Here is a 453,206-nt window from a genome sequence, read left to right on the forward strand (position 1 = left end):
GCAGGCACCTTTGGTGGCGCAATGAGCGTTGCAAACTTGGCGTCCGCGGCCGAATCCACCTACGAGCGGCGCTTCTCAAAAGAAGCACGTTTCACCCTGAAATTTGGTGCCGCTGGCTTCAATGCCCGCAACCTTCTTATCGAGCGCGCTGGTGCGCTTGAATTCGCCCGTGACCTCGAGGCACGGACTGATGGTGAGATTCGGGTTGAGTTCATCGGTGACAACCAAATCTGTGGCCAGGTGTCTTGTGTTGAGAAAACGCAACAGGGCATTGTCGACATTTACGCAGCATCTACACAGAACTCTGCAGGTGGTGCGCCCTACCTGAACGTTCTGGACTACGCGTATATGTTCCGGAACCGCGCAGACCAGTACCACTTCCTTTACTCTCCGAAGTCTATGGCTCTGCTGCGCGAACCGTATGAGCGCCGCCACGGCCTCAAGTTCCTATTCTCACACGCAGAACTTCGCGGCATCCAGTTGGGTCTGGCATGGGAAGACAAGGAAACGGTGACATCTGTTGAGCAGCTCTTCGGCACGAAGAACCGCGTAACAGGTACTCAGCTGGGTCGTATCGCGATGACAGCTTTGAACCTGAACCCAGTTCCAGTTGCATGGGAAGAAACGCTCGACGGTCTGAAGCAAGGTCTGATCGACGGCGCTGAAACGTGGGCATCTGCTGTGGCATACGCAAACATGTCTCCAGTCGTATCCCAGTCGGTTCACTTGAACTTCTTCTGCGGTACTGAGCACACGGCGATGTCTGCTTCAGTCTTCGATAGCCTTGGCGGCGATCTACAAGACGCGGTGATGGAATCATCTTACTGGGCACAAACTCACGTTCAGGCTGCAAACGAAGCAGCTCTTGTGAAAACAGTTGGTCAGTCTGATCCACAGCTTCCAGGTACAATCTTTGCTGAGAACAACGTGCGCAACGCATTCTTGTCCCCAGAAGAGATTCGTAAGGCTGAAGAAATGTGTTCACCAGAATTCCAGCCACAGCTCTGGGAAGAATGGCGTGAGCGCATCAACGGCTGGCAAGGTGGCGCTGACACCTACCAGGAAATCTACGACGAAGTTCGCACAATTGATGCGAATACTTTGCCAGAGAACGTTGAGCCACGTCGCTGGTGGAAAGGCTGATTTAGCCCTTTCCTAAAGTCTAAAAATGGGCCGATCCGAAAGAGGAGTTCGGGCCGGCCCTTTTCTAAAAAGCACTTCCACCGCATAGTGCTGGAATAAAAACAATACAGGGGGGAGCCAGATGTCTATCTGGTCGGATGCCGCGACCATCGTCAACGCGACGTTAAGCGGCGATATCAACTTCAAAGTTGTGCAAGCTTACCGCTCCAATGGGGCGTGGCTGGTATTTGCGCCGCTCACACTCATCGGCGCGGTCATCCTTTATTACCGCGAACGTCTTGCTGAAAGACTAGAAGAGCGGCGAGGCAAACCCACAACGAGTTTTACTCATCCGATCATTGCTCTCTTCCTAACAATTGCCCTTGTCGCCGCCTTCTGGGATCCCTTTGGCAGCTGGCTAGAGACGATCACCGGCGGCTATCAAAGGGTTATCCTAATCGGTGTCCCTGTCATCTTGGTCCTTTTTGAACGAACACCGGAACGGACCATCGTGGTTTATTCCTACATTGTGATGGCCGCGATTATTTTCATTGGCGTGATCCAGCGATTTGGCTTCAACGCACAGGTTCCTTGGTCAACAACCATACCACCCCTGCTCTTTATGATCATGGCGTGGTACGGAGCTGTCCTAAATGTTCGCCTCCGGACGCACCTCAGCTTTTCTGAATTCCGCACTAAGATGAAACCCAAAGGTCAGATGTTTTGGCTCACCTTTGACAACGTCCTATGGCTGATCTTCTGCATCATCGTCGTAACGACGACAGCCCGGGCGACAGTCAATACATACGACAATTTTGCCATCGTCCTTGGCACGGATGACATCATGCGCTGGTGGTTCATGTTCACGATGCCGTTGTGCTTCATCCTTTTGGCCACCCGCGCCATCGAAAACATGATCGAGGATCTCGGCAAATATCGCAGCGGCGCTCCAATGATTGAGCAAGCTGTCATCGGAGGGGACACGTAAGATGACCGATGCAACTTGGATTACGATTATCTCGCTTGGGGTGACCTTTCTATTCATGATGGGCACGCCTGTTCTTCTCATCATCTTTTACTGGGTCGTTGGGTGCAGCTTTGTGCTGGATTTGACGCTGGACAATACCGGCGCCGAGCTGCTGAACGTATTCAAAGACGGCTTCGCCTTGATGGCCATGCCTCTATTCATCTTGACAGGTGACTTGATCAACAAGTCAGGTATTGCAAAGCGATTGTCGGACTTTGCCTATGCCTGTCTCGGTTGGATCCGTGGCGGCTTAGCGATGGCGTCGCTCGGTGCCTGTGGTCTCTTCGCTGCGATCTCCGGATCAAACTCGGCAACGACTGCGACCATTGGTTCAATGTTGCACCCTGAGATGGTTAAAGGCGGCTATGATGAACGTTTCTCCGCTGCGACGGCCGCGGCGGGTGGTTGTGTCGGGATCATCATCCCGCCATCGATTATCTTTATCGTCTATGGCTTCCTGATGAACCTGCCGATTTCTGACCTGTTTATCGCGGGCATCATCCCGGGTACCTTGATGGTTCTGGCTATGATGGTCGCCTGTTTCATCGTTTGCTCCATTAACGGTTGGGGCTTCTTGATCAATCTGTCTATGAAGCGCGTGATCATGACCGGCATTGGTGCTTGGCTCGGTTTCTTCGCAATTGGTCTGGTGCTCTGGGGTATCTACACCGGCAAGTTCTCACCAACCGAGGCCGCTGGTGTGACCGTTGGTTTCTGTATCATCGTCGGCATGCTCAGTCATTTTGCCAGCCGCACCATGGGTGTGAAATCTGACGTTCCTGTGGATGAAAAGACATTTGCAGCCCAATTGGTCGTCGATGGTTTCACGCTTCGCGAGATACCGTCGATCGTTGTGCGGTCTGCGCAGATCACCGGTATATTGGCGCCGCTCATCGCCGTATCCGTTGTGATGCAGCAAATCCTGTCGCTGCTCGGCGCGCAAGAAACCATCGGGACCTTTGTGAATTCAATGGGTGGCTACTACCCAGTTCTGTTCACGGCAATGGCTATGGTTTTTGTGGCAGGCATGATCTTGGAATCTCTCCCAGTGACGATCATCCTTGCCCCGATCCTTGCACCCATTGCGGCGAACGTCGGCGTTGATCCTGTCCACTTCTCAGTGATCTTCCTCGTCGGTGCTTCCATCGGCTTTATCACGCCACCCTACGGGCTAAACCTATACGTGGCCTCAGGTGTGACGGGAGTGCCGTACTTTAGGTTGTTGCGCTATTCCTCAATCTATCTTGTGTCGCTTCTCGCGATATGGTTCCTAGTGGCGTTGGTGCCAGCAACGGCATTGGCTTTGCTACCTTGATATAGAAGTGAGTCATGGCGGACGATAGTTTTGAGAGCCCCGGACAAATCCCGACCAACCTCAGGCTACTTGTGCTGGTGGAAGAGGTCGCGAAGGCTGGGGCTCCCGTCACGCCAACCAAGGTAAATGAGGTCTTATGTCTTCCTAAACCGTCCCTTCACCGGCTCTTTGCCACCGCTGAAGCGGAAGGATTCTTGCAAAGAGATGTCGATGGTCGATCTTATAGCCCAGGGCCAAGGGCGCGGCGTCTCGCTATAGATACGATATCATCAGAGCGTATCCGCACTGTTAGGGTTGCAATTCTCAAAGCGCTCGCCGTTCAGGTCGAAGAAACCTGCAACCTCGCGATCCCTGAACGAGAAGGAATGTTCTATCTAGATCGGGTTGAGACACATTGGCCCCTTAGAATCCAACTCCCCATCGGGACAGAAGTGCCATTCCACTGCACTGCCAGCGGCAAAATGTATCTCTCGTCAATGAGGTCCGATTATCTCATGCGGTTTCTCAAGAACCACCGTATGGACAAATTAACGGACAAGACGATCACCAATCCTGATTTGCTTAAGCTTGAACTCGAAGGCATTCGAGCTCGAGGATACGCGACGGATGACGAAGAGTTCATGGAAGGTATGACAGCCCTTGCCGTCCCTGTTCTAGATAGCCGCGGGCGACTGCTTTCAACCCTTTCCATCCATGCACCGGAGCAACGCAAGACGATAAACGACCTAGTTATGGTCTTAGCACCCTTGCGTGAAGCAGCTGCCCAATTGGCAGAATTACTGGAACGCTGATCATCGACCTAGCGATAGTCGCACAAAGACTTTGATTTATGGTTTATGATCATTGTGGTGCGGGTGGAGGGACTTGAACCCCCACGCCTCGCGGCGCCAGAACCTAAATCTGGTGCGTCTACCAATTTCGCCACACCCGCAACCGTCAACCGAAGTTGATTCTGGCGGTATCTAACAAAGCCCGACAAGAGAAGCGAGCGCAAAATGCCATCGCGAAATAAGCAAACCTTCGGCACAATTTCGCCTCAATTAATCGTCAAAACAATCCAGTGCGTTGGGTCGACCCCACTATGAGGTGCAAGCCAAAACGCTGAAGAATTTGTAAACCGAAAATTGGAAGATTTTCGGAGGAGGCCTCAAAACTTCCGCCCTTCGAGAGAATGCCGCCCTAATGGGCGGCATTTTTCGTTTTGCTGATCTGACAAAGCGGCACGTCACAAAGAAAAGCACGACAAACTTAGTTATAGGAAGAGGCCCTATCACCAGAAACGCAGATGTTTTCACACTGACTACTTTTTGAGCAAATTGCTCAAACGGCAGTCATTAGGATACTCAAATCCACCTATGAGCCCGCGATTTGGAGGGCTGAATTGGCTCTTCCCGTCAAAGATGATCTGAGGAATCCAAACTGCAACATAGGAGTCGCGGGCGTGAAAAAGATCGAAGCGATTATTAAGCCCTTCAAATTGGATGAAGTAAAAGAAGCGCTGCAAGATGTCGGCGTCCAAGGTCTCAGCGTCGTTGAAGTTAAAGGTTTTGGACGGCAGAAAGGCCACACCGAACTTTATCGCGGCGCCGAATATGTCGTCGATTTTCTGCCTAAAGTCAAAATCGAAGTCGTTCTTGCCGACGACCAAGTCGATGCCGCGGTTCAGGCGATTATCGAATCTGCAAAAACCGACAAAATTGGTGACGGTAAGATCTTCGTCTCCCCCATCGAACAAGCCATTCGTATTCGTACCGGTGAATCCGGCGAAGACGCGCTTTAAATCCCTTACAATCTGCTAGAGGAAATCAAAGAATGGACAACAAAGCCCTTCTTAAACTTATAAAGGATGAAGACGTAGCCTACGTCGATATCCGCTTCACAGACCCGCGCGGCAAACTGCAGCACGTGACAGTTGTTGCCGACCTCGTCGACGAAGACTTCCTTGAAGAAGGCTTCATGTTTGATGGGTCTTCCATCGCTGGCTGGAAATCGATTGACCAGTCGGACATGAAGCTGATGCCAGACGCATCCACCGGTTATCTTGACCCTTTCTACGCCGAAAAAACTGTCTGCGTTCACTGCTCCGTCGTCGAACCTGACACAGGTGAAAGCTACGAGCGTTGCCCACGTTCCACTGCGCAGCGCGCTGAAGCTTATCTGAAGTCCTCCGGCATCGGTGACGCGGCATACTTCGGTCCAGAAGCTGAATTCTTCATTTTTGATGACGTTCGCTACTCTGTCGCGATGAACAAAGTGTCCTACCAAGTCGACGCGATCGACGGCGCTTGGAACACGGATACTGAATATGAAATGGGCAACATGGGCCACCGCCCTGGTGTCAAAGGCGGCTACTTCCCAGTGCCACCAACAGACGATGCACAAGACATGCGTGGCGAAATGCTTTCCACCATGAAGCGCATGGGCATGAAAGTTGACAAGCATCACCACGAAGTGGCGTCTTGCCAGCATGAGCTTGGCCTGATCTTCGGCACGCTGACACACCAGGCGGACGAACTGCAGAAATACAAGTACGTAATCCACAACACGGCTCAGGCTTACGGCAAATCCGCAACCTTCATGCCAAAGCCAATTGCTGGTGACAACGGCACAGGTATGCACGTGAACATGTCCATCTGGAAAGATGGTAAGCCATTGTTCGCAGGCGACAAATACGCTGACCTGTCACAAGAAGCTCTGTACTTCATCGGCGGTGTTTTGAAGCACGCGAAAGCACTGAACGCGATCACCAACCCGTCCACGAACTCTTACAAGCGCCTGATCCCAGGCTTTGAAGCCCCAGTTCTGCGTGCCTACTCCGCACGCAACCGTTCTGGCTGTGTTCGTATCCCTTGGGCTGAATCACCGAAGGCAAAGCGCGTTGAGGCACGTTTCCCAGATCCATCTGCGAACCCATACCTCTGCTTCTCCGCTCTGATGATGGCTGGCCTTGACGGCATCAAAAACAAGATCGACCCAGGTGCGTCTTCCGACAAAGACCTCTACGATCTGCCACCAGAAGAATTGGCTGAAATCCCAACTGTTTGTGGCTCCCTCCGCGAAGCCCTTGAGGCACTGGAAGCAGATCACGACTTCCTGCTCGAAGGTGGCGTGTTCACCAAAGATCAGTTGGAAGGCTACATGGAGCTTAAGTGGGAAGAAGTGTACGAATACGAGCACTGCCCGCACCCTGTGGAATACAAGCTCTACTACAGCTGCTAATTCACTTTGAAATCTTGCAAAGAGGCGTCAATTTGGGCGCCTCTTTCGCGTTTTGGCCGCAAATAGACATAGGATTCGTCGCAAATCCACCAGACCAAACAGGGTTCAGACCTCCAAGCTAATAGTGCTAGAGGGAGGCCAGCCTGATGAACCAGCACTACCGCGACACCCGTAAGATAGACCCATCACGTGGCGCAACACTTGCTGACGGTTCACCCAATGATCAGGACCGGATGGAAATCGGCCCAACCCAATTGGCGTTCAGCGAATGGGCTGCGGCAGGATTGGAGCTGCCTGACCTCCCCACGATGCGCGCTTTTCGCCATAAGAGATTGGTCGATCGGCTAAATGAACGCGACTATGGCGGCGTGCTTATGTTTGACCCGCTCAACATTCGCTACGCGACCGACAGCACGAATATGCAGCTTTGGAACACGCATAACCCCTTTCGGGCCTGTTTGGTTTGTGCTGATGGGCACATGGTTCTTTGGGACTATAAGAATGCGCCGTTCCTTTCAGAATTTAATAATCTGGTCAAAGAGCGCCTCTCCGGCGCGTCGATGTTCTATTTCAGCGTTGGTGACGGCATTGACGAAAACGCAGATGCATTCTCCGTTCAGGTAACCGAAATCATGCGGGCCCACGCTGGTGGCAATACGCGGCTTGCTGTTGATAAGATCATGCTTCGAGGGGCCAAGGCACTCGAAGCACGGGGCTTTGAACTCATGGATGGCGAAGAAGTCACCGAAAAGGCGCGTGCGATAAAGGGCCCTGATGAGATTAAAGCGATGAGGTGCGCGAGCTTGGCGTGCGAAGACGCTTGTTACGCAATGGAGGCCTTCGCCCGAGACAACATTCCGAATGGCAACGTAAGCGAGGACGATGTTTGGGCTGTCCTACATGCAGAGAATATCAAACGCGGCGGAGAATGGATCGAAACGCGGCTGCTGGCAACTGGCCCTCGCACCAACCCGTGGTTCCAAGAATGTGGGCCACGTATAATTCAAAACAACGAAATCGTTGCTTTTGACACTGATCTTGTAGGCGCTTACGGCATCTGTATCGACATCAGTCGGACATGGTGGATTGGCGACAAGAATCCGCGTCAGGACATGATCGATGCCATGAACCATGGGATCGAGCATATTCAGACAAATATGGAAATGTTAAAGCCGGGTGTGACAATCCCAGAGTTGGTGGCAAACGGCCACAAGCTGGACAGCCAATACCAAAAACAAAAGTATTCTTGCATGATGCACGGCGTTGGCCTGTGTGATGAATGGCCTCACGTGGGGTATCCAGACCACGATGATTCACATCGGTTCGACTACCCTCTCGAAGCGGGCATGACGCTTTGCGTCGAAGCACTTGTTAGTCCCGAAGGCGGCGATTTCTCAATCAAACTGGAAGATCAGGTTCTCATTACAGAAGACGGCTATGAAAACCTGACGAAGTATCCCTTCGATCCGGCCCTAACTGGAAACTAAATTCACTCTCACGTGACAGCCTGACACTTTCGTTGCATTGACGGTTCCCTGCCCTCACCTTGGGCGCAACAAAGGAGATCGTCATGCCTACAGAACGTTTCACATTCCCCGGACATGCTGGAGACATGCTCGCCGCCCGACTTGAAATGCCCGAAGGCCCCCATGTCGCAACGGCGATCTTTGCGCATTGCTTTACCTGCTCAAAAGACATCTCTGCCGCCCGTCGTATCGCCGCCCGCCTCGCCTCAATGGGATTTGCGGTGTTGCGTTTCGATTTCACAGGGATCGGTCAATCCGGTGGCGCGTTTGAGAACACAAGCTTTAGCTCCAACGTCCAGGACCTTCGTGCAGCCCATGATGCATTGGTAGAACGTGGGCTCCAGCCAAGCCTGCTTGTCGGTCACTCTCTCGGCGGAGCGGCGGTCTTAAAAGCTGCCTCACAGTTGGACACCATCAAAGGCGTTGTGACTATCGGTGCGCCCGCTGATCCGGGCCATGTCGCGCATAACTTCTCCGATGCGATCCCAAAGATTTTGGAAGATGGCTCCGCTGAAGTTACCTTGGGCGGTCGCCCACTGACTATCGGAAAGGACTTCGTCGAAGATGTCGCAGAGACTAGTATTGAGTCCTGTGTGGCAAACCTCAACGCAGCTCTGCTCGTCCTTCACGCGCCCCTAGACCAAACCGTAGGCATCGAAAACGCAAGCCAGATTTTCCTTTCCGCAAAACACCCGAAAAGCTTTGTGACCTTGGACAGCGCGGACCACCTCGTCTCGGATTCGAAGGATGCAGAATATGCTGCCGACACGATAGCGACCTGGGCAACACGCTACATTCCGATGGAAGAAATCCCTGCACAACCGGACGTCCCGGAAGGAATTCTCCGAGTGACAGAAGCGGATGCTGCTGGATTTCTTCAAGACGTACAATCCGGACCGCACCATCTAGTTGCCGATGAACCTGCCAGCGTGGGCGGAACGAACCGCGGGCTCACGCCTTATGGTTTCTTGTCCGGCGGATTGGGCGCCTGTACCTCGATGACGATCCGCATGTATGCCCGTCGCAAGCAATGGCCATTGGAAGGTGTTCACGTCGACATCAGCCACAACAAAAGCCACATCGACGGGGAGCGGATCGACGTCTTTAAGCGTGACATCACGCTAACCGGCCCACTTGATGACGAACAACGCCAGCGCCTGCTTGAGATTGCAGACAAATGTCCAGTTCACAAAACCTTAGAAGCCGGAGCGCATGTCGAAACGTCGCTGGCTTAGCGCGCGAAAAGAAACTTCGATCCAAACAACAAAAAAGGCGCGACCAACTGGTCGCGCCTTTCTTTAACCGTAAGGTATTCGCTTAGGCGCGTGCGTCGCCGATCAGCTTCCACAGACCAGGCACAACCAAAGCCGCAAGGACCAGCTTCAGCGCGTCACCAATCAGGAACGGTGTGATGCCCCACTGCAGCGTTTGCTCCCAACCGGATGCAAACTGATGCAGCCAAAGCAAACCTGGGATGTAGATCAGCGCGTTGCCGATGAACATAGCTACGGCCATCAACAGAATGTTGCGGTCCCAACCCAGACGTGCCGCATAGCCCAATGCTAGCGCGGCCAATGCGTAGCCAACCAAATAGCCGCCGGTGCCACCCATCATATAGGTCAGGCCAGCCTTTTCGCCTGCAAAAACGCTTGCGCCCATCGCACCGAGGACCAGATAGCCAACGATTGTCAGCAGACCCAAGCGAGGGCCATAAGCTGCGCCGATTGTCAAAACGGCGAATGTTTGCAATGTGATCGGCACAGGATTACCGGGCAGGAAGACCTGAACTTTAGCTGCAATCCAAATTGCCACGATCCCCAAAACGACCATGACAGCCTGTTTGATGCGCAAAGCTGTTCCTTCGTTTGCACCGAAGGCTTCAACCAGCACTTTATCATTCATAGCGAGGGCCATCCCACTCTCCTATCTCTTTGAATTTGACGCTTTCTGCACGAGCGAAAGGAAAGGTGCAAGACTGTTGGCGCAATCAGTCGCGCATGTATTTCGTTGTAGAGGTGTAGTCCTTCCTCGGTCCGCTCACTGTCCAAACCGCCGACCAGCCGGGCCAGTCCAGAAAATCATAGGCCACAGTATAGTAATCATCGCCACACGGATGATCGGTTCCAGCTGATTTTCCAACAGGCTCAAAAGAATGAAACGGCCGACCATCTTCAAAGAAGACGTTGACCTGACTATCAATGAATTGCCACTTATAAGACCGCGTTGCCGTCATTGACGGCCCCTGCCCCAATCGCATTTGCCCCGTTTCTAAATATGACAAGGTGCCGCTTGAATTTTGGGCGAACGTCGCTTCACCGTCGAAACGGCCAGTTTGGTTTGAATGGCGGTCTTCGATCGTCCGGGTGACGCCCCAGAGACCTAAGAAATCAGAAGGTTGCAGCATTATTCTTCGTAGGTTCCGACACTCACGCTGCGATCTGTGCCAATGAAGCGAACCGAGTTTCCGCTTACGGCGAAATCATAGCAGGTCCAAACGTCTGAAGGTGGCCAAACGCTACAATATTGTCCACCGCGTGCGGCCCAACGCCCTTCACTCGCACGTTCGGTGATATATTGCGTGTCTCCGGCCGCCCCGAAAATCTGAAATGTCAGCGCATCATACCGCACCGTTCGATCTGCCAGCGCCTCTTGAATGGCCGCATCCTCGAACAACGGCGTCCATTCTTCGGCTATTGCCAATGTCGGCACCAATCCTGCCGCGACAATCAAAGCTTTGAACATACGATCCTCCCTTGAGGCTTTCCTTCCCCCCCATTATGACGCGACACAACCTGCTGCCCAATCACAAAAAGGCTATCACACGATGATTCCTCGCTATTCCCGCCCAGAAATGACCGCCATTTGGGACCCTGCTACAAAGTTCCGCATCTGGTATGAGATTGAGGCGCACGCCTGCGATGCGATGGCCAAACTTGGAGTGATCCCACAGGAAAACGCGGACGCCGTGTGGAAAGCCAAAGATGTGGAATTTGACGTAGCCCGTATCGACGAAATCGAAGCGGTCACAAAACACGATGTCATCGCCTTCCTGACCCATCTGGCAGAGATCATCGGCAATGACGAAGCACGCTTTGTCCATCAGGGCATGACTTCCTCCGACGTTCTCGACACCACTTTGAACGTCCAACTCGTTCGTGCCGCTGATATCCTAATTGCAGACATGGATCGCGTTCTGGCCGCCTTGAAAGAGCGCGCACTGGAGCACAAAGACACAGTGCGCATCGGGCGCAGCCACGGCATTCATGCTGAACCAACAACGATGGGCCTTACCTTCTCGCGGTTCTACGCCGAGATGGATCGCGGGCGGACACGTCTTATCAACGCCCGCGAGGAAATCGCAACCGGTGCGATTTCAGGCGCAGTCGGCACATTTGCAAATATCGATCCGGCTGTCGAAGAGCATGTATGTAACGAGATGGGTCTGAAGCCCGAACCGATCAGCACACAGGTCATTCCTCGCGATCGTCACGCGATGTTCTTTGCGACCCTTGGTGTGATTGCGTCCTCGATGGAAAACATTGCAACCGAAATCCGCCACATGCAACGCACCGAAGTTTTGGAAGCGGAGGAGTTCTTCTCCAAAGGCCAAAAAGGCTCTTCGGCGATGCCGCATAAACGGAACCCTGTCCTAACAGAGAACCTTACCGGCCTCGCCCGCCTCGTGCGTATGTCCGTTGTTCCAGCTATGGAAAACGTAACGCTTTGGCACGAGCGCGACATCAGCCATTCGTCTGTTGAACGCGCGATTGGTCCTGATACAACCGTTACCTTGGACTTTGCTTTGAACCGACTTGCCGGTGTCATTGAAAAACTGGTGATTTATCCAGAGAACATGCTCGCCAATATGAATAAATTCCGCGGTCTGGTCATGTCGCAGCGCGTTTTGCTTGCGTTGACGCAAGCTGGTGTCAGTCGAGAAGACAGTTACAAGCTGGTCCAGCGCAATGCGATGAAGGTTTGGGAACAAGGTGCTGATTTCCAGACGGAACTTCTGGCGGACGATGATGTAAGAGCAGCGCTCTCCGAAGAGGAAATTCGCGAGAAATTCGACCTTGGATACCACACCAAGCATGTCGAAACGATTTTCGCGCGTGTGTTCGGTTAAATGTATCGGCAGGAGGACCAGCCTCCTGCCCACCCCACGTCGACGGGCCTAGCTAAGGGCCAACTGACGCTCCTCAGCAGGTTTAGGTGAAGCTGGAATGACAACGGCCTGAGATTTGCTGCTTGGCACAGCAGGCATGGTCAGAACCGCATAGCGACGCCCATCCCCTTCGTTCAGATAAGGTGCACCAATGCGCTTTGCACCAAAACCCAACTGACGCAGCGCTCTCGTAAGAGCCAAAGGCGAAAGCGATATCAGATGTTGCGCCTGTTGGGACGCCGCCATCTCAACAAGGCCACTGACAATTAGGTACAGGCACTGCGCGCGTTCAACCTGAGTGTCTAAGTCATCGGAAATCACCAGCCGCGTGCACTCCCAAATGCTGGGTTCCGACACCGCGTCGCTCAAAACCGTGTCCGGAATATCAACGAGTTTACCGTTGATCGCATCAGTCAACATGCAACCATGCGATCCCCACCGCGCATTTGTCGGCATGGTCCGGGCGCCGCCCACAATCTCACCGTTATATTCTACTAATGAATACCAAGCTGTTGGATTGTCGTATTGGTCCATTTCCATCGCATCGTCATGGGGAATATCCCATTCCAACTGATCCACAAAAAATCGCTTACGTAACTCCAAGAACCTAAAAAAAGCATCATCGTATTTGGCCAACTGGGTAAAATTAAACGCCATATTTTTCATTCTTTATCTCTCCTAGAATGTGAAATTCGAAACTAAAAACAAAAGCAATCATCACGAGAATCCTGTTGAGGAATTCCTGTTCAGTCGGAGAAAAATAAGTTAATTAGCCGTTAACGTCTTCAGACAATCCCGTGCTGCGCCGCAATGGTCGCAGCCTGAGAGCTGGTGTTGGCGTTCAATTTCGCCTTTGCGTTTTTGATACGCTGTTTGATCGCGCCTTCAGATACGCCAAGTTCGTGCGCAACTTCCTTTAAGCGAAGTCCCTCTTTTACAAGGCGCAACGCCTCTATTTCAGCTGATGTTAGATTGGTCGGCGGTGCCATTTCCAAGTGACGACGTGTGACATAAGCAAGAAGCGCTTCTTCTTCAGCTGCGGCAAATTCGCGATCAGAACGCGTAAAGTAACCAAAAGACCGATGTCCGGCCGTATTGTTATCGAAAACCGAAACAGCGACACCGTATCTCATCCCAAAAGTCTGAGCCTGACCAAGAATCCCCCTCGGGTCATCATCCGCTAAATCGGTCCACCTTTTGATACCGACGTTTGCATGAACCCAACGAACCACCGGATCAAACATCATAAAACACTGCCGCGTATAGTGCTGAACCCAATCGCTGCGGAGATAGTTAATTTCCTCCACCGGAGACGCAAATCCAACGCGCAAAGCAATATAATAGCCAGAAGGTGCAACTTCTGTCAGGTCATCATCACCCAAAGCTTTTATTTCGATAGCTGCCATTCGATTTAACTGAATTTTCTCTCCGCGTATATTTGGACTTGAGTATGCGATAGGATTGATCTCACACTAGCTATTTATTGGTATATGTACTTTGAGACAGTTTCTACTAAACAATCAACTGTAAGGTGAGTGATATCAACCATGTCAAAAGATGTGAAATTTTGTTCAGAACTTGAGGAATTAAGTGAAAAGGCCTCTAAAGGTTTCGCTCTTGCCTTTCAAATTCGACTGACAACACCCAGCTATTTATTCCAGTCTTATTCACAGGAATGGAACAAGCATTACTCTGAAAACGGGCTCTTGATGCAGGATCCGACAGTGATGTGGGGATTTGAAAACCAAGGAACAATTCGGTGGTCAGACCTCGTTCACCTAGATGAAAAAGGGGTAATAGCGTCCGCCGCCGATTTTGGCATGAAATTTGGAATGACCTGGGCAATTGCAAACGACGACTCCCGAAGTATTGGAAGTTTCGCACGCTCAGATCGAGAGTTCAGTGATGAGGAAATGTCTGAGCTCTTGGCGATTGTCCAAACCATTCATAATGCGACACTATCTCTCACCCCCCTGAGTACCAACGACTTACAGGCCCTTACAAGTAGGGGGTATCTGATTTCGCAAAACCTCAACTAAAACGCGAAAATTAAAGCAAAGTTTCGAATCACAGCAATGACCAATCTCAGATGGAAACAGGCAAAATGACAGCTTCTGGTCGCAGATGGCATGACATGGGCGGCGATGCATCCGACCCCGTTTTGCCAGACGAACACGATTTTGCGCTTTGGGAAAAACGCGTGGATGCCCTCTTGGTACTTTGCAATGTTAAGGGCCTCTTTACAGTCGACGGGCTTCGGCGCGTGTTGGAAGACATGGGGCCTGAAGCATTTGAAACAATGAGCTACTATGAGCGATGGATCACCTCTGTGAACCAGAACCTCATCGAAAACGGCGTCTACACGATTGAAGAACTTGGTCAGCGCATGGAAGAGGTCAAAATGCGCGGCAACACCTACGGGGACGCCGCAAATGGTTAGTGGCCAAAGCGTTCGTGTGAAATCCTACTCGCCTCCTGGTCATGTCCGGACGCCTTATTACCTACGCGGCAAAACGGGCATAGTAGAGCGCGTGCTTGGACCGTTTCCAAATCCCGAACAACTTGCCTATGGCCTCAAAGCAGAACCGCAGCCGCTATGCCGCGTGCGTTTCTCCATGGCTGAGGTATGGGGCAAAGCAACGGACAACCCCAGCGACACGATCGAAGCCGAAATCTATTCCCATTGGTTAGAGGAGCTCGACACCTGATGCCACATGACCATCACGACCACCTCTCACCATCAGGACACCCTTATCGCAAGGATGACGACGTTGAACTGACCTATTGGCAAACGATGGAGATCGCTGTTCGTGAACTGTTGATAGAGAAGGGTGAACTTACGGCCGCGCAAATCACAAGTCAGATCGACGCGATGGATGCACGCAGCCCCGCCAATGGAGCCCAAGTCGTGGCACGGTATTGGACAGACCCAGATTTTGCAGAAGCCCTTCTCGCCGATGGCTCACAAGCGACCCGAGACATGGGGTATGACATTGGACCTATGAAACTCATCGCGCTGCCAAACACGCCAACCCTACACAATGTTGTCGTTTGCACCCTGTGCTCTTGTTATCCACGCAACCTACTGGGCCTTCCGCCCGACTGGTATAAGTCACGCGCGTATCGGTCACGGACAGTGCGCGAGCCTCGAAGGGTGCTGAGCGAATTTGGTGTGGAACTCTCGCCGGATATCGAAGTGCGTGTGCACGACAGTACCGCAGACATGCGCTACATCGTAATTCCCAATCGCCCAGACGGCACCGAGGGTTGGATGCAGGACCAGTTGGCAGAGCTTGTTACGCGCGACAGTATGATCGGAACCGGCCTTCCTAAGCATTCATAATCAGCCTATTCTGGCTGAATGACTAAGACGCCACCCTTGCAAGGAACCAAAGCCGATTGGTTGGCCGATCGTGCATTGCGTGGGTTGATCGCGTCGGTCATGCAGCTCCCCTACCAAAGCCGCGTCCCGATGATGGGGAGCGCCTTAAGGCGCGCGATTGGTCCATTGGTTGGCTATCGAAAGCGGGCTGAGGAAAACCTAGCTTTCATCTATCCTGACATGTCACCGACACGGCGCCGCCAAATCGCTGAAGGGGTTTGCGATAACTTTGGCCGCACCCTCATTGAAAACTATTCCCATGAAGAGTTTGGCGATTGGATCAAAGACTGCGAAGCGACAGGTGCGGGTATTGCGGCACTGGAGTACGCGCGAGCTAAAAAGCAACCTGTGATCTTCGTAACGGGCCATTACGGAAACCATGAAGCACCCAGACAAGTCCTTACGCGCATGGGCTACGAAATCGGCGGGCTCTATCGCCCAATGGCGAACCCCTACTTCAACGAACATTACTCCAAAACCATGACGAGCTGGGGCGGACCTGTTTTTGAACAAGGCAAACGCGGCACGATGGGGTTTTCCAAACACCTCAAATCCGGTGGCATGGGAACACTCTTATTCGATGTGAACTACGACAGAGGCGAACTGCTCCCTTTCCTTGGGAAGCCTGCCCGCACCGCCTTCTCAGCCGCCGAAATTGCACTACGCTTCGATGCTTTGGTCATCCCGTATTTTGGGAAAAGACTGGATGACGGATTAAGTTTCTCGGTGGATCTCGATGCACCGATAAAGCACACCGATCCTGTTCAAATGATGACAGACATTTCCTCAAGCCTAGAGAAGCGGATCGAAGACGCGCCAGAGCAATGGTTCTGGATTCACCGCAGATGGAAGAACAAATCCGGCAAATCAGCGGAGCTGAGCGGCACCTAAAACCGGACCGTCGGTTCCGTCCTGAATGATCACCGCAACTGCATCCGACCCGCTCACCGTAGCTTCAATCGCCAAGGGCTCACCGGTGTCCCAAGTCATCGCATTCTGCCAGCTGCTGACGACGTTATGGTACGTCAATGACCGACCTGCGTTTTCGCCCCGGCGAATGTCGCGTGTAACGGCTGGCATAAACCGAACGATCTGCACCACGGCGTCCCCACTGAAAGTACCAACCTGGGTCGCGTCAATGCGAAGCGTATCGCCGTTCCGGTTGAGAGAGACTTCAACCGCATCTGCTTCAGCCCCATGTTTCTCAATTTGCTCCATCACCTCCATTGGCCGAGAACCAATTACATGATCAACACCACCAAAAACCATTTGCGGGGTATAGATCGTCCTGGCACCCTTGGCGCGGGCAAAGGCGCGCTGCCGTTCCGTATGGGCAGGGTTCGCCAGGTCATCAACCCAGCCGAGGTAATCCCAATAGTCCACGTGTAAGGCCAGAGCGATGACGTCATCACGATCGGATAATTCCGCAAGAATTTCATCAGCTGGCGGACAGCTCGAACACCCTTGTGACGTATAGAGCTCCACAACGGTTGCGTTTTCAGCAACAACAGCACTGCCAAAGACAGTTGAAGCAATCGTAAAGGCCGACAAAAGTGCGCGCATGGTCGAAAGTCCTCGTTTCCTTCAACCAGAATTAAGGAATGAGCATTGAAATGACCAATCAACGAATTGCGAGCCTTTCGTTATGGATGTTTCAATCCCCAACCCAAGGTTGCACAGCCAAAACCCGTTTGTGACTTGATTGGCCTATTTGCAAGTCCGATACTAGTGCGACTCTCGCTCGTTCCTAGAAAGGTACTGCCATGACCGTCACCGTCGGAAAAGACACCGCAAAAACGCGCAAATCCCTGAAGATTGGCGATAAAACAATTGCTTACTATTCCATCAAAGCCGCCGAAGAAGCCGGCCTAGGCGACTTCTCTAAGCTCCCCGCTGCGCTGAAAGTCGTTTTGGAAAACTTGCTGAGGTTTGAAGATGACGGATTCTCGGTCTCCACTGATGATATCAAGGCCTTTTCAGATTGGGCCAAGAACGGTGGCAAAAACCCTCGTGAAATCGCCTACCGCCCCGCCCGCGTTTTGATGCAAGATTTCACCGGCGTACCAGCAGTGGTTGACCTTGCAGCGATGCGGGACGGGATTGTGGCTTTGGGCGGCGATGCAGAACAAATCAACCCACTCAATCCTGTCGATCTGGTCATCGACCACTCGGTCATGATCGATGAATTCGGCAACCCTCGCGCGTTTCAAATGAACGTGGACCGCGAATATGAACGCAATATGGAACGCTACCAGTTCCTCAAATGGGGCCAAGGCGCGTTCAATAACTTCCGAGTGGTTCCTCCCGGAACCGGCATCTGCCACCAAGTGAACCTTGAGTACCTGGCGCAAACCGTATGGACCGACACCGATCAAAACGGCGAAGAAGTCGCCTACCCCGACACGCTTGTCGGTACAGATAGCCACACAACGATGGTCAACGGCCTCGCGGTACTGGGCTGGGGCGTTGGCGGGATTGAAGCCGAAGCCGCCATGTTGGGCCAGCCTGTCTCCATGCTGATCCCGGAGGTCGTCGGTTTTGAGCTAACCGGCGAAATGATGGAAGGCACGACCGGTACCGATCTGGTCCTGAAAGTCGTCGAAATGCTGCGGGAACTCGGTGTCGTCGGTAAATTCGTTGAGTTTTTCGGCGAAGGCCTGGATCGCCTCCCCCTCGCCGACCGCGCGACGATCGCGAACATGGCCCCCGAATACGGTGCGACTTGCGGGTTCTTCCCGATTGACGGCGAAACACTTCGCTACTTGCGCAACACCGGCCGCGACGAAGATCGCATAGCTCTGGTCGAAGCCTATGCCAAGGAAAACGGGTTTTGGCGGGATGAAAACTATGCACCGATCTACACGACCAAACTCCACCTAGACATGGGCACTATCGTCCCGGCGATTTCCGGCCCGAAACGGCCGCAAGATTATGTCGCGCTTACCGACGCCAAAGCGGCCTTCCGCAAAGAGATGGAAGACACTTTCAAACGCCTATTGGGCAAAGAAATCGACGTCGCAGGCGAAGACTACACAATGGAAAGCGGCAAGGTCGTCATCGCGTCAATTACGTCCTGCACCAATACCTCAAACCCTTATGTCATGATTGGCGCGGGCCTCGTGGCTCGAAAGGCTGCCGCCTTGGGCCTCGACCGCAAACCATGGGTCAAGACCTCCCTCGCCCCCGGATCGAAGGTCGTCTCCGAATACCTCGAAGCGGCGGGCCTGCAAGACGACCTCGACAAGATCGGTTTCAACCTCGTCGGTTACGGCTGCACCACCTGCATCGGCAACTCCGGTCCGATCCAAAAGGAATTGTCAGAGGCTATTGCGGAAGGTGATCTAGTCGCCACCTCCGTCCTCTCTGGTAACCGCAACTTCGAAGGCAGGATCAGCCCAGATGTTCGCGCAAATTACCTCGCCTCTCCTCCGCTTGTTGTCGCCTACGCGCTAGCAGGCACGATGGACATCGACCTCAATTCAGAGGCCATCGCGCAGGATCAAGACGGCAATGACGTGTTCCTAAAAGACATCTGGCCTACTTCTGATGAAATCAACGCCTTGGTCGAACAAACCGTCACCCGAGAGGGGTTCATCAGCAAATACGCCGACGTCTTCAAAGGTGATGAGAAATGGCAAGCGGTTGAGACCACCGACAGCTTGACCTACGACTGGCCCGCCGCCTCCACCTATGTGCAAAACCCACCATACTTCCAAGGTATGGGGGCGCAGGCTGGCAAAATCTCGGACGTGGTCAATGCAAAGGTGCTCGCCGTTCTTGGCGACATGATCACCACTGACCACATATCTCCCGCCGGATCGTTCAAAGATACAACACCAGCCGGACAATACCTCCTCGACCGTCAAGTACCTATGAGAGAGTTCAACTCCTATGGCTCCCGCCGCGGCAATCACGAAGTCATGATGAGGGGCACCTTCGCCAACATCCGCATCAAGAACGAAATGCTCGACGGTGTGGAAGGCGGCTACACCAAAGGGCCAGATGGAACACAAACGTCAATTTTTGACGCTTCAATGGCGCATCAGGCAGCCGGTACACCTTTGGTCATCTTCGGTGGCGTTCAATACGGGGCTGGCTCTTCCCGCGACTGGGCCGCAAAGGGCACCGCTTTGCTGGGCGTGAAGGCCGTGATTGCCGAAAGCTTTGAACGCATTCACCGCTCCAACCTCGTTGGAATGGGCGTGATCCCATTTGAGTTCACCGGTGGCGACACGCGCAAATCGCTCGGCCTGACGGGAGAAGAAACGGTCACGATCGAAGGCCTCGAAAGTGTCCAACCGCTGCAAGAGGTGCCCGCCAAAATTGAAATGGCGGATGGCAGCGTCAAAGAGATCACTTTGAAGTGTCGCATCGATACCGCGGTTGAAATCGACTATATCGAAAACGGCGGCGTTCTGCACTACGTGCTGCGCAACCTCGCCAAAGCCGCGTGAGTCTTGGCCGAGTCAAGACCGGCGCAGCCGCCTCAGCTTGCTGAGGTCGCCTTGACGCGGGCATGACTCACATCAAACTTGAAAGGGCGTCTTGAGGTGCAAAATGCCCCCTCAAGCGCTTCTCGGCAGGTATCAAAAACACTGCAACCATACCATCGTTAGGCCCAAGCGGCGCATCTCAATTGGCTGAATAGAAATGCGCGGTAGCGCACAGTTTAGCTGCCTTCTGCCGCCTCAAGCATCGGCAAGAACCGTTGATCGAAATCAGACCCCACGAGCGGCCCGATAAAACGGCTCAGCACCGTTCCATCTGGCCCAACGATGAAGGTCTCCGGCGGTGCCGTCACACCCCAGTCCAATGCAACCCGCCCACGAGGATCAAATCCGGTGGCAAAGAACGGGTTTCCGTCCTCAATCAGATAGTCCCGCGCCTGATCGCCCGTATCCCTGAAATTCATACCGGCGATCCTATACCCCTCTTGGCTCAACCGTAACAGCGTCGGATGTTCGGCGCGACACGGCGGACACCAACTGGCCCAGAAATTCACTATTGTGATCTCGCCGGAGGTGAAATCCTCCATCACTATCAGCTCAGTGCCCTCCACGGCTTCCGTCGGCACCGCAGGCACCGGCTGCCCGATCAGCGTAGAAGGTACCTCGCCAGCATTCTCTCGAAACATGCCGGCCAGAAACAGCCCTGCGAAGCCTGCAAAAATCAGAACCGGGATCAGCATAAGGGGAGAGATTTTACTCATCCTCCAAAGCCTCCAACCGACGCTTGGCGGCAACGGACTGGCGCCAGCTGACCCATACCAAACCAGCCACCAAAAGGATCGTCACACCGTAGGATAAAAGAACTTCGGTTGCGTATTTACCTAAATCCGGCATCAGTTCCTCGCCATCCGTCTTTCCAAAGCCTGCGCGCGGCGAAGCCTGATTTCCGTTCTGGTCCGCAGCAGCACAAGTGCAATGAACAACAACACAAAGCCCACGATACATAGAACTAGCGGGAACCAGAAAACATCCGCGACGTTCTCTTCCGCGTCCAAGCTCAGCGACGCCCCTTGGTGCAGGCCTTGGTTCCAGAACAGAACCGCATAGCGAGACAGTAGCGCAAAGACAGACCCAACAAGGCAGAGCCAAGACGTCAAATCAGCAGCTGTATCCCCGTCCTCGATCGCGGCCCAAAGTGAGATGTAGCCGATGTAGAAAAGAAACAGGATCAAGAACGATGTAAGCCGCGGATCCCATGCCCAATAAGTGCCCCACATCGGCTGGCCCCAGATTGCGCCCGTCGCCAGTCCAATCACCGTCATCACAAGGCCAATCGGCGCTGCTGCTTTTGCCGCCAAGGCCGAGACATGATGGCGTCGGACCAGCCAGATCAATGACGCAATCAACATCATGATCCACGCATTGATCGCGATGAACGCAGCGGGCACATGGATATAGATGATTTTCACCGTCGACCCAAAACGCGCCGCGTCGGGCGTAAAGAAGTATCCCCAGATCAGCCCTGTGACCAAGGCCACGCCAGCAAGGCCAAAAACCCACAGCAAGACAGGGGCGGTCCAGCCCATAAAACGTCTTGGATTTGCATATTCCCAAACTGACATGACCGGTCCCTAACGTGCTCTTACCATGGCCTCAATACCCACTTACCGCAGATTAACCCGCAACACTGCTGCAGACGCAAAAGGCAGCAGCGCGAAGGCTACTGCAGTGATCCCAGCCAGCAGCAACATCGGCGTTGTCGCATTCAAACCATCAGCGCCGCGTCGCACGACCTCAGCGCCAAAGATCAATGTAGGTACGTAAAGCGGCAAAACCAGCAGCGACAACAACAAACCACCGCGTTTCAACCCCACCGTCAAAGCCGCCCCGAACGTTCCAATAACCGAAAGCGCTGGCGTACCGATCAGTAGCGAAATCCAAAGAAAGCTGTAGGCTGTCGTTTCTAGATTCAGGAGAAAGCCCAAAAGCGGCGCCACAATCGTGAGCGGCAACCCTGTTGTGATCCAATGCGCGGCGGCCTTGATCAATGCCGCACCTTCCAAGGGCAGTGGCGACGTTGCTAAAAGCGCCAAGGCCCCATCCTCAAAATCGAGCGCGAATATTCTATCCAGCGACAACAGCGACGCCAGCAAGGCCGCGACCCACAAGACACCCGGCGCAATGGCGCTCAGAAGCTCCCGTTCCGGCCCCACACCAAAAGGCACCAAGACGATCACGATCAAGAAGAAGGCCAAGCCGAGGCCCAAGCCTCCACCTGCGCGGATCGCCAAACGCAAGTCACGCAGCAAAAGCGCCTTCACAGAAACGCCTCATCCTGATCGAGCGGTGTTGGTGCGGCGATGTTTTGCGACAAATCATAAGTTGGCGCATCCAGTCCAAGATCAATATGCGTGGCGATCAAAGCGCTTCCGCCCGCTGCCAGATGGGTAGTTTGCAAGAAACTGGCGAACCGTTTTACCGAAACTTGATCAAGCGACACCGTTGGTTCGTCCAGCAGCAAAACCTTTCGATTGATCACGCCCAACCGGGCCAAGCCAAGTCTGCGTTTTTGACCAGCCGAGAGCGTTCCAGCCAACCTCGATTTCAAGTCAGCCAATTCGAAATGTTCATATACCTCTTCAGGCACGGTTTGGCCGTAAACCTCTGCCCAAAAAGTTAGGTTCTCGACCACCGTCAATTGCGATTTCACCCCGTCTGCATGGCTGGCATACAGAAGCTCATCGGGATCAGCGTCTATTTCGCCAGCCTCCGCCTCTTGCAGCCCAGCGAGCGTGCGCAACAGTGACGTCTTGCCGACCCCGTTGGGGCCACGAAGGATAAGCGCTTCGCCCGCAGGAACATCAATACTGACGCATTCTAGCAAAGGCAAACCACCGCGGGAAATTGTGAGATTTCGAACCGATAGTGTCATGCGTTGGAACCTACCGCGCCGCGCCTAACCAATCAAACCGGCAAAAGCGCCAGCGCCACACGACGCCCTTCGCTCAGCAAGACGTTGTAGGTTCGACACGCGGCTGGTGATGGCATCGCCTCCACCCCTATGCCGGCGTCGTCAAAAACAGATCGGAAATCAGCAGGCATATGCGCAATCTCTTTGCCTGTCCCCACGAAGATCACATCAACGTCGGCCATCGCGTCCAAAAGCGTCTGAGTGTCTTCGTAGCCGCCCCACGAAGTCACGCCAGATGGCAACACAGCCGTTGCGCCTTCGAAGACCTTTCCGCCAATTCGAAAGAACCCCGGACCGTAGCCGTCAATCGGCTGACTGTCGTTATATTCGACCTCATTCAGGCGCATCAGGCGTCAATGTCTCCATAGCGCGTGCCAGCCGCAACGGCCTTCTTTGACCAATCGCGCTTAACGCCAAGGACCAAAAGAATCGCGGTTGCCACAAAGATCGACGAATAGGTCCCGATCAAAACGCCCCACATCATTGCAAAGACGAACCCGCGGATCACATCGCCGCCGAGGATAAAGAGCGACAGCAGCGCGAGCATCGTTGTCACAGATGTCATCAATGTCCGTGACAGTGTTTCGTTGATCGAGATGTTCAGAACGTCCTTGAGGTCTTTCTTTTTGTACTTCCTCAGGTTCTCGCGCACGCGGTCGTAAACAATCACCGTGTCGTTGATCGAATAGCCCACAATCGTCAGGATCGCCGCGATGATAGCCAGATCGAATTTGATTTGAAGCTCAGAGAAGACACCGACCGTCAATACAACGTCATGAACAAGTGCAAGAACCGCCCCGACAGCGAACTGCCATTCAAACCTTAGCCAGATGTAAAGAAGGATCGCCAAGACCGCCAAAGCAACCGCAATAAAGGCGGTTTGGATCAACTCTCCCGAGACCTTCGGGCCAACGGATTCAACAGCGGTGAACGTCAGTGTGGGGTCCATCGCCTGCAACGCCGTTTGAACCTGACCAATTGTTTCGTTGGTCACGCTTTCTTCGCCTTCTTGGGCTTGGATTCGGATCATTGCGACGTTTTGGTTTTCTTCGAAACTCGGATCGAAAACCTCGGTGATGGAGACATCCCCAAGTTCCAAGGGTTCAATCGCGTCTCGGTATTCCGACACAACGATTGGCGCTTCCGCTTGCGTACGGATGCTTGTGCCGCCTTGGAAGTCGATCCCGAAATTCAGCCCTTGCACCATGAAAGACACGACCGCCAGAACCATCATGAATCCGGAAATACCCAGCCACAATTTCGCGCGGCTGAAGAAATCGATGTTTGTACCCTGTTTGACCAGTCTTAGTCGCATATCAAACCTCGATCGTTTTCGGACGACGCCGCGCAAACCAAATGGCGATCAAGGCGCGGGTGACAAAGATTGCAGTAAAGAGCGACGTGATAATGCCCAATCCCAAGGTAATCGCGAATCCACGTACCGGCCCTGACCCCATAACGAAAAGGATCGTCGCGGTAATGAAGGTCGTTATGTTCGCATCCAAAATCGACGACAGCGCTTTCTCGTATCCGAGTTCAATGGCACGCGCGGGGCCCTTGGCGGTTCGCAATTCTTCTCGGATGCGCTCAAACACGATCACATTGGCGTCGACCGCCATACCAATCGTCAACACTATCCCCGCGATACCAGGCAGTGTGAGCGTTGCGCCAATCAACGAAAGTAGCCCGAAAATCAGAGCCACGTTGACGATCAAGGCCACGTTCGCGAACAGACCGAAAAGCCCGTAACTGAGGAACATAAAGATGAGCACCATGATCCCGGCGACGATACAGGCGATTTGCCCGGCGTCGATACTGTCTTGACCAAGCTCAGGACCAATTGTTCGCTCTTCAAGGAACTCCAATTCCGCAGGCAACGCCCCTGCCCGCAATAGGACCGCAAGATTGGTGCTTTCCTCGACCGAGAAGTTTCCGGTGATGATCCCCGATCCACCAGCAATATGGCTTTGAATGGTCGGAGCCGAAATCACTTCATCGTCGAGCACAATCGCAAAAGGCTGACCGATGTTTTCAAGCGTATAATCCCCGAATTTCCGAGCACCACTAACGTTGAACCTGAAGTTTACCGCAGGGCTACCATTCTGATCGAACGATGGCTGGGCATCGACAAGTTCTTCGCCCGAGACAACAGGCGTGCGTTCAAGAACGTAATAGACGCTGGGCTCAACACCATCTGGGGTCGCTTCTGGAAGGATTTCATTGCCCGGGCCAGCGATCCCATCCGGACTACTCGCAATGGACACAACCGGTTGGAAGTTCAACTGAGCCGTCGTGCCAATGATGTCTTTGACTTCCTGCGCAGAGCCAACCCCCGGGACCTGTACCAAAATCCGTTCGGCACCCTGACGCTGAATCGTGGGTTCACGTGTCCCAACCTCATCAATCCGGCGACGAATGATCTCCAACGATTGCTGCATGGTGCGTTCGTTAATGTTGGCCTTCTCAGCCTCAGAGAGCTCAACAGTGACAAAGTTACTGCCACGGGTCACCTCGATATCGCTGGCCCCTACGCCAGTCAGCGATTGCACCGGACGCGCCAATCCCCGAATGATCTCGACCGCACGATCGATACCATCCGTTTCTTGGAACTGAATGCGCAATGTCGCAGGCGGTGCATCGGCACTTTGACGGAAAGGACCAATAGTTGCGCGCTCGGCACCCAAAGCCTGACGAATTTCCGGCCAGAGCGACTCGATGAGCGTTTCATGCGCGTCTTCGACTTGCACTTCGGCCAACAAATGCGCGCCACCGCGCAAGTCTAGGCCAAGGTTCACCAAGCCTGATGGAAGGAACGACGGCCAACCCGTCGCCTCTTCGCCAGCTTCAACGGCATCGTTGTAGCTTTCAACTTGGCCATAAAACCCGTTGGGTAAAGCAAGCAAAAGGCCGACCACCACGGTCAGCCAAATCATCACTTGCTTGGTGGCAGAGATATGAAGCATCTAGTGCCCCTTAGATCAGAATTACTTTGCAGGCTCAGTCTTGTTTTCGACGTTCGCGATCGTGGATTGAACCACCTTGATGGTGACACCCTGAGCGATCTCAACTTCGATCTCGTTCTCGCCTTCTTTGACCTTGGTCACTTTGCCTTTGATGCCGCCTTGCGTCACAACCCGATCCCCGCGACGTAGGGCCGCAACCATGGCCTGATGCTCTTTCATCTTCTTCTGCTGTGGGCGGATCAGAAGGAAGTACATGATCCCGAAAATCAGAATAAGAGGAATGATTGATTGAATGCCTTCCATGGTGGGTCCTATCCTTGGTCTTAGTTCGGCGCAAAGGCCTTGAGTGGAGGTCGCGGCACACTATGAGCGCGGCCTCAAAATAGCAACGCTGCTCACTGGTTTTTTGCTTCCCACCGATGTGTTTAGGTGCATATGGTGCCTTATGATCAAACCGTCAATCTTGGCAATCGCGTTAATCTGCCTATTCGTAGGCCCATCTGTGGTTTCAGCTCAGCAAGTTACGCGGCTGACCCCTACTCAACAGGCGCCTTGGGCAGCCGTTGGTCAATTGGTGAAAGGCAGGATCGGCACACAAAGTGTATGCACGGCAACTCTGGTGGCACCTGACGTGATTTTGACGGCTGCGCACTGCGTAAATGGCGCAAAGAACGAAACACCGAGCGGCCTGCGCCAATACACGTTTGCTGCCGGATGGAACAAAGGTGAGGCATTTGCGACGCGTTCGATCTCTGAAATCATCGTTCCTCGCAGTTATGTCCCTGGGGGCGAAGATCGGCTTCGAAACCTAAACAGCGATTGGGCTCTTGTCCGCTTGAGCGACCCAATAACCAATATCGAACCAGTACCCATCGTGCCGCTACCCGGACCTTGGGAAACGGTCTATTTCCTAACCTACAGCAACGCCGAACCGGACACACCTTATCTTACCAGCGGTTGCGCGCATCGAACACTTGAAGAAGGCCCGCTTCAAATCGCATGCCCCGTTAGCAGTGGAAACTCCGGTGCCGCTGTGTTTGTTGGCCAGCCTGATAACCCGCAAATCGTAGCGGTTATTGCGGCCAAAGCGCAGAACAACGCATTCGCCGTCGTTCCCGGAGAAGAGTTACTTTCTCGGATCGAAAGTCTTCAGTAAGAAACAGCTTCATTTCACCGAAGCTTTTGGGCATATGACCCCCACATCGACAACCAAGGAGAAGACCGATGCACGATATTCGCGCGATCCGTGACAACCCCGCTGCTTTTGACGCAGCTTTGTCTCGTCGTGGAGTTGCAGCATCCTCCTCCGACATTCTTGCAATCGACGGCGAGCGCCGCGCCGCAATCCAAGCCGCTGAAGCCGCACAAGCTGAAGCCAACAAAGCCGCCAAAGAAGTTGGCGCGGCTAAAGGTCGAGGCGATGAAGCCGAATTCGAACGCCTCCGTGCTTTGGTCGGCGCCAAGAAATCCGAAATCGCAGAGCTCAACGACAAGGCCAAAGAGCTGGACGTTCAACTGAACGACCTGCTTATGGGTATTCCGAACCTGCCTTACGATGACGTGCCAAACGGTGAAGATGAAGACGACAACGTCGAAATCCGCCGTCATGGCAACCCGCGCAATTTCGATTTCGACCCCGTTGAACACTACGAAATTGCCGGCGTTCAAGACGGTATGGATTTCGAAACCGCCGCCAAACTCTCTGGCAGTCGTTTCGTATTGCTCTCTGGCGCGGTAGCCCGTCTTCACCGTGCACTGGCGCAGTTCATGCTCGACACTCACGTCGAAGAAAACGGGTTGTCCGAAACGATCACTCCCGTCCTCGTCCGAGAAGACATGATGTATGGTACAGGGCAACTGCCAAAGTTTGGCGAAGACAGTTACCAAACAACAAACGGCTGGTGGCTCATCCCGACTGCAGAAGTCACGCTGACAAACATCGTCAATGGCTCGACGGTGGAAGAGAGCTATCTGCCACGCCGATACGTCGCGCACACACAGTGTTTCCGGTCCGAGGCGGGATCAGCCGGGCGTGACACGTCAGGCATGCTGCGCCAGCACCAGTTTGAGAAAGTCGAGATGGTTACAGTCTGCCATCCGGAGCAATCGGAAGCAGAACACGAACGCATGACAAAATGCGCCGAAGGGATCTTGGAAAAGTTAGAGTTGCCCTATCGTACCGTCGTCCTTTGCACTGGCGACATGGGTGCCGGCGCGCGACGCACTCATGACATCGAAGTTTGGCTTCCCGGTCAGAATACCTACCGCGAAATCTCATCGGTTTCGACGTGTGGAGATTATCAGGCACGCCGGATGAACGCGCGTTTCAAACCATCCGAAGGCGGCAAGCCTGAATTTCTTCACACTCTAAACGGTTCAGGCCTTGCCGTTGGCCGCGCGCTTATTTCTGTTTTGGAGAATGGGCAGCAGGCGGATGGGTCCGTTGACCTGCCGAGTGCGCTGTACCCCTATTTGAGAGGCAAGACTCGGATCACGGCAGAGGGTGCGTTGGAATAAACACAAAGCCGAGGGTATCCTCGGCTTTCTTAGTCTCGCGGACGCAATCCGTCGTCTAAATCATGCGTTGGGCCGCCATCACGCGCGATCATCTGACCTCGTAAGTCGCCCCATTCCGCTTCGCTCAGGTCGTAAAGCTCGTGGTAAATTTGGTCCAACGACTTAGGTCGGTATTCATCATCCAATTGGAACCGATCCACAGCGGCAAGCGATAGGTTTTCAATATCGCTTGGCCCTTCTCGATCTTTCTTGGATTGCTGCAAGACCCAGTTCACTGCTCCTACTGGACCGAATTTATTGTCCAGTTTTTCCAGAACCGAAAAACGCCAAGCCTGCCTGTCGAAATCTTCCCAACTGATCGATAGACCCGCATCAACCGCCCCCTGTGCAATCCAATGCATCGTTATCGAAGACAGGCCAATCCGACGCCCCCCGCCCCCGACAGACCCATGATTTCCGGGAAACCATTGCTGAAGGAATGGCTTGCGCTGTTTCGGTCCTTTCGCGGAAAGGGTCGGTTCATTCAGCCGATCAAGATTGGACCACGGGTGGGCTGGAAACGACGACCGTCGCTCATCGAGAGAAATGGCGTGTCGAGCCGAAAGCACGGACGAAGACAATTCGGCGTCATGAAATTCATATTTTTGATTAAACGACTTCGCGAAAGGCGCCCACTTTGGCACGCCCAAGGCGCTTACCGTATCCCAGACACCCACGTAATCTACATATAAGCGGATCGCTTCGGTATTTCCCCGCTCGCGACGCCACTTGAACTCCTTGTCGCTCGTCGCCGTGTAGGGCGCAAAACTCTCACGAAATTCATAGCTGGAGGGGTCCTCGGGATGCGTGGCCCCGCTCCGATCCACATAACGCGCAACCGCTTCCGGTATGCGGTCCAAATGGCTACGAGGCGCGATACCGCAGCTTCGGATCAACCCAACCAAGGACCGCGCCGCGAATGCGCCGCGCGAAAACCCAAAAACATAAACCTCATCTCCCGGTTCATAGGCATAGACCAAGCGGCGATAGACGTTTTCCATCAAAGCAAGGCTGCCCCACCCGAATCCACCGCCAAACCAACGATCAAGCTTGCGTGCCAGCCAGGTACTTCCCTCACCCGACCCAACTCCGGCGGTGTAGATGACATACTGAGGAACGTTCGTTTTTCGGTCGTAATGATGCACGCAACGCGACAGTCTGAGCACGTTGGTCGGATGCTGCGCGTCGGGGCGATTCCATGTCCCATCAATGAAAATTGCTATTCGTTTCATAGATTCAGCCTGCAATCCCTGCCCGCATCAAACAAGTCGGGGTTTCCATGCCCTTGGGCATCGTATGAGGCACGATGTTGCACGTAAGCCTCAATCGTCACCCGAACCGTCAAACAAAGACACAATCTCACCACCTTCAAATGCTAGAAAGCCCGCAATAACGATCAAAAACAAAACGAGTAGTGCAATGAAAACCCTAGCGAAAGCGCTTTGCTTTACCGCTCTTGCGGCCTGTTCCACGTCATTTGAGACGGACTTCGCACAACCTTTGAGCCCCGATGTCACACGCGGTTGGAACGTTGTGGGCGTTTCTGTCAGCGTGCCAGATGAATTGACCGTCAGCGAAGAAAACTCATTCGTACCTGTCGCAGACATCGTGTGGCACGGCGATCCGCGTGGAGATCGGAAAGCCCAGGTCGCTGACATTGTAAGAGAAGGTGTCGCACGCGGTGCGAGCGAATTGAACGGACCACGCCCGGTGAACCTTAACGTGCAAGTCTCTGAATTTCATGGCGTAACTCCGATTGCCCGTGAGAAAGCACCCTCTGCTGTTCACAACATCACCTATTTCATCCAAGCAACAGACGCGCGCACGGGGGAAGTCATTTCTCCCCCTGAGCAGATCAAAGCTGATCTTGAAGCTTTAACGGGTTTCCAAGCCATTGAAGCAACGATTCAGGGCCGGACGCAGAAAGTCAGAGTGACCGAGCACATTGAAGCCGTTACCGAAGGCTGGCTCGGCATCGGACCGGACCCGCGCGGCACATTTGAAGGCCTAGGAAGATAGACAAATCAATGCACTAGGTCGCGCACTTAACATACGCGACTTAGTCTCCGCGGTTTGGCTTGAGGTGCTTAGACAATTTTGAAGGCTGTGATTTCTTGCGGCCTTTATAAGGGTTCTTGTCGCCCTGATCTCTTAGTGTCAGGCGAATTGGCGTCCCTGGCATATCAAAGTCTTCCCGTAACCCATTGACAAGATAACGAGAATAACTCGCCGGCACCTGATCAGGAAACGACGTCATCACCACAAACGCTGGCGGTCTTGTCTTCACCTGAGTCATATAGCGCATCTTGATCCGACGCCCGCCTGGCGCCGGTGGTGGGTGCTGCTCCAACATACCCGTCAGCCATCGGTTCAACTGCGCGGTCGTGACCCTGCGGTTCCACACTTCATGCGCGCGTATGATAGCTTGATGCAAACGCTCCAGACCCTTGCCAGTCTTCGCCGAAACCGTCACCAAAGGCGCGCCTCGCAGCTGCGGAAGCAGCCGTGCAAAATCTTCGCGCAGTTTCTTCAGTTTGATCTGCTTGTCGGTCTCGACGTCCCATTTGTTGACCGCCAAAACCACAGCCCGCCCCTCGCGCTCCGCCAAATCCGCGATGCGCAAGTCTTGCTGCTCAAATGGAATTTCCACGTCCAAGAGAACGACCACAACTTCAGCGAACTTGACCGCACGCAAACCGTCCGTCACCGAAAGTTTCTCAATCTTTTCCTGAACTTTCGCCTTCTTACGCATCCCAGCGGTATCAAAAATCCGCATCGGTACGCCGTTCCAGTCTTTCTGAACAGAAATCGCGTCCCGAGTGATCCCAGCCTCTGGCCCCGTCAGCAGTCGCTCCTCGCCAATGATCTGGTTGATCAAAGTCGACTTTCCGGCATTGGGCCGCCCCACCACCGCAATCTGCAGCGGTTTCGCATGTGTCGGTGTCCGGGGCGCATTAGGATCATCGTCGGACACATCGACATCAACCTCAGGTGCAGCCAATGCAGCTCGTTCTTCGTGGGCACCATGGATCGGACGCAGAGTGGCCAAAAGATCGCCCATGCCTTCGCCATGTTCCGCCGAGAGCCGTATCGGCTCACCAAGCCCGAGGGAATAGGCCTCTAGGATCGTAGCGTCCGCGGCGTGGCCCTCGCCCTTATTCGCCGCGAGGATCACATTCACATTCTTGCGCCGAAGGATGTCGGCAAAAACTTCATCAGCAGGCAAAACCCCTTGCCGCGCGTCGATCATGAAAAGGCAAACATCAGCCATCTCAACAGCGCGTTCGGTCAAACGCCGCATCCGGCCTTGCAAGCTGTCATCCGTCGCTTCTTCAAGGCCGGCACTGTCAATAACGGTGAACCGCAGATCGGCTAGACGTGCCTCGCCTTCCCGCAAGTCACGCGTGACCCCGGGTTGGTCATCAACCAAAGCCAATTTCTTGCCAACCAAGCGGTTGAACAGTGTGGACTTACCAACATTGGGACGGCCAACAATGGCCAGCGTAAAACTCATCGATCCGATCCTGAAACGTCAGATGCGCGCCGATACACTAAAGTTTCACTAACGAAAAGCCACCAATCGCCCTTCTTTTGAGACAACATACAATGTCTGCCCCGCTACGATTGGATTTGACGCAGCGCCACCTTCGATTGCGACGCTTCCAACAAGAGCGCCAGAGGTGGGATCAAACTGACGGATCACCCCATCAGAGGACGCAACAATCAGGCGACCACTGGCCAAGACAGGGCCATAATGTGCAAAGACCGTTCTCTGCTGACGGAACCGCGTTTCCGTAAACTTTGGCAAATCGACCTTCCAAATGACAGAGCCATCTCGGTCATCCAACCGGACCAGCTGAGAAATCTCATTGACCACAAAGACCGAACCACCTGCGGGCCAAACGGGGCTCACGGCTCCTTCAGTCGCCGTCCAAATTCGGTCGCCATTGGTTGTTTTCATCGCAACGAGACGGCCAGCGAAGTTTGCCGCATAAACGCGATCGCCAGAAATGACCGGATCACCTGCTATGTCGGAAATATCGGCAGCGGACTCTCCCAAACGCTGACCAGTCACAACACTCGACCATCTGCGCAGACCACCCTGAGGGAAGGCCCCTAAGACTTCGCCCGACGGCATCGGGAATACCGCGATTTCGCTTGTCACTGCTGGGCCAGCGCCACCAGAAAAGTTGCCAACCGACGGCGTGCCGTTGATCTGCCAGCGAATACGTCCGGTGTCTGTTTCTACTGCCCATGCGCGACTGTCGCGCGTGACGACATAAACCAGGTCACCACGGACTGTAGGAGGCGATCCGCCTGGTGCGTCCAGATCCTGCGTCCAAATCTCTCCACCCGTCGCAGCATTCAGAACGGTCAACTCACCGAAACCAGTTGCGACGTATAAACGGCCGTCATCAACCGCCAGCCCACCACCTGATGCATCGTTAGCGCCATCGCTGGACGGCGTGAGGTCGACGGACCAAAGCGGCGTGCCATTGATATTCGTCGCCGTCACCCTTGCTCGCGCATCCAAAGTGTACACGACGCCGTTCTCAACAACGGGATCCGCTGTAATTCTTGCGCGACGGCTGTCGCCCTCTCCGATGTCGACGGAGAATACCTGCGTCAGGTTCGCACCCAAAGCGGGATGACGAATGCTGTGGTCCGGTTCGCCGTTTCGGTGTGTCCAATTCGCGTTGGTAACGGGCGACGCAAAATTGATCGGACGTACTTCGTTTTCAATCGCTTGATCTGGGCGAAGGTCCAAACGTTCACCCGGCAAAATGACGTCTTGTTCGCCACAAGAGGCCAAGAAAGCCAATCCAGCGATTGCACCAACAAATGATCTTACCATCACGGGCTGCTCCCTAGCGAATTGCTCCGCTTTTACTTTTACTCCGTCGGCGAAGGCTCAAGCTCTTCGCCTAGTGCCACAATCATGGTTTGAGCGCGATCACGCAAGCCTCGTGTCACGCCTGCGTCTTCAATAATGGCACGCAAAGTCGTGACGGCCGCGTCTTGGTTGCCGGTTGAGAGGTCCATATAGGCCAACTGCTCTTGCGCCAGCAAATTGAACGGTTCGCCCGGCTGTGCCAGACCTTCGAGCAAAGCGCGACGCGCGGCATCATCGCCTGTGTCGATCAAAGCGAGCTTGAAGGCCGCGAGATCGGCATAGATGGGCGGAACATCCGTATTGATCGCCAGCTCATTTAATGTCGCTGCCGCTGCTTCTAGATTACCGGCTTCTTGCTGGGCCGCTGCGGTGGCGAGCGCGGTGACCGCAACCGCTGGCCCCTCACCTGTCACGTCAGCCAATGCAGCTGGTCGTGCAAATATATCGTTGAGCTCCAGCGCATCCATCAGCGCATCGCCGGTGTTCTCAGCCAAAGTCACGGCAGACGCCTTGTGATACTCGTTCCAAGCCGCACCACCAACCAAACCGATGATCAAAAGTGCTGCAATCCAACCGTACCGACGCACATAGCCATAGAGCTTGTCGCGCTGAACTTCTTCGGTCACTTCGTTGATAAAACTATCGGTGTCGCTCACACTGATCCCCTACCGGCGCATTCATTTAGCCATCCTCTTAGCTTGAAGCTTAACCAAATGCCAAGCCATTGTGCAGGACGGGCAAAAAACAGCTATGCGGCAGCGCAGAAATCAAAGCTTGAATGACCTTGGGGAAACACGTAAAATGAACTGATCGGTTTAGTTTGATTTTTTTTGAACCGAGATATTTTAATCGCCGTAACAAAACCATAAGTAACCGCAATACAACAAGCGGCTTAGTAAGGTGCAAAATGAAGATAGTCCCCGTCATCACTGCAGTGTTTGTTACGGCTGCCCTTTACCTTTTGATCTTCGAAAGAGATCGGCTTTTTGAATTTGCTCAGGAGTCAGCACCATCTGCGCAAGAGGCTACTGAAGCCGAGACCGCCGAGGTGGCGGATACAGACATGGATTCCGCCGAAGAAGAGGTTTCTCAGGTTGTACGGGTCGTCGCTTTGGCGTCAGAGGCTCAAACGATTGAAAACGCCGTCGTAGTCCGCGGGCGCACCGAAGCGGCGCGGCAAGTCATGGTGGCCGCCGAAACCGCTGGATTGGTCATTTCGGAACCACTGCGCAAAGGCGCTCAGATCACCGTCGGAGATACGATGTGCCAGCTTGACCCCGGTACCCGTCTTGTCTCTTTGGCCGAGGCAGAGGCGCGTTTGGTAGAAGCCCAAGGTCGCATTCCAGAAGCCGAGGCCGCTGTAGCAGAAGCCGACGCGCGTATCGCAGAAGCAGAGATCAACTTGAACGCGGCAGTGCGTTTGTCTGAGGACGGCTTTGCTTCAGAGACCCGCGTCATCAGCGCAGAAGCCGCCTTGGAAGCCGCGCAAGCTGGACGACAAAGGGCTGTTACGGGTTTGGCAAGCGCCGACGCTGGCATCCAAGCTGCCGAGGCCGGAGTGGCGGCAGCACAGCGTGAGATCGACCGCCTCGCTATCAAAGCACCCTTCTCTGGCCTTTTAGAAACTGACTCAGCAGAACTGGGATCCTTGATGCAGCCAGGTTCTCCTTGCGCAACGATCATCCAGCTTGATCCGATCAAGCTCGTCGGCTTTGTCCCAGAAGACAAAGTGACCCAAGTAGAGCTTGGCGCCTTGGCCGGTGCCCGTCTGACAGACGACTCGCAAGTCCGTGGCACCGTGACCTTCATCTCTCGGTCCGCAGACCCAGTGACTCGCACCTTCCGCGTAGAAGTCGAAGTACCAAACACCGACCTCGCGATCCGCGACGGCCAGACAGCCGACATTTTGATCGCATCCGCCGGTCGAACCGCTCACCTCGTCCCACAGTCCGCTCTGACATTGGATGACAACGGAGCGCTTGGTGTTCGGATCATCGACGATGAAAGTAAAGCGCAATTTATGGAAGTGACCGCCTTGCGCGACACAACCGAGGGCATTTGGCTTGGTGATTTGCCTGATAAGGTCAATATCATTACCGTTGGTCAGGAATACGTCGTGGACGGTGTCCTTGTCGAACCCACATTCAGCGAGGCTGAAGGATGACTGGAATAGTTGATTGGGCCGCGTCACGGGCGCGGATGGTTATAGCCTTTATCGTGCTGTCCCTTACGGCCGGCGCGATGGCTTATGTCGGCCTTCCAAAAGAAGGTGAACCCGATATTGAAATTCCTGCGATTTTCGTCTCCGTCCCGTTCCCCGGCATTTCGGCTGCAGACTCCGAGACGCTTCTCGTAAAACCGATGGAGACAGAGCTTGCTGATCTTGATGGTTTGAAAACCATGAGCAGTACGGCGGCTGAAGGTTATGCTGGCGTTGCATTGGAATTTGAGTTCGGGTGGAACAAAACGAAGGTTCTCGCGGATATTCGAGACGCCATGAACTCAGCCGAAGGGGCATTCCCACAAGGCGCTGAGAACTATTCCATCAACGAAATCAACTTCTCAGAGTTCCCGATCGTCATCGTAAACCTGACGGGTCAGGTGCCAGAGCGTACGCTTGTGCGAGTGGCCAAAGAGCTACAGGACCGCATTGAAAGCCTTGATGCGGTCCTTGAAGCGGGCCTCGCTGGCCAACGCGATGAGATGCTTGAGGTCACGATCGACCCGCTCAAACTGGAATCCTACAACGTGACTGCAGGCGAGTTGATCAATGTCGTCACGCAAAACAACTTGCTGATCGCAGCAGGCGAAGTGGAGACTGAGCAAGGAACCTTCGCGGTCAAAATCCCCTCCTCGTTCAGCGAGTCGCAAGACGTCTACAATCTGCCGGTGAAGCAAAACGGCGATAGCGTCGTCACTCTTGGCGATCTCGCGACCATCAAAATGACCTTCGAAGATCGAGAAGGCACTGCACGGTTTAACGGGACAAATACAGTCGCACTTCAGGTCGTGAAGCGCAAAGGCTTCAACCTGATCGACACTGCCGAATTGGTGAAGCAGACTGTCGAAGAAGAGCGCGCGACTTGGTCGCCTGAACTTCAAGCCGCGATCCAAGTGGGCACCTCTAACGACCAATCGCGCAACGTGGCGTCTATGGTTAGCCAGTTGGAAGGCTCAGTCTTGACCGCCATCGCGCTCGTGATGATCGTAGTGCTCGCAGCACTTGGCACCCGCCCCGCTCTCTTGGTTGGTTTTGCGATCCCAACGTCCTTCCTACTATGTTTCGCCCTCCTCGCGATTATGGAGATCACGATTTCCAACATCGTGATGTTCGGCCTGATCCTAGCGGTCGGGATGCTGGTAGATGGTGCGATCGTTGTGGTCGAATACGCCGACAAACGGATCAAAGATGGCTCTGGCCCAATGGCGGCCTATACAGAAGCTGCCAAGCGCATGTTCTGGCCGATCATTTCCTCCACAGCCACAACGCTGTGTGCGTTCTTGCCAATGCTCTTTTGGCCCGGAGTTCCAGGGCAATTCATGGGCATGTTGCCGGTCACCCTGATCTTCGTTCTGTCTGCATCGCTCGTCGTTGCACTGATTTACCTGCCTGTTATGGGCGGTGTCACCGGTCGCCTCAGCCGGATGTTTAGCGGAGCGTCAGATTGGCTTCGCGCGTCGTTCCCATGGGTCATCCGTGCAGCACTTGTTCCCGTCGCTTTGATGACAGTTTTCGCAGGTGCAATGCTGACGCTGAACCCAGGCTATTTCTCAGGTGAAGCCGTCCAGACAGACGGTTTGGTCGCGTCGCTACCAGGCATCGCCCTGTTCCTTACTGGCGCGGTCTTTGCATCCATCACAATGGGTGCAGCTGCAATCAGATGGGAACGTAAGAAGGTCGACGCAGGCTATCACCGGTCGCTCTTTGGCTACTTCATCGCGTTCATCACGAAGAACCCAATCATGCCCGTTGTGACCATCGGAGCCGTTGTAGCGTTTGTCATGTACACATTTACGACGTTTGGCGCGAACAACAATGGCGTTGAATTCTTCGTAGAAACTGAGCCAGAGCAGGCAATCGTTTACGTTCAAGCGCGCGGAAACCTGTCTGTCACCGAAAAAGACGATCTGGTGAAACAGGTTGAGGATGTTGTCATCGCGCATCCAGCCGTCCAAAGCGCCTTCTCTTTCGCGGGCCAAGGTGGGTTGGACAACAACACGGGTGGCGCACAGGGTCCTGCTGACGAAATCGGTCAGGTCCAACTCGAGATGGTACCATGGGACGAACGCCCTGTAGTTGAGCGTGAAACGACGCTGCTCGGCTTCATCCCTTGGACGACAACAGAGGTTGATCCAGCATTCGACGGAAACGCAGTTATTGCTGAGTTGGAAGAAGACCTAGCGCTGATCCCCGGTATCCGGTTCGAGGTATTGAACCTTGCTATGGGACCAGCCTCTGCAAAGCCTGTGCACCTGCGGATCAAAGGCAATGATTGGGAAGAACTATTGGCGGCGACCACCCTAGCCCGTGAACAGTTCGACAACCTTGATGGTCTGGCGCAGCAAGAAGACACGCTACCCCTGCCCGGTATTGATTGGCAGATCGACGTGGACGTTGAATCTGCGGGCCGCTATGGCGCAGATGTCGCCACAGTTGGCGGCATGGTACAGCTTGTGACACGCGGCATCTTGCTCGACACCTACACGCCCGCTGATGGCGACGAAGAGATTGAAATCCGTGTGCGCCTTCCTGAAGAAGATCGCGTGCTGTCTACGCTTGAAGATCTCAAGGTCCGCACACCCACCGGCCTTGTCCCATTGTCGAATTTCACGACAATCACACCGGTTGAGAAACTGGCTGAGATCAGCCGCGTCGACCAACAACGCTACTTCGATGTCAAAGCGGCCGTTGACTCCGGCTTGGTCAAATTAACCGACGGTACGGGCCAAACGACTGTCGTGACGGAAGAGGTCTACGACCAAAGCGATGACCTTCAGCGTCAAGTCAACTCCGGCGATCTGACCATGACCGTTGTGAGCCCGACTGAACGCATCGAAACACTGACCGAATGGCTAGAGACTGACCCCTTCCCTGCATCAATCTCTTGGGAATGGACCGGTGATCAGGAAGATCAAGCGGAGTCTGGCCAGTTCCTGATGGTCGCATTCTCTGGTGCTTTGGGTTTGATGTTCATCATCCTGCTGGCGCAATTCAACTCGATCTACAACTCCTTGCTGGTTCTGATGGCGGTTGTGATGTCGACCGCAGGCGTGCTCTGGGGCATGCTGATCATGGATCAGGCATTCTCCATCATTATGACCGGTACGGGTATTGTGGCGCTGGCTGGGATCGTTGTGAACAACAACATCATCCTGATCGACACCTATCAGGAATACAGCCGCTATATGCCGAAAGCTGAAGCGATCGTTCGGACGGCTGAGGCGCGTATTCGCCCCGTACTCTTGACGACAATCACGACTATGGCCGGACTTGCGCCAATGATGTTTGGCCTAAGCCTGGACTTCTTCGGTGGCGGCTACTCGGTCGACAGCCCAACAGCACTTTGGTGGAAGCAATTGGCGACAGCTGTGGTCTTCGGCCTTGGTACCGCGACGGTGCTGACCTTGGTCTTCACCCCATCCATGCTCGCCTTGCGTGTCTGGGCGTCGGCGGGTGCCTACGGCTTCATCAACACCTTGCAAGCTGGTTTCTTCGGTCGGGTTGGGCGCACACGCCGCAGCGACTTCCGCCTTAACCGTTCCGCACGCAAGCTGAAGTCACCTCAGATCATCTGGGAAGACGATGAGCCGGTGGAGGTGTCAGACACCGATGAGGACGATCCCGACATAACGTCGACAGTGACGCCACTACAAGCAGCAGAATAAAAAGAAATCCGGCAGAGGTTTTAGGCGTCTGCCGGATTTTCTAAGTGTTGCGACTGTAGCTCAATTCAGTCGCGATAAGTTAAGAAACCGCCCGCATAGATCAAGTCAGCATCGTTGCCATGAAACGCGCCGATCGCCTTGTCATCGCCGAGCACACCTCGCAGATCGCCAGATACCCCTCGATATTGGACACCACCTGTCAATTGACTGCCAAGGGCGCGGCCAGACACTGATAACTCCCCTGCCCGTCCCGTGAGCGTTCCAGTGCTGAAATCCGCATTGAGCACAATCGAACCAGACACCTGATCTTGTGAGCCGGAAATAAAGCCGCCTCTCAAGTCGATGTCATAGACCTCGATCAATTCATAGCGTCCAGTGTACCGACCGACAGAAGTGACCGGTCGAAGGCCTATGTCCGATGGATTGGTAAAGCCTGCTACAGCCCTAAGACCGCCACCTGATTCAGTCCCTGAGGAATAGGCGAACCCATCTCCATCTGCATCAATTACGGATGCAATACCTTGTTGACCCAACCTTTCCGTGACCGAACCAGTAGAGGTTACGTTGGTAAATCCTGAATCAGTATAAAGATCCTGCAAACACCCAGACAATGCCGTCGCCATCGCGAGAGCCGGTAAAAATGAAAGCCGCATGAATTCTTCAGTCCTATGTTTCACCTAAAAGTTGAAACATGACTGCCTTTCGCACGTGCCCTACCAAAGGCAGCTTCAAGGCAATATTCAGAAAGTTAAGCGATTTCTTCTTCGTCTAACTGACGGTTCCAAAGATGGGCATAGCGGCCGTCTAGGCTAAGCAATTCGTCATGTGTGCCTTGCTCGACAACATGACCGTCCTCTAACACCACGATCTTGTCGGCATTGGCAATCGTCGACAACCGGTGCGCGATGGTGATCACCGTACGGCCGTGGCCCATGTGCTCCAACTCGGCTTGGATTTCGAGTTCGGTTTCCGTGTCCAAAGCCGATGTCGCCTCATCCAGCAGAAGGATCGGCGGATCTTTGAGTAAGGTCCGGGCGATACCAACCCGCTGCTTCTCACCGCCTGACAGTTTCAAACCGCGTTCCCCAACGGTCGTCTCATACCCGTCCGGCAGACTTTCGATAAAGTCGTGTATTTTTGCAGCTTTAGCCGCAGCGATAACTTCATCCCGCGTCGCATCTGGCCGCCCGTAGGCGATGTTGTAATAGACCGTATCGTTAAACAGAACGGTATCCTGCGGCACCACTCCGATCTGCGCATGCAGGCTTTCTTGCGTCACATCCCTTACGTCTTGTCCATCAATCGCGAGTGCGCCGCCATTGACGTCGTAGAACCGAAACAACAAGCGTCCGATCGTTGATTTACCCGAACCGGACGATCCAACAATCGCAACCGTTTGCCCAGCGGGGACATCCAGATCGATGCCTTTCAGGATTGGACGCTCTTCGTCATAACCAAAGGCCACACCGCTCAGGGAGATAGCTCCACCTTTGATCTCCAAATCCTTTGCATCTGGCTTGTCCTGAACCTCTGCCGGCTGCTCTAATAGATCAAACATATCGCCCATATCGATGAGCGCCTGTCTGATTTCGCGATAAACCGTACCAAGGAAATTTAGCGGCATGGTGATCTGGATCATGTAAGCGTTGACCAAAACGAAATCGCCGACCGTGAGCGTTCCATCATTCACGCCCAGCGCAGCCATAACCATCACGGCGACCAAACCAGCGGTAATGATCAGCGATTGACCGAAATTCAAAAACGCGAGCGTGTAGTTCGTTTTGATCGCTGCTTGCGCGTATTTCTTCATCGCGCCGTCATAGCGTTCGGCTTCCCAACGTTCCGCACCGAAATACTTCACCGTTTCAAAGTTCAGCAGACTATCAATGGCCTTCTGGTTCGCATCCGTATCTTGATCATTCATGACCTTGCGGATTTTCACGCGCCATTCTGTGACAGCAAAAGTGAACCAGACATAAAGGACGATCGTCACGGCCACGACGACCAGATACCAAACATCAAAGGTGAAAAAGAGCACGCCTGCGATCATCAAAAGTTGCAGAACCAACGGCCCGACGGAGAACAACAAGAACCGCAAAAGGAATTCGACGCCTTTTACCCCACGCTCGATAATCCGGCTCAAACCACCTGTTTTACGCGTGATGTGATAGCGCATCGACAGGCGGTGAATATGGGTGAAGGTCTCCAGGGCGAGCTTTCGCAAGGCGCGCTGGCCCACAGGCGTGAAGATAACATCGCGCAGCTGTTGGAAACCAACTGTCATCAAGCGCGCGAACCCGTAGGCTACCGTTAATCCCACGGCGCCCAAGCCGAGGTAGGTACCAATATCAGCCGTCTCTGGCGTCATCACGTCAACCGCTTGCGCAAAAAACTGCGGCGTCAAAACAGCAATGACCTGAGACAGCAGTAGCGCCGCCATAGCAGCAACCACGCGGACTTTCACACCCGTCTCACCCTCTGGCCAAAGGTAGGGCACAACCCGCTTGATCACGTTCCAGCCTTGGATACGTTCGTTATTCAGGTTGGCGTCTGTCTTGGTCAATTTGCGCATAGAGGACTCCGCTCGGCCCCTCTACCTAGGGTGCGCAGAGACAAAGTGCCAGTGTTGTCGGAATTATTCTGACAATTCGGGTATTTTGAAAACCTGTCCGGGGTAAATTAGATCTGGATCCCTGATCTGATCCTTGTTCGCCTCATAGACAGCGACGTACAAGATCCCTTCGCCAAACTGTTCCCGCGCAATCGCCCAGAGCGTCGCACCTGGTTGAACGGTTCGAACTGCAACCTTGAAGTCATCCTCTGCGGTTTCTTCGGCCAGAACCGCGGCAACGGCTTCAGGTTCTTCACGTTTGAACGGTGTCTCAATTCGGCTGACGACTTCCCCTTCGGCGTCGACCTCATCGATCCGCAGCGTGTAAACGCCGGTATCAACCTCTGGCAGATCCGTGCGCCAGTCACCGCCTTCGGTGATCCGAGATGTGGTGACGGGTTGATTGTCGACGTAGACCTGAACAAAACCTTCGCCCGTGGCACGGCCGGTCAAGAGAACTGCGCCTGTTGGATCGTAACTGATCGAATCCAAAGCAACGTTGGACAGAACCTGAGGCCCGGTTGAGACGACCCGAACGCCGTCCTCGTCTGCCACCAATTGGGTTTCAGTCTGTTCGGCGGTCGAAGTGGCATCTGTGACTTCTACTTGAGTATCAGCTTCCGAGGCGGCTTCGCTGGCAGTCGCTTCCGCCTCCGCGACTACAGTTTCTGTTTCTTCAATCTCTGCCACGTTTTCTTCGATTGCTGGCGATTCAGAAGCATCCGCTAACGCCTCTTCTTCAGACACTAAATCCGTGTTTTCGACTACCTCTGCTGGCTCCTGCACTTCGGCAAGCTCCTCTACCGCATCGGGTGCGTCAGCCTCAGCGAGCTGCTCCAACTCAACTTCAGCATCTTCGCTCGCGACTTCGGTATTAGTCGTATCTTCCGCCTCGCTTTGATCAGTGGCTAGATCGACGACTTCGGTCGGCGTCTCTTCTGTAGCGTCCGCGGCCTCAGCTAGATCGCCTTCATCAACAGAGGTTACCGCCCCGGCGACAACCACCTCGTCTTCGATCAACGGCTCTTGTTCAACGCTTGGTAAGATCAACGGGTTTTCGACAGATGCGATCGCCTCGCCATCGGGATCGGCGATTACCGAAAGGATACGACCCTGTGATGACGGTGGAACGGATAAGACAGTCGCGAAATCACCGTTGGCCCCGACAAGAACACGTTCCAGCGCTTCACCATCAAGAAGAATATCCAAATCCGACGCACCAATGGCCCGACCGGTCACGACCATGATGCCGTCCCCTTCGACGCGCATTCCGACGGTCGGAACTTCCACACCCGCTACAACATCTTCCTCAGGGCTCGTTTCGACGGCTTCGGTCTGTGCTTCGGCAACCTCATCAGTCGTCGACACCGCAGCGCCTTCACCCGACGCAACAGCCCCCTCTTCAGCAGGTACGGCAACCGCTTCCTCTACTGGCGCAACAACAGCCGTTTCTGGCCGTGGAACCAACCAGACAACCCCTATGCCAACGACCGCCGCCGCGAGCGCACCCAGGGCCAACTGACCCGAATTTGAAGCCATCTTCCACCACCATTTATTCGTTGCGTCCCCACACCTTACAGAATTGGCAGCCCGTAAGGTTGTGGGACCATAGCAACAGCACTAAGTACCGTCAAAGACAAGCTATCGTGAGGATCAGTGATGAGCGCAATTCCTAAATCAGTGTGTGTTTATTGCGGCTCTCGCGACGGAAATAACCCCGCCTATGCCAAAGCTGCCGAGGATACCGGTGTTATGCTGGTCAAGAACGGTTGGCGCTTGGTCTATGGCGCGGGCGATGTCGGCCTTATGGGGCGTGTCGCGAATTCCGTTCAGAATGCAGGTGGCAAGACATTTGGCGTGATCCCGACCCATTTGATGGATTGGGAAGTCGGCAAGCAAGACCTCGATAGCTTTGTCATCACCGAAACAATGCACGAGCGCAAAAAGGTGATGATCATGAACGCAGATGCGGTTGTCATGATCCCAGGCGGCGCTGGGTCCCTTGATGAGTTTTTCGAGGCTTTGACTTGGCGGCAACTGGGCCTGCACAGCAAACCAATCTTCCTTGTAAACACAGAAGGCTATTGGGCGCCGCTCTTGAGCCTGATGAACCATGTGGTCAGCGAAGGTTTTGCGGGCGCGGACATCCTGTCTTACGTCACAGTTGTGCCGGATGTCCACGCGCTGGAGTCATCGTTGCAATTTGCTCTAAGAAACTAAGCTGTCAAATCGTTTAGACCCAATGTTCGACCCGCAAGCGATGATGCCAACGCGGTTGCCAGCCAACCGGTCTTTCAAAGGCCCGCAAATCGCGGCAAGGCTGGCTGCGCAGGCGGGCTCTGCCATGATCTTCAGAACGTCGAGATAAGCGCGCATTCCTTCGACCATCTGTGCGTCTGTGAGATGGACGATCTCGTCAACATTCTCATGTGCCACTCCAAACGTATAAGGCATCGCCAAGGGTGAGCCGAGGCTGTCAGCAATCGTATCAATCCGCTCCAATCGCACAGGCTCACCGGCTTCGAAACTCCGCTTCATGCTATCCGCGCCAACAGGTTCGACGCCAAACACCAAGGCGTCGGGCTTCAGTAGCTTAATCGCCCGCGACATGCCGCTGATCATCCCGCCCCCGCCGACCGGAATAACAAACACCTCCACCTCGGGGGCTTGCCTGAGATACTCTGCCCCAAGAACCGCCGAGCCAAGCGCCATATGCTCCGCCTCAAACGGGTGCATCAGAAAGCGGCCGCCAGCCGCCTCCCGCTCCATCACCTCAAACGCGGCTGGCATATCAGCGCATAACTCAACCCGCGCGCCAAGTGCTTCACAGCCCTCCACACGCGTCGGATCAGTCGCTTCAGGCATCGCGATCAACGCATCGACACCAGCGGCGTTCGCGGCCCAAGCCACCGCCATCGCGTGATTGCCACCGCTGGCCGCTACAACCCCGGCAGCCTTCGCTGCATCGTCCAACCCCGCGATCCCAAGATAAGCCCCACGCGCTTTAAAACTGCCAGTCTGCTGAAACAACTCCAGCTTCACTGTCACATCCGCCTCTACTGGCAAGCCCTGCCATTTCGCCTGCTGCAACTTCAGCACCGGTGTCTCAACCACCACACCGCACAATCGTTCGGCGGCGGTTTCGATCTGCTCTAACGTCGGTCCCATTTGGCAACTCCAAAAAACAAAAGGCCCGTGAGACGTCCCACGGGCCTTTCAGTAATTCAATCAGAAAATGGGATTACATGCGGGATGCAACGTTTTCCCAGTTCACCAGATTGTCGAGGAAGTTCGACAAATAGACTGGGCGCTTATTGCGGAAATCGATGTAGTAGCTGTGCTCCCAGACGTCGCAGCCGAGCAAAGCTGTCTGACCAAAGCAAAGCGGGTTCACACCGTTTTCGGTCTTGGTCACTGCCAAAGATCCATCGGCGTTTTTCACCAACCAGCACCAGCCAGAGCCGAATTGACCTGCGCCAGCGGCGGAGAATTGGGATTTAAACTCATCGACGGAACCGAAGTTTTCGACCAGCGCTGTTTCCAGCTCGCCCGGCATCGCGTTATCGCCAGGACCCATCATTTCCCAGAACTGGTTGTGGTTCCAAAGCTGAGAGATGTTATTGAAGATCCCGTTCTGCGCAACAGCAGACGCATCGTATGTGCCGACGATGATCTCTTCGAGGGATTTACCCTCCCACTCCGTCCCGGCAATCGCCGCATTGCCGTTCGTGACATAGGCGTTGTGGTGCAGATCGTGGTGGAATTCGAGTGTTTCAGCGGACATGCCTTTGGAAGCCAAAGCGTCATGTGCGTAGGGAAGATCAGGAAGGGAAAATGCCATCGGACCATCTTTCTGTTGGGTAATGTTCTATGGGGTTAAAAAGCGTGATTGGCCGTGGCGTCAAGTCGAAAGCATTTGGCGAGTGCTGTATTTCAGCTCGCGACAATGAAGTTCAGCGCGATTGAGCGTTGCAGTGAAGGTTGAAATCCTAAAGCCTGCGGACGCCCTGCCGGTCTAATTCCTTATGCACTGCATCCAGATCGACCATGTCCAATTCAGCATTTGATTTGACGGCTTGAGCCGCGGCAATCCCAGCGCCCTGTCCTGCAACAGCACAACATGCCATATTGCGTGTCGCAGCATGGGCAACACGGTCCCCGCCTGTTGCACGGCCTGCAACAAGCAAGCCTTTGACGCTCTTCGGCAGAAGGGACCGGTAGGGAATATGCATGTAGCGCCCTGTGGTCGGGAGGATCAAAATCCCGTAGCCATCGATAAACTCGGGATAGATACCAATGCTATCTTCAAAACGGGCCTCATGGCGCACATCGTTTTCGGTCATATTGTAAACAGCGTCGATCTTCCGAGTGTCCCTCACACCAAGGGTCATCCCAAAATTGCGTAGCCGTACCTCCTGACATCCCGGCGCAAAGCGCCGCAATGCTTCAATCGCCATCATCGCTTGCCGCCGCCCTTCGATCTCGAAATGGGTCAGGTCAGCAGGATCGGTACCATCACAATTGCCCAAATGAACGAGGTTCATATAGGTCATCTCGCCACTGTCATGCACAGCACCCCAAGTCCCTGCGATCGTCGTCAAATCAGATGGGATGACACCAGCGTCGCGCGCAACCTCGAAAGGCTTCTTGAGAAAGGGCGAGAACATCTCGTCTTCTTTCCCATCTGTCTCAACCGTCCATTCGCCTGTGGACCAATCGGCATAGGTCTGAGGATTTTCACGGACGTCATCCATAAAGCGCGCCTTATCCACGCCGGCGACATGGAACATAACGCTCGCCGCTTGTAGCTCTTCGCGTGGCGGATGCGTAACCGGCGCGCCTGCCCGATGCGCAATATCAGCATCGCCCGTGGCATCGATAACAACCTTGCACAAGATCGCTTCGCGCCCTGCTTTGGATTCAGTGATGATGCCGGTGATCCGGTCGCCTTCCATAATCGGCGCAACAAACATCCGGTGGAGCATCGGCGTGATACCAGCCTCTTCGACCAGCTGGTCCGCAACGACTTTAAAACCCTCGCTATCTAACTCGTAGCTCAACGATTGCGATTCCGGAACGGCTGCCCCCATCGCCTTGGCTCTGTCTTCGAATTCGCGTCCAATCCCATTGGCTTCGACCGTCTTTTCGTGGCGATACCACGCAAAGCCTTCGACGCCGACGGTGGTTATGTTTCCACCAAAGCAGCCGAACCGCTCAACCAAAGTGACTTGAACACCTGCCCGCGCAGCCGCCAAGGCCGCGGCCAATCCACCTGGACCTGCGCCAACAACCAAAACATCAGTTGTGTGAATAACATCAATCTGGCGTGCGGGTTCTGTGATATGCATGTCAGCTCTCGGCAACAGGGGGCTAGAACACCGATAGAGTGGTCCAGTCCCCATTTGTCAATGACGACCTACTGAAGCGACGACTGTTCAACAGCGAGTTCTGAACGCATATCCTCTATCGTGATCAAAATGATGGTCTCTGGCACCCGAATGATCCCTGAGGCTGGACGTTCAAAGTCAAATATCTGTACCAGCACTATGATGAGTAACCCGGAAAACGCCAAGACGCGCCATGTCAAAGGTTTGCCCCGGATCCCAGCATCATGACCGACCATGAAAACGGCAAACGCAGCGACCATTGTCAACAGGTATTTGAGCGCCTGCGGGATGCTATCTGCCTGCGCTTCGACCCGGATGGTATGTGCGTCCAGAATGTCCGTTAGGCTCCCCGTCATCGAATTCCGGATCGCGGCTTCGACATCGGATGCCAAGACGGTTTCAAGCGCGTCGATCAGAGCCGCTTGACGCTCAAGTGATACATTCAACAAGTCGCCCAAAGGCGTCCCGTCGCGGTTCATTGCCGTCCCAAAGCTGCGTGTTTCGGCGTAGGCCAGAATGGCTTCGCGGTAGTCGGTTTGCTTTGGCTCTTCCAACAACATCGCCTGCACAAAGGCCGTGCCGAGCGCGTTGGCTTCTAGCAAAAGCGCATCTTTGCGATCGTCGAACCGAGACAGGGCGAAGGAATAGGTAAAGGCCAAAAGCAAGCCCAACAAAGCGAGGAAAGCGCCAATCGAGGTATCGCTCGGTTGTGCTTTTTTGTCTGATGGTAGGTCCTGTTGAAGACCATATGTGTGACGCCCCGTGCGGTAGCCTAAGAGCGCCGCAGACGGGATGAGGATCAGAACAAGAAGGACCAAAAGCCAAAGGGGGAGCGCGAAAACATCTACGGCTGAAATAACGGAATTTCCGGACATAAGTGTCGTTCCAAAAAATACTAAATCACTTGAAGCTTAGTCTTCCGACGGACCACTCGTCTACAGGTAGAGTTCGAAACCCCTCAAAAATCAGACTTGGCAAATGGGTAGGAGACCTACCCTGTTTCTGGAATGTCTAAAAAGTAAGTATCCACACCATCCATCGGGACCTGAGCGTCGCAGGCGAAACCGGCTTTTTCAAGAACACGAGCAGACGCAGAGTTTCCGCGTTCCACACCACCCACCAATCTGACCGGCGCCAGAGGCGACAAAGCTTCCACCAACCCAACAATCAATTCGCTTGCTAAACCCTGACCCCACGTATCTTCTGCCAATAAGTAGCCGATATGGACGTTTGGCCGCCGCGATTTAGTCGTCTCGACAGCCAAGATCACCAACCCGACAAGGCGTTGTTCGAAGCTCACTTTCAATAGGTTGCTCTCATCCAACCGTTCACCAACCCAACCCTGAATCTCACTGTCGAAGTCCGTTAAGTGCATTGAAGGTGGCAGGTGGCGAAGGACCGCTGGCGTCAGTAGGCGCCTGAGTCCGGTCACTTCTATATCCGACCATGATGACCCGTCGGCACCGCTGTTCCAACTTTGAACACGGAGCCGAGCTGTAGTGAAGTCGACTTTGAACTTGTCAGTGCCGAACATTTCACACTCCTCTAAAGATAGTATGGCACGAAGTTGCAGCGTTAACTACAGCGTCCGGCTTCCCCCGCACCGGCAGTCGCCTTCGGCTTGATTTCGGTCCGACTCATACGCAGTGTTGTCGACATTTAGGATGGACCTAAGGAACATTTCAGAATGAAGTTGATATTAAATGTGTGGTATCTAGCCATTGCATTTTCTGCAAACGCCTGCTCCCCACTCGATACAAGCGAACCTGTTACAAATGTAGAAATGGCATCCGGCGCAGAGAGTCGAGCCATAGCCGACCTGCCCTTTCCAGCAAATCAGATTAAGGTTGGAATGTCACATTCTAATGTCCTGCAACTTCTCGAAGGCACATTCGAACGTTCCTTCAATCCTCGCATAATGGCGCTTGGGGCTTGGTGTGAAGGGTACACAATTGATCATCAGAGCTCACAAGAGTTTCTTCAGATCCATTTCACGGATGACAAAGTTACCCGCATAAATGTTGTGGCCTCAGATGTTTGCGTAATTTTCTAGGCTAGTCCGACACAAACGATCACAAGTACCCAACTTCCCCCGCGCCCGCAGACGCCTTCAACAAGCCAAACGTATACTCCGCGACCGACCGAAAACAGATCACACAGAAAGTCTCTTCATCGACCATCCAGAACGCAGCCGCTACCTGCCCCAAACGGGTCCGGCGCATCATACCCTCTTTGAACCGATCAGGATGCAAATCAGCTGGTGCCAACTTCGCGATTACTTCCCTTGAAAACGCACCCTGTACAGAGAAAACCGCGCGGGCGTCGGAGACGTTGACGGCCAAGAAATGCTCTCCCTTCAGCGCGGCCTCAATCGCGGCCACAGCCGGCGCAGCCTCCGCATGAGGCACCATCACCAAAACTTCGTCCGGTGACATCCATGCCAAGCCCTTGTCGCCCTCTGACGCCACGCCGCCTTGCTTTGGAAACGCAACGCCTGTCAGCTTTTTGCAGATGTTCTGCAGCTTGCGTGAGGACAAGTCACCGCGTAGCGTGATCATTCCGCGCAAGCCCAGCTCGCGCACGGTCACTTCACCCGGGGCTACCTGGCCGTCCAAGGCACTGACTACATTAGACATTTTGCTTCTCCCCGTCTTTGTCATAGACCACCGGATCGACGATCTTTGTTCGGATCGGTTCGCCGCCGATATTGGTGAAAGAGATCACCTCTCCCATCCGGTTTGGACCATTGTGCACAAGTCCCATGGCAATCCCTCGACCAAGGTTCGCTGAGTAATAGGTCGAGGTCACGCGACCTTGCGTATTCCGCTGCCCGTTCTCATTCGTGCCTTCGGCGATTGCATAGGCCCCATCCGGCAGCACAGAACCATCCAACGTCTCAAGCCCAACCAGCTTCCACCGGTTCGGGTCGGCCATATGGCTGCGTTCATGCGCGCGTTTGCCGAGATAATCGTCTTTCTTTTTCGACAATGCCCACTGAAGGTTAAGATCTTGCGGGATGACCGTACCATCGGTCTCATCCCCGATCATGATAAAGCCCTTCTCCGCCCTCAGGATGTGCAGGCATTCAGTGCCGTATGGCATCACACCGAACTCTTCACCCGCCTCAGTCAACGCATCCCAGAAGGCCCGGCCTTGGCTCGCAGGGACAGCAATTTCATAGCTAAGTTCGCCAGAGAAACTGATCCGGTAAGCTCGTGCATCAAACTCACCAATTTTGCCATCACGCCATTCCATGAACGGCAGCGCCTCTTTCGAGACATCCATACCGCCGAGTTTTTCCAGCACTTTGCGCGCATTCGGGCCAACCACAGCGATCTGCGCGAACTGTTCGGTGACATTGGCCACATAGACCTTCCAATCCCACCATTCGCATTGCAGCCAGTCTTCCATCCAGCCGTGGATACGCTCCGCCCCGCCGGTGGTCGTGTGACACAGCCACGTGTCCTCATCGATGCGCGCGACAACGCCGTCGTCCATCAGGAACCCATTCTCGGTACACATCAAGCCGTAACGGCATTTACCGACCTTCAGGTTTGACATCATGTTGGTGTACATCATGTCGAGGAATTTTCCCGCATCCGGCCCTTTTACAATCAGCTTACCGAGGGTCGAGGCGTCGAGCAGCCCAAGGTTTTCGCGGGTGTTCTTCACCTCACGGTTCACCGCGTCATGCACACTTTCGCCGGACCGCACATAGGCAAACGCACGACGCCACGCGCCAACCGGTTCATTGTCAGCACCGTTGTCATTCGACCAATCGGAGACCGGCGTCTTGCGGAGCGGTTGGAACAATTCATTCTGCGCCACACCGGCGATGGAAGACATCGAAATCGGTGTATACGGCGGACGGAAAGTCGTCGTGCCCACGTTCGGGATTTCAGAATCCAAGGATTTAGAAAGGATCGCGAGGCCATTGATATTGCTCAATTTACCTTGATCGGTTGCCATGCCCAGAGTGGTGTACCGTTTGGCATGTTCGACACTCTCGAAACCCTCTTGGGCGGCCAATTGCACGTCGCTGACCTTTACGTCGTTTTGGAAATCGAGCCATGCCTTTGAGCGCAACTTGTAGGACGCGCCTTGCGGCATCAGCCAAACCGGAGAGATCGGCTGTTCCGCCGCGTCGGCACCCATCGGAGCCTTGTCGGCTTTGCCTTTTGCGCCTGCCAGTTTGGCCGCGGTTTCACCTGCTGCAAAGGCGTCGGTCAAAGCGCCTTCGGTGCTGAGGAAGCCATTGGCAACCCCGGCCGTAGAAACAAAACCGATCCCGTTCTGGTTCATCGGTGGGCGTTTTGGATCGGGCCGGAACATCGCTTGCTCGTCATCCCATTTCAACTTACCGCCACAGTGGGACCACAGGTGCACGACAGGCGACCAACCGCCAGACATAGCGACGCAATCACATCCGATTTCTTCCAGGACGGAGCCTTCGCCCGCCTGCGCACAGATCGCCACTCCGGTGACGCGCTTGCCACCTTTGACCGTGGCAACGCCTTTGCCCGTCTCAACACGGATACCCAAAGCGCGTGCCGCTTCTGGCAGCTGGCCCGTGGCTTCGGTGCGGGCATCAATGATTGCTGGCACTTCGAGGCCTGCTTCTTTCAATGCAATTGCTGTCCGGTATGCATCGTCGTTGTTGGTGACCACAACGGTGCGATCCCCAACGGACACACCGTAGTTCAACGCGTAATCCCGCACAGCGGACGCTAGAAGAACACCCGGCAAGTCATTGGCTGCAAAAGACAAAGGACGCTCAATCGCCCCAGTTGCTGTCACAATCTGTTTGGCGCGAATTTTCCACAGGCGGTGACGCGGCCCGTCATGCGGACCATGATCTCCCAGCCGTTCATAGGCCATAGCAAACCCGTGGTCATATACGCCCGACCCCATCATGCGAGTGCGGGTCTGCACGTTTGCCATGCCGTTCAGCTCCGCCAATGTCTGAGCAACCCAAGCCTCTGCTGACATGCCGTCAATCTCTGGCTGATCCACCATCGCGCGACCGCCCCAATGGGCTGTCTGCTCGATCAAAAGCACCTGCGCGCCTGCACGGCCAGCAGCCAAAGCAGCCGTCAGACCTGCGATGCCACCACCTACGATCAGGACATCCACATAGGCGTGGAAGTGTTCGTAGGTATCTGCATCGCGATCCTTTGGCGCTTTGCCCAAACCTGCGGATTTGCGAATGAAGGGTTCATACACGTGCTTCCAGAACGGACGCGGGTAAATGAACATTTTGTAATAAAAACCGGCAGGTAGGAAACGGCTTAAATGTGTATTGATCGCGCCCACGTCGAATTCGAGCGTTGGGAAGTGGTTCTGCGATGTGGCTTCCAAACCGTCGAACAGCTCTTGCGTTGTCACGCGCTGGTTCGGCTCAAAATGCCCATCGCGCCCGAGGTTGACGAGGCCGTTTGGCTCCTCCGCACCAGAGGCAACAACGCCGCGTGGACGGTGGTATTTGAAGGAGCGCCCAACCAACAGCTGATCATTCGCCAAGAGCGCGGAAGCAAGCGTGTCGCCTTCGTATCCGCGTAACTTTTTTCCGTTAAAGGTGAAGGATACTGGGTTGTTTTTATTCAACAAACGACCGGAAGACTGCAAACGCGTGCTCATCACAAAACCTCCCAATTCGGACGTTTGGCTTTAATGGCTTCAACAACCTCCTTTGGTGGCTCGGTGGTTTGAGCCGGATAGGTTCCAAACACCTCCAACGTCGCCGTGCAGCGGGCGGCCAAAAACCACTTCCCGCAGCCATAGCTGTGCTGCCAACGTTCAAAATGCACGCCTTTCGGGTTTTCGCGCATGAACAAATAGTCGTGGAATTCATCATCCGTTGAACCAGGACCGAAGCGCTTCAAATGCGCTTCTCCACCGCCGTGAAGATCGGTTTCGTCGACGTCAACGCCGCAATATGGGCACCGCAGGATCAGCATGGGCAAGCCTCTGAAAAGTGGGTATGTTTTGCGTACACAGAGCGTACACAGCCTGTACACAGGGCGTTTGTGCGCGCCAAAAAGGCGGACACGCATGCGTATCCGCCGTAAGTTGGTCGTGATGTGGTGGGGTCGTTCTTAGTTGCCAGTTGTGGCTGTGGCCTCTGGCGTTGTGAGAAGGGCCGGATCGCTGACCGTCCCGCCGCCGCCTGCGAAAAGCATGAAGAGCAGGACTGCGACGACAAAAGCTGCGGCGATGTAAACGCCCGCGCTGCCGGACTTTTCAACTTCGTATTTGTCTGTGAAATCAACCATTGTGCGGTCTCCTTTGCTGACATCTGCATCAAAGCAGATCGAACAGCAGAGACCACATCGGCAAAAATCCCCGACGGATTTGGGCGTGGGTTGGCTGAAACGCTGATAAGCACTCGGCCAGATTGCGCTGAGGGAAGCGACCGAACCGAGGGGTGGTCGCGAAGCGCCCGCCCCGTGGGGGCGGTTCGGGCGCTACCCTGCGTTGCCGCCGTGCCTGTGGTTTTGATATCAGCAGTCATCGCACTTATATGCGTAGGATGGAAAGCCTTGGTTTTATCTTCATCCTCGCGATGGTCATTAACGCAGCTCTTTTGATAGGCATAATTTGGTGGGCAAGGCGGCAGCGCAGAAAACTGCTTAGTCAGACCTCGCACCGACCGCACGCTCCTGAGAGCGCCATCGACCGAAAGCAACGAGCTATCGGCACCAGCCATGGGTTGGGTAATTGGAGCGACGGCTCTTAACATCAGTGCGCCACCCCTGCGGCCACACTCTCATCGATGAACTTGCCCTCTTTGAAGCGGAACATGTTAAATTCTTCCGTTAGCGGTGAGTAGCCCTTGGCCATTAGCTCGGCCATCGCCCAGCCTGAGCCTGGGATTGCCTTGAACCCGCCGGTGCCCCAGCCGCAGTTCACAAAGATCCCGTCAACTGGCGTCTTGGATAGAATGGCAGAGCGGTCGCCCGTGACATCCACGATTCCACCCCACTGACGCAGCATCTTCAACCGCGCGATCATCGGGAAGGTTTCGACCAAGGCACGCACGGTTTCTTCGATATGGTGGAACGATCCGCGCTGGGTGTAATTGTTGTGCCCATCGGTACCGCCACCGATGACCATCTCGCCCTTGTCAGATTGGCTCATATAGCCATGAACGGTATTGGCCATGATCACCACGTCCATGCAAGGCTTGATCGGCTCTGACACAAGCGCTTGCAACGGCACAGATTCAATCGGCAGTTTAAAGCCCGCCATCCCCGCAAGAACGGAGGCATGGCCCGCAACAACCATTCCTAGCTTATCGCAAAGGATATCGCCTTTGGAGGTGTTCACGCCTTTGACCTTACCGCCTTCGGTCATCACGCCGGTGACTTCGCACTGTTGGATGATATCCATGCCCATGTCTGAACAGGCCCGCGCATAGCCCCACGCCACCGCGTCGTGACGGGCAGAGCCGCCGCGCGCTTGCCAGAGACCACCCAAAACCGGATAGCGTGGGCCGTCGAGGTTGATAATCGGGCACAGCTCTTTCACCCTCTCAGGACCGATCCACTCGGTTTGAACCCCTTGCAGAGAGTTCGCGTGCGCGGTGCGCTTATAGCCACGGATTTCATGCTGCGTCTGGGCCAACATGATTACGCCGCGCGGGCTGAACATAACGTTGTAGTTCAGATCCTGCGACATGGTTTCATAAAGACTGCGCGCCTTTTCATAAATCGCGGCAGAGGGGTCTTGCAGGTAATTCGACCGAATGATCGTGGTGTTCCGACCCGTATTGCCGCCACCAAGCCAGCCTTTGTCGATCACGGCGACATTGGTGATGCCGAAATTCTTGCCGAGGTAATACGCGGTCGCAAGACCATGACCACCCGCGCCCACGATGACCACATCGTATTTCTTCTTTGGCTCAGGCGACGCCCAAGCGCGTGTCCAACCTGTATGTTGGCGGATCGCTTCTTTGGCGATGGCAAAGGCGGAATAGCGCTTCATGTCGAATCCCCGGTCATGGCTTTGAAAACCTTAGCAAGTGTGTGCCCTTACTCCAAAGATCGAAGGATACTCGCAGCGGCACACTTGGGTAGTTTTGCGACAACAGATCGTGATCTGCTAGGTGCGTTTGGTCGCAGAGCCTTTTCCTTCTTGCTTAGCCCCACTACGTAGGGGGCGAACGAAGGGAGACTTGATGATTTTCTGGGTCACGGTTTTGTTGCTGACGCTGATTGTCGCGGTCTTTGTCGCGGCGCCGCTTTTGCGTGGGTCAGCAGAAGACACTTCCTCGCCCGACGTCGCTGTTTACAAGGCACAACTCAGAGAGATTGATCGCGACGTCGCGCGAGGCACGCTGGATGCCGACAGCGCTGAACGTACGCGTGTAGAGGTATCGCGTCGCCTCTTGGTTGCGGCGAAAGCTGAACAATCCGTTGCGACCGAAGGGCCGGGTCGCAGCTTGGCGATTGGTGCGGCGGTGCTTTTGGTCGCGGTATCGGTCGGCACGTATTGGATCGCGGGCGCACCGGGCGAAGCAGATCAACCGCTTGCTCAACGTTTGGCGCAGGCGGAGGAGTTACGAGAGAACCGACCGTCACAAGACGATATGGTCGCGGTTGCTCCGCCACCGCCGGAGGTCGATGCGCCGGAAGAGTATTTGGCGAGCGTCCAGCAACTGCGGGACATCATGCCAACGCGACCTGACGATTTGAAAGGTTGGGAACTTTTGGCGTTCCACGAGACTGAATTGCGGAACTATTCTGCCGCGGCGGAGGCACAGGCGCGTGTGATCGAACTAAGCGACGGAGGGTCCGAAGAAGAATTGGTGCGCTTGGCCGATCTATTGGTCGCGGCTGCCGATGGCTTTGTCTCGAAAGAGGCAGAAGAGGTAGCTCGCGAGTTGCTCAGCCGGGATGAAGAGAACGTTGCAGGTCGCTACTACATCGGCGCGATGCACAACCAAACCGGACGGCCTGATATTGCATTTCGACTTTGGCGGCCGTTGGTGGACGCAGGCACCGATACGTTCCATGTTGCTTTGGCCCGAAACTACATCGAAAACGCTGCCGCACGTGCGGGGATTGAATACAGCCTGCCAGAGTTCAGTGGGCCGGATTTGGCGACCATTCAAGCTGCCGAAAACCTCAGTGACGAGGATCGGGCGGCGATGATTGCCAATATGGTCAGTGGCCTTTCGGACCGACTTGCTACCGAAGGCGGGCCTGTCACGGATTGGGCGCGACTGGTGCGCGCATATGGTGTGCTTGGCGAAATTGAGACCGCACAGACGGTATTGCGCGAGGCGTTTGAAGTCTTCGGGAGCGACCCAAATGCCGTGGCCGTGCTGCGCGAGGCTGCTTCGGCCATCGGGGTTTCGAAATGACATTTGATGACGTCGAAGGGTTTCAAAGCACCCTGCCCGCATTTGGCCCCATCGCAGGGCTGGATTTAGGGACCGCGACGATTGGCGTGGCCGTGTCTGATGGTTCTCGCCAGATTGCGACGCCTGTGGAGACGATCAAACGTAAGAAGTTTGGCATCGATGCTGGGAAACTTTTGTCACTTCTCAAAGAACGTGGTGTGCATGGGATCGTTCTTGGCTTGCCAATGAATATGGATGGTTCCGAAGGACCGCGGTGTCAGGCAACACGGGCATTTGCACGAAATTTGGAGAAGTTGACCGACCTTCCTATCACGTTTTGGGACGAACGACTGTCCACGGTTGCAGCAGAACGCGCGCTATTGGAGGCGGATACGTCACGAAAACGTCGCGCAGAGGTCATTGATCACGTCGCGGCCAGCTATATTTTGCAAGGAGCGCTGGATCGCATGGCGCATTTGAAAGGCTGAGACGTGAAAGACAGTGACGCCATTTGGCAGCGGGATGAGATCGAAAGCCCTTGCGTGAAGATCTGTGTGATCCATCCGGAGGCGCGTCTGTGCACAGGGTGTTTGCGGTCAATTGAAGAAATCGGCGCTTGGTCTCGGATGAGCGGCGAAGAACGCAAAGCTGTGATGGACGACTTGCCTGCCCGCAAATCGAAGCTGGTCAAGCGTCGTGGTGGCCGCGCGGCGCGTCTAAATCGCTAACGCCATTTAATCGAGCAGCCCATGGACGGGGTCTGATCTCTTGGACCTTCGCCTGTTTCCGCCACCTGCCGCATCGCATTTAACAACTCCGGAACGCGATCCGTTGGGTCGCCCATTGCGGCACTGTCCAAGCGCCCACGATATTGCAGGCCACCGTCCTTGTTGAAGCCAAAGAAGTCAGGGGTGCAAACGGCACCATAGGCCTGGCCTACGAATTGGTCTTCATCGACGAGATAGGGGAAGGTGAAACCGTACTGTTCAGAGAATTTCTTCATCTTCTCAGGGCTGTCCGCCGTATAGCTCAGGTAATCGTTGGACATAACCGCCAGAACATTGACCCCTTCGGATTGAAGCGCTTTTGCATCCGCCGCCAGTCGATCCGCAATTGCTTTCACATAGGGGCAATGGTTGCAAATGAAGGCGATCAATAGGCCTTTGTCGCCCAAATGCTCTGACATGGTGAACGCCGTCCCATCGGGATCCTTCAGGGTAAACTCCGGCGCTTGCCAACCGAAATCGCAGATGGGCGTATCGAGTAGCATGATCTATCCTTTCTGCGCTGCGACGTGATCGGCAATCGCTTGTTTATATAGCGTTTGTATCCGCGCCATGACAGGACGATCCCCTGTCCCGATGGATTTGCCATCAATTTCTGCAACCGGTGTTTGAGCACCAAAGGTGCCGGTCAAAAATGCTTCATCGGCGCCGTAGGCTTCATAGAGGGAGTAATTCTTTTCGAAGACTGGAATGTCATTCGCGCGGCACAGGTCGATCACCTTTTGCCTTGTCACCCCGTTCATGCAGTAGTCGCCGTTTGAAGTCCAAACTTCGCCCCGCCGTACAATGAAGAAATTGCAGGCATTCGTCGTATTTACGAACCCATGTGGATCGAGCATCAATCCCTCGTCAGCGCCTGCCTGTTCCGCTTGCAAACAGGCAATCACACAGTTGAGCTTGGAATGACTGTTGTATTTCGCATCTTGCGCCATCGGCAGCCCACGTACCTGCGGGACAGTGGCGAGCCGGATGCCTTTCTTATGCAGGTTATCCGCTGGCTTCGAATGCTCCATGATGATTACTAGCGTCGGGCCGGATTGCGACAACGAGGGGTGCTGGAATGGCTTTACCTTTACTCCGCGTGTTAGCATTAAACGACAATGAACATCGTCGTGCATGTCGTTGGCTTGTCTCGTTTTTTCTAAGGCGGAGGCAATGCCCGCTTTGTCCGTGCCGACATCTAAAGACACGGCCTTACAGGAATTGAAGAAACGATCCATATGCTCATCGAAAAAGGCCCAAACGCCGTCGTAAAGGCGCATCCCTTCCCACATGCCATCCCCAAGCATGAAGCCAGAATCATAGACAGAGACTTTGGCCTCATCACGATGAACAACATCACCGTTCACATAGATCAAAATGTCCGCATTGCGCGGATCTTCGAGGGCGTCATGCGTGGTGGTCATGGTGTCTCCGTCAGTTACGCGGGAACACAAAACAACGATCTCGCCGGATCATCAACCACAAGGGCGTGTCAGGCTTAGGCAAAAACACAGACGGGATATGGGCGGTCAAGATCGACCCATCGGAATCCATCTTGAATTCCACAATACTTTGCGATCCGACATAGCGTGCGCGTTTGACAATGCCGCGCGCTGCTGTTCCATCAGATGGCGTGGGGTTCGGTCCACGACCATGCCGGTCAAAATCGATCTTCAAATGATGCGGCCGAATACAGATGTCGACGACTTGGCCGTTTTCGACCCCGGGTGCCAAAAACTCGCCAAAGGCTGTGCGGGTCAAAGCGCCCTGAACTTCGCCCGATATGATATTAATATCACTGAAAAATTTGGCCGCCTCTAAATCAATAGGTGAGTTGTAGATGTTATAAGGCGCACCCCGTTGCACAATCCGCCCTTTGCGCATCAATGCGATCTCATCCGCCATCCGCATGGCTTCCGTCGGCTCATGCGTGACCAGAAGAACGGCAGTCCCTTCGGCTTTGAGGACATCCAGTGTCTCATCCCGAATTTCGTCTCGCAAGCGATCATCGAGACCGGAGAACGGTTCATCCATCAACATAACGCGTGGACGTGGCGCAAGAGCGCGCGCGAGAGCTACGCGTTGCTGTTCTCCTCCCGAAAGTTCGTGAGGAAAGCGATCGATGTGGCGCTGCATCCCGACTTTTGCCAAAAGCTCTGGGACGCGCTTGTGTGCTTCTGATTTGGGAATACCAAAACCTACATTTGCTGCCACGCTGAGGTGCGGAAAGAGCGCAAAATCCTGAAACATCAAACCGATAGAGCGGTTTTCTGGCGGGACGTGGTGTTTGGTGTCACAGATCAAGTTGCCATCAAGATGGATCGAGCCGCTGTCCTGCATCTCAACACCAGCGGTAATCCGGAGCGTTGTGGACTTGCCGCATCCAGACGGCCCAAGTAGGCATGTGACCTGCCCCGGCATAATATCCAGACTCACATCATCGACGACTTTCTGACCGCCGAAGGACTTTGAGATATTGGTCAACGCAAGACGCGGCGTGTCAGTCAAAACAGATTTTCCGACTTATTCTGTAAGGTTCAAAATGCCCTAGCGCGTATCGATGTCTAGGACAAGACAAACTGGCTGGACGCGACGATCCGACCGTTGATCTGAAGACTGATGCGATGAACGCCCGGATAGAGGGTGAATGTCGTGGCACCTTTCTTGAAAAGATGAGCCTTCTTTAGAATGATTTCAACATCTGGTTTCGCCTGCAACACTTTCATTTTGAACACTTTTGGCGCGGATGAGCCGTTACTTTTGACAAAATCGATGACGTAGTCGGCGATGATCGGACCGCCCTTCGGCGCCGTAAAGCTTGCCGTGATTTCGGCCTTTTCACCTATTGCCAAGGTATCAGGCGTGATCGTCACCTCAGCTGCATCTATTGCGATCTTGGCGTCATGCCCCAAATGCGCCATCGCACCGGAATGACCCTCTTTGATCAAGCTGCGCAAAGCGTGGCGGCGCATCCAATCAAGTTCTTTTCGATCTTGTTGTCCTTTCGAGATCCAATTGTCGAGCAAATCGATCACGACATCAGGTTCTCTTTTTGCAATATCATTCAGATGGTTGGCGACCGATCTTGTGACAAACCGCGTACTGTCTACGTGAAGCGCATCGAGCACGGGCAAGCGATCCGAGGTCGTTTGCGGGATGCTCTTGCCCCAAGGGAGTTTTGGTCTGAGGCCTTCGCTGGCGAGCCGTCTGACATGGTAGTTTTCATGATGCGCCCAAGCGTTCATCCGCTTTACAGTCTCGTTCGGCCACCGGTTCAGAAAGGCACGGATGGAAAACTCCATCGAAAACCGCTGTGTCAGGTCTTCCAGCAGATCCAGGCTTAAATCAAGATGGTCCTCAATCCCCTGTTTCTCAACAACAACTCCGAGCGGCGCGTAGATGAAAGAGCCAAAGTCATCGTCCGTTCTGGTCGGATCAAGCGGTGGCGGAAGAGACGCTTTTATTGCCATGACTGTATCGGGAAAGTCGTTTGGTAGAACACCGATCAGTTCATCCGCAATCAGATTAATCCGTTCTTTCAGCTCCAAAGGCGGCATAGCGGCCACAACTCGGGCGACAAAACGATCCGCATCGAACACGCCTGCTGCGCCAAATGGCACCGCCAAGGTGCGTACGGTAACTTCGTTAAACAGCTGATCTTTCAGGCTAAAACCGGACATAATCAGAGCGTCGCGTTGTAAGCTCCGCCATCTAGCAAGATGTTCTGACCGATGATGAACCCTGCGTGTTGAGAACATAGGAAAGCGCAAGTCGCGCCAAATTCAGCAGCGGTGCCATACCGACGCACGGGGATCGTAGCATATCGGTTCTGGCGGGCCTGTTCGATATCGATGCCCTGCGCCTCTGCCACTCCGGTGTCCAGGCTGATTGCGCGATCCGTGGCGTGAATGCCTGGTAGCAGGTTGTTGATTGTTACACCGTTTGGCGCAACTTGGCGGGCGGTACCGGCTACATAACCTGTCAGACCAGCACGAGCAGAATTAGAGAGGCCCAGCTGCGGGATGGGCGATTTCACAGATACCGACGTAATGTTCACCACGCGGCCCCAACCTTGATCAATCATTCCGGGCAACAGCGTTTTCATGAGAGCGATAGGCGCCAACATATTAGCATCCAGCGCCGCGATGAAATCGTCGCGTGACCAATCTGTCCACATGCCCGGAGGTGGGCCACCGGCATTGTTGACTAAGATGTCGACAGAACCTGCGGCCTCAAGCAAAGCGGCTTGCCCCGCTTCGGTGCTAACGTCGGCCGCTACTTCAGTAACCTCAACCCCAAAGGCCGCGCGAATATCTTCCGCAACCGCGGCCAGACTGTCTGCAGACCGACCGTTCATCACCAGATCGACCCCCGCCTCTGCCAATGCCGCGGCACAGCCACGACCAAGGCCCTTTGAGGAGGCACATACCAATGCTTTCTTTCCGCGAATTCCGAGGTCCATACCGATGCTCCCATGTGTGGTAGTGTTTCAGCGATACCTAGCACTGGCATCGGTGAACGACCAGTCCATCCTACCCGTTGACGGGGCCAAATCGCCTTCATAGGGTCAAGGAACTTTCAGACCAACCCGAGGCTCCTTTGGCCACCAATTCATCGGTTCAGACTATTTCGGTTTATGTATCGGACGATTTTCCGGTCAGCGAAGGTGTCGCCCAAAGCGAAGGCATGTCATTTGCCGATGATCTTGTGTTGGATGATATTTACCGGCTGTGGAATCGGAGAGAGCGACGCGCGCTTTCGTTGTGGGTTGACGATACCGGCTCTTTTCGGGTCGCAGGTGACAGCCCGACGGGACGCGCAGGAAATCAGGTGGTTCTGGATAGCTGCGTGACCGTCATGGGCACCGACAGCAGTACCCAAGAAATTCTGTTGTTGGTAGAATTGGAGGATGGGTGCGTCGAGGAAGTGTATCTTCTGCCGCTTGCGCACCTAATCCCGCAAGCTGACTACCGGTTGGTACGTGTGGATCGCCATGCAGCCACACAGCGGTTTGCTGAAGTTGCCTGCGTGTCCTTTTCAAAAGGCACCCATATCACCATGGGCAATGGTGCTCAGGTCCCGATTGAAGACCTAAAGGTCGGCGACCGCGTGTTGACCCGTGACGAAGGCCCGCAACCCATTCGGTGGATTGGGCAAACAACGATCCGCGCGACCGGCGACTTTGCCCCGATCCTGATCACCAAGGGTGCCTTGCACAACGCCAATGATCTGCTGGTCAGTCCGGACCACCGGCTTTTTGTCTATCAACGGCAAGACAAGCTTGGCACGGGTCGCAGCGACGTTTTGGTCAAGGTCGGCAACTTGGTGGACGGGGAGAGGGTTATTCAGCAACCTGGCGGCTACGTGGATTACTTTCAGCTGCTGTTTGACAGCCACCAGATCATCTATGCCGAAGGGATCGCTGCAGAATCTTTGTTGATCGACGCCAGAAACCGTGCGGCGGTACCAGACAGTTTTTCAGGGAACGAGCCCCAACCGACGAAAGATCACCTGAGATATGAAGTAAGCGCTTCGCTCCTGCCATCGACCGATGCTGTTCGGCTGTTACGCAAAGCTGCATCCAGCTGACTACTGTTTGGCCACGGAAAAAGATCCGTCGAAAATATCGATCCCTTGAGTGGTTGTCACATCGCCAAACACAACACCACTCGCGGACGATAGGTCCGTTGTATCGAACTCCGCCACCATGTCGCCGGTGATCAGGCTATTGATCAACGACCCGCCCCGCAGCGCACCGCTGATCTCTGCCTCAAAACCAGGGGGAGTGTTGCCCTGCTCCGCCTCAAGATTGCCGGCTGTGACAAAGATGGTGCCCGTCAGGCTACCGCTGCTGGGGATAGAAAATCCCCGGGCCTGCCCTGTGACCTGATCGCTTGAGGCCGAGAAATCGACAGAGAGTGATAGATTACCGGTCGCCGTTTCGCGGATTGCGCCGTTTGGCAAATTCAGGTTCATGAACCCTGAGTACCGCGCAGTACCGGACTGCGGCACATCAAATCGGCCTGTGACCACTTCGGGGGGTTGCGCCTCAATCGGATCAACATCGCCAGAAGTCGAAGATCCGCCACAAGCGGACATGGAAACCACGGCAATGACAAGGGCAAGATCGGAGCGACCAAACATAGAGCCATCTTGGTTTTGCTTGGTTAATTCTTTCCTAACTTCACTTTGAAGCCGCAGCCCCAAACGCAGCGATTGCGATTGACCCGAAACCCGCCTAAACGAGCGCCATGACAAATCGACCTGACCTTCCAGCCGAAATCGCCCGCCGCCGGACCTTTGCGATCATTTCGCACCCAGATGCGGGCAAGACGACCTTGACGGAAAAGTTCCTCCTTTATGGTGGTGCAATCCAGATGGCGGGACAGGTGCGTGCGAAAGGCGAAGCGCGGCGGACGCGATCTGACTTTATGCAGATGGAAAAGGACAGGGGCATTTCGGTCAGCGCCTCTGCCATGTCGTTTGATTTTGAGAATTATCGCTTCAATCTGGTCGACACGCCCGGTCACTCTGACTTTTCCGAAGACACCTATCGGACGCTGACAGCGGTGGACGCGGCCGTGATGGTGATTGACGGCGCGAAAGGTGTCGAAAGCCAGACGCAGAAACTCTTTGAAGTCTGCCGCCTGCGCGACCTACCGATCCTGACCTTCTGTAACAAGATGGACCGCGAAAGCCGCGATACGTTTGAGATCATTGACGAAATTCAGGAAAACCTTGCGATTGACGTGACACCAGCCTCTTGGCCAATTGGTGTGGGGCGCGATTTCATCGGGACTTACGACATCCTTCGAGACCGCTTGGAGTTGATGGATCGCGCGGACCGTAACAAGGTGGCAGAAAGCGTTGAGATCAACGGGCTGGATGATCCCAAACTGGCGGAACATGTTCCGGCTGATTTGCTGGGCAAGTTCCTTGAAGAGATCGAGATGGCGAAAGAGCTTTTGCCGCCGCTCGATCCTGAGGCGTTATTGAATGGGTCGATGACGCCGATTTGGTTTGGGTCGGCAATCAACTCGTTCGGGGTGAAAGAACTGATGGACGGGATCGGCACCTATGGACCGGAACCGCAGATCCAATCGGCAGAACCGCGCAAGATCGCGCCGGAAGAGAAATCTGTGGCTGGGTTTGTGTTCAAAGTTCAGGCGAACATGGACCCGAAACACCGCGACCGCGTGGCGTTCCTGCGGTTGGCATCCGGCCATTTCAAACGTGGCATGAAGCTGACGCACGTTCGAACGAAGAAACCAATGGCGGTTTCTAACCCCGTGCTCTTCCTCGCCTCTGACCGAGAGTTGGCTGAGGAGGCTTGGGCTGGCGATATCATCGGTATTCCGAACCACGGTCAGCTGCGGATCGGAGATACGTTGACCGAGGGCGAAACGGTGCGTGTAACAGGCATCCCCTCGTTTGCCCCAGAACTTTTGCAGACCTGCCGTGCGGGTGATCCGTTGAAAGCGAAGCACCTTGAAAAAGCACTGATGCAGTTTGCCGAAGAAGGGGCTGCGAAAGTCTTCAAGCCAACTTTCGGGTCGGGTTTCATCGTTGGCGTTGTGGGCGCCTTGCAGTTCGAAGTCCTCGCCAGCCGAATTGAGATGGAATATGGCCTGCCCGTTCGGTTTGAAGCGTCGCAATTTACTTCTGCTCGTTGGGTTCATGGGGGCAAAGACGCCGTCGACAAATTCGCCGCCGCAAATAAACAGCATATCGCGGAGGATAACGACGGCGACGTTGTCTATCTGACGCGCTTGCAGTGGGATATTGATCGTGTGGAGCGGGATTATCCCGATGTCACGCTGTCCTCGACCAAGGAAATGATGGTCTGATCCGGCATTTGATGTAGCCTGATGCGGCAGAGAGGAGTTTCCCATGCCGCTTCAAAACCGCGCTTTACCAACCGGCGAAATCGTTGCAATCGATGCGCGCGGAACTTTGACCGGCAATCGTGGAATTATTCACGGTCCGGATAAGCAGCTCTCGACCAAACGCTGGAGCCATCACGCTTGGATTTGTTGTGTTTTGGACTGGCAAGGGCGCAAGCGCGACGTGATGTCGGGCCGAAAGTGGACGGAATTGTTCTTTTTAGATGAAGCCACGGCCCTTGCCGCAGGACACAGGCCCTGCGGGTATTGCAGGCGGGAGGCGTATCAGGCGTTCAAACAAGCTTGGCACGATGCCTTTGGGGGCGACGTGGGCGCAAAACAAATGGATCAGGTGCTCCACGCGGAACGGGTCGAACCCCGATCGCGGTCTCAGAAGACACATTTGGCGGAGGCGAAGGCTTTGCCGAGTGGCGCGATGTATCGGTATGGTGGGAAAATCTATTTGGTTGCAGACAGGCTGGTTCGACCTTTTTCTGTTAAAGGATACGGCCCGAGCGAAACAGTACCTGAAGGCAAGGTCGAGGTTCTGACTCCGCCTTCCTTGGTGAAGGTGTTGTCGGCAGGCTATAAGCCACTGCTACATGCAAGTCCGTTCAGCACGTAGGCATTGAGCGATCATAAAATCAGCAAAGCGTGACGGAAACCACACCTAAATCCCTGCGGAATAAGGGCATTCTTGACCCGAACTCGCGTTTCGTTTAGGCAACCGCCAGCGGTGGAATACGTCTATCGCCCGACGCAGGGACGCGTTGGTAGCTGCGTCCCAAAAACTACGGCAACCGTTCGCTGTAAGTATTTGGATAGTAATGATAAAATTCACGGATCTTCCGCTTCATACTAAAGTTCTAAAAGCCATTGAAGAGGCCGGTTATACCGAGCCGACGCCGATCCAAGCCGGGGCCATTCCGCCCGCTTGTGAGGGCAAAGACGTTCTGGGCATTGCGCAGACGGGGACAGGCAAGACAGCCAGTTTCACGCTGCCTATGATAACGCTCCTAAACCGTGGCCGCGCACGGGCGCGGATGCCGCGGTCTTTGGTGTTGGCTCCAACCCGAGAGCTGGCCGCGCAGGTGGCAGAAAACTTCGACACCTATGCGAAATACACCAAACTGACCAAAGCGCTTTTGATCGGTGGGGTCAGCTTCAAAGACCAAGATGCGCTCATCGACCGTGGCGTCGACGTTCTGATCGCGACGCCGGGCCGTCTTTTGGATCACTTTGAACGGGGCAAATTGATCTTATCTGACGTCAAAGTCATGGTTGTCGATGAAGCCGACCGCATGCTTGATATGGGGTTCATCCCTGACATCGAGGAAATCTTCAAAAAGACACCATTCACCCGCCAGACTCTGTTTTTTTCCGCCACTATGGCGCCAGAGATTGAGCGGATCACCAATACTTTCCTCTCTGCACCTGTGAAAGTCGAAGTTGCGCGCGCGGCCACGACCTCGGAAAACATCAAGCAGGGCGTGGTAATGTTCAAAGCCTCTCGCAAAGATCGCGAAGGCACGGAAAAGCGGAAATTACTTCGGGCGCTGATCGATGCCGAAGGGGACGACTGCACAAACGCGATCATCTTCTGCAATCGCAAGACGGACGTTGATATCTGCGCGAAATCCTTGAAAAAATACGGCTATAACGCCTCCCCCATCCATGGCGATCTCGATCAGACCCAACGGATGAAAACACTGGATGGGTTCCGCGATGGCTCCATTAGGTTCTTGGTCGCTTCAGATGTGGCCGCCCGTGGATTGGACATCCCAAACGTGAGCCACGTGTTCAACTTTGATGTGCCCAGCCACGCAGAAGACTATGTGCACCGCATTGGCCGCACGGGTCGCGCGGGGCGCAAGGGCACGGCAATGATGATTTGCGTGCCACGAGACGAAAAGAACTTTGCCGATGTTGAACGTCTGGTGAAGTTGGAAATCCCTCGCGTGGAAAGCCCAATGAAGCCGGAGCCTCCGAAAGAGAAGGCTCAGGACGACAAGCCAAAGCAGAGCAAGGGCCGCATTAGAAAGAAGGACGAAGCGCCAAAGGTTGAAGCCGCGCCTGAAAGTTCTGAGAAACCTGCTGAAAGGCCGAAGCGTGAGCGCGGGGGTCGCGGGCGTAGTCGGAATGAACCGGCCAATACCGTTGTGGGCGTAGGGGACGATGTGCCGGGATTCTTGGCGATGAGCTTTGCGGAGCGTGGAAAGGGTTAAGGCGTCAAAATGGCTTACGGGCATTTCGTCTGGACGGACCTTTCAACCTACGACATGGCGGCCGCAAGATCGGACTATTCGAAGATCTTCGGTTGGTCCTTTTCCGGCGACGCTGCTTATGACTTTGCTTTGGTCGGCGATGACACCGCAGCGGCTATTTTTCCGATGCCTGACTTCCTAGCCAAGATCGATATGCCATCCTTTTGGATGTCTTATGTCCATGTTGCGGACCTTGACGCTTCCGTAGAAAAAGCGCGCGGCCATTCAGACGTCATTATCGAAGTTGAACCGCAGTCATTCGGCGACGATGCTCGCGTCGCGCTAGTTCGTGATCCCTCCGGGGCCGGATTCACGCTTTATGAAGGTCCCGAGATCACTGCGGTTTCCGGAGCCGGTTCCGTTGTCGATCGCTATCACCATGTCTCTGACTTTAAGCTAGTTTCCGCGTTCTATGAAGACATGTTTGGTTGGACGACACTTGAGACAACAGGGTCAGATTGGCCCGTTTACGAACTTGTCCACCCAGACGGCAAAGTTATAGCGCACATAGAAGAAGTCCCTTCGAGCATACGCGGCAAATTTAGCTATTGGATGCCATGCTTTAGCGTTGCGTCCTCTGATCACTCTCTGGCGCAAATTACGTCAACCGAGGGAACCATCTTCTCCGCCATTGGCCAAGGCCGTGTGATGGTTGCCGACCAACAAGGGGCTCATTTTCTTATTCGGGAAGACGCTTCCGAGGACGAACAACCTCGCGTGTCGACTGGAACTACACCTTGGAAAGCCCTCTTTGGCGTCTTGTGCGTTTGGCTGGCTGTCGCATTCGAGTTTCAAGTCTTTGGGGCGTCCTTTTCTTAGTTTGGACGTGGCCAGCCCTAAAGTCCGGTCAGGTCGACTTCATTGAAACGGTCAGCAAGCGAACACATCCAAAACTCTACTGGGTCATAGTAGGCACTTGGATATTCCTAAGCTTTTGGGTTCTCTGGGAAGCAGTTGCAGCTTGGGTTTAGCCCAACCGACTGACAATCACTGCCACCTCAGGCTTCTTCCCAATCTCCGCTTGGGTCGTCCGCCGCGCTATCGAGCGAAGTTCTTTCTCCAATTTCACATCGTCCCGCAAAGTTTTACCCTCAGCGCGCATCAGGAACTGACCAAGGTCTTCTTCCAGAACTTCGACCAAAGCGGCGTTAGACGTGCCTGTCTCGGCCAGCCCTACAACCTCAACCCAAGGTTCGCCCAAAGGTTCGTCATTCTCATCCACGATCAATGTCACGATGACATGGCCATTGAGCGCCATTTTGATGCGCTCGCGGACAATGCCGTCAAGTGCTCCAATTTGAACCGTTCCGTCGAGGTATGTCCGCCCCGTTTCGATGTATTCGGCGACCGTCGGAGCGTTGCCAGACAGATCAATCATCATCCCATTCACAGCGACGATACCGGTCAACCCTTTGGAATTTCCAATCTTCACATGTTCCCGCAGATGGCGATGTTCACCATGCATCGGAACAAGGATTTGCGGCTGGATGATCTCGTGCATCCGCTCCAAATCAGGGCGATTGGCGTGGCCAGAGACGTGATAGCGGGTATCATCTTCGACCACATCCACGCCCATCTCTGAGAACTGGTTCATGATCCGGATCACGCCGCGTTCGTTGCCAGGGATGGTTTTGGAGGAGAAGAGGAACGTATCGCCTTCTTTCATCGTCAGTCCAAGATATTTGCCGTTGGCCAATTGGGCCGATGCCGCGCGACGTTCGCCTTGTGAACCTGTCACCAAGAGTAGCAGATGTTCGCGCGGGATGTTCTGGGCATCTTCGGGGGAGACCATAGACGGGAAATCTTTGAGCAGGCCCGTTTCCGTCGCCGCTTCCACCATCCTGCGCATCGCACGGCCAAGCAGGCACACTGACCGCCCCGCTTTGTCAGCCGCCACTGCGAGTGTCTTTAGGCGGGCGATGTTGGAGGCAAAGGTTGTCGCGACGACCATCCCCGGTGCATCGCGCATCAGCTCTTCAACCTCCCCCGCGATGGAGGCCTCTGACCTGCCTTCGGCTTTAAAGAAAATGTTGGTGCTGTCGCAGACCAGCGCTTTGACGCCATCCTTCGCGATTTCAGCCCAAAGGCTTTCGTCAAAGGCTTCACCGACCACGGGCGTTTTGTCGATCTTGAAATCACCAGAATGGATCACCCTGCCCTCTGGCGTATCGATGATCAGACCGGAACTTTCAGGGATCGAATGACTGATCGGGACAAAGGACACTTTGAAGGGGCCGACGTCTCGTGTTTCGGGATAAGGGCCCACCACGGTCAGAACGCCGTCAGGGTGGCCGTGTTCTTCCAACTTTCTCGCGGCGATGTTCGCGGTGAACTTACGCGCATAAACCGGCGCACCGAGACGTTCCCAATAGTGACCAACCGCGCCCACGTGATCTTCATGCGCGTGGGTTATGAAGATGCCATCGATCATCGCTTTGCGTTCTTCCAGCCATGAAATGTCCGGCAGGATCAGATCAACGCCTGGGGTGCCATCCATATCAGGAAAGGTCACACCCAGATCCACGACAATCAAACGCTCGGCGTCTTTCGGCCCGTAGCCGTAGACGTAAGCATTCATGCCAATTTCGCCAGCGCCGCCAAGCGGCAAGTAAATCAGGCGAGATGTCATGAAAGGTCCTTATTGAATTTATGGATCACGGTCAGGCCGTGGATCGTGAGGTCTTCGTCGAATGCGTCAAATAGCGTTGCGGACTGCTGAAACAAGGGGGCGAGGCCGCCGGTAGAGATGACTTTCATCGGAACGCCACGTTCGGCTTTGATCCGATCGCAAATCTCGCGGACAAGGCCGATATAGCCCCAGAAGACGCCGGATTGCATACATTCGACGGTGTTGGTTCCAACAACCTTTTGCGGTTTGCTTATGTCCACATGCGGAAGCGCGGCGGCGGCGGCATGGAGTGCCTCTAAGCTGAGATTGACACCCGGGGCGATGACACCTCCGACATAAGCACCATCGGATGCCACGACATCGAAGGTGGTGGCTGTACCAAAATCCACAACGATCAGATCACCGCCGTGACGATCAAAGGCACCGGCCGCGTTGACGAGCCTGTCTGGCCCGACTTGCGTGCCTTCATCGACGCGCGGCGGGGCTGGCAATGCGCATTCAGGCTTCCCGACGACAAGCGGACGGGTGTTGAAGTAACGGTCAGACAGAACCCGTAAATTGAACACAACGCGCGGCACGGTCGAACTGACGATCACTTCGTCGATCTCAACATCAATGTTCTGAATTTTCATCAGTGTGGAGAGCCAGACATAGTATTGATCCGCCGTGCGCTGCCACTCGGTCGCCGTGCGCCATTGCGCGATGAACTCTTCCCCATTCCAGATGGAGAACACGGTATTGGTGTTGCCGCAGTCGATTGCGAGGAGCATAGCGATCTCTCGAGTTTATTCAGGTGGCGAAGGGATAGCGGGTTTTGGCGAAAGCGCAAGTTTCGCTAGGCTAACCGAACGTCAGAAATACACATCCGCCGCTGGAATTGAGCGTGGCCCTTTGGCAGTGATCAAAACGAGGTTCCCATCCTTATCGATGGTATCGAACAACCCTTCGATTGTTTCAGTTGTGGTGCGCGCTGTGATCGTATCGCCGAGGCGTGCAGCATGTTTCAGCCAATCCTCGCGAATGCGCGTAAAGCCCATGGCGTCGAGCTTTTTCTCTTGCGTCGCAAAAGCATTCGCCAAAGTCACCAGAAACTCTCCAGGCGGCACGGGCTCTCCCCCTTCTCCGGCCACGCTGACAGGGGCAAATACAGCCTCCTCAACCACAGGTGCATAAGACAAGTTCACGCCAATCCCAACGGACAACCAATCGACAAATGGCCCGCGCCCGCTGCTTTCCAGCAATATACCAGCTGCCTTACCACCGTTGATCAACACGTCATTCGGCCATTTGAGAGAAATTCTCCGCCGGTCGATGTAGAGAGACAAAGCCTCCAGTAGCGCGTTCGCCGCCACGAAAGAGCGTTGCGCCGCTGCTTGAGCGGTACAGAGAGGCTTCATCAGCAAGGTCGCAGATAGATTGCCCTTTGGGTTTTCCCAAGGGCGCCCGCGTCTGCCCCGCGCGTCGGTCTGTTCGCGCGCCATGATCCATGTAGGGTAGTGCAAATCACTCGCACGCCGCGCCGCCTCTGCCATTGTGCTATCGACGGTATCTAGAACAATACAACGGTGGCCCTCAGGCCAGTTGGGGTGTTTGTCGGGGGTCAAAGCGTCGTCCCCCCTTCAATCACTTGACCAATGCAGCCGCTGCGGTCGCCGCAAAGGGATCAACACCAAAGAGGTTGATCCCCGGCACCCAAGCCACCGCGACGATGGCCCCACATGCAACCGCCGTCAGCCAAAGCACTGGTGCAGGGCTGCCATCCAGCGCTTCTGTATCCTCGCCAAAGTACATGAAGTACACAATGCGGATGTAGTAGAAGGCACCGATGACGGATGCGATCACACCTGCAACGGCCAGCCAACCAAGACCAGCGTCATAGGCGGCTTGCAACACGTAGAACTTACCGAAGAACCCCAAAAGCGGCGGGACACCTGCGAGGCTGAACATCAAGCACAGCATCACCAAGGCCATCAAAGGCTGCGTTTTGGAGTATTGCTTAAGGGCGTAGATATCTGTGACAGGCCGCCCATCTTTTTCCATCGTTAAGATCAAAGCGAAGGTGCCGACGTTCATCGTCACGTAGATCGCCATATAGACCAGCATCGCCTGTACGCCGAGCGCTGTGCCAGCCGCTAAGCCCATCAAGGCAAAGCCCATATGCGCGATAGAGGAATAGGCCATCAAGCGTTTGATGTCGCGCTGTCCAATCGCCGCGATCGCGCCAAGGAACATGGACACGACGGAGAGGAACGCAACGATCTGCTGCCAATCGCCAACAATCCCACCAAACGCGTCATGAACAACGCGCGCGAAGAGCGCCATCGCCGCCATTTTCGGCGCGGTAGCGAAGAAAGCTGTCACCGGAGTGGGCGAGCCTTCGTAAACATCGGGTGTCCACATGTGGAAGGGAGCGGCGGAGATTTTGAACGCGAAACCCGCCAGAAGGAACACGATGCCGAAGAGAAGGCCGAGCGAAACGCCCTGCTCTACCGTGGCGATGATGCCAGAGAAGAGCGTTGTACCGGTGTAGCCATAGACCAAAGACGCACCATAGAGCAGCAAACCGGACGATAGCGCGCCAAGGACGAAATACTTCAAACCGGCTTCGGTTGATTTCACGCTGTCACGACGCAGGGATGCGACGACGTAGAGCGACAAGGATTGCAGCTCGAGGCCCATATAGAGAACCATCAGATCGCCAGCAGAGACCATAACCATCATGCCAACTACCGCGAGTGCGACAAGAAGCGGGTATTCGAACTTCAACAGCCCGCGCTGCTGCATATAGCCTTCTGACATCAACAGAACGACGGCGGCGGACACGAGGATCACGATCTTTGCAAATCGGGCGAAGGCGTCATCGACAAACATACCACCAAAGGCTGTTGTCGACCCATCGCCGTTGATCCCGATCCAGACAGCGAGCAGTATGAAGACGCCCGCCGTGCCCCAAGTCAGCAGACCTGCGGCGCCGTCCTTGACGGTATAAACAGCGCCCATCAAACCGACTATCGCATAGATCGACAGAACCAGCTCTGGCATGATGGTTTGAATATCAGCGGATAGCATCAGGGCCGCTCCTTAATTCTGTGCGTACTGGTTGGCCGCGTCAAATGCCGCGGTTGCCGTGTCATATTGTCCAATTAAGGCCTCAACAGACGGGCCAATAATATCGGTCACGAGGCTTGGGTAAACGCCAAGCAAAAGGGTCATCGCCACAAGCGGCGTGAACAACCAGCGCTCGCGTGGTGTGATATCCTTGATCGTTTTGAGGCTTTCCTTGATCAGATCACCCATCACAACGCGACGGTAGAGCCAAAGCGCATAAGCCGCAGACAGGATCACACCCGTGGTCGCAACCATGGCCACCCAGGTATTGACCTGGAAGACACCCATCAAAGTCAGGAATTCACCGACAAAGCCGGATGTGCCCGGCAAGCCGACGTTGGCCATCGTGAAGAAACAGAAGATCAGCGCGTATGCTGGCATCCGGTTCACCAGACCGCCGTAGGCATCAATTTCTCGCGTGTGCATTCGGTCGTAGATCACACCAACGCAGAGGAAGAGCGCGCCGGAAATGAACCCGTGGCTCAGCATCTGGAAGATCGCGCCGTCGATACCTTGCTGGTTCACCGCAAAGATACCCATGGTGACGTATCCCATGTGGGCGACGGACGAATAGGCGATCAGCTTTTTCATGTCTTCCTGCACCAGCGCCACCAGCGAGGTGTAGACAATCGCAATCGCAGAGAGCCACAGGACAAGCGGCCCCATCACCTCTGACCCCACGGGGAACATCGGCAGCGAGAAGCGCAGGAAGCCATAGCCGCCCATTTTCAACAGGATTGCCGCCAGAACAACGGAACCCGCGGTCGGGGCCTGAACGTGCGCGTCTGGCAACCATGTGTGGACCGGCCACATGGGCATTTTCACCGCGAAGGACGCAAAGAACGCCAACCACATCAGTGTCTGTGCGCCGCCGATGATCTGAATACCCAAGAGGCTAAATGTCTCGGACCCGAAGCTGTGCGTCAGCAAGGTTTCGATATCTGTGGTACCGGCGTCCACATACATCGCGACCATAGCCACGAGCATCAAAACCGAACCGAGGAAGGTGTAGAGGAAGAATTTGAAAGACGCGTAAATCCGGTTCGCGCCACCCCAGATACCGATGATCAGGAACATCGGGATCAGGCCTGCTTCGAAAAAGAGGTAAAAGAGCACCAGATCAAGCGCCATGAAGACGCCTAGCATCAGTGTTTCAAGGAACAGGAAGGCGATCATGTATTCCTTAACCCGAACCTTTACGTCCCAACATGCGCCAATCACGATCGGCATCAAGAAGGTCGTCAGCATGACAAAGAGGATCGAAATCCCGTCCACACCCATTTTGTATTTCAGGCCAAGGAGCCACTCTCGCTCTTCCACCATCTGGAAGCCAGTGTCTTGCGGGTTGAACTCAAACAGAATGAAGAGCGAGACAACGAAAGTCGCGATGGTCGTCGCCAAAGCCACCCATTTCGCGTTGCGCTGTGCTGCCGCGTCGTCCCCACGGAGGAAGATCGCAAGGATCAATGCACCGAGCAGCGGAATAAAGGTGGTGAGAGAAAGAAGGTTGCCCATCAGTTGGCTCCTCCGCTCAGAGAGACCCATGTCAGGAGAACAGCAATGCCGATCACCATCGCGAAGGCGTAAGTAAAGATATAGCCGGACTGCATGCGGCCCAGAAGACGCGTGAAGAACGGAACAACGCCCATGGCCAAGCCATTGATGCCGCCGTCAATCACGCCCATATCGCCGCGTTTCCAGAGGAAGTTCCCGATAGCGATTGCAGGGCGCACAAAGACGAAATCATAAAGCTCGTCAAAGTACCATTTGTTGAGCAGGAAGTTGTAGAGCGGGCGCTGTTGTTCCGCGAGTTTCGCCGGAAGGTCTGGTCGGCGGATATACATCAGCCAAGCCAGCGCAAAGCCTGCGACCATGACGATGAAGGGGCTCAACTTCACCCAGTTTGGCACGTAATGCGCATCATGCAGAACGTGGTTGTCGGGGTTATGATAAATCGCGCCCTCGCCCGGCTGCTGGATTGGTGTTTCTTTGCCACCATCATCGGAGTGATCGTCTGTTTCCTCACCCGCGGCGTAAGCCGGTGCAATTAGGCTAAAGCCCATGGCTGTGTCTTCGGTTTTTTCGGTGGCTTCGATATAGCCAAAGAACTTGCCGACTTTCTCATCCGATCCGAAGAACGGACCATAGAAAACCATACCAGAGAAGATCGCACCGACGGAGAGCACCGCCAAAGGCGTTAGCATCGTACCGGGGCTTTCGTGGGCGTGTTCATGCGTGTGCTTGTCACCGCGCGGTTCGCCGTAGAATGTCAGGAACATCAGGCGCCAGCTGTAGAAGCTTGTCATGAAGGCCGCGACAACGAGCATCCAGAAGGCATATCCCGCATCCGCGGCAAAGGCGCTTTCGATGATTGCGTCTTTTGAAACGAAGCCCGCGAAGCCAATAGGGAAACCGATATATAGAAGCGGGATACCTACGCCGGTGATGGCAAGCGTGCCGATCATCATTGCCCAGAAGGTATAGGGCATCTTGTCTTTCAGACCGCCATAGTTCCGCATGTCTTGTTCATGGTGCATGCCGTGGATCACAGAGCCCGCGCCGAGGAACAACATCGCCTTGAAGAACGCGTGTGTCAGCAGGTGGAACATCGCGACCGAATAGACACCCACGCCAGCGGCCACGAACATGTAGCCAAGCTGTGAACAGGTTGAATAGGCGATGACGCGTTTGATGTCGTTTTGCACCAAGCCCACGGTGGCAGCGAAGAAGGCTGTTGTTGCCCCAAGGAAGACGATGAATTGCTGCGTCTCTGGCGCGTATTCATAAAGCGGCGACATACGGCAGACGAGGAACACGCCAGCCGTCACCATGGTTGCTGCGTGGATCAACGCGGACACAGGTGTTGGCCCTTCCATCGCGTCTGGTAGCCACGTGTGGAGCAGCAACTGCGCAGACTTACCCATCGCGCCAACAAACAGAAGGAATGCCAGCAAGTTGGCGACATTCCATTCCGCCCAGAGGAACGGCATCGTCATCTCTGCCAGTTGCGGCGTCATAGCGAAGATGTCTTCAAACTTCACGCTGTCGGTCACCCAGTAGATGCCAAAGATGCCAAGTGCGAAGCCAAAGTCGCCCACACGGTTGACGACAAATGCTTTGATCGCTGCCGCGTTGGCGGAGGGTTTCTTGTAGTAGAAGCCGATCAATAAGTAAGACGCGACGCCCACGCCTTCCCAACCAAAGAACATCTGGATCAAGTTGTCCGACGTCACCAGCATCAGCATCGCAAAGGTGAAGAACGACAGATAGGCAAAGAAGCGTGGCCGGTAGCTGACCCCTTTAGCGAAATGGTCGTCATGCGCCATATAGCCAAAGGAATAAAGGTGCACGAGGGCTGAGACAGTGGTGATCACGATCAACATGATCGCGGTCAATCGGTCCATCCGAATGGCCCAATCGGTGCTGAGTGTACCGGATTCAATCCATCGCAGGATCGTGATGCTTTCGGTGGTGCCGTCGAAGGTCAGGAACACGATCCAAGACAGGATCGCGGCGAGGAACAAAAGGCTCGTCGCCACCCACTGTGCCGTGGTTTCCCCGATGAACTTCCAGCCAAACCCGCAAAGCAGCGCGCCGACGAGTGGGGCGAAGAGGATGATGGTTTCCATAGTCTTAACCCTTCATCACGTTGACGTCTTCAACGTCGATGGTGCCGCGGTTGCGGAAGAAACAAACAAGAATGGCGAGGCCGATGGCGGCCTCCGCCGCGGCAACGGTTAGCACGAAGAGCGTGAAGACCTGCCCCACTAGATCGCCCAGATACGCGGAAAAGGCGACGAAGTTGATGTTCACCGCTAGCAGCATCAATTCGATGCTCATCAACAGGATGATGACGTTCTTCCGGTTCAGGAAAAGCCCAAAAATGCCGATGACAAAAAGCGCCGCAGCGACCGTCAGGTAATGTTCAAGTCCGATCATTCTTAAAGCCCCTGCCCCGGTTTCACATCCTTCAACTCCATCGCTTTCGCCGGATCACGGTGCATCTGGGCCACGATGTTCTGGCGCTTGATGTCCACACGGTGGCGCAGGGTCAGAACGATGGCGCCAATCATGGCGACCAGCAGGATCAGGCCTGCGAGTTGGAAGAGGATGATGTATTTGTCGTAGATCAGTAAGCCGAGCGCCGCTGTGTTTTGTTCGTCACCCACAGGCGCTGCGATATTCGTCTCCGCCGCGTCGGCAAAACCCCAGACGCCAAAGGCCAGCGCCAATTGCATCAGCACGACGACGCCGATCAGCAAACCCAAAGGCAGGTATTTCGTCATTTCTGCCTTGAGTTCCGCGAAATCCACATCGAGCATCATCACAACGAAGAGGAACAGCACCGCGACCGCGCCAACGTAGACGATGATCAAAAGCATCGCGACGAACTCCGCCCCCAGAGTCACAAAGAGCCCCGCAGACGATAGAAACGCGAGAATGAGCCAGAGGACCGAGTGCACCGGATTGCGGCTGATCACTGTCATCAACCCGCCCGCGACGGTCGCGATGGCAAAAAGGTAAAAGGTGAAGGCAAAGACTGTCATGTCGTTTTGTCCTTGTTCAGAACGTCATTGGCGATCTCCATCGCCTTTGTCATCGCGGGCACGCCGCCAAACATCGCAGCTAGACCGATGGTCTCTGCGATTTCTTGTTCGGTTGCTTCGGCTTCGATCAGGTGGCGCACGGTCAGACGGATTTGCGCCTCTGCCTGTGCGCCGTGGATCGTCAGGCCTTGCAGCGTCAAAAGCAGGCGTGTTTTGGCATCGAGGCCCTCTGGGCTGATCCCCTTCCCCATGAACTGTTCCATCATGTCTTTGGACATGGTTGGGAACATCTCTTCGAAACCCTTAGGGGTGAACGTCTCCATGGCAGGCGCCATTTGCTTGGCCCAGTCTTGGGAGAGTTTCATCATGGCTTCGAAAGGGTTATCGGTCATCGGTAAGGCGCATCCATTTCCAAGTTGCGCGCGATCTCCGCTTCCCAGCGGTCGCCGTTCGAAAGCAGTTTCTCCTTGTCGTAGAAAAGCTCTTCGCGGGTCTCGGTCGAGAACTCAAAGTTCGGCCCTTCGACAATCGCATCCACAGGGCAGGCTTCCTGACAGAAACCGCAATAGATGCATTTCGTCATGTCGATGTCATAGCGCGTGGTCCGTCGCGATCCATCATCGCGTGGTTCGGCATCAATGGTGATCGCCTGAGCAGGGCAAACGGCTTCACAAAGCTTACAGGCAATACAACGCTCTTCACCGTTGGGATAGCGGCGCAATGCGTGTTCGCCCCGGAAACGCGGGGACAGCGGCCCCTTTTCATGTGGGTAATTCACGGTCGCCTTTGGCTTGAAGAAATACTTCACCCCAAGGCCGAAACCTTTCCACACATCCGTCAGCAGGAAATATTTGGCAGCGCGGTTGTAGTCCATTACTGATCTCCGTCCGTCACTTTTCAGAAATGTGGCTATCTATTGATCGATTGAGTGAAACGACGATTTCACATGGATCGTTTATCCACCTAATCTGCGGATTCTCGGAAGAAGCGTCGTCAAAATTTTGGAAAGCCTCTTCCCTAACTTCACAGGCAACCACAGCTTGATCACGCGCAGCCTTCAAAGTGGTTATCCAAGTTTCGTCGTCTACATACGCCTCCCCCATATCAGCCTCCCAACGTCCAGCGGGCCCACATGGAACCGGCGACTTCGAATTTTGCAAGGAACGACACGAGCACGACCCATGCGAGCGACATTGGCAGGAACACCTTCCAACCGATGCGCATCAGTTGGTCGTAGCGGTAGCGCGGTGTGATTGCTTTCACCATCGAGAAGACGAAGAAACACGCCGCCATCTTGATCACCATCCAGAAGATGCCATCGGGTAAGAAGCCAACTGGGGATAGCCAGCCACCAAGGAACAAGAGCGAGACAAGCGCGCACATCAGTACCACGGCCATCAATTCCCCGATCATGAACAAGAGGAAGGGCGTGGAAGAATATTCAACCTGATAGCCCGCAACCAGTTCGGATTCAGCTTCTGGCAGGTCGAACGGCGGGCGGTTGGTTTCTGCTAAGGCGCTGATAAAGAAGAGGAACAACATCGGGAAGTGTGCGACCCAATACCAGCCAAAGATGCCCGCGCCTGTGTCCTGAGCAGCGACAATCGCGCCGAAGTTCATCGAACCGGTGGAGATGATCACACCGATGATGATCAGGCCCAAGGATACCTCGTAGGAAATCATCTGAGCGGCAGACCGCAGCGATCCAAGGAATGGGTATTTCGAGTTCGACGCCCACCCGCCCATGATCACACCGTAAACCTCCAAAGAGGAGACCGCGAAGACAAAGAGGATGGCGACATTGATGTCGGACAAGACCCAACCATCGTTGAATGGGATCACCGACCAGGCGACGACGGCCAGAACGAAGGAAATCATAGGGGCGAGAAAGAACACCGCCTTGTCGGCCCCCGCTGGGACAACGATTTCCTTGACAATGTACTTTAGGAAGTCAGCGAAGGATTGCAGCAAGCCAAATGGGCCAACGATGTTGGGCCCTTTGCGCATCTGCACCGCGGCCCAAATCTTCCGGTCCGCGTACATCAAGAACGCCAGAGAGATCAGCAACGGGATGAGGACCAACAAACACTGCCCGAGTGTCAGCAGGACGATCCCTGTGTTGGTCTGAGTGAAGAATTCAACCATATCAGTCCCCTACACCGTCGGTATTCCAGCATCGCGACATGCGGCCATGACCACTTCGGCGTCCATCTTGCGCACCCCAGCGGGCACGTCTTCGGAAATGGTGTAAGCAGAGTCAGCGACCAAAACGTCGCCTGTTGTCTCAACTGTCGTGCGCAGTTGCCGCGCAAAAGATGATCCATTGAACAACGCGAATTGTGCGACAGCGCATTCGGCGTATTGGATCGCGTCGTCGGCTGACGCATCCCCCGAAACCGTCGCGCGGATATTGATGATCGTGTCGTCCAAGGCCTGCGCCTCAATCCCATCATAAGACGGACCAAATGCGCGCGGCGCATCAGATGCGGTACAAGCTGCGGCGGCAAGTAACGGCAAGACCATCGCGCGCATCCCTACTCTGCTGCCATCGGCGCAGTGCTGCGCGCCTTCGCATTTGCCGCCAGTTCACCCATCAGTTGGGAGGCCCGCGCAATTGGATTGGTCAGATAGAATTCTTCCACAGCGTATTTGAACGCCGCTTTGTTCACCTTGCCTGCCTTGACAGAGGCCCACTCGTTTTCAGCAACCTCATCGATCGCTCCCAAATGTGGGTGCGCTTCAATAAGAGCGCTCCGAAGTTGGGCTAGACTATCGAACGGCAAGGTCGCGTCCAATTCAGCGGACAAAGCCCGCAGGATCGCCCAGTTTTCCTTGGCCTCACCAGGTGCGAAACCTGCGCGCATGGCAAGCTGCGGGCGGCCTTCCGTGTTCACGAACAAGCCGTTTTCTTCGGTGTAGGCGGCAGCGGGCAAGATGATATCCGCACCATGCGCACCGCGATCGCCGTGTGAGCCTTGGTAGATTTTGAACGCATCACCAGTGATATCGCCCTCATCCGCACCAAGGTTGTAGATCACCTCAGCCCCATCGAGCGCCTGCATCACACCGCCTTCGGTGACGGCGCCAACATCCATCGCACCAACGCGGCCAGCAGCAGTGTGAAGCACCATGAGTTTCGACCCGGTGCTTTCCGCAAGCTTGATCGCGATGCCAAGGATCGCTTCACCATCGGTGCGGCACAAAGCGCCCTGCCCGATGATGATGAGAGATGGCTTTTCAAGAACGGCCGAATGATCGCGACTTAATAGCTCCGTGATCACCTCTGGCTTATCGCCTAAATCGCTGTGATCATACGTCAGATCAACTTTAGGCCCGATGACACCGACATTGGCACCGCGCGTCCAAGCCTTGCGAATGCGTGCGTTCAAGACCGGAGCCTCAGTCCGAGGGTTACAGCCGATCAGCATGATCGCTTCGGCCTCGTCGATATCTTCGATGGCCGCGTTGCCGACATAGCCAAAGCGATTTCCCTCCGGCAGCTTTGCACCATCGGTACGGCATTCGACGTTGCCGCCCAGATCTTCGACCAGTTGCTTCAGAGCATATGCGCTTTCGACGGACGCCAGATCACCGACCAAACCAGCAACCTTTTTGCCTTTCATGGCAGCGGCTGCTGCTGACAACGCCTCTGGCCAGCTTGCTTTGCGCAGCTTACCGTTTTCGCGGATGTAAGGCGTGTCCAAACGTTGGCGGCGCAGGCCGTCCCAAACAAAGCGCGTCTTGTCGGAAATCCATTCCTCATTCACACCGTCGTGGTTGCGCGGCAGGAAGCGCATCACCTCGCGACCTTTTGTATCGATCCGAATGTTAGAGCCGAGCGCATCCATTACGTCGATGGATTCTGTTTTGCTCAACTCCCAAGGGCGTGCGGTGAAAGCATAAGGCTTCGAAACCAGCGCGCCAACAGGGCACAAATCGATGATGTTGCCCTGCAGATTGCTATCGAGCGTTTCGCCCAAATAACTGGTGATCTCAGCATCCTCGCCACGACCAGTTTGGCCCATCTGCGTGATGCCGGCCACCTCAGTCGTAAAGCGCACACAGCGCGTGCAAGAAATGCAGCGCGTCATATGGGTTTCAACCAATGGCCCAAGATCGAGGTCGTCAACGGCGCGCTTTGGTTCGCGGAACCGGCTGAAATCGACGCCGTAAGCCATGGCTTGGTCTTGCAGATCACACTCCCCACCTTGATCGCAAATCGGGCAGTCCAGCGGGTGATTGATCAGAAAAAACTCCATCACCCCTTCACGGGCCTTTTTGACCATCGGCGAATTGGTTTTCACAACTGGCGGCTGGCCTTCGGGACCGGGGCGCAAATCACGCACCTGCATCGCACAGGACGCAGCCGGTTTTGGCGGCCCGCCGACAACCTCGACCAGACACATGCGGCAGTTACCGGCGATCGAAAGACGTTCGTGATAACAGAACCTTGGGATCTCAATCCCCGCCTCTTCACAGGCTTGAATGAGCGTCATCGCCCCATCGACTTCAACTTCGTTTCCATCGATAACGACTTTACGTAGATCCGACATTGGCGTGCCTTTTGTTCCCTGGCGTGCCACGCCCAAATGGACGGGCGGCTGTGCTGCGGGGTTTCTAACGCAGCCAGCCTACCGATACCAGTCAGAACGACGATTTTTTGATCGAAAATCTAAGCCTAACGCAGAAGGCGTCCAATCCCGGAGCCGGCCTCAATCTCCGCGCGACCAACGGCGCAATAAGTGGCCTCTTCGCCCTCAACGATTCCCATGTCAGCCATCATCGACCGCCCCAAGGCCTCTAAGCGATTTTTTTCATTGGAATCATTGATGTAGTCGTCAATTTCGCGGTTCGTGTAGCCGAGATTTCGAGCGTGACCTTTGAGGCCCTCTAGAAAATTCAAACCCCGAATATACCGTGGGCTGATCGATCCGCATTTCTGGCTAATCTCATAAGCGATTCCTACGGTAATGATCCCGTTGCGGACATGCGCCACTTCGCGCAACTCAGGTTTCGCCTGAAGGCTTCCTGACAGCGCGACGAGACTGATCATGGAGACAATCGAAACAATAAATAAACGAGACATAGGGACCTCTTTCGGGGGAACTTATGCCAATAGATGTGTCCAAACTAACCGTATTATTCAATATCATTTGGTTTGGGTGCGCGCGAGACCGCCAATTGTGGGGTTCAACCCTTTTGAGAGCGCAACCAATCCCAGCCGAAGGCGACATCGCTGTCGCCATGTGTTTCTCGGTAGGCAAGCTTCTGTAAAGCTTCCTCCAAACTGGGACGATGCCCTTCTTCAACCCGCCACATGACGAAGTGTTGTTTACCCAAAACCTCAAACCATTCTGCTTTGCGGTCCATGAATTTTGAGTGGAGAGTGTTGTAGACGAATGTTTCAAGGCTTTCCAAATTCTTCCAAACCGTCAGGTTTGACACGAATTGCGGATCACCGTCGATTTTGACATCCGTGTTTCCAGTTCCTGGCTCACCCGACCCTTCCATCATCCAAACGAAACCGGGCATACGTTTACCCAGCCCATTCACGCGATCGAGGTTGTTCATAAACTCCGCAACGCGCGGATCGTCGGTCGGGGCAATTAAGCGGCCAATGTTGAGTTCAGCAAGATGCAATAGATGGCTCCCTAACTCACTCTGGCGCTCGAACCATTGATCAAAGTCGCAAGTTCAGCGGCACCGAAACCATGCTCGCCCGGCCCTTGTGATTGCAGGAGCGTCCATCGTTGAAGCGCATCTGCGACGGTCGGTTTATGGCCCTCTTCAATCCACCACATCACCAGATGCCCACGATCGTCTGGCACGAACCACTCATGAGCACGCCGCATAAATTGCGCATGAAGTGTTTTTTCGACAAAATGAAAAAGCGATTGCGCATCGGTCCAAACTGAGAGCGTCGACGCGGTGTTGGGTCGCAAAGCCAAAGGCCCTTCTTGATCCTCTTGAACGCTTTCCATGTCTTCGTCCGACAATCTCCAAACGAAGCCCAGGCTACGTTCGGCGACGGCGTTCACCCGATCAATGTTGTTCTGAAAGTCTGCAATCCGTGGATCATCAAATGGATGCTTTAGCGTCCCGAAGTTGAACTCCGCCAGATGCATCAACTCGCCTGAAGAAATGCGCTGATACCGGTTTGTTCTGCAACTTCCCGATCTCCTGCGGCACAGAGGTTATCGACGCCAACCACGACGCCATGTTTCGCTTGGAAAGACCTTGTTTCAACATCCTTTGCAAGTTCGACCCCGCGAACCTGACGGAATTCGATCAAACGACCATTGGCTGTGTCGGGGCGCGCGGCGCTCAGCGCGACCTGCATATCCATGTTGAAATCGTAACGATCACAGGACGCAGCGATTTGCTGTGCGATCCGCAACTTGGCAGCGTATTCTGGGAACGGCTGAGACAGGATATTTTGAACGGCAGGTGTGGAAAGGTCGATGGAGTTCTGAGAAGGCGAGCAGCCGACGGCGAGGGCTAGAATGAAACTCATCTTTAGAATTTTTGACATTCACGCATCTCCATTTGATTTTATTCTAGAGCAATTGGCACGGCTTCTCGGAACAAAAATGAACCAGCTCGAGTCTGCTGCGCAATCTCTCGCTCACCGTCTTCGCAGGTGTATTCGAGACCCGTGCGAAAAACTATTCCTATCGCGCGCGTTCCAACATCAGCAGTCAGCCCAGGATTAGTAATAAAGAAATCTCGATCAACTGAGAAGTTCTGTAGATCCTCAACATCCAAATCAGCCACATCCCGAGCTCGAATGGGGAACCCCAAACGTCCCATTATTTCGTCGAAAACACGAGGATCTTCGGCTGAAAGGCGTTCAAGTTCAGAATAGAAGAAACTTCGGTACTCATCGCGCAACCCAGTATCGAAAATCAACTCTCGGCAATTTTCCGAAACACTTTCCGCAATTATTTCTGCGATGGTAGTATCAATAAAGAACTGATAGCCCTCTTCACCAGTTTCTATTGAGCTTTGTTCAAGTAATACCGGTCAAGGGGCGACGTCACAGGCGCAAAGGCCAAAAATAAAGATTGATGTCAGAAAACCTGACCTCACTCCGCTGCCACCGCAACGCGCTTGTGCTTGATCCGATCTTCGATCTCATCACGGAAGTTTTTGATCAATCCTTGAATTGGCCACGCAGCCGCATCGCCCAAGGCGCAGATCGTGTGACCTTCGACCTGTTTGGTCACGTCAAACAGCATGTCGATTTCTTCGACCTCTGCCTCACCGCGCACCAAACGATCCATCACGCGCATCATCCAGCCTGTGCCTTCACGGCACGGCGTACACTGGCCGCAGCTTTCGTGCTTATAGAATTTCGACAGCCGCCAAATCGCTTTGATAATATCGACGCTTTCGTCCATCACGATCACCGCTGCCGTCCCGAGGCCGGAGCCGAGTTCGCCGCGAAGATAATCGAAATCCATGATCGCGTCTTTCATGTGTTCGCCGCGCACACACGGCACGGACGACCCACCGGGGATCACAGCTTTTAGATTGTCCCAGCCACCACGGATGCCGCCACAGTGCTTTTCGATCAGCTCTTCGAAAGAGATCGACATCTCTTCTTCAACCACACATGGGTTGTTCACGTGACCTGAGATCGCAAAGAGCTTGGTGCCCGCGTTGTTTTGCCGACCCATGCCTGCAAACCAGCTTGCACCACGACGCAGGATCGTAGGCACAACCGCAATAGATTCAACGTTGTTCACAGTCGTCGGACAGCCATAAAGGCCCGCCCCAGCCGGAAACGGCGGCTTCATCCGAGGCATACCTTTTTTGCCTTCAAGGCTTTCCAGCAGCGCTGTTTCCTCACCGCAGATATAGGCACCCGCCCCGTGGTGCAGGTAGATGTCAAAATCCCAACCGGATTTTGCGGCGTTCTTACCCACCAAACCCGCTTCATAAGCCTCGTCAATTGCTGCTTGCAGCGCTTCTTTTTCGCGGATGTATTCACCGCGAATGTAGATGTAGCAGGCATTCGCATTCATCGCGAAAGAGGCGATCAAGCAGCCTTCGATCAACGTGTGCGGATCGTGACGCATGATCTCACGGTCTTTACATGTGCCGGGTTCGGATTCGTCGGCGTTCACCACAAGGTAGGCTGGACGACCATCGCTTTCCTTCGGCATGAAGGACCACTTAAGCCCTGTCGGGAAGCCCGCCCCGCCGCGACCGCGCAGACCAGAGGCCTTCATCTCATCAATGATCCAATCGCGACCCTTTTTGATCAGCTTGTCAGTCCCGTCCCAATGACCGCGCTGTTGCGCACCTTTTAACGTGCGATCATGCATCCCATAGAGATTGGTGAAAATGCGATCCTGATCCTTAAGCATCGGTCAGCGGTCCCTTTTGGCTACGAGGGTCTTCATTTGCTTCGTGTCTTTTGCCACAGCTTCCACGTCACCACCAGTGCCCAAAAGAACGCAGCTAAAGAAAATAGATAGAGCAGAATTTCGTACCGTGGCTCCAGACCAAGTGTCTCAACGATGTTTGGCGCCAAAATGCTCAGAAGCCCTGCAATCGCTATGGTAATGGCGATTGTCCGACCTTCTTTTTGTGTTTCTGGCGTGTGGTTGTCGGTCATGGAACCCTCAAAAGAAAAGCCCTGCCCGCCGGTTGGCGAACAGGGCAATCTTTGCCTGAAAAGCTCGGCTTAGTAAACGTCGCCCTTCTTCACTTTCTTGGAAAATTCGGTGGTACCACCTTTTGCCAGAACCTTGGCCTGTTTGACCCACTCGTCGCGCGATACGCGGCCTTTGAAACCCTCAAGATTTTCATCAACCCACTTCACTTCTTTCGCGCGCCATCCGGCAACCTGATCAAAGTGATAGACGCCCATCGTGTTGAGCATTTTTTCGAGCTTTGGTCCAACACCTTTGATCTGCTTGAGATCGTCAGCGCCGCCAGCACGCGCTTTCTTCAACATTTCTGGCTTGCCGTCTGGGGCAACAGGTGGGCGCTTTGGCTTTGCGGCAGCTTTGGGTTTTGCAGCGGCCTTAGGCTTTTCCTCTGCTTTTGGTGCCGGCGCGGGTTCCGGCGCGGGGGCAGGTTCTGGCTCTGCAACAGGCGCAGTTGCTGTCGCAGCAGGTGCAGCCGCTGCTGGTTGTGGCGCGGGTGCATCTTCTGCCTTGGCAGGGCTTAGATCGCGCACACCTTGCGGGCCTTCTTGCGGTTCACGCCATCCCAATGACAGGACCAAAATGATAAGCAATGCGACGATGACACCGACAATGATCGCGCCCACAATCGAAAATCCGAGTGCGACCCACGAAATGCCAGCTGCAACGAGTCCAAACAACGTCGCAACTGCCGCGATACCAGAACTCTTAGGTGCTGTATCTTTCATATTCTTCAATCTCCCCTGGGTCGGCACCGCCGGAACCCATCAATTATTGCGTGGACTATTTGTGCCACTTGCGCGTGGTATTAGCGCAATTGTGAGGGAAATTATAAGTTTTTTGCCGCCAAACGCGAGAAAGGCCACAAACTGTGGCCTCTCTGTCTAATTATTTGGCAAGTTTCTTGGCCTGCGCGATCCATTTGTCACGAGTAATCCGGCCTTTGAATTTGAGCCGGTCATCGACCCATTCAATCTCTGCCTTGGTCCATTTGGCGATCTGATCAAAATGCCAAAAGCCCAATTCATTCAGCGTTTGCTCTAACTTTGGCCCTACACCAGAGATCAATTTGAGATCATCTGCGCCTGCTTTGCGTGGGGCTTTCATTGTCCGAGGTTTGGTTGGCCCTTTCGCCTTTGCGGCCAGTTTCTTTGCAGCTGGTTTAGGAGCAGCGGCCTTTACCGGTGCCTTCTTAGTTGCCGGTTTCTTAGCTGCGGGTTTCGATGCTTTGGCAATCCACGGCGTTAACAGCGGCACCTCTGTCCCATCAATCCGTTTGATCGTGTCGCCCAAGTCCGTCGCCAGTTGAACACTCGCGTTATATTGCGTTTTGCCGCTGTCATATTCCGTTAGCGATGTGAGGCCCTTCAAAGGCTCGGCAGCGTAGCGACCATTCTGAGGACCCGGTGTTGGCACCCGACCAGCCGCCATTTCATCAATGAGTTCACCCAACTTCGCGGTTGTCAAATCTTCATAATAATCCTTGCCGATCTGAGCCATTGGCGCATTTGCGCAGGATCCAAGGCATTCAACTTCTTCCCAGCTGAACTTCCCATCTTCGGATAGCGTATGTGGCTTCGCCGCGATCTTTTCTTTGCAGACAGCGACCAAGTCTTCCGCCCCACAAATCATGCAAGACAGTGTCCCGCAAATCTGGATATGCGCAACGGACCCAACCGGCTGCAGTTGGAACATGAAATAGAACGACGCCACCTCAAGCACGCGGATATAGGCCATGTCCAACATCTCTGCGACGTGTTCGATCGCGGGTCGCGTCAGCCAGCCTTCCTGCTCTTGCGCACGCCAGAGCAAAGGGATCACCGCGGAGGCTTGTCGGCCTTCTGGATATTTCGTGATCTGCCCTTCTGCCCAAGCTTTGTTGGCGGGTGTGAACGCGAAAACGTCAGGTTGGTCATGATACAAACGACGAAGCATTAGGCTGCAGACTTTCGATGTTGGAAGAAGAACAAACTGGCAGCGAGGCTTAGAACCCCGACGATGAGATGTGGCCAAGGATCAAAAGACGCATAAAGGATCGCGTCGAAGAATCCGAGCCCCGCAAACCCTGCCAAGAGATAGGCAGTGACAGTGGGATCTCCGTGATAGAGCGCACCGATCAGCATGGCGCCAAAAAACGCATAACGTCCGCCCATCACGTAAGGTAGCGTATCCAGGCGGTGCGACGTCTCTGCCAAAGCAGCTTCGGGCGCGATAAGAAACCACGCGCCAAAAGCCAGAAGACCAAAGCCGATGACATACCCTATGATCCGAACAATCTTCATCGTGTCGGAAAATTAGACCGCCGGACAGTTCGCTGAGACAATCCGAAGCGCGGTTTCGCCCGCGCCAACGATGCGACCTTCGGCTTCAAGCTCTGGGACAACTGTTTGCAAATCATCCGTGCTCAACTGCGCGCTGGCCAGAACAGCATTGATCGTCGTCGGATCAATGACACAGCCCTGAGCTTCAACGGCAGCAACCAAGCGCTCTTTCGCGGTCAAGGCTGGCGCTGCGTCTTCAACGGCCGCGTCGGAACCGCTGCCAAAGAGGCCTTCTCCAGCGCCTCTCAGGTCCGGGACTTCCAAGCCACCAGAACAGGCGGACAAAGCGGCAAAGCCGGATACCAAAGCAATCTGTTTCATCATCTGTCGATCTCCCCAAATACGACGTCCATTGTACCGATAATTGCGGCGACGTCGGCTAGTTGGTGGCCCGTGGCCACATGGTCCATGGCTTGCAAATGCAGATAGCCAGGTGCGCGCAGTTTCGCGCGATACGGTTTGTTTGTGCCATCCGCCACAAGGTAGACGCCGAATTCGCCCTTTGGCGCTTCGACGGCGGCGTAGACTTCTCCGGCAGGCACGTGGAACCCTTCGGTGTAAAGCTTGAAGTGATGGATCAGCGCCTCCATCGAGGTTTTCATGTCGCCACGTGTGGGTGGCGTCATCTTACCACGGGCCATCACATCCCCCTTTTCATGGCGCAGCTTTTCGCAGGCCTGACGGATGATGGAGGTCGATTGGCGCATCTCTTCCATGCGGCAAAGGTAGCGATCATAGCAATCGCCGTTCTTGCCAACAGGGATTTGGAAGTCAAATTCGTCGTAGCATTCATAAGTCTGCGCGCGGCGCAAATCCCATGCAAAGCCAGAGCCGCGCACCATCACGCCAGAGAAGCCCCAGTTTTGGATGTCTTCTTCGCTGATGATGCCAATGTCGGCATTGCGCTGCTTGAAAATTCGGTTTTCGGTCAGTAGCCCGTCTATGTCATCGAGGACCTTGGGGAATTCAATCGCCCATTGATCAATGTCTTCGACCAACTGATCGGGCAAATCCTGATGCACACCACCGGGGCGAAAATAGGCTGCGTGGAGACGTGCGCCGCAGGCACGTTCGTAGAACACCATCAGCTTTTCACGCTCTTCAAAGCCCCAAAGCGGCGGGGTTAGCGCGCCAACGTCGAGCGCCTGCGTGGTCACGTTCAAAAGGTGGTTCAACACGCGCCCAATTTCGCAATAGAGCACGCGGATCAGCGACGCGCGGCGCGGCACTTCAGTGCCTGTCAGCCGTTCGATGGCCAGACACCACGCATGCTCCTGATTCATCGGCGCCACATAGTCGAGGCGGTCGAAATACGGCAGGTTTTGCAGGTAGGTGCGGCTTTCCATCAGCTTTTCGGTGCCACGATGCAGCAGGCCAATATGCGGGTCACAGCGTTCGACAATCTCGCCATCGAGTTCGAGAACAAGGCGCAAAACCCCGTGCGCTGCAGGGTGTTGCGGGCCGAAGTTGATGTTGAAGTTGCGGATCTTCTGTTCGCCCGTCAGCGCGTCCGTGGAGCCGTCATCATAGGTGTTGGTGCGGATATCGCCGTCCATCATGAGGAAGCCTCCGAAGTCATCTTAGGTGTGCTCAATGCAAAGGCCCAAAGGAGCACGAGCGGAACAAGGACCGGCACAAACGCAAATGCAATCAATACAACGAATTGGGACGCGATTAGGAAAGCCAACGCTACCAAGACCCAAGCCAAAACCCAATTTGAGTAACCATGTCGTTTCTGAATTACTCGCGCAGGAAAAACGCATACGAGCAAGAAAATCAGGCCAGCGAGCGTCCAACTTGTCGCCGCATTGAAGACCTGTGTGAATGGTTGATCCATTACCCCGCCTTCTCCTCAGCCTTCTCATCGCCCGGCATGATGTACTCCGCCCCTTCCCAAGGGCTCATGAAATCAAACTGACGGTATTCTTGAACCAGCGACACCGGCTCATAAACCACCCGCTTTTGCACTTCATCATAGCGCACTTCGGTGTAGCCCGTTGTCGGGAAATCCTTGCGCAGCGGATATCCGCGGAAGCCGTAATCGGTCAGGATGCGGCGGAGATCTGGGTGTCCAGAAAAGAGGATGCCGAACATGTCGAAGACTTCGCGCTCAAACCAATTGGCGGACGGGTGCACGGAGATAATCGACGGCACCATATCCTCTTCCCGCACCTCAACGCGCAAGCGGATGCGCTGGTTCTGGTACATCGAAAGGAAATGATAGACGACGTCAAACCGCTTGGCGCGGCTTGGATAGTCAACGGCCGTGATGTCCACCAAACTCGAGAATTGGCAGTTGCCGTCTTTTTTGAGGAACTCAACAAAGCTGACAAGGTTGGCCAAGGCGACGGTGACGTTCAATTCACCAATCGCGACTTCCCAAGACACCACACAATCCGCGCGCTTCAGCTCAAGATACGCGCCAAGCTGTTCGAGGGCTTCACTCATCGTTGTGTCCTTTCAAGCGCGCGGTCATCGCACGATCGTCCCTGTCCGGCGGATTTTGCGCTGCAGCTGGAGGATGCCATACAGCAGCGCCTCTGCCGTTGGCGGGCAGCCGGGCACGTAGACGTCAACCGGCACAATGCGATCGCAGCCGCGTACAACGGAATAGCTGTAGTGGTAGTACCCACCGCCATTGGCGCAAGAGCCCATGGAGATCACGTACCGCGGTTCGGGCATCTGGTCGTAGACCTTCCGCAGCGCGGGCGCCATTTTGTTGGTCAGCGTTCCAGCCACGATCATCAGATCAGACTGGCGCGGGGACGCACGCGGAGCTGTGCCAAACCGTTCAAGATCGTAGCGCGGCATCGAGGTGTGGATCATCTCGACCGCGCAACAGGCCAGACCAAAGGTCATCCAATGCAGCGATCCGGTGCGCGCCCAGTTAATCATGTCAGCGGTTGAGGTCACAAGGAAACCCTTGTCCTGCAACTCCGCATTCAACGCGCTGGTGGCTGCTTCTTTATCAGCGCCGACCTGAGTTCCGGTCATCACTCCCATTCCAGCGCTCCCTTTTTCCATTCGTAGGCAAAGCCCACGGTCAAGACGCCCAAGAACACCATCATCGACCAGAACCCGACCATAGAAATGTCTTTGAAGGCCACGGCCCAAGGGAAGAGGAAGGCGACTTCAAGGTCGAAGATGATGAAGAGGATCGAGACGAGGTAGAACCGCACGTCGAACTTCATCCGCGCGTCGTCAAACGCGTTAAATCCGCATTCATAAGCAGACACTTTTTCCGGATCAGGGTTGCGCACGGCAACAATCGCAGCGGCAAGAATAAGGATCAGTCCGAGGGCGATGGCGAGCCCCAGAAAGATCATGATGGGGAGGTATTCGCTGAGCATCTCTTGCAAAGGATGGTCCTTTCCCTGGTGGCGCTGGCTGCGCCCTTTGGCTTGGCTACAGGCTATCTACCCGCGCCATTGCCAAGGGTCAACGGGACTTCGGCCAATCTGAGCGCATTTTGATGGGGCATTTTGACCCCAAAAATGGGCTGGTTCCGGTTCGGCGTTAACCACGAATCCCAAAATGCAATGACCTGCTTCGCGCCAGCTATTAGTTAACAAAGTGTTAACGATTAACTGGTTAACAGGAGGTAGGGATTGTGAGGGCAGGTCTTATCGCAAGTGTTTTGTTGGCATACAGTCTTCAAGCAGAGCCTCTGCTAGATCGTTTTGAGACGCTTGATCGCAATCTTTGGCATGTCGCTGAATATGATTTCATCCATCCGGCTTTCGATACAGATTGGCGCAGCTCTCAAGCCGTTGCCGACAATGGCCTGCGGTTAAAGCTATCGCCCCACGACGGTCTGAACAGGTTTGTTGGCGCATCGATCCGCAGCTTAGAAACGCATCACTATGGCATTTACAGATCCCGCTTTCGGGCCGGCAAGGGAGACGACGTTGTGACCGGCTTTTTCACTTATACGGGGCCGCACTACGGGACGCGCCACGACGAAATCGACATTGAGATACTCGGCAAAGACCCCACACGGCTGCATGTCGCTTGGTTTGTCGACGGGGAATTAACGAACCATTTCATACCCTTGGGCTTTGACGCTTCTGAAAGCGTGAACGATTTTGCTTTCGAGTGGCTCCCGGAAGGGATCAGATGGTACGTCAATGACGCGTTGGTTTTCGAAGCATCGGCAAACGATGGTCCACTCCCCTCGATCCCAAGTCATCTGTTCGCGAATATCTGGGCCGTCGATCCCTCAATCGCGGTTTGGCCTGGAGTTGTGGAGCCAGCTACAACAACAAGCGCCTATTTCGACTCTATCAGTTTCGAGCCAACTGCAACGGTTTCAACCTCCGACGCAAGTTCTTAACGCATGGACGCCCAAGGCGCTTTTTCTTTCGCAAAAAAGGCCTCGATTCCCTTCACCGCTTCGCCCGCTTCCCATTGATCCACCAAGGTCTGCGCGCTCATCTCAATCACGGCGTCGTCGATCACCGGTCCAAGCCGGCGGGCCAGCGCTTTGGCATTGGCCACCGCGCCGGGCGCGCATTCAAGATAAGGGGCGACCTCCGCCTCCACAGCCTCGTTAAGCTGCGCTTCTGACACAACCCGCGCTAGCAGGTTCAATTCCACGGCTTCTTCGGAACTGAAAATCCGCGATGACATAAACACACGCCGCGCTTTAGCCTCGCCCATCCGAGCAACCACATAGGGCCCAATCGTGGCCGGAACCAAACCAAGCCGCGTTTCGGTCAGACCCAATTTTTTGCCCCCCACCCCAATGGCGACGTCGCAGACCGACAATAGCCCAACACCGCCGCCGAAGGCATTGCCATGGCAACGCCCGATGACAGGCTTTGGCAAGGTGTTGAGGGTGTGGAGCATTTTGGCCAGAAAAATCGCGCCCTCCCGCCGCTTGGCAGGAGCCGCTTTCACCATGACCTCCATCCAGCGCAGATCGCCCCCCGCGCAGAACGTGGGCCCGTCACCAGCCAAAACGACAACACGCACATCGAGATCAGCGGCAAGAGACTCGGCAGCCCTTTGCAAATCTTCGATCATCTCCGCCGACATGGCGTTGTGCTTTTCTGACCGCGAGAGCGACAGCGTCGCGACACCTCGGCCATCCGTTTCAAGTCTGAGCGTTTTCACGGGCGTTCCTTTTTATGGTTTGAGCCAAGAGAGCAGCGTGGCGAAGCCGTTCAGGATCAACGCCAGTTTGATAGCCTTTGGCATGAAGATGCGCGACAACAGCCTCGGTGGCGACATTTCCGGGTGCGCCCGGTGCGTATGGGCAGCCCCCTAGCCCGCCGACCGCGCTGTCGAAATGCCTGAGGCCCAGCGCGAGTGAGACATCGATGTTTGCCAGTGCTTTGCCGCTGGTGTCATGGTAATGCCCAGCCAGATTGGTCGCAGGCACCGCTTGCAGCACTGCTTCCAGCATTGCGCCTATGCGGTCCGGTGTGCCTTTGCCAATCGTATCTCCAAGCGAGATTGGCATGTCATGCGAATCTCTCAGAACTCCCGCTGCGTCTGCCACGGCCTCCGGCGCGACCGGTCCGTCGAACGGACAATCCGTGACGCAGGAAACGTAACCTCTGACAGGTACGCCCGCACCCACAGCCACATCGACGACCGGGCGCAGCCGTTCGACACTTTCCGCGATGGAACAATTCAAATTGGCCTGCGAGAACCCTTCGGAAGCCGAAATGAAGACCGCGATGCCGTAGGTTCCCTGCCGTGAAGAACGGGAAAACCCTTCCCAACCTTTCATATTGGGGACTAGAACGTCGTATTGGCCGCCATCCAAAGCGGGCAAAGTCGCGGTCACTTTGTCTGTGTCGGCCATTTGCGGCACCCATTTCGGGCTTACGAAAGACCCGACTTCGATCTGCCGAAGCCCCGCGTCCGCTAGAGCGTTCACCAAGCCGACTTTGTCGTCGACCGAGATCGCGCCGGGTTCATTTTGCAACCCATCCCGCGGACCCATTTCGTGTATCGTCACAAACTCTGACATCATGCAGCCGTCCATGGCGGGTAGAAATCTTTGGCATAAAGCGGCGCGCCGTCCGTTAGGCTGCGCTGGAACGCAGGACGCGCGGTGACCCGATCAAACCAAACGGACAAGTTCGGAAAGTCAGCCAAAGCGACAAAATGCTGCCCCATATAAACCGCCTGCCCCACACCGATATCTGCAGCAGAAAACCCGTCTTTGAGAAGGTAATCCTGACCCTTAAGGGTTGCATCAACAGCGGCAAAGGTTTTGGCCAAACGCTTGGCTTCGATCTTCATAATCACGGGGCTGCGCATATGATCCTCAAACAGCATGATGTGCTGTTGCGTCAATGCGGCGGTGTGCTGGCTGATAGTTTCGGCGTAGTGCAGCCAATTAAGCCACTGCGCCCGTTCGGGGTTGCCCACAGACCTCCCCAATCCATCAGGTGAAAAGCGATCGCACAGTACTTCTGCAATGGCTCCGCTTTCGAACAGAACGTCACCGTCGATCTCTAGTGTGGGCACCCGCCCCGCTGGATTAAGCGTTAGATACTCAGGCGTCTTGATCGCGCCGTCGAAGCCATAGCAAATCAGGTCAAAACCGATGCCCAGTTCTTCGAGTAGCCAAAGCGACCGCATGGAGCGTGTTTGATGACAATGGTGCAGCCGGATCATTCCTGCGGCTCCAACGTGACCATCAAGAACCCAGCAACGACTTGATCACCTTCGCTAACGTTAACCGACTGTACGATCCCATCGCGAGGGGCTTTTAAAACATGCTCCATTTTCATCGCTTCGAGAACCAGAAGGCGGTCGCCTTCGGCTACCGTTTGACCCGCTTGAACCGCCACGGCCTGAATCAAACCGGGCATCGGGGCTTTGACGTCGTTTTCAGCAGCGCTTGTCGCGGTGCGTGCGAGCGGGTCTGGGATTTCGAAGGTGATCGGCTCTGCGCCGAATACAGTTACCATGGAGCTGTGCCGTAGCGCGCGTGGAAGCTTGTTCCCCGTGCACCAGAGAGAACCAGAAACGTCTGTAAGCTCTGCGTCGCCCAATGGCGTTTGAGCAAAGAACACGCCTGAGGAGCAGCGATATCGAACAGTGTAGCTATCTTCGCAATGCAAAAGGACCACTTCCTGTTCATAATCACCCCATAGCGAAAAACCGATCATAGAGGCCTCAAGATCAATTCCCGAAGCGGTGAGTGCCGCCAATGCCAAGGCTTCAGCGGTCGGAGTGACGCCAGCAACAAGTGCCTCACCCTTCCGCGCAATCAAGTCCGTATCGATCCGAGCGGCGGCAAAATCCGCATCTTTGGCGAGCCGTTGTAGGAACGCTACGTTCGTGACGGTCCCTGCGATCTCGATGCCTTCCAAGGCGCTGGACAGCCTTGCCAAAGCACTAGATCGGTCCGAGTCGTGAACCGTGATCTTAGCGATCATAGGGTCGTACCAAGGGGAAACCTCGCTGCCTGTTTCAACGCCGCTGTCAATCCGCGCGTCTGTTGGGAAGGCCAGATGATCAAGGTGACCGATTGCAGGAAGGAAACCCGCAGGAACGTCTTCTGCATAGAGCCGTGCTTCGAACGAATGACCATTCAGAGGAATATCCGCCTGTTCCATTGGCAAAGCCTCGCCCGAACAAACGCGCAATTGCCATTCGACCAGATCAACGCCTGTAATCGCCTCGGTCACAGGGTGTTCGACTTGCAGGCGGGTGTTCATCTCCATGAACCAGAACCCGTCTGGTTTCAGCCCGTCTGATCCATCAACGATGAATTCAACAGTGCCCGCACCTTTATATCCAATCGCCGTGGCCGCGCGCACCGCCGCATTGCCCATGGCGGCGCGAACCTCTTCGGTCATACCCGGAGCCGGAGCCTCTTCAATGACCTTTTGGTGCCGCCGTTGCAGCGAACAATCCCGTTCATAAAGATGCACGGCATCCGTGCCGTCGCCAAAGACCTGCACTTCGATATGACGCGGGGCGGTGATGTATTTCTCGATCAGAACATCGGCATTGCCAAAGGCCGTCTGCGCCTCTGACTGCGCACTTTGCAAGCTTTCTGCAAAATCGCCAGCCGCTTCGACCAACCGCATCCCCTTGCCGCCACCGCCAGCAACGGCTTTGATCAAGACCGGATAACCGATCAACTCCGCCTGCCGGGCCAAATGATCAGCGCCCTGCTCCGCCCCGTGATAACCCGGCACCACCGGAACGCCAGCTTTTTCCATCAAAGTCTTAGCCGCATCCTTCAATCCCATTGCGCGGATCGCCTCTGCCGAAGGCCCGATGAACGTCAGCCCAGCCGCTTCGACCATCTCCACGAAATCCGGGTTTTCTGACAGAAAGCCATAACCGGGGTGAATGGCCTCCGCCCCACGATCAAGTGCGGCCTGAACGATCAGATCACAGCGCAAGTAGCTTTCCGCCACAGGCGCAGGGCCGAGCCGCACCGCTTCATCCGCTTGGCGGACGTGCAAGGCATCCGCATCCACATCGGAATAGACCGCAACGGTCTTTACACCCATCTTCTTTGCGGTCTGGATGACACGACAGGCGATTTCACCCCTGTTGGCGATCAGGATTTTATTAAACATCATCACACACCGAGTCCTCCAATCCCATTTCATTCGCCCTTCGTATTTCTGCGAAGGCTTTTCCGAAACGATTGTTCGCTGATCCAAAGAGGTCGCCTCTTACTGATATGCTTGTTGTCCAGTTTTGCTTTGTGAATGAGCCAGCTAGCGCGGCCAGAGTACTCCAACTTTTTGATCGCCATCGTCGCTTCGACAATTGGCGCTACGATTGCCGCAATCATCGCTACAATTGAAACCCCGAGAAACATGGTCAACCAAAGCGGGGTCTCGTCAAAAGAGCCAACCAAGATCATGTAGATTAAGATGCAGTCAATCTGAAAAGTAATCGCCCAAAGAACAGCAATACCAAAAGGTGTGAAGGCAGAAGAGTAGAAACCTGGGAGGTGGGTCAACCTGTCACCAATCAGCTGCCAAACCTGCAATCTTTGTTCCAGAATTTGAGTCCGGTTCATCATAATGAAATTGTTATATTTTCGAGTGACCGCGCGAATTGCGTGGTGCGCAGCTTGGATACTGATTGCCCCAATCCTTGCTGACGCATAACCAAAAATAGCTAACGTCATGCGAACAATACACAGAGAAAGGGCAATGTATTCCGCGCCTTGAAGCGGCCCGTTTAACTTAACTTCGTCAGGCCAAGCGATCCAAGTCGCACCATATGCCGCAAACAGAAATCCTGTGATTGTGATCACCCACTTTAGTCGACGGTCGACCAAATCATCTTCATGGATGACGTAATCTCGCGCCTGTTGAAAAAGCGTATTCAAACGCTCCTCCAACTGATTTTCTTCACTCATAAAGTTACCTCCGTCACATCCGGAACACGCCGAACTGCGTGTCCTCTATTGGAGCGTTCAATGACGCGGATAATGACAAAGCCAACACCTCGCGGCTTTTACGTGGGTCGATGATGCCGTCGTCCCAAAGACGGGCAGAGGCATAGAGCGGATGCGACTGTTCCTCAAACATGTCGATAGTGGGTTGTTTGAAGGCTACTTCGTCCTCAGCACTCCAATCCCCGCCTTTACGCTCGATGGCGTCTCGGCGCACCGTCGCAAGCACGCCAGCCGCCTGTTCCCCGCCCATCACAGCCGTGCGCGATGTGGGCCATGACCACATGAAATTCGGAGAATAGGCGCGCCCGGCCATGCCGTAGTTGCCCGCCCCATAAGAACCTCCAACCACCATAGTGATCTTGGGCACTTTTGTCGTGGCGACAGCCGTAACCATCTTGGCTCCGTGCCGCGCGATACCTTCGTTTTCGTACTTCTGACCGACCATAAAGCCAGTGATATTCTGCAAGAAAATCAGAGGGATCTTGCGCTGACTGCACAGTTCCATAAAATGTGCGCCCTTTTGCGCGGCTTCTGAGAACAGCACGCCGTTGTTTGCAATTATCCCGCAAGGCCACCCTTCGATATGGGCGAACCCTGTCACAAGGGTTTCCCCAAAACGCGCCTTGAATTCATCAAACCGAGACCCATCGACGATCCGCTTGATGACTTCGCGAATGTCATAGGGCGTGCGGAGATCCGCTGGAACGACATCAATGAGTCCGTCAGGATCGAGTGCGGGCAGTTCCGGCGTTTCACGCTTTAGTGAGACCGCCTTATCCAACGCACAAGAGGCCACCGCCTGTCGCGCCAAGGCGAGCGCATGGGCGTCATCCTCTGCCAGATAATCCGCGACACCGGAAAGGCGCGTGTGCACGTCGCCGCCGCCAAGATCTTCGGCACTGACAACTTCACCCGTGGCGGCCTTGACCAACGGCGGACCGGCCAGGAAGATCGTCCCCTGCTCTTTCACGATGATGGAGACATCCGCCATTGCGGGCACATAGGCCCCGCCCGCCGTGCAAGAGCCCATTACGGTGGCAATCTGCGGGATGCCTTTGGCAGACATTTGCGCCTGATTGTAGAAGATGCGGCCGAAATGTTCGCGGTCCGGGAACACCTCATCCTGATTGGGCAGATTGGCGCCTCCGCTGTCGACCAAATAGACGCAAGGCAACCGGCACTGCTCTGCAATCTCTTGTGCGCGCAGGTGCTTTTTGACGGTCATCGGATAGTAGGTGCCGCCCTTCACTGTTGCATCGTTACAAACAACCATGACCTCTTGACCATGGACGCGCCCGACGCCCGCGACCACGCCAGCACAAGGAGCCGCGCCATCGTACATGCCATGTGCCGCCGTCGCACCAACTTCGAGGAACGGCGATCCCGCATCCAACAGGTTCGCCACACGATCACGGGGTAGCATCTTGCCACGGCTGAGATGGCGTTCCCGAGATTTCTCACCGCCACCGGCAGCAGCTGCATTGGCAGCGGATTGTACGAGCGATAAGGCTTCTAAATGCTGTTCGCGTGACATTAAGCCTCCGGTCCTGATTGCCCTGCGCCCGGCTGAACCAATTGGCCAGCGCGGTTGACTTGGTAACTTATCGATTGCTGTGGCGCGTCGGGGACGCAGGTTATGATCATCCAAACCTCGCCCCGACCAGGGGTCGCAGAACAATCGGTGGCTTTCGCATCACCGCCCGCCCAAGCGACATATTTCTCCGCCCAGCGCGCGATGACGTCGCCTTCGGAGGGAGGTGCAACCTTGCCCATCTGATAGCCGAGATAGCCCGACAGGACGACCAACGCGGCGAATGGGATGAACAGAACCCAGCTTCTCATTTCAAACCATCCGCATAGATGCGCAATTCGAATGTGCGTTCGGCGGTCATTCGTAGCAAACACTCGGCGCCCCAAATCACACGCATGGAACCGGAGCCCCAAAGGCCATAGTCCATTGCGCAATTTGCATCGCGGTACGTGATCCAAGCGCGCTGCGCATCGCGGACTTGCGTTTCGCGCACGGCATATTCAGGGAAGGTTTCCAAATCAGCAGCATCCAACGATTTTGCCGTCGCTCGCGCGTCTCCATAGGCCTCGTTCAACAATTCGTCCCAGATCTGCATTTCTTGGATCAGGCAATTTTGCATCCCGAATGTCGATTGGCCACCTTCGGTATTGTCCATGCAAAAACTCGCCGCCTCCCCAACGCAGTCTCGGCTTTCGCAAGACAAGATGCTTTGACGTAACTCGGCCAAATGTTGTTCTGCAACAACCGGTGACGCAAGCATCACGAGCGCGAGGGCAGACCACTTCATCTCATTGTCCCCATGAGTTCGCGCCCGACCAGCATACGGCGAATTTCGGAGGTGCCAGCCCCAATCTCCATCAGCTTGGCGTCGCGGAAAATTCTTGCAACCGGCGCGTCATTCAGGAACCCCGCACCGCCCATCGCTTGCACCGCTTGATGCGCCTGCTTCATCGCCTCTTCGGACGCATAAAGACAACACGCCGCCGCGTCTTGTCGCGTCACGGTCCCAGCATCACACGCACGCGCGACCTCATAAACATAAGCCCGCGCAGAATTCATCGCCGTGTACATATCCGCGATTTTACCCTGCATCAGTTGGAAATTCCCGATCGGCTCTCCAAACTGTTTTCGGGTGGAAATATAGGGCATGACCTCATCCAGACAGGCCGCCATTATGCCAAGGCCAATGCCAGCCAGAACAACACGTTCATAATCCAAGCCGGACATCAGTACTCGAACGCCTTTGCCTTCTTCGCCCAAGACGTTCTCAAACGGCACCTCGACATCTTCGAAAATCAACTCCGCTGTGTTCGATCCGCGCATCCCCAGCTTGTCAAAATGCACAGATGTCGAGAAACCCGTCATCTCTTTCTCGATCAAAAACGCCGTGATCCCTTTGGAGCCCGCATCGGGATCGGATTTCGCGTAAACGACCAATGTATCCGCGTCGGGCCCGTTGGTGATCCAGTACTTATTGCCGTTCAACCGGTAATGATCATTCCGCTTTTCCGCTCTGAGCGACATCGAAACCACGTCCGACCCTGCCCCGGCTTCTGACATAGCCAAAGCCCCGACATGCTCACCCGAAATCAGGCGCGGCAGATAATTCTGCTTTTGCTCTTCTGAGCCGTTCAGTTTGATCTGATTGACACAAAGGTTCGAATGCGCACCGTAGCTGAGGCTGACCGATGCACTGGCCCGTGCAATTTCCTCGATGGCGACGGTGTGAGCAAGATAGGACATTCCCGCCCCGCCGTAGTCTTCGCCAACAGTCACGCCAAGAAGACCAAGCTCCCCCATCTCTTTCCAAAGCTCAGAGGGAAATTCGTTGTCCTTATCGATCTGAGCAGCCAGTGGTTTCACCCGATCTTGCGCCCAAGCGTGGACCATATCCCGCAACGCATTGGTTTCTTCGCCAAGATCGAACGTCATGGAAGACAGGAACATTGGGTGAGTCTCTCAATTAATTGAACACTTGTTCATTTTAATCGGAAGGCGTCTAAGCTGTCCAGCATTTTGTCGTGATCATTCCTGCGCTCGAACAAGATCAAGGTCTTTCAAGTCAAATACATATGGCCCCGGCCGCTTCCGCCGCTCCGCCCAAAGCGCCCGCACCACTTCCTGCGTTCCATCCGCGACGGCCGCAAAATAGGCACGGGTGTAGGCGTTGTATTGATTGTGAGGTTGGTCCGGCTGCTTTACACCTTTCCGTTTGGCGTCTTTGATCCGCTTTGCCTCGACGACAGCGTCGGCAAGAGTCTTCCCCGCGTTTGCTTTCATCCAGTCCATCAAGGGTATCGAAAAAGCGAAACCATCGATGTGGCGTTTGAAATACCGCCGCACGTTCTGGGTGTTTTTGTAGCTGTCCGTAATGACAGTTGCGTCGCTCAAATCCCCAGAATGCCAGTCAAAAGTAGAAGTCGCTTTGCGCGCTTTTGGTGCTGGTGGCGGTGCTTCGCCATGATCTAAGTAGTACGCGATCCGGTCAGCAATCTCGAATTTGCCACCCGTGCTTTGAAACCCATGATCACGGGCGAAGGCGACAAGCTCTTCTTTCAGGTAATACCACTGGCGAAAGGTTGCTGCGTCAGCGCAGTCGGAGATATCTGGTCGATCTGTCATACCAAACAGATAGTGCGCGGAATTGCCTCGCCAACGCAGGTTAGGCGCTGGCTTGATAAACTGTTTCGACCTCCTGTCGAATGATCCGCGCAATGAGGGCGCAATCCTCCAAGCTGAAAGTAAGAGGCAAACGCATATCTACGATAGCAGATAAGATGCGATCCGTTTTTGGCATCCGATCAGCTTCAACATAGCGCCAACTGTCATAGCGAGAGGTAAATCCAGCAGGTTCTGCCCCGCCAAACCATTTCAGCTCGACGCCGCGTTTCGCGCAGCGTGTGATTACTTCGTTCACGGCCTCATCTGCCCAATCCAAAAGCAGAAACTGGAAAGATGAAGCAACGAAGTATTCTTTGTCCGGGCGTGTAGTCAGTGTGAGGCCAGACACTCCGGTCAGCCCTTCCTCCATCACGCGATAGCGTTCGTTCCAACGCGCCGCTTGGGCCGCCAGATCGCGCAACTGAGGGCGTAGGATTGCGGCACGCAGGTTATCCATCCGACCGGAGACATTCGGCGTTTCATACTTGATTTGCGCGAATGCTTCAGACGGCGGTGCGGCGCGGTGGCGTTCGAAAAGCATGTAGCTGCCGGACAGCATAATCGCACGGGCCATGACCTCGGCATCGTCAGTCACCAGAAACCCGCCCTCGCCTGAGTTCACGTGTTTATATGTTTGGGTCGAATAACACCCGATTTTACCGTAGCGGCCTGACGGAACGCCGTTCCACGCGGCCCCCATGGTATGCGCGCAATCCTCGATCACAGTAACCCCATTCGCATCACAGATCGCCATCAAAGCATCCATATCGGCAAGGTGCCCACGCATGTGGCTGAGCATTAGGATGTCGGCCTGATCCGCCTTAGCCGCCAAATCATCCAAATCGATGGTGAGGTTTTCCGTGACGCCCACAAAAACAGGGATCGCGCCGACGCTTGCTATTGCGCCCGGCACTGGCGCCAGCGTGAACGCATTAGTCAAAACCTTACCCCCCGGCCCAAGGCCCAGCGCACGTAAAGCGGCCCCCATCGCGTAGCCACCAGACGCGACGGCGAGGCAATACTTCGCCCCGACACTCGCAGCGAATTCTTCTTCCAGCAAAGCTGTTTGCGCAATTTCGCCATCGGCGACGTTATACCGGTGCAACCGGCCGCCGCGCATCACAGCGAGCGCCGCTTCGATCCCTTCCTCGGGGATCGGCTCTTGTTGCGTGAAACTGCCTGTAAAAACTTCCGTCATGGCCAAAGTCTTGGGGATTGGATTGGCTTTGGTCAATCCTTTGCTCGTTGACGTTTCCACCGCATTGGGTGGCCCAACACCTCTTTTCGGATGATCCGAATAGTGCTTAACCAATGAGGTCTTTCACAATCCGTGGCAAGTCGGCGTAGTCGTCCAATAACGCTTCTGGCTCCAGCGCCGCCATATCCTCACCGCTCGGTCCGAATGTGACCAAAATCGAAGGGACCCCTGCATTCGCAGAAGTATTGCGATCCGTGTCCGAGTCGCCGACGAGCAGCATGCGCTTCGGATCACCGCCTGCGCGTTTCGCGGTTTCGAACAGATGCGTGGGATCGGGTTTGCGAACTGGCAAGCTATCTGCCCCTAGGAGCGCATCAAACTCTTCTCGAACGCCTAGACGACGCATAAGTGCCTCGGCCAAGGCTTCGGGCTTATTCGTACAAATCGCGACGACATATCCGTCCGCTTTCAACTGCCGGACCGCTTCCATCGCGCCGGGATAGAGCACTGTATGCCGATCCAAATCGCGCGCGTATGCTTCAAGCAATATCGGATACTGGCGATCCACTTCATCTTCGCCGTGACTGCCCGTCTTCTCAAATCCTAATCGCAACATCGCACGCCCGCCACGCAGCGCGGTTCCCGCATCTTTCACAGGATCAAGGACATCGCCCAAACCAAGACCACGAAAACAAGAATTGGCGGCGGCAATCAAATCACCGCTGGTATCAGCCAAAGTGCCGTCCAAATCAAAGACCACTGTACGCATAAGTGTCGTTCTCCCTTATGCCCTTCTGTAACGATGCGTAATCGGAAGTGAAGCCCCAAAGGCTTGAGGTCAGTGCCCGTTCCGGTAAAACGCCAAGAAAAGAAAAAGGTTTAGAACTTTCATGGCGACAGCCCTTATTATTTTGGCAGCGGGCAAAGGCACCCGTATGAAATCGGATTTACCGAAAGTCTTGCACCCTATTGCTGGGGCGCCGTTGTTGGTTCACGCGATGAAATCAGCCGTCCCGCTTGATGCCGAGCGAACCATCGTGGTTGCTGGCCACGGGGCTGAGGCGGTTGAGAAAGCCGCACTGAATTGGAATCCAGAAGCGCAGGTTGTTGTTCAAGCTGAGCAATTGGGAACGGCCCACGCGGTGGCTCAAGCAAAAGAAGTGCTAGACGGTTTCGAGGGCACTGCTATCGTTCTCTATGGGGATACTCCGTTTATTTCGAGTGAGACCCTGGAAGCCTTGCAAGAGAAACAGGCGAGCACGGATGTAGTTGTTCTTGGCTTCGATGCCGCTGATCCGGCGCGATATGGCCGATTGGTGACGAACGGCGATACGCTTGAAAAGATTGTGGAATTCAAGGATGCATCGGAGGTAGAAAGGGCGATTACGTTATGCAACAGCGGCGTTGTTGCGGCGGATGCGCAGACTTTGTTTTTGCTTATTGAAGCGGTCGGAAACGACAATGCGGCGGGCGAATACTACCTCACCGACATCATTGGCATCGCCCGAGATCGCAGGCTTTCCACGGCGGTCGTGCGCTGTGACGAGGCGGAAACCTTGGGCATTAACAGCCGCGCTGAACTGGTGGCGGCGGAAGCAGCTTTTCAAACGCGTGCGCGACAAGCCGCGTTGGACGACGGCGTTGCCATGGCCGCGCCCGAGACCGTCTATTTTGCGCATGACACTGTCGTCGGGCGCGATGCAATCATCGAACCGAACGTGGTCTTCGCATCTGGAGTGACTGTCGAAAGCGGCGCAACGATCCGCGCGTTCTCACATCTAGAAGGCTGTCATGTGTCGCGCGATGCCGTGGTCGGGCCATATGCGCGCCTTCGGCCCGGGGCAGAACTTCAGGAAGCGGCGAAGGTCGGAAATTTCGTCGAAGTTAAGAATGCTGTTCTTGCTGAAGGCGCAAAGGTGAACCACCTATCCTACATCGGTGACGCTGAGATTGGCGCGCGGACGAATGTTGGTGCCGGCACGATCACCTGCAATTATGATGGCGTTTTCAAGCACAAAACAACCGTAGGCGAAGATGCCTTTATCGGCTCCAACACGATGCTCGTGGCCCCTGTCACAATTGGCCATGAAGCCATGACGGCGAGCGGTTCTGTGATCACCTCTGACGTGCCGGATGGCGACCTTGCGGTGGCGCGCGGACGACAGGACAACAAAAAGGGCCTCGCCCGTCGAATGTTCGAAAAGTTAAAGTCGAAGAAGGCAAAACAGGCGAAAGGAGCCTGACGATGTGCGGAATTGTAGGGGTCTTGAGCAACCACGAAGCCGCGCCGATCTTGGTCGATGCACTAAAGCGCTTGGAATATCGCGGCTACGACAGTGCGGGTATTGCGACAATCAATGACCTGAAACTGGATCGCCGTCGTGCCGTTGGGAAGTTGGTGAACTTGTCTGATTTGTTGGTGCACGAGCCTTTGGCTGGGAAGGCGGGCATTGGACATACGCGGTGGGCCACGCATGGCGCGCCTTCGGTGGACAATGCCCATCCGCATCGGGCTGGACGGGTTGCCGTGGTTCACAACGGGATTATTGAGAATTTCAAGGAATTGCGTGAATTTCTCGCTGAAAAAGACATCGGGTATTCGACCGACACCGATACCGAAACCATCGCCCTACTTGCGCAATACTATTTGGACGAAGGCCTCGCCCCTCGCGATGCAGCGGAGCAGACCATTGCACGGCTCGATGGGGCCTATGCTTTGTGTTTTCTGTTTGACGGCGAAGACAACCTATTAATTGCGGCCCGTAAGGGGTCGCCCTTGGCGATTGGCCACGGCGAAGGGGAGATGTTCGTCGGGTCCGACGCCATCGCCCTCGCCCCAATGACGGATCGGATCACCTATCTCGATGAGGGCGACTGGGCCGTGGTAACCCGCGACAGCGTCGAAATTCGCGATGCCAATGGGAACATCGCAAACCGCGATATGAAGGTCATTCAGATCGACACCGCTATGGTCGACAAGGGCGGCTACAAGCACTTCATGGCCAAGGAAATTGCAGAGCAACCCACTGTTTTGCAAGGCGCTTTGGCGCATTACATCGACACCGATACGATGCAGGTGCAACTTCCGGACCCAGGGCTGGATTTCGGCAAAGTAGAGCGTTTATCATTGGTCGCCTGCGGGACTGCCTATCTGGCCTGCATGGTCGCGAAATACTGGTTCGAACAGCACGCGCGGTTGCCAGTCGAAGTCGATGTGGCCTCTGAATTCCGCTATCGCGAGCCTCCTGTGCCGAAAGGCACGGTCGCTTTGTTTGTCAGCCAGTCTGGGGAAACTGCGGACACCTTGGCCGCGTTGAGATACATGGACGGGAGAGCGGACAGCATCCTTTCGGTCGTGAATGTCCCCGAAAGCTCCATCGCGCGGGAAAGCGATTTGCCACTACCAACATTGGCAGGCGCAGAGATCGGTGTGGCCTCGACGAAGGCGTTCACCTGTCAGCTGACAACCTTGGCGATGTTGGTTCTGAAGGCCGCACAGGATAGAGGGGAGATGTCGGCGGAGGATGTTGCTGAAAAGCTGAAATTGCTCCGCGCCCTCCCCGGGATGATCAACCAAGCTCTGAACATCGAAAGCCAGACGCAGGCCCTTGCGGGTGAGTTGGCGGAGGCGCGGGATATTCTGTTTTTGGGTCGCGGGCAGATGTATCCTTTGGCGCATGAGGGCGCGTTAAAGCTCAAAGAAATCAGCTATATACATGCGGAGGCCTATGCCTCCGGCGAGTTAAAGCACGGCCCAATTGCCTTGGTCGATCCGAATGTTCCGGTGATTGTCATGGCCCCACGCGACGCGTTGTTCGAGAAGACCGTTTCGAACATGCAAGAGGTCATGGCGCGTGGTGGAAAGGTGCTTTTGATAGCTGATGAAAAAGGGGCGCAGGAGGCTGGCGAAGGGACCTGGCGAACGTTAATCATGCCGGAAGTCGATGATTTTCTAGCCCCGATCTTGTATGCGATTCCAGCGCAACTTTTGGCGTATCATACGGCTGTTGCGAAGGGCACGGATGTTGATCAACCGCGCAATCTGGCCAAATCGGTTACGGTGGAATGACACCAGAAGAGGCGATAGCGGCACTGGGGTCAGATCCTCAGAAGGCTGCCGAAATGAGGGCCTATCACAAGCTGGATCGCCCCTATCTCGGTGTGGCTAACCCTGTGATCGATGCGCATGTGAAGGAGTGGCGGAAGGCACTGGACCTTGATGATCGCCTTGCGCTCGCATCTGGCCTTTGGGACACCAACATTCATGAAGCGCGTGTCGCTGCAGCAAAGTTGCTTACGCAGGCGCGGATTAGGCCCGATGACACAGGCGCGTGGGATTTGATCGCCTCTTGGGTGCCGTCATTTGATGCATGGGCCGTGGCGGATCACGCGTCGATGGCGGGTCAAAAGCGCTTGGTCTGGGAGCCGTCGCGGTTGGATCAGGTAGAGACTTGGACGAGGTCTGATCATATGTGGACACGGCGCGCGGCATTGGTGATGACGCTGCCTTGGACGAAGCAGAACCATCCGAAACCGGCAGAGTTAGAAGCGCGGGATCGGGTGTTGGGCTGGGCCGCGTCTTATGTGCCGGACCATGATTGGTTCATTCAAAAGGCCATCGCTTGGTGGCTGCGGGAGTTGTCAAAGCATGATGCGCCTAGAGTGGTGGCGTTTTTGGACAAACATGGAGCCGACATGAAACCATTTGCTCGGAAGGAAGCGGCCCGGAAGCTGCCAAGCTAGGGTCGTCTCCGCCCATAGGTTAACGGTTAAACTCTAGTTCGCGAAAACCTCGACATCAGCTAAGTCAGTCAATGGTATCTCCAACAACCGCATGGCTGCCAAACTCAACTGACTTGCTGAGCCTGCCTCTCCCCCTGAAGGGCGCAATTCAATATTAATCGACTTTCCCGTCACCAAATACACAGCACGACCCATTTGAAGCTCCGTCACCTGAGCAGTTTTAATCCAAATCCCCGGATCAGTGGCGGAGCCGAGCGAAACGTTTGTAACACCCAATGACCTCTCACCCGTTCTTTGAACCACTGTAATCGCTTCAATCCGATCTTCCTGCGAAGTTGTGTCGAATTGCTCAACCGTCCGCGCGGTGGGCGGTGGCGGCGGTGGTGGTGTTGGGTCTAGGGTCTCAGGTGGGGTGGTCACAGCAGGACCAGTCGGTGTCTGAAACAGCGGCTCCGCGCAAGCCGAGAGGAAAAGAAATGCGCCTAAAAGAAAATGTCTCATGATTGTGACTCTACGCGCGGAGAGAAACTGGAACAAGTGTATCGCCCTACCCTTGCGCACCCTATTGCCCAGCCCTAGGTTTGCCGTATGAGCGCGCCACTGATTGATCCCTTCGCACGAGCCATTGAGTACCTTCGGGTCTCCGTCACCGATCGGTGTGATTTCCGGTGTGTCTACTGCATGTCGGAGAACATGACCTTTCTGCCAAAGAAAGAATTGCTGACGTTGGAAGAGTTGGACCGTTTGTGTTCGGCATTCATCCGTTTGGGTGTGAAAAAGCTGCGGATCACTGGCGGTGAGCCTTTGGTGCGGCGTGAGATCATGACGTTTTTCAACAGCATGTCTCGGCATCTCGACAGCGGTGCGTTGGACGAATTGACGATCACCACCAATGGCAGCCAATTGGCGCGATTTGCCGATGATCTTTATGCGGCTGGTGTCCGACGGATCAACGTGTCGCTCGATACGCTGGACGAACAGAAATTCGCGGACGTGACCCGCTGGGGCCGGTTGCCGCAGGTGCTCAAAGGTATTGATGCGGCGCAGAAAGCGGGCCTGCGGGTGAAGATAAATACCGTTGCGTTGAAAGGGTTTAACGAGGATGAGCTCTTCACCCTGACCGATTGGTGTGCCGAGCGAGATATGGATTTGACCTTTATCGAGGTCATGCCAATGGGCGACATTGGGAACGAGGATAGGATCGGCCAATATTGGTCATTGAAAGACGTTCGGGCGCAGTTGGCGGAGCGGTCAGAACTGACTGATTTGGCTGAGCGCACGGGCGGCCCGGCTCGCTATATTCGGATGGAAGAGACCGGTCAAAAGATCGGGTTCATCACGCCTTTGAGCCATAACTTCTGCGAAAGCTGCAACCGTGTGCGCGTGACCTGCACGGGTGAGATTTACACTTGTTTGGGTCAGGAAGGGCATTCGGATTTGCGGGCTCCGTTGCGCAGTTCTGAAAGCGATATGGTGTTGGAAGATGCGATCCGCGCGGCGATTGCGTTGAAGCCTAAGGGGCACGATTTTGACTATTCACGGCAACGCGTGGATGGTCAGGTCTCCCGGCATATGAGCCATACGGGCGGGTAGCCCCGAAAGCCACAAAACCCTTAGTTTACGTGTACACCGTGCGCACACAGGGCGTACACACGCCGTACATACGCTGTGCACTAACTCGTGGTCCGTGGCGGACCCTATCACATAAGAAGTAAGGCCAGCCCCCGACCCTGGGTGGGGGTGAAGCCCCCTCCCGCGAGGAGGGGTGGAGATTGACCAGAAAACGTCCAGTGGACGTTTTCAAGTCGGAACGCGCCCAATAGGGCGCTGGACTGGGGCTGGCCGGCTTCGCCGTCTCAGAGCCTATTCAGAAAATCGAGAGCTGTGCTGTCTTCCACAGTGTCTGCTTCTATCGCATCGACGATCCGCATCACGCGTTTGATATGCCTTTGCGCCTCAACGGTTTTGTTGGAACCGCGGTTGATCTTGGCCTGAAGCTCGGCGTTGGACCTCGTGTAATAGTGGTTCAACTGGATCGCCTCGCGAGAGTAGAAACTTCGATCAGCGCGGCCTGTGTGCTTTGCCAGTTTGCCAACGTCATTGGTTCCTTCGGCCCGCCCGTCAATGTCGAACCCATGCACGCGGACGCCGGTGACATGGCAAGGATCGACGATGCATTTCCAGTTCAGTGCATGGCTGGAGGCCAAGGGATCGCGTGCGCGGTTGAGGTAATTTGTCAGAACCCCACCCTCGGGTGCTGTCTCATGGCCGTTTCGGCCAAACATATGCCATGGCAGAGAGATGTGTTTTGCGTTTTCGAGTGGGGCCAGTGCTTCACCCAAGGATGTGGCTTCGGTTGGGATCAAGAACTCATCGACATCGATAAACGCCATCCATCGAAAACGACCACCGAAGTTGCGCAGTGCGTGTGCGTAAGCCAGCACCTGATTATGGATTTCGGCACCGCTGCGCCCGTCACTCAGTCTTTGATCCCACGGCATGAGTGTCAGTTGGTCAGGCGCTAGGCGCTGTTTGAGCACATCAACCGTCCCATCGGTGCAGCCGTTGTCATAAACGACGAAATGCTCAACGCCTGCTTTGAGGTGGAAATCGGCCCATTCACCGATATGGCGTTCTTCGTTTCGCACAATTAGGCAGATCGCCATACCTGCCCGATCTGCTACCGGTGAGGGCGAAGTGATCGAAAGTTTACTGATCGTACGGGGACCGAACATTAGGCGCGCGCCTCTGCGACGCGGGCGCGGAGTTGGTCCATGTCATAGCCATTTTCGTCTTCTTTGACGTAATACTCCGTGGCGAGCCACGTTAGGAACCGCTGCCGGAAATCGGGATCAAAGGACAGCGCCTCGGCTTGTTCGAAAAGGTCGCTCAGCCGCTTGGCACTGCTCGCATGGGTCGTCAGCCCAGGGATGGCATAGAAGGCTCGGCCCGTTGTGACGACCGGCTTGTCAAAGAACATCGCTTGCAAGCCCATTGAAGAATTCACAGTGACAACGGCCTGAGACGCGCGGAGCTGTTCAAAGCTGTCCGTCTCATTGTCCAAGACCATGCGCGCCCCGCCATTGATGGCTTTTTCGATATAGCGGGTCAGGCGTATCTTTGACGATGGGTGTTCTTTGAGCCGCAAATGCCATCCGTCCGGCAAATGCGCAGAGGCTTTCGCGAGTTCTTCAACAAAGCCTTTGGCACTTTGCACCCAGTCGGCAAAAAGGATCATCTGGCTGTCGTCTGGCACTTGAAGCGGGACGAAAAGAAACGGCCCGGTGTCTTGGGGCAGAGCCCCCGCCTGTCCAACGTCTGACCTGCGCGATTGACGGGATTGGAATTGACCAGCGATCGCAGCGAGGACATCGGGCTGAGACACCACAGCGTCGTATTCAAACCGGTCCTGCGGAATGCTGCCTTCAGCGTTCACGCCAAGCGGATCGAGTGTTTTGTACCCCGGTAGAGGCGCGAGCTCGGCAAAAAGCGTATCCGCGCCGGCATCAATGGCCCCCAACATGAAGGCCCGCCGCGTACCGGTCAGACCCTGCCAACACACCGCAATCTGCTGTTGGTTTTTCTGAAAATAGCGGCGAGAGCGGTTGTAGCGCCCTTTAATGAAGGCCCGTTTAAGCCAGCGACTGCCAAACCACCCCGGCTGTTTCTTAGCACGTTTAAGGCACTCCTCCGCGCGGTCTTCTGTTTGAGAAAATCCTCGAAATGAGACGGTCCATGTGCGCATGGACCGCCCAGCACCTTCGGCGTCGGCAATGGCGTGAAAGAACCGCTCTTTATGATCGTGCGGTTCTTTCAGCCACCGAATGCCGTATGATGCCTGACCGCCCAACTAGCGATAGGGCCCCGTGAACATATCGAGGCGTACATTTGCGAGATCTTCGGCAGTCCCCTGAACACCCGTTCCACCGCAACCGGCCATCTGGCCATCAAGGCCATCATCGATGTGACGGCTGGAAATGTCGGTGAACTCGTTGAGGTTTCGCTTGATCAACGTGTTCCCCATGAACACGCGCGAACGGGCTTCCATCTGGCTGCCGAACCGCTTGATCCGAGCCGCGCCGCGGGTCGAAATCGCCCCACAGACATAGATTTCGCCATCCACGATTGTGGGGATCCAGCGGATGAGTGTGTAGGCAGCAGTATCCCACTGCATCCGCCCACCCAAGAAGTTATCCGCAATCTGCACTTGCTGCGCAGATGCAAGATTTGGACCCAGCCCAAGTACGAGACAGAGGACCTTTAACAGTTTGTTATTCATCGACTTTCCCTAATAGGTTGTAGTGTCGACCTGTTAACTTGCCGGCATCCGCTGTTCAACCACTTCTGCCCACCAACTGCAGCCAGCTGGGATCGCTTCATCGTTGAAATTGTATTCCGGATGGTGGACCGCCGCAGTATCGCCGTTGCCGACGAGAATATAGGCCCCAGGACGTTCTTCCAGCATGAAGGCAAAGTCTTCGCCGCCCATAACGAGTGGCGCATCTTCGCATTGACCTGACACAGCCCGTGCTGCTTCGGCGGCATATTCTGTGTGCTCGTCGTGGTTCACCATGCAGGGGTAGCCGCGGTGGTAGGTGATATCCGCTGTCGCTCCGAACGCGGTACAAACTCCGTCGCAGATTTCTTTGATGCGTTTCTCGGCCAAATCGCGCATCTCGGCGGACATCGTACGCACGGTACCCTTCATCTCGACCCGTTGGGCGATGACGTTGAAGGCCTTGGAGCTACTTTCGATCGAAGTCACAGACACAACAATCTGATCGACAGGGTCCGCGTTCCGGCTTGCGATTGATTGCAAAGCGGTGACGCAATGCGCCGCCACCAAGGTACTATCGACGGTTTCCTGAGGTTTTGCCGCGTGGCCGCCCTTCCCTTCGATGGTAATGTCGAATTGATCGGTCGCTGCGAAGAAGGACCCGGCACGGATGGCGAAGGTGCCGACCGGTTTGCCTGGCCAATTGTGCATGCCGTAGACCTCTTGAATGTTCCAACGGTCCATCATGCCGTCTTCGCACATCTCGCGACCGCCGCCGCCGCCTTCTTCGGCTGGCTGGAAGATCACAACAACGGTGCCGTCAAAGTTCCGCGTCTCAGACAGGTACTTTGCCGCACCGAGCAACATCGCCGTATGACCGTCGTGACCGCAGGCGTGCATGGCGCCGTCGGTTTTGGAGGCATACTCCAATCCGGTCTGTTCATGGATAGGAAGCGCGTCCATGTCGGCGCGCAAGCCAATCACTTTGCCTTTGGTGTCGGTCTTGCCTTTGATCACGCCGACGACGCCGGTTCGACCAATCCCGGTTGTGATTTCATCGACCCCAAACGCCTTAAGCTGATCCGCGACCACTTGCGAAGTCCGGTGGGTATCAAACAAAATCTCGGGATTTTCGTGCAGGTCACGGCGGATCGCAGTGATTTCGGGCAGCATTTCGGAAAAGCGGTTTTTGATCGGCATCGGAGGCTCCTTGTTTCGCGGTCATGTTAAGAAGATAGCGCGGAGGGACAAGCTGGAAATGCGCACAGATTGTGGCGAAAAATATGCAAATCAATCTACCTGTGGTTGTTTTCAGAGTGATGCTTAACCCATAAATTGCTAGGATCAGGCTGATTTGATCGAGTTATCCACATAGATCAAATTCGGCACAATAAATGCCCCCTGAGCGCCATCTTTCTACCGAAGTTTTTCGTTCCTTTAACGGTGTGGGATGAAAGGTAAATTTATGCTCGGCTTTGACACCAAACACATTTCTGCTTCGGACCAAGACGCAAGCCCTGCGCTGGCTCAGATGAAGGCAGCTGTCGAAAATGCGAAAGAAAACAACCCCTTCGTTGTTTATGAGGCGACAGGGCATGATCTTGTCTATGCGATTTTTGACATCGCCAAGAATGACGAAGGCGTCCATCTGGAAAAAGCTTTGGGAATCGTCGGTGCATTGGCTGGGTATTCGTGTGCCATGTCCGCAGGCCTGACAGCTGAACAGCAAGACGCACCCAAAGATCCCGCCGCCCATGCCAAGCGTATCGATCATTTGGTTTTTGGCAGTAATTCGTCGCTCTATCGCGTGTGGCAGAGCAAAGCGGTCTTTCTTGGAGAAACCAAAACGCTGGATTTTCAGGAATTGGTCTCTCGACATAATGCTCAGATTGGCACGCCTGAATTTGGAACCGCGAAGTTGCCTCAAGGGCGATTTGTGGAAGAAAAGCCGATCACTCTGTTGTTAGACCATTGGAAAGACATGATCGGCATTTTGAACCGTTATGATGAGCACTATGCTGGTTGGCCTATTTCATGGGCTGCAGCCGGTGCGCAGTTGATGGAGATGGGTCAATCTGCCATCCCAGCGGGTGAAGCACTGCAAATTCTGCTGGAGTACGCTGTTCCAATGTCGCGCGTTGGGGCGGCCGACACAAATTCGAAGCCGGAAGCGGCCTAAAGCGTCAGTTGGTGAACAACCTGCTTTAAGAAGGCCTCGCCCTTTTCGAACTGATCGACCGTTATGAACTCATTCGGCTGATGCGCTTGGGCGATGTCGCCCGGGCCGCAGACGACCGCAGAATAGCCACGCTCTTGGAACTGCCCCGCCTCGGTGCCGTAGCTGACGACGTGGCTGCCGTTGTCTCCGGTCAGTCGTCGCGCGAGTTCTTCGGCGCTGCCGTTTTCTTCGGGGGTGAGCGGCGTCAAGCTGAAGAATTCTTCCGTTGTGATGCCGGTTGAGGGAACGACCGCTTTCATCTCCGCGTCCAACTCTGCAATTTTGTCGAAGAACCGCTTCTTCCAGCCTTCAGGGCTATCGCCGGGTACAAAGCGGAAGTTCATTCCGAACTCACAGTCTTTCGCGGTGATGTTGTGCGCTGTGCCGCCTGAAATCATGCCGACATGGAGTGAGGTGTAAGGCGGGTCGAATTGCGCCGCCAAAGCCGATGGCGTTGCAGCGGCGTTGGCATCATTCATTTGGTTGCACCAATCGACCAGTTTCGCAGCCATCATAATCGCCGAAACGCCTTGGTAGGCGATTGAGGAATGCACCTCAAACCCATGAAAATGAACGTTATATCCCAAGCCACCCTTATGACCTGTGACAACCTGCATCATCGAAGGTTCACCGACAATGACCGAGGACGCCCGCGGCAGTCCGTGGCTGACCATATGATCAATCATCGGAGGTGCGCCGAGGCAGCCGACTTCTTCATCATAAGAAAGCGCGATTTGGAGGGGGCGTTTGAGGTCCGCTTTGACGGCATGAGGAACCATCGCAAGCGCCAGCGCATCAAAGCCTTTCATGTCACAGGTGCCACGTCCGAATAGTTTGCCGTCTTTTTCTACGACAGAAAACGGATCGGTGTCCCATGCCTGACCTTCCACCGGTACGACATCGGTATGGCCGGACAGAACGATCCCTCCTTCGACTTCTGGCCCGACGCTGGCGTAGATCGATGATTTCGTACCGTCCTCATTCGGGACACGGGTTGATTTTATGCCGAAGTCATCGAGGTATTGTTCAACAAAACCAATTAGGTCGAGGTTGCTGTTCGAGCTGACGGTTGGAAACCCAATCAGACGATCAAGAAGTTCACGCGCCGTCATGGCCGCCCCATTTATTTTGCAAGACATGATGCCCGGGCGCTACCTCGACATAACGGCTTACTTCAGCTTCGTGAGTCGTGTCGAAGATCGGCGATGGGATTGGTGTGAAGTCCAGATCACCCGTCAACATACGGTTCTTGGGGTCGGCCACTGGAACCGCTGACATCAGTTTTCGCGTATAGGGATGTTGCGGACTTTCAAAGACAGAGCGGCGTGGGCCGATCTCAACAATTCGGCCGAGGTACATCACGCCGACATGGTGACTGACACGTTCGACGACGGCCATATCGTGGCTGATAAAGAGGTAGGAAATCCCAAGTTCAGCCTGCAATTCCATCATCAAATTAAGCACTTGCGCTTGGACGCTTACGTCAAGCGCGCTGACCGCCTCGTCAGAGACGATGAGCTTTGGGTTCACCGCAAGCGCACGCGCGATGGCGATCCGTTGGCGCTGGCCGCCGGACAATTCGTGCGGGTAGCGTTCAAGGAAACTGCGGGGCAGCTCAACGCGGTCAAAAAGCTTGGCAACGCGTTCTTTGAGCTCTGCTCCTTTGGCGAGGTTGTAATTGATCAGCGGTTCAGCGACCTGATCGCCGAGCGTCATCTGTGGGTTCAAAGATGCAAACGGGTCTTGGAACACCATCTGCATATCGCGCCGCGCATCGCGTAGTGCGGAGTTGCTGAGCGACCGGATATCTTTGCCGTCGATGATGATCTGACCAGAGGTTGGCTCAACCAGCCGCAGAATAGATCGTCCGCATGACGACTTTCCGCAGCCCGATTCCCCAACTAAGGAAAGCGTCTGCCCTTTGTTCAGAGTAAAGGTCACATCCTCAACAGCATGAACATTGGCCACCGTGCGCCGAAACAGGCCGCCCTTGACGGGGAAGCGGGTGGTTAGGTTTTTGACTTCGAGGAGTGGCTCATTTGTGCCGGGGATTGGGTCCGTGGAGCCGCCATCTTTACCGAGTAGCTTCATCGGCTCTGGCAAATCCTTGCCGCTCATCTCGCCCAGCCGGGGAACAGCAGACAAAAGAGCTTGGGTATAGGAATGTTGAGGATTGGCAAATATCTCCTCAACCGGACCCTCTTCCACCTTTTCACCGCGATACATAACGACGACTCGGTCGGCGATTTGAGCAACGACCGCCATATCATGGGTGATGAACATCACAGCAGTCCCCGTCTCTTTCTTGAGACGGTTCATGAGAGCGAGGATTTCCGCTTGGATCGTCACGTCCAAAGCGGTTGTCGGTTCGTCGGCGATCAGGAGACGCGGTTCACAGGCGAGCGCCATAGCGATCACGACCCGTTGTCGCATCCCGCCGGAAAGTTCGTGTGGGTATTGCTCTAGCCGCCGCTCGGGCTCGGGGATTCGGACCTGCCGTAAGAGCTCAATCGCTCTCTCTTTTGCCTCATTTTTAGACATTCCCTTGTGACGGCGCAGCCCTTCGGTCAATTGCATTCCGACCGTGAAGACGGGATTCAGGGAGGTCATCGGCTCCTGAAAGATCATTCCGATCTCATTTCCGCGGACTTCTTGCATGTCTTCACTGGTGCGTTTGGCCAAATCCTCAGAGGTGCCATCGGCGTGTTCGAACGTCATGACACCATTGGTAATTTCGCCGCCGCCATAGCCGACAAGACGCATTAAAGACAGCGATGTCACGGACTTACCGGAGCCACTTTCGCCAACTATACATACGGTTTCGCCAGGTTTGACGTCGATTGAGACGTCTTGAACAGCGACAACCGTTCCGCCCTTCGTTTGGAACTCTACACGAAGGTTTTGGATGTCTGCAATTGGCTTTTCGTCGAGCATGTGCGTCCCCCTGATTAAGCCCTAGGCTTGCAGCCAAAGGGCCACGAGTCAAACCATCAATTGCGCAGGCTGCCCCAAGGTCAAGCCGAATTTTTAATCACCTAATCAAATGAAAGGGTTGCATTAATTCAGAATCGGGGGTGAACTGGCCCGCATGATGAAGGGGGGACAGCATGACATCATGTAAGCGAATGCCATGGCATACCTTACCCTTCTCGCTTGTAAGCCGCACGCACCAAGCCAGCGGCAACATCACAACAAGGAGACCATTATGAAGGTTAAAACAGCCCTATTGGGTGCAATTGCGTCAACAGCACTTGCCCCGATGGTTCTGGCCGACGCGCACGAAGGTGAGCGCGGACGGGACGGCGAAGTCAAAATCATTTATTGGCAGGCGCCATCGATCCTGAACCCATTTCTTTCCGGCGGTACAAAAGACGTTGAATCAGCTTCTATGATCATCGAGCCCTTGGCACGCTACAACAGCTCTGGTGAGCTGACACCTTGGCTGGTGGACGAAGTTCCAACGGTTGCGAACGGTGGCGTATCCGAAGATCTGATGTCGATCACATGGAAGATCACACCAGGTATCCTTTGGTCAGACGGTACACCTTTCACATCTGCGGATGTAAAGTTCACTGCAGATTACTGCATGAACCCAGACATGGGTTGTGCGCAGCTGACAAAGTTTGAAGGCGTATCCAGCGTGGAAGCTTTGGACGATCTGACTGTTAAGGTCACATTCGACAAGCCAACACCATTCCCATACGGCCCGTTCGTTGGTGGTGAAAGCCCGATCATCCAAGCGGCTCAATTCGCTGATTGTACAGGTGCAAAAGCGCCAGAATGTACTGACCAAAACTTCGGCCCAATTGGTACTGGCCCATTCGTTGTAACCGAATTCCGGACAAACGACGTGATTCAGATGGTTGCGAACGAAAACTATCGCGATCCGAATAAACCAGCCTTTGCGTCCGTTACCTTCAAAGGTGGTGGTGATGCGACAGCTGCGGGCCGTGCTGTTATGGAAACAGGCGAATTCGACTACGCTTGGAACCTTCAGCTCGCACCAGACGTGATTGCGCAGATGCAGGAAGGTGGCCTCGGCACACCAATCGCAGGCTTTGGTCCATTGGTTGAGCGTATCATGCTGAACCAGACAAACCCTGATCCGTCTTTGAGTGCTGATGATCGTTCTGTAGTTGGCCCGCACCCATTCTTGGGCGAGGAAGCAGTTTACAAAGCGATGTCCATGGCTATCGACCGTCCACTGCTGGTTGAAGTTGGCTACGGCCAAGCGGGTAAAGTGACCTGTAACTGGATCCCTGCTCCAGCGGCAGTGAACTCTGATACGTTCACTTGTGACGTTCAGGACATTGCTGGCGCGAACGCGATGTTGGATGCGGCTGGTTTCGTTGATACCAATGGTGACGGCGTGCGTGAAGCAAACGGCGTTGAAATGAAGATGCTCTACCAGACATCTACAAACGCTGTGCGTCAGGACTTCCAAGCTTTGATCAAACAGTGGATGTCTGAAATTGGTATCGAGGTTGAACTGCGCAACATTGACGCGTCTGTGTTCTTCGGTGGTGATCCAGGTTCGCCTGACACATTCCAGAAGTTCTACGCTGACATGGAAATGTATGCGAACACCTTCAACGGTACTGACCCGCAGGCCTATCTTGCCAACGGCCTGTGCGACAAGGCACCAAGCCCGGCAACACAGTGGCAGGGTGAGAACATCAGCCGCTTCTGTTCTGAAGAGTACGATGCCCTTCACGCACAGCTGACTGGGACTGCTAATGCAGATGAGCGCGCATCTCTTGCACGTCAGATGAACGACATCATGGTGTCCGAAGGTGGTATGATCCCACTGGTACACCGTGGCCGTCTGTCTGCCCATGCGAACAGCCTTGGTGGCATTGAGCTGAACGTTTGGGACAGTGAGCTATGGAATGTAGCTGACTGGTACCGGACTGGCGACAACCGCTAAGTGATCCAAAGGGTGGGGCTTTTTCGGCCCCACCCATTCCTTCCCTTCAAAGACATGACCTAAGGCGCCTTTATGCTGACATTCACGATCAGACGATTGCTGCTGTCGATCCCGACGCTTTTGTTCATCGCTTTGGTTATTTTCCTTTTGTTGGAACTCGCCCCCGGCGATCCGATGGGACAAATGCCGTTGACTATCCCGGACGAAGTCAAACAGAAGATGCGCGAAGCGCTCGGGCTGGGTGAACCTTGGTATACGCGCTTTAGCCTCTGGCTATATCAGTTCTTCATCGTAGAACCGCAGTATTGGATTGACGGTATCTTTGGCACGAACTTTGCCGACGGCGCGCAGCGGATCATCAGCTTCCAGTCGCGTAGCCCTGTGTTCGACACCATTGCAGAACGTATCCCACAAACGCTTTGGGTCGTTGGCATGTCATACATCGTGGGCGTTCTAATCGCGTTACCGATCGGGATTATTTCTGCCTATAAGCAATATTCTGTCTTTGATCAATGCGGGACGTTTGTGACGATGATCGGGTTTTCCATCCCGCCATTCTTCACCGGCCCTTTGCTAATCTTCATCTTCTCCGTACAGCTTGGTTGGTTGCCATCGATCTATGACACCACTTTGGTCGTGGATGACTGGGAGAGCTTTAAGCAGCAGTTCAAGCAGATGATCATGCCGGTGATGGTTTTAGCTTTGCAAACAACTGCGCAAATCGCCCGCTACATGCGCGCATCCATGCTCGATAACCTCGGGCAAGACTATGTGCGTACGGCCCGCGCGAAGGGCATGAAAGAGAGCGTCGTCGTGATGAAGCACGTGCTGCGCAACTCTATGATCCCTGTTGTGACCGTTATCGCGTTGGGTATCCCCGCGATCTTCGGCGGCGCGATCATTACTGAACAGGTGTTTAAGGTGAACGGTATTGGTCAGCTTTTGATCATCGCCATCCAGGGCAGCGACATCCCAATGGTGATGACAATCACGTTCCTATTCGCGGTATTGATCGTTCTGTTCAACTTGATTGCCGATGTGCTTTACGGCGTCCTAGACCCGAGGATCCGCTATGACTGATCAGGCCACAGTAGATCGTATCGAGAACAGCGTCTCCCGCAGCCAGTGGTGGGATGTCTGGGATCAATTCAAATCGCACAAAGGCGCGATGGCAGGGCTATTTTTTCTTGTCTCAATTACACTCTTTGTGGTGATCGGGCCTTGGCTGTGGCAGGTTGACCCGACAAAGCTGGACATTCGGAGCAAAGATATCCGTCCTATCTATACCGCGCTTTGGAATGGTGACGCAAAGGTGAGTTGGTCTCATCCGCTTGGGACTGACAACCTTGGCCGAGACATCATGGCAAACCTGATGCAGGGCGGACGGATCAGTTTGGCCGTGGGCTGGACAGCGATGATCCTTGCCGTGTTCTTAGGAACAACAGTCGGTGTTTTGGCGGGTTATTTCCGCCGGCTCGATGGCATCCTGATGCGATTCACCGATCTGATGCTGGCATTGCCTTTGCTGCCTCTACTGCTCGTGATGATGCTTCTTTTCCGCGACTCCTTGCGCGCTGCTCTTGGGCCAGAACAGGGTATATTCGTGCTTGTGGTTGTCGGGATCGGCATAACGAGTTGGATGCAAACCGCGCGGATCGTGCGTGGTGATATTCTGGCCATTAAAGAACGTGAATTTGTGCTCGCGGCACGGTCAATCGGGACACCGTCCGGCAAGATGATCACGCGCCACCTTTTGCCGAACGTTCTTTCCCCGATCATGGTGTCCGCGACACTTGGGTTGGCGACGGCGATTATCACAGAAAGTGCTTTGTCCTTCCTTGGATTGGGCTTCCCGCCCGACTTTGCGACGTGGGGCAAAATCCTGAATGATAGTGTTCCGCGCATGGTGAACTTCCCAGAGCGAGTGATCCTACCAGGGATGATGATCTCACTGACCGTTTTGAGCGTGAACTATATCGGTGACGGACTGCGCGACGCCTTAGATCCGAGGTTGCGCGGTCGTTAAGAAATCCGCTTGTGGATTTGCTTGATCAGCCACCAGACGATCAAAAGAACGATTGGCGTTGCTCCGGCAGCGAGCAAGGTTTTGCTCAAGCCAACGCTTTCTGCGGCTGGGCCAAAGGCATAGACGACCAAATTGACCGCGTAGTAGCTGATCGCGACGACCGAGAGCCCCTCGACCGTGCGTTGGAGCCGAAGCTGTTCGTCAGCACGTTTGTTCATGCTGCTTAACAGCTCTTGGTTTTGGGCGGAGCGATCCACATCGACCTTTGTTCGCAGCAAATCCCCTGCCCTCATTGCCCGATCTGAGAGAGCCTTGAGTCGTGCCTCGGTCGAGGCGACGGTGCGCATTGCAGGATCGAAACGGCGCATCATGAACTCGGCAAAGGTCTGTAGCCCATTGAAGCGTTCTTCGCGCAGTACCTCAATTCGCTGGTTCACGATCCGCGAATAGGCGGCGGTACCACTGAAGCGAAATGCGGATTGGGCGATCATGTTTTCCACGTCGGCGGAGACGGTCAGAAGCGATTGTAGAACCTCATCTGCAGGTCGATCACCCTGCCCCATGTCATGGAGCAATGTGCCCAGTTGTTGTTCCATCGCCCCCATTTTGGGCGACAATGCCCGCGCTCGGGTCAGGCCTAGCATCGACATGGCTTTGTAGGTTTCGATCTCGGTCAGCCGTTGGACAACGCGACCGATCCGACGTGGCCCAGCCCCTTTGCGGGCAAAGACACCGAACCGGATATGACCGCCTTCATCGATGCGGAAATCGCTAGAGACGATCAACTCGTCGTTGAGAACACGACTAATAGCGAGGCTCTCTGGAACAAACCATTCCTCCGTCTTTTGGATGACCGTTTGTTCGTCTTCCAATTCCTCAATTCGGATTAGGGCCGACGTCATTCGGGTGCCGGGCGCGTTGTCTAACCAATCTTCAGGAAACATTCCAAAGGTTTTGGCATCGAACGGCGTGTCTGAGACTCCTTCCCCAAGGATGGTATAGGTCACAAATTCGGTGTGACTTTCCCACTTTAGAAAGTGGCGTCCAATAGACCCCGAATAATGCGTAGCGTCGGGTTGCGGATGAGGTGCCCCGTATCGGTCAAGCAAAGCAAGGAGGTGCTCTCGATCCGTATTGCGATCACGTGCGACGGCGTTATCCGCCCTCTTGATAGCTAGGTAAGCCGCACGACCTGGCGCTTTTATGATCGGAAACGGACGGGCGTGGAGTTCATTCGCCAAAGCGTAGCGTTGGGGGTGATCTTCAATCGGCGGCATTGTGCATCGTCCTTTGGTCTTGACTCATCTACTGCAAAATAAAAAACATTTCAAGTTTTTTTCATTTAATTCCAATAAGTTAAAAGGATGCAATTGTATACCGAAAAAGAGCGGCTAAATACAGTTGCCCTTTTGCGCACTGCACCGTTAAGTCGTCACATGGCCAAACTAGTCCTGTTCAACAAACCATTTGATGTGCTGTCACAGTTTACCGACGCAAAAAGCCCTACTCCGCGGCGAACGTTGTCGGATTTCATCGATATCCCAAAGGTTTACCCAGCTGGTCGTTTGGATCGGGATAGCGAGGGATTGTTGCTGCTAACGGACGACGGGCGGCTACAGGCGAAGATCAGCAATCCGAAATCAAAGATGAACAAAACCTACCTTGTGCAGGTCGAGGGCGATCCTTCGAATAAGGATTTGCAGCCTTTGAGGGATGGTGTGTACCTCAAAGATGGCCCGACAAGCCCGGCAAAGGTCGAATTGATTGATCCCCCAGAGCTGTGGGACCGCGATCCTCCCGTCAGGTATCGCAAATCGATTCCCGATCGCTGGGTTTCAATAACAATTCATGAAGGCCGAAACCGACAAGTGCGGCGCATGACGGCGCATGTCGGTTTTCCAACGCTTCGGCTGGTCCGATGGCGGATCGGTGACTGGACCGTTGAGGGATTAGACCAAGGCGCTTGGCGCGAGGCCTAGCGCTACTCTGTCGGAAAGAAGCTTTCCCCAATCACATGGGCCGTCGCACCGTTTAGGCCAACGCCAGTTGTGATCGTCGGGTTTGTGTCGGTCGCATCGATCGCCTTGATCGGATTGCGATCGCCGGGATTAGCGCGGGTCCCACGGAATATCCCATCCATGGTCCCGCTCAGCTCGACATCGTTTGGACCGACGAGCAGATCAGCCTCATAGTCGAGCGAGAAATTATTCGGATTTGCGCCCCCCACAGAACCGCCCGTGAAGGTAAAGTCTCCCAAAACGCCGGTGACGTTATTGCTGGCGCCGGTAGCTATCATGTTCGTGATGGCGCCGCTGAATTGGTCGTTCTCAAAGTCGACCACAACGCGCGCGTCACCAAGAACCGACAGATCGGGAGAGGTCGAAGGAGCAAAATCTAAATCCACGCCGCCGTAGCCTTTAAACACCACCGTGCGGTCGTCTGGAATCGCTGTGAACCGCGACCCTGCGAAGCCTTGCACGCGTTCGCGCTGTTCCTCGGCTGAGTTGAGGACAGGTTGGAGGTCGGAGAAGTTGGGCGAGCTGTTCGCACTAAGAACACCGCCAAATGTCGGGGCGCCTGTGCTGATTGCACCACCGCCGCAAGCGGCCAGCGCGGCGAGTGATGTGGCCGCCAAAGCAGCGCGAACTGTTGATCTCACTTGGGTCATATCTGCTCGTTCCCCAATCATGGTTAACGGCTGTTTGACTGATGGGAGTGGCGTAAAGAAGATCAAATCGTGACCATTGATTGACCACGATTGCGAAACAGTGGCGGGATTAGCTCCGAAACTAGAAACAAAAAACGCCGCAGTTTTGGCTGCGGCGTTTTTGATTTCATTTGGCTTAGATCAGTCGATCTTGGGCAGCAAGCTGTCCAAGGACGCTTTCGCATCACCATAGAACATGCGCGTGTTCTCTTTGAAGAACAGCGGGTTTTCGATGCCGGAGTAGCCAGTGCCCTGGCCGCGCTTTGAGACGAAGACCTGCTTGGCTTTCCAGCATTCCAGAACCGGCATCCCTGCGATTGGGGAGTTCGGATCGTCTTGCGCCGCTGGATTTACGATGTCGTTGGAGCCGATCACGATGGCGACGTCCGTATCTGGGAAGTCGTCGTTGATCTCGTCCATTTCCATCACGATGTCATAAGGCACTTTGGCTTCCGCCAAGAGCACGTTCATGTGCCCCGGCAGACGCCCTGCCACAGGGTGGATCGCAAAGCGCACCTCTTTGCCCTTAGCGCGCAGCTTGCGGACCAGTTCGGCCACGGCTGTTTGCGCCTGAGCCACCGCCATGCCGTAGCCTGGGATGATGATAACGCTATCCGCTTCGTTCAGAGCGGTTGCAACACCGTCGGCGTCGATCGCAACCTGTTCACCTTCCACGGCCATCTGCTCACCCGTGGCGCCGCCGAAGCCGCCAAGGATGACAGAGACGAAGGAGCGGTTCATCGCTTTACACATGATGTAGGAAAGGATCGCACCGGAAGAGCCGACGAGGGCACCAACAACGATCAGAAGGTCGTTGCCGAGGCTGAAACCAATCGCCGCCGCCGCCCAGCCGGAGTAGCTGTTTAGCATAGAGACAACGACAGGCATATCCGCGCCGCCGATGCCCATGATCAGGTGGTAGCCGATGAAGAGCGCGAGAAGTGTCAGCAAGAACAACGCGCCAAAGCCACCGCCGTTGAAGTACCAAATCGCGAAGATGATGGACAGAGCTGCTGCGCCTGCGTTCAGCATGTGACCGCCTGGGAACTGCTTTGCTGCCGTATCGATCTTGAAAGGCAACAGCGATGAGTTGCCGGAGAGCTTGCCATAGGCGATGACGGAACCCGTGAAGGTGACGGCGCCGATCCAGACACCCAAGACCAATTCGATCTGGAGAATGGTGATCTCAATCGGCGTTTTCTTTGCGACAAGTTCCGCAAAAGAACCGGTCACGGTGTCACCCGCTGCTTTCAAATCCGCTACCTGAGTGATGGTGAAATCAGCGTTGAAGCCAACAAAAACCGCCGCCAAACCAACGAGCGAGTGCATGATCGCGACGAGTTCTGGCATCTGGGTCATTTGGACCTTGGTGGCAAGTTGATAGCCAACGACTGCGCCGCCCGCGATCAGGACGAGGGAGGCGAGCCAGAGGCCGGAGCCTGGGCCGAAGAGTGTGGCCAGCACAGCAATTGCCATACCGACGATGCCGTACCAAACGGCGCGTTTCGCGCTTTCCTGCCCTGACAAACCGCCAAGGGAAAGGATGAAGAGGATCGCCGCGACGACATAGGCCGCGATTGTAAATGCGTTTTCCATTGTCCTCTACTCCTTAAGACTTCTGGAACATGGCGAGCATGCGCCGTGTCACGAGGAACCCACCAAAGATGTTCACCGATGCCATAAAGACGCCGAGCCCCGCTAAGATGGTCACAAGTGCACTGGTCGATCCGATCTGGATCAGCGCGCCGAGGATGATGATTGATGAGATCGCGTTTGTGACCGCCATCAGTGGTGTGTGCAGCGAGTGCGCCACGTTCCAGATCACCTGGAATCCGATGAAGACAGACAGGACGAAGACGATAAAGTGCTGCATGAAGCTTGCAGGCATACCTGGGATCAGGCCGATCCCGAGGATCAATGCACCCATGCCACCCAAAAGCATAACCTGTTGTTTGGTTTGCTGTTTGAAGGCTTCTGCTTCTGCCGCGCGTTTTTCTTCTGGCGTCAGTTCCGGCGCCACCTCTTTCTTGGGTTGCGCTGCAATCGCAGCAACCTTTGGCGGTGGCGGTGGGAATGTAATCTCACCTTGGTGCGTTGCTGTCGCACCACGGATCACGTCATCTTCCATGTCGTGGTTAGGCGTGCCGTCTTTTTCCGGTGTCAGGTCAGACATCATGTGACGAATGTTCGTCGCATAAAGCGTCGAAGACTGCGCGGCCATCCGGCTTGGGAAATCCGTATAACCCACAATTGTCACGCCGTTGTCGGTGACGACCTTCTCATCCATCACGGTGCCGTCGGCGTTGCCACCGCGCTCAGCAGCCAAGTCAACGATGACAGACCCCGGTTTCATGCTGTCGATCATGTCTTGCAGCCAAAGCTTTGGCGCGTCACGGCCCGGGACCAGGGCTGTGGTGATGACGATGTCCATATCTGGCGCCAGTTCGCGGAACTTGGCAAGCTGAGCTTCGCGGAATTCTGGCGAAGAGACGGAGGCGTAGCCGCCTGTTGCGGCCCCATCTTGCTGTTCTTCTTCAAAGTCGAGGAAGACGAATTCAGCCCCCATGGATTCGACCTGCTCTGCCACTTCTGGGCGCACATCGAAAGCATAGGTAATTGCACCGAGAGATGTTGCGGTACCGATCGCCGCAAGCCCCGCCACACCAGCACCAACAACCAACACCTTCGCTGGTGGAACCTTACCAGCAGCCGTGACCTGACCTGTGAAGAACCGGCCGAAGTTGTTACCTGCTTCAATGACCGCGCGGTAACCTGCGATGTTCGCCATAGACGACAGCGCGTCCATTTTCTGCGCACGGCTGATACGTGGCACCATATCCATCGCAATGACGGTTGCGCCTTGCTTATTGGCCGCTTCCATCAGCTTTTCGTTCTGACCCGGATAGAAGAAAGAGATCAGAGTTTGACCTTCGCGCAGGCGCTTAATCTCTTTGTCTTCTGGCGGACGAACCTTTGCGACAATGTCGGCGGCTTTGAACAAAGCAGCGCCGGTTTTTACGACTTCGACACCCGCCTCTTTATAGGCAGCGTCGGAGAAACCAGCAGCAGCACCTGCGCCCGTCTCAATCACACAGTCATAACCAAGCTTTTGAAGGTCTTTTGCGGACGCAGGCGTCATTGCGACGCGATCTTCGCCCTCGAATATCTCTTTTGGTGAGCCGATTTTCACGGGTCATCCCCTTTTTCAATAGGAACTGGGTAGCGGTGGATTATAGCGCGCAATAATATTTCACAAGGGATCAGGCGCGGGAAATTATACCGATTGCGCTAACGATCAGAGCCAACGTCGCGTCTTTTCAGCGTATTGATCAAATTCTGCGCCAAAATGTTCTTTCATCCGCGCCTCTTCCGGAAGGATGAACCTGCGGAGGAGAATGAATTGGAACAAAAACACCAATGGAACAGCGAGTGGTGCGTTCCAGCGTAGGATCAGCCTGGAGAGAATAAATATGTCACCCAAGTAAATTGGATTTCGGGTCAGAGCGAAAACACCTTCCGTCACGAGGGCATTCGGCGACATATGGGGAATCGGTGTGGTTCGATGGGCTTGCATGCGCAGGACAGCCAAAACCATGAGGATCAGCCCAACTGCCACCATGGCAGCCCCGATCCATTGCGCTATGCCGTAGCCAAAACTCAAGGCGCCGAGTGGTCCTCGAGAGTGCCACGTCAAAAAAGCCATTCCGGCGAGCCAAACTGGAGGAATGTCGAGCCACTTCATATCAGTGAGTTTACCAAGTGATCACCGCTTGTCACGGCATTCCGAAGAGGCCACGATACAGGTATGCAGATTGAAAACACACACGCACTGATCACCGGCGGCGGCACGGGCATTGGGCTCGACATAGCGTTGGCTTTGGCGAAACAAGGCGCTCAGGTCACGATCACCGGCCGCCGAGCGGAGGTTTTGGAACAGGCCGCCGAGCAGTCGGAGAATCTCTTTCCATTGGTCATGGATGTGAGCGACGAAGGCTCGGTTCGTGAAGGGGTCGCAGAGGCTGCGGCGTTACGTGGGCCGGTCGAGATTTGTGTGGCCAATGCTGGGATCGCGGAGGGAAAACCCTTTGCCAAGGTCACGATGGACGATTGGCGTCGGATGATGGCGACCAATCTGGACGGGGTGTTTCTAACGCTTCAAGCGGCCCTTGCGACCATTCCGGAAGACCAACCGGGGCGGATGATTGTGATGAGCTCGATTGCAGGGGTGAAAGGTTTGAACCGCGCGGTGCCTTATACCGTGTCAAAGCACGGGATTGTCGGATTGATCCGTGGTTTGGCTTTGGAATACAAAACCCGCCCAGTGACGTTTAACGCGCTCTGCCCGGGTTACGTTGAGACGGACATCGTTCGCCAACAATTGCCGGGTCTGATAGATCGCTTGGGCTTGGACGAGGACGCCGCAAAGGCCGTGTTTGCCGCAGGGAATGAGCATGATCGCCTATTGCAGGTCGATGAAATCACTGGTGCCGCGTTGTGGTTATGCTCAGAGGGCGCCCGAAGCGTGAATGGCCAGACGATCGAAATCGCTGGCGGTCAGGTCTAAGTCTCTACTTGCACAATGCCTTCGGCGGTTGTGGTTTGGCCTGACGCGTCGGTTGTCATCGCTTTGACAGGAATTTCAATTGTTCCGGCCGGCACTTGAATATCTACAAAGGCTGCGGACCATTGACCATTCTCGTCAGACGGCACCGAGAGCGCCTGTCCTGCGATCGTTACCAAAACAGTTACGTTTGGTTCTGATAGTCCGTTGACCGTTATCCCATGCCCTCTGCTAGGTGTCGGTTGCGGTCGCTGTGTTCGGCGCGCGAAGTCAGAAACCCACCTTCGGCCACGTTCGCTTACATTTGATACAGGATTCGACCGCCCAGACCACGGGCGCGGATTCACGTCCACTGCCGTCATTCTTGTTGCTCCGCCTCAATGCGCGTCCCTTATTTTTTTGTGGGATCACGTCGTTTTGTTGAGGTGAGCTTAGCGCGGGCGATTCGCCAAATCTAGTTTTTTCTTTAAGCAGTTAGTCCACACTCCTACCCGTTAGGCCGCCATACACATGAACATTCAATGCGGCACCTAAGAGGATGAGGAACGACGCCATGTAGACCCAAAGCAGCAAGGCGATGACGGCTCCGATTGAACCATAGATTTCGTTATATCTGCCGAAATTCGCGAGGTAATAGGTTAGGCCTGACGACGCTGCGACGAACATCACAATCACAAAACCCGCACCGGCAGTGACCCACCTGATCCGAGCGTCCTTTTGATTTGGTCCGAAACGATAAAGCAGGCTCAGGGCGGCAAAAAGAACGCTCAGCCCAATGACCCAACGCATGATTTCTAAGCGTAGCGCGCCATCACCTGTCCATGGAAAGAAGGTCAAAATGATTGGCGCAAAGACGAAGAGCCCAATTGCCACGAGCGCCATCGCCATAAGAATGACTGTTAGCCCTAGCGCGAACACGGCCTGAAAGACACCATTCCTCGGCGGCTCATCGGCTATTGCGTTAAGACCACGCACCAACCCCGAAACCCCTGCCCGCGCTGACCAGATCGCAAGAGTCGTCGAAACAAACGTTGCCCAACCAAGAGTTTCACTGCTTGCGCCCAACAGTCGGGAGATTTGATCCCAAATCATGTTGTAGATCGGCTCCGGAATGAGTTCTTCGAAATACTGAAATTGGTCAGCAACAACGGTCGGATCTGCAACAAGCCCGAAAATTGCAATGACTGCTGCAATTCCGGGGAAAATTGAAAAAACTCCGAAAAAAGACACACCAGCGGCGATGAAGGCAAGCTGCCTGTCCCCCGCGGTCTGCAAGACAGCCCACGCAAGGTCGTAGCCTTTAACGAAGAAATTGCGCACTCAGCTGAAAATCCCTTGTTTTGATTAACCCTAAGGAACTCCAATGCTGTTTTCCAGCAAGCCTTTGCCCAGAAAGTGAGAATTTGAGCTTTTGTGGTCGCCCGACTCACTTCGGACCGCTAACGTGTGTCCAATAACAAAGCAGTGCAGGCAAAAGTCTCGTGAAAGACATAACCAATCACGTCAATTTATTGGCGGACCGTATCTATGCGCTTCGCCCAAACAATCCGCGGCTGCTTGTGGCTCTTTCCGGTGCGCCTGGCTCCGGGAAATCGACGCTGGCAAGTGAGTTGTCCCGCCGCTTGACGCTTCAGAAATGTGTGAATGTTGTGGTTCCGATGGACGGGTTTCATCTGGACAATTCGCTGCTTGAAGCCCACGGGCTGCTGGCACGCAAAGGCGCGCCAGAAACCTTTGATGTTGCTGGCTTTATTCGCATGATCAATGCGTTGCGACGCGGAGATAATGTCGTTGCGCCTACTTTTGACCGTGCCCGCGACATCGCTATCGCTGGCGCAATCCACGTCCCGCCGGAATGTCCTGTCGTAATCTTAGAAGGGAATTACCTTCTCTTCGACGAGGCCCCTTGGTCTGCCTTGCAGCAGGCTTGGGATATCTCAGCCTTCTTGGACGTTCCAATGCCAGAAATAAGAGCGCGGTTGATTCAGAGATGGTTGAGCCTGAATCTGAGCCGCGCAGCTGCAACGCGCCGCGCGGAAAGCAACGATATTCCTAACGCACAACGCGTGATTGGAGCCCCACTAACCGCCGATTTCACCTTGACCGGCCTTTAGCCCAGGGGCCATGTCTGCGGTAACTGTTTCGAAATGTTTTTGATTAAAATTCTATGACTATGATACCTACCTCACCCATCGTCGGGCAGAAACCAGGCACGTCTGGCCTGCGCAAGAAAACACGCGTGTTCATGGAAACGCCTTTTCTGCAGAACTACGTTCAATCCATCTTTAACGGCATTGGCGGCATCGAAGGAAAGACACTGGTTCTGGGCGGCGACGGCCGTTACTTCAACACAGAAGCCATTCAAATCATTATGAAAATGGCCGCCGCGAATGGTGCAAAGAAAGTCATCGTCGGTCAAAATGGGTTATTGTCGACACCTGCAGCCTCGCATCTTATTCGGATGCATAAATCTGATGGCGGATTGATCCTATCAGCGAGCCATAATCCTGGCGGCATCGATGCGGACTTTGGGCTCAAGTATAACATGCCGAATGGTGGGCCTGCCGTCGAAGCAGTCACCGCGAAGATCGTTCAAGCAACAGAAGCTATTGATTACTACAAAATAACAGACGCTTCTGACATCGACCTTGCTGAAATTAGGCAAACGACCCTTGGTGACATGAAGATTGACGTTGTTAGCCCGACTGATGACTACATTGAAATGATGGCGCAACTCTTTGATCTTGATGAGATTAAAAGGCTTCTGAAGTCAGACTTTCGAATGGTCTTTGACGCGATGCACGCCGTTACGGGGCCTTATGCAAAGGCGCTCTTAGAAGATCATCTAGGCGCGCCTGCGGGCACAGTGATCAATGCGACCCCAAGCCTAGATTTTAATAAAGGTCATCCTGATCCAAACCCCGTTTGGGCGACGGAGTTGATGGGACTAATGACGGGCGATACGCCTCCCGATTTTGGCGCTGCGAGCGATGGCGACGGGGATCGCAATATGATCGTTGGTACGAACATGTATATCAGCCCCTCTGACAGCCTCGCCGTTTTGGCAGCCCATGCCGAAGCCGCTCCGGCATTTCGTGATGGTTTGGTCGGCGTGGCGCGATCGATGCCCACTTCGAGCGCTGTCGATCGTGTTGCCGCCGCCAAGGGTTTGAAATGTTTCGAAACCCCAACAGGGTGGAAGTTCTTTGGTAACCTATTGGACGCAGGCGAAGTCCGTTTATGCGGAGAAGAAAGCGCAGGCACAGGCGGCGACCATGTCCGAGAGAAAGATGGACTATGGGCTGTTATGCTTTGGTTGAATATCCTCTCCAAAACAAAGAGTTCCGTGCCAGATCTTATGTCGAACCATTGGAAGACTTACGGGCGGAACTACTACTCCAGACACGATTATGAAGCGATCCCGACCGAGACCGCTGATGGGATTATGGGCGTGCTTCGCGGTAAGTTGGGTGTATTGCCGGGCCAGAGTTTTGGTGGGTTGCGCGTGATCTCGGCGGACGAATTTGCCTATGACGATCCGATTGACCACAGCCGCTCCACTGGTCAGGGGCTGCGTATTTCTCTCGAAGACGATGCTCGCATTGTTTTCCGCCTTTCCGGTACGGGTACCGAAGGTGCAACTATTCGGGTCTACCTAGAACGGCTGGAACTAGATCATGCCAAACTAAGCCTAGACCCTCAGATCGCGCTTTCAGCCGTGATCGAGGCAGCCGAAGACCTGTCTGGCATTAAATCGCGCACTGGCAGACAGGCGCCAAACGTGATTACCTGAACGTTCGGTTAAGCACCTTTGGCCATGGAACTTTGTGCTTGGAACGACTACTTTCAAAGTAGCTGTCGTTTGGATCAATTATGTCGCTTCCTCCGCTTGAAGATTTGGTTGCTTGCTCGCAGTGTGACACATTGCACAACGCAATGACGCTGTCTGAAGGCGAGACCGCGGCATGCCGCCAATGCGGTACGCCTTTGATGACATCGCGGTCCTCTGCCCTCGCGCGCGTTTTGAGTCTTGCGTTGACGTCGGTGGTTTTGATGATCGCCGCTATCAGCTTTCCGTTCCTCGACTTAGATGTTCAAGGGCGACAAAGCGGTACATCGGTCATTGGCGCGGTTCTAGCCTTCCAAAGCTCATGGGGATTTCCATTAGCAATCGCTGTTGCAGGATTCATCATCATCCTCCCACTGACCCGATTGATTGCACTGATCTACGCAATTGGCCCTTTGACACGCGGCGCGAAACCACGCCGCTATGCAAGGCAGGCCTTTGCGCTGGCTGAGCGTTTACGCCCGTGGTCGATGGTCGAAATTTTCATGGTGGGCGTGACAGTCGCTCTGATTAAAGTCGCCGGACTGGCCACTGTCACCATTGGCCCCGCGTTTTGGGCATTCGCAGCGCTCGTGGTCATCACGGTTCTCAAAGATCAATTGATTTGCAGGTATTCGATTTGGGAAGAACTGGACACAGCGCGGGCTTGACCACGGCGCGCGAGGCCGGCCTTGTCGCCTGTCGCCGGTGCGGGCAAGTGGAGGTGATCAGTGCGCCTCACTGCCAGCGCTGTGGCTCCGCCCTTCAAAGCCGTGACGAGCGCAGCTTACAGAAGGTTTGGGCTTGGCTGATCGCTGGGATGATCGTTTACATCCCTGCAAACCTTTATCCGATGCTTATAACCCGCTCGCTTGGTCACACCAGCGACAGCACCATCTTTGGTGGTGTGGTCGAATTGGTTGAGCTGGGTAGTTACGACATCGCCTTTGTCGTTTTCTTTGCCTCTGTGGTGATTCCAATCGGAAAATTCATCGCGATCATCTACCTCGCGATCAGCGTGCAGCGCCGGTCTATTTTGAACATGCATCAGCGCCACAAGCTCTATGAAGTCATCGAGTTTATAGGCCGATGGTCGATGATTGACGTCTTTGTGGTCGCCATTCTATCGGCTTTGGTTCAACTCGATTCAATCGCCACAATTAATCCGGGAATTGCCGCTGTAAGCTTTGCGCTGTCGGTGCTATTCACCATGTTAGCCGCGCAGAGTTTTGATCCGCGGCTGATTTGGGATGCGAGCAGGAATACAGAATGAGCGACCCACAAAGAGCTGCTGACATGGACGTGCGTAAGTCGCGCGGCGGTTTGTCGTGGGTCTGGATCGTGCCGGTGATCGCATTGATCGCCTCGCTCTCGGTCGCGTGGCAAAACTACAGCCAGCGCGGCACGTTGATTGACATTATCTTTCAAAGCGCCTCGGGCGTCCGAGCAGGTGAAACTGTGCTCCGCTTTCGCGATGTGGAAGTTGGAACGGTCGAGAAAGTCGCGTTTGACGAAGGTCTGACCGACGTCATCGTTTCGGTCCGCGTAGACAACGAAGTTGCGCCCTACCTCGATGATGATGCACAGTTTTGGGTGGTTCAGCCCGATGTGAGTCTTCGGGGCGTTACCGGACTTGAGACGGTTTTGTCTGGTGTCTTCATCGAAGGGACATGGGACGGCAGCACCGATGTCGCGCAAACTGAATTCTACGGCATGGATTCGGCGCCGCTGACCACCCTCGATCAGCTAGGCACCGCCATCACGCTGCGCACAAGAGATGGGAGCGCGCTTTCAAAGGGTGCGCCGATCCTGCACCGAGGGATACGCGTTGGAACGCTCGAAACCCCGCGCCTATCCGCCAATGGGGAAAATGTCATCGTGGATGGGTTTGTGGACTTCCCGTATGACCGCATCCTGACCACCGCGACCCGTTTTTGGGACACCAGCGGGTTTTCTTTGTCGCTCGGCGCAGGTGGCGTGGAACTTGACGTGAACTCGATTGCGTCTTTGATCGAAGGGGGCGTGGCGTTTGATACCGTGGTGTCTGGTGGGGAGCGGGTATCGCAAGGCTATGTCTTTGATATTTTTGAAGATGAAGAGATCGCGCGCAACAGCGTCTTTGTGAATCCAAACACACCGACAGTTGAGATTGCGGTTCTTTTCGATGACTCGGTCAGCGGGCTGACAAAAGGGTCTGAAGTGCGCTTCCAAGGTATTCGCATCGGCCAAGTCGCTGATTTGAGCGCGATCATTAATGAGATGGACGGCGAGGCCGACGTCCAGTTGCAGGCGATCTTGTCATTGGAAACAAACCGGATCGGCATGGATGCTGATACGACAGAGGAAGAAGCGCTTCAGTTCCTTGCCGACTATGTGGAAAACGGCCTTCGTGCACGTCTCAGTACGGCAAATATTTTGTCCGGCGCTTTGATTGTCGAACTGATCGAAGAGGAAAACGCCACGCCGGCCACTTTGGATATCGACTTGGAACCCTACCCGATCATTCCAACCGCCGACGCTGCAATCGCGGATGTTGCCGAGACGGCCGAAGAAGTTCTGGCTCGTATCGAGCGCTTGCCGATCGAAGAGTTGCTGCAAGGTGCCATCGACCTGATGGCGAGCATTGAGCGGTTGGCCAATGACGAGTCCGTGCGCGACGTCCCGGAAGAATTGGCGAGCTTGCTGAAAGAAACACGAGCGCTTGTAGCGTCAGAGGATGTTCAAGGCATTCCGCCCGACATTCGGGACGCCATCGGTGACTTTGACGGCCTTGTGCAGAGCTTTGTCGCGGCTGAACTAGCGACGCAGCTGACAGACGCTTTGACAGTGACCACTGAGGCTGCGTCCAACATTTCCGATGGTACAGAAAACTTATCGGAGATTTCTGTAGCGCTTGAAGACCTTCTAACGAAGGTAAACGCCCTTGAATTGGCAGCCCTCGTGACCGAGGCGACTTCAACGCTGGACTCCATCGATACGCTCATCGAGAGTGATGAAACACAGGCTCTACCCGCTTCGCTCAACGAAACTTTAGCGGATGCTCGCGCCGTCTTGGTTGAAGCGGAACGCTTCTTGGCGTCGGAAGATTTACAAGCCCTGCCGAGCGATTTGCGCACGACGGTGACGGATTTGAATGCAATTCTTGCTCAAATCCAAGCAGCAGAGTTGGTGTTGAAACTGGATGACGCCATCACGAGCGCCGCGGCGGCCGCTGACAGCATCGAAACCGCCAGCGCTGACTTGCCCGCCATTACGGCAGAACTGCAAAGTTTGGCAGAAAAGGCCAATGCACTGAAAGTTGAGGAGCTGATCGACGAGGCAACCCAGACGCTCGCATCCATTGACGCACTTTTGGGTGCAGACGGTGTCGATGAACTGCCCGAGAACCTCAATTTGTCGCTTGCCGAACTCAGAGGCATTCTGTCCGACCTCCGAACAGGCGGCGCGGTTGAAAATTTGAATTCCGCACTTTCTTCCGCAAGTGGTGCTGCCGAAGCGTTGGAGGATGCAACCGTCGACCTGCCTGATCTCATCGCTAGGGCCAACGCCTTGGTCAGAGAATCGCGAGAAGTTGTCGAGAGCTATAGCAGCCGGTCACGATTTGGCGCTGAGGCCTTGACGACCTTACAAGGAATCCAAGACGCTGCCGACGCAATTTCGGCGCTGGCACGCACGATTCAGCGCAACCCAAGCTCATTGATCCGAGGGCGATAAAGATGATGAAGTTCCTGTCCCCGCTATTTCTTGCGGCGCTCGTTGCCTGCACGTCCGCGCCGGCGAATAGATTGGAATTCAGTCCCGTGTCTTCAGAACTGCGGATCAGAGCGCTCGTCGGATCGGTCATGGTGCGCACCGTGTCGTTGCCGACTTATGCGGCATCCGAAGAGGTTGCCGTTGAGATCTCTCCAGGCGTCATTGGCACGAGTGCTGATATTTTATGGGCAGACGACCCAGAGCGTGCTGTCACGCTTTCCATGACCCAACAACTCGATGAGATTTTGAATGCAACAGTTGGACCGGAGCCTTGGCCTTTCGTCGGGTTGCCGGATGTTGCTGTGGACGTGCGGGTCACTCAGATGCTGGCGGGAACTGATGGCTCGTTCCGTTTGAGTGGCCAGTATTTCGTTGGTGGGGATGGCATCAGCTTCCGCAACTCCTCACACAGCTTTGATATTGTCGAACCGCTGAGCGGCGAAGGCTCGCAAGCCATTGCAAACGCTAAAGCGCGTGCAGTTTTACGGCTGTCGGAAGATATCGCGCGTCGTCTTGGACGATAGCTATTCGAACGCACCCGTCTGAGACCGGATCGCGAATTCGACTTGCGGTTTGTTAACTGGAACATTTTGATTTTGATTGGCGCGTTGCTGGTCATCAAGCAATAAGCGATAGGAATTCGGCCCGCCCGGCGGCACGCAAGCTGCATGAGGCAACATCGCTTCCAAAACTCTTTCGATGGGTGGGGTCGAAATTCTAGCTACCTGCACGACGGCGTCGCCAAGATCAGCCAGCAATACGAGCTTTCCTTCTGCTAGAAGCGTACTCACCTGAAAGCTGTCCAATGGTTCCGCCAGTGGTAAAGGTTGGGCACTGCGGTTGTACCAATGTTGAATTTCGACGCCTTCCTTCGCGGTCAAGAAAAGATCACCTCCAAAGCAGACCAACCATATGTGCCCTTCGGTCGCTGCGCAGGCTCCAAGCTCACAATAGACCCGCCATTCGATATCATAAAAGAACACCGAATTTTGACGCGCAGTCTCAGACTGCCCCACATTCCGTGCGGCATCAGCAAGGGTGCTCGTCCCGCTGGCAAGACAAGTGCACATGATGAGGCCGACCTGTCCAAGGTTCATTTTCGCTGCCACAGAAACATCGCTAAATTCTAACGCGGAGAGGTAAAGGCAATCACAAGAGTTGGTTAAACTTCTGTCACCAAGGTCTGAGATGCCACCCCCTTTTGACCAACATAGTTCGGCGTCAGTGAGAGCAGTTCCTGACTGTAATCGGCCTGCGGATCATTAAAGAACGCCTCTGACGGACCAGCCTCAACGACCTTGCCCGATTTGAGAACAGTGATGTCGTCGCTCATCTGTCGCACGACAGCGAGGTTGTGACTGATGAATAAGATCGTCAGGCTGAACCGCGCTTGTAAATCCTTCAAAAGGTTCAATACTTGGGCTTGGATCGACACATCAAGTGCGCTGGTCGGTTCGTCACAGATCAGAACCCTTGGCCGCGCCAACAAAGATCGCGCAACCGCAATACGCTGCCTTTGTCCGCCCGAGAATTGGTGTGGATAGCGATTGATGGCATCGGCAGACAGCCCGACTAGGTCCAGCATAGCGGCTGCCAAATCTCGGCGTTTCGCTCGGTCGTTTTCAAGGCCGTAGAGCCACAGAGGCTCGGCCAATATGTCGCCAATCCGGTGTCTTGAATTTAAGCTACTGTACGGATCTTGAAACACCATCTGGATGACGCGGCGGGAGGGGTCCTTGCGACCTCTTTGGCGTGCGAGCGGCAATGTGCTGTCGTTCAGTTTTAGCGTTCCTGCCGTTGGCTGAACCAATCCGGTCAAGACTTTCGCCATCGTCGATTTACCCGACCCGCTTTCCCCGACCAATCCCATCACGGTCCCGGGGCGGATGGTCATGGACACGTCATCAAGGGCCACAAACACTTCTGGTTTTCTAAAAAGACTGTCTCGTGCGCCTGTGAACTTCACAGTGACGCCTTCCATGCTGAGGCCCTGCCCCAACATTTCGTCGCCAGAACGTAGCCACCTTTCGGCATCTTCGGCACTTCGACCGATGGGCGCGGTCTCTACCCCCTCTTCCGTGTCCGGAACTAAGAACCGGTCGAGTTTTACATCCAAACGGGGGACTGCGGCCATGAGGCTTTGGGTATACGGATGCTCAGGCGCATTTAGGACTTGTTGCGTCGGGCCATGTTCCATCACTTGGCCGCCGCGAAGAACGGTGACGTTTTGGCAAGTTTGCGCAATGACGCCGATGTCGTGGGTAATGAGCAGAAATCCGATCCCACGCGTGTTCGCAAGCCCGCGGATCAGGTCGAGCACTTGGGACTGAACGGCAACATCTAGGGCCGTGGTCGGCTCATCCGCGATGATCAATTCTGGGTTGGTACAAAGCGCAAGTGCGATAACTACGCGTTGGCGCATCCCGCCGGAAAACTGGTGTGGATAGGCTTTGATCCGTTGGGAGGCATTCTCAATGCCCGTTTCCTCAAGCAAACTGATCGCGCGGGACCGTGCGTCTTCTGTGCTGATGTCCTCATGCGTTTGAATGGTTTCGATCAACTGATCTTCGATTGTCATGAGCGGATTGAGACTGGTTTGCGGATCTTGAAAGATCATCGAAATTCGCTTGCCGCGCGTTTGATGTGCTTCATCGTCACCGAGGATCAAAAGGTCCGTATCGCCCAAATGGATAGAACCGTTGGACACAAACCCCGGAGGTTGAAGTAGGCCGATAATTGCTGCTCCAATGGTCGACTTGCCGGCGCCACTTTCACCAACAAGGCCGTGGATTTCGCCGCGTTCGATGGTCAGAGACACATCCTCAATCGCAGTAAACGTGCCAAAACGACCGGGAAACTGAACTGTAAGATTCTCGACCGTCAGCATCAGCGGAGCCTCGGGTTGAAGATATCGCGCAAAAAGTCTCCAAGGATATTGATGGAAACGACTAAGGCCGCCAAAACGATGGTCGGAACCCATAAGATCCACCACTCGCCTGACAGTTGGAATTGCATGCCAATGCGGATCAACGTGCCGAGCGAGGGGCTGTCAGCGGGCAGGCCTATGCCAAGAAATGATAAGGTCGCTTCGAGCAGGATGGCCGACGCAAGATCGACCGTCATGATCACCAGAAGTGGGCCCATGATGTTTGGTAAGATGTGGCGCAGCATCACGCGCGAGGGGCGCTGCCCCATAATCATCGCCGCTTGCACATAGTCTTTGTTGCGCTCCACAAAAACGCTGGCGCGGGCGGTTCGTGCGAAATTCACCCACAGTGACAAGGCGATCGCAATGATAAGGACAACGACACGCAAATCCTGTTGTACCGATGGCGGCAACAAGCCGCGCGATATGCCGTCGATCAGCAGTGCAGTCAAAATCGCGGGCAGCGCCAATTGCACGTCAGCGATCCGCATAACAATCGCATCAAAGCGCCCGCCATAATAGCCAGCCGCCAAGCCCAGCCCAACGCCCAGAACCGTCGCAATCGCCATCGACATAAATCCGATGAACAGAGACAGGCGCGCACCATAAAGGATTGATGACACCATGTCTCGGCCCTGATTGTCCGTTCCTAGGAGAAAGCGCGGATCGCCGCCTTGCCAAACTGGCGGCAGCAACCCATCCATGAGTGAGAAACTCGCAAGATCGTAAGGGTTCGATTGCGCGATCCAAGGCGCAAAGATCGCGCCTCCCACGATGATAACCACGATGATGGCTGCGACAATCGCGGACGGTGTCCGCAAGAAGTAGTAAACACCATCAGACTGGAAGAAGCGGGACATCATGTCAGATCGCCTCTTTCACGCGCAAGCGGGGGTCGATCATCAGATAAAGGATGTCGACGACCAAATTCACCAGCACAAAGAAGAACGCGATCACGACGAGGTAGACGCCCATCACAGGGATATCGACGAAGCGAACGGATTCAAGAAACAGCAAACCCATCCCGGGCCATTGAAAGACACTTTCTGTCACGATGGAAAACGCAATCACCCCGCCAAATTGTAGGCCGATGATCGTGATGACAGGGATCATCGTATTTCCCAGCGCGTGCCTGTAGTGCAATTTGCGCTGCGGAATGCCGCGCGCCGTTGCGAAGCGGATGTAGTCCGAGCGCATAACTTCCATCATTTCGGCGCGGACCAATCGCATGGTCAGGGTTAGTTGATAAACACCCAGCGTAATTGCGGGCAAGATCAAGTAACTCCACCCTTCCAATGTCAGAAAACTGGTCGTCCATCCGCCAAGGTCAACGGTTCCGCCGCGCCCAAAGGTCGGCATCCACCCCAAGGTCACGCCGAACAAGAAGATCAGCACAATGCCGATCACAAAAGTTGGGATCGACACGCCTACAAGCGTTGTCAGCAGGATGGTTTGCGTCGCAAATCCTCTCGTTCGGAGCGCAGTGTAGACCCCGGCAGGAATGCCAACGATGAGCGAGATCATTAGCGCTGTAATCCCAAGCTCAATCGTCGCGGGAATGCGGCTTGCGATCATTTCATTTACAGGCTGACGCGTGCGATACGAATATCCGAAATCGCCCTTTAGAATGTCAGTGGTAAATCTGTAGAACTGCACCACGAAGGGGTCGTTCAATCCTAACTCCTCACGGAGCTGTTCTTGGTCTTGAACAGAGGTTTCTACCCCGGTCATTTGGCTAACAGGGTCGCCGACGAACCGGAAAAGAGAAAATGCAAGGAAGGCGACGGCGAGCATCACAAAGATCGACTGAAACAGCCGCTTTAAAATGAAATACGCCATCGCCTACCTTTGGTCTTTGCGCGTCTTTACTCGACGGTCACCCATCGCAATAGGAAGAAGTTGTCGGCGCGCTGCACCATGTCGACATTGTCCTTCGCAGCCCAGATCAGCGGCTGAGTGTAGAGTGGGATATAGGCCATCTCTTCTTGTGAAATGGCAACGACCTCATCAATCATGGCCTGACGGGCCTCAAGGTCCACTTCCTGTTGAATGAGCGGTAGAAGTTCATCAACACGCGCATTCGAGAAGTTACCGAAATTCCAAGACCCCAGACGCTTTTCATCGTCTTGGGTGTGTTTGAGGAAGCGAATGGGGTGCTCCATGTCGAACGTACCTGGGGACCATCCCAAGAGGTACATATCAAAGTCATCCTCGCGCAGCTGTGGCCAGTAATCGCGTACCGGTCCAGTGCTCAACTCAGCGTCCATCCCAACGGCTGCAAACATGGATGCCGCAGCCCGGCACAAAGCCTCATCATTGATGTAGCGGTCGTTCGGGCATTTCAGGCCAAATGAGAAACCATCGGGATAACCTGCCTCTGCCAGCAATTCTTTCGCACGGTCAGGATCATAGCCGAGGCGATCTGAATTTTCTTCCGAATAGCCAGAGATACCAGCAGGGACGAGCTGCGACGCTGGTTCAATCTTGCCACGGAACAACACGCGGTCGATGGCGTCGATATCAATCGCGTGGGCAGCAGCTTGACGTACGCGGACGTCTTGGAACGGATTGGCGTCCGTCACATCCGTGGAATAGAGCAACGTGTCGTGTTCATGTGGGAAGCCGAACATGATGACCCGTGTTTCTTCGCCTTCCAGAACACTATAGCCGTCGCGTTCTTCGACTTGCGCCGCATCTTGCAGTGGGATCGGCTGAATAAAGTCGATCTCGCCGGATAGCAGCGCCGCAAGGCCAGTCGCAGAGTTTCCGATTGGTGTGAAAATTCCTTCGGTAACGTTGTGTTCAACCTCACCCCACCAATTGGGGTTCGGGACCAATACGGTTTGAACGCCCGGATCGCGGCTCGACAACATGAACGGACCGGTGCCGTTGGCATTCATCGTGGCGAAGTTTTCAGCGTCCGTCGCTGGGAGGGCCGCGTCATTCGTTTCCGCCCAATCTTTATCCAAAATCATGAAGTTTGCGATGGAGTCCGGGAACAGCGGGTTTGGCGCGGAGGTGATGAAATCAACGGTGTAGTCATCCACCACGCGAACATCTGTCACAGGAGAGAACCAGGACCGTACGTCAGCCGCTTCATTCGATGCGCGCTGATAGGAAAATAGCACGTCTTCTGCAGTAAACGCAGCCCCATCGGCAAAGGTCACGCCTTCGCGGAGGTTGAACCGCCAACCATTCTCTCCCTCTAGTGGTTCCCAACTTTCAGCAAGCGATCCTTCGATCGACATTCCACGATCCCGACGGACGAGGCCTTCATAGACGTTGTTTAGGAACGACAGCACCGGCGCGGAGTTCACAGCATGCGGGTCCATCGTTTGCGGATCGGTCGTTGAGGCCCATCGAAATGTCTCTGCGTTTGCCGCCGAAGCTCCTACTAGGATGGTCCCAACAAGAAGCGTGGCCTTGGTAATGCGCGAGGTCTTCATGTCCGTCTCCCGTTATTCTTCTCATTGAAAATCATAGGGCCGATTAACGCCCCTACATTCAAGGTGTGTCAACCCGTCGCAGGTAAGGATTCTATGGCGCCACGTCCATAAGACTAGGTCGTAAGCAACATTAATCTTGGACAAGCCTAGAGTTGTCGGTGTCGATATCGAGAGAGGTGGCGGAAGCTCAGGGATTCGAACCCTGGGAGGACTTTCACCCTCGCCGGTTTTCAAGACCGGTGCATTCGACCACTCTGCCAAGCTTCCGCGTTCGCCCCGTTTAGCGACCTTCGTTTGATTCGAAAAGAGAGGTTTGGAGTTTGGGGAAAACCGCCGACAAAGTGGCCTCAACTCTTTCAAAATAGGGCTTGAAACGTTAGGCTAAAGAAAACGTGGGGTGTCGCAGAAGCAAAACGAACCAAACCATAAGGTTCGAGGCGAAATGCGGCCAAGAATACAAAGGGCGGACAATGTCGAGCAACGCTTTGAAATCGCATGCGAAAACGAAGGTACTTGCACTTAGTATCGGCGCATTGGTGCTGACTGGATGTGATGAGAATGGTGAGTTTCAGCTGCCCAGCTTTGGTGCGGAAAATTCCGCTGGCGCATCGACGTTCGCGGCGCCTTCGGTGTCCTTGGTTGAGCGTGACGTAGAGGCACCTGAGGTATTCTCGGTGGATGAAAACGGCCTTTGGGACGGGCGGCCGTCGCTCGGCGGTGTTTGGGTGGCTCACCCTGACGCGGTTGATCCGGAGCGCGTTATCATTCGCAACAACGCAAACGGGTCGTCAGTTATCGGTGCACTGTTCCGCCGAGAGCGTGAGAACGCGGGCCCAGCCTTGCAAGTGTCGTCTGACGCCGCTGAGGAATTGGGCGTGCTGGCAGGTGCGCCAACACAACTAAGCGTCATAGCCCTAAGGCGCGAAGAGGCACCGGTCGAAGAACTGCCGACATTGGAAACAGCCGCTTTGGATGCTCCCGTCGCGGTGACAGCGACGCCACTAGATGAACCCTCCGCCGAGGTGGCCGATGCGCCAGCGGCAAGTTCAGGTACAGCGGCATCGACGTTGAGCGACATTTTTGCAAGCGCGCCGGCGGCGGAGGCACCTAGCGACACAAGCACCGAAGGGTTGACGGGTGCGGCTGCTATCGCAATCGCAGCTGCAGAGGCTGCCGCTAGCGCGACGACTGCAACACCGCAACCAGCGTCTGCGCCCACTTCCAACTTGGACAAACCCTACATCCAGATCGGCATCTTCAGCGTAGAGGAGAATGCACAACGCACGAATGAGCTTTTGAGTTCTAACGGGTTGGTGGGAACGGTTCTCGCCCAATCGAGCAACGGGCGGCCTTTCTGGCGGGTCATTGTCGGCCCCTCTCCGACCTCCGCTGATCGTGCTGAAGTGCTGAACAAAGTGAAATCGCTCGGCTTTACCGACGCGTATTTCGTCACCAACTAAGCGAAAGGGCTTTCGATGCCGCGACTGACGCGTTTGGTCATTTCTTCTATTGCCATTGGCTTGCTTTGGGCTGTTTCGGCCGCCGCACAAGCCTTCGATACCAAGGCCACAGCTGCCTACGTGCTGGATCAAACGACTGGCACGGTATTGATGTCAAAAAATGCTGACGAGCCTTTGCCGCCAGCCTCCATGTCCAAGCTGATGACCATCTACATGGCGTTTGAAGCAGTAGCAGACGGTCGTTTGGGTATCACCGAGCGTTTACCGGTGTCGGAACATGCAGCGACCTATGGCGGCTCAACCATGTTTCTGGACACAACAGATCGCGTATCAGTTGAAGATCTTCTTCGTGGCGTGATCGTTCTGTCCGGCAACGACGCTAGCGCGGTTCTGGGGGAAGCCATTGGTGGAACGGAACCGGCCTTTGCACGGATGATGACAGAACGTGCCCAGCAGATGGGGCTGACCAATTCAACGTTCAAAAATTCGAATGGATGGCCCGCTGTCGGACACCGGATGTCGATGCGAGATCTGGGGGTATTAGCAGATCGCCTCATCACCGACTTCCCGACCTACTATCCCCTTTTCAATGAACAGACCTTTGCCTTTGACGGGCGTGCGCCAGCAAACAGCAATAACCGCAACCCATTGTTGGGCCTGGGTATTGGGGCAGACGGGTTGAAAACCGGTCATACGCAAGAGGCTGGGTACGGCCTTGTTGGGTCTGCCAAACAGGGCGACCGACGCGTGATCTTTGTACTCACCGGCCTCGATTCCGAAGCTGAGCGCGCCGAAGAGGCCGAAAAGATTGTGAACTGGGCCTTCCGCCAGTTTGCGCAGAAAGATGTCGTGCGCGCTGGTTCTCAGATTGCGCATGCCGATGTCTGGATGGGGGATGCACCGACCGTGGGATTGACCGTGGCGGAAGATCTCTCTTTGCTGCTCCCTGTGATCAATCAAGATGCTGTCGATGCACAGGTCGTTTATGATGGTCCATTGCAAGCCCCCATTTCGGCTGGCGAGAGGGTCGGCGACTTAATCATCAGTGTTGATGGGTTGCCGGATACAACAGTGCCATTGGTAGCGACGGATGATGTCGCTGAAGGTGGATTCGAAACGCGGTTACGTGTCGCTGCTCAGGTTCTGCTTGAAAAAATTGGTGCCTTGGGCGCAGAAGACAATCCAGCCTAAGGCGAGTAGTATTTCCAAATGTTTGTGACCTTTGAAGGTATTGATGGGTCGGGCAAATCGACCCAAGCGCGGCTTTTGGCGGAGCGTTTGGACGACGTTGTTCTGACACGCGAACCGGGTGGCAGCCCCGGCGCGGAAGAAATTCGTCAGTTGGTTTTGACAGGTGACCCGGATCGTTGGACGGCGGAGACGGAGATCTTACTTTTCACCGCAGCGCGCCGAGATCACTTAGAACGGACCATTTTACCGGCTCTCGAACAAGGTAAGACCGTGATTTCGGATCGGTTCGCGGATAGCACTCGTGTCTATCAGGGAGCCACACGAGGCGATCTTCGCAACACGGTTGATGAGTTGCACCGGCTTATGATCGGGCGCGAGCCTGATCTGACTTTTATTATCGATATGGACCCTGAAGAGGCTTTACGCCGCGGTCTTGCGCGAAAGTCCGGTGAAGATCGGTTTGAGGATTTCGGCCTTGGGTTTCAGGAAACCTTGCGACACGGGTTTTTGAACCTCGCTCAAACTGAGGACCGATGTGTATTGATCGATGGGAATCGCGCCATTGAAGAGGTTTCCGCTGACGTCGCAACCCAATTTGCGGCGCGCACATGAGTGACGACCTGCCGGAACCGGATCGTATTGAGGGCGCGCCACACCCGCGCGAGACGGAACGGCTTTTAGGTCAGGATGCAGCAGTTGCAGGTTTTTTGGACGCCTATAACTCAAAGCGCCTTCATTCAGGGTGGATGATCACTGGTCCGCGTGGCGTTGGAAAGGCCACTCTGGCGTGGAAAATTGCCACGTTTCTTTTGGCTGAAGCGCCTGATGATGGATTGTTTGGGGAGGCGGCACCAGCGACCGATTTGAGCGTGCCGCCAGATCATCCCGACGCGAAACTTGTTCAATCGGGGGCACACCCGCGCTTGTTTGTTGTGCGCCGCCCCGTGGACGAGAAGACAAGCAAATTGAAAGCGGACATAACCGTTGATGCCGTTCGGGGATTGAAGGGGTTTTTTCAACTGTCCGCGGCCGACGGCGGTCGACGCGTTGTAATTGTGGACGCAGCAGATGAGCTGAACCGCAACGCGGCGAATGCTATCCTCAAGGAACTTGAGGAACCCCCTGCCCGCACCACAATCTTGCTGATCGCACATCAACCTTCCCGCCTTTTGCCGACAATCCGATCGCGATGCAGGGAATTGCGTTGCGGACCGTTGGAGGCGCAGTCTCTCGCTGCGGCCTTGGAACAGGCAGGACAACATACGGATGCGCCGGATGCCTTGCTTTCGCTTTGCGGTGGATCGGCGGGCGATGCGATCCGATTGATGAACCACGATGGTTTGCAGCTTTATGCAGAGCTGATCCAGCTTTTTGACGGTTTGCCCCGCATCACCCGACCTGCAGCGCTGAAACTCGCGGAAAGCTGCGCGGGGCGTGGAGCCGAGGTGCGGTTCGCTATGACGCTCGACCTGATCGATCACTTCCTTGCCCGCGCCGCGCGCATTGGTTTGATGGGACAACCCGACAGCCAAGGCGCACCTGGCGAAGCGCGGCTTTTGGCGCGCTTGTCACCGCATGATCAGGCAGCGCGTGCTTGGGCGGATCTGCAGCAGTCTTTGGGTGCGCGGTCGCGTCACGGAAAAGCCGTCAACCTTGACCCCGCTGCCTTGATCCTCGATATGGTTTTCAAGATCGAAGAGACGGCGCTCTCCATCGCCGCAGAGTGAAAGCGGCATAATGAGCAACCCCGAAATCGTCGACAGCCATTGTCATCTGGATTTCCCCGATTTCGAAGGGGAGCGCGCGGACATTATCAAGCGCGCGGCAGAAGCTGGCGTGGCCCGAATGGTCACAATCTGCACGCGGTTGCGGTTGGAACCTGAGGTGCGGACCATCGCGGAAGAGTTCGATAACGTTTACTACGCCGCTGGCACCCACCCGATGAGCGCTGCTGATGAACCTTTGGCGACTGTGGATGAGTTGGTTGCCTTGGCCCAGCACCCAAAATTTGTGGGTATTGGCGAGACGGGGTTGGATTATCACTACACCGCTGAAAGCAAAGACATCCAACAGCAATCACTCCGCATTCACATTGATGCGGCTCGGGAAACCGGCCTTCCACTGATCATACATGCAAGAGCGGCAGATGACGACATGGCCCGGATCTTGCGCGAAAGCTACGACAACGGGGCCTATCGTTGTGTGATGCATTGTTTTTCCAGTTCCGCAGCACTTGCGAAATCGGCATTGGACATGGATTTCTACCTGTCGATGTCAGGGATCACCGCTTTTCCGAAAAGCCAAGAGTTGCGAGATATCTTCGCAACCGCTCCAATTGATCGGATCTTGGTTGAGACCGACAGCCCCTACCTTGCCCCGCCACCTTTCCGCGGCAAGCGCAACGAACCGGCCTATACGGCGCATACGGCAAAAGTCGGGGCAGACGTTTTTGGAGTGAGCTACGAACAGTTCGCGGCCCAAACCACAGCCAACTTTGACCGCTTGTTCTGGAAAGCCGCCGCATGAGCCTGTCGTTTCGCATATTGGGCTGCGGGTCGTCTGGTGGCGTGCCGCGCTTGGGCGGACAATGGGGGGAGTGTGATCCCACGAACCCAAAGAATGTTCGGAAACGCTGTTCACTTCTGATCACGCGCAGCGGGCCGGATGGAAACACGCGGGTTTTGATTGATACCTCGCCCGACATGCGTCAGCAGTTACTTGATGCAGAGGTCGGCCATCTCGACGCCGTCGTCTACACTCATTCTCATGCTGACCACGTGCATGGCATCGACGATCTGCGGATGATCGTGTTCAACACGCGGACCAAGCTGCAAGTCTGGGCTGACGGTCCGACGTCGAATGCTCTGTTGGATCGCTTTGGCTATGCCTTCGTGCAACCGAAAGGATCGCCCTACCCGCCGATCCTTGAGCTTAACACTATTGACGCTGACATCGTGATTGACGGTGCAGGCGGGCCGATCAACTTAACCCCTTTTGAGGTAGAGCACGGGACAATCGACGCCTTGGGCTTCCGTGTCGCTGGCGTCGCCTATCTTCCTGATGTGTCGGACATTCCCGAAAGCAGCTGGCCCGTCCTCGACGGATTAGACACCTGGATTGTTGATGCGCTCAGACGCACCCCGCATCCAAGCCATTCCCATCTTGCGAATACGTTGGAGTGGATTGAACAGGCAAAGCCAAAGTCGGCCGTCCTGACCAATCTACACAATGACTTGGATTATCAGACGCTTAATGACGAAACGCCCGATCATGTCCAACCGGCCTTCGATGGTCTGACCATCACGGTACCGGATTAACACATGGCGCAAGGACGACCCGAATGAATGCGCTGATCGAGGTCATCCTACCGGTCTTCCTAGTTATCGGCTTTGGGTTTTTCGCTGTCTGGCGTGGTTTTTTTTCGGAGACAGGCGTCGACGGCCTGATGGTGTTTACTCAGAAGTTCGCCATCCCTTGCCTGCTATTCCGAGCCATCTCGACCCTTGATCTGGAACAAAACTTCGATCTGGACTTAATGATCAGTTTCTATGTCGGAGCCCTTTGCGGGTTTTTGGCTTGTTTTCTTGGGGCCCGTTATTTCTTCAAACGAGACTGGGAAGACTGTGTGGCCATTGGGTTTTGCGGGTTGTTCTCGAATTCCCTCCTGCTCGGCTTGCCCATCACCGAGCGCGCTTACGGCGTAGATGCACTAACCGCGAACTACGCAATCATCGCGATCCATTCTCCGTTTTGCTACGGCATTGGGATTACCGCGATGGAGATTGTGCGCAATCGGGGATCGTCCTACGCGGCAATGCCACGAAAGGTTCTGACGGCGATGTTCTCCAATGCGCTGATCTTGGGGATCACGCTTGGGTTCATCGTTAATCTTTTCAGCGTGCCTGTGCCGACCGTCATGTGGGACGCCATTGACTTGATGGTCCGCGCGGCCCTCCCCGCCGCTCTTTTTGGTCTTGGTGGGGTTTTGTATCGCTACCGGCCTGAAGGCGACATGCGGACCATTCTTTATGTGGTTGCCGTTTCACTTGTCTTGCACCCTGCCATCGTCTGGGTACTGGGCAAATCCTATGGCCTGAGCGTCGAAGCGTTCCGTTCCGCAATCCTCACCGCGGCCATGGCCCCGGGGATCAACAGCTACGTTTTCGCAAATATGTATGGTCGGGCTAAGAGGGTCGCAGCCAGTAGCGTTTTGCTGGGAACAGCGATCTCAATCGTAACCGTTTGGGTATGGCTGACCATATTGCCCTAGCGGGCGTGGTAAAGCCTCCAATTTAATGAGAGGTGTGGTGCGATCGGAGGGACTCGAACCCTCACGAGTGTTACCTCACAGCGACCTCAACGCTGCGCGTCTACCAATTCCGCCACGATCGCAAATCCTAGCTTGGGCGCTTCTAGTGCAGGGAAATGACCTTGCCAAGGGCAAAGTGTCTTTCGGCACAGCCAAATTTTAGCCTTTAAACTTTGCGGGCTTCGCTCCATGTAGAACCCGACGGGCAATGAATGAGCGCCTTTAATGGTAGAGTGGAAAATTTCCGACGGGTTAACCGACTACAGCGAAGCCTTGGACGCAATGGAGACGCGTGCCAACGCATTAGTTGATGGCGAAGCAGACGAGTTGATTTGGCTTGTCGAACATCCGCCGCTCTACACTGCTGGGACGTCAGCCAAGATCGAAGACTTGGTTGATCCTGACCGCTTCCCTGTATTTGAGGCTAAGCGAGGCGGGCAATATACCTACCACGGGCCAGGACAACGCGTTGTTTATACGATGCTCGACGTCGGTAAGCGAGGACGCGATGTGCGCGCGTTTGTTTGCCAGTTGGAAGATTGGATTATCGAGACCCTCGATCAGTTCAACGTCAAGGGCGAACGGCGGGCCGGTCGCGTGGGGGTTTGGGTGCAGCGCCCAGAAAAACCCAAAGCGATTGATGGCTCTTTGGCAGAGGACAAAGTTGCCGCTTTGGGCATCCGCTTACGCAAATGGGTGTCCTTTCACGGGCTTTCCATAAATGTGGAACCAGACCTCAGCCATTTCGATGGAATCGTGCCCTGTGGCATTCATGAACACGGGGTCACTTCGCTAACGGATTTGGGTTTGCCTGTGACGATGAATGACGTTGATGTCGCCTTGCGAAAAACCTGCCCTTTCCTAGACGGATAATGCTTGGCCTGCGCCATTATTACCCACCCCTAAAACGCACTTCCATTATTGCCCCTCGCGGCGCACTCGACTAGAAGCGGTTCAAATCGCGGGGACGAGTGCGACTCGAACCCTGTACCAAGGTAGCCAACGCGAGGAGAGCCACATGGCAGACGCAGCCATCAACGGCCATGAGCACGAAGACAACCGCGGATTCTTTACCCGGTGGTTCATGTCTACAAACCACAAAGATATCGGTATCTTATACCTGTTTGTTGCCGGCATCGTCGGCTTCATTTCGGTGGCTTTCACCGTTTATATGCGCTTGGAGTTGATGAACCCAGGCGTACAGTACATGTGTCTCGAAGGCGCACGCTTTATCGCTGATGCTTCTGCCGAATGTACCCCGAACGGGCACCTTTGGAACGTGATGATCACCTATCACGGCGTCCTGATGATGTTCTTCGTGGTTATTCCGGCCCTTTTCGGCGGCTTTGGTAACTACTTTATGCCTCTGCAAATCGGTGCGCCGGATATGGCGTTCCCACGTATGAACAACCTCTCCTTCTGGATGTACGTTGCTGGTACGTCGCTTGGTGTTGCGTCAATGTTGGCTCCCGGCGGCAACGGTCAGCTAGGCTCTGGCGTCGGCTGGGTCCTTTACCCACCGCTTTCGACAACAGAATCCGGCATGTCGATGGACTTGGCGATCTTCGCGGTTCACGTCTCTGGTGCGTCTTCGATCCTTGGTGCGATCAACATGATCACAACCTTCCTGAACATGCGTGCGCCGGGCATGACCCTGCACAAAGTGCCGCTGTTCTCTTGGTCGATCTTCGTGACCGCATGGTTGATCCTTTTGGCGCTGCCTGTTTTGGCTGGTGCTATCACCATGTTGCTGACAGACCGGAACTTCGGAACAACCTTCTTTGATCCTGCTGGCGGTGGCGACCCGATCTTGTATCAGCACATTCTGTGGTTCTTCGGACACCCAGAAGTGTACATCATCATTGTTCCCGGCTTCGGCATCATTTCCCACGTGATCGCGACATTCTCGCGCAAGCCGATCTTTGGCTACCTGCCGATGGTTTATGCGATGGTTGCAATCGGTGTCTTGGGTTTCGTCGTTTGGGCGCACCACATGTATACCGTTGGTATGTCTCTGCGGCAGCAGTCCTACTTTATGCTCGCAACCATGGTCATTGCGGTGCCCACAGGTGTGAAGGTCTTTAGCTGGATCGCCACGATGTGGGGCGGCTCGGTTGAGTTCAAAACACCGATGCTCTGGGCCTTTGGCTTCCTGTTCCTCTTCACCGTCGGTGGTGTGACAGGTGTTGTCTTGTCTCAGGCTGGTGTCGACCGCGCGTACCACGACACATACTACGTAGTTGCACACTTCCACTACGTGATGAGCCTTGGTGCGGTCTTCTCGATCTTTGCGGGTATCTATTTCTACCTGCCAAAGATGTCCGGCCGCATGTACCCTGAATGGGCAGGTAAGCTGCACTTCTGGGCGATGTTCATCGGTGCAAACATCACCTTCTTCCCACAGCACTTCTTGGGTCGTCAGGGTATGCCACGTCGTTACATCGACTACCCAGAGGCATTCGCGTACTGGAACTACATCTCCTCCTGGGGTGCGTTCCTGTCCTTTGCGTCCTTCGTCTTCTTCATTGGCGTAATCTTCTACACTCTCCGCTGGGGTCAGCGCGTGACAGAGGCGAACCCATGGAACGAATATGCTGATACGCTGGAATGGACCTTGCCGTCCCCTCCACCAGAGCACACGTTCGAAATACTTCCAAAGCAGGAAGAATGGGACAAAGGCCACGCTCACTAAGCTGGTTTGAGAATTGAGAAAGCCCCGCCATTGAGCGGGGCTTTTTCTTTGGGGTGGCACGCCAGACGGCTTGCCAACGCGGATCGCCTCCGGCACCTTTCCGAAGAGTTGGAGAGCAAGATGAGTAAAGTACAGGCGCAATACGAAGTCTTCCCATACCCGGAGAGAAATCCCAAAGATGAAGCCAAACGACTCATCTCCGGTTCTCCTTCCATCCCGCAAGAGATGGACCATCACCTTTGGGGTGGACAAAGGGATTGGTCGCAGCCTTTGCGCGCTCTTTTTGCGGGTGGCGGGACGGGCGATGGATTGATCCAGTTGGCTCAGCGTCTGACCGATGCGGGAAAACCCTACGAGATCACCTATATCGACTTGTCCACCGCCTCGCGCCAGATCGCTGAAGCCCGCGCGAAGGAGCGTGGTCTGGGCGGGATTACCTTTGTCACAGGGTCACTACTCGATGCGCCGGAGTATGAACCATTCGACTACATCGACTGCTGCGGCGTGTTGCATCACCTGCCAGACCCTCTCGCTGGCCTAACGGCCTTGAAAGCAGCCATAGCACCGAATGGCGGCCTCGGTTTCATGGTCTATGCGCCCTACGGTCGTTCGGGCGTTTATCCGCTACAGGAAGCCTTCAACACGCTTTACGGTCATCTGCCTCCTAAAAGCCAAATCAAACACGCCAAGAAAGTCTTCGCGGCGATCCCAGACGGTCATCCCTTCAAGAGAAACCCAAACGTCGCCGACCACAAGCAAAGTGATGCAGGATTCTATGACCTGCTGCTGCACAGTCAGGATCGCGCCTATAGAGTCGGAGAGTGGATTGACGCTTTGGATCAGACCGGATGGTCGCTTGCTCAGTTCAGCCAACCCGGGCTGTATGATATTGAGACCCTAACCGACGCGCCGTCGGGCTTGTCGGCCATCGAAGCGATGGGTGTGGCTGAAGCGCTAAGAGGTACCATCAAGACACATGTAGGGTATGCGCGACGCGCCGAAGATAAAGCGCCTGAATTCTCGCCCCTCTCCGACCGCATTCCACATCTCAACAACATGGAGCCGAAACCGCTCGCAAGCGCAGTGGTAGCAAAAAAGCTTCCCGATTTGCGGGTCGGGAGTGAGCGTGTTCAGATCAGCCTAAAGCCAGATATCGCACCTTTGATCGCCGCGATTGATGGTCGGAGGTGCGTGAAAGAGATTTTTGAGATTTCTGGTCTATCGGACGATAAGGCCCAAAGGCATTGGGCATCACTCGAACGGGCATTTGAGCCCTGGGGATTGCTGCACTACAGCACAGTCCTTGCCCATTAATGTCTGCGCTAGCTTTTCCTCTCGCTGCATCAGATCAGTCGAGCAAAGGCAGTTATTGATTCACCTTTGCTACCGCTGTGATCGCAACCATCTCACAAATTCGCTCAGTCCTTTGGGGTGACGATCCGTTTGCGTCACGATGTAGTACCCAAGACCTTGTTGCTCCAATTCGCACAATTTGATCAGATCGCCCCGATCGACGTCACCTTCGACCAAAGACTTTGGCTGTGCAGTGATCCCAAGGCCTGCCTTTACGCCAGAAATAACAAGGCTATTAGTCGACATGGTTTTCAAATCGACGTCCAGAAGATTTAGTCCCTCTCGGGCGATGGCCTGCTGTAGCTCCATCATGTGATCCTCCATCAGCCATGGAAATTTGCTTAGGTCGGCGACACAGCCGAAGCGTTGATCACCGATCAACTTCTTGGCGGCGACCACCCAAAATTCAGACCCAACCAAAAGTTCCGACTGATAGCCTGGCCAGTTTCCTGCCCCATAACGTAGGGCAAGATCGAAACCATCTCGTCTTAGGTCTGTTATACCCAATGATGGGCTGAGATTGACCGAGACTTCGGGATACTTGGACCAGAAATCACCAATTCTTGGCATGAGCCAACTGGCAGCAAACGCGGGTGTGAGAGTGATATTCAAAGGCCTGCCATCGACCTGATGTCTTAAGTTATCTACTGCATCGGCAATCGTGGAAAAACCGTCATTGAGACCAGCAGCAAGTCTTTTTCCGTCCGCGGTGCCAACCACGCCTCGCCCAGATCGCACCATAAGCGAGGTCACGAACTCTACTTCCAAAGCGCGAACGTGCTGTGCAATCGCCGCATGGGTAACGTTGAGCTCCGCCGCCGCCTTTGACAGACTCTCATGCCGAATTGCAGCTTCAAGTGCACGCAAAGCTGGAAGGGACGGAATTCTAGACCATTCCATATGTAAGCTCAATTAACATTTTGAATTTCACATTGAGTCGCTAACTACCAAAAAATCATTTAAATTCTCCCCAAGAGATAAAAATAGAGAACATTATGTTAGACATACTATCACGAACATTGCGTACGGCTGCAAGAACCGATTTTCCTCACCCTCCGAGCGCAACGCACAGCGATTTAATACTCGAGCATGAAGTGCGTAAAGCAAATGAACTACGTCTGAGGAAAACTCACGAGCGCCGACTAGACGATCGGTGGTGAACAAAAAAAGGCCACGCAAAAAACCGTGGCCTTTTCTGCTATTTTGGGAACTACTTACCCCAACCGGCCCTTAACCAGCGGACCTACCTTCCCGAAATCCATTTGTCCGGTGTACTTGCCCTTTAGCTCACCCATGACCTTCCCCATGTCACGGATGCTTTCCGCCCCGACGGCGGAAATAGCGGCATCGACAGCGGCTTCGGTTTCGGCTTCGGATAGTTGTTTCGGCAAGAACTCTTCGATCACTTTGATCTCAGCGCGTTCCTTCTCAGCCAATTCCAGACGCCCACCTTCGTCATAAGCCCGCGCGCTTTCTTGGCGCTGTTTGACCATTCGGCCCATAATCGCAAGCACGTCGGCGTCAGTGACGGTCTTGTCGTCCCCCTCACCACGCAGAGCGATGTCTTTGTCTTTGATCGCCGCGTTGATCAGCCGGAGTGTTGACAGCCGATCCACCTCTTTCGATTTCATTGCATCTTTCAGAGCCGCAGTGACCCGTGTACGCATGTCCATAAAAGCGTTGTCCCATCTGCTTTGAACGAGCGGCCAACATAGACGCGGGTTTTTCATCTGACAAGCGGTCGCGACGTAAGGTCAATTTGCCCGTAAATCAGGCCCATTGACCTCTTGACCCTCTCCTAGAGCGCCCTTAGTACCAGCACAATTTGTGCATACGGGGGACACTGCCATGTCGGACAACGCCAACAGCAAACCCACGGCCTGCCTTGCGCTGGCGGATGGTACTGTTTTCTATGGATTTGGCTTCGGAGCCACCGGTGAAACAACCGCTGAGCTGTGCTTCAACACGGCGATGACCGGCTATCAGGAGATCATGACCGACCCCTCTTATGCCGGTCAGGTTGTGACCTTCACCTTCCCTCATATCGGCAATACGGGCGTAAATCCTGAAGATGACGAAACCGCCGATCCGGTTGCCGCCGGTATGGTCGTGAAATGGGACCCGACCGTTGCCTCCAACTGGCGTGCGACGGATGAGTTGAGAGACTGGCTCGCTAAACGCGGCCGTATCGGGATTGGAGGCGTCGATACGCGTCGTCTGACGCGGGCAATCCGGCAGCAAGGTGCACCGCACGTGGCCTTGGCACATGATCCTGACGGGAATTTCGACATTGATGCCTTGGTAAAGGCAGCGCGCGCATTTTCTGGCTTGGAAGGGTTGGACCTGGCAAAAGAAGTGACTTGCGCGCAGTCATACCATTGGAACGAAATGCGGTGGGCTTGGCCTGAGGGGTACAGCCCGCAACACCAGCCGAAGCACAAAGTTGTGGCAATCGACTATGGCGCAAAACGAAATATCCTGCGCTGCCTCGCCTCGGCCGGGTGTGACGTGACAGTCCTGCCCGCCACGGCAACAGCAGAAGATGTTTTGGCGTTGAGCCCTGATGGGGTTTTCCTCTCCAATGGGCCCGGTGATCCGGCCGCAACGGGCGAATATGCCGTTCCGATGATCCAAGGTGTGTTGGAACAATCTGATGTTCCTGTCTTTGGTATTTGTCTGGGGCACCAGATGCTCGCTTTGGCCCTCGGTGCGAAGACGATCAAGATGAACCACGGGCATCACGGCGCGAACCATCCGGTGAAAGATATCGAGACCGGCAAGGTTGAAATTACGTCGATGAACCATGGGTTCGCGGTGGACAGCCAAACACTTCCTCAAGGTGTTAAGGAAACACATACATCGCTCTTTGATGGGTCAAACTGCGGTATCCGCATGACGGACCGCCCTGTGTTTTCGGTGCAGTACCATCCCGAAGCCAGCCCCGGCCCTCAGGACAGCTACTACCTGTTTGAGCGGTTTGCGGAAGCGATGGCGGCTCGGGCCGCTTAACCGGTCGTTAACCAAGCGCAGGTACCTCCAACCCATGTTGTGAGGTCCTACGTGTTTGCAACCAGACGTATCAAATCTGATGTTCCGCCAAGTGCAGAAAGCGCTGCTTCGCAGGCCGCCGTCCGCTCGTCGCTGGTCGATCCAATTGCGGAGCCGCCGGATATGCGACTTCTTGCGCTGGCAGACCCGCAATTTTGCATCCGATATTCGTTGCTTCCATGGCGGGCCTTTGGCGACACGACCGTCCTTTTGGGCACAGATTTGACGCTCGCCCAGGAGCAGCCGGAAATGGTCGAGGCGCGTTTTGGCAGGTTCATCTTACTAAAAGCAGATGGCGAAAAACTTTGGACTTTTTTGCTCGAAACCTTCCGATCAAATTTGGCCTACGACGCCGAAACGACATTGGACGAAGCAGACAGTTGCCGGACATGGCGTTCAAAAAGGGCTGCAGTCTTCGCTCTTGTCGCTTGTTCGCTCGGCATTCTATGCGCCGTGTTCTTTCCCCTCCTGACATTTGGCATCGCATTTGGATGGGTCGTCTTGATCCTGCTTTTGGGGACAGCTTTGAAACCTTGTTCCCTCTGCCAGAAAGCCAACCCCCAAGAGAATTTGGGGCTGGCGCTACGAGACGATGAATTGCCAACCATATCGCTTTTGGTTCCTTTGTTTCGAGAAGCAGACATGACAGGGCCTTTGACGTCTCGCCTTACAAAACTGGACTATCCAAGGGGCAAACTCGACCTCTGTTTTGTTGTCGAAGACGATGATCTTGTGACGAAATCGTCCATTTCGAAGCAAAAGCTACCCGATTGGATGCGCGTCATCGAAGCCCCCAAAGGCAAGCTCCGAACGAAGCCACGTGCGCTGAACTATGCACTCAATTTTGTCAGCGGCTCGATTGTGGGGGTCTACGACGCAGAGGATGCACCGGAGAGCGATCAGCTTCGTCACGTCGCCGAAACATTCGCCCGCGCTGACCCCGATGTCGCCTGCGTGCAGGGACGTCTAGATTACTACAACGCGTCGGGAAACTGGTTATCTCGTTGCTTCACGTTAGAATACGCTAGCTGGTTCAGGGTCATCCTACCGGGCTACGCAAAAATGGGGCTACTTGTCCCGCTCGGTGGTACCACGCTTTTCTTTTGCCGGGACACTTTGAATGAACTTGGGAGTTGGGACGCGCATAACGTCACAGAAGATGCTGATCTCGGCGTGCGGTTAGCCAGACACGGATATCGAACGGTCTTTATGCCCTCCGTCACGAACGAGGAGGCAAACGCACGCGCTTGGCCGTGGATCAAGCAGCGTTCGCGCTGGTTAAAGGGTTACGCTGTCACCTATGCGGTGCATATGCGCAGGCCTCTCGAACTGTTCCGTCAGTTAGGGGCTTGGCGGTTCTTTGGCTTTCAGGTTCTGTTCTTGGGAACCCTGTCACAGTTTCTGCTCGCCCCGCTGCTTTGGACGGTCGTCGTTATCCCATTCGGGTTACCCCACCCACTCTTTTCGCTGCTAAGCGGGTCCCAGTTTGTCGCTTTGACAGCCATCTTTCTTCTTTCGACCTGCGTAAATTTGGCCGCGAACTGCATCGGGGCCCATCGCGCAGGAAAGTCCTGGCTGATGAAATGGGCACCTACGATGGTTTTCTACTTTCCCCTGGCCACGCTAGGGGCGCTCAAAGGCTTGTCAGAACTCTTTTGGCGGCCGTTTTTCTGGGACAAAACCGCTCATGGGATCGAATTGTCGCGCTAGCGGTCAGCTTCAACAGCTTCCGCATCCAGGCGTAACCTGATCTCATATGCAGCACTAATATGATCCCGTAGAGCTTGATAAGCGGCATCACCGTTGCCAGTTTCGATGGCCTGAACGATGGCTTCGTGTTCTTCCAGCGTATCAGCGCCGCGTCCTTCTGCCTTGATCGAGGTCGACGCCAAGAGCGCCATAGAGCGATGCACAAGATCGAGTTGTTGGACAAGAAACCGATTGTGTGACGCCAGGTGAATCTGCTTGTGGAAACGACGGTTTGCACGGCTGAGCCCTTCAGGATCATCGATGAGCTTTTTATCAGCCTCAAGCATATTACGCAGCACGCGTACCTCTTCTGGCGTTGCGTGACGCGACGCAAGGCGCGCGGCCAATCCCTCAAGCTCACCCCGAACCACATAGAGTTCGGAAAGTTGCGTGTGATCAAGCGAGGCTACGATCAAAGACCGGCCATCGCGCGTTAAAAGGGATTGAGTTTCTAAGCGCTGCAGCGCTTCTCGCACGGGGGTTCGGCTGACACCGAATTTTTCGGCCAAATCGCTCTCAACAAGTCGGTCACCCGGTTTATAAATATGGCTATCGATTGCTTCTAAGATCAGATCATAAGCATCTCTTTGCCCTAGTGTTCTATCCCGCATGTCTAACCCCTTCATTTCGTGCGTATCAATTCAGCACAGATATGACCAATAGTACAAGCGCTTGATGTCGCACCTGAAAGGTCACCTCTTTCCCACCCGATGTAGACAGCCTATGTCAGTGCTATGGTTGAGACGAATTGCGATATTCTAATTTGCGGGGGCGGCGGTGCCGGCCTAACAGCCGCAGCGGCTTTTGGTACTGCGGGTTTTAGCGTTGTCATCGTCGACCCTATGCCGCCAGTGACATCGATCAAAGACGCCGGTGCCGATCTGCGCACCACGGCTTTCTTACTACCAGCCAAAGAGTTTCTCGACAAAGCCGGTCTGTGGGTAAAACTTGAGCCGTTTTCGACGCCGCTCCAAACCATGGCCATCGTGGATGCCGCCAAAGAGCCGCCGGTTGAGCGGGCGTTTGAAGCGAAAGACATTTCCGACAATCCATTCGGGTGGAATTTGCCCAATTGGCTTTTGCGCAGAGAGATGGTTGCGCGCCTCGAAGACTTGGAGAATGTCGATTTTCGCACTGGCGTTGGCTTCAAATCGATGGTCAGCCGGACGTCGGCGGCATTGGTCAGGCTGACGGATGGTTCGAAAGTTACCGCTAAACTGGTTGTCGGTGCTGATGGTCGCGACTCTGCCGTTCGTAAAGCGGCAGGGATCGCTGTCAGCACTACGCGGTATGGCCAAACCGCGCTGACATTTGCCGTCAGTCACAAGGCGCCTCATGATAATATCTCGACCGAAGTGCACAAATCTGGCGGACCGTTTACTTTGGTCCCTCTACCGGATCACGAAGGCGGACCCTGTTCCGCCGTGGTTTGGATGACAAATGCAGCCGATGCGAAGCGCCTCCGCGATCTTAATGAAGATGCGTTCAATCAAGAGGCCACAGAGCGGAGCGCCGGTGTTTTGGGGCCACTCACCCTTGTCACCCGTCGCACGACATGGCCGATCATCAGTCAGTTGGCCTCCACCTTGATCGCACCCCGCACCGTCCTCGTCGCAGAAGCGGCGCACGTCATGCCGCCAATTGGTGCACAAGGGCTGAATATGTCCTTGAAAGATCTTAGCTTCCTTTTGGACCTATCACAGCAGCATCGGAATGCCCTTGGCGAGGCGCCTATGCTCGACGCGTACCAGCGGGCGAGACATACAGACATCAAGCTGCGGGTGAACGGGATCGATATGCTCAACCGCGCATCCATTGCTGGCAATCCGGTGTTACAGGATATGCGCCGATGGGGTGTCCAAGCCCTGCATGACATCAAGCCAATCCGAACCGGCCTGATGCGCATGGGGCTTGGTGCAAACGGCTAAAGAACTTTGTTCAAGACTGGCAGCAAGCGTCCAACCGTTGCATCCACGTCATAGAGCTTGTCCAAGCCGAAAAGCCCTAAACGGAAAGTGCGGAAATCGTCTGGTTCGTCACATTGCAACGGCACGCCAGCTGCGATCTGCATACCCTCAGCCGCAAACTTTGAGCCGTTTTGGATATCGGGATCATTGGTGTAGCTGACGACAACACCCGGCGCGCCAAATCCTTCGGCAGCAACAGACTTGATACCCTTCTCGGCCAATGCTGCCCGAACAGCATTGCCAAGCGCCCATTGCGCTTCTTTCAGTTTATCAAAGCCGAAGTCACGGGTTTCCAGCATGGTGTCGCGGAACGCGCGCAAACCATCTGTCGGCATCGTCGCGTGATAGGCATGCCCACCGTTTTCATAAGCGTCCATGATCTGTGTCCATTTTTTGAGATCGACGACAAAGCTATCGGACGTCGTATTCTCCATCCGTGCAACAGCACGATCAGACATCATCACCAGCCCAGCGCTCGGCGTCGACGACCACCCCTTTTGCGGGGCTGAGATCAACACATCAACGCCGGTTACTTTCATATCGACCCAGGCACAGCCGCTGGCGATACAATCAAGCACCATGATCGCACCAACTTCATGCGCGGCGTCGGCCAAAGCGGATATGTAGTCGTCTGGCAAAATGATCCCGGCAGAGGTTTCAACGTGGGGTGCGAAGACCACATCGGGCTTTGCCTTTTTGATCGCGGCGACCACATCCTCGATCGGTGCCGGAGCAAAAGGCGCGCGAGTATCATTCCCCGACTGACGCGCCTTCATCACCGTTGTTTTGGCGGCGAAATCGCCTGCCTCGAAAATCTGCGACCAGCGGTAGGAGAACCAGCCATTGCGCACGACGAAAGCGTGAGAGCCAGCACCGAATTGCCGAGCAACGGCTTCCATCCCATAAGTGCCACCGCCTGGGACCAAAGCGACCTTGTCGGCGTTGTAGACCTCTTTCAGCATGTCGCGAATATCGTTCATCACGCCTTGAAAGGCTTTGCTCATATGGTTGAGGCTGCGGTCGGTGAAGACCACTGAAAATTCCATCAAACCATCTGGGTCAACTGAATGTGGGGTTCCGTCCATGATCTTTCCTCCGTTTGGAAATCAGCTAAGCGTCAAAGGGCAGGAAAGCAAAGTCTATCTGGGTATACAAAGCCACCAAAGTACTCGAAAAGCGCCCGCCGTGTTTCCCATCGTATTCAAATGGGGCCGGATAAGCGCTCTTCGCTGAGCAGAACGTTGGCTTCCACATCGCCGACGCCGGGCAAGGTCATGATCCGGCGGCGCAGGACACGCTCAAAATCGGCAAGATCACGGGCGACTACGCGCAGGCGATAATCATAAAGGCCTAAAACATGCTCAACCGTTTGAATCTCAGGGATGGCAGAGACCGCGCGTTCGAAATCCTCTAGGCTGACCCTGCCCTTGGTTGCTAATTTCACACCGAGGAAGACCGTTACGCCAAAGCCGAGCTTTTCAGCATCAAGAACCAAACGCCGGCCGGTCAAAACCCCTGCATATTGGAGTCGTTTGATACGTCGCCACGTCGCCGGTTGAGACAGCCCAAGCAAACGCCCCAACGCGCTGGCGGTTTTGGTCGCGTCTTGGGTAAGGACACGTAGAATGGCGCGATCGAGGTTGTCCAACATCATATCGGCAGCACCTCTGCCCTTTTGACCTCGGACACGGTCATCAAGGCTTCGATGTCAGCGATATGGGGCAGCGTCAGGATCTGTTCGCGATAGACTTGTTGATAGTGATTGAGATCACGAGCGACGAGTGACAAGCGAACATCGACACGCCCAAGAAACGTCTGGATTTCCAAGACCTCTGCAATCTCACGCGCAGCGGCCTGAAATTCATCGAAAGCGCGGGTCGCTGTTTTGTCGAGCGTGATGCGCAAGGAAACCTGCACTGTGAAACCAAGTGCTTCCCAATTGATCTGCGCCTCTTGTCCTTTGATGATCCCCTCTTCCGTTAGCTTGTCCAACCGTCGGGTCGCCTGCGCCGCCGTCAAGTTCACCCGATCCGCCAGTTCCGGAATGGCAAGCGTTGGATCATTTTGAAGGTAGCGCAGAATAGAGCGGGAAATGTCATCAAGCATAGAAATTCTAATAATTCATAGTTTTGCGAATAACAAACTTGAATTTCCTCCCATTTATCAGAAATCTACCATCGAAATCACGCAAGAACTAAACCATAAGCACAGCCAGACACCAACTCTGGAGAATTACTATGCGCGTTTACTACGACCGCGATTGCGACGTGAACCTGATCAAGGACAAAAAAGTCGCCATCCTCGGCTACGGCTCCCAAGGCCACGCACACGCTTTGAACCTTCGCGACTCTGGCGCGAAGAACCTTGTCGTTGCATTGCGCGAAGGGTCCCCTTCTGCCGCGAAGGCCGAAGGCGAAGGTCTGACCGTCATGGGCATTTCCGAAGCAGCTGCATGGTGCGACCTCATCATGTTCACAATGCCCGACGAACTGCAGGCGGAAACATACAAGAAATACGTTCACGATCACCTCAAGCCCGGTTCCGCGATTGCATTCGCGCACGGTTTGAACGTTCACTTCGGCCTCATCGAGCCAAAGGAAGGCGTTGACGTCATCATGATGGCGCCAAAAGGTCCAGGCCACACCGTACGCGGCGAATACACCAAAGGCGGCGGCGTTCCTTGTCTTGTTGCCGTCGACACTGACGCATCAGGTAAAGCGCTGGAAATCGGCTTGTCCTACTGTTCCGCAATCGGCGGTGGCCGTTCTGGCATCATCGAAACCAACTTCCGTCAAGAATGTGAAACTGACCTCTTCGGCGAACAAGCCGTTCTCTGCGGTGGTATCGTAGAACTGATCCGTATGGGCTTCGAGACATTGGTCGAAGCTGGCTACGAGCCTGAAATGGCGTATTTCGAATGCTTGCACGAAACCAAGCTGATCGTGGACCTCATCTACGAAGGCGGTATTGCGAACATGAACTACTCCATCTCCAACACAGCTGAGTATGGCGAATACGTCTCTGGCCCACGCGTGCTTCCCTACGAAGCCACGAAGAAGGCGATGAAAGACGTTCTGACAGACATCCAAACAGGTAAATTCGTGCGTGACTTCATGCAAGAAAACGCTGTTGGTCAGCCATTCTTCAAAGCGACGCGCCGTATCAACGACGAACACCAGATCGAACAGGTCGGTGAAAAGCTGCGCGGCATGATGCCTTGGATTTCCGAAGGCAAAATGGTCGACAAATCCAAGAACTAAGGGCTCCTCCTATAGTCTTCAAAGGGGCGCCCCAGACGGCGCCCTTTTTTGTTGCGGTATCGTCTGGACAATCCCCACTGTCCATGATCGGAACGACGCATGACGACGCAACCCACCCTGTCAAATTGGCTCAGCATTCTTGCCCTTGGAGTGATCTGGGGTGGGACGTTTATGGTCGTGACCATTGCTCTGCGCGGATATGGACCGTTTACGGTGGCAGGTGCGCGTACAACGCTTGGTGCGGTTTCGCTGTTGATCCTCCTCAAGGCCACAGGGCATAAATTGCCGATGCTGCACGGGCGGGCATTAGGGCTTATGGTTGCCATTGGCATTCTGAATACCGCCTTGCCGTTTTCGCTGTTGAGTTGGGGGCAGCAATATGTACCATCAGCGTTCGCTGGTATCTCCATGGCCGCATTACCACTCTTTGTTTTGCCCTTGGCGCATGTGTTTTCCGACGAACCTTTGAGTTCACGAAAAGCGGTTGGTGTGTTGCTAGGCTTCGCTGGTGCGACGGTGTTGATTGGCCCCGGCGTCTTGCGCATCGGCTCAGGGCTGGAGCCATTAGGCCAAATTGCCTGCCTTCTGGCTGCCTTTTCCTATGCTGTCTCAAGCATCCTAACTCGGAACTTCCCGCCGATGGATCCGCTTGCTTTGGCCACATGGACGTTGATCATCGGCTCGATCTGCCTTGTGCCCATCACCCTCGCGACCGAGGGCATACCGACTTGGGCAGGCGCAGAAGCGGGCTTAGCCATTCTGTTTCTTGGCCTCTTCCCAACCGCTCTCGCAGCCCTGCTCCGCGTGATGGTCATTCGGTCTGCGGGGTCCGTCTTTATGACGCTCGTCAATTATCAGGTTCCGCTATGGTCGATGGTGTTTGGGGCCTTCGTGTTGGGTGAAATGCTCCCCCTTAGATTTTTCGCGGCCCTCACTTTGATCTTGCTGGGACTGGCTATCAGTCAATGGGCGAGCCTACAGAGACTGGCACGCGGGTAGACGTCGCAAAACCACACGGCTTAGGCCAAAGGTCAAAAGACAATAGTTATTTGTTGATTTTGCTGCGCAATTCGGCGTTTATTGCGTTCAGAATTTTGGATAGTTTTTGATGACGTACCGCACCCAGTTGTTTTTGACCTTTGCGCTTAGCCTTCTGGCCCTTGGTCTCTTATACGCCTGCCTTCCCCTTTTGCCCGACAGCCGCTCTGCTGATTTAACCACGTTGGATAATGTGTTGCTTGGGGTCGTTTATGTCAGCTTGCTCATCAGCTTCATTATGGCGCTGGCCTTTGGAGTGTCTTGGGTGATGTGGGTCTTGAGCAAAAACGAACCCGACACAACGGCCATGCCACTGACGTTCCGCCTGAAAGGGGCCGGAACGATCTTTGTTTTGGCGATGATTTCCTACAGCAGCTACTTTCTATTGAATTGAGCATGACATGATCAAAAAGACCCTTTTCGCCCTCGCACTTGTTGTCTCACCCCTCTCTGCACCAGCGCAAGAGAACGTGGCCCGCCTATCGGAGTTCCTCGAATACCTCGCTGGAACGGACTACTTTGTGCCAGAAGCCGCCGTGCAGTACGGCTTTCAAGGCAACAGCGCGGATGTCTATGCGGATCACCTGCGGAAAGTTTGGTCAGACCCTGACCTGAGAAATTACCTTGCCGCCAGCCTCGACCCCGTAGTGCGTTGGCAAGATGACGGCGGCGTTGAGTTTTCATCATTCGAAAAATTCATGGCCTATGCACCCTTTGTGCTGTCTGGACCAGCCGATCGTGGTGCCTTCAACCTTCCGGGGTCTATGCTTCAGGACTATGTGGCAGGTTACCATGCAGGATTTCTTGGCGAAGCGGAGAAGTCGCTCGGTGCATGCATCGAGGCCTACACGGTTGATTTTGGCGATACGCCAGAGCTGTTGATCAAATCAGCGCTGCTTAAAGTGGTTTTAATGCGCAATCTCGAAGCCAAGACGTTGCAAGCTTTTTTGCAAGCAAAACGCGAGGCCGCACGTGTCGGCCTCACGGATGGTTTTGAATACATCCCAATGACTGATGAAGAAACCGAATTCGCGCTCATCCCACTTTATCGCGAACTCGACGCAATGGCCGAAACGCATCCGAACAAAGCAGGGATAGAAGACTACTGGTACAATGACGGGAACGAGCCGCGCGATCTATGCGATGTCAGCGTTTTGGAGTGGTCCGTTCTGGATCGCTTGGAAGGTGAAGAACGGCAACTGGTCGCGCGGTACTTCCTAGAGGACTACACTGGCCAGCCCTAAGCGGCTGCTTCGACCTCTGCCACAATCCCGTCAACCACTTGCACCAGCAGGTCAGGGTCTTCGCATTCCGCCATAACGCGCACGAGTGGTTCTGTGCCGGATTTGCGGATCAACAGACGGCCCTTGCCCTGCAGTTTGGTCTCAGCATCCGCAATGGAAGTTTTGACCGTGTCCGCAGACAGTGGATCAGAACCAACAGCATAGCGCACGTTTTTGAGGAGTTGCGGAACCGTATCGAATTGCTGCGTCAACGCGCTCGCCTTGCGGCCCGTTTCGATCATGGCGCAGAGGAATTGAAGCCCAGCCAGCAAACCATCCCCTGTCGTCGCATAATCCGTCATAACGATATGGCCGGATTGCTCTCCGCCTAGGTTAAAGCCCCCCTGACGCATCGCTTCCACAACGTAACGGTCGCCAACGCCGGTCCGTTCGAGCCGAAGACCTTTGGCATCCATATGACGTTCCAGACCAAGGTTCGACATCACCGTCGCGACCAATGTGCCCCCTGTCAGGCGACCCGCATCGGCCCATTGGGTAGCCAAGAGCGCCATGATCTGATCACCATCTGCAACCGCACCGGTTTCGTCGATGATCATCACGCGATCTGCGTCACCATCGAGGCAGATGCCTACATCTGCACCATGCGCAACCACGGCCGCCGCAGCCGTGTCGGTGTAGGTCGATCCACAATTTTCGTTGATATTGAACCCGTTTGGATCTGTGCCAACAGTCACAACCGTCGCGCCCAGTTCCCACAGGATTTCTGGCGCGGCACGATAGGCGGCCCCATTCGCACAATCGATCACGACCTTCAGGCCGTCCAATCTCATCCCCGACGGAAGCGTGGATTTCACGCGCTCAGCGTAGCGGAACCGCCCGTCATCGATCCGCTTGGCACGCCCGATGTTTTCGGCCTTGGCAGGTTCAATGTCACTGGCGATGAGACGCTCGATTTCCATCTCGGCTTCGTCGCTTAGTTTGAACCCGTCTGGACCAAAGAACTTGATTCCGTTGTCATGATGCGGGTTGTGGCTGGCGGAAATCATGATCCCAACGTCAGCGCGCATGGATGTGGTCAGTAGGCCTACGGCAGGTGTCGGAACGGGACCAAGAAGCAGGACGTTCATGCCTGTGCTAGTTAGACCAGCCGTCAAAGCATTCTCGAACATGTAGCCAGACAGCCGCGTGTCCTTGCCAATGACCACACGATGCCCGTTTGACCCATCATTGCGGAAATATCGCCCGGCTGCGGCTCCGATTTTGAGCGCCATATCAGCCGTCATTGGATAGGTGTTTGCGGTGCCTCGCACACCGTCAGTGCCAAACAGTTTACGCGTCATTCCTTGATGCCCCGATCATTGCCATGTGCAGATCAATTGCCTGCTTGGTGGCGAATGTATCGTGGACGCGCAAGATTTGCACCCCTTGGTTGACGCCGAAAAGCGAAACAGCAACAGACCCGCCCAATCGGTCGGCGGCATCCGGCGCATTGCCCAGCGTACCGATGAACCGTTTTCGAGATGCGCCCAGCAGGATTGGGCATCCTAACCCGTGGAACAAGCTTATGCCTTCGAGGAGCTGTAGATTGTGAACGAGCGTTTTGCCAAAGCCGATACCGGGATCAACAATGATCTTTGTTCGACCTATCCCAGCCGCTACCGCGATCTCGATACGCTCTTCTAAGTAGTCATACACATCGAGCAGGACGTCATCATACTCTGGCTTGTCTTGCATCGTTTTCGGATCGCCCTGCGCATGCATGATGCAGACAGGCAAACCAGAGGCCGCTACTGTTTCTGCCATTCGATCATCAAACGAAAGGCCGGAGACATCGTTGATCATTGATGCGCCGGCCTTGACAGCCGCCTCAGCCACATCGGCCTTTCTTGTATCAATAGAAATTGCAACGTCATGCGCGGTCCGAACTTGCGCAATCGGTGGGAATGTCCGGTTGATTTCTTCAGAAGACGGCACGAAGTCGGCCCCGGGACGGGTGCTCTCTCCCCCCACGTCAACGATGCTAACCCCATCGGCGATCATCTCACCTGACCGCTCGACTGCCGCTGATGCCGATGCGTGTTCCCCACCGTCGGAGAAACTGTCAGGCGTCACGTTCAAAATGCCCATAAGATGTGGTCGATGAAAGCTAAGACCCGATAGGTCTGCACGCGAGGCCGTTAGTCGACCAAGGATTTCGGCAGAAACCTCAGACGCCGCAACAATCTCCGATGCGCCATTTCTGATCAGCACTACGACCTGATCGAACCAACACCATCCTCCCGCCAAGCGCTGCGCGCCTTTCGGACGCGCCGGCTCTGTTCGGACGATTGGTCGAAAATACGCTTTGCTCATAGCGTCGCTTGGTCTGAGGACACGGATCGCGCTGGCATGGAAACGTCAGGGGCATCCGCTCCGATGACCACAAGCTCCTTCGCAAGCATCTCCTCAGCGAACCAAGCCGCCAGCCCCACAGCGTCACGCGAAGAAGCTGATGGCCCTTCCACGGCATCAAGGACGATCTTAGACGGCGCCCAAACGCAGATTTGGCCATTCTTCATCGCCCAATCGAGTTCGGTCCGCGTTGCTACGACCTTGCACCGCAAATCGCGCGCGGCAAGCACCCATGCGTTCTGTTCGATCGCAAGCAAGTCGATCCGACGCTGAGTCATCGCATGGCCGGTGGACGGACATTGTAAATCCCCTGCCCCGACGCAAAGGATCAATGGCGCTTCGCGATCGTCCAGTTGATCGATCCAGCCCTTCAGATTTGGCGAAGCGATTGCCTCGTTCGACAGAAACAAGACACGAGGATGTGGAGCGTCAACGACATCCTGCCACGCGGGCTGAGCGCCATCACTCGAACGAACGATCTCAACACCCAATGCAAATGGCCCGCGATCAAGCTTCTCAATTCGAACGAAAACGCGTTCTGCCATTGGTTCAAGCAGAATGCGTTCCGCGACACGCGCGGCAAGCGTTTCAAGCAAGTTAATACGCTCAGCTTCTAACTCGACCTGAATGGCCTCGATCACCTTATCGTAAGACAAGATGCGATCTACATCATCATCGATTGGGCCTGTGTCGGGTAGCACCTCCACAACGACGTTGAATTTGACCCGCTGAAGTTTGCCACGCTCTGCTTGGAACGCCCCAATCTCCACCTCAACGGTATAGTCGCGCAAAGAAATCCGATCATAAGGCACATCTGTGCTGGCAGCCGCGCGCTCAGATGGATGCGCAAATGCAAGGCGAATATCGTCGTTCATGGGCAATCGTCCTGTGATACCAGAACTCGATACGCTAGCAGCGCCTCACCCACAAGAAGATGAGGCGGCAGCTTTATGCAGATTTACGACTTTAGTTTCGCGCCTGTTGGGTCGGTTGGCGGTAGAAGTAGTGGTAACCAATCGACGCTGTTCGAGGGAAGCGACGCGCCCAAGACGGGTTAACCGACTTTGTGTGATAGTGCGTTGCACCGTCGGTCAGCTCACGCGGCATTCCGTCAATTAGTAGCCGGGCTACTTTGCCGACCTTCTGGAATGCGCGTGGTTCATTGATGTTCTCGGCATAGCCATCGCAGGTATAGGTGAACTGGCACTGATACTTTCGACCGGTACCTTGGTTGATCACACCGCAAATGCTGTCGGGGTAAGACGCGCTATCAACACGATTGAGGATCACTTCGCCTACTGCAAAAATACCACGCGTACTTTCGCCGCGTGCTTCAAAGTAAAGAGCCTCCGCAAGGCACTGCCAATGAGAATCGCCAGAGGCGGCCGGCAGAGACGCCAAGAAGTCATTGGTGTAGTCGAATTCAGTCGGCGCTGACGCTGCTCGTTCAACTGGAATAGGAACAGATGTCAGCGCAGCCAGACGGCGGTCAGGGATAGCACTAAGCGCTTCGCTCTCTTGCCCAAGAAGGGCCGCAAGTCGACTTTCAAGAACTTCATTTGCAGAGAGAGTCGCAGGCGCAAAAGCCACAAAACTCGTCACCGCAGCGACCAAAAGGCCGCGGCCCCACTTCAACATTTGTCCCACCACAGGTGTCACACGGCCAGCTCCGTGCAAGCGCGGCGGTGATTAAGGCAAATTTAAGGCGACGTAAAGTGCGACGTTTTCACTGTTTCTTGAATGTAAACAGTGAAAGCATGCGAACCCGTATTGTTTCCGCAGCAAGCAACATAAAGCTTGGAATGTTACATAAGGCGTTCATTCAGGGCCAATTGCGCCGCCGACAGTCGTGCAAGCGGAACTCGGAATGGCGAACAAGACACATAGTCAAACCCTTCGGTGCGGCAGAAAGCGATCGCAGTTCGGCTACCGCCGTGTTCTCCGCAAATTGAGAGAACCACGTCTTTTCGGCCCTTTCGCCCGCGTTCCGCACCGATGGAAAGCAGTTCGCCCACACCTTCGATATCAAGCGTATGGAAAGGATCTTCTTCGTAGACGGCTTGCTGGACGTAGGTGGACATAAAGCGCCCTGCATCATCTCGAGACAAACCATATGTCATTTGGGTCAAGTCATTGGTTCCAAACGACAAAAACTCAGAATACTCCGCAATATCTTCGGCGCGCAAAGCTGCGCGCGGTGTTTCGACCATAACACCGAGTTTGAAATCAAACTCCGCTCTTTGTTCTGCCTGAACAGAAGCAGCGACGGCATCGATACGGGCTTTGATCAGCTCGACCTCTTTCATCGCGCTGATCAGTGGGATCATGATCTCAGGCACGATGTTGATACCATCTTTCGCGGCGTCCACCGTTGCTTCAAAAATAGCGCGCGCCTGCATTTCATATATCTCGGGCAAGGCGATCCCTTGCCGAATGCCTCGCATACCGAGCATCGGATTGTACTCACTTAACGCCTGAACACGCTCAACGATATCCGGCAAAGGCAGCGCGAGTGAGGCGGCAAGATCCCGCTGACCGGCTTTGTCAAAAGGAAGGAATTCATGCAGCGGCATGTCAAAGAGACGCATACAGACCGGTTTTCCCTGCATAATGGAGAACAATTCTTTCATGTCGGCGCGTTGCAGCGGAAGCAGACGTTCGAGAACGGCCCTGCGATCTTCCTCGGTTTCCGCAAAGATCATTTCGCGCATCATGCCTAGGCGGTCGCCTTCAAAGAACATATGTTCAGTTCGACACAGGCCGATCCCTTCCGCCGCGAAGTTCTTGGCAGTTTGCGCATCCGCTGGCGTATCGGCATTGGCCCGGACGCCAATGTCACGGAATTCGTCGGCCCAGCTCAGCAACGTCTGAAACGCGTCGTCCAAAGCGGCTTCGAGCATCTTTGGCGCACCGGCAAGCACTTGCCCTCTGGTTCCATCGACGGTGATCACATCGCCTTCGGATAGAATACGACCATCCGGCGTTTCGATCTCGCCGCGGCGGGTGTTGACCGAAAGATCGGAAGCCCCAACGACGCAAGGCAGACCAAGACCGCGCCCAATCACAGCCGCATGGCTCGTGACCCCACCCCGCACAGTCAAAACGGCATGTGCGGCGTTCATGCCGCGAATGTCCTCAGGAGTGGTTTCGCGGCGAACGAGGATACAAGGCTCACCGCGCGCAGCACTTGCCTGTGCTTCGTTCGCGGATAAAACGATCTGACCTGTGGCCGCACCAGGACTGGCGGCGATGCCTGTCACCAATACATCGCGCTTTGCATCGGGATCGACTTGGCGGTGCAGCATTTCGGACAAAGCTGCCGGTTTGACGCGCAAGACCGCCTCTTCCCGTGGGATCACGCCGTCTTCGGCAAGGGCGACAGCGATTTGAACTTCGGCGCGGCTGGATCGCTGCACTTTCACTGCGTCGAGGATGTTGAGCTTGCCGTTCTCAATCGTGAAAGACACTTCCATCTCTTCGCGCAAGCGCGACCGGCAAAGGTCGCGGTAGGCTAAAAGCTCTGCGAAGATCACAGGGCTGAGGTCTTCCAAGGATCGGCCGCGCGGATCCTTTGTCAGGTAAATCGCGCCCTCAACGTCTCCAAGTGCATCACGACCTTGGCTTTGGCCGAGATAGCGACCTGTGACTTGTGGCTTACCTGTCGTGCTATCGACATATTGAATAACACCAGAACCACATTCGCCGTCCCTCCCCACGCCTAGGGCCATTTCTTGAACGACGAGGCCCAGCCCCGCATCCGCAGGTGCACCTTTCGCTTCGCGGAGCAATCGTGCAGTGGTTCCGTCCCAAGCACGCGCCATGGAGCGTAGAACGGCCTCCAATTGCTCAGTCGGGTCTTGCGGGAAAGGTTCGTCGGCTTCGAATTCGTAGGTTTCCAAGGCCAATCTGAGGTCGTCAGCCGTTGGTTTTGCTGGCAATTCAAAGACTTCCGGATCAAGCCGTGCCACTTCGATGGCATAAGCGTGGATGAAACGCGCATAGAGGGCGGTGGCGGCGGCCTCACCTACGGTGTCCTTCATCGTATCAAGGCGCGCATCGTTCATGCCGATATTTAGAACTGCCGCTGGGCCACCCCAATCGGGGCTCAGGCTCGAGGGGCGGACAGACAGCAACGGTGTCTCACCAAAGGGTGCCATGACCTGAGCCATGTCCGGCAGATCACCTGCGGCAATTTTGCTAACCGCGTCAAACGACAGCGCCACAGTCGTTGGCACCGGCATCTCCAACCGGATCAATCGCTGCAAACACTTCGCACGATTGCCATGCACCGCCGGAGACATGGCGGCGGTTGGAGTGATCAGAGTCACCTCGACGAAGGTTGTGCGTTTCTGCACTGCGGCATTCCTTGTATTCAACCGCAGCATAGGAGCAGTTTGCGCCCAATGTAAGGAAAATGTGACGTGACTTGGTGTCAGCCTTCAATCTTGGTCAAATCCGCCACAGCGAGGCAGGTTGAGCGGATGCGAGACAACAAATTCAAACGGTTACGGCGCAGAACGTCGCTTTCCGCGTTGACCTGAACGTCTGTAAAGAAGGCATCAATCGGCACGCGCAGACCCGCCATGGCGGTCATCGCAGTGGTGAAATCCTCTGCTTCCATTGCTGGTTTGATCACAGCGTCAGCCTCATCCAGCGCTTTGAAAAGCGCCTTTTCGGCGTCATGTTCGGCGAATTTGATATCCGCACCGTAGGAATATTCCACGCCATCCTTCTCTTCCGCTTGGGTCAGAATGTTGTTGGCACGTTTGAAGCCTTGGATCAGGTTTTCACCGTCATCGGTGGAAAGGGTTTCGGACAGCGCCCTCGCCCGTTTGACCAAAAGTGTCAGATCATCATTCCCCGGCATCGCGATGCAGGCGTCGATGATGTCATGACGGATGCCTTGATCACGCAGGAAGACTTTGAGGCGGTCGTGGAAGAAGGTGAGGAGATTGGCTAAACGTTCGCGTGTTTCTACAAACTTATCGAAGTAGTAAACTCTCGCTTCTTCCGACAACTCGCCAATCTTATTTTTTGTGAACTCTTTGATTAAGTTCGCTCTGTCGAAATTAGAACCAAGATTATCAAGTAGAGCATCAAACTGCTTCAGTAAGTCGAGACCCGTTTGGGGCGGAACTTCTTGCTTGTCGAAATCAAAGGCCACAAAGACGTAGGCATAGTCTTCAATAAAGTCCGAAAAATTAAGCCGAACATTATTTGCCAAAATAAGGCGAATTACTCCCAAAGCCGCTCTTCTCAATGCAAACGGATCTTTCGAACCCGTCGGCCTTTCATCAATCGCCCAGAACCCCGTTAGTTTATCCAACTTCTCGGCCAATGACACAGCCACAGACACCGGTGCAGTCGGAACCTCATCCGATGGCCCCAAAGGCGCGTAGTGTTCCTCACAGGCGACAGCGACCTCAGCTGGCAAGCCCGCCGCTTCGCTGTAATACCGCCCCATAAGCCCTTGAAGGTCAGGGAATTCGTAAACCATCTCGGACGCCAAATCGGCCTTGGCCACCTGCGCCGCTTGTGCTGCCAACTCAGGATCGGCGCCCACCGCGGGTGCCAGCTCTTTCGCCAGCGCCGTCATCCGTTCAATCAGATCGCGTTGCGAACCGAGTTTGTTATGGAACGTCACATTGGCCTGCGCATCGAGCCATGGCTGCATCTTCTCGCCCTTGGCAACCCGCAGGTCGTTTTCCCAGAAGAACTTCGCATCCGCCAGACGCGCCGACAGAACCTTTTGGTTGCCCGCAAGGATCGTCGCGCCGTTGTCGGCAGTTTCCATGTTGGCCACGGTGATGAACTGCTCAATCCGGCCCGTCTTGGCATTGCGGACGGAGAAGAACTTTTGATGCTCTTTCATCGAGGTTTGCAGCACTTCAGGCGGCAGTTCCAAAAACACTTCATCAATCTTGCCCATCAGCACGACGGGCCATTCGACCAGCCCTGCGACCTCAGCCAGAAGGCCCTTGTCCTCAACAACCTCAAGCCCCTGCGCGAAGGCTTGATTGCTGGCGTCCTGCCAGATGGCTTCAGCCCGCTCATCGGCGCGCAGAACAACATTGGCGCGCTTTAGCTTCGCCTCATAATCATCGAAAGAGGTGACAGAAATCGCGCCTTTGGACATGAAGCGATGGCCATAGGTGAAATCGCCAGAAGTGATCCCGTCCACATCCACCGGCACCAACGTTGCGCCGCTTTCATCGGTCATTAGGCAGACAATCGAATGCAGCGGGCGCACCCATTTCAGCGTGCCAGAGCCCCAACGCATGGATTTCGGCCATGGGAAGTTGCGGATGGTCTTATCCAGAACCTCGGCAATCACGTCCGAAGCCAAACGCCCCGGCCTTTCAATCACCGCGAAGTAGACCTGACCCTTTTTGTCATCGCGCACCTCAAGATCGTCACGCGCCACGCCTGCACCGCGCAAGAACCCTTCAATCGCTTGATCTGGCGCACCAACTTTAGGGCCTTTGCGTTCTTCCCGCACAGGTTTGCTCTCTGCCAAAAGGTCTTCAACAGACAGCGTCAACCGCCGCGGTGTCGAAAAGGCAGCGGCCCCCGCATAGGTCAGACCCGCCTCGACCAAACCGTCGGTCACAAGTTTCTTCAAATCCTCCGCCGCGCGTTTTTGCATCCGTGCGGGGATTTCTTCGGAAAAGAGTTCGATCAGAAGATCAGGCATCAGTTTGCTCTTTCGGGTGGTGTTGGGCAGCCTTCGGGGACTGGGTCGCCGTCAAAAACGACCTCCCCACAGGCGTTGATTTCGTTCCAGGCATAGGCGCGGCCGTCGGGATAAACCGCGACGATACGGTCGATGCCGTATTGAATGTTCTCGGTGCCCATAAAAGCAATCGCGGTGCCATCTTCGAGATCAGCACCGATTTGTTCCGCGTCGAAACAGTCAAACCAACCAGGGGCAACAAGCGGTTCGGGCTCGTCAACAATGACATAGGTTTCGGTCAGCAGCGCGAGGCTTGTCGGTGTTTCGAAACAGGCGCGATAGCGGATCGGGCTACTGTCGCTGTCGATCCCCGCGAAGTTTTCAAAGAGGATCGGCTCCGGCTCGCCGCTAAAAAGAGACGTCAGCACGATGTCTTCCTCGCTGACTGCCACCTCCTCATAGAAGGCGTAGACCTGCAAATAATACATCGCGCCGCCTGCAATCAGTCCAGACAAAACCAACATGATGCCAAGTACCTTTCCCATTACGGATCAGCCCCAAAGGCCAGTTTGTTGCCGTCTGGGTCACGAACTTCGAACTCGCGCATGTCGTATTCGGTCACGTAAGGCTCTTTGAAGAACGGGATGTCTTTGGCCCTAAACTCAGCCACCAAGTCGTCAAAGCTCGTGACATGAAAGTAAGCGCGCCACCCGTCATGCTCCGGCTCCGCACCGCGCCAAGCTTCTATGAAAACGCGCACCTGATCGCGAATGAATATCCCAAAGCCCACGACAGGTTCCCCCGCTTCTTCCACGCACGCGAAACCAAGCTGCTCGGTGTAGAACTGCTTTGCTCGCTGATAATCATCAGTGCGTATGATCGGCGTCGCCGTTTGCATCATGCCGCGTGGCCGCCCGCCTCGGTCTGCACGAATGCATCTGCGCATTGTTTCGCCAGAGCCCGCACGCGGCCAATATAGGCTTGGCGTTCGGTGACCGAGATCACGCCGCGCGCATCTAGCAGGTTAAACACATGAGACGCCTTAATGCATTGGTCATAGGCCGGATGCGCCATGATGATGCGTTTACCAGTTTTTGGATCGTCATGCGGCTCCGCAAGAATGCGGGCGCATTCGGCTTCAGCATCCTTGAAGTGCTGGAGCAGCGTGTCCGTGTCCGCGACATCAAAGTTCCAACGCGCGTATTCTTCTTCGGTCTGCTTGAAAACATCGCCGTACATTAACGGGATTGGTGATTGCGGATCGTTGAATGGCATGTCCATCACGTGATCAACGCCCAGCACATACATTGCCAGCCGTTCGAGGCCGTAGGTCAGCTCGCCCGAGACAGGTTTACAATCATGCCCACCGACCTGTTGGAAATAGGTGAACTGGCTGACTTCCATGCCGTCACACCAGACTTCCCAGCCGAGCCCCCACGCGCCAAGCGTCGGGCTTTCCCAGTCATCTTCAACAAAGCGAATATCATGCATCTCGGCATCGATGCCGATGGCAGCTAGGGACCCAAGATAGAGGTCTTGCAGATCAGGTGGCGAAGGTTTGATCAACACCTGATACTGATAATAGTGCTGCAACCGGTTTGGGTTTTCACCATAGCGACCGTCCGTTGGGCGACGCGACGGCTGGACATAGGCCGCTGCCCAAGCGTTGGAGCCCAGCGCGCGCAACGTGGTTGCGGGGTGAAACGTACCGGCGCCGACTTCCATGTCATAAGGCTGCATGATCGCGCAGCCCTGACCGGCCCAATAACTTTGAAGCCTGAGGATAATCTCTTGAAAACTGCGTGGTTTGTCGGCCATGTCGCCCTCGTTTGCGTTTGCACGTTCAATAGGCCCGCTGGCCAACAGGGTCAATTGGGCCACGGATTCAATATTCTCAATCTTGTGAAGCGATTTCTGGTGCAGAAACCCTTGGGTCTGCTAATTTGATCGCTAACCGTTTGGGGACGGTGAAAAGATTCGATTATGGATTGAGTATGACACGCATTTTTGCTGCCTTTTTTGCCTACCTCGTTTTGGTGACCACGGCCTTCGCACAACAAAACGCATGGGTGCAGATCGAAGCCCGGCCAAGCGTCGCCGAAGCGCAATCGCGGGCGGAGGTTTACGAACGCCGGCTGGACGACGTTGCTGGCTATGATGTCGGACGCGGGTGGTATGCGATTGTGCTTGGGCCTTACGAGCGCAACGACGCTGAGATTGTGTTGCGGCAGCTGCGTCGAGAGGGGCAAATCCCTGGCGATAGCTTCATCGCGACTGGTCGCACTTTTCGAAACCAAATTTGGCCAATTGGCCGTGGCGTGCCGACAACCGTGCAATCTTTGACAGGCAATGCGGATGAGGACCAAGTCGAAGACGTCATTGCCGAGGTCGAACCTGTTCAAATTCCGGACGAAACGCTACGAGAAGCGCGCGATTCCGAAATACTTTTGGATCGGGAGCAGAAGAAAGACCTTCAGATCGCTTTACAATGGGCCGGTTTCTATTCGGGCACAATCGACGGTCTCTATGGGCGCGGGACTCGGAACTCCATGCGATCATGGCAGGAAGCGAACAATCACGAATCGACAGGTGTACTTACAACGCGCCAACGCGCCGAGCTGATTGCGGATTACAATTCGGTTCTTGAAGGTATGGACTTGCAGCTTGTCCGCGACGATGCGACCGGGATCCAGATGCAAATCCCCACGGGCGTTGTTGCGTTTGCTGAATATGAAGCCCCATTCGCGCGATTTGATGCGAAAGGCGACATTCCCGCTCAAGTGCTCTTGGTGTCTCAGGAAGGGGACCAAAATCGCCTGTTTGGTCTTTATGAAATTCTACAAACACTCGAGATCATGCCCCAAGACGGCCCAAGAGAGCGGCGCAACGCGTCATTTATTTTGGAAGGTATTGGCGACGGCAAACATTCTTACGCTTCGGTTCGGCTGACAGACGGAGAGATAAAGGGGTTCATCTTGGTTTGGCCAGAAAACGATGATGAACGGCGCCGGCGCGTTTTGGATCTGATGATCGAAAGCTACACCGCCGTCGATGGCACGCTCGACCCGGCCCTTTCCCGCCCTGGTGAAGATCAAAATATCGATCTGGTGTCCGGCCTCGCCATTCGCAAACCGGATTTCAGCCTTTCAGGATTTTATATCAATGACAAAGGCGCGGTTCTGACCTCGTCTGAATTTGCAGGTAGCTGCGACTATTTGACGGTGAACTCGGACATAGATGCAGCAGTGACCTTCATGGATGCCGATCTTGGCATTGCCATTGTCGAACCCACCAATGCTCTTGCCCCGCTGAGCGTTGCGGAGTTTCAAACATCCGTACCGCGTATCCAATCTGATATCGCGGTTGCTGGTTTCCCGTTTGGTGGTGTTTTGACGGCTCCATCTCTAACCTTTGGCAAACTGGCTGACATTCGTGGCCTTGGCGGTGAAGAGGAGCTCAAGCGCTTGTCCCTTATCGCCCAAGATGGAGACGCAGGCGGACCGGTTTACGACAATGGCGGTGCGGTTCTTGGCATGCTGCTACCAAAGGCGAATGCCAACGGTCAGGTCCTGCCAAACGATGTCAGCTTTTCGTTAGACGCAGACGCGATCATCGCAGCCCTCAGCAACGCTGGCGTCGAAGTTCAGACCACGGACAGCCTCGCCTTTATGGCCCCAGAGACGCTGACACGTCGTGCCGCGGACCAAACAGTGCTGGTGAGCTGCTGGTAAGCCTAGCCGACCGTTTCTGGTGTAACGTGGATCAAGGTTGGTCCTTGTGCAGAAAGTGCCTTTGCGAGTTCTGTTTGGAACTCCTCGAGTGATTTCGGCGCTGTAGACGCTGCACCATAGGCCTCTGCCAGTTTAACGAAGTCTGGGTTCTTCTGAATCACCGCGTTGGGGGCAATCTGGGCACGCACCATACTGTCTTCGATCTCGCCCAGCTTCCCATTGTCCCAAAGGATGATCGGCAACGACAGTTCAAGTTCGACCGCAACCATGAGTTCCTGATGTGTGTATTGGAATCCGTAGTCGCCCGCGATGGCCACAACCGGTTGATCACCGACACCGATCTTACCGCCGATCGCTGCGGGAAGCGCATAACCGAGCGTCCCGAATCCATAGGGGTGATGCCAATGGGCCGATCGATCCATCGGATAGATTTCCTTCGCACCATAGGCAAATTGCGTCATGTCGGAAAAGATCATCGTGTCTTCGGGCAAAACAGCACGCATTGCGTCTGCAAGTTCCGTGATCCCCGGACGTTCCACGGTGATTTCTCCGCGCCACTTGCGTTTCGCGGCCTGCACCTCGTCTTCGGTCCAATCCGTTGAAGTCAATTCAACACCGTCCTGCTCGAAACGCGCTAAGACGGCATCGAAGAAACATCCTGCGTCCGACAGAACCATCTTTTCAGTATTGCGTGCGGAGGTGAGACTTTCGGTGTCGATGTCCACACGGATGAGGCTTGCTTGATGCCCCAACTCGTCCCGCCAGAGATCGACCTCAGATAGCTCTGTCCCTACGGCCAATACCAAATCCGCCTTTGCGATTTCAACAACGCTGCTAGGCCGTGCCAAAAACGATCCATAGTGCAGCGGATTCTCCTCCGACACCACGCCGCGCCCCGCGTACGTGCAAAAGACTGCACAACCACATTTCTCGGCCAACTGGCGCGCTCCAAATTCCGCTTCAGTGCAGCCACCACCGACAATCAGCAAGGGCCGCTTAGCCTCCGCGAGCGCGTCTGCCACCATCGCAACATCATGTTCTGATGCCATCGGCAGATCAGCGATTTCGCCGATTGTCGGCGCCGACGGGGCATTGCCCTCTAAAAGAGGGATCGGAACAGTGATGTGTTTCGGTCTCGGCCTCTTGACCTCAAACTCCGTCAAGGCGCGATCAATAAGGTGATACGCTGCATCGGCCGTGCGAGCCGTAACAGACCAATCGCACACCGAGGCTCCTGCCGCTTCTTGATCGCGCATTTGATGCAATTGACCTTTGCGCGCTTCGGTTTCCGCAAGGCAACTGGAAAGAACCAACATAGGAACTGAGTCCGAATAAGCCTGCCCCATCGGCGTCATGATGTTGCATAGACCCGGCCCAGTGATCACATAGCAGAGCCCTGGCATCCCAGTCGCCCGTGCATACCCATCAGCCATGAAACCTGCGCCCTGCTCATGCCGCGCTAGAACGTGGGTTAGACCCGCCTCCTCTATCCCGCGATACATTTCTTGGTTGTGCACTCCGGGAATGCCAAAAATCACTTCGACCCCGCGATCTTTTAGCATGTGCGAAATCTGTGCACCAAGCGGCTTTGTGGACATTAAGCTCTCCAGAATTTGAGGGATAGGATGGTTAGGACAACCAAGATTTCTAGGCGACCGACGTACATTCCGATGGCCAGTATCCATTTTGCGGTATCATTGAGCCCCGCGTAATTCCCTGCTGGACCAATCTCTTGTCCCAGCCCTGGGCCAATATTTGCAAGCGCGGCGGAGGCACCCGAAACGGACGTCACAAAGTCCAGCCCCGTCATGCCTAAAGCGACAGAGAATATGCCTATAGACAAAATGAAGGCGATGAAAAATGCCATGACGGAGCTCAGAACATCTTCGCTCACTGCGCGCCCGTCATATTGGGGCTTAAAAATACCGCTGGGTGAGTGGATCTGACGGATTTGGCTTTTGATTGAAGCAAAAAGCAACTGATACCGGAAGACTTTGATCGAACACGAGGTCGATCCAGCACAACCGCCGATCAAACCGACAAAGAAGATGATCATTATTGGGAAGGTACCCCAAGTCATGTAGTCGGCGCTTGCATAGCCGGTGCCCGTGGTGATCGAGACGACGTTGAAAAGGCTGTGTCGGAAGGCTGTTTCGGTCAGTGATCCATCCTGCCCCCAAAGCCATGATGCGACAAGCAGTACGACGACGGTGACGGTCAATAGGAAGACACGGATCTGCGTATCCTGGAACAAGGGTTCAGCGGTGCCCGAAACCAATTGCACGAAGCGAACGAATGGAAGCGCTGCAAGGATCATAAAGAGGACAGCCACGTATTGAGTGCCGGGTCCGAACAACGCGAAAGAGGTATCGTAGTTGCCCATACCGCCGGTCGACACCGTTGTCATAGCGTGGACCGCAGCATCAAAAGGTGATAGGCCACTGATCGCATAGGCCAGCGCACAAGCGATGGTCAGACCGACATAGATGTAAGAAATGCTGGTCGCGATTTGACCGGCACGGGGTAGGATTTTCCCGCTTGTATCAAAGCCCTCGGATCGGAAGATTTGCATCCCCCCAACGCGAAGTTCTGGCAAAAAAACCATCGCCACAACGATGATCCCGACGCCGCCGAGCCACTGAAGCATCCCGCGCCAGAGCCGAAGTCCTTCTGGCAGTTCAGAAAGCCCAAAGAATGCCGTGGCTCCCGTCGTCGTTAGTCCGGACATGGCTTCGAAAAACGCATCTGTGGCAGAGGCATCGGTGATTCCAAAGACGAAGGGCAAAGCGCCAAAAACAGGCAGAGTCAGCCAAACCATAGCCGTCAACAAGAAGGTTTGCCGAAGGGACAACCCGCCGGTCACGCCATTGGAACAGGAAAGCGCAATCAATGACCCGCATAGGATTGTCACAACCGCAGACTGGAAAAACGCGATCCAATGCCCGTTGTCCGCAAATATGTCCGCCGCCATTGGCGCAAACATCGTCACGCCAAGCGCTGCCACCAAAAGGCCGACCACATATCCGACAGGGCGAAAATCAATCATGTGGTATGGGTGGCTTTGCCAGTTCAGACTGTCAAGCATATCAACGTCAAAGCGTTGTATATCAACGACGCTGAGTTAGCCTACGAGTTTGACTTAACCGACGTGGAAAAGTGACTGAAAGAGCCTCGGATCAAGGCTGACGGCTGCGAAGGTTTCCCCTTCTGTCAGAACAGACACGGCATCGTGCGAATGCAGGCTTTCCTGATGGCTCGCGATGACGCGGAAATCGGAAATACGTTGATCGAGCTTTAGCTGCTCCGTGAAAAGACGCGCGGCGTCTTCCACAAAGATAGGGTTGGCAGCGTTCAGTTCCGCAAACGCCTGCTCATCTTCGCGTTTCACCATCACTTGCGTCTCCGTCGGAACCGCAGAGCGTGCTTGATCAATCAAGTCTTCGAACCAAAGCACGTCGCCCTCATCTTCCACCAAAGCCGAAATCCGCGCGACGGAGCGTTGAGAATGTGGCGTCGCAAGTTGCCCCCGGTACTGACGCGCGTGCTCTGAAAGTTCGAGGGAGCAAGGGCAGGTCGATGAATAGACGTAGTCGAGGTGCATGATCTTTTTGCGGGCGCCGTCGGTCTCAACCAATTCGAGAGCGATGTCGTAGTATTGATAGCCAGACAGACCAGAACGGAGGCTTTCAACCTTCATTGGAAAGCTAAACCGCATTTGGATTCGCGCATCAAAGCTGTCCAAATCCGTCTTATAGGCATCCAACGCGCGTTCGATTACATCAAAGCTAAAGGTCTCTTCCGCGTGCTGATAGAACGTCCGCATGATGCGGGACATATTGATACCCTTTTTCTCCGCATCAAGGCTCACGGTGCCGGTAACTGAGGTCTCCAGCGTGATTTCCCCGCCGTCGCGCGTCCGGAAACGGATCGGCAACCGGAAGTTGGAGATACCAACGTGCTGGATTTGCTGTTTCGCACCACGGATCAAGCTGGACGGCCCGTTTTGCAAATCGGGCATCGACGCTTTGTAAGTCTCATCGACCTCAAAAGCGTCGGGGTATGCGCGCGCCAATGCTGGGTAATTCGACACTTCTTGCCCGGGAATGAGGCGAGACACGAGGGGATCGAGAGTCGCCACTTCTTCAGCGGAGACATCTGACGCCCAGCGGCGCAGCAGTGCCAAAGCGTCCTCAGCCTCTTCACGGCTGGGCAAACGATCAAGGTCACGGGAATGTAGGTTCATCTCAGCAGCCCCCTCTGGTCCGTCAGACCTATCGATATGGGGCTCTGTTGAAACTTTTCCAACATTTTCCCAATAGATACGTGACAATTCTGCTTTTAGGTCGATCACAGCGCAGTCCACCAGAAATTACGGCACAAGGCCTGATCCTTGCGAAGCTAACTTTGCATAATTGAGAGGCGTTTGACTAGGTTACACCCCAGATTGTCAGCTTTTTGCGACATTCAGCGCGTTTTGGATATCGGCAATCAAATCGTCCTCATCCTCCAACCCAACGCTAAATCGAACGAGTCCGGGCCCAATACCCAGCGCGCCTCTTTGATCCTCGCTCAAGCGCTGATGCGTTGTCGTCGCCGGATGCGTGGCGATAGATTTCGCGTCGCCCAGATTGTTGGAAATGACCGCGATCGACAAGGCATTCAGGAATTTGAACGCAGAGGTTTGGTCTCCAAGATCCAAGGCAAGAACCGTTCCACCATCTGGCATTAGCGCGTTCTGTGGATGGTCGGCCAAGCCCGGATAAGCAACAGAGGTCAGAGCATCATGCCCTTTCAGGGCCTCCGCAATAGCCAAGGCCGATTGCGCTTGGGCACGGACGCGAAGATCAATCGTCTCGAGCCCCTTTAGCATCATCCAAGCGTGGAACGGCGACATCGAGCCGCCTGTATGTTTCATATAGGGCTCAACGGTCCCGCGAATAAACTCGCGCGTGCCAATGATCACGCCGCCCAGCGCACGGCCTTGACCGTCGATGTGTTTTGTCGCGGAATAAACGACCACATCGGCTCCATCTTCGAATGCTGTGGTAAAGACAGGAGTCGCAAAAACGTTGTCCACAATCACAGTCGCTCCAACGGCATGCGCAAGCTCAGCAACGGACTTGGTATCAATGACCTCTAACGTAGGATTAGAAACCGTCTCGAAGAATACGGCTTTTGTCTCGCTTCGAATGGCGGCTGCCCATTCTTCTATGTTTGTTCCGTCCACAAATGTGACTTCGACGCCGTACCGCGTCAAAATCTCTTCCAGAATGTAAAGACACGACCCAAACAAAGCCCGAGAAGACACCACATGATCACCAGCTTTGAGCATGGATGTCAGAGCACCGTTGACCGCCGCCATCCCGCTGGCTGTCGCAAAGGCGTCCTCGCCCCCTTCCATTGTGGCAATGCGTTCTTCAAACATGGCCACGGTTGGGTTGCCGTAGCGGGCGTAAATGAATTCATCATCTCCGGCCTTCAAAAAGCGCGCCTCGGCATCTTCGGCTGTGTCATAGACAAAGCCCTGCGTCATAAAGATCGCTTCGGACACTTCATTGTATTGGCTACGGCGCGTCCCGCTGTGAACGGCTTTGGTGCGTTTGTTCCAGTTGCTCATCATCTTATCCTTGGCGATGTGCCATCAAAAAACCCCGACACCGGTTCAGGTATCGGGGCTACGCCCTTCGACCTTTTAGCGGAATATTTAACGTGGCCCGCAATCCGGTAACAAATCGCCACAGAAGTTGCATACGCCGCAGCGCAGCAGAGGTCAAGCGCGCTAGGCGTCGTCTTCCGGCTCGATCAAATATTGTTGAAGCGCCATGATCTGCCACATCAGGAAGGCAAACATCGCCGCGGGGAAGGCAAAGGTTTCCAATGTTACCCAAAGCTCGGTGCTTTGGGTTCGCCAGATGACCTCGTTTGCGACAGCCAAAAAAGCGAACATCGCGGTCACGCGTTTGGTCAGGATCATCCATCCCTCTTGCCGCATGGGCATCGCATCACCCATCACCCATTCAAGGAAACTTTGACCACGCCAAAGGCCAATACCCAAGATGGCGGCAAAGCTGCCGTAGACGATGCTGGTTTTCATTTTAAAGAACCGTTCGTCATTGAAATAGGCGGTCAGGCCACCAAAAAATACCACCATGAAGGCCGTGAAAATCTGCATCCGGCTGAGCTGTTTTGTCATCGCCCAAAGGATACCCATAGCCACCAGCAGGATCGGGACAAAAACCAAAGTCGCAATTATGAAACCGGAATATTCCGTTTCACCAATCGTATAGGTATCGTCCTTAATCCGCAGATAAAGAACGAAAAATGCAATGGTCGGACCAAGCTCGAGAAGCTGTTTGATCCAAGGATTGACAGGTTGTTCAGACATAAATCGCCTCCGTTACCCTCCCATTTCGACGATGACGGCCCCAAGTGCAACCAGCGCCATCAGGAAAATTCGCGTGATCCCCACTTTTTCACGCAAAACCAGCCAACCAATAAGCGCGGCAAAGACGGTTGACGTTTCTCTCAAGACGGCAGCTTCACCGACTTTATCGAGCCGTGTGGCCAGCATAACACCGCCAAAGCTGATCCACGCGATGACCGCTCCGGCAAAGCCTCGAAACAAGAGCGGGCCAAGATCAGGCGGCGCATCCATCCGACGATATCGCCACCATCCGATGATTGGGAAATCCAAAGCCGTGATGAAAAAGAACCAAGCCAGAAACGTAAACGGATCAGGGCTTTGCCGGATGCTGTAGGCATCAAAGATGGTGTAGATGGCGACCAAAACACCACCCAAAATCGCCCACATCAACCCAAGGCGTAGCGCCAAAGGATCAAGCGTTTCTTGCCGCAGGTTGAGCACCGCGATCATCAGGATACCGCCAGACAGGCACAAAACGCCCAGCCATTGCAGGCCGGTAAAACTCTCCTGAAAGATGAGGCTGGCAGCGATGACGGTGACGATTGGGCCGGTGCCTCTAACAACAGGATAAACGACCGTGTATGCCGCACGCTCATAGGCCAGAGCCATGGTGAGTTTGTAAAGAAAGTGGATCGCCAAAGCTCCAGCCAGCAGTACCGCAATCTCAGAACTCGGCCATGGAACGAGGAAAAGAGCGACTGGTGCGGAGATGACCACCAACCAGCCATCAATCGCCCCGCGTGTCAGCCAAGGATCATGTCGCCCTTTTTGAAGCGCGCCAAAGACGGCGTGGGCAAAGGCCGACATCAACGCGAGCCCCGCCGCCAAACGCGCGCCTTCCGCTGTGCCCGATAGGATGACGATCCATTCGCTTAGGGTCACGGTTTCGATAGGGAGGTCCAGTTGATCGCTATGTCCGAGTCCGACAGTGCGTTTATGGCGTCAGAAAACGTATCCAGCTTCCCCGTTAGAAAAGCTGGTCCCAGACTGCGGGCACCCAAACCATCTTCTGACCTTAGCGAAAGCTCAAAAATACCATTGGGGTTTGGCAGTTCTTCCACCAAGGCGACCAAAGCATCCTTGCTTTGTTCATTCAGACTGGGGCTATCCAACGCTCGAATGTCATCAATGACGTGAGATTTGATAATCGCGGTTGCTCGTGCAGGGTAAGCCTCTCCTCGCAAGACGAGTGTACCTAGCGGCAACAGCGCATAGTTCTCGAATAGGCCTGTTGATTGGACTTTAATGTCCAGCTCTGTGAGTTTCCCAGTCAATGCGCTCGCGCGAAGGGCGAAGCGGCTTCCTAAGTCGACGCCGGTGACTTTCGCCGATGCGTCAATATACCCTAAGGGCCCGAAATCAAGGAACACGGCCTCCACCAGCAAGTCATCTTCGTCTTCATCCCATTCGAGGACCAGTTCTACGGAAATTCCCGAACGCTTGTTCTGAACTCTGAGCAAATAGTCGAGAACGACATCACCAGTTTTGAACTCTGGCCAAATGCCTTCGGCAGAAATATCGATTCGTGTGGGGGGAAGACCATCTTCGATCCATCGATCCGCGCCCTCTAGTCGCCAATAGACCCGATCGGCGCGCAATGTTTGCCTGTCGTCTTGGTATATGACGACGTCAAGCGCGGTACATCGGCCGTCGGCAGCAACTGACGAAGTAACGCCCGGAAGGCCGGTAAGCGTCGTCAGAGGCACCACACTATCTGCGCAAATCGTCGGCGTCATGTCTTGCGCGTTGGCTGATCCAGCCAACATCAACAACGCCGCAATCAGCCGTTTCATTCCAAGCCAACCAGCGCTTTGGCGAAATCTTCGGGATCAAAGGGTGCAAGGTCGTCAATCTGTTCGCCAACGCCAATCGCATGGATCGGAAGGCCGAATTTGTCAGCCAGAGCGACTAAGACGCCCCCCTTGGCTGTGCCGTCAAGTTTCGTCATGACAAGGCCCGATACGTCCGCCAGTTCCTGAAAAACCTTAACTTGGCTCAACGCATTCTGGCCCGTGGTTGCATCAAGCACCAACAGTGTGTTGTGCGGCGCATCTGGGTCTTTCTTGCGGATCACGCGAACGATTTTGGACAGTTCTTCCATCAAATCCGCGCGGTTCTGAAGTCGACCAGCCGTGTCGATCATAAGTAGGTCGGCCCCGTCGCGTTGTGCCTGATCCATCGCGTCAAAGGCCAAACTCGCCGGATCGGTGCCTTCTGGCGCTGTCAGAACCGGCACCCCTGCCCGTTCGCCCCAGACCTGCAATTGTTCAACTGCTGCTGCGCGAAAGGTATCGCCAGCGGCAATCACTACCGACTTGCCAGCGGCCTTAAACTGGCTTGCGAGCTTACCAATCGTAGTCGTCTTGCCAGATCCGTTCACGCCAACGACCAAAACAACCTGCGGCTTATGGGAATAAAGTGGCATCGGTTTGGCCACACCATCCATGATCCGAGAGACTTCGTCGGACAGCAGCGTCTTGATCTCTTCGACCGAGAGTTTCTTTCCCATCCGGCCTTCGGCCATATTGGCCGTCACGCGCAGGGCCGTATCGACGCCCATATCTGCCGTGATCAGCAGTTCTTCCAACTGCTCCAACATATCATCATCGAGCGTTCGCCGAACGACAGTTTTCTTTTGCCCGCCAAAGAGCCGCCCCAGAAGCCCACGTTTTTCTTCGGGTTCTTCTTCGCCTTCAAAGTCATCAAGTGGCGAGGCCGTCAGCGTTGTCATCGGCTCCATCACCGCTTGAGGGGCTGGGCGCGCGGCCAGTTCGCCAAGCCGTTCTTCTTCCGCGATCCGCGCCTCTTCCGCAAGGCGTTCGGCTTCCGCTAAACGTTCAGCGGCTTCGGCTTCTTGCGCTTGTCGTTCGGCTTCTCGCGCTTTGGCCTCTTCTTCCTCGCGGCGGCGTTGGTCTTCGCGCTCTTGCGCTTCCGCTTCCTCGCGTTGACGCTCTTCCTCGCGGCGGCGCGCCTCTTCGGCTTCTTTTAGGCGCTGCTCTTCTTTCTCAGCCGCTTCAGCCTCCAGGCGCGAACGCTCAGCTTCGCGTTCGGCTGCTTCAGCTTCCAACCGCTTGCGCTCTTCCTCTTGCTGGCGCGCAATCTCTTCCAGTCGCGCTTTCTCAGCGGCATCAGCAGCGGCTTGAGCAGCTTCTTTCGCCGCTTTCTGCTCTGCTGCGATCCGCTGGCGCTCTTCTTCTTCAGCTTTCGCGCGGGCCGCTTCTAACTCAGACAATCGCTGCCGTTCGGCTTCTCGCTCGCGCTCCAACTCTGCCTGACGCTGTTGTTCGGCCAACCGTTCACGCTCAAGTTCTTCCTGACGCTGGCGCTCCGCTTCTCTCTCGCGCTCTAGCTCTTCTTGACGACGGCGTTCTTCCTCACGTTCACGTTCAAGCTCTGCCTGTCGCTCACGTTCGGCTTCCCGTTCAGCCTCAAGGGCCTCCTGACGCGCTTTCTCTTCAGCCTCTGCCTTCTCTTTCGCGATGCGCGCCTCTTCTTCAGCAGCCGCTATCTCTTCAGGTGTCGGGCCAGAGGGGGCTTCCGCAACTTCTACGGTTTCTTCTTCACCGCCGTCACTGACAATGGCATCCAAGCCCTCATCGATTTTCGATGAAGATTTAAAGAGCCGTTCTTTAAGCTTTTTGAAAAACGCCATGTGGTCGCGCCTGATCAGTTGTTTTCACAGACTTAATCTTCAACGCGACCGGATGGAAGGGTTTGAGCTGTTATCGCCTCAAATCTCGTCGGGGAAATACTTGATCGTGGACCTGATCGGGTTCGGCGCCGCCTGCCCCAAGCCGCAAATCGAGGCGTCCGCCATCGCAGTACATAATTCGCCCAACAACTCCTGATCCCAACGGTCTTTATCCATCAGCTTAACAGCCTTTTCGCAGCCCACTCGGCAAGGAGTACATTGGCCGCAGCTTTCGTCCTCAAAGAACCGCAACATGTTCAGAGCCGCAGCTTTTGCGCTGTCTTTGTCTGAGAGAACGACTACAGCGGCGGAACCGATGAACGTGCCTAGTGGCTGAAGCGTGTCGAAATCAAGCGGGACGTCATCTATTGAGGCTGGCAGCAGACCAGAGGACGGGCCGCCGGGCTGGTAGGCTTTGAAGGTGTGCACTTCAGCCATGCCGCCACAGGCCTCAATGATGTCAGTGATTGTGGATCCAGCAGGCAAGAGGTAAACGCCGGGGTTCTTCACCCGACCGCTGACAGAATAACTGCGCAGGCCTTTACGTTCATTCTTTTCGGTCGTGTTTAGGCATTCCGGCCCCTCGCGGCAGACTTTGGCGACCCAATAGAGCGTTTCCACATTGTGCACCAAGGTTGGGCGGTTGAAGATACCAACCTGCGCCACGAACGGCGGGCGGTGACGCGGGATACCGCGTTTGCCTTCGATGGATTCGATCATCGCGCTTTCTTCACCGCAAATGTAGGCTCCGGCACCGCGGCGCAGGTCGATGTATCCTTGCTCAACAATACCTGCCGCTTCGAGTGCTTTGATCTCTTCCGCCAAGATATGTAGCACAGCCGGATATTCGTCGCGCATGTAGATAAACGCTTTTTCCGCCTCGACCGCCCAAGCCGCGATCAACATGCCTTCTAAGAACAGATGCGGTGTGCGTTCGAGGTAATAACGATCCTTAAACGTGCCTGGCTCGCCCTCGTCGCCATTGACCGCAAGATAGCGTGGGCCTTCATTGGCGCGGACAAACCCCCATTTCGTGCCGGACGGGAACCCAGCCCCACCCAGACCGCGCAAGCCGCTTTCCTTGATCTTCGCTTGAACGTCTTCCCAGTTGCCAACAGCGCGCAGATCTTTCAGCGCGACGTAACCTCCATCCGCGACGTAAGCGTCAAGCGCCTGATAATCTGGGATATGCGCGTGGGTGTCATCCGCTGCAATCGCGGCCTTAACCTTCTCCGGCGTCGCAAAATCGATGTGATTATGACCAAGCTCCAAAGTTGGAGCGGTATCACAGCGCCCCATACATGGCGCGCGAACAACGCGCACTGCGTTCGCATCCAGCCCATCTTCCAAAGCCTTCTTCAGCTCTTGCGCGCCGGCGAGCTCACAAGACAGGGAATCGCAGACGCGAATGGTCAACGCAGGCGGTTTTGGCTCGCCCTCTTTCACGACATCGAAATGAGCATAGAAGGTTGCGACTTCATAGACCTCTGCCTGCGAAATCCGCATCTCTTCCGCCAAAGCCCGCATGTGAGCGGCGGACAGGCAGCCATATTCGTCTTGGATCAAATGTAGAAACTCGATCAGCAGATCGCGATCACGGGATCGACCGCGCAGCAACGCCCGCACCTCATCCCACGCTTGATCTTCAACCTGGCGGCCTTTCGGCTGATGCCGGCCTTTGCCTTTGCCAGATTTCCAAACGCCCTTACGCTCGTCGAGTGCCATGTCCTGCTCCTTGGTATTAGAGTGCATTTTTACACAGTGCAGTCGTTCGACACCAAGCAAATGCGACATCTACTGAACCAGTTGCGCGGCGAATGCGCACAGAGGGTCTTTTTCCATCTCTTATTGGAAACAAATGCCGTGATATAGAGACGACATGTTGCGTTTCTATCTGGCCACGACTCTCCCCGCTTTGCTGATTGCGATTGGCGCGGTTTTGGGTGGATGGTGGGTCGCCTTGGGCTTGATTTTCATGACGAGCCTGACGTTCGCTTTGGACAGTTTGGTCAACATTACACCGAACGAAAACGCAGAAACCGAATTCCCAGCTGGGGACGGGTTGTTGGTGCTTATCGGCACGCTTCACTTTGTGCTGATGCTTCTGGTTGTTTGGACTTTGGCGAACGGCTCGCACAGTCTAGCAGCGAATATCGCGCTGTTCATCTCTGCGGGTTTGTTCTTTGGTCAAGTCAGCAACTCAGCCGCCCACGAATTGATCCATAGATCACGACGCGACCTGCGCCAATTGGGCGTGTGGGTCTATATTTCGATCCTCGTTGGCCACCACACATCAGCTCATCTGCTGGTGCATCATCGCTTTGTCGCGACAAGTGATGATCCCAACTCCGCGCAGTTGGGCGAAAGCTACTATCGTTATGTGGCCCGCGCATGGGTTGGTTCATTCAGCAAAGGCTTTGCTGCAGAAACTCAGAGGCTGAAATCGATCAACCGTCCGAATTCACAAAACCCCTATTGGGTCTATCTTACTGGAGGTCTTGCGATGCTCGTTTTGGCTTTCTTGATCGGCGGAGTGGCGGGCTTGGTCGCCTATACGGGCCTCGCACTATACGCGACGGCGCAACTGCTGTTGTCAGACTACGTTCAACACTATGGTTTGAGCCGAACCATAGATGACAACAAGGCCGAACCCACCACTGCCTTTCACAGCTGGGATAGCCCGCACTGGTTCTCCTCTTCCATGATGCTCAATGCCCCCCGACATTCGCAACACCACACAAGACCGATGAAACCTTTCACTTCGCTAGAGCCGCACTCTGATGGCCCCATGCTGCCCCATTCCCTGCCTGCGATGGCGACCTTGGCACTTTTACCCTCGCGCTGGCGGAAGGTAATGGATCATCGCGCATTGAAATGGCAAAATTAACCATGCGGATACTCATCTCCCTCCTCCTCTTCGCCACTACTGCAGCGGCACAAAGCCCCATGACGGCAGAGGAATTCGATGCCTACGTCACCGGCAAAGTCCTGACCTTTGGTTCCCCCGGAAACCCAAACTACGGGGTCGAACACTACCTGCCTCAACGGCGTGTCTTGTGGTCAGCATTCAATGGCGAATGCATCGAAGGCCGCTGGTATGAAGCGGATCAGAACATCTGCTTTGCCTATGAAGGCACAGATGAACACCACTGCTGGACTGTGTTCAAAACACCGGATGGCATCCAAGCGACCAATGCTGATTCCGGCCAAATCATCTTTGAAGCCAACGAAGACCCAAGCGCATTGGTCTGCGGGAATTTCTTCAGTTAGCGGTTAGAAAAGGCTTCCTTGATCACCATCACCGGCTCTTTTCTTTGCCGGTAGCTTTGACCCACCAACGGTCAATCGACCATCCGCAAATTCGATTTCCAAGGATTTGGCGGATTTCGCCGCGGCCTGTGTCGTCACCAGATCACCATCACCCCGAACGACCGCATAACCACGCTTCAACGTCTCGCGATACCCCAGCGTTTCGCGCAAACGATCCAAAGCCTCCAAACGCTTCGCCCGTTCCGCCTGCTTCGATCGCGCGATCGACGACAACCTTTGCGACGCATGCTCCAAACGCGTTTTGGCCTGTGTCACATCCGGCGCCCGAACCTGTATGCGCTCCAAACGATCCCGAGCGCGCATCGCCTGACGTTCCAACGCCGGACCAGACCGTGCTGACAGTTCAACCACGCGCCGCCGCTCCTGCGCGACCACCCGCGTTAACATCGCAGGCCGCAAAGGCGCATCTGCCAGCTTCAACCGCTTCTGGGCCACAGCCCGCTGCAAGGCATGATCGAGCCGCCCGGATGCAAGATCAAACCGCTGTTGCGGAACAGACGTCAGCGCCTCCGGCTGCGGCAAGGCCCGCGCCACATCCGCCAATCGTTGACCGCGACGCTGCACCCCACTCGTCAAAGCATGGGTCAAACGCGCGCCCTGCTGATCGGCCCAAGCGAGCAATTCCATTCGAACCGGAACTGCAAGCTCCGCAGCCGCTGTTGGCGTCGGAGCACGTTGATCGGAAACAAAATCGATCAAAGTCGTATCCGTTTCGTGCCCTACAGCCGAAATCAGAGGAATGTCAGACGCAGCCGCCGCCCGTGCCACAACCTCTTCATTAAACCCCCACAGATCTTCGATCGACCCGCCGCCCCGCGCCACTATCAACAAATCAGGCCGCGGCAAAGCCCCGCCGGGTGTCAAGGCGTTGAACCCTTCAATGGCCCGCGCAACCTCTGGTGCGCAATTTGCGCCCTGCACGGCCACTGGCCACACCAGTACCTTACGCGGGAATCTGTCGCGCAACCGGTGCAAAATATCTCGGATCACCGCACCGGACGGAGACGTCACTACGCCGATAATCTCCGGCAGATACGGCAGCTCTTTTTTTCGCTCCGGCGCAAACAAGCCTTCCGCCGCAAGCGCCTTTTTGCGCTTCTCCAGCATCGCCATCAAAGCGCCCGCACCGGCGACCTCAATGCTATCTACATTGATGTTGTATTTCGACTGCGGCCCAAACGTGCTGAGCTTGCCGGTGACGATCACCTCAAGCCCCTCTTCCGGCAGTACCCCTAGCCCAGTCACCTGCCCCTTCCACGTATTGCAGGCGATAACGTTCCGCTCATCCTTGATGTCGTAGTAAAGGTGCCCCGACTTGGCCCGCACCACGCGGCCCACTTCTCCACGTACCCGCACGCGGCCAAACGCCCCTTCAAGCGCTTTCTTCACCGATCCGGTCAGCTCGGAAACAGTGAATTCCGGCGCGTTGCCCTTCGCAGGTTCTTCGTCAAAAAGGTCCATCAACTGCCCTTGTTCTTCATTGATGCCAACCTTAGAACGCCCCTCAACAAAGGCCAAGCGGGGGACAGGCATGAATATCCTGATTTTAGGCAGCGGCGGGCGCGAACATGCGCTGGCTTGGGCGGTCAAGCAGAACCCGAAATGTGACAAACTTATCGTTGCGCCTGGGAATGCGGGCATTGCCGCGCTTGCCGAATGTTCGAGCGTTGACATTTTGAACGGCGATGCAGTCGCCGAATTTGCCGCCGCCAATAGCATCGATTTTGTCATCGTCGGCCCCGAGGCCCCCCTCGCCGCCGGCGTAGCGGACCGTTTGCGAGACGCTGGCATCTCGGTCTTTGGCCCCTCAAAAGAGGCCGCTAAGCTGGAAGCCTCCAAAGCCTTCACCAAAGAGATTTGCGATGCAGCCAACGCCCCAACAGCCGCCTACGCCCGCTTCACTGACGCTGCTGCGGCGAAAGCCTACATCCAAGCCCAAGGCGCCCCGATCGTTGTAAAGGCGGATGGCCTCGCCGCGGGCAAAGGCGTGATCGTTGCAATGACTGACGAAGAAGCCCTCGCCGCCATTGATGATATGTTCGACGGAAACTTCGGTGAGGCTGGCGCAGAAGTTGTAATCGAAGAATTCATGGACGGCGAAGAAGCTTCCTTTTTCTGCCTCGTCGATGGCACCACAATCCTCCCCATCGGCACCGCGCAGGACCATAAGCGTGTGGGAGACGGCGATACAGGCCCCAACACTGGCGGGATGGGCGCTTACTCCCCCGCGCCAGTGATGACCGCTGACGTCACACAAAAGACCATCGATGAAATTGTCCGCCCCACCATGCAGGTGATGGCAGATCGCGTCACTCCATTCCAAGGCGTGCTCTTTGTCGGGCTGATGATCAAAGACGGCCAACCCCGCCTTGTGGAATATAACGTGCGGTTTGGCGATCCCGAATGCCAATGCCTGATGATGCGACTCGGCGCTCAAGTGCTCGATCTCATGCAAGCCTGCGCCGAAGGTCGGCTGGTCGACGTGAGTGCGAATTGGGCAGATGATCACGCGCTGACCGTGGTTCTCGCCGCAAACGGCTACCCCGGAGGTTATGAAAAAGGCAGCGTCATCAAAGGGCTAGAGACCTTGCCAGAAGACAGTCAAAACGCTGTATACCATGCCGGAACGACCAAATTAGACGGTCAGATCACCGCGACAGGTGGCCGCGTCCTCGCCGTAACTGCACGCGGTGCGACCCTCAAAGACGCCCACGCCCGCGCTTATGCTATGGTTGACGAAATCGACTGGCCCGAAGGCTTTTGCCGCCGCGACATCGGCTGGCGCGCCCTCTAATTCTTTTGAGCAAAAATACCTTCGCCGAAGGCACCGCTGACCCGAATGGGTCAGCCATAATGACGCAAAAGCCGCGCTCAAAGGGCGCGGCTTTTTCATTTCGACAAAGGAAGCTTAGGCAGCGCGACTGACCAACACGTCTGTGATCTCAGCTTGCGCCGCGCCTTCGTCATTACCGGCCACAGCCGCAATTTCACGCGTCAAACGCTCCAATGCCGCTTCATAAAGCTGACGCTCTGAATAAGACTGCTCGCGCTGGTCATCTTGACGGTGCAAATCACGCACAACTTCTGCGATCGCAATCAAATCACCGGAATTGATCTTCTGCTCATATTCCTGCGCCCGACGCGACCACATTGCTTTCTTAACCTTTGCCTTGCCGCGCAGCGTTTTCATCGCATTGCTGACGACATCCGGCGTCGCCAAGGCACGCATCCCAACATCAGACACCTTATTGGTCGGCACCCGCAGGGTCATTTTGTCCTTTTCAAAGGCAATCACGAACAGCTCAAGCGCAAAGCCCGCAACTTCTTCTTCCTCAATAGCCACAACTTTGCCAACGCCGTGGGCTGGGTAGACCACAAAATCGTTCGGCTTAAATTCGTGTTTCTTCTTAGCCATGTTATCCCTTCCATGGATTTAACTCACGCCACGCGACAAAAAAACCGGCGGTGACTCGCGTCTCCGTCAGTTTAGAGGTGTCTCGGCAATGGGTCAGAGTAGTGACGTCATTGATTAGGAGTATATCACAAAAAAGGGGCTACTAAAAGCGCGCCCCTCATTCTAAACTAAATATCTTGTTTTCATAGGCTTAGGCCGAGAGAGTCGCGAATCAGCCACCTTCGCCAGCCGCTTTGGAGAAGAGCTCCATCTTGCCCTCTTTGCCGTCCATCTCATCCGCATTCGGCATCGGATCTTTCTTCGTGATGATCACTGGCCAAAGCTCGGAATACTTGCGGTTAAACTCAACCCACTTCTCCATATCCGGCTCGGTATCCGGGCGGATCGCGTCCGCAGGGCATTCAGGCTCACACACGCCACAGTCGATACATTCGTCAGGATGGATCACCAACATATTCTCCCCCTCGTAGAAGCAATCCACGGGGCAGACTTCAACACAATCGGTGTATTTGCAGGCGATACAGTTGTCGTTGACGATGTAAGTCATAGCGGGTCTTTCGGTTTCAGTACTGGAGTGGGTTAGGACAAGTCTTTGTCACGTTCAAGCAAGAATGATCATGGATCACGGAACTGAGACGTCATGTCCCTCCGATCTTTCTTTGTTGGTCTGCCTTTCCCATCAAATCGCGGGTTTTTAGGACGGATCACCTTCTCTGGTGATATATCTTCATAAAGCGCCTGTGCCTCTGGCGCCGGTCCGCGCCTTTCGCCACAAGCAAGGATACGAACGATCCGCACATCTTGTTCTTTGGTAAAGGTCAAAACGTCATCTGGCCCCACGGACCTGCTGGGTTTGCTAACAGGCGTTCCGTTGACCCGCACCTTGCCGGACGAGACAGCACCAGCAGCAAGGCTGCGCGACTTGAAGAACCGCGCGTGCCACAGCCATTTATCTAACCGGATGGTGTCGCGAGGGTCGCTCAATCTGTTTTGAAGCCAGCCAAAGCGGCCGCAAACGGGTTGTCAGGATCAACCTTCTTTTCGCCTTTGGGTTTTGAAGAAAAGCTTTGCGGTTTGTTCGATTTCGGGCCTTTTCCCTTTGGCTTGCCTTTGCCGCGTGGGCGGTCATTCTGAGGACGTTGCTGGCGCTGCGCCCGTCCACCCCAAGTGAAGGTATAGAACACTTCTACTTCCGGCTCAGCAGGTTCAATGGATGCTTCGTCGGCTTTTGCTTCATCTCCGACTGGCGCCGTGTCCGCAGCGGGCGTTGGGGTCGTCTTCACTTTAGCGCGCTCGCCCTTCTCAGCCTTATAGCCAAGACCCTGCATCAGATCAGCGAATTGCTCTAGCGTCATCCCAGTGATCGAAAGCATATCCGCCGTCGCTTCAAATCCGCCGCGTGTATCCTGATCGCGCAGCATATCGGCCAAACGCTCCAACATATCAATACGGATGGCCCGTTCGCCTGCTGCACGATAGCCAGCCATTGCGTAGTATCCAGGTTGAGCGCCCTTTTCGGCCGGCACGGTTACAAGACCAGGGGGCGGGCTTTCTGGGAATTCCTGCAAGTTCTTTGCTAGCGACCACAGCACCAAACGCAAACGTGTCGGCGCTGGCTTCAGCAAAAGCGGCATAAAGATCGTAAATTGTCCAAAGCGAATCCCATGCTTGCGGAGTGTTCCGCGTGCATCTTGGTCCAAGGCTTTGACGTCGTCCGCGATCTCTCCGCGTGGGATGATGCCGAACCCTTCAACCATGCGGAATGCGAAGCCTTTGGCCAAACCTTCGAGCGTCTCGTCGTTTTTCAAACCCAGCAACGGCTCAAATCCAGCCGCAATCTTGCGATCGATGAAGTGCTGCAAACGGCGCTGAACCTTGGTGGCGACGTCATCGCCGGCTTCTTCATCTACGAAAACCTCGACGGAGGGCTTCAATGGCTCGGATCCTGACACCAGCTTTCCAACAGCATTCTCGCCCCACATCAGGCCACCCTGTTCGGTGAAGTCGATTTCCGTATCTGGAGCATTGTAAAATTTGTCGGCCATCAAATGCCAATGAGGCATCAACGCCTGAACCGAAGCCTGACGCAAAGTTTTTGCCTCATCCGGGCTGCCCGCTTTGTCCATACGGAACCGGAACCCATCGAGTTTACCCACGAATTCACCTTCTACGGTGACTTCACCATTTTCATTCACGTCAGCCAAAAGGCTCTCCTTCTGTTTGAGCCGCCGGAGCAAAACAGATGTCCGCCGGTCCACAAATCTTTGCGTCAATGCGCCATGCAACGCATCTGACAAACGATCTTCTACAGCGCGCGTTGCCTCCCGCCAATGGGAAACATCACGCAACCAGTCTTGGCGCTGCGCCACATACGTCCATGTGCGGATATACGCCAACCGCTTGGAAAGCGTATCAATATCGCCTTCGGTGCGGTCAATGCGTGCGACCTTTAGGGCAAACCAATTTGGGTCGATGTGACCATCTTGATGCAAATCAGTGAAGATTTTGCCCAAAAGCGTCGCATGTTCGACCGGACTAATCCCTCGGAAGTCCGGAATGCGGCAGACCTCCCAAAGTAATCTCACCGACGGGCCATCGCCTGCCCGTGCGACGATCAATTCATCCTGAGCTAAAGCCTTGAGAGCCGCCAGGTCATCGCTTTCACGAACGCGGGTCAGCCATTCATCTTGCGTATGCTGTTCTAGCGTTTGCACCAAGCGTTTGACCGATCCGAATTGAAGATCGCTGTTGCGCCATTGCAGTTTCTTCACGGGTCGGAAACGATGCTGAACAATGGCTTGTGCGACCTCGTCGTCCAAGGGCGGCGCTTCGCCTGTGACACCAAAGGTTCCGTTTTCTGTATGGCGCCCTGCTCGGCCTGCAATTTGGCCCAGTTCTTCGGGAAAGAGATGCCGCATCTTGCGCCCGTCGAATTTGGTGAGTCCTGAAAAGGCGACATGTTTGATGTCGAGGTTCAACCCCATCCCGATGGCGTCGGTCGCGACGAGGTAATCCACGTCGCCGTTCTGATACATCTCAACCTGAGCGTTGCGGGTCCGTGGACTAAGCGCCCCCATCACAACCGCTGCACCGCCCTTTTGACGACGCAGCAATTCCGCGATGGCATATACATTTTCAACCGAGAACCCGACAATTGCGCTTCTGGGCGGCATACGACTTATCTTTTTCGAACCTGAATAGGTCAGTTCCGAAAATCGTTCCTTCTTGATGAACTCCACATTGGGCACCATCGCAGCGATCGCTCCGCGCATGGTTTCAGCCCCCAGAAAGACGGTCTCTTTCACTCCTCGTGCATTCAACAGACGGTCGGTGAAGACATGGCCTCGCTCGGCATCTGAACAGAGCTGAATCTCATCGACGGCCAGAAAATCACATCCCATGCCCTCAGGCATCGCTTCTACGGTGCACACCCAATAGGCTGCGCGCGGTGGAACAATCCGCTCCTCCCCCGTGACCAAAGCAACGACGCTCGGCCCTCGTTTCGCGACAATCCGATCGTAGACCTCTCGCGCCAATAACCGCAAAGGCAAGCCGATCACACCGGTACGGTGGTTCAGCATCCGCTCGATTGCAAAATGCGTTTTGCCGGTGTTTGTCGGCCCCAAAACAGCCGTGACGCGGGTGGTGCTCATCTGTCAAACCCTGTCAAGGAGGCCCGTAGCTTAAAGCGACTGACCCCGAAGCTGTTCTTCAAGACGCGTTTTTGCGTCCAATGCCATCTGATTCAATGGATAGATTTCCAGAATCAACTCATGAACTTTTAGCGCATCCTCGGGGCGTTCCAACCCCTCCATGATGCTGGCCAGTCCAAACATGGCCTCATAGTGACGCGGCATCAGAACCAAAGTCTGGCGAAGGTCGTCAATCGCAGGCCCCATCAGTCCGTCTGCGAAATAGGCGGAGGCCCGACCGTGATACCCTTCCGCGAACTCCGGCGCATGATCGATCAAAGCGGAAAAATGTTCAGCCGCCTCAAGCGCATTACCCTCTTCCAAGGCCTCCGTGCCCCGTCGCAACAGTAAATCCATCGCGGCGGAGCCGGATTTTTGCCATTCCAGCCGAATCTCATTTGAGATCCGTTCGTGACTGGTTTCGTCCGCGTCCTTAAGTTCCAAGAACAACGCATCTAGATCAGCCGTTTGGGCAACGGCGGATGACGAAACGGCTTGCAAAATCACAAATGCCGCAACGGCACATTTGAAGGGTGGAATTCGAGTGGCCATAACGTGAATGTAGCGTTATTGGCGCAAGGTGCCAGAGCAAGACGCATCACAGAATGTAAAAAGGACACGAACTTATGAGCGACGTGATCACCGCGGCTGTAGAAGCCCTGAACGAAAAAATGGCCGGCGCAGGATTCGACGGCACTGCAAAGTTCGACATCGAAGGCGAAGGTAGCATCCTCATCGACGAAAATGGCGCGACTGCGTCTGACGCCGATGCAGACGTTACGTTGACCGCTTCAGCAGAAACATTCCAAGCGATTTTGGAAGGCGAACAGAACCCAACAGCCGCATTCATGACTGGTCAGCTAAAAGTTGACGGCGACATGGGCATGGCAATGAAACTGTCCGGCGTACTCGGCTAACCATGAACGCTGCACCGTATTTTGAGGATGTCGCAGACGGCCCAGAAGGCGGTGCGGCTTATTGGCTGACATGCGAAGACGGCGTGCGAATGCGCGTCGTTCACTGGCCCGCCAAGGATGCCAAAGGCACGATCCTTATGTTCTGTGGCCGCACCGAATATGCCGAGAAATACGGGCTTCCCGCGCGTGAGTATGTCAAAGCGGGTTATAATATGGTCACCGTTGATTGGCGCGGCCAGGGATTAGCGGATCGCCTAGCCGATGATCGCGGCCTAGGGCATGTGGGTAAATTCCAAGACTATCAGCTTGATGTCGATGCTGTCGTCGCATTCGTTCGCGCTGAGGGGCTAGCACAACCCCTCTTCTTGATCGGTCATTCTATGGGGGGCTGCATCGGCCTTCGCGCCCTTCACAACCATCTTCCGGTGAATGCCGCTGCATTCTCCGCACCGATGTGGGGCGTTGCCATTGCGCAGCCCTTGCGCGCTGGTGCTTGGGTGCTCGGAACGGTCGGTCCTTATATCGGCCTTGGCAAAATGGTCTCCCCCGGCCGAGATACGACCAACTATGTCGAGGTGCAGGAATTTGATGGCAACGAACTGACCTGCGACCCAGAAGTTTTCAAATACATGCGTGGCCAGCTCGCTGCTCATCCTGATCTTGGTTTGGGCGGACCATCGATAAACTGGATCGGCGAAGCGCTCTATGAAATGCGCGCCCTGCACAACATGCCGAGCCCGAACTGTCCCTGCTACACTGGACTAGGAACGGCTGAAACGATTGTCAGCCCAGAGCGTATCCACAGCCGCATGGAGCGCTGGAAGGGTGGAGAGTTGGATGAGTTTGACGGCGCTAAGCACGAGATCATGATCGAAGTCCCTTCGGTTCGGGATACGTTCTACGCCAAATCAATCGCCCTTTTCGACGCGAATATTTAAGCTGTAGTCTCCGCGTTCCAAAGCGCTACCATCAGGGCATGAGTGACGTCCTGACTTTCACCGATCGCGGCATCTATTGCGCGGCGGGCGATTTCTACATTGACCCGTGGAAGTCCGTTGATCGGGCACTCATCACCCATGGTCATGCCGACCACGCGCGTCCGGGGATGAAGGCCTATCTGGCGACGCCAACAGCGAAGCCCGTGATGCAATATCGGCTTGGATCTGACGCGAGGATCGAGACACAACTCTATGGCATAGAACAGAAAATTGGTAGCGCTTCCGTCTCGTTTCACCCCGCGGGACATGTGCCCGGATCGGCGCAGATCAAAGTTGTCGTGGACGGGGAAGCGTGGGTTGTCTCTGGCGACTACAAGACCGTCGATGACGGCCTCTCCGAACCGTTTGAGCCTGTCAAGTGCCATGCCTTCATCAGCGAATGCACCTTCGGGTTGCCTGTTTTCAATTGGACACCGCAAGACGTCCTTGCCGATCAGATCAACACATGGTGGCAAGCCAACCATTCCGAAGGGCGCTTTTCTCTGCTTGGCGCATACGCTCTTGGCAAAGCGCAACGCCTGCTCAGCACCGTTGATGCCAGTATTGGCCCGATCCTGACTCATGGCGCCATCGAGAACACAAATGAAGTGTTGCGCGCTCAAGGGATCGCATTGCCGGACACAATCCGCGTCACGCCAGAATTGAACATAAAGGACTATCCCAGAGCATTGGTCCTCGCCACGCCTGGCGCTTTGGCACAAAGCTGGGCACAGAAATTTAATCCATCCTCTTCAGCGTTTGCCTCGGGATGGATGGCATTGCGCGGAGTGCGACGCAGGCGGTCTGCCGATCAGGGTTTTATCGTCTCGGATCACGCAGACTGGCGTGGGTTGAACGAAGCGATTGCTGCAACCGAAGCTGAGAAAATCTTTGTAACGCACGGATATACCTCTCAATTTCGGCGCTGGTTAGAAGATCAAGGCTACGATGCGCATATCGTTGCGACAGACTATACTGGCGATGAGGACAGCGGCGAATGAAGGATTTTGCCGAGCTTTTCCGACACGTCGACCAAACGACAAAGACAAATGCAAAGGTCGCGGCGCTGGCGGAGTATTTCGCGACTGCGACCGAAGACGACAAACTCTGGACCATTGCTTTATTCACCGGCCGTCGTCCGAAGCGCACCGTGACCTCGTCAAAGCTTCGCGAATGGGCCGCAGACGCAGCAGGTATTCCGCTATGGTTGTTTGAAGATAGCTATTCCGTCGTGGGTGATCTGGCTGAGACGATTTCACTTGTCTTGCCCGAAGCGAAGGGAGTTGAAGATCACAGCCTTACCTATTGGATTTCTAGGACAAAATCTTTCCCAAAACTAGAAGAAGATGACAGAAAAACAGCCGTTCTTTCCGCTTGGACACAGCTTCCCAACTATCAGCGGTTCTTGTTCAACAAACTCCTCACCGGCGGGTTTCGTGTTGGTGTCAGCGCCAAACTCGTGACACGCGCTTTGTCGCAAACCACGGGCCAAGATGCCGCCGTCTTGACCCACAAGCTTATGGGGCAATGGACACCGGACACGACAACTTGGCAGGCGCTCATTGAAGACGATGACCCGCAATCGGATTTGTCAAAACCCTATCCGTTCTATCTTGCACATGCTTTGGATAACTTAGATCAACTCAGCGATCCAACTGGTTGGAATGCTGAAAGAAAATGGGATGGAATTCGCGGCCAATTGATTGTCCGACAAGGGGAACATTACATCTGGTCTCGTGGCGAAGACCTGATGACAGATCGGTTCCCTGAATTGGCGCAGCTCAAAGATTTTGTGCCCGATGGCACGGTGATCGACGGCGAAATCCTAGCTTTCCGCGATGGTGCACCGCTGAGCTTCAATGCGCTGCAAAAGCGCATTGGTCGTAAGACGGTCCCCAAAAAACTTCTGGCCGAGGCTCCAGTGGTTTTGATGGCTTATGACCTTCTTGAAGATCAGGGCCGAGACATTCGTGAAGTCACTTTTGCTGAGCGACGCAACCGACTGGAAAAAATAATTAAATCTGCGCCGGATCACTTGCCTCTCCACCTCTCGTCCTCGGTTCCATTCGACAGTTGGGACCATCTCGCCAAGGAACGAGATCGGTCGCGTGACCTGAACGCCGAAGGGTTGATGCTCAAACGCCTAGACAGCCCTTACCTCTCGGGCCGCAAACGCGGCGATTGGTGGAAGTGGAAGATCGATCCGCTGACAATTGACGCTGTGATGATCTACGCCCAGGCCGGCCATGGTCGCCGCGCGAACCTTTTTACCGACTACACGTTCGCTGTTTGGAACGGCAATGAATTGACCCCGTTCACCAAAGCCTACTCCGGCCTGACCGACGCCGAATTTCGGGAGATCACCAGTTGGGTGCGCAAAAACACATTGCAACGCTTTGGCCCTGTTCGTCAGGTTCCGCCGCACCACGTGTTTGAAATCGCGTTTGAAGGCATTCAAGCGTCACCACGGCATAAATCTGGGGTTGCGTTGCGCTTCCCCCGTATGCTCCGGTGGCGCAAAGACAAACCCGTGGCCGAGGCGAATACCTTAGCCGACTTGAAAGAGATGTTAGAGCCCTATGGCTAAACCCATCGCGCCCCTTCCGCCCGCCGCACAAGACGTGGCGACCAAAGCACCGCAAGACGCCTGCGACACGCATGTTCATCTTTTGGGCGCACCGAAAGAATTCCCACTGTTTGATGGTCGCACCGAAGATCCAGCGCAGAGCTTTGCCGCCTACCTCGCGGGCTACCGCGCCCACCTCGATGCCTTAGGGATCACAAGAGGCGTGGTCGTCCAATCCATCTTCTATGGCATAGACAACAGTGTAACCGTCGAAGCGGTCCGTCAGATGGGCGACGGGTTCAAAGGTATCGGTCTGCTGCCTGATGGCGCGCCCGAGGCCGCTTTTGACCAATTCGCGGATTGGAACCTCTCCGGCGTCCGCCTGAACTATGTCCATGGTGGCGTTTTGACCTGGGACGGCGCGAAAGCGATGGCGCCAATCCTTAACGACCGTGGCATGCACATCCAAATGTTGATGCATGCGGATCAGCACATGGAAGAGCTGGCCGAAGACGTTGCCGCCTGCCCTGTTCCGGTGGTTTTTGACCACATCGGCTGGCCGACGGACATCGCTGGCGGATCACAAACCGCCGGTTTCCAAAACCTCTGCCGCGTGCTGGCCGATGGCGACGCCTACATCAAGCTTTCGGGCCTCTACCGCCTGTCCAACGCGCCCTATGACGCAACAGACGCTTTCGTCGCCGCCTTGGTCGAAGCCAACCCCGAACGATGCCTATGGGGCTCAGATTGGCCGCATATCATGTTGAATGGCGCAGAGATGCCGAAAGGTTCAGACCTCTGGGACGCATTTCATCGCGCTGTCACCGATGAAGACACACGCCACCGCATCCTCGTCGATAACCCAGCTGCTCTCTACAAGTTTTGAACAGTTGGGTTTTACCCGGGCTGCCGCACCCCTATGTTGCACTCAAGAGATTTGAAAAGGATACCCCATGCGCTTCCCCTCCCCAGTATTCGACGCAAACGCCAACGGTGGCGGTGACTTCGGTGATTTGCCGGAATGGGATCTGACGGATCTGTATCCGGCTGAGGACAGCAAAGAGCTGACCAGCGATCTCGAATGGCTTGAAAAGGAATGCGCCAGCTTTGCCGCGGACTATGAAGGTAAGTTGGCGGGACTTGACGCTGCGGGCATGCTGAAAGCTGTGCAACGCAACGAAAAGATCAGCGAGATTGCCGGTCGTATTATGTCCTTTGCCGGACTTCGCTATTACCAGATCACGACCGATGCGGAACGTGCGCAGTTCATGGCGAATATGCAGGACAAGATCACGAATTTCACAACGCCGCTTGTGTTCTATTCGCTAGAATTCAACCGCCTCGATGATGACGCTTTGGCGGGAATGCTTGCAGAAAACGCTGATCTTGCTCGATACAAACCGGTTTTCGACCGGATGCGTGCGATGAAGCCATATCAGCTTTCCGATGAGCTAGAAAAATTCCTCCACGACCAATCCACCGTTGGGGCCGCTGCTTGGAACCGTTTGTTCGATGAAACAATGGCGGGCCTCGAGTTCACTGTTGATGGTGAAACACTCAACCTCGAAGCGACGTTGAACCTGCTGACTGAGAAAGACCGCAACAAGCGCGAAGCTGCGATCCACGCCCTCGCGGCAGTCTTTCAAGAAAACATCAAAATCTTCGCCCGCGTTCACAACACGCTCGCCAAAGAGAAGGAGATCGAGGACCGCTGGCGCAACCTCCCGACCCCGCAAACCGGTCGCCATCTGTCGAACCATGTGGAAGCGGAAGTTGTTGAGGCCCTTCGTAACTCCGTTGTCGCCGCCTACCCGCGTCTTAGCCATCGGTATTACAAGCTGAAAGCCAAATGGCTGGGATTGGATCGGATGCAAGTCTGGGACCGCAATGCGCCGCTGCCTTTGGAAGACGATAAGCTGGTCGATTGGGATGAAGCGACCAAAACCGTGCTCGACGCTTATGGTGACTTCGATCCGAAAATGGCCGACCTCGCGAAACCGTTCTTTACCGAAGGTTGGATCGACGCGCCTGTGAAACCGGGCAAAGCCCCCGGTGCCTTTGCGCACCCCACCGTAACAACGGTGCATCCCTATGTGATGTTGAACTACCTCGGAAAACCACGTGATGTCATGACCTTAGCACATGAACTTGGTCACGGCGTTCATCAGGTTCTTGCGGCTGAACAAGGCGAGTTTCTATCCTCAACGCCTTTGACTTTGGCCGAAACGGCCTCTGTATTTGGCGAAATGCTGACCTTCCGCAAAATGCTGGACGGGGCGAAAACCAAAGACGAACGCAAGGTGCTTTTGGCGAACAAAGTCGAGGATATGATCAACACGGTGATCCGCCAGATCGCGTTCTACGACTTTGAATGCAAACTTCACGCGGCTCGAGCCGAAGGAGAGCTGACACCAGACGACATTAACGCACTCTGGATGTCCGTTCAGGCCGAAAGCCTAGGAGAGATTTTCGATTTCGCAGACGGATACGAGACCTTCTGGGCCTATATCCCGCACTTCGTCCACTCGCCCTTCTACGTCTACGCTTATGCGTTTGGCGACGGCCTCGTGAACGCACTCTACGCGGTCTACGAGGAGGGCGATCCAGACTTCCACGAGAAATACTTTGATATGCTCAAAGCGGGCGGCTCCAAGCACCACAAGGAACTGCTTGCCCCCTTCGGCTTAGATGCCAGCGATCCTGCGTTCTGGGATAAGGGATTGAGCATGATCGAAGGGTTCATCGACGAACTTGAGGCGATGGAAGACTAAGCACAGCCTCTGTGCAAGAACAGTGCTAGCCGGACGCATCCGTCTCGGCTACCCTTGTCGCATCAGCCAATCCGATGGGAGGATCAGCCATGCGACGCAAGGAATATGTGGGCAAAGACATCACTGTGACATTCGATATGTCCAAATGCATCCATGCCCGAAATTGCTTTTTAAAACTTCCTGAAGCTTTTGATCCTGCCCAACGACCTTGGGTCCAGCCCGACAACGCCCCCGCGGAGGAGATCGCATCGATGATCCGTTCCTGCCCGTCAGGTGCCTTGGCCTTCCGATACAACACAGGCGCAGAAGAGGCCCCGCCGAAGATCAACCGTATCGCCGTACTGGAAAACGGCCCTCTGGCCGTTGCAGGTGACATGGACGTCGAGGGCGAAGACATGACCCGCGCTACCCTGTGCCGATGCGGGCTTTCCAAGAACAAACCTTTTTGCGACTACAGCCATATGGAGGCTGGATTCACCGCATCCGGCGAACCAGTCGCGAAAGTTCCAGAAAACATTGACGAGCAAGGCGGGCCAATCGCGGCCAGTCGCATTCCGGATGGTCCGCTGAAAGTTGCAGGGAACGTAGAGCTCACGACAGGAACCGGCCACAAAATCGTTAAGGGCAAAAACGTATTCCTTTGCCGGTGCGGCGCGTCCCAGAACAAACCCTTCTGCGACGGCAGCCACAAAGGCATCGCGTTCAAAGATCCCGTGGAGTAATCTGCCGCAACGTCATCCTTCGCAAGCCAAGCGCCTCCAACTAGCCTAACGGCGTGAGAGGGAGGAACTCATGCGAACATTCGGAAAATGGCTTGGCCGGTTCTTCTTGCTAATTGTCATTGCGGTTGGTGCGTTCTTAATCTTTGCACCGGGTTACGTTGAACGAGGACGGAACGCGGTGGCGGAACATGATCCTTATGTGATCTCCGATGCCGCTGAAACTTTGCACGCAGACCTCCTTATAGGCGACTGGCACGCCGACCCCACGCTTTGGAAGCGCGATCTATCGAAACGCGCCGATCGTGGGCACACGGACATCCCCCGCTTGATCGAAGGCAACGTGGCTGTACAGGTCTTCACGGCCGTCACAAAAAGCCCTGCAGGCCAAAACAATGAACAGAACTCAGCTGAGGCCTTCGACAACATCACGCCATTGGCGATTGGCCAGCTATGGCCGCCCCGAACATGGGGCAGCCTCGCAGAGCGAGCCTTATATCAAGGCGAGAAATTGGAAGAGCTTGTTGAAGATGCTGACGGTCGATTCAGGCTAATCCGAAATCGCGCGGATTTGGACCGCTTGCTTACAGATCGTGAAGCAGGATCAGAATTGGTTGGTGGCATCTTTGGGATTGAAGGCGGCCACGCACTTGAGGGCGATATGTCAAATTTGGACCGCCTCGAAGATCAAGGCTTGCGTCTAGTCGGCTTGCACCACTTCTTTGATAACGAATTGGGTGGGTCCCTTCACGGGATCAGCAACGCTGGCTTGACGGATTTTGGACGAGAGGTGGTGAACGAAGTAGTCGCAAGAGGGATGATTCTAGATGTCGCGCACTCAAGCCCTCAAGTCGTGAAAGAGGTCATCGAGATGACTGATATCCCTCTCGTACTCAGCCACGGCGGAATCTTTTCCCACTGTAGCACTGCGCGAAACTTGCCCGACGACCTGATGCAAGACCTGGCAGCCACTGGTGGTGTCATCGGAATCGGATTTTGGGATTCAGCGTCTTGCGCCATCTCACCGGATGGGGTCGCCGCGTCGATCAAAGCTGCGGTAGACCTGCTTGGCGAAGATCATGTCTCCTTGGGTTCAGATTTCGATGGGTCCGTTCAAACAGGCTTTGATGCCTCTAAACTCGCAGCCGTAACTGATGCCCTGCTCCGCGCCGGATTGACCGAAGCGCAAATCCGCAAAATCATGGGTGAGAATATGATCCGAGTGTTGCGTGCTCGCTTGGCGAATTAATCGAGCTGCGTGAACGGCCAAGGCTTCACTTCGCTGGCACCTGTCTGATACCGCGCGGCTTTCGCCATCCACATGCCCATGGTCGTACCAAACTCTGCTAATTGCTCATTCGGCTCCCGCTGGTTGACCAACATGATGACAAACTGAGCGACGGTGATCAGGCCAAGCAAGGTATGCGCCATGCTTAAAAGCACCGCGACAATGATCATCGTCACCAATCTGATGAACATATTGTCGTAGTCCGACTCCGGCGCATCGTTGGGTGTTTGATCGTCTTGCATTGCGTCCTCCGTCTAGCCTGCCGGGTGCGGCCCGTGAGCTTCAAAAATCATATCCAACATGTTTTGCGTTCCCCGACTAAATTCAAGGGGACAGGGGTATTCAGCGCCGGACTGTGCCGTCTTGGCAAAATTCTCAACCTGCAAGACGTATTGATTTACGCTTGGCCACCGCTCCTGAATGCGAGACCCGACTGCGGTTTCGAGGATCAGTTCTGAAACATCGTAGACATTGGCATTGAACGGACAGCTGAGCTTTAACCATCCCTGATCGCCGTGGAAGACAACCTCTTGCCTATTGTGCAGCCGCATCGAAACCATGCTCGACATACTGAAGCTTGGAAATTCAGCGGCAAATTGGGCATAGACATCAACGCTGTTCTCTTTCTCCATGCGAGACAATGTAATTTCATTCGGATCTTCACCACTAACAAGACGAGCCGCGGAACAGGTGTAGACGCCAATGTCGTACAGCCCACCACCGCCTTTTGCCGGATCATGGCGGATATTGGTCGTGTCACCTGCGTTGTTGTAGCTGAACACAGCGTCCACATGGCGCAGTTTCCCAATTGCGCCAGATTGAACCAGTTCTTGCGCACGTGTGAATTGCGGGTGATGCGCGATCATCAAAGCCTCTGCTGCGTGCTTTCCGGACCTGTCCCGTGCGTTAATCAACGCATCAAACTGGTCAGCTTGCAATGCAATTGGCTTTTCGCACAACACGTGCTTCCCTGCCTCTAGCGCCTTGATCGTCCAAGGCACATGCAAGTGGTTCGGGAGCGGTATGTAGACCGCATCAATATCGGGCGAGTCTAGGAGCGCGTCATAGTCGCTGAAAACCTCCAAACCCGTTGCAAAGGCTTCAAATGGCTCGGCCTTGCTCGCAGTCGAGGTTGCAAGCCCGACAAGACTGTTCCCATTCGCCGCATGGATTGCCGGCCCCATATGTTGCCGTGCAAATTTCCCCGCTCCAAGAATTCCCCAACGAAAGGCCATTCAAATCTCCCCCAACTGTTGGCGCTAACAGTAAAGCCTCACGTAGGACAGCGCAAAGAAAAACCCCAGTCAAAGGACCGGGGTTCTTAAACTCTTTTCGAAAACTTACGCTGTCGCCAACATGCCCTTTTCGCGCGCAAGTTCTTTCATCCGCTTTTGCAGCTTCTCAAAGGCCCGCACTTCGATCTGACGGATGCGCTCACGGCTCACGTCGTATTGAGAACTCAAGTCCTCCAAAGTGATCGTCTCTTCAGACAAACGGCGCTGCATCAAAATGTCTTTCTCGCGGTCATTCAAGGCATCCATAGCCTCTGCCAAAAGCTCGCGACGAGCTGTCAGCTCATCGTGCTCTTCATAAGCGGTCGCTTGGTCGGCATCTTCATCTTCCAACCAGTCTTGCCACTGTGTCGCACTGTCACCATCGGTCCCGACCATCGCGTTCAAAGACGCATCACCACCGGAGAGGCGACGGTTCATGCTGATCACTTCGTCCTCGGTCACGCCCAGATCGCTTGCGATCTTTTGAACGTTTTCAGGGCGCATGTCGCCTTCTTCTAAAGCGCCGATACGGCTCTTTGCTTTGCGCAGGTTAAAGAACAATTTCTTTTGTGCAGATGTCGTACCCATCTTCACCATGGACCACGACCGCAGCACGTATTCTTGAATGGACGCGCGGATCCACCACATCGCGTAGGTCGCAAGGCGGAAGCCCTTCTCAGGGTCAAATTTCTTAACCGCCTGCATCAGGCCGACATTTGCTTCAGAAATCACCTCAGCTTGCGGCAATCCATAGCCGCGATAACCCATAGCGATCTTGGCGGCGAGACGCAGGTGAGATGTGACAAGCTTGTGCGCAGACTCTGTGTCTTCGTCCTCAACCCAGCGTTTGGCCAGCATATATTCCTCTTCGGGTTCCAACATCGGGAACTTCCGAATTTCTTGCATATAGCGATTCAGACCCTGCTCGGGCGATGGGGCCGGAAGGTTTGTATATTTGCTCATACTGTCCCCCTATCAGTTATGTTTATCGTCTTAACATTCATATGGTAGCGCTCTCGGACCGTTTCAAGAGGCCCAAAAACGTTTTTTGTCTTCCCCTATATGAGTGAGAGGTTAACCAATTGTTAGGGTGATTTCAGTGCATTCACGCACATGGGATGGTTTGTTTCAGCCCTGCCCGCGCATTTTGGAGAGCAGTTCAACCATATCTTTCGGCAAATCCGCCTCAAATAAGAGATCCACGCCGGTGACTGGATGCACGAAACCTAATGTCGCCGCATGAAGTGCCTGACGCCCAAATTGAGAAGCAGCCTCCACGCCTGCCTGTCCAATCGCCTTAGCGGAAAGCTTGCGTTTGCCACCATAAACCGGATCGCCAATCAAAGAATGCCCACAATGGGCCAAATGCACCCTGATCTGATGGGTCCGGCCGGTTTCTAGCCAGCATTCGATCAAGGCAGCCGCGGGTGGCGTTCCCAAACTCTCCACGATCCGCGCTCTCGTGACGGCATGTCGCCCGCGATCAAAGAATACCGCTTGCCGCTGCCGATCCGTTTTGTGCCGATCCAAAAAGGTCTGAACCTTCAGGATATTGCCAGATTCAAAGTTCACACCCTTTACGCCTCGCAAACGTGGGTCATTGCTGTCGGGCGCCCCATAACAGATCGCAAGGTAGCGACGCTCAACACTATGCGCCGCAAACTGATCGGCAAGCCCATGATGCGCCGCATCAGATTTCGCCACCACCAGAAGGCCAGAGGTTTCTTTATCAATCCGGTGCACAATGCCCGGACGTTTCGACCCGCCGACCCCCGAAAGGCTATCGCCGCAATGATGGATCAACGCATTGACTAAAGTACCCGAAGGCGTGCCCGGCGCAGGATGGACGACCATACCAGCAGGTTTATTCACCACGATCAGATCATCATCTTCAAACACGATCTGAAGCGAGATGTCCTCTCCCTCGATATGGCTTTCCTCTGCCTCGCGCACGGTAATTTCAACGACAGCACCTTCCGGCACCTGAACCCTCGGCTGATCCAATACGGCCCCATCAACTGAGACCGCTCCGCTCTCCAACAACTTCACAAGCCGCGACCGACTGAACGACGCATCCGCCGGCACATCCCGCGCCAAAGCTTTGTCCAACCGTTTCGGTGGATTGGGTCCGATTTCAAAGGAAACGATACGCTCTATCATCTTGGCCAATATACTCCCGCCGGAGGCTGCAACCTCCGCCAACAGAGCTAACACATAAAAGAGGAGTGGTACCACCTCCTGGTCTCGAACCAGGGACCTCCTGATCCACAATCAGGCGCTCTAACCAACTGAGCTAAGGCGGCACGTGGGGCGATTTAACCCCCGCCATCCACGATGACAAGTCCTCAGTTCACATTCTGTGGCGAATTTCATCCCAAATCAAGCAGGACGCTCGCCTTGCCAAACCCTGCGGCCCTGCGCTAGGCAACCCAGAGATCAAGGAGAGCGGCCATGGGCATCAACGACGAAAAAGACATCGAAGCCAACATTCAGATCGGACCAACCGATCTAGGCATGGTGCGGATCTTTGTCGAAGGTGCCGGCATCGAAATCCCAATGGATTTTGATCCCTCTGAAGCAGACGAAATCGCGGAAGAGTTGAAAGCCGCCGCCTTGGCCGCCCGCGCAGTAAAGGGCCGCTAGATATGGCGACGGTTACGCTTGGCGATATCGATTTTGACAACCAGAAACCATTGGTTCTGATTGGCGGCATGAACGTGCTAGAAAGCCGTGATCTGGCACTGCAGGTCGCTGAAAGCTACGTTGAAGTGACTGAAAAGCTTGGCATTCCGTATGTATTCAAGGCGTCATTCGACAAAGCGAACCGTTCATCAATCAACTCCTACCGTGGCCCAGGCCTCGACGAAGGGATCAAAATCTTCCGCGACATCAAAGCTGCATTTGATGTGCCGATCCTGACCGATGTCCACGAAATCCATCAGGCGCAGCCCATTGCCGAGGTTTGCGACATTCTTCAAATCCCTGCATTCTTGGCCCGTCAAACCGATCTAGTGACAGCGATCGCTAAGACCGGAGCGGTTGTGAACGTCAAGAAACCGCAATTCATGAGCCCGCCTCAGATCGGCCATATCGTCGAAAAGATTAATGAGGCCGGTAACGATCAAATTCTGCTCTGCGAACGCGGGACGAACTTTGGCTATGACAATCTGGTCGTCGATATGCTTGGCTTTCGCACGATGAAATCTGTCAGTAACGATGCGCCGATCATTTTTGACGTCACCCATGCTTTACAGATGCGCGAAGTCGGTGCCGCCGCATCAGGCGGACGTCGCGAACAAGTGGCAGAGCTTGGGCGCGCTGGACTGGCGGTGGGTATCTCTGGTCTATTCCTTGAATCGCACCCAAACCCCGACGAAGCGCTCTGCGACGGGCCAAGCGCCCTGCCCTTGCATCAGTTGGAAGCTTTCCTGACGCAGATGAAAGCGGTCGACGATTTGGTGAAATCACTTCCGGGACGCGAGAACGGCTAGGTTAAGTCAGCTATATCGAACACCGGCCTCAAGTAGTTCAAAGCCCACGATCTCAAACTCATAAAGCTCACCGCTGGCTTTTTGGGCACGAGCGATGAGTTTGCCTGCATCGTCCCTGAACACCGCATGTGTTGTGTGCAGCGCGCGATAGCAGTGACTTCCATCAGGATAGAAATATTTGATCATGGCCTACCAATCATAAATTGCATTCGGATCACGCGCAGCTTGCGCTCGAATAGCGGCGTGGCGTGCGAATTTCTGGATCATTACCTTGCGCCGTGCAGCTGCGAGCTTCGTTTCTGGTCCCATACGCAAAATCTCTGCGTCGTACCCATCTGCAATGATCAAGCCCGTATCGTCGGGCAGCAATTCCGTTGGAAAATCCTGATCAACGGCCCAGAAAAATCGGTCACACCACTCTAGATAGCCCTGCCATTTATGATCAGATTGGAAATCTGCACGAGATGATTTGCATTCAATCACCCACACCTCGCCCTTTGGGCCAAGCGCCATGACGTCGACGCGGAGGCCTGAGGTCGGCGTCAGCTCCACAACGCTGACAAAATCGTGCTGCCTCAGGTGTCTGCACACCCCACGCGCCAAAAGTTGGCCGGGCATCAGTTGAGGTTGAGAGGTATCTTCAGGCATGGCTCAAACATGAACAAAACGTAAACATCCGTCAAGAAAAAGCCGATTTTGGCCAAAATGTGGCGGATTTCATGAGAGTTGACCGTCTTTTTTAACCTTCTGGTCATTATTTGAACATGTATCCCCGTCAAAACATTCCCAAGTAACGAGGGAGAAGAGAGATGAGTTTTCTAGCTGATATCACATTCATGGAAGTTGCTTTATCACTTGTCACTGTGGGCATTATCGAACGGCTCGCGGTTCAGTATCTGCCAGAAGATATGGTCGGCCCGAACGGTTGGCTGCTCACAACTTCCGAATAATTCCCGACTACCACTTGCCCTAACCGCCCCCCCACCTTACGTCGGGGTTTGGCGGTGTTCTGCTCTTCTCGTTTCCATGTGGGTTACATTCCAGTGGCCTTAAGCAAATCCGAGGGAGCTGGCTCTGTCTGAGCCCTGGTTCAGTTATCCGGCGCCCACCTGTATATACAGGTCCTCGGGAATAAACCCTCTACGGTCGCTGCGGTTCCCGCCACCACTTTCTCTAAAGCAAATCGATTAGCCTCTCTCCAACCGAGCGCAGCGCGACGGCCATTCAACAAATGCTTGACCTTGCGGCATCCAAAGGGTGAGCATGGCGTTAACTTTTTCAACCTGACCTTTCAGTTCTATGCGATTTGACGGGCCATTCCCTTGTAGGAATAAGTGGCAAAACAATTGAAACTACTGGGAATTCTCCTTCGTTCGCTCTGTGTGTTTATAGGGGTGTCATGCACCCCTCTCCTCGCCGTTGCAGACGACCAAAGGGTTTTAGTGTTGGACGAGGCACAAGCGCCCTTTAATCTTGCAGAATATTCATCTTATCTGATCGATCCGGTGGCGTTCGAGACGACGTGGCAGGACCGACTTCAACTAGAAGGTTTGATCGGTCTTCCAGCGACGTCATTTGCGCCTGTAACAACGCGGAAAATCGGGTTCGGGTGGTCGAACGCTGTTCACCACATCAAGACACCATTGGTGAACCCAACAGATCAAACCCAAGCTTGGGTGCTCGCATTCAATCAAATCGCTTGGGGACACAAGGTCGCCTATCTCGTGATTGAAGGGGAGCCGCTCCCGACAGAACCGCTTTTCATTTTTCCCGACGTTGAACCCTGGCAGGATCGAGACCGATTTCAACACATCGAATTTGAAATGCCCTCAAACGGTCGTGGCACGCTCTATGTCTCCTACGCCAACAATTCGTCCTATGCGCCATTATCAATCGAAAATGCTGGAACCTATGAAACGCGCCGTATGGTTTCGGAACTCAGGATCTATATCCTTCTTGGTTTGGTCTTAGGTGTCACTGTTCTGACGGTCAGTCTCCTCGGTGTGTTGTACCAAAGAGTTGCGGTTTTCTACGCACTGTACCTCACTTTTTCGACCTTCCACCTTTGCTATGTTCTCGGCCTATTTCCATTTATCCCGTTCTTGGCGGAGTACGTCTATCCGATCATGCGGTTTTGGTGGGCGGCATTCGCGCTCATGTCATATCTGCTGTTTCAAAGGTCTTTTTTCGCGACAGCTCCTCAAGTCCCCAAATGGGTTGGCCGTGTCCTCTTGGTCGCAGCGGGATTGGTCCTGGCAACCACATTTGCATTCGATTTCCTCGGAGCGCCTTTCGAGCCTGTGATTGTCTGGTCATCAGTTTGTATATGCCTCATCGCGGCAAACGGTATCGTTGCAATCATCAAACGGGTTTCCGGTCGGTGGTTCTTTGCTGCTGGTTGTTTGATGCTGGTAGTCATGCTCGTCCCCTTGAATTTAAGCGACTTTCTCACCGCGCATTATACCTACGAAGAAGCTGCGACCGTCTTTCTTTTCGGACTGGCTTTCGAAGCCATCGCTTTGTCATGCGCAATGTTTGCGCGGGTCCGCGAACTTCGTGCGGAGAAAGAAGAGGCTTTGGTTGCCGAACTCAAGGCGGCAGAGGAACGCCGTACGATGTCCGAGCGTTTAGCGACCGCCGCGCACGACATTCAACAACCTTTGACATCAATGAAACTCGCTGCACAAGACAACCAAAAACAGTTGGACGAATTGGGTGGCGCCATCGAATTTCTTGATGAAATCGTAAAGTCACAACTCACTGGCGACGGCATCGAACATAAACCTCCCTCAAGTGATGCGGGTGAAAGAGAAGAGATCGAACTCAACGTTATTCTAGATAATTTGAAAACCATGTTTACAGCCGAGGCGGACGATAAAGGGCTAACTTTTGAAACTGTTCCAACGTCGAAAATAGCTTTCGTAAACGCCTTTGCGCTGATGCGCGTTTTGTCCAATCTTGTTTCGAACGCCATTAAGAACACCGACACGGGCGGCGTGACTGTTCAGAGCATAGCGGACGAAGACCGAGTAGGCGTTGAGGTGCGTGATACAGGGCCAGGTCTCTCCCCGGAACAATTGTCAAAGCTCAAGACCCCCTACCATCGCGCGGGAGATTATGACGGCCACGGTTTGGGCCTCGCGATAGTTGAACAGCTATGCGCCGAAAACAGGTTCGAGATGCGTGTTGAACCTAACGAACCGCAGGGGACGAGTTTCCAAATTTGGCTCCCTGCCCCCGAAGATTAAAGGAGATTTGATTTGCCCAGACGTCCCCTTGCCCCTTGGCGTGATGTGATGCCCTCCCTCCAGACAGGAGATCTGATTTTCTTCCGCGGCCCCGGTTGGTTCACGCATGCCGTAGACCTCATCACAGGAGGGATTTGGTCACATGTTGCGATGGTGATTGAAGCGAAGGACATCTATCCAGAACTTCCGAAAGACCAACTTTTGCTCTGGGAATCCACGACCATCCCAGGCCAAGACGTTGACGCTGATCCGTCGCACATAAACCTGACAACAGGGCCTATGCTGGTCGATCTCGCCAGCCGGATGGAAAACTATGCTGAGCGTTGGGGCTACAAAATGATGTCTGCTCGATATCTGCATCTCGACCGGACCGAGGAGTTCCGCAGCAACCTCAGCGCATTTGTCCGTGATCCGGACGTTAGGAACGCCGGCTACCCATCAACGAGTGGGCTTTTGTGGCACTACCTACGCGAACGCTACACAGTCACCAGAGAAGAGCGGACTTATTTCTGTAGCGAACTTGTTGCCGCGACTTTTCAAGCGGCCGGGCTTCTCCCGCCTAACCCGACGCACACCAGCTATTGCCCCCGTGATTTTTCCGAACGGGGGTTTGTTCCACGATTGTTGCGGTCGGAATTTGGGCAGGAGATCTATTTTGGGAAAACAAGCTAGACTTGCCGTCCATTTGCCTATCCCAAAAGACCTGCCATTTTCTCGATCGCCTGCATCCATCCGCCTTCGCCTGGGCTGCCTGCTGGGACGCCTACATGGGTCAGAACCATCCGCGTGCGACCTCCTAAGTCTTCCAGTTGCACCACCACTTCAGTCGTATCCGGTGTCCCCTCAGGCATTCCCATACTGGCAGGCGACAGCATGTTCCCATCTGGATCGCACATGCTTTCGGAATATACCAACCGGGTTTTGGGGGAGATTTCCTTGTATTCGCCGATGAACCACATCTGCATGGTGCGTTCGGGCGTTTTCATCTCCATTGAAATCTTCCGCGTCCCGCCGACCGTTACGTCCATCTCTGCTACCGGAATAGTGAAACCGTTTGGACCGTACCAAGATTGAAACTTTTCGGCTTCGGTCCACATTGCCCAAACAGCATCAATAGACGCGTCAAATTCCCGTTCAATGCGGGCCCAGTTGTCACTCATTAGTCTCTTCCTTCAGTTGTTGAAGCACAGTATCCATCCGGTCGAACCTATCCTCCCAGATATGCCGATATTGCTCTGCCCAGTTCGAAACTTCACGCAAAGGTGCTGCGTTTAGGTTGCACGGGCGGAACTGCGCATCGCGCCCACGCTCAATGAGTCCGGCGTTTTCAAGGACCTTAATGTGCTTTGAGATTGCCGGAAGGCTCATATCGAAAGGCTCCGCCAGTTCATTCACGGACGCCTGTCCCTTTGCCAGACGCGCCAAAATCGCCCGTCGTGTGCCATTGGCAAGCGCGGCAAAGGTATCATCGAGTTGGGGGTCTTGAATCATAAAGCTACAATAAACTGGTTAGTTAATTAATCAAGTGGTTAAGTTAAAGAGTCATTTGCCAGCCGCCCACATCGACTTAGATACGGTGAAAAGGAGGCGCCCATGAAACACATCGCAATTGCCCTTGCGCTAACCCCCTCTCTTGTCTCAGCGGACATCAATCTGCGATTTCAAGAAGGTGCGCCAAAAGACAGGTTTGTGATTGAAAACAACTTGTGCAGCCTGTCGAACGTCACTCTAACCATCGATCTTACGACGGCTCCGGCGGGTCTGATTTTTGATGTCACCGAACAAGGTGCTGGCGTTGAGGTTTACCAACCCGTCGAACTTGAACAGGGCTTTGCTGTTTTGACCGAAGTGACTGATGGATCGCAGAAACTCCAGCTTTCGCTAGACGAATTCCGGTTCGGCGATGAACTTACAATCTCTGCTGACTTGGATGATACCCTCCCCAACAGCAGCCTTGGACAAATCCGCGTCGCAGATAGCGAAATCGCAGGTGTCACAGTTTCGATTGAAACGTCAGGTGGCATTGAGAGCGCTTTGATTGATGCGTCAAGCCAAGCCGCCCTTAGCGGCGCTGTCGGCTGTCCGCAGGCCTAGAACTTCTCCGGCATGACCTCATGCGCCATGTGGTCGAGAACCGCGTTAACAAAGCGCGGTTCTTTGTCGTCGGTGCAGAACGCACCTGCGATATCGACAAACTCGGTGATGATCACCTTTGGCGGCGTATCGCTTTCAAGCATTTCTGCACCCGCCGCGCGGAAGAGCGCGCGTAAGGTCGGATCAATACGACCCAATGGCCATTTCGCGACCAAGGCGCGGTCGGTCAATTGGTCGATTTTCGCTTGCTCATTGACGGCCCACTCCATCAAAGCGCGGAAGGTGTCCAAGTCGCCTTCCTGCATCTCGACGTCATCATAGACGGCGCCGAACCGATGATCCTCAAACTCACGAGCAACATCATCGACCGATTGGCCGGAGTGCTCCATCTGAAACAACGCTTGCGTCGCATAGAGGCGCGCAGCGGATTTCATTTTGCGTTTTTGATTGTTGGAAACGGTCATACGGTTTTTGTGTCGTCTTGCGCCAAGAGGATATCCGAAGTGAAGCCCACGCCCTTCTCCGGACGGCCCCACTTACGAGACAGCGCAACAAGGTGCAAGGCCGCCGCGGCCGCGCTACCGCCTTTGTTTTGATCAGCAGGATCAGCGCGCACTTCGGCTTGGGTTCGGTTTTCCACCGTTAGGATACCATTGCCGATGCAAAGCCCCTGCAAGCCAAGCAATTGGATCGCACGGCTGCTGTCATTGCAAACCGTATCGTAGTGCGTCGTCTCCCCGCGGATCACGCAGCCCAGCGCGACATAACCATCAAAGTTGGACATACGTTCAGCGATCCCAATCGCCGTGGGAATCTCCAGTGCACCCGGGACCTCAACAATCTCATGTGTCGCGCCGGAGGCTTCGATCTCTGCGATCGCACCTGCGACCATATTGTCCGCGATGTCTTTGTAGTAGGGCGAAACCACGATCAGGATTTTCGTGGGCTTATCCATCTCAGCGCGCGCCATGATGTAGTGCGACGGTCCAGCCATTATCCGATCTCCGAGACTTTACGTGTGCCGACAATTTCCAAACCGTAGGCGTCCAAACCAACTACTTTCGGCTGGGGTGAATTGGTCAGCAATGTGATGTCGCTCAACCCGAGGCCGCTCAAAATCTGAGCGCCTACACCATATTGGCGGAGCGTCTGAGGCGATACATCATCGACCGCGTCGATCTTCATGTGAACATCGCGCAGAAGCACAAGCACGCCGCGCCCCTCTTCCGCAATGAGGTTCATCGCATCGCCAAACTCATTCCGGCGGCCCTTTGGCCCGGTACCGACCACGTCTAACATCGGGTCCATCGCGTGCATCCGCACCAAAACAGGTTCATCGGTCGTTATGTCACCTTTGATGAGCGCAATGTGCTCCGCCCCTTGGGTTTCATCAGAGAAAACCCTTAGTTCCCATTCTCCGCCAAATTCCGAGGTGATCGTTTCACTTTTGTTGACTTTTACGAGGTTGTCGTGTCGACGGCGGTAGGCGATCAGATCGCTGATGGTCCCTACTTTCAGGCCATGGAGCTGTGCAAAAGCCACCAGCTCTGGTAAGCGCGCCATTTCGCCGTCTTCCTTCATGATCTCACAGATCACGCCAGACGGGTTCAGACCAGCCAAACGGCTGATATCAACCGCAGCCTCTGTATGACCTGCGCGAACAAGAACACCACCATCCCGCGCGCGCAACGGGAACACATGGCCAGGTGTCGCAATGTCCGCCGCGCCTTTCGACGCATCAATCGCGGTTGAAACGGTGCGAGCGCGATCCGCTGCAGAAATCCCTGTGGTCACACCTTCCCGCGCTTCGATGGAAATCGTAAAGGCGGTTTCGTGGCGTGATGAATTATGGCTCGCCATCAAGGGCAGACCAAGCTCGTCAATCCGGTCGCTGGTCAGCGTCAAACAGATCAAACCGCGCCCGTGTTTGGCCATAAAGTTGATCGCATCTGGCGTCGCCATCTGGGCTGGAATCACCAAATCGCCTTCGTTTTCACGATCTTCATGATCCACCAGAACGAACATCCGGCCGTTCCGCGCATCCTCAATGATCTCCTCAATCGGAGAAATCGCTTCCGACCAGTCTTTTTCGACCTGTCCCGGTGTTTCGTAAGCTGTGCTCATCGACGTCCCTCTACGGTGTGTGCGACGCGCATACCTGAGCAGATGCGCCAAGAAAAGAGGCGGAACGCCACGTTTGCGCTAAACGCGCGGGGAAAACACCGCGTCACCAATTAGAACACCGGCCATTTGTGCCGCTTCCGCCCATTCGCGTTCCAAACCCGTTTCTGCGACCAGCACAAAACGCCCCGCGGGCCCTCCGGCCTCGGTTAGGCCCGAACGAAGGATTTCTCCTGCTTCTGACCATGAATGAGCCAACACCGGCGCTGCAAAACCGCCGTCGATTGGCGAGGCAAAAGCGCTCGCCACGACGGGCTTATGCGCCAACGCAAGGCGAGAACACCTGACCAGTTTTTCCAGATGATCTTTCCGATCTTGCGGCATTTCGGCGCCGTCTCGAAACACGCGCAACGCATTCGTCGAAAATAGAAAGCCGATTAGATCGTGCCCATTGCTGGCCCGCAATCCGGCGTAGGTGCGATACGGCAACCCAAGTTCTTTTGCGCGTACAACCCGCCTGCGCACGACCTCAATCGGTAGTCGCGGTAGCAGCTCTTTGCGCGCTTGGGTCCAAACATGCTTGCGCCAACCGTAACCCGCCTCAATCACGCGGCCTGAGTTATGCCCGATCCCAGCCGTCATCCGTATTCGCGCAACCGCGCAACATAGCGAGCCATGGTATCGATTTCGAGGTTGATCCGATCCCCCTCAGCCACATCGCCCCAAGTGGTTTCGGCCTTTGTATGCGGTATGAAATTGATGCCGAAGTCAGCCCCATCTACTTCGTTTACAGTCAATGACGTGCCATTCAAAGCTACCGACCCTTTCGGTGCGATAAACTTAGCAAACCCATCAGGCGCGCGGAACGTCACCCGCGTGCTGTCACCTTCGTCACGAACGCCCACAATCTCAGCGACACCATCGACGTGACCCGACACAATATGCCCACCGAGTTCATCGCCAACCTTCAGTGCACGTTCAAGGTTCAGCAGGCTGCCCTGCTCCCACTCACCCACATTCGTCGCCCCAACAGTTTCGGCTGAGATCTCGACGTCAAACCAGTTTTGCGGCTCTCTCCCCAAAGCAATGACCGTCAGACAGACGCCGTCACACGCGATAGATGCCCCTAGATCGATCCCATCGACGTCATAGGCTGTCCCTATCCGCGCGCGAAGATCGCCGCGCTGCTCCAATTCCAAGACAGTCCCAATATCGGTGATGATCCCAGTAAACATTCTTCGCGTCTCCTTTGGTACTGACCTAGCCAGCTAGCAGCGCAGTGACAAGTTTCTAGCTCTGATTTTGCCCCAAACTCCGCCAAGGCGTTGACGATTGGTTAATGCAAGAGCATCAATCTGCCATTGTGACAGATCAAACCCTACGCCACTTTCTATTCCTGCAAGGACCGCACGGGCCCTTCTTTTCGCAACTTGCCAAAATGTTGCAACGAACAAGTGCCAAAACATCTCGGATCGGGTTCAACGCTGGCGATCGTGCGTTCTGGCGCGACAAGGGCAGCTTCACCGCTTTTCAAAACCCGCATGCGGATTGGCCTGCGTTCTTGGAAGACTACGTTGAAAGCGAAAAGGTCACTGACATTGTTTTATATGGAGATGTCAGACCGATACATGCCGAGGCGCTTGCTATGGCACGCACGAAAGGCATCCGAGCGCATACGTTCGAAGAAGGATATCTGCGCCCCTATTGGGTCACTTATGAACGCGGCGGGACAAACGGGCATTCTCGCCTGATGAGAATGAGCGTTGCTGAGATGTCGGCGAAGCTCGACCAATCCGACGCTGACACTGAAACGCCTCCGGCCCATTGGGGCGACATGCGCCAACACATCTTTTACAGCGCGATCTACCACTGGTTCCTATTGGCGTTCAGGGGTCGTTACGAAAACTACCAGGGGCATCGAAAACAGCCGCTGTCTGTAGAAACGCTTGCCTATACCAAACGGTTAGTTCTTATGCCGTTCTTCGCTGTCGATCGATGGCAAGCAACACAGCGCATTCGGATGGGCGGCTACCCCTATCATCTGGCACTTTTGCAATTGGAACACGACGCAAGCTTCCAAGCCCATTCAACGTTGAAGGATAATGAGGAATTTATAGACATCCTGATGCAAGGATTTGCTGAGGGCGCCCCAGCACATCATCACCTAGTTTTCAAAGCTCATCCACTGGAAGCAGAACGCGTGCCGCTCAAGCAAGTTATTCGTAATCTTTCGGCAAAACACAGCATCAAGGACCGCGTGCATTACGTCCGGGGCGGGAAGTTGGCGCAAATTCTGGATCATGCGAAATCCGCAGTGACAGTGAATTCCACATCTGCACAGCAGGCCCTATGGCGCGGAATGCCACTTAAGACCTTTGGGACTTCTGTTTACGCCAAACCGGAGTTTACCTCACAACAGCCGCTTGCGGAGTTTTTCAATCAGCCGAGTGCGCCCAACTTGGATGGGTACAAGGCCTATCGCAAATATCTTCTCAGCACCTGCCAAGTGCCCGGTGGCTACTACTCCAGAAAGGGCCGCCGCCAACTGCTTAGAGAAGTGGTTGATATGATGTTATCAGCCACCGACCCTTATGATGCGCTGCGTCAGAGCGACGATACCCCTCGCCATCCCTTGCGGGTGGCAAAATAGCAGCCACTAGGTTTAGTGGCACGGATCACCTGCGCGGCACAGCCGCAACACTTTTGCTCACCTGCCACTCATTCAATCCTGCCGTCCCTATGAAAACTGACAGGATTCCGGTAGCTTAAAAGAAAAAGTTGAGGCAGACCCAAAAAGGGTCGAGGAGACAGAGCAGTGATCACCCTTACCTTGCGCTTTGCAAAAGGCGCGGCTCTTATTGTGACTCTTGGTGCCGTTTCGGCCTGTGGGTTGCTCCCAAGATCAGGCCCGAACAAGTCGGAGATCTTCTCCGGCTCCGTCATGGAAGAAGGCAATGCGTTCGTCATGGTCGTGGATGATCGTATCAATGGCATTGCAGGCGTATCCCCGGCACTTGGGTTTTCAGAGGCCTTCAAGAATGCCGGTGTTGTGGGCTCAGATACGATCCGAGCGGGCGATGTGCTTGGCCTAACAATCTGGGAAAACGTTGAAGACGGGTTGCTCTCAGCGCCCGGTGCGAGCGCGACCCCGCTTGAAGAGGTTCAGGTCGACGGCTCCGGCTTTATCTTTGTCCCTTACGCGGGTCGGATCAAGGCAGCGGGTAATTCTCCTGAAGCCATCCGCCGTATCATCAGCGAAAAGCTTGCCGACCAAACACCTGATCCACAAGTGCAGGTCCGTCGTCTCGCCGGTGATGGAGCAACCGTTTCTATTGTTGGCGGCGTAAGCGGTCAGGGCATTTACCCAATTGAACGCCCAACTCGCACGCTTGCCACGATGCTGGCGCGCGCTGGCGGTGTGGCTTCTGAACCAGAGATTGCAAAGGTCACGGTCGTGCGCGGTAATCACTCCGGCTCGATCTGGTTTGAAGACCTCTACGCAAACCCCGGCAATGACATCGCACTACGCGGCGGAGACATTATCTTTGTCGAGGATTCCCAACGGTATTTCACCGCACTTGGCGCGACAGGATCGCAAAATCGCGTCCAATTCGCAGACCAAGCGATCTCCGCAATTGAAGCCATCGCTCAAGTCGGCGGTTTGTCCGCCAATGCCGCTGACCCGACCGGCGTATTCGTCCTACGAGAAGAGCCCGCCTCAGTCGCAAACCAGCTATTGAACCGCGACGACCTCGTAGGATCGCAACGCGTGGTCTACGTTCTCGATCTCACGCAACCCAATGGCCTGTTCATCGCACGAGACTTCATGATCCGCGATCAAGATACGGTCTATGTCACAGAAGCGCCGTTCGTACAGTTCAACAAAGGCGTATCGGCGTTGACCGGAACACTCGGTTCCGCAGCAGGCTTGACGGAAGCTGTCAACAACGCTGGCAACTGACCAAGAATGCACCAAGAAACAAACCCAAGGGCCGCGGTGAAAGAACCGCGGCCTCTTTATGTGTTTAACGGCGGATTTCTGACCCAAAACCGGATCAAACGCATCCTCAGCCTGTCTGGGTATTACGTCCGCATCGGGAAACCATCCAGCGACGATCTTGTCGGCGTTTGGGGGCACAGCCCAACAGCGCCGCGTGGAGTAAGAGTCTCTGCTGCGACAAACGCGGACCTGGTCCGCGTTGAAGATTCGTTTCTAAGGTCTGTCCGAACCGGCCGTGATGGGGAGGCCCCACTCGGCCTGAGCATCGATAAGAAGGGCGTCCATTTTGACCCCTCGACGGTTTCTGATTTGGAAGAACTGCTGCGCGACGATCCCCTCGACAACACGGCCCTCTTAAACCGTGCAAAGGGGGCCATGGCGCAACTTCGGCGGCTGCACCTGTCTAAGTACAACACCTTCGATCCAAATCTACTGGCCCCTACCCCCGGCTATGTCCTTGTCATCGATCAGACACGCGGAGACGCCAGCGTGAAAGCGAGCGGTTGCGATCTCAACAGCTTTCGCGAAATGCTCTATTACGCCCAAGAAGAACACCCTGGCACGCAGATCATCATCAAGTCACATCCCGAGACCAACGCGGGCCATCGGGGCGGGTATTTCGACGAAAACGACTGCAATGATCGCATTAGCATCTGCACAGACCCCATTTCGCCCTACACGCTGTTTGATGGTGCAATCGCGGTCTATACGGTCTCGTCCCAACTTGGGTTTGAGGCCGTTTTGACCGGGCACAAGCCAGTCGTTTTTGGCCAACCTTTCTACATGGGATGGGGGCTGACGGACGACCGCAAACCCCTCACGCGCAGACAACGCAAACTCACCCGCGCACAACTCTTTGCCGCAGCGATGATCCTCTATCCAAAGTGGTATGACCCCTACCGCGATAAACTCTGCGAATTGGAAGACGTGATCGCGACCCTAGACGCGCAGGCACGCGCATGGCGGGATGATCGCAAAGGCTGGGTCGCGCAAGACATTCGGCTTTGGAAGCGGACAACGTTTCAGAAGTTTTTTGGCGGTTCGCATAAGGTGCAGTTCAGAACCGGCGGTCGGGCAATGCCGCCAAAGGCGATGCGTGAAATGGTCTGGGCCAATTCAACTGACGATGCGCCGGAATTGGTGCGTGTTGAAGATGGATTTATCCGATCAAAAGGCCTCGGCGCTGAGCTGACTCCGCCGTTGTCGCTCGTTTTGGATGATCTTGGGATTTACTACGATCCGTCGAAGCCAAGCCGCCTCGAAACCCTTATCGAGCAAAGCCCGAAATTGCCGGAAACCGCACTGTTGCGAGCCGAAAAGCTGATCGAAAAACTCCAAGAGACCGGCCTATCAAAATACAACCTTCACCAAGAACCGATACCCGACCTTCCAAAAGGGCGTAAGATCCTCGTGCCAGGACAGGTCGAAGACGATGCCTCCATCAAACTCGGCACATCGGACGTCTCCACAAATCTCACCCTGCTCCAGGCTGTGCGAGAAGCGAACCCTGCAGCCATCATTGCCTATAAACCCCATCCTGATGTTGAAGCAGGGTTGCGAACAGGCGCCGTTCCTAACACAACGGACTACGCAGACGTCATTCTGGATCAATCAAACCCAATCGCCGCGATTGAAGCTGTCGATGAGGTTTGGACAATGACATCCCTGCTGGGCTTTGAAGCCTTGATCAGTGGCAAGCGCGTCACTTGCCTCGGCACTCCATTCTACGCAGGTTGGGGCTTAACCGATGATCGCGCCAAGCCAATTGCCCGCCGCACCGCCCTGCCCGATCTACGCACCTTAGTGCACGCCGTCCTGATCGATTACCCAAGGTATTATGACCCAATCACCAAAACGGCCTGTCCTGTGGAGGTCATTGTGGATCGGATTGCCAATGATGAGATTGCGAAACCAGGGGCCTTCAACAGGAGCCTGTCCAAGCTACAAGGGGTCTTCGCCAGCTATGCGCATGTTTGGCGCTAAGTCTTAGGTCGCCAAATCGAGAGGGTGTCGGGACCAACCGCGCGGAACTCTGCAAGATCAAAGCGTGTCGCGAGACTAAGATCGTCGATCCCCATCGCAGCCACCGCTGGTGTTCCATCGCCGCCGATTGTTAATCCCGCCGCAAAGACGACAAGTTCATCTACCAATCCAGCCTTGATAAGCGAGCCCGCGAGCGCTCCACCACCTTCGCAAAAGATGCTGGTGAGGCCCGCTTCGCCTAACGAATTCAAAGCCGCTTCTATATCGACGGCCCCATCGGAAACCGGAACCGCAATAGACCGCGCCCCTTTGGCGACCCAATCGTTCGGAACAGCTTGCTCCCCATGCACCAACCAAACAGGCTGCTCGCCAGCGGTCTGCGCAAGTTTACCGTCCATTAGAATGTTCAGATCGCTCGACACCACCACCCGCACCGGCTGTGGGACATCGCCCATATCCCGCACATTTAAGCTGGGATCATCGGCACGCGCTGTCCCTGCCCCGACCATCACCGCGTCATGGCGCGCGCGCATCGCATGCACCACCCGCCGCGCTTCCGGCCCCGTGATCCATTGGCTGTGCCCCGTCCGCGTCGCGATCCGACCGTCAACGGACGTCGCCAGTTTCAACGTCACAAAGGGACGCCCCTCACGCACACGCAAAAAGAAGCCCGCAAGGTCGCGATCTGCTTCCGCCTGACAGACTCCAAAATTCACCTCAACACCGCCAGCACGCAGAATATTCAAACCCTTGCCAGAGACCCGCGGATCGGGATCGCCCGTCGCAACAACCACCCGCGCCACACCAGAGGCAACCAACGCCTCCGCACAGGGGCCGGTCTGCCCATGATGCGCACAAGGCTCCAAGGTCACATAGGCCGTCGCCCCCCGTGCTGCGTCCCCAGCTTGCGTCAGCGCCTGAGTCTCAGCATGAGGCCGTCCACCATCGGCCGTCCGAGCGCGTCCGACAACGATACCGTCTTTCACAATAACACAGCCAACAGCAGGGTTCGGCCACACACGTCCCTGACCACGCCGCCCCAACGTGAGGGCGGCGGTCATGAACCGCCGGTCTTGGCTAGCGCTCACTTCTCTGGGGATGCGTCGGGCCGCAACTCACTGACAAATTTGTCAAAATCATCTGCCGCTTGGAAGTTCTTATACACGCTCGCAAAGCGCACATAACCAACCGTATCGATCCGGGCGAGGCTTTCCATCACGATCTCACCAATGGTGGTCGATGGGATATCCGTCTCGCCCATGCTTTCCAAACGCCGTACGATGCCCGAAATCATTTGATCAACACGATCTGGATCGATGGGGCGCTTCTGCAAGCTGATGCGAATGGAGCGTTCGAGCTTATCGCGGTCGAAATCCTCGCGCCGCCCGTTCGATTTGATCACCATCAAATCGCGCAATTGCACGCGTTCATAAGTGGTAAATCGTCCGCCACACGCCGGACAAAACCGCCGCCGCCGGATCGCCACATGATCCTCCGCCGGGCGAGAGTCTTTTACTTGAGTATCGACGTTTCCACAAAAGGGGCAACGCATAGTCCTGTCCTCATACTGTCCCGTCTTGGGGTTTGCCCCAAGTTATCCACAATTAGTATACGAACCTGTGCAGAGTTTGGGTAGTCCCCAATCGCTGCCACAAAATCCTGTGTCAGATCGGCATCGACGGAATATGCCAATCCCGCCCGCGCGGCGTTTCGACATACTCTGGCCAAGCAAAATTGATCGGTGGTTCATAGTCGCACAAAGGGGCCACCCATTTGGACCCACCAATGCCGCCGCCGGTCCGGTCCTTGAACTCAGTCATAGCCGCATCTCTAGCCACTTCATCCTCCAACAGACGCAAGGCAGAGGTCGCCAAAACCTTCGCGGCTACTTGCACCATTGGATCAATCGTCTGCGGAATGCCCCCCAAAGCGTTCATCGCCCATGGTGGGTACGGCCCTCCTTTTAATGCTGGCCGCGCGATATAAAAACGCGCAGTCGGTGCGTGCCACGTCATGTCGGTGTAGTCGTCCGACGTGGAATTGAGCTGGTTCGGCGGCAAGGATTGGCGCAACACCGCCTCGGCATCCTGCGGTGAAATTAGCGACGAGCATTCATCAATCAGTGGCGAATCCTGTCCCGACTGAACACATGCCCTTTGCACCTGACGCGCAATCGCCAAGGCTTCGTCATCCCAAACAGGCGCGCCAACGGCTTGAATATTGTCCCAAACCAGCGACGCCATCGCATGGTTGGCCAGCCCATGCCGTGACTTGCAAACCCAATGCCGCTCCACCGCACAACCCGTCATCTGCGCGACGACTTCTGCATTTCGATCCAATGCAGCGGTCACCTGCTCCGCCATCACAATCGTCGGCACCCGCATCATGTACTGAATATCAGCCATCTGCGCGGGTAAGTTATCTGCCGTCGCCTGTCCGGTGCTGAGGATCGCCTCTGAAATCGACCACCCACCAGAGTGCGGCAGCATGGTATCCCGCAGATACCGATTGGCCTGATACATCGCGACCATGGCATCATTCGCGCCCGGCGCCCGTACATCTGAATGGCTTTGCGGGATCGGTGCACTATCCGTCGCGCCCCAAATCTCAGGTTTTTCACAGCGGAAGCGATAGATCATCGAGTAGGCAGCGCCGCAATGCGTGTCCCAGCGAGCTGTATTGCACATCGGCAGCATATAGAACGGATGGAACGACAGCATCCCAGCGAGGCCATCATAATACCCCTTCGCAGCATGGATCGGCTTTGACCCTCGGACTTTTTCGGCAGGTTCCCCGGTAAACCTCAAACCGCCTTTAATACCATGCTGTTCCATCGCGGCCTTTGTCGCCAAAAGCCCGCCCAATCCTGAAATACCAAGCGCGGAATGAGGGTCAGTATGTCCACCAGCCGCGAAACCTAATCCCTCACGCGGTGCTTTCTCAGGCATGGCAGCCTGACAATTCGCTGGAACCGCGTCGTATTCGGCGTACATACCGACAACGGGCCCATCGCCATTGGACCACTCCGCACAGAACGCGGTCGGCATCCCGCCGGACCCTTCTTCAACGGTGAACCCTTCGGCACGTAACCGCTCCACATACCAAGCCGCAGACCGATATTCACGCCAAGCCGTTTCGCCGAAATCGAAGATTGTCGCGCAGTCGACGCTCAGTCGCTGCTTTTGCGCGTGAACGTAAGACACAGCACTCGATTGGGCATCGGAAAAAACCATCAGCGAACTCCTTTACATCAAAGGAGGCCGCGCAGAGTCTCACTTGTCAACTGCTCAAATGTACAACGACCGACCGACGGTGTGGCCGATCCCGATGTTCGAAAAGGTAAATTCCTTGCCAAGTCCCCAGGGTCAACGTCCCGTCAGTGACAGGAATAGACAAGCTTACCGGCATCATCGCCGCCTTGATATGCGCGGGCATATCATCTGGACCCTCATAGGTATGGGTCAAATATTTCATCGACGGGTCAGTCGTCGGCGGGACCAAACGCGCAAAGTAATTCCGCAGATCGGTCTTTACTTCGGGATCGGCGTTTTCCTGTATTAGAAGCGAACAGGACGTGTGCCGCACAAACAAAGTCAGAAGACCGGTGCCCTGTACGAAAGTACGGACATGCGGCGTAAATTCATACAACCCCTGCCCGTTTGTGGCGATCTCAAAAGTCGTCTGCATAGGCCAGTGTTGGCTAGGGGTCTGCGGGTCGCCATGATATCGCATCAGTTTCAGTCCAAAATTGCTCAGTTCTAGAAACTTTGCCGCTGACATAGTGATCTATGTCAAGGTGAAGTGACGACGAAATGGGCAATTTTGGCGAAACCCCAACGGGGCGCGGCCCATTTTGCCTCTGTCATCGCCGCTTTGCCCTTCCGATCACCCAGATCGCTACGGTCAAATCAGCTCGTCAGCGGCAAAATGGGTCTCGCGCTGATGCGATCTCATGGCGATCCGCAGACCCTTTATCACTCCGCGTTACAAGCGAGCGAGAGCGAAATCGCTGGGTTTGGTTCGCCGGCTTCGGATGTCAGGCCCAAAGCCAAGGCCAACTCAGGATCCAAACCAGGTGAGCAAGTACCGTTTGGCGCCGTATCGTGATCGGCAAACAGCACATTGAGAGTTTCACCCGCTTCAAGTGCGATCTGATCCAGATCGATCTCGGTCTGGTAAGCATGAGCAGCCGGCGCGAGGGAGAGAGTGAGGGAGGCCGCGGCGAATGTCATAGAAATGCGAGTCATTGGTTTCTTCCTTCTTATGAGGGTGAAATGTAGCTGAACGCGTCAGGTTTCAAGGGCTTGCAACGGTGGTTCACGCCTTTGGGAACGCATCTTTAGATTGCGAGAGGAACTGTAACAATTCGCAAAACCCGCAAATCGGCCAAAACCAGAGAAATCACGTCGATATTGTCTTTCGCGGGATGGTTGGGATGGGTTACTTTGCCGCAACGGAAAAGGAATGCCCGATGCTCGATAAACGAAATATGTCCTACAACGCTGTTCCGCTGCCTGACCACGTCAGCCTCTCAGACGAAGAGGCCATTGCGCGTGCCGCCGAGTACCGGACCCAATTGAGCAAGCGGCATACGGTGCGCGATTTCACCGACCGCCCTGTTCCGCGAAAGATTATCGAAGATTGCATCATGGCTGCCGGCAGCGCGCCTTCTGGTGCGAACCATCAGCCATGGTTCTTTGCAGCAATTTCCGACCAAGCCCTGAAACAAAGGGTGCGCGAAGAAGCTGAGATTGAAGAGCGCAAGTTTTATGCGCGCGGCACCGACGATGAATGGATTAAAGCTTTGGAACCGATCGGCACCAACGCTGAAAAACCGCATTTGACAACAGCGCCTTGGCTGATCGTGGTCTTCGCGCAAAAATGGGGCGAGTTCGAAGACGGCACGCGGTACAAGAACTACTATGTGCCCGAAAGCGTCGGCATCGCGACGGGGTTCTTGATTTCTGCGTTGCATGAGGCAGGGTTGTCGATGTTGACGCACACACCTAACCCAATGAAGTTCCTGAATGCAGCGCTCGATCGCCCCGCGTCTGAAAAGCCAATTATGATCTTAACGGTCGGTCATGCCGCCGAAGACGCGACTGTTCCAGAAGTCGCTAAATATAAGAAACCGCTTGATAAAATCGCTCGGTTCTATTGAGTGCAAGCCGACCAACCGTCGCTGACGTCGAAACAAAACCCAAGCGAGGTCTTTGCGTCGTAGATGCCGGAGCCCCACGGGAACTCTGCACTTCCCTCGTCGCACCTTAAGTTGGCGATTTCGGTTTCGCCATTCAACACCGTGATACCCCCTGTTGGGGTCACGGTTATGTCGTCGGTCTCGTTCTCAGGAAAACTGCGAACTAACGCCGCATAGACCACGTAGCGGTAGTCTTGACTTTCGAAAACGACCTCTTCCCAAATCGTCGTCCCAATGCCTGGCCAAGGGGTATAGTCCACGTCCTGAACGTTTTCCGATAGCATCAGTTCCGGCGCTTCGCCTGTCGGCCCAAACTGATACGTGACCGAGGCCGGATTTTCACAAACGTGAACCGCCTTAGCGCCTTCAGAGAAAGAGCACGAGAAATACAACTCTTGGTCAGCGTCACATTGGGCAACAGCAGCGGAGCCGAGACAGGTCAAAAAAACGGAAGCTGCAACACTTGTAAAACGGCCACGAAAGGCCGCCAATGCTGGCGCATCATCCAAAAAGACGTTCGCCCATTTGATCGATCAGTTGCTTACACTTCGCAACGGACCATTCGGTTGCTTCTTCCAAAGATCCGAACGTATCCGCCCGAATGACGTCATGGGTCTTCATCCCGCTTTCGGTATCCAATTCGATCCGTGCCGCCAAACGATAGGACGATCCCTCTTTCACTGGTTCAGCAAAAATCCGGTAGCCTTCGTAGACAACGGGTTCCGCGTCCTCTTTAGAACCGGACTTCCCACGAAAAAGCTTCGAAAACAGTGCCATTACTGATCCAAGAAGCTGCGCAGCTTACGGCTCCGGCTTGGGTGCTTGAGCTTGCGCAAGGCCTTCGCCTCGATCTGGCGAATACGTTCACGCGTCACGCTGAACTGCTGGCCCACTTCTTCAAGCGTATGGTCGGTGTTCATTCCGATACCAAAGCGCATCCGCAGAACGCGTTCCTCACGCGGGGTGAGCGATGACAACACGCGCGTTGTGGTTTCTTTCAGGTTTTCCTGAATAGCGCTGTCGAGCGGCAGGATCGCATTCTTGTCCTCGATGAAATCGCCAAGCTGCGAATCTTCCTCGTCGCCAATCGGTGTTTCCAAGGAAATCGGCTCTTTAGCGATCTTCATCACTTTGCGGACCTTTTCCAAAGGCATTTGCAGCTTCTCTGCCAATTCCTCTGGTGTCGGTTCGCGTCCAATCTCATGCAGCATCTGACGACCTGTCCGAACCAGCTTGTTGATCGTTTCGATCATGTGCACCGGAATACGGATTGTGCGCGCCTGATCGGCAATCGAACGCGTGATCGCCTGACGAATCCACCACGTCGCATAGGTGGAGAATTTATAGCCGCGGCGATACTCAAACTTATCAACCGCTTTCATAAGGCCAATGTTACCTTCCTGAATAAGATCAAGGAATTGCAACCCGCGGTTCGTGTATTTCTTCGCAATCGAAATCACCAAACGCAGGTTCGCTTCGACCATTTCTTTCTTGGCCTGACGGGCTTCTTTTTCGCCCTTCTGTACCTGCTGAACGATACGGCGGAATTCGGTGATGTCGACGCCGACATATTGGCCGACCTGAGCCATATCGCCACGCAATTCTTCGATCTTGTCGGTGGAACGTTCCATCAGCATCTGCCAACCACGACCGGTCTTTTCGCCCATATCGGCAAGCCAGTTTGGATCGAGCTCACGCCCACGATAGGCGTCGATGAACTCTCGACGGTTGATGCGAGCTTGGTCAGCCAGTTTCACCATTGCACTGTCAATGGACATGATCCGGCGATTAATACCGTAAAGCTGGTCGATTAGCGCCTCAATCCGGTTGTTATGCAGATGAAGCGAATTCACATAGTCCACAATCTCTTGGCGGAGCTTTTGGTACTTCTTCTCTTCTTTGTCGGAAAAGCTGCTGTCTTCGTTCAACGTCGCGGACATCCGCGCGTCTTGCATTTCGCTCAGTTGGGCAAAGTCGCGCGCGATATAATCGAGAGTTTCGAGGACGCGCGGCTTTAGCGATGCTTCCATCGCTGCCAATGACATGTTGGCCGCGTCATCATCATCGTCGTCATCATCATTCGCAATTGGATTGCCATCCGCATCCAATTCCTGCGCTTCTTCTTTCTTGGCAGCGGGGGCGGCAGCGGCGGTTGGAGAGGCGACAACCTCTTCCTCTTCACCGTCTTCGCCCATCTGGTTACCGAAGGTGGTTTCCAGATCAATAACGTCGCGCAACAGAATGTCTTCGTTGAGCAATTCGTCACGCCAGATGGTGATCGCTTGGAACGTCAGCGGGCTTTCGCAAAGCCCTAGGATCATCGTATTCCGGCCAGCTTCAATCCGCTTTGCAATCGCGATCTCACCTTCGCGGGAAAGCAGTTCGACCGATCCCATCTCGCGCAGGTACATGCGAACGGGGTCATCGGTGCGGTCGAGTTTTTCTGTTTCACCCGTCGCAATCGCAACTTCGCCGGGGCCTTTGACCGTCGCAACCTCGGTTGAGCCCTGCTCTTCTGTGGATTCTTCGGATTCTTCTTCCTCGGTCACCTGAATGCCCATTTCGGACAGCATCGACATCACGTCTTCGATCTGGTCGGAAGAAACCTGATCTGGCGGCAGTACCGCGTTCAACTGGTCATAAGTGATGTAGCCACGCTCGCGCGCGTCAGCGATCATCTTTTTGACAGCAGCTTGGCTCATGTCGAGCGATACATCTTCTTGATCTGGCTTGCGGTCGTCGGTGTCCTTAGCGGCCATGCACGGCTCCCTTAAAATACGTCGGCTCTGTACCCGGAGTGATTCGGGTGATTCGTATTGGCGCGAATCAATATGGCAATTCACTGATTCGCAAGCAGCATTCGCCTGATTTTTAGGCTCTGTTGCAGTCGTTCCCCTTAGCTAAATCAAGACTTAGTCCGTCTCGATCCTTTTGCAAAGTCGATTTGATTCAACAGATTATTAAGTGATCCACGTTCATCTTTGTTTAATTTTGCGCCATTTTCGGCTTCTTCGTATTCCGCGTCATCGCCGCCTGCGATTTTGCGACTGCGTTCCTCAGCCGCTGCCGCTTGTGCCAAGCGCCAAGTCAGCCCTTCGTCAGCGACGCCTGTGATCTCTTGTTCGGCGTCCGCAATTTCCATTGGACGGCCCCGGCTCGTGCGGATTTTGTCGAATTCACCGGCCAAACAAAGACGTGCGGTTTCAAGGTCGCCCGCCTTCAAGACCGACGGCGTTATCGCCACATGGCTCTGCCCAAACAGCTTTTCAAGAGGTGCCGGTCCCATTGATTGCAAAACCGCCTCTTTGAGATCCTCGTTCATACTGTAGCGAATGATCGCATCCCGCATCTGAGCGTGTTCCTGATCGCGGAACTCCAGCATCTCCAACTCACCATCGAACTCTGGCAAAACCGCCGGCGTCGCCAGAACGGTGGCAAGGATCACAGCCTCTCGCAACACATCCTCATGCGCAGCCCCCGCCCCCAAAGCGGAGGCTTTGTTGCTGGCGAGCGGTTTCACATCCCGCTGCCAAGCAGCTTGAGTGCGGTACCCATCCCGACGGGTTGGTGTTGACGAGCGTTGCCGCGGCTTGCGGGTCGAAAACAGCTCCCACTGCATGTCCTTGATGGCTCGACCGTAGTGGCTGCGGATCGAAAGGTCTGTGATCAAATTGATCTTGTCGAGCAGGGCTTTGTCCAAAGCAGCCTTCCGTTCGGGGCTGTCGAAGGTTTTGCCTTCGGTTTCGCGTTGCCAAAGCAATTTCACCATCGGGATCGCGTCATCGATCAATTTCTGCATCGCCCCCGCGCCCTGTTGTTTCAGCAGGTCATCTGGGTCCAACCCTTCGGGCATGATTGCGAACCGCAGCGATTGTCCTGCCTCCAACAAAGGCAAAGCAATATCAATCACACGCATCGCCGCGCGAAGACCAGCGGTGTCGCCATCAAGTGCAAGGATCGGCTCCGGCGCGATCCGCCAGAGCATCCGCAAATGATGTTCCGTAATTGCCGTGCCCAAAGCGGCCACAGTCGCCGGAAACCCCGCCTCCGACAGGGCGATGACGTCCATGTAGCCTTCCGCGACAATCAGAGGGTTCCCCTTGCCCGCCGCTTCCCGCGCAGGCCCATGATTGAATAGCGTGCGCGACTTATCAAATAGCGGCGTTTCTGGTGAATTCAGATACTTAGCGTTGTCATTTGGGTCCATGGCACGACCGCCAAAGGCAATGGCGCGCCCGCGCGCATCGCGGATCGGGAACATGATGCGGTTTCGAAAAGCATCGTAAGGCTCCCGCCCCCTATCAGACGATTTGACCAAGCCGACTTTCAAGAGTTCATCTGCCTTTGCACCTTTGCCAGTCAAAGCCGTTCGAAGGTTTTCCCAGCCTTCGGGAGCAAAGCCGATGTCCCAGCGAGCTTGAGCCGCTTCGTCTAGTCCTCGCCGAGCTAGGTAGTCGCGGGCCTCACCCGCTGCCGCTGTCTGCAAGTTCAAACGGAAATGCTGCACCGCTTGTTCCATGACACCAACTAGCACCGTGCGCTCATCCGCCTTCTGCTGCGCCATCGGATCGCGATCAGGCATCTGCATCCCAGCCTCATCGGCCAGAATTTTCACAGCCTCTATAAAGCCAACATTCTCTGTCTCTTGAACAAAACTGAAAATGTTTCCCTTCGCGTGACACCCAAAGCAGTAATAATACCCCTTCTTATCGTCGACATGGAAACTGGCCGTCTTTTCCTGATGGAACGGACAAGGGGCCCACAAATCTCCTTTTCCGGGGTTGGATTTGCGATTGTCCCACATGACTTTGCGTCCCGCGACCTGTCCCATCGACAGGCGGGTGCGCAATTCATCCAGAAAACCGGGCGGCAGACTCATTGGGCTACTATTCCAATTGGTGCGGAAGGAGTCGAGACGACGGGCAACAAAAAAAGGCGCGAGAATCTCTCCCGCGCCCACTTAAGGTAAAGCCGAATGCGTCGCCTACAAGCCCTTCGCCTTATAGCTATCAGCCACTTTCCCAATCGACACGAGATATGCCGCCGTTCGCAGGTCCGTCACATCATCTCGGCTGTGCCAGACCTTTCGCATATCTTGATAGGCCTTGCGCATCGTGTCATCGAGACCGGAGCGTACGAGTTCCAATTCACCCGCACCACGCAGATACTTTTCCTTAAAATCAGGGCTCAACTCCCAACCGATGCCTGTGTCAGAGGACAAACGTTCGAGTTCATCCACGACCAATTGGTGCCGGCTTTCTTCGGCCCGCCTCTGCATCCGGCCAAAGCGGATGTGGCTGAGATTCTTGACCCATTCAAAGTAAGACACGGTCACACCGCCTGCGTTGGCATACATGTCGGGGATGATGACACAGCCCTTGTCGCGCAAAATTTCGTCCGCCCCAGCGGTCACCGGCCCATTCGCAGCCTCAATGATCAACGGGGCTTTCACCCGATCCGCGTTTGACAGGTTGATCACACCTTCCAAAGCCGCCGGAATAAGGATGTCGCATTCTTCTTCCAGTAACGCGGACCCCTCTTCGAGGTAGAGTGCTTCATCATACCCCTTCACACCGCCATTTTCAGCGATCCAGGCGCGTACGGCCTCAACATCCAAACCTGTGTCATCACGCAATGCACCGTCTCGCTCGATGATCCCGGTGATCTTCGCCCCATCTTCCTCGGACAAGAATTTGGCCGCATGAAAACCAACGTTCCCCAGACCCTGAACGATGATGCGTTTGTCTTTAAGCGTGCCTTTCAAGCCCGCCGCTGCAATATCTTCTGGGTGACGGAAAAACTCTTGCAAGGCGTACTGAACACCGCGACCAGTTGCCTCAACACGTCCCGCAATACCACCAGCATTGGGTGGCTTACCTGTAACACAAGCGGCCGAGTTGATGTCCGTTGTATTCATCCGGCGATATTGATCCGCTATCCAAGCCATCTCACGCTCGCCTGTCCCCATATCTGGCGCAGGCACGTTCTGTGACGGATGGATCAAGTCTCTCTTGGCCAACTCATATGCAAAGCGCCGGGTGATCATCTCAAGCTCGTGCTCATCCCACTCACGCGGGTCAATGCAAAGTCCACCCTTTGATCCGCCGAAAGGTGCTTCCACCAAGGCACATTTGTAGGTCATCAAAGCGGCCAACGCTTCAACCTCGTCTTGGTCGACATTGCCAGCGTAACGAATGCCGCCCTTAACGGGCTCCATATGTTCAGAATGTACGGATCGATAACCGACAAACGTATGAATATCCCCGCGCAATCTAACACCGAACCGAACGGTATATGTTGCGTTACACACCCTAATCTTTTCTTCGAGGCCAGGCGGCAATCCCATCAACGCGACGGCGCGATTGAACATGATGTCGACGGATTCTCGAAAGCTAGGTTCTTTGGGAGAGGATGAAGAAGCCATTTTGGCATTCCTTTTTTAACTGTGTTGCTGCTGCAAATAGAGACTCAGAATTCGAGCCTATGTGAAATCATGTTAGACCAAGCAAAATTTCGATGCACAAAAATTATGCGAAATGAAAACTTTTGTTTTTGGTTAAGAGGGAACCACCAAACCTCCACCGGAAATGGATGATTGTTTCCAAACTTGTGAACAATGATACCGGTGGAAATCGACCGTTTCAAAATGGCGGATTAATACCGCTGATATTTCCACACTCCCGCCAAATTTCAGACACAGCCCAGTGGTCTAAAACCCACGGGGAAATGTGTTTGCGCGCCTGCGCTGTGAGATGAGTAAGGAACGGTATGATGAAAAAAATGGGTGAAGGGTCGATGAACGATCACATTCAAAAAGCTGCTAAATTCTGTCGACGCTTCCGTGAAGATGAATCAGGAAGCATGACATTCTTCATTATGTTCATCATTGTTTTGACGCTCATCGTTGCTGGGATGGCGGTCGACTTCATGAAGTTCGAATCCCGCCGCACAATTATGCAAGGTGCCGTGGATCGAGCAGTTCTTGCGGCCGCAGATCTCGATCAGGTCCGTGACCCGGCGGAAGTTGTGCGTGATTATGTTGCGAAGTCTCAAGGCGGGAATTGCCTATCGGCCGATCCTCAAATCATCCCTGGCGCTAACTTCCGAAGCGTCACTGCGAATTGCGAACTCACAATGGCCACCTATTTCCTCCGCATTCTCGGTATGGAAACACTGACGGCTGCAGCCTCTGCGACTGCTGTTGAAGGTGTCGGCAACGTCGAAGTTTCCCTCGTCTTGGATATTTCAGGCTCAATGAGCGAGAGTGTTCCTAGCCTCGGTATGTCAAAAATGGACGTTCTTCATGATGCAGGCACAGCGTTTGTTGATGCACTTCTTCAGGAAGAATATGAAGATAGAATCTCGGTTTCGCTCATTCCCTACACAGCGCACGTGAACGCAGGCGCGGAATTGTTCGATGCCTACGGCATTGACAGACGACACTATTTCTCAAACTGCGTCGTTGTTCCAACAGCGGATTTTGGTTCCACGTCGATGAACGTAGGCCCAAGCTATTCACAGGCGAAGCACTTTCAGCGATATACTGGGGCGTCCTATACATGCCCCGTGGAAGACTTCGAAGAGATCATCCCGATTTCACAGAATGCTGATGCCTTAAAGGCAGCCATCAACCAATTTGAGCCTAGGAGCACAACTTCAATCTTCTTGGGTTTGAAGTGGGGTGCTGCTTTGCTCGATCCATCTTTCCAATCGGTTTATTCTAATCTGCCATCAAGTATGCGGGACTCGGCCTTCAGCGGTCGTCCCGAAAATTTCGGAGACAACGACAACCCTAGCGATACCAAAAAATATATCGTTGTTATGACCGACGGGAAGAATGTTGGTACCCGCACTTTGTACGACAATTTCTACCAAACGCCCAGCATGGTCGCCCATTGGGGTGCGGGTAAGACGCCCTACGACATGTATGTCGAAGAGTTTAACGGCAGCGCAAATCGTTATTGGGATTACTATGGCCAGTACGAATATACGACCAATCAGGGCAACACCTTGATGGCCAATATTTGCGGCGCCGCAAAGGAAGCAGGTATCATCATTTTTGCTGTTGCTATGGGTGAAGGAAACGACATCGACAGCACCGCCATGTCAAACTGCGCATCTTCTCCGTCTGGTCACTACTTTGAAACCAGCGGTGACGAACTGGTTGCGATCTTCGAAGCCATCGCCGATCAGATCACTGACCTGAGGTTGACACTATGATCGGTCTCGTAAATTCCGTTCGGACCCGACTGAGTACCTTCTTCAAAGAAGAACGCGGAAGCGCGACACTCGATTTCGTCATCGCACTACCGATGGTCGCCTTCTATTTCGGCTCTGCATATGAAGGCGGTGTGCTATCGATGCGAAACGTCGTTCTCCAACACGCAGTGGACGCGACTGTGCGTCAAGTGCGGATCGGGCAAATCCCCTTTGCTACGCACGAAAACCTGACCGAAACGATCTGCGACTACGGCTCAATCATCCCTGATTGCGACCAAAATTTGCGACTGGAAATGGTCCGTATTGATCCACGCAATTGGATCGAGCCCTCAGATGAAGTCGCTTGCGTTGACCGCGAAGATCAGGGCAATCCAGTGATCAACTTCAACCCCGGTTTGAACAATGAACTCATGGTTCTTCGTGTTTGCGCCTTGTTTGATCCGATGATGCCAACCACCGGCCTAGGCAAAGAAATTCCAAAGAAAAGCGGTGGAGCCTACGCCCTCGTCGCGACCTCTTCCTATGTAATGGAACCTTTCCAATGATGATCAGTCAGTTTGTTAAAAAGTTATTCCAAGATTGGAAATCGGAAGAGGACGGCGCCGTTGCGGTTGAAACCATTCTTATGCTCCCGATCCTTGCTTGGACCTACTTTGCAATGATGCAGTTCTTTCACGCGTATCGTCATGAATCCATCAGCTTCAAAGCCAACATTACGATCGCCGATATGTTCAGTCGCGAGGCCGATTACATCTCACCTTCCTACATAGACGGCGCAAAAAGCCTATTGGATTTCCTGTCGCCCATCGATGACGATCCAGAATTGCGCGTCACCGCATTTCGTTGGAATGAAGATGACGACGAATACCAGGTTGCGTGGTCAAAGGAGCGCGGCTCACGCGGAGCTCTTACAACTGATGATCTCGCGGGTGAAACTGACCGAATTCCGATCATGTACGACGGCGAAATGGCCCTCCTTGTGGAGACGTGGATCGACTATGAACCGATCTTCAACATTGGTATGACCGGTCGCGAAATGAATGCATTCACAGTCATCAGTCCGCGTTTCACGACTCAAGTCTGCTATAATGTTGGGAATGACCCCTCCACTCAAGAGTGCTAATTCGGCTTCTGAGCGAGCCTGAAAGCAATCTGTTCAGCCATAAATTTTGAGGCTCCGGCGGCTGAAACGCCGCCGACACCGAACCGCTTTCCGACGCGCCACCAAAGGCCAGGGGCCCATTCTCGACTCATCGAAGCCCTTGTGTGGACAGTGAAGCCGTTGGATGGCTTCAAAGCAAAGGCACCACGTTCAACACCTTTGATGTTGTTCCACTCGACAAGGACGCGCCCATCCCCATCCTCGATACCCGCGTCTGTCAGCAGTAAACGACCCGCTGTCGCAGTCCTCAGTTTCTCTGCCCCATAAAGCGCCACCAAGCCGAAACCCAACAAAACAAGGCGGGAGCCAAAACCGCCGAGGCTGACGAAACTCAGATAGATCAACAAAGCCCCAAGCCCCAATAGCACAGCATAGGCGAACCCACGACGAGGAGGTGCAGCTTCAAGCTGCGCGTAGACGCCATCTGACAGTTGTGGGTGCATTATGTTCTCCACCGAGGTTTCGCCCGCATTACCGTGTTTCCAGCGCCCTGACCAGCCTTGGGCCGTCCACAGCGAACCAGCTCGTATGGATTTCCATACCTGGGCCCAGTTTTTGTTTACAGGACGGTTTTGAAGGGCCAGAGTTTTCGCATTTATTGATCTTCTTTTTCAAAGTCAGGACATTGCCATGCCCGCGAGCCAGCTCTCTATTGCGACCTTCAACCTCTTTAATCTTAACCTTCCGGGGCTGCGAATGTACCGCGACCCAGACGGTTGGACGCAAGATCAGTATGACAAGAAGATCGAATGGACAGCACGAATGCTCAAGCAAGGCGATGCCGACGTTTGGGGCTTTCAAGAACATTGGCACAATGACGCGCTGACTGAAGCCGTCGAGCAAGCTGGCCTAGACGGCACCCATACGCTCCTCATGCCAGACGGTCATGCGGGACAGAAAATCCAATGTGCCGCGCTGGTTCGCAACGAGATGCTTCAGGGCGACCCAGAGTGGATCACATCTTTCCCTGAAGGATGCTTCCTGAGATCGAGCGGCGAAGACGACCAAACCCCTTCTATTGAGTTAGAGGTCAATGCATTCTCAAGGCCAGTTCTGAATTTCATGATCAAGCCTGCACGCTCAAAGGACGCAATCCGGGTCTTTGTCTGCCACTTCAAATCCAAGGCGCCCACGCGGGTCTCGTCAGAGGATTGGTACAAGAGGGATCCCGACCTCTATCACGCCCATCAATCAACATTGGGCTCCGCCCTTTCCACGATCAGACGTACCGCGGAAGCTGCGGCCTTGCGTGTTATCCTCAATGATTACCTCAGAGGTGGCGGCCAACCTGCCATCGTCCTTGGGGATCTAAACGACGGCATCCAGTCGAACACACTCAATATTATGACAGCGCAACCCACTTTCCTTCTCGATGGGCGTCCAAGCGAGGGGTCTGACGTTGGCCTCTACAGCGTTTCTACGATGCTCCAACTGCGGAGCGAACGGGATGTCTACTATTCTCACATCTACAAAAACCGGATGGAAACCTTGGATCATATCCTCGTTTCAGAAGAGCTTTACGACTTGTCGCGCGACCGCGAATGGGGCTTTGCAGGGGCCGAGATCGTAAATGACCATCTCAATCGCGAAGACCATAAGGACACCGGAACCGGTGATCATGGGATTGTCCGCGCGCAGTTTACCGGCCGTAGCTCTCTGAGATAACCAACTCTGTGCGCCATCGCACAAATCAGACCATTGAAGCCTTCCCCCGTGCGCTCTAGCTAAGCCTCAAAGGAGAGCAATCATGTCTATCAGACCTGTCACTGAGACCCGCAAGGCTGTTCCAACGATGGAAGGTGCGGGCGTAAAACTTCATCGGGCTTTTGGCTTCCAAGACCCAACCGAATTGGACCCGTTCCTGTTGTTTGACGACTTCCGGAACGAGTATCCACAGGACTATCAGGCCGGATTCCCGTGGCATCCGCATCGCGGGATCGAGACGATCACCTATGTCCTCGACGGTTCTGTCAGCCACGCGGATAGCCTTGGGAATACTGGCGATCTGAATGCCGGCGACGTCCAATGGATGACAGCCGGATCAGGCATCCTGCACCAAGAAATGCCACACGGGAACTCAAAGGGGCAAATGCACGGTTTCCAACTTTGGGCGAACCTCCCTGCATCTTTGAAAATGACAGCTCCGCGGTATCAGGACGTTGAATCCAAGGATATCCCAACTGTTGTTGACGACGATGGCACCTCTGTGCGTGTGATCATTGGTGAATTCTGGGGAAAAACCGGTCCCGTCGACGGGATTGCGGCTGACCCTCAGTACCTCGATGTTTCGGTTCCCGCTGGTGTCAAAAAGACGTTCAATATCGACACCTATCGTCGCGCCTTCGCTTACGTTTTCGCGGGCAGCGGTTCATTTGTCGACGCGTCCAAGCCAACCGGCGTCTTGCTGGAAAAAGAGGTCATGGGCGAAGAAGTGAACATCCGCGATATGTCGGGCAACCGCACCTTGATCCGCTTTGGAACAGGCGACGAAATCACCGTTCAAGCGGGCGACGAAGGCATCCGTTTCTTGCTGATCTCAGGCGCGCCAATTGAAGAGCCTGTGGCGTGGCACGGCCCCATCGTGATGAACACACAAGACGAATTGCGTCAGGCGATCAGCGACCTCAACAACGGCACCTTTATCACGCCTGCGCACTAGCAACAGACCGCTGAATGAGGTCGCAATAGATCGTTGCGACCTCATCTATCGTCAGTCGACCGTCTTCTCGATACCAGTTTGTGATGCCCGTCAGTTGAGCAATGATAGACAGGGTCGTGATATGTCGATCCGTGAAAGTGAAATCATCAGAGGCCTCTCCGGCTTCTAGGATCGCCTCCAAAGCGCCTTCATACTGGGATCGAAGCGCTTGAATTCTCTCAAAATTCTCCGGCGATAGGTTCCGCAACTCCATATAGGACACAAACACCTCATCCCGCCTCGGCAGGTGGTAAGTGATGTGGAACCGGACGAATTGATCCAACTGCTCAATTGGCCCGTCCAAAGCGGGCAACTTCCCCAACTCAGCCAGCAGATCGACCATATGGGTTTCCATCAGATCAAACAGCAAGGATTGCTTGTCGGGCGTGTAATTGTACAGCGCACCCACCTGCAAACCAACGTCTTCAGCGATCTTGCGCATCGATACGGCCGCACACCCGTGTTGCGCGATCAAACGCAATGCGGCTTCCCGAATTTTCGGACCCGTGATGTCAGAATGAGAACCGCGCCGCCGTGCCATACCGCAAGCTAACTGAACAAGCGTTCATTTGCCAAGCAGCTTTCCTGTCCTTGTGGAGCATTCGCTTGCGCGCCTATAAGTCGAACCAGAAAGGACAGCCAACCCATGCGTATTCTCGAGACCTTTGCTTTGCTTGCTTGCGCCAGTTGCGCGCCCTTCCCTGAACTCGACGACACTGTAGATCAGGAAGCACGCGATGCGCCCTATCCGACATTGGTGAACATATCAGCGCTCAATGCGGCGATCGGCCCAGAGCCAACCCTCCCACTGGCAGAAATCGAAAGCCGCCTAAACGAACTGGATGCGTCGGCAGAAGCCCTTCGGGGGCCAGTGGTTGACGATGAAAGCCGTAGTCGAATGGAAGAAGGCGTCAGATGATCCGTTGCGGTACGCGCCGCGATTGGATAACACGCCGCCAGACGAATTCTTATCTATAGGACGACCCGATGACCGCACCACTACGCCTTGGAATTGCAGGCCTTGGGACAGTTGGCATCGGCCTTGTCAAAATAGTCCAGAACAACCCCGATTTGTTAGAAACGCGCTCCGGCCGCAAGATCACAATTTCCGCCGTCTCCGCGCGCAGCAAAGACAAGGATCGCGGCGCTGATCTGAGCGGATATGCGTGGGAAGACAACGCTGTCGACCTCGCCCAGCGCGACGACGTGGATGTCTATGTTGAACTGATGGGCGGCCATGAGGGACCAGCTAAAAACTCCATTGAGGCCGCTATCTCGGCGGGCAAGGATGTGGTCACAGCGAACAAAGCCTTGCTTGCTATCCATGGCCAAGCTTTGGCGGAAAGCGCCGAAGAGGCGGGCAAACTGATCCGGTTCGAAGCCGCAGTTGCGGGCGGTATTCCGGTTGTCAAAGCGCTCACCGAAGGTTTGTCCGGCAACGTGATCAACCGTGTCATGGGCGTGATGAACGGCAGCTGCAACTATATCCTAACGCGGATGCAGGATGCAGGTCTGACCTACCAAGAGGTATTCGACGAAGCGAATGCGCTGGGTTACCTCGAAGCTGATCCCCAGCTCGATGTCGGGGGGATCGATGCTGGGCATAAGCTCGCTCTCTTGGCTTCCATCGCTTACGGCACGCAGGTGGATTTCGATGCGGTGGAACTGGAAGGCATCGGCTCCGTCACTATCGAGGATATTAACCAAGCGGCTGATATGGGCTACCGCATTAAACTGCTTGGTGTCGCGCAGCTTACCGGACGTGGCCTTGAACAGCGCATGTCACCCTGCCTTGTCCCTGCCTCATCGCCCCTCGGCCAACTTCAAGGCGGCACAAACATGGTGGTTCTTGAGGGTGACGCAGTTGAACAGGTCGTTCTACGTGGCCCCGGCGCGGGCGAAGGCCCAACCGCCAGTGCGGTTATTGCTGACATCATGGACCTCGCGCGCGGCGTGCGTATTTCGACATTCGGCCAGCCGGCAAAGTATCTCGTCAAGGCGCGCGCCGCACGCGCCGCCGTTTCAGCACCATACTACCTGCGCATTCAGCTGGTCGACAAACCCGGTTCTTTGGCCAAGATCGCGGCCATCCTTGGCGACGCTGGTATCTCCATCGATCGGATGCGCCAGTACGGACATGATGATCACTCCGCACCGGTTTTGATTGTGACCCACAAAACCACACGCACCGCTGTGGACGAAGCAATTCAACAGTTTAGCACAACAGGTCTGATCGAGGGCGCCCCCGTAGCAATCCGGATCGAAACTGTCTGACCTCTGACACAGGTTGCGGCTTTCTTTACCAAACTTGGGCTATGTTAGCGCGCTCAGCCTTGCGGCGCTTGGATTGCCTCGCTAACCGCTAGGCGACGACTATTGAAGGATCCTCCCATGTCCCCAACTATCGATTTTAACGATCGCGCCCTATCTCTCGCCCTCGCCCGCGTGTCAGAAGCCGCCGCCATCGCTTGCGCCCCACTGATCGGGCGCGGTGACGAAAAGGCCGCTGACCAAGCAGCCGTTGACGCGATGAGAACGCAGCTCAACAGCTTGGATATTTCGGGTGTGGTTGTCATCGGCGAAGGCGAACGCGACGAAGCGCCGATGCTTTATATCGGGGAAGAAGTCGGAACAGGCACAGGCCCCGGCGTCGACATTGCACTCGACCCGCTCGAAGGCACGACATTGACGGCGAAAGACATGCCAAACGCTTTGGCTGTGATTGCCATGGGTCCGCGTGGCTCCATGCTTCATGCCCCAGACGTCTATATGGAAAAGCTCGCTGTCGGCCCCGGCTATCGTCCCGGCGTGGTCACTTTGGATATGAGCCCCGCCGAAAGAGTTTCGGCGTTAGCCTCCGCCAAAGGCTGTTCCACCAATGACATCACCGTCTGCGTGCTGGAGCGTCCTCGCCACGAAGATATGATCGAGGAAATCCGCTCCACCGGCGCTGCGATCCGGCTGATCACTGACGGCGACGTCGCTGGTGTGATGCACTGCGCCGAAGCCGCGACCACCGGCATTGATATGTACATGGGCCTCGGTGGCGCGCCAGAGGGCGTTTTGGCGGCCGCCGCGTTGAAATGCATGGGCGGACAAATCTTTGGCCGCCTCACGTTCCGCAACGACGATGAACGCGGTCGCGCCGAAAAAGCAGGGATCTCGAACTTTGATCGTGTCTATACTCGCGACGACATGGTCACAGGCGATGTCATCTTTGCCGCCACCGGCGTCACCGACGGATCGCTGCTGCCTGGCATCAAACGCGAGGTCGGCGCAGTCACCGCAGAGACTGTTTTGATGCGTTCCAAGACCGGTTCTGTCCGGCGCATGACCTACCGCAACCCAACGCGCTAAATTATCTTGTGGATAATCTTCTGAGAGCGTGGCCAAGGCTGCGCCCTCTCTATATTGTGGCATTCTATGAGCGACCCACAACATCCACCCGCATTTCTGAATGTCGACGCCTCCCTAACAGATCGTCGCTGGGTCGGCCCGACAGGCGCCGAAGACCGACTGTCCAATGCAATGGAACAGGCAACCGGCCTGCCCGCTCCGCTGTGCCGCACTTTGGTGCGCCGCGGTGTCGAGCCGCAAGAAGCCGAAGGATTTCTTGAACCGAAACTGCGCGAACTTCTCCCCGACCCACGATCGCTCAAAGACATGGAACGCGCTGCAAGCCGTTTCCTAACCGCTGTTCGCGAAAGGCAAAACATCGCGATTTTCGCTGACTACGACGTTGACGGCGGCTCCTCCGCCGCCCTTCTGATCGATTGGCTTCGGCAAATGGGCCGCCGCGCGACGCTTTATATCCCCGACCGGATCGACGAAGGATATGGCCCCAATGACGAGGCGATGTCTGCCCTCGCCCGTGACCACGACCTGATCGTCTGCGTGGATTGCGGCACGCTGTCCCACGGCCCCATTGACGCTGCCAAGGGCGCTGATGTCATTGTGCTCGATCACCACTTGGGCGGTGAAACCCTGCCCGATGCAAAGGCTATCGTGAATCCCAACCGGCAAGACGAAGACGGCGACCTCGCCCATCTGTGTGCGGCCGCCGTCACCTTCCTGATGCTGGTCGAAACCAACCGCCAACTGCGAGAAGCGGGCCACCAAGGCCCCGATCTCATAGCGATGCTCGATCTCGTGGCCCTTGCCACAGTGGCCGATGTCGCCCCTCTCATCGGCGTCAACCGTGCGCTTGTCCGCCAAGGTCTTAGCGTCATGGCCCGTCGCGAACGCATCGGCCTAACCGCCCTCGCAGATGAAGCAGGCATGGACTCCGCGCCAAATTCTTACCACCTCGGCTTCCTCCTCGGTCCGCGTGTCAACGCAGGCGGACGCATTGGGAAAGCAGACCTTGGCGCAAGACTGCTTTCAACCGAAAATGCGCAAGAAGCAAAAGACATCGCGGCCCGGCTTGATGAGCTGAACAAAGAACGGCGCGAGATCGAAAACCAAGTCCGCGACCTCGCTTTGGAACAAGCCACGGATCGCGGCCTCGATGCACCGCTCGTTTGGGCCGCAGGCGAAGGCTGGCATCCCGGCGTTGTGGGTATCGTCGCCTCGCGCTTGAAAGAGGCCACCAACCGCCCAGCAATCGTCATCGGTCTTGTTGGCGACGAAGGCAAGGGCTCCGGCCGTTCGGTCTCGGGCATCGACCTTGGAGCTTCCATCCAACGCCTTGCCGCAGAAGGGCTGCTGATCAAAGGCGGTGGGCACAAAATGGCCGCGGGTCTGACCGTCGAAAGAGGCAAATTGGACGCTGCAATGGACCGCCTTGCAGACCTGCTCGACAAACAAGGCGCAGGCCAACTTGGCCCTTCAGACCTCACCCTCAATGGCATCCTCATGCCCGGTGCCGTTACCGTCGATCTGATCGAACAACTCGAACAAGCAGGCCCTTTCGGCGCAGGAGCCCCCGCCCCACGATTCGCTTTCCCCGATTGCCAAATTCTCTTTGCTAAAGAGGTCGGCACCAACCACCTCAAAGTGGCATTTGGTGACGGCATGGGCGCGCGCCTCGACGCCATTGCCTTCAACACGGTGGACGGACCGATGGGTCAAGAACTGCTAAATCACGGCGGAGCGCGCTTCCATTTGGCCGGTCGTCTGGACGTCAACGTCTGGCAAGGCCGCAAGTCCCCACAACTGCGCCTCGAAGACGCAGCGCGCGCGCATTAAGCCGTCACTTTTTGCAAAAAACCCTCTTGCCCTTAACAGCGGCATTCCCTAAAAGCGCCTCACCAAGCGCGGTCCCTTCGTCTATCGGTTAGGACGCCAGGTTTTCAACCTGGAAAGAGGGGTTCGATTCCCCTAGGGACTGCCATTGGTTTTCGCCTAAGATTCAAAAGACGCCGGCACGAAAGCACATCGGCGTTCTTTTGATTACTAACCCCCCAATTGCGCTATTTTGGCGTTTAGAAATTCTTGTTCCGCAGCATTTTCAGAGAGATTGACTGCCTGCAGGTAGTTTTCCCGCGCTTGTGTAATTTGGCCTGCGCGTTCCTGCAGGTCACCAAGCGCGGCAAAGTACGGTTGATACTTTTGAATTTTTGCCACCTCGCTAACGTCTCTGAGCAGTTTCAAACCGTCCTCTGGAGAAGATGCATAAGATATAGCAACAGCTTGGTTTATTCGCACCACCGGCGATGGTTGAATGTCGAAGAGCAGATCATAGAGTGCGGCTATTTCTGACCAGTCGGTCTGCTCCCAAGTCTTACTCATTGCATGCACACCACTTATTGCCGCTTGTAACTGATAGGGCCCAATTCGTTTTAGCGGCAAAACTCTTTCCAGAATTTCAGTACCCTCGACGATCTTGCTTTGATTCCAACGCTTGCGATTTTGCTCCTTTAAGGGAACCAAGTTGCCATCATGATCGGTTCGCGCCACTCGGCGTGAATCATGCAACAACATAAGCGCTAGTAGTCCTGCCACCTCGGTGTCGTTTGGTAGCAAGCCCATCAAAATACGCGCCAACCGAATAGCCTCATCGGTCAAGTCTTTTCGATGCGCGCTGGCGCCTTGCGTCGCAGAGTATCCTTCGTTGAAAATGAGATAGATTACACTCAAAACTGTTTTGGTCCGTTCCGGAAGTTCAGACCGCTCTGGTACGACAAAGGGTATTTTCTCTTGCGCGATCTTTCGTTTCGCACGGGTAATCCTCTGTTGCATCGCCTGAGGCGTATCCAGAAAAGCACTCGCAATCTCCTCAGTTGACAGTCCTCCCAACGCGCGCAGGGTCAGCGCGACTTGGCTCTTTGTGTCCAGAGAAGGGTGGCAGCAAATAAAGATCAGCTCCAATCGACTGTCCGGAATGGCATCGAACATCACTTCATCCAAATTGCGAGACTCTAGCTCCAAGAGGAGCGCAATTTCAGCTTGTTTCTTTGAAAAAACCTGATCCCGTCGAAGCTTATCGAGTGCCTTTCGACGCGCGACCGTTATAAGCCATCCCGCCGGAGATCTTGGCAACCCGTTTCGTTGCCAGTGCGACATGGCGGACAGGACAGCATCCTGTAAGCAGTCTTCCGCTAAATGAAGATCGTTTAAACTCCCTACAAGTGACGCGAGGATCCGCCCCCGTTCTTCCCGAATGGTTCGTTCTATGATCCGTTCAGGGGAAAGCGAGGGCGACATCGTTCCTATTTCTTCAACTTTTGTTCAGTTGTCCCATACCACAATCGGCCGGACTTCAATGCGCCCATAATCCGCCGTTGGGATCATAGCGGCATATTCGATTGCTTCATCTAAGTCTTTGCAATCCAGTAGATAATACCCGCCAAGTTGTTCCTTGGTTTCTGCAAATGGGCCGTCGATTGTTTCGGTTTTGCCGTTGCGAACTGAAACTGTTGTGGCTGTTTCAACGCCTTGAAGCGCATCACCCGCAACAAGTTTGCCTTCGTCCCGCACCTTTTGGGTGAAGTCTCCGTAGGCCTTCATGAAACCTCCGAATTCAGGTGTTCCAGGCTGAGGTCCAGAGTTTGGGGCAGAATAGATAAGACAAATGAATTGCTTGGTTTTTCCTTTCTAAAACCAAGAGCACCACGCTCTTGTACCCATTAGACGAACAAAGAACGTCGAGACCGACAAACCAGCCTACAAAAAATTCGTTTTTTATCGCGGCGGCAGTCTCACCGCTCCATCCAATCGGATCGTTGTTCCGTTCAAGTAAGGGTTTTCGACGATCTGCGCGACCATTTGGCCAAATTCAGCAGGATCGCCCAAGCGATCAGGGAAAGGAATGTTCGCCGTGATTGCAGCGGTCGTTTCTTCCGGCAGCGCTTCCATCATCGGGGTGCGGAACAGGCCTGGTGCAATCGCCACACAGCGTATGCCTGTTTTCGCGAACTCTCGTGCCACCGGCAAACACATCGCCGCAACGCCCCCTTTTGAGGCTGCATAAGCCGCCTGCCCCAACTGACCGTCTTGGTACGCCGCGGACGCCGTATTGATCACGACACCGCGCTCGCCAGTGTCCTCGGGGTCAAGCATTTGCATATGTCGGGCGGTGTGGGACATCACGTTATAGGTTCCCATCAAGTTCACTCGTAAAGTTTGCTCAAAAATGTCGGTCGACATCTTCCCTTCGCGCCCAACGACGCGGGCCGCAGGTGCAATCCCTGCGCAATTTACAGCAATACGAGCAGCCGCTCCAAAATCAGACGAAACCTGATCTACTACGGCGCCAACAGCCTCCGCATTCGACACATCAACTTGATAAGACCGTCCACCAATTTCAGACGCAACAGCCGCTCCGCGCGTCTCATCATAGTCCAGAATTGCGATCTGTGCGCCCAGCCCGTTTAGATACCGCGCCGTCGCAGCGCCTAGTCCACTACCGCCACCGGTTACGATTGCAAGCTGTCCGTCAATTTTCATGCTGAACCCTCATCTATTCGGGCTAACTTTGGATGCGTATCTCCACAGGCTCAAGCCCCTCAATGCGACCAACCGCATGATCCCCTCGGAACAAAGGGCCGACACCAGCGGGCGTACCCGTCAAAATCACGTCGCCCGCCTGCAACTGATAGTATTGAGACAGATCAGATAGGATTGCCGGAACATCGTGGATCATCTCCGCCAACGACGCGTCTTGCCGGATCTCCCCATTCACATGGAGCTGGATCGACTGGGCTCCAATTGACCCTACGTCGCCTGCTTCTGTGATCGCTCCAAGAACAGCCGAATTCTCAAAATCTTTTGCGACGCTCCAAGGCTTCGCCTTTTCTTTGGCCTTGGCTTGCAAGTCCCGCCGCGTGAGGTCTAGTGAACAGCCGTAGCCGAAAATGCCATCTTCGCCATAGTAGACCGCCAACTCCATCTCATGATGCAAATCGCTCGTCATTGAGGGAAACGGAATTTCCAAGCCACTTAACACCACTGAGGCAGGCGATTTTGTGAAATAGAAAGGCGCTGAACGGTCAACAGTATTGCCCATTTCCGCGGCATGGGCCGCGTAGTTCCGACCTACACAAAAAATCCGGCCGACAGGGAACATTTCGGCCCTACTGACAACGGGCACCAAAGGTGTCGGCGTGGGCGGGAACACGGTAGGCGACACGACCTAAGCCTCTAACAAGGTAAGAGTGGCGATCTTTAGTGTCGCCAGTCGCTTCACCAATTGATCGCGCGATGTCGCGTTGTATTTCGCGGACACACCCGTCGCAAAGACAAAATCCGCTAAAGTGTCTGCGCTGGTCCCCTTCTCGCCCAACACGTCACCGTAAGGTACAAACAACTCAGTCAGCGTTTCCATCCAACCTTGGTTGGCTTCATCCATCAAATCGCTGGCATGGGTGTTCACGCCTTCGATCAAATCCGCTGAGTCGGGTGAGGCGATGATCGCATCGTACCAACTTAGCGGACCAATTTGGAAGAAGGCCTCCAACTTGTCCCCTACAGACTCCGCTTCCGACCACTGCCGTTTCATTTCAGCCAGCCCAGTTGCGTGGGCATGCCGAACCGCCGCGCGTAAAACCTCTTCTTTGTTAGGAAATTTATTGTAGAGCGTTTGCCGCGATACACCCGCAGCATCGGCCAAATCAGCCATTGTCGTTTTTTTGTACCCACCTTGCGAAATGATCGCGATGGCACATTCAACGATGATATCGTCACTCTTTCCCATACCCCCCTTTTTTACAACTTGCGTTGATTTGTCAAATTTGACATTATGACCGCAAATGTAAAATTGTCGCGCCACGCATAACGGGGAGGATCCCATGAAGCTGACTGTGAACGGAACCGAGCATGAGGTCGAAGTCGACCCGAATATGCCCCTGCTCTGGGTACTACGAGATGAAATCGGACTGACCGGCACCAAGTATGGCTGCGGTATCGCGCAGTGCGGTGCTTGCACCGTGCATGTTGACGGCCAAGCCGTCCGCTCCTGTCAGGTCGCCATTGGGGACTTGAATGGCGATGTCACCACAATTGAAGGCATTGGCAATCCAGAAACATTGCATGCAGTGCAAGAATCCTGGGTCGAACATCAGGTCGCCCAATGCGGCTACTGCCAATCCGGTCAGATCATGCAAGCGGCCTCTATGTTGGAATTCAACCCAGACCCAAGCGATGACGTCATCGACGCAGTCATGTCGGGAAACCTCTGCCGTTGCGGCACCTACCCACGCATCCGCGCCGCTGTGAAAACAGCCGCCGCTAAAATTCGGGAGGCATAAAGATGGGCATTGTATCAAGCATCACTCGCCGCACGTTCCTTATCGGGTCCAGCGCCATTGCTGGCGGTGTCGCCTTCGGCATTTTCGCAGCGCGTCAAGAACCTGAAAACCCACTCGTCGCCACGCTCGAAGAAGGCGAAGCAACATTCAACCCTTGGGTTTTGATCGATAGCGAAAAAGTCACGCTTATCGCTCCGCATGGCGACAAAGGCCAAGGGGTTCTGTCTACCCAAGCGGCGCTGATTGCCGAAGAGATGGACCTCGACTGGGGCGACTTCGATGTCAGCTTCGGCGAACCGTCAGGAGCCTATTGGAACCGTGGTTTCGCCGAAGAAGGTGTTCCGTTTATGTCGACAGACGACAGCCGCATGGCCGAAACCATGCGCGGTATTGTTGGGGGCATCACCAAACTTGCCCAGGTGCAAGGCACAGGTGGCTCGACCTCCATGCCCGACAGCTACGTGAAACTGCGTGAAGCGGGTGCAATGGCGCGTGAAACGCTTAAAGCAGCCGCCAGCGCAAAAACAGGTGTTCCGGTGTCCGATCTTAAAACTGAGATTGGCAAGGTGATTTTGCCGGACGGGTCTGAGCTCAAATATACAGACCTCGCCGCAGACGCTGCTGATATCACGCCGATCAAAGATACGCCGCTACGCGATCCAAGCGAATGGAAATATCTCGGCAAGCCGATGGAGCGGCTGGACATCGTCGCAAAATCTACTGGCACTATGATGTACGGTGCAGACCTGTCGGTCGACGGCATGAAATTCGCCACTGTTTGCGTGAACCCCCGCCAAGGCGGAGAGATGCTGGGCTTTGACGCGACTGCGGCCGAAGCCTTACCCGGCGTCGAAAAGGTTTTTCCAATCACAAACGGCGTCGCCGCCGTTGCATCGAACACTTGGTACGCAATCCAAGCCGTCCGAGCTGTTGAATTTGATTGGGGCCCAGCCCCCTACCCGGCAGAGCAAGACGCCCATTGGACGGCGCTGGAAAACTCATTCGGCGAGGAAAACCTCGACAGCGAATGGCGCAATGACGGCGACGTCACAACCGTTGAAGGTGAGAAGGTCGAGGCCGAGTATCGCTCTCCCTACGTGGCCCATGCGCCGCTCGAGCCTATGAATGCCATCGTCAAAGTCACCGATGACGGCGTTGAAATTTGGACCGGCCACCAGATGCCGATTTTCCTGACGCAACAAGTTGCGGCAGTCGCAGGTATTGAGCCGGAGCAAGTCACCTTTCACAACCAATTCATGGGGGGCAGCTTTGGCCACCGGCTTGAGTTTGAGCATATCAAGCAGGCCGTCGAAGTCGCGATGGAAATGAAAGGGACACCGGTCAAAATGACCTATTCCCGCGAAGAAGACTTCGCCCACGATTTCCCGCGCCATATCAGCATGGGTCGCTGCACCGGCGTTCACGCTGACGGAAAGGTAGTAGGTCTTGATGTGGCTGTTTCCTCTCCCTCAGTTCTTGCGTCACAAGGCGGTCGTCTTGGGCAGGGCTTGCCAGGGCCCGACAGCCAGATCGCAGCGGGTGCATGGAACAACCCTTACGGCTTCGACAACTACCGCATGCGGGCTTATCGCGCGCCAGAGTTGGCACCAGTCTCTTCATGGCGGGCTGTTGGCGCGAATGGCGCAGGTTTCATCTTTGACACGATCCTAGATGAGACCATCCACGCCGCAGGTGCTGACCCACTTGAAGAACGCATTCGTCTGATGGATCACGAACCGTCGCGGATCGCACTCGAAACGGTTGGAGAGATGTCGTCATGGGGCGGCGAACTCGCCCCGAACCAAGGTCGTGGCGTAGCCTATGTCGAAAGCTTCGGTGTTCCAACGGCGCAGGTCGTTCAGGTCACGAACGATGACGGCTTCATCAAGATCGATAAGGTCTGGATCGCGCTAGACGTCGGTCGCGTACTCGACCCTGTCAATTTCGAAAACCTCGTCCAAGGTGGCGTAGTCTTTGGTTTGGGACATGCGATGAATTCGGAAATCACTTACTCCGACGGCATGGCGCTGCAAACCAACTATCACGCGCATGAAGCGATGCGGCTTTATCAAACGCCTGAAATCTTTGTGCGCGGGTTGGAGAACCAGCCGAAAATGCGCGGCGTGGGAGAACCACCTGTCCCTGTCGCCGCCCCGTCGCTTGGCAACGCGATCTTTGCGGCCACCGGCCAGCGCATTCGTGAAATGCCCTTCAACAAATACGTCGACTTCGTGTGAGGCAGCAATGAAATACTTAATGATCCTCGCCGCCTCGCTGATCGGCACCCAAGCCTTTGCAGCAGGCGAAACGGTCGAAATCAATCCTCCTGCTGAAGGCAGTATTTCGACCGAAGACGCACTCGCTGCTTGGGACCGCATCTATGAGGTCGCGTCTCACCCACGGTGTTCAAACTGCCACGTTGGCCCGTCGAACTTGCCGATGTGGTCTGGCCCGAGCTACGGCAAAGCCCGCCCGCACGGCATGAACATCAACGCAGGTGAAAGCCGCGTTGGTGCTGAGTTCGTCCAGTGCAGCACCTGCCACGCTTATCGCGAAATCGCCACCGGCGACCGCTTAGAGCATAGCGCGCCACAGGTGGCAATGGATTGGCGACTGGCGCCTGTTGAGGCGGAATGGTTCGGCAAATCCTCTGTCGAGGTCTGCAACCAATTGCGCAATCCGGAGCTAAACGGTGATCGCGACTATTTGGCCATTGCGTCGCACCTTGACCACGACCTGATCCTGCATTGGGCATGGAATCCGGGCGCAGGCCGCGAGCCTGCACCTTACAGCTTGCAAGAACACGTCAACGACGTGCTCGCATGGGGCGTAGGCGGCATGCCTTGCGCGAACGACTAAAGGAGAGACGATATGGGATCTTTCGGAACACTGAAAATGGGCGGACAATTCGTGATCTTGTCAGGGATCATGCACTTTGTCGCCGCCATCTTTGGCGACACGTTGCTGATGGCGAGTATTGGCGTGCTTTATCTTTTGATGGGCATGGGGCTCACACGGGGAATGCGCTGGCTTGGCTACTTTGCCTTCCTATTCATGATTTTCGGCAGCATGCTGGCCTACGGATTTCTCTATGCGACCCCTGTGCCGCAATGGGCGACCATAACAATCATTGTGCTTGATCTTTTGGCTGCGCTGAACCTCTTCATCGCGATCTGGAAGGCGCCGGTTCCTAAGGCTCCAGCCGCCTAATACACAGCCAGCTGGCGGCGATCATCGCCGCCGCTGTCGCAAGGCAGAGCGCAAGACCGCCGATCTGGTAGCTCAGGCCAGACGCAACGGTCCCAACCAAGCGCCCTGCTGCATTGGCCATATAGTAAAATCCTACGTCCATCGTCACGCGCTCTTTGTCGGTAAAGGCGAGGATCAAATAGGAATGCAGGGCGGAGTTCACCGCAAAGATCGCACCAAAGACCAAAAGGCCAAAAACGATCAAAGTGGTCAGACCTGTTGACGGTCCATCTGTCAGCAGAACTGCGGCGGTCAAAACCAGCGGCGCAATGATCAAAATCCCCACCCAGAACGACGACGCGGATACTAAATCGCCTCTTGAGCGTTTATCGGCACGCAAAACCTTCGGTGCGCTCGCCTGCACAGCACCGTAAAGGATCACCCAAATCGCCATGAAGATCCCAATCATGAAGAATGCCGCGCGTTGCCCTTCTGGCGTGCCGTCAGACAGCACCGAGTAGAAATAGATCGGGATACCCACCACAAACCAAACGTCGCGCGCACCAAACAGAAACAGTCGGGCGGCACTCAGCCAGTTGATGTTGCGGTTCTTTGAAAACACCTCTTTGAATTTGGCGTCCTTGCGCCCTTGAGGCAGCCCTGCCGGCATCTTCCAGAGAATGGCAACCAAGATCACCGCCAGCATCGCCGCCATGCCCAGAACCGATGGCACAAACCCAAACAAAGCGAGCGATCCAGCGCCGACCAAGAACCCGAAACCTTTAACCGCGTTCTTCGACCCCGTCAGCACCGCAACCCAGCGAAAGAGGCTACCACCCTCTTCTGGTGCCAGCACTTTCACAGCGCTTTTCGAACTCATCTTGGCGAGGTCTTTGGCCACCCCAGACGCGCCCTGCACCGCCATCACGAAGACCACGGATGCGGTCACGGACCAACTCGGATCCAACTGTGCCAAAGCCACAAGTGCTGCGATCTGGATCGCCAAACCTGCGTAGAGCGTAGAGGTCAGCCCAAACCGCGCCGCGATCCATCCAGCGGACAAGTTCGTCACGACACCGGCGATTTCATACAGCACGAACAGATAGGCCAGTTGCACTGGCGAGAAGCCCAGTGTGTTGAAGTGCAACAGCACCAACATCCGTAAAGCCCCATCGGTGAGCATAAATGCCCAATAGGCCGCCGTGACAGCGACATAGGCCGCAAATCCGTCAGGTCTTTGGCTCACAGACCGTCGCCCACCATCCGCGCCACGTCGATCAAACGGTGCGCATAGCCCCATTCGTTGTCGTACCACGCATAGATTTTGACCTGCGTGCCATTCACCACCATCGTTGACGGTGCATCAACGATCGAAGAGCGCGGGTCGTTGGTATAATCGGTGCTCACCAAGGGCCGCGTTTCATAACCGAGGATATCTTTGAGTTCTCCATCAGCGGCAGCTTCAAACAAAGCGTTTACTTCTTCTACTGTGGTCTCGCGCTCCACTTCGAACACACAATCTGTCAAGGAGGCGTTCAACAATGGCACCCGCACCGCATGGCCGTTCAATTTGCCGGTCAGCTCTGGATAGATCAGCGTGATCGCTGTGGCCGACCCTGTTGTGGTCGGGATCAGAGAATTCAATGCAGAACGTGCACGGCGCAAATCCTTTGCCGGACGGTCCACGATGGTCTGCGTATTCGTCACATCATGGATCGTGGTGATCGACCCGTGTTTGATCCCAAGCCCTTCATGGATGACCTTTACAACCGGCGCCAAGCAATTCGTCGTGCAACTCGCAGCCGTCACGATTTGATGCACCGCCGGGTCATAAACGTCGTTGTTCACCCCATAGACGATATTCGCCGTTGGCCCATCTTTCACGGGCGCAGACACGACAACCTTTTTGACGCCTGCCGCGAAATAGGGCGCAACCTTCGCCTTTGTCTTGAACGCACCGGTGCAGTCGATCAAAATGTCGACTCCGTCCAATGGCAACTCTTCAATCTTCCGCGTCGACAGCGCCGGAATGGTCACGCCATCGATGGTTATGCTGTCCTCTGTTGCCGCAAAATCCGCGTCCCACCGCCCGTGTACCGTGTCGAATTCCAACAGATGCGCGTGCATCGCCGGATCACCCACCGCATCATTGACAAAGGCAATCTCGGCCCCGCTGTCCAACAGCGGTTTCAACGCGAGTTTTCCGATACGTCCTAGCCCGTTGAGCGCGTAAACAGTCATGTCAGGGGGTCCTTCAAAAGCAGCAATCTTCGTCTTGCGCGTAAGACGATTTTGTAACGGTTTTGCGACAGTGGCATGAGCTTAAGTGATATGAACACTCTTCGTCCAAAATCGCCACATCAACAGCACCGCCGCGACGGCCAATCCGACAACAAGACCGAGCCACAATCCCACCTCATCATACCCCGCCACAAAGGCCAGATAGTAACTGACCGGCACACCGATGACCCAATAGCTGACCACCGCCATGGCCATTGGCACGGTGGCATCCTGCACCCCACGCAAGAGGCCCAGCGCCATCACCTGAGCCGCATCAACAACCTGGAACAACGCCGCAAGTGCCAGCAGCACAACGCCTATCTGAATAAGCTCGTCCTTCAGCGGTTCATCAGGATCGATGAAGAAGGAAATGAGCGCCTCTGGGATCAGCAAAAAGAGCGCAACCGTGAACAAGGCGAACATGCCAGACAGAGCAATGATCGCGATACCACCGCGCCGCAGCTGTCCTTCATCATGGCGACCAACAGCACGTCCAGCCCGCACCGTCGCTGCTTGCGACAACCCGATATGAACCATGAACGTCAGACTTGCCAATTGGATGGCGATCCCATGCGCCGCCAATTCCAATTCGCCAATCCAGCCCATCAGGAACGCGCTGACCGAAAAGAGGCCTCCTTCCGCCAAGGATGTCAGGCCAATCGGCCAACCAAGACGGAACACTTTTCCGAAAATTTCCCAATCCGACTTCAATACATTCCGCGTCAACTGGTGCTGAGGCAGTTTTCGCAAGGCGTAGACCAGCAGGATCACCACCGTGACAACTTGCAATAAGACTGAGGCAATCGCCGCCCCCTGAATGCCCAGTTCCGGCGCACCCCAATTACCGAAGATCAGCGCATAATTCACAAATGCATTCAAAACGGCCGCAGCCACAGTCGCCCACAGAATGATGGCCGTGTGCTCCAGCGCGGCAAGGTAGGATTTCAACGTCATCACCAACAACGCAGGCACCATGCCCAGGCAGGCTATAACAAGATACTCATGGGCAAGAGAGGCGACCGCTTCAGTTTGACCCGCCGCCAAGAGGATCGGTTCGGCCCAGAAAAACGGGATGGTGAAGACCGCGCCATACATCACCGACAACCACAGCCCCATACGTGTGATCCGGCGCACTTGCGTGTCGTTGCCCTCTTCCTCCGCCGCTGCGACTAAGGGCGTCACAGCCATCGCAAAGCCGGCCCCAACGATGAAGGTGACAAAGAAAGCAGTCCCCGCGATCGTCACCGCCGCCAAAGCTGTCACATCATACCACCCGAGCATGATAGTATCAGTGATGTGGATCGCGAATTGGGCAAGGTTGCTCGCAATCAGTGGCAAGCCCAACTTTAACGCCGCCCGCCCGTGTTCTTGGTATGTCTGTGCGACTTGTTCCATGCACAATCGCTACGCCTGATCTGAAGCGGCGTAAACCCTCAACCTAGACACCCTGTCTGCCCAGTCTAAACTCTCTGACAAGGAGACCAACATGTCAGACATCATCAAAACCGCCCGTGCGTTTTATAGCGACCTTCATGCCAACAACAAAAAGGACTGGTGGGATGAAAACCGCGGGACCTATGACGACGTGCTCAAACCCTTCGCGCTCTCCTTCCTCGATCAGCTCGCCCCGCAACTGGCTGATCTCAGCGATACCACAGTCAAATCCAAACTCTTCCGGCCCCATCGCGATGTGCGCTTTTCAAAGGACAAAACCCCCTACAAGACCCACATGAATATGATGTGGCGGCTCGAAGCCGACGCGCCCCAATCGCCTGTGTTCTTCTTTGGGATAGGATTGGACTACGTCACCGCAGGGGCCGGTATGATGGGTTTTGAAAAGCCTGTCCTTGAAAACTGGCGCCAATTCGCTGATCTGGATCACAAACGCCTGCTTGGGATTTTCGATGATCTGAAAACCAAAGGATATGGCTTCCGAGAGCCCGCCTTAAAACGTGTTCCCAACGCTTACGACAAAGATCACCCCGCTGGTGAATTACTGCGGATGAAAGGCGTTGTTTGTTCAAAAGACATCGGTACGCCGGCGGATTTGGAAGGAACCGTGATGGCGGCATTTAAGGAGTTATGGCCACTGAATGCGCTGCTCATTCAAGTGGCGGAGGCATAGCAACGAGATGATTAGCCGACGAAAGATTTTCTAGCATGAACGGCGACCCACGGGCTGTCTGGCAACTCGTTGCCATCCTTGCAGTAACTCAACTCTCCATTTCGATCTTTGCGGCTTACTCCTCGTCACAAGAAATTTTGTCTGATGGCGCGTGTCTGGGTGGGATCTTTGGGTCACTCGCAAACATCGCCCTGTTAGCCATTTCAATACTGTTGGTTGTGGTTTTTGGCTTAAAGTCACTCATCCATAAATCGCAACACTGGGCCGTCGCACCTTTTCTCACCCTTGCCTTAACAAGCACCCTCGCGCTCGCTATTTCCAGCGGCGCAGCGCTGCGCTGCACTGTTTGAGCTGCCGTTTTCCTTCAGTTAGATCAAATATCTACAAACCGCCAAATTGCATCAACAAAAAACAACTTCCTGCCGTCTCCAATGAAATAATCCTTCCACCTCTCTCAAATTCGGCTAACTCTCCCTTATGAGACTCTCCGGCCCCTTCCTCTTTATCCTGGCGACCCTGCTGATCGACGCCATCGGTATCGGTATCGTTTTTCCCATCATGCCCGACCTGATGGACCGCGTTGGCGCGGGAAGCACTGCGCAGGGGGCGTTTTGGGGCGGGATCATGATGTCGGCCTATGCTGCGGCGATGTTCCTTTTTGGTCCAATCATCGGCAGTTTGTCAGACGCCTACGGTCGGAGGCCCGTCCTCATCGCGGCCCTCGTCACGCTGACGATCGACTATGTCATCATGGCGATGGCCGAGACCTATTGGGTTCTCCTAGTTGGCCGTATTGTTGCGGGCATGGCCGGCGCGACCTACATCACTGCCACAGCCTATATCGCCGACATAAGTAAACCCGAGGAACGCGGCGCAGCGTTCGGCATGATCGGTGCCGCCTTTGGGATCGGCTTTGTGCTTGGCCCCGCCTTGGGCGGCCTTGCATCGGGATGGCACATCACCGCACCATTCTGGATCGCCGCAGCACTCTCGGCACTCAATGTCTTGTTTGGCATCTACGTGCTGCCTGAATCCTTGAAGCCCGAAAAACGCCGCCCCTTCGGGAAACGCGACCTCAACCCTTTCGGTTCCATTGCACGCGCCTTCAAGATCGCAGGCCTCGCTATTCCCTTGATTTGCATCTTTATCTTTGAATTCGCCAATATGGTCTACGCCACCCTATGGTCGTTCTGGGGCCGCGAGGTGTTTGGCTGGGACGGCTTTACCATCGGAATAACCCTTTCCGCCTATGGCGTCTTAATCGCAGTGGTACAAGCAGGTGTCCTCCCTCAACTGACTAAGCGTCTCGGGGATTACAAAACCCTCAACATCGCGATCTTCGCGGCTATCATTGGCATGGTCGGGTTCGGATTCGCCAATACCGTCTGGGTCGTCGCCATCTTCCTACCCATTGCCGCGCTCTCTGACATGGCCCCACCGTTGCTCACGGCTTTCGCAGCCAATCGGGTCGGAGAAGACCTGCAAGGCCTCGTCCAAGGCGTCATTGCCTCCCTCTCCTCTGTAGCTGCCGTGCTGGGGCCGCTGGTTCTCACTATCGCCTTTGAACGCTCAGTCAACGCCGAAGGCTCATATTTCCCCGGCGCGGTCTTCCTTGTCGCAGCGATGCTGATCGCAGCGATTGTTCCACTGGTTTGGCGATTGCGGGCGGTAGAGCGAGAAGCCGAAGCTTAGCGAAGAAGCTGCCTTCTAGTTTAGCGACGTAAGCCAGCGGCCCACTACAGACATAACCTGCTCAAGCCCCCGAACTCTTAAACTTCCCCATCAGATACGGCCCCGACCGGACCGGTTCACAAGCCGCCGAACCATCCAACGGTACGATCTCTGCATCCCAGTTCGGCTGGTGGAAAAACGCCAGTGACTTACGCGCGGGTTGATGCGGGCGCACCGCCACGCGGTGTAATGTGCTGACCCACCGGTCGGCCGTCCATCGCGCCATCAGATCGCCGATGTTAATCACAAAAGCCCCTTCAGGTGCAGGTACATCCACCCATTCCCCTTGAGGCGACCGGACTTGAAGACCCTGAGATCCAGGTTGAGGAAGAAGGATTGTGAGCGACCCATAATCCGTATGCGCCCCCGCCCTCTGCTGGTTCTCCAAAGCCACCGCACCCGTTGCTGGATAGTTCAACGCGCGCAGGGCCGAGATCGGGTGATCAATGAAGCCAGCAAAGAAGTCTTCCGGCAGATTCAATGCAGCCGCAAAAGCCACCATCACCCGCGCCGCCAAATCTTCCATCGCGGCATAGTAAGCCGTCCACGCCACCTTGAACCCATCCACCTCAGGCCAAATCGTCGGGACATAGCAAAACGACAGCGCCTCTGGGTCCGTCACACCCTCTGGCACCGATTGCGGGCCGCCATTGAAGCTTTCCTTCAAATCAGGCGGCGTGTCTTCACCTTTGGATCGCGCCAAAGCCTCGGAATTTGGCCCTAGATAGCCATAAGGATACCCCGGCTCTGGCGCTTTCACCCGGGCCTTTGCGTCAAACGACTGGTCGAAAAACGCACCGGTCTTGGACCAAACACCTTCAATCACGTCCGTCGGCACACCATGCCCCGTCAGCACCAAAAACCCAATTTCCTGACACACCTGATCCAACCGAGCGGCCAAAGCCGCCCTCGCCTCACTGTCCGAGGCTTCGAATTCTGCAAGATTGAAGGTCGCAAAATCCATCTAGCCCCCCAACACATCCCGCCAGGAATGCTTGGGCGCGAAGCCGACCAACTCTTTGGCTTTCTTGATGCTATAGAACGTTTCATCCGGCCCCATCGGCACAGCCTCGCGGACGCCTTGATAGAACGCCGCTTTCACCTCATCCGACGAAATGCCAACAGACATATCTTCATTGGCCACGTTAAAAACCTGATAACCCAATCCATCCGTCTTGAGGCAGCAATCGACCATATGACCCAAATCGCGGGCGTCGATGTAGGCAAATATATTGCGCCGCCGCAGCGCCGCATCTTCCATAAACGGCGGGAACATTTCCGCATATTCATGCGGTTCAATCACGTTGTTGATCCGAAGGCCGTAAATATCCATCCCCGTGCGCGCTTGAAACGACTTCGCCGTCACCTCATTGCAGACCTTTGACATGGCGTAACTATCATGCGGCACCGTCGGGTGGTCCTCATCAATTGGCACATACTCCGGCTTCACTTCACCATCGGCAAAGCAAACACCGTATGTCGTCTCCGAACTGGCAAAAATGACCTTTGGAATCCCCAGCTTCACCGCCGCTTCGATCACATTGTAGGTGCTAAGCACATTCGCCTCAAAACAGGCTCCATCGGTGCCGATCATCACCCGCGGCACGGCGGCAAAATGCACGACTGCATCATAACGCGGTACCCCTGTGCCCTCATCCAACTCAGGAAAGTCGGTGAACTGCGACATCGCGCCGATCACCTGACCAGAATCGGTCAAATCAACCAGCAATTCGGTCACCTCGAGGCCCGACGGCACTTTGTCCAAGTTTAGGACACGATGACCCTGATTTTGCAAAACTGTTATCGCATGGCGACCAGCCTTACCGCTGCCACCTGTAAACACAACGCGAATATCTGCCTCCTTTTCTAAGATAATCGGTGATTTTGACAGATTGGAAACCCCTGGCCGCGGATTCTTCCAATTTCAGCCACATTCCATTGGTTTTCTCTTAACCATAACCAAGTCACCTGGGAGACACACATGACATTTGCCCGTACCCACTTCGAAGATCGTCGTTGGTTTTTCGGGCTGTTTCGTGCGCCGCGCCGGGGTTCATCAGGTAAGCCGTTAACTCGTTTTCCAGCAAAGACACATGAAGTAGCTTAACAAAATCGCCTTCCCCCTGCCGTTTGGCCCTGTCATACTGGGCCAAACAACAAAAAGAGCAGCGGTATGGCGGACGACCTATTCAACGGCGGTGGTAACGACGATTACAACGCCGACAGCATCGAAGTCCTTGAAGGACTGGAACCCGTTCGGAAACGCCCCGGTATGTATATCGGCGGCACCGATGAACGGGCATTGCACCATATGGTCGCCGAAGTTCTCGATAACTCAATGGACGAAGCCGTCGCCGGCTTCGCCAACCGGATCGAGGTCGAACTTCACGCCGATTACGCCATCACCATCCGCGACAACGGCCGCGGCATCCCCACCGACCCGCACCCGAAATTCCCCGACAAATCTGCGTTAGAGGTGATCCTCTGCACCCTCCACGCGGGTGGCAAATTCTCCGGCAAAGCTTACCAAACCTCCGGCGGTCTGCACGGCGTCGGCGCATCCGTGGTGAACGCGCTGTCGGATAGCATGGTCGTCCAAGTTGCCCGCAACAAGGAGCTGGTCGAACAACGCTTCTCTCGCGGTATCCCGCTTGGCCCTGTTGAGAAAATTGGCTCTGCCCCCAACCGCCGCGGCACGACTGTCACCTTCCACGCGGATGAGGAAATCTTCGGCCACCACCGTTTCAAACCCGCACGCCTCTTCAAATCCATCCGCTCCAAGGCCTACCTTTTCTCCGGCGTCGAAATTCGCTGGAAATCAGCCATCGACGACGGCGAAACCCCGACAGAAGCCACCTTCCACTTCCCCGGCGGCCTCTCGGATTACCTCAAGGAAACGCTAAACGGCGCGACCACCTACGCCGACAATGCCTTCTCCGGCACCGTGGATTTCCAAGAGAAGTTCGGCGAACCCGGCAAGGTCGAATGGGCGATCAACTGGACCCCCTCCCGCGACGGCTTCATCCAATCCTACTGTAACACCGTCCCCACGCCCGAAGGCGGCACCCATGTCACCGGTTTCTGGGCCGCGATCCTGAAAGGCATCAAGGCCTATGGCGAGCTGGTCAACAACAAGAAAGCCGGTTCCATCACGCGCGAAGACCTGATCTCCGGCGGCTGCGCCCTCGTCAGCTGCTTCATCCGCGAACCGGCCTTTGTCGGCCAAACCAAAGACCGCCTTTCCACCGAGGCCGCACAGAAAATGACCGAAGGTGCTGTGCGCGATCATTTCGACAACTGGCTCGCCGCCGACACGAAATCCGCAGGCGCGATCCTCGACTTCCTCGTGTTGAGGGCCGAAGAGCGCCTGCGCCGCAAGGCCGAGAAGGAAACACAACGCAAATCCGCCACTAAGAAACTACGTCTTCCCGGCAAACTGGTGGATTGCTCTTCTTCAACACGCGAGGGCACGGAATTATTCATCGTCGAGGGCGATTCAGCGGGCGGCTCCGCCAAAATGGCCCGCGACCGTAAAACCCAAGCCCTCCTGCCCCTGCGCGGCAAAATCCTGAACGTTCTCGGCGCGGCCTCCTCAAAACTCGGCTCCAACGCGGAAATCAACGACCTGACCCAAGCGCTCGGCGTCGGCCTTGGCACCCGCTTCAACGTCGACGATCTGCGCTATGACAAGATCATCATCATGACCGACGCGGATGTCGACGGCGCGCATATCGCCTCGCTCCTGATGACCTTCTTCTTCACCCAAATGCGCCCGATGATCGACGCAGGCCATCTGTATCTGGCCTGCCCGCCCCTCTACCGCCTGACCCAAGGCGCGAAACGGCTTTATGTGGCTGACGACGCGGAGAAAAACCTGATGATGGAGAAGGGTTTGGGCGGCAAAGGCAAAATCGACGTCCAGCGCTTCAAAGGCTTGGGAGAGATGGACGCCAAGGACCTCAAAGACACCACCATGGACCCCGCGACGCGGAAGTTGATTAGGGTGTCGATTGACGACGAGATGCCGGGGGAAACGGGGGATTTGGTTGAGCGGTTGATGGGTAAGAAGCCAGAGCTGCGGTTCCAGTATATTCAGGAGAACGCCCGGTTTGTTGAAGAGTTGGATGTTTGAGCGATGATCTGCGAAGCAGTATCGATCAACTTAACCCAGAGATAGTCTACAAAATAGGCCGGCTGCGCACATCACTTCGGCAGACGCTCGGTTACGCTGGTTACCTAGATGCATCCTTAACTATCCCTGTCAAAGATAAAATCGTAGACTCATTTGCTGGTCATTCTGTAGCTCTACAAACCAAAGGGATGGCCCATCTTTGTATATTGGGGATATGCCGAATTTGGGAGCGAAAGAATGAACCTCACAAATCTCTTCCAGAAGAAATTATGGCTACAATTTCACCTCACACAAGTGAAATTGAGCAACTTTGCAGGCAATACTATCCTGATTGGCCAGCGGAATATCTTCAGATAGGTTCGCTGGCTGCTGATGTGGAGACAAGTCGGATAACTGCCGAGAACATTCAGAACAGTCTTGAGTTTCGGCATATTAGAGCATTCAGGACTGAATTTTTTGGCCCACTCACTACCGGTATCACGAGATCGTCTAAAACTTTTGGGACCCGATACAGAACCAACTACAAACTTTAGCAACATACTTGGTGTTGTCAGGTCAACAGCAGATTTGTTTGACCGCATCGTCTCACATTGGGAATACCACATTGAGAACTCGCAGGATGTGCTCAGAATCCAAACCAACTATGCCAAGATGTATTTCGCTGCTTTGCCGGATTTTTCAAAAACTGAAGACCCTACCCTGATGGATTGAGACAAAAGGGCATCGCACGGACCTCAGGGGTGGGTGCTTTAGCGCCCTCCCCTCGGGGGGAGGTCCGGGCGCTGCCCGGCGATGCCGGGCGGGGCTTTTGTTCAGGGCAAGAGGCTAGATAGCGAACCGGCTGACCGAGCGCATCCCAATCCCTCGCCCTATCCGGTCTTACAAGGCGATGCGCAGGTTCAACTCGTTTTACCTTGAAAGATAAAGAACTTCGCGGACAAAGCCCCTAGGAACCCGGAGGCGCAGGTAGCAACGGTGGAGGGCCACTCCCCCCACCCGGTGATAAATCTGCATGCTCAAACGCATCCCCCGCCGCAAAGGCAGACACACCCAAATACCGTCGCTCTTCCCCATCCGCATCGACGGAGATGGTTACATCGAAATCGATATGCCCAGCCGCCTCTTCCGCAGCGGGGCCAAAGAAATTCCCGCTCAGCATGGAATTCGACGTGCAGGTAATGCCGCTCTCACACTCCGTCAAAAGAGCACCGGAATAGCCATTGCCATCAATCTCCATACTGGCCACGCTGCCCACAAAGTCGGTCGCGCCATCAAGCTCCCCCTCCAAATCGGCAGAGACCATTTGATCGGTGAAATTGATATCCAGCGTAATATTTCCTTGCGCCTCACGCCCGTCCCGCACGAAATCCCCACTTTCGTCAAATAGACCGCCGCCGCCGTTGAATTGGCCTGTATAGCTCGCCTTACCCGTCAACGTTCCCATCACAGACGGCCGCGTTTCCAAGCCGAGCAACAGCACCCCCTTCGCCGTTCAACTGGCCATTAACCGGCGTGAGCCGATCCGCCTCGGAATAGACACTGTAAATGCCAGTGTAGTCCCCTCTCAGAAATTCATAGAAATCATAAACCGTCCCATCGGCTCCGGTGAGGTCGTTTGCATTTCCAACGATCGGGATTTGAAAGGTGCCATCATCCAAGGTCACATTCAGCAGCCCATTTGACGACCCGCTGACAGGCTCAACAACCTCAATGCGGATCGGCGCATCCTCAACACGCGCAGTATCAGAGCCTTGAACATTCGCGAACCGGCGCATGCTCAGCGTCATGATCGTGCCAGCAGGCAGTGCCGACAATTCCTGAGCCGATGCAAAGGGCAGTCCATTAGACCCAATGTCGCCTTCCGGCGCAGGCGTCGGTTCTGTCGAGGGCGTGGGCTCCGTCGAAGGCATCGGATCTGGGTCATTTGTCGGTGCCGGATCATCCTCCGGAGGCGTGGATGTCATACAGCCCGCAAGCGCCGCGCAAGTTGCGACCATAGCTGTGGTTTTCAAAATCTTCAGAGTCCGGTGCCTCAATAATCTTGAGGACAGAGATAGGAACGAATTGAAGCTAAAGTGAGACAGATTAGCGGTCGTTATGCGGGTTACTGGCCGAGTAACCCAACGTTAATGTCTTTTACCGACCGTTGCGCGGAATGCCTTGATCGAAACTCTTTGCTGCCCTAGCGTCGCCTGCGGGGATGAGGACAAACACTTGAGCAAGAAAATCGACACGCGTGCCGTGGGCCTCGATATTGGTCTGGCGGCGATTAAGTTTCTGACGGGCAAGGAAAATCTGCATTACGGCATCTGGGACGGGCTCGACATCTGCGCCGCCCACGTTGGCCCTGCACAAGAGGCCTATACCGACAAGCTCTTTGAACTCCTGCCCAAAGGCCCGCTGCGCATCCTCGACATCGGCGGCGGCGCGGGGGAGACGGCCAAGAAACTTATCGCGCTTGGGCACCAAGTCGACATCGTCATCCCCTCCGCCTACCTCGCTGACCGGTGCCGCGCGAATGCGCTAGAGGCAACCGTCTACGAACTGAAATTCGAAGAGTTCGAGACGGACAAAACTTATGACCTCTGCCTCTTTTCCGAGAGTTTTCAGTACATTCCGATGGAGGTTTCCTTTCCAAAGGTCGCAACGCTCCTGAAACCCAATGGCCATCTGATCATCGCGGATTGCTTCCGGACAGAGGCTTACTACCAGCCGAACCGCACCAGCCGTGTGGGCGGGGGCCATGCGCTCACTGCCTACCGCGCGGCGCTCGAAACCTGCGCCTTCGACGTGCTTTCAGAAGAGGACATCACGACCTCCGTCGCGCCCTCTGTGCAGGTCGAACAAGACCTCTTTCATGTCATTGGCCTCGGGGTCGACCGGTTCGATGATGAGCTACAAAGCAAACGCCCGGTGGCGCGCAAAATGATCCATGGCGTGCTGGGAATGATCCTCTCCAAACGCAGGCGCGCCAAGCTATATGACCGCCTAACCGGCAACACCCGCACGGCGGAACAGTTTGAAAAATATAACATCTACTTGATGTCGGCCCTGCGGCTGAAGACCTGATTGCCCTCACCGCGCGATGCAGCCATGGTGCGTTAAGCGGAGGGGCTTATGACATATCACCACATCATCATGTTTTTCGCTGGCGTCGGAGTGCCAACGCTCGCCGCGATGAATGCGCAGTTAGGTCGCGAGATCGATTCCCCTGCTCTGGCGGCAACAGTGCTGTTCTCCATCGCCTGCCTCTGCGCGGCTGGTGTTGCATGGCTCACCGGTGCAAACGTCAGCAAACTGGCGCTGGCTCCAAAGCATCTGTTCTTCGCCGGTTGCCTGATTGCGTTTTATCTACTGTCGGTGACATGGATCGCGCCGATTATCGGCCTTGGCAACGCGATCTTTCTGGTCCTGATCGGTCAGCTCGTCGCTGCCGCTTTGATCGATCAATTCGGCCTCTTCGGAGCAACCCAAATCCAAATAAGTTGGACCCGCGCCGCGGGATTGGCCCTGATGGCATCGGGTATCTTATTGATCCAAAAGGCTTAAGCCGCCAATCCACTGACCAGATCCCAAAGCGCGTCCGGCACATCAACCTCATTCATCGCAACACGGTTCACCCCCGGGATACGCGCACCCTCTTGCGCGGCAACCGCCTCCGCTACCCGCGCAAAACGTTCGGCGAAATGATCGCCATGGGTCGCCGGATCAATCAGAATATAGAACTGCCCAAGCCCATGCGGTGGCCCGTCCGGCACCTTCAATCCAGAGACATCAAGCGAATTCACCGATCCCGTCATCCCTGCAGCAAGGATTTCGACCATCAAGCCAAAGCCCCAGCCTTTGTAACCGCCCGCGCTTACCAACGCGCCTCTCAACGCCGCCTCAGGATCGGTCGTTGGTTGCCCTTCGGCATCGACAGCCCAACCCAAGGGGATGCTTTCACCTGCAGCCTTTGCCATGGTGATCTTGCCCAGCGCGACCGCAGATGTCGAAAAATCAAAGTGCATCAGCAGCTTACCATCCCCCGGCACCGACATTGCAAAGGGGTTCGTGCCGATGACAGCCTTATTCCCACACGGAGGTGCGACAACGGGTGAGGCATTGGTGAACCCCATGCCGATCAGCCCGGCGGCCCCGATCTGTTCGGTGAAGTACCCCAACGAAGTACAAGTATGCGCATGGGCGACGGACAGTGTCGCGACACCGTTGGTGCGACAGGCTTCAATCGCAGCCTCCAGCCCCGCATCAAACGCAGGCTGCGCAAACCCGAACCGCGCATCCGCCATGATGGAGCCCGCGCGCGGCGTGCTCACCACCGGCTCGACCGTTCCATTCACGCGGCCGGAGGTTAGCTGCGTGCAATAGCTTTCGACATAATAAAGGCCACAAATGATATTGCCCAACGCTTCCGCTCGCGCGACCGCCTTAGCAACCGCGCGCGCCTGCGCCGGACCTGCCCCGTGCTTCAGCAGCGCAGCTTGCGAGGTTTCAAATATCTCATCGACAGAAACTTTCATCGCCGCACCTTAACCTTCCTCGACCAGCCGACCGTCTGTTAGCCGCACCATGCGACCCATCCGTGCTGCCAATTCCAAATTATGCGTCGCAATCAATGCGGACATGCCAGTACCCTTCACCAGCGACATCAGCGCCTCAAACACCCGATCAGAGGTGCCGGGATCAAGGTTGCCTGTTGGTTCATCCGCCAGCAATAGCGACGGTTCATTCGCCAATGCCCGGCAATACGCCACGCGCTGCTGTTCACCGCCAGACAGCGCCGCCGGTCGGTGGCCTGCGCGTTCCCCGACCCCAACGGTGTCCAACAGCGATCTTGCACGCGCTTCGGCGTCTCGCTCTGACACACCATTCGCAAGCTGCGGCAGCACAATGTTTTCCAACGCCGTAAACTCCGGCAAGAGATGGTGAAATTGGTATATGAATCCAACATCTTCGCGCCGCGTCGCCGTCCGTTTCCGATCGGATTTTAGTGTCATATCCTGACCTTTGATCTGCACCTTCCCGCTGTCCGCAACGTCCAAAAGTCCGGCGATATGCAACAACGTTGATTTACCTGCACCCGACGGCGCAACCAGAGCCACGACCTCCCCTTCCGCCACCGTCAGGTCCGCCCCTTGCAACACTTGAACCTCGTTAGGTTTGCCCGTGTTGTAAGACTTGGTGATCCCGGAGAGCTTCAGGACTTCACTCATAGCGCAACGCCTCCACCGGATTCATCCGTGCCGCACGGCGCGCGGGAAAGATCGTGACAATCCAAGATAAGCTCAGCGACAAAGCCACGGCCTTCAGCACGTCCGATAGATGCAATTCGGCAGGCAATGCGTAGATCCCACGGATCGAGGGATCCCAGACACCGCCACCGGACATGTAGTTGATAAAGCTGAAAATACTGTCGATGTAGATTGCAAAGAGGCAGCCGATAATGACACCAAGAATGGTGCCAAGCGTGCCAATCCCCGCCCCGCAGATAAAGAAAATCCGCAAGATTGATCCTTCTGACAGCCCCATCGTCCGCAGGATTCCAATGTCGCGTCCCTTGTTCTTAACCAGCATGATCAAGCCGGAAATGATGTTCATCGAGGCAATCAAAACGAGGATCGACAGGATCACAAACATCACGTTGTCTTCCACGGTCAGTGCGCGCAGGAATGCCCCCGCGCTGTCGCGCCATGTCCAGACCAAAGCACCGTCGCCGACAACGGCAATGATATCGGGCACTAGCTCATCAACCTTATCAGGCTCCTCAACCATGACTTCGATTTCATCGGCGACGCCATCTCTATTGAGAAACGATTGCGCCTCGGCAATCGGCAGATACGCGCGGGTTCGGTCAATGTCGAAGCGACCAGCGGTAAAGATGTAGACAACTTCATAGGCATTGGTGCGCGGGCTGGTTCCCATGGCTGTGCGTGTGCCATTCGGACTGATGACGCGAATGCGGTCCCCAATGGTGACGCCCAGTTCGCGCGCCACGCCAGAGCCGATGGCAATCCCTTCGTCAAATCGATCAATCTGACCCATACTTTCAGGCGGCGCTGCGATCCGAGGGATACCGAGCAGGTCCTCATAGCTGATGCCATAAAGATCAAGGCCAGTATTACGATTGCCTCGGTTCCCTAGAACCTGACCGCGCACCAAAGGAGCGGCGCGCGTGACACCCTCGACCTGCGCGATCTCAGCGGCGAGCTCTTCGTAGTCCCGAATGATCCGAGTATATTGATTGGTGCCCGGGATTTGGGTTTGTTTATAGACCGTTACATGGGCATTCGCCCCCAGGATCGTGTCCACAAACTCCGCCCTGAAGCCAGAGCGAACAGCCAGTGTAGCGATCAAAGCAAAGACGGCCAAAGTGACGCCGATCAAGCTGATCCACGTCATCACGTTCACACCACCTTCGGCACGTTTGGCGCGGATATAGCGCCATGCGATCATCCATTCGAATTTCGAAAACGGGGCTGTGCTTTGGGCCATGCCTGCCTGCTGTTTGGTTGCTCGCTCAGGGTTAAACCCTGCCAAGGCCCCAGACGCAAGCGCGCAGGCTTAGTAGTGGTTGCCTTCCGCCATCCAAGGGGTCAAATCCTGCCCCTCCGCCAAGGCTTTGCTCTGCGCCGACCAAACCAACCCGCGTCGCAGCATTTCGTAAGCGGGTCCGCTCTCCACAACATTCGCCTGATGCCCCAACGAATTATAGTAGACCCGCCCGAGGCCCCATTGCCGGGTCCAAGCGACCGGCATATCCACAGCGCCGTTTGGGCTGTGATACCACGTCACAGCATCTGTGCGCGTCGTGGCGAGCACAGTATTCGCTGGATCGACGTGCAAATAGTACTGCTCTGTCTCAACCTCGAAATCGTCGATGCCCGCCACAAGCGGATCATCAGAGATGATATTGACCTTATGTTTGACACCATCGCCGCCGGGGTGGGCCACCCAGTTTGCGCCAGTGATAAACTGCCACAATGGTGAATTACGGAACGCATCGCACATGCCCCCATGACACCCCGCCAGCCCCGTGCCACGCGCGATCACCTCACCAACTTTCGCCGTCGTCTCCCGGCTCAGATCGCTCATTGTCCAGATTGGTACGATCAGATCGTATCGGCCGAGATCAGGATCATCAAAACAGTCCAAATGGTCGACGACCTCGGTGTCGATCCCTTCGGCCTTGAGCATCTTATCAAAGATCGCCGCAACCTTGTCGGGCTGGTGCCCGTCCCAGCCGCCCCAAGTGATCAATGCTTTGGTCATCGCGTCTCTCCCATCAAACGTGGTCTTGCTGGTGGCGCAAACTCCGGTTCAGGCGGGCGCAATGCTGGTTGCGCGCGATGGGTTTGCGCTTGTTTAGGTTTGCGACGGTAGAGTGTTCGAAACGGCGTGAGAAGCACTAAAAGGGCGACATAGCCGACAAAGCCGCCAAACCCCGCTGCATAGGCCCCTGCACGGGTCACGGGCAGCGCGGGCGAAAAATCGCCCCACGTCGCGGCAAAGGTTTCTTCGTCAGCGATCCGATGCGGCATGACCAATCGTTCCAACGGTGTTGCAGCACGCAGCACGTTCAAATGCTCCTGCAACGCGATATGCCGCGCAAAGGTCGCACGCATATCCGTTTGTCGCGCCTGCAAGAACGGCGTGCCCGTCATCTGCTGCAACGCTTCTTCTCGGCCCAATCCAGCCTCAACCGCTGACCGGTCGAAGTCCAGCACAACTTGCGTCAGCGCATCCACCTGCCCGCCAAGACGTTGGATATATTGCTGCGTGAACGCCGGATACTGGCTCGCCACAACGGCGCCAGAGACCCCAGCGATGAGGCATAGTGTTTTTATCATTTGAAACCTGCTCAGGGTTCTTTGTTTTGCGGAACGTTAGCACGAAAGGAGATTCGGGCCAAATAGAGCGCTACAATAGGTTCGCACCCGACCCGAGGGCGGCGTCGCAAAGAAGAAAACCAGAGCGTCAACGCGCAACCTCACCAAGTTTGCAACGTCAATATTTCGCACCCGCCCTGGGGGCGGGTGCGAACCGGATCACGATGTGACCCGGCGCGTAATTGCCTAAGCAATCCCCTCATAAATCTTGGCAATCTTCGCAACCGCATCCGCTGGCGGCATCTCTTCGCTTTCACCGGTCCGGCGGCAGGTGACTTCGACCACACCGTTCTTCAACCCGCGTGGGCCAACGGTGATCCGCCACGGCAGACCTATCATATCCATCGTGCCGAACTTGGCCCCTGCCCGTTCATCACGGTCGTCATAGAGCGGCTCCAAGCCTAGTGCTGTGATCTGCTTGTATAGGTCCTCACAGGCTGCATCCGCTGCTTCATCGCCTGAGCGCATATTGAGAATTCCGACGTGGAACGGCGTCACACCTTCGGGCCAAATGATCCCGTTTTCGTCATGGCTCGCCTCGATGATGGCGCCCAACAAGCGGGACACACCGATGCCATGAGAACCCATGTGCACGTTGACCTTACTCCCCTGCCCATCATCGACGGCCGCATTCAAAGCATCGGAATATTTGGTCCCGAAATAGAAGATCTGACCAACCTCAATCCCGCGAGCCTTCATGCGACGTTCTTCTGGAATTTCGTTAAACAGCGCCTCATCATGGGTTTCGTCGGTGCGGGCGTATTTTGTCGTGAATTCTTCCATCACAGCAGCACAGGCCGCTTTATCATCGTAGTCAATCTCGCGATCGCCGAAGGTCAGATCGGTCACAGCACTGTCGTAGAACACCTCTGACTCGCCTGTCTCCGCCAGCACCAAGAATTCGTGTGTATCCTCTCCGCCAATTGGGCCAGAATCCGCACGCATCGGGATCGCTTTCAGCCCCATCCGCTCATAGGTCCGCAGATAACTGACCAAGTGGCGGTTATACGCATGAAGCGCGTCTTCTTTGGTCAGATCGAAGTTATAGCCGTCCTTCATATAGAACTCGCGGCCTCGCATAACGCCAAAACGCGGGCGCACTTCATCGCGGAACTTCCACTGGATCTGATACATCGTCAGCGGCAGGTCTTTGTAAGACGTCACATTGGCACGGAAGATATCGGTGATCAGTTCCTCTGCCGTCGGAGTGTAAAGCATATCGCGTTCATGACGATCCGTGATCCGCAGCATTTCAGCGCCATAGGCATCATACCTCCCACTTTCGCGCCATAGGTCTGCAGATTGGATCGTTGGCATCAACATTGGATGATGGCCCGCTTTGATCTGCTCCTCATGCACGATATCTTCGATCTTCTTGAGCACTTTGTACCCCAGCGGCAGCCACGAATAGATACCCGCGCTCGACTGTTTGATCATCCCCGCTTGTAACATAAACCGGTGGCTCACGATCTGTGCTTCGCGTGGTGTCTCTTTCAATACTGGCAAAAAGTAGCGGCTCATGCGCATGGGATCGGACCTTTGAATGTCTTTATTTCATTTGGGTTTAGGGCTGTGCTGCCCAAAGGACAATAGAGGCGACGTTTGAAAAGCGCGTTTGGATCAAAGATTTCGCACTCCTAACAAGAGCGTGAGGCATGTGACCCAATGCCGCGACCGCCCCGTAACTCTTCACATGCCGCCGACGAAGAGAGCGGTGTTACATCGAAAAGGGACGAACACATGTCATTTAAAACAATGATCGCGGCCGCTGCTACGGCTGTTACTTTTGCTGGCGCAGCAAATGCAGCCTCCATCGCTGAAATCGCATCTGGCGACGAGCGTTTCTCAACACTGGTTGCCGCTGTATCGGCTGCTGGCTTGGTGGAAACACTTGCGGGCCCAGGAAACTTCACAGTTTACGCGCCTGTAAACGAAGCTTTCGCAGCATTGCCAGAAGGCACAGTAGAAACACTGTTGCAGCCTGAAAACAAAGACCAACTGACCAACGTACTTCTGTACCACGTGGATGACCGCGTGTTGAAGTCCAACATGTTTGCAGCAGGTGCAAACTACTACAAGCCTATCCTCGAAAGTGAGCGACTGTGCATCAACGCCGGTAACGGTGTCACAATCGCTGACGGGACAGGTGAGGTTGCTAACGTGGTGATCGCAGACATCGTTGCAGATAACGGTGTGATCCACGTCATCGATAAAGTACTACTCCCAGGCACTCGCCCAGCTTGCCACTAAGGCACTTGGTGGCCCTGAACGTGTTTTGGGGCCATCACGCTCAACCAATTGCCGGTTGAGCTCTCATTCTCTCTTGCACCCGAGCGCCCAAACGCGCATCTAATCGGATAACAAGGGAACACGATGGACTTATCAGTCAGACAACAAGCTTTGTATTGGGGCATTGCTGCGGCAGTGTTCTTTTTTGTCTTGTGGGCTTTGGGTCATGTCCTCCTGCCCTTTGTAATCGGCGGCGCCTTGGCGTATTGCCTCGACCCGGTTGCTGACCGCCTCGAAAGGGTGGGATGCAGTAGATCAGTTTCTGTTCTGATCATTTCGTTGGCAGCGTTGCTGCTGTTCTTCATTTTGATCCTGCTCTTTATTCCAACGCTGATCCAGCAGGCCACTTCGCTTCTTGGCGCTATTCCAGAAGCATTTAGGAGCCTTCAAACTACGTTGAGCGATCGTTTTCCTCAAATGAGTGACGAAAACAGTATTGTGCGGCGTCAACTTGTTACGATTGGCGATCTGCTGCAGGCACGCGGTGGCGAGCTTCTAAATGGGATCGTGTCCTACGTTCTTAATTTCATCAACGTGTTGGTGCTTTTGGTCGTCGTTCCAGTTGTGACGGTCTATCTGCTTTTTGATTGGGATCGCATGATTGCAAAGATCGACGAGCTTTTGCCTCGCGATCACGCACCAACAATCCGCCGCCTAGCCTCTGAGATCGACGACACACTCGCCTCGTTTATCCGCGGCCAAGGTACGGTCTGTATTTTGCTCGGCCTGTATTACATCATCGCCCTCACAATCGTCGGCCTGAACTATGGTATCTTTGTTGGGTTTATCGCCGGTTTTCTGACCTTTATCCCATTTGTCGGCGCAGCCGTCGGTGGTATTTTGGCCATTGGTTTGGCCTTGTTCCAATTCTGGGGCTACACCGAAGTCGTCGATGGAGAGACCATCACCCATGGTACACAATGGATACGCATTGGTGTGGTGGTTGCGATCTATCTTCTCGGACAATTCGTTGAAGGTAACATCCTCACACCAAGGTTGGTCGGTGGGTCGATTGGCCTCCATCCTGTTTGGCTGTTGCTTGCTTTGTCCGTCTTCGGGTCACTTTTCGGCTTTGTTGGGATGCTGGTTGCCGTTCCAGTTGCTGCAATGCTTGGTGTTTTGGCCCGTTTTGCGATGGACCAATATCGCAAAAGCCGACTGTATCGCGGCACCTCGAAGTAAGTCATGTCAAATCAATTGGTATTCGATTGGCCTTTGACCGAAGGCCTGAAATCTCAGGATTTCTTTGTTGCTCCCCCAAATGAGCACGCGGTTGAGATGCTACGTGACCCGTCGGCTTGGCCTGAGTTAAAGTTGGTTTTGGTGGGGCCTAAGGCGAGTGGGAAGAGCCATCTGTCGCGCATCTTCGCGGAAGAGACTGGGGCCAAGATTCTTAGCTCTCAGGACCTACCGCAAAACTACATCGGTCCTTCGCCAGTGGTTGTAGAAGATGCAGATCGACTCCCCCCCGATCAACAGGAAGTTCTGTTCCACATGCACAACAATCTACGAGCTGCGCATGTACCATTGCTTTTGACAGCCAGCATGGCACCAAGCCGCTGGCCACTGACCCTTCCTGACCTGAAGAGCCGGATGGAAGCAGCAACTATCGTGCAGATCGATCAACCCGATGATACGCTCTTGCAAGTTCTCCTTACCAAGCTCTTCGCAGACCGACAGATCATGCCCAGTCCGGCAGTGATCAACTATATCGCTACTCGGATGGATCGCTCCTATGTCGCAGCAGGGCAGATCGTCGAGCAGCTGGATCGAGCCGCTATGGCAGAAAAGAAACCCGTCAGTATGAAGATGGCGGCCGCCTTGCTGGACAAATAACCCAGTTTCGAGCGATAATTGTCATGTAACTGCAATAGTTTGCAGCGCAGAAAGCCTTATGATGGAAGCTGATTTCTTAGAAGGGCCTTTCCCGGCCCCAATGACGTTGGACATGGACCTTACTGGTCCAAATCGGTTCGTAAACCGAGAACTCAGCTGGCTGGGTTTCAACTGGCGCGTTTTGGAAGAGGCCGAAAACCCTCGCGTACCATTGTTGGAACGTCTGCGCTTCCTATCGATTTCCGCGACCAACTTGGATGAATTCTTCACTGTCCGTGTGGCGGGTTTGAAAGAACTTGTTCACGAGGGGAATGCCAATCCCAGCATTGATGGTTTGACACCAGCGCAGCAGTTGGAACTGATCAACGCGGATGCTCGAAAGTTGATGGCGAGACAGCAAGAGGTCTTGAAAGCGCTTCGCGCAGAAATGGCAGAGGCCGGAATTAGCATTTTAGCTTCGGATGACTTGGGACAAGAAGACGTTGTTTTCCTTGAGAACGTATTTCTTGATCGCGTGTTTCCGGTTTTGTCGCCTTTGGCCATTGACCCTGCGCACCCGTTCCCTTTCCTCCCAAACGAAGGGTTTGCGTTGGCGTTGCAGCTTGAGCGGGTCAAAGACAAGAAGCCTCTCTTTGCGCTGCTACCCGTGCCAGCTCAGATCGACCGTTTTGTCAGACTGCCCGGAGAAGGCGAAATTCGCGTTCTGCCGTTGGAAGAGCTTTTGCTTCTTTATGTCAGTCGCCTCTATCCTGGCCACAAGATGAAGGGCAGCTGTGCATTCAAACTATTGCGCGACAGTGATTTGGAAGTTGAAGACGAAGCCGAAGACCTCGTGCGCGAATTTGAAACGGCGCTGAAACGGCGGCGCCGTGGTGAAGTGGTTCGGTTGAAGATGTCCGCGAATGCACCAAAAGCCCTGACCAAGCTGATCATGCAAGAATTGCGTGTAACAGGCGACGAAGTGGTCGAGGTCGAAGGGCTAATCGGAGTGGCTGATCTGAAAGAACTGGTACTGGATGAACGCCCAGACCTCCTTTGGCCATCGTTCTCGCCGCGCGTACCAGAGCGGGTGCAAGATTTCGAGGGCGACATGTTTGCGGCCATCCGCAACAAGGATTTGCTGCTGCATCACCCATATGAAACCTTCGACATGGTCGTGCGCTTCCTACGCCAAGCCGCGCGTGACCCTGATGTTGTTGCGATCAAACAGACGCTTTATCGAACATCAAACCGCTCCCCTATCGTCGAAGCGCTCTGCGAGGCCGCTGAAGACGGGAAATCAGTCACGGCACTGGTTGAGTTAAAAGCCCGCTTTGACGAGGCAGCCAACATTCGCCAATCGCGCCGTTTGGAACGGTCAGGCGCGCATGTGGTCTATGGTTTCATTAACTACAAGACCCACGCGAAGATCAGTACGGTGGTGCGTCGGGAGGGTGATAAGCTCGTCACTTACACGCACTTTGGCACGGGCAACTATCACCCGATTACTGCGAAGATTTACACGGACCTCAGTTTCTTTACTTGCGATGCTGATCTCGGCCGCGACGCAACAAAGGTGTTCAATTACCTCTCCGGCTACGCCCAGCCCGAAGGCCTTCAAAACCTCGCTATTGCGCCATCGATGATGAAAAAGAACCTCATCGAGATGATTGAACACGAGGCTGAGAACGCCCGCGCGGGTAAACCTGGCGCGATTTGGGCCAAGATGAACAGCCTGATCGAGAAGGACGTCATCGATGCGCTCTATAGCGCCAGCCAAGCGGGTGTGAAGATCAGTCTTGTGGTACGCGGAATATGCGGGCTTCGGCCCGGTGTGGTTGGGTTGTCAGAAAACATCCGCGTGAAGTCGGTTGTTGGACGTTTCTTGGAGCATTCGCGGATTGTGTGCTTTGCTAACGGAAAGAACCTTCCCTCCAAAAAGGCTCGCGTTTTTATCAGTTCTGCAGATTGGATGAGCCGGAATTTGAACCGGCGGGTTGAGACGTTGATTGAGATCAACAACGCCACTGTGAAGGCGCAAATCATCAGCCAAATCATGGCTGCGAACCTGCACGATGTGGCGCAAAGTTGGGTGATGATAGGCGACGGAAGTTTCAAACGCGCGGACGTCCCCGATGGCAGTTTCGCTTTCAATTGCCACCGCTTCTTTATGGAAAACCCGTCGCTATCGGGCCGTGGCTCTGCAGGGGCTGCAGATGTGCCGCGATTGACGCATACCGACGATTGACAGCAACGGGTCCGCCCGCTCAAACTGCGCGCAACGGACGGGGAATTTCATGGACGGACAAAGCGACGGCGATCATGTCGATTGGGGCCTGTTTGGAAAGCCCCTGTTCAGCAGCGATCTTGCAAAAGGCCTCAGCCGTGTTGGCGTGATCGACGTGGGGTCGAACTCCGTTCGAATGGTCGTATTTGACGGTGCCGCACGAAGTCCCGCATATTTCTACAACGAAAAGATCATGTGTGCCTTGGGCGCAGGCCTGTCTGAAACCGGCCGCCTCAATCCACAAGGTCGCGAACGGGCCTTGGCCGCAATCGCCCGCTTTGCCGCCCTTGGCGAAGGAATGGGCATTCTCCCTTTGGTTACGGTCGCGACCGCCGCAGTGAGAGAAGCGGAGGATGGGCCGGACTTCTGCGCAGAAGTTGAAGCAAAAACCGGCGTCAAAATCCAAATCATCGATGGCGAGGAAGAAGCGCGATTGTCGGCGCAAGGTGTGCTGTTGGGCTGGCCTGGTAGTTACGGCTTGGTTTGCGACATCGGCGGGTCGAGTATGGAGCTTGCTGATCTTGCAGAAGGTCGGGTTGGGCGGCGTGTGACCTCTCCCCTTGGTCCTTTGAAACTGCGCGAGATCAAAGGAAAGAAAAACCGCGCCTCTTTTGTAAAGTCCACCATGAAAGAGCTACATGAGCAGATGGATATGCCATCAGGTATGCGGTTGTTCCTTGTCGGTGGGTCTTGGCGCGCTATCGCACGGATCGACATGGAGCGCCGTGGCTATCCGCTGACTGTTCTGCATGAATATCGGATGACAGCGCGGCGCATCAGCCGGACGGCCAAGTACATTGCGCAGTCCGATTTGGAGGATCTACGTAAGCGGTGCGGAATTTCTGAGGCGCGCATGTCGCTGGTTCCGCAGGCCGTTATTGTCCTGAACGAGTTGATCCGACGATTCAAGCCGAAGGACGTCGCGGTGTCATCTTATGGCATTCGCGAGGGGATGCTCTATGAGCAGATGCCAGATGAATTGCGAGCATTGGACCCTTTGATCGAGGCTGCGCGATTTGCTGAATCAAAGGACGCGCGACTGCCCGGTTTTGGCCGCAAGCTATATGATTTTGTGATGCCACTTTTCCCGCGCGCCGGTTGGCAAAGACGGCGGATCATTCAAGCCGCGTGTCATTTGCATGATGTGAGTTGGCGTGCGCATCCCGATTACCGCGCCGAAGTGACGTTCGATAACGCGACCCGCGCCAACCTTGGTGGTTTGAAGCACAGCGAACGTGTCTTGCTCGGGCTGGCGCTTCTGACCCGTTATACGAATAAGACTGAGAATACGCCGTTTGAAAATCTGTTCACGCTCTTGTCGCCCGCTCAGCGACGCGAGGCTGTGATATTGGGAACGGCAATGAGATTTGGGGCGATGCTTTGGCTCACGGGCGACGAATTACCTGGCCGCCTAAAGTACAAATCCAAATCTAAACAACTGACCCTTCACCTGTCGAAGATCGCAAAACCGCTTTATGGCGAGGTCGCTCAGTCGCGCTTTCAAGCGTTGGGTGACGCGCTGGACTGCGAAACGCAAGTCAAATTCAGCAAACGCTAAAGCTCGATCTCTTTGTTTTCATCATCCGGTTCAAACGGCGGCGCATCTGGCTGTCGTCTGATGATGATATCGCCATTCGGTAAAAGCTCAGGCGACTCGTAGTGAGTCAAGCTGTCGGCTTTCTTAAGGAGTTCCGCTAACACAGGACCCAATTCGTCAGCGAATTCGTCCATCGCCGGGCCAAATTCCTTCATCATCGATTGGATGTCATCGATGGCGGGCTCCATCTCCTGCACCAATCCGCGCAGGATCATCTGCATCCCCTCTTCCATGAGGCTGGTTCCCTCATCTTCGGCGGAAACCGGGGCTGCAAGCGTAGCAATCAGACAGGCGAGAGCGATTTTTTTCATACGCAGGAAGGTATCATAAATCCAACCTGCGATCTAGAGAGCGATGTCCAGAACAACCGGAAAGTGATCTGAGGCATCGAGTAATGCGTCGCGTAAAGTCACATCTTCAAAGCACGCTGGATGGTCAAATGGATGCCAAATTTGCCAGTTTGGTTGATGGCTCATCAGGTCTTCGGACACCATGATGTAGTCGAGCAATGCCTGCAAAAAAGGGCCATCTTGCCGCCGAAACCGCGCGGTGGATGGCTTAGCACCAAATTTGCTGCCTAGAACCATACGGGCGTGCGGATCGAAAAGTTTATTTCGTGCTTCCTCGCCCAAAACAATCTCGACACCTGACCGTCCGAAGAGTTTTTCATATTCATCGAGGCCCGGTCCGTCATTAAAGTCACCAAGCACTATCAGAGGATTGCTCTTACTCAGGTGAGCCTGCACCCGTCGCCTAAGCCAAATACACTGCGCCAATTGCTTCCGTCGGTTCTCGATCGAAATGCGGATCGCCTCGGATTCCTCTGTCGCGCCGTGCGGCGCTTTCGACTTTGCGTGAACGCCAATCAGGTGGAGCAGCTTGTCGTTTGGCAGAGTAACTTCGATTTCTAAGGGAGGCTTTGACCAACGTATGGGATCAGGTTTGGCGTCGACGTCAACGTCAAGCAAGAAATCTTGGTCAAACCGTGGAGCTCGTTCGGGATCAGCAAGCGGCTTGTGCGTGACCTGCATAATCTGCGGATCGTAAAGCAATGCAATTTCTTGCTGCGTATCATTAGGGAAGCCGATCATTGCTTTGTTAGCGCGCAGCCCAAACGCCTTTGCAAAAGTCTCAAGAGCGACCACACCGTCGCGATGAGGGCTGCTGTCTGGTGCTTCGATGATCATGACGGCATCAGCATCCATCTTGGAAAACACCATCCCAAGCGCCTCTGTCTGGCGCGCCTTGGTTACGTTCCAACGACTAGACCAGCTACCATCGTTTATGAGGGTGCCATCATCTTTGAAGAGACGATTGAACCATTCGACGTTATAGGTTGCGATCCTCAAGCGTGCGCTTCCGAGATCTGTTCCCATGCTCGGTTGATTTGGATCATCCGTTTTTCAGCTATTTTCAACGCCTCTTCTGGGACGCCCCTAGCGATAAGCTGATCTGGATGCGTCTCAATCACGCGCTGACGCCATACCTTTTTGATGTCGGCAATCGGCATTTCGGGGGCAACGCCCAAGACGTCATAAGGATCACGTTCGGCATCAGGAACAAATTGCGCGCGGATGCGGACGAAACGGCGCTCATCAAACCCGAAAATATCGGAGACGTTATGAAGAAACGCATCCTCACCGGGGTGGTACTCTCCATCCGCCATCGCGATGTGGAAAAGGCCTTCCATAAGATCGCACAGGGCGGAGTCATCTTCGCCGTACATGGCTTTGATGCGGCGCGCATAAACATCGTAACCCGCTACATCCGTTCGGGCCATATTGAAGAGCCGTGCGGCATTGGCTTCTTCCGATTTGGGGATGTGAAAGATTTCACGGAACGCGGTGACTTCGTCCCGCGTCACATGACCGTCCGCCTTCGCCATTTTGGCGCCAAGCGCGATGACAGCAATCGTAAACGCAACGGTTTTTTCCGGCGATGTCCGAAGCTTATCAAAAACGGCAGACAGCCCTTCGCCTGCGGCGAGCGCGGAAAGAGCTTCGGATATGCGAGTCCAAATTGACATGGCGTGATCCTACCCGAACAGTTCTGGAAATGTCAGAGGCGTTTTTGCATTAGAACGAGATCAAGCCATTGATCAAACTTCCGCCCGACTTCGGGAAGAGTGGCGACTTGTTCATATCCGATTGCCTTGTGAAACTGGATTCCTTGCGAGTTCGCTGAGCTTATGCCTGCGATCATTTGGTGAATTTCGGCACGCTTTGCATGCCTTTCGAGCTCGTTCATTAGCGCTTTTCCGACACCCCGTCCACGAGCGGAAGGCGCAAGGATAACGCTATGTTCGGCAGTGTGTTTGTAGCCGGGGCCGCCTCGAAATGGGCCGTAGGTTGCGAAGCCGATTACCTTTCGAGCCTCCTCAAAGACCAGAAAGCTCTGACCCGAAGCGGATTTTTCGGCAATCAATGAGGCGAGATCCGCTTCCAACTTCTCTTCCGTCGTAAAGGTGACGAGCGTATTGCGAATGATCGGATTCCAAATCGCTGCGATCTCGGCGGCGTCTTCTGGCAGAGCCGCGCGGATCACGTGAGAACCTTCGTACCTGCCGGCGTATCAAACTCAGCGCGAAACCCCTGTGGACCATCGACCCAAACAACACGGTCATCAACCATCGTAACCTGTTTGGCAATGTCCGATGCCTTTGGATGATGGACTTCCCATTTTGTGAGGCGGACGCCTTGGTCAGGTAGCTTCGCGGGAGGGGGAACTACGCCCTCCCCCCATCTGATCAACGACGGAAATGCCCCGTCAAAGGGAAGGTTGCCATCGTCCGGCGCAGTCAGCTGCCAAGTGATATCATCGCGAGACAGCGACAGAGCTGGGCCCACGGTCTTCGGAGCACTATCGAGCGCTGCGTCATAGTCGTCGGCGCTGCAAATCCAGTTCCCCAAGCGAGGTGCCCCGCGGAAGTGATCCAATCCAAACCAAGTTGGTCGTCCAGTAGGTGCAGCGTTTGGATCTTTGGCGATGACTTCAAAGTACAAATCTGGCCCAAGACCCAAGAGATAGTTATGTGTACCGAAGCGGTCATGTTTACCGCCTTGTTGAAGTGGGACACCCAAAATTCCCTCGACCCATCGCCGCCCATCTTCCAGATTTTCCGCAACAACAGCTATGTGATCGAGATGTAGCATTCGGGGCCTCAGAATAACGCGTTTCAGCGCCACCAAACCGACCGATTTTGCTTGATGCAAGGGGTTTTCAAGCTATCTGACAAATAACGTCAACTTTAATTTAGGAACGATATGGCCCTCCCCGCTGTTTTCGAACGTATTTTCAAACATGAAGCATTTGGCGGCGTGCTTTTGATGGCGTGCGCCGTCGCCGCGATGATTGTCGCAAACTCGGCCCTCGCGCCGGTCTACAATGAAATCCTCGGCGGGTATCTCGCTGTTACTTACGACGGTCGCGGGTTAGAGAAACCGTTGATCCTTTGGATCAACGACGGGTTGATGGCGATCTTCTTTTTCCTGATTGGCTTGGAACTCAAAGCCGAATTGATGGAAGGTAAACTGAAGAACCCGCGCGATGTTGTTTTACCGGGCATGGCCGCCGTTGGTGGTATGGCCGTTCCTGCAATTGTCTTCATTTGGTTCAACTGGGGTCTACCCAGCTTGAGCGGCTGGGCTATTCCAGCAGCGACCGATATTGCTTTTGCTCTGGGACTGCTAGCGTTGGTGGGCAGCCGCGCGCCAACCTCACTTAAGGTCTTCCTTTTGACCCTCGCTATTTTGGATGACATGGGTGCGATTATCATCATCGCCCTTTTCTACACAGCAGAGCTGCAGGTTGAATATCTGATCTGGGCGCTCCTCCCATTGTCGCTGATGATCGCCCTCAACCTGCGCGGAAGCCATAGGCAAGGTGCTACACTGATGCTCGGTGTGGTCCTGTGGTTCCTCGTTCTTCGCTCTGGAGTGCACGCAACACTTGCAGGCGTTGTGACGGCGTTCTGTATCCCGCTCGTGGATCGGTGGGGCAAAAGCCCGCTGCACTCCTTGGAACATGCGGTCAGCCCATGGTCGACATACTTCATCGTGCCCGTCTTTGCCTTCGCCAACGCCGGAGTTGTTCTGACAGGTATGTCCTTCGCCGATCTGCTCGACCCGCTCCCATTGGGGATCGCGCTTGGTCTCTTGGTGGGTAAGCAAGTGGGTGTCTTCGGTATGACATTTGCCTTAGTGAAGCTCGGGGTTGCAAAGCTACCGCATGGTGCGAATTGGCTACATATTTACGGTATATCGTGCCTAGCCGGTGTCGGCTTCACCATGTCGCTCTTCATCGGCAGCTTGAGCTTTGAAGACGCGGCGATGATGAACCAAGTCCGCATGGGCGTTCTTACCGGTTCCATCATTTCCGGCATTTTGGGCTACGCGGCCTTGATGATGGCCAGTTCTCCGGCACAAAATGAAGAGCCGGTTGCTCAACCAGCAGAATAAGAAAAAGGGGCGCTCATGCGCCCCTTTTTGCCTCTGGCAGGAGTTTTCTTGCCGAGATGAAAGAGCTTTAGCTCCGTGCTTCTCTGATCAATTTTAAAATATCTTCAGCGGCGGCTGGGATGTTTGTTCCTGGGCCGAAGATCGCCTTTACGCCCGAGTCGTAGAGGAACTGGTAATCCTGCTGTGGGATGACGCCGCCGCAAATGACGAGGATGTCGCCAGCGCCTGCCGCTTCCAAAGCTTCGACAAGTTTGGGCGCGAGCGTTTTGTGACCTGCTGCCTGGGAACTGATGCCAATAACGTGGACATCGTTATCGACAGCATCTTGCGCGGCTTCTTCTGGGGTTTGGAAGAGTGGCCCGACATCGACGTCAAAACCGATGTCGGCAAAGGCGGTTGCGATCACTTTGGCACCGCGGTCATGGCCGTCTTGGCCCATCTTGACGACCAGCATCCGAGGGCGACGGCCCTCTTCCTCTGCGAAGTCTTCCACCGATTTCTGGATCGCTGCAAAACCTTCATCACCTTCGTAGGCCGCGCCATAGACTCCGGCGAGCGTTTTGACTTCCGCACGGTGGCGGCCAAATGCCTTTTCCATTGCCATACTGATTTCTCCCACTGTGGCGCGGGCGCGAGACGCCTCAACTGCCGCTTCGAGTAGATTGCCGCCTTCATTAGCGCGGCGAGTAATTTCGTCGAGGGCCGTATCGCATGCCGCCTGATCCCGCTCAGCACGGGTTTTTTCGATCCGCGCAACTTGCGCGTCGCGCACGGCGGCGTTGTCGATATCGAGGATGTCGATCGGCTCTTCCTCGGCCAGTCGGTATTTGTTGACGCCGACAATAACCTCTGTGCCGCGGTCGATATTGGCTTGGCGGGTCGCAGCGCTTTCTTCGATCCGCAATTTCGGCATGCCGGAGGCCACGGCTTTGGTCATACCGCCCATTTCTTCCACTTCTTCGATGAGCTTCCAGGCGGCTTCGGCCAGTTCATGGGTAAGGCTTTCGACGTAGTAGCTACCTGCGAGGGGATCGACGACGTTTGTAACGCCGGTCTCTTCCTGCAGGATCAATTGCGTGTTCCGAGCAATGCGCGCAGCGAATTCTGTGGGGAGCGCTATGGCTTCGTCCAAAGCGTTGGTGTGAAGCGATTGCGTGCCGCCCAAAGCCGCCGCCATCGCCTCATAGGCTGTGCGAACAACGTTGTTATACGGGTCTTGCTCTTGCAAGCTCACACCGGAAGTCTGGCAGTGGGTCCGCAGCATGGAGGATTTCGGGTTCTGCGGATTGAATTCCTCCATAACGCGGGACCACAGGAGGCGCGCGGCGCGGAGCTTGGCAGCTTCCATGAAAAAGTTCATGCCAATGGCAAAGAAGAACGACAGGCGTGGTGCGAATTTGTCGACATCCATACCTGCGTTGATGGCTGTGCGCACGTATTCGCGACCGTCGGCGATTGTGAAGGCAAGTTCTTGAACAAGGTTCGCGCCGGCCTCTTGCATGTGGTAACCGGAGATCGAAATCGAATTGAATTTCGGCATGTGATCAGCGGTGTAGCCGATGATATCCGCGATGATCCGCATCGACGGCTCCGGCGGGTAGACGTAGGTGTTGCGGACCATGAATTCTTTCAGAATGTCGTTCTGAATCGTGCCCGCGAGAACAGATTTGTCATGTCCCTGCTCCTCCCCCGCGACGATAAAGTTGGCAAGGATCGGGATCACCGCGCCATTCATCGTCATGGAAACAGACACCTTATCGAGCGGGATACCGTCAAAGAGGATTTTCATATCTTCGACGCTATCGATGGCAACGCCCGCTTTGCCCACATCGCCTACAACACGCGGGTGGTCGCTGTCGTAACCACGGTGTGTTGCAAGGTCGAAGGCGACGGAAACACCCTGCTGACCGGCAGCGAGCGCTTTGCGGTAGAAAGCGTTGGATTCTTCCGCCGTGGAAAACCCAGCGTATTGACGGATCGTCCAAGGGCGGCCTGCATACATCGTGGCCTTCACGCCGCGTGTGTAAGGCTCCTGCCCCGGAATCCCGCCCATATGCGGCAAGTCCGCCGTGTCTTCTGCCGTATAGAGCGGCTTAACTGGGATCCCTTCGAGCGTGTTCCACGTCAGATCGTCCAACGGACGCCCTCGCAGTTCCTTTTCGGCCAATTCTTCCCACTTGGTTTTGTCAGTCATATCAGGCTCCGCTTATGCCAAATGCGTGATTTGGCCGCTTTGAGTAAGATCGGGCTTAGCAAAGCCGGAAATCGATCCTATATCTTTGGTTATGAAAGTTTTATTCGCGATGATCGGTGCGGCACTGCTGGCGGGACCAGCGGCAGCACAAGAGAGTTTGGTAGACCGCTGGAACGAAGACCGTACACAGGTATTCGATGCATCGGAGGTCGACTTGGATGAGCTGCGTTGGATCGCACGGCCGATCATCGTGTTTGGTGAGTCCGAGTTTGAGCCACAGTTCAGGCGCCAGTTGGATTTGCTGATTTCTGAAGCTGACGAACTCGCGACCCGCGATGTCATTTTGATCACGGACACCGATCCTGATGTGCGCAGCGATCTGCGTACGCGGTTCCGGCCACGGGCGTTTATGCTCGCCATCGTTGGCAAGGACGGCCAGATCAAGCTGCGCAAACCCGCACCTTGGGATGTACGCGAGATTTCACGCTCCATCGACAAGATGCCGTTGCGCCAGCAGGAAATCCGCGACCGTAGGGGTGTTGTGACCCAATAGGTCATTCAAACTCCATGATCACATCGTCAACGGCGAGGCTGTCGCCTGCGCCAGCGTTGATCTTGGAGACGATACCTTTGCGTTCCGCGCGCAGGATGTTCTCCATCTTCATGGCTTCGACGGTGCAAAGCGCTTGGCCTTCCTGCACTTCGTCGCCGACTTCGACGTCCACTTTGACGATCAGGCCCGGCATTGGGCATAGCAGCATCTTGGATGTATCCGGCGGCAGTTTCTCTGGCATCAGCTTAGCCAATTCCGCCTGACGCGGACTCCGGACGTGGACCTTCAGGTCAGCGCCGCGATAACGCACATGGAAACCGCCAGGGATTTTGCCCACTTTGAGAACGAGTGGCGTGCCATCGACATCGAGGCGCGCAAGGGGCTGGCCCGGTGTCCAATCGCTTTCGACGCGGTAGGTGTCATCACCGATAGCAACCGTAGCGCCAGCCTTATCGGCCCCAATAGTCACGTCGTGAGATTGGCCTTGAAGGGTAACAACCCAATCCGCGCCGACATGGCGTTCATGGTTGTCCATCCGACCGGTGACGCGTGTGCGGCGGATTTCGGCGACGCGGTGCATTGCCGAGGTTGCGGCTGCGATGCGTTTGATGTCGTCGTCAGGCAATTCAACACCATCAAAGCCTTCCGGGTATTCTTCCTCGATAAAGGCGGTGGTCATATTGCCAGAGGTGAATTTCTCGTGGTCGTACACCGCCGCAAGGAACGGTAGGTTATGGCCAATTCCCTCGACCTCAAACCCATCAAGGGCGAGACGCATTTCTTCAATCGCTTCGGCACGATCCCTACCCCAAGTGCAGAGCTTGGCGATCATGGGGTCGTAAAACATGCTGATCTCACCACCTTCATAGACGCCCGTGTCGTTGCGCACGGCGTGGCGATCTGACGTTGCGCCGGCTTTGCCATCAGGCGTGTTCCATTTGCCGTTCTCGAGCATTGGGCCGCCCGCAACCTCTGCTGGCGGGCGATAGCGGGTCAGGCGACCGATAGAAGGTAGGAAATTGCGGTATGGGTCTTCGGCATAAAGACGGCTTTCCATTGCCCAACCGTTGATCGTTAGATCCGATTGCTGCATTGGCAGTTCTTCACCCGCAGCCACACGGATCATCTGTTCGACAAGGTCGACGCCTGTGATCAGCTCCGTCACAGGGTGTTCCACCTGCAAGCGTGTGTTCATCTCAAGGAAGTAGAAGTTTTTGTCGCCATCCACGATGAATTCCACTGTACCCGCGCTGGAATATCCCACGGCTTTGGCGAGAGCGACGGATTGGTCGCCCATCGCTTTACGGGTTGCTTCATCCAAGAACGGCGATGGCGCTTCTTCAATCACCTTCTGGTTCCGACGCTGGATCGAACATTCGCGTTCGTGCAGGAAGACACCGTTGCCGTGTTTGTCGCAGAGCACCTGTATCTCAATGTGGCGCGGTTGGGTTACGAATTTTTCGATGAAAATGCGGTCGTCGCCAAAGCTGTTAGCCGCTTCGTTCTTCGACGATTGGAACCCTTCGCGTGCTTCCTGATCATTCCACGCGATCCGCATCCCCTTGCCGCCGCCACCGGCGGAGGCCTTAATCATCACAGGATAGCCAATGTCATTGGAGATTTTGACCGCTTCGTCCGCGTCTTCGATCAAGCCCATATAGCCCGGAACGGTCGACACTTTCGCATCCTGAGCGATCTTCTTGGAGGTAATTTTGTCCCCCATGGCTTCGATTGCGCCCTTAGGAGGGCCAATGAACGCAACGCCTTCGGCCTCTAGGGCTTCGGCGAATTTCGCATTCTCGGAGAGAAAACCATAGCCCGGGTGAACCGCTTCGGCGCCCGTTTGGCGGATGGCGTCCATGACCTTGTCGATGACGATATAGGACTGGTTCGCAGGCGGTGGGCCGATATGCACCGCCTCATCCGCCATCTTCACATGCAATGCATTCCGGTCCGCGTCCGAATAAATGGCCACCGTCTGGATGCCCATTTTCTTGGCCGTCTTAATCACTCGGCAAGCAATCTCGCCACGGTTGGCGATGAGGATTTTCTTAAACATGCAAAGGGTCCTTTGAACGCAAAACCGCCGCGAGAGACTTGCTCCCACGGCGATTGATAGGTTTGTGTGCCCAGTTGGGCAGGAGTTTTTTGTTAGCTGCAGATACCTGCGTCGTCGCAGAAGACGCCGGCTGCGGCACCGACGATGGCTGTCCCAGCACGATCTGTGCCAAGGATATCCGCAGCGATTGTGCCTGCGCCCGCGCCGACAACAGCACGTTCTGCATCCGTGTTAAGGCAGCCAGCCAAACCGAAGGTTGCTGCGGCTGCGATGATCCATGTTTTTTTAAGCATTCTTGCCTGCTTTCTTTCGTTTCCTCGATGGTGCGAGAATTGTTTCGTTTTGAAAGAAAGGCAAGCGACTGAAGACTGAAAGAGCCACAATCCGCCGCAACCAAATTAGAGGGGGGTGTCGGCCTGTTTGAAAATAAAACAGGCCGACAAGGGGAAGGGTAACGGTGTTGACAATATGGGGATTCCGAGTTGCTGCTCTCTCTTCCCCATCCATTCAGATTGCCTGCCGGAACCATCGAAACAAAGAGGCGCAAAGGGGTTTGACCAAAATGAGCGGATTCCCGCTTAGATTGAAGATGACTTTGCGTCATTTTGCCGAATAGAGGCATCACTTTTCCCCCATGGCTTCAGGAAAGCTGACGCGTGCGAGGTCTTCATCAATTTGCAAAAGAGCATCGTAGGATTCTGGATCGAAAGGATCTTCCGCTGGAACGACCTCGCGACCAAAAAGCCACGACAAACGGCCGGCATCTAAGTTGCCCCTCATAAAGGGTTCGGCGCCGAAGTGATCCCATAAAGCTTTCATAAAGCCGGTGTCGGCACGCCTATCGGCGGGCTTTCTATCCGAAAACCGTTCTCGTGCGATGAGCTTTGTCGCGCCAGCTTTGTTCGCGCGTCGAATGACGAATTGAAAATCCGTACCCGGCAAACGCCCTGGGAAACCGCGGTGCTTTTCCATCAAAGCACCGCGACAAGATTAATGTGCCGAAGCCCCCTCGCCCTGCTCGGCTGTTGGGGTATTTCGTGCCTGACCCTGGCTTGCGCTAACCGCGACAAGCGCCATAAGAGCCGCGACCACGAAGGCCTTGGTTCCGGTTGCCATCTGTGTGACCTGCTTCTGTCTGCCTCAAGCCGCCGGCTTTTTGATCCGGTCAGCCCATTTGTTTTTGTTTGTATTGAGGGCAAAATAGCAGAAAACGCATTTGTTTCAGCACTATGGAAATCGGACACATTCGACTGTGACTCAACCGCACCAGTCTGTAGAATCGACACAAGAATTTGACGCAACATCAGAACGCCTCCCAGATGCAGGTGTTGTCGATGATTTGGAAGGACTGAAAGTACTGGGTCACATCCGCATCGATCTCTCCGAAGGCGATTTCTTGCTCAGACAAGGAGATGAGAACCAGGTCCGTCTTCTGTCCGTTTAAGTTTAGCGCGGGCAGCACGACCGCATCGCACAGGTAGTCAATGTCATCCATCACATCTTCGAATTGAAGCGCCAGCCCTTCTGGAGCGATTGCGGGCACAATAAATCTGAATCTACCGACAGACGGGTTTTCTTCGAATATTACGTCAAACAACTCCATCTCCGTGCCGGAGGGGACCGGTACGGATTGGGCCAATGCTGGCGTTGAAAAAGCGGCAAATGTCATCGCCGCAATGCTCAGTTTAGAGCGGGATGTTGTCATGCTTTTTCCAAGGGTTCTGGAGCGATTTGCCACGCAAAGATGCGAAAGCGCGGCACACACGGCGACGGGTTGAATGCGGCATGATCACTTCGTCAATGAAGCCCTTTTCGGCGGCCACAAACGGGTTTGCAAAGCGGTCTTCATAATCCTGCGTATGCTGTGCGATCTTTTCTTCGTCGCCAAGGTCAGCGCGATGGATGATCTCTGTCGCACCTTTCGCGCCCATCACGGCAATCTCGGCTGTGGGCCATGCGTAGTTGAAGTCACCACGCAGATGCTTTGACGCCATCACGTCATACGCGCCGCCGTAAGCTTTGCGGGTGATGACTGTGACCTTTGGCACGGTCGCTTCGCCATAGGCAAAGAGCAGTTTCGCGCCATGTTTGATGACGCCGCCGTATTCCTGTGATGTGCCTGGCAGGAAGCCAGGAACGTCCACAAGCGTCAGGATTGGGATTTCGAAGGCATCACAAAACCGCACAAAACGCGCTGCTTTGCGAGAGCTATCAATGTCGAGGCATCCTGCTAGCACCATCGGCTGGTTGGCCACGACGCCGACGGTTGATCCTTCAAGGCGCACAAATCCTGTGATGATGTTCTTGGCGAAATCCTCTTGGATTTCATAGAAATCGCCCTCGTCCCCAAGTTTCAGGATCAATTCCTTCATATCGTATGGGGTGTTCGGATTATCAGGGATCAGCGTATCAAGGCTGTCCTCAATCCGATTTACGTCATCAAAGAAAGGGCGCGTCGGCGGCTTAGCGCGGTTGTTGAGCGGTAGGAAATCCACCAGGCGGCGCACTTCGGCGAGGGCTTCGACGTCATTTTCAAACGCGCCGTCCGCGACGGAGGATTTTTTCGTGTGGGTCGATGCGCCGCCGAGCTCTTCAGCCGTAACCACCTCATTGGTCACGGTTTTCACCACGTCTGGGCCAGTGACGAACATGTACGAACTGTCTTTGACCATGAAGATAAAGTCGGTCATCGCTGGCGAGTAAACCGCCCCACCAGCACAAGGTCCCATGATCACAGAAATCTGAGGCACAACACCGGAGGCCATGATGTTGCGTTGGAACACTTCGGCATAGCCCGCCAACGAGGCGACGCCTTCTTGAATACGAGCACCGCCAGAGTCGTTGATGCCGATGACGGGCGCGCCGTTCTGCATCGCCATATCCATGATCTTGCAAATCTTCTGAGCGTGCGTCTCAGACAGAGACCCACCAAATACCGTAAAGTCCTGAGAGAACATATAGACCATACGTCCATTGATCGTGCCCCACCCTGTCACAACACCATCGCCGGGTGGGCGCTGCTGCTCCATCCCGAAATCGGTGCAACGGTGCGCGACGAACATGTCGAACTCTTCAAAACTGTCAGCATCGAGCAAAAGTTCGATGCGCTCACGAGCTGTTAGCTTGCCTTTGGCATGTTGAGACTCGATGCGTTTCGCACCTCCGCCCATGCGTGCAACCGCGCGGCGGTCTTCGAGTTCTTGCAAGATATCTTTCATGGAGGCCTCCCAGAGAATGAAAGGGAGATAGCAAAGCTCTCACATTGGGAGAAGGAAAAGTTTGCAAATATTGCCCTCATATAGATTGCATTTCTGCAAATCTGCTAATTCAAGAAGATACAACTGATGGTAGACATCGCTCACCAAAGGTCTAAGGTCTCGGGCATGAACACCCTAAATCCGGTCCGGTTTCTGGATCGAACGTCGCCCCCTCATATTCTAACGCTGACCCTCTTGGCTGGGATCTCGGCATTGAACATGTCGATTTTTCTGCCGTCACTCAGCGGGATGACAGAGTATTTCGGGACGTCTTATGCGACGATGCAACTGGCCGTCTCTGGCTACTTCCTTGCGACGGCTGTCATTCAGTTTGTCATCGGTCCAATCAGCGACAAGTTTGGCAGACGAACCGTGGTGCTTGTGTCCTTGAGCATTTTCATTCTGGCGACGATCGGGGCGATGCTGTCCACCACTGCCGAAATGTTCCTTTTCTTCCGGCTGCTGCAAGCAGCAGTGGCGACCTCCATTTCCCTCAGCCGCGCCATCGTACGCGATATGTTCGACACACGAAAAGCAGCATCGATGATCGGCTATGTGACGATGGGCATGGCTTTGGTGCCGATGGTGGGGCCCATGATTGGCGGAGCGATTGATGAAGCCTTTGGCTGGCAGGCCATTTTTACCTTCTTAACGTTCGCGGGCATTGCTGTTCTTTTGCTGTGCTATTTCGATCTTGGTGAAACAGTCCGTGGCGGCGGTATGGGTTTTGCCGATCAGCTTCGGACCTATCCAGAGCTTCTAAAATCACCCAGATTTTGGGGGTACACAGCGGCCGCCGCCTTCGGTTCCGGTGCCTTCTTCGCGCTTCTCGGAGGGGCGTCTTATGTCTCCGCAACCGTATTTGGATTAACACCGTTTTGGAGCGGAGTTGCTTTAGGTGCTCCCGCCATTGGGTATGCGGTTGGCAATGGTATCTCCGGCCGCTTTACAGAACGTTTTGGGATCAACGCTATGGCGCTGGCTGGTTCAATTATCACCGTTGTCGGCCTCGGTATCTCGCTCATTCTGACACTGTCCGGAATCACCAGCGCCTTTCTTTTCTTTAGCTTTGTGACCTTTCTAGGATTGGGCAACGGGCTGCTTATGCCAAACACATCCGTGGGTCTAATGTCGGTCCGACCACACCTAGCAGGGACAGCCAGCGGACTTGGTGCAGCAATTATGATCACGGGCGGCGCGGTCTTGTCTCAACTCGCAGGCACATTGCTGGATGGCGGGGACAGTGCCCTTCCCCTTCAATTGGTTATGGTCAGCACTTCGGCACTTGCTTGCATTTCGATGATATTCGTCATCGTTCGGGCACGTCAGGTCGAGGGTTGATTTGCTGGATTTGCAAAGGCAGTTTGCAAATTAGGCAAATTGCGAGGCTCCGATGGCGACCCCTAAACTCTACGCAGGTGCGAAGCTCCGCGAACTTCGCGGTCGTGTGGGTCTGACACAAAAGGATTTCGCAGCGAAATTGTCGGTGTCACTGCCCTACCTCAATCAGATGGAAAACAACAACAGGCCAATCAGCACGGCCGTGTTGCTAGGGCTGGCGCAAGAGTTTGGGTTTGACGTGACCGAGCTTCAAGCCGGAGATGAGGCGCGCTTAATTGGAGACATGAAAGAAGCGCTGGCCGACCCCGCATTTGCCGGGCCGACACCGGCCTTAGCCGATTTGCGCCTCGTGGCCTCGAACGCACCCGCGTTGGCGCGTGCTTTCTTGGATTTGCACACTGCCTATCGCCAAACCCATGAACGGCTCGCCTCATTGGATGAGGCTTTGGGGCGCGAGGATGCGCGACTAAAGCCGTCGCCGTGGGAAGAAGTTCGCGACTTTTTCCACTATTGCGACAACTATATCGACGCCGTTGATCGCGCAGCGGAACGATTTGCGACCTCTCTACCCGACGGCCAATCGCTAGAGGACGCGGCAACCGAGACGCTAGAAGCCAAGGGTATCGAGGTCGTCGATGCTGAAGACGACAAAATCCGCCATTACGATCCAGCTACTAAGACACTGTCGCTATCACGTTTTGCCGCGTCCGAAACACGCAGCTTTCAATTGTTGCTCCAAACAGCCCTCCTCACCCAAGATGCGCTTCTTGAAGCGACGCTCGATCTCGCGCGTTTCCAATCCGAAGAGTCGCGGGAGATCGCCAAAATTGGCTTGGCCAATTACTACGCAGGCGCCGCTTTGATGCCCTATGGTCGGTTCCTAGATGCCGCCACCAAGACGCGACACGATCTGGAGATACTATCGACCCAATTTGGCGCATCATTGGAGCAAGTGGCCCACCGCCTTTCAACAATGCAGCGCCCCGGCGCTAAGGGCATTCCGTTCTTCTTTGTGCGCGTCGATCAAGCAGGCACGATCACCAAGCGCCACTCCGCCACGACGTTGCAGTTTGCCCGTTTTGGCGGGGCCTGCCCGCTTTGGAACGTGCACCGTGCGTTTGAATTGCCCGGCCAGTTCTTGCGCCAGTTGGCGGAGACGCCGGATGGGGTGCGTTATTTCTGCCTTGCCCGAGATGTAAGCAAATCCGGTGGCGCTTGGGGGGCACCCATTCGTCGCTACGCCATCGGCCTAGGGTGCGAAGTTAAACACGCATCTGCTCTTGTCTACGCCGATCACATGCAGCTGAAGAATGCCGAAGCTTTTGAAGCCATTGGCATTTCTTGCCGCATATGTGAACGCAAGTCTTGTCACCAACGATCCGTTCCACCGCTGGAACGGCAGTTGAAGGTCGATCTGAACCTTCGTGACGTGCTGCCGTATCAGGTGGAATAGCGGGCTAGCGCTGCGCTGTTTGCCAATTCGGGTGCACCCAAGGCACGTCATTGGCCGGCGACAACGGTGCCTTTCCAAGAATATGATCAGCTGCCTTTTCCCCCGTCATGATCGACGGTGCGTTCAGATTACCGTTGGTGATCCGTGGGAAGACCGAACTGTCGGCAAGACGAAGCCCGTCAACTCCAATGACCCGCATCTCCTGATCGACAACCGCCATAGGGTCGTCTCTGCGGCCGATTTTGCAGGTGCCACAGGGGTGATAAGCGCTTTCGACATGTTCGCGGATAAAGTCGTTGAGTTCATCGTCCGTTTGCGCGTCATCACCGGGTTGAATTTCATGCCCCCGGTAGGGCTCAAACGCCTCTTGTGCAAAGATTTCGCGGGTTAGGCGAATACAGGTGCGGAAGTCCTCCCAATCGCTTTCTTCAGACATGTAGTTGAACAAGATTTTCGGATCATCTTTCGGATCAGCAGAGCGCAATGTAACGGACCCACGCGACTCTGACCGCATGGGTCCAACATGCGCCTGATATCCATGTCCTTCTGCAGCTACTTTGCCATCATACCTCACCGCCATTGGGAGAAAATGAAACTGGATGTCAGGGTATTCCACACCGGCCTTGGATCGAATGAAGCCCGCGCTTTCGAACTGGTTCGATGCACCGAGGCCGGCTTTAGTGAAAAGCCACTGCGCGCCGATCATAGCTTTGCTGAACAGGTTCCAATGTTTGGCGAGCGACACTGGCTGCGTTGCGGCCTGCTGGATGTAAAGTTCGAGGTGGTCTTGCAGGTTTTGCCCGACGCCAGGGCGATCCGCGCGGACCTCGATCCCATGCTCGGCAAGATGCGCCGCAGGCCCGATGCCGGACAGCATCAGGATTTTCGGCGAGTTCAGAGACGACGCAGAAAGGATAACCTCTTCACGTGCCGCGATGACCTCGATTTGGCCGCCCTTCTCAACTTCGACGCCACAGGCACGGCCGTCTTTGAACACGATCTTACGAGCCAAAGCGCGGACCAGCGTGCAGTTTTGACGCTTTAACGCTGGTTTCAAGTAAGCGTTTGCTGCTGACCAACGACGCCCTTTGTAGATGGTCGCATCGAACGGACCGAACCCTTCTTGTTGATGGCCGTTATAGTCGCCCGTGACATCATATCCCGCCTGTTTGCCCGCTTCGACGAATGCCTTTGTCAGAGGGTTGGTGCGAGGTCCGCGGGAGACGTGAAGCGGACCGTCGGTGCCGCGCCATGCAGGATCGCCGCCGTGGCCACCGCTGTCCCAGTTTTCCATGCGTTTGAAGTAGGGTAGCACATCGGCATAACCCCATCCATCCGCGCCACTTTCGGCCCAGTGATCGAAATCAAGCGCATGGCCACGGACATAGATCATACCATTGATAGAGCTTGATCCGCCGATCACCTTGCCGCGTGGAGTGACTAATCGGCGTCCTCCTAGATGCGGTTCGGGTTCAGTTTTGAGGCCCCAATCGTAATGCGACATATTCATTGGGTATGATAGAGCTGCTGGCATCTGAATAAACGGGCCCGCATCGGTCCCGCCATATTCGATGACAAGAACGTCTTTGCCCGCTTCGGCCAGACGATAGGCTATCGCGCAGCCTGCGCTGCCGGCCCCTACAACCACATAGTCAGCTTGCATTCAGATATCCGCCAACAAGAGAAATGAATGCGCCGACATGAACGACCATTATCGCCCTGTCCTTCCACATCACACCGACAGCAAACCAAAGGATGATCCCAATTACGAAGGCATAGATGTTCCAAGGCGTGTAGTTCAGACCGGTTAGACCGTAGCCAATGAGTTGGACCATAGTCGCAACCCATTTAACTGCATCTACACGATTTATTGCCTCCATCAGAACGGCGCCTCGACATCGTTCATCGACACATAAACCGTCTTCATTTCGGAGTAGTGGTTGATCGCCAGCTTCGAATTCTCGCGTCCGACGCCCGACATTTTGGAGCCACCAAATGGTGCTTCGACGGGAGCAAGGTTGTGTGTGTTGATGTAGCAGGTGCCTGCCTCAAACGCCGCTGAGACGCGGTGCGCGCGGGTGAGGTCATTTGTGAAGACAGAGGCCGCGAGACCAAACTCGGTGTCGTTCGCGCGGCGGATTGCTTCTTCTTCCGTATCGAAATCGAGGACAGAGAGGACGGGGCCAAAAATCTCTTCCCGCGCGATTGTCATATCGTCGGTGACGTCGGCAAAGACTGTTGGTTCGATGAAGAAACCCTCTTTCTCGGGCGTTCCGCCACCGTGCACAAGGCGTGCGCCTTCGGCTTTACCTTTTTCGATGTAACCCTGAACTATGCTGCGTTGATTTTCGCTGACCATCGGGCCGAAGTTGGTATCTGGGTCTTGCGGATCGCCCATGTTCACACCGGATGCTAGGCGTTCTGACATGCGATTGAGGAAAGCCTCTTTGATGCCTTTCTGAACGAAGACGCGGGTACCGTTAGAGCAGACCTGACCGGTGGAATAGAAATTGCCCAGTACGGCGCCAGAGACGGCATTTTCGAGATCAGCGTCATCGAAGATAATGATCGGGGATTTGCCACCAAGCTCCATCGTCACGTGTCGCAGGCCTTCTGCGGCTGACGCGTAAACCTTTTTACCTGTTGGAACGGAACCGGTCAGAGAGACCTTTGCCACACGTGGATCAGTGATCAACGATGCACCCACGTTCCCGAGCCCTTGCACCACGTTGTAGACGCCAGCCGGAGCGCCTGCTTCGTACAGAATTTCAGCCACTTTCAATGCGCAGAGCGGTGTTGTTTCGGACGGCTTAAAGATCATCGTATTGCCGCAGGCAAGCGCAGGTGCGCCTTTCCAGCTTGCTATCTGAGTGGGGTAGTTCCATGCGCCGATCCCAACGCAGAGGCCCAGCGCTTCGCGGCGGGTGTAGACAAAGTCACCGCCAGCCAGCGGAATATGTTCACCTGTCAGCGCGCCTGCCAGACCGCCGAAATATTCAAACGCATCCGCACCAGAGGTCGCATCCGCAACGCTGGTTTCCTGATAGGGTTTGCCAGTGTCATAGGTTTCCAACACCGACAGATCGTGGTTGCGGTCGCGCATGATATCCGCTGCACGGCGCAGGATTCGGCCGCGTTCAACACCGCTCCTTGCGGCCCAGTCGGCTTGCGCGGCTTTTGCGGCGGCAATGGCCTGTTCGATAATCGCCGGAGTGGCTGAGTGGACTTTGGCGACCACTTCACCTGTGTAAGGATAGACGACGTCAATGAAGTGGCCTGCAGTGTCCTCGACATATGCGCCGTTGATGAAATGGCTTGCGGTCGGTTGTATTTGCATTTTCTTGCCTCCAGCAGAGGTAGTTAGGCTCAAAAGACGATCACTCGCCTCTTGGGAACCGCTGGTTTTCTTCGAGGACGTTGAGGTCCATGTGATTGCGCATGTAGCGTTCGGATGCCTTTTGCAGCGGCTGGTAGTCCCATGGAAAATAGGAGCCATTGCGCAGCGCTTCGTAGACGACCCAGCGTCCGGCTTGGGAATGGCGGACAGCGGCATCGAATTGGTCGAGGTTCCAACGGGCTTCGGCTTTGGCCTTTAGGGTGTTACGGGTGCCTTGGTGTTCGGGCTCTTCGGCCAAGTTAGAAAGCTCGTTCGGGTCCGCTTCCATATCGTAGAGCTGATCTGGATCGAGCGCGCACATATTGAATTTCCACTTGCCATAGCGCAGCGAAACGAGCGGCGCGTAGGAGGCCTCAGCGGCGTATTCCATCGCAACGGGCGTGTCGCGTGATCCGCCTTGGCCGAGAGGTACGATACTTTCGCCATCGGTCCATGGCATGACTTCGGACATGTCGATACCGGCCAGATCACACAAGGTCGGGCAGACGTCGATATTGCTGACCGGTGTTTCGACGAGGCCCGGTTCCATATCCGGTGCACAGATCATCATCGGCACACGCGCCGAGCCTTCGTAGAAGGACATTTTGAACCAGAGGCCGCGATCGCCCAGCATATCGCCATGGTCTGAGACGAAGAGGATTGTGGCCTCTTGTCGTGTGGCCTTGAGGGTGTTGAGGAGTTCGCCGACCTTGTCGTCGAGATAGGTGATGTTGGCGAAATAGGCTTGGCGTGCACGGCGAATTTGTTCTTCACTGATCTCGAAATTCTCGTGGTCGTTGGCGTCCAAGATCCGTTTGGAATGTGCGTCCTGATCCTCATATGGGATCGGGCCGACGGCGGGCATCAGATGCTCGCAATCTTCATAGAGGTCCCAGTATTTCTTACGCGCCACGTAAGGGTCATGCGGGTGGGTGAAGCTGACGGTGAGGCACCATGGGCGCTCATCATGGCCGCGCGACAGGTCATAGAGTTTGCGAGTCGCGTGGTAGGCGACCTCATCGTCGTATTCCATTTGGTTGGTGATTTCCGCCACACCCGCGCCGGTGACGGAGCCCATGTTGTGATACCACCAATCAATGCGCTCGCCGGGTTTGCGGTAGTCCGGTGTCCAGCCGAAATCTGGGGGGTAGATGTCGGTTGTCAGGCGTTCTTCGTAGCCATGCAACTGGTCAGGACCGACGAAGTGCATCTTGCCGGAGAGGCAGGTTTGATAGCCTGCCCGGCGGAGGTGGTGGGCGTAGGTTGGAATCGAGGACGCGAATTCGGCGGCGTTGTCATAGACACCGGTGCGGCTTGGTAGTTGGCCGGACATAAAGGAAGCGCGGCCAGGTGCACAGAGGGGAGAGGCCGTGTAGCAATTTTTGAACCGCGTGGATTCCTCGGCCAGCGCTTTCAAGTTAGGCGCGTGGAGCCACTCAGCGGGTCCGTCAGGAAACAGGGTTCCGTTCAACTGGTCGACCATGATGATCAAAATATTGGGTTTGCTCATCGGGCGTCTCCCGTGAGTTGGGCGAGCATGGCGAGAGCTTTTGCCTCGGCATTTTCATCGGGTGTTGTGAGGGCGACGCGAATGTAAAGGCCATCTATCAGCGCAGCCAAAAGCTCTGCGCCGATTTCTGGCTCCGCCACCCGTCCGCGTAAGGCTTGGATGAGGTTCGACCGCAAACGGCGTTGATAAAGCGTTAGCAATCGCAACGCTTCCGCGTTGGTTTGCGCTTGACCATAAAAGGTCATCCAAGCGCTTACAGCGGACGGGTCAAAGCAGGAATCAGCAAAATTGGCACGGATGATCGCCTCGGCCCGCTGATCATGGCTGGTCGTCTTTGCGAGCTCTTTGCGCACTTCAGCACTGTAGTCGCGCAGAATCTGTCGCATAGCCGCAAGGAAGATTTGATCCTTGCCGCCAAAATAGTGGTGGGCAAGCGCGGAGGACATCCCTGCCCGTTTGGCGATTTGGCTGACTGTCACATCCAGGGATCCGGTTTCGCCAATAGTCGCAATCGTCGCCTCGACGAGTGCGGCGCGACGAATAGGTTCCATTCCGACTTTGGGCATCACTATTCCTCAGATCAGATCTAACCAAAGTTGTAATTTATTTTTTATTGACCAGTCAATCAATAAAAATCAAATTGCTGCCTCCCGACGTCTCGCGACGGCTTCACGCCATGTGATAAAGCTCACCGCGGCCATAATGATCGTGCCGCCTAAGATCACCCAGCCGTCGAATCCTTCATCGAAAACCAGTGCGCCCAACAGGACGGCCCAGACCAGTTGAAGGAAGGTAACGGGTTGCGTGACAGTGAGGGGTGCGGCGGCAAAAGCGAGTGTCATGGTGTAGTGACCCGCCGTTGCGAAGCAGGCGACTAGAAAAAGCCAGCCAATGTTTTCCCAACTCACCGGAACCCAGACAGCAAAGGCAAAGGGCGCGAGGAAAATGGTCACTGTGATTGAGAGCATCCCTACCACAACGGCTGGAGCGACCTCATCCGCCAGCTGCTTGGCCATCAGATAACCTGCCGCGAACCCTATAGCGGTGAAAATCATCGCGATATGACCGGGGGAGATTTCGCGGAGTCCGGGGCGTAGGATGATAAGCGCCCCGATCAAGGCGACAACGACCGCGGCCAGCCTGCGAGGTGGGAGCTTTTCACCCAGAAACAAGGCCGCGCCAATGCTGACATAAATAGGCGAGAGGTAGTTCATCGCAGTCACATCGGCGATGGGGATGTGGGCCATGGCAAAGAACCACAAGATGACGGCAAGTGTATGGGCAAAGCCGCGTGCTGAGAACAACAAGACTTGTCGTTTGGTGAGACGTGCCGCGAGGATCGGTCGGATCATCGGGATCAGAAAGACTAACCCTAAGATGTAGCGTAGGAATGCGCCCTGAGCGGCGGGAACCTCATCACCGATGTATTTCACAATGGCCGTCACGCAGACGAACATGATGCCGGTAAAGGCCATCCAGAAAATACCGACGATGGGGCGTGAAGGCGCATCTGACATGCGCCCACACTCTGCCTATTGTCACGGGTTCACAACCCGCGAAATGCTATTGATTTCCGAAGGCTTCCATCACGTTGTCAGAGGCTTCGAAGTTGGTTGTGACGGTTTGAACGTCATCATCTTCTTCGAGCGTATCGACCAGTTTCATCAGCTTGGTCAGACCTTCAAGGTCCAACTCTGTTGTCGTGGTCGGTTGCCAGATCAGCTTGGTGCTTTCGCTTTCGCCCAAATCTGATTCCAACGCATTGGAGACTTCATGCAGATCGGTGTCGGCACAGATGATGACGTGGGTTTCTTCGTCGGATTGGGCATCCTCGGCACCAGCCTCAATCGCGGCCATCATCACGGTGTCTTCGTCACCAACAGAGCCGGGGTAGATGATTTGCCCCTTGCGTTCAAACATGAAGCCAACAGACCCTGTTTCGCCCAAATTGCCGCCGTTCTTTGAAAAGGTGGACCGCACGGTCGAAGCGGTGCGGTTTTTGTTGTCGGTCATGGTTTCGACGATCACGGCAACACCATTGGGACCATAGCCCTCATAGCGGATTTCATCGTAGTTTTCCGCATCACCGCCTTGCGATTTCTTGATCGCGCGGTCGATGACGTCTTTCGGGACGGAATTGGAACGGGCTTCTTTAACAGCCAAACGCAGGCGTGGGTTCTTCTCTGGATCAGGGTCGCCCATTTTGGCCGCCACAGTGATCTCTTTTGCGAGCTTAGAGAACAGTTTAGAACGCAGTTTGTCCTGACGTCCTTTGCGGTGTTGGATGTTTGCCCATTTGGAGTGGCCGGCCATCGGTACCCTCTTTTCATCATTCCGAGTTTGTCACTCTATAAGGCACCCTTGGGCCAAGCTGCAAGCGGGCCCTTCGGGGAGAACTTTAGAGTGGCCAGATGTATGGGATCACGAAGGAGACGATGGGCGCTAGAGAGAGATTGAGAGGGATGCCTACCTTGAGGAAATCTGCGAATTTATAGCCGCCGGGGCCATAGACAAGCGTGTTGGTCTGATAGCCGATCGGTGTAGCGAAGCTGGCACTGGCCGCGATCATCACGGCAACGACGAGCGGTCGCGGATCGACGCCCAGCGTTGCGGCCAAACCAATAGCGATTGGCGTCATGACCACTGCGACAGCGTTGTTGCTGACCAGTTCGGTCAGAATTGAAGACAGAAGGTACACTGCAAGGATCACAAAGAAGCCCGGCAAAACCTGCATAACCGGCGAGAGGGTGTCAGCGATTAAGAGAACAGCACCTGAAGACTGTAAAGCACTCCCGACGCAGAGCATCGCGAAAATTAGCGCCATCAGTTGGCCATCGACGAACCCGAAAGCCTCTTCGGCGTCGATACATTTTGTTGCGAGCACAATCGTAACGCCAACCATCGCCAAAAGCAGGATCGGTGCGACGTTAAGTGCCGCGAGGAGAACAACACCAAGAAGAACGCCGATGGCGATGGGAGCATGGCCACGGCGGTAAGCACGTTCAGACGGGAGGGACACGTCGCCCAGATTCATTTCCCGCGTTAAGCGCTGGATATCTTCCGTGGCACCTTCAAGTAGGAGCGTATCACCCACGCGGATAACAACATCATCAAGCTGAGACAGGTTCGTGTCTCGGCGATGGACAGCCAGTGGATAGACCGCGAAACGCCGACGCAACCGCATGGAGCCGAGGGTTCGCCCGACCATACGGCAATTCGGTGTGATCAAGGCCTCAACCGTCGTGGTTTCCACCGCGGACACTTGATCGATCCGGCGGAGGTCTTTGTTTGTTTGCAGCGACAGCAATTCCGTCATCGCGGTGCGCAACACAACTTTGTCACCGGCCTGTAAAACGACATCCTTAAGATTGCGCCGCAAAGACGCATCTCCACGGATCACATCAATCAATCGGACGCCGTCACGTTTGAACAGTTTTACGTCGAGCACTTCGCGCCCAATGAGATTGCTGTCGCGAGTAATGATTGCCTCGGAAAAGAACTTCATTCTGGATTTGTCTGAAAGCAAACCCGCCATTGACGTCCGTTCCGGTAGTAGGCGCGAACCGATGAAGTAGAGATAGAAGAACGTCCATAGGACTACGACGACGCCAACCGGAAGGATTTCCAAAATCCCGAAGGGTTCAAGCCCCTGCCCTCTCGCCACACCGTCAACTAGAAGGTTTGTCGACGTTCCTAGCAGGGTCATCGTCCCTCCGACAATTGCGGCATAGCTAAGCGGAATGAGCAGTTTCGAGGCGGATGTTCCCAGCGTTTTTGCCAGCTGCACAAATACGGGGATCATGACCACAACCAACGGCGTGTTGTTCATGATACCGGATGCGAGAGCCACAAACACCAGAGCCCCACCGATCGCACGAGCAGGGTTTTGCTGGGCCTGTCGTTCGGCAGTTTGAGTGAGGGTGGTCAACGCACCAGTACGTACCAAGGCCCCTACGATGATAAACATGGCGGCAATGGTCCAAGGTGCTGGGTTCGCGAAAACAGCCAATGCATCCTCGTAAGGAAGCACGCCAGTGATCAACAAGATCGACGCCCCGATCATCGCGACCACCTCGGTCGGAAAAACCTCTTTGAGGAAAAGCGCGAACATCACCAGTACGACGACAAGCGTCAGCACCGCACTTTGGGTCGATGACAAGGTGAATAGCTCGAACATATCTTTCTAAGCGCTTGGCGTACCTACAGTATCGCCTTCAGGTTCATTCGAAGCAAGGGGGCGACGTGGTTGAACGAGTGTTAGGCCCAATGCCATGAGGACCATCGCGAACCAGACCCAACCCGCATATCGTTCACCCAATAGCAACATGGCCCAAAGGACACCGAACCCGGTGACCCAATAGCTGACTTGCGCTGCAAAGAGAGGACCAGCGCGACCGACCATCCAAACATAGACGACGTAGACGAATGAATGGATGACCGATGCGAAAATAAGCGCGACGTCAGATTGGTTTAGCGGCATAGTCGGTATCGTGAGCTGACCTGCGTTGATGGCGATGGGCAAAGTTATTACAGCGCCCAATGCCGACGCCCCAAACATCACTTGGATAGGATCCATCCCAGCGGTGCCGAACTTTGCGACGAGGTTTCCTTCCAACGCATAGCAAAGCGGACCCAGCATCGCTAATGGTATCGCCGCAAGCATTGCGCGCTCCGGAAGGCTGGCATCCGGAATAACGATGCAAAGCACGCCTGCGAAACCTGCTGCGAGCCCCAGCAATCGACGCGACGAATAGGTCTCGTTCCGCATGGCCAACGCAATGGGGAAGGACATCATCGGAATTGTTGCGATGAGCACGGAGTAAATGCCGGAAGGGATTGATTTTAGCGCCTGATAACTGGCCGAGTTGGGAATGATCGTACCGACAAAGGCGATCATAAGCCAAATGGCGACGGTCGAGGCCTTAATCGGCAACCTTCTGAGCCGCCGAAATTGAACAAGGCCCAGAACCACTGTGGCAACAAGCATCTGGATAAACACCATACCCAACGGCTCATACTGGCCGGCAACGGCGATCTTAACCAAAGGTTGTGATAATCCCCAAAGCGCGCCCAGTCCGATCAGCACCGCAGTAAGCCATGCTTGTTCTTTGGTGGTCATGTGGGGCCTTGAGATTGCAGCGAACCACCTTGGCGCACCGGTTCAATTCGGGTGGTTTTGCCAGTGCGGTCATCTGTCTCGATATAGACGCCGGAAAGGGTCGCCTCGCCATTCGCGGGCGTGAACCGCTCCTTGGGCATTCCGGTGATGAATCGGCGTAGCGGCTCTGCCTTTTCCATACCTATGACGGAATGATAGTCGCCGCACATACCTGCATCTGTTAGGTAGCCGGTCCCACCGGGCAAAATCATCGCATCAGCGGTCGGCACATGGGTGTGCGTTCCGACGACCAGGCTTGCGCGGCCATTGCAAAAGTGTCCAACCGCCATTTTTTCAGATGTCGCTTCGCAGTGAATGTCGATCAGGCTGGCCTGTACTTGGCCGCCCATTGGGTACTGCTTGAGAAGACCGTCGAGTGCCGAAAACGGATCGTCGAAGGGGCGCTTCATAAAGACCTGTCCCAAGACCTGAGCGACAAGGATTTTTCGTCCATTGGTCGCAGTAAACACGCGCGCACCGACGCCAGGGGCGGCTTTGGAAAAGTTGATAGGGCGAAGAACGCGTGGTTCTGACGCAATGAAGGTCATCATGTCTTTCTGATCAAAAGCATGATCCCCAAGGGTCAGCACATCGACGCCTGCTTCCAAAAGGGCTTTCGCATGAGAACCAGACAATCCCATTCCAGAGGTCGCATTCTCACCATTCACGACGACGAAATCGAGCGTCCACTCCTCTCGAAGTTTTGGCAGCTGGCTAATGACAGCGTTTCTGCCGGATCGCCCGACGACATCACCTAGAAAGAGTATTTTCATACGGACCGTTTAAGCCGCAAAGCCTAAAGGTGCAATTGAAGATCAAGGCGTGATGATGCCTTGCTCGGTCACGATCAAATCAAGCGGTTGATCTGTTTCTTCCAACGGCAGGTCGTCCGCTTCTTGAGCGGCATAGGCAAAGCCGATGGCAAGCGTGGGCTTTTGCGACCTGAGCAGTTCCAGCGTCCGATCATAAAATCCACCGCCGTAACCCAAACGGCCCCCTTTGCAATCAAAGGCGACGAGTGGGACAATGACAATCTCAGGTGTCATCCACTCCCCAGACTCAGGGATCATCGCGCCAAACTCGCCCACGATGAGCGTGCAATCTGGCGTCCATGTACGAAACTTCAGAGGTTTGGCTGCACCCAGGATCACGGGCACACCCACAAGTCCGTAGGCTGAAGCCTCTTCCATAGCAGCGGTAGGATCGATCTCCGTTCGCATGGCCATGTAGCTTGCGATTGGGACGCCGCGATGTCCTGCGAGAACCTCTGACAAATAGCCAGATGTCCCCTGCCCCAAAGCATGGGCATCTTTGCGCCGCGCAAAGGCTGCCTTGCGCGCGTCGGCTTTGATCTCGGTTAAAGTAGCCATAGTGCCGCCAATCCTAGGAACGCAAAGAACCCGACCACATCCGTCACCGTTGTCACGAAAGCGCCGGATGCTAGGGCGGGGTCAATGCCCAGTTTTTCCAATATGATTGGAACGCCTGTCCCTGCGAGGCCAGCAACGGCAAGGTTGATGACCATTGCGGCACCGATGACGTAGGCCAGTGTCAGATTGCCGAACCAGAAATAACCAACGGCGCCCATCACGACGGCAAAGATGATACCGTTTACCAGCCCGACCAAGACCTCGCGCCGAACAACGCGCCAGACATTTGCATCCGTTAGGTCGCGTGTCGCCAAAGCTCGGACTGCCACGGTCAAGGATTGCGTGCCCGCATTGCCCCCCATCGACGCCACGATCGGCATCAGGATCGCCAAAGCGACCAGACCAGAGAGTGTTTCCTCAAACATCGCGATAACGAGAGACGCAAGGATCGCAGTCGCCAAATTCACCGCGAGCCACGGGAAGCGGTTCTTAGTCGTCTCGATCACCCGATCCGATAACGACCCCTCACCAACGCCCGCCAGCCGCAGAATATCTTCTTCGGCTTCTTCTTCGAGAAACGCCATGGCGTCGTCGATAGTGATAACCCCAATCAGCCGGTCGTCATCGTCCACCACGGGTGCTGTGATCATATGATAGTGGTTGATCGCTTGCGCGACCTCTTCAACGTCTTGTTCGACATTGAAGGTTCGGAATGAATCTTCCTCCAATTCTTTGAGAGGCGTTTTGCGATCAGAGCTTAGAATGCGGCCGAGCGTGACGTAGCCAACCGGCTTCATCCGCGGGTCGACTAAGATGATGTGATAAAATTGCTCCGGCAACTCGACATCCGAGCGTAGAAAATCAATCGCATCCCCAACGGTCCAATGCTCCGGGCCGCGAACAAGTTCGACCTGCATGTGCCGACCGGCGGACTCTTCGGGATAGGTCAGCGCCTGCTCTACAAGCGCCCTGTCGCTATCATCCAATGCTTCAAGAACGGCTTCGGTCTGTTCGTCATCTAGGTCTTCAATAAGGTCGACAACGTCGTCGCTGTCCAAATCGCGAACAGCTTCCGCGAGTTCTTCTTCGTCAAGGCTGTCGATGACTTCTTCGCGAAGATTGTCGTCGAGCTCGGAGATAACCTCCCCCTCGATCCCGCCGGGCCATACGCGCAAGAATTCCTTGCGATCTTTGTCGTCGAGCTGTTCAATTAGGTGCGCAACGTCCGCTGGGTGAAGCGGATCGACCAGATCTTCGACCACCTCATCGGCGTCCGCATCGACGGCTTCCATGACATCAGACACAAGCTTATCGGAAATACCGAAGGCTTCTTCCTCTTCGATGTCGTCGATTGCGTCGCTCATTCTGCCCTCACCTGATTTGTGCGCACCATAGAAGGTTCAACGCAGTTCTCAATATCACGTCGAAGCGATTTACCTTCCTTAAAGCCCGTCATAGTTTGCCATTATGACAAAACACCTTTTGCTTGGCCAAACCCTTACCTTTACCAGCGATCCTTTCGAAAATGATTGGTCGGACGTCGCGCATATAAACACCTCGGGTGGCGTTCTAGTCGAAGATGGGCAGATCGTCGGGGTCGATGACGGCGCGGCCCTGCGGGCTCAGCATCCAGACGCGATCGTCACCGACTATGGGCAGGATCTTATCAGTGCCGGTTTTGTCGATGCGCATATGCACTATCCGCAGACTGGCATCATCGCCAGCTGGGGCAAGCAGCTGATCGATTGGTTGAACACCTACACGTTCCCTGAAGAGTCTCGTTTCGGTGATCGTGCATTTGCGGATGACGTGGCAGGTCGAACGCTTGATCTAGCTTTGGCCCACGGAACAACGACGCTAACAAGCTATTGCACCATCCATCCTGAAAGCGTCGATGCATTTTTCGAAGCCGCGGCAAAGCGCAATATGGCCGTTGTTGCAGGGAAGACCTGCATGGATAGAAACGCGCCAGACACGCTGAAAGACACTTCTCAGTCGGCGTATGATGATAGCAAAAGATTGCTGAAAAAATGGGATGGAACCGGTCGCGCTCGATACGCCATTACACCCCGCTTCTCACCAACCTCGACGCCAGAACAGTTGCAGGCTCTAGGCGCGTTATGGGCCGAGAACCCCAATGTCTTGATGCAAACTCACATGAGCGAGCAAAAACCTGAAATCGCATGGGTGAAGGAGTTATTTCCTGACGCTCGTGATTATTTAGACACTTACGAGCGTTTCGGGCTCCTCGGTGAAAACGGGCTTTATGGCCATTGCATCCACTTGGAACAGCGGGAAATTGATCGATTTGCCGAGGTCGGGGCTGCTGTTGTCCATTGCCCGACATCGAACACTTTCATCGGGTCCGGCTTGTTCGACATAGCGGGCCTGAAAGCGCGCGGCATTCGAACCGGGCTTGCGACGGATACTGGCGGCGGGTCGTCCTTTTCGATGCTTCGGACCATGGCAGCGGCCTATGAGATCGGTCAGCTGCGGGGCAACGTCTTGCACCCTGCGCAACTGTTGTGGCTGGCGACCGAGGGTTCAGCAAGCGCGCTTAAGGCACAAGGCCAAATCGGGCATTTGGGCGTTGGTGCGTCAGCCGACATCACAGTCCTGAACTTGAAATCGACCGAAGTGATTGAGCAGCGCGCGAACCGCGCCGAACATGCGTGGGACGCCATTTTCCCGACAATCATGATGGGGGATGACCGTGCCATTCGTGAGGTTTGGGTGGCTGGCGAAATGGTTAGTTGGCGAGCGCCATCGCCAGTTGATTTTGCCTGACACAGATCTTTCCGAGATCGATGGTCACGATATGACCGTCGCGAACGATTTGGCGGCCTTCGACAAAAAGGTGCGAGACCTTTGAGGGGCCAGCAAGTAGGAGCGCTGCAGGGTCCCATGACCCTGCTGCCTCAACACCGCGAACATCCCAAAGCGCTAAGTCTGCCCGCTTCCCGACAGAGATTTGCCCGCAGTCATTGCGGCCCAAAACCTCCGCACCACCTCGCGTCGCGATATACAACGCCTCGCGGGCAGACATCGCATCAACGCCATTCGCAACACGTTGAAGCAGCATGGTTTGCCGCGCTTCCGCCATCAGATTACCGACGTCGTTACTTGCCGACCCGTCAACTCCCAAGGCGACGTTCACGCCTGCGTCTCTCATCGCTCGAACCGGCGCAATGCCCGAACCCAATCGGCAGTTAGAGCACGGACAATGCGCAACGCCAGTATGTGATTTCGCAAACAGATCAATTTCTTGCCCGTCGAGTTTCACGCAGTGAGCGTGCCAAACGTCATCACCCGTCCAGCCAAGGTCTTCAGCATATTGACCTGGGCGGCAGCCGAATTTTTCCAACGAATAGGCGATGTCTTCATCGTTCTCAGCCAAATGGGTGTGCATCATCACACTTTTGTCGCGTGCCAAAAGCGCCGATTCTCGCATTAAATCACGACTGACTGAAAAGGGTGAGCATGGCGCCAGCCCAACCCGAACCATTGCCCCCTCTGATGGATCGTGGAAGGCGTCAACCAAGCGAATGCTATCTTCTAGGATAGCCGCCTCTTGTTCAACTAGGCTGTCAGGTGGGAGGCCTCCATCGCTTTCCCCAATGCTCATCGAGCCGCGTGTCGGGTGGAACCGAAGGCCAACATCTTGCGCCGCGGCAATCGTGTCGTCCAGGCGTGATCCGTTGGGGTAAAGATAGAGATGATCTGACGTCATCGTGCACCCAGACAGCGCCAGCTCAGCCAGTCCCACTTGTGCCGATACAAACATCTCCTCCGGTCCGAACTTCGACCAAATCGGATAGAGCGTTTGAAGCCACCCAAAAAGAAGCGCGTCCTGCGCACCGGGAACAGCACGGGTGAGCGTTTGATAAAGGTGATGGTGCGTATTCACGAGACCAGGCGTTACGACAAAATGACTGGCGTCGACGACCTCTCCTGCGGTTTCCAACCCCACCCCGATGTCAGCGATCACGCCATCTTTCAACAGGATATTAACGTTGGAAAGCTCATCCTGCGCGTCGTTCATTGTCAGGACGCATCGCGCATTCTTTAGAAGCGTTTCAGCCATCTACAACACTGCGAACAAGGGCAAGCGCTTGGGCGTGAAGCGTTTCGTTGGCAGCGGCAACGACGCGCCCGCCCTCATGCGCTGGTTGTCCTTCCCAGTTGGTCACGATCCCACCTGCGCCCTCGATGACCGCAATCGGGGCTTGAATATCATAGGCTTGCAGCCCCGCCTCGATCACGAGATCGACCTGACCGGCTGCCAAAAGCGCGTAGCCATAGCAGTCCATTCCATAACGAGTCAGTTTGACCTGCCGATCGACTGCTTCGAACGCGCGACGTTCTAGGTCAGTGCCCACTTCTGGAAATGTCGTCAGCAGGGTCGCATCCGTTAGCGCATCGGTTTCGCGCGTTCCCAAAGGTTTCTCGCCTAGTGGACCGGTCATCGACGACACTCCAAGCCCACCCAAGAAGCGCTCACCAATATAAGGTTGGTCAATGAGACCAAATTTGGGTTCGGATTCATCCGCGACGGAAATTAATGTGCCCCATGTTGGTGTGCCGCTGATATAGCCACGCGTACCATCTATCGGGTCCAATACCCACGTCAGGCCAGTTTCACCTTCTGAGGTACCGAACTCTTCGCCAAGAATGCCATCTTGCGGCCGTTCGGCAGCCAAAACAGATCGGATTGCTTGCTCTGCTGCGCGATCCGCCGCTGTAACGGGATCAAACCCGCCGCTGTCTTTATTTTCAGTTGAGAGATTTGTGCCGCGAAAAAACTTAAGCGTCTCGGATTTCGCGGCGTCGGCGGCCAAGTGGGCGACGCGGATCACATCACTAATGGTTTCAGTGTTCCACGTCGTCATGTCGCTTGGCCGTCCAATGATTAGGTTGGCGCTTCCCTTGCGCCTTCCCAAACCTTATGCGGCGTCGCTGAGGACCCTTGCAAGATCAAACAAACGACGGCGCTGATTTTCTGGGATCGCATAGTAAGAACGCAAAAGCTCCAACGCTTCTTTATCCGTCAAAACATCGCCCGCGACCCCACCGCCTGCGTTGCTTTCTTCGACAGAATCATTCAAGCCTTCAAAGAAGTAGGAGATCTGCACATCCAAGACCTTAGAGATATCCCAAAGGCGCGACGCGCTGACACGATTCATCCCCGTTTCGTATTTCTGGATTTGCTGAAATTTGATACCGACGGCCTCTGCCAACTGTTGTTGGGTCGTGCCGTTCATCCAACGGCGGTGACGAATGCGTTTACCTACGTAAACATCGACTGGATGCTTCATGTCTTCTCCTATTCGGTCAGCGCTTGGAACAAACTCTGGCTCCGTTCACTTCACTTACGCGCATGAGTGGTGGCGTTTAGTGCAGCGGTTATCTCGGGTTGAAGGGGCACCACGCAATGGTTGCATTAGTAACATCTAACTAAAGGATAGGTTATCCGCCCAAATTTTAATATTTGGCCAATAATCGAACAAAACAACAGAAAATCGGACGAAAATCACAATGGGTCCGTTAAGCACAACTCGCCTTAAGAGGGAAATCAAAAAATGAAAGCCTATCAGGTCTTAGATTTTGACGGTCACTTGGAGCTAACCGATGTACCGGTTCCAGTGCCAACAGACGGCCAAATTCTCATAAAAACTGAGGCCTGCGGTCTCAATTTCGCAGACCTTCTGATGCGCAAAGGAACATACCAGGACACTCCCGAGCCGCCGTTTACGTTGGGATTGGAAGTGTGCGGTACCGTGGAACAGCTCGGCCCAAACGCCCAAGGCTTAGAAATTGGAGATCGCGTGGCAGTCTTTGGCGGCCGAGGAGGCTTGGCAGAATACGGCGTGTTCCCTGCAGAACTTTGCTGCAAGGTCGGTCCGGATATGCCAGCCGAAGCTGCAGCAGGTTTTCAAGTCGCTTACGGCACCTCTCATCTTGCTCTAACGCATCGAGCAAAATTGAAAGCCGGCGAAACTTTGGTGGTTCTCGGCGCGGCAGGGGGCGTTGGTTTAACTGCTGTAGAAGTTGGGAAGCTATTGGGGGCAACGGTCATCGCCTTTGCGCGGGGCGCGAGCAAAGTTGAAACCGCCAAACAGGCTGGTGCCGATTTCGCCTATGACAGCGACGACGTTGATATTCGGGAGGTGGTTAAGTCGCATGGCGGTGCCGACGTGGTCTATGATCCAATAGGAGGCGATCAATTCAAATCGGTACTACGCGCCTGTAATCGAGAAGCACGCGTCATCATTATCGGCTTTGCGAGTGGTGATGTCCCGCAAATCGCGGCAAACCATATTCTTGTAAAGAATATAACGGTCATTGGCTTTTATTGGGGCGGCTACCTCAAGTTCGCGCCAGATGTCCTACGCGCCAGCCTAGAAGAGCTCATGAACTGGTACGATGAAGGCAAATTGAAACCTCATGTTAGCCACGTCTTTCCATTGGAAAGGAGCAAAGAGGCACTCGACATTTTGGAGGCACGAAAATCCACCGGAAAAGTTGTGGTTAAGCCGTAACGGCCTCGGGCAAGTCTACCGGCGCTCTTCTAAATGCATTGGTGATGAACGCGCAGAGATCTTCCAGAACCTGATTGTTGCCGTGTTCCCGGCAATACATGTTGATGTTCATCCCGCCAAGTTCTGGCAGCGCACCACCATGATGGATCCGTTCGAAATACCGTGGCTCCGTGCCTTCCAACATCGTGTGGACCGCAAGGTCAGCACTAACGGTCGCCTCGATTGTCCGAGTGTTGTTGCTTTCGACCGCCATATCCCAAGGAATACCCGCCTCATCTAGCCGGCGTTGGACTCCCGCACGGAAGAAGCAGTTGTTTTCGTAAGCAAGGCGCAATGGTCGGTTTTTCCAAGCAGACCCGCCTGGCGCACCGACCCAAACGAGCGGGGCGGATACTAATGTTTCTCCCCCCGGCTCCAACCCGCTCTCAGTTGTAAGAATGACATCAACCTCGCCGCGCGCGAATTGGGCTTTCAAACCGCGCGTAAAGGACGACAACAGCTGGACCCGAACACGGGGGTAAGCCGTCGCGAACTTTTGAAGGACCTGAGGAACCGCTGGATAAACGATGTCATGCGGCACACCGAGTGTCACCTCGCCTTCAAATTCGACTGACGTTAGCCGCCCATAGACCTCGTCATTGAGATCAAGAATCCGTCTGGCATAGCTGAGAAGTTGTTCGCCCGCTGGCGTAACGGCGATGGCCCGAGACGAACGATCTAGCAAAGCAACGTTCAGAGACTCTTCTAGGCGTTTCAACTGCATCGAAACGGCGGATTGAGTGAGATTTAGAAATCCGGCCGCTTTCGTCACACCGCCAGTATCAGCGACCACGACAAAGGAGCGAAGAGCCGTCATATCCAAGTTTCGCATTACATCACAATCCTTGATATAAATATCATCAAACATTCATTTCACTAATACATTAATCGCACCGATATATCAAGTATCCGAATGCAACATGAGAATCATATCACGAAAGACGAACCAATGACTGCTTTGAACATCGCCATCACCTCCCGCCCTTCGGCTTCCAAAATCTCTTTCTTCCAGCGCCTCTTTTCTTTCGAGACGCTTCGCAAAGAGCGTTTTGAACTCTCAAAGCTCTCCGATGCCCAGCTCAAGGACATCGGCATTACGCCAGATCAGGCCCAAAAAGAAGCAGCTAGACCTGCTTGGGATCTGCCTGAAAACTGGTCACAGCGTCGCTAAGTCAGTTTAGGTGCGACAAACCGGCACAATTTGACGAATTCTGTGCCTTGTCGCACCACTCTACAGTTGAAAAACAGGGTGAAAACGCCAATATCTAGGCCAAGTCTGCTGAGAAATCGGCACACCAGCGTTTTTCAATTGGAGGTCTCAATGGCTGAATATCAAACGATCCGTACGGCGGGCGGTGTCCGCACGGCAGAGATCGATGAGGGTCTTCGCGCCCACATGAACAAAGTCTACGGCACGATGTCAGTTGGCATGGTGATCACAGCTTTGGCAGCATGGGCATTGTCCGGCTTGGCAATGTCTACCGATCCGACACCTTACCAGATCGGTGCCAACACATACCTGACCGAGTTCGGTGCAACACTTTGGACGAGCCCATTGAAATGGGTGATCATGTTCGCTCCATTGGTTATGGTTTTCGCCTTTGGCGCGATGATTAACCGCCTGTCCGCAGCCGGAGCACAATTGTTCTTCTATGCATTTGCGACAGCAATGGGCGCATCAATCAGCTGGATTTTCGCAGTCTACACAGGCTTTTCGATCATTCAGGTTTTCTTGATCACATCCATCGCCTTCGCGGGTCTTTCTCTGTGGGGCTATACCACTAAGAAAGATATCTCCGGCTGGGGCTCATTCTTGATTATGGGTGTGATTGGTCTGATCGTTGCGTCCATCGTTAACATCTGGCTGGCGTCACCTGCCATCATGTTTGCGGTCTCTATGCTCGGCGTTCTGATCTTTGCAGGTCTGACCGCTTACGACACTCAGAACATCAAGAACACTTATCTCGCACATGCAACAAGCGGTGACAGCGAGTGGTTGGCGAAAGCGGCTATTATGGGCGCGCTGAACCTCTACCTCGACTTCATCAATATGTTTATGTTCCTGCTGCAGCTGTTTGGCAGCCGCGAATAAGCGACACGCATAAACCAAAGACAAAGGGCTGGTCGATTGACCAGCCCTTTTTCGTTTTCGGGCCTCGTCAAAGGGTCCGGCTCCGCTCGTTCATCGTGGCAAATATATCTCCCCGAAAGTGTCGGCTGGCCACAAACAAAAAAGCCACGCAACTGCGTGGCTTCTTCAAAACTCAAAGTCGGGATCAAATTACTTAATCTTACCTTCTTTGTACTCAACGTGCTTGCGAACGACTGGGTCGTACTTCTTAACAACCATTTTTTCGGTCATTGTACGCGCGTTTTTCTTTGTCACATAGAAGTGGCCTGTCCCCGCGGTGGAGTTCAGGCGGATTTTGATAGTGGTTGGCTTCGCCATGGTCCGTCTCCTGATCGCGGGCGCTATCGCCCTGCGTGAAATCTCTTGGAAGCTGCCTTTTACTAAGGTCTCGCAGCGAGTCAATGCCAGAGCTTGCGATTTGTTGGCTCCGCTGAATTTTGCTTGTCATATTTTTGAATCTGGAATGTCACACGGCTGAAACAGACTCCCCGCAGACTGTCATTCGGAAGGCAGAGCAATTGCTGCTCTCGCAACCGACTTAGCAAAAAGACTCGCGAGGAAAAAATGGACGACACTTCTCACATCGACATGTCATGGGACGACTTTGACGAAATGCGCGATCCGCGCCCAGACGAAAACCAATTTGATGCCGTGGTTGAGCGCGCGGTCTCGCGCCGCGGTTTTCTGGGCGGGGCCTTGGCATTCGGTTCAGGGGCGGCCGTATTTGGAACCGGCCTCTTCTCAACAACCACAGCGGCGAAAGCAGGCGGCCATGCAAAATTCAACTTCACACCCATCGACATCGCAACCGACTTCGAGGTGCATGTGCCCAAAGGCTACTCCACCAAAATCCTCGCCCGCTGGGGCGATCCCCTCTTCTCTGACGCAGACGGCGCCTATTCCGCAGCAACAGGCGTGCCGCTCGACATGTCAGAAAAGGTTTTCGGTGAAAACACGGACGGAATGGAGCTCTTCGACGTCGATGGAAAAGAGGTTATCGCGGTCAACTCCGAATACGTGAACCCGAAAATCAACCTGCCCGCTGCCTCCGAGGGCACACCCCAGAACGCAGACGAAGTGCAGCTGCTTAAGAACCTCCAAGGCGTCACAGTTATGGAAGTGGCGGACAACGGCAACGGTTACGAGATTGTCGTCGACAGCCCTTACAACCGTCGTATCACCCACGAAACCGATATGGTCCTAGCAGGCCCCCTCGCCGGCCATGAACTGGTCAAAACGGCTGCTGATCCAACAGGCATGGCTGTCAAAGGGACTATGAACAACTGTGGTTCCGGTCGCACGCTCTGGGGCACCTACCTGACCTGCGAAGAAAACTTCAACGGCTACTTCGGCGCAACTGGCGAAGAACCTGCGGGCGAAGGCTATGCTCGCTACGGCATCGGTGGCGAAGGTCGTTATGCCTACGAAAAGTTCGATCCGCGTTACGACATCTCGAACGAGCCGAACGAGCCACACCGTCATGGGTTCATTACTGAAATCGACCCAAGCGATCCAACCTCCACACCAATCAAACGCACAGCACTTGGCCGTTTCAAGCATGAAAATGCGTCCATGGCCCACGCGTCTGATGGTCGTGTCGTTGTTTACATGGGCGATGATGAGCGTGGCGAATATCTCTACCGCTATGTCTCCAACGGCACCTATGAAGAAGGCGGACCAACCGAAGGTTTGCTGGATGATGGCACTCTTTATGTCGCGAAGTTCAATGACGACATGACTGGCGAGTGGCTGCCTTTGACACCTGAAACGGTTGATATGGAGGTGGCTGAAGTCCTTTGTTTCACGCGTATGGCGGCCTCTGCCGCAGGTGGCACGACGATGGACCGCCCCGAGTGGGTTGCCACAAACCCAGTGAAGGTCGAAGCCTATTGTGCGCTCACCAACAACAAGAACCGTGGAGTGAAGCCAAATGCAGGTGGTGACGAAACTCCGGTCAACGGACCTAACCCACGCGAGACCAATAACTATGGTCAGATCGTACGTTGGACACCTGCGGATGAAAACCATGCATCGGATGCCTTCACTTGGGATCTCTATGTCATGGCGGGCAATCCAGAGGTCTATGACAACGAATATGGTGGCTCTGACAACGTAACACCTGGCAACATGTTCAACTCACCTGACGGGATGGCGTTCTCTTCTGATGGGTTGCTTTGGATCCAGACAGATGGGAACTACAAGAACGAAGAAGATTTCGCAGGCATGGGCAACAACCAGATGCTTGTGGGCGATCCGGAGACCGGCGAAATCGCGCGCTTCATGACGGTCCCTTACGGCGCTGAAGTGACCGGTCTAACTTGGTCACTCGACAAGAAGGTTGCCTTTGTCGGTGTTCAGCACCCAGGCGGAAGCTGGCCAGATGGTGAAGGGCACCCGCGTTCTTCTGTTGTTGCGGTTTGGCGCGACGACGGCGTGGCCTTTGGGTAAGCCACAAGCCCGAAAAAAACAAAGCGGCGCGCCAATTGCGCCGCTTTTTTCGTGGCTTCGTCGGATAGAAGATTGGATTCTAGTGGGATTCACGCTCCGCCCAACCAGCAAAGGTGCGTTCCAACCAAACCACAACGTAGTAGAGAACGATCCCCAATGCGGCGAGAGCGATCAGGACTGCGAACATCAATGGGTAGTCCGAATTCGTTTTACCGCTGTCGAACAAAGCACCAAGGCCCCGACCGTGCGGGCTCACGATTTCCATAAGGTTGGTCCCAATAAATGCGAGAGTAACGGCAACTTTCAACGCCCCGAAAAACTCTGGAAGTGTCTTGGGCAATGCGATTTTCCAAAAGATTGTCGTTTGCGATGCGCCGAGCGACCGCAAGATATCGCGATACTCCGGTTCCAAGGTCGACAGACCAATCGAGACCGAGACCGCAATTGGAAAGAAGGAAATCATGAATGCGATCAAGATGGTGTTGAAGTCATGCGCACCGACAAACATCAACGCGACTATGGGTACGACTGTCGCCTTTGGAATGGCGTTGAAGCCAACAAGCAGCGGGTAAAGCGCATCGCGCATTGTGCGTGAGAACCCCATGATCATACCGATCGCAGTGCCTACAATGATTGCTACGATCAAGCCAACCACCGTTCGCCAGAGCGTTTGCCAGCCCATGATCAAGAACAGATCCCAATACCGCTGATACGCGGGTATCAAGTCGCTCGGAGAGGCCATTTTGTAGTTCGGCCACCCCATGACCCAGACCAATCCCTCCCAGAGCGCAAGGAAGATGACGATCGCAACGAAAGGGACAAAAAATTTGCGGAATGTCGGGTTCATCCTTCGACCTCCGCTTCGGTTCGCCCTTGGGCTATCTCGATCTGCTGCCGCAGGATCGCCAAACGATCTGCAGCTTCCGACGTATAGAGATCGTCCAGAGTTGGTTTGTCGGAGCGGGGAATATTCATCACATATTGGGTTCGCGCCGGCCTACCGGAAAGTACGACCACCTGATCGCCCAAAAAAATGGACTCGCGCAGATCGTGGGTGATGAGGATCGCAGTAAAGGGCTCCTTAGCTTTCACATCGTGCATGGTCTGCCAAAGGTCTTCGCGGGTGAAGGCATCCAATGCGCCGAACGGTTCGTCTAGAATCAAAACATCCGGTTGGTGAACGAGCGCGCGGCACAGCGATGCACGTTGACGCATCCCGCCTGAAAGTTCGGATGGCCGTTTGTCCTCGAACCCCTCCAGACCGACGAGCGATAGAAGAAACCGCGCCCGATCTTCAGCCGCTTTGCCTTTCAAGGCATTGGGCACGATTTCCAACGGAAGCAGGACGTTTTGCAGAATTGTCCTCCACTCCAAGAGAACAGGGTTTTGAAACGCCATGCCTACGGTAGAGCGCGGCCCTTTGACCTGCTCGCCGTGCAGCCAGACCTCGCCTTCATCCGGCATCATTAGGCCAGCAACCAACCGCGTGAGCGTCGATTTTCCGCAACCAGATGGCCCGACAACCGCACAAAAGCCCCCCTCTTCGACGGTCACATCTAGGCCGTCCAAGACAGGCAGCGGGCCGTCCGCTGTGGAATAGGCGTGCTTGACGCCTTTGATATCAATGAGTGGAGACATGTGTATTCTTTGGTTCAGGTGGGGACAAAGCCCCCACCCTTAATCTGCACTACTGAACTGGGAACCCACCATCGGGCAGATACACATCTGTGAAATACAGGCTCGCATCTGGTTCGTTCTGGAACTCATAAACGATTTTGATCTGCTCAATCGCAGCAGCCATGCGGTCTGCGTCGATCGTTCCCATCCCGTTTTCCATCACGTAGTCGGTCATGACGTTCGCATCGATCGCGAGTTGCAGACGACGCTGTTCTAGATCAGAGTCAGCCGCTGGGTTGCGCTCGATGAGCGCTGGCATCACAGATGCCGGATCAGCAATGGCGTCTTTCCAACCCATTGCAACTGCGCCAAGAAACCCGCTGACGACGCCAGGGTTTTCTGATGCATAATCTGTGTTCACGATGATCGCGTTACCATAAAGATCGAGGCCGTTGTCAGCCATCAAAATGGTCGAGATGTCGTCCTCAGGAATGCCGAGGCGCACGAGGTTCAGGTAAGAACTGAAAGAAAACCCTGTGATCGCAGCGACATTGCCCTCGGCAAGCATGGGTTCGCGTGTTGGGAAACCAACGGGCTCCACGGTGATTGCGTCGACATCTAGGTCGTTTTCAGCCGCGAAGATCGGGAACTGGGCCCATGCGCCATCTGGTGGAGGCGCACCAAGTACTTTGCCTTCAAGGTCTGACGGTTCCGAAACACCGAGAGATTTCCGCCCAATAACGGCGAAAGGCGGTTTGTCATAGACCATCATAACGGCTGTGACTGGTGCCCCAGGATTCTGGTCGAGAAAGCGGATCAAGCTGTTGATGTCCGCGAAACCTATTGGGAAAGCGCCGGTGGCAACCTTCGGAATTGCATCAAGCGAACCTGAACCAGCCGTGATTTCAACAGCCAAGCCGGCCTCTTCAAAGTGGCCGTTGTCGATGGCGGCAAAGTACGGGGCAGACGGCCCTTCAAATTTCCAATCCAATGCGAAGGCAACATCAGTGCTGTGCCCATCCGCAAAGACTGCGCTGGCAGAGACCGTAAAGGCGGCTGCCAAAGTGGTAAGGTGTTTCATTCTTTATCCCCCTGATGATTAGGTATCCGACGCCACATAACGTCCGATAGGCCGACCCAAAGTAAAGGAATCGGCCGCCCATTGCGGTCCCCAGAGAGATGATAGCCTAGAAATTAGGCGCGTCGATCAAAACGTGGGCTTATCGCGACTCATGGCCGTGAAAACACAGGGCTCTTCGGAAGAAGACGAATGCGCACGGATGGCCTATAAGCCGGATTCTGTCCTAGGGTTCCCCCTATGGATGATCATTCATCTAAAGTGCCTGTTGCCAGTCACCCTCTAGCTGCCAACCCGGACCATCTGGGGTTAAAGCCACCCCGTGGTTGCCCACGCGAGGTCCCTATTTGGCATTGCTCCTGGTGGGGCTTGCCGTGCCGCTTACGTTGCCGCTCGCGCGGTGGGCTCTTACCCCACCGTTTCACCGTGACCTTGCACGCAAGGCCGTCTGTTCTCTGTGGCGCTTTCCCTGGGGTTGCCCCCGCCGGGCGTTACCCGGCACCGTTGCTTTGTGGAGTCCGGACTTTCCTCGACCCCAGATCAAGTCCGGTGCCGCGATCATCCAGCCATCCGCGCAAGTGTGCGCCTAAACCCAAGTGGCGTTTGCGTCAACGGGGAAGCGTTGCGCGAGGTTCGCGATCATTGCGCGATCGATGTCGTCAAGCGGGCCAGTCGCATGAGGGCGGAACCGCCTTCTGAAGCTGTTGAGCAACTGCTCTTCCGTCTGCGGAGCTGTATAGCCAAAACGTTTCATCGAAGCTTCAAAGCTGCCGTTGGCGTTTCCACCTTCTGGCCAAACGCCAAATCCAGACAAAGCCAATCGGAGCCAGTCAAACCTCACGCCGGGGTCAATTTTCCGACCTGGTGCCATGTCGGAATGACCAATCACGCGTTCCGGTCGTATGGTCCATCTTTTGAAAATCCCACCGAGGAGTTCTTCCAACGCATCCATTTGAGCGGCTGCAAATGGCTCAAATCCAGAATTCGACAACTCTATTCCGATGGAATGACTATTCACATCTTTGGTCTTACCCCACTGCCCCGCCCCCGCGTGCCAAGCCCGCATCACCTCTGGGACAAGTGACAAAACCTCTCCGCTTTGATCGATCAGATAGTGCGCTGAAACCTCCGCCTCGGGGTCGCACAAGGTCTTCAGAGCGGCTTCAGTAGAAGCGGTCGCCGTGTAGTGGATGACCACGATATCGGGTCGGTCTACACCTCGGCGCGGACCGAAATTGGGGGATTTATAGGTGGTTAGCCTCAGTTGCCCGCTGCCAGTCGGAACGGTGCGGGATCCCATCCGCAGGCGAAACCGTCCCCATCGGGGTCAATGCCACGCGGATCACGTTCTGGCCCGCCACGCGCGAGGAAGTCGCGTTGTGCATCGTCAGGCGTGTTGTAACTGGCGCAATTGCGCTGGAACCGAGATTCACCTGACAGAAGCGAACGGCTATACCATTCCTGCCCCTTCTGGTTCGGCGCGTTAAGCGCATAGGCAACGATGTTCGGCCCGGTGTTGTCTGATCGCGTTGGAAGAGCTGTGGGTTCAATTTGCTGACGCGCAGCGGCTTGCGCAGCACGGCGTTCCGCATCGCTTTCGATGCTCTCTCGAGAGGACACGGCGCTGAAATCCTGCTCGTCTGAAATCGCTGGATTGCTGGCAAGCTCCGGAGCTGGGTTGTCCGGCGACGCTTCTACGCCCGCGATCCGGCCTGTTTCGGGCGCAGGTTGAGGAACAGAAATCGCAGACAACGGCGCACCAACACCTTGCGATTGTCCGATGCCAACTGCAGCCAATTCCTCGGACGTTATGGTGCCGGAATTGAGTGGCGTAGGCTGTGCGGACGTTTCATCGACCACCGGAACACCCGTTAAAGCAGCCTCACGCTCCGCACGTTGGCGTTCAAACTCTGAATAGTTGGAAAACCCAACGCCGCGACCACTATCAGGGACTGGACCGGCACAAGCGGCCAAAAGTGTTACAATCGCGGAAGACGCTACAAGAAGTCTCACAATGTTCCCCTAATCAGCTCGGCCTACTGTAAATTACCACCACTTATCCGGTTTGGCCACAAAGCCAGCTGCACGTTCGAGTGAGTATGCAACATTCAGCAGATCGCCCTCTTCCCAAGGACGACCAATCAACTGAAGACCGAGCGGAAGGCCAGACGCATCCAAACCAGCAGGAATGGCGATCCCTGGCAATCCTGCCAAGTTGACCGTTACCGTGAACACGTCGTTCAAGTACATCTGGATCGGGTCCATATTCTCGCCCAACCCAAAGGCCGCAGACGGTGTTGCCGGTGTCAGGATGGCATCGACACCATCAGCGAAGACCTTTTCGAAGTCCTGTTTGATCAACGCGCGCACTTTGCGAGCGCGGTTATAGTAAGCGTCGTAGAAGCCGGCAGAGAGTACATAAGTACCGACCATCACGCGGCGCTGAACCTCTGCCCCGAATCCTTCGGCGCGGGTCTTTTCGTACATCTCGGTGATGCCGTCGCCCGCGTCGAGCTTGGCGCGGTGACCGAAGCGTACACCGTCATAGCGCGCGAGGTTTGAAGACGCCTCGGCTGGCGCGATCACATAATACGCCGGCAGCGCATATTTTGTGTGCGGGAGGCTGATATCTTTGATCTCGGCCCCAGCGTCTTTTAGCATCTCCGTGCCGTCTGACCACAATTTCTCGATCTCTGCAGACATACCGTCCATGCGATATTCTTTTGGAATACCAATGGTTTTGCCTTTGATGTCGCCGGTCAGCGCGGCTTCGAAGTTTGGCACGGGCAAATCCGCGCTGGTGCTGTCTTTGGGATCATGCCCGCACATCGCTTCGAGCATGATCGCAGCATCACGCACGTCTTTAGTCATCGGACCCGCTTGGTCGAGTGACGACGCAAAAGCGACAATACCCCAACGGCTGACCCGCCCGTAAGTTGGCTTGATACCTGTGATGCCGGTAAATGCCGCTGGCTGGCGAATGGATCCGCCGGTGTCTGTACCCGTTGCCGCGACGCACAAATCCGCCGCTACAGCAGCGGCAGACCCACCAGACGATCCGCCCGGTGTCAGGTCGCGATCATCCACTTTCCACGGGTTGACCACATTGCCATAAACAGAGGTCTCGTTGGACGAACCCATGGCGAATTCGTCCATGTTGAGCTTACCCAACATCACGGCGCCTGCATCGAACAGTTTGCTTGTGACGGTCGATTCATATTCGGGCTTGAAGCCATCCAGAATGCCGGACGCGGCTTGGGATTTGACGCCTTTGGTGCAGAACAAGTCTTTGATCCCGAGTGGGATGCCACACATATCAGGGGCGTCACCCTCGGCGATGCGTTGATCAGCGGCTTTGGCTTGATCCGCTGCAATATTAAGTGTGCCTTCGACATAGGCGTTCAATGCGCCAGACGCTTCAACTTCCTTTGAATATGCGCCCGTAACTTCAGCGCTCGATGTATCGCCTTTGCGCATCGCATCGCGGGTTTGGGCCAGAGTGAGTTTCGTCAGATCGCTCATTATTCAACCACCTTCGGAACAGCAAAGAACCCTTCACGACTGTCCGGCGCATTTGCCAGAACTTTCGGCTGTTGATCACCGTCGGTGACAACATCTTCGCGACGCTTCAGGCGCTGCGGCGTTACGGACGTCATTGGCTCAACACCGTCGACATCAACCTCATTCAATTGCTCAATAAATCCAAGGATTGCGCTGAATTCCTGCGCCAAGGCGGGCAACGCGTCATCTTCCACTTTTATGCGGGCCAATTTGGCAACCCGCCGGGCGGTTTCGGTGTCGATGGACATATCTGTCTCCGGTCAATCTGATGAGACGCGTTTAGCGAGGCTGAGGGCGGTCTGCAAGGACGTGGCGCGCATAGACATGGATCATATAGGCCAACATCACAGCATTGAGGCAATGCCAGAGGAAATGAGTGCCGAACGGGATGGTGTCGCACAGGATTTCGTCCAACGAACGGAAAGTGATGGAGATCGACAAAATCACAGCACCCACTAAGAAACCGCGCGCAAGTCTGGGGCGGTTTTTGCGCAACGCTGCCGCATAGATTAGCAAGAGGAGCGGGACGGTCCAGTAGAAACTGGAAATGAAAAAGAACGGCAGTGCCTGAGCGATCGTTGTGACCGCGGCTGCGTAAGGCAGGAATGCAATTGTTCCAAGCAGAGCCGCCCAAAGTGGCCAGCCCAGCAAATCGCGATTGACCAGATAGAGGTAGAACAGAATGAACGCGCCAATGGGCGCGACGTCTGCCAAACCGGCCCATACAGTGGCATGGGTGTGAAACAGATAGCTGCCGCTACCGATAAGGAACAGAATGACACAGAGGATGCCGGCGCGGAAATTTTGGCCGACCAGCCGCCACATAATCAGCGCCGCGACGATGAAGGCCAAATTGGTGACGGCATTGATAGGCTCAGACCAATAGGTGAGATCCGTACGCTCGCAATAGCCGTCAAATTGCTGAAACCAGTCCACTTTAAAATCCAATCAGGTGTCGTTAACGTATTCTTAGCTGATGGAGGGTACTATGAAGATTATTTGGCTTGGCCACGCAAGTTTTCGCCTCGAAATCGCGGGTGAAACCATTCTTATCGACCCATGGCTAACGGGAAACCCGCTGTTTCCTGACGATCAGATGGATGAGGCCCTCGCGGGCGTCACACATATTCTGATGACTCACGGCCACTTTGATCACGCATCAGAACTTGATGAAATCGCGGAGAAAACCGGCGCGACCATCTGCGGCATTCCTGAACTTTGCGGTGCGTTCGCGGATGCGGGGCTTCCGACGATTGATTTCAACAAGGGCGGCACGATCAAGATTGGCGACGTTGCTGTGTCCATGGTGTCCGCTAGCCATTCCTCGTCCATGAAAACCGCGAGCGGCGACAAATATGCGGGAACTGAAGCTGGATTTATGATCGAGGCGGAAGGTCATACGATCTATGTCTCAGGCGATACTGACATTATGGCTGACATGGATTGGATGGGTGATTTCTACAATCCGGATATCGGCATCCTTTGTGCCGGCGGGCATTATACAATGGGAATGAAGGGCGCGGCGTATGCGGCCAAGCGGTATTTCAACTTCAAAACTGTTATCCCCTGCCACTATCGGACATTCCCACTTTTGGAGCAAAGTGCAGAAGAACTGATGAATGGCCTGCCCGGGGTGAACGTAATTGAGCCGCGAGTAATGGAAGCGATCGAGCTTTAGCGCCTTTCGGCAAAGAATTCCTTGAGCAATTGCTCTGAGTTCTCGGCTGCGATGCCATCATAAACCTCGGGAACATGGTGGCACTGCGAATGACTAAAAACGCGCGGTCCCTGAGCGACGCCGCCGGATTTTGGATCGGACGCGCCATAGTACAAACGACCAATCCGCGCATTTGAAATCGCGGCGGCGCACATCGGGCAAGGCTCCAGCGTCACATAGAGATCGCATCCCGAGAGCCTTTCCTGCCCCAAAGCTTGGCAAGCGGCACGGATCGCCAACACCTCCGCATGGGCCGTTGGGTCATTCAGCTCTCTTGTCTGGTTGCCGGCTTGCGCAATGATACCTTCTGGCCCGACGATGACAGCGCCAACCGGCACCTCGCCCCGGTTCGCAGCCGCGCGCGCCTCTTCCAGAGCTACATCCATGTAAGACTTGAAAGCCATGCGCTTTGATTTCGTTTTGTGGCGCGAATTGCAAGGTCAGATGCCTACAGCGCGAGTTTACTGGCCAAGATGAAAGAGCATGTCATTGCCAAGATGGGGGTGTGTCGCCTATGGCGTTGGCATGAGCAATACTCCTCCTCCCGGCGACCGGATCGCCAAAGTTCTCTCTCGTGCCGGTGTTGCGAGCCGCCGAGAAGCCGAACGGCTGATCGAAGCCGGCAAAGTCAGCGTCAACGGCAAGGTAATCACAAGCCCCGCGCTGAATGTGACTGAGAAGGATCGGATTTCAGTTGACGGGAAACCTGTTAAGGAACCTGACGCTGAACGCATTTGGCTTTACCACAAACCTGCGGGATTGGTGACAACAGAACGCGATGAGAAAGGGCGCGATACGGTTTTTGCCGCCCTACCCGAAGATATGCCGCGTGTGATGTCTGTCGGTCGTTTGGACTTAAATTCTGAAGGGCTGTTGTTGCTGACCAACGACGGTGGCGTCAAACGCAAGCTTGAATTGCCATCGACCGGTTGGCTTCGGCGGTATCGCGTTCGGGTCAAGGGCAGCGTAACCGAGCCGCAGTTGGAGCAGTTGCGCAAAGGGATTACCGTCGAAGGCGTTCGCTACCAACCCATGGATGTGACATTTGATCGCCAGCAAGGCGCGAATGCGTGGCTCACGATCGCTTTGCGAGAGGGCAAGAACCGAGAAATCCGTCGCGCTATGGAAGCGATTGGTGCAGTCGTGAATCGGCTGATCCGCGTAAGCTATGGGCCATTTCAACTTGGAAACCTCAAATCAGGTGAAGTCGAAGAAGTTAAGCGCCGCGTTGTGCGGGACCAACTTGGCCTTGATCCTAAGCCAAAACCTCAAAGAACGCGCACTAAAGGCGCGAAACCGACTATGGGGAAAAAGCGGAAAGGTTGAACCCTTGCTGGAATCTGTCCCTCGGTGCATGCTGTGGCAAAAATAGCCAACCGGGGACATATTAATGGCTGATCTTCTTACGCTGGAAAACGCGACCAATCTTTTGATGTTGTGTTTTCTTCAAGCGGTATTGGGTTTTGATAATCTTCTTTACATTTCAATCGAAAGCAAACGCGCACCAGAAGGCCAGCAGAAAGCGGTTCGTACTTGGGGCATCATCATTGCTGTGGCATTGCGAATCGTTCTCTTGTTCACGATGATCCAGCTTCTGGCTTCGCTGTCCGAACCGTTCTGGTATTTCGAGTGGGAAGGCGTTTTGACGGGTGCGGTCAACTTTGCGACCTGCGTATTCCTCTTTGGTGGTTTCTTTTTGATGTACACTGCCGTGAAAGAGATTTCGCACATGCTGACGATCGAACATCTCGACCATGATGTCGAAAAACGGGAAAGCAAATCAGCAGTTCAGGTGGTTGCTTTGATCGTGATGATGAACCTAATTTTCTCATTTGATTCAGTGCTTTCTGCGCTGGCGATTACAGATGTTTTTATCATTCTAGCGATTGCGATTGGCTTATCCGGCGTTGCGATGCTGTTGCTAGCGGACCGGGTTTCTGAGTTCCTCGAAGCGAACCGTATGTACGAAGTACTTGGTCTATTCATCCTTCTGATCGTGGGTGTGGTGCTTTTAGGTGAAGCCGGCCAAGCTGCCGTCCATGGTGTCGAAAGCATGGGTGTGCCCCATCAAGAAGCGAAAGACTTGGCGCTCAAGGTCTTTGGCTTCGAAATCGTGCCGATGTCGAAAGCGACATTCTACTTCTCCGTCGTCGTGTTGGTTATCGTCGAAGTTCTACAAACCGGTTACAAAAGAAAGCTAGACGCGGAACGGAAAGCCGCGCGCCACTAATTGAAAATGTTGTTTTAATTCATATGTGTAGGGAGTGAATTTGAGGGCTAAACCGTGTTTAGATTGATCTTAGTACTGGTGCTTATCTTAGTGGTGACAGCCGCAATCTTGATCACAATATCAGCCATTTCAGCCGCAAAAACGGCCACTCAGATTGCAAGAGGTGACAATATGCCAAGTGCATTTCAGAACATAGCCTATGTGGCACTCTTAATTCTTATGATTGGCATCTGCGCTGGTCTATTGGGACTGGCCTGATGGCTAAGCGGTTCGGTGGAAAATACAGCCCGGACGGGTCAAATGATGGCTCGGAGGCAGCCCAGAAGGCAGTCTTCGATGAACGCGTCGTTGATGCCGCAGGTGCGCGGGCGAACATTCTGTTTTTGCCGGGTATTTTGCTTCTCTTCACATCACTGAATGATGGGCCTTTTGTCCTTGTTTTAGCCCTTATAGGTGCAGGGATATTGACGTTGGCGGCATGGCTCTTGCGTGAAGGTCTTCGCGCGGAAGCAGCATACAATGCCCGTAAGGTCGCGCGCCGCCCATCGATCCCTCGAAAGATGTTTGCCAGCGCTTTGACTGGCATTGGGATCGGTATAGCCGCCTACTCCGGCGACAGCGGAGTGATTGGTTCCGTTCTTTACGGAGCCATTGCAACAGCTTTGCATGTCGCAGCCTTTGGTATTGATCCGCTCAAAGATAAGGGCATGGAAGGGATTGATACGTTCCAGCAGGACCGCGTCGCCCGCGTCGTGGATGAGGCGGACGAGCATCTTCAAGATATGCAAACGCAGATAGAACGTCTGAGAGATAGACAATTGGAAAACCGTGTTTCGGCTTTTCAGGCCACGGCACGCCGAATGATCCGTACAGTCGAAGAAGACCCGAGAGATTTGACTGCCGCACGGAAATACCTGGGCGTCTATCTGCGCGGCGCACGGGACGCGACGGTCAAATTTGTAGATCTCTACGAACGCAAACCGGACCCAGACGCGCGGGCAAATTACGAAGCCCTTTTGGAAGACCTTGAGCAAAATTTCGCAGCAAGGACAGAGAAGATGTTGCTCGATGATAGAAGCGACATGGATATTGAAATCAAAGTGCTGCGCGATCGATTGCAGCGCGAGGGTGTGAGCCTGAAATAATACGGGGGATTATTATGTCTGAGACTATTCGCGAACAAGCGCAGGCCAGCTTGGCTGAAGTTGAAAAAGTGACAGCCGTTGTGCTGCCAGAACCGGCTGGTGACTTGGTTTCGCTGGAGGGCGCCGACACAGCAACCTCAGCCGAAATCAACAAACGTATGGCCGAGTTGGATATGACCGACACGCAATCGATCGTCTCATTTGGCTCCAACGCGCAAGCAGAGTTGCAAGAGATTTCCCAGTCGATGCTGCAAGGCGTTCGAAACAAGGATGTTGGTCCGGCAGGTGACAGCCTTCGGAACATCGTCAGCACCATTCGCGGGTTCTCGATTTCTGAACTCGACACGCGCAGAAAGCGGAGCTGGTGGGAACGTCTGACCGGCCGCGCAGCGCCCATGGCCAAGTTTGTTGCGCGATTTGAAGAGGTTCAGGGTCAAATCGATATGATCACGGACGATCTCTTAAGGCATGAGCATGTCCTTTTGAAGGATATCGAAAGCCTTGATGTGCTCTACGAAAAGACGCTCAATTTCTACGACGAACTTGCACTCTACATCGCTGCGGGCGAAGCCAAAATCGCCGATCTTGATGCGAATGAAATCCCAGCGAAAGAAGCCGATGTGCAAGCGGCGCCAGAAGACCAAGGCGTGATGAAAGCGCAAGAGCTGCGCGATCTACGCGCGGCGCGGGACGATCTTGAACGCAGAGTGCATGATCTGAAGTTGACGCGCCAAGTTACGATGCAGTCTTTGCCATCCATCCGGCTCGTGCAAGAAAATGACAAGTCGCTGGTGACAAAGATTAACTCCACCTTGGTCAATACTGTACCACTTTGGGAAACTCAGTTGGCTCAAGCCGTCACGATCCAGCGCAGTGCAGAAGCAGCTGAGGCTGTACGTGACGCAAATGATCTGACGAATGAACTTCTTAAAGCCAACGCGGCCAACTTGCGCGATGCCAACAGCGTTATCCGCCAGGAAATGGAACGCGGTGTGTTTGACATCGAAGCTGTCAAAGAGGCGAACGAAAACCTGATCGCGACCATCAACGAAAGCTTGGAAATCGCAGACGAAGGAAAACGCAAACGCGCTGAAGCTGAAAAAGAGCTTCAGAATATGGAACATGAGCTTAAAGAAACGCTCGCTTCCGCTAAGGCACGTCAGACCGGGACCGGTGATACCATCGGAACCGCTGCAGGTGCGGGCGATTAAGAGCTTATGAAACTGATCGACAAGGCCAAAAAACCACTGGGCACTTTGTGTCTGGTGGGCCTTGTCGGATGCACCTCTCCACTTTGGGAAAGTGAAGGGCCGAATGCACGCCCTGACGGTGTAAGCGGCATAACAGAAGTCGTTCCGCCAAGCGAGGAAAGCATCGCTTTGGCGACCTACTATCAAAGGCTTCAGAATGACCTTCTGACACAAGGGCTGTTACGTACTGACGGCGGTGGCGTGGACACACCCTTTACGGACACCATCCTTACACGGAATTTTGTCCGGATCGCGCTGTTCGACGAATACGTCACCGACGGCGATTTTCTGAAACCGCAGGCGACGCTTTCAGACCTCAGACGATGGGGAAAACCAATTCGGATGTCTGTGGTGTTCGGCAAGACAGTTACCGAAGAGCAGAAAATCAAAGACCGTGCCGAAGTCACTGCTTATGCCGAGCGCCTCGCCCGCCTAACTGGCTTGGACATCACTGTCACGGACGAGAACCCGAATTTCCATGTGATGTTCCTGTCTGTGGATGACGCGGATGCCTTTGAAGAGAGGATAAAGATGCTCCTTCCCGGCATCGCGCGCTCTGGCCTCAATGCGCTTTTGCGCCCACCGCGCGATCAGCAATGCGTTGTGGCAGGGTCTTTCGAAGGCGATTCATCGCGCTATGACCGAGCCGTCGCAGTGGTGCGTTCGGAACACCCCGACATGTTGCGCACGGCATGTATCCACGAAGAACTTGCGCAAGGATTGGTGTTAGCAAATGACAGCCCCCAAGCACGGCCGTCTATCTTCAACGACGACGAAGAGTTTGGTCGTTTGACGACGCATGGCGAGCTTTTGCTCAAAATCCTATATGATCCGCGTTTGGAGACGGGGATGGCCCCTGCCGAAGCGGCACCAATTGCACGTATGATCGCCCGTGACATCACGGCAGCGACCCCTAGTTAATGAAGTAGAAAGGAGCCTAACAGATGGGCATTCTTGATTTCCTAACCGGCGAATTTATCGACGTCATTCATTGGACAGATGAAACTCGCGACACAATGGTTTGGCGGTTTGAACGTCATGGGCACGAGATCAAATACGGTGCCAAACTGACGGTCCGCGAAGGTCAGGCCGCCGTGTTTGTGCATGAAGGTCAGCTTGCCGATGTATTCACACCAGGCCTTTACATGTTGGAAACCAACAACATGCCGATCATGACCACGCTTCAACATTGGGATCATGGCTTCAAGAGCCCGTTCAAATCGGAAATCTATTTCGTCAACACAACCCGCTTCAGCAATCTGAAGTGGGGCACCAAGAACCCGATCATGATCCGCGATCCAGAGTTCGGCCCGACACGTATTCGGGCCTTTGGAACCTACACGATCAAGGTCTCTGATCCCGCGACATTTATGCGTGAGATTGTCGGCACCGATGGCGAATTCACAATGGACGAGATCAGCTTCCAGATCCGGAACATCATCGTGCAGGAATTCAGCCGAGTGATCGCACAGTCAGGTATTCCAATTTTGGACATGGCCGCCAACACCGCTGAGCTTGGCAAGCTCATCGCAACGGCGATCGATCCGACGATGAAAGAATACGGGCTGACGATCCCAGAACTATACATTGAAAACATAAGCCTACCGCCCGCCGTTGAAGCGGCTTTGGACAAGCGCACGTCGATGGGTCTTGCCGGAGATCTGAGTAATTTCACTCAATATTCCGCTGCTGAGGCGATGACTGCGGCCGCGACCAACCCAAATGGTGGGGGCGGCATGGGTGCCGGTCTTGGCATGGGGATGGGCATGGCGATGGCCCAGCAGATGGCCCAAGGTCCTTGGGGTGCTGCGGCGCAACCTGCCGCGGCAGCGCCTCCTCCACCGCCACCGCCGGTGGAGCACGTATGGCACATCGCAAAGGATGGAAACGTCACTGGACCATTTTCCAAGGCGACGATGGGTCAAAAAGTAAGCAGCGGCGAACTCACGCGCGAAAGCATGGTTTGGACCCAAGGACAGGATGGCTGGTTGCCTGCAGAGGACGTGCAGGAACTTGCACAACTCTTTACAGTGCTTCCTCCCCCTCCACCGCCCGCTTAGGATAGAAGCAACTTTCGACGAATGATCCTATGACAGACGCAGTTATTGAAGAGCATCGCTTCCCCTGTGATGCTTGCGGTTCAGACCTTCGCTACGATCCAAGCGAGCGAGAGCTCACGTGCGATCACTGCGGCAACAAGCAGTTCATTGAAACACCGTCACACGTGAGTGGTGGCTTGAAGGAACTCGATTTTCACACCGCGATCCAAGATCAGTTGCCTGACGCAGAAATCGAAGAAACGCGCGTTATTAACTGTCAAAATTGCAGCGCACAGATCGAGTTTCAAAAGGATGTCCACGCAACAGAATGCCCCTATTGCGCTACGCCTGTCGTAAGTGACACCGGGCTTCATCGCCATATCAAGCCACGCGGTGTGCTTCCTTTTGCGATGGAAGAAAAGCAGGCGCGAGGTGCTTTAAAATCTTGGCTTGGCGGGCTTTGGTTCGCGCCCAACGGGCTTCGTGAATACGCCCGTAAAGGGCGCAAAATGAACGGCATTTACGTCCCCTACTGGACCTTCGATGCAGATACCAAAAGCCGATATAGCGGCCAGCGCGGCACCTATTACTACGAAACACGAACGGTGATGAGAGACGGCAAGCGCCAGCAAGTTCGTGTCAGGAAGACACGCTGGCGTTCGGCAAGTGGCCGGGTCGCTCGTTTCTTTGATGATGTATTGGTTTTAGCGTCTCGGAGCCTTCCAAAGAATTACACGGATGGACTTGAGCCCTGGGACCTGTCCGAACTGGAACCTTACAATCCGGAATTTTTGGCGGGTTTCCGTGCCGAAGGGTATCAGGTCGACTTGGAAGACGGCTTCAAGGAAGCGCGTGACTATATGGACCGTATGATCTTGCGGGATGTGAAGTATGACATAGGAGGCGATCAGCAACGGGTCTCCTCCGTGGATACGACCGTGAAGGACGTGACGTTTAAGCATATCCTCCTTCCCGTTTGGGTCGCCGCATATAAATATCGAGGCGAAACCTATCGTTTTGTTGTGAACGGTCGGACAGGTCGCGTTCAGGGCGAACGCCCCTATTCGGCTTGGAAAATCGGTTTTGCCGTCTTGATTGGTTTAATCATTGCCATTGGCGTCGGATTTGTTATCGCTAACAGCCAATAACTGATTGGACCCCGACATGATTTTATGCTGCGGCGAAGCGCTGATTGATATGCTGCCCCGTCAATCCACAAATGGCGAAGATTGCTTCGCGCCGCTTGCTGGCGGAGCGGTCATGAATACAGCCGTCGCTTTGGGCCGCCTAGGGGCAAACGTTCAATTCTTTTCCGGCCTTTCCAATGACCTTTTTGGAGAAATTCTTAAGGACCATTTGGCATCGTCTAAAGTTGATACGTCACCGGTGCACTGGAGCGATGACCCAACGACGCTTGCCTTCGTTAAATTGGTCGACGGCCACGCGTCCTATGCGTTCTACGATGAGAATACAGCCGGTCGGCTACTGAGTGTGGATGACTTACCTGAAGTGACTGCTGACGCGCTGTTCTTTGGGGGTATAAGCCTTGTGGTTGAACCTTGTGCGACGGCCTATGAAACCCTGTTGCTGCGCGACTCTGCTTCTCGGCTGACGATGATCGATCCAAACGTGCGGCCTTCGTTCATCAAGGATGAAGACCGTTATCGGGCGCGGATCAACAAGATGATGGCTGCGTCTGACATTGTGAAAACGTCGGATGAGGATCTTGACTGGCTGACAGGGTCCACCGATGCGACTTCACTTTTGTCCTCCAAGACCAAAGTTGTCCTTCTCACGCGAGGGGCTGATGGCGTGACGATCTTAACTGAAGCGGGATCGACGGATGTTCCTGCTCAGAAAGTCGACGTCGTCGACACCGTTGGCGCAGGTGACACCTTTAATGCAGGTTTCCTTGCAGGACTATCGCAACAAAATTGCCTGTCCCAAAGCGCCCTACTTGGCGCTGATCTAGTGAGTGCGGCAGAATTAGGAGCCAAAGCCGCAGCCATCACGGTCAGCCGTGCAGGCGCAAACCCACCTTGGGCGAACGAACTATGAGAGCGCTTCTACAAAGAGTTTCATCGGCAAATGTCGTTGTCGATGGCGAGAAAATCGGCGCGATTGATCGCGGGTTGCTGATCCTAGTGTGTGGCATGCAAGGCGATGACGAGACCAAACCTAGGCAACTCGCGGCCAAAATCAGTAAGTTGCGCATTTTCCCCGATGATGCGGGAAAGATGAACAAATCAATTGTTGATATTGGTGGCGCGGCCTTGATCGTTAGCCAATTTACATTGGCGGCGGATACGTCTCGAGGCAATCGACCTGGGTTTTCGCAAGCTGCGCCGCCCGAATTAGGCAACGCACTTTACGAGCAGTTTATCGAAGAAATCGTCGCGCTGGGCATTCCAACCCAAACAGGATCGTTCGGGGCAGACATGAAAGTCGGCCTGACTAACGATGGCCCTGTGACGATTTGGATGGACGTCTGATCAGCAACTTTTGGCGACAACTAGAACCCAATTTGGTCCTTTGGGCCCCATCGTGATGCCAATCCCGAATTCCTGAATGCGCGGATGAAGCATGATGTTTCTGTGGCCTGCTGAGTTCATCCAGCCAGAGATGATTTGCTCACTGCGAGGGTAGCCCCAAGCGAGGTTCTCACCGACTAAGCAGTGATTATACCCTGCAGCTCGAACGCGGGCCGAGCTGTTTGAACCATCCGTACCGCGATGACCGAAGAAATCATTCGACGCCATATCGCATGCATGAGCCATGGCAGCCTGACCCAACTTGCGATTGAAAGACACTTGGCTTTGCCCATTGGCAGCACGGCTCGCGTTCACGCCGCGAGCGATCTCAGACGCCAAAGCATTGACGTTGTCAGGTGTGGTGCAGCTGCGCGAAGCTGAAGCTTGAGTTCCAACAGTGGCGAGCAAACCAGCTGCAATCATCAATACAAAACGGTTCATTGGCAGACCCATATTTCTTAGCAGACAGCGTTAATGATGCTCTTTGAAATGGGCAATCTGATGGCAACCACGGGACGTCGCAAAGGCGTTTACACGCCGATTGAAGGCAAAACTTCGCTGCGTCGGTCATGGAAAAGTCTGTGTCGTTAAGCTGCTTGCAAGCAGGTATAGGCTTGGGCATCACCTAACAAACAAATGGGGGGTAGGACCTGTGACGCGCTTTAATGACTACTATAAAAACTACATCGACGGCGCTTGGGTCGATGGTGGTGCTGGCAGGATTGAAGTTACCAATCCCGGCACGGGCGCCGTGCTGACGGAGCACGCTTTGGCGAACGCTTCAGATGTTGATCGCGCAGTACAAGCGGCAAAACGCGTTCATGAGTCTGGCGTGTTGACGACGCTGCGCCCTGTGGAAAGAGGCCGTATGGTCAAGGCCATGGGGCAATACATCCTCGACAATGATCAGATGTATGCGGAGATGCTGAGCGAAGAACAAGGCAAGCCACTTTGGGAGGCTTTGATCGAGATTAGAGGGGCTGCGCGCTACTTCGAATATTACGGCAATCAAGCGGAAACCGTCGAAGGTAAATCGATCCCACTCGGCGATGGGTATATCGATTATACGGTTTACGAACCCTACGGCGTGACAGCGCACATCATCCCATGGAACTACCCTGTTGAGATGGCCGCTCGCTCAGTTTCAGCAGCTCTGACGACCGGCAACACCATCGTCGTGAAAAGTGCCGAAATGACCCCTGTGACGTCTATGATTTGGGGACACGCGGCAGAAGCCGCAGGGCTTCCAAAGGGTGCCGTGAACGTGCTCTGCGGGTATGGTCACGAAGCGGGGGCGGCTTTGGCTGGACACCCAGATGTCCGTCAGGTCGTCTTCACTGGCTCCGTCGCAACAGGAACGCGTGTTGCAGAGGCAGCCGCGAAGAACGTCGTTCCTTGTGTTCTAGAGCTGGGAGGAAAATCGGCAGCCATCGTACATGACGACGCCGACCTTGACGCGTTCGAAAGGGACATCCGTTGGGGTATTTTCTTCAATGCCGGTCAAGTTTGTTCTGCAATGAGCCGCGTCATCGTGCATGAAAGCCGTAAGAATGAATTGGTCGACCGCGCTGTCGCAATTGCGCAATCCCTCTCTGTTGGACCGGGCATTGATCGACCTGAGTTTGGCGCCAACATGGGTTCAATGGTTTCAGAACAGCAGCGAGATCGCGCCTTAGGGCTTATTGCAGGGGCCGTCGATCAAGGTGCAACGGTTGCCACTGGTGGTCATGCTCTAAACATCCCTGGCGCGTTCCTCGAACCGACCATCATCTCTGACGTCACACCACATATGACCATCGCTCAAGAAGAAGTCTTTGGGCCGGTGATGTCGGTTCTGTCGTTCAAGGACGAGGAAGAAGCACACCAAATTTCCAATAGCACCGAATTTGGATTGGTTGGCGGGGTGTTCACCAAAGATCTCGGGCGTGCCACCAGAGCCACGCGCGCTATTCGCGCAGGTCAGATTTTCGTCAATGAATGGTACGCGGGGGGTGTCGAAACGCCATTTGGTGGTTTCGGTAAATCCGGCTACGGACGTGAGAAAGGGCGCGAAGCGCTTTGGAATTACGTCCAAACTAAGAACGTCGCGATCAAGATGTCCTAGGCTGCGGACAGCACCGTCGGATCAAAAATCCGTCGGTGCTCCACCTTCTTCTTTTCGCTTCGCGACAAAGGCTTGCAATTCTTCCTTGATTCCCTCGTCCATTGCCGGCTCTTCAAAGGTATTGATGATGTCTTTGAAGGTCTGGTGCGCCCGCTGCGCCGTCCAGATCCCGCCGACGACTTCCCACGCCTCGAAGTTGCGCCAATCTGAAACAAAGGGCTGATAAAAGGCTTTTTCATAGCGCTGTTGGGTGTGCTCAATGCCGAAATAGTGCCCGTTTGAGCCAACTTCCTTGATCGCATCAAGCGCGATCTCTTCCGGACCTGTCTCCGTAATCACAGGCTCCATATAGCGCTGGATCATTTGCAAAACTTCACAGTCCATTACAAACTTCTCTGGCGAAGCGATCAACCCGCCTTCAAGCCAACCCGCCGCGTGATAGACCATATTGGTGCCAGCTTGCACAGCGGACCAAAGCGAATTCGACGTTTCCCACATCGCTTGACCGTCAGGTACGTTGGCCGCACAAACGCCGGAGGCGCGCATCGGCAAGCCATAGTGCCGCGCCATTTGGCCAGTCATCTGAGTCGCGCGCATATATTCGGGCGTCCCAAACGCGGGTGCGCCCGATTTCATGTCTACGTTAGATGTAAAGGTGCCGATCACGCACGGCGTGCCCGGATTGACGTATTGGAACAACGCAATCGCACTGAGGCCTTCCGCAATGGACAGCGTAACGGCACCGGACATCGTGACCGGCGCCATAGCACCCGCCAATGTGAATGGCGTAACAACAACCGCCTGCCCTCTTCGGGCAAGACGCAGGCATCCATCAATCATGGGTACGTCATGCTTAAGCGGCGATGTCGAATTGATGTTCGTATACATATGCGGATTGGACTCGAATTCCTCATCCGTCATCCCGCCCGCTATGCGCACCATCTCCATCACATCTTCAACGCGTTCTTTCCCCAGCGAATAGGCGTGCGCCACTTTGTCGGTCAGAACCATCTTGTCGTAGACTACATCCAAATGGCGCACCGATGCGTGCACATCGACCGGTTCGACAGGGTAGCCACCCGCGAAATGGATGCAGTTGAAGTGTTGGGTGAGGCGCAAAAGGTTCGCACATTGCGCCCGCGTGCCTGGAACCTTTTTTCCAATCTCAAGGTCGAAATAATTTGGTGGCGAGGACACATTTCCGAACAGGATATGGTTGCCGCCAAAGGTAATCTTTCGATCAGGATTGCGTGGCGTGATATCGAATTGTGATGGCGCATGGCCGATCATCTCCATCACCCAATCGCGGCCCATGCGCACATTGGTGCCATTCACGGTGCATCCAGCCTCTTTGAATAGCTCTAGAGCTTCTTCATTGAGAAACTCTATCCCGATGTCTTCAAGGATCGTCATCGCACCATTGTGGATCGCCGCGACGCCCTCTTCATCAAGCGGCTCCGTCGGTCGGTCGATATTGACGGGAATTCGCCACGGCATCTGATCAATTGAAGCTGTGGCTCTTCTAGCGGCGTTGCCCGCGCGCCCTCCGCCTCTGCGTCGTGCTGTACGGCCCATGATCGATCCTCCAAGTCTTCCACTCAGAGTGATGCGATGTTCCGGCAGTTGATTTTCGGTTTGCGACAAATTTTGTCGCTAAACGCGACCAGTTCGAAGCCAATCCGGCAATTGAGCGATGCTCGTAAGGACGACGTCTGCAAATGGCGCCAGCTCTTCTTCCGGCGCAGGTCCGGTCAAAACCCCGACACAGATCATACCCGCGGCACGGCCAGCATCGAGGTCATGAGTGCTATCACCAACCATAACACATTCATCGGGTTGCAAACCTTCTTGCTCGCAAAAGCCAAGCAGCTGTCCGGGTGCAGGTTTTCCACCATAGCCACTGTCGAAGCCCGCGATGAAGTCAAACGCCTGTTCCACACCGGCCCGCGAGAGGTGGCTTCTTGCTGGTCCTTCGGCGTCGTTTGTTGCCACGCCGATCTTTAAACCCAACTCTTTCAATTCGGCCACAAAAGCACCCAACGGTGTCGCCTCTATCTGCGGCACCTGAGTGGCCGCGTCGTTCATACGTTTGATCAAGCCCGATTTATCGTCAGACTTAAGCACCTCAAGTATCGCGTCAGCAGTCACTTCAACGGTTTCGGCGATAACGATGCTGCCTGGACGGAACACCTTATTTTCCAAGTCATAATCGAGCCGATCAGCAAGCCGTTGCTTCAGAACACTATCGCCTCGGGTTTCCGCAGCGATCATGGTCTCCGCCCATGCGCCCCACGTTGCGTTGAAATCAAATAATGTGCCGTCCTTGTCGAAGATCACACCTTTGATCTGATTGGATCGATCGCTCATGTCCAATGTACCTGTTCTGCGCCCGGCAAAGCATATCGAGCACGAAGTGGATCCTCGTAAGCAAGGTTAATCGTGTCACAGAAATCCTTAACCCACGCATCATCCATCGTTATGAATTCAAGGACCGACGCTTGAAATTCGTGATCTGTCGCGCGCTGTCTTAGTTCCACTTCAGATGTCCCCGTAGACCCAAGAAAAACGGGCAAAACCTCGTCATTGCCGACCAGCCAAGCAAGTGCCTGAAGGGCTATGGTTTCAGCGATTTCAGGCGACATTCAACATCCTTTCTGAATCGGCAACGCATTCTTAACAAATTTGTTTCAACTTGATGACGGGAAGCGGTCAACCGCCAGAAGGAATCAAGATGACAGGCAAGATACTCATTCTCGACAGCGTAGCCACCAATCGGATCGTTATGAAGGTCAAATTGGCCGCGGCGCGCTACGAAACACTCACTGCCGCGACCTGTAAAGACGCCCTTCAATTGATGGAACAGGACAGACCCGATCTTTTGCTCATAAATCTTTCGGATCCAGTCGAAGACGGCCATCAGTTTTGTAAAAGACTCAAGACAAACCCGAAATTTCGGGACACCGCAATAGTAGCTATTGGTATCGCGGATACAGCTCGCGTGCGTTTTGCGGCACTTGATGCAGGTGTCGACGAAGTTTTACCTCATCCCATTAGCGACGCACTTATGCTGGCTCGAATACGTGGCCTGCTGAGGCGTCGCATAGCCAACCTCGAATGGGACATTAGAAATGAGACGTCGCAAGCACTTGGCTTTGAGGAAGAGGTGGCACCAATACTTGCGCCTGCTCATCTTTGCCTTGCGCCAGGCAGTGCGAACCGCACATCAGTCCTCAAGAACTTGTTCGCAAATCTTACTCAGTTCCGCGTTTCAGTCCGAATAGGCGCAGGAGCATTGGCCACTTCGGCGGAGAATGCGCCCGGCGACGTCTTTGTCATCGATGCTTGGAATATTGATGCCTGTGCATTGGTATCCGATATCTACTCCCGTCCCAGTTTGCGCAATTCGCAAATTATGGTGATCGCTCCGAAAGGTCGCGCCGACATTGCGGTTCAGGCATTGGATTTCGGGGCTGGCGAGGTGGTTTATGATGACATCTCCCTAAATGAGCTATCGATACGTATCGATAGCCTGATACAACACAAACGCCGGCAAGATAGACAACGCAAATGCGTTTTGTCAGGCTTGGAAGCTGCCACCTTGGACCCACTGACAGGCCTGTATAACCGACGCTACGCAAAAACGCACCTAAAGAGCGTCGCCGAACAGGCTTTTGCAAAGCGCGAAAGCTACGCCCTTCTGATCTTCGACATCGACCATTTCAAACAGATCAATGACCGCTTTGGGCATGCTCATGGAGACCTTGTTCTCAAGAAGGTCGCGAATTGCCTGGAGCAAAATTTCAGAAGCTTGGATCTCGTTGCTCGCATCGGCGGCGAAGAGTTTTTAGTTGCTATGCCAGAGACATCATTGTGTCAGGCAGAGCTTGCCGCAGAACGGGTCAGAGAGACCATCGGCCGCGAAAGCTTCGACTTTGACCGTTCCGAGGGTGCAATAAACGTAACAGTCTCTGCTGGTGTCGCAGTCGACGACGTTCTCGGCAAATGCCTTACACCGCCAGAGGTCCTCTTTAGCAAAGCAGACGCAGCCCTATACGAAGCGAAAGCGTCCGGTCGGGACAAAGTCGCGCTCAGCGAGCAAGCCGCTTAAGGTTTCCGACGCTGCTGCGAGGCTCGCTCGAGCTTATCTGCAAAGGCGGCCCGCTCATCTTGCGTCATGCTTTCTACTTGAGCAACAAATGCGGCGCGCGCAGCTGACTGAAGAACCCTTGCGCGTTCCCTCGCCCCCGCCAGCGCTTGATCCAAAGCAACCGGATCAAATGTTTCGGCGCGAAGGACTTCGAGAACGTTCTCGATCATGCCATCGCTCCGAGAACGACCCAGTTCACGAAGTTCAGGATTGCGTCGTAAAGAGCGCCCAATTTCGCGTCTTTGTTCCGGTGTTAAGGCCATCCCGATTGGGCCTAAGCCAATCTCAAACGCTTGCGGTGGTTTCCCGCCAGCAAATCGAAATCCGACACCAGCCACGACCCCAATTACGGCGACGTTAAAGGCCAAAGAGACCGCAAAGATGACTTTCCAAAGTCGGCGCGGTTTTTGTTCCGAACTGTCAGCCATCTAGCGTTACCTCATCAAAACCAGCGAAGTCGTCCACAAAAGAGACCGACGTTGTGTTTCCCATAGCGTTTGCGACCCAATCATCAACGACGTCTGGCGGCGTGAGTCCAATCCAAAGACCTGCAACGCCAGCGGCCGTCACGCCACTTAAAGCCGGCCAGCCGCCAACGCCGGAAAGCAATCGATCCCAAAAAGAAGCTTTTGCGGCCGAAACAGATGATGCTTTCGGCTGACACTCATCCGCATCTGCGAGGACGCGAGTTAGTAGGTCATCCGACGGTTCCACATTTTCTGAACGTGCTTCGTCAAACAAAGACGCCAGTAGCTGGTCATCAGGTTGTGTCATCTTCAAACCCCAATTCTGCCTTTTGCTCCGCCAGAAGCACGATCAAACTTCGTTTTCCACGCGCCGTTAGATTTTCCACCGCAGTAACGGTGATGTCCATAATTTCTGCAATCTCAGGATTGCTAAGGCCTTCTAAGTGACGCAGCGCGACTGCCTGCGCCTGACGTTCCGGCAATTGTGCTAACGCATATTTCAACGCAAAAACACGGCGTTTGCTTTGTAGCTCGCGTGCCGCTGATGGGTTTCCGTCGTCCACTTCGGCGATCTGATCCAACCCCACGTTGCCACGACGCTTGCGCAGCCTATCCGTACAAAGGTTGGCGACAACGCGATACAACCAGGTACTGACTTTAGCCTCATCTTGCCGCCAGTCAGGTGCGACCTTCCACAACCGGATCATCGCCTCTTGCGCCACATCCTCTGCCTCTGCCCGATCATTCAACATGCGCGTCGCCTGCCCTAGCACCTTCGGAAGCAGGCGCCGCGTCAGAACTGTCGCTGCATCTGGGTCGCCGTTTGCATAGGCCACCAAGAGTGCAGCATCCGGTGCGTTTGAAAGATCGGTCATTGAGCCCTTTGGTACTCATAACAGAATTGGCAAGCAATGAGCGGGGCGCAAGCCCCGCTCATGAGGTGCTTATCCTTCGTCGCTGTCGGAGCCGCGGTCAGATTTTCCGCCATGGCGTCCGCCGCGTCCACGCTCTTTCGCAGTTTCGAATTCTTCCTCACTGATGGCACCGTCGTCATTTTCGTCGATGCGTTCAAATATGCGTTCCGCCATAGCTCCACCGCGGCGTTCACGCATCTGGGCCAGTTCATCTTGAGACAATTCACCATCTCCGTTTGTATCCAGGCGCTCCATCATGCGATCGATGCGATTTGCGCGGCGCCCTTCGGCGGCCGCTGTCAGTTCTTCGACCGACAATGACCCGTTTCCATCGATATCTGCGGCCGCGAACCGCGCCTGACCCTGAGCTTGGAGTTCTTCCATTGTGATTTGCCCATCGCCGTTCGCGTCCAAAGTCGAAAAGTCTGGGCGATCTCCACCCGGTTTGGCTTGAACATCCGCCGCAGTCATGACCAAAGCCGCTGTGATACCTGCCATCAATACTGTCGTTTTCATCTTGTTCCTCATTTCAAAGACCCGACCAATCGCCGGAGATATTGTTGAAACGGGAGCATTTTGACTTTCCGTCGCAAAAAATCGAAAAAAGTTTCGCGATGCCGTTTTCCTTCTTATTTTTTGGCCTCAAAGGGCATAGGTAGACCTCGAAGAAGGAACCTGAAAATGTCAGACGTTGTTGAAGAACGCGAAATGAAACCCGCCATGTGGCGTGGGTTAAAACGTAAGTGTCCCAATTGCGGTCAAGGGTCGCTTTTTGCGGGGTATCTTAAGACGGCGGACAGTTGCTCTCACTGCGGTCAGGATTTCACGGCACATCGTGCGGATGATGGACCTGCATATCTGACCATTCTTGTTGTTGGACATATCATCGGCTTTGCAATGCACTTCATCTGGAGCGCTTATCGCCCTGATCCCTTGACAATGGCGCTGGTTTTGACGGCGGGAAGTGTCGCACTATCGCTGTGGCTTTTGCCACGGCTCAAGGGCATGATTATCGCCATCCAATGGGCCAAGCGGATGCACGGCTTTGGGAAAGAGGCCTAATTGACGTCCAACGTCCCTATTCGAGACGCCGCAACGGTTATCGTTCTCCGTGATCAAGCGACGGACCCCAAAGTTCTTATGGGCCAACGGGGCAAAACCGCGGTTTTCATGCCGGGGAAATTTGTCTTCCCGGGCGGCGCAATTGATCAAAATGACCATCAAGTGCCTGTTCATGGCCTGCCAGCGGACACGACCGCTCAATTGAATGAGGAAAGCCTTATCCCAGCACATGCGATTGCCGCAGCGGCTGTCAGAGAGCTTTGGGAAGAAACAGGGCAGATCCTTGGACAGCACGGGGAATGGACGGATGCTCCTCAGGGATGGCGCGGGTTCGCCAAATCTGGCCATGTTCCCTTTGCACCTTTTGAGTTTTTCTTCAGGGCGGTCACACCAGAAGGCCGGCCGCGTCGGTTCGACGCGCGCTTTCTGCTTCTTGAAGCAGAACATCTTCAGAGCGACATTGATGATTTTTCGCTGGCCGAGGACGAACTGTCCCATTTGCAATGGGTCCCGTTGCATAGCGTGCGTCAATTCAACTTACCATTCATCACGAAAGTCGTTCTTGCCGAACTAGAAGATAGAGTCGCCAATGGTCCTGCTGGGCGCGCTGTCCCATTCTTTAGAAATGACGATGAAGATCGCCTTGTCAGCAGAATTGGTGGCGCGTGGCCCGGCTAGCCTATCAATATGAGCGCGAGGATACTGAGCGTCAGTAACCCCAATCCTTGCAGTTCGCGGGAGGTGACTTTTTCACGGAAAAACAAAGCACTGGCGGCAAGAGAGAAGATTAGTTCGATTTGCCCAACCGCATTGACCAAGGCTGCAGTTTGCATAGTGAAGGCCGTGAACCAGCAGATTGATCCTGCCATGCTGGTGAGGCCAACTAAGGACGCAATGCGCCACGCCCGAAGCACCCGCATTATCTCTCCACGTTCTCGCCAAACAAGCCAGACGGCCATGATCGCAACTTGAAACGCAGTGACGAAGGCGAGCGTAAAGATCGCGCGGAAAAAGACGTCGCCTTCCGCGATCGAGAGCGATGCGCCGCGATAGGACACGCCAGAGAACCCAAAAAACAAGCCGGACAAAAGCCCGAGGCCCGCTCCCTTGTTAAAGACACGGGAGCCGAAGCTGCCAACCGCGTTCGGTGGATCGCTCAAAAGCAAAACACCTGCAAAACCGAGTAAAATCGCGAGAAACGACATCCAATCAATGAAGTCGCCTAAGACGACAATGCCAACGATGGCACTCAGCAAGACTTCGGTTTTCTTGAATGTGATCCCAACAGCGAAATTTCGGTGCGCAAATAGAGCTACGACACACATCGTCGCGAGGATCTGGCTCAATCCACCGATAACGGCGAACATGAAGAACCGGCCATTGAAACTGGGGAGGCCCTGCTCAGTCACACCTGCGTAGGACAAGGCAATGACCAAAACCAAAGGGGCCGAATAGATGAACCGAGCGAATGTAGCGCCTGTCGTCGAAAGCTTGGTCGCCTTAAGATGTTTCTGGAGCATAAAGCGTACGGTTTGCGCCGCCGCCGCCATGACCGTTATCCAAACCCAAGCTTCCATGGCTGATCTATGACCCGATTATTCAGGGATAGCTAGGGTTTGGGATCGGGGTTTTCCGTGTGGCCATCCACCGCGATCACCTGACCAGACACCAGTCTTGCCCCGTCAGAGCCCAAGAAAACCGCCATATTGGCGATATCTTCAGCGGTCACAAAACTGCGCATCGACGTACCAGCAGCATAGCCTTCGTAGACCTGATCACGGGTCATGCCCTTTGCTTTGGCTTCCCGCTCCAACACGCCTTCCATCCGAGGGCCTTCAACCGCTCCTGGCGCGATTGCATTCGCACGCACGCCGTAAGGACCAAGTTCCATGGCAAGCGTCTTCATCAACCCGATAATCCCCCACTTCGCCGCGGCATAGGGCGCGCGGTTGGGGTAGCCATATATGCCTGCTGTTGAGGAGGTGAAGACCATCGCACCGCTCTTTTGAGCTTGCATGAGAGGAACCGCGTATTTCGAGGCCAAAAACGCACCTTCAAGGTTCACAGCCACGCATGCACGCCACGCGTCCAATTCGACATCTTGAACCGCTGCCGTTGGGCCGGCAATGCCGGCATTGGCACAAAGTACGTCCAAACCTCCCCAAGTCTGTTCGATCTCTTTGAACAGGTTGGCCACGTCTGCTTCATCCGAGGCATCAACGACAGATGCCTTGCCAGACAGGTCCTGCAACGCCCGATCATTGATGTCCGTCACCCAAACGTCACACCCGTCCGCAGCGAAAGCGTCTGCCATCGCACGACCGATGCCAGAACCCCCGGCAGTTACTAAGACCCGTTTCATTTCACACCCACAGATGACCCTGCCCCGTCAGGCAGCGGCAATGCAGAATGTGCTTTAGCCACTGTGGTCAGCGGCCCAGCAACTTGCGGCCCGGGCTCAGATGGTCTGCGCGTCTCAAGGCTCACATGGATCAGCATATGCTCCCCCGTCGCCAAAAGCCGTTCGCCTTGCCACATCCGATGGAAAACATGCATCTTTTTACCAGCGCCGACGATGCATTGCGTATCGACCCGAATGGTTTGGCCCGCGTGCACTTCGTCCAAATGACGAATGTGCGTCTCTACAGTAAAATAGCTCCCACCGTTCTGAATATATTCAGCGTCGCACCCAACGATCAGCATAAATCGATCCGTAGCGTCGCCAAATGCCTGAAGATACCGCGCTTCATTCATGTGACCGTTGTAGTCCGTCCAATCGAGCGGTACGGCGCGTTCTATCGTCTTGATCGGCTGCGAAACATCTTCAACCTCATCAAGCGTTTCGGCAATGCGGCTGACGCGTTTATCCTGCGCGTTCAATATCTTACCTGCACCCCAGTCCTGAGCTTTGAGGCCACGAAGGATTGATACAAGGTTGTTATCTCGCGCCCGTTCAAGCTCTCGAATACTATACTGACCCGACTGCGCATCTGATTGATCGGCGATCATATCCGTCAATTCTTCGGTCAACTCGGGCACGTCCATCAGCTTAGTCCAAGGCCAGCTGAGTGCCGGTCCGAACTGAGAAATGAAATGGCGCATCCCCGCCTCGCCACCGGCAACACGATAGGTCTCAAACAATCCCATCTGCGCCCAGCGCAAACCAAAGCCATAGCGGATCGCATCGTCGATTTCTTCCGTTGTTGCGATGCCGTCTTTAATGAGCCAAAGCGCTTCCCTCCAAACAGCCTCCAAGAACCTGTCCGCAATATGGGCATCGATTTCAGCCCTTACTCTCAAAGGGTACATGCCAATAGAGGTCAAAATCTCACTCGCACGGTCAAGGCGTTCAGGATCATTTGCGCCGGTGCCAACAACCTCAACCAACGGCAAAAGATACACTGGGTTGAACGGATGGGTGACAATAATCTGCTCTGGACGGGACGCCGTACTTTGAAGCTCAGAAGGTTTGAACCCGCTCGTCGACGATCCGATAATCGCGCTTTCGTCGCAGTGTTCTTGCAACGTTTGATAGACCTTCTGTTTCAGCTCCAACCTTTCTGGAACGCTTTCCTGTATCCAGGTCGCACCATCCACGGCCTCGGACATGGTTTCACACAACGTCAGACTACCTTCAGCAGGCAAATCGGTATCTGAAAGCCCCGGCAAAGACCGGCGCGCATTTGCCAGAACCTCACCCATCTTCCGTTCAGCCTCGGGATCAGGGTCAAAAAGCCTCACATCCCAACCCATCAATAAAAAGCGTGCAGCCCAACCGCCGCCAATGACGCCACCGCCAATGAATGCTGCCGTCTTCGTCATACTATCTTCCTTAGATTGCGCCCAACCCGAGCGGCTATTGTTCGACAATCAACAAACGATCCAGATCGTAGCCGTTGAAATCCAAGATTTCTTGAGCCGCGGCCATCCGATCGTCCGAAATTTCAGGCGACCTATTCAAGATCCAACCGGACCGTCCGTTCGGCGCACCAACCACTGCAGTCTGGTAATCTTCATCGACCCAAAGCACCCAATAATCCGACGCTCCGAATGGAACTGATGGAAAAGACACTTCCAACCGACCCGGCCCAACGATCTCTGCACTGCCTTCGATCGTGCTCTTTATGGTTCCATCTGGGTTGCGGCAGGTGTTCTTAACCGAAATACTCCCGTCTTCTTGCGCACCGTATTCCGCCGTTACGCCAGCGCAACCAGCCTCAAAAGGAACGGGAAACCGGGCAACTTCGTACCAAGTGCCCAAGTATTTCTCTGGTTCGAACAAAGCCACGCTCGCAATGGGCACATCTGTTTCGCGATAAACCTCAAAAAAGCCACCAACTTCATCATCAAACAGCGCCGCGCACCCGGCCAAAGCGACAAAAGCACCTGCTACAAGCGCCCTCATGCGGACGGGGCCCGTTTTGTCAGACCGAGTTTCGTTCGAACTTCTTCAGGGCCTATGACGCGGGCACCTAGGTTTTCGATGATACCCGCAGCCCGCTCGACCAATTGTGCATTGGTTGCCAAAACACCTTTGTCGAGCATCAGGTTGTCTTCTAAACCTACCCGCACGTTGCCTCCTGCAAGAACCGAAGCAGCAACATATGGCATCTGACTACGACCCAACCCGAAGGCGGAGAAAGTCCAATCGTGAGGGACATTGTTGACCATCGCCATGAAGGTGTTCAGATCGTCAGGCGCGCCCCACGGCACACCCATGCACAACTGAACCAATGCGGGGCTGTCCAAAACGCCCTCTTTGACCAATTGCTTGGCATACCAAAGATGACCTGTGTCAAAGGCTTCGATCTCAGGCTTAACGCCCAATTCGGTCATCATGGTGCCCATCGCCACCAACATGCCCGGCGTATTGGTCATAACATAATCGGCCTCGGCGAAGTTCATCGTTCCGCAATCGAGGGTGCAGATTTCAGGAAGACATTCCGCCACATGCGTAACCCGCTCCGTTGCGCCGATCATGTCTGTACCTTCAGCAGTAGGGAACGGCGCCTCAGATGAGCCGAACACGATATCGCCGCCCATACCTGCAGTCAGGTTCAAAACGACATCAACCTCCGCATCCCGGATGCGATCCGTCACCTCACGATAAAGCGCCAAATCCCGCGCTGGTGTCCCCGTCTCAGGATCGCGCACGTGACAATGCACAACGGCCGCCCCTGCTTTCGCGGCATCAATGGCACTGTCAGCAATCTGTTTCGGCGATCGCGGCACATGCGGGCTGCGGTCTTGCGTGCTTCCCGACCCTGTCACAGCGCAGGTAATGAAAACCTCTCTGTTCATCTCCAAAGGCATAACGATCTCCCCTTCGTCTTTTGAGCCCAAAGTACCTCCGCCGGAGGCAAACCCACGTCACAAATCGTCTAACGGTGGTGCCTATGCGACAGGGTGTCAGTATGGATAAGGATTTGCCCGATGCAACTGGTCGATTTCAGCACATAACTCATCTGTCAAAACCAAATCGCGACCTTCCAAAATGTGCGTCAACTGATCGCTTGTCGTGGCACCGAAGATCGCCGAAATAGGAAACGGTCTTGTGCGTTGCCAAGCCATCGCCATGTGAACCGGATCAACACCGTGCTTCTGAGCCAAATCCAAATACACTTGCGTCACGTCCAATGTCCGAGGCGTCATTCGGCCACCTAATTCCGGACCGATTGACATCCGGCTTCCTTCCGGCACGACACCGCCTTGGTATTTGCCAGTCAGCAAACCGCAGGCGAGCGGAGAAAAAGACAGAAGTGTCACATCTTCGTTCACGGCCATCTCGGCCATATCCGTGTCGTACAAACGGCACAGCAACGAATATTCGTTTTGCACAGTCGCCATGCGGGGCAGCCCATGCTCCTCGGCAAAATCCACCCATTTAGTCATGCCCCAGGCACTTTCATTTGACATGCCAATCGCGCGAATTTTACCCTCCTTTACGAGCTCGCCCAGCGCGGACAGAACATCATGCATGTGGTCCATGGTCTCTTGTCGGCTTTGTTTTGATGGATCATAGGTCCAGTTTTGACGGAACATGTAAGACCCGCGCATAGGCCAATGCATCTGGTAGACGTCGATCACATCGGTCTGAAGACGTCTTAGCGATCCTTCAATCGCCTCGCGCATCATAGCGCCATCATATCCGGCGCCCCCCCTAACCCAACCGGGATTGTCGCCTGACACTTTAGTCGCAATGGTCAGTTCACTCCGACGACCACTCTTAGCAACCCACTCGCCGATCACTTCCTCAGACCGACCAACCGTTTCAGCGCGGATCGGATTGACCGGATACATTTCAGCCGTGTCCAGAAAATTCAAACCAACGTCGAGGCACATATCGATTTGAAGGTGCGCATCTTCGAGAGGCGTTTGATTGCCGTAGGTCATCGTCCCAAGGCACCAATCAGGTACTTCAATACCTGTTCTTCCAAGTTGCAGCGTTTTCATAGGGCCCTCGCGTCTTCTGTTTGGGGAGACCCTAGATTGATGAATTCCAGCTTCAAGCGAATAACTTGCACGCTTAACACGTTTTCGACCTGCTAAAGTCGAAAACAGGAAAGATTGAGCAGTTGAGCGGTGCAACCGATGCACCATGCGTATGTTGATTTCCTTTGCAGCCCTTTTTCTATCGATCAGCTTGCTCCAGTTTTCATCCGGAGCCGTTGGGCCATTGGATGCCTTGACAGGCCTCTCATTCGGGTTTTCGACTGCCGAAGTTGGTTTTCTCGGTTCTGCGCATTTCCTGGGATTCTTCATCGGGTGTTGGTGGGCGCCTCGCCTCATGGGCAGCGTCGGCCATAGCCGCGCTTTTGCGATTTTCGCCGCGACCGGTGCCATTGGTCTTGCGGCGCACGTCATTGTCACCTCAGCCGCGTGGTGGGCGCTTTTTCGGATCGGTTCGGGTATCTGTATCGCCGGTTGCTACACCGTCATAGAAGCTTGGCTCCAGGCCAAAGTCACCAACGAAACCCGTGGCCGCGCTATGGGAACCTATCGCGTCGTCGACATGGGCACATCACTGATTGCTCAATTTATGATCGGCGCGCTGGCGAATTTGGAAACCTATGTCGCATATAACCTTCTAACGATCCTGTGTTGTGCGTCGCTCCTTCCCTTAGCGCTGACTAAGCAAACGCAACCAACCACTCCAACGCAAACAAAATTGCGCCCGTTGATGGCGTGGCGGGCTTCCCCCTTAGCGGTAGCTGGAGTTCTGGTCGCGGCATTATCATCCGCCTCATTTCGAATGGTCGGGCCAATCTACGGCCAAGAAGTTGGCCTTGCCGCCAGTCAAATCGGTTACTTTCTCGCCGCCTTCGTCGCAGGCGGTGCCTTGGCGCAATATCCCATGGGATGGCTTGCAGACAAATTCGACCGTCGTTGGGTCTTAATCTGGCTGTCTGTCGCCGCCGTGGCATCCTGCGCGATTACGGTCTTCACAACCCAAAGTGGGACATGGGGCATTATGCTCAGCGCGGGTCTGTTTGGCCTAACGACCTTTCCAATTTACTCTGTAGCTGCCGCGCATGCGCATGACTTTGCAACCAGCGACCAGCGCGTCGAACTCTCCGCGGCCCTGATGTTCTTCTACGCTGTTGGCGCAATCGCAGCCCCATACACCTCATCCAGATTAATCGCGGCCTTTGGCCCATCCGCGTTGTTCATCATGATCTCTGTTGCGCACCTGATATTGGTCGTATTCGGCTTGACACGAATGCGCGTCCGCGATGTACCAGAAGACAAAACGAGATACGTCTACGCGCCGCGCACAACTTTCCTGATTGGGCGATTGTTAAGCCGTAGTCGAGAGCGCAAATAGCCTGTGGTCACGGGCCGGGCTTGGCGTTAAAACGGCGCAAATCGCTTAGGAACACCCCATGGCCCGCCATCTCATCACATCCGCCATTCCCTACATCAATGGGATCAAGCACTTGGGAAACCTGGTCGGGAGCCAACTGCCGGCGGACCTTTATGCGCGTTACCTGCGTGGGCGCGGCAATGAGGTGCTTTTCCTCTGCGCAACCGATGAACATGGAACGCCAGCGGAACTAGCAGCGGCAAAAGCGGGTAAACCCGTGGCTGAATACTGCGCGGAAATGCACAGCGTTCAGGCCGAAATCGCAGATGGTTTCGGCCTGTCCTTTGATCACTTCGGCCGATCGTCGAGCCCTCAAAACCATGCGCTAACGCAAGCCTTCGCGGGGCGCCTAAACGACATGGGCTTGATCCGCGAAGTGGTTGAGGAACAGGTCTATTCCCATACCGACGGGCGCTTCCTCCCCGACCGCTACATCGAGGGCACCTGCCCCAATTGCGGCTTTGAAAGCGCGCGCGGCGATCAGTGTGACAATTGCACCAAGCAGCTGGACCCGACCGATCTCATCAACCCCTATTCCACCATTTCGGGCGCTACCGATCTGGAAGTGCGGGAAACCAAGCACCTCTACCTGCGCCAATCCGCCTTGAAGGACCACATCGCCAAATGGATCGATAGCAAAGCCGACTGGCCGATCCTGACGACCTCCATCGCCAAGAAATGGCTCAACGATGGCGACGGCCTGCAGGATCGCGGCATCACACGTGACCTTGATTGGGGCGTACCGGTCAAACAGGGCGACCAAGATTGGCCTGGGATGGAAGGCAAGGTCTTTTATGTCTGGTTCGACGCCCCTATCGAATACATTGCCTGTAGCCAAGAATGGGTCGATGCTGGCAAAGGGTCTGATTGGGAACACTGGTGGCGTACGGATAAAGGCGCGGATGACGTGACCTACACGCAGTTCATGGGCAAAGATAACGTGCCCTTCCACACGCTCAGCTTTCCGGCGACAATTCTTGGCAGCCAAGAACCCTGGAAGCTGGTCGATTACATCAAATCCTTCAACTATCTGAACTATGATGGAGGGCAATTCTCCACCTCGCGCGGACGCGGCGTGTTTATGGATCAAGCGCTCGAAATATTGCCCGCCGACTATTGGCGGTGGTGGCTGCTCAGCCATGCGCCCGAAACCTCGGATGCTGAATTCACATGGGAAGCCTTCCAACAGGATGTCAACAAAGACCTTGCCGACGTGTTGGGGAACTTCGTGAGCCGCGTGACCAAGTTTTGCCGGTCCAAGTTTGGTGAAGCCGTTCCGTCAGGCGGCTCATATGGCGCGCAAGAAGAGGCATTGATCGCGGATCTTGATAAGCGCCTTGTGGCTTATCAAACCCATATGGACGCCATCGACGTCCGAAAAGCCGCTGCCGAACTGCGTGCGATCTGGGTCGCGGGCAATGAATACCTGCAATCGGCAGCGCCATGGGCCGTTTTCAAAGAGGACCCCGATCAAGCCGCAGCGCAGATACGTTTGGCGCTGAACCTGATCCGCCTCTACGCTGTCCTTTCCGCGCCCTTCATACCGACCACCGCAGCAACATTGTTCAAAGACATGAACACGCTAGACACCGAATGGCCTAGCGACATGGCGACCGCTCTCAGCGCGTTGCCAGAGGGTCACGAGTTTACGGTTCCAGAAAACCTCTTTGCCAAGATCACAGATGATCAACGCGAGGAATGGTCAGAACGTTTTGCGGGGACGCGGGACTGATCAAGGCAATCGCCCTAAAGTTGAAATGATCGCGTAATTTTCTTTCGGAATACGAGCTGCATTGCTATGCTGCCCGTATTCCAGAGAGGTAATTGCATGATCAGATCACTTTGGCCCATCTTGGCAATCTCGGTTTCAACGGGCGCATATGCCGCAACCTGCGGCAACGATTCCTCTGGCTATGCCAACTGGAAACAGGAATTTGCCGCGGAGGCCGCCCAAGCTGGAGTTGGTGAACGTGGCCTGCAAGCTCTTGCAAATGCTCAATACTCTCAATCCACAATCAACGCAGACCGCAATCAGCGCGGGGTAAGATATGAGCTCGGCGACTTTGTTAGAATTCGTCTAGGTTCCATTGATGGATTTGCTGCTCAAGCGCGTCGAGAAAAGGCTAAATACCCTGAATTTTACACCCAGCTAGAGCGCGTATACGGCGTGCCTGCTGGGATCATCCTTGCCATCCACGGGATGGAAACCGGGTTTGGGCGCAACATGGGAACGACACCGGTTGTCGATTCTATCACTACGGTTGCATATGATTGCCGTCGGTCGGATTTCTTCACACCTCACGCGATTGCCGCTTTGAAACTGGTGGATCAAGGCAGCTTGAGTTCTGATCAAAGCGGCGCGGCGCATGGCGAAATGGGCCATACCCAGTTTTTGCCCGGGAACGTGATTACATATGGCGTCGATGCAGACAGAAACGGGAAGGTCGACCTTTACGGAATTGCCGACTCGCTGGCCTCTACGGCGAATTTCTTGCGGCAGAAAGGCTGGCAAGCTGGCCAACCCTATCAAGAAGGTACCGCAAATTTCGCTGTCCTCGATGAATGGAACGCGGCTACGGTTTATCAACAAGCCATCGCGTTGTCGGCTGAAGCCATTGATCGCTAACACTGGATTGACCTAACGCCCGCTGTTAGACAGCAACGACACAGTACCGGATCGCGTCTTTGCTGCTTTATCGTCTTGTTTTGCCTCTCATCGTCACGGCGGTTCTCTGTCGGTCGCTGATAGCGTGGGCTAAGGGTCGCGAAACAACTGCAGATGTTAAGGAGCGTATCAGAGGCCCGAGACAAAAAGGCCCCTCAATCTGGGTTCACCTCTCTAGCGTCGGCGAAGCGAATGCGGCCAGACCCGCGATCTTGCACCTTTCCAAATCGCATAGTGTCCTAGTTACGACCGGGACGACGACGGGGCGAGATGCGGTGCGTTCGTGGTCATTCGCAAATGTGAACGCTGGATTGGCGCCATTGGATCTTGTGTCGGCCACAAGACGGTTTTTGTCCAAAAACGATGTCACTGCACTTATTGTGATTGAAAACGAGCTTTGGCCGAACCGATTGCTAACTGCTCACAAGCGGGATGTTCCCGTAATACTCCTGAACGCCCGGATGTCGGCTTCCACTATGAAAACATGGTCCCGTTTTCCCAAGACAGCAGAACGCATCATGTCTCAAGTCGCAGCCGTTTTCCCACAAGACCAAGCATCCGCTGACCGGTTCGAAACGCTTGGAGCACCGGCAGCTAAAATCTGCCCGCCTTTCAATCTCAAGGAACTCTACGCACCGGTGACAACCCCTCTTCCCGAAATTGCCCAATCTTTTGAGCGAGACCAAACCGTCTTGGCCGCAGCAACGCATGAGGGCGAAGATGAGATTGTCCTAGCAGGATTAGCTTTGGCACAAAAAGAAAGGCCAAACTTGCGGCTCATTCTTGCGCCCAGGCATCCTGAAAGAGGGCCTTCGATCAAAGCGATGTCAGAGAACGCGGGGTTTGCGACAACGCTGCGATCCGATCGGACGACCACCAATGCCGACGTTTTTGTTGCGGACAGCTTGGGTGAAATGGATTGGTGGTATCGCGCATCCGCAGTCGCTTTCGTAGGCGGTTCGCTCGTTCCCAAAGGCGGTCACACCCCCTATGAACCCGCTGCATATCGGTGCCAAATTATTCATGGGCCGCATATCGATAATTTTAGGTCTGGGTACTCAGAACTCTCGAAGAGTCAGAGCGTTTGGCAGGTGACGACGCCAGAAGAGCTGGGCCAAGCCATGCTTTCGGCATTGGCCGCCGGACCTGCGACCTCGCCCTTTCAAGCGAATGGCTCGGCAATTTTTGAACAGTTAGACCTGCTGTGTGGCGCGCCTTCGGCGAACTAACTGGCCAATGGAGCCGCGGACCTCATCCCGAATAGGGCCGTTATTGGGAGGATCGATCAACGACGTGATCCAATGCGGGAGTGGCTCCTTGAAACGCCGCTGGCCGGTCCATTTTATGTCCCGCAAACCAGCCTGAGCTTCGTCAATCAGATCAGACGGTGGATCAATTCCGTTGAGAACGCCCCAAACGCCTGTCCACAGCCGACCCACTGACCATGGATTGTAACCGCCTCCACCGGTGACGAGCAGTCGATCTGAAAGCGGCATCAGTTCTCGTACGACGGCGTAGTGCGAGCGATTGGACAGGGACAGTTTCGATTGCGGGTCTTCTTCGACGGCATCCGCGCCGCATTGCAGAACAATGGCGTCCGGCTGGAAATTTTGAACCAACGGCAGCAAAAGTTTGTTCAAAATCAACAACATTTCATCGTCGTTCAACCCGCGAGGCACCGGCAGGTTCCAAACATTCCCCGCCCCACGATCCTCTAACGCCCCTGTCCGCGGCCAGCGGTTTTCCTCGTGGATGGAGATCATAAGCACGTTAGGATCGCCCTCAAATGCGTACTCAACGCCGTCCGGATGATGGGCATCGATATCGACGTAGGCAACGCGCCTGCACCCGTTTCGAAAGAGAGACTGGATCGCGAATACCGGGTCATTGAGATAGCAAAAGCCATTGGCTCGATCCGGCATCCCATGATGCGTGCCGCACCCCGGTGCATGGACCACCCCGCCGTCCCGCAGCAATTCACCCGCCAAAAGCGCTGCTCCAACGGACGTCGCCGGCCGCCGATACATTTCTGGAAAGATAGGATTAGATGGAATGCCAAGGTGATGACGTTCTTTGACTTCGGCTGGCACCTCTTGATCCTTTTCAGCCTTAGACAGCGCAGACACATACTCCGCCGTGTGAAACGAGGTCAGCGCGGCGGGTTTCGCGGTTGGACTGGTGATATATTGATCGACCGGCAACCAGCCTAATGCGCGTGAAAGGTCCATGACTGTCGAAACCCGCGGCACGCGCAAGGGATGCCAATCCCCATAACTGGAATTGCGATAGATTTCGGATCCGATAAACAGCGGTTTCGTCATGTGTTAGTGCTTGTGTCCAAAACTCACTCATGGAACGATAAAGAACCGCCCCTGTCAGGACGTAGAATGTTCGATGGCTCAAGCCAAATCTAAAGATCAAAAAACTAAGAAAAGGGGCCAGCTGCCGATCAAACTGCGTGTTGGCGGTAAGACTGATGTCAGAACGCAATTCGCAGCTCTGTGTTACCGATATGAAGGTGAGAAGCTGAAAATCTGCATGGTGACGAGCCGCCGTTCTGGCCGTTGGATTCTTCCGAAAGGCTGGCCAATGCACAAGCAGACACCGGCGGAGGCAGCCGCACAAGAAGCGTGGGAAGAAGCTGGCGTAACTGGTAAAGCAATTGATCGTTGCCTTGGTGTTTACTCCTACGTCAAACCCCTCAGCGAAAACCCCGCGCCGGTTGTGGTCATGATCTATCCCGTTAGTGTCGACCAAATTCACGATAAATGGCCGGAACAAAAGGAGCGAAAACGCAAATGGGTAAGCCCCAAGAAGGCGGCCAAGAAGCTGCAGGAGCCGGAACTGCGGCGGATTGTCAGCACCTTTGACCCCGCGCTACTGTCACGATAGAAGCAGCGCCACCACCTCACTAGGATGATCCATTGATCCGCTACACCCTTTCTTGCGAACACGATCACAGTTTTGAAAGCTGGTTCCAGTCCGCCGACGCGTTCGACACATTGTCGAAGGCGGGAATGGTGACCTGTCCTGAGTGCGGCACGACAAAGGTAAGCAAACAACTCATGGCTCCGTCTTTGAACAAAAAGGCGATGGCCGTTGCGCCCTTGGCGGCCGGTGACGTTCATCCGTTAGAGAAAATGCGCAAAGAGGTTGAAGCCAATGCCGACTATGTGGGCAAGGAATTCGCCAAAGAAGCGCGTGCGATGCATGACGGCGACAAGCCTGAGCGTGCAATCTATGGTGAGACAAACGCCAAGGACGCGAAAAAGCTGATCGAGGACGGTGTCCCGGTTATGCCTTTGCCGTTCGTGCCAACGAAACGATCCAATTGACGACTGCTTTGGTGCTTGCCATTGCCCTTCACAGCAAGGGCCGTTAAAGGGTGGCGGACTTTAAGTAGACGCAATCGGAACGACCTAAATGCCTACGCTTGTGATGAAATTCGGCGGCACGTCTGTGGCCAACCTTGATCGCATTGCGCGGGCGTCCAAGCGCGTGGCGCGAGAGGTCGCGAACGGCTACAATGTGATCGTGATCGTTTCGGCTATGTCCGGCAAAACGAACGAGCTAGTCGGCTGGGTCAATGAGACATCTCCGCTTTACGATGCGCGCGAATATGATGGAGTTGTAAGCTCCGGCGAAAATGTCACCGCTGGCCTGATGGCGCTGCGCCTTCAGGAAATGGATATTCCGGCTCGTAGCTGGCAGGGCTGGCAAGTTCCCGTAAAAACAACCGACGCGCATTCATCGGCTCGGATCGAAGAGATCCCAACAGAGAATATCGAAGCCAAGTTCGCCGAAGGTATGCGTGTGGCTGTTGTTGCGGGTTTCCAAGGCATCAGCCCAGAAGGCCGTATTACAACACTTGGTCGCGGTGGATCAGACACCACCGCGGTTGCATTCGCAGCCGCTTTCGGCGCGGAACGTTGTGACATCTACACAGACGTCGACGGCGTCTATACCACTGATCCAAGGATCACATCCAAAGCACGCAAGCTCGACAAGATCGCGTTTGAAGAGATGCTGGAATTGGCATCCCTTGGCGCAAAGGTTTTGCAAACGCGATCAGTCGAACTCGCCATGCGGTATAAGGTTCGGCTGCGGGTGTTATCATCATTTGAAGAACCATCCGACGATGCCGGAACGCTCGTCTGTGATGAGGAGGAAATTATGGAATCCAATGTTGTTGCCGGTGTGGCTTACTCTCGTGATGAAGCCAAGATGACCCTTATTTCGGTTGCGGACCGCCCCGGCATCGCTGCCGCGATTTTTGGACCGCTGTCTGAAGCTGGTGTGAACGTCGACATGATCGTTCAGAACATTTCCGAAGAAGGTCGCACAGATATGACCTTCTCTTGCCCGACGGACCAAGTGCTTCGCGCAGAAAAGGCGATGGAAGAGGCCAAGGGTTCCGGTGAGATCAATTTCCACGATCTCGTATCTGACCAAGAGGTCTCAAAGGTGTCAGTGGTGGGTATTGGTATGAGAAGCCACGCCGGTGTCGCGGCCAAGATGTTTGAGGCGCTTCATGCAGAAGGGATCAACATCAAAGTCATTACCACGTCAGAGATCAAAATTTCGGTCTTGATTGATCGCAAATACATGGAACTTGCCGTGCAAGCCCTACACGACGCGTTTGAGTTGGAAAAAGCGGCTTAGCACTCTCTCAAATCTGACCAAAGCGCTCTTAATGTCTCCATTTTATCGCCTAAAAATTTTGGCAAATAATGGAAAACAACTAAGGCAAAGCAGTTTTGAACTTTAACACCAACGACGCCAGACTGGATCAAAAAGCCAGTTCCATCGATACGTATTCGCTCGTCAACGATGACATCAATGGCGGTAAAAGTCGTGGTTTTGCTTTGCTAACACCCTTGCTGACTTCGCCATATTCAGCGCTTGCCCTTATGGGATTTCTACTAGGCAGCAACATTCAAGTCCTTTTGCCAACGGTTCTAGGACCAGAACTTACGGAAGAAATGACCTACAACGGCATGACGTTGGCTGATTTCTCCGTCGAAATGGGGTTGCCGATTGATCATCCATATCTGGTCGCTCTTTTCGAGCAACTTTGCATGAGCGACGTCGCATAACGTCCTTTCTCAAACGCCACAAATTTGCTCTCCCCTTCAAGGTGTTCCTCACATATGGTGCTGCTTGAGGGAGCATTCCTCACGCAAAAGAGGAAGATATGGCGGAGAGGACAGAGAGCGAAAGCCGCAAGTTATTACGAAGGCTGCAAGCTGCGCTGGCTGAGGACAACGCGGGTCAGGAGCGCCTTGACCATGTTGTGGCGCTAATCGCTGACTCCATGCAGACCGAAGTCTGTTCCATCTACCTTTTCCGCGACCCTGAAACCCTGGAACTCTGTGCGACAGAAGGGCTTGAGAAAGCCTCCGTCCACCAGACGCGTCTGAAGCTTGGTGAGGGCCTTGTCGGTCGCGCCGCCAAGACGCGGAAAGTCATCAATACCGCCGACGCCCCTTCTGCCAAAGGCTTTCGCTATATGCCGGAAACAGGTGAGGAACGGTATTCATCGTTCTGTGGCGTGCCGATTCAGCGGTTGGGCGACGCGCTTGGCGTCCTTGTTGTCCAATCTAAGGACGCTCGCGAATTCACCATCGACGAGGTCTACGCCCTCGAAGTCGTCGCGATGGTGCTCGCAGAGATGACAGAGCTTGGGGCATTCGTCGGTGAAGGTGCTGCGCTCTCTGCCTTGCACAAAAATTCGGTCATGTTCCGCGGCTCAGTTGCGCAGGAAGGCGTCAGCGACGGACAGGTATATTTGCACGAACCACGCGTCGTCGTGACCAACCCAATCTCCGAAGACCCCGAACAGGAACTTGAACGTTTGACAAGCGCGGTCGAGGAGTTGCGCTTCACTGTCGATGAAATGCTGTCAGGGACGAAAACGACCGACAAAGAACAAAAGCAAGTCTTTGAAGCTTACCGCATGTTCGCCAACTCACGCAGTTGGATGCGGCGAATGGAGGCAGACGTTCGGAATGGTCTGTCTGCCGAAGCTGCCGTCGAGAAAGAACAATCGCTCGCGCGCACGCGCCTTGGAGAGGCTGGCGATGCCTATATGATCGAGCGCCTGCACGACCTTGATGATCTGTCCAACAGGCTCTTACGCATCCTCACCGGCCAAGGGGCAGATACCGGCGCCGAAATGCCGGATCGCCCCATTCTGATTGCACGCAACATCGGCCCCGGTGAATTGCTGGACTATGGGAAGGGTCTGAAAGGAATTATCCTTGAAGAAGGTTCGGTCGGCAGCCACGCGACAATCGTCGCGCGCGCTTGGGCCATCCCTCTTATCATCAACGCAAAGGGGATCACGACAGAAGCGCTCAACGGCGACCGCATTCTTGTGGACGGCGAACAAGGGATCATCCATCTGCGGCCCGACGATCAAGTGCAATCGGCCTTTGCCGACAAGATGGCGATGCAGACGCGCGCGCAAGAACGCTATGCCTCCATCCGCGACGAAGCGGCGACAGACAAGACTGGTGTCACTGTCGGCTTGCACATGAACGCAGGCCTAATGGCCGACCTTCCATCGTTGGAAAGCTCTGGAGCCGAGGGCGTGGGCCTCTTCAGAACCGAACTACAGTTCCTTGTGCGGAACAAAATGCCACAACGGGCCGAGCTCTCCGCGCTCTACCGCCGCGTCTTGGACTCGGCTGACGGAAAGCGCGTGGCATTCCGAACCTTGGATATCGGGTCCGACAAAGTGCTGCCTTATATGAAGCCGAACGATGAACCGAATCCGGCCATGGGTTGGCGCGCAATCCGTGTGGGGCTCGACAAACCAGGCGTGTTGCGGATGCAGTTGCAAGCGCTCGTTCGCGCCGCTGACGGTGGGCCGCTTACGGTGATGTTTCCCTTCATCACGCTTCGGTCTGAATTTAGAGAAGCGAAAGCGGCGCTCGACAAAGTCCTCGCACGTGAAAAGAAACTAGGGCACGCTCTCCCCTCTTCCGTCGAAGTCGGCGCAATGCTTGAAACGCCCTCTCTCGGGTTCGCTCCTGAAAGTTTCTACGAAGAGGTTGATTTCATCTCTGTTGGTGGCAACGACCTGAAACAGTTCTTTTATGCTGCGGATCGAGAAAATGAACGCGTTCGCAGACGCTACGACACGCTGAATGTCAGTTTCCTGGGGTTCCTCGAACAAGTCGTCAACCGCTGCAACGCACATGGTGTGCCTGTCTCATTCTGCGGCGAAGATGCGGGGCGACCGGTCGAGGCGCTCTGCTTTGCAGCGATTGGCTTTAGAACGCTATCAATGCGTCCCGCGTCCATCGGACCGGTCAAACACCTGATCCGGCAAGTTGATTTGTCCGAAGTCAAACAGGTCATCGACGACGCGCGTGAAAGCGGCGTTCAATCCGTACGCCGAGCAGTTTCAGACTACCTTGTTGATCAAGCCCGGTTGACGGGAATGCTGCCAACGACGAGAGCAGTATGAAACGCGTCTAGCACCTGCTCCTCTCCATAGGTGCGGGCCAGCTTGCGCAATCCGAAGTGAACGTGGGCAACTTCTACATAGTAGTCTGTGAACGCATAATTCGTGCCCGCCCCTGCCGCTGCGCCCAAAACGGGAACGGCTTGCGACGCGAGTTTTTGAGATAGGATCGCCGCAAACTTTGGGGCCACTTTCCCGATCAGAGTGTTCACCGCGGCACCGGTCAGCCCCAAACGCGCGCTTAGAAACGCGGTGTCGACGCCGTCATCTTCCGATCCGGGGCCACCTGCGCCAAAGACAGCAAGGCATTGCAATCGGGTCTCGGCAGAATTGGGATCTTCACCGTATTGAATGGAAACGCCTTGAACGGCTCGGAAAATCATTGTGGTCGCGAGCGGAATTTCGGCAACGGCAGTCGGAATTCCACCTAAGCCGCCAACAGCACCGCTGACGGTCGCCATGAGTTTGTGCGCTCGGTCAGACCTTGCGACTTTGGCCCAACGACCGGTTCTCGACTTTGCTGCGACATCATAGCTTGTTCTGAGCGCATCCTTGGCGACCTTATCAACCTGCGCCTTGGTTCCGTCAGGCAGCAGTTTGAGCGTATCCTCAACCTGACCGCCGACAAAATTGATCCCCTTCATAAGGATGCCAGCCGCCTTCTTCTGACGCTGCGCGAGAGCCAATATTTCCTCTTCTGCAGCTTGAGACAGCTTTGGAATGGGTGGGTCAGGGTTGACCAATTTCATGTCGGATGCGTCGCTTGTCATGGGTCTTACCTATGCAAGAGGGTGCGAATTTCAATCTATCGCGCGCTCGACCGTCCCAGAAACACCCGACCAAGCGCCGGGAACAAGATCGAGCGCCAACAGACGGTCTGGGTTGGTTGGCGGTGGCATTTCTACATTCTCAAGCTTCTTAAACCCGAAACGCCCGTAGTAGGGCGCATCGCCGACAAGAAACATGCGTTCCCATTCCAATGAGCGGGCCAAATCTATGCAACGCCACATCAAAAGTGCGGCAAGGCCTTCCCCTTGCCTGGTTGGGTGAACTGCAATGGGACCCAAAAGAACAGCTTGATGTTCGCCAACACGAACGGGCCAATTCCTGACGGCCCCCGCCAAGACACCATCACCATCGCGGGCGGTCAAACAAAGCTCTAGAATCGGATCGACATCATCGCGCAAACGATAGGAAGACAGCGCCGATCGACCCGGGGCAAAGCTCAGATCATAGAGCGCTTCGACCTCCCACCAATCGTCAGCCACTTCGGTGGCAAGTGTATATTCTGTCGCCTGCATCAGTCTTTCGAGTAGCCCCGCGTATTTATGCAAGCTATGCACGTGCTGACCAGTCGAAAAAGAAAGAAGACGAATGTTCTATCGCCCAGAAGACGGACACGGCTTGCCGCATAACCCATTCAACGCTGTTGTGACACCAAGGCCAATTGGCTGGATCTCAACACGCGGTGCTGATGGTTCGGAAAATTTGGCGCCCTATTCCTTCTTTAACGCGGTCGCATATGAACCGCCTCAAGTGATGTTCGCCTCGACAAGCGCAAAGCCCGATCGCGACGGGACAAAGGACACCGTCGCAAACATCACTGAAACGGGCGAATTCGCGGTAAACATCGTCTCTTTCGAAATGGCCAACGCCATGAACATGACCTCTGGCCCTTGGGAAAAGGATATCGATGAATTCGAAAAGGCCAGCCTTACAAAGGCTGCCTGCTCTGAAATTGGCTGCTCTTATGTGGATGGCGCGCCGGCGGTGCTAGAATGCAAGTTGACGCAGATCACCACTTTGCCTGGTGAAGCGAATAGAGTGGTGTTTGGTGAAGTCGTCGGCGTTCACTTACGCGACGACTGCCTTGTTGACGGCAAGTTCGATGTCACCAAGTTCCATCCCCTCGCCCGCCTTGGTTATCGCGACTACACAAAGGTCCAAGATTTGTTCAGCCTGAGCCGCCCCGGCGATGGCTGACGCTTAGTGTCCTCCGATGATCCCGGTCCGGACACCATAATCGACCGCAACTTCATAATCGGGATCGTCATCACTATCGACGATGAGGTGACCGGCGCGGGTTAACAGCTGGTGACAATCATGGCTCAGGTGACGCAGTTGGATGCGCTTTCCTGCGGCCTCATACTTGCCCGCAATCGCCTCGATCGCCTGCAGCGCCGATTGATCAACCACGCGGCTGTTTTGGAAATCGATGATCACCAGAGACGGATCATCCTTGATTTGAAACAATTCAGCAAACCCCTCAGCGGACCCAAAGAAAAGCGGCCCCTGAATGTGATAGACCTTTGCGCCTTCAGGCGTCTCATGCGTTTCAGCATAAATGCGTTTTGCGTTGTTCCAGCTGTAGGCCAAGGCGGAGACGACCACACCAACGACCACCGCCGTAGCTAGATCCGTTGCCACCGTCACAACGGTAACAAGGATGATCACAAAGGCGTCCATATGCGGGACCTTCCGCAGAATTCGCAGTGAATTCCAGGCAAATGTACCGATCACCACCATGAACATAACGCCGACGAGTGCAGCCAGTGGGATCTGCTCGATCAATCCGCTTGCGAACATGATGAACGCCAACAGAAACAAAGCTGCCGCAATCCCAGCAATTCGAGTACGACCACCGGATTTCACGTTGATCATGGACTGTCCGATCATCGCACAACCGCCCATGCCGGCAAAGAAACCCGTGGCCGTATTCGCGAAACCTTGGGCAATACATTCTTGAGATGCGCCACCACGCTGGTTCGTCATTTCGCCCACTAGGTTCAGTGTCAGAAGGCTTTCAATCAACCCAATCGCCGATAGGATCAAAGCGTAGGGGAGGATGATCCAGAACGTCTCAAGCGTGAAAGGGGCAAGCGGAGTACCATAAAGACCTTCGCCCGTTCCAAATGGATTATGGAACTGCGGCAAACCACCTTCGATAGAGGCAAGATCACCCACTCGCGGCACGTCGAGGCCAAAGGCAATCACGATACCGGCCACGATACCGATGCCGGCTAGTGGTGCGGGAATGACATTTGTGATGCGCGGCCATACCCAGATGATCGCCATAGTCAGCGCCACAAGGCAGAGCATCAAAATCAACGGCATGCCAGACAACCATTCGCCGTGCGGAATGCCGTGACCACCAGATTCAGCCGTTCCTGGCACTTGGAATTGGCCCAATTGCGCCAAGAAAATTACGATCGCCAACCCGTTCACAAAGCCAAGCATAACCGGATGCGGCACCAAGCGGATAAACTTCCCCCATCGCATGATGCCCACAAAGATTTGGATCAATCCCATCAGGATCACGGTCGCAAAGAGGTATTCGACCCCGTGAACAGCCACCAAACTGACCATCACAACCGCCAAAGCACCCGTCGCGCCAGAGATCATGCCCGGCCGTCCGCCAATCACCGCCGTAATCAACCCCACCATGAACGCTGCATAGAGGCCAACCAGCGGATGAACCCCAGCCACAAAAGCGAAAGCGACAGCTTCGGGCACCAAGGCTAAGGCCACGGTAAGCCCTGACAAAACCTCTGTCCGAATCCTTGTGGAAGTGATCGGAGTGTTCGGATCGGCAATAGCCAAACTGTCGGCGAAGCGCGCCAGAATAGAAGTGCTCATCTTTTAGGCCTTTTGGGAGGAAGCTCGTCCGCGCGCTTTATAGGAGGAATCTAAAGATGTCACGTCCAAAGCAAAACTGTTGCGTCGGGTCAGCGGCTGGGCAACATTGGCAAGGCTTAGTAGGGGTGATCGATGCAAACAAAAATTGGGATAATCGGCGGCTCCGGCCTCTACGAAATTGATGGCCTTCAGGATGCGGAATGGATTGAGATCGATAGCCTTTGGGGCGCGCCCTCAGATGCGGTTCTCTCAGGTGTTTTGAATGGTATCCCGATGGTGTTCTTACCCCGCCACGGGCGCGGCCATGTGCACTCCCCGACAACCGTTCCGTATCGCGCCAATATCGACGCTCTGAAACGTATCGGCGTGACCGATGTGATCAGCGTCAGCGCATGTGGATCGTTTCGCGAGGAAATGGCTCCGGGTGATTTTGTCATTGTGGATCAATTCATTGACCGAACTTTTGCCCGCGAAAAATCGTTCTTCGGAACCGGCTGTGTGGCGCATGTGAGCGTCGCACACCCCACCTGCCCGCGCCTCTCTGACGTCTGCGAAACCGCTGCGAAGGATGCTGGCGTCACCGTCCACAAAGGCGGCACCTACCTTGCTATGGAAGGTCCACAATTCTCATCACAGGCAGAGAGCAACCTTTACCGCGATGTCTGGAACTGTGACGTCATAGGCATGACAAATATGCCCGAAGCTAAACTCGCCCGCGAGGCAGAGCTTTGCTACGCCTCGGTCGCCATGATCACCGACTATGACAGTTGGCACCCTGATCATGGGGCGGTCGACGTCAGCGATGTAATCAAAACGCTGCAAGACAACGGCACAAAAGCCCGCGACATGGTCACGCGGCTCCCTGAACTGCTTGGGTCAGAGCGTGACCTTTGCCCTCACGGCTGCGACCGCGCCCTCGAATACGCGGTCATGACCGCACCTGAAAAACGTGACACTGCTTTGGTCGCCAAACTTGATGCGGTCGCTGGACGCGTCCTCTAACATTCGGAAATACTTAGATGAAAACTGTCAAAGACTACATCCGCACGATCCCTGACTTTCCACACGAAGGGATCATGTTCCGCGATGTGACAACCCTATTTGCTGACCCGCGTGGGTTCCGCATGGCAATCGACCAACTTTTGCACCCCTATGCCGGACAGCCAATTGACCGCGTAGTGGGGCTTGAAGCGCGAGGGTTTATCCTTGGCGGAGCTATTGCGCACCAACTCTCGCTCGGCTTTGTTCCAATCCGCAAAAAAGGCAAATTGCCCGGCAAGACTATCGAGCAAGACTATCAACTGGAATACGGCGAAGCGATTATGGAAGTCCACGACGACGCGCTTCAACCGGGTGAACGCGTCCTTCTTGTCGATGACCTTCTTGCCACCGGTGGGACCGCTGAAGCTGGGATCAAACTTATCGAGCGTATAGGTGCATCGGTGATGGGCTGCGCCTTTATCATCGATTTGCCAGAACTTGGCGGTCGCAAGAAACTCGAAGACATGGGTATGAACGTCCACATCCTTTGTGAGTTCGAAGGGGCTTAAGCCGCAACGTATGGATTAGCGCAAGACCGCACCGGGGTTCATGATTCCGTTGGGATCAAGCGCCCCTTTGATCGCTCGCATCATGGTTAGTTTTGCAGGATCGGAATAGCGCTCCAGATCGCCGACCTTCAGCCGTCCTACCCCATGTTCCGCGCTGACCGATCCGCTAAATTCATGCGCAAGATCGTGCACCGCTTCTTTGATCTGATCGCGTTCGCTCGAGAAGTCAGCGCGCGACAACCCCTTCGGCGGGAACACATTGTAATGAAGATTGCCATCTCCAAGATGCCCAAAGCAATTGATCCGAAACTCACCAATCTTTTCAAGCTGCTCGGGGCCGATCTTGATAAACTCTGGGACGACACTCAGCGGGATCGAAATATCATGCGAGCTGATAGACCCGATCCGCCGATTGGCTTCGGGGATATTCTCTCGAATGAACCAGAACGCCTCTCGCTGCGCTTCTGATTGGGCAATGACGCCGTCAGTTACCAAATCGGCTTCAAGCGCTGCTTCAAATAAGTCGACCAAGGCTTCGTCTGCTTGCAGGCCACTTGGCAAACCAACATCAATCAACACGGTCCATTCTGGTGTCTCGGCCAAGGGCGCATGATATTCGGGGCCCACTTCATCGAGGAAATCAAACCCTTGCCGGTGCATCAATTCAAACGCGGAAATCCCTTCGGCCAAACGCTCCTTTGCCAAAGCTAGCAGAGCCAATGCCGCGGCAGGACCCTTTACCGCAATCATGGCAGACCCAACGGAAGCGGGACGCGGTGACAGCTTTAAAGCCGCTGCGGTGATGACCCCCAGCGTTCCTTCCGCTCCGATCATCAAGTCGCGCAGGTCGTAGCCAGTGTTATCTTTGTGAAGACGCGATAAGCCGTTCCAAACAGTGCCATCCGCCAGAACCACCTCCAACCCAAGACATTGGGCGCGAGCATTTCCATAGCGCAGGACATTCAAGCCGCCAGCGTTGGTCGAAAGCAGTCCGCCAATACGCGCCGACCCTTCGGAGGCCAGAGACAACGGAAACAGCCGTCCGATCCGCTCGGCCTCATCTTGGATACTCGCGAGGATTGCGCCGGCCTCTACAACCATCGTATCCTCGGTCGGGTACACGTCGCGCACTTTGATCATCCGTTCCAAAGACAAAACCACTGGTTTCGCTCCGTCTTGCAGGATTTGCCCACCAACAAGACCGGTGCCGCCGCCGTAGGGAACCACGCCGACTTTTGCATCGTTGCAGGCTTTGACGACGGCTGACACTTCTTGCGTAGAGGACGGTGCGACCACAAGGCCCTGACCCGTCCAACGACCTCGGGATTCTGTGAAATATCCGTCGGTGTCGGACTTGAAGGCGCCCTCAGGGAGTATTGCGCGCAGTTGCGCCTCAAACTCATCTGTCACGCTGTTCAGCATCACCTATACCACATCCGTTCGACCACGCCGGTCGTGGCGTAGGTTCGCATAGAGGACATGGTTCCGCCAGCGCCCGTTGATCTGAAGATAACTTTGCGCCACACCTTCGTATTTGTAGCCGCATTTTTCCAGCAACCGACGCGAGGGTGTGTTTTCAGGAAGGCAGCCAGACTCAATCCGGCTCAGATCCAATGTGGTGAACGCATAATGTACAACTGCCTCTAGCGCCTCTTGCATGTAGCCAGATCGCGCATACGGATGTCCGACCCAATACCCCGTTGTCCCAGCCTGCGCAGGCCCGCGGCGGATATTATCCAGTGTGATTGCGCCCAACAGCGCGTCATCGTCGCGCCGGATCAAAAACAGAGGGACCGCCGTCCCATTCGCAATCGCGCGCTGCGCCCAATAGACCCGATTGGTGAACCCTTTACGAGACAGGTGGTCAGCCGCCCAAGTCGGCTCCCAAGGTTCTAGGAACGCTTTGCTTTCTTTGCGGATTGCGGCCCATGCGCGAAAGTCGCTGTGTTGCGGGGGACGCAAGGTCATCCGCTCTGTTTCCAGCTTAACCTTCTTGCGCACTCCCAGCATTAGGCCGCCAGTCTTGCCCGCAATTCTTCCAGACTTGGCGCCGCTTCAGCTGGGCCGTAAAGCGCCATAGCCGCCCCAGATTGGCTCGTCGTCTTACCGGCAAAGGCTTTCAACTTAGCGGTCGTTACATCATCAATACGCTCAATGGTTTCTTCTAGCGACGGGATACGACCCCAAATCGACAGCAAGCGCGCAAGACGTTCGGCACGGTTTGATGGGCTTTCGAGGCCCATCAACAGCCCCGCCTTCATCTGAACACGGGCGCGGTCGACCTCTTTATCGGTCATATCATCTGCAGCGCGTTTCATCTGATCAGCAGTGACGTTTACCAGTTCGGCTATCTGTTCAGACGAGGTACCCGCGTAAATCGTGGTCAGGCCGGTATCTTCGTAAGCCCCAGCCTGCGCGAAAATCATGTAGCAGAGCCCACGATGTTCGCGCACCTCTTGGAACAGACGCGATGACATGCCACCACCCATGACGGAGGAATAGATTTGCGCGGTGTAGATCTCGGGATCGCGATAATCCGGTCCTTCGATCCCCAAAGCGAAATGAACTTGCTCTAAATCTTTGGTCTCGCGCCGCTCTGCCCCACCAAAGCGAGCGGGCTGGATCAGGGTCGTCGGTTTAACGGACGGCAAGTGTCCAAAGAGCGCTTCGGCTTGTTTTACAATCTCATCGTGATCCACCGCACCTGCAGCCGCCAAAATCATCTGGTTTGGCCCGTAATGTTCACCAACAAATCCCGACAGGTCATCGCGCGTGAAGCTTTGAACGCGTTCCGATGGACCCAGAATTGTGCGCCCCAAGGCTTGATCCGGATAGGCCGCCTCTTGAAGCCAATCGAATATGATGTCGTCCGGCGTATCAAGCGCTTGGCCGATCTCTTGCAAGATCACGCCCCGCTCCACTTCAATCTCATTCGGATCAAAGATTGGATTGAGAAGAATATCGGCAATCACATCAACGCCCAAAGCCACGTCATCTTCCAGCAGGCGAACATAATAGGCCGTCATTTCGCGACTGGTATAAGCGTTGATATACCCGCCTACATCTTCAATCGCTTCGGCAATTTGCAAAGGCGTGCGCGTCTTTGTGCCCTTGAACGCCATATGCTCCAAGAAATGCGCAATGCCGTTCTGTTCAACCCGTTCATGACGGCCACCCGCACCGACCCAAACCCCAACGGACGCGGATTTAAGGCCGGGCATCGCCTCGGTCACGATGCGAAAGCCGTTGGACAATGTGTGCAGTTGGATGGTCAAGCGATGCGGTCCTTAATGATGGTTTGGATCGCCGTAAGGTCATGCGCCACGCGGGTCAAGCGCTCTGGCCGCTCAAACAGGTCAGACATGCGTGAAGGGAGTGGAGGATGAATGCCTGTGGCCTCTTCCACCGCCGCGGGGAATTTCGCTGGATGCGCCGTCGCAAGCGTGATCATCGGTGTTGTGCCAAGGTAGTCTTCAGCCACGTGAACGCCAACCGCTGAGTGAGGGCAAAGTAGCTCTCCATGATCCGCGACATACGACTTGATCGCAGCACTGGTTTCCGCCTCAGATGCGCGGCCTGATTTGTAGGTTTCCTTCAACGCCTGATAGGCACCTTGGCTGATGGCAAAGCCACCGGATTTCAGATCATCCATCTGCGTAGCCACAGTCGCTCCGTCACGGTCATAGGCATCAAAGAGAGCACGTTCAAAGTTCGAACTCACCTGAATATCCATCGACGGGCTAATCGACGGTGTCACGCCTTCCTTAGTATAGGCACCTGTTTCCAACGTCCGGTGCAGGATGTCGTTTTGGTTCGTCGCCACGACAAGATCTTTGATCGGCAAACCCATCCGTTTCGCGATATAGCCAGCGAAGATGTCACCGAAGTTGCCGGTCGGCACCGTGAAACTCACTTCGCGATGCGGCGCGCCGAGCGAAACTGCGGATGAGAAGTAGTAGACAACCTGCGCCAGCACCCTTCCCCAGTTGATTGAGTTGACGCCCGCGAGCGCCACTTCTTCGCGGAAATCAAAGTCATTAAACATGTCTTTGACCATCGCCTGACAGTCATCAAAATCACCGTCGACGGCCAAGGCATGAACATTGCTTTCCACTGGCGTTGTCATCTGACGCCGCTGTACTTCGCTGACCCGACCATGCGGGTAAAGGATAAAGACGTTGACGTTGCTCAATCCACGGAAGGCCTCAATGGCGGCGGAGCCCGTATCGCCCGAGGTGGCTCCAACAATCGTAATAGACTTACCAGACCGACCAAGAGCCGCTTGGAACATCTGACCAATCAACTGCATTGCGAAATCTTTGAACGCCAGCGTCGGGCCATGGAACAATTCGAGTAGGAAGTGATTGGGCGCAAGCTGAACCAAAGGCGCGCGGGCGTCGTGGCCGAACCCTTTGTAGGCGGCATCGATCAGGGATTTGAATTCCTCATCTGTGAACGTTTCACCGATGAAAGGGCGCATCACTTTGAAGGCGATGTCCTCATAGCGCAGCCCCGCCATCGCCGCGATCTCATCATGGCTGAGCGTCGGCACGTCGGCGGGTACATAGAGGCCACCGTCTCGAGCCAGCCCTGTCATCATGGCTTCTTCGAATGTCAGCTCAGGCGCTGTGCCGCGGGTCGAGATATAGCGCATCTTATGCGTCCTTTTGGCGAGTTGTGCGGATGATCCAATAGATGCTCATGATGGCCCAGACAATGGCTAGCAAGAACCAAGTGACTGCATATTCCCAGTGATCGTTCTTTATGGTGCTGGTGTCGACGGGCAAGGGCGTCAAACGTGGGTCTGGCGGTGACATCTCTCTGGCAACCACCATAAGCGGTTCGGTGCCCAAGGCATCTGACATCGCGTCGACATCTCGCCCAAACCAAATGTTCTTCTCAAGGTCAGGGTTAGGTGTCGAGTCGTTCACATCATCGGGCCAGATCAAGTTTCCGACGATTTCTGCTTGTGCGTTTTGAGACGGTAAATCTTTCGCTTCCAAGGGCAGCAAACCCAGATCGAGTAGGACACGCCGACCATCGCTTGTCTCAAGAGCGGTGATGACCTGATAGCCGGTTCCAGCCGCCGTCCCGGACGTCAAAACGTGGAGTTCTTCGTTGCCGATAAGCCCTGAAAGCTCTATTGCAATATACTCGTCTTCAGTCTCTGTCGGATCCTGCGGCAAGGCGATCGGAGCCCCCGTCATCCGCGCATCGATATCTGCCAGAATACCTTCTTTCCACGCTAAGCGCTGCATCTGCCAAAATCCAAGATACAGCAAGACCGCGACCCCGCTGACACCGAGAAAGATTGGAAAGAAAAGCTTGCGCACAAGGAGATCCTTTTTGTTGCGCGGTCTATAGCGGCGTTGGCCAAAAGGGTGAAGGGCTTGCCCATGGGCCAAAAAGAAAAAGGCGGACACATGGTCCGCCGTTTTCCAATTCAGTGCTTACTTCAGCCGCCCCAGATGTAGACGGCGAAGAAGAGGAACAGCCAAACCACGTCAACGAAGTGCCAGTACCATGCGGCTGCTTCGAAGCCGACGTGCTGCTCTTGCGTGAAATGACCGCGCTGAAGCCGCAGCAAGCAAACGAGCAAGAAGATCGTGCCGATCACAACGTGGAAGCCGTGGAAGCCCGTCGCCATGAAGAAGTTCGCGCCGTAGATGTTTCCGGAGAAGCTAAAGGCCGCGTGTCCGTATTCGTAGGCTTGGAAGAATGTGAACAGCACACCCAAAGCAACAGCAAGGATCAGGCCCCACTTCATGTCTTGGCGGTTGTTCTCGTGAACCAATGCGTGGTGCGCCCATGTTGCAGCTGCACCAGAGCACAGCAGGATCAGGGTGTTGATCAGAGGCAGGTGCCACGGGTCGAATGTTTCAATACCAACAGGGGGCCAAACTCCATCAACAGCAGGGCTTTCTGGGCCCATTGGGTAGAGTGCGTGTTTAAAGAAAGACCAGAACCATGCCGCGAAGAACATGACTTCTGACATGATGAACATGATCACGCCGTAACGCAGGCCGATCCGAACGACGGGCGTGTGATCACCTGTGTTGCCTTCGGTCACAACTTCGGCCCACCACGCATACATAACGTAAAGAGTCAGAGCCAATCCGATTAGGAACATGTAAGGCTGGCTGCTGTCTTTCATCCAAAGCACGGCGCCAAAGAGCATTACGAACGCGCCAACACCTCCAGCCAAAGGCCAGATAGAGGGGTTCAGAATGTGATAATCGTGGTTCTTTTCATGTGCCATCGTTGATGTTCCCTATGGCTGGTCGTCTAGTTCTGTTCTATGGCCGTTTGGCCGTTTGTTGTCAAAGCGGATTCAGCACCCAAAGCCGCTTGTTGCATCTCATCTTCCGGCAAATCGATCTCGTAAAACGTATAGCTAAGAGTGATGGTGTGGATGTACTGGCCTTCGTAGTCATCGACGATTTCAGGATCGATGAAGAAGCTCACGGGCATCAGGACAGTTTCGCCAGGCTGAAGAACTTGCTCTACAAAGCAGAAGCATTCGATTTTGTCGAAAAACGCACCGGCTTGGTAGGGCGCTACATTGTAGGCTGCCTGCCCTGCGACTGGCACGTCAGACGGGTTATTTGCCTCATAGAAAGCCAATCCCAACTCTCCAATGCGGATTTCCATTTCGCGCTCAACCGGTTTGAACGTCCAAGGCATATCCCGCTCAAGCGATGCGTCGAACCGCACAGTGATCGTTTCGTCCAAAACAACGCCTGTCGTATCTTCGGCGACGTTAGTAGCGCCACCAAAACCTGTGACTCGACAGAACCAATCGTAGAACGGTACGGAGGCCCAAGCCAATGCGCCCATGACAAACACGACAGACAACGTCTGAAAGAGTGTCCGCTTCGGGCCGGTTACGTTAGGAAACAAGCGCATCAGTTAGACCCTCCGTCCTCGGCTGGAATAATTTGCGGCCGAGCCACGTGATCGAAGCGTTCGAATTGTTGAGCTTCACCAAGCTGTGTGACTTTCACAACCGTCAGCCCAAACACGATGCCAATGAACGCTACAAGGATCAGACCCAACCCAACATTGCGGCCTTTCCGACGCTCATGAAGCTCGTGCTCAACCTTGATCGTCACGCGACACCTCCTGCACCTGTAGTGCGCAAGATGCCTTCAACGAGCAATGCAACGAAGTGGGCAAACAGATAATAGAGCGACGTTTTGAAGACCGCGCGCTCTGCTTTGAACTTGTCCGCTTCGGCGTCAGCGTCGTCACGTTTCCAAACTTTGTAGGCACCTTTTAGGAACCATGCGTTCATGACTACAGCCGTCGCCAAATAGATAGGGCCACCAATGGAGGTAAAACCAAGGCCAATTGCGACTGGAGCCAACAAAAAGGTGTAGACAAGAATATGGTTCCGTGTGGACCGCGTGCCATGGGTGACGTTCAACATTGGAACGCCCGCGTCGCCGTAATCGGTCTTCACGAACAAGGCGAGCGACCAGAAGTGAGGCGGCGTCCACATGAAGATCAACGCGAACATCAAGACGCTTTCAATACTCGCTCCACCGGTTGCAACCGCCCACCCGACCATGGGAGGGAACGCACCTGCGGCTCCGCCGATGACGATGTTTTGTGGCGTCGAACGCTTCAGCCACATCGAGTAAATGACGGCATAGAAAAAGATCGTGAACGCGAGCAGTCCGGCCGCAAAGAAATTTGTCGCCAGCGCCAAAAGAACGACGGAAAAGCCAGAAAGGGCCAACCCAATGCCAAGAGCCTCACCCGGTTGAACGCGACCTGACGGGATTGGACGCCCAACTGTGCGCTTCATCTTCGCATCGATATCAGCGTCCCACCACATGTTCAGCGCGCCAGAGGCACCGGCACCGACCGCAATGCAAAGGATGGCGACAAAGCCAACGAAAGGGTGAACTGGAACCGGAGCAACCAACATGCCTACAAGCGCCGTGAAGATCACAAGCGACATCACACGAGGCTTAAGAAGAGCGAAATAGTCGCCCATCTTGGCCTCATAGGTCCCTGTTTCTACGCTCACGTCGCTCATTCGGTTGTCCTAGCGTGGCCGCTATCTCGGCCCTTAAAGCAATTTGGGCGCGGCAGTGCCGCACCCAGTTACAGCGCTTACGATGCTGGGTTTTCTTCTTTCGCGGCAACAAGCCACTCGTCATAAACCTCTTGGCTCACGACTTTCACTGTGATCGGCATATAAGCGTGGGCCTGGCCGCAAAGCTCAGAACACTGGCCGAAGTAGACGCCTTCACGCTCTGCCGCAAACCACAGCTGAGCAATACGACCTGGGACCGCGTCCTGCTTCACGCCAAAGGCTGGGATGGTCCAGGAATGGATAACGTCCGCGCCTGTCACGTCCATAACAACGGTCGCGCCCACTGGCACAACAACAGCTGTGTCTGTTGCTAGAAGATAGAGGTCTTCGGAATAACCGAAGTCAGCCAGCTCTTCTTCTGCGAGCATAAAGCTGTCGAATGCGATGTTTTCGTCTGTGTACTCATAACCCCAGTACCACTGGTAGCCAGTGACTTTGATGTTCACGTCACCTTCTGGGATTTCCTGCTGGTCGAACAAAACTGGCAGAGAGAACGCGCCGATGATCACAAGGATCACGATTGGCACAACGGTCCATGCAACTTCCAAAGGAGAGTTGTGTGTGAATGTTGCCGGTGTTGGGTTCGATTTGCGGTTAAAGCGTACGATCACCCAGATTAGCAAACCCATCACAAACAGCGAAATCGCAGTGATGATATACAAAAGCAGCGTATCCAACCAAATGATGTCGCTCATCAGCTTAGTCGCGGCAGGTTGGAAGCTTGTCCCTGCTGGTTCCGGAATACCGACGATCTCAAGTTCTTGATTGACGTCTTGAGCCAGTGAGGCACTGCCGGCCAGCATCAAACCAGCGGTGGCCCAAAGAGATTTTAGATGGGTGGTCAGTCGCATGATGTTCCCTGTCTTCATCGTCGAACCCGAAGGCTCTGTGGCTGAGGTTTCCGGTCTGTTAAACGGAATCCCGTTGTAAGTCTGCGCCCATCTCCCATATCCTGAGAGACAACTCAAGAACCCCTGTTGCGGCAAACAGCCGCTTTTTCGACATTCACCCCAAAAAGTTGGGGCTCTGACCATAAAGAGGCGCTTCCAAACATGGCATCCGACGCATTTCGCCCATTTGAGACTCATTTCGATCAGGAGACCGCGTTGTCCTTAGTTCAAGAGGCAACGCGCGGCGCCGACGACGGTGAGTTGTTCCTCGAACGTAGGAAGTCGGAAATGCTGTCGTTTGAAGACGGGCGTGTGAAGACGGCGAGTTATGATGCGTCAGAGGGGTTTGGCCTTCGTGCCGTGAAGGGCGAGACTGCCGGATATGCGCATTCCACAACACTCAACGAACAAGCTCTGCGTCGTGCCGTTGGGACAGCTCGTTTAGCGGTTGGAGACGGCGGCGGGACTTTGGCAAATGCGCCAGCGGGTACCAACCGAAAGCTCTATTCTGATGGCAATCCAATGGCCCAAGCGACGTTTCCAGCTAAGATTGACGTCTTGAGGGAGATCGATGAATTCGCCCGCAGCTTGGATTCGCGCGTTGTTCAGGTCTCCGCCAGCATGGCGGCCTCGTTGCAAGAAGTTACGATCCTGCGCCCTGAGGGTACCTTGGTCACGGATACACGCCCGATGTCGCGGGTGAACGTGTCCGTCATCGTTGAAGATCAGGGCCGCCGCGAAAGCGGCAGCATGGGCGGTGGTGGCCGCGCCGGATTGCTAGGCCTGATCACACGCGATCATTGGGAAGGTGTCGTGCGAGAGGCGCTGCGGATCGCGCTCGTAAACCTCGATGCGGAACCTGCACCCGCAGGTGTCATGGACGTGGTTCTTGGCCCCGGCTGGCCCGGCATCCTTTTGCACGAAGCGATTGGCCACGGGCTAGAAGGTGATTTTAACCGCAAGGGGTCGTCGGCTTTTGCAGGATTGATGGGTCAACAGATCGCGGCAAAAGGCGTGACGGTCTTGGACGATGGCACAATTCCAGATCGACGCGGCTCGATCACGGTTGACGACGAAGGTACGCCCAGCGCGAAAAATACATTGATCGAGGACGGCGTTCTGGTCGGCTTCATGCAAGACCGGCAGAACGCGCGCTTGATGGACGTGGCCCCCACGGGCAATGGGCGGCGCGAAAGCTATGCCCATGCGCCGATGCCGCGGATGACGAACACATATATGTTGTCTGGTGACGCCGATCCCGCAGCGTTGGTCGCGGATCTCAAAGACGGGATCTATGCCGTCGGCTTTGGCGGAGGCCAGGTCGACATCACCAACGGTAAGTTTGTCTTCAGCTGTACGGAAGCGTACCGCGTGCAAAACGGCGTTGTTGGCGCTCCCGTGAAGGGCGCGACATTGATCGGCGATGGCGCAACCGCTCTGAAGCATATTCGCGGCATTGGAAACGATATGGCGCTTGATCCAGGAATCGGCAATTGCGGCAAGGCTGGGCAGTGGGTTCCGGTCGGGGTCGGACAACCAAGCCTGATGATTGGCGGCTTAACGGTCGGTGGTGCAGCAGCTTAATGTCAAAGCATCCCCCCAAGAAACAGCGGGGATAGGACGCGCTAAGATTAAAGCCCGATTAACCTTAACGAGGTTAACCTGATTCTGCAGTAAGGCGGAGATTGGGATGAACGGAAAGCAGCACTCTTCCACTCACCCCCCCACCCCACACCCTCAGGAAGATTCTCGTTTTGACCGTCTCCGCCTACTGCGATCTTACCGCGTAGGGATTTCGACGTATCGCCGGTTGCTCGGAGAACATGGCTCTGCGCGAGCGGCATTAGACGCCCTGCCCGACGTTGCCCGCGCAGCGGGCGTATCCAAATACCAACCTTTCGCAGAACAGGCACTCAAAGCGGAGTTGAAAGCAGGAAAAAAGATCGGTGCGGTCCTGATCGAAGAAACGGAACCTGATTACCCGAAGGAGCTTTTACAACTCGATGACGCGCCTCCATTCCTATGGACTCTTGGGCGGCGGGAACTTTCGACGTCGCCAATGATTGCCATGGTCGGCGCACGGAATGCCTCATCCCTCGGCACGCGCATGGCGCGCCGCCTTGCCGAAGAACTTGGTGAAGCTGGGTTTGTTGTCGTCTCAGGCCTTGCAAGAGGTGTCGATACGGCCGCGCATTTGGCTTCACTGGAAACCGGCACCGTTGCTGTTCAAGCTGGCGGCGTCGATGTGGTCTACCCCGCTGAGAACGCCAATCTTGCAAAGAAAATTGCTGATAAAGGCCTGCGCCTCTCGGAGATGCCGATGGGATTGCAGCCCATGGCACGACATTTCCCGACGCGCAACAGAATCATATCCGGTATGGCAAAAGCCGTTGTCGTTGTTGAAGCAGCTGCAAAGTCCGGCAGTTTGATCACGGCAAGAAACGCCTTGGATCAAGGTCGAGATGTTTTGGCAGTTCCCTGACATCCGTTCGACGCACGCGCGGCTGGGTGCAATCACCTCATTCGCGATGGCGGAATACTCGTCCGATCCGCAGAGGATGTGATCGAGGCCATCAAAGCAATTGCGCCGCACGCTGAACCAGAACTCCCTTTACGGAAACCTGAACGGACGCTCCGAGACACCAACAAGCTCCATCAAGAAATTCTCAACCGTCTCGGCCCATCGCCTGTCGCCGAAGATCAATTGATCTGCGACCTCAAAACCCCCGTGAAAGGCGTTGCACCTATTTTGGTCGAGCTCGAAATGACTGGCCAAGTCATTCGGCAACCCGGTGGACTGCTCTCAAAAGCAGGATAGGCAGCGCCTCAAGACGCGCCAAATTTCGTGTCAAATCACCTTCTCGAAATCACAGGATTGACAATCCAATGCGACACCCCACATCTTGCGCGATCACAGACGACCCGATTTCTTTAAAGGATTCCCATGCCCGTTGTTGTTGTTGAATCGCCAGCCAAGGCCAAGAAAATCAACGGATATTTGGGTAACGACTATACAGTTCTCGCCTCTTTCGGGCACGTGCGTGACCTGCCTCCAAAAGATGGCTCCGTCCTTCCCGACGAAGATTTTGAAATGAAGTGGGAGGTCGCAAGCGACAGCAAAAAGCACATCAAAGCGATTGTTAACGCACTCAAAGATGACCCCGAATTGATCCTCGCCACCGACCCCGATCGCGAAGGTGAAGCGATCAGTTGGCATCTGACAGAGGCATTGACCGCACGCAAAGCGATCAAGAAAGACACGCCTGTCAGCCGCGTGGTTTTCAACGCCATCACCAAATCTGCGGTTATGGAAGCGATGGAAAACCCGCGCGAGGTCGACCAACCGCTCGTGGAAGCTTACCTCGCCCGACGTGCGCTGGACTATCTGGTTGGATTTAACTTGTCTCCGGTGCTCTGGCGCAAACTGCCTGGTTCACGATCCGCCGGACGCGTGCAATCTGTAACCTTGCGCCTTTTGGTCGAGCGCGAAATGGAAATCGAAGCATTCCGTGCTCAAGAATATTGGTCGGTCAAAGCGCAACTGAAATCCGCGCGTGGCCAAAGCTATGAAGCACGGTTGACTGTGCTTGCGAGCGATAAGCTGGAAAAATTCAGCATCGCCAACCAGACCCAAGCCGAAATGGCTGTTCAAGCAATTCAAAGCCGCGATCTGGTGGTGAAGTCGGTCGAAGCAAAACCGGCGACGCGCAATCCTTCCCCGCCTTTCATGACGTCGACCTTACAGCAAGAGGCTAGCCGTAAGTTTGGCTTTGGCGCACGGCAGACGATGAGCGTCGCTCAGCGCCTCTATGAAGCCGGCCTCATTACCTACATGCGGACCGACGGGATCGACATGGCGCCAGAGGCTGTGACTGATGCCCGTGGCGCGATCCAATCGAAGTTCGGCGACACATACCTGCCCGCCAGCCCACGCATGTATAAGAATAAAGCGAAGAACGCGCAGGAAGCCCACGAATGTATCCGCCCAACGGAAATGGGCGTATCGACCGAAGACGCCAAAATCGCTGATGCGGATCAACGTAAGCTCTACGACCTCATTTATAAACGCACGATGGCAAGCCAAATGGCAGCCGCTCGACTTGAACGCACGACGGCTGACATCGGTTCTGCTGATGGGCAAGTCATGCTACGCGCGAATGGCCAAGTCATGTTATTCGACGGCTTCCTTGCGATTTATGAAGAAGGCAAAGACGACGCGGTCGTCGACGATGATGACAAGCGCCTCCCGCAACTCGCCGAAGGCGAAGCCGCAAGTAAGGACAGCGTCACACCGGAGCAGCATTTCACACAACCGCCGCCCCGATACACTGAGGCGACCTTGGTGAAGCGGATGGAAGAACTCGGCATCGGCAGGCCGTCTACCTACGCTTCCATCGTGACAACGATCCAAGACCGCGGATATGTCGAGAAAGAGAAAAACCGTCTGATTCCTCAGGACAAGGGGCGTCTGGTTACGGCTTTCCTTTCGAACTATTTCCGTAAGTATGTCGGCTATGACTTCACGGCCCAACTGGAAAACCAACTAGACGAGGTCAGTGCGGGCGACGCGAACTACAAAGTCGTACTTGGCAATTTCTGGCGCGACTTCTCCGCTGCTATTGCCGAGACATCCGAACTTCGGATCACCGATGTTCTCGAGAAAATCAACGAGGTGCTGGAACCGCACCTCTTCCCGCGCAACGAAGATGTCACCGACCCGCGCCTTTGCCCTAACTGCGGCAACGGGCGTCTCTCCATGCGCACAGCGCGGTCCGGTGGCGCCTTTATCGGCTGCTCAAACTATCCTGAATGCCGATATACCCGCCCCTTCGGTCCACCCAACCCAGAGGCGGAGGCGTCTGCCATCCCGCCAGAGGGAAAATTGCTTGGCGAAGATGCTGGCGATCAGATCTGGGTCCACAAGGGGCGCTTTGGGCCTTATGTGCAGCGTGGCGAAGTCTCCGACGACAACAAAAAACCGCCTCGCCAATCGATCCCGAAAGAATGGCCGCCAGAAGAGGTTGAACTTGAAACAGCCGTCAAGCTTCTGGCCCTGCCCCGCGAAATCGGACCTCATCCTGCGGACGGGATCATGGTGTGGTCCAACATCGGACGCTACGGCCCTTACCTGAAGCACGCGCCATCGACCTCTGATCGCGGCGGCACCAATGCCAATTTGGAATCGCTTGAAGAGGTGTGGACGGTCGGCATGAACCGCGCGGTTCAATTGCTGGCTGAGAAAGTCGCAAGCCGCGGCGGACGTGGTCGCGCAGCAAAACCTATCAAAGAGCTGGGCGAACATCCGGATGCGGGCGGAGCCGTAGGTGTCTACGACGGAAAATACGGTCCGTACGTCAAATGGGAGAAGATCAATGCCACGATTCCCGACACGATCACACCAGATGACATCACGCTGGATCAAGCGGTAGCCTTGATCGCAGAACGGGCCGAAAAGACCGGCAAGAAAGTCGCAAAGAAAAAACCGGCTGCGAAAAAGAAAATGACAGCCAAAAAGAAAAAATAGATGGCCTTCAATTCCTCCCGCTATCACCTTTTGAAGGTCAATGAGACTTTCGCGAAAGGGGTGAAAGCAGGGGAACGTGTGCTGGATGCCGGCGCAGGTATGCAGCCTTATGCGCATCTCTTCGCTCATGCGATCTATGAAAGTGCGGACTTTACGAAGGTCGATAAGTCATATGCGCCGCAGACTTACATCTGCGATCTCGTCGACATTCCCGTCGAGGACAGGCGGTTCGACCACGTCGTATTCAACCAAGTCTTAGAACACCTGCCCGATCCCATTGCCGTTTTGAAAGAGCTGCGGCGCGTTCTCAAGCCAGGCGGCAGGATCATTTGCACCTGTCCGCTGTTCTATCAGGAACACGAACAGCCTTATGATTTCTACCGCTACACCCAGTTCGCGCATCAACACATGTTTGAGCAGGCTGGATTCGAAGTTTCATCAATTGATTGGCTAGAAGGTTATTACGGCACAGCCTCATATCAACTCCGAGGGCTCTCGAAAAATCTACCGCTTTGGCCTAAAAGTGGCGAGATCTGGGCGCGGCTCTTAGCTTTGCCCGTCGCCACAATCATTCGAATTCTTGGAAGTCTGCTTGCACCGATCTTGGCACGTCTTGATCAACACACAGATTCCAGAGGCGTCGGGTATCCAAAGAATTACGTGGTTTCAGCAAAAGCAATCTAGACAACTAAATTGCAACCGGTTGCAAAAATTACGCCGCAACGCAGCAATCGTGTTGACACGGGGAAGACCCGCAGTCACTACTTAGCCAAATTTTCTGGAGGGACCTCATGAACAAGATCTACCCCAATGCAGCGGCTGCGCTGGATGGGCTTCTTGAAGACGGCATGTTTATTGCCGCTGGTGGCTTTGGCCTTTGCGGCATTCCTGAACTATTGCTTGATGCGATCAAGGAAGCCGGAACTAAAGATTTGACATTCGCATCCAACAACGCAGGTGTCGATGACTTTGGCATCGGGATCCTTTTGCAGACGCGTCAGGTCAAGAAAATGATCTCTTCTTACGTTGGTGAAAATGCCGAGTTCATGCGCCAATATCTGTCCGGCGAATTAGAATTGGAATTCAATCCACAAGGCACGCTGGCGGAACGCATGCGCGCCGGCGGCTGTGGCATCCCCGGCTTTTATACCAAGACCGGCGTCGGCACGGTGATTGCTGAAGGGAAGGACCACAAGGACTTCAACGGCGAGACCTACATTATGGAAGAAGGCATCTTTGCTGATTTGTCCATCGTGAAAGCTTGGAAAGCCGATGAAACCGGTAACGCAATCTTCCGAAAAACGGCGCGTAACTTTAACCCACCTGCTGCGATGTGTGGCAAAACATGTGTTCTAGAAGTGGAAGAGATCGTTCCAACGGGCTCTCTCGATCCCGATCACATCCACCTGCCCGGAATTTATGTCCATCGCATCATTCAAGGTGAGCACAAGAAACGCATCGAACAACGCACCGTAAGGGAGGGCTAAGATCATGGCATGGGACCGCAATCAAATGGCCGCCCGAGCGGCACAAGAATTGGAAGACGGCACATACGTGAACCTCGGCATCGGCATTCCAACACTGGTGTCCAATTACATCCCTGAGGGTGTGGAGGTTACGCTGCAGTCAGAGAATGGCATGCTCGGCATGGGCCCCTTCCCAACAGAAGATGAAATCGACGCAGATCTCATCAATGCAGGCAAGCAGACCATTACCGAACTGCCGCAGACGGCATACTTCGACAGCGCGACGTCCTTTGGGATGATCCGTGGCGGCAAAATCGCTATGGCGATCCTAGGCGCGATGGAAGTGGCGGAGAACGGCGATCTGGCAAATTGGATGATCCCCGGAAAGCTGGTCAAAGGCATGGGCGGTGCCATGGATCTGGTTGCCGGCGTTGGACGCGTCGTTGTTGTGATGGATCACACCAACAAGCATGGCGAAAGCAAATTGCTCAAGGAATGCACCTTGCCACTAACAGGTAAAGGCGTGGTGGATCGCATTATTACAAACCTCGGTGTCTTGGACGTGGTCGAAGGTGGTTTGAAGATCGTTGAAACGGCTGAGGGCGTCACCGAAGAGGAACTTCGCAACGCCACTGAGGCTGCGATTGTCTGATCTAGCGATCAAAAAAGAGGCGGGCGATACCAAAGGCCGATACGTTATCGAGCATGCCGACGGCGCGACAAGCGAACTGACGTTTTCAATCTTGTCCAAAGCGAACGTGATCGCGGACCACACCGGTGTTGCTCCCGCTCACGAAGGCCAGGGCTATGGAAAGGCCCTCGCCGAAGCTCTGGTCAACGACGCCCGCGCAGAAGGCTTCCAGATCGTCCCGCTCTGCTCCTATATCAACGCTTTGAGGCGCAGGCATCCAGATTGGGCAGATGTTTTTCAGGTCTAGTAACTAGCCGTCGATCACAAAGGCGCATCCGTCTGAAATGAGCTCGGGCGGGGTTTTACACAGGCCCCGCGCGATCGTCCAAGCGGCGATCACTTTTGGTACGTAGTTCCGCGTTTCTCTATAAGGCGGAACTCCCGCGTGATCTCGCACCGCTCCTTCGCCCGCATTGTATCCAGCCAAAGCCAACACCGGATCGTCGTTGAAGTGATCCATTAACCACGACAGATACGCCGCCCCGCCTTTGATGTTCTCCGCCGGATGAGTACTGTCTTGAACGCCGAACCTCTCGGCCGTCGCTGGCATCAGTTGCATAAGTCCAGTAGCACCAGCATGGCTAACTGCAGTTGTCGACCCACTACTTTCCACTGAGATAAGCGCAACTATCAACGCTGGCGATATATCCGTGCCAATAGAGTTAAGGATAATGTCGCTCCCATGCGCCGCGACAATCTGCTTCATCGTCTCTAACCGAGGCGTAGGGCGATACACCCCATCAGGCGCGTCCCTAAGCGTGGTGACAGCCTGCTCGAGGCGGCCAGGGCCGGAATCCCCCAAGGCAGGAGACACACTATCCCAAAACCAAGCCAGCTCAGCGTTGGACGTCGGGGCGTCCGGTGTTGCTGTGGGCGCCACCTGTACGGGAGCCGCTGGTGCAGGCGCGATTTGAACCGTAATGCGATTCCGACTGCCTGCGCTCGGAACGCCAATACGCTTAAATGTAAAATCTGGTTGGAGCGTATGTTGCTCCGCAATCACCTGTGTAGACGCCCCGATTGTCATCAGAAGCGCCAGCCGCCCAATAAATCTCAGCATTTACCTGCTCATCTATACTTTTTGTTTTTCGTTTCATCGCAGAATGCGCCAAGCGGGCCAAGCTTTGTGAAACAATGAGACAATTTTCATTTTCATTGGACGCATTCACGCAACTGTCTCAACGTTAACTATATACATCTTCATTTTTTTTAACGTTACTTTTCATATACTTAATAGATTTTTCGGTAATTTATGAACGCCCCTTAAAATAACACCAATCGGGTCAAATTCATGCCCAAATCTAAAGTGAAAACATACTCATCCAAGTCGGGGATCGGACCAAAAGAGGCCGGTCCGATATGATCCGACAAGGTCTGAAATTAACTAGCAATACCCTGAGGAGGGAACGACATGCTTAACTTTATCAAAAACTTCCGCAACGACGAAGACGGCGCAGTAACAGTAGACTGGGTTGTTTTGACGGCAGCTATCGTGGCTCTTGGCCTGGCAGTTGGTTCCGCAGTTTCTGGCGGTGCTCAGACAGGTGCTTCCAACATCGTTGGCGACATCGCCGCTAACACCTAATTTAGCATCACTGCTAAGTACGAAATCCGCGCTGCCATCGCAGCGCGGATATTTTTTTATTGATCATTTGAGAGCGTGATTAGAGCAATCAGTGAAACGATATGTTTCTCAAAAGGAACGGTTTTTTTGGCTTTCCGGTCATATGACGCCCCATTCATGCCTTATTTCTCGACGATAACCATAATCGTTAGAAAGACCCGGATCATCTCGATCCAAGTAGTGAGAGTAACTAGCGACACCCTGAGGAGGGATTTAGATGCTTAAGGCTTTGAAAAAATTTAGCGCCGAAGAAGATGGCGCTGTAACCGTGGAGTACGTCGTGCTGACTTCAGCCGCGATCTTCATGGCGATCTTTGTCATGGGCATCATCTCTGAGGGTGCGGAAGATCTCGCCACGAAGGTCTCTAACGATCTGTCCAGCATGTAAAACTGTCCAGATAGGGCCCAAGCATGATGCTTGGTGTGCGCGATCATTGTCGAGCAAGATATTCCCCCAAAATGTCAGCGCCAAGCCACTTTGACGCCCTAATTTATGAGTAAAAACAGTCAACGAGTGAGTGGAAAGGTAAGTCATGTTTCATTTGTTAAAGTCATTTCTGTCGTCCGATGAAGGTGCGGTTACAGTCGATTGGGTGGTACTGACAGCCGCTGTGGTCCTTATGGGGGTCGGAGTCGGTGCCTTAGTATTGGGTGCCGTGGAAGACGGAAGCGAACAGATCAGCGATGACGTTGTTGCAAATACGTCCTGACACCACTCAGAAACCTACGTCGTTTTGAAAACGAGATCGCAGAAGATAATGGGGTACTAAAATGCGAGCGCTATTTGTTTTAGTCTTGGTAGTTGGAATGGGCCTCGCCGGCTTTGCTGTCTATATGGTGAACAACCACCTTACGGCGCAAAAGCAGGCCAATGCCGCACTTATGGCTCAGCAGCAGCTCAACATTCCAACAGTTGAAGTTTACGCCGTTAACCGAGAGATCGCCTACGGTGAACCTTTGACGATGGAAGATGTCGTGAAGATTCACTATGCAAAGGACTTCTTGCCAGAAGGTTCCTTCGCGTCCGAAGAAGAGTTGTTTCCGGAAGGCACCGATGTGGTTCGTATTGTGACTCGCAAAATGGAACCAAACGAACCGGTTCTTGCTGCGAAGGTGACGGCACCTGGCGAGGTTAACGGCATCTCCGGCATTCTTGCCCCTGGACTTCGAGCCTTCACGATCAATGTCGACCAATCAACTGGAGTTTCTGGTTTCTTACAGCCGGGCAACCGGGTGGATGTTTACTGGACCGGAAGTGTTGACTCGTTGGGACGCAACGCGAGCCGCGAGATCACTAAGTTGATCAAAACTGGTGTTGAATTGATTGCCGTAAACCAGAGCGCTGATGCAAGTTCTGCTGAAAACCTATCAATCCGTACTGTTACTGTTCAGGTGTCCCCAGGCGATGTTGCTGATTTGGCGACCCTGCAAAGCACAGGCACACTCTCGCTTTCACTTGTCGGCCAAGGCGATACGATCGAAGTTACTGATGTTATCGAAACCGACATGAATAAAATTCTCGGCATCGAAGCTCCTGTTGAAGTCGCTCAGGAAGCACCGGTCGAAGCACCTCGAGTGTGTACGATCCGGCAGCGTAGCGGGACAGAGATAAAGGAAATCCCAATCCCCTGCTCCAACTAAAGAGCTTAGAAGGTTCTGGAAAGCCGCACCGAGTGTCTCGCGTGCGGCTTTTTTCATGGCAAAGCGTGTTGCCAGTTATCCACATCAGGGAATCACCACAAGGCATTGATTCTTGCAAAAAATACCGAACGCGGGCATGGTCTGCTTAATAAGGAAAATAATTTCCGCAAGAAACCGTGATCGGAGAGGCAGGTCACAATGAAATATGATCGTTTGATTAAGGCGGCTTTGGCCGGCCTTACTTTGGCATTTGCGAGCGCACCCACGTTCGCGCCCGCCGAAACTTTGCAAGTTCTACGAGGTGCACCGTCGAGCGCCCTTAATGTGCCGATGAATAGAGGTGTAGTTGTCGAAAGCGACACACCCTTCACCGAACTTACCATCGCAAATCCGACAATTGCAGACATCTCGTCCCTGTCCGATCGCACGATTTACGTGTTGGGCAAGGAGCCAGGGCGAACAACCCTCACGCTGCTCAGTGCAGATGGTCGGCTGATCACAAACGTTGAAGTCCATGTCACTCCTGACATCGCAGAATTCAAAGAACGCCTGCAACAGATCCTTCCCGGCGAGAATATCGAAGTTCGAACTGCCAACAACGGTATCGTCCTCTCCGGAATGGTTTCGTCCATCGCCCGCCTCGATCGCGCCATGGCTCTTGCGGAACGCTACGCACCTGACCGCGTTTCAAATCTGATGAGCGTTGGCGGGACCCAGCAAGTCATGCTGAAGGTTCGCTTTGCCGAAATGCAGCGTTCGGTGAGCAAATCACTGTCTTCCTCTCTCGCAGTCCAGGGCACTGCCCTTGGTGGCGATCTTGGAACGAGCGGCGGTAGCAACACTCTGAACAACTCAGGTGCTGTTGCGAACGCCTTCGGCGCTAACATACCGGCATCAAACGAAAATAACGGCGCATTCCTCTTCGGGTTCAACGCAGGTGGTGTTGAAATCGGCATCTTGTTGGAAGCTCTTGAAGCGCGCGGCGTTGTCAGAACTTTGGCCGAACCGAACTTGACAGCACTCAGCGGTCAGGAAGCCAAATTCCTCGCCGGTGGGGAATACCCTGTTCCTGGTGAATCCGACGCAGGCGGCATCACAATCGAATACAAGCCGTTCGGTGTGGAGCTGAACTTTATCCCTAGAGTGGTTGATGAAGACGTCATCAACTTGGAGCTCATAGCAGCGGTATCCGGGCTTGACCCAAGTAACGGTATCAACGTGAATGGCCTCCAAATTGACGCTTTCAGCCGGCGCGAGACGTCGACTACCGTTGAAATGCGCGACGGCGAGAGTTTTGCGATCGCTGGTCTGCTGTCTGACGACTTTACCGACCTCAATAGCCAACTTCCTTGGGTGGGCGACGTTCCTATCCTTGGTTCGCTGTTCCGCAGTGCGCAGTATGCCCGCCGTCAAACAGAGCTGGTCATTATCGTAACGCCGCATCTGGTGACACCCACACGCGGCGAAGCGCTGGCCTTGCCAACGGACAGAGTTCAGCCACCAACTGAGCGTGATCTCTTCCTCTTCGGCCGAGTTGCCGCAGACGAAGCACCTCAAGCTGGTGGTGCCGGTGAAGTTGCCCGTCAGGACTTTAGCGGGTCCTACGGCTACGTCCTCGACGATTGATAGGAGAAAAGCAAAATGAAATATCTTCTGATTGCATCCGCAGGCTTTTCCCTACTGGCAGGCTGTGCCGACCCGATACGTGAAGCAGGTTCATTTGACCGCGAAGCCGGCTCCCAGCTAGACGTTGGAGATTTCGGCAACGCGACAATGAACAACACTTTGGTTCAAACTGGGCAGCTTGACTATACAATAAATTTGGCGCGCCGCTTCTCAGCTGAAGTCGATGACACCATCAACTTTGCTTTTGATTCCAGTCAGTTGACGGCCCCTGCCCAAGCAACTCTTCGACAGCAAGCCGATTGGATCAAACAGTTCCCAGAGGTGCGCTTTAAGGTCTTCGGACACACTGATTTGGTTGGATCCCAATCTTACAACCGCAGTCTTGGCCTTCGTCGTGCACAAAGCGCTGTTAACTACTTGGTCAGCCAGGGCATCGACCGCAACCGCTTGGAAGCAGTGGTCTCATTTGGTGAAACCCAACCTTTGATCCAAACCGAGTCTCGTGATGTTCGCAACCGGCGCACGGTGACCGAGGTATCCGGCTTTGTTCAGAACCATCCGACTGTTCTGAATGGCGAATATGCTCGCGTCATCTACCGCGAATACGTCAATAGCGGGACATTCCGTCAGCAAGTTTCACCGCTTAGCATTTCTACTGGCGGCGGCGATATTCCAGGTTCGGGCGGCGGCGGCTAAACCGTCCAACGAATTCTCATAAATAGTTGACGCCGGTTCTTTCCTCGGCGTCAACACTCTTCGCTAAAAGCCGCTATCGTCGCAACATACCGCACAATTACGGTTTTTTGGTCCAAATTCCGACACGATTATCAACGACACCTTGGCACGTAGGGTCAGTGCGTCTCGCGTTCTGTGAGGCGCTGCAGAAGACGTAATTGCGAGCAATATTATGCTGCAATACCGTCCAAAGCACCCAAAAGAGCAAGGACGTTAGCAATGAGTAGTAGTGCTGTTTTAAAAACTGAGTCCCAACCATTGGTCGCCTGTACGATCAGTCGGGACGTTCAGATTTTTGACCTGTTAATTGAAGATATGGAAGCCGCCTTAGGTGAAACCTGGGGAGATTTGGGTTTTGATGATGCTGAAGCATTTCTTCAGCAGTCCGAAGCTGATGACTTGCAGTTCGTTGCCGTTGCGATGGACCAGGACGATGAACAAAACATCGAGCAGATTGGCCGTATTATTGGGATGGCCAAATCCAAATCGATCAAAGTTATTTTGATTACTGAAGATGTAAGCCCTGCGTCGCTCCATCAACTCTTGCGCCAAGGTGGAGACGAGTTTGTCCCCTACCCGCTTCCGGAAAACGAACTTGCAAATGCCATCGAACGCGTTCTGGCACCTGAACCCGAAGTTCAATTGATCGCCGAGCAGGAAACGAAGTTGAAAGCAACGGGCGATAAAGAAGGTGTTCTGATAGCTGTTCACGGAATGGCGGGTGGTACGGGTGCTACGACGCTGGCAGTTAACTTGGCTTGGGAATTGGCCAACGTCGACAAGGACAATGCGCCCCGTGTTTGCCTTTTGGACTTTGACTTCCAATTCGGCTCCGCAGCAACCTTCTTGGATCTGGCACGCCGTGAAACGGTGCTGGAACTTCTGACAGATACTGAAGCCATGGACAGTGAATCGTTCATGCAAGCGCTGATGACGTATGAAGAAAAGCTTCAGGTTCTGACGTCGCCGATGGATATGATCCCTCTGGATCTTATTACACCGACAGACATCGAACGCATCATTGAAGTCGCACGGACAAACTTTGACTACGTGATTATCGATATGCCATCCACGATGGTCGAATGGTCACAAACCGTTCTCGAAACCGCTCACGTCTATTTCGCGACCTTGGAACTCGATATGCGGTCGGCTCAGAACACGCTGCGCCTCAAGCGCGCGTTGCAGTCAGAGGATCTGCCGTTCGACAAACTTCGGTTCGTCTTGAACAAAGCTCCAGGGTTCACAGACCTCAATGGCAAGAGCAGGGTCAAACGTTTGGCCGAAAGCCTTGGCATCTCGATCGAAGTTCAGCTGCCAGACGGCGGCAAGCCGGTCGCGCAAAACGCTGACCACGGGGTCCCACTCGCGACGGGCGTTCCCAAGAACGCGACACGAAAAGAAATCATGAAACTGGCTCAATCCGTTCACGCCGTGAACGCGGATGAAGCAGAGGCACGGGGGTAATCCATGTTTTCTAAGTACAAAAAGCCGGATCAAGCTAAGCCAGAAGCGGCAAAACCCGCTCTGGCTGCTGTTGCTCCTGCAGAGGCTGCGCCAAAAGCCAGCCTAATGAAGGCACGGCCGGTCAAACCTGCAGAAGCTGCGTCGGGCGACCGCGAGAAAAAGCGGAAAGAACGTCTCGGCGAGATTAAGCTCGAGCTGCATAAGGCAGTTCTCGACAATTTGAACCTTGCGGCACTGGAAACAGCTACCGAACAAGACCTTCGCTCAGAGATCAATGCCATCGCTCAAGAATCCCTTGAGGAAATGGGCATCGTTCTGAACCGTGAGGAACGGACCACACTCAGCCAAGACCTCTTTTTCGAGGTGACGGGCCTTGGCCCACTTGAAACGCTTTTGAAAGACGAAACCGTCAACGATATTCTCGTTAACGGTCCTCAACAGATCTTCGTCGAACGCGCTGGTAAGCTCGAACTAACCGACATTACGTTCAAAGACGAAAAGCACCTTCTGCGGATCATCGACAAGATCGTTTCCGCTGTGGGTCGCCGTGTTGACGAAAGTAACCCCTACGTTGACGCCCGTTTGCAAGATGGATCGCGTTTCAACGCAATGGTTCCTCCAATCGCCGTTGATGGATCGTTGGTTTCTATTCGTAAGTTCAAAAAAGACAAATTGGGCATCGATGATCTGGTGCAATTCGGCGCTTTCACCGAAGAGATGGCGGCGTATCTGCAAGCCGCCGTGGCGACCCGTCTAAACGTCATCGTCTCCGGTGGTACAGGTTCGGGTAAAACGACAACACTTAACGCTCTGTCATCTTTCATCGACAATGCCGAACGCATCCTGACAATCGAGGATACGGCGGAACTTCAACTTCAGCAGACTCACGTGGGCCGGATGGAAAGCCGTCCGCCAAACGTTGAAGGCAAAGGTGAGGTTTCCCCGCGTGACTGTTTGAAAAACGCTCTGCGTATGCGTCCAGACCGTATCATCGTGGGTGAGACGCGTGGCGAAGAAGTTATCGACATGCTTCAAGCGATGAACACCGGTCACGACGGGTCCATGACAACGATCCACGCCAACTCTGCGCGTGACGGCGTGTCTCGTTTGGAAAACATGATCGCGATGGCCGGTATTGAAATGCCGATTAAGGCGGTCCGATCCCAGATTTCTTCGGCTGTGAATTTGATCGTGCAGGCCTCGCGTCTGCAAGATGGCTCGCGTCGCATGACCTCCATCACCGAAATCACTGGGATGGAAGGCGACGTTATCTCGATGCAGGAAGTCTTCCGCTATCAACGCGTTGGTCTGACGCCTGATAACAAAATCATCGGTCACTTCACCGCAACTGGCGTTCGGTCACACTATTCCGATCGCTTTAAGTTGTGGGGCTACGACCTTCCGCCCGCAATCTTCGAACCAATGGTGGCAGAATAATGCAGGTCCCTACAGAGCTAATCATCTATGGTGTAATCTTCGTCGCTGTTTTGGCGATGGTCCAAGGTATCTACCTTGTCGCCTTCGGCAAATCGATCAGCATGAACGGCAAAGTAAACCGCCGTTTAGAGCTGCTCGAAAAAGGCGGTGGCCGCGAACAAGTGTTGGAGCAACTCCGCAAGGAGATGACCCAGCACATGAAATCGCAAAGCATCCCGCTCTATTCGATTTTGGCGGCCAAGGCACAGAAAGCGAATATCGCGTTTACGCCTGCCCAGCTCATCATGTTGATGGGGTTTGTGAGCTTTGTGGCTTTCATCGGCCTGACGGTTGGTACAACCGTCGAAGCGCCAGTCCGATTATTGGTTAGCATCGCGATGGGTATTGGCGGTGTCTATTTTTGGATCAACAAAAAAGCCACGACCCGCATGAAGATGATCGAAGAACAGCTGCCAGAAGCAGTTGAACTTATGGTTCGGTCCTTGCGCGTTGGGCACCCGTTCTCTTCCGCGGTATCAATCGTTGCGAAAGAGGTTGCGGACCCGCTTGGATCCGAGATGGGCATCATCGCGGACGAGGCCGCATATGGTCGAGACATGGGTGAAACGCTCAAGGCCATGGCCGAACGTCTAGACATGCAGGATTTGCGCTTCTTGGCTGTTGCGGTGACAATCCAGCAGCAATCCGGTGGTAACTTGGCGGAAATTTTGGACGGCCTTGCAAAGGTGATCCGCTCGCGTTTCCGCCTCTTCCGCCGTGTCGCAGCGATTACGGCTGAGGCGAAATGGTCCGGCAAACTTCTTTCCGGATTCCCGATCTTGGCCCTTATCGTCATCAACCTGATTCAGCCAAACTACTTCGATGACGTGATCGGCACTCCGATCTTTATCCCTGCTTGTCTTGTTGTTGCAGCTTTCCTTGTCGCCAACCTTTTGGTGATGAGGGCGCTGGTAGACATTAAAGTTTAGGGGGCAGAAAATGATCGATCAAATCAACGAACTGATTACGCAGAATCTCGGCCCCCAAGGTGGCCTGATGATTGTTGGCCTTTTGGGCGTGTTGCTCATTCTGATTACGCTTCCAATTCTTCTTCAAAAGCAGGAAGATCCACTTGAAAAGCTGAAGAAGCAGCAGCGCGCGCAAGTCTCCGAAGATGGCCAAGCAGCCAAATTGCGTGCTGGCAGCAATAAGAAAAGCAAGCTTGAGAAATACTCTACGTTTCTCGAACCGCAGGACGCGGAAGAGTTCTCCGCAGTTAAGCTAAAATTGCTCCAAGCAGGATACCGCAGCAAGAACGCCGTCCAATACTATCACTTCAGCCAATTTGCCCTTGGCATCGTTGGTCTCATCATCGGCGGTATCTTAGTCATTCTAAAGACGAACCAAGCCGGCGATGAGGGTCTCACGACTCAAGCAATGGCGATGTGGGGCGTTGGCCCAGGTGCCGCCGGCTATATGTTCCCCAAATATTGGGTGACGCGTCGTGTCGACACGCGCAAAGAAGCCATCGAACAAGGTTTTCCAGATAGCCTCGACATGATGCTCGTCTGCGTCGAAGCCGGTCAGTCCCTAGACCAATCGATCATCCGCGTCGCAAGAGAGTTGCAAGCGGGTTTCCCCGACCTTGCGTGGGAATACGAACTTGTTGCGCATGAGATGAAGGCGGGTAAAGCGAAAGAACAGGTCTTGCGCGACATGTCTGAACGCTGCGGCGTGCAGGACATCACCAGCTTTGTGACCGTTCTGATCCAATCACAACAGTTTGGTACATCGATCGCGGATGCGCTTCGGGTCTACGCGTCAGAAATGCGAGACAAACGCGTGATGCGCGCTGAGGAAAAAGCCAATAAGCTCCCAACAAAGATGACGTTGGCGACGATGATGTTGACGGTGCCGCCGCTCTTGGTCATTTTGATCGGACCATCGATTTACAACATCTCCCAAAACCTTGGGGGCGTTTAAGGCACCGACCGAATGAGGCTTATCTTAGCCGCCACATTTAGCTTGATCTTAGCCGCCTGTTCTCAGGGCGGCTTTGATACGTCTAACGACCCTCTTGCAGCGCCCGGAGTTGCAGGTGAAAGCAACATCGATGGATTGATCGTCGGCCATAGGCTCATGGCGGCTGGTGAGTTTGAACTGGCCTTAAAAGCCTACACACGCGCGGCGGCCCAACAAGGTCTAAATGTGGATACCCTTTCCGCGTTGGGATCAGCAAACCTTCGGCTCGGCAGGCTTGGTCAAGCTGAAAGCCTACTCAGGCGAGCGACGGAGGAAGCACCCGACTTTCCTGCTGCTTGGAACAATTTGGGCGTCATTCTCCTAGAAAAGGGCAATTATGCAGAAGCGAGCGAGGTTTTCCGTCGCGCGTTTGCAACGGATAATGGCAATTCCGACCAAATTCGGGAGAACTTGCGCTTGGCGCTCGCTAATTTGGACGATCCGAACTACGATCCTTCTCAACAAAACCAAGAGTTTAAATTGGTACGGCGCGGGCAAGGCGACTTTGTGATCCTGACCGCGCTCTGAGGCAGAGCAGCAAAAGGACGCAAAAACATGCGCCACCCTATTCTTATTCCATTGTCGGTTGCGGCAGCTTTAGCGCTGTCAGCTTGTGATAACTCTGGCGACGCGCAGGTTGAACGCGCGCTGCAAGATTTGAATGTTGTTGACGAAACCAATTTAAACGACGTGATGCTGACCATCGGCGATCCCGATGAAGCCGTGAACTATTTCCGCGGCGCCAGCGCAAATGACCCTGGCCGTATCGACCTGATGCGCGGCCTCGCAAAGTCCTTGATCCGCGCTGGGCGAGCTTCAGATGCTGTTGCTGCTTGGCAGGCGGTGGTCGCCCATCCCGAAGTGTCCAATGACGACCGCGTCGAACTTGCCGACGCCTATATCCGCGTCAACGATTGGGATGCAGCAGCGGCTACTCTCAATACAATTCCACCTACTTATGAGACCTTCAAACGTTACCGTTTGGAAGCGATGGTCGCCGACAGTAAAGAACAGTGGGAAAAGGCGGACAGCTTCTATGAAACCGCAGTGGGCCTGACGACAACACCAGCGGGTGTCTATAACAACTGGGGTTATTCCAAACTGACGCGAGGCGACTACGCAGCGGCTGAACGTTTGTTCCTTGATGCACTCCGCCACAACAGCAGTATGTTTACCGCGAAGAACAACCTCGTTCTGGCGCGCGGTGCACAACGCAACTACGACCTGCCAGTGGTCGAGATGTCCCAGATTGAGCGCGCCCAACTACTGCACACGATGGCACTGACCGCGATCAAGCAAAACGACGTCATTACCGGAAAGAGCTTGTTGCGCGAAGCAATTGATACGCATCCGCAGCATTTCGCAGAGGCCACACGGTCGCTGAGAGCGCTTGAAGACAACGTAGCAAACTAAACCTTCATGCCATTAACTGCCTACGCTGCTGGTTGGTTTCTGATCGCGGCTTTACCAATCTCGTTTTGGGTAGCATGGAGCGACCTCCGCTCCATGAAAATCCCGAACTACGCCGTTTATGCGCTGCTCGGCAGTTACGCAGTGCTCGGCCTCATTGCGCTGCCGTTTGAGCAATACCTTTGGCATTGGACCCATGCAGTGGTCATGTTGGTGGTCGGCATGGCGCTTTGGGCGGCCAGAGCCATGGGCGCTGGAGACTCCAAATTCATCGCGGCTGCGGCGCCAATGGTTGCCTTCGCAGACTGGCAGTTGATGGTTTTGATTCTGTCGGCCACGATGCTCGCTGGTGTCGCCGCGCATCGGATTGCGAAACATACCCCTATTCGCAGCATTGTCCCGGACTGGGAAAGCTGGGGTCCGCAGAAGGCAAAGAAATTCCCAATGGGCTTTCCCTTAGGAATGTCGCTTGTTTTCTACCTCGGATACGTCTTTTTCACGCGGTAACAAAGCCCCGAATGAACAGGCTTTGTCCATGTTTTCGCCATAAAAACCAGAGAAAACCGTCATCAAACGGGGTCATCCCCACGTGTCGAGTACTTTGGAAAATAGGCAAAACCCATGAATATGCAGGTCTCTAACGGCGTTCAGGCCCCTCCAGCACCAAAACGGCTGGAAGGAATGCAATTGCCCCTTTCAATGATGCGGGACATTCTGATCAAAACTATGTTCCGCCGGAACATCGAAATGGTCTCTGACATGTCAAAGATCATCTGCCTGCCAATTCCGGTCACCCAAGAATTGATGGACCTCGCTCGCAGCCAGCTATTGGTCGAAGCGACGGGTACTTTGAATGCGAATAGCGGCAATGAAATGGGCTATCGCCTGACCGACGCCGGCAAATCGCGCGCACTAGACGCTTTGGCGCAATCTGAATATTTCGGTGCGATGCCTGTCCCGCTCGACGTCTATCACGAACAGATCAAGCGCCAGTCGATCCGCAATATTTCCGTATCACGCGAACGGCTCACAACTGCTATGGGTCACTTGATCCTACCTGAAGATCTTCTCGACAACCTCGGCCCCGCCGTGGGCGCTGGCCGTTCGATCCTCATGTACGGCCCTCCCGGAAATGGTAAATCTTCGATCTCCAACGGTATTCGTGATGCTCTGGGCGACAAAATCTATGTACCTCGTGCGATCGAATACTCCGGTCAGGTGATCACCGTCTACGACCCAATCGTTCATTCCGCTGCCGAAGAACAAGTGGATGACCCGAACTCTCTTCGCCGTACGTCTGGCCGCTTTGATACGCGCTATGTCCGTTGCGAACGCCCTACCGTGATCACCGGTGGTGAACTATCGCTCGACATGCTCGACCTGGTCTACAACGAAACCGCGCGGACGTATCAAGCGCCGCTGCAATTGAAGTCCACCGGCGGTATCTTCATCGTCGACGACTTGGGTCGTCAGGCCGAACCACCGCAGGCTTTGGTGAACCGATGGATTGTTCCGCTGGAAGAAAACAAAGATATTTTGGCGTTGCAATCAGGTGAGAAATTCGAAGTTCCCTTCGACACGCTCGTGATCTTCTCCACCAACTTCCACCCGAATGAGATCTTCGATAAGGCGGCTTTGCGCCGGATCTTCTACAAGATCAAAATCGACGGTCCAAATCAGGAAAACTTCCTTAAAATCTTCGCCATGGTTGCCCGCAAACGCCAAATGCCACTGGATGAAGGCGCTTTGATCCACCTGTTGAACAACCGCTATCCAGAGATCGACAACGAATACGCAAACTATCAGCCAATCTTTTTGATCGACCAGATGATTTCAATCTGCGAGTTTGAAGGCATTCCGAACCAAATGACACCGGAGCTGATCGACCGCGCATGGGCGAATATGTTCGTGAAAGAAGAAGTGATCGTTCACTAACTGACGCTAAAATTGGTGTTGCAGGATGCGGCCGCATGGGAAAACCCATGTTGGCCGCTTTGCGTTCTGCAGGGTTCGATGCGCATGGTTTCGATGTCCGCAACATTGAAGGCGTTGAAACAAAAGCGGATGCTTTCGCGCAAAACTTAGCCATTTTGGTAACTGTTGTGCGGGATGAACTTGAGACCGATCAGGTCCTCTTCACAGATCAGAACTTCACCGCTCAAGCCACTGATCTTGAAACAATAATCATCTCATCAACGCTTTCACCAACGTATGTTAAGTCACTCCGAGACAGAGTTCCCACACATATCGCAATGATCGATGCGCCCATGTCCGGCGCCCAAATCCGCGCAGAAAACGCGACGCTCAGTTTCATGCTGGGCGGCGATGTCAATACGCTTGACCGCCTTCAACCGCTGTTCAACGCGATGGGCCGCGACTTTCATAGGATGGGCGACTATAGCTCCGCGATGACGGCCAAGGTGCTCAACAACCTCCTCGCCGCCAGCTCCACTGCCATGACCCGTTTGGTCCTCGATTGGGCCGACGCCAACGACGTGGATGAAGCAAAACTGCTCGACCTCATCCACACATCTTCGGGGCAAAACTGGCTCGCCTCCGGTTTCAACGAAATCGAGTTTGCCCGTGATGGGTATGAGCCCGACAACACCATCGGAATCCTGGTGAAAGACATCGCTGCCGCGCTAGATATAGCGCCAGAGGGCGCGAGCACCGCTCTCCCAGAGCTTATTCAATTAACCATCCGTGGACTAAACCCGCGCCCATGACCCCGCTCCCGCCCGAGTTTTCAGATTGGTTCGCAAACCGAGGTTGGTCGATCCATCCGCATCAAAAAGAGATGCTGGATCGCGCGCAAGACCCATCGCTCCTCCTCATCGCACCCACCGGTGGCGGCAAGACGCTTTCTGGCTTTCTCCCGTCACTGATCGAACTCGCCGACGGCGCGCACGAAGGTCTGCACACGCTCTATGTGTCCCCGCTCAAAGCTCTCGCCTCGGACATCAAACGGAACCTGCGCACGCCTGTCGAGGAAATGGACCTCCCGATCCGTATCGAAGACCGCACCGGCGATACCTCATACACGCAAAAGCGCCGCCAACGCGCCGACCCGCCACATATCCTGCTGACCACGCCAGAAAGCCTTGCCCTCCTCACCTCATACGAAGACGCTCCTAAGATTTTCAAAGGGCTACAACGCGTCATCGTCGACGAAATCCATGCGCTCGAGGAATCCAAGCGCGGCGATCAGTTGATGCTGGCTCTTGGCCGATTGCAAACGCTCGCACCGAACCTGCGCCGCGTTGGCCTGTCTGCCACTGTCGAAGACCCCAAGGCCATCGCCCACAGCCTCGCCTGTCATCCAGAACCTTGTGACATCCTATACGCCGATCCCGGACCCGATCCTGACATCCAAATGCTCACCACCGAAGAGCATCCCCCATGGGCCGGCGGCGGCGCAGCCTATGCCATTCCTGCCGTCCTCGAAGAGGTGAAAAAACACAAAACAACGCTGATCTTCCACAACACACGGGCACAGGCAGAGCTGTTCTTTCACAACCTCTGGCTCGCCAACACCGACGATTTGCCCATCGGCATCCATCATGGCGCGTTAGACCGGAGCCAAAGGGAAAAAGTAGAAGCCGCCATGGTCTCCGGTGATCTGCGCGCCATCGTCTGCACGGGGTCTCTCGATCTCGGCATCGATTGGGGCGATGTTGACTTGGTCATCCAGATCGGCGCGCCCAAAAACGTCAAACGCCTCGTCCAACGCATCGGCCGCGCGAACCACCGCTACAACGCGCCGTCAAAAGCTCTGATGGTACCCGCCAACCGCTTCGAAGTCGTCGAATGCCTCGCCGCGCTTGATGCGGTGAAGGAACACGACCTCGACGGCGATCCTAAAGGCCCCGGCCCACGCGATGTCTTGTGCCAACATATCCTTATCGCCGCCTGCGTCGGCCCCTTTAGCGCTGATGCGCTCTACCAGGAAGTCACCAGCGTCGGTGCTTACAGCGCCCTCACCCGAGCCGAATTCGATGATTGCCTCGAATTTTGCGCGACCGGTGGCTACGCATTACGCGCCTACGACAAATGGAAACGCCTGTTGGAAAAGGACGGTCATTGGCAGCTTCGCGATCCTCGCGCGGCCCGCAACATCCGCATGAACATCGGCACGATCCAAGACACCGATACGCTCAAGGTTAAATTCAAAAACGCCTACAAGCCCATCGGAGAAATCGAGGAGGGTTTTGCCGCAACCCTCACCCCCGGCGATACCTTTCTCATCGGCGGCCAAATCGTCCGTTATGACGGCATGCGAGAGCTCACCGTGCAAGTGACCCGCGACGCCGCCAAGAAGCCCAAAATCGCGACCTTTATGGGCACCAAATTCGCCACCTCAACACAACTGCAGCACCGTATTCTACGGAAGCTGCAAACAGGAAATTGGTCCAATTACCCGCAACACACCACCGATTGGCTCACATTACAGACCCGCCACAGCCAATTGCCCGAAGCCGACCGAATTCTTGTTGAAAGTTTCGCCCACGACGCGCGACCACATACCGTCTTTTACGGTTTTGCCGGGCGCAACGCGATGCAAACACTCGGCCTCCTTCTTACCCAACGCATGGAGGAACAAGGCCTTGGCCCACTTGGGTTTGTCGCCACCGACTACGCCACCATGATCTGGAGCGTTAGCCCTGTGACCGACCCAGCACCTCTTTTCGAACCTCAAGGTCTGCGCGACGGCCTCGACACTTGGCTCTCAGGCAACGCTGTGATGAAGAAAACCTTCCGCGCCTCAGCAACCATCGCCGGCCTCATCGAACGCAATAGCCCGCAAGCGCGCAAAACCGGTCGTCAGGCGACCTTCTCTAGCGATATTCTCTATGACACGCTGCACAAATACGATCCCAATCATCTGATGATGCAAATCACCCGCGAAGAAGCGATGCGCGGTTTGGTCGATTTCGGTCGGATCGAAGAGATGCTCGACCGCACGCAGGGGCGCGTCGATCACATCGCACTCTCCCGCGTCAGTCCGCTCGCCGCTCCGCTCCTACTCGAAGTGGGCCGCGTCGCCGTCCATGGCGAAGGCCGTGAACAGCTGATGGAGAAAGAGGCCGCCGCTTTGATGGAAGCCTCCGGGCTAAACCAAATCGATACGTCACCGTCAAAACCCCGCTGGCGGGTGGGCTTCTAACGCTTGCGGTTGCTCGAGACCCATGCCAAGAACAGATCATGAACACACATCATGTATTTGAGTTCAATGGCGCGACCTTCTGGGCGCTGGCAGAAGGCGCTTTGTGGTGGCCCTCTCAAAAGCTACTCTGCGTCTCTGATCTTCATCTAGGCAAATCAGATCGCATCGCCCGTAGGTCTGGCCGGATGCTGCCACCTTATGAAACCGAAGCCACACTGGACCGCCTTGGTAACCTCGTATCAAGGCTGGCCCCGTCAACCATCATCTGCCTTGGCGACAGCTTCGACGATCTGGACGCCGCGTTAGGCCTTTCCGAGGAACACAAAGCTCGGATCACAACATTGCAAGCGGGACGCACTTGGATCTGGGTCGAAGGCAACCATGACCCCGGCCCCATCGATATAGGCGGAGATCACAAGGCAGAAGTCATGGTTGAAGGACTCACCTTCCGCCACATTGCAGCGCCCTACGCAAATGCCGAAGTCTCAGGCCACTACCACCCGAAATGCCGCCTCCAAACCGGTAGCAGCCGACCTGCATTCCTCATCAACGACAGCCGGATTGTCTTGCCTGCCTTTGGCACCTACACGGGCGGTCTGCGCGCTTCAGATTCGGCGCTCAAGACCCTCATGGGGCCGAACGCAACAGCCATCCTCACAGGGAAAAAAGCGCTCGCTGTTCCAATGGCTGCAACGACCTAACTCTTTTGAGCATAAATACCTCCGCCGGAGGCTTCCCAGCTTACGCCGTTAACCCTGACGGCTCATCGAGATTGTGCGCCCGACAACAGGCGGTCAACGTATTGGCCAGCAAACAGGCAATCGTCATCGGTCCAACACCACCCGGTACCGGCGTGATCGCATCCGCAACCGCCGCCACTTCCACATAAGCGACGTCACCCAGCAATTTGCTCTTACCTGGTTTCTCAGGATGCGGGATGCGTGTGATGCCAACGTCAATCACCGTCGCACCTGGCTTCACCCAATCCGCTTTCACCATCTCTGCGCGACCAACAGCCGCCACCAGAATATCCGCGCGGCGGCACACCTCCGGTAAATCCGCCGTACGGGAATGCGCAATGGTGACTGTGCAATTTTCTTGCAACAAAAGCTGACCCATCGGTTTGCCAAAGAGGTTCGATCGACCAATTACAACCGCTTCTTTACCCGACATATTGCCGAGTTGATCCCGCAACAGCATCAAACATCCAAGCGGCGTGCAAGAGACCAAGCCTTTCTCACCACTAGCAAGCAAGCCTGCGTTCACCACGCTCAACCCATCCACGTCCTTGGAGGGATCAATCCGCGCCACAACGCGGCGCTCTTCTAGATGATCTGGCACCGGAAACTGACACAAAATCCCATGAACCGATGGATCAGCGTTCAACTGATCAATCAAATCAAACAAATCTTTTTCAGACACATCAGCAGGCAACTTGTGTTCAAAAGAGGCCATCCCAACCTCTAACGTCTGCTTATGCTTGGCTGCGACATAGACCTCGCTTGCAGGGTCTTCACCAACAAGAATAACCGCCAGTCCCGGAGTGATCCCGTTCTCTTCTTTCAGCCGCACCACATGCTCTGCAATCTGTGCACGCACATCGGCTGCAAATGCTTTCCCGTCAATCACCTGTCCGGTCATCGCTTCATTCCTTTGTCTTTGGGATGGCGGGTGGGGCGACGACGTAGTCGAGCGTCACCCCATCCCAATGGTCTTTAGAACAAGCCTTCGATCTGGCCGTCGTCATTCAGATGGATGTTTTCCGCAGCAGGCGTGCGCGGAAGACCCGGCATCGTCATGATCTCGCCGCAGACGACAACAACAAAACCAGCACCTGCTGACAGGCGAACTTCACGAATTGGTACGGAATGCCCGGTTGGCGCACCTCGCAAATTTGGGTCGGTCGAGAAGGAATATTGCGTTTTCGCCATACAGACAGGCAAGTTGCCGTACCCTTGATCTTCCCACAGTTTTAGCTGATCGCGAATTTTCTTGTCTGCAAGCACTTCATCCGCACGATAGATGGATTTTGCAATCCGCTCGATCTTCTCGAACAATGGCAACTCATCCTTATAGATCGGCGCGAACTGACTTGTGCCGCTGTCCGCAATCTCAGCGACGCGTGTCGCCAGTGCTTCTGACCCGGCAGAGCCATGTTCCCAATGCTGGGACACAATCGCTTCGGCGCCTTGCGTGGCCACATAATCCTTAACGGCCTGCACTTCTGCATCCGTGTCGGTCACAAAATGGTTGATCGCAACGACAACCGGAACACCAAAGCTTTTGAGGTTGCCGATATGGCGACCAAGGTTGGCGCAGCCTTCATTCACCGCATCCACGTTTTCCGAGCCGAGGTCAGCTTTCGCCACACCACCGTTCATCTTCATCGCGCGAATGGTCGCGACGAGAACGACGCAGTCAGGTGCCAAACCGGCCTTACGGCATTTGATGTTCATAAATTTCTCAGCACCCAAATCGGCGCCAAAGCCTGCCTCAGTCACAACGTAGTCAGCCAGCTTCAACGCAGTTGTCGTCGCGATTACGGAGTTACAGCCGTGCGCGATATTCGCGAACGGGCCGCCATGCACAAACGCTGGGTTATTTTCCAAAGTCTGCACAAGGTTCGGCTGCATCGCATCCTTCAAAAGAACCGTCATCGCGCCGTCGGCTTTGATGTCTCGGCAGAAGACAGGGCTCCGATCACGACGGTAAGCCACGATCATATCACCCAAACGCTGCTGCAGGTCTTTCAAGTCCTTAGCTAGACACAGGATCGCCATGACCTCAGAAGCCACTGTGATGTCGAAACCCGCTTCGCGTGGGAAGCCGTTCGCGACACCGCCAAGTGAACATGTGATCTGACGCAAAGCACGGTCGTTCATGTCGACAACACGGCGCCACTGAACACGGCGAATGTCGATCTCTTGCTCGTTACCCCAATAGATGTGATTATCGATCATCGCAGACAGCAGCGAGTGTGCAGATGTAATCGCGTGGAAATCGCCTGTGAAATGCAGGTTCATATCTTCCATCGGAACGATCTGCGCATAACCACCACCGGCGGCCCCACCTTTCATCCCAAAATTCGGCCCTAGGGAGGCTTCGCGGATACAAACAGCCGCCTTTTTGCCAATTCGGTTCAGACCGTCGCCCAAACCAACTGTCGTGGTCGTTTTGCCTTCGCCCGCAGGGGTGGGGTTGATTGCTGTCACAAGGATCAATTTCCCGTCCTCGTTGCCTTGGACAGAATTGATGAAGTCCTGACTAACCTTGGCTTTGTCATGACCAAACGGAAGCAGATCATCCGAACCGATACCAAGCTTCGCGCCGATCTCTTGAATCGGCTGTTTCTTCGCCTCACGCGCGATCTCAATGTCAGATTTATAGCTCATCATTTTCCCTTAGTGCACAGATGCCTTTTGACAACCTTTGCGAAAACCTACTTCGCATGCACAGGAATACATCATGAATTTACGACACAAATGACGTCGGAATCGTCGATTGATGCGTGGATCGTTTCGGATGGGAAACGGATTTACAGTATCTTACGGGGCGCTGACCACTCGGGCTGATCTGGAACGTGTAGTCGCAGCTGTTCGCCAATTTGAAGATTTCCAGGCCGCTCGACCCAAGCTGTCACACCCCGCCGATTCTCCGCAGCTGCTTTGAAACGCGTTCCGTGGCCGGGTTGGTCCTTCTCCATTTCACGACCGGGTAGGACACAAGGACGGTTTTCCATATCGATGGTTAAGGTCACACCATCGGGCCCCTGAAGCCTAGAAGACGGCGGAACATGCGTAAAATCAGGAATGCCTTTGACCACCAAGTTGGCACCTAACCAAATTGGATCAATCGCATCCAAACCACAGTCCACAGCGATCAAATCCAGCTCCTCTTGGCTGACGACAGAAAGCTGGCGCACATTCGCAATCTCGGTCCCCTTGGGATGTTGCGACTTTACACGCACGCACGAAGGTCGCGTCCGCCCGCTGTGATCCTCACCCTCGAACCCATCGAACGTCACGTGTACGGATGTGCGTGGTTCCGAACGAAGCGACGTCTCGGTGTCCGGCACGACACCGAGCCAAATGATCTCTGCCACATATACTGTTGGTGCTAATGCTGGCATGGCGCTCTCCCTTTGGTACAGCAAGGGCTAAACCGAACGGAACCTTTCGACAATCCGATTCCTGCGAGAAGGTCACTGCAAAAAGAAAACCGCCCCTTAGTGCGGCTTTCAAAGTCTTAGGTTGGTTCTGGTTCCATCCCGCCGTCATCAGGTCGGGTTTTTTTGGACTTGGTCTTCGGCATTGCCGTGACCGAGTTCCCATCAGAAGGCGGCGTGTCGTCAGCATCATCACCGCGATTGAGCGGTTGACCAGCTATCACCTTCGTAATTTCGTTGCCTGTCAGCGTCTCATACTCCAACAAGCCCTGAGCCAAGTTTTCAAGGTCTTGCGATTTCTCAGTCAATATCCGCTTTGCCTCTTCATAACCCTCATCGATGATGCGGCGAACCTCTTCGTCAATGAGCTTTTGCGTCTCCGCCGAATGGTTCGTTCCACCACCGTAGTTGCCAAGGTAGCTTTGCTGTTCGTTGGCATAATCGATATGCCCAATCTTTTCGGACATGCCGAACTGTGTAACCATTGCACGGGCAATCTTCGACACTTGTTGAATGTCGGACGTCGCACCAGAGGTCACATTCTCAGGGCCAAAGATCAGCTCTTCCGCCACTTTACCGCCCATCGCCATCGCGATCTTGGACTTGTACTTGGTAAAGCTTACGGACAGCTGATCACGTTCTGGCAGGGAGAGGACCAATCCCAAGGCACGACCACGCGGAATAATCGTCGCCTTATGGATCGGGTCATGCTGCGGCATGTTCAAACCGACGATCGCATGTCCAGCTTCGTGATAAGCTGTCAGCTTCTTTTCGTCCTCGGTCATCACCATAGAGCGGCGCTCGCTGCCCATCATGACTTTGTCTTTCGCATTCTCAAAGTCGATCATGGTGACGAACCGGCGCCCAACACGCGCGGCCATCAGAGCGGATTCATTGACAAGGTTCGCTAGGTCAGCGCCGGAGAACCCCGGTGTGCCACGCGCGATGATCCGCAGGTCCACGTCTGGACCCAAAGGTACCTTGCGCGCATGAACGCCCAAAATCTTTTCACGGCCTTTGATGTCAGGATTTGGAACCTGAACCTGACGGTCAAACCGGCCCGGACGCAACAGCGCCGGGTCAAGAACGTCAGGACGGTTGGTTGCCGCGATGATGATAATGCCTTCGTTTGCTTCGAAACCATCCATCTCGACCAGCAACTGGTTCAGCGTCTGTTCGCGTTCGTCATTACCACCGCCGTAACCGGCACCACGGGAACGACCCACAGCATCAATTTCATCGATAAAGACGATGCAAGGTGCATTCTTCTTAGCCTGTTCGAACATGTCACGGACCCGGCTCGCACCGACGCCGACGAACATCTCCACAAAGTCGGAACCAGAGATCGTGAAGAACGGAACACCCGCCTCTCCGGCAATCGCTCGAGCCAGAAGTGTTTTACCAGTGCCCGGAGGGCCAACAAGCAAAGCGCCTTTTGGAATCTTACCGCCAAGGCGGCTAAATTTCTGTGGGTTGCGCAGGAATTCAACGATTTCTTCCAGCTCATCCTTGGCTTCGTCAATACCTGCAACCTCGTCGAAGGTGACGCGGCCATGCTTTTCGGTCAGCAACTTCGCCTTCGACTTTCCAAAGCCCATCGCGCCACCGCGACCGCCACCTTGCATCCGGTTCATGAAGTAAACCCAAACACCTATCAGCAGGACAAATGGCAAAAGGCCGACAAGGAAGGTTTGAAGACCTGATTGCTGCTGGCTTTCCGCAGAAACCGGAATGCCCTCTGCGATCAACAACTCAGTCACAGCTGCATCTTCAGGTTTGATGGTCACATAGTTCTGACCATTGGTGCCCTGGTAACGTACCTGCTCACCGTCTAGCTCGACCCTTGCGACCTGATCTGCTTCAACAGCACTGACAAATTCGGAATAGGATTTTGTGTTGCTGATCCCAGAACTGCTTCCGCCCCCAAAGAGGTTAAACAAAGCTAAGACAAGCAGGAACAAAACGACCCAGAAGACGATATTACGTGTGTTGCCCAAGGGGGAACTCCTTCGAAATCGGAAAACAAGCGCCAAACTCTGCGCTGCAAGCGGTTTCCCTTAAAATAGACGCTTATTCATGATCTTCAATGCGTAACCAGCCAATCAGCAAAATCCGCGGCAATTTGCGCGGTCCATCCGTTTTCGTAACCCGCGATTGGGGCCGCAATAAGGGTGTCGTTGGCCCATACTGAGGGGGTTGTGAGAAGCGTATGACGCGGCGCGCCAATTTGGCGCCAATTCAAACAATGTGCCAATCCGTCCTCACCCAATGCTCGAATTTCTCCGTGATCGATCGGTTTACTCGTTTCGACAATCCATCTGTCGTCCCAAATGAAGGGGCCGTCGCCGGTGCACTTAAGGGTATTTTCGACAGCAGACAGCTCGCGCCCCACTCTCAAACGATTGTTTTCACGCGATAAAACACAACCCGAGAGGGTATTGCGCTTCCCGTTCAAGACAAGGTCGATCGCGGACACCAAGCTTTCATACCTCGGCTTGTAGACCTGCCCCCCGACCCATTGGATGGCTTTCGTTGCAGCCCTCAGAAATATCTCTCGATTATCAAAATCTTCCTCGGACAGACCGATAATGACGTCGCCACATTCTGTTCTGCAGCGATCATGCACAAACTGTCGAGTGGCAGTATCGAGAGCTTCAGACGCCGACCGCATATGCTCCACAGTTTGCAGCACACGCTTTCGTGTAAGCCCCAAATCTTTCAACTGCGCCATCATTTGTCGGGCTCTGATACGCCCATATGCCGAATCTTCATTCGTTGGATCATCCGCCCATTCGATCCCATTCCTCGTCAGCCATGCCCTCAATTCCTGCCGACCAATCGACAATAGTGGGCGCACAATTTGAATGCCGTCGCGATGAGAACTCAGCTGAATCCCCGCCAAACCATCCACGCCGGACCCTCTTGCGAGCCTAAGGAAGAAATTCTCGATTTGGTCGTCTTCAGTGTGTCCGATCAAAACCGCGCTTGAGCGGTTGGCTTGCGCTATAGCCTTCAAAATCGCCCAGCGCCCCTCGCGCGCCGCCGCTTGCAGGTTGCCCTTCCCATCCCATTCCCAATGGCCGGCCTGCCACGCGACGCCCAAACCTTGACATGCCCGTTCGACCAAGGCCAGCTCATCCGCTGCTTCAGCTCTGAAATGATGATTTACGCTGACAACCTGCAACCACCCCATCGGAACCAAAGCTGCAACGGCGTAAAGCATCGCCATCGAGTCACCACCACCAGAAACCGCAACGACGAAATGCTGTTGATCAAAACGATCCCCAAAAATCTCAGAGAGGTTTTTCTTTACCTGCTGAACAACCGGATCGGTTTGATCTAATTGCATCCAAAATTGCGCATACTTGATTGCGCTTCGAGTACGGCAGGACTGCCGGGGAAACGGATGCCAACCTCGCCAAGCGTCAAACAGGCGTCTTGTGTTTGGCCCAAAGCCCCAAGGGCAAAGCCCAGTTTATAAAGGGCCTCTGGCGCAACTGACCCTGTCGGATCACCAGAAAAACTTTCAAGGTAAGCCCGTGCCGCATTTGGCATCTCTCCAAGCGCCTCCAGGGCCTGCCCTCGGATCAGCGACGCCCGCGGGGCGAGCGACGATCCCGGATAGGCAGAGGCAAACGCAGTTAGCTTCTCCAACGCGCCGCGGAAATCTCCCGCGGCAAGCGCCTCTTGAGCGCTATCAAAGTCGGCCCGTTCACCAACAGCCAAGGAAGGATCAGCCGTTTCATTCGAGGCCTGTGCTTCCGGCACGGTTGCTTCGTTGTCGACGCCACCCAAAGTCGGCGTATCGCCCAATTGGCTGATGTCGCAATTGGGTTCCAACTCGCAAAGCCGGAATTCCAAATCTCCGACGCGATTGGTGCCATCGACCGTGATACGGTTCACGCGATACTCTAGTTCTTCAGTCTTTGACGTGAGCCTTTGAAGCTGCTCTTCAATCGAATTGAGACGATCCAACGGCGTATTTCCCGTCATACCTTGGGTCAAAGTTCCGCTCGCCGATAACTCGGTTTTGAGCCGTTGAATATCGACATAAAGGACAGACAACTGCTGTCGAATATCTGCCAGTGTTTCGTCCTGTGCCGCGCCATACGTCGGCGCGGCAACCATCAGTGCCGATATCAGCGCAAACCGTTTGAGCATCAGCCCTCCCTTTAACTCAACGCTCCGATCGAGATGATCGTAACGGCGCGGCGGTTCTGTGAATAGCAACTTTCGTCGGAACACACTTCTACTGGCCGTTCTTTCCCATAAGAAATCGTCCGCAATCGGTTCGCGTCAACACCTTTTGAGATCAGGTACTCTCTTACCGCATTTGCGCGCCGTGCACCCAAGGCCACGTTGTACTCACGCGTGCCTTGCTCATCGGCGTGGCCTTCAACGATTGCCATGTAGTCTGCATTGGTGATCAACCACGTCGCCTGCCCGTCCAATGTGGCTTGGCCTGCAGGTGTCAAAACCGATTGATCGACCGCAAACAGAACCCGATCCCCCACCGTCTGCGTGAAGTACTCAGGGCTTGTTGGATCACTTGCTGCACCCGATTGGCCCGCATCAAAACCGGACCCATTGGAACCGCTCGCTGAGCCATCCTCGCCGCCAAATCGGTCAGGCCGTGTACATGCTGCCGTCGCCAAAGTCAAAACCACCAAAAGCGCTTTTGTTGTCGTTTTCATCGGAAGACTTCCTGTTCTTTCGCTTTTCTTTGTTTCCTAGCACGCAAATGCCCCCGTGGGAATTCACGAGCTTGCGCATTGTTTCAAGGCTGTAATGGGCCCCAAGAGGGATCAGAGGCTGCGCTTGGCAGTTGTACCTGCCTCGGTTGCGTCCGTCCTGCGATATCGATGCTGTAAAGTGACGCTGTGCCATCCACACCTTGGGTTTCGCGCATGAACATGATCACGCGTCCATTCGGGCTCCACGTTGGGCTTTCATCTAAGAAAGAGGTCGATAAAAGACGCTCTTCGGAGCCATCTGTCCGCATCACCCCGATGTGGAACCGACCGTTTTCCTGATTGGTGAACGCAATCTGATCGCCGCGTGGCGACCACACCGGGCTGCCATAGCGCCCTTGACCAAAGGAAATCCGCCGCGCGTCACCGCCGCTGGCTGACATGATATAAAGCTGCTGCGTGCCTGAGCGGTCACTTTCAAACACGATTTGTGATCCGTCCGGACTAAAGCTCGGTGCGGTTTCAATCGAGGGGGCCGAGGTCAATCGAATGTGCTGCCCACTGCCGAGATCGGTCATATAGAGATCGGTATTGCCGCCATTGATCAGGCTATAGATCACCTTTGAGCCATCGCGAGAGAACCGAGGCGAGAACGACATCTCGCCGGGTGCCGTCGTCAAAGCGCGACGCCCGACATTTGCCACGTCTAACACATTGATCCGAGGGAACCCGCTTTCGTAGCTGGTATAAAGCACACGATCACCTGTTGGCGAAAACCGTGGGGCAAGCACGAGGGCGGCTGAGTCCGTCAAATACTGCACATTCGAACCGTCATAATCCATGATTGCGATGCGCTTTTGCCGGTTATCTTTGGGCCCGCTCTCGGCGACATAGACAACGCGACTGTCGAAATACCCGCCCTCACCTGTGATCCGGCTGTAAACAGCATCCGCAACCTTATGCGCAACACGTCGCCAGCCCTGTACTGTGCCCGCCAATTGCAGGCCGGAGCCAAGTTCCTGACCAGAAAACACATCATAGAGCCGGAACTTAACGATCAACTGATCGCCATTCACTGCCACCGCACCGTTGATCAACGCCTGAGCATTGATCGCACGCCAATCTGGATAGGAAATTGGAGCTGAGAAACTCGACGGGGTGCTGATGAAAGCCGCATTGGGGATTTCGCGGAACAGGCCAGTGTTGATCAAATCCTGCGCAACCAACCGCGCAATGTCATTGGCGACACCTTCCGACCCCGGCGTTTCCGCCTGAAACGCAGGAAGGGCAAATGGCAAGGGTTCGATCACGCCGTCGGTGATGCGCAATCTCAGCGGCCCATCTTGTGCAACCGCCGTGCCCGCAAAGAGGCAAATGATCAAAATGCTCAATACCTGTTTCAACATCTGTCTGGTCCTCAACCAACCGGGATTAATGCCCGTTTTCATCCTAATACGTCACCGCGCTCAAAAACGCAGGGGAATACTCAAATCTGCGCATCATCTTGCCCATAGATTAACGTAACCTCATTCCGGAAGGGTCAAATTCGATCACAACGTCTTTCCATTGGCCGTATTTGTCTGCCGGTAGCTCATATCCATTGCTCTGACACCGCAAAATCGCCCGTCGCGCACTCTCGAACGCTGCGCGCTGAGCTGCGTCGCTACCGCCACTGGCAGAAACCAACGTTGGGCCGCTCTCGACCTTACCGTCGCGTGACAATGAAAATGCGACCTCAACGGTCACATTTGCCGACGCAGCCCCTGTATCCACGACCCAACAGGCGTTGACCGCTACACGAAACGCATCCCGCTCTGATCCGGTCATCGGCGGCCCTTGCTCAATGGCCTCCCCCAGATCAATCCCGGCCAAAACATCTTCGACCTGCTGAGCTGTCGATGGTTGTGTCTCAGCAACCTCGGCCTCAGGCTCCGGTTCTGGTGTTGGACGGCGCGGTCTAGCCGCAGGCCGGATCGACGTTTCAGGTGCACCAGACACCTCCAAATTCTCAACTGATGTCGTCTGGGCACTATCCGGGGCAGACGTTGTTTCTTCCGGCTCCTCGGCCGGTGCTTCCTCCGTCGGTTCTTCGGGCCGAACAGCTGGCGTCGTATCAACTGAAACTGGTGCATCGGTTTGAGGTTGTGGAACCTGAGATGGCGAAATCACCTGCGCAGGAGCTGCATTCGGCGTATCGGTCACTATCTCCTCGGAAATCTCCGGCTGTTCGACCAAATCAGGCGATGTGATCTCTGGCACCTCATCCGTCACGTCAGCAACTGGCGCGGGTGGCTCCGGCGCTTCGGGCGGAGCGGTCTCTTCAACTGGCGGCTCCACCTCTTCTGGCAAAGGCGCAGGCTCTGGCGCCTCCACCTCAACCGGCGGCTCTGGAGCTTCTTCAATCGCAGGTGCCGCGGGAGCGATCGGCGTTTCCGTCTCTGGATCAGGCGTGGTCGCCCGTTGTAACGCAGCAAACTCCTCACCGGTCACAACGCTGACGTCAGCTATCTCAAAGGGCAGCGGTTCGCTTGCGAACCCCCACCCCAGAACAAGCCAGACCACCAGCCCGACATGTCCTGCGCCAGAAATATAGGTTCCGGCCGATTGCATCGCCTACCCGTCCGACCCCGTAAACGTCGGCCCGCCGATGTCTGTCACCAAACCGATGTTGGAGAACCCAGCCGCGTTCAAAGCACCCATAACAGTGGCCACACGGTCCCAATCATTGGCCCCATCCGCCCGCAGGAAGATCCGGTCGCTGTCCCGTTCTGCGGCAATAGCCGTCAAACGCGCTATCAGATCGCCATCGGAAATATCCGTCTCTTGAATGGCCAAAGATCCATCGGCCTTGATCGAAACCGTCAGCGGTTCTTCCTGATCCGTTGGCAAAGCGCTCGCCGCTGTTTCCGGCATGTTCACAGGAACACCCACGGTCAACAAAGGGGCGGCCACCATAAAGATGATGAGCAACACCAACATGACATCCACGAAGGGCGTCACATTGATCTCTGACATCGGCTGCGTGCGCGTCGCGCTGCGGCGACGACGCCTGCCGCCCCCACCGCCCGATGATTTCATCACACCCGCGCCCATGTCAGCTGTCCATCTGGCGGCTTAGAATGGTCGAAAACTCATCTGCAAACGCTTCATAGCCTGCAATGATCCGGTCACTATCGGCAGAGAGCTTATTGTAGAAGACAACCGCTGGAATGGCCGCCAAAAGGCCAAGTCCAGTCGCCAACAAAGCCTCCGCAATACCAGGGGCCACAACAGCCAAATTCGTGTTCTGCTGTTCTGCAATTTCGATAAAGGCATTCATAATGCCCCAAACTGTCCCGAACAGCCCAACAAACGGTGCGGTAGAGCCAACAGTCGCTAGAACCGGCAGCCCTTTCTGCAAAAGCCCCGCTTCTTTCGCAATCGCCACATCCATCGACCGATCAATCCGCGAGTGTGCCCCCGCGATCAGCCCGCTTTCTCCATAGCTGCGATCCCATTCGGACATACCAGCGGCGAAAATCGTCTCCGACGCCCCGCGTGGGGTACTGCCAATCTGCCGATAAAGATCGTCCAAAGGCTCGCCGGACCAGAACGCCATGTCAAAGACCGCGGCCTCGCGCCGCGCTTTGCGATATTGTCGTGCCTTATCAATGATCACCGCCCAGCACCAAAACGATGCAAAGATCAGCATGATCATAACGATTTTTACGGTGATCGTTGCGCGCGCAAAAAGCGCCCACAGTGTAAAGTCGGTTGCTGCTTCCATGTGCCTGCTCTGCCTCTGGCCCGTATTTTGGGGCTCTATTGCACTCAGTTTAGCGCAGTTTCCGCAGAATTAAAATCAAAGAAGCAGTCACAAAACCGAAAGGGCGCGCCACGTCACCCCAATCTTGCGCGAAGTTCCGCTGGCAGTCGCGCCGGTTTTCCCTCGACGGTCATGCAAACAGCAGTCACTTTCGCACGAAAGATCGTCTTGCCATCCCGCTGAACATCCTGATCGAACACCCAACGTGTGGCGGAGGCTGCGTGATGTTCGGTCACAACCTCCAATCGATCATCCAAACGCGCCGGTGCTTTGTAATCCGCCTCAACCCGAACAACGACAAAGACCAAACCGTCTTCATCTTTCATCTTGTTCTGGTTCAGCCCCATCTCTTCCACAAGCTCGGAGCGCGCGCGTTCTATATACTTAAGATAGTTGGCATAATAGACGATCCCGCCCATGTCGGTGTCTTCATAGTAGACGCGAACAGGGAGCCTATGAGTCATTGCCGCACCATCAGTCTTGCCGCCATCCGCAGCGCATGGCTCTTATCCTGCGCGACGGCTGGCAGTGTTGGATCATAAGCCGTTCGAATAATATCGGCGATTTCCGGCTTCAACACCGCCTTGTCCTCCACAATCCCCAGCGGTGAGGCATCCATAAACGCAGTGTCAGACCAAAGCAGAATGGTCTGTGTCGCTTGGCTCAGCGCAATGGTATCGGCCGTGGCGTTTGCCATGTGTTCGTCCAAGCGTAAAAAGACAAAAGCCGCTTTGATTGCGCCATCTTCTTCAAACCGGAAAATCCGATATTGGTTCGCATCCGATTTGATCAGCCGCTTCACTAAAATCTGCAAATCCGGCACCAGCTTGTCGAGGTGCGGCACCGCCGCCAACTCATCCCAATCTTTGCAGAAAAAGATCATCAGATTCGATCCCAACTCCGGATCGGTTTCGGCCATCTTGTGATCTGCCAGAACCACAACCGCCTCCAACGCGGCTTTGAAGACCTCCAGGCTCGCCTCGTCCACCCCAAAGATCACAGGCGCAATCGGCCGTCCCCAGCGCGCGCAAAGATAAGTTCCGTCTTTGCGGGTAAAGTACTTCTCAATGTCTTCTTGGCTCAAGCTCATCGACAAGGCACCTTGGTTTATCCGAACAGATCGCTCTGCCCTTTAGGCGCGTCCAGACCTAAATGGGTCCAAGCCGCCTGAGCTAGCATCCGCCCGCGCGGTGTGCGCTGGATCAAGCCCTTTTGCAACAGATAAGGCTCAATCACCTCTTCCAAAGCATCTCGGCTTTCCGACAACGCCGCGGACATGGTTTCAACCCCAACCGGTCCGCCACCATAGCTTTCTGCAATCAAACGCAGATACCGCCTGTCCGCGCTATCAAGGCCCAAATGATCAACGCCAAGCCGTGTCAATGCTCGATCCGCGATCGCCTGCGTCACACGCCCGTCGCCTTCAACAACCGCAAAATCCACAACGCGGCGCAACAAACGGCCTGCGATCCGAGGCGTACCCCGCGCCCGCTTCGCAATCTCCAGCGCGCCTGCGTCGTCAGCTGGCGCCCCCATCAATCGCGCGCCTCGTGTCACGATCTCGTGCAACTCATCGACCGTATAAAACTCCAACCTTGTCGGAATTCCAAATCGATCCCGCAATGGCGTCGTCAACAAACCCAAGCGGGTTGTCGCCCCAACAAGCGTAAAGGGCTGCAATTCAATCCGCACCGTGCGTGCCGCCGGCCCTTCGCCAATAACCAAATCCAGCTCAAAGTCCTCAAGCGCCGGATAGAGCACCTCTTCCACAGCAGGATTCAGCCGATGGATTTCGTCAATAAACAGAACATCCCGCGCCTCGAGATTGGTTAAGATCGCCGCCAAATCCCCCGCCTTCGCCAGAACAGGGCCAGAGGTCATGCGGAAATTCACGCCCAACTCCCGCGCCATGATCTGCGCGAGCGTTGTCTTGCCCAACCCGGGCGGCCCGTGAAACAGCGCATGATCCATCGCTTCGCCGCGTTTCTTGGCGCTTTCGATAAACACCTTCAGGTTCGCACGTGCATCTTTCTGCCCGATGAATTCATCCAAGGACTGCGGCCGCAAGGCGCGATCAGCATCTTCTGGTTGCCGCTCAGGCCGCAAGGTTGGGTCAGGTTCAGACATATCCATGCCTTACCCCTTTGGCGCCAACAGCTTCAAGGACGCTCGGATCAATGTCGAGGTATCTGCATCCGGATCAGCACCTACGGACTCGGCGACTGCGCTCGCTGCTTCACCGGGCGCATAGCCAAGGTTGCCCAAGGCCGACAATGCCTCTGCCTGCGCAGGGTTTGCCATTGGCGCAGTAGGAGCCGCCACTGGTTCGATGACCTCCACCACTTCATCGCCTGATGCCTGCGCCACGGTTCCGCCCATGGCCATCACACCAGGCGCTTTGTCCTTCAGCTCTATTGCGACGCGCTGCGCCGTCTTAGGCCCCACACCTTTGGCCTTTGCAATCGCGTTCCAGTCACCCAAGGCAATCGCGCGACTGACCCCATCAGCGCCAATCGTTCCCAAAATCGCCATCGATGCCTTCGCGCCAATCCCTTGAACCGACATCAACAAGCGATGCCATTCTTTCTCCACCAAAGTGGTAAATCCGAACAGCTGCAAATTATCTTCGCGCACCAACAAGTCGGTATACAGCGCCACCGCCTCCCCATTTGACGGCAGCGACGCCATCACACGGTTAGAGACATAGACAAGATACCCGACCCCGCGCACATCGATCAGCACATGGTCTTCTGCGCGATACTCCAAGCGACCCGATATTTTCCCAATCATGCGCTGGCCTTTGCGAGAGCTTGATCGAGCCGCCCCGCCGATTGCGCGTGATGCGCATGGCAAATCGCGATTGCCAAAGCGTCAGCCGCGTCAGGGCCCAACAACTTCACGCCCGGAAGCTGAAGTTTCACCATATGCTCAATCTGCGTTTTTTCAGCATGTCCCACGCCGACAACCGCCTTTTTGACAGAGTTCGGAGCATATTCACCAATTCTGATCCCTGCTTGTGCCAGGGAAAGCAATGCAACACCGCGCGCTTGCCCGAGTTTCAATGTGCCAGCGCCGTCCTTATTCACAAATGTCTGCTCAACCGCGGCCGTGTCGGGCTCATACCGCGCAACAACGTCCGTAAGCGCCTCATGCAAAGCCAAAAGCCGATCTGCGAGAGCCACACCAACCCCGTGGCACACGCCATTCGCGACATGCGCGATTCGGCTGCCAGAGACGTCAATCACACCCCAACCCATGTTCCGCAAACCGGGATCAATTCCCAAAACGCGCATCCGCGCCCCCTGCTCGTATGTTTTGTTGATCAAGCGGTAGCACAAAACGCGAACAAAATCCAAGCGCGTTGACGCAAATACAGTCCAAAACCCAAAAATAACGCCAAATTTCGACGCGAAAAATCCTATAAACGACAAAACCTTATCGCGTTCACCGCCTATTAATGAGGCATTCTGAAAACGCATATGAGTCATGTCAAAACAGCATTGGTCATTCCCCATCCACAGGCATACATGCGCCTTACAGACGAACAAATGCTGCAAGACAGCACAAACAAAACATAGGAGTAAGGCAATGGCTGCTTTTGATACCAACCGTACCGTTAACGTAATGTCCGCTGGCCGCGTAACGCGCGCTGTTGCTGACGCTTTTGGATCCGTTATCGCATGGAACGACGCACGCGTGACACGTAATGCGCTGAACAAACTGTCCGCTCGCGAATTGGAAGACATCGGTTTGGTCCGCGGTGACATCGACAACATCGCAAACCGTCGTTTCTGATCAAAACATATTAGCTCCAAAGGCCGCGCTATCCTCCCAGGCGCGGCCTTTTTTGTATCCAAAAACAAAAAAGCGCGCCGAAAGCGCGCTTTCCTCAGTATGTCTTGCAGATCTTAGAGACCGACGGCGTTCAAAAACTGCGCTACGGCCAGTGTCGCAAGATCAGGCTGCATCACCCAAGCGCCCGCTTGCTCTGCAATCGAACCGCTCGCCAACTGACCGACACGGTCTGCATATGTTGCACTTCCCAATGACGCGTAGATGAACCCTTTGAACAGGATCGCCGCACCTAGAAGAAGGACTAAACCACGCAGTGGGAATTTCGGATTGTAGACACGTGGACGTGCTACAATCAGGCCATCCGCACGCATCACATGGGTCGCGCCATTTGACATACGCTGATGCTCTCGCACGATCCGTCGAAGACGCTTTTGAAATGGTACTTGTGCAGTCGTCATGACCTACTCCAATCCTTCCCCCAAAATTCGCCTTACATATTCCAAATCAAATATGGCGAGATTGCGGCAGACGGAAAAAATGAAGCAATTTTGCCTTTTTAACTGCTTAATTTACAAAGCGTTAACGTCGTCCAGTCAACAATACTGTCTCGCTGAATAACATTGAACCCGTTCCGTGTATAAACGTCTGCCACTTCGTCGGCTTGCTCGTTCAGAATTCCGGAGAGAATCACGTAACCATTGTCCGCGGTCGCGTTACAAATTGACGGCGCGAGCAGGATTAGTGGACCTTTGAGGATGTTGGCAAAGACAAGATCAAACGGCGCGGCAGCTTTCAGATCGTCATCGTCCAATCCAACAGCAACCTTAGTGACAATCCGGTCGGCCAAGTCATTTGCCTCTGCATTGGCATCCGCCACATCGATGGCCACAGGGTCGATGTCGCTGGCCAGAACTTTGTTGGGCGAAACATGTGCCGCCGCCATCGCCAAAACAGCCGTTCCGCATCCAACATCAATCGTGTTTTGCGGCACGAACCCATCTTCGATCAGCCTGTCGAACGCCAATAGGCACCCAAGCGTCGTTCCATGGTGCCCCGTGCCAAAGGCCATGGCCGCTTCGATCAGCAGCGGGATTGATCCGTCAGGCACTTTGTCGGCGTCATGGCTGCCATAGACAAAGAACCGGCCAGCCTCGACCGGCGCGAGTTCGCGTCTGACTTTCGCGACCCAATCCTGATCCGGCACTTCGGATACAACAAACGGCTTGGCCTCATGCATGGTGGCTAGAATGGCCAATCCCGCCTGATCCGGTTCCTCCGTAAAATAGGCCCCGACCTCCCAAATGCCGGAATCGTCCTCTACCTCAAAAACGCCGACACCTGTTGGCTCCGGCATGAGCGCTTCTAAGGCCTCGCCCAGCGCATTCGCTCGGTCGGCCCCTTCCAATGTGGTCAAAGCGGTAAATGTCGGCATGGCTGCGGCCCTTTCGAAAGTTCCCCTTCGGTTAGACCGCCGCCACAAAAAGTGCAATCGAGTGTGACTAAACACCAACCCCAATCGGGCAAGTCACGCCAGTTCCACCAATCCCGCAATATCCATTCGGGTTCTTCGCCAAATATTGCTGGTGGTAATCTTCTGCGAAATAGAACGTAGGCGCGTCGATGATCTCTGTCGTGATCATCCCGTAACCGGCTGCAGACAGTTTCGGCGCAAAAGCCGCCTTTGACGCCTCGGCCGCTTTCGCTTGCGCGTCAGAATAGGTGTAGATGCCCGACCGATACTGCGTCCCACGATCATTGCCTTGGCGCATCCCTTGGGTCGGATCGTGCCCTTCCCAAAACACACGCAACAGATCGTCGTAAGAAATCACATCAGGGTCGTAGACCACCCGCACAACTTCATTGTGCCCAGTCTTGCCAGAACACACTTCTTCATACGTTGCGTTCGGCGTATAGCCGCCAGCATATCCCACCATCGTGGAATAAACGCCGTTCAACTTCCAAAACATCCGCTCAACGCCCCAGAAGCAGCCCATACCGAACATGGCTTCTTCCATGCCGTCAGGCACGTCCGCGTTCAATGGGCGGCCATAGACAAAATGCGTATCTGCCGTCGGGATCGCCATCTCGCGACCGACCAACGCGTCACCTGCTGAGACCATTTCCGATTTCGCTTTGGACATGAAAAACATGGCATCCTCCGTTTTGGTTCTCTGCAGATATAGGAGGTCTGACCGCGCTTATCTACTCTGCCGGTGCCGCAACTTTTTGTGAGAATATTGTTTCATTCCCACGAGACGGATGCCGCGGGATCAACAGTGCCAAAAGGAACGATGTCGCAGCCATTGATGCGGCTAGGATGAATACCGCTTGAGGGGACACCAACCAAAGGTATCCCAAACCTGCTGGCAAGAAGACCGCAGCAATATGGTTGATCGTAAAGGCAACCGCTGCTGTTGGGGCAATATCGCCAGGGTCCGCGATTTTCTGAAAGTAGGTCTTCAACGCCAGCGCCAACGCAAAGAAGATATGATCTAGGATATAGAGGCCTGCGGCGACCAACACACCCCACCCGAAATAGTAGACGCCGCCGTAAGCCAAAAAGACGCAGACCAAGCCGAAATACTCAAACAACAACGCACGCCGTTCTCCGAAGACAGCCACGACGCGTCCCATCAAGGGTGCGGCAACAATCGTAAAGATAAGATTGATCAGATAAAGCTGCGTGATCTCATGCACTTCAAAGCCAAAGCGCTCGACCATCATAAAGCCAGCGAAAACGACAAAGATCTGCCGACGCGCTCCCGCCATGAATTGCAACAAATAATAGAGCCAATAGCGCTTTCTCAGAACCAACTCTTTCCGCTGTGGATGCTCTGCCTCAAACTGCGGAATGAAGAAGTACATATAGACAGCGATCAGAGCCGTCGCTCCCCCACCCATCCAATAGACGAAGCGGTAGGACAGGTCGTATCTTTCCCACGTCAAAACGATCAAGACGTAGGCGATCAGCGTCGCGCCCGATCCAACTGCCATGAGCCAACCTAAGGTTTGCGGGGCTTTCTCTTTCTTAATCCACTGCAGCTGCAAGGATTGGTTCACCGTCTCGTAATAATGGAACCCGATAGAAGACAGCATCGTTAGCGTTAAGATACCTGCCATCGAAGGGAAATAGGACGTCAGCGCCGTCGCGATCCCCAGTACGAACAGCGACACCACGCCAAGTACCTGTTCTCGCATAAACATCAGGATGGCGATGACGCCAATCGCTAAGAACCCCGGTATCTCTCGAACCGTATGCAACCACCCAATGTCTGACCCATCAAAATTTGCAACTTCGATCACGAAGTTATTGAGCAAAGCGGACCATGTATTGAACGCAATCGGCATTCCGATCGCACCTAGGATCAGGAATGTAATCGGGCGGCGCCAAATCGGATAGGCACCGGCATCTGAAAGGCGAAGGATTTTCATACGACCCGCTTACGCCTCTCCTTCCAAAGAAGCGAGAGGCAATCGCGCACTGCAGATTTGCGTCAGGTCACAACTTCAGAGCCAAAATCGCCACGCAAAGCCACTTCCAACAGCTCCAAGTCGTCCGAACACTCGGTGTACTGCGTCGCCAAGCCCGGAGGGATCACGAAGGCATCGCCAGCTTCCAGCGTCGAAGGCGCCTGCCCATCCGCCCGCAGCGTCATGCCGCCTTCCATGACAAAGGTAAAATGAATGTCCGCATCATGTACAGTCTTAGCGGTCTCGCCGCGCTCAAACTGCGCAACTTGTATGCCCGCGACACCCTTGGTGCCTGCGTTGATCCCCGTATCTCGCGCCTTAAACCCCGGTATACGGAAGGGCTGCCAGACCGCCTTATCCTTCACGTGATGCACAAACTTTTGCCCGTCCCACTCGCGGTCAGGATTCGCCGGCCCGTTTGGAAGCTCCATCTCATGATCAATGGTGGTGACATGCTCTGCTGGCACACCGACCTCAATGACCTCAATATCAGGCGAGGCATAGACAACACGATGCCGAATACCGGGAGGCTGGGTGACGCAGCAGCCCGCATGAAGGCGCATCATCTCTCCCTGATCTTCGTAAAGCAGATCGACCCAGCCGCGATAGCAAAAGATCAGCTGAAACCCGACGGTATGATAGTGCACCATATCCGGCACCGGCCCACCATCTGGGATCCGAATGTGGCTCGCAATGATCGCCCCACCCAACCGCGACGAAATCAGATCACGATAATGCATCCCCGCGCGGCCAATGATCCAAGGGGCCTCATCCCGTAAACGGCGGACCTGAAACTCATGCGCGACCGCTGGTGTCTCCGCCACCGGTGTCAGCGGAGCGATCTCAACCTTTGTCCCATTGGGTGCGAAAAGTTCTGTTTGCCCATCCGCAAATCCGGCGACATCATCGGTCAGAATCCGCAATACCCCCGGCTGAACGGGCGCACCCTTTTGAATACGGATGTTCAGCCCGTGGCCAGAAAACGTCGCTGTCGTGGGATCATCGGCAGGAAATATTGTATCCATCCGCATCCCCAAGACTTTGGTGTAAAACGGCAGATCATTACGCAATTCACCGGTGGGCAACAGCACTTCGGCGCGGATTGGATTGTTAGTCATGTGTTCTTCTCCCTACCGCCAAAGAAACATGACACTACAGGATTGAAAACACCCTGTTCAGACCGTTGCGTCAATTTGCTCCAAGATCACCGCCAAAGCGTCCTGCTCGCCCGTCTCCAATGGCAATAGAGGCAGTGGCAAAGGCGTATCGATCAACCCTATCTGCGTCGCCGCCGCATGCATTACCCGCACGCTTCCGCGGGCTTTACACAACGCCCAAAGCTCCGCCAGCTTGTCATCCTCAGCCCGCGCTGCCGCTTCATCCCCGGCCAAAGCGGCAGACGACAGCGCCGTCACCTGTTTCGGCAACGTCCCCGCCACGGCGCTATAGAACGACCCGGCCCCTCCCAAAAGCGCGTTGGCAATCCCCCAATCGGCACTATAGCCAATCTCAAATCCATCGCGCCCAAGCTGCGCAATTTCGCCAGCAAAGTCGCCATCAGCGGGCAAAGGCATCTTCACAGCGGCGATGCCATCAACCTCCGCCAACCGCTGTACCAAAGCCTCTGAAAAGGTGAAATGCGTGGTTCCGGGGTTGTTATAAACGCACATCGGCAGGCCCGCCGCCGCAGTCACCGCCCGATAGTGTCCAAACGCTTCATCCTGCGTCAAAGGCGTATATGACACCGGCGCCATCAACACCGCATCGGCCCCTTCGGCTGCCGCATCCTGAGCCAAAGCAACAGCCTCATCCGTGCGCATGGCGCCCACGCCAACGATCAAAGGCACCTTGCCAGCCAGCACTTCAACCGCCGCCGCAACGGCCCGCCGCCGCTCGGCCCGCGTTAAATAGGCATAGGTGCCCGTGCTTCCCAACAATCCAATCGAGGTCACGGGATGCGGTACAAGACGTGCAGTCAGCTGCTGCAACGCGTCGGTGTCAACAACCCCATCCGCGCTCGCCGGGGTCAATGGAAAGGCAGATAACCCTTTGAACATCTCAAATCCTCAATAGAAACTTTGCGGATCGATATCGATCGACATCCGCAGGTTGCTTGGCAGCTTAAACTGCCCCGCCCATTGCGCCAGCGCCTTTTGCAGCGGAGCTGTCTTCTCAACCTTCACCAAAAGCCGCACCCGATGCCGCCCTCTGATCCGTGCAATCGGCGCGGGTGCAGGTCCAAAAATTTGCGCCCCAATCTGCCGCAAAGGCGCATCCCGACGCGCCATTTCTCCACCCAGATCAAAGACCTCCTGCACGTTCGGACTACTCAGCACGATCCCCGCCATGCGGCCATAAGGCGGCACACCGGCTTGCTTACGTTCTGCCGCCTCAGCCGCCCAAAAGCTTTCCTCGTCCCCCGCCAAAATCGCGCGGATCACCGCATGCTCCGGCTGGTAGGTCTGCAACAAAGCCTCCCCCGGCTTCTCCGCACGCCCCGCGCGCCCTGCCACCTGCCGCATCAACTGAAACGTCCGCTCTGCGGCCCGCAGGTCAGACCCTTGCAATCCAAGATCTGCGTCGATCACGCCCACCAGCGTCAGATTGGGAAAGTTATGCCCCTTCGCCACCAGCTGAGTGCCGATGATGATGTCCGCGCCACCTGACGCAATCTCTTCGATATGCGCTTTCATTGCACGGGCAGAACCGTAAAGATCAGACGACAAAACAGCGACCCGTGCTTCTGGGAAAAGCGCCGACACCTCTTCCCCCATCCGCTCCACTCCTGGGCCCACGGCAGACAATCGATCCTCCGCCTCGCAATGCGGACAGACAGTCGGCATCGGTTTCGTTTCACCGCATTGATGGCACATCAACCGCTTGAGGAACCGATGCTCCACCATCCGAGCATCGCAATGATCGCAGCCAATCTGATGCCCACACGCCCGACACAGCGTTACCGGTGCATAGCCGCGGCGGTTGAGGAAGATTAGCGATTGTTCCCCAGCTTCCAACCGCTCTGCCATCGCATCCCGCAATGTGGGCGACACCCATGTCCCGCTCGGGACGTCCTCGATACGCATATCAATCGCGGACATCTTTGGCATCACCGCCTCACCAAAGCGCGTGGTTAACGTCTGACGCTGATACTTTCCAGCCTCCACATTCGCCCAGCTTTCAAGGCTTGGCGTCGCCGAAGCCAACACCACCTGTGCACCGTTGATCGCCGCCCGCAGCACAGTCATATCGCGGGCGTTATACATCACCCCGTCTTCTTGCTTGTAAGAGGTGTCATGCTCCTCATCGACGACGATCAACCCCAAATCTTGGAACGGCAAAAACAACGCAGATCGCGCGCCCACAACCATCTGCGCGGCACCCTGCCCGACCATCTTCCAGCAGCGCCGCCGCTCGTTCATGGTCACGCCGGAATGCCACTCCGCCGGTTTCATCCCAAACCGAGCTTCCACCCGCGTCAGGAATTCGCCCGTCAAAGCAATCTCGGGCAGCAAAACCAACGCTTGCCGACCCTGACGCAAACACTCCGCCACAGCCTCTAAATAAACTTCGGTCTTCCCTGAACCGGTGACGCCCTTCAACAAGGTCGTCCCGTAAGCGCCAGACCTGATACCCTCTTTCAAAGCATCAGACACGCGCGCCTGATCTTCTGTGAGCTCCTTTCCACCATAATCAGGTTCAAGCTGCGGATAGGGCATGTCGCGCGGTGTGTCTTCCTCCCGCACTGCACCGAGTTTAACCAACCCTTTGACGACAGAGGTACCCACCCCCGCCATCTCGGCCACTTCTTTCAGGGTGAACGACAACCCCCCAAAATCACGCAAAACGCCAAGAACCTTTTCGCGCGCTGGCGTTATCCGGTCCGGCTCTTGATCGCCCAAACGATAGACCTTACGCATCGACGGCGCATCACCCAGCCCCGGCGCACGTGTCGCTAAGCGCAGCATCGCGGACATCGGCGTCAGCGTGTAATCCGCCGCCCGCATCAAAAACTCTGCCATCTCTTCGCGCATCGGCGGGACATCAAGCACCCGTATGATCGATCTGATCTTCGACCGATCATAATCACCAGCCCCCTCGCCCCACACAACGCCCAACACTTTGCGCGGGCCCAATGGCACCTCAACAAACGCACCCATGAAGACGCCGCCTTCTGGTGCTTTGTAATCCAGCACCCGATCCAGAGGCTGCGCAGTCAGCACACCAACAAGATCACCTTCGTGAAAGAAAGTTTCGCTCATGTTAGCGCTAGCATATTTGGGGTTTCGGCAGTCACCCCCATGAGGTAAACGACACACAACCAAACGCCAACCCACCGCTGGAGAGAGCTTATGAAATTTTTCGTCGACACCGCTGAAATCGACCAGATCAAAGAACTACACGCCTTGGGCATGGTCGACGGGGTCACAACCAACCCATCTTTGATCGCGAAATCTGGCCGTGACATCCTCGAAGTCACGAAAGAAATCTGTGACATTGTCGATGGTCCCGTGTCGGCAGAGGTCGTAGCCCTCGACGCAGACACCATGCTGGCAGAAGGCCGTAAGCTTGCAAAAATCGCCGACAATATCGCTGTGAAAGTGCCGCTGACGTGGGCGGGTCTGCAAACCTGCAAAGCTCTCAGCGACGAAGGTACGATGGTCAACGTCACACTATGCTTTTCTGCCAACCAAGCGCTCTTAGCTGCAAAAGCCGGTGCAACCTTCATCAGCCCCTTCATCGGACGCCTGGATGATATCAACCTCGACGGTCTGGAACTGATCGAAGATATTCGTACCATTTACGATAACTACGGCTTTGAAACCCAAATCCTCGCTGCCTCCATCCGCTCTGCCAACCACATGAGCGGATGCGCAAAAATCGGCGCAGATGTGGCCACCGCTCCACCCGCCGTGATCAAGAATATGGCCAACCATGTGCTCACCGACAAAGGCTTGGCCGGCTTCATGGCAGATGTAGAAAAAGCAGGCATCAAAATCCTGTAAGCGATCCAAAACCCGATTTGGAAGGCCCGCCACTGTGCGGGCCTTTTTGGTTTCTTACAAACATGTAAGGAAGGCGTCAGGCGCACGGCAGGTCCATCCCTCATCTCTTTCTCGACACGAAACAAGAAAGGGACAGACAATGACTGAAACCGCGAAACCACATGGCTTTGTCACCAAGGGTCTGCACTGGGTATCAGCAGGTTTGCTGGCGTTCGGTTACTTCAAGGGACTCGATAATGTGTCCCAACTTGCAGACCCCGCGCTGTTCCAATTCGAAATCATCTTCGCACTGATCCTTGGCAGCGTCTTCTTGTTGCGCCTGCTCTGGACCAAAGCTGTCGGCGGCACCACCCGGCTGCCCGACAGTGCGCCAACCTGGGAACACAAGATTTCCAAACTCGTTCATATCGGCCTCTACGCCAGTGTCTTTGCGATCGTCCTCAGCGGCCTCGGCATTGCCCTCGGTTTCGCAACACCAGCGCTCAGCGGTCTCTTCATGGGGGCAATGATCGCACTGCACGAGGCATCACTGGTCGTGCTCCCCGCACTCCTAATGACCCACATCGCCGGTGCGCTCTGGCACAAACTCATCCGTCGCGACGGGGTTATGGAAAGCATGACAGGTCGCTTGCCGAGCTTTAGCAAATAGACCTACCTCATCCGAGACTTAAAGATTGGAAGGTCGGGTTGCGAAAGCAACTCGGCCAAAAGATCGAATACCAACCTGATCCGACGAGAGGAATGAAGTTCCCGATGTGTCGTCAGATAGTAGGGAACGGGGTACACCGGCGCATCAGGCACAATGATCTGCATCTCCGGCCAAGCCACGGCCAGTTCCTCCAACATTGGCATAATACCCAAACTCGCCCGGGCCATTTCCCATCCCCCAATGCCGCTGTCCGAAATCACACAGATATTGTCTGACGTGACCGGCACGCCCATCGCCTTGAGCGCACTCAACATCTCTTCTTCGTTGCCCGACCCGATAAAATCAGCTCGGCCCAAATCATCCAACGTCCAGAACGGGCCTTTTTCGGCGATGTAACGCTGGCTTGCATAGAGTTTCCCCTGACCATCCCGCACTTTCCGCGTGATTAACTCTGGCTGGGTTGGCGGCACATGTCGGATCGCAATATCCGCCTGCCGCCTTTGCAGATCAGAAAGCGAATTCGACGCCTGCACGAGAATGCGCACCTGTGGCGCGCGCAGCCGAAGCTCCGCGACAATTGCAGGCATCACCAGTTGCGCAAAAATATCGGTGACCGACACGCAAACGTCGCCCGCCACCTCCTTGTTCCTACCAGAGGCCGACAGCTCAACCTGTTGTGCCGCATCTCCCATGCGCCGCATGTGGGTCAGCAAATCCTGCCCGGTCGGCGTCAAAACCAAACGCTTACCAATGCGTTCAAAAAGAACAACGTCTAGGTCGTCTTCCAGCGCCGAAACTTGGCGTCCCAACGTCGGCTGCGTCAATCCAAGCGATCGAGCGGCCTCCGACAACGACCCTGTTTCAGCGGTTGCCCAAAACGCACGCGCTTGGTTCCAATCAAATTTAGGAGCACGCCAATCCATACAAAAATGTATAATAGATACAGAAAAATTGGCAATTCAAACTGAATTCATACGTCAGTATATATTTTCGAGCACATTGAGGATCAGACCATGACAACCGCAGCCTTCTGGGACAAAGCCGCTGAAAAATACGCTAAAGACCCGATCAGCGATATGGAAAGTTACACCCAAACGCTTGATATCATGAAAGACTTGCTGCAGCCGCAGCACCGCGTCTTAGAAATTGGCTGCGGCACAGGATCAACCGCGCTGGAACTCGCACCGCAAGTAGATCGCTATATCGGCACAGATATTTCTTCGAATATGGTCGAGATTGCGACTGAAAAACTGGCGGACACCAATCTTGATCACTTGAGCTTCCAAGTCGCTCAAGCCCATGATCTTCCAGGCACTGGTCACGATGTCGTTCTGGCTCTCAACCTATTGCACTTGGTCGAGAACATGGGGGAAACACTCGGCTCGATTTACGACGCGCTGCCTTCAGGTGGCATCTTCATTTCAAAATCCGCGCTTCTAGGCGAAGGCAGTTGGTACCTCGGCCCAATGATCGCCCTAATGCGCGCAGTTGGCAAAGCCCCATTCGTCGCGCGGTTCTCTGAGGCGGAGTTGATCCGCATGATGGAACACGCTGGCTTCACGATCACACAAACCATCAAACAAGACGGCATGGCACCGCGCCTTTTTGTTGTCGCTCAAAAACCCTGATCCCTCGGTCGAGTCCTCAAAGCCACAGTTTCACTACCATTCTCTGTTAAACCCGCGACTTAGGGCAGAAACTTCAACTGCCCTCTGCTAGACATGCTGAAAAAGAGAATGAGCAGGACAATGACCAACAAACCGCTGATGGATGCGCATGTGCGTGACAAGATCATCGCTGATCCCGAAGTTATTCTGGAAGATCAAGATCTTATGAATGCTCTCGTCGCCGCCAATGAACAATCGATGGGCACCAATATCGTTGATCTACGCGGCATCGCGATGGAACGTCTAACCTCCCGCCTCGATCGGTTGGAAGACACGCATCGCTCGGTCATCGCAGCCGCTTATGAAAACCTCGCCGGGACGAACCAAATTCACCGCGCTGTTCTGCGCCTCCTCGACGCAACGAAGTTTGACGATTTCCTGCATGACCTGTCTCACGATGTTGCGGACGCGCTCCGAGTCGACGTCGTCCGCCTTGTCTTGGAAACGGAAACCTCCGACGACGATCCCGCCATCAAGAAAATGGGTGATGCCCTCTCAGTTTGCGAAAAAGGGTTCACCGACGCCTACGTCACCCGAGGCCGCGACATCCCCGTCCGCCAAGTCACTCTGCGCCAAACCCGCACCGATGGCGAAGAAATTTACGGCGACAAGGCCGACTACATCCGCTCCGAAGCCTGCCTAAAACTCGATTTCGGCGAAGGCCGCCTGCCCGGCATGCTCCTCCTCGGCTCCGAAGACCCACACCTCTTCACGCCGCAGCAAGGCACCGACCTGATGACCTTCTTCGCCGGTGTCTTCGAACGCGCGATGCGCCAATGGCTGGGGTGATCTCTCCCGCCCTCGCCGACGCACTTGCCGGTTGGCTGGATCACCAGCGCGCGCTCGCCAATGTGTCCGAGAATACACTCAAAGCCTATCAGACCGACGTCTTGGGCTTTCTGTCTTTCATGACGTTGCACAAAGGCGAACCGCAAGGGCTCGCCCCTATGGCGCAAATCACCGTTAGCGACATGCGCTCATGGATGGCCCACGAACGCGGTCGCGGATTGGGCGCGCGCTCGCTCGCAAGATCTTTAAGCGCAGTCAAAAACTTCTACAAATGGCTGGCCGATCGGGAAGAGTTCGAACCAACGGCCGTCCTCTCCACCCGCTCACCCAAATTCCAAAAGAAACTGCCTCGCCCCTTGGCCCAAGACGCCGCCGCCGCAATGATCGAAACGGTGGAACTGCAAACGCAAGAGCCGTGGATCGCCGCCCGGGATCAGGCCGTCATCACGCTCCTTTACGGTTGCGGCTTACGCATCTCCGAAGCGCTCAGCCTAACTGGCGGCGACACGCCTTTACCCGCCACGCTCCGCATCACCGGCAAAGGCAACAAGACCCGCATTGTCCCCGTTATCGATGCCGCCCGCCAAGCGGTCGACCGTTATCTCCACCTCTGCCCCTACGACCTGCCCCCGGAAAGCCCCCTGTTCCGAAGCGTTCGTGGCGGCGCTCTCAACCCGCGCGCCATCCAAAAGGTGATGGAACAAACGCGCCTTCAGCTTGGCCTACCTGCGTCTGCCACCCCACATGCCATGCGCCATTCCTTCGCCACGCACCTTTTGAACGCAGGCGGCGACCTGCGCGCGATCCAAGAACTCCTCGGTCACGCGTCCCTCTCAACCACCCAAGCCTACACCGCCGTCGACACAGCCCACCTGATGGATGTCTACGACAAAGCCCACCCGCGTGCCTGATCGTCTTTTGAGCCAAAATACCTCCGCCGGAGGCGCATCTCTCAACTGCTAAAACCGTTGCCCTTCCATAGGAAATCAGACACAAAGCCGTGATGAACATTCGCACCAAAGCCCTCGCCGTCCATCTCTTCACTGCCACCGGTGCAGTCTTTGCGATGTTGGCTCTTCTCGCCGCGGCAGACCGCAATTGGAGCTTGATGTTCCTCTGGCTCGTCGTCGCCTTCATCGTAGACGGCATCGATGGACCTTTGGCACGAAAATACGATGTCAAAACCAACGCACCGATCTTCGATGGCGTCCTACTGGATTTGATCATCGATTATCTCACCTACGTCTTCATCCCCGCCTATGCGCTCTATGTGTCGGGCCTGATGGACGGGTGGAGCGGTTGGGTCGCTATTATTGTAATCACCTTCGCATCTGCTATGTATTTCTGCGATACACGCATGAAAACAAAGGATTATTCCTTCAAAGGCTTCCCCGGCTGTTTCAACATGCTGATCCTTGTGCTCTTTGCCTTGCAACCGCATTGGTCTATTTGCCTCGCTTTGGTTCTGGTCCTGTCCCTTGCGATGTTTCTGCCGATTAAATTCGTCCATCCTGTCAGAACAGAACGCTGGCGCACGATCACATTGCCAATGGCCTTTGCTTGGACGTTTTTCGCCGCGTGGGCCGCGTGGACCAACTTTGATCCACCGCTTATGGCGCATTATGGGCTTATGGCGACTTCGATCTATCTACTCGCCGCAGGGGCTGCCCAACAAATGGTATACGGCAAAGACGGCTAAAGCCGGGTGATCACCACCCCCAGAACGATCAGCCCAGCCGCCGCGGCTTTTTGAACGCCCATCTTTTCGCCAAAGAAGAGCCAGCCGATCATCACCGCGAAGAGGATCGATGTTTCCCGCAGCGCCGTGACTAAGGCAATCGGGGCGAGCGTCATGGCCCAAACGACGATTGCATAAGCCCCGTAAGACGCCATCGCCGCCAAACTGCCCATCACCCACGTCTGCCGCGAGGCCGTCAAAGCACTCCGCCCACGCAACGCCAAAAAGATCGGGGTGAAGAACACAGCATCCAAAGCAAACAGCCATGCCACATAAGTCACCGCATCTCCCGCTGCGCGTGCCCCCAATCCATCTACCAAAGAATAACCCGCCGTCATCGCAGCAGAGCCGAGCGCAAGCGGCACCAGCTTGGCACTTTCGTGAGATCGAAACACGCCTTGTGCCATCAGCAAGATACCAAGGCCCAGAACAAGGATGCCGAGATATTCCAAGCCCGCAATGACATCCGACAGAAGCACCGCCGAAATCACCAAAACCAACATAGGCGCCGCCCCGCGCGCGATCGGGTAAACGCGGCTTAGATCACCTTGTTCATAAGCATAGACAAGAAACAGTCTATAGGCCGAATGGAACAGACCGGAGGCCAGGAGCCACAACCAAACCTCGCCTGTTGGAAACGCACGCGTCAATGCAATTGCGAGCCCAGCCGCGCCTTGAACCAAAGTCATGATCAACATCGACGTCATCTTTGACGCCCCAACCTTGATCAGCGCATTCCACGTCGCGTGTAGCAGCGCCGCAAAAAGGACAGCCAGCAATACCCAAATACTCATGGCTCTGCCTCAGATCAAAAGCGATCCGGCCCCTTCCAGCTTTAACAATTCCACTTTGGTCTCGATCCCACCAATCCCGGAAAAACCTCCCAACTCATCCGCGGCAAGCACGCGGTGGCACGGGATCAAAATCGCGATCGGATTGGCTCCGCACGCCTGCCCAATCGCTTGAGCGGAAACCCCAAGCTCTGACGCCAGATCACCGTAGGTTCTTGTTTCACCGTAAGGAATATCAATCAAAGCCTGATAAAACGCCTGTTGAAACTCCGTCCCCCGCGGCGCCAAAGGCAGATCAAATGCTAGCCGTTCCCCAGCAAAATAAGCATCTAACTCCGCTTTGAACTGATCCGCCAAAGGCCCGTCCTTCAACGTGCCCGCCCGATCCCAATAAAGCCGCGTAATTGCGCCGCCTTCAACGTCCGCGCCAAGCGTTCTGACAGGCGACGGCACCATCATGATCGGTTGATCCCCTTACGCCCTTTGACAACCATCATCGTCGCACTCATCGCTGAGATCATCTTGTCATCAGCGTAGGCTTTCCCTTCACAGACCATCAGCGTCTTGCCCGGTTTCAAAACCTCACCAACAAAACGAAACGTCTTGCCAGCCGCTGGCCGCAGAAAGTTCGATTTGAACTCGACCGTCAACACCTCTGCCGTCTCCGGCATCAGCGTAAACGCCGCATAGCCGCAGGCACTGTCCAATACGGTTGTGACAATGCCTGCGTGCAAGAACCCATGTTGTTGCGTCAGATCATCGCGAAACGGCATCTCCAACACCACGCGACCGGCGTCCAGTTCCGCCACCTCCACCCCAAAGGTGCCCATGACACCCTGCCCGTCGAAACTCTCCCGACAGCGCGCCGCCCAATTGGGGTTGAGAGGGTTATGCGTCGGCAAGCAGCTCGTCCAATGCGTCAGAGCAGCGTTTGCACACACCCGGATGGTTGTATTGCCCAACGTCCGGCAGGATCTTCCAAGACCGCTGGCATTTTTCGCCCAAGGCATGTTTGAAGACAACGGCAACACCGGCTGTATCATCCATCGTGAACGCACCAGCCGGAGCCGCACCACTCGACACCGAAATCGCCGAGGTGATGCAGACATCTTCAAACTCAACCGTGTTCAAGATAGCAGCCGTGTCAGCATCGACATAGACCTCTGGCGCAGCTTCAAGCGATGCACCAATCACCCTCTCAGTTCGCTGCACCTCCAAGGCCCCCGTTACCACACGGCGCACCTGACGGATCGTCGCCCATTTCGCCGCCAATGCTTCATCCAACCACGCAGCTGGTGTGTCTGGGAAGTCTCGCAAATGCACCGACGCGCTCTCTTCAGGATGACGCTCCAGCCAAACCTCTTCCATCGTGAACACAAGGATCGGAGCCAGCCACGTCGTCAGACGGTGATAGAGGATATCCAAAACCGTCCGTGCTGACCGACGCCGCAATGTGTTCCCATCGCAGTAAAGTGCATCTTTTCGGATGTCGAAGTAGTAGGCCGACAGGTCTGAGGTCGCAAAAGTGAAAATCGCCTGCCACACGGCGTTATAATCAAACTCCGCATAGCCCTTGCGCACCTGAGCATCGAGCTCCGCCAAACGGTGCAAAACCCAACGCTCCAACTCTGGCATATCCGCGGGCTCCACACGATCGCTTTCCGTGAAATCATGCAACGAACCCAACATAAACCGCATCGTATTCCGCAACCGGCGATAACTATCCGCGACCCCTTTCAGGATCTCCGGCCCGATCCGCTGATCGGCTGTGTAATCCGCCTGCGCCACCCAAAGCCGCAGGATATCCGCGCCGTACTGTTTGATCACTTCCGCAGGCGCGATGATATTGCCTAGCGATTTGGACATCTTCATGCCCTTGTCATCGAGCGTAAAGCCACAGGTCACCACATTCCGATACGGCGCACGACCCAACGTGCCGCAGCCCTGCAACAGCGATGAATGGAACCATCCACGGTGCTGATCGGTCCCCTCAAGATAGACATCCGCGATGCCATCCTCGGTCCCATCCTCACGGTCACGCAGCACAAACGCATGGGTCGAGCCACTGTCGAACCAAACGTCCAATACGTCCATCACCTGATCATAGTCCTCCGGGTTCACGATGCCGCCCAGCACCTCTTCCTTAAACCCGTCCTCAAACCAGACATCGGCGCTCTTCTCTTCGAATGCCTTTACGATCCGCGCATTTACCTCGTTGTTCTTCAACAAGAACTCAGGATCGGTCGGCAGGGCTCCCTTCTTGGTGAAACACGTCAACGGCACACCCCACGCGCGCTGGCGCGACAGCACCCAATCCGGCCGCGCCTCAATCATGGAATACAGCCGGTTCCGCCCCGCCTGAGGCCACCATTTCACCAGTTGGTCGATGGAATTGAGCGCCCGTTCCCGGATGCTATCCCCCATCTCGCCCATGCCATCATCGAGCTTGCGATCCACGGATGCAAACCACTGCGGCGTATTGCGATAGATGATCGGCGCTTTCGAGCGCCAAGAATGCGGATAGCTGTGCTTGATCTTGCCACGCGCCAGCAAGCCGCCCACTTCAGCCAGCTTATCAATCACCGCCTTATTGGCATCACCCTCACCGCCCTTACGGGACAGGATGTACTTGCCACCAAAGAACGGCAGGTCCGCGCGGAACCCACCATCGTCCAAGACGTTGTACGTGATGACCTGTTCGAGCATGCCCAGATCGCGGTACATCTCAAACTCTTCCATCCCGTGGGACGGCGCACAATGCACGAAGCCTGTGCCTTCGGTGGCAGTCACAAACTCAGCCGCGCGGAAATCACGAATGTCATCCCACTCGCCATTGCTGCCCTCGGCCCCCTTCAAGGGGTGAGTCAAACCAATGCCCTCAAGATCGGACGCCGGAACATCAGCCATACGCGTGTACTGTTCTTCGTCCAGCCGCGCCCCCTTCATCACATCTGCCGCCAGATTGTCCGCCAAGATGTACCTGTCCCCGACCTGCGCCCAGCTCTCTTCAGGCGTGCCCGTGACCTCATAAAGACCGTAGGCAATGTCCTTACCATAAACGACGCCCTTGTTCGACGGCATCGTCCAAGGCGTCGTCGTCCAGATCACCACATGCGCACCTGCCAATTTATGATCGGCAGGCTCAGCCACCTTAAACTTCACCCAAATGGTGAAGCTTTCCTTGTCGTGATACTCAACCTCCGCCTCCGCCAGTGCGGTCTGCTCCATCGGCGACCACATCACAGGCTTGGACCCTTGATACAAAGTCCCGTTCATCAGGAACTTCATAAACTCATCGGCAATCACCGCCTCAGCACGGTAATCCATTGTCAAATATGGATTTTCCCACTTACCTGTCACGCCAATGCGCTTGAATTCCTCACGCTGGATATCCACCCACTCGTCGGCAAAAGCACGACACTCGCGACGAAAATCCACAACCGGAACATCGTCTTTGTTCTTTCCCTTCTTGCGGTACTTTTCTTCGATCTTCCACTCGATCGGCAGACCGTGGCAATCCCAGCCCGGCACATAGCGGCTGTCGTAGCCCATCATCTGATGGCTCCGCACCACGAAGTCCTTCAAGGTCTTGTTCAGCGCGTGCCCGATATGCAAATGCCCATTCGCGTACGGCGGTCCGTCGTGCAGCGTGAAGGGCTTGCGTCCTTCTTTCTCACGTAACCGGTCATACACACCAATCTCATTCCACCGCTCCAGCCAAGCAGGCTCGCGCTTCGGCAATCCCGCCCGCATCGGGAAATCCGTCCTCGGCAGGTTCAAAGTGTCTTTATAGTCTGGGGTCTCGGCGCTCATCCGTCCGGTCCTCTCGCATCTTCAATAGTATAGAATCAGGGCGGTGCGACATCTCAGACACCTTGGCCCGGCAGCTCGGTCTCAGAGCGCCGGGGAAATAATTCGTATGATCACACGCATCATCATGCCCGCGCTTATAGGCCCCAAAAAAACAAGGGTAAAGCCCATGTCTCACCCCCCTCTTTCCTCTTGCCAAAAATACCTCCGCCGGAGGCCCCCCTTTACAAACCGCGCGCCTGCCGCCTATACGCCACCCCATGGCAATGATGACAAAGACATCCATGACGAAAAAAACCATCCGCTCGCGCGGGGGGCTTTTTGGCATGGGTGACTGACAAACGCCTAAACCAAAATCGAAAGCTAGCCCCGCCGCAAGGATCGGGGCTTTTTTATTGGCCACGGTCCACAACCAAAGGACCAAACCCATGAACATCCAAAACCCCGAGCGCCCCGAACCCGCACCTGTCGTTGCCATCGTTGGTGCAACAGGTGCCGTCGGCATCGAATTGATCCGCTGCCTAGAAGCGCGCGATTTTCCTATCTCTGAACTCCGCCTCCTCGCCTCGGCCCGTTCCGCCGGTCGCCGTCTGCCGTTCAAAGGCCGCGAGGTCATCGTGCAGGAACTGACAGAGCTGAGCTTTGATGGCGTCGACTACGCCTTCTTCTCCGCCGGGGCCTCGATCTCTCTTAAATTCGCCCCCTTCGCCGTGGCAGAGGGCGCGCAGGTGATCGACAATTCGTCTGCGTTCCGCATGGATGAAGACGTTCCCCTCGTCGTGCCAGAGGCGAATGCCGAAACTCTCGCCGACGCACCCATCGTCGCCAACCCTAACTGCATCGCTGCGATCCTTACCTGCGCACTCGCGCCCCTCCACCAACGCTGGTCAATCACACGGCTCTCCATGTCGACCTATCAGGCGGCCTCCGGTGGCGGAGCAGAGATGATGGAAGAACTCCGCGAAGGCACGCGCGCCCATCTCGCAAATGAGGATTTCGAACCTCAGATCCTCCCGCACCCCTATGCGTTCAACGTTTTCAGTCACAATTCTGATCTGGACCCTGACACCGGCCACAACGGCGAGGAACTCAAAGTCATCGCCGAAACCCGTCGCATCCTCGGCCAACCAAAGCTCCCCATCAGCGTCACCTGCATCCGTGTGCCGATCCTGCGCGCCCATGGCATCGCGCTCAACATCCGGTTTGAGGATCACGTCTGCCAAGACCGCATCCGAGACGCACTCTCCGACGCCCCCGGCGTCCGCCTAGTCGACGACCGCGCCCTCAACCACTTCCCCATGCCTTCAGATGCCTCCGGCCAAGAAGACATCCTCGTCGGCCGCATCCGCAACGACCTCGGCGATCCTTCCGGACGCACGACATCCTTGTTCATTGTGGGAGATCAGCTTTTGAAGGGGGCTGCGTTGAATGCCGTGCAGATTGCGGAAACTTTGTATGAAAGGGTTGCGGTCAAATAGCGTAGGACGCAGCTTCGAAACATGAACTACAGCATCGGAATAGCAGGCGCAGGGATCGGTGGTCTTACCGCCGCCGCTCTCCTTGCGAAGCAAGGGCACCAGGTCGCCGTTTTTGACCAATTTGATACGCCCAAACCGGTTGGCTCGGGGCTCGTCATTCAACCGGTTGGACAAGATGTTCTATCGCAGATTGGGGCCTTGGATGCAGCACTGGCTACCGGCCGACCCATCACCCGCATGGCCGGTCATGAGGTCGATAGCGGGCGTTCGGTTTTGGATGTCACATACAATTTGAACCATCCTGCGTTTTTCGGCCTCGCCATACATCGTGGGGCCCTGTTCCAAGCCATCCTCGATGCGGCGAAACACGCGGGCGCAAGACTCAAGCCAGATGCAAAGGTTCTTGAGGCCAAACACCAACTGATCGAAACAGACAAAGATCAACATGGGCCCTTTGACCTGATCATTGATGCCACCGGCGCAGGATCACCGCTCAGCCCGCTGCTATCCAAACCCCTACCCTACGGTGCGTTATGGGCCACTGTAGATTGGCCGTATGAAACCGGTCTCCCTGACAACGAACTGCGTCAAGCCTATCGGAAGGCCAGCCGCATGATCGGGGCCATGCCCATCGGCAAACCGGAGTTAAATGGCCCAGAAAAGGCGACTATCTTTTGGTCGTTGCCCTGTAACGGGCTAAAATCCTGGCAATCTGCGGGCCTGCAAAGATGGAAAGACGAAGCTATCGCGCTCTGGCCAGAGATTGCGCCTTTCGTTGATCAGATCCAAACCCCTGCAGATATGACCTTTGCGCAGTATTCCCACGGAACGCTCCGCCGCCCCTATGGCGCTGGGATCGTGCACATAGGCGACGCAGCACATCGCGCCAGCCCTCAGCTTGGCCAAGGGGCAAATATGGCCATGCTTGACGCTCTAGCCATCGCCAAAGCGATCCAATCCGCGCCGCTCTCCGATGTCGGACAGCTATATGCCAAGGCCCGTCGTCTTCATGTTGGAATTTATCAGGCGATGAGCGCAGCCTTCACGCCGCAATACCAGTCAAATAGCAACGCTCTACCGATCCTGCGCGATCGAATCTTGTTCCCGCTTTCCCGAATCCATCCGATCCCTCGGATACTCTCCACGCTGGTGTGTGGAACAATGGTCAAACCCATCGGCAAGCTGCAATAGACCCTCGATCTTGCAGCAGCCCGACACCTGTGCCGGACCGTTGCTCAAAAGTCGACGTTACTCAGCCAACCAGCCGTTCAGGGCCTCGAAGAAAGCGGCTTCTTCCTCGATGAATGGATAGTGGCCAGACTCTTCAAAGATCATCAGCGTCGCGTTTGGCAACAACCCTGCGATCCGCTCTGCACCCGCATCGGGAACCGTGATCCCATCATGACGTCCAGCGATGACCAATGCGCGGGTTGGCACGTTTGGCAAGTCTTCGAGCGTGTTGAATGTCCCAAGCAAAGCGCCAGCAGCGTTCCAAGCCCGATATTCATAGTTAGTAAGTTCATCTAGATCAGCGCCGACGTCCGGATCCCACTGGTGGAAATAGATCTCAGCAACAGGATTCCACGTTGCCCGCCAGTCGTCATTATCCGCCATGGGCTGGGTGAAGAGCTTCCCGAACGCCGCCATGTTCTCATCCGGCCCGCTTACAGTCGGCTGATAATCAAACGCGGGAACGGTATCGACCAAGACCAAGCCGTCCAGGCGATCCGCATAGTTGATCGCAAATTCCTGCGTGATGAAACCGCCGTAGGAGTGGCCGATCAATGTAAACGTATCATGCCCGAGCGCGGTCATAAGCTCAGCCGCGTCAGATGTCAGACGGTCAAAATTCATTTCCGCGTAGTCGTCAGGCTTATCCGACAGGCCATTCCCAAGATGATCGTAATAGACAACCGTGTTGGTCTCTGAAAGCTGATCAAAATAGGGGCGTAGATAGTCGTGGCTTAACCCTAATCCACCGTGCATGACTAAAATCGGTTCACCACTCCCGATGCTTTCGTAAAACAAGTTGGCCCCATTCACTTCGATCATTTCTGCTGCAGCCGCAGTCGCACCCATCAACGCGGCGGCGAGACCCAAAGTGGTTTTCTTCATTTCATTTCTCCCTTTGTGGATCTTGTTTCTTGATACCTCCGAGGAGAATTGTACTCTAGCTTAGCTTTGAGGGTTACAGCCGCCGCGCAACTCCACAACCAGAGCATCTGAGGAGAAATGGCAAATATTTCAGATATTTGGATGCCTAATTACACGTGGTGTGCAAACAATGCCGAGATTTTTGACTAAGTTTTTGATGACTTCGATGCACAGTCGGAACGCCTATCCGGATTCGATCAAGAATATATCCAACTGACACCAGGTGCGTTTCGAGGTCGTTTTGTGTCCTGTTTTCTGGGGCCAAACGTGTCGCTTCATATCGAACACGCCAATCAAGCTTTGCAGCAAACGGTGGTTGGAGCGCCCGATGCCTATTCCATTGGTGTTGTCCTAAATGAAGATACCTACTTTCGGGCAAATGGACAAAACATTGGATGCGAGGACATATTTATCGTCCCGCCCGGATGCACCCTCCATCTGCGCAGTCCGGAAGATGGTATGATCTTGGCAGTCATCGTTTCGACCAAAACATTTGAAAGGGCATTTTCTGTTGCGCCAGCGGTTGCTGACTGGCTTCTTTCCTTGCGCGACATCGTTGCCTGTTGTCGTGCCCCAACATTCGCGCAACGTCTGCGTAACGACGCCTATAACGCCCTTAAAACGAATGCCTTGGACAGTCGGTTCGGCCAGAACCAAACGCTTCTTGGTGAGATTTTAGTGAACAGCCTTGTCTCCAGCCTGATCTTGGAATGGGGCAACGGGGTCGAGTTTCTAGGAGCAAAACTGCCCCGCAGTTTCTCGAGGTTCTTGGCCATCCAAAAACACACCAGTGGTGCGACTGCGAATACCATCGACATCGCGGCGATGTCCGAGGAACTAAGTCTGAGCCGACGCAGCATTCAATATGCCTATGCACAGGAAGGCACCCTTGGGTTTGGAGCTTACCAACGCTTGCTGCGCCTTCACGCCGCACGCCGCAGTCTGAGCAATCCGGCAAATACCGACAAATCAATCGGTGACATTGCAGCGGAGTTCGGATTTCTGAATTGGAGCCATTTCGGCGAACAATATCTCACCGCATTTGGAGAACGTCCGTCCGACACAAGGTCGCGGCTGAATTAACTTTCAAGCACTTTGGTCATTGCCGAAGCGGCAAACCCAAACAGCCTCACCTAGTCATCCCGCCCCGGTTCATTCGGGTTGCTGGAGAAGATCGCAATCTTGTTTCCTGGCGGGTCGCGCAGATAGCCCACGAAAAACCTTGGCCCGTAGATGTCTCGAAACCCCGGAGACCCTTCATTGCTCCCGCCTGCCGAAAGGGCCGCCGCATGAATATCTCGGACTTGCTGTTGACCTGAGGCCTCGAACGCAACCATTGATCCGTTTCCAGACGATGCAGGCTTTCCGTCAAACGTAGGTTTGACGTAGAAATCGGGTGAGATCGGTTTTTGCCCTTTTGGGACGGGCAATTCCCAACTCAAACCCTCCGGTCCTTCTTCAAGCGTGTAGCCGAGGTCCGGCAAAAAGGCGCTGTAGAACGCTTTTGCCAAAGCCATGTCATCCACACCAACCGTCACATAAGAAATCATACGCTCGCCTACCTACAAAACGATCCAGACCGATAGCGCGCCGTATCGAAATGGAAGTGATCGCGGTGGAATCTGTTGGATTCAGGCCCCAAGACTGTCCCGAATGGACCGCAAGCAGCCCGCCACATCTGGCGCAATGCCCGCCCTTTCTCGCCACCGCCCCAATCCGTGAGCAACGTAATCTCATCGCCGTTCTGCAACCCAATACCTGCGATATCGATGGCATGACCAAAGGAATGCTCCGACAAGCGACCGCTCGATGCAGAATTGCGGAAGCGGCACGCATAGTGCGCAACTACCCGCAATGACCTGATACCTCCGCCGATGTTGGCGACGGCCGGACGGGCACCGGTTTCAATCCAACGTTTTAGTGCGCGTGCCGTGGTGCAATCCATCAAAGCCTGAGTGCTTAACCGAACGCCCGCGACAGATTTGATCCGAACCGCGCTGTCGATGCCACATCGCCCGCGACCCTCCACGCGGCCAACATCCGTACCTTGGATATCCGGATCACCACAGACCTGCCCCCGCAACCGCGCCTGCCGTTGCTGTTCAAAGCGCTGAGGGATTGCAGGTGGCCGCAACGTCGGCACAAGGGAACTTGAAATCGCGTATGGACTAAAGGCGAAGAGATTTTGCTCTGCCCGACGTTGCGGGCGCGTCTCTGCCCCTCGTTCCAAATCCGGCCGCAGATACGGCCGCAACCGCGGTCGATCTTGCACGTCTGGCAAAGCAATCTGCGGTGCGTAAGCTGCAACGCTATCCGGTCGCAAGGCCGGACGCACAATATCCAAAGTCACTTCTGGTGGCGCATTTGTCGCAATTACACGTGATGTTGGGCGGGGCGATTGTTCTGGCGCCTCCGCCAACGCAAGGGTCGCGGCGCAGATGGCTAAAACATATGCGCCTACCCGTTTCACGTATTCGCAGGACCCCGGCCAAAGTTCGGCGCATCCGTATCCTGTCCGGCTTCGATGATCCCACGCCGGATCGATCGGGTGCGGGTGAAATAATCGTGCAAGTGATCCCCATCACCCGTCCGGATCGCGCGTTGTAGGGCAAACAGCTCTTCGGTGAACCGACCAAGGATCTCCAAAGTGGCATCTTTATTGGTCAGAAACACATCCCGCCACATTGTTGGATCAGACGCGGCAATCCGCGTGAAATCCCTGAAACCGGCAGCGGAGTAATTGACAACTTCAGTGTCAGTGACGCGGGCAAGGTCGTCAGCAACACCTACCATCGTGTAAGCGATCAGGTGCGGTGTGTGGCTGGTGACGGCCAATACGAGATCATGGTGATCCGCATCCATTTCATCCACCAATGCGCCTAGACCTTTCCAGAAGGTCTTCAGCCGCTCCACAGCATCACGATCGGTATAATCAGATGCCGGCACAACGATGTTCCACCGATTGTCAAAAAGCTCCGCAAAGCCGGAACGTGGTCCCGAGTGTTCTGTCCCTGCCAAAGGGTGCGCAGGCACAAAATGCACGTCCTCAGGAACATATGGCTCCACAGCTTCAATCACGGCGCGTTTGACCGACCCTACATCGCTGAGCGTCGCGCCCGATTTCAGATGCGGGGCGATGTCCTTCATCACCGATCCCATCGCGCCAACCGGCACACACAAGATCACCAAATCAGCCCCTTCGACCGCCTCAGCCGCCGTGTCGTATACCGTGCACAAATCCAACTCTCGCGCGGTGTCGCGAGTCTCCTGACTACGGGCGTAGCCGGTGAATTCGCCAACCAAACCAGTGCGTTTCGCTGCATGGGTGATCGAAGATGCTATCAACCCAAGCCCGATTAGGGCTACTTTCTCGTAAATCACACCACTCATGACGCGTCCTTAAACTTGGCGACGGCGTCTAACACGCGGTCATTGTCTTCTGGTCGACCCACGGTGATCCGCAAGCCTTCAGGAAAGCCGTAGCCCCCTACCTTCCGCACAAGGATGCCTGCAGCTTGAAACGCCGTTTCCATCGCCGCAGCTTCACCCTCATCAGCGAACCGTGCCAACACAAAATTTGTGTGGCTATCGTCACAGGCAATCCCTTGCTGACGTAGACCACATGTCAAACGCGCGCGTTCGCTGGCATTCATCTCAACGCTAGTCTTGGCCCACTCCAAATCCAACGCTGCCGCTTCTGCCGCCACCAGTTGCACCACCGACAGGTTATACGGCTGGCGAATGCGGGTCATCACGTCGATCAGGGCTTTCGGCCCATAGCCAAAGCCAATCCGCAAACCACCCAAACCATAGAGCTTCGAAAAGGTGCGGGTCATGATCACATTCTCACGGGATCGCGCCAAAGCCTCACCCCCGTCATGACCGGCGGCATATTCGATGTAGGCACAATCCAGCACGAGGATCACACCCTTGGGCAGCCCATCGGCCAAACGCTCGATCTCACTTTCCGGAATGATCGTCCCTGTGGGGTTACCCGGGTTTGTCAGCATCACAACACGCGTGCGCTCCGTCACGGCGGCGAGAATGTTATCGACGCTCACCTGTCGATCCACTTCCGCCACCTGAACCGGCGTCGCCCCCGCCATATGGGCAAGGATTGGATACATCGAAAACCCATGCTCAGTGTGAATGATCTCATCGCCAGGGCCAGTGAAGGCCTGACAAATGAACTGCAACACCTCGTCTGAGCCCACGCCACAGATCACCCGATCGGCTTCCAGCCCATAAACATCGGAAATCGCCGCCCGCAAACCCGCATGATCAGTACTTGGATATCGATGCGTCTCCGTCGCAGCCGCTGTAATAGCGGCAATGGCAGAGGGCGGAGGTCCAAGCGGGTTCTCATTCGAGCTCAGCTTGAGAACATCCGAACGCCCTGCGATCTCTGACTTACCGCCTTGATACAAAGCGATTTCCATTATGCCTGGCTGTGGTGTGATCATCGATCCCATCGCATCTTTCCTTGTTCGACCTCTTCTAGCCTTGAGGCTGTTTGATTCCTAGTGCGTCAAAAGGGTGCCTAAATGACGTGGCCAACGAAAAAGGCCGCATCCCTCGACGCGGCCTTTTTGAATTTCGGTTGAAGAACCTGATTAGTTCTTAGCGTAGAATTCGACCACGAGGTTTGGTTCCATCGCGACCGGATAAGGCACATCGCCCAAACCTGGTGTGCGAACGAACTCACAAGACATCTTGGAATGGTCGACAGCCATGTAATCAGGCACATCACGCTCTGGCAGCTGAGACGCAACCAAAACAAGCTCAAGCTGCTTGGACTTCTGACGTACAGAAATCACGTCGCCTTCTTTCACGCGGTAAGATGGGATGTTCACCTTCTTGCCGTTCACTTCCACATGGCCATGGTTCACGAACTGACGTGCTGCGAAAACAGTCGGTACGAACTTCGCACGATAAACAACAGCGTCCAAACGGCGCTCAAGCAGACCGATGAGGTTTTCACCTGTATCGCCTTTTACACGCTCAGCTTCCGCATAGATGCGGCGGAACTGTTTCTCTGTCAGGTCACCATAGTAGCCTTTCAGCTTCTGTTTGGCGCGCAGCTGCAAACCGAAGTCAGACAGCTTGCCCTTACGGCGCTGACCGTGCTGGCCGGGGCCATATTCACGACGGTTAACTGGGGATTTTGGACGACCCCAGATGTTTTCGCCCATCCGGCGGTCAATTTTGTATTTGGCAGCAGTTCTTTTTGTCATCTGCTGATCTCCTTCGTTTAGTTTTCGAAGGGCGTTGTCCTCTCCCCTGATTTTGCAGGGGCGACAGGGACCCTCTCACGAGGACCACCAACACCAATGAATGCGCGGCTTATAGACAGTGCGAGAAAGGAGTCAACACGCATTTCGCGACATCTACGTGTCGGCAATGAGTATGACGCGCAATTCAATCGCCATCACCCTAATTTGCAGCTGAATTGGAGGACTAATGACCGATCTAAACGGCAAAACGGCTTTGGTCACAGGAGCCGCGGGCGGCATAGGATCCGCTATCGTTCAAAGGCTGCAAGAAAATGGTACAACAGTGGTTGGCGCTGACCGCGTTGAAACGCCTGCCGATCACACGATCTTGGGCGATCTAACAGAGCCCGCGTACTGCGACACGCTCCCTCAAAAAGCAGCAGATATATTGGGCGGCCTCGACATCGTGGTAAACAACGCAGGCATCATCACGCGCGGCCCTATCACAGAGGCCACTGACGACGACTACATGCGCACGATGGCCATCAACGTCGAAGCCCCGTTTCGCATTTGTCGCGCCGCGATACCGCTCATGTCCAACGCCGGGGGTGGAGCTATTGTCAACGTCGCCTCTTGCTGGGGTGTTCATCCCGGCCCCAACCATCCCCTCTATGTGATGTCAAAAGCCGCAGTCGCCTCTCTCACACAGTGCTTGGGCATGGACCACGCCCATCAAAATATCCGCGTAAACGCCGTTTGCCCAAATGAGGTAAACACCGACATGCTCCGCAGCGGCTTTGCAGCGCGCGGCTTTGATCCCAAAAGCGCGATTGCCGACCTCAACGCCTCAGTTCCACTGGGCCGCATCGCCGAACCAGAAGACATTGCTGATGTCGTGCTGTTCCTCGCCTCTGATCAAGCCCGCTATCTCTGCGGTGCGCTGATCGAGGCAAACGGTGGGAAACCAGTCAAATGATCGATCTGACCGGAAAAGCTGCCCTTGTGACAGGCGGTCGTAGTGGCATTGGCGCTGCAATCGCCGAAGCCTTGGAAGAGGCAGGGGCAACCGTTCTGACCGCCCAGCGCGGGGTCGATCGTGCGCGCGACTACATCGAAGCCGACCTCTCGGACCCAGACGCACCCAACGCCATCATCACCGAAGCCACCCGCCGCTTCGGTCGCCTCGATATCCTCGTCAACAACGCGGGCGTTATGTACGAAGGCACACTCCTTGAAATGGATGCGGAAACCTGGGCCAAAACGATCCAAGTCAATCTGACTGCTCCGGCCATGCTGGCCAAAGCGGCCCTCCCTCATCTCATAGAGTCAAAGGGCTGCATCCTGAACATCGGCTCGATCGAAGGTCTCGGCTCCAACCCTCGCCATCCCGCCTATTGTGCGTCTAAGGGAGGCCTCCACGCCCTGACCCGTGCCGTGGCGGTAGATCATGGCCCTGACGGCGTGCGCTGCAACGCAATCGCCCCGGGTTGGATCGACACCGACCTCAATACCGCATTCATCGAAAGCCTCGGCGACCCCGATCAATTCCGCAAAGACATCGGCCACATTCATCCCGTAGGTCGAACAGGAACGCCGCAAGAGGTCGCGGCCCTCGCCCGTTGGCTGGTCTCAGAAGAGGCGAGCTTTGTCACCGGCCAGATTTGGACCATTGATGGCGGTCGCATGAGCAAGATCAGCTTACCTTAAGCCTTTTCACGAACCGCCGATTTGAAATTTAGCAAAAAACCAACTAAGTTATATCAAATAAAACAAAAAATATCTGAGCGGTTTCGCAATGCTACATCATCTTCAGTCCGCCTGGGACGAGGTCCTAGGCCCAATTCTACGTCGCCCCAAACATTTGCAGATTGCAGCATTATGCCATCGCGGTGCAAAAGACGTGCGGGAATATCTGTTGATCACCAGCCGCGATACCCGCCGTTGGATCATCCCCAAAGGCTGGCCGATTCGAGGGTTGTCTTCGAAAGAAACCGCCTTGCGCGAAGCCTGGGAAGAAGCCGGGGTAAAAGATGGCAAGGCGTCCAAGGACCCTATCGGTACCTACACCTACCAAAAACGTCGAGACAATGGATTGTCCATTCCCGTCGAAACCCTGGTCTTTTCGGTGGCTGTCACCGACATGTCCGAAGCCTATCCCGAAGCTGATGAGAGACAGCAAAGGTGGGTTGACGCGGAAACAGCCGCTGAATTGGTCGATGAAACCGACTTAAAAGGACTTATTCTTAATCAAAAAGAACAGTCCTAAAAAAAGTTGCTAAATTATTAGGCAATTCCCTAGGTTGCTGCCAACCGGGGGGATTCTATCGATGTCAGACCAGCAGGGCGATCCACGCCATTTGGAGACGCTTGACCGCGATCTTGCGCGCTTTTCAAATCTAGAAACTGCGACTGCTCTTGTTGCCAAGCCGACCATTGGTTTGGGGATATCGATAGTTTTTGTCGTCCTCGCTGGGATCACCGCAATGCTGTTCTTTGGCGAAGCAAATAATACCTTCATCGTTGTAATTGCCGCATGTCTAGGCGCTTATATGGCACTTAACATCGGTGCCAATGACGTGGCGAACAACATGGGTCCAGCTGTTGGAGCAAACGCGCTCACTATGGGTGGCGCCATTGCGATCGCGGCGATCTTCGAAAGCGCCGGCGCATTGATCGCCGGCGGAGACGTTGTGTCGACGATCGCCAAAGGCATCATTGCGCCCGAAAGCATGGGCACTACTCCGATTTTCATATGGGCTATGATGTCTGCGCTGCTATCTGCGGCGCTTTGGGTCAACCTTGCCACATGGGTTGGCGCACCTGTTTCCACCACACACTCCGTCGTAGGAGGCGTGATGGGCGCAGGGATCGCCGCTGCCGGATTTGCCGCCGTCAACTGGCCCACCATGGGCAAAATCGCTGCAAGCTGGGTGATTTCTCCTGTTTTGGGCGGCGCCATCGCGGCCATCTTCCTTGCCCTGATCAAATCACGCATCATCTATCGGGATGACAAAATTGCCGCCGCGCGCACATGGGTGCCTGTCCTGGTGGGAATCATGGGAGGTGCATTTGCATCTTATCTTGCCCTGAAGGGGCTCAAAAAGATCATGAAAATTGATTTGCCAACCGCATTTATGATCGGGTTGGCCATTGGCGTTCTGATCTGGATCATCATGATCCCTGTGATCCGCAAACAATCTGAGGGCTTGGAGAACCGAAACAAATCTCTCAAGGTGCTCTTCGGCATCCCACTTGTTGTCTCAGCCGCACTCCTTAGCTTCGCGCATGGTGCCAACGATGTGGCAAACGCCGTCGGCCCCTTGGCCGCCATCGTCCAAGCCTCCCAATCTGGGGACTTCCTGCAAGCTGTGTCGATCCCACTTTGGGTGATGATCATCGGCGCTTTTGGCATTTCGTTTGGCCTATTCCTGTTCGGGCCAAAGCTGATCCGAATGGTTGGTGCGCAAATCACCAAACTGAATCCAATGCGCGCCTATTGCGTCGCGCTCTCCGCCGCGATCACTGTAATCGTTGCCAGCTGGCTCGGCCTACCGGTCAGCTCAACCCATATCGCAGTTGGTGCTGTCTTCGGCGTTGGGTTCTTTCGTGAATGGGATGCAGAGCGTCGGATCAAAAAGGCCCGCCTTGCGATGCCAAACCGGCCTCAATACTCCAAAGAAGAACGCCGTCGTCGAAAGTTAGTACGCCGCTCGCACTTCCTGACAATAATTTCCGCATGGATCATCACGGTGCCCGCTGCCGCACTCCTGTCAGGCGTCATCTTCTTTGTGATCAGTTCCTTCTTGGCCTAACCGCCAAATCCGAAGTCTGGTCTAGAAGTTATTCATATTGTCATGGGTGTTAATCGCATCGTTTTTGGTCCCCTGCAGGTTGGGGCCTTGATTGGCCTCATCCTTATCGCTGCCAAAATTCACACGATATAACGCAAAGCCGATAATGAAGGCGACAATCAGAGCCAACCCACCCATAAACCCAAACACAATCCATTCCATCTCAAATCCCTCCTAAAACTGAGCAGCTAAGCCCAAAGACACCGACTAAAGCCCTTCTACCAAAATCAAATCCGTATCAGAAATCCGCTCCCGCACGGCGCGCGCCTCACTATAGGCATCGCTTTCGTAAAATGCCCGCGCCGCATCGAGGCTTTCAAACTCGATCACAATGGCAAGCCCTTCGGCCCCACCTTCCCGATGATCCGGCGCTGGATTGCGCACGAGGGCGCGGCCATTATGCGCCTTGATCGCAGCACCGGACATCTGTTTGAACTCCTCAAACGCCTCTTCGTCCTGCACTCAAATATGCGCAATCAAATATCCCTTTGACATCATTCCCCCTTCAATAACTCGGCAAAGGCATTGGAGACGCAAACCGACGGCTCGGTCAAGGTTGCTCTCCATTACTCTTTAGCTAAGCTACCTTGGAAACGCCGCCACACGGGGATAGACGGGGCAAATCACAGGAGCCTCCCCATGCCATACACACCCGACGCCGCCCGCTACGATTCAATGCCCTACCGCCGCTGCGGTGCATCCGGCTTGAAGCTTCCCGCCATTTCGCTGGGCTTATGGCACAACTTCGGCGGCGACACCCCGCATGAAACGAAACGCGCGATGTGCCAAACCGCCTTTGATGCGGGCATCACACATTTCGACCTCGCCAACAATTACGGTCCCCCCTATGGCAGCGCGGAAACTGCGTTCGGAGAAATCCTCCGCACCGATTTTCAACACCACCGCGACGAATTGATCATCTCGTCCAAAGCAGGCTACGACATGTGGGACGGGCCTTATGGCGAATGGGGATCGCGCAAGCATGTCATCTCGTCCTGTGATCAGTCCCTCAAACGAATGGGGCTCGACTACGTCGACATATTCTATTCCCACCGGTTCGACCCAGATACCCCGCTCGAAGAAACCATGGGCGCGCTGGATCACATCGTCCGCTCAGGCAAAGCGCTCTACATCGGCATCAGCTCCTATAGCGCCGCCAAAACCCGCGAAGCAGCTGCCATCCTCAAAGACCTCGGCACCCCATGCAGGGTCCACCAACCCAGCTACAACATACTCAACCGTTGGGTCGAAACCGATGGCCTCAAAGACACGCTGAAAGATCTCGGCATCGGCTCAATCGCTTTCACTCCGCTCGCGCAAGGTCTTTTGAGCAATAAATACCTAAGCGGCATCCCCGAAGGCAGCAGGATGACGCAGGGAAAATCGCTTTGGGAAGGTCAACTGAGCGAGGCAACACTTGCTGCATTGAAAGAACTGAACACACTCGCCGAAGCGCGCGGCCAAAGCCTTGCTCAAATGGCCCTCGCTTGGGTTCTGCGCGACGGCGGCATCACCTCCGCCCTGATCGGGGCCTCCCGCCCTGAGCAGATCACAGATTGCGTCGCGGCCACCAGAAATCTTGCATTCTCTGACAGCGAGTTAAAAGAAATCGATCGCATCGCCGGCGATGCCAATATCAACCTCTGGGCTGCGTCTTCGGACTCTGATAACGCGCCAAGCTAAATGACAACTGCCCCCCTCTACAGCCTGATCGCCTTCCTTACCGGTGGGCTCCTGACGCTCATGGTGCTCACTAACGGCACCTTGGCCGTCTACGGCACTCTCTTGTTCTCTTCGTGGGTCCCTCATGTCACAGGGACTGTCGCAGCCCTTGCCAT

The 453,206-nt window shown here is 54.9% G+C and carries 457 protein-coding genes, 5 tRNA genes, 1 other RNA gene, 1 pseudogene and 1 riboswitch (2 of these 465 running past the window's edge); of the genes and pseudogenes, 186 read left to right on the top strand and 278 right to left on the bottom strand.

Annotated elements, in window-relative coordinates; genetic code table 11:
• The 4 genes from BUA85_RS04535 to BUA85_RS04550 form a co-directional block, all read left to right on the top strand.
• Positions 1-1,143, top strand: the 3' portion of a protein-coding gene (locus tag BUA85_RS04535; RefSeq protein WP_072899640.1) for a TRAP transporter substrate-binding protein. 90 nt of this gene lie to the left of the window's left edge; the window shows 1,143 of its 1,233 coding nt (coding positions 91-1,233); its start codon lies off the left edge, out of view; it ends in the stop codon at positions 1,141-1,143.
• Positions 1,144-1,264: 121 nt separating this feature from the next.
• Positions 1,265-2,110, top strand: coding sequence for a TRAP transporter small permease (locus BUA85_RS04540; protein ID WP_072899642.1), 846 nt, complete (start codon positions 1,265-1,267; stop codon positions 2,108-2,110).
• Position 2,111: 1 nt separating this feature from the next.
• Complete coding sequence (locus tag BUA85_RS04545) at positions 2,112-3,464, top strand: TRAP transporter large permease (RefSeq protein WP_072899644.1); 1,353 nt, start codon at positions 2,112-2,114, stop codon at positions 3,462-3,464.
• 14 nt (positions 3,465-3,478) lie between these two features.
• Positions 3,479-4,255 (top strand): IclR family transcriptional regulator, encoded by a 777-nt coding sequence (locus BUA85_RS04550; RefSeq protein WP_072899646.1) that lies wholly within the window; start codon positions 3,479-3,481, stop codon positions 4,253-4,255.
• 55 nt (positions 4,256-4,310) lie between these two features.
• Here the strand turns inward: BUA85_RS04550 and BUA85_RS04555 are convergent.
• Positions 4,311-4,395: transfer RNA gene (locus BUA85_RS04555), tRNA-Leu, on the bottom strand.
• 510 nt (positions 4,396-4,905) lie between these two features.
• On the opposite strand from BUA85_RS04555, the gene BUA85_RS04560 reads away from it, so the two are divergent.
• From BUA85_RS04560 to BUA85_RS04575, 4 genes are all read left to right on the top strand, one after another.
• Positions 4,906-5,244: a P-II family nitrogen regulator gene (locus BUA85_RS04560; RefSeq protein ID WP_072900417.1), complete on the top strand. Its 339-nt coding sequence runs from the start codon at positions 4,906-4,908 to the stop codon at positions 5,242-5,244.
• 32 nt (positions 5,245-5,276) lie between these two features.
• Positions 5,277-6,683: a type I glutamate--ammonia ligase gene (gene glnA / locus BUA85_RS04565; RefSeq protein WP_072899648.1), complete on the top strand. Its 1,407-nt coding sequence runs from the start codon at positions 5,277-5,279 to the stop codon at positions 6,681-6,683.
• Between the two features lie 146 nt (positions 6,684-6,829).
• Positions 6,830-8,170 (top strand): dimethylsulfonioproprionate lyase DddP, encoded by a 1,341-nt coding sequence (gene dddP / locus BUA85_RS04570; protein ID WP_072899650.1) that lies wholly within the window; start codon positions 6,830-6,832, stop codon positions 8,168-8,170.
• 83 nt (positions 8,171-8,253) lie between these two features.
• Positions 8,254-9,444: a bifunctional alpha/beta hydrolase/OsmC family protein gene (locus BUA85_RS04575; RefSeq protein ID WP_072900418.1), complete on the top strand. Its 1,191-nt coding sequence runs from the start codon at positions 8,254-8,256 to the stop codon at positions 9,442-9,444.
• An 82-nt stretch (positions 9,445-9,526) separates the two neighbouring features.
• Here BUA85_RS04575 and BUA85_RS04580 read toward each other — a convergent pair whose 3' ends face one another.
• From BUA85_RS04580 to BUA85_RS04590, 3 genes are all read right to left on the bottom strand, one after another.
• Positions 9,527-10,123, bottom strand: coding sequence for a biotin transporter BioY (locus BUA85_RS04580; protein ID WP_072899652.1), 597 nt, complete (start codon positions 10,121-10,123; stop codon positions 9,527-9,529).
• 73 nt (positions 10,124-10,196) lie between these two features.
• The gene (locus tag BUA85_RS04585) at positions 10,197-10,613 is read right to left on the bottom strand and encodes a DUF6314 family protein (protein ID WP_072899654.1); all 417 of its coding nucleotides are present in this window, start codon (positions 10,611-10,613) and stop codon (positions 10,197-10,199) included.
• The gene (locus BUA85_RS04590; RefSeq protein ID WP_072899656.1) at positions 10,613-10,951 is read right to left on the bottom strand and encodes a hypothetical protein; all 339 of its coding nucleotides are present in this window, start codon (positions 10,949-10,951) and stop codon (positions 10,613-10,615) included. The genes BUA85_RS04585 and BUA85_RS04590 overlap by 1 nt, the downstream gene beginning before the upstream one ends.
• An 82-nt stretch (positions 10,952-11,033) precedes the next feature.
• Here BUA85_RS04590 and purB point away from each other — a divergent pair, with 82 nt between their 5' ends.
• Positions 11,034-12,335, top strand: a complete 1,302-nt coding sequence (purB, locus tag BUA85_RS04595; protein WP_072899658.1) for an adenylosuccinate lyase — start codon at positions 11,034-11,036, stop codon at positions 12,333-12,335.
• 48 nt (positions 12,336-12,383) lie between these two features.
• Here the strand turns inward: purB and BUA85_RS04600 are convergent, their stop codons facing one another.
• On the bottom strand, positions 12,384-13,040 hold the full coding sequence (locus BUA85_RS04600) for an acyl-homoserine-lactone synthase (protein ID WP_072899660.1): 657 nt from the start codon (positions 13,038-13,040) through the stop codon (positions 12,384-12,386).
• Between the two features lie 119 nt (positions 13,041-13,159).
• Positions 13,160-13,780, bottom strand: coding sequence for a helix-turn-helix transcriptional regulator (locus tag BUA85_RS04605; RefSeq protein ID WP_072899661.1), 621 nt, complete (start codon positions 13,778-13,780; stop codon positions 13,160-13,162).
• A gap of 141 nt (positions 13,781-13,921) precedes the next feature.
• Here BUA85_RS04605 and BUA85_RS04610 point away from each other — a divergent pair, with 141 nt between their 5' ends.
• The 5 genes from BUA85_RS04610 (at position 13,922) to BUA85_RS04630 (ending at position 16,647) form a co-directional block, all read left to right on the top strand.
• Entirely contained in the window at positions 13,922-14,413 is a 492-nt protein-coding gene (locus BUA85_RS04610) for an autoinducer binding domain-containing protein (protein ID WP_131802764.1), read from the top strand.
• A 65-nt stretch (positions 14,414-14,478) separates the two neighbouring features.
• A complete protein-coding gene (locus BUA85_RS17055) occupies positions 14,479-14,814 on the top strand; it encodes a ScnB-like protein (RefSeq protein WP_341350617.1) in 336 nt (111 codons plus the stop codon).
• A complete protein-coding gene (locus BUA85_RS17060) occupies positions 14,807-15,082 on the top strand; it encodes an SH3-like domain-containing protein (protein ID WP_072899667.1) in 276 nt (91 codons plus the stop codon). The genes BUA85_RS17055 and BUA85_RS17060 overlap by 8 nt, the downstream gene beginning before the upstream one ends.
• Complete coding sequence (nthA, locus tag BUA85_RS04625; RefSeq protein ID WP_072899669.1) at positions 15,082-15,717, top strand: nitrile hydratase subunit alpha; 636 nt, start codon at positions 15,082-15,084, stop codon at positions 15,715-15,717. The genes BUA85_RS17060 and nthA overlap by 1 nt, the downstream gene beginning before the upstream one ends.
• Positions 15,718-15,735: 18 nt before the next feature.
• The gene (locus tag BUA85_RS04630) at positions 15,736-16,647 is read left to right on the top strand and encodes a lysophospholipid acyltransferase family protein (protein ID WP_072899671.1); all 912 of its coding nucleotides are present in this window, start codon (positions 15,736-15,738) and stop codon (positions 16,645-16,647) included.
• Here BUA85_RS04630 and BUA85_RS04635 read toward each other — a convergent pair.
• On the bottom strand, positions 16,624-17,319 hold the full coding sequence (locus tag BUA85_RS04635) for a DUF1223 domain-containing protein (protein ID WP_072899673.1): 696 nt from the start codon (positions 17,317-17,319) through the stop codon (positions 16,624-16,626). The genes BUA85_RS04630 and BUA85_RS04635 overlap by 24 nt on opposite strands.
• A 200-nt stretch (positions 17,320-17,519) precedes the next feature.
• On the opposite strand from BUA85_RS04635, the gene acnA reads away from it, so the two are divergent.
• On the top strand, positions 17,520-20,210 hold the full coding sequence (gene acnA / locus BUA85_RS04640) for an aconitate hydratase AcnA (RefSeq protein ID WP_072899675.1): 2,691 nt from the start codon (positions 17,520-17,522) through the stop codon (positions 20,208-20,210).
• 215 nt (positions 20,211-20,425) lie between these two features.
• Here acnA and BUA85_RS04645 read toward each other — a convergent pair whose 3' ends face one another.
• The 9 genes from BUA85_RS04645 to yajC are packed head-to-tail and all read right to left on the bottom strand — an operon-like array spanning position 20,426 to position 26,441.
• The gene (locus BUA85_RS04645) at positions 20,426-20,965 is read right to left on the bottom strand and encodes a DsbE family thiol:disulfide interchange protein (protein WP_072899678.1); all 540 of its coding nucleotides are present in this window, start codon (positions 20,963-20,965) and stop codon (positions 20,426-20,428) included.
• A complete protein-coding gene (gene ccmD, locus BUA85_RS04650; protein ID WP_072899680.1) occupies positions 20,958-21,098 on the bottom strand; it encodes a heme exporter protein CcmD in 141 nt (46 codons plus the stop codon). Before ccmD ends, BUA85_RS04645 begins: the two co-directional genes overlap by 8 nt.
• Entirely contained in the window at positions 21,098-21,826 is a 729-nt protein-coding gene (gene ccmC, locus BUA85_RS04655) for a heme ABC transporter permease CcmC (protein WP_207548128.1), read from the bottom strand. Before ccmC ends, ccmD begins: the two co-directional genes overlap by 1 nt.
• 42 nt (positions 21,827-21,868) lie before the next feature.
• Positions 21,869-22,525, bottom strand: a complete 657-nt coding sequence (gene ccmB, locus BUA85_RS04660) for a heme exporter protein CcmB (protein WP_072899683.1) — start codon at positions 22,523-22,525, stop codon at positions 21,869-21,871.
• Positions 22,522-23,136, bottom strand: coding sequence for a heme ABC exporter ATP-binding protein CcmA (gene ccmA, locus BUA85_RS04665; protein ID WP_072899685.1), 615 nt, complete (start codon positions 23,134-23,136; stop codon positions 22,522-22,524). The genes ccmB and ccmA overlap by 4 nt, the downstream gene beginning before the upstream one ends.
• 32 nt (positions 23,137-23,168) lie before the next feature.
• Complete coding sequence (locus BUA85_RS04670; RefSeq protein ID WP_072899687.1) at positions 23,169-23,522, bottom strand: Mth938-like domain-containing protein; 354 nt, start codon at positions 23,520-23,522, stop codon at positions 23,169-23,171.
• The gene (gene secF / locus BUA85_RS04675; RefSeq protein ID WP_072899689.1) at positions 23,522-24,490 is read right to left on the bottom strand and encodes a protein translocase subunit SecF; all 969 of its coding nucleotides are present in this window, start codon (positions 24,488-24,490) and stop codon (positions 23,522-23,524) included. The genes BUA85_RS04670 and secF overlap by 1 nt, the downstream gene beginning before the upstream one ends.
• 1 nt (position 24,491) lies before the next feature.
• The gene (secD, locus tag BUA85_RS04680) at positions 24,492-26,138 is read right to left on the bottom strand and encodes a protein translocase subunit SecD (protein ID WP_072899691.1); all 1,647 of its coding nucleotides are present in this window, start codon (positions 26,136-26,138) and stop codon (positions 24,492-24,494) included.
• Positions 26,139-26,159: 21 nt separating this feature from the next.
• Positions 26,160-26,441 carry a preprotein translocase subunit YajC gene (yajC, locus tag BUA85_RS04685; protein WP_072899693.1) on the bottom strand — a complete coding sequence of 94 codons (282 nt, stop codon included), beginning with the start codon at positions 26,439-26,441 and terminating at the stop codon, positions 26,160-26,162.
• A gap of 142 nt (positions 26,442-26,583) precedes the next feature.
• On the opposite strand from yajC, the gene BUA85_RS04690 reads away from it, so the two are divergent.
• Together BUA85_RS04690 and serS are read left to right on the top strand one after the other, a co-directional pair.
• The gene (locus BUA85_RS04690) at positions 26,584-27,294 is read left to right on the top strand and encodes a trypsin-like serine peptidase (protein WP_072899695.1); all 711 of its coding nucleotides are present in this window, start codon (positions 26,584-26,586) and stop codon (positions 27,292-27,294) included.
• 68 nt (positions 27,295-27,362) lie between these two features.
• Positions 27,363-28,655 carry a serine--tRNA ligase gene (gene serS, locus BUA85_RS04695; protein WP_072899697.1) on the top strand — a complete coding sequence of 431 codons (1,293 nt, stop codon included), beginning with the start codon at positions 27,363-27,365 and terminating at the stop codon, positions 28,653-28,655.
• 29 nt (positions 28,656-28,684) lie between these two features.
• On the opposite strand, the gene BUA85_RS04700 is transcribed toward serS, so the two are convergent.
• Positions 28,685-29,926, bottom strand: coding sequence for a phospholipase effector Tle1 domain-containing protein (locus BUA85_RS04700; protein WP_072899698.1), 1,242 nt, complete (start codon positions 29,924-29,926; stop codon positions 28,685-28,687).
• Positions 29,927-30,113: 187 nt separating this feature from the next.
• Between BUA85_RS04700 and BUA85_RS04705 the strand changes: the two genes are divergently transcribed.
• A complete protein-coding gene (locus BUA85_RS04705) occupies positions 30,114-30,713 on the top strand; it encodes a DUF6778 family protein (RefSeq protein ID WP_072899699.1) in 600 nt (199 codons plus the stop codon).
• Between the two features lie 40 nt (positions 30,714-30,753).
• Here the strand turns inward: BUA85_RS04705 and der are convergent, their stop codons facing one another.
• The 3 genes from der to BUA85_RS04720 are packed head-to-tail and all read right to left on the bottom strand — an operon-like array spanning position 30,754 to position 34,244.
• Complete coding sequence (gene der / locus BUA85_RS04710) at positions 30,754-32,208, bottom strand: ribosome biogenesis GTPase Der (protein WP_072899700.1); 1,455 nt, start codon at positions 32,206-32,208, stop codon at positions 30,754-30,756.
• 48 nt (positions 32,209-32,256) lie between these two features.
• Positions 32,257-33,549: a PQQ-like beta-propeller repeat protein gene (locus tag BUA85_RS04715; RefSeq protein ID WP_072899701.1), complete on the bottom strand. Its 1,293-nt coding sequence runs from the start codon at positions 33,547-33,549 to the stop codon at positions 32,257-32,259.
• Positions 33,550-33,587: 38 nt separating this feature from the next.
• Entirely contained in the window at positions 33,588-34,244 is a 657-nt protein-coding gene (locus BUA85_RS04720) for a tetratricopeptide repeat protein (RefSeq protein ID WP_072899702.1), read from the bottom strand.
• A gap of 251 nt (positions 34,245-34,495) precedes the next feature.
• On the opposite strand from BUA85_RS04720, the gene BUA85_RS04725 reads away from it, so the two are divergent.
• Positions 34,496-35,752: an efflux RND transporter periplasmic adaptor subunit gene (locus BUA85_RS04725; protein WP_072899703.1), complete on the top strand. Its 1,257-nt coding sequence runs from the start codon at positions 34,496-34,498 to the stop codon at positions 35,750-35,752.
• Positions 35,749-39,474 carry an efflux RND transporter permease subunit gene (locus BUA85_RS04730; RefSeq protein ID WP_072899704.1) on the top strand — a complete coding sequence of 1,242 codons (3,726 nt, stop codon included), beginning with the start codon at positions 35,749-35,751 and terminating at the stop codon, positions 39,472-39,474. Before BUA85_RS04725 ends, BUA85_RS04730 begins: the two co-directional genes overlap by 4 nt.
• Positions 39,475-39,539: 65 nt before the next feature.
• Here the strand turns inward: BUA85_RS04730 and BUA85_RS04735 are convergent, their stop codons facing one another.
• The 3 genes from BUA85_RS04735 to BUA85_RS16500 all read right to left on the bottom strand — a co-directional run bounded on the left by BUA85_RS04735 (position 39,540) and on the right by BUA85_RS16500 (position 43,624).
• Positions 39,540-40,127, bottom strand: a complete 588-nt coding sequence (locus tag BUA85_RS04735) for a hypothetical protein (protein WP_072899705.1) — start codon at positions 40,125-40,127, stop codon at positions 39,540-39,542.
• Between the two features lie 95 nt (positions 40,128-40,222).
• Positions 40,223-42,046, bottom strand: coding sequence for an ABCB family ABC transporter ATP-binding protein/permease (locus BUA85_RS04740; protein WP_072899706.1), 1,824 nt, complete (start codon positions 42,044-42,046; stop codon positions 40,223-40,225).
• A 63-nt stretch (positions 42,047-42,109) separates the two neighbouring features.
• A complete protein-coding gene (locus tag BUA85_RS16500) occupies positions 42,110-43,624 on the bottom strand; it encodes a LysM peptidoglycan-binding domain-containing protein (RefSeq protein WP_242648989.1) in 1,515 nt (504 codons plus the stop codon).
• 120 nt (positions 43,625-43,744) lie between these two features.
• On the opposite strand from BUA85_RS16500, the gene BUA85_RS04750 reads away from it, so the two are divergent.
• Positions 43,745-44,305, top strand: a complete 561-nt coding sequence (locus BUA85_RS04750; protein WP_072899707.1) for an LOG family protein — start codon at positions 43,745-43,747, stop codon at positions 44,303-44,305.
• Here the strand turns inward: BUA85_RS04750 and BUA85_RS04755 are convergent.
• The 5 genes from BUA85_RS04755 to BUA85_RS04775 form a co-directional block, all read right to left on the bottom strand.
• Positions 44,294-45,253, bottom strand: a complete 960-nt coding sequence (locus BUA85_RS04755) for a threonine ammonia-lyase (RefSeq protein WP_072899708.1) — start codon at positions 45,251-45,253, stop codon at positions 44,294-44,296. The genes BUA85_RS04750 and BUA85_RS04755 overlap by 12 nt on opposite strands.
• Before the next feature lie 73 nt (positions 45,254-45,326).
• Positions 45,327-45,926 (bottom strand): superoxide dismutase, encoded by a 600-nt coding sequence (locus BUA85_RS04760; RefSeq protein ID WP_072899709.1) that lies wholly within the window; start codon positions 45,924-45,926, stop codon positions 45,327-45,329.
• Between the two features lie 148 nt (positions 45,927-46,074).
• The gene (locus BUA85_RS04765) at positions 46,075-47,433 is read right to left on the bottom strand and encodes an FAD-dependent oxidoreductase (RefSeq protein ID WP_072899710.1); all 1,359 of its coding nucleotides are present in this window, start codon (positions 47,431-47,433) and stop codon (positions 46,075-46,077) included.
• A gap of 68 nt (positions 47,434-47,501) precedes the next feature.
• A complete protein-coding gene (locus BUA85_RS04770) occupies positions 47,502-48,347 on the bottom strand; it encodes a bestrophin-like domain (protein ID WP_072899711.1) in 846 nt (281 codons plus the stop codon).
• Between the two features lie 116 nt (positions 48,348-48,463).
• A complete protein-coding gene (locus BUA85_RS04775; protein WP_072899712.1) occupies positions 48,464-49,006 on the bottom strand; it encodes a GNAT family N-acetyltransferase in 543 nt (180 codons plus the stop codon).
• A 153-nt stretch (positions 49,007-49,159) separates the two neighbouring features.
• Here BUA85_RS04775 and BUA85_RS04780 point away from each other — a divergent pair, with 153 nt between their 5' ends.
• Positions 49,160-49,525: a hypothetical protein gene (locus tag BUA85_RS04780; protein WP_072899713.1), complete on the top strand. Its 366-nt coding sequence runs from the start codon at positions 49,160-49,162 to the stop codon at positions 49,523-49,525.
• Positions 49,526-49,544: 19 nt separating this feature from the next.
• Here BUA85_RS04780 and BUA85_RS04785 read toward each other — a convergent pair whose 3' ends face one another.
• The 5 genes from BUA85_RS04785 to BUA85_RS04805 all read right to left on the bottom strand — a co-directional run bounded on the left by BUA85_RS04785 (position 49,545) and on the right by BUA85_RS04805 (position 55,455).
• Positions 49,545-50,108 carry a sarcosine oxidase subunit gamma gene (locus BUA85_RS04785; RefSeq protein ID WP_072899714.1) on the bottom strand — a complete coding sequence of 188 codons (564 nt, stop codon included), beginning with the start codon at positions 50,106-50,108 and terminating at the stop codon, positions 49,545-49,547.
• A complete protein-coding gene (locus BUA85_RS04790; RefSeq protein WP_072899715.1) occupies positions 50,101-53,109 on the bottom strand; it encodes a sarcosine oxidase subunit alpha family protein in 3,009 nt (1,002 codons plus the stop codon). The genes BUA85_RS04785 and BUA85_RS04790 overlap by 8 nt, the downstream gene beginning before the upstream one ends.
• The gene (locus tag BUA85_RS04795) at positions 53,109-53,429 is read right to left on the bottom strand and encodes a sarcosine oxidase subunit delta (protein ID WP_072899716.1); all 321 of its coding nucleotides are present in this window, start codon (positions 53,427-53,429) and stop codon (positions 53,109-53,111) included. The genes BUA85_RS04790 and BUA85_RS04795 overlap by 1 nt, the downstream gene beginning before the upstream one ends.
• A gap of 138 nt (positions 53,430-53,567) precedes the next feature.
• The gene (locus tag BUA85_RS16750) at positions 53,568-53,744 is read right to left on the bottom strand and encodes a hypothetical protein (RefSeq protein ID WP_165611584.1); all 177 of its coding nucleotides are present in this window, start codon (positions 53,742-53,744) and stop codon (positions 53,568-53,570) included.
• A 466-nt stretch (positions 53,745-54,210) separates the two neighbouring features.
• Positions 54,211-55,455, bottom strand: a complete 1,245-nt coding sequence (locus BUA85_RS04805; RefSeq protein WP_072899718.1) for a sarcosine oxidase subunit beta family protein — start codon at positions 55,453-55,455, stop codon at positions 54,211-54,213.
• A 193-nt stretch (positions 55,456-55,648) separates the two neighbouring features.
• Here BUA85_RS04805 and ccmI point away from each other — a divergent pair, with 193 nt between their 5' ends.
• The 3 genes from ccmI to BUA85_RS04820 are packed head-to-tail and all read left to right on the top strand — an operon-like array spanning position 55,649 to position 57,543.
• Positions 55,649-56,836, top strand: coding sequence for a c-type cytochrome biogenesis protein CcmI (ccmI, locus tag BUA85_RS04810; protein ID WP_072899719.1), 1,188 nt, complete (start codon positions 55,649-55,651; stop codon positions 56,834-56,836).
• On the top strand, positions 56,833-57,303 hold the full coding sequence (ruvX, locus tag BUA85_RS04815) for a Holliday junction resolvase RuvX (protein WP_072899720.1): 471 nt from the start codon (positions 56,833-56,835) through the stop codon (positions 57,301-57,303). Before ccmI ends, ruvX begins: the two co-directional genes overlap by 4 nt.
• 3 nt (positions 57,304-57,306) lie before the next feature.
• Complete coding sequence (locus tag BUA85_RS04820) at positions 57,307-57,543, top strand: DUF1289 domain-containing protein (protein ID WP_083526177.1); 237 nt, start codon at positions 57,307-57,309, stop codon at positions 57,541-57,543.
• Here BUA85_RS04820 and BUA85_RS04825 read toward each other — a convergent pair.
• From BUA85_RS04825 to BUA85_RS04845, 5 genes are read right to left on the bottom strand one after another with little or no spacing between them, the layout of a single operon-like run.
• On the bottom strand, positions 57,540-58,085 hold the full coding sequence (locus BUA85_RS04825) for a thioredoxin family protein (RefSeq protein ID WP_072899721.1): 546 nt from the start codon (positions 58,083-58,085) through the stop codon (positions 57,540-57,542). The two genes, BUA85_RS04820 and BUA85_RS04825, sit on opposite strands and share 4 nt — an antisense overlap.
• Positions 58,086-58,088: 3 nt before the next feature.
• On the bottom strand, positions 58,089-59,006 hold the full coding sequence (locus BUA85_RS04830) for an aminotransferase class IV (RefSeq protein ID WP_072899722.1): 918 nt from the start codon (positions 59,004-59,006) through the stop codon (positions 58,089-58,091).
• A 10-nt stretch (positions 59,007-59,016) separates the two neighbouring features.
• Entirely contained in the window at positions 59,017-60,090 is a 1,074-nt protein-coding gene (locus BUA85_RS04835) for an ABC transporter ATP-binding protein (protein WP_072899723.1), read from the bottom strand.
• Positions 60,091-60,146: 56 nt separating this feature from the next.
• Entirely contained in the window at positions 60,147-61,262 is a 1,116-nt protein-coding gene (locus BUA85_RS04840) for a DNA alkylation repair protein (protein ID WP_341350618.1), read from the bottom strand.
• Between the two features lie 2 nt (positions 61,263-61,264).
• Positions 61,265-62,044, bottom strand: coding sequence for an SDR family oxidoreductase (locus BUA85_RS04845; protein ID WP_072899724.1), 780 nt, complete (start codon positions 62,042-62,044; stop codon positions 61,265-61,267).
• Positions 62,045-62,181: 137 nt separating this feature from the next.
• Between BUA85_RS04845 and BUA85_RS04850 the strand changes: the two genes are divergently transcribed.
• Entirely contained in the window at positions 62,182-63,171 is a 990-nt protein-coding gene (locus tag BUA85_RS04850; RefSeq protein WP_072899725.1) for a Hint domain-containing protein, read from the top strand.
• On the opposite strand, the gene BUA85_RS04855 is transcribed toward BUA85_RS04850, so the two are convergent.
• Positions 63,172-63,726 carry a hypothetical protein gene (locus BUA85_RS04855; protein WP_131802765.1) on the bottom strand — a complete coding sequence of 185 codons (555 nt, stop codon included), beginning with the start codon at positions 63,724-63,726 and terminating at the stop codon, positions 63,172-63,174. It lies immediately after the preceding gene.
• Positions 63,727-63,833: 107 nt separating this feature from the next.
• Here BUA85_RS04855 and BUA85_RS04860 point away from each other — a divergent pair, with 107 nt between their 5' ends.
• The 4 genes from BUA85_RS04860 (at position 63,834) to BUA85_RS04875 (ending at position 68,548) form a co-directional block, all read left to right on the top strand.
• Entirely contained in the window at positions 63,834-65,429 is a 1,596-nt protein-coding gene (locus tag BUA85_RS04860; protein WP_072899727.1) for a peptide chain release factor 3, read from the top strand.
• Between the two features lie 43 nt (positions 65,430-65,472).
• On the top strand, positions 65,473-66,090 hold the full coding sequence (locus tag BUA85_RS04865; protein ID WP_072899728.1) for a hypothetical protein: 618 nt from the start codon (positions 65,473-65,475) through the stop codon (positions 66,088-66,090).
• 202 nt (positions 66,091-66,292) lie between these two features.
• Complete coding sequence (locus BUA85_RS04870) at positions 66,293-67,690, top strand: DEAD/DEAH box helicase (RefSeq protein ID WP_072899729.1); 1,398 nt, start codon at positions 66,293-66,295, stop codon at positions 67,688-67,690.
• A gap of 9 nt (positions 67,691-67,699) precedes the next feature.
• Entirely contained in the window at positions 67,700-68,548 is an 849-nt protein-coding gene (locus BUA85_RS04875) for a VOC family protein (RefSeq protein ID WP_242648990.1), read from the top strand.
• A 148-nt stretch (positions 68,549-68,696) separates the two neighbouring features.
• Here BUA85_RS04875 and BUA85_RS04880 read toward each other — a convergent pair whose 3' ends face one another.
• The 28 genes from BUA85_RS04880 to BUA85_RS05025 all read right to left on the bottom strand — a co-directional run bounded on the left by BUA85_RS04880 (position 68,697) and on the right by BUA85_RS05025 (position 92,350).
• Positions 68,697-70,358 carry a ribonuclease J gene (locus tag BUA85_RS04880; RefSeq protein ID WP_072899730.1) on the bottom strand — a complete coding sequence of 554 codons (1,662 nt, stop codon included), beginning with the start codon at positions 70,356-70,358 and terminating at the stop codon, positions 68,697-68,699.
• Positions 70,355-71,128, bottom strand: a complete 774-nt coding sequence (locus tag BUA85_RS04885) for a type III pantothenate kinase (RefSeq protein WP_072899731.1) — start codon at positions 71,126-71,128, stop codon at positions 70,355-70,357. Before BUA85_RS04885 ends, BUA85_RS04880 begins: the two co-directional genes overlap by 4 nt.
• Before the next feature lie 81 nt (positions 71,129-71,209).
• Positions 71,210-71,962, bottom strand: a complete 753-nt coding sequence (locus BUA85_RS04890; RefSeq protein WP_072899732.1) for a biotin--[acetyl-CoA-carboxylase] ligase — start codon at positions 71,960-71,962, stop codon at positions 71,210-71,212.
• Positions 71,963-71,981: 19 nt separating this feature from the next.
• A complete protein-coding gene (gene nuoN, locus BUA85_RS04895; RefSeq protein ID WP_072899733.1) occupies positions 71,982-73,427 on the bottom strand; it encodes an NADH-quinone oxidoreductase subunit NuoN in 1,446 nt (481 codons plus the stop codon).
• A gap of 12 nt (positions 73,428-73,439) precedes the next feature.
• Positions 73,440-74,981: an NADH-quinone oxidoreductase subunit M gene (locus BUA85_RS04900; RefSeq protein ID WP_083526178.1), complete on the bottom strand. Its 1,542-nt coding sequence runs from the start codon at positions 74,979-74,981 to the stop codon at positions 73,440-73,442.
• Complete coding sequence (gene nuoL / locus BUA85_RS04905) at positions 74,981-77,095, bottom strand: NADH-quinone oxidoreductase subunit L (RefSeq protein ID WP_072899735.1); 2,115 nt, start codon at positions 77,093-77,095, stop codon at positions 74,981-74,983. The genes BUA85_RS04900 and nuoL overlap by 1 nt, the downstream gene beginning before the upstream one ends.
• Before the next feature lie 4 nt (positions 77,096-77,099).
• Positions 77,100-77,405, bottom strand: a complete 306-nt coding sequence (gene nuoK, locus BUA85_RS04910; RefSeq protein ID WP_072899736.1) for an NADH-quinone oxidoreductase subunit NuoK — start codon at positions 77,403-77,405, stop codon at positions 77,100-77,102.
• Between the two features lie 2 nt (positions 77,406-77,407).
• Positions 77,408-78,013 (bottom strand): NADH-quinone oxidoreductase subunit J, encoded by a 606-nt coding sequence (locus BUA85_RS04915; protein ID WP_072899737.1) that lies wholly within the window; start codon positions 78,011-78,013, stop codon positions 77,408-77,410.
• Complete coding sequence (locus tag BUA85_RS04920; protein WP_072899738.1) at positions 78,010-78,405, bottom strand: carboxymuconolactone decarboxylase family protein; 396 nt, start codon at positions 78,403-78,405, stop codon at positions 78,010-78,012. The genes BUA85_RS04915 and BUA85_RS04920 overlap by 4 nt, the downstream gene beginning before the upstream one ends.
• Positions 78,402-78,887 (bottom strand): NADH-quinone oxidoreductase subunit NuoI, encoded by a 486-nt coding sequence (nuoI, locus tag BUA85_RS04925; protein ID WP_072899739.1) that lies wholly within the window; start codon positions 78,885-78,887, stop codon positions 78,402-78,404. The genes BUA85_RS04920 and nuoI overlap by 4 nt, the downstream gene beginning before the upstream one ends.
• Positions 78,888-79,117: 230 nt before the next feature.
• A complete protein-coding gene (nuoH, locus tag BUA85_RS04935; RefSeq protein ID WP_072899741.1) occupies positions 79,118-80,158 on the bottom strand; it encodes an NADH-quinone oxidoreductase subunit NuoH in 1,041 nt (346 codons plus the stop codon).
• A gap of 9 nt (positions 80,159-80,167) precedes the next feature.
• Positions 80,168-80,536 carry a hypothetical protein gene (locus BUA85_RS04940; protein ID WP_131802766.1) on the bottom strand — a complete coding sequence of 123 codons (369 nt, stop codon included), beginning with the start codon at positions 80,534-80,536 and terminating at the stop codon, positions 80,168-80,170.
• 11 nt (positions 80,537-80,547) lie between these two features.
• A complete protein-coding gene (gene nuoG / locus BUA85_RS04945) occupies positions 80,548-82,566 on the bottom strand; it encodes an NADH-quinone oxidoreductase subunit NuoG (RefSeq protein ID WP_072899743.1) in 2,019 nt (672 codons plus the stop codon).
• 125 nt (positions 82,567-82,691) lie between these two features.
• Entirely contained in the window at positions 82,692-83,099 is a 408-nt protein-coding gene (locus tag BUA85_RS04950; protein WP_072899744.1) for a DUF5333 domain-containing protein, read from the bottom strand.
• Positions 83,100-83,203: 104 nt separating this feature from the next.
• On the bottom strand, positions 83,204-83,653 hold the full coding sequence (locus tag BUA85_RS04955) for a DUF3291 domain-containing protein (RefSeq protein WP_072899745.1): 450 nt from the start codon (positions 83,651-83,653) through the stop codon (positions 83,204-83,206).
• An 11-nt stretch (positions 83,654-83,664) separates the two neighbouring features.
• Positions 83,665-84,138: a DUF3291 domain-containing protein gene (locus tag BUA85_RS04960; protein ID WP_072899746.1), complete on the bottom strand. Its 474-nt coding sequence runs from the start codon at positions 84,136-84,138 to the stop codon at positions 83,665-83,667.
• The gene (locus tag BUA85_RS04965) at positions 84,138-84,545 is read right to left on the bottom strand and encodes a hypothetical protein (protein WP_072899747.1); all 408 of its coding nucleotides are present in this window, start codon (positions 84,543-84,545) and stop codon (positions 84,138-84,140) included. The genes BUA85_RS04960 and BUA85_RS04965 overlap by 1 nt, the downstream gene beginning before the upstream one ends.
• A 20-nt stretch (positions 84,546-84,565) precedes the next feature.
• A complete protein-coding gene (locus BUA85_RS04970) occupies positions 84,566-84,922 on the bottom strand; it encodes a hypothetical protein (protein ID WP_072899748.1) in 357 nt (118 codons plus the stop codon).
• 176 nt (positions 84,923-85,098) lie between these two features.
• Entirely contained in the window at positions 85,099-86,385 is a 1,287-nt protein-coding gene (gene nuoF, locus BUA85_RS04975; protein ID WP_072899749.1) for an NADH-quinone oxidoreductase subunit NuoF, read from the bottom strand.
• A 32-nt stretch (positions 86,386-86,417) separates the two neighbouring features.
• On the bottom strand, positions 86,418-86,636 hold the full coding sequence (locus BUA85_RS04980; RefSeq protein ID WP_072899750.1) for a DUF5337 family protein: 219 nt from the start codon (positions 86,634-86,636) through the stop codon (positions 86,418-86,420).
• Positions 86,637-86,705: 69 nt separating this feature from the next.
• Positions 86,706-87,398: an NADH-quinone oxidoreductase subunit E gene (locus BUA85_RS04985; RefSeq protein WP_072899751.1), complete on the bottom strand. Its 693-nt coding sequence runs from the start codon at positions 87,396-87,398 to the stop codon at positions 86,706-86,708.
• A 160-nt stretch (positions 87,399-87,558) separates the two neighbouring features.
• A complete protein-coding gene (nuoE, locus tag BUA85_RS04990; RefSeq protein ID WP_072899752.1) occupies positions 87,559-88,605 on the bottom strand; it encodes an NADH-quinone oxidoreductase subunit NuoE in 1,047 nt (348 codons plus the stop codon).
• Positions 88,605-88,952 (bottom strand): DUF4267 domain-containing protein, encoded by a 348-nt coding sequence (locus BUA85_RS04995; protein WP_072899753.1) that lies wholly within the window; start codon positions 88,950-88,952, stop codon positions 88,605-88,607. The genes nuoE and BUA85_RS04995 overlap by 1 nt, the downstream gene beginning before the upstream one ends.
• Before the next feature lie 12 nt (positions 88,953-88,964).
• On the bottom strand, positions 88,965-89,315 hold the full coding sequence (locus BUA85_RS05000) for a hypothetical protein (protein ID WP_072899754.1): 351 nt from the start codon (positions 89,313-89,315) through the stop codon (positions 88,965-88,967).
• Positions 89,312-90,550 carry an NADH-quinone oxidoreductase subunit D gene (locus tag BUA85_RS05005; RefSeq protein WP_072899755.1) on the bottom strand — a complete coding sequence of 413 codons (1,239 nt, stop codon included), beginning with the start codon at positions 90,548-90,550 and terminating at the stop codon, positions 89,312-89,314. The genes BUA85_RS05000 and BUA85_RS05005 overlap by 4 nt, the downstream gene beginning before the upstream one ends.
• Positions 90,551-90,827: 277 nt before the next feature.
• Positions 90,828-91,439 carry an NADH-quinone oxidoreductase subunit C gene (locus tag BUA85_RS05015; protein ID WP_072899757.1) on the bottom strand — a complete coding sequence of 204 codons (612 nt, stop codon included), beginning with the start codon at positions 91,437-91,439 and terminating at the stop codon, positions 90,828-90,830.
• 24 nt (positions 91,440-91,463) lie between these two features.
• Positions 91,464-91,985: a NuoB/complex I 20 kDa subunit family protein gene (locus BUA85_RS05020; protein WP_072900421.1), complete on the bottom strand. Its 522-nt coding sequence runs from the start codon at positions 91,983-91,985 to the stop codon at positions 91,464-91,466.
• Positions 91,985-92,350, bottom strand: a complete 366-nt coding sequence (locus BUA85_RS05025) for an NADH-quinone oxidoreductase subunit A (protein ID WP_072899758.1) — start codon at positions 92,348-92,350, stop codon at positions 91,985-91,987. Before BUA85_RS05025 ends, BUA85_RS05020 begins: the two co-directional genes overlap by 1 nt.
• A 281-nt stretch (positions 92,351-92,631) precedes the next feature.
• Here BUA85_RS05025 and BUA85_RS05030 point away from each other — a divergent pair, with 281 nt between their 5' ends.
• On the top strand, positions 92,632-93,324 hold the full coding sequence (locus BUA85_RS05030; protein WP_165611585.1) for a family 16 glycosylhydrolase: 693 nt from the start codon (positions 92,632-92,634) through the stop codon (positions 93,322-93,324).
• Here the strand turns inward: BUA85_RS05030 and BUA85_RS05035 are convergent.
• The 12 genes from BUA85_RS05035 to BUA85_RS05090 all read right to left on the bottom strand — a co-directional run bounded on the left by BUA85_RS05035 (position 93,321) and on the right by BUA85_RS05090 (position 104,544).
• A complete protein-coding gene (locus BUA85_RS05035) occupies positions 93,321-94,106 on the bottom strand; it encodes a crotonase/enoyl-CoA hydratase family protein (RefSeq protein WP_072899760.1) in 786 nt (261 codons plus the stop codon). The two genes, BUA85_RS05030 and BUA85_RS05035, sit on opposite strands and share 4 nt — an antisense overlap.
• A complete protein-coding gene (locus tag BUA85_RS05040) occupies positions 94,087-94,971 on the bottom strand; it encodes a hydroxymethylglutaryl-CoA lyase (protein ID WP_072900422.1) in 885 nt (294 codons plus the stop codon). The genes BUA85_RS05035 and BUA85_RS05040 overlap by 20 nt, the downstream gene beginning before the upstream one ends.
• Positions 94,971-95,624 carry a glutathione S-transferase family protein gene (locus tag BUA85_RS05045; protein ID WP_072899761.1) on the bottom strand — a complete coding sequence of 218 codons (654 nt, stop codon included), beginning with the start codon at positions 95,622-95,624 and terminating at the stop codon, positions 94,971-94,973. The genes BUA85_RS05040 and BUA85_RS05045 overlap by 1 nt, the downstream gene beginning before the upstream one ends.
• A complete protein-coding gene (locus tag BUA85_RS05050) occupies positions 95,621-97,549 on the bottom strand; it encodes an acetyl/propionyl/methylcrotonyl-CoA carboxylase subunit alpha (protein ID WP_072900423.1) in 1,929 nt (642 codons plus the stop codon). Before BUA85_RS05050 ends, BUA85_RS05045 begins: the two co-directional genes overlap by 4 nt.
• Positions 97,550-97,578: 29 nt before the next feature.
• On the bottom strand, positions 97,579-98,346 hold the full coding sequence (locus BUA85_RS05055; protein WP_072899762.1) for a hypothetical protein: 768 nt from the start codon (positions 98,344-98,346) through the stop codon (positions 97,579-97,581).
• Positions 98,347-98,359: 13 nt separating this feature from the next.
• Entirely contained in the window at positions 98,360-99,919 is a 1,560-nt protein-coding gene (locus BUA85_RS05060; protein WP_072899763.1) for a carboxyl transferase domain-containing protein, read from the bottom strand.
• Entirely contained in the window at positions 99,919-100,227 is a 309-nt protein-coding gene (locus BUA85_RS05065; protein WP_072899764.1) for a hypothetical protein, read from the bottom strand. Before BUA85_RS05065 ends, BUA85_RS05060 begins: the two co-directional genes overlap by 1 nt.
• A complete protein-coding gene (locus BUA85_RS05070) occupies positions 100,224-100,703 on the bottom strand; it encodes a lysozyme inhibitor LprI family protein (protein WP_072899765.1) in 480 nt (159 codons plus the stop codon). The genes BUA85_RS05065 and BUA85_RS05070 overlap by 4 nt, the downstream gene beginning before the upstream one ends.
• Positions 100,700-101,863 carry an isovaleryl-CoA dehydrogenase gene (locus tag BUA85_RS05075; RefSeq protein ID WP_072899766.1) on the bottom strand — a complete coding sequence of 388 codons (1,164 nt, stop codon included), beginning with the start codon at positions 101,861-101,863 and terminating at the stop codon, positions 100,700-100,702. Before BUA85_RS05075 ends, BUA85_RS05070 begins: the two co-directional genes overlap by 4 nt.
• A gap of 78 nt (positions 101,864-101,941) precedes the next feature.
• Positions 101,942-102,538 (bottom strand): DUF6434 domain-containing protein, encoded by a 597-nt coding sequence (locus BUA85_RS05080; protein WP_072899767.1) that lies wholly within the window; start codon positions 102,536-102,538, stop codon positions 101,942-101,944.
• Positions 102,539-102,578: 40 nt separating this feature from the next.
• The gene (locus tag BUA85_RS05085; protein ID WP_072899768.1) at positions 102,579-103,775 is read right to left on the bottom strand and encodes a DegT/DnrJ/EryC1/StrS family aminotransferase; all 1,197 of its coding nucleotides are present in this window, start codon (positions 103,773-103,775) and stop codon (positions 102,579-102,581) included.
• A 106-nt stretch (positions 103,776-103,881) separates the two neighbouring features.
• Complete coding sequence (locus BUA85_RS05090; RefSeq protein WP_072899769.1) at positions 103,882-104,544, bottom strand: HAD-IA family hydrolase; 663 nt, start codon at positions 104,542-104,544, stop codon at positions 103,882-103,884.
• Between the two features lie 121 nt (positions 104,545-104,665).
• Here BUA85_RS05090 and glmU point away from each other — a divergent pair, with 121 nt between their 5' ends.
• From glmU to BUA85_RS05105, 3 genes are read left to right on the top strand one after another with little or no spacing between them, the layout of a single operon-like run.
• Positions 104,666-106,018, top strand: a complete 1,353-nt coding sequence (gene glmU, locus BUA85_RS05095; RefSeq protein ID WP_072899770.1) for a bifunctional UDP-N-acetylglucosamine diphosphorylase/glucosamine-1-phosphate N-acetyltransferase GlmU — start codon at positions 104,666-104,668, stop codon at positions 106,016-106,018.
• 2 nt (positions 106,019-106,020) lie between these two features.
• On the top strand, positions 106,021-107,844 hold the full coding sequence (gene glmS / locus BUA85_RS05100; protein WP_072899771.1) for a glutamine--fructose-6-phosphate transaminase (isomerizing): 1,824 nt from the start codon (positions 106,021-106,023) through the stop codon (positions 107,842-107,844).
• Positions 107,841-108,518, top strand: a complete 678-nt coding sequence (locus BUA85_RS05105; RefSeq protein ID WP_072899772.1) for a DNA alkylation repair protein — start codon at positions 107,841-107,843, stop codon at positions 108,516-108,518. Before glmS ends, BUA85_RS05105 begins: the two co-directional genes overlap by 4 nt.
• Positions 108,519-108,551: 33 nt before the next feature.
• Here BUA85_RS05105 and BUA85_RS05110 read toward each other — a convergent pair whose 3' ends face one another.
• Entirely contained in the window at positions 108,552-109,019 is a 468-nt protein-coding gene (locus tag BUA85_RS05110; RefSeq protein ID WP_072899773.1) for a D-galactarate dehydratase, read from the bottom strand.
• Positions 109,020-109,106: 87 nt separating this feature from the next.
• On the opposite strand from BUA85_RS05110, the gene moaA reads away from it, so the two are divergent.
• Entirely contained in the window at positions 109,107-110,111 is a 1,005-nt protein-coding gene (moaA, locus tag BUA85_RS05115; protein WP_072899774.1) for a GTP 3',8-cyclase MoaA, read from the top strand.
• A gap of 263 nt (positions 110,112-110,374) precedes the next feature.
• Here the strand turns inward: moaA and BUA85_RS05120 are convergent, their stop codons facing one another.
• The 4 genes from BUA85_RS05120 to BUA85_RS05135 are packed head-to-tail and all read right to left on the bottom strand — an operon-like array spanning position 110,375 to position 113,994.
• Complete coding sequence (locus tag BUA85_RS05120; protein ID WP_072899775.1) at positions 110,375-111,253, bottom strand: glycosyltransferase family 92 protein; 879 nt, start codon at positions 111,251-111,253, stop codon at positions 110,375-110,377.
• Complete coding sequence (locus BUA85_RS05125; RefSeq protein WP_083526180.1) at positions 111,253-112,368, bottom strand: capsular polysaccharide export protein, LipB/KpsS family; 1,116 nt, start codon at positions 112,366-112,368, stop codon at positions 111,253-111,255. Before BUA85_RS05125 ends, BUA85_RS05120 begins: the two co-directional genes overlap by 1 nt.
• Positions 112,369-112,797 (bottom strand): hypothetical protein, encoded by a 429-nt coding sequence (locus BUA85_RS05130; protein ID WP_072899776.1) that lies wholly within the window; start codon positions 112,795-112,797, stop codon positions 112,369-112,371.
• Between the two features lie 33 nt (positions 112,798-112,830).
• Positions 112,831-113,994 carry a M20 aminoacylase family protein gene (locus BUA85_RS05135; RefSeq protein WP_072899777.1) on the bottom strand — a complete coding sequence of 388 codons (1,164 nt, stop codon included), beginning with the start codon at positions 113,992-113,994 and terminating at the stop codon, positions 112,831-112,833.
• A gap of 250 nt (positions 113,995-114,244) precedes the next feature.
• Between BUA85_RS05135 and BUA85_RS05140 the strand changes: the two genes are divergently transcribed.
• On the top strand, positions 114,245-114,973 hold the full coding sequence (locus BUA85_RS05140) for a hypothetical protein (protein ID WP_072899778.1): 729 nt from the start codon (positions 114,245-114,247) through the stop codon (positions 114,971-114,973).
• Here the strand turns inward: BUA85_RS05140 and argE are convergent.
• Together argE and BUA85_RS05150 are read right to left on the bottom strand one after the other, a co-directional pair.
• Positions 114,970-116,124: an acetylornithine deacetylase gene (gene argE, locus BUA85_RS05145; protein ID WP_072899779.1), complete on the bottom strand. Its 1,155-nt coding sequence runs from the start codon at positions 116,122-116,124 to the stop codon at positions 114,970-114,972. The genes BUA85_RS05140 and argE overlap by 4 nt on opposite strands.
• Entirely contained in the window at positions 116,111-117,946 is a 1,836-nt protein-coding gene (locus BUA85_RS05150) for an ABC transporter ATP-binding protein (protein WP_072899780.1), read from the bottom strand. Before BUA85_RS05150 ends, argE begins: the two co-directional genes overlap by 14 nt.
• A gap of 271 nt (positions 117,947-118,217) precedes the next feature.
• Here BUA85_RS05150 and BUA85_RS05155 point away from each other — a divergent pair, with 271 nt between their 5' ends.
• From BUA85_RS05155 to BUA85_RS05165, 3 genes are all read left to right on the top strand, one after another.
• Positions 118,218-119,939, top strand: a complete 1,722-nt coding sequence (locus BUA85_RS05155) for a peptide ABC transporter substrate-binding protein (protein ID WP_072899781.1) — start codon at positions 118,218-118,220, stop codon at positions 119,937-119,939.
• A 72-nt stretch (positions 119,940-120,011) separates the two neighbouring features.
• Positions 120,012-121,019, top strand: coding sequence for an ABC transporter permease (locus BUA85_RS05160; RefSeq protein ID WP_072899782.1), 1,008 nt, complete (start codon positions 120,012-120,014; stop codon positions 121,017-121,019).
• Positions 121,012-121,965, top strand: a complete 954-nt coding sequence (locus BUA85_RS05165) for an ABC transporter permease (protein WP_072899783.1) — start codon at positions 121,012-121,014, stop codon at positions 121,963-121,965. Before BUA85_RS05160 ends, BUA85_RS05165 begins: the two co-directional genes overlap by 8 nt.
• On the opposite strand, the gene BUA85_RS05170 is transcribed toward BUA85_RS05165, so the two are convergent.
• Positions 121,962-123,242, bottom strand: coding sequence for a DUF3422 family protein (locus tag BUA85_RS05170; protein ID WP_072899784.1), 1,281 nt, complete (start codon positions 123,240-123,242; stop codon positions 121,962-121,964). The genes BUA85_RS05165 and BUA85_RS05170 overlap by 4 nt on opposite strands.
• A 159-nt stretch (positions 123,243-123,401) precedes the next feature.
• Here BUA85_RS05170 and BUA85_RS05175 point away from each other — a divergent pair, with 159 nt between their 5' ends.
• Complete coding sequence (locus BUA85_RS05175) at positions 123,402-123,944, top strand: pseudouridine synthase (protein ID WP_072900425.1); 543 nt, start codon at positions 123,402-123,404, stop codon at positions 123,942-123,944.
• A 2-nt stretch (positions 123,945-123,946) separates the two neighbouring features.
• Here the strand turns inward: BUA85_RS05175 and BUA85_RS05180 are convergent, their stop codons facing one another.
• From BUA85_RS05180 to BUA85_RS05195, 4 genes are all read right to left on the bottom strand, one after another.
• Positions 123,947-124,633: a hypothetical protein gene (locus BUA85_RS05180; RefSeq protein WP_072899785.1), complete on the bottom strand. Its 687-nt coding sequence runs from the start codon at positions 124,631-124,633 to the stop codon at positions 123,947-123,949.
• A 180-nt stretch (positions 124,634-124,813) separates the two neighbouring features.
• Positions 124,814-126,268, bottom strand: coding sequence for an NAD(P)(+) transhydrogenase (Re/Si-specific) subunit beta (locus tag BUA85_RS05185; RefSeq protein WP_072899786.1), 1,455 nt, complete (start codon positions 126,266-126,268; stop codon positions 124,814-124,816).
• Positions 126,269-126,281: 13 nt separating this feature from the next.
• A complete protein-coding gene (locus BUA85_RS05190) occupies positions 126,282-127,862 on the bottom strand; it encodes a Re/Si-specific NAD(P)(+) transhydrogenase subunit alpha (protein ID WP_072899787.1) in 1,581 nt (526 codons plus the stop codon).
• A 105-nt stretch (positions 127,863-127,967) separates the two neighbouring features.
• Positions 127,968-128,375: a methyltransferase family protein gene (locus BUA85_RS05195; protein ID WP_242648991.1), complete on the bottom strand. Its 408-nt coding sequence runs from the start codon at positions 128,373-128,375 to the stop codon at positions 127,968-127,970.
• Positions 128,376-128,477: 102 nt separating this feature from the next.
• Between BUA85_RS05195 and BUA85_RS05200 the strand changes: the two genes are divergently transcribed.
• A complete protein-coding gene (locus BUA85_RS05200; protein ID WP_072899789.1) occupies positions 128,478-129,236 on the top strand; it encodes an SDR family NAD(P)-dependent oxidoreductase in 759 nt (252 codons plus the stop codon).
• Here BUA85_RS05200 and BUA85_RS16680 read toward each other — a convergent pair.
• The gene (locus BUA85_RS16680) at positions 129,233-129,595 is read right to left on the bottom strand and encodes a hypothetical protein (RefSeq protein WP_131802768.1); all 363 of its coding nucleotides are present in this window, start codon (positions 129,593-129,595) and stop codon (positions 129,233-129,235) included. The genes BUA85_RS05200 and BUA85_RS16680 overlap by 4 nt on opposite strands.
• A gap of 112 nt (positions 129,596-129,707) precedes the next feature.
• Positions 129,708-130,553, bottom strand: coding sequence for a YihY/virulence factor BrkB family protein (locus BUA85_RS05205; RefSeq protein ID WP_072899790.1), 846 nt, complete (start codon positions 130,551-130,553; stop codon positions 129,708-129,710).
• 161 nt (positions 130,554-130,714) lie between these two features.
• On the opposite strand from BUA85_RS05205, the gene BUA85_RS05210 reads away from it, so the two are divergent.
• From BUA85_RS05210 to BUA85_RS05235, 6 genes are all read left to right on the top strand, one after another.
• A complete protein-coding gene (locus BUA85_RS05210) occupies positions 130,715-131,347 on the top strand; it encodes a nucleoside/nucleotide kinase family protein (protein ID WP_072899791.1) in 633 nt (210 codons plus the stop codon).
• Positions 131,348-131,400: 53 nt separating this feature from the next.
• Positions 131,401-133,026 (top strand): alpha-D-glucose phosphate-specific phosphoglucomutase, encoded by a 1,626-nt coding sequence (locus BUA85_RS05215; RefSeq protein WP_072899792.1) that lies wholly within the window; start codon positions 131,401-131,403, stop codon positions 133,024-133,026.
• Positions 133,027-133,106: 80 nt separating this feature from the next.
• Positions 133,107-133,730, top strand: a complete 624-nt coding sequence (locus tag BUA85_RS05220) for a paraquat-inducible protein A (RefSeq protein WP_072899793.1) — start codon at positions 133,107-133,109, stop codon at positions 133,728-133,730.
• Positions 133,700-134,332: a paraquat-inducible protein A gene (locus BUA85_RS05225; RefSeq protein WP_072899794.1), complete on the top strand. Its 633-nt coding sequence runs from the start codon at positions 133,700-133,702 to the stop codon at positions 134,330-134,332. The genes BUA85_RS05220 and BUA85_RS05225 overlap by 31 nt, the downstream gene beginning before the upstream one ends.
• Entirely contained in the window at positions 134,329-136,773 is a 2,445-nt protein-coding gene (locus BUA85_RS05230) for a PqiB family protein (RefSeq protein ID WP_072899795.1), read from the top strand. Before BUA85_RS05225 ends, BUA85_RS05230 begins: the two co-directional genes overlap by 4 nt.
• Before the next feature lie 2 nt (positions 136,774-136,775).
• Entirely contained in the window at positions 136,776-137,336 is a 561-nt protein-coding gene (locus BUA85_RS05235) for a PqiC family protein (protein ID WP_083526181.1), read from the top strand.
• Here the strand turns inward: BUA85_RS05235 and BUA85_RS05240 are convergent, their stop codons facing one another.
• From BUA85_RS05240 to BUA85_RS05265, 6 genes are all read right to left on the bottom strand, one after another.
• Positions 137,337-137,921: a hypothetical protein gene (locus tag BUA85_RS05240; RefSeq protein ID WP_131802769.1), complete on the bottom strand. Its 585-nt coding sequence runs from the start codon at positions 137,919-137,921 to the stop codon at positions 137,337-137,339.
• 53 nt (positions 137,922-137,974) lie between these two features.
• Positions 137,975-139,699 (bottom strand): dipeptide ABC transporter ATP-binding protein, encoded by a 1,725-nt coding sequence (locus BUA85_RS05245; protein ID WP_072899798.1) that lies wholly within the window; start codon positions 139,697-139,699, stop codon positions 137,975-137,977.
• Entirely contained in the window at positions 139,699-140,598 is a 900-nt protein-coding gene (locus BUA85_RS05250; protein ID WP_423219901.1) for an ABC transporter permease, read from the bottom strand. The genes BUA85_RS05245 and BUA85_RS05250 overlap by 1 nt, the downstream gene beginning before the upstream one ends.
• Before the next feature lie 4 nt (positions 140,599-140,602).
• On the bottom strand, positions 140,603-141,577 hold the full coding sequence (locus BUA85_RS05255; RefSeq protein WP_072899800.1) for an ABC transporter permease: 975 nt from the start codon (positions 141,575-141,577) through the stop codon (positions 140,603-140,605).
• A gap of 26 nt (positions 141,578-141,603) precedes the next feature.
• Positions 141,604-143,184 (bottom strand): ABC transporter substrate-binding protein, encoded by a 1,581-nt coding sequence (locus BUA85_RS05260; RefSeq protein ID WP_072899801.1) that lies wholly within the window; start codon positions 143,182-143,184, stop codon positions 141,604-141,606.
• A gap of 177 nt (positions 143,185-143,361) precedes the next feature.
• Positions 143,362-143,451 (bottom strand) — tRNA-Ser (locus tag BUA85_RS05265).
• Between the two features lie 203 nt (positions 143,452-143,654).
• Here BUA85_RS05265 and BUA85_RS05270 point away from each other — a divergent pair.
• The 7 genes from BUA85_RS05270 to BUA85_RS05300 are packed head-to-tail and all read left to right on the top strand — an operon-like array spanning position 143,655 to position 150,105.
• Positions 143,655-144,644, top strand: coding sequence for an SPOR domain-containing protein (locus tag BUA85_RS05270; RefSeq protein ID WP_072899802.1), 990 nt, complete (start codon positions 143,655-143,657; stop codon positions 144,642-144,644).
• A 15-nt stretch (positions 144,645-144,659) separates the two neighbouring features.
• A complete protein-coding gene (locus BUA85_RS05275; RefSeq protein WP_072899803.1) occupies positions 144,660-145,835 on the top strand; it encodes a D-alanyl-D-alanine carboxypeptidase family protein in 1,176 nt (391 codons plus the stop codon).
• 18 nt (positions 145,836-145,853) lie between these two features.
• On the top strand, positions 145,854-146,447 hold the full coding sequence (gene tmk, locus BUA85_RS05280; protein WP_072899804.1) for a dTMP kinase: 594 nt from the start codon (positions 145,854-145,856) through the stop codon (positions 146,445-146,447).
• Positions 146,444-147,562: a DNA polymerase III subunit delta' gene (locus BUA85_RS05285; protein WP_072899805.1), complete on the top strand. Its 1,119-nt coding sequence runs from the start codon at positions 146,444-146,446 to the stop codon at positions 147,560-147,562. The genes tmk and BUA85_RS05285 overlap by 4 nt, the downstream gene beginning before the upstream one ends.
• A 10-nt stretch (positions 147,563-147,572) precedes the next feature.
• A complete protein-coding gene (locus BUA85_RS05290) occupies positions 147,573-148,361 on the top strand; it encodes a TatD family hydrolase (RefSeq protein ID WP_072899806.1) in 789 nt (262 codons plus the stop codon).
• Complete coding sequence (locus BUA85_RS05295) at positions 148,358-149,152, top strand: MBL fold metallo-hydrolase (RefSeq protein ID WP_072899807.1); 795 nt, start codon at positions 148,358-148,360, stop codon at positions 149,150-149,152. The genes BUA85_RS05290 and BUA85_RS05295 overlap by 4 nt, the downstream gene beginning before the upstream one ends.
• Before the next feature lie 23 nt (positions 149,153-149,175).
• Positions 149,176-150,105, top strand: a complete 930-nt coding sequence (locus BUA85_RS05300) for an AEC family transporter (protein WP_072899808.1) — start codon at positions 149,176-149,178, stop codon at positions 150,103-150,105.
• Positions 150,106-150,140: 35 nt separating this feature from the next.
• Here BUA85_RS05300 and BUA85_RS05305 read toward each other — a convergent pair.
• Positions 150,141-150,227, bottom strand: a tRNA-Leu gene (locus BUA85_RS05305).
• Between the two features lie 142 nt (positions 150,228-150,369).
• Between BUA85_RS05305 and lipB the strand changes: the two genes are divergently transcribed.
• The 3 genes from lipB (at position 150,370) to BUA85_RS05320 (ending at position 154,150) form a co-directional block, all read left to right on the top strand.
• A complete protein-coding gene (lipB, locus tag BUA85_RS05310) occupies positions 150,370-151,017 on the top strand; it encodes a lipoyl(octanoyl) transferase LipB (RefSeq protein WP_072899809.1) in 648 nt (215 codons plus the stop codon).
• Positions 151,018-151,162: 145 nt separating this feature from the next.
• Entirely contained in the window at positions 151,163-152,836 is a 1,674-nt protein-coding gene (ctaD, locus tag BUA85_RS05315; RefSeq protein ID WP_072899810.1) for a cytochrome c oxidase subunit I, read from the top strand.
• A gap of 120 nt (positions 152,837-152,956) precedes the next feature.
• Positions 152,957-154,150, top strand: coding sequence for a class I SAM-dependent methyltransferase (locus BUA85_RS05320; protein WP_072900426.1), 1,194 nt, complete (start codon positions 152,957-152,959; stop codon positions 154,148-154,150).
• Positions 154,151-154,219: 69 nt separating this feature from the next.
• On the opposite strand, the gene BUA85_RS05325 is transcribed toward BUA85_RS05320, so the two are convergent.
• A complete protein-coding gene (locus BUA85_RS05325; protein ID WP_072899811.1) occupies positions 154,220-155,089 on the bottom strand; it encodes a LysR family transcriptional regulator in 870 nt (289 codons plus the stop codon).
• Between the two features lie 314 nt (positions 155,090-155,403).
• Positions 155,404-155,862 (bottom strand): GatB/YqeY domain-containing protein, encoded by a 459-nt coding sequence (locus tag BUA85_RS05330; RefSeq protein ID WP_072900427.1) that lies wholly within the window; start codon positions 155,860-155,862, stop codon positions 155,404-155,406.
• A gap of 175 nt (positions 155,863-156,037) precedes the next feature.
• Between BUA85_RS05330 and carA the strand changes: the two genes are divergently transcribed.
• Together carA and BUA85_RS05340 are read left to right on the top strand one after the other, a co-directional pair.
• A complete protein-coding gene (carA, locus tag BUA85_RS05335) occupies positions 156,038-157,198 on the top strand; it encodes a glutamine-hydrolyzing carbamoyl-phosphate synthase small subunit (RefSeq protein ID WP_072899812.1) in 1,161 nt (386 codons plus the stop codon).
• Positions 157,199-157,249: 51 nt separating this feature from the next.
• Positions 157,250-158,947 carry a glycosyltransferase family 2 protein gene (locus tag BUA85_RS05340; protein ID WP_072899813.1) on the top strand — a complete coding sequence of 566 codons (1,698 nt, stop codon included), beginning with the start codon at positions 157,250-157,252 and terminating at the stop codon, positions 158,945-158,947.
• Here BUA85_RS05340 and BUA85_RS05345 read toward each other — a convergent pair.
• Entirely contained in the window at positions 158,944-159,597 is a 654-nt protein-coding gene (locus BUA85_RS05345) for a GntR family transcriptional regulator (protein ID WP_072900428.1), read from the bottom strand. The genes BUA85_RS05340 and BUA85_RS05345 overlap by 4 nt on opposite strands.
• 123 nt (positions 159,598-159,720) lie before the next feature.
• Here BUA85_RS05345 and BUA85_RS05350 point away from each other — a divergent pair, with 123 nt between their 5' ends.
• A complete protein-coding gene (locus tag BUA85_RS05350) occupies positions 159,721-160,914 on the top strand; it encodes a UbiH/UbiF family hydroxylase (protein WP_072899814.1) in 1,194 nt (397 codons plus the stop codon).
• Here the strand turns inward: BUA85_RS05350 and BUA85_RS05355 are convergent.
• From BUA85_RS05355 to BUA85_RS05365, 3 genes are all read right to left on the bottom strand, one after another.
• Entirely contained in the window at positions 160,911-162,038 is a 1,128-nt protein-coding gene (locus BUA85_RS05355) for an aminotransferase class V-fold PLP-dependent enzyme (protein WP_072899815.1), read from the bottom strand. The two genes, BUA85_RS05350 and BUA85_RS05355, sit on opposite strands and share 4 nt — an antisense overlap.
• A 116-nt stretch (positions 162,039-162,154) precedes the next feature.
• The gene (locus tag BUA85_RS05360; RefSeq protein WP_072899816.1) at positions 162,155-162,607 is read right to left on the bottom strand and encodes an Lrp/AsnC family transcriptional regulator; all 453 of its coding nucleotides are present in this window, start codon (positions 162,605-162,607) and stop codon (positions 162,155-162,157) included.
• Positions 162,604-163,059: an Lrp/AsnC family transcriptional regulator gene (locus BUA85_RS05365; RefSeq protein WP_072899817.1), complete on the bottom strand. Its 456-nt coding sequence runs from the start codon at positions 163,057-163,059 to the stop codon at positions 162,604-162,606. Before BUA85_RS05365 ends, BUA85_RS05360 begins: the two co-directional genes overlap by 4 nt.
• Positions 163,060-163,190: 131 nt before the next feature.
• Here BUA85_RS05365 and ilvC point away from each other — a divergent pair, with 131 nt between their 5' ends.
• The 4 genes from ilvC to BUA85_RS05385 all read left to right on the top strand — a co-directional run bounded on the left by ilvC (position 163,191) and on the right by BUA85_RS05385 (position 166,495).
• Positions 163,191-164,213, top strand: a complete 1,023-nt coding sequence (gene ilvC / locus BUA85_RS05370) for a ketol-acid reductoisomerase (RefSeq protein ID WP_072899818.1) — start codon at positions 163,191-163,193, stop codon at positions 164,211-164,213.
• Positions 164,214-164,312: 99 nt separating this feature from the next.
• On the top strand, positions 164,313-165,212 hold the full coding sequence (locus BUA85_RS05375; protein WP_072899819.1) for a DMT family transporter: 900 nt from the start codon (positions 164,313-164,315) through the stop codon (positions 165,210-165,212).
• Between the two features lie 109 nt (positions 165,213-165,321).
• Positions 165,322-165,645: a hypothetical protein gene (locus tag BUA85_RS05380; RefSeq protein WP_072899820.1), complete on the top strand. Its 324-nt coding sequence runs from the start codon at positions 165,322-165,324 to the stop codon at positions 165,643-165,645.
• A gap of 7 nt (positions 165,646-165,652) precedes the next feature.
• Positions 165,653-166,495, top strand: coding sequence for a hypothetical protein (locus BUA85_RS05385; RefSeq protein ID WP_072899821.1), 843 nt, complete (start codon positions 165,653-165,655; stop codon positions 166,493-166,495).
• Here BUA85_RS05385 and glmM read toward each other — a convergent pair.
• The 9 genes from glmM to BUA85_RS05430 form a co-directional block, all read right to left on the bottom strand.
• A complete protein-coding gene (gene glmM / locus BUA85_RS05390; RefSeq protein ID WP_072899822.1) occupies positions 166,492-167,835 on the bottom strand; it encodes a phosphoglucosamine mutase in 1,344 nt (447 codons plus the stop codon). The genes BUA85_RS05385 and glmM overlap by 4 nt on opposite strands.
• A complete protein-coding gene (gene folP, locus BUA85_RS05395; protein WP_072899823.1) occupies positions 167,825-168,847 on the bottom strand; it encodes a dihydropteroate synthase in 1,023 nt (340 codons plus the stop codon). The genes glmM and folP overlap by 11 nt, the downstream gene beginning before the upstream one ends.
• Positions 168,844-169,761 (bottom strand): dihydroneopterin aldolase, encoded by a 918-nt coding sequence (locus BUA85_RS05400; RefSeq protein ID WP_072899824.1) that lies wholly within the window; start codon positions 169,759-169,761, stop codon positions 168,844-168,846. Before BUA85_RS05400 ends, folP begins: the two co-directional genes overlap by 4 nt.
• A 91-nt stretch (positions 169,762-169,852) precedes the next feature.
• Entirely contained in the window at positions 169,853-170,545 is a 693-nt protein-coding gene (locus BUA85_RS05405) for a cell wall hydrolase (RefSeq protein WP_242648993.1), read from the bottom strand.
• A 146-nt stretch (positions 170,546-170,691) separates the two neighbouring features.
• A complete protein-coding gene (locus BUA85_RS05410; protein ID WP_072899825.1) occupies positions 170,692-173,271 on the bottom strand; it encodes a putative PEP-binding protein in 2,580 nt (859 codons plus the stop codon).
• 47 nt (positions 173,272-173,318) lie between these two features.
• A complete protein-coding gene (gene glyS, locus BUA85_RS05415) occupies positions 173,319-175,580 on the bottom strand; it encodes a glycine--tRNA ligase subunit beta (RefSeq protein ID WP_072899826.1) in 2,262 nt (753 codons plus the stop codon).
• Positions 175,580-176,104, bottom strand: coding sequence for a DUF6446 family protein (locus BUA85_RS05420; RefSeq protein WP_072899827.1), 525 nt, complete (start codon positions 176,102-176,104; stop codon positions 175,580-175,582). Before BUA85_RS05420 ends, glyS begins: the two co-directional genes overlap by 1 nt.
• A complete protein-coding gene (locus tag BUA85_RS05425) occupies positions 176,104-176,460 on the bottom strand; it encodes a VOC family protein (protein ID WP_165611586.1) in 357 nt (118 codons plus the stop codon). The genes BUA85_RS05420 and BUA85_RS05425 overlap by 1 nt, the downstream gene beginning before the upstream one ends.
• Positions 176,457-177,377, bottom strand: coding sequence for a glycine--tRNA ligase subunit alpha (locus BUA85_RS05430; protein WP_072900430.1), 921 nt, complete (start codon positions 177,375-177,377; stop codon positions 176,457-176,459). The genes BUA85_RS05425 and BUA85_RS05430 overlap by 4 nt, the downstream gene beginning before the upstream one ends.
• A gap of 176 nt (positions 177,378-177,553) precedes the next feature.
• Between BUA85_RS05430 and BUA85_RS05435 the strand changes: the two genes are divergently transcribed.
• Complete coding sequence (locus tag BUA85_RS05435) at positions 177,554-179,290, top strand: trypsin-like peptidase domain-containing protein (RefSeq protein WP_072899829.1); 1,737 nt, start codon at positions 177,554-177,556, stop codon at positions 179,288-179,290.
• 2 nt (positions 179,291-179,292) lie between these two features.
• Here BUA85_RS05435 and BUA85_RS05440 read toward each other — a convergent pair whose 3' ends face one another.
• The 9 genes from BUA85_RS05440 to BUA85_RS05480 all read right to left on the bottom strand — a co-directional run bounded on the left by BUA85_RS05440 (position 179,293) and on the right by BUA85_RS05480 (position 191,130).
• A complete protein-coding gene (locus BUA85_RS05440; RefSeq protein WP_072899830.1) occupies positions 179,293-180,888 on the bottom strand; it encodes a 5-guanidino-2-oxopentanoate decarboxylase in 1,596 nt (531 codons plus the stop codon).
• Positions 180,888-182,336 (bottom strand): TrkH family potassium uptake protein, encoded by a 1,449-nt coding sequence (locus BUA85_RS05445; protein ID WP_072900431.1) that lies wholly within the window; start codon positions 182,334-182,336, stop codon positions 180,888-180,890. The genes BUA85_RS05440 and BUA85_RS05445 overlap by 1 nt, the downstream gene beginning before the upstream one ends.
• Before the next feature lie 93 nt (positions 182,337-182,429).
• Positions 182,430-183,533, bottom strand: coding sequence for a GTP cyclohydrolase FolE2 (gene folE2, locus BUA85_RS05450; protein ID WP_072900432.1), 1,104 nt, complete (start codon positions 183,531-183,533; stop codon positions 182,430-182,432).
• Between the two features lie 204 nt (positions 183,534-183,737).
• Entirely contained in the window at positions 183,738-184,910 is a 1,173-nt protein-coding gene (gene metZ, locus BUA85_RS05455; protein WP_072899831.1) for an O-succinylhomoserine sulfhydrylase, read from the bottom strand.
• A gap of 52 nt (positions 184,911-184,962) precedes the next feature.
• Positions 184,963-185,039, bottom strand: a riboswitch (SAM riboswitch).
• A 30-nt stretch (positions 185,040-185,069) separates the two neighbouring features.
• The gene (locus tag BUA85_RS05460; protein WP_072899832.1) at positions 185,070-185,675 is read right to left on the bottom strand and encodes an inner membrane-spanning protein YciB; all 606 of its coding nucleotides are present in this window, start codon (positions 185,673-185,675) and stop codon (positions 185,070-185,072) included.
• Positions 185,676-185,687: 12 nt separating this feature from the next.
• Entirely contained in the window at positions 185,688-186,596 is a 909-nt protein-coding gene (locus BUA85_RS05465; protein ID WP_072899833.1) for a DMT family transporter, read from the bottom strand.
• A complete protein-coding gene (locus tag BUA85_RS05470; RefSeq protein ID WP_072899834.1) occupies positions 186,593-187,507 on the bottom strand; it encodes a hypothetical protein in 915 nt (304 codons plus the stop codon). Before BUA85_RS05470 ends, BUA85_RS05465 begins: the two co-directional genes overlap by 4 nt.
• A complete protein-coding gene (gene ftsY / locus BUA85_RS05475; protein ID WP_242649024.1) occupies positions 187,504-188,823 on the bottom strand; it encodes a signal recognition particle-docking protein FtsY in 1,320 nt (439 codons plus the stop codon). Before ftsY ends, BUA85_RS05470 begins: the two co-directional genes overlap by 4 nt.
• Before the next feature lie 621 nt (positions 188,824-189,444).
• Entirely contained in the window at positions 189,445-191,130 is a 1,686-nt protein-coding gene (locus tag BUA85_RS05480) for an NAD(P)H-dependent oxidoreductase subunit E (protein WP_072900433.1), read from the bottom strand.
• 154 nt (positions 191,131-191,284) lie between these two features.
• Between BUA85_RS05480 and BUA85_RS05485 the strand changes: the two genes are divergently transcribed.
• On the top strand, positions 191,285-192,292 hold the full coding sequence (locus BUA85_RS05485) for an alkane 1-monooxygenase (RefSeq protein WP_072899836.1): 1,008 nt from the start codon (positions 191,285-191,287) through the stop codon (positions 192,290-192,292).
• A complete protein-coding gene (locus tag BUA85_RS05490) occupies positions 192,280-192,675 on the top strand; it encodes a hypothetical protein (protein WP_242648995.1) in 396 nt (131 codons plus the stop codon). The genes BUA85_RS05485 and BUA85_RS05490 overlap by 13 nt, the downstream gene beginning before the upstream one ends.
• A gap of 3 nt (positions 192,676-192,678) precedes the next feature.
• Here the strand turns inward: BUA85_RS05490 and xseA are convergent, their stop codons facing one another.
• Positions 192,679-194,196 carry an exodeoxyribonuclease VII large subunit gene (gene xseA / locus BUA85_RS05495; protein ID WP_072900434.1) on the bottom strand — a complete coding sequence of 506 codons (1,518 nt, stop codon included), beginning with the start codon at positions 194,194-194,196 and terminating at the stop codon, positions 192,679-192,681.
• Positions 194,197-194,266: 70 nt separating this feature from the next.
• Here xseA and purD point away from each other — a divergent pair, with 70 nt between their 5' ends.
• On the top strand, positions 194,267-195,529 hold the full coding sequence (gene purD, locus BUA85_RS05500; RefSeq protein WP_072899838.1) for a phosphoribosylamine--glycine ligase: 1,263 nt from the start codon (positions 194,267-194,269) through the stop codon (positions 195,527-195,529).
• 114 nt (positions 195,530-195,643) lie between these two features.
• Here the strand turns inward: purD and BUA85_RS05505 are convergent, their stop codons facing one another.
• The 5 genes from BUA85_RS05505 to BUA85_RS05525 form a co-directional block, all read right to left on the bottom strand.
• Positions 195,644-196,150 (bottom strand): CarD family transcriptional regulator, encoded by a 507-nt coding sequence (locus BUA85_RS05505; protein ID WP_072899839.1) that lies wholly within the window; start codon positions 196,148-196,150, stop codon positions 195,644-195,646.
• 211 nt (positions 196,151-196,361) lie between these two features.
• Positions 196,362-196,697: a ferredoxin FdxA gene (fdxA, locus tag BUA85_RS05510; protein ID WP_072899840.1), complete on the bottom strand. Its 336-nt coding sequence runs from the start codon at positions 196,695-196,697 to the stop codon at positions 196,362-196,364.
• A 68-nt stretch (positions 196,698-196,765) separates the two neighbouring features.
• Positions 196,766-197,134, bottom strand: a complete 369-nt coding sequence (locus tag BUA85_RS05515; RefSeq protein WP_072899841.1) for an RNA-binding S4 domain-containing protein — start codon at positions 197,132-197,134, stop codon at positions 196,766-196,768.
• On the bottom strand, positions 197,131-199,803 hold the full coding sequence (locus tag BUA85_RS05520) for a helicase-related protein (RefSeq protein ID WP_072899842.1): 2,673 nt from the start codon (positions 199,801-199,803) through the stop codon (positions 197,131-197,133). Before BUA85_RS05520 ends, BUA85_RS05515 begins: the two co-directional genes overlap by 4 nt.
• Before the next feature lie 30 nt (positions 199,804-199,833).
• Positions 199,834-200,394, bottom strand: a complete 561-nt coding sequence (locus tag BUA85_RS05525) for a tetratricopeptide repeat protein (RefSeq protein ID WP_072899843.1) — start codon at positions 200,392-200,394, stop codon at positions 199,834-199,836.
• A gap of 74 nt (positions 200,395-200,468) precedes the next feature.
• Here BUA85_RS05525 and BUA85_RS05530 point away from each other — a divergent pair, with 74 nt between their 5' ends.
• From BUA85_RS05530 to BUA85_RS05565, 8 genes are all read left to right on the top strand, one after another.
• Complete coding sequence (locus tag BUA85_RS05530) at positions 200,469-200,759, top strand: SCP2 sterol-binding domain-containing protein (RefSeq protein ID WP_072899844.1); 291 nt, start codon at positions 200,469-200,471, stop codon at positions 200,757-200,759.
• 2 nt (positions 200,760-200,761) lie between these two features.
• Positions 200,762-201,697, top strand: a complete 936-nt coding sequence (locus BUA85_RS05535; protein WP_072899845.1) for an alpha/beta hydrolase — start codon at positions 200,762-200,764, stop codon at positions 201,695-201,697.
• Positions 201,698-201,735: 38 nt separating this feature from the next.
• On the top strand, positions 201,736-202,737 hold the full coding sequence (locus BUA85_RS05540) for a ligase-associated DNA damage response exonuclease (protein ID WP_072899846.1): 1,002 nt from the start codon (positions 201,736-201,738) through the stop codon (positions 202,735-202,737).
• Entirely contained in the window at positions 202,734-204,323 is a 1,590-nt protein-coding gene (locus BUA85_RS05545) for an ATP-dependent DNA ligase (RefSeq protein WP_072899847.1), read from the top strand. The genes BUA85_RS05540 and BUA85_RS05545 overlap by 4 nt, the downstream gene beginning before the upstream one ends.
• A complete protein-coding gene (locus BUA85_RS05550; RefSeq protein ID WP_072899848.1) occupies positions 204,316-205,188 on the top strand; it encodes an amidohydrolase family protein in 873 nt (290 codons plus the stop codon). The genes BUA85_RS05545 and BUA85_RS05550 overlap by 8 nt, the downstream gene beginning before the upstream one ends.
• Positions 205,189-205,255: 67 nt before the next feature.
• Positions 205,256-207,073, top strand: coding sequence for a M3 family oligoendopeptidase (locus tag BUA85_RS05555; protein WP_072899849.1), 1,818 nt, complete (start codon positions 205,256-205,258; stop codon positions 207,071-207,073).
• Between the two features lie 89 nt (positions 207,074-207,162).
• Positions 207,163-207,795: a CDGSH iron-sulfur domain-containing protein gene (locus tag BUA85_RS05560; protein ID WP_072899850.1), complete on the top strand. Its 633-nt coding sequence runs from the start codon at positions 207,163-207,165 to the stop codon at positions 207,793-207,795.
• 70 nt (positions 207,796-207,865) lie between these two features.
• Positions 207,866-209,041 (top strand): dipeptidase, encoded by a 1,176-nt coding sequence (locus BUA85_RS05565; protein ID WP_072899851.1) that lies wholly within the window; start codon positions 207,866-207,868, stop codon positions 209,039-209,041.
• Here the strand turns inward: BUA85_RS05565 and BUA85_RS05570 are convergent.
• From BUA85_RS05570 to BUA85_RS05590, 5 genes are all read right to left on the bottom strand, one after another.
• Positions 209,038-209,322, bottom strand: a complete 285-nt coding sequence (locus tag BUA85_RS05570) for a DUF4389 domain-containing protein (protein ID WP_072899852.1) — start codon at positions 209,320-209,322, stop codon at positions 209,038-209,040. The two genes, BUA85_RS05565 and BUA85_RS05570, sit on opposite strands and share 4 nt — an antisense overlap.
• Positions 209,323-209,334: 12 nt before the next feature.
• Positions 209,335-210,315 carry a Gfo/Idh/MocA family protein gene (locus tag BUA85_RS05575; RefSeq protein ID WP_072899853.1) on the bottom strand — a complete coding sequence of 327 codons (981 nt, stop codon included), beginning with the start codon at positions 210,313-210,315 and terminating at the stop codon, positions 209,335-209,337.
• 105 nt (positions 210,316-210,420) lie between these two features.
• Positions 210,421-211,317, bottom strand: coding sequence for an RNA polymerase sigma factor RpoH (gene rpoH, locus BUA85_RS05580; protein ID WP_072899854.1), 897 nt, complete (start codon positions 211,315-211,317; stop codon positions 210,421-210,423).
• Between the two features lie 165 nt (positions 211,318-211,482).
• Complete coding sequence (locus tag BUA85_RS05585; RefSeq protein WP_072899855.1) at positions 211,483-212,514, bottom strand: RluA family pseudouridine synthase; 1,032 nt, start codon at positions 212,512-212,514, stop codon at positions 211,483-211,485.
• Positions 212,515-212,580: 66 nt separating this feature from the next.
• Positions 212,581-212,657 (bottom strand) — tRNA-His (locus BUA85_RS05590).
• Positions 212,658-212,805: 148 nt separating this feature from the next.
• Here BUA85_RS05590 and BUA85_RS05595 point away from each other — a divergent pair.
• Entirely contained in the window at positions 212,806-212,997 is a 192-nt protein-coding gene (locus tag BUA85_RS05595; RefSeq protein ID WP_072899856.1) for a DUF6324 family protein, read from the top strand.
• Between the two features lie 2 nt (positions 212,998-212,999).
• A complete protein-coding gene (gene kdsA, locus BUA85_RS05600) occupies positions 213,000-213,845 on the top strand; it encodes a 3-deoxy-8-phosphooctulonate synthase (RefSeq protein WP_072899857.1) in 846 nt (281 codons plus the stop codon).
• Positions 213,846-213,851: 6 nt separating this feature from the next.
• Here the strand turns inward: kdsA and BUA85_RS05605 are convergent, their stop codons facing one another.
• Positions 213,852-214,031: a hypothetical protein gene (locus BUA85_RS05605; RefSeq protein WP_072899858.1), complete on the bottom strand. Its 180-nt coding sequence runs from the start codon at positions 214,029-214,031 to the stop codon at positions 213,852-213,854.
• A gap of 3 nt (positions 214,032-214,034) precedes the next feature.
• Complete coding sequence (locus BUA85_RS05610) at positions 214,035-214,493, bottom strand: MmcB family DNA repair protein (RefSeq protein ID WP_072899859.1); 459 nt, start codon at positions 214,491-214,493, stop codon at positions 214,035-214,037.
• Positions 214,494-214,654: 161 nt separating this feature from the next.
• On the opposite strand from BUA85_RS05610, the gene BUA85_RS16755 reads away from it, so the two are divergent.
• From BUA85_RS16755 to BUA85_RS05620, 3 genes are all read left to right on the top strand, one after another.
• Positions 214,655-214,795 carry a hypothetical protein gene (locus BUA85_RS16755; protein ID WP_165611587.1) on the top strand — a complete coding sequence of 47 codons (141 nt, stop codon included), beginning with the start codon at positions 214,655-214,657 and terminating at the stop codon, positions 214,793-214,795.
• 495 nt (positions 214,796-215,290) lie between these two features.
• Positions 215,291-217,093: a sensor histidine kinase gene (locus BUA85_RS05615; protein ID WP_165611588.1), complete on the top strand. Its 1,803-nt coding sequence runs from the start codon at positions 215,291-215,293 to the stop codon at positions 217,091-217,093.
• A gap of 12 nt (positions 217,094-217,105) precedes the next feature.
• On the top strand, positions 217,106-217,765 hold the full coding sequence (locus tag BUA85_RS05620) for a C40 family peptidase (protein WP_131802770.1): 660 nt from the start codon (positions 217,106-217,108) through the stop codon (positions 217,763-217,765).
• 17 nt (positions 217,766-217,782) lie between these two features.
• On the opposite strand, the gene BUA85_RS05625 is transcribed toward BUA85_RS05620, so the two are convergent.
• Together BUA85_RS05625 and BUA85_RS05630 are read right to left on the bottom strand one after the other, a co-directional pair.
• Positions 217,783-218,253, bottom strand: coding sequence for an SRPBCC family protein (locus tag BUA85_RS05625; protein WP_072899862.1), 471 nt, complete (start codon positions 218,251-218,253; stop codon positions 217,783-217,785).
• Positions 218,246-218,584, bottom strand: a complete 339-nt coding sequence (locus BUA85_RS05630; protein WP_072899863.1) for an ArsR/SmtB family transcription factor — start codon at positions 218,582-218,584, stop codon at positions 218,246-218,248. The genes BUA85_RS05625 and BUA85_RS05630 overlap by 8 nt, the downstream gene beginning before the upstream one ends.
• A gap of 102 nt (positions 218,585-218,686) precedes the next feature.
• Here BUA85_RS05630 and BUA85_RS05635 point away from each other — a divergent pair, with 102 nt between their 5' ends.
• Complete coding sequence (locus BUA85_RS05635) at positions 218,687-219,187, top strand: hypothetical protein (protein WP_072899864.1); 501 nt, start codon at positions 218,687-218,689, stop codon at positions 219,185-219,187.
• On the opposite strand, the gene nusB is transcribed toward BUA85_RS05635, so the two are convergent.
• The 5 genes from nusB to BUA85_RS05660 all read right to left on the bottom strand — a co-directional run bounded on the left by nusB (position 219,184) and on the right by BUA85_RS05660 (position 222,543).
• Complete coding sequence (gene nusB, locus BUA85_RS05640) at positions 219,184-219,651, bottom strand: transcription antitermination factor NusB (RefSeq protein WP_072899865.1); 468 nt, start codon at positions 219,649-219,651, stop codon at positions 219,184-219,186. The two genes, BUA85_RS05635 and nusB, sit on opposite strands and share 4 nt — an antisense overlap.
• A complete protein-coding gene (locus tag BUA85_RS05645) occupies positions 219,648-220,181 on the bottom strand; it encodes a 6,7-dimethyl-8-ribityllumazine synthase (protein WP_072899866.1) in 534 nt (177 codons plus the stop codon). Before BUA85_RS05645 ends, nusB begins: the two co-directional genes overlap by 4 nt.
• Positions 220,181-221,311, bottom strand: coding sequence for a 3,4-dihydroxy-2-butanone-4-phosphate synthase (ribB, locus tag BUA85_RS05650; RefSeq protein ID WP_072899867.1), 1,131 nt, complete (start codon positions 221,309-221,311; stop codon positions 220,181-220,183). The genes BUA85_RS05645 and ribB overlap by 1 nt, the downstream gene beginning before the upstream one ends.
• Before the next feature lie 78 nt (positions 221,312-221,389).
• Complete coding sequence (locus tag BUA85_RS05655; RefSeq protein ID WP_072899868.1) at positions 221,390-221,950, bottom strand: hypothetical protein; 561 nt, start codon at positions 221,948-221,950, stop codon at positions 221,390-221,392.
• Complete coding sequence (locus BUA85_RS05660) at positions 221,947-222,543, bottom strand: riboflavin synthase (RefSeq protein ID WP_072899869.1); 597 nt, start codon at positions 222,541-222,543, stop codon at positions 221,947-221,949. Before BUA85_RS05660 ends, BUA85_RS05655 begins: the two co-directional genes overlap by 4 nt.
• Positions 222,544-222,647: 104 nt before the next feature.
• On the opposite strand from BUA85_RS05660, the gene BUA85_RS05665 reads away from it, so the two are divergent.
• The 3 genes from BUA85_RS05665 to BUA85_RS05675 all read left to right on the top strand — a co-directional run bounded on the left by BUA85_RS05665 (position 222,648) and on the right by BUA85_RS05675 (position 227,291).
• Positions 222,648-223,958 carry a capsule biosynthesis protein gene (locus BUA85_RS05665; RefSeq protein ID WP_072899870.1) on the top strand — a complete coding sequence of 437 codons (1,311 nt, stop codon included), beginning with the start codon at positions 222,648-222,650 and terminating at the stop codon, positions 223,956-223,958.
• Positions 223,959-224,126: 168 nt separating this feature from the next.
• The gene (locus BUA85_RS05670; RefSeq protein WP_083526217.1) at positions 224,127-225,269 is read left to right on the top strand and encodes a polysaccharide biosynthesis/export family protein; all 1,143 of its coding nucleotides are present in this window, start codon (positions 224,127-224,129) and stop codon (positions 225,267-225,269) included.
• Between the two features lie 6 nt (positions 225,270-225,275).
• Positions 225,276-227,291, top strand: a complete 2,016-nt coding sequence (locus BUA85_RS05675) for a capsular polysaccharide biosynthesis protein (RefSeq protein WP_072899872.1) — start codon at positions 225,276-225,278, stop codon at positions 227,289-227,291.
• Here BUA85_RS05675 and ribD read toward each other — a convergent pair.
• The 5 genes from ribD to BUA85_RS05700 form a co-directional block, all read right to left on the bottom strand.
• Positions 227,288-228,379, bottom strand: a complete 1,092-nt coding sequence (gene ribD, locus BUA85_RS05680; protein ID WP_072899873.1) for a bifunctional diaminohydroxyphosphoribosylaminopyrimidine deaminase/5-amino-6-(5-phosphoribosylamino)uracil reductase RibD — start codon at positions 228,377-228,379, stop codon at positions 227,288-227,290. The two genes, BUA85_RS05675 and ribD, sit on opposite strands and share 4 nt — an antisense overlap.
• Positions 228,376-228,843, bottom strand: a complete 468-nt coding sequence (gene nrdR / locus BUA85_RS05685) for a transcriptional regulator NrdR (protein ID WP_072899874.1) — start codon at positions 228,841-228,843, stop codon at positions 228,376-228,378. The genes ribD and nrdR overlap by 4 nt, the downstream gene beginning before the upstream one ends.
• Before the next feature lie 112 nt (positions 228,844-228,955).
• Positions 228,956-230,524 (bottom strand): zinc-binding metallopeptidase family protein, encoded by a 1,569-nt coding sequence (locus tag BUA85_RS05690; protein ID WP_072899875.1) that lies wholly within the window; start codon positions 230,522-230,524, stop codon positions 228,956-228,958.
• Between the two features lie 46 nt (positions 230,525-230,570).
• Positions 230,571-230,978 (bottom strand): secondary thiamine-phosphate synthase enzyme YjbQ, encoded by a 408-nt coding sequence (locus tag BUA85_RS05695; RefSeq protein WP_072900435.1) that lies wholly within the window; start codon positions 230,976-230,978, stop codon positions 230,571-230,573.
• Positions 230,979-231,265: 287 nt separating this feature from the next.
• Complete coding sequence (locus tag BUA85_RS05700; RefSeq protein ID WP_072899876.1) at positions 231,266-231,538, bottom strand: hypothetical protein; 273 nt, start codon at positions 231,536-231,538, stop codon at positions 231,266-231,268.
• Positions 231,539-231,762: 224 nt separating this feature from the next.
• On the opposite strand from BUA85_RS05700, the gene BUA85_RS05705 reads away from it, so the two are divergent.
• Positions 231,763-232,452: a nitroreductase family protein gene (locus BUA85_RS05705; protein ID WP_072900436.1), complete on the top strand. Its 690-nt coding sequence runs from the start codon at positions 231,763-231,765 to the stop codon at positions 232,450-232,452.
• On the opposite strand, the gene BUA85_RS05710 is transcribed toward BUA85_RS05705, so the two are convergent.
• The 5 genes from BUA85_RS05710 to BUA85_RS05730 form a co-directional block, all read right to left on the bottom strand.
• Positions 232,446-233,000: a hypothetical protein gene (locus BUA85_RS05710; protein WP_072899877.1), complete on the bottom strand. Its 555-nt coding sequence runs from the start codon at positions 232,998-233,000 to the stop codon at positions 232,446-232,448. The two genes, BUA85_RS05705 and BUA85_RS05710, sit on opposite strands and share 7 nt — an antisense overlap.
• Positions 232,993-233,268: an HlyU family transcriptional regulator gene (locus BUA85_RS05715; RefSeq protein WP_072899878.1), complete on the bottom strand. Its 276-nt coding sequence runs from the start codon at positions 233,266-233,268 to the stop codon at positions 232,993-232,995. The genes BUA85_RS05710 and BUA85_RS05715 overlap by 8 nt, the downstream gene beginning before the upstream one ends.
• Complete coding sequence (gene rpoD, locus BUA85_RS05720) at positions 233,268-235,250, bottom strand: RNA polymerase sigma factor RpoD (protein WP_072899879.1); 1,983 nt, start codon at positions 235,248-235,250, stop codon at positions 233,268-233,270. The genes BUA85_RS05715 and rpoD overlap by 1 nt, the downstream gene beginning before the upstream one ends.
• Before the next feature lie 146 nt (positions 235,251-235,396).
• Positions 235,397-237,370, bottom strand: a complete 1,974-nt coding sequence (gene dnaG, locus BUA85_RS05725; RefSeq protein ID WP_072899880.1) for a DNA primase — start codon at positions 237,368-237,370, stop codon at positions 235,397-235,399.
• A 105-nt stretch (positions 237,371-237,475) separates the two neighbouring features.
• Complete coding sequence (locus tag BUA85_RS05730) at positions 237,476-238,915, bottom strand: Glu/Leu/Phe/Val family dehydrogenase (protein WP_072899881.1); 1,440 nt, start codon at positions 238,913-238,915, stop codon at positions 237,476-237,478.
• Between the two features lie 347 nt (positions 238,916-239,262).
• Here BUA85_RS05730 and BUA85_RS05735 point away from each other — a divergent pair, with 347 nt between their 5' ends.
• The 3 genes from BUA85_RS05735 to BUA85_RS05745 are packed head-to-tail and all read left to right on the top strand — an operon-like array spanning position 239,263 to position 241,834.
• Positions 239,263-240,711 carry a TadE/TadG family type IV pilus assembly protein gene (locus tag BUA85_RS05735; RefSeq protein ID WP_165611589.1) on the top strand — a complete coding sequence of 483 codons (1,449 nt, stop codon included), beginning with the start codon at positions 239,263-239,265 and terminating at the stop codon, positions 240,709-240,711.
• A complete protein-coding gene (locus BUA85_RS05740) occupies positions 240,708-241,256 on the top strand; it encodes a TadE/TadG family type IV pilus assembly protein (protein WP_072899882.1) in 549 nt (182 codons plus the stop codon). The genes BUA85_RS05735 and BUA85_RS05740 overlap by 4 nt, the downstream gene beginning before the upstream one ends.
• Positions 241,253-241,834: a TadE/TadG family type IV pilus assembly protein gene (locus BUA85_RS05745; RefSeq protein WP_072899883.1), complete on the top strand. Its 582-nt coding sequence runs from the start codon at positions 241,253-241,255 to the stop codon at positions 241,832-241,834. Before BUA85_RS05740 ends, BUA85_RS05745 begins: the two co-directional genes overlap by 4 nt.
• On the opposite strand, the gene BUA85_RS05750 is transcribed toward BUA85_RS05745, so the two are convergent.
• Positions 241,831-242,316 carry a hypothetical protein gene (locus BUA85_RS05750; RefSeq protein WP_072899884.1) on the bottom strand — a complete coding sequence of 162 codons (486 nt, stop codon included), beginning with the start codon at positions 242,314-242,316 and terminating at the stop codon, positions 241,831-241,833. The genes BUA85_RS05745 and BUA85_RS05750 overlap by 4 nt on opposite strands.
• Before the next feature lie 187 nt (positions 242,317-242,503).
• Between BUA85_RS05750 and BUA85_RS05755 the strand changes: the two genes are divergently transcribed.
• Positions 242,504-243,538 (top strand): endonuclease/exonuclease/phosphatase family protein, encoded by a 1,035-nt coding sequence (locus BUA85_RS05755; RefSeq protein WP_072899885.1) that lies wholly within the window; start codon positions 242,504-242,506, stop codon positions 243,536-243,538.
• 82 nt (positions 243,539-243,620) lie between these two features.
• A complete protein-coding gene (locus BUA85_RS05760) occupies positions 243,621-244,532 on the top strand; it encodes a pirin family protein (protein ID WP_072899886.1) in 912 nt (303 codons plus the stop codon).
• Here BUA85_RS05760 and BUA85_RS05765 read toward each other — a convergent pair.
• Positions 244,516-245,112, bottom strand: coding sequence for a TetR/AcrR family transcriptional regulator (locus BUA85_RS05765; protein WP_072899887.1), 597 nt, complete (start codon positions 245,110-245,112; stop codon positions 244,516-244,518). The two genes, BUA85_RS05760 and BUA85_RS05765, sit on opposite strands and share 17 nt — an antisense overlap.
• Before the next feature lie 105 nt (positions 245,113-245,217).
• Between BUA85_RS05765 and BUA85_RS05770 the strand changes: the two genes are divergently transcribed.
• The 5 genes from BUA85_RS05770 to BUA85_RS05790 all read left to right on the top strand — a co-directional run bounded on the left by BUA85_RS05770 (position 245,218) and on the right by BUA85_RS05790 (position 249,903).
• Positions 245,218-245,490: a hypothetical protein gene (locus BUA85_RS05770; protein WP_072899888.1), complete on the top strand. Its 273-nt coding sequence runs from the start codon at positions 245,218-245,220 to the stop codon at positions 245,488-245,490.
• Positions 245,491-245,558: 68 nt separating this feature from the next.
• A complete protein-coding gene (locus BUA85_RS05775) occupies positions 245,559-246,845 on the top strand; it encodes a homoserine dehydrogenase (RefSeq protein WP_072899889.1) in 1,287 nt (428 codons plus the stop codon).
• A 117-nt stretch (positions 246,846-246,962) separates the two neighbouring features.
• Positions 246,963-247,928 carry a class II fructose-bisphosphatase gene (glpX, locus tag BUA85_RS05780; protein WP_072899890.1) on the top strand — a complete coding sequence of 322 codons (966 nt, stop codon included), beginning with the start codon at positions 246,963-246,965 and terminating at the stop codon, positions 247,926-247,928.
• 66 nt (positions 247,929-247,994) lie between these two features.
• Positions 247,995-249,758 carry a single-stranded-DNA-specific exonuclease RecJ gene (gene recJ, locus BUA85_RS05785; protein ID WP_072899891.1) on the top strand — a complete coding sequence of 588 codons (1,764 nt, stop codon included), beginning with the start codon at positions 247,995-247,997 and terminating at the stop codon, positions 249,756-249,758.
• Positions 249,759-249,828: 70 nt separating this feature from the next.
• Positions 249,829-249,903 (top strand) — tRNA-Glu (locus BUA85_RS05790).
• Positions 249,904-249,965: 62 nt separating this feature from the next.
• Here BUA85_RS05790 and BUA85_RS05795 read toward each other — a convergent pair.
• The 5 genes from BUA85_RS05795 to BUA85_RS05815 form a co-directional block, all read right to left on the bottom strand.
• Complete coding sequence (locus BUA85_RS05795; protein WP_072899892.1) at positions 249,966-251,216, bottom strand: RNA polymerase sigma factor; 1,251 nt, start codon at positions 251,214-251,216, stop codon at positions 249,966-249,968.
• Between the two features lie 24 nt (positions 251,217-251,240).
• Entirely contained in the window at positions 251,241-251,585 is a 345-nt protein-coding gene (locus BUA85_RS05800; RefSeq protein ID WP_072899893.1) for a YciI family protein, read from the bottom strand.
• Positions 251,586-251,693: 108 nt separating this feature from the next.
• Positions 251,694-252,458, bottom strand: coding sequence for an SDR family NAD(P)-dependent oxidoreductase (locus BUA85_RS05805; RefSeq protein WP_072899894.1), 765 nt, complete (start codon positions 252,456-252,458; stop codon positions 251,694-251,696).
• A gap of 22 nt (positions 252,459-252,480) precedes the next feature.
• Entirely contained in the window at positions 252,481-253,140 is a 660-nt protein-coding gene (locus tag BUA85_RS05810) for a fumarylacetoacetate hydrolase family protein (protein WP_072899895.1), read from the bottom strand.
• Between the two features lie 3 nt (positions 253,141-253,143).
• Positions 253,144-253,704, bottom strand: coding sequence for a TetR/AcrR family transcriptional regulator (locus BUA85_RS05815; RefSeq protein WP_072899896.1), 561 nt, complete (start codon positions 253,702-253,704; stop codon positions 253,144-253,146).
• A 94-nt stretch (positions 253,705-253,798) separates the two neighbouring features.
• Here BUA85_RS05815 and BUA85_RS05820 point away from each other — a divergent pair, with 94 nt between their 5' ends.
• From BUA85_RS05820 to BUA85_RS05835, 4 genes are read left to right on the top strand one after another with little or no spacing between them, the layout of a single operon-like run.
• Entirely contained in the window at positions 253,799-254,257 is a 459-nt protein-coding gene (locus BUA85_RS05820; RefSeq protein WP_072899897.1) for a (2Fe-2S)-binding protein, read from the top strand.
• A 2-nt stretch (positions 254,258-254,259) separates the two neighbouring features.
• The gene (locus BUA85_RS05825) at positions 254,260-256,494 is read left to right on the top strand and encodes a xanthine dehydrogenase family protein molybdopterin-binding subunit (protein ID WP_072899898.1); all 2,235 of its coding nucleotides are present in this window, start codon (positions 254,260-254,262) and stop codon (positions 256,492-256,494) included.
• A 7-nt stretch (positions 256,495-256,501) separates the two neighbouring features.
• Positions 256,502-257,116 carry a hypothetical protein gene (locus tag BUA85_RS05830; protein WP_072899899.1) on the top strand — a complete coding sequence of 205 codons (615 nt, stop codon included), beginning with the start codon at positions 256,502-256,504 and terminating at the stop codon, positions 257,114-257,116.
• 12 nt (positions 257,117-257,128) lie between these two features.
• Positions 257,129-257,467 (top strand): hypothetical protein, encoded by a 339-nt coding sequence (locus BUA85_RS05835; RefSeq protein ID WP_131802771.1) that lies wholly within the window; start codon positions 257,129-257,131, stop codon positions 257,465-257,467.
• Here the strand turns inward: BUA85_RS05835 and arsJ are convergent.
• From arsJ to BUA85_RS05850, 3 genes are all read right to left on the bottom strand, one after another.
• Positions 257,448-258,629: an organoarsenical effux MFS transporter ArsJ gene (gene arsJ / locus BUA85_RS05840; protein ID WP_072900438.1), complete on the bottom strand. Its 1,182-nt coding sequence runs from the start codon at positions 258,627-258,629 to the stop codon at positions 257,448-257,450. The genes BUA85_RS05835 and arsJ overlap by 20 nt on opposite strands.
• Positions 258,630-258,688: 59 nt before the next feature.
• Positions 258,689-259,687: an ArsJ-associated glyceraldehyde-3-phosphate dehydrogenase gene (locus BUA85_RS05845; protein WP_072899901.1), complete on the bottom strand. Its 999-nt coding sequence runs from the start codon at positions 259,685-259,687 to the stop codon at positions 258,689-258,691.
• Between the two features lie 81 nt (positions 259,688-259,768).
• Complete coding sequence (locus BUA85_RS05850; RefSeq protein ID WP_072899902.1) at positions 259,769-261,121, bottom strand: MATE family efflux transporter; 1,353 nt, start codon at positions 261,119-261,121, stop codon at positions 259,769-259,771.
• Positions 261,122-261,212: 91 nt separating this feature from the next.
• On the opposite strand from BUA85_RS05850, the gene BUA85_RS05855 reads away from it, so the two are divergent.
• The 3 genes from BUA85_RS05855 to BUA85_RS05865 all read left to right on the top strand — a co-directional run bounded on the left by BUA85_RS05855 (position 261,213) and on the right by BUA85_RS05865 (position 263,543).
• Entirely contained in the window at positions 261,213-261,851 is a 639-nt protein-coding gene (locus BUA85_RS05855) for a DUF2461 domain-containing protein (protein WP_072899903.1), read from the top strand.
• Between the two features lie 35 nt (positions 261,852-261,886).
• Entirely contained in the window at positions 261,887-262,201 is a 315-nt protein-coding gene (locus BUA85_RS05860) for a hypothetical protein (protein WP_072899904.1), read from the top strand.
• A gap of 127 nt (positions 262,202-262,328) precedes the next feature.
• Positions 262,329-263,543: a TCR/Tet family MFS transporter gene (locus tag BUA85_RS05865; protein WP_072899905.1), complete on the top strand. Its 1,215-nt coding sequence runs from the start codon at positions 262,329-262,331 to the stop codon at positions 263,541-263,543.
• Positions 263,544-263,604: 61 nt separating this feature from the next.
• On the opposite strand, the gene BUA85_RS05870 is transcribed toward BUA85_RS05865, so the two are convergent.
• Together BUA85_RS05870 and BUA85_RS05875 are read right to left on the bottom strand one after the other, a co-directional pair.
• On the bottom strand, positions 263,605-264,546 hold the full coding sequence (locus BUA85_RS05870) for an isopenicillin N synthase family dioxygenase (protein ID WP_072899906.1): 942 nt from the start codon (positions 264,544-264,546) through the stop codon (positions 263,605-263,607).
• Complete coding sequence (locus tag BUA85_RS05875) at positions 264,547-265,434, bottom strand: NAD-dependent epimerase/dehydratase family protein (protein WP_072899907.1); 888 nt, start codon at positions 265,432-265,434, stop codon at positions 264,547-264,549.
• A 321-nt stretch (positions 265,435-265,755) separates the two neighbouring features.
• Between BUA85_RS05875 and parE the strand changes: the two genes are divergently transcribed.
• Positions 265,756-267,714, top strand: coding sequence for a DNA topoisomerase IV subunit B (parE, locus tag BUA85_RS05880; protein WP_072899908.1), 1,959 nt, complete (start codon positions 265,756-265,758; stop codon positions 267,712-267,714).
• 946 nt (positions 267,715-268,660) lie between these two features.
• Here parE and BUA85_RS05885 read toward each other — a convergent pair.
• A complete protein-coding gene (locus BUA85_RS05885) occupies positions 268,661-269,188 on the bottom strand; it encodes a transferrin-binding protein-like solute binding protein (RefSeq protein ID WP_131802773.1) in 528 nt (175 codons plus the stop codon).
• Positions 269,139-269,678, bottom strand: coding sequence for a hypothetical protein (locus BUA85_RS05890; protein WP_131802774.1), 540 nt, complete (start codon positions 269,676-269,678; stop codon positions 269,139-269,141). The genes BUA85_RS05885 and BUA85_RS05890 overlap by 50 nt, the downstream gene beginning before the upstream one ends.
• Before the next feature lie 250 nt (positions 269,679-269,928).
• Here BUA85_RS05890 and BUA85_RS05895 point away from each other — a divergent pair, with 250 nt between their 5' ends.
• Both BUA85_RS05895 and BUA85_RS05900 read left to right on the top strand, forming a co-directional pair.
• Entirely contained in the window at positions 269,929-270,783 is an 855-nt protein-coding gene (locus tag BUA85_RS05895; protein ID WP_072900439.1) for a class I SAM-dependent methyltransferase, read from the top strand.
• Positions 270,784-270,831: 48 nt separating this feature from the next.
• The gene (locus tag BUA85_RS05900; protein ID WP_072899911.1) at positions 270,832-271,263 is read left to right on the top strand and encodes a DMT family transporter; all 432 of its coding nucleotides are present in this window, start codon (positions 270,832-270,834) and stop codon (positions 271,261-271,263) included.
• Here the strand turns inward: BUA85_RS05900 and BUA85_RS05905 are convergent.
• The 6 genes from BUA85_RS05905 to proS all read right to left on the bottom strand — a co-directional run bounded on the left by BUA85_RS05905 (position 271,260) and on the right by proS (position 277,127).
• Entirely contained in the window at positions 271,260-272,234 is a 975-nt protein-coding gene (locus BUA85_RS05905) for an Ldh family oxidoreductase (protein WP_072899912.1), read from the bottom strand. The genes BUA85_RS05900 and BUA85_RS05905 overlap by 4 nt on opposite strands.
• Positions 272,235-272,243: 9 nt before the next feature.
• The gene (locus BUA85_RS05910) at positions 272,244-272,927 is read right to left on the bottom strand and encodes an ABC transporter ATP-binding protein (RefSeq protein ID WP_072899913.1); all 684 of its coding nucleotides are present in this window, start codon (positions 272,925-272,927) and stop codon (positions 272,244-272,246) included.
• Positions 272,920-274,206, bottom strand: a complete 1,287-nt coding sequence (locus BUA85_RS05915) for a lipoprotein-releasing ABC transporter permease subunit (RefSeq protein ID WP_072899914.1) — start codon at positions 274,204-274,206, stop codon at positions 272,920-272,922. Before BUA85_RS05915 ends, BUA85_RS05910 begins: the two co-directional genes overlap by 8 nt.
• Before the next feature lie 69 nt (positions 274,207-274,275).
• Entirely contained in the window at positions 274,276-274,983 is a 708-nt protein-coding gene (locus tag BUA85_RS05920) for a ThuA domain-containing protein (protein ID WP_072899915.1), read from the bottom strand.
• A complete protein-coding gene (locus BUA85_RS05925; RefSeq protein WP_072899916.1) occupies positions 274,980-275,561 on the bottom strand; it encodes a DUF2937 family protein in 582 nt (193 codons plus the stop codon). Before BUA85_RS05925 ends, BUA85_RS05920 begins: the two co-directional genes overlap by 4 nt.
• Positions 275,562-275,786: 225 nt before the next feature.
• Positions 275,787-277,127 carry a proline--tRNA ligase gene (gene proS, locus BUA85_RS05930; protein ID WP_072899917.1) on the bottom strand — a complete coding sequence of 447 codons (1,341 nt, stop codon included), beginning with the start codon at positions 277,125-277,127 and terminating at the stop codon, positions 275,787-275,789.
• 213 nt (positions 277,128-277,340) lie between these two features.
• On the opposite strand from proS, the gene BUA85_RS05935 reads away from it, so the two are divergent.
• The 5 genes from BUA85_RS05935 to BUA85_RS05955 all read left to right on the top strand — a co-directional run bounded on the left by BUA85_RS05935 (position 277,341) and on the right by BUA85_RS05955 (position 283,549).
• Positions 277,341-277,850, top strand: coding sequence for a fasciclin domain-containing protein (locus BUA85_RS05935; protein WP_072900440.1), 510 nt, complete (start codon positions 277,341-277,343; stop codon positions 277,848-277,850).
• A gap of 123 nt (positions 277,851-277,973) precedes the next feature.
• Complete coding sequence (locus tag BUA85_RS05940) at positions 277,974-279,071, top strand: AI-2E family transporter (RefSeq protein WP_072899918.1); 1,098 nt, start codon at positions 277,974-277,976, stop codon at positions 279,069-279,071.
• A 3-nt stretch (positions 279,072-279,074) separates the two neighbouring features.
• Positions 279,075-279,725, top strand: coding sequence for a P-loop NTPase family protein (locus tag BUA85_RS05945; protein WP_072899919.1), 651 nt, complete (start codon positions 279,075-279,077; stop codon positions 279,723-279,725).
• A gap of 58 nt (positions 279,726-279,783) precedes the next feature.
• Positions 279,784-281,952: an RNA degradosome polyphosphate kinase gene (locus tag BUA85_RS05950; protein ID WP_072899920.1), complete on the top strand. Its 2,169-nt coding sequence runs from the start codon at positions 279,784-279,786 to the stop codon at positions 281,950-281,952.
• A gap of 49 nt (positions 281,953-282,001) precedes the next feature.
• Entirely contained in the window at positions 282,002-283,549 is a 1,548-nt protein-coding gene (locus tag BUA85_RS05955) for a Ppx/GppA family phosphatase (RefSeq protein ID WP_072899921.1), read from the top strand.
• Here BUA85_RS05955 and BUA85_RS05960 read toward each other — a convergent pair.
• From BUA85_RS05960 to BUA85_RS05980, 5 genes are read right to left on the bottom strand one after another with little or no spacing between them, the layout of a single operon-like run.
• Positions 283,546-283,899 (bottom strand): hypothetical protein, encoded by a 354-nt coding sequence (locus tag BUA85_RS05960; RefSeq protein WP_072899922.1) that lies wholly within the window; start codon positions 283,897-283,899, stop codon positions 283,546-283,548. The genes BUA85_RS05955 and BUA85_RS05960 overlap by 4 nt on opposite strands.
• Before the next feature lie 33 nt (positions 283,900-283,932).
• Entirely contained in the window at positions 283,933-284,937 is a 1,005-nt protein-coding gene (locus BUA85_RS05965) for an endonuclease/exonuclease/phosphatase family protein (protein WP_072900441.1), read from the bottom strand.
• Positions 284,934-285,614: a molecular chaperone DjiA gene (locus BUA85_RS05970; protein WP_072899923.1), complete on the bottom strand. Its 681-nt coding sequence runs from the start codon at positions 285,612-285,614 to the stop codon at positions 284,934-284,936. Before BUA85_RS05970 ends, BUA85_RS05965 begins: the two co-directional genes overlap by 4 nt.
• 32 nt (positions 285,615-285,646) lie before the next feature.
• Positions 285,647-286,132 carry a GNAT family N-acetyltransferase gene (locus tag BUA85_RS05975; RefSeq protein WP_072899924.1) on the bottom strand — a complete coding sequence of 162 codons (486 nt, stop codon included), beginning with the start codon at positions 286,130-286,132 and terminating at the stop codon, positions 285,647-285,649.
• Complete coding sequence (locus BUA85_RS05980) at positions 286,129-286,740, bottom strand: VOC family protein (protein ID WP_072899925.1); 612 nt, start codon at positions 286,738-286,740, stop codon at positions 286,129-286,131. The genes BUA85_RS05975 and BUA85_RS05980 overlap by 4 nt, the downstream gene beginning before the upstream one ends.
• A gap of 111 nt (positions 286,741-286,851) precedes the next feature.
• Here BUA85_RS05980 and nhaA point away from each other — a divergent pair, with 111 nt between their 5' ends.
• Positions 286,852-288,045 (top strand): Na+/H+ antiporter NhaA, encoded by a 1,194-nt coding sequence (gene nhaA, locus BUA85_RS05985; protein ID WP_072899926.1) that lies wholly within the window; start codon positions 286,852-286,854, stop codon positions 288,043-288,045.
• Positions 288,046-288,112: 67 nt separating this feature from the next.
• Here the strand turns inward: nhaA and scpA are convergent, their stop codons facing one another.
• The gene (gene scpA, locus BUA85_RS05990; protein ID WP_072899927.1) at positions 288,113-290,239 is read right to left on the bottom strand and encodes a methylmalonyl-CoA mutase; all 2,127 of its coding nucleotides are present in this window, start codon (positions 290,237-290,239) and stop codon (positions 288,113-288,115) included.
• A gap of 91 nt (positions 290,240-290,330) precedes the next feature.
• Between scpA and BUA85_RS05995 the strand changes: the two genes are divergently transcribed.
• Entirely contained in the window at positions 290,331-290,792 is a 462-nt protein-coding gene (locus BUA85_RS05995) for a DUF4174 domain-containing protein (RefSeq protein ID WP_072899928.1), read from the top strand.
• A 1-nt stretch (position 290,793) separates the two neighbouring features.
• On the opposite strand, the gene BUA85_RS06000 is transcribed toward BUA85_RS05995, so the two are convergent.
• The 6 genes from BUA85_RS06000 to BUA85_RS06020 all read right to left on the bottom strand — a co-directional run bounded on the left by BUA85_RS06000 (position 290,794) and on the right by BUA85_RS06020 (position 296,069).
• The gene (locus tag BUA85_RS06000) at positions 290,794-292,851 is read right to left on the bottom strand and encodes an acetyl-CoA carboxylase biotin carboxylase subunit (protein ID WP_072899929.1); all 2,058 of its coding nucleotides are present in this window, start codon (positions 292,849-292,851) and stop codon (positions 290,794-290,796) included.
• A gap of 92 nt (positions 292,852-292,943) precedes the next feature.
• Complete coding sequence (locus BUA85_RS06005) at positions 292,944-293,144, bottom strand: hypothetical protein (protein WP_072900442.1); 201 nt, start codon at positions 293,142-293,144, stop codon at positions 292,944-292,946.
• Between the two features lie 328 nt (positions 293,145-293,472).
• Positions 293,473-293,823, bottom strand: coding sequence for a hypothetical protein (locus BUA85_RS06010; protein ID WP_072899930.1), 351 nt, complete (start codon positions 293,821-293,823; stop codon positions 293,473-293,475).
• Between the two features lie 18 nt (positions 293,824-293,841).
• Complete coding sequence (locus tag BUA85_RS17010; protein WP_278246380.1) at positions 293,842-293,967, bottom strand: hypothetical protein; 126 nt, start codon at positions 293,965-293,967, stop codon at positions 293,842-293,844.
• 187 nt (positions 293,968-294,154) lie between these two features.
• The gene (locus BUA85_RS06015) at positions 294,155-294,556 is read right to left on the bottom strand and encodes a DUF6497 family protein (protein ID WP_072899931.1); all 402 of its coding nucleotides are present in this window, start codon (positions 294,554-294,556) and stop codon (positions 294,155-294,157) included.
• The gene (locus BUA85_RS06020; RefSeq protein ID WP_072899932.1) at positions 294,537-296,069 is read right to left on the bottom strand and encodes an acyl-CoA carboxylase subunit beta; all 1,533 of its coding nucleotides are present in this window, start codon (positions 296,067-296,069) and stop codon (positions 294,537-294,539) included. Before BUA85_RS06020 ends, BUA85_RS06015 begins: the two co-directional genes overlap by 20 nt.
• Positions 296,070-296,234: 165 nt before the next feature.
• On the opposite strand from BUA85_RS06020, the gene BUA85_RS06025 reads away from it, so the two are divergent.
• Positions 296,235-297,449 (top strand): multidrug effflux MFS transporter, encoded by a 1,215-nt coding sequence (locus tag BUA85_RS06025; RefSeq protein WP_072900443.1) that lies wholly within the window; start codon positions 296,235-296,237, stop codon positions 297,447-297,449.
• 52 nt (positions 297,450-297,501) lie between these two features.
• Entirely contained in the window at positions 297,502-298,902 is a 1,401-nt protein-coding gene (locus tag BUA85_RS06030) for a helix-turn-helix domain-containing protein (protein ID WP_072899933.1), read from the top strand.
• A 4-nt stretch (positions 298,903-298,906) separates the two neighbouring features.
• Here BUA85_RS06030 and betA read toward each other — a convergent pair whose 3' ends face one another.
• From betA to mgtE, 12 genes are all read right to left on the bottom strand, one after another.
• Complete coding sequence (betA, locus tag BUA85_RS06035; protein WP_072899934.1) at positions 298,907-300,565, bottom strand: choline dehydrogenase; 1,659 nt, start codon at positions 300,563-300,565, stop codon at positions 298,907-298,909.
• Entirely contained in the window at positions 300,555-300,737 is a 183-nt protein-coding gene (locus BUA85_RS06040) for a DUF6552 family protein (RefSeq protein WP_341350619.1), read from the bottom strand. Before BUA85_RS06040 ends, betA begins: the two co-directional genes overlap by 11 nt.
• Before the next feature lie 44 nt (positions 300,738-300,781).
• Positions 300,782-302,239, bottom strand: a complete 1,458-nt coding sequence (gene betB / locus BUA85_RS06045) for a betaine-aldehyde dehydrogenase (RefSeq protein WP_072899936.1) — start codon at positions 302,237-302,239, stop codon at positions 300,782-300,784.
• Positions 302,240-302,279: 40 nt separating this feature from the next.
• The gene (gene betC, locus BUA85_RS06050; protein WP_072899937.1) at positions 302,280-303,788 is read right to left on the bottom strand and encodes a choline-sulfatase; all 1,509 of its coding nucleotides are present in this window, start codon (positions 303,786-303,788) and stop codon (positions 302,280-302,282) included.
• Positions 303,785-304,354 (bottom strand): choline-binding transcriptional repressor BetI, encoded by a 570-nt coding sequence (gene betI / locus BUA85_RS06055; protein ID WP_072899938.1) that lies wholly within the window; start codon positions 304,352-304,354, stop codon positions 303,785-303,787. The genes betC and betI overlap by 4 nt, the downstream gene beginning before the upstream one ends.
• A 69-nt stretch (positions 304,355-304,423) precedes the next feature.
• The gene (locus BUA85_RS06060; RefSeq protein ID WP_072899939.1) at positions 304,424-305,305 is read right to left on the bottom strand and encodes a DMT family transporter; all 882 of its coding nucleotides are present in this window, start codon (positions 305,303-305,305) and stop codon (positions 304,424-304,426) included.
• 46 nt (positions 305,306-305,351) lie between these two features.
• Positions 305,352-306,101, bottom strand: coding sequence for a YebC/PmpR family DNA-binding transcriptional regulator (locus BUA85_RS06065; protein ID WP_072899940.1), 750 nt, complete (start codon positions 306,099-306,101; stop codon positions 305,352-305,354).
• Between the two features lie 85 nt (positions 306,102-306,186).
• Positions 306,187-307,965, bottom strand: coding sequence for an SLC13 family permease (locus BUA85_RS06070; RefSeq protein WP_072899941.1), 1,779 nt, complete (start codon positions 307,963-307,965; stop codon positions 306,187-306,189).
• 6 nt (positions 307,966-307,971) lie between these two features.
• Entirely contained in the window at positions 307,972-308,907 is a 936-nt protein-coding gene (locus tag BUA85_RS06075; protein WP_072899942.1) for a DMT family transporter, read from the bottom strand.
• Positions 308,904-309,719: a TIGR00282 family metallophosphoesterase gene (locus BUA85_RS06080; protein WP_072899943.1), complete on the bottom strand. Its 816-nt coding sequence runs from the start codon at positions 309,717-309,719 to the stop codon at positions 308,904-308,906. The genes BUA85_RS06075 and BUA85_RS06080 overlap by 4 nt, the downstream gene beginning before the upstream one ends.
• Before the next feature lie 42 nt (positions 309,720-309,761).
• The gene (locus BUA85_RS06085; protein ID WP_072899944.1) at positions 309,762-310,316 is read right to left on the bottom strand and encodes a 5-formyltetrahydrofolate cyclo-ligase; all 555 of its coding nucleotides are present in this window, start codon (positions 310,314-310,316) and stop codon (positions 309,762-309,764) included.
• Positions 310,304-311,680, bottom strand: coding sequence for a magnesium transporter (mgtE, locus tag BUA85_RS06090; RefSeq protein ID WP_072899945.1), 1,377 nt, complete (start codon positions 311,678-311,680; stop codon positions 310,304-310,306). Before mgtE ends, BUA85_RS06085 begins: the two co-directional genes overlap by 13 nt.
• A gap of 103 nt (positions 311,681-311,783) precedes the next feature.
• On the opposite strand from mgtE, the gene guaD reads away from it, so the two are divergent.
• A complete protein-coding gene (gene guaD, locus BUA85_RS06095) occupies positions 311,784-313,103 on the top strand; it encodes a guanine deaminase (RefSeq protein WP_072899946.1) in 1,320 nt (439 codons plus the stop codon).
• Here guaD and BUA85_RS06100 read toward each other — a convergent pair.
• The 3 genes from BUA85_RS06100 to BUA85_RS06110 are packed head-to-tail and all read right to left on the bottom strand — an operon-like array spanning position 313,066 to position 315,631.
• Complete coding sequence (locus BUA85_RS06100; RefSeq protein ID WP_072899947.1) at positions 313,066-314,400, bottom strand: 8-oxoguanine deaminase; 1,335 nt, start codon at positions 314,398-314,400, stop codon at positions 313,066-313,068. The genes guaD and BUA85_RS06100 overlap by 38 nt on opposite strands.
• The gene (hisN, locus tag BUA85_RS06105) at positions 314,393-315,205 is read right to left on the bottom strand and encodes a histidinol-phosphatase (RefSeq protein ID WP_072899948.1); all 813 of its coding nucleotides are present in this window, start codon (positions 315,203-315,205) and stop codon (positions 314,393-314,395) included. The genes BUA85_RS06100 and hisN overlap by 8 nt, the downstream gene beginning before the upstream one ends.
• Positions 315,206-315,259: 54 nt before the next feature.
• A complete protein-coding gene (locus tag BUA85_RS06110; RefSeq protein WP_072899949.1) occupies positions 315,260-315,631 on the bottom strand; it encodes a helix-turn-helix domain-containing protein in 372 nt (123 codons plus the stop codon).
• A gap of 264 nt (positions 315,632-315,895) precedes the next feature.
• Between BUA85_RS06110 and BUA85_RS06115 the strand changes: the two genes are divergently transcribed.
• The gene (locus tag BUA85_RS06115) at positions 315,896-316,855 is read left to right on the top strand and encodes an NADPH:quinone oxidoreductase family protein (RefSeq protein WP_072899950.1); all 960 of its coding nucleotides are present in this window, start codon (positions 315,896-315,898) and stop codon (positions 316,853-316,855) included.
• Here the strand turns inward: BUA85_RS06115 and BUA85_RS06120 are convergent.
• Entirely contained in the window at positions 316,845-317,762 is a 918-nt protein-coding gene (locus BUA85_RS06120) for a LysR family transcriptional regulator (RefSeq protein ID WP_072899951.1), read from the bottom strand. The genes BUA85_RS06115 and BUA85_RS06120 overlap by 11 nt on opposite strands.
• A gap of 81 nt (positions 317,763-317,843) precedes the next feature.
• On the opposite strand from BUA85_RS06120, the gene BUA85_RS06125 reads away from it, so the two are divergent.
• Together BUA85_RS06125 and BUA85_RS06130 are read left to right on the top strand one after the other, a co-directional pair.
• Complete coding sequence (locus BUA85_RS06125) at positions 317,844-318,065, top strand: DUF1127 domain-containing protein (RefSeq protein WP_072900444.1); 222 nt, start codon at positions 317,844-317,846, stop codon at positions 318,063-318,065.
• Positions 318,066-318,215: 150 nt separating this feature from the next.
• Positions 318,216-318,986, top strand: a complete 771-nt coding sequence (locus tag BUA85_RS06130) for a Bax inhibitor-1/YccA family protein (RefSeq protein ID WP_072899952.1) — start codon at positions 318,216-318,218, stop codon at positions 318,984-318,986.
• A 189-nt stretch (positions 318,987-319,175) separates the two neighbouring features.
• On the opposite strand, the gene rpmG is transcribed toward BUA85_RS06130, so the two are convergent.
• Positions 319,176-319,343 carry a 50S ribosomal protein L33 gene (gene rpmG, locus BUA85_RS06135; protein WP_058315632.1) on the bottom strand — a complete coding sequence of 56 codons (168 nt, stop codon included), beginning with the start codon at positions 319,341-319,343 and terminating at the stop codon, positions 319,176-319,178.
• A 246-nt stretch (positions 319,344-319,589) separates the two neighbouring features.
• On the opposite strand from rpmG, the gene BUA85_RS06140 reads away from it, so the two are divergent.
• The gene (locus BUA85_RS06140; protein ID WP_072899953.1) at positions 319,590-321,473 is read left to right on the top strand and encodes a PhoX family protein; all 1,884 of its coding nucleotides are present in this window, start codon (positions 319,590-319,592) and stop codon (positions 321,471-321,473) included.
• 79 nt (positions 321,474-321,552) lie between these two features.
• Here the strand turns inward: BUA85_RS06140 and BUA85_RS06145 are convergent, their stop codons facing one another.
• The 9 genes from BUA85_RS06145 to BUA85_RS06185 form a co-directional block, all read right to left on the bottom strand.
• A complete protein-coding gene (locus tag BUA85_RS06145; protein ID WP_072899954.1) occupies positions 321,553-322,320 on the bottom strand; it encodes an ABC transporter permease in 768 nt (255 codons plus the stop codon).
• The gene (locus BUA85_RS06150; RefSeq protein WP_072899955.1) at positions 322,317-323,111 is read right to left on the bottom strand and encodes an ABC transporter ATP-binding protein; all 795 of its coding nucleotides are present in this window, start codon (positions 323,109-323,111) and stop codon (positions 322,317-322,319) included. The genes BUA85_RS06145 and BUA85_RS06150 overlap by 4 nt, the downstream gene beginning before the upstream one ends.
• 49 nt (positions 323,112-323,160) lie before the next feature.
• Positions 323,161-324,171, bottom strand: coding sequence for an ABC transporter substrate-binding protein (locus BUA85_RS06155; RefSeq protein ID WP_072899956.1), 1,011 nt, complete (start codon positions 324,169-324,171; stop codon positions 323,161-323,163).
• A 191-nt stretch (positions 324,172-324,362) separates the two neighbouring features.
• An RNA gene (gene rnpB, locus BUA85_RS06160) (RNase P RNA component class A) lies at positions 324,363-324,742 on the bottom strand.
• A gap of 12 nt (positions 324,743-324,754) precedes the next feature.
• Entirely contained in the window at positions 324,755-325,468 is a 714-nt protein-coding gene (locus tag BUA85_RS06165; protein WP_110559051.1) for an N-acetylmuramoyl-L-alanine amidase, read from the bottom strand.
• Positions 325,429-326,181, bottom strand: coding sequence for a hypothetical protein (locus tag BUA85_RS06170; protein ID WP_242649000.1), 753 nt, complete (start codon positions 326,179-326,181; stop codon positions 325,429-325,431). The genes BUA85_RS06165 and BUA85_RS06170 overlap by 40 nt, the downstream gene beginning before the upstream one ends.
• A gap of 33 nt (positions 326,182-326,214) precedes the next feature.
• Positions 326,215-327,690 carry an Asp-tRNA(Asn)/Glu-tRNA(Gln) amidotransferase subunit GatA gene (gene gatA / locus BUA85_RS06175; RefSeq protein WP_072899958.1) on the bottom strand — a complete coding sequence of 492 codons (1,476 nt, stop codon included), beginning with the start codon at positions 327,688-327,690 and terminating at the stop codon, positions 326,215-326,217.
• Positions 327,690-327,977: an Asp-tRNA(Asn)/Glu-tRNA(Gln) amidotransferase subunit GatC gene (gene gatC, locus BUA85_RS06180; protein ID WP_072899959.1), complete on the bottom strand. Its 288-nt coding sequence runs from the start codon at positions 327,975-327,977 to the stop codon at positions 327,690-327,692. Before gatC ends, gatA begins: the two co-directional genes overlap by 1 nt.
• Positions 327,978-328,008: 31 nt before the next feature.
• The gene (locus tag BUA85_RS06185) at positions 328,009-328,665 is read right to left on the bottom strand and encodes a ceramidase domain-containing protein (protein ID WP_072899960.1); all 657 of its coding nucleotides are present in this window, start codon (positions 328,663-328,665) and stop codon (positions 328,009-328,011) included.
• 52 nt (positions 328,666-328,717) lie between these two features.
• On the opposite strand from BUA85_RS06185, the gene BUA85_RS06190 reads away from it, so the two are divergent.
• Complete coding sequence (locus tag BUA85_RS06190; RefSeq protein WP_072899961.1) at positions 328,718-329,407, top strand: metal-dependent hydrolase; 690 nt, start codon at positions 328,718-328,720, stop codon at positions 329,405-329,407.
• Here the strand turns inward: BUA85_RS06190 and BUA85_RS06195 are convergent.
• The gene (locus BUA85_RS06195; protein ID WP_072899962.1) at positions 329,404-329,850 is read right to left on the bottom strand and encodes a nucleoside deaminase; all 447 of its coding nucleotides are present in this window, start codon (positions 329,848-329,850) and stop codon (positions 329,404-329,406) included. The two genes, BUA85_RS06190 and BUA85_RS06195, sit on opposite strands and share 4 nt — an antisense overlap.
• A 121-nt stretch (positions 329,851-329,971) precedes the next feature.
• On the opposite strand from BUA85_RS06195, the gene BUA85_RS06200 reads away from it, so the two are divergent.
• The 9 genes from BUA85_RS06200 (at position 329,972) to dtd (ending at position 338,602) form a co-directional block, all read left to right on the top strand.
• On the top strand, positions 329,972-330,772 hold the full coding sequence (locus BUA85_RS06200) for a pseudouridine synthase (RefSeq protein WP_072899963.1): 801 nt from the start codon (positions 329,972-329,974) through the stop codon (positions 330,770-330,772).
• A gap of 64 nt (positions 330,773-330,836) precedes the next feature.
• Positions 330,837-331,676 (top strand): TerC family protein, encoded by an 840-nt coding sequence (locus BUA85_RS06205; RefSeq protein ID WP_072899964.1) that lies wholly within the window; start codon positions 330,837-330,839, stop codon positions 331,674-331,676.
• A gap of 257 nt (positions 331,677-331,933) precedes the next feature.
• The gene (locus BUA85_RS06215) at positions 331,934-332,821 is read left to right on the top strand and encodes a 5-bromo-4-chloroindolyl phosphate hydrolysis family protein (protein WP_072899966.1); all 888 of its coding nucleotides are present in this window, start codon (positions 331,934-331,936) and stop codon (positions 332,819-332,821) included.
• A gap of 14 nt (positions 332,822-332,835) precedes the next feature.
• Positions 332,836-334,032, top strand: a complete 1,197-nt coding sequence (locus BUA85_RS06220) for a toxic anion resistance protein (protein ID WP_072899967.1) — start codon at positions 332,836-332,838, stop codon at positions 334,030-334,032.
• Positions 334,033-334,038: 6 nt separating this feature from the next.
• Positions 334,039-334,992: a DUF2927 domain-containing protein gene (locus BUA85_RS06225; protein ID WP_072899968.1), complete on the top strand. Its 954-nt coding sequence runs from the start codon at positions 334,039-334,041 to the stop codon at positions 334,990-334,992.
• A 23-nt stretch (positions 334,993-335,015) separates the two neighbouring features.
• On the top strand, positions 335,016-336,131 hold the full coding sequence (locus BUA85_RS06230) for an SPFH domain-containing protein (protein WP_072899969.1): 1,116 nt from the start codon (positions 335,016-335,018) through the stop codon (positions 336,129-336,131).
• A gap of 29 nt (positions 336,132-336,160) precedes the next feature.
• Complete coding sequence (locus BUA85_RS06235; RefSeq protein ID WP_072899970.1) at positions 336,161-337,258, top strand: TFIIB-type zinc ribbon-containing protein; 1,098 nt, start codon at positions 336,161-336,163, stop codon at positions 337,256-337,258.
• A gap of 16 nt (positions 337,259-337,274) precedes the next feature.
• Positions 337,275-338,168 carry a carbohydrate kinase family protein gene (locus BUA85_RS06240; RefSeq protein WP_072899971.1) on the top strand — a complete coding sequence of 298 codons (894 nt, stop codon included), beginning with the start codon at positions 337,275-337,277 and terminating at the stop codon, positions 338,166-338,168.
• Positions 338,165-338,602, top strand: coding sequence for a D-aminoacyl-tRNA deacylase (dtd, locus tag BUA85_RS06245; protein WP_072899972.1), 438 nt, complete (start codon positions 338,165-338,167; stop codon positions 338,600-338,602). Before BUA85_RS06240 ends, dtd begins: the two co-directional genes overlap by 4 nt.
• On the opposite strand, the gene BUA85_RS06250 is transcribed toward dtd, so the two are convergent.
• Entirely contained in the window at positions 338,603-339,082 is a 480-nt protein-coding gene (locus tag BUA85_RS06250) for a CAP domain-containing protein (protein WP_083526219.1), read from the bottom strand.
• Between the two features lie 211 nt (positions 339,083-339,293).
• On the opposite strand from BUA85_RS06250, the gene BUA85_RS06255 reads away from it, so the two are divergent.
• Positions 339,294-340,745, top strand: a complete 1,452-nt coding sequence (locus tag BUA85_RS06255; protein ID WP_072899974.1) for an aldehyde dehydrogenase family protein — start codon at positions 339,294-339,296, stop codon at positions 340,743-340,745.
• A gap of 21 nt (positions 340,746-340,766) precedes the next feature.
• On the opposite strand, the gene BUA85_RS06260 is transcribed toward BUA85_RS06255, so the two are convergent.
• From BUA85_RS06260 to BUA85_RS06270, 3 genes are all read right to left on the bottom strand, one after another.
• Positions 340,767-342,320 carry a trimethylamine methyltransferase family protein gene (locus tag BUA85_RS06260; protein WP_072899975.1) on the bottom strand — a complete coding sequence of 518 codons (1,554 nt, stop codon included), beginning with the start codon at positions 342,318-342,320 and terminating at the stop codon, positions 340,767-340,769.
• A 78-nt stretch (positions 342,321-342,398) separates the two neighbouring features.
• Positions 342,399-343,112, bottom strand: coding sequence for an HAD family hydrolase (locus BUA85_RS06265; protein ID WP_072899976.1), 714 nt, complete (start codon positions 343,110-343,112; stop codon positions 342,399-342,401).
• The gene (locus tag BUA85_RS06270; RefSeq protein ID WP_072899977.1) at positions 343,109-343,387 is read right to left on the bottom strand and encodes a DUF3572 domain-containing protein; all 279 of its coding nucleotides are present in this window, start codon (positions 343,385-343,387) and stop codon (positions 343,109-343,111) included. Before BUA85_RS06270 ends, BUA85_RS06265 begins: the two co-directional genes overlap by 4 nt.
• A gap of 89 nt (positions 343,388-343,476) precedes the next feature.
• Here BUA85_RS06270 and BUA85_RS06275 point away from each other — a divergent pair, with 89 nt between their 5' ends.
• A complete protein-coding gene (locus BUA85_RS06275; protein ID WP_072900446.1) occupies positions 343,477-344,853 on the top strand; it encodes a diguanylate cyclase in 1,377 nt (458 codons plus the stop codon).
• On the opposite strand, the gene BUA85_RS06280 is transcribed toward BUA85_RS06275, so the two are convergent.
• The 4 genes from BUA85_RS06280 to BUA85_RS06295 form a co-directional block, all read right to left on the bottom strand.
• On the bottom strand, positions 344,850-345,320 hold the full coding sequence (locus BUA85_RS06280; RefSeq protein ID WP_072899978.1) for a periplasmic heavy metal sensor: 471 nt from the start codon (positions 345,318-345,320) through the stop codon (positions 344,850-344,852). The genes BUA85_RS06275 and BUA85_RS06280 overlap by 4 nt on opposite strands.
• Positions 345,313-345,666, bottom strand: coding sequence for a hypothetical protein (locus BUA85_RS06285; protein ID WP_072899979.1), 354 nt, complete (start codon positions 345,664-345,666; stop codon positions 345,313-345,315). Before BUA85_RS06285 ends, BUA85_RS06280 begins: the two co-directional genes overlap by 8 nt.
• On the bottom strand, positions 345,653-346,234 hold the full coding sequence (locus BUA85_RS06290) for an RNA polymerase sigma factor (protein WP_072899980.1): 582 nt from the start codon (positions 346,232-346,234) through the stop codon (positions 345,653-345,655). The genes BUA85_RS06285 and BUA85_RS06290 overlap by 14 nt, the downstream gene beginning before the upstream one ends.
• Before the next feature lie 69 nt (positions 346,235-346,303).
• The gene (locus BUA85_RS06295) at positions 346,304-346,789 is read right to left on the bottom strand and encodes an EF-hand domain-containing protein (protein ID WP_072899981.1); all 486 of its coding nucleotides are present in this window, start codon (positions 346,787-346,789) and stop codon (positions 346,304-346,306) included.
• Positions 346,790-346,954: 165 nt separating this feature from the next.
• Between BUA85_RS06295 and BUA85_RS06300 the strand changes: the two genes are divergently transcribed.
• Positions 346,955-347,335 (top strand): DUF983 domain-containing protein, encoded by a 381-nt coding sequence (locus tag BUA85_RS06300; protein ID WP_072899982.1) that lies wholly within the window; start codon positions 346,955-346,957, stop codon positions 347,333-347,335.
• Complete coding sequence (locus tag BUA85_RS06305) at positions 347,336-348,013, top strand: NUDIX hydrolase (RefSeq protein WP_072899983.1); 678 nt, start codon at positions 347,336-347,338, stop codon at positions 348,011-348,013.
• On the opposite strand, the gene BUA85_RS06310 is transcribed toward BUA85_RS06305, so the two are convergent.
• The 6 genes from BUA85_RS06310 to BUA85_RS06335 all read right to left on the bottom strand — a co-directional run bounded on the left by BUA85_RS06310 (position 348,010) and on the right by BUA85_RS06335 (position 353,788).
• Positions 348,010-348,912 carry an EamA family transporter gene (locus tag BUA85_RS06310; RefSeq protein ID WP_072899984.1) on the bottom strand — a complete coding sequence of 301 codons (903 nt, stop codon included), beginning with the start codon at positions 348,910-348,912 and terminating at the stop codon, positions 348,010-348,012. The two genes, BUA85_RS06305 and BUA85_RS06310, sit on opposite strands and share 4 nt — an antisense overlap.
• Positions 348,913-348,944: 32 nt before the next feature.
• Positions 348,945-349,697, bottom strand: coding sequence for an SDR family oxidoreductase (locus tag BUA85_RS06315; protein ID WP_072899985.1), 753 nt, complete (start codon positions 349,695-349,697; stop codon positions 348,945-348,947).
• Positions 349,694-351,157, bottom strand: coding sequence for a carnitine 3-dehydrogenase (locus BUA85_RS06320; RefSeq protein WP_072900447.1), 1,464 nt, complete (start codon positions 351,155-351,157; stop codon positions 349,694-349,696). Before BUA85_RS06320 ends, BUA85_RS06315 begins: the two co-directional genes overlap by 4 nt.
• 34 nt (positions 351,158-351,191) lie before the next feature.
• Positions 351,192-351,740, bottom strand: a complete 549-nt coding sequence (locus BUA85_RS06325) for a lipocalin family protein (RefSeq protein WP_072899986.1) — start codon at positions 351,738-351,740, stop codon at positions 351,192-351,194.
• Entirely contained in the window at positions 351,737-352,648 is a 912-nt protein-coding gene (gene bcoG, locus BUA85_RS06330) for a 3-dehydrocarnitine:acetyl-CoA trimethylamine transferase BcoG (protein WP_072900448.1), read from the bottom strand. The genes BUA85_RS06325 and bcoG overlap by 4 nt, the downstream gene beginning before the upstream one ends.
• 96 nt (positions 352,649-352,744) lie before the next feature.
• Positions 352,745-353,788: an aldo/keto reductase gene (locus tag BUA85_RS06335; protein WP_072899987.1), complete on the bottom strand. Its 1,044-nt coding sequence runs from the start codon at positions 353,786-353,788 to the stop codon at positions 352,745-352,747.
• A 145-nt stretch (positions 353,789-353,933) separates the two neighbouring features.
• Here BUA85_RS06335 and BUA85_RS06340 point away from each other — a divergent pair, with 145 nt between their 5' ends.
• From BUA85_RS06340 to BUA85_RS06355, 4 genes are all read left to right on the top strand, one after another.
• Positions 353,934-355,160 (top strand): MFS transporter, encoded by a 1,227-nt coding sequence (locus tag BUA85_RS06340; RefSeq protein ID WP_072899988.1) that lies wholly within the window; start codon positions 353,934-353,936, stop codon positions 355,158-355,160.
• A gap of 58 nt (positions 355,161-355,218) precedes the next feature.
• Positions 355,219-356,931, top strand: a complete 1,713-nt coding sequence (gene metG, locus BUA85_RS06345) for a methionine--tRNA ligase (RefSeq protein ID WP_072899989.1) — start codon at positions 355,219-355,221, stop codon at positions 356,929-356,931.
• 96 nt (positions 356,932-357,027) lie between these two features.
• Positions 357,028-357,825: a lytic murein transglycosylase gene (locus BUA85_RS06350; protein ID WP_072899990.1), complete on the top strand. Its 798-nt coding sequence runs from the start codon at positions 357,028-357,030 to the stop codon at positions 357,823-357,825.
• A gap of 80 nt (positions 357,826-357,905) precedes the next feature.
• On the top strand, positions 357,906-359,093 hold the full coding sequence (locus BUA85_RS06355) for a 3-deoxy-D-manno-octulosonic acid transferase (protein WP_072899991.1): 1,188 nt from the start codon (positions 357,906-357,908) through the stop codon (positions 359,091-359,093).
• Here BUA85_RS06355 and BUA85_RS06360 read toward each other — a convergent pair.
• Positions 359,058-360,185, bottom strand: coding sequence for an acetoin utilization protein AcuC (locus BUA85_RS06360; RefSeq protein ID WP_072899992.1), 1,128 nt, complete (start codon positions 360,183-360,185; stop codon positions 359,058-359,060). The genes BUA85_RS06355 and BUA85_RS06360 overlap by 36 nt on opposite strands.
• A 73-nt stretch (positions 360,186-360,258) precedes the next feature.
• On the opposite strand from BUA85_RS06360, the gene BUA85_RS06365 reads away from it, so the two are divergent.
• From BUA85_RS06365 to ptsP, 5 genes are all read left to right on the top strand, one after another.
• Positions 360,259-360,756, top strand: coding sequence for an NUDIX hydrolase (locus tag BUA85_RS06365; RefSeq protein ID WP_072899993.1), 498 nt, complete (start codon positions 360,259-360,261; stop codon positions 360,754-360,756).
• A 32-nt stretch (positions 360,757-360,788) separates the two neighbouring features.
• Entirely contained in the window at positions 360,789-361,199 is a 411-nt protein-coding gene (locus BUA85_RS06370; protein ID WP_072899994.1) for a DUF1178 family protein, read from the top strand.
• A gap of 88 nt (positions 361,200-361,287) precedes the next feature.
• Complete coding sequence (locus tag BUA85_RS06375) at positions 361,288-362,526, top strand: aspartate kinase (protein WP_072899995.1); 1,239 nt, start codon at positions 361,288-361,290, stop codon at positions 362,524-362,526.
• Positions 362,527-362,621: 95 nt separating this feature from the next.
• Positions 362,622-362,960: a hypothetical protein gene (locus BUA85_RS06380; RefSeq protein WP_072899996.1), complete on the top strand. Its 339-nt coding sequence runs from the start codon at positions 362,622-362,624 to the stop codon at positions 362,958-362,960.
• A gap of 98 nt (positions 362,961-363,058) precedes the next feature.
• Entirely contained in the window at positions 363,059-365,338 is a 2,280-nt protein-coding gene (gene ptsP / locus BUA85_RS06385; protein WP_072899997.1) for a phosphoenolpyruvate--protein phosphotransferase, read from the top strand.
• Here ptsP and BUA85_RS06390 read toward each other — a convergent pair.
• On the bottom strand, positions 365,293-366,105 hold the full coding sequence (locus BUA85_RS06390) for an EcsC family protein (RefSeq protein WP_072899998.1): 813 nt from the start codon (positions 366,103-366,105) through the stop codon (positions 365,293-365,295). The two genes, ptsP and BUA85_RS06390, sit on opposite strands and share 46 nt — an antisense overlap.
• A 30-nt stretch (positions 366,106-366,135) precedes the next feature.
• Positions 366,136-366,636, bottom strand: a complete 501-nt coding sequence (locus BUA85_RS06395) for a GNAT family N-acetyltransferase (protein WP_072899999.1) — start codon at positions 366,634-366,636, stop codon at positions 366,136-366,138.
• Positions 366,637-366,709: 73 nt separating this feature from the next.
• Between BUA85_RS06395 and BUA85_RS06400 the strand changes: the two genes are divergently transcribed.
• Positions 366,710-367,318 carry a flavin reductase family protein gene (locus tag BUA85_RS06400; protein WP_072900000.1) on the top strand — a complete coding sequence of 203 codons (609 nt, stop codon included), beginning with the start codon at positions 366,710-366,712 and terminating at the stop codon, positions 367,316-367,318.
• A gap of 3 nt (positions 367,319-367,321) precedes the next feature.
• On the opposite strand, the gene BUA85_RS06405 is transcribed toward BUA85_RS06400, so the two are convergent.
• Positions 367,322-368,971 (bottom strand): SulP family inorganic anion transporter, encoded by a 1,650-nt coding sequence (locus tag BUA85_RS06405; RefSeq protein ID WP_072900001.1) that lies wholly within the window; start codon positions 368,969-368,971, stop codon positions 367,322-367,324.
• 132 nt (positions 368,972-369,103) lie between these two features.
• On the opposite strand from BUA85_RS06405, the gene BUA85_RS06410 reads away from it, so the two are divergent.
• Positions 369,104-369,973, top strand: coding sequence for an S-methyl-5'-thioadenosine phosphorylase (locus BUA85_RS06410; protein ID WP_072900002.1), 870 nt, complete (start codon positions 369,104-369,106; stop codon positions 369,971-369,973).
• Between the two features lie 17 nt (positions 369,974-369,990).
• The gene (locus BUA85_RS06415; RefSeq protein WP_072900003.1) at positions 369,991-370,521 is read left to right on the top strand and encodes an adenine phosphoribosyltransferase; all 531 of its coding nucleotides are present in this window, start codon (positions 369,991-369,993) and stop codon (positions 370,519-370,521) included.
• 15 nt (positions 370,522-370,536) lie between these two features.
• Here the strand turns inward: BUA85_RS06415 and BUA85_RS06420 are convergent, their stop codons facing one another.
• The 10 genes from BUA85_RS06420 to coxB all read right to left on the bottom strand — a co-directional run bounded on the left by BUA85_RS06420 (position 370,537) and on the right by coxB (position 379,476).
• A complete protein-coding gene (locus BUA85_RS06420; protein WP_207548134.1) occupies positions 370,537-371,943 on the bottom strand; it encodes an FAD-binding oxidoreductase in 1,407 nt (468 codons plus the stop codon).
• 3 nt (positions 371,944-371,946) lie between these two features.
• On the bottom strand, positions 371,947-372,531 hold the full coding sequence (locus BUA85_RS06425; protein WP_072900005.1) for a GNAT family N-acetyltransferase: 585 nt from the start codon (positions 372,529-372,531) through the stop codon (positions 371,947-371,949).
• Positions 372,531-373,796, bottom strand: a complete 1,266-nt coding sequence (locus BUA85_RS06430; RefSeq protein WP_072900006.1) for a M16 family metallopeptidase — start codon at positions 373,794-373,796, stop codon at positions 372,531-372,533. The genes BUA85_RS06425 and BUA85_RS06430 overlap by 1 nt, the downstream gene beginning before the upstream one ends.
• Positions 373,793-375,175 carry a threonine synthase gene (gene thrC / locus BUA85_RS06435; RefSeq protein ID WP_072900007.1) on the bottom strand — a complete coding sequence of 461 codons (1,383 nt, stop codon included), beginning with the start codon at positions 375,173-375,175 and terminating at the stop codon, positions 373,793-373,795. Before thrC ends, BUA85_RS06430 begins: the two co-directional genes overlap by 4 nt.
• Position 375,176: 1 nt before the next feature.
• Positions 375,177-375,854, bottom strand: a complete 678-nt coding sequence (locus tag BUA85_RS06440) for an SURF1 family protein (RefSeq protein ID WP_072900449.1) — start codon at positions 375,852-375,854, stop codon at positions 375,177-375,179.
• Between the two features lie 122 nt (positions 375,855-375,976).
• Positions 375,977-376,780 carry a cytochrome c oxidase subunit 3 gene (locus BUA85_RS06445; RefSeq protein WP_072900008.1) on the bottom strand — a complete coding sequence of 268 codons (804 nt, stop codon included), beginning with the start codon at positions 376,778-376,780 and terminating at the stop codon, positions 375,977-375,979.
• Between the two features lie 26 nt (positions 376,781-376,806).
• Entirely contained in the window at positions 376,807-377,427 is a 621-nt protein-coding gene (locus BUA85_RS06450; RefSeq protein ID WP_072900009.1) for a cytochrome c oxidase assembly protein, read from the bottom strand.
• A complete protein-coding gene (locus BUA85_RS06455) occupies positions 377,427-377,633 on the bottom strand; it encodes a hypothetical protein (protein ID WP_072900010.1) in 207 nt (68 codons plus the stop codon). Before BUA85_RS06455 ends, BUA85_RS06450 begins: the two co-directional genes overlap by 1 nt.
• On the bottom strand, positions 377,630-378,565 hold the full coding sequence (gene cyoE, locus BUA85_RS06460) for a heme o synthase (RefSeq protein WP_072900011.1): 936 nt from the start codon (positions 378,563-378,565) through the stop codon (positions 377,630-377,632). The genes BUA85_RS06455 and cyoE overlap by 4 nt, the downstream gene beginning before the upstream one ends.
• A 77-nt stretch (positions 378,566-378,642) precedes the next feature.
• Positions 378,643-379,476, bottom strand: a complete 834-nt coding sequence (gene coxB / locus BUA85_RS06465; protein WP_083526187.1) for a cytochrome c oxidase subunit II — start codon at positions 379,474-379,476, stop codon at positions 378,643-378,645.
• A gap of 201 nt (positions 379,477-379,677) precedes the next feature.
• Between coxB and tldD the strand changes: the two genes are divergently transcribed.
• The 7 genes and pseudogenes from tldD (at position 379,678) to BUA85_RS06500 (ending at position 387,443) form a co-directional block, all read left to right on the top strand.
• Positions 379,678-381,099, top strand: a complete 1,422-nt coding sequence (tldD, locus tag BUA85_RS06470) for a metalloprotease TldD (RefSeq protein ID WP_072900451.1) — start codon at positions 379,678-379,680, stop codon at positions 381,097-381,099.
• A gap of 106 nt (positions 381,100-381,205) precedes the next feature.
• A pseudogene (dprA, locus tag BUA85_RS06475) lies at positions 381,206-382,333 on the top strand (DNA-processing protein DprA).
• A gap of 126 nt (positions 382,334-382,459) precedes the next feature.
• On the top strand, positions 382,460-385,039 hold the full coding sequence (gene topA / locus BUA85_RS06480; protein ID WP_072900012.1) for a type I DNA topoisomerase: 2,580 nt from the start codon (positions 382,460-382,462) through the stop codon (positions 385,037-385,039).
• Complete coding sequence (locus BUA85_RS06485) at positions 385,040-385,723, top strand: class I SAM-dependent methyltransferase (protein ID WP_072900013.1); 684 nt, start codon at positions 385,040-385,042, stop codon at positions 385,721-385,723.
• Between the two features lie 107 nt (positions 385,724-385,830).
• Entirely contained in the window at positions 385,831-386,526 is a 696-nt protein-coding gene (locus BUA85_RS06490; RefSeq protein ID WP_072900014.1) for a CoA transferase subunit A, read from the top strand.
• Positions 386,527-386,530: 4 nt separating this feature from the next.
• The gene (locus tag BUA85_RS06495) at positions 386,531-387,157 is read left to right on the top strand and encodes a 3-oxoacid CoA-transferase subunit B (protein ID WP_072900015.1); all 627 of its coding nucleotides are present in this window, start codon (positions 386,531-386,533) and stop codon (positions 387,155-387,157) included.
• On the top strand, positions 387,150-387,443 hold the full coding sequence (locus tag BUA85_RS06500) for a GNAT family N-acetyltransferase (RefSeq protein ID WP_072900016.1): 294 nt from the start codon (positions 387,150-387,152) through the stop codon (positions 387,441-387,443). Before BUA85_RS06495 ends, BUA85_RS06500 begins: the two co-directional genes overlap by 8 nt.
• A 3-nt stretch (positions 387,444-387,446) precedes the next feature.
• Here the strand turns inward: BUA85_RS06500 and BUA85_RS06505 are convergent, their stop codons facing one another.
• Entirely contained in the window at positions 387,447-388,256 is an 810-nt protein-coding gene (locus BUA85_RS06505) for a lytic transglycosylase domain-containing protein (RefSeq protein ID WP_072900017.1), read from the bottom strand.
• 351 nt (positions 388,257-388,607) lie between these two features.
• On the opposite strand from BUA85_RS06505, the gene BUA85_RS16760 reads away from it, so the two are divergent.
• From BUA85_RS16760 to pdeM, 17 genes are all read left to right on the top strand, one after another.
• Positions 388,608-388,781, top strand: a complete 174-nt coding sequence (locus BUA85_RS16760; RefSeq protein WP_165611591.1) for a Flp family type IVb pilin — start codon at positions 388,608-388,610, stop codon at positions 388,779-388,781.
• A gap of 256 nt (positions 388,782-389,037) precedes the next feature.
• Positions 389,038-389,208, top strand: coding sequence for a Flp family type IVb pilin (locus tag BUA85_RS16765; protein WP_165611592.1), 171 nt, complete (start codon positions 389,038-389,040; stop codon positions 389,206-389,208).
• Positions 389,209-389,353: 145 nt separating this feature from the next.
• A complete protein-coding gene (locus tag BUA85_RS16770; protein ID WP_165611593.1) occupies positions 389,354-389,530 on the top strand; it encodes a hypothetical protein in 177 nt (58 codons plus the stop codon).
• 61 nt (positions 389,531-389,591) lie between these two features.
• Complete coding sequence (cpaB, locus tag BUA85_RS06510) at positions 389,592-390,461, top strand: Flp pilus assembly protein CpaB (protein ID WP_072900018.1); 870 nt, start codon at positions 389,592-389,594, stop codon at positions 390,459-390,461.
• 198 nt (positions 390,462-390,659) lie between these two features.
• Complete coding sequence (locus tag BUA85_RS06515) at positions 390,660-392,087, top strand: type II and III secretion system protein family protein (RefSeq protein ID WP_072900019.1); 1,428 nt, start codon at positions 390,660-390,662, stop codon at positions 392,085-392,087.
• A 15-nt stretch (positions 392,088-392,102) separates the two neighbouring features.
• A complete protein-coding gene (locus tag BUA85_RS06520; RefSeq protein ID WP_072900020.1) occupies positions 392,103-392,783 on the top strand; it encodes an OmpA family protein in 681 nt (226 codons plus the stop codon).
• 258 nt (positions 392,784-393,041) lie between these two features.
• On the top strand, positions 393,042-394,286 hold the full coding sequence (locus BUA85_RS06525; protein WP_072900021.1) for a CpaE/TadZ family protein: 1,245 nt from the start codon (positions 393,042-393,044) through the stop codon (positions 394,284-394,286).
• A gap of 3 nt (positions 394,287-394,289) precedes the next feature.
• Positions 394,290-395,723: a TadA family conjugal transfer-associated ATPase gene (locus tag BUA85_RS06530; protein ID WP_072900022.1), complete on the top strand. Its 1,434-nt coding sequence runs from the start codon at positions 394,290-394,292 to the stop codon at positions 395,721-395,723.
• On the top strand, positions 395,723-396,691 hold the full coding sequence (locus tag BUA85_RS06535) for a type II secretion system F family protein (protein ID WP_072900023.1): 969 nt from the start codon (positions 395,723-395,725) through the stop codon (positions 396,689-396,691). Before BUA85_RS06530 ends, BUA85_RS06535 begins: the two co-directional genes overlap by 1 nt.
• A 10-nt stretch (positions 396,692-396,701) precedes the next feature.
• Entirely contained in the window at positions 396,702-397,685 is a 984-nt protein-coding gene (locus tag BUA85_RS06540; protein ID WP_072900024.1) for a type II secretion system F family protein, read from the top strand.
• Positions 397,686-397,697: 12 nt separating this feature from the next.
• The gene (locus BUA85_RS06545) at positions 397,698-398,252 is read left to right on the top strand and encodes a tetratricopeptide repeat protein (RefSeq protein WP_072900025.1); all 555 of its coding nucleotides are present in this window, start codon (positions 397,698-397,700) and stop codon (positions 398,250-398,252) included.
• A 27-nt stretch (positions 398,253-398,279) separates the two neighbouring features.
• A complete protein-coding gene (locus BUA85_RS06550; protein WP_072900026.1) occupies positions 398,280-399,137 on the top strand; it encodes a tetratricopeptide repeat protein in 858 nt (285 codons plus the stop codon).
• Between the two features lie 6 nt (positions 399,138-399,143).
• The gene (locus tag BUA85_RS06555; RefSeq protein WP_072900027.1) at positions 399,144-399,641 is read left to right on the top strand and encodes an A24 family peptidase; all 498 of its coding nucleotides are present in this window, start codon (positions 399,144-399,146) and stop codon (positions 399,639-399,641) included.
• Positions 399,642-399,755: 114 nt separating this feature from the next.
• Positions 399,756-401,069, top strand: coding sequence for an ATPase (locus BUA85_RS06560; RefSeq protein ID WP_072900028.1), 1,314 nt, complete (start codon positions 399,756-399,758; stop codon positions 401,067-401,069).
• Positions 401,027-401,860 (top strand): NAD(P)-dependent oxidoreductase, encoded by an 834-nt coding sequence (locus BUA85_RS06565; RefSeq protein WP_072900029.1) that lies wholly within the window; start codon positions 401,027-401,029, stop codon positions 401,858-401,860. Before BUA85_RS06560 ends, BUA85_RS06565 begins: the two co-directional genes overlap by 43 nt.
• Positions 401,857-404,298, top strand: a complete 2,442-nt coding sequence (locus BUA85_RS06570) for a ligase-associated DNA damage response DEXH box helicase (protein WP_072900030.1) — start codon at positions 401,857-401,859, stop codon at positions 404,296-404,298. The genes BUA85_RS06565 and BUA85_RS06570 overlap by 4 nt, the downstream gene beginning before the upstream one ends.
• Before the next feature lie 38 nt (positions 404,299-404,336).
• The gene (pdeM, locus tag BUA85_RS06575; protein WP_072900031.1) at positions 404,337-404,999 is read left to right on the top strand and encodes a ligase-associated DNA damage response endonuclease PdeM; all 663 of its coding nucleotides are present in this window, start codon (positions 404,337-404,339) and stop codon (positions 404,997-404,999) included.
• Positions 405,000-405,039: 40 nt separating this feature from the next.
• Here the strand turns inward: pdeM and folD are convergent, their stop codons facing one another.
• From folD to ruvC, 16 genes are all read right to left on the bottom strand, one after another.
• Positions 405,040-405,939 carry a bifunctional methylenetetrahydrofolate dehydrogenase/methenyltetrahydrofolate cyclohydrolase FolD gene (gene folD / locus BUA85_RS06580; protein ID WP_072900032.1) on the bottom strand — a complete coding sequence of 300 codons (900 nt, stop codon included), beginning with the start codon at positions 405,937-405,939 and terminating at the stop codon, positions 405,040-405,042.
• A 74-nt stretch (positions 405,940-406,013) separates the two neighbouring features.
• Complete coding sequence (locus tag BUA85_RS06585) at positions 406,014-407,690, bottom strand: formate--tetrahydrofolate ligase (protein ID WP_072900452.1); 1,677 nt, start codon at positions 407,688-407,690, stop codon at positions 406,014-406,016.
• 143 nt (positions 407,691-407,833) lie between these two features.
• Positions 407,834-408,427, bottom strand: a complete 594-nt coding sequence (locus BUA85_RS06590) for an MOSC domain-containing protein (protein ID WP_072900033.1) — start codon at positions 408,425-408,427, stop codon at positions 407,834-407,836.
• 116 nt (positions 408,428-408,543) lie between these two features.
• Positions 408,544-410,460: an ATP-dependent zinc metalloprotease FtsH gene (gene ftsH, locus BUA85_RS06595; RefSeq protein WP_072900034.1), complete on the bottom strand. Its 1,917-nt coding sequence runs from the start codon at positions 410,458-410,460 to the stop codon at positions 408,544-408,546.
• An 86-nt stretch (positions 410,461-410,546) separates the two neighbouring features.
• A complete protein-coding gene (gene tilS, locus BUA85_RS06600) occupies positions 410,547-411,812 on the bottom strand; it encodes a tRNA lysidine(34) synthetase TilS (RefSeq protein WP_083526188.1) in 1,266 nt (421 codons plus the stop codon).
• A complete protein-coding gene (gene ybgF / locus BUA85_RS06605) occupies positions 411,803-412,624 on the bottom strand; it encodes a tol-pal system protein YbgF (RefSeq protein WP_072900035.1) in 822 nt (273 codons plus the stop codon). Before ybgF ends, tilS begins: the two co-directional genes overlap by 10 nt.
• An 11-nt stretch (positions 412,625-412,635) precedes the next feature.
• The gene (pal, locus tag BUA85_RS06610; protein ID WP_072900036.1) at positions 412,636-413,157 is read right to left on the bottom strand and encodes a peptidoglycan-associated lipoprotein Pal; all 522 of its coding nucleotides are present in this window, start codon (positions 413,155-413,157) and stop codon (positions 412,636-412,638) included.
• A gap of 83 nt (positions 413,158-413,240) precedes the next feature.
• A complete protein-coding gene (gene tolB, locus BUA85_RS06615; RefSeq protein WP_072900454.1) occupies positions 413,241-414,560 on the bottom strand; it encodes a Tol-Pal system beta propeller repeat protein TolB in 1,320 nt (439 codons plus the stop codon).
• Between the two features lie 109 nt (positions 414,561-414,669).
• Complete coding sequence (locus BUA85_RS06620; protein WP_072900037.1) at positions 414,670-415,764, bottom strand: hypothetical protein; 1,095 nt, start codon at positions 415,762-415,764, stop codon at positions 414,670-414,672.
• Between the two features lie 3 nt (positions 415,765-415,767).
• Positions 415,768-416,247, bottom strand: coding sequence for a protein TolR (tolR, locus tag BUA85_RS06625; RefSeq protein ID WP_072900038.1), 480 nt, complete (start codon positions 416,245-416,247; stop codon positions 415,768-415,770).
• A gap of 1 nt (position 416,248) precedes the next feature.
• Positions 416,249-416,920, bottom strand: coding sequence for a protein TolQ (gene tolQ, locus BUA85_RS06630; RefSeq protein WP_072900039.1), 672 nt, complete (start codon positions 416,918-416,920; stop codon positions 416,249-416,251).
• Positions 416,921-417,033: 113 nt separating this feature from the next.
• Positions 417,034-417,423: a tol-pal system-associated acyl-CoA thioesterase gene (ybgC, locus tag BUA85_RS06635; protein WP_072900040.1), complete on the bottom strand. Its 390-nt coding sequence runs from the start codon at positions 417,421-417,423 to the stop codon at positions 417,034-417,036.
• A complete protein-coding gene (locus BUA85_RS06640; protein WP_072900041.1) occupies positions 417,420-418,049 on the bottom strand; it encodes a hypothetical protein in 630 nt (209 codons plus the stop codon). The genes ybgC and BUA85_RS06640 overlap by 4 nt, the downstream gene beginning before the upstream one ends.
• Positions 418,050-418,066: 17 nt before the next feature.
• On the bottom strand, positions 418,067-419,086 hold the full coding sequence (gene ruvB / locus BUA85_RS06645) for a Holliday junction branch migration DNA helicase RuvB (RefSeq protein WP_072900455.1): 1,020 nt from the start codon (positions 419,084-419,086) through the stop codon (positions 418,067-418,069).
• A 9-nt stretch (positions 419,087-419,095) separates the two neighbouring features.
• Positions 419,096-419,749: a Holliday junction branch migration protein RuvA gene (gene ruvA, locus BUA85_RS06650; RefSeq protein WP_072900042.1), complete on the bottom strand. Its 654-nt coding sequence runs from the start codon at positions 419,747-419,749 to the stop codon at positions 419,096-419,098.
• Positions 419,746-420,252, bottom strand: coding sequence for a crossover junction endodeoxyribonuclease RuvC (gene ruvC / locus BUA85_RS06655; protein WP_072900456.1), 507 nt, complete (start codon positions 420,250-420,252; stop codon positions 419,746-419,748). The genes ruvA and ruvC overlap by 4 nt, the downstream gene beginning before the upstream one ends.
• Before the next feature lie 295 nt (positions 420,253-420,547).
• Between ruvC and BUA85_RS06660 the strand changes: the two genes are divergently transcribed.
• The gene (locus tag BUA85_RS06660; protein ID WP_072900043.1) at positions 420,548-420,754 is read left to right on the top strand and encodes a DUF1127 domain-containing protein; all 207 of its coding nucleotides are present in this window, start codon (positions 420,548-420,550) and stop codon (positions 420,752-420,754) included.
• A 113-nt stretch (positions 420,755-420,867) separates the two neighbouring features.
• Here BUA85_RS06660 and BUA85_RS06665 read toward each other — a convergent pair whose 3' ends face one another.
• The 7 genes from BUA85_RS06665 to BUA85_RS06695 all read right to left on the bottom strand — a co-directional run bounded on the left by BUA85_RS06665 (position 420,868) and on the right by BUA85_RS06695 (position 428,484).
• On the bottom strand, positions 420,868-421,212 hold the full coding sequence (locus BUA85_RS06665) for a hypothetical protein (protein ID WP_072900044.1): 345 nt from the start codon (positions 421,210-421,212) through the stop codon (positions 420,868-420,870).
• 98 nt (positions 421,213-421,310) lie between these two features.
• Positions 421,311-422,186 carry a 50S ribosomal protein L11 methyltransferase gene (locus BUA85_RS06670; RefSeq protein WP_072900045.1) on the bottom strand — a complete coding sequence of 292 codons (876 nt, stop codon included), beginning with the start codon at positions 422,184-422,186 and terminating at the stop codon, positions 421,311-421,313.
• A 67-nt stretch (positions 422,187-422,253) separates the two neighbouring features.
• Positions 422,254-422,904 (bottom strand): peptide-methionine (S)-S-oxide reductase MsrA, encoded by a 651-nt coding sequence (msrA, locus tag BUA85_RS06675; protein WP_072900046.1) that lies wholly within the window; start codon positions 422,902-422,904, stop codon positions 422,254-422,256.
• A 52-nt stretch (positions 422,905-422,956) separates the two neighbouring features.
• Positions 422,957-424,186 (bottom strand): MFS transporter, encoded by a 1,230-nt coding sequence (locus tag BUA85_RS06680; RefSeq protein WP_072900047.1) that lies wholly within the window; start codon positions 424,184-424,186, stop codon positions 422,957-422,959.
• 62 nt (positions 424,187-424,248) lie between these two features.
• Entirely contained in the window at positions 424,249-425,343 is a 1,095-nt protein-coding gene (locus BUA85_RS06685; protein WP_072900048.1) for a cupin domain-containing protein, read from the bottom strand.
• 57 nt (positions 425,344-425,400) lie between these two features.
• Entirely contained in the window at positions 425,401-426,282 is an 882-nt protein-coding gene (locus tag BUA85_RS06690; protein WP_072900049.1) for a dihydrodipicolinate synthase family protein, read from the bottom strand.
• 9 nt (positions 426,283-426,291) lie between these two features.
• A complete protein-coding gene (locus BUA85_RS06695; RefSeq protein ID WP_072900050.1) occupies positions 426,292-428,484 on the bottom strand; it encodes a primosomal protein N' in 2,193 nt (730 codons plus the stop codon).
• A gap of 90 nt (positions 428,485-428,574) precedes the next feature.
• Between BUA85_RS06695 and fsa the strand changes: the two genes are divergently transcribed.
• Positions 428,575-429,228 carry a fructose-6-phosphate aldolase gene (gene fsa, locus BUA85_RS06700; RefSeq protein ID WP_072900051.1) on the top strand — a complete coding sequence of 218 codons (654 nt, stop codon included), beginning with the start codon at positions 428,575-428,577 and terminating at the stop codon, positions 429,226-429,228.
• Positions 429,229-429,367: 139 nt separating this feature from the next.
• A complete protein-coding gene (locus BUA85_RS06705; protein WP_072900052.1) occupies positions 429,368-429,877 on the top strand; it encodes a cytochrome b in 510 nt (169 codons plus the stop codon).
• A 2-nt stretch (positions 429,878-429,879) separates the two neighbouring features.
• Here BUA85_RS06705 and BUA85_RS06710 read toward each other — a convergent pair whose 3' ends face one another.
• Positions 429,880-430,800 (bottom strand): LysR family transcriptional regulator, encoded by a 921-nt coding sequence (locus BUA85_RS06710; protein WP_072900053.1) that lies wholly within the window; start codon positions 430,798-430,800, stop codon positions 429,880-429,882.
• Between the two features lie 75 nt (positions 430,801-430,875).
• Here BUA85_RS06710 and BUA85_RS06715 point away from each other — a divergent pair, with 75 nt between their 5' ends.
• The 4 genes from BUA85_RS06715 (at position 430,876) to BUA85_RS06730 (ending at position 434,032) form a co-directional block, all read left to right on the top strand.
• Positions 430,876-431,505 carry a class I SAM-dependent methyltransferase gene (locus BUA85_RS06715; RefSeq protein ID WP_278246402.1) on the top strand — a complete coding sequence of 210 codons (630 nt, stop codon included), beginning with the start codon at positions 430,876-430,878 and terminating at the stop codon, positions 431,503-431,505.
• Between the two features lie 120 nt (positions 431,506-431,625).
• The gene (locus BUA85_RS06720) at positions 431,626-432,333 is read left to right on the top strand and encodes a DUF484 family protein (RefSeq protein ID WP_072900055.1); all 708 of its coding nucleotides are present in this window, start codon (positions 431,626-431,628) and stop codon (positions 432,331-432,333) included.
• Positions 432,321-433,244: a tyrosine recombinase XerC gene (locus tag BUA85_RS06725; protein WP_072900056.1), complete on the top strand. Its 924-nt coding sequence runs from the start codon at positions 432,321-432,323 to the stop codon at positions 433,242-433,244. The genes BUA85_RS06720 and BUA85_RS06725 overlap by 13 nt, the downstream gene beginning before the upstream one ends.
• Positions 433,245-433,336: 92 nt before the next feature.
• A complete protein-coding gene (locus BUA85_RS06730) occupies positions 433,337-434,032 on the top strand; it encodes a CDP-alcohol phosphatidyltransferase family protein (RefSeq protein ID WP_072900057.1) in 696 nt (231 codons plus the stop codon).
• On the opposite strand, the gene BUA85_RS06735 is transcribed toward BUA85_RS06730, so the two are convergent.
• Genes BUA85_RS06735 through ileS form a run of 4 tightly spaced genes read right to left on the bottom strand, consistent with a single transcriptional unit; the run spans position 434,029 to position 438,675 of the window.
• Positions 434,029-434,865: a DMT family transporter gene (locus BUA85_RS06735; protein ID WP_072900058.1), complete on the bottom strand. Its 837-nt coding sequence runs from the start codon at positions 434,863-434,865 to the stop codon at positions 434,029-434,031. The two genes, BUA85_RS06730 and BUA85_RS06735, sit on opposite strands and share 4 nt — an antisense overlap.
• Before the next feature lie 9 nt (positions 434,866-434,874).
• Positions 434,875-435,321: a methylated-DNA--[protein]-cysteine S-methyltransferase gene (locus tag BUA85_RS06740; RefSeq protein WP_072900059.1), complete on the bottom strand. Its 447-nt coding sequence runs from the start codon at positions 435,319-435,321 to the stop codon at positions 434,875-434,877.
• Positions 435,318-435,764 carry a PaaI family thioesterase gene (locus tag BUA85_RS06745; protein WP_072900060.1) on the bottom strand — a complete coding sequence of 149 codons (447 nt, stop codon included), beginning with the start codon at positions 435,762-435,764 and terminating at the stop codon, positions 435,318-435,320. Before BUA85_RS06745 ends, BUA85_RS06740 begins: the two co-directional genes overlap by 4 nt.
• Positions 435,751-438,675, bottom strand: a complete 2,925-nt coding sequence (gene ileS / locus BUA85_RS06750) for an isoleucine--tRNA ligase (RefSeq protein ID WP_072900061.1) — start codon at positions 438,673-438,675, stop codon at positions 435,751-435,753. Before ileS ends, BUA85_RS06745 begins: the two co-directional genes overlap by 14 nt.
• 425 nt (positions 438,676-439,100) lie before the next feature.
• On the opposite strand from ileS, the gene BUA85_RS06760 reads away from it, so the two are divergent.
• Positions 439,101-440,150, top strand: a complete 1,050-nt coding sequence (locus BUA85_RS06760; protein WP_072900063.1) for an aspartate-semialdehyde dehydrogenase — start codon at positions 439,101-439,103, stop codon at positions 440,148-440,150.
• A gap of 21 nt (positions 440,151-440,171) precedes the next feature.
• Positions 440,172-441,341 (top strand): FAD-dependent oxidoreductase, encoded by a 1,170-nt coding sequence (locus BUA85_RS06765; protein ID WP_072900064.1) that lies wholly within the window; start codon positions 440,172-440,174, stop codon positions 441,339-441,341.
• A 57-nt stretch (positions 441,342-441,398) separates the two neighbouring features.
• Here the strand turns inward: BUA85_RS06765 and BUA85_RS06770 are convergent, their stop codons facing one another.
• On the bottom strand, positions 441,399-442,265 hold the full coding sequence (locus tag BUA85_RS06770; protein ID WP_072900065.1) for an alpha/beta fold hydrolase: 867 nt from the start codon (positions 442,263-442,265) through the stop codon (positions 441,399-441,401).
• Positions 442,266-442,571: 306 nt separating this feature from the next.
• Here BUA85_RS06770 and BUA85_RS06775 point away from each other — a divergent pair, with 306 nt between their 5' ends.
• Complete coding sequence (locus tag BUA85_RS06775; RefSeq protein WP_072900066.1) at positions 442,572-443,387, top strand: AraC family transcriptional regulator; 816 nt, start codon at positions 442,572-442,574, stop codon at positions 443,385-443,387.
• Positions 443,388-443,437: 50 nt separating this feature from the next.
• Here BUA85_RS06775 and BUA85_RS06780 read toward each other — a convergent pair whose 3' ends face one another.
• From BUA85_RS06780 to rpsD, 5 genes are all read right to left on the bottom strand, one after another.
• The gene (locus BUA85_RS06780) at positions 443,438-443,854 is read right to left on the bottom strand and encodes a VOC family protein (RefSeq protein ID WP_072900067.1); all 417 of its coding nucleotides are present in this window, start codon (positions 443,852-443,854) and stop codon (positions 443,438-443,440) included.
• An 8-nt stretch (positions 443,855-443,862) separates the two neighbouring features.
• A complete protein-coding gene (locus BUA85_RS06785) occupies positions 443,863-444,774 on the bottom strand; it encodes an extensin-like domain-containing protein (RefSeq protein ID WP_072900068.1) in 912 nt (303 codons plus the stop codon).
• Complete coding sequence (locus tag BUA85_RS06790; protein ID WP_072900069.1) at positions 444,771-445,694, bottom strand: prephenate/arogenate dehydrogenase family protein; 924 nt, start codon at positions 445,692-445,694, stop codon at positions 444,771-444,773. The genes BUA85_RS06785 and BUA85_RS06790 overlap by 4 nt, the downstream gene beginning before the upstream one ends.
• Entirely contained in the window at positions 445,691-446,776 is a 1,086-nt protein-coding gene (hisC, locus tag BUA85_RS06795; protein ID WP_072900070.1) for a histidinol-phosphate transaminase, read from the bottom strand. The genes BUA85_RS06790 and hisC overlap by 4 nt, the downstream gene beginning before the upstream one ends.
• A 141-nt stretch (positions 446,777-446,917) precedes the next feature.
• The gene (gene rpsD / locus BUA85_RS06800; RefSeq protein WP_072900071.1) at positions 446,918-447,538 is read right to left on the bottom strand and encodes a 30S ribosomal protein S4; all 621 of its coding nucleotides are present in this window, start codon (positions 447,536-447,538) and stop codon (positions 446,918-446,920) included.
• A gap of 226 nt (positions 447,539-447,764) precedes the next feature.
• Here rpsD and BUA85_RS06805 point away from each other — a divergent pair, with 226 nt between their 5' ends.
• The 4 genes from BUA85_RS06805 to BUA85_RS06820 all read left to right on the top strand — a co-directional run bounded on the left by BUA85_RS06805 (position 447,765) and on the right by BUA85_RS06820 (position 451,329).
• Positions 447,765-448,493 carry an SDR family NAD(P)-dependent oxidoreductase gene (locus BUA85_RS06805; protein ID WP_072900072.1) on the top strand — a complete coding sequence of 243 codons (729 nt, stop codon included), beginning with the start codon at positions 447,765-447,767 and terminating at the stop codon, positions 448,491-448,493.
• Positions 448,490-449,224 (top strand): SDR family NAD(P)-dependent oxidoreductase, encoded by a 735-nt coding sequence (locus BUA85_RS06810; RefSeq protein ID WP_072900073.1) that lies wholly within the window; start codon positions 448,490-448,492, stop codon positions 449,222-449,224. Before BUA85_RS06805 ends, BUA85_RS06810 begins: the two co-directional genes overlap by 4 nt.
• 88 nt (positions 449,225-449,312) lie before the next feature.
• Positions 449,313-449,783, top strand: a complete 471-nt coding sequence (locus BUA85_RS06815) for an NUDIX hydrolase (protein WP_072900074.1) — start codon at positions 449,313-449,315, stop codon at positions 449,781-449,783.
• A gap of 61 nt (positions 449,784-449,844) precedes the next feature.
• The gene (locus tag BUA85_RS06820) at positions 449,845-451,329 is read left to right on the top strand and encodes an inorganic phosphate transporter (RefSeq protein ID WP_072900075.1); all 1,485 of its coding nucleotides are present in this window, start codon (positions 449,845-449,847) and stop codon (positions 451,327-451,329) included.
• A gap of 21 nt (positions 451,330-451,350) precedes the next feature.
• On the opposite strand, the gene BUA85_RS06825 is transcribed toward BUA85_RS06820, so the two are convergent.
• Positions 451,351-451,530: a hypothetical protein gene (locus BUA85_RS06825; RefSeq protein WP_072900076.1), complete on the bottom strand. Its 180-nt coding sequence runs from the start codon at positions 451,528-451,530 to the stop codon at positions 451,351-451,353.
• Positions 451,531-451,575: 45 nt separating this feature from the next.
• A complete protein-coding gene (locus BUA85_RS06830) occupies positions 451,576-451,830 on the bottom strand; it encodes a DUF1330 domain-containing protein (protein WP_207548129.1) in 255 nt (84 codons plus the stop codon).
• A gap of 177 nt (positions 451,831-452,007) precedes the next feature.
• On the opposite strand from BUA85_RS06830, the gene mgrA reads away from it, so the two are divergent.
• Both mgrA and BUA85_RS06840 read left to right on the top strand, forming a co-directional pair.
• A complete protein-coding gene (mgrA, locus tag BUA85_RS06835; protein ID WP_072900077.1) occupies positions 452,008-453,051 on the top strand; it encodes an L-glyceraldehyde 3-phosphate reductase in 1,044 nt (347 codons plus the stop codon).
• Positions 453,052-453,206, top strand: the 5' end (the start) of a protein-coding gene (locus BUA85_RS06840) for a DMT family transporter (protein ID WP_072900078.1). Its footprint extends 298 nt past the window's final position; only the first 155 of its 453 coding nucleotides appear in the window; its start codon is at positions 453,052-453,054; its stop codon lies off the right edge, out of view.

Source organism: Cognatiyoonia sediminum (assembly GCF_900129845.1).
GTDB classification, from domain to species: Bacteria; Pseudomonadota; Alphaproteobacteria; order Rhodobacterales; family Rhodobacteraceae; genus Cognatiyoonia; species Cognatiyoonia sediminum.

What these genes read in the sequence shown, in the direction of transcription:
- BUA85_RS05950 (WP_072899920.1), top strand. Translation starts at nt 279,784, where the DNA reads ATGATGGAAGCTGATTTCTTAGAAGGGCCTTTCCCGGCCCCAATGACG.
- purB (WP_072899658.1), top strand. Translation starts at nt 11,034, where the DNA reads ATGATTCCTCGCTATTCCCGCCCAGAAATGACCGCCATTTGGGACCCT.
- BUA85_RS04635 (WP_072899673.1), bottom strand. Translation starts at nt 17,319, where the DNA reads ATGCGCGCACTTTTGTCGGCCTTTACGATTGCTTCAACTGTCTTTGGC.
- BUA85_RS04715 (WP_072899701.1), bottom strand. Translation starts at nt 33,549, where the DNA reads ATGGTAAGATCATTTGTTGGTGCAATCGCTGGATTGGCTTTCTTGGCC.
- BUA85_RS05955 (WP_072899921.1), top strand. Translation starts at nt 282,002, where the DNA reads ATGGACGGACAAAGCGACGGCGATCATGTCGATTGGGGCCTGTTTGGA.
- BUA85_RS06015 (WP_072899931.1), bottom strand. Translation starts at nt 294,556, where the DNA reads ATGACAACATCCCGCTCTAAACTGAGCATTGCGGCGATGACATTTGCC.
- dtd (WP_072899972.1), top strand. Translation starts at nt 338,165, where the DNA reads ATGAGAGCGCTTCTACAAAGAGTTTCATCGGCAAATGTCGTTGTCGAT.
- BUA85_RS04985 (WP_072899751.1), bottom strand. Translation starts at nt 87,398, where the DNA reads ATGAAAGATACAGCACCTAAGAGTTCTGGTATCGCGGCAGTTGCGACG.
- BUA85_RS05815 (WP_072899896.1), bottom strand. Translation starts at nt 253,704, where the DNA reads ATGGGAAAGAGTGACGATATCATCGTTGAATGTGCCATCGCGATCATT.
- BUA85_RS06445 (WP_072900008.1), bottom strand. Translation starts at nt 376,780, where the DNA reads ATGGCACATGAAAAGAACCACGATTATCACATTCTGAACCCCTCTATC.
- BUA85_RS04860 (WP_072899727.1), top strand. Translation starts at nt 63,834, where the DNA reads ATGACAAATCGACCTGACCTTCCAGCCGAAATCGCCCGCCGCCGGACC.
- BUA85_RS04780 (WP_072899713.1), top strand. Translation starts at nt 49,160, where the DNA reads ATGAAGTTGATATTAAATGTGTGGTATCTAGCCATTGCATTTTCTGCA.
- BUA85_RS04840 (WP_341350618.1), bottom strand. Translation starts at nt 61,262, where the DNA reads ATGTCCGGTTTTAGCCTGAAAGATCAGCTGTTTAACGAAGTTACCGTA.
- BUA85_RS06165 (WP_110559051.1), bottom strand. Translation starts at nt 325,468, where the DNA reads ATGGGATCCCGCACCGTTCCGACTGGCAGCGGGCAACTGAGGCTAACC.
- BUA85_RS05075 (WP_072899766.1), bottom strand. Translation starts at nt 101,863, where the DNA reads ATGTTCCTGTCTTCCATGACGTTCGATCTTGGCGAAGAAACCAATGCG.
- BUA85_RS06640 (WP_072900041.1), bottom strand. Translation starts at nt 418,049, where the DNA reads ATGAGCTTGAGCCAAGAAGACATTGAGAAGTACTTTACCCGCAAAGAC.
- BUA85_RS16755 (WP_165611587.1), top strand. Translation starts at nt 214,655, where the DNA reads ATGAGTTTTCTAGCTGATATCACATTCATGGAAGTTGCTTTATCACTT.
- BUA85_RS05325 (WP_072899811.1), bottom strand. Translation starts at nt 155,089, where the DNA reads ATGGAATGGTCTAGAATTCCGTCCCTTCCAGCTTTGCGTGCACTTGAA.
- BUA85_RS05530 (WP_072899844.1), top strand. Translation starts at nt 200,469, where the DNA reads ATGAGCGACGTGATCACCGCGGCTGTAGAAGCCCTGAACGAAAAAATG.
- BUA85_RS06005 (WP_072900442.1), bottom strand. Translation starts at nt 293,144, where the DNA reads ATGCTTAAAAAAACATGGATCATCGCAGCCGCAGCAACCTTCGGTTTG.
- BUA85_RS06490 (WP_072900014.1), top strand. Translation starts at nt 385,831, where the DNA reads ATGAACAAGATCTACCCCAATGCAGCGGCTGCGCTGGATGGGCTTCTT.
- BUA85_RS05480 (WP_072900433.1), bottom strand. Translation starts at nt 191,130, where the DNA reads ATGGCACTCGACGAGCGTAAGGGCGTTTGGAAATCTGGCAAAGGCAAA.
- BUA85_RS06060 (WP_072899939.1), bottom strand. Translation starts at nt 305,305, where the DNA reads ATGTCAGATGCGCCTTCACGCCCCATCGTCGGTATTTTCTGGATGGCC.
- rpmG (WP_058315632.1), bottom strand. Translation starts at nt 319,343, where the DNA reads ATGGCGAAGCCAACCACTATCAAAATCCGCCTGAACTCCACCGCGGGG.
- ccmI (WP_072899719.1), top strand. Translation starts at nt 55,649, where the DNA reads ATGATTTTCTGGGTCACGGTTTTGTTGCTGACGCTGATTGTCGCGGTC.
- BUA85_RS06565 (WP_072900029.1), top strand. Translation starts at nt 401,027, where the DNA reads ATGGGCGAATATGTTCGTGAAAGAAGAAGTGATCGTTCACTAACTGAC.
- BUA85_RS06410 (WP_072900002.1), top strand. Translation starts at nt 369,104, where the DNA reads ATGCAAACAAAAATTGGGATAATCGGCGGCTCCGGCCTCTACGAAATT.
- BUA85_RS05665 (WP_072899870.1), top strand. Translation starts at nt 222,648, where the DNA reads ATGCAAGAGCATCAATCTGCCATTGTGACAGATCAAACCCTACGCCAC.
- glpX (WP_072899890.1), top strand. Translation starts at nt 246,963, where the DNA reads ATGTCCCCAACTATCGATTTTAACGATCGCGCCCTATCTCTCGCCCTC.
- BUA85_RS04845 (WP_072899724.1), bottom strand. Translation starts at nt 62,044, where the DNA reads ATGGACCTCGGAATTCGCGGAAAGAAAGCATTGGTATGTGCCTCCTCA.
- gatC (WP_072899959.1), bottom strand. Translation starts at nt 327,977, where the DNA reads ATGTCCATCGACACCGAAACCGCCCGGCGGGTTGCCAAATTGGCCCGC.
- betC (WP_072899937.1), bottom strand. Translation starts at nt 303,788, where the DNA reads ATGAGCAAACCCAATATTTTGATCATCATGGTCGACCAGTTGAACGGA.
- BUA85_RS05740 (WP_072899882.1), top strand. Translation starts at nt 240,708, where the DNA reads ATGATCGGTCTCGTAAATTCCGTTCGGACCCGACTGAGTACCTTCTTC.
- BUA85_RS06215 (WP_072899966.1), top strand. Translation starts at nt 331,934, where the DNA reads ATGGCTAAGCGGTTCGGTGGAAAATACAGCCCGGACGGGTCAAATGAT.
- ruvA (WP_072900042.1), bottom strand. Translation starts at nt 419,749, where the DNA reads ATGATTGGGAAAATATCGGGTCGCTTGGAGTATCGCGCAGAAGACCAT.
- BUA85_RS04775 (WP_072899712.1), bottom strand. Translation starts at nt 49,006, where the DNA reads ATGTTCGGCACTGACAAGTTCAAAGTCGACTTCACTACAGCTCGGCTC.
- ccmC (WP_207548128.1), bottom strand. Translation starts at nt 21,826, where the DNA reads ATGTCAGTTTGGGAATATGCAAATCCAAGACGTTTTATGGGCTGGACC.
- BUA85_RS06730 (WP_072900057.1), top strand. Translation starts at nt 433,337, where the DNA reads ATGAACATTCGCACCAAAGCCCTCGCCGTCCATCTCTTCACTGCCACC.
- pal (WP_072900036.1), bottom strand. Translation starts at nt 413,157, where the DNA reads ATGAAAACGACAACAAAAGCGCTTTTGGTGGTTTTGACTTTGGCGACG.
- BUA85_RS04575 (WP_072900418.1), top strand. Translation starts at nt 8,254, where the DNA reads ATGCCTACAGAACGTTTCACATTCCCCGGACATGCTGGAGACATGCTC.
- BUA85_RS04855 (WP_131802765.1), bottom strand. Translation starts at nt 63,726, where the DNA reads ATGTTTGGTCGCTCCGATCTTGCCCTTGTCATTGCCGTGGTTTCCATG.
- BUA85_RS05215 (WP_072899792.1), top strand. Translation starts at nt 131,401, where the DNA reads ATGACTATGATACCTACCTCACCCATCGTCGGGCAGAAACCAGGCACG.
- BUA85_RS06150 (WP_072899955.1), bottom strand. Translation starts at nt 323,111, where the DNA reads ATGTCTCCACTCATTGATATCAAAGGCGTCAAGCACGCCTATTCCACA.
- fsa (WP_072900051.1), top strand. Translation starts at nt 428,575, where the DNA reads ATGAAATTTTTCGTCGACACCGCTGAAATCGACCAGATCAAAGAACTA.
- BUA85_RS04645 (WP_072899678.1), bottom strand. Translation starts at nt 20,965, where the DNA reads ATGAGTAAAATCTCTCCCCTTATGCTGATCCCGGTTCTGATTTTTGCA.
- BUA85_RS06190 (WP_072899961.1), top strand. Translation starts at nt 328,718, where the DNA reads ATGAAGATTATTTGGCTTGGCCACGCAAGTTTTCGCCTCGAAATCGCG.
- BUA85_RS04770 (WP_072899711.1), bottom strand. Translation starts at nt 48,347, where the DNA reads ATGTCCGGAAATTCCGTTATTTCAGCCGTAGATGTTTTCGCGCTCCCC.
- BUA85_RS06820 (WP_072900075.1), top strand. Translation starts at nt 449,845, where the DNA reads ATGTCAGACCAGCAGGGCGATCCACGCCATTTGGAGACGCTTGACCGC.
- betA (WP_072899934.1), bottom strand. Translation starts at nt 300,565, where the DNA reads ATGCAAGCTGACTATGTGGTTGTAGGGGCCGGCAGCGCAGGCTGCGCG.
- BUA85_RS05445 (WP_072900431.1), bottom strand. Translation starts at nt 182,336, where the DNA reads ATGATTGATTTTCGCCCTGTCGGATATGTGGTCGGCCTTTTGGTGGCA.
- mgtE (WP_072899945.1), bottom strand. Translation starts at nt 311,680, where the DNA reads ATGAGCGACGCAATCGACGACATCGAAGAGGAAGAAGCCTTCGGTATT.
- BUA85_RS06275 (WP_072900446.1), top strand. Translation starts at nt 343,477, where the DNA reads ATGACAGGCAAGATACTCATTCTCGACAGCGTAGCCACCAATCGGATC.
- BUA85_RS05585 (WP_072899855.1), bottom strand. Translation starts at nt 212,514, where the DNA reads ATGATAGAGCGTATCGTTTCCTTTGAAATCGGACCCAATCCACCGAAA.
- BUA85_RS05905 (WP_072899912.1), bottom strand. Translation starts at nt 272,234, where the DNA reads ATGAAAGTTTCTGTCGATGAGATATTTGAAACCTCGCAAGCTGCGCTG.
- dnaG (WP_072899880.1), bottom strand. Translation starts at nt 237,370, where the DNA reads ATGAGTCTGCCGCCCGGTTTTCTGGATGAATTGCGCACCCGCCTGTCG.
- BUA85_RS05135 (WP_072899777.1), bottom strand. Translation starts at nt 113,994, where the DNA reads ATGCCGATCAAAAACCGCTTTTCCGAAATGCTGCCCGAAATCACTGCG.
- BUA85_RS05295 (WP_072899807.1), top strand. Translation starts at nt 148,358, where the DNA reads ATGAGCCTGTCGTTTCGCATATTGGGCTGCGGGTCGTCTGGTGGCGTG.
- BUA85_RS06260 (WP_072899975.1), bottom strand. Translation starts at nt 342,320, where the DNA reads ATGGGCCGTACAGCACGACGCAGAGGCGGAGGGCGCGCGGGCAACGCC.
- BUA85_RS04765 (WP_072899710.1), bottom strand. Translation starts at nt 47,433, where the DNA reads ATGCATATCACAGAACCCGCACGCCAGATTGATGTTATTCACACAACT.
- BUA85_RS05610 (WP_072899859.1), bottom strand. Translation starts at nt 214,493, where the DNA reads ATGCCTGAAGATACCTCTCAACCTCAACTGATGCCCGGCCAACTTTTG.
- rpoD (WP_072899879.1), bottom strand. Translation starts at nt 235,250, where the DNA reads ATGGCCGCTAAGGACACCGACGACCGCAAGCCAGATCAAGAAGATGTA.
- BUA85_RS05920 (WP_072899915.1), bottom strand. Translation starts at nt 274,983, where the DNA reads ATGACCAAAGCATTGATCACTTGGGGCGGCTGGGACGGGCACCAGCCC.
- yajC (WP_072899693.1), bottom strand. Translation starts at nt 26,441, where the DNA reads ATGGAAGGCATTCAATCAATCATTCCTCTTATTCTGATTTTCGGGATC.
- BUA85_RS06065 (WP_072899940.1), bottom strand. Translation starts at nt 306,101, where the DNA reads ATGGCCGGCCACTCCAAATGGGCAAACATCCAACACCGCAAAGGACGT.
- BUA85_RS05550 (WP_072899848.1), top strand. Translation starts at nt 204,316, where the DNA reads ATGGCTAAACCCATCGCGCCCCTTCCGCCCGCCGCACAAGACGTGGCG.
- ptsP (WP_072899997.1), top strand. Translation starts at nt 363,059, where the DNA reads ATGGCGGAGAGGACAGAGAGCGAAAGCCGCAAGTTATTACGAAGGCTG.
- BUA85_RS06365 (WP_072899993.1), top strand. Translation starts at nt 360,259, where the DNA reads ATGGCTCAAGCCAAATCTAAAGATCAAAAAACTAAGAAAAGGGGCCAG.
- glmU (WP_072899770.1), top strand. Translation starts at nt 104,666, where the DNA reads ATGGCGACAGCCCTTATTATTTTGGCAGCGGGCAAAGGCACCCGTATG.
- BUA85_RS05860 (WP_072899904.1), top strand. Translation starts at nt 261,887, where the DNA reads ATGAACGGCGACCCACGGGCTGTCTGGCAACTCGTTGCCATCCTTGCA.
- BUA85_RS05855 (WP_072899903.1), top strand. Translation starts at nt 261,213, where the DNA reads ATGTCAGACATCATCAAAACCGCCCGTGCGTTTTATAGCGACCTTCAT.
- glnA (WP_072899648.1), top strand. Translation starts at nt 5,277, where the DNA reads ATGGACAACAAAGCCCTTCTTAAACTTATAAAGGATGAAGACGTAGCC.
- BUA85_RS04630 (WP_072899671.1), top strand. Translation starts at nt 15,736, where the DNA reads ATGACTAAGACGCCACCCTTGCAAGGAACCAAAGCCGATTGGTTGGCC.
- BUA85_RS06010 (WP_072899930.1), bottom strand. Translation starts at nt 293,823, where the DNA reads ATGGAAAAGCACCGCGGTTTCCCAGGGCGTTTGCCGGGTACGGATTTT.
- BUA85_RS05520 (WP_072899842.1), bottom strand. Translation starts at nt 199,803, where the DNA reads ATGAGCACCACCCGCGTCACGGCTGTTTTGGGGCCGACAAACACCGGC.
- BUA85_RS06220 (WP_072899967.1), top strand. Translation starts at nt 332,836, where the DNA reads ATGTCTGAGACTATTCGCGAACAAGCGCAGGCCAGCTTGGCTGAAGTT.
- metZ (WP_072899831.1), bottom strand. Translation starts at nt 184,910, where the DNA reads ATGATGAGCAACTGGAACAAACGCACCAAAGCCGTTCACAGCGGGACG.
- BUA85_RS06420 (WP_207548134.1), bottom strand. Translation starts at nt 371,943, where the DNA reads ATGCTGAACAGCGTGACAGATGAGTTTGAGGCGCAACTGCGCGCAATA.
- secD (WP_072899691.1), bottom strand. Translation starts at nt 26,138, where the DNA reads ATGCTTCATATCTCTGCCACCAAGCAAGTGATGATTTGGCTGACCGTG.
- BUA85_RS05045 (WP_072899761.1), bottom strand. Translation starts at nt 95,624, where the DNA reads ATGATCCGGCTGCACCATTGTCATCAAACACGCTCCATGCGGTCGCTT.
- BUA85_RS04885 (WP_072899731.1), bottom strand. Translation starts at nt 71,128, where the DNA reads ATGCTCCTCGCAATCGACTGCGGCAACACCAATACCGTGTTCTCCATC.
- BUA85_RS04995 (WP_072899753.1), bottom strand. Translation starts at nt 88,952, where the DNA reads ATGAAGATTGTTCGGATCATAGGGTATGTCATCGGCTTTGGTCTTCTG.
- cpaB (WP_072900018.1), top strand. Translation starts at nt 389,592, where the DNA reads ATGCGAGCGCTATTTGTTTTAGTCTTGGTAGTTGGAATGGGCCTCGCC.
- arsJ (WP_072900438.1), bottom strand. Translation starts at nt 258,629, where the DNA reads ATGCTCACCGATGGGGCTTTACGGATGTTGGTGCTGTTGCACTTCAAC.
- BUA85_RS04785 (WP_072899714.1), bottom strand. Translation starts at nt 50,108, where the DNA reads ATGTCTAATGTAGTCAGTGCCTTGGACGGCCAGGTAGCCCCGGGTGAA.
- BUA85_RS16750 (WP_165611584.1), bottom strand. Translation starts at nt 53,744, where the DNA reads ATGGTTGATTTCACAGACAAATACGAAGTTGAAAAGTCCGGCAGCGCG.
- BUA85_RS05120 (WP_072899775.1), bottom strand. Translation starts at nt 111,253, where the DNA reads ATGTTCGGTCCCCGTACGATCAGTAAACTTTCGATCACTTCGCCCTCA.
- BUA85_RS05245 (WP_072899798.1), bottom strand. Translation starts at nt 139,699, where the DNA reads ATGCTGACGGTCGAGAATCTTACAGTTCAGTTTCCCGGTCGTTTTGGC.
- BUA85_RS06735 (WP_072900058.1), bottom strand. Translation starts at nt 434,865, where the DNA reads ATGAGTATTTGGGTATTGCTGGCTGTCCTTTTTGCGGCGCTGCTACAC.
- BUA85_RS05140 (WP_072899778.1), top strand. Translation starts at nt 114,245, where the DNA reads ATGAAAGGTAAATTTATGCTCGGCTTTGACACCAAACACATTTCTGCT.
- BUA85_RS16765 (WP_165611592.1), top strand. Translation starts at nt 389,038, where the DNA reads ATGCTTAAGGCTTTGAAAAAATTTAGCGCCGAAGAAGATGGCGCTGTA.
- BUA85_RS06195 (WP_072899962.1), bottom strand. Translation starts at nt 329,850, where the DNA reads ATGGCTTTCAAGTCTTACATGGATGTAGCTCTGGAAGAGGCGCGCGCG.
- BUA85_RS04760 (WP_072899709.1), bottom strand. Translation starts at nt 45,926, where the DNA reads ATGGCATTTTCCCTTCCTGATCTTCCCTACGCACATGACGCTTTGGCT.
- glyS (WP_072899826.1), bottom strand. Translation starts at nt 175,580, where the DNA reads ATGCCTGATCTTCTGATCGAACTCTTTTCCGAAGAAATCCCCGCACGG.
- BUA85_RS05705 (WP_072900436.1), top strand. Translation starts at nt 231,763, where the DNA reads ATGCTCGATAAACGAAATATGTCCTACAACGCTGTTCCGCTGCCTGAC.
- BUA85_RS05625 (WP_072899862.1), bottom strand. Translation starts at nt 218,253, where the DNA reads ATGAGTGACAACTGGGCCCGCATTGAACGGGAATTTGACGCGTCTATT.
- serS (WP_072899697.1), top strand. Translation starts at nt 27,363, where the DNA reads ATGCACGATATTCGCGCGATCCGTGACAACCCCGCTGCTTTTGACGCA.
- BUA85_RS16770 (WP_165611593.1), top strand. Translation starts at nt 389,354, where the DNA reads ATGTTTCATTTGTTAAAGTCATTTCTGTCGTCCGATGAAGGTGCGGTT.
- fdxA (WP_072899840.1), bottom strand. Translation starts at nt 196,697, where the DNA reads ATGACTTACATCGTCAACGACAACTGTATCGCCTGCAAATACACCGAT.
- BUA85_RS05675 (WP_072899872.1), top strand. Translation starts at nt 225,276, where the DNA reads ATGCACCAAGAAACAAACCCAAGGGCCGCGGTGAAAGAACCGCGGCCT.
- BUA85_RS05575 (WP_072899853.1), bottom strand. Translation starts at nt 210,315, where the DNA reads ATGGCCTTTCGTTGGGGAATTCTTGGAGCGGGGAAATTTGCACGGCAA.
- BUA85_RS05750 (WP_072899884.1), bottom strand. Translation starts at nt 242,316, where the DNA reads ATGCACCCACAACTGTCAGATGGCGTCTACGCGCAGCTTGAAGCTGCA.
- BUA85_RS05275 (WP_072899803.1), top strand. Translation starts at nt 144,660, where the DNA reads ATGCCGCGACTGACGCGTTTGGTCATTTCTTCTATTGCCATTGGCTTG.
- BUA85_RS05655 (WP_072899868.1), bottom strand. Translation starts at nt 221,950, where the DNA reads ATGACGGCTGGGATCGGGCATAACTCAGGCCGCGTGATTGAGGCGGGT.
- BUA85_RS05290 (WP_072899806.1), top strand. Translation starts at nt 147,573, where the DNA reads ATGAGCAACCCCGAAATCGTCGACAGCCATTGTCATCTGGATTTCCCC.
- BUA85_RS05110 (WP_072899773.1), bottom strand. Translation starts at nt 109,019, where the DNA reads ATGAGACATTTTCTTTTAGGCGCATTTCTTTTCCTCTCGGCTTGCGCG.
- BUA85_RS05070 (WP_072899765.1), bottom strand. Translation starts at nt 100,703, where the DNA reads ATGAAGTGGTCTGCCCTCGCGCTCGTGATGCTTGCGTCACCGGTTGTT.
- carA (WP_072899812.1), top strand. Translation starts at nt 156,038, where the DNA reads ATGTCGGACAACGCCAACAGCAAACCCACGGCCTGCCTTGCGCTGGCG.
- BUA85_RS05385 (WP_072899821.1), top strand. Translation starts at nt 165,653, where the DNA reads ATGATCAAAAAGACCCTTTTCGCCCTCGCACTTGTTGTCTCACCCCTC.
- tolR (WP_072900038.1), bottom strand. Translation starts at nt 416,247, where the DNA reads ATGGGCGCGGGTGTGATGAAATCATCGGGCGGTGGGGGCGGCAGGCGT.
- BUA85_RS06300 (WP_072899982.1), top strand. Translation starts at nt 346,955, where the DNA reads ATGTCAGACGTTGTTGAAGAACGCGAAATGAAACCCGCCATGTGGCGT.
- BUA85_RS06125 (WP_072900444.1), top strand. Translation starts at nt 317,844, where the DNA reads ATGACTGCTTTGAACATCGCCATCACCTCCCGCCCTTCGGCTTCCAAA.
- BUA85_RS04725 (WP_072899703.1), top strand. Translation starts at nt 34,496, where the DNA reads ATGAAGATAGTCCCCGTCATCACTGCAGTGTTTGTTACGGCTGCCCTT.
- nusB (WP_072899865.1), bottom strand. Translation starts at nt 219,651, where the DNA reads ATGACCGTTTCCAACAATCAAAAACGCAAAATGAAATCCGCTGCGCGC.
- BUA85_RS05320 (WP_072900426.1), top strand. Translation starts at nt 152,957, where the DNA reads ATGAGTAAAGTACAGGCGCAATACGAAGTCTTCCCATACCCGGAGAGA.
- BUA85_RS06535 (WP_072900023.1), top strand. Translation starts at nt 395,723, where the DNA reads ATGCAGGTCCCTACAGAGCTAATCATCTATGGTGTAATCTTCGTCGCT.
- BUA85_RS05040 (WP_072900422.1), bottom strand. Translation starts at nt 94,971, where the DNA reads ATGTCAGAGTTTGTGACGATACACGAAATGGGTCCGCGGGATGGGTTG.
- BUA85_RS05635 (WP_072899864.1), top strand. Translation starts at nt 218,687, where the DNA reads ATGAAACACATCGCAATTGCCCTTGCGCTAACCCCCTCTCTTGTCTCA.
- BUA85_RS04940 (WP_131802766.1), bottom strand. Translation starts at nt 80,536, where the DNA reads ATGGTCTTGCCGTTACTTGCCGCCGCAGCTTGTACCGCATCTGATGCG.
- BUA85_RS05805 (WP_072899894.1), bottom strand. Translation starts at nt 252,458, where the DNA reads ATGAAAATTGACGGACAGCTTGCAATCGTAACCGGTGGCGGTAGTGGA.
- BUA85_RS05050 (WP_072900423.1), bottom strand. Translation starts at nt 97,549, where the DNA reads ATGTTTAATAAAATCCTGATCGCCAACAGGGGTGAAATCGCCTGTCGT.
- cyoE (WP_072900011.1), bottom strand. Translation starts at nt 378,565, where the DNA reads ATGAGCGACGTGAGCGTAGAAACAGGGACCTATGAGGCCAAGATGGGC.
- ruvB (WP_072900455.1), bottom strand. Translation starts at nt 419,086, where the DNA reads ATGTCTGAACCTGACCCAACCTTGCGGCCTGAGCGGCAACCAGAAGAT.
- BUA85_RS06790 (WP_072900069.1), bottom strand. Translation starts at nt 445,694, where the DNA reads ATGAGTGGTGTGATTTACGAGAAAGTAGCCCTAATCGGGCTTGGGTTG.
- BUA85_RS05845 (WP_072899901.1), bottom strand. Translation starts at nt 259,687, where the DNA reads ATGACTGTTTACGCGCTCAACGGGCTAGGACGTATCGGAAAACTCGCG.
- BUA85_RS05165 (WP_072899783.1), top strand. Translation starts at nt 121,012, where the DNA reads ATGACTGATCAGGCCACAGTAGATCGTATCGAGAACAGCGTCTCCCGC.
- nuoG (WP_072899743.1), bottom strand. Translation starts at nt 82,566, where the DNA reads ATGTCGGATCTACGTAAAGTCGTTATCGATGGAAACGAAGTTGAAGTC.
- BUA85_RS05375 (WP_072899819.1), top strand. Translation starts at nt 164,313, where the DNA reads ATGACGACGCAACCCACCCTGTCAAATTGGCTCAGCATTCTTGCCCTT.
- BUA85_RS06665 (WP_072900044.1), bottom strand. Translation starts at nt 421,212, where the DNA reads ATGACGACTGCACAAGTACCATTTCAAAAGCGTCTTCGACGGATCGTG.
- BUA85_RS06325 (WP_072899986.1), bottom strand. Translation starts at nt 351,740, where the DNA reads ATGAGGGCGCTTGTAGCAGGTGCTTTTGTCGCTTTGGCCGGGTGCGCG.
- nuoL (WP_072899735.1), bottom strand. Translation starts at nt 77,095, where the DNA reads ATGGAAACCATCATCCTCTTCGCCCCACTCGTCGGCGCGCTGCTTTGC.
- BUA85_RS06285 (WP_072899979.1), bottom strand. Translation starts at nt 345,666, where the DNA reads ATGACACAACCTGATGACCAGCTACTGGCGTCTTTGTTTGACGAAGCA.
- BUA85_RS06660 (WP_072900043.1), top strand. Translation starts at nt 420,548, where the DNA reads ATGGCTGCTTTTGATACCAACCGTACCGTTAACGTAATGTCCGCTGGC.
- BUA85_RS05570 (WP_072899852.1), bottom strand. Translation starts at nt 209,322, where the DNA reads ATGCAAGACGATCAAACACCCAACGATGCGCCGGAGTCGGACTACGAC.
- BUA85_RS04605 (WP_072899661.1), bottom strand. Translation starts at nt 13,780, where the DNA reads ATGGCAGCTATCGAAATAAAAGCTTTGGGTGATGATGACCTGACAGAA.
- recJ (WP_072899891.1), top strand. Translation starts at nt 247,995, where the DNA reads ATGAGCGACCCACAACATCCACCCGCATTTCTGAATGTCGACGCCTCC.
- BUA85_RS04755 (WP_072899708.1), bottom strand. Translation starts at nt 45,253, where the DNA reads ATGGGACCGACGTTAGAGCAGATCGAAACCGCCGCCGAACGATTGTGC.
- BUA85_RS05890 (WP_131802774.1), bottom strand. Translation starts at nt 269,678, where the DNA reads ATGACATCCACGCCTCCGGAGGATGATCCGGCACCGACAAATGACCCA.
- scpA (WP_072899927.1), bottom strand. Translation starts at nt 290,239, where the DNA reads ATGACTGACAAAACCAAGTGGGAAGAATTGGCCGAAAAGGAACTGCGA.
- BUA85_RS06390 (WP_072899998.1), bottom strand. Translation starts at nt 366,105, where the DNA reads ATGACAAGCGACGCATCCGACATGAAATTGGTCAACCCTGACCCACCC.
- BUA85_RS06200 (WP_072899963.1), top strand. Translation starts at nt 329,972, where the DNA reads ATGAGCAATACTCCTCCTCCCGGCGACCGGATCGCCAAAGTTCTCTCT.
- BUA85_RS05490 (WP_242648995.1), top strand. Translation starts at nt 192,280, where the DNA reads ATGGCAAAATTAACCATGCGGATACTCATCTCCCTCCTCCTCTTCGCC.
- BUA85_RS06725 (WP_072900056.1), top strand. Translation starts at nt 432,321, where the DNA reads ATGGCTGGGGTGATCTCTCCCGCCCTCGCCGACGCACTTGCCGGTTGG.
- BUA85_RS06515 (WP_072900019.1), top strand. Translation starts at nt 390,660, where the DNA reads ATGAAATATGATCGTTTGATTAAGGCGGCTTTGGCCGGCCTTACTTTG.
- BUA85_RS05915 (WP_072899914.1), bottom strand. Translation starts at nt 274,206, where the DNA reads ATGGCCCAAAGCACAGCCCCGTTTTCGAAATTCGAATGGATGATCGCA.
- BUA85_RS05605 (WP_072899858.1), bottom strand. Translation starts at nt 214,031, where the DNA reads ATGATCAAATATTTCTATCCTGATGGAAGTCACTGCTATCGCGCGCTG.
- xseA (WP_072900434.1), bottom strand. Translation starts at nt 194,196, where the DNA reads ATGGACCTTTTTGACGAAGAACCTGCGAAGGGCAACGCGCCGGAATTC.
- BUA85_RS05150 (WP_072899780.1), bottom strand. Translation starts at nt 117,946, where the DNA reads ATGCTCGACGAAAAGCCAATTGCAGACATCCAAAACCTTCGTGTAGAG.
- BUA85_RS05700 (WP_072899876.1), bottom strand. Translation starts at nt 231,538, where the DNA reads ATGACTCGCATTTCTATGACATTCGCCGCGGCCTCCCTCACTCTCTCC.
- BUA85_RS06405 (WP_072900001.1), bottom strand. Translation starts at nt 368,971, where the DNA reads ATGAGCACTTCTATTCTGGCGCGCTTCGCCGACAGTTTGGCTATTGCC.
- BUA85_RS06805 (WP_072900072.1), top strand. Translation starts at nt 447,765, where the DNA reads ATGACCGATCTAAACGGCAAAACGGCTTTGGTCACAGGAGCCGCGGGC.
- BUA85_RS04735 (WP_072899705.1), bottom strand. Translation starts at nt 40,127, where the DNA reads ATGCGGCTTTCATTTTTACCGGCTCTCGCGATGGCGACGGCATTGTCT.
- BUA85_RS05555 (WP_072899849.1), top strand. Translation starts at nt 205,256, where the DNA reads ATGCGCTTCCCCTCCCCAGTATTCGACGCAAACGCCAACGGTGGCGGT.
- betI (WP_072899938.1), bottom strand. Translation starts at nt 304,354, where the DNA reads ATGCCCAAAGTCGGAATGGAACCTATTCGTCGCGCCGCACTCGTCGAG.
- BUA85_RS05410 (WP_072899825.1), bottom strand. Translation starts at nt 173,271, where the DNA reads ATGCTGCGGTTGAATACAAGGAATGCCGCAGTGCAGAAACGCACAACC.
- ileS (WP_072900061.1), bottom strand. Translation starts at nt 438,675, where the DNA reads ATGAGCGCCGAGACCCCAGACTATAAAGACACTTTGAACCTGCCGAGG.
- BUA85_RS06545 (WP_072900025.1), top strand. Translation starts at nt 397,698, where the DNA reads ATGAGGCTTATCTTAGCCGCCACATTTAGCTTGATCTTAGCCGCCTGT.
- BUA85_RS06320 (WP_072900447.1), bottom strand. Translation starts at nt 351,157, where the DNA reads ATGACGAAGACGGCAGCATTCATTGGCGGTGGCGTCATTGGCGGCGGT.
- BUA85_RS05090 (WP_072899769.1), bottom strand. Translation starts at nt 104,544, where the DNA reads ATGCGTACAGTGGTCTTTGATTTGGACGGCACTTTGGCTGATACCAGC.
- BUA85_RS06705 (WP_072900052.1), top strand. Translation starts at nt 429,368, where the DNA reads ATGACTGAAACCGCGAAACCACATGGCTTTGTCACCAAGGGTCTGCAC.
- BUA85_RS04830 (WP_072899722.1), bottom strand. Translation starts at nt 59,006, where the DNA reads ATGACCACCACGCATGACGCCCTCGAAGATCCGCGCAATGCGGACATT.
- BUA85_RS04730 (WP_072899704.1), top strand. Translation starts at nt 35,749, where the DNA reads ATGACTGGAATAGTTGATTGGGCCGCGTCACGGGCGCGGATGGTTATA.
- hisN (WP_072899948.1), bottom strand. Translation starts at nt 315,205, where the DNA reads ATGACGACGTGGAACACTGAAACCATTAGTGATGTGATCCGCGTCGCC.
- BUA85_RS04950 (WP_072899744.1), bottom strand. Translation starts at nt 83,099, where the DNA reads ATGTCTCGTTTATTTATTGTTTCGATTGTCTCCATGATCAGTCTCGTC.
- nuoF (WP_072899749.1), bottom strand. Translation starts at nt 86,385, where the DNA reads ATGCTTAAGGATCAGGATCGCATTTTCACCAATCTCTATGGGATGCAT.
- metG (WP_072899989.1), top strand. Translation starts at nt 355,219, where the DNA reads ATGGCCCGCCATCTCATCACATCCGCCATTCCCTACATCAATGGGATC.
- betB (WP_072899936.1), bottom strand. Translation starts at nt 302,239, where the DNA reads ATGCAAATACAACCGACCGCAAGCCATTTCATCAACGGCGCATATGTC.
- acnA (WP_072899675.1), top strand. Translation starts at nt 17,520, where the DNA reads ATGACCGTCACCGTCGGAAAAGACACCGCAAAAACGCGCAAATCCCTG.
- BUA85_RS06120 (WP_072899951.1), bottom strand. Translation starts at nt 317,762, where the DNA reads ATGTTTGATGATATTTATATCAAGGATTGTGATGTAATGCGAAACTTG.
- BUA85_RS06375 (WP_072899995.1), top strand. Translation starts at nt 361,288, where the DNA reads ATGCCTACGCTTGTGATGAAATTCGGCGGCACGTCTGTGGCCAACCTT.
- BUA85_RS05660 (WP_072899869.1), bottom strand. Translation starts at nt 222,543, where the DNA reads ATGTTTACTGGGATCATCACCGATATTGGGACTGTCTTGGAATTGGAG.
- msrA (WP_072900046.1), bottom strand. Translation starts at nt 422,904, where the DNA reads ATGTTTTTCATGTCCAAAGCGAAATCGGAAATGGTCTCAGCAGGTGAC.
- BUA85_RS04580 (WP_072899652.1), bottom strand. Translation starts at nt 10,123, where the DNA reads ATGGCCCTCGCTATGAATGATAAAGTGCTGGTTGAAGCCTTCGGTGCA.
- BUA85_RS06000 (WP_072899929.1), bottom strand. Translation starts at nt 292,851, where the DNA reads ATGTTTAAGAAAATCCTCATCGCCAACCGTGGCGAGATTGCTTGCCGA.
- BUA85_RS06570 (WP_072900030.1), top strand. Translation starts at nt 401,857, where the DNA reads ATGACCCCGCTCCCGCCCGAGTTTTCAGATTGGTTCGCAAACCGAGGT.
- BUA85_RS06540 (WP_072900024.1), top strand. Translation starts at nt 396,702, where the DNA reads ATGATCGATCAAATCAACGAACTGATTACGCAGAATCTCGGCCCCCAA.
- BUA85_RS06030 (WP_072899933.1), top strand. Translation starts at nt 297,502, where the DNA reads ATGGCGACCCCTAAACTCTACGCAGGTGCGAAGCTCCGCGAACTTCGC.
- coxB (WP_083526187.1), bottom strand. Translation starts at nt 379,476, where the DNA reads ATGCGACTGACCACCCATCTAAAATCTCTTTGGGCCACCGCTGGTTTG.
- glmM (WP_072899822.1), bottom strand. Translation starts at nt 167,835, where the DNA reads ATGACGCGTAAACTGTTTGGCACTGACGGTGTGCGAGGCACCGCAAAC.
- BUA85_RS05080 (WP_072899767.1), bottom strand. Translation starts at nt 102,538, where the DNA reads ATGACAGATCGACCAGATATCTCCGACTGCGCTGACGCAGCAACCTTT.
- ruvC (WP_072900456.1), bottom strand. Translation starts at nt 420,252, where the DNA reads ATGCGCGTTTTGGGAATTGATCCCGGTTTGCGGAACATGGGTTGGGGT.
- BUA85_RS05540 (WP_072899846.1), top strand. Translation starts at nt 201,736, where the DNA reads ATGAGTGACGTCCTGACTTTCACCGATCGCGGCATCTATTGCGCGGCG.
- BUA85_RS05755 (WP_072899885.1), top strand. Translation starts at nt 242,504, where the DNA reads ATGCCCGCGAGCCAGCTCTCTATTGCGACCTTCAACCTCTTTAATCTT.
- nuoK (WP_072899736.1), bottom strand. Translation starts at nt 77,405, where the DNA reads ATGATCGGACTTGAACATTACCTGACGGTCGCTGCGGCGCTTTTTGTC.
- BUA85_RS06810 (WP_072900073.1), top strand. Translation starts at nt 448,490, where the DNA reads ATGATCGATCTGACCGGAAAAGCTGCCCTTGTGACAGGCGGTCGTAGT.
- guaD (WP_072899946.1), top strand. Translation starts at nt 311,784, where the DNA reads ATGACAAAACACCTTTTGCTTGGCCAAACCCTTACCTTTACCAGCGAT.
- ilvC (WP_072899818.1), top strand. Translation starts at nt 163,191, where the DNA reads ATGCGCGTTTACTACGACCGCGATTGCGACGTGAACCTGATCAAGGAC.
- BUA85_RS06240 (WP_072899971.1), top strand. Translation starts at nt 337,275, where the DNA reads ATGATTTTATGCTGCGGCGAAGCGCTGATTGATATGCTGCCCCGTCAA.
- BUA85_RS04900 (WP_083526178.1), bottom strand. Translation starts at nt 74,981, where the DNA reads ATGGGCAACCTTCTTTCTCTCACCACCTTTATTCCGCTGCTCGGTGCA.
- BUA85_RS16500 (WP_242648989.1), bottom strand. Translation starts at nt 43,624, where the DNA reads ATGGCTTCAAATTCGGGTCAGTTGGCCCTGGGTGCGCTCGCGGCGGCG.
- BUA85_RS06530 (WP_072900022.1), top strand. Translation starts at nt 394,290, where the DNA reads ATGTTTTCTAAGTACAAAAAGCCGGATCAAGCTAAGCCAGAAGCGGCA.
- BUA85_RS06780 (WP_072900067.1), bottom strand. Translation starts at nt 443,854, where the DNA reads ATGATTTCTTATGTGACGGTTGGTGTGGATGACATGGCTTTGGCAAAA.
- BUA85_RS17010 (WP_278246380.1), bottom strand. Translation starts at nt 293,967, where the DNA reads ATGGCAACCGGAACCAAGGCCTTCGTGGTCGCGGCTCTTATGGCGCTT.
- BUA85_RS05285 (WP_072899805.1), top strand. Translation starts at nt 146,444, where the DNA reads ATGAGTGACGACCTGCCGGAACCGGATCGTATTGAGGGCGCGCCACAC.
- BUA85_RS05195 (WP_242648991.1), bottom strand. Translation starts at nt 128,375, where the DNA reads ATGGCTTTTTTGACGTGGCACTCTCGAGGACCACTCGGCGCCTTGAGT.
- BUA85_RS05000 (WP_072899754.1), bottom strand. Translation starts at nt 89,315, where the DNA reads ATGATGAAACAGATTGCTTTGGTATCCGGCTTTGCCGCTTTGTCCGCC.
- BUA85_RS05630 (WP_072899863.1), bottom strand. Translation starts at nt 218,584, where the DNA reads ATGATTCAAGACCCCCAACTCGATGATACCTTTGCCGCGCTTGCCAAT.
- BUA85_RS05560 (WP_072899850.1), top strand. Translation starts at nt 207,163, where the DNA reads ATGCGACGCAAGGAATATGTGGGCAAAGACATCACTGTGACATTCGAT.
- BUA85_RS06040 (WP_341350619.1), bottom strand. Translation starts at nt 300,737, where the DNA reads ATGGTCCAACTCATTGGCTACGGTCTAACCGGTCTGAACTACACGCCT.
- BUA85_RS05420 (WP_072899827.1), bottom strand. Translation starts at nt 176,104, where the DNA reads ATGGGAAAGGTACTTGGCATCATGTTGGTTTTGTCTGGACTGATTGCA.
- BUA85_RS05925 (WP_072899916.1), bottom strand. Translation starts at nt 275,561, where the DNA reads ATGATAAAAACACTATGCCTCATCGCTGGGGTCTCTGGCGCCGTTGTG.
- BUA85_RS06825 (WP_072900076.1), bottom strand. Translation starts at nt 451,530, where the DNA reads ATGGAATGGATTGTGTTTGGGTTTATGGGTGGGTTGGCTCTGATTGTC.
- BUA85_RS06555 (WP_072900027.1), top strand. Translation starts at nt 399,144, where the DNA reads ATGCCATTAACTGCCTACGCTGCTGGTTGGTTTCTGATCGCGGCTTTA.
- argE (WP_072899779.1), bottom strand. Translation starts at nt 116,124, where the DNA reads ATGACGGCGCGTGAACTTCTTGATCGTCTGATTGGGTTTCCAACCGTC.
- BUA85_RS06685 (WP_072900048.1), bottom strand. Translation starts at nt 425,343, where the DNA reads ATGACTAACAATCCAATCCGCGCCGAAGTGCTGTTGCCCACCGGTGAA.
- BUA85_RS05230 (WP_072899795.1), top strand. Translation starts at nt 134,329, where the DNA reads ATGAGCGACCCACAAAGAGCTGCTGACATGGACGTGCGTAAGTCGCGC.
- nuoH (WP_072899741.1), bottom strand. Translation starts at nt 80,158, where the DNA reads ATGGTTGAATTCTTCACTCAGACCAACACAGGGATCGTCCTGCTGACA.
- BUA85_RS05935 (WP_072900440.1), top strand. Translation starts at nt 277,341, where the DNA reads ATGTCATTTAAAACAATGATCGCGGCCGCTGCTACGGCTGTTACTTTT.
- BUA85_RS06585 (WP_072900452.1), bottom strand. Translation starts at nt 407,690, where the DNA reads ATGAGCTATAAATCTGACATTGAGATCGCGCGTGAGGCGAAGAAACAG.
- BUA85_RS05850 (WP_072899902.1), bottom strand. Translation starts at nt 261,121, where the DNA reads ATGGAACAAGTCGCACAGACATACCAAGAACACGGGCGGGCGGCGTTA.
- BUA85_RS06140 (WP_072899953.1), top strand. Translation starts at nt 319,590, where the DNA reads ATGGACGACACTTCTCACATCGACATGTCATGGGACGACTTTGACGAA.
- BUA85_RS06415 (WP_072900003.1), top strand. Translation starts at nt 369,991, where the DNA reads ATGAAAACTGTCAAAGACTACATCCGCACGATCCCTGACTTTCCACAC.
- BUA85_RS05200 (WP_072899789.1), top strand. Translation starts at nt 128,478, where the DNA reads ATGCAGATTGAAAACACACACGCACTGATCACCGGCGGCGGCACGGGC.
- BUA85_RS05910 (WP_072899913.1), bottom strand. Translation starts at nt 272,927, where the DNA reads ATGAGTGAAGTCCTGAAGCTCTCCGGGATCACCAAGTCTTACAACACG.
- BUA85_RS06075 (WP_072899942.1), bottom strand. Translation starts at nt 308,907, where the DNA reads ATGACCACCAAAGAACAAGCATGGCTTACTGCGGTGCTGATCGGACTG.
- BUA85_RS05255 (WP_072899800.1), bottom strand. Translation starts at nt 141,577, where the DNA reads ATGGCGTATTTCATTTTAAAGCGGCTGTTTCAGTCGATCTTTGTGATG.
- folE2 (WP_072900432.1), bottom strand. Translation starts at nt 183,533, where the DNA reads ATGAACCTACATTCCCGTGACCTTGATCGTTTGCCCAGCCGTGAAGAG.
- BUA85_RS06485 (WP_072900013.1), top strand. Translation starts at nt 385,040, where the DNA reads ATGGCCTTCAATTCCTCCCGCTATCACCTTTTGAAGGTCAATGAGACT.
- BUA85_RS05765 (WP_072899887.1), bottom strand. Translation starts at nt 245,112, where the DNA reads ATGGCACGGCGGCGCGGTTCTCATTCTGACATCACGGGTCCGAAAATT.
- BUA85_RS04825 (WP_072899721.1), bottom strand. Translation starts at nt 58,085, where the DNA reads ATGCTACTCGATACGCCCATCTGCGATTTCGGTTGGCAAGCGCCGGAG.
- BUA85_RS06590 (WP_072900033.1), bottom strand. Translation starts at nt 408,427, where the DNA reads ATGCCAGCATTAGCACCAACAGTATATGTGGCAGAGATCATTTGGCTC.
- BUA85_RS05155 (WP_072899781.1), top strand. Translation starts at nt 118,218, where the DNA reads ATGAAGGTTAAAACAGCCCTATTGGGTGCAATTGCGTCAACAGCACTT.
- BUA85_RS05175 (WP_072900425.1), top strand. Translation starts at nt 123,402, where the DNA reads ATGGCCAAACTAGTCCTGTTCAACAAACCATTTGATGTGCTGTCACAG.
- BUA85_RS17060 (WP_072899667.1), top strand. Translation starts at nt 14,807, where the DNA reads ATGGTTAGTGGCCAAAGCGTTCGTGTGAAATCCTACTCGCCTCCTGGT.
- moaA (WP_072899774.1), top strand. Translation starts at nt 109,107, where the DNA reads ATGAGCGCGCCACTGATTGATCCCTTCGCACGAGCCATTGAGTACCTT.
- BUA85_RS06115 (WP_072899950.1), top strand. Translation starts at nt 315,896, where the DNA reads ATGAAAGCCTATCAGGTCTTAGATTTTGACGGTCACTTGGAGCTAACC.
- BUA85_RS06720 (WP_072900055.1), top strand. Translation starts at nt 431,626, where the DNA reads ATGACCAACAAACCGCTGATGGATGCGCATGTGCGTGACAAGATCATC.
- BUA85_RS06265 (WP_072899976.1), bottom strand. Translation starts at nt 343,112, where the DNA reads ATGAGCGATCGATCCAATCAGATCAAAGGTGTGATCTTCGACAAGGAC.
- kdsA (WP_072899857.1), top strand. Translation starts at nt 213,000, where the DNA reads ATGGCGACGGTTACGCTTGGCGATATCGATTTTGACAACCAGAAACCA.
- BUA85_RS05545 (WP_072899847.1), top strand. Translation starts at nt 202,734, where the DNA reads ATGAAGGATTTTGCCGAGCTTTTCCGACACGTCGACCAAACGACAAAG.
- BUA85_RS06770 (WP_072900065.1), bottom strand. Translation starts at nt 442,265, where the DNA reads ATGAAGAAAACCACTTTGGGTCTCGCCGCCGCGTTGATGGGTGCGACT.
- BUA85_RS05055 (WP_072899762.1), bottom strand. Translation starts at nt 98,346, where the DNA reads ATGAGTGAAGAAAATCAGTTGGAGGAGCGTTTGAATACGCTTTTTCAA.
- nthA (WP_072899669.1), top strand. Translation starts at nt 15,082, where the DNA reads ATGCCACATGACCATCACGACCACCTCTCACCATCAGGACACCCTTAT.
- BUA85_RS06450 (WP_072900009.1), bottom strand. Translation starts at nt 377,427, where the DNA reads ATGCGCTTGTTTCCTAACGTAACCGGCCCGAAGCGGACACTCTTTCAG.
- BUA85_RS06110 (WP_072899949.1), bottom strand. Translation starts at nt 315,631, where the DNA reads ATGAAGCATCCAGTCGATGTTTACGTAGGTAAACGCATTCGTCACCGC.
- BUA85_RS05525 (WP_072899843.1), bottom strand. Translation starts at nt 200,394, where the DNA reads ATGGCCACTCGAATTCCACCCTTCAAATGTGCCGTTGCGGCATTTGTG.
- BUA85_RS05180 (WP_072899785.1), bottom strand. Translation starts at nt 124,633, where the DNA reads ATGACCCAAGTGAGATCAACAGTTCGCGCTGCTTTGGCGGCCACATCA.
- BUA85_RS05360 (WP_072899816.1), bottom strand. Translation starts at nt 162,607, where the DNA reads ATGATGTTGGACAACCTCGATCGCGCCATTCTACGTGTCCTTACCCAA.
- BUA85_RS06270 (WP_072899977.1), bottom strand. Translation starts at nt 343,387, where the DNA reads ATGTCGCCTGAAATCGCTGAAACCATAGCCCTTCAGGCACTTGCTTGG.
- BUA85_RS06620 (WP_072900037.1), bottom strand. Translation starts at nt 415,764, where the DNA reads ATGCAATCGGCCGGAACCTATATTTCTGGCGCAGGACATGTCGGGCTG.
- BUA85_RS06290 (WP_072899980.1), bottom strand. Translation starts at nt 346,234, where the DNA reads ATGACCGATCTTTCAAACGCACCGGATGCTGCACTCTTGGTGGCCTAT.
- ccmD (WP_072899680.1), bottom strand. Translation starts at nt 21,098, where the DNA reads ATGCCGGATTTAGGTAAATACGCAACCGAAGTTCTTTTATCCTACGGT.
- BUA85_RS05250 (WP_423219901.1), bottom strand. Translation starts at nt 140,598, where the DNA reads ATGTCCCGCTTCTTCCAGTCTGATGGTGTTTACTACTTCTTGCGGACA.
- BUA85_RS04790 (WP_072899715.1), bottom strand. Translation starts at nt 53,109, where the DNA reads ATGAGCACGCGTTTGCAGTCTTCCGGTCGTTTGTTGAATAAAAACAAC.
- BUA85_RS06690 (WP_072900049.1), bottom strand. Translation starts at nt 426,282, where the DNA reads ATGTTCAAAGGGTTATCTGCCTTTCCATTGACCCCGGCGAGCGCGGAT.
- BUA85_RS05980 (WP_072899925.1), bottom strand. Translation starts at nt 286,740, where the DNA reads ATGCTACATCTCGATCACATAGCTGTTGTTGCGGAAAATCTGGAAGAT.
- BUA85_RS06130 (WP_072899952.1), top strand. Translation starts at nt 318,216, where the DNA reads ATGGCTGAATATCAAACGATCCGTACGGCGGGCGGTGTCCGCACGGCA.
- BUA85_RS05865 (WP_072899905.1), top strand. Translation starts at nt 262,329, where the DNA reads ATGAGACTCTCCGGCCCCTTCCTCTTTATCCTGGCGACCCTGCTGATC.
- BUA85_RS06230 (WP_072899969.1), top strand. Translation starts at nt 335,016, where the DNA reads ATGGGCATTCTTGATTTCCTAACCGGCGAATTTATCGACGTCATTCAT.
- BUA85_RS05380 (WP_072899820.1), top strand. Translation starts at nt 165,322, where the DNA reads ATGACGTACCGCACCCAGTTGTTTTTGACCTTTGCGCTTAGCCTTCTG.
- nhaA (WP_072899926.1), top strand. Translation starts at nt 286,852, where the DNA reads ATGGCCCTCCCCGCTGTTTTCGAACGTATTTTCAAACATGAAGCATTT.
- BUA85_RS06025 (WP_072900443.1), top strand. Translation starts at nt 296,235, where the DNA reads ATGAACACCCTAAATCCGGTCCGGTTTCTGGATCGAACGTCGCCCCCT.
- BUA85_RS05440 (WP_072899830.1), bottom strand. Translation starts at nt 180,888, where the DNA reads ATGTCCACAAAGCCGCTTGGTGCACAGATTTCGCACATGCTAAAAGAT.
- pdeM (WP_072900031.1), top strand. Translation starts at nt 404,337, where the DNA reads ATGAACACACATCATGTATTTGAGTTCAATGGCGCGACCTTCTGGGCG.
- BUA85_RS06765 (WP_072900064.1), top strand. Translation starts at nt 440,172, where the DNA reads ATGAACTACAGCATCGGAATAGCAGGCGCAGGGATCGGTGGTCTTACC.
- BUA85_RS06315 (WP_072899985.1), bottom strand. Translation starts at nt 349,697, where the DNA reads ATGAAACGGGTCTTAGTAACTGCCGGGGGTTCTGGCATCGGTCGTGCG.
- BUA85_RS04750 (WP_072899707.1), top strand. Translation starts at nt 43,745, where the DNA reads ATGAGCGCAATTCCTAAATCAGTGTGTGTTTATTGCGGCTCTCGCGAC.
- BUA85_RS05735 (WP_165611589.1), top strand. Translation starts at nt 239,263, where the DNA reads ATGAAAAAAATGGGTGAAGGGTCGATGAACGATCACATTCAAAAAGCT.
- BUA85_RS05770 (WP_072899888.1), top strand. Translation starts at nt 245,218, where the DNA reads ATGCGTATTCTCGAGACCTTTGCTTTGCTTGCTTGCGCCAGTTGCGCG.
- BUA85_RS05945 (WP_072899919.1), top strand. Translation starts at nt 279,075, where the DNA reads ATGTCAAATCAATTGGTATTCGATTGGCCTTTGACCGAAGGCCTGAAA.
- BUA85_RS04920 (WP_072899738.1), bottom strand. Translation starts at nt 78,405, where the DNA reads ATGACCGATAACCCTTTCGAAGCCATGATGAAACTCTCCCAAGACTGG.
- BUA85_RS05690 (WP_072899875.1), bottom strand. Translation starts at nt 230,524, where the DNA reads ATGGTTTTTTCCGATGCCCAATCGAGTGCTGTGTCTTACGTTCACGCG.
- nuoI (WP_072899739.1), bottom strand. Translation starts at nt 78,887, where the DNA reads ATGGACTACAACCGCGCTGCCAAATATTTCCTGCTGACGGATGTGTGG.
- BUA85_RS06295 (WP_072899981.1), bottom strand. Translation starts at nt 346,789, where the DNA reads ATGAAAACGACAGTATTGATGGCAGGTATCACAGCGGCTTTGGTCATG.
- BUA85_RS05005 (WP_072899755.1), bottom strand. Translation starts at nt 90,550, where the DNA reads ATGATGGACGGCGATATCCGCACCAACACCTATGATGACGGCTCCACG.
- BUA85_RS05130 (WP_072899776.1), bottom strand. Translation starts at nt 112,797, where the DNA reads ATGAATAACAAACTGTTAAAGGTCCTCTGTCTCGTACTTGGGCTGGGT.
- ribB (WP_072899867.1), bottom strand. Translation starts at nt 221,311, where the DNA reads ATGAGCACAGCTTACGAAACACCGGGACAGGTCGAAAAAGACTGGTCG.
- BUA85_RS06340 (WP_072899988.1), top strand. Translation starts at nt 353,934, where the DNA reads ATGCGTATGTTGATTTCCTTTGCAGCCCTTTTTCTATCGATCAGCTTG.
- BUA85_RS05830 (WP_072899899.1), top strand. Translation starts at nt 256,502, where the DNA reads ATGAAATACTTAATGATCCTCGCCGCCTCGCTGATCGGCACCCAAGCC.
- BUA85_RS05085 (WP_072899768.1), bottom strand. Translation starts at nt 103,775, where the DNA reads ATGACGGAAGTTTTTACAGGCAGTTTCACGCAACAAGAGCCGATCCCC.
- BUA85_RS05970 (WP_072899923.1), bottom strand. Translation starts at nt 285,614, where the DNA reads ATGTCAATTTGGACTCGCATATCCGAAGCTCTTTCCGCGCTCGCCGCA.
- ccmA (WP_072899685.1), bottom strand. Translation starts at nt 23,136, where the DNA reads ATGACACTATCGGTTCGAAATCTCACAATTTCCCGCGGTGGTTTGCCT.
- BUA85_RS06670 (WP_072900045.1), bottom strand. Translation starts at nt 422,186, where the DNA reads ATGCCGACATTTACCGCTTTGACCACATTGGAAGGGGCCGACCGAGCG.
- lipB (WP_072899809.1), top strand. Translation starts at nt 150,370, where the DNA reads ATGGTAGAGTGGAAAATTTCCGACGGGTTAACCGACTACAGCGAAGCC.
- BUA85_RS05350 (WP_072899814.1), top strand. Translation starts at nt 159,721, where the DNA reads ATGGTTGAGACGAATTGCGATATTCTAATTTGCGGGGGCGGCGGTGCC.
- BUA85_RS05485 (WP_072899836.1), top strand. Translation starts at nt 191,285, where the DNA reads ATGTTGCGTTTCTATCTGGCCACGACTCTCCCCGCTTTGCTGATTGCG.
- BUA85_RS04915 (WP_072899737.1), bottom strand. Translation starts at nt 78,013, where the DNA reads ATGACAGTCTTTGCCTTCACCTTTTACCTTTTTGCCATCGCGACCGTC.
- BUA85_RS05435 (WP_072899829.1), top strand. Translation starts at nt 177,554, where the DNA reads ATGACACGCATTTTTGCTGCCTTTTTTGCCTACCTCGTTTTGGTGACC.
- proS (WP_072899917.1), bottom strand. Translation starts at nt 277,127, where the DNA reads ATGCGCATGAGCCGCTACTTTTTGCCAGTATTGAAAGAGACACCACGC.
- BUA85_RS05235 (WP_083526181.1), top strand. Translation starts at nt 136,776, where the DNA reads ATGATGAAGTTCCTGTCCCCGCTATTTCTTGCGGCGCTCGTTGCCTGC.
- BUA85_RS05730 (WP_072899881.1), bottom strand. Translation starts at nt 238,915, where the DNA reads ATGGCTTCTTCATCCTCTCCCAAAGAACCTAGCTTTCGAGAATCCGTC.
- BUA85_RS05345 (WP_072900428.1), bottom strand. Translation starts at nt 159,597, where the DNA reads ATGCGGGATAGAACACTAGGGCAAAGAGATGCTTATGATCTGATCTTA.
- BUA85_RS06310 (WP_072899984.1), bottom strand. Translation starts at nt 348,912, where the DNA reads ATGGAAGCTTGGGTTTGGATAACGGTCATGGCGGCGGCGGCGCAAACC.
- BUA85_RS04600 (WP_072899660.1), bottom strand. Translation starts at nt 13,040, where the DNA reads ATGAAAAATATGGCGTTTAATTTTACCCAGTTGGCCAAATACGATGAT.
- tilS (WP_083526188.1), bottom strand. Translation starts at nt 411,812, where the DNA reads ATGCAATTAGATCAAACCGATCCGGTTGTTCAGCAGGTAAAGAAAAAC.
- BUA85_RS05170 (WP_072899784.1), bottom strand. Translation starts at nt 123,242, where the DNA reads ATGCCGCCGATTGAAGATCACCCCCAACGCTACGCTTTGGCGAATGAA.
- folP (WP_072899823.1), bottom strand. Translation starts at nt 168,847, where the DNA reads ATGAGCAAAGCGTATTTTCGACCAATCGTCCGAACAGAGCCGGCGCGT.
- BUA85_RS04550 (WP_072899646.1), top strand. Translation starts at nt 3,479, where the DNA reads ATGGCGGACGATAGTTTTGAGAGCCCCGGACAAATCCCGACCAACCTC.
- BUA85_RS05330 (WP_072900427.1), bottom strand. Translation starts at nt 155,862, where the DNA reads ATGGACATGCGTACACGGGTCACTGCGGCTCTGAAAGATGCAATGAAA.
- nuoN (WP_072899733.1), bottom strand. Translation starts at nt 73,427, where the DNA reads ATGCTATCCGCTGATATTCAAACCATCATGCCAGAGCTGGTTCTGTCG.
- BUA85_RS06085 (WP_072899944.1), bottom strand. Translation starts at nt 310,316, where the DNA reads ATGGCTACTTTAACCGAGATCAAAGCCGACGCGCGCAAGGCAGCCTTT.
- BUA85_RS06680 (WP_072900047.1), bottom strand. Translation starts at nt 424,186, where the DNA reads ATGAAAATCCTTCGCCTTTCAGATGCCGGTGCCTATCCGATTTGGCGC.
- BUA85_RS06395 (WP_072899999.1), bottom strand. Translation starts at nt 366,636, where the DNA reads ATGCAGGCGACAGAATATACACTTGCCACCGAAGTGGCTGACGATTGG.
- BUA85_RS06350 (WP_072899990.1), top strand. Translation starts at nt 357,028, where the DNA reads ATGATCAGATCACTTTGGCCCATCTTGGCAATCTCGGTTTCAACGGGC.
- BUA85_RS05430 (WP_072900430.1), bottom strand. Translation starts at nt 177,377, where the DNA reads ATGGCCGACAAACCACGCAGTTTTCAAGAGATTATCCTCAGGCTTCAA.
- BUA85_RS06100 (WP_072899947.1), bottom strand. Translation starts at nt 314,400, where the DNA reads ATGGCTGAAACGCTTCTAAAGAATGCGCGATGCGTCCTGACAATGAAC.
- BUA85_RS06520 (WP_072900020.1), top strand. Translation starts at nt 392,103, where the DNA reads ATGAAATATCTTCTGATTGCATCCGCAGGCTTTTCCCTACTGGCAGGC.
- BUA85_RS16680 (WP_131802768.1), bottom strand. Translation starts at nt 129,595, where the DNA reads ATGACGGCAGTGGACGTGAATCCGCGCCCGTGGTCTGGGCGGTCGAAT.
- gatA (WP_072899958.1), bottom strand. Translation starts at nt 327,690, where the DNA reads ATGAGCGATCTGACGAAACTCACTCTGGCCCAAACCCGCGATGCGATG.
- dddP (WP_072899650.1), top strand. Translation starts at nt 6,830, where the DNA reads ATGAACCAGCACTACCGCGACACCCGTAAGATAGACCCATCACGTGGC.
- BUA85_RS06280 (WP_072899978.1), bottom strand. Translation starts at nt 345,320, where the DNA reads ATGGCTGACAGTTCGGAACAAAAACCGCGCCGACTTTGGAAAGTCATC.
- BUA85_RS06145 (WP_072899954.1), bottom strand. Translation starts at nt 322,320, where the DNA reads ATGAACCCGACATTCCGCAAATTTTTTGTCCCTTTCGTTGCGATCGTC.
- BUA85_RS05760 (WP_072899886.1), top strand. Translation starts at nt 243,621, where the DNA reads ATGTCTATCAGACCTGTCACTGAGACCCGCAAGGCTGTTCCAACGATG.
- BUA85_RS04540 (WP_072899642.1), top strand. Translation starts at nt 1,265, where the DNA reads ATGTCTATCTGGTCGGATGCCGCGACCATCGTCAACGCGACGTTAAGC.
- ctaD (WP_072899810.1), top strand. Translation starts at nt 151,163, where the DNA reads ATGGCAGACGCAGCCATCAACGGCCATGAGCACGAAGACAACCGCGGA.
- BUA85_RS04960 (WP_072899746.1), bottom strand. Translation starts at nt 84,138, where the DNA reads ATGCATCTGGCGGAGTTCAACTTCGGGACGCTAAAGCATCCATTTGAT.
- BUA85_RS04865 (WP_072899728.1), top strand. Translation starts at nt 65,473, where the DNA reads ATGCCGCTTCAAAACCGCGCTTTACCAACCGGCGAAATCGTTGCAATC.
- BUA85_RS05645 (WP_072899866.1), bottom strand. Translation starts at nt 220,181, where the DNA reads ATGGCTGGACCGTCGCACTACATCATGGCGCGCGCTGAGATGGATAAG.
- ybgF (WP_072900035.1), bottom strand. Translation starts at nt 412,624, where the DNA reads ATGCTCAAACGGTTTGCGCTGATATCGGCACTGATGGTTGCCGCGCCG.
- mgrA (WP_072900077.1), top strand. Translation starts at nt 452,008, where the DNA reads ATGCCATACACACCCGACGCCGCCCGCTACGATTCAATGCCCTACCGC.
- ybgC (WP_072900040.1), bottom strand. Translation starts at nt 417,423, where the DNA reads ATGACTCATAGGCTCCCTGTTCGCGTCTACTATGAAGACACCGACATG.
- rpsD (WP_072900071.1), bottom strand. Translation starts at nt 447,538, where the DNA reads ATGACAAAAAGAACTGCTGCCAAATACAAAATTGACCGCCGGATGGGC.
- BUA85_RS05825 (WP_072899898.1), top strand. Translation starts at nt 254,260, where the DNA reads ATGGGCATTGTATCAAGCATCACTCGCCGCACGTTCCTTATCGGGTCC.
- BUA85_RS04585 (WP_072899654.1), bottom strand. Translation starts at nt 10,613, where the DNA reads ATGCTGCAACCTTCTGATTTCTTAGGTCTCTGGGGCGTCACCCGGACG.
- ruvX (WP_072899720.1), top strand. Translation starts at nt 56,833, where the DNA reads ATGACATTTGATGACGTCGAAGGGTTTCAAAGCACCCTGCCCGCATTT.
- BUA85_RS04740 (WP_072899706.1), bottom strand. Translation starts at nt 42,046, where the DNA reads ATGCGCAAATTGACCAAGACAGACGCCAACCTGAATAACGAACGTATC.
- BUA85_RS04610 (WP_131802764.1), top strand. Translation starts at nt 13,922, where the DNA reads ATGTCAAAAGATGTGAAATTTTGTTCAGAACTTGAGGAATTAAGTGAA.
- tolB (WP_072900454.1), bottom strand. Translation starts at nt 414,560, where the DNA reads ATGTTGAAACAGGTATTGAGCATTTTGATCATTTGCCTCTTTGCGGGC.
- nrdR (WP_072899874.1), bottom strand. Translation starts at nt 228,843, where the DNA reads ATGCGTTGCCCCTTTTGTGGAAACGTCGATACTCAAGTAAAAGACTCT.
- BUA85_RS04545 (WP_072899644.1), top strand. Translation starts at nt 2,112, where the DNA reads ATGACCGATGCAACTTGGATTACGATTATCTCGCTTGGGGTGACCTTT.
- BUA85_RS06020 (WP_072899932.1), bottom strand. Translation starts at nt 296,069, where the DNA reads ATGAAAGATATCTTGCAAGAACTCGAAGACCGCCGCGCGGTTGCACGC.
- BUA85_RS06815 (WP_072900074.1), top strand. Translation starts at nt 449,313, where the DNA reads ATGCTACATCATCTTCAGTCCGCCTGGGACGAGGTCCTAGGCCCAATT.
- BUA85_RS04965 (WP_072899747.1), bottom strand. Translation starts at nt 84,545, where the DNA reads ATGTCAAAAATTCTAAAGATGAGTTTCATTCTAGCCCTCGCCGTCGGC.
- BUA85_RS06205 (WP_072899964.1), top strand. Translation starts at nt 330,837, where the DNA reads ATGGCTGATCTTCTTACGCTGGAAAACGCGACCAATCTTTTGATGTTG.
- BUA85_RS06560 (WP_072900028.1), top strand. Translation starts at nt 399,756, where the DNA reads ATGAATATGCAGGTCTCTAACGGCGTTCAGGCCCCTCCAGCACCAAAA.
- BUA85_RS04980 (WP_072899750.1), bottom strand. Translation starts at nt 86,636, where the DNA reads ATGACCGACAACCACACGCCAGAAACACAAAAAGAAGGTCGGACAATC.
- BUA85_RS05820 (WP_072899897.1), top strand. Translation starts at nt 253,799, where the DNA reads ATGAAGCTGACTGTGAACGGAACCGAGCATGAGGTCGAAGTCGACCCG.
- hisC (WP_072900070.1), bottom strand. Translation starts at nt 446,776, where the DNA reads ATGGGATCGATGATCACACCACAGCCAGGCATAATGGAAATCGCTTTG.
- BUA85_RS05160 (WP_072899782.1), top strand. Translation starts at nt 120,012, where the DNA reads ATGCTGACATTCACGATCAGACGATTGCTGCTGTCGATCCCGACGCTT.
- BUA85_RS06360 (WP_072899992.1), bottom strand. Translation starts at nt 360,185, where the DNA reads ATGACGAAACCGCTGTTTATCGGATCCGAAATCTATCGCAATTCCAGT.
- glmS (WP_072899771.1), top strand. Translation starts at nt 106,021, where the DNA reads ATGTGCGGAATTGTAGGGGTCTTGAGCAACCACGAAGCCGCGCCGATC.
- parE (WP_072899908.1), top strand. Translation starts at nt 265,756, where the DNA reads ATGGCGGACGACCTATTCAACGGCGGTGGTAACGACGATTACAACGCC.
- BUA85_RS04705 (WP_072899699.1), top strand. Translation starts at nt 30,114, where the DNA reads ATGAAAACCCTAGCGAAAGCGCTTTGCTTTACCGCTCTTGCGGCCTGT.
- der (WP_072899700.1), bottom strand. Translation starts at nt 32,208, where the DNA reads ATGAGTTTTACGCTGGCCATTGTTGGCCGTCCCAATGTTGGTAAGTCC.
- BUA85_RS05995 (WP_072899928.1), top strand. Translation starts at nt 290,331, where the DNA reads ATGAAAGTTTTATTCGCGATGATCGGTGCGGCACTGCTGGCGGGACCA.
- BUA85_RS04795 (WP_072899716.1), bottom strand. Translation starts at nt 53,429, where the DNA reads ATGCTGATCCTGCGGTGCCCATATTGCGGCGTTGACGTCGACGAAACC.
- BUA85_RS06710 (WP_072900053.1), bottom strand. Translation starts at nt 430,800, where the DNA reads ATGGATTGGCGTGCTCCTAAATTTGATTGGAACCAAGCGCGTGCGTTT.
- purD (WP_072899838.1), top strand. Translation starts at nt 194,267, where the DNA reads ATGAATATCCTGATTTTAGGCAGCGGCGGGCGCGAACATGCGCTGGCT.
- bcoG (WP_072900448.1), bottom strand. Translation starts at nt 352,648, where the DNA reads ATGCCTTTGGAGATGAACAGAGAGGTTTTCATTACCTGCGCTGTGACA.
- BUA85_RS17055 (WP_341350617.1), top strand. Translation starts at nt 14,479, where the DNA reads ATGACAGCTTCTGGTCGCAGATGGCATGACATGGGCGGCGATGCATCC.
- BUA85_RS04880 (WP_072899730.1), bottom strand. Translation starts at nt 70,358, where the DNA reads ATGACATCTCGCCTGATTTACTTGCCGCTTGGCGGCGCTGGCGAAATT.
- tldD (WP_072900451.1), top strand. Translation starts at nt 379,678, where the DNA reads ATGGCATCCGACGCATTTCGCCCATTTGAGACTCATTTCGATCAGGAG.
- BUA85_RS04875 (WP_242648990.1), top strand. Translation starts at nt 67,700, where the DNA reads ATGGCTTACGGGCATTTCGTCTGGACGGACCTTTCAACCTACGACATG.
- BUA85_RS05835 (WP_131802771.1), top strand. Translation starts at nt 257,129, where the DNA reads ATGGGATCTTTCGGAACACTGAAAATGGGCGGACAATTCGTGATCTTG.
- BUA85_RS06495 (WP_072900015.1), top strand. Translation starts at nt 386,531, where the DNA reads ATGGCATGGGACCGCAATCAAATGGCCGCCCGAGCGGCACAAGAATTG.
- tmk (WP_072899804.1), top strand. Translation starts at nt 145,854, where the DNA reads ATGTTTGTGACCTTTGAAGGTATTGATGGGTCGGGCAAATCGACCCAA.
- BUA85_RS05400 (WP_072899824.1), bottom strand. Translation starts at nt 169,761, where the DNA reads ATGAACGACGATATTCGCCTTGCATTTGCGCATCCATCTGAGCGCGCG.
- BUA85_RS05795 (WP_072899892.1), bottom strand. Translation starts at nt 251,216, where the DNA reads ATGTCGCCCTCGCTTTCCCCTGAACGGATCATAGAACGAACCATTCGG.
- secF (WP_072899689.1), bottom strand. Translation starts at nt 24,490, where the DNA reads ATGCGACTAAGACTGGTCAAACAGGGTACAAACATCGATTTCTTCAGC.
- BUA85_RS05460 (WP_072899832.1), bottom strand. Translation starts at nt 185,675, where the DNA reads ATGTCTGAACAACCTGTCAATCCTTGGATCAAACAGCTTCTCGAGCTT.
- topA (WP_072900012.1), top strand. Translation starts at nt 382,460, where the DNA reads ATGCCCGTTGTTGTTGTTGAATCGCCAGCCAAGGCCAAGAAAATCAAC.
- BUA85_RS05065 (WP_072899764.1), bottom strand. Translation starts at nt 100,227, where the DNA reads ATGAGAAGCTGGGTTCTGTTCATCCCATTCGCCGCGTTGGTCGTCCTG.
- BUA85_RS05365 (WP_072899817.1), bottom strand. Translation starts at nt 163,059, where the DNA reads ATGCTTGATGACATTTCCCGCTCTATTCTGCGCTACCTTCAAAATGAT.
- BUA85_RS05775 (WP_072899889.1), top strand. Translation starts at nt 245,559, where the DNA reads ATGACCGCACCACTACGCCTTGGAATTGCAGGCCTTGGGACAGTTGGC.
- BUA85_RS04670 (WP_072899687.1), bottom strand. Translation starts at nt 23,522, where the DNA reads ATGCGCCTGAATGAGGTCGAATATAACGACAGTCAGCCGATTGACGGC.
- BUA85_RS05300 (WP_072899808.1), top strand. Translation starts at nt 149,176, where the DNA reads ATGAATGCGCTGATCGAGGTCATCCTACCGGTCTTCCTAGTTATCGGC.
- BUA85_RS04805 (WP_072899718.1), bottom strand. Translation starts at nt 55,455, where the DNA reads ATGAAGCGCTATTCCGCCTTTGCCATCGCCAAAGAAGCGATCCGCCAA.
- BUA85_RS05900 (WP_072899911.1), top strand. Translation starts at nt 270,832, where the DNA reads ATGACATATCACCACATCATCATGTTTTTCGCTGGCGTCGGAGTGCCA.
- rpoH (WP_072899854.1), bottom strand. Translation starts at nt 211,317, where the DNA reads ATGAGCAAATATACAAACCTTCCGGCCCCATCGCCCGAGCAGGGTCTG.
- BUA85_RS05960 (WP_072899922.1), bottom strand. Translation starts at nt 283,899, where the DNA reads ATGAAAAAAATCGCTCTCGCCTGTCTGATTGCTACGCTTGCAGCCCCG.
- BUA85_RS06760 (WP_072900063.1), top strand. Translation starts at nt 439,101, where the DNA reads ATGAACATCCAAAACCCCGAGCGCCCCGAACCCGCACCTGTCGTTGCC.
- BUA85_RS05220 (WP_072899793.1), top strand. Translation starts at nt 133,107, where the DNA reads ATGTCGCTTCCTCCGCTTGAAGATTTGGTTGCTTGCTCGCAGTGTGAC.
- BUA85_RS06425 (WP_072900005.1), bottom strand. Translation starts at nt 372,531, where the DNA reads ATGCTGGGAGTGCGCAAGAAGGTTAAGCTGGAAACAGAGCGGATGACC.
- BUA85_RS06695 (WP_072900050.1), bottom strand. Translation starts at nt 428,484, where the DNA reads ATGAGCGAAACTTTCTTTCACGAAGGTGATCTTGTTGGTGTGCTGACT.
- BUA85_RS05060 (WP_072899763.1), bottom strand. Translation starts at nt 99,919, where the DNA reads ATGTCACGCGAACAGCATTTAGAAGCCTTATCGCTCGTACAATCCGCT.
- BUA85_RS04870 (WP_072899729.1), top strand. Translation starts at nt 66,293, where the DNA reads ATGATAAAATTCACGGATCTTCCGCTTCATACTAAAGTTCTAAAAGCC.
- BUA85_RS06550 (WP_072900026.1), top strand. Translation starts at nt 398,280, where the DNA reads ATGCGCCACCCTATTCTTATTCCATTGTCGGTTGCGGCAGCTTTAGCG.
- BUA85_RS05595 (WP_072899856.1), top strand. Translation starts at nt 212,806, where the DNA reads ATGGGCATCAACGACGAAAAAGACATCGAAGCCAACATTCAGATCGGA.
- BUA85_RS04590 (WP_072899656.1), bottom strand. Translation starts at nt 10,951, where the DNA reads ATGTTCAAAGCTTTGATTGTCGCGGCAGGATTGGTGCCGACATTGGCA.
- nuoE (WP_072899752.1), bottom strand. Translation starts at nt 88,605, where the DNA reads ATGCTTCGTCGTTTGTATCATGACCAACCTGACGTTTTCGCGTTCACA.
- BUA85_RS06070 (WP_072899941.1), bottom strand. Translation starts at nt 307,965, where the DNA reads ATGTTCGAGCTATTCACCTTGTCATCGACCCAAAGTGCGGTGCTGACG.
- thrC (WP_072900007.1), bottom strand. Translation starts at nt 375,175, where the DNA reads ATGCGCTATATCTCGACCCGCGGCACAGCGCCTGAGCTGACATTCGAA.
- BUA85_RS06505 (WP_072900017.1), bottom strand. Translation starts at nt 388,256, where the DNA reads ATGCTGAGATTTATTGGGCGGCTGGCGCTTCTGATGACAATCGGGGCG.
- BUA85_RS05020 (WP_072900421.1), bottom strand. Translation starts at nt 91,985, where the DNA reads ATGACCGGAACTCAGGTCGGCGCTGATAAAGAAGCAGCCACCAGCGCG.
- BUA85_RS05015 (WP_072899757.1), bottom strand. Translation starts at nt 91,439, where the DNA reads ATGAGTGAAGCCCTCGAACAGCTTGGCGCGTATCTTGAGCTGAAGCGC.
- BUA85_RS04690 (WP_072899695.1), top strand. Translation starts at nt 26,584, where the DNA reads ATGATCAAACCGTCAATCTTGGCAATCGCGTTAATCTGCCTATTCGTA.
- BUA85_RS06400 (WP_072900000.1), top strand. Translation starts at nt 366,710, where the DNA reads ATGTTCTATCGCCCAGAAGACGGACACGGCTTGCCGCATAACCCATTC.
- tolQ (WP_072900039.1), bottom strand. Translation starts at nt 416,920, where the DNA reads ATGGAAGCAGCAACCGACTTTACACTGTGGGCGCTTTTTGCGCGCGCA.
- BUA85_RS05105 (WP_072899772.1), top strand. Translation starts at nt 107,841, where the DNA reads ATGACACCAGAAGAGGCGATAGCGGCACTGGGGTCAGATCCTCAGAAG.
- BUA85_RS04700 (WP_072899698.1), bottom strand. Translation starts at nt 29,926, where the DNA reads ATGAAACGAATAGCAATTTTCATTGATGGGACATGGAATCGCCCCGAC.
- BUA85_RS05185 (WP_072899786.1), bottom strand. Translation starts at nt 126,268, where the DNA reads ATGGAAAACGCATTTACAATCGCGGCCTATGTCGTCGCGGCGATCCTC.
- BUA85_RS05355 (WP_072899815.1), bottom strand. Translation starts at nt 162,038, where the DNA reads ATGGACGGAACCCCACATTCAGTTGACCCAGATGGTTTGATGGAATTT.
- BUA85_RS05470 (WP_072899834.1), bottom strand. Translation starts at nt 187,507, where the DNA reads ATGAAACGGCTGATTGCGGCGTTGTTGATGTTGGCTGGATCAGCCAAC.
- BUA85_RS05260 (WP_072899801.1), bottom strand. Translation starts at nt 143,184, where the DNA reads ATGAAGACCTCGCGCATTACCAAGGCCACGCTTCTTGTTGGGACCATC.
- BUA85_RS05505 (WP_072899839.1), bottom strand. Translation starts at nt 196,150, where the DNA reads ATGGCTAAGAAGAAACACGAATTTAAGCCGAACGATTTTGTGGTCTAC.
- BUA85_RS06525 (WP_072900021.1), top strand. Translation starts at nt 393,042, where the DNA reads ATGAGTAGTAGTGCTGTTTTAAAAACTGAGTCCCAACCATTGGTCGCC.
- BUA85_RS16760 (WP_165611591.1), top strand. Translation starts at nt 388,608, where the DNA reads ATGCTTAACTTTATCAAAAACTTCCGCAACGACGAAGACGGCGCAGTA.
- BUA85_RS06740 (WP_072900059.1), bottom strand. Translation starts at nt 435,321, where the DNA reads ATGATGGTGCCGTCGCCTGTCAGAACGCTTGGCGCGGACGTTGAAGGC.
- BUA85_RS06235 (WP_072899970.1), top strand. Translation starts at nt 336,161, where the DNA reads ATGACAGACGCAGTTATTGAAGAGCATCGCTTCCCCTGTGATGCTTGC.
- BUA85_RS05425 (WP_165611586.1), bottom strand. Translation starts at nt 176,460, where the DNA reads ATGATGCAAACGGCGACGCCGATCATACGCACTGATGATTATCAGCGA.
- BUA85_RS05715 (WP_072899878.1), bottom strand. Translation starts at nt 233,268, where the DNA reads ATGGCACTGTTTTCGAAGCTTTTTCGTGGGAAGTCCGGTTCTAAAGAG.
- BUA85_RS06080 (WP_072899943.1), bottom strand. Translation starts at nt 309,719, where the DNA reads ATGAAAATACTCTTTCTAGGTGATGTCGTCGGGCGATCCGGCAGAAAC.
- BUA85_RS05565 (WP_072899851.1), top strand. Translation starts at nt 207,866, where the DNA reads ATGCGAACATTCGGAAAATGGCTTGGCCGGTTCTTCTTGCTAATTGTC.
- BUA85_RS06155 (WP_072899956.1), bottom strand. Translation starts at nt 324,171, where the DNA reads ATGAAACACCTTACCACTTTGGCAGCCGCCTTTACGGTCTCTGCCAGC.
- BUA85_RS05745 (WP_072899883.1), top strand. Translation starts at nt 241,253, where the DNA reads ATGATGATCAGTCAGTTTGTTAAAAAGTTATTCCAAGATTGGAAATCG.
- BUA85_RS06250 (WP_083526219.1), bottom strand. Translation starts at nt 339,082, where the DNA reads ATGAACCGTTTTGTATTGATGATTGCAGCTGGTTTGCTCGCCACTGTT.
- BUA85_RS05270 (WP_072899802.1), top strand. Translation starts at nt 143,655, where the DNA reads ATGTCGAGCAACGCTTTGAAATCGCATGCGAAAACGAAGGTACTTGCA.
- folD (WP_072900032.1), bottom strand. Translation starts at nt 405,939, where the DNA reads ATGACCGGACAGGTGATTGACGGGAAAGCATTTGCAGCCGATGTGCGT.
- BUA85_RS05870 (WP_072899906.1), bottom strand. Translation starts at nt 264,546, where the DNA reads ATGGATTTTGCGACCTTCAATCTTGCAGAATTCGAAGCCTCGGACAGT.
- BUA85_RS06335 (WP_072899987.1), bottom strand. Translation starts at nt 353,788, where the DNA reads ATGAAAACGCTGCAACTTGGAAGAACAGGTATTGAAGTACCTGATTGG.
- BUA85_RS05535 (WP_072899845.1), top strand. Translation starts at nt 200,762, where the DNA reads ATGAACGCTGCACCGTATTTTGAGGATGTCGCAGACGGCCCAGAAGGC.
- BUA85_RS05695 (WP_072900435.1), bottom strand. Translation starts at nt 230,978, where the DNA reads ATGCAGACGACTTTTGAGATCGCCACAAACGGGCAGGGGTTGTATGAA.
- BUA85_RS05940 (WP_072899918.1), top strand. Translation starts at nt 277,974, where the DNA reads ATGGACTTATCAGTCAGACAACAAGCTTTGTATTGGGGCATTGCTGCG.
- BUA85_RS06225 (WP_072899968.1), top strand. Translation starts at nt 334,039, where the DNA reads ATGAAACTGATCGACAAGGCCAAAAAACCACTGGGCACTTTGTGTCTG.